Below are 461,373 nucleotides of genomic sequence, written 5' to 3'. Positions count from 1 at the left end.
CCACCAGCACGGCGGCGATCGCGGCGATGATCAGCCCGGTGCGCCGTGGCCGCCGAGGCTCGGGTGGCAGCTCATGAACCGTCGTCGGTGTGAATGTTCTCGTCGGCGGCGGATGCGGGCCGGGCGCCCCGAGGACGGCGTCCCGCATGCTCTGGGCGTCGGCGTACCGCTGCTGCGGGTAGCGGGCCATCGCCCGTTCGATCGTGTGGACGAGGTTCGGATCGGCGTCCGGGCGGGCGTCGCGCAGCGGTCGGGCCGCCCCGTCGGTGATGGCCCGGGCGAGCGACAGGATGTTGTCGCCGGCGAACGGCCGGTGCCCGGCGAGGGCTTCGTAGCCGACGACGCCGACGGCGTAGAGGTCGTCGGCGGTGGTGGCGGGTGTGCCCAGGATGCGGTCCGGGCTGAGATAGGCCACGGTGCCCAGCACCTGACCTGTCGCGGTGTGGTCGGATGCGGCGCTCTTCGCGATGCCGAAGTCGGCGACCTTCACCGTGTCCGCGGCGGTGAACAGCACGTTTCCCGGTTTGATGTCGCGGTGCAGGATCCCGGCTCCGTGGGCGGCGCCGAGGGCGGCGAGCACGTCGGCGAGGATCGACCGCACCCGCGCGTCCGGCACGGGACCGGCGGCGATCTCGTCGGCGAGGGTCCGCCCGGGCAGGCGCTCCATCACGATGAACGCCACTCCGGCGTCCTCGCCGCAGTCGTGCACCGCGACGACGTTCGGGTGATTCAACGTGGCGGCCAGCCGGGCCTCGGCCTCGAACCGGCGGCGGGTGTCGGGGACGGAGGTGAGCTCCGGGCGCAGCACTTTGACCGCGACGGGTCGCTGCAGGCGCAGGTCCCATCCGTCGTGGACATCGGCCATTCCGCCGCGCCCCAGCATTCCCCGCAACTCGTACCGACCTGCGAGAACTGCGGACACCGACATGCGCTCACGCTATCGTCAGCACTTGTGCCGGACACCGCTGCCTCCCACCTACCATGACGCCATGACCGCTTCAGGTAAACGCCGACACCTGTCCGTCGTTCCCGACACACCGGTGATCGTCCGGCCGTCCGAGCGGCCGGGTCGCCGCGACGTCGCGAGTTTCCACCTGCGGATCGAGCTCGACGACGTGTCGCCGACCATCTGGCGGCAGTTCGTCGTGCCGTCGAACCTGCGGCTGAACGAGCTGCATCCGATCGTGCAGACGGTCATGGGCTGGCAGGACAGCCACCTGCATTCGTGGGTCGGCGGCGAGCCGCCCGCCTCCGAGCGGTACGAGATGCGTGAGAGCATCGACGAGGGCTTCGCCGACGAGGACGACGAGCTGTGCGAGGACGCGGTGCGGCTCGATCAGGTTCTGGCCGAGCCCGGCGAGCTGCTGTCGTATCAATACGACTTCGGCGACGGCTGGGACCACACGATCGTCCTCGAACGGATCGAGGCCGGCGGGCCCGCGCCGACGGTGACCTGCCTCGCCGGTGCCCGCGCCTGCCCACCCGAGGATTGCGGCGGACCGGGCGGATACGCCGACCTGCTGACGGTCCTGGCCACCCCGTCGCACCCCGGTCATCACGACGCCGGGGCGTGGGTGGGGCCCGGCTTCGCGCCCGAATCGTTCGGCGTCGACGCCGTGAACCGTAATCTGCGGATCGAAGTCGTGATCCGTGACCACGGGCCGGTGACGGATTCGAAGTTTGCCGAACTGCTGCGACGAATACCCCATCAGGCTGCCCCGCACGTCTTTTCGCTTCTCGAGCACGCCCAGCTCACCACGCGGACGGGTGACTTTCCTGCGGCCCAGGAAGCGGCGACGTTTCATCTGCGGTGGCTTCTGCAGCGCATCGGATCCGACGGCATCACGTTGACTCAGGCGGGTTACCTGCCCCCGGCCGTGGTGGCGGAGATGCGGCAGGCGCTGCCGGGTTTCGACGACTGGCCCGCCACCAGCAACCGGGAGACGGACCAACGGCCGGTCCACCTGCTCCGGGAGTACGCCAAGACCCTCGGACTGGTGCGCAAGTACAAGGGAAAACTCGTTCGAACCAACCTCGGAACGGCGATGGCGGACAACGCGAACCAGATGTGGCGTCACCTGCTCGAACGCCTGCCGCTGGGCACCGAACAGATCGAGCGGGAGGCCGGATACCTCGTGCTTCTCACACTCGCCGCAGGCACGTCGTCGGACGAACGCAGGGACGCGATCGCCGAGGGACTCGCCGCCCTCGGCTGGCAGACCAGCGACGGCACGATCGTCGGCCGGGAGGAAGTCTTCTGGATGGGCCGTCCCACGATCTCGTTCCTCGAACTGATCGGCGCAATGGTCGAGGGCTACGTCCAGCGCGACCAGCCCATGGACCCCGAATGGGGTCGGCTCCTCGCACAGATGGTGCTGTCGATGTAGGTCCACAGTTCTGGATTTCGCCTGAACACATTCGGGTACAGATGCTTTCGATACGCATGGCATCGCGCGGTGCCGACGCATCCACGCGTCGCCGGACGGTCACGCAAACGACACTCGTCGATGCAGAACGATTTCGGGCCACATCTGTCGGAATCTTCTGCTTTGATACGTCCATGCAATAGTCGGTCGCGAGCGAGGGAGGTTGACGACGATGGTCGATTCCACCGAGGTGCCCGAGGTTTCGTGGGCGGGAATGGTCGAGTGGTTGACCGGCTCGCTGGTCGATCAACCAGTTGCGCTCATCGTCGAGATCGGCCCGAACAGTTACGTCGGTGAGGACGACGACGAAGAAGTTGTCTGCGCGCAGATTCAGGTACTGGCGGACGGTGTGTTGATGCTCCGGCGATCACGCGTCGAACTCGGGCACCTGCTGCTCGCCGACTATTCCGCCGAGCACTTGACCCTCGACAGGTGGCATTTCGACGGCCATTTCGAAGACTGCACCGACGGCTATCTCTTCAGTCGCGATGTGAACCTGATCGCGAACACGTGCGTAGCCTGGTTCCGGGACAATTGGGGCACCCGGTCCACCAGTGAACTCGGATGCTCGTATCGGTTCCCCGACGAGTTGATACCGTCTGTCGACGCCGACGACGTGTTCTGACCTCCGCCGCGGCCGAACTCGAGGATTCGAGGGTCCCGGTTCGACGATTCCGGCACACTGGTTCCATGAGCACTCCGCCGCGTCGTCGGTGGGTGTTGCATGTCGATCTCGACCAGTTCATCGCCGCAGTCGAGGTGCTGCGGCACCCTGAGCTGCGGGGACGTCCCGTCGTGGTGGGCGGTCGCGGCGATCCCACCGAGCGCGCGGTGGTATCGACGGCGTCGTACGAGGCGCGTGAGTTCGGTGTCGGTTCCGGGATGCCGATGCGGATCGCGGCACGGAAGATCCCCGACGCGGTGTTCCTGCCCGTCGACGCCGAGGCCTACACCGAGGTGTCGGGCGTCGTGATGGACACGTTGCGCAAGTTGGGCGTCGTCGTCGAGGTGATGGGCTGGGACGAGGCGTTTCTGGGTGTCGAGACCGAAGACCCGGAAGCGTTCGCGCGAACCGTCCACGACGCCGTCCTCGACGCGACCGGGCTGCACTGCTCAGTCGGTATCGGCGACAACAAGTTACGAGCCAAGATCGCGACGGACTTCGGCAAACCGCAGGGCATCTACCGGCTGACGGAGGAGAACTGGTTCGCCGTCATGGGGGAGCGCCCCACCGACGCGCTGTGGGGGATCGGCAAGAAGACAGCGAAGAAGCTTGCCGCGCTGGGCATCAGCACCGTCCGAGAACTCGCCGACGCCTCGGATCAGGAGTTGGCCACGACCCTCGGTCCGAACATGGGACCGTGGTACGCCAGGATCGGTCGTGGCATCGATCTTTCCCCGGTCTCGGCGGAGCCCTGGGTGGCCCGGTCGCACAGCCGGGAGACGACCTTTCAGCAGAACCTCGCCGGCCGGGAGGCCGTCACCGAGGAAATCATACGTCTCGCTTCCCGCGTCAGGGAGGACATCCTCGCGGAGAACCGCAGGGCGGTGCGCGTGGCATTGAAGGTGCGCTACGCCCCGTTCGACACCCACACGACGAGCAAACCACTGCCGGAGCCGACATTCGATCCGGACGTGATCACCGACGCGGCAGCAGCATTGGTCGACAGGCTCGACCACGACCGGGAAGTGCGACTCCTCGGCGTGCGGCTCGAGATGACGCCGCCCACGTGAGTGGCAAGGCGTGCTCGGGCACGCTTTGCCACTCACTTGTCAGCGACGGGCGAAGACTGCGGGTTCGCTGTCGGGAACCTGGGCGACGAGGTCGCGAGCGACGAGGTGCCGAAGGTGGGCCGCTGCCTCGGACAGCGCCATGCCCTTGCCCATGGGTGAGATGTCGGCCCACGGCTTGTACCACTTCATGCGCTCGGCGACCTGCCACACCGTGATCTGGTCGTCGCCGAAAGCCTTGTACAGGTGGTCGAGTCGCTCTTCGTGGTGCTCGATCAGCTCGCCGGCGCGGCCCGCGACGTCGTCGATGGGGATGCCGTGGGCGCCGAGGCCGCGGGTGATGTTCATGGTCTGGACGCGGCGCAGCGAGTCCATGAACTCGGCCAGCGCGTCGCGTTCCTCGAGTGGGTACACGAAGTTGCCGACATGCGGCGTCGTCTTCTGCAGGACGTGGTCGCCGGTGAACATCACGTCGGCGTCTTCCAGGTAGAAGCAGACGTGGCCGGGGGTGTGGCCGGGGGTGTAGACGGCGCGCAGGCTGCGGCCGGTGAGGGCGATGAGCTCGTCGTCGACGAGGACACGATCGGGCGCAGACTCGGGACCCGCAGGCGGCTTCCCGCTCGTTGCCTTCTCGAATGCCTCGAGATCTGCCGGGGCGGCACCGGCGCGCGTCATGTTGGCCTTCTGGAAATCCAACCACTCGGGACCGTGACCGGTCGACATGTGCTCGAACATTTCGTGATCGGATTCGTGCATCGCAATCCATGCCCCGGAGGCCTCCCGGACGCGACCGCACAGACCGGTGTGGTCGGGGTGGAAGTGCGTGAGTACGACGCCTTCCACATCCTTCACCGAGTGTCCGATGGCCTCGAGTCCGGAGGTGAGGCCGTTCCAGGCGTTGTCGTCGTCCCAACCGGCGTCGACGAGGATCAGACCGCCGGGGGATTCCATCGCGTACACCAGGGTGTGACCGAGGGGGTTGTCCGTGATCGGCACCGGAATCTGGAAGATCCCGTCACCGATGGGCGCTGCGTCGCTCATGTGCCTACCTCGTTGCCTAGATGAACAAATTAGTTCTACTTGCCTTCATACTGACCTTTCGGCGCGGTTTGCGATACCGCGGGTCCCGATTAGCGGAACGGAATGCCCCGTGACCAGGTGTTTTGGTGTGAAAGCCGACGGTGAGACTGGAACACCCACTGGAAGCCGGACGCTGTGGAATGCTCCACCCGGACCAGCTTTCACATGCTCGCTCTGCGACAGGAGACTGCTTTGACCACGAACCTCGTTCGATCACGCCGCCGGTGGTACACGACCGGAATGTGTGGCCTCGCCGTAGTGGGTGCCTCGGGACTGCTTGCCCCCAGCGTGGCGGTTGCAGCGCCGGCAGCGTTACCTGCCGGTTGTGTGCAAGGCGTCGGCACCCAGGTGACCTGCACGTTCACATTCACCGGCAGTGCGCAGTCGTTCACGGTTCCCGAGGGCATTACCAGCTTGGCGGTGACGGCGACGGGCGGACGTGGTGGAAACAGCCAGACCATTCTCGGCGGCGCCGCGGCCGTCGCAACCGGACAGCTGACGGTCGCCGCCGGTGACGCGCTGTACATCCAGGTCGGCGGAAACGGTGGCGACGGCAATGGTCAAGCCGGATACAACGGCGGTGGAGCCGGCGGCACCGGCGCGAGCGGCGGAGGTGGCGCCTCCGACGTTCGCACCGGGACGGGTGAGCTGGCGGATCGTCAGATCGTCGCCGCGGGCGGAGGCGGCGCGGGTGACACCTATATCGGTGGCGCAGGCAACCTGATGGGACCTGCTGGCGGACCCGGCGGCGGGGGCGGCGGTGGCGGAGGCGGCACGGACGTCGCTGGTGGTGTCGGAGGCAACGGTGGCACTGACCCGCATGGCTCGCCGGGTGAAGCCGGTGCCGGTGGTGCCGGTGCAGGCACGGGCGGCGGTGGTGGCGGCGGCTGGTTCGGCGGCGGAGGTGGCGCCGAGAACTACGGTGGTGGCGGAGGTGGTGGCGGATCGTCCTACGCGCCCGGCGGAACCTTCAGCGTCGCTGGGGCGGATGCTGTTTCGTCGGTAGTCATCACGTACGGGGCCGGTTCGGGAACGGGGTCACTCGGAAACCTCTTCGGCAGCAGCTGATCTCGACTCCACGCTGGAGTCGTGACAGGCCGCGAAATGACACACGAAATCGGCAGCAGCCCTGAACTTTCGTTCAGGGCTGCTGCCGATGGTGTTCTCAGACTGCGACAGCCGCCGTCGTAGAGGCGGACGCGGGTTCATAGATCGCTTCGATGCGGCGCCGAGTCTCGTCGGGATCGGACTTCATCGCGAGGACGAGTTCGGAAATGACGAGCTGCATTGCGTGCTCGAGCTGCCGCTTCTCGCCGGCTGACAGCGGCTTGACCTGCGAACGCGTCATCAGATCGCGGATGACTTCACTCACCGTGAAGATTCCGCCGACGGTCAGCTTTTCCTGGTTGGCCTTGAACCGCCTGGACCAGTTCGACGGGTCGTCGACCGTCGGACCGCGCAGGATGTCGAAGACTCGACCGACTTCGTCGTTGTTGATCGCGTTTCGCACGCCGATGGATTCGGCTTTCGCTACCGGGATCTCGATGGACAGCCCGTTCTGAGCGACCTCGAACTGTACGTATTCGGTGGGCAAATCGTTGAACATCCGGGTCGTGAGCTTTGTGACGGTCACCGACCCGTGGTGCGGGTACAGAAAAATATCACCGATATTGAGATTCATAGATTACCTACCCTTCACATACATTATGGCACACGCTGCCATCTTGACAACTGCTGACCAGATATGAACGATCTCTGGTGGGTGCTCCTACCGATTGCGAAGGCCGTTGATGACCAGACTCGAAGCGTTCTCCGTGTCGCCTGACCTGCCCGCCGGCCCGCTGGGGCTGCGGGAGCGGCGACGCGAGCAGACGAACGTCGAGATCAGCGAGACCGCACTCACACTGTTCGAGCACAAGGGTGTCGAGGGCACGACCGTCGGCGAGATCGCGCAGACTGCGGGAGTGTCGCAGCGAACCTTCTTCCGATATTTCACTACCAAGGAAGAGGCCGCGCTCCGCGATCACTGGGCCTTCGAGGCGGTCTTGGCCGGAGGACTCGACCAGCTCGACTCGGAAGTTTCACCGAGGCTCGCGCTGGAAACGGCCTTCGCTGCTGCTCTGACGATGTACTCGGACAGTTTGTCGATCGCCTGCCGACGATTGCTGCGGGTGAACCGACTCATCAAGAAGGAGCCGGCGCTGCGGGCGGAGCTGGCGCGCGAGAGTGTGCGGCGAACCGCGGCGCTTGTCGATGTGGTGTCGACGAGGTTCGACTGCGCCGACTTGCAGGTTCGACTGGCAATCGATGTGTCGATTGCCGTGCTCCGTGCGGCGTTGGAAACGTGGGTGGACCAATCGTCCACCGATGAGACGGCGAGCCTGCCCGAAATCTATTCCTTGGCAAGGGGACTCGCGCAGGCGTGATCGGAGACGGTCCGCAGGCGTCGGCTCAGCCCTCCAGGAAGCTGAACCGGACGTGCCGCACCGGGTTGTCGACATTGGTGTCGACGAGGCACACGGATTGCCAGGTGCCCGTCGCGAGTGCTCCGTCGAAGACGGGCACGGACGCGTAGGGCGGCAGGAACGCCGGCAGCACGTGGTCGCGGCCGTGCCCATGGCTCCCGTGGCGATGGATCCACCGGTCGTCGCGCGGAAGCACCTCGTCGATCGCCCGCAGAAGGTCGTCGTCGCTTCCCGCGCCGGTCTCGATGACGACGAGTCCAGCAGTGGCGTGCGGCACCCACACATGCAACAGGCCGTCACCGGCGCCTGCTGAGGCGAGGAACTTCTCGATCTCACGGGTCAGGTCGTGCACCACCGGCTCGGCGCCGGTCCGCACCTCGATCTCAGTACTGAACATGGTTCTGACGTTAGCGCCCGAGCCTGTGACAAGCGATCGGAAGCTGCGAGGCCTGCCGTGCTACTTCCGGCCGGCCGCCCACTTCATGCCCCAGCTGTAGGTCTTGTCGAGATCGGCCTGGCTGCCTTCGATGTACTTCACCTCGCGGTTGACGGTGATGCCTTGCCCGGTGTTGTGCAGCATCGCGATGGCGCAGATGCGAGCGGAGCTGTTCGCCGAGTCCAGTCGCACCTCCACCTCGGGGCCGCTGGTGGGGTAGAGGGTGACGACACCGTCCACGGCTGCCCAGTTGGGTGCGCCGTCGTAGATCATCGCGAAGATGAGGATCCGCTTGAACATTTCCGGCCGGTCGAGGTTGATATGCATGTTCTCGCCGCCGGTCACGGTGCCGGTGCGGTCGTCGGCGTCGAGCTGGATGAATGGCGCAGTCCGCAGCGATCCGAAACTGTTGCCGAGTGCCTGGACGACACCCTTCGATCCGTCGGTGAGTTCGTAGAGGCAGCCGAGGTCCAGGTCGATGCCGTTGCTGCCGCCCGCCGCGGCTGCGAGCTTGGCGAAGAAGCCGGCCTTCTTCGGCTGCGGCGTCGCGCCCGTCGACCAGTTGAGGTTGACGCGCATCGCGCCCTGTCGCTCACCCGACTTCGTGAGGCTGACCGACGGCGCAGCCTTCGACAGCGTCACCTTGCTCAGATTGACTCCGCCCTGCGGTGCGGCAGGAGTGGACGGGCGTCGGGTGTAGTCGATGGCCACAGGTGGAACCTTCCGATTGACTGAGCGGCGCGCGTCAGACCACTGTCCGATTTGCACGATTTCGGTCCAGAGTAGCGGTAGTCGCGCGGTCGGACTTCAGCCCGACCACGGTCACGCTGATTCGCGCGCACTCCACTCGATCGCCGGGCACGTGTCCATCACCATGGCAACTCCCTTCGCGGTCGTTCGCTGGAAGGCGGCCTCGTCGATGACTCCCAACTGAAACCAGACGCCCTTCGCGCCCACCTCGACGGCCTGGTCCGCGAACTCGCCGGCCGCGTTTGACTGGCGAAAGACGTCGACGACGTCGATAGGGAACGGGACGTCCGCGAGAGTGGGATAGCCCTGCTCGCCGAGCACCATCGGGGCGTCGGGGTGGATCGGGACGATGCGCTTTCCCCGGCGCTGCAACAGCTCCGCGATCCGATACGCCGTCCGGTCGGGGTTTCCGGAGAGCCCGACGATTGCCCACGTCTCCCAGTCGTTGAGCATCGACGAGACGGCTTTGGGGTCCTGCCACGTAGTGTCCACATCGCCAAACTACTACTGACCGTGGATGTCAGCCGGGGATCGCCGCGCTCAACCGGAGTCGGCGTGCGACAGTATCGGCATGGTGATCCGTATTCCCGAGAATCCGCGTCTGGTGAATGGTTCCGAGGAATCGGTGTGGAAAGCGCTTCTCGGTCAGCTCGGCGACGGTGACCTGGTGGTGGCAAATCAGCGGGTCACCGACCGGCTCAAGGATCACGAGATCGACTTCGTGGTGGCGCTCGAGGGGTACGGAATCGTCTGCTTGGAGGTGAAGGGCGGGCAGATTTGGCACGACGGCAACGATTGGTACCAAGAGCAGCGAAAAGGACCAACGGTCATCAACCCGGTCCGGCAAGCACGTGACTCGCTGTATGCCCTGCGGAGCTACGTGGAGGCCGACCCGCGCTGGAGCCACGGGCGGCTGCGATGGGACCACGTGGTGGTGTTCCCCAATGTGGCGATCGCCGACGACTTCGCCCTGCCGGAATGCCCGCGCTGGAAGGTAATTGATCGCAACAACCTCGATGACGTGGTTCTGCGGTTGCAGAAGGTACTGTCCGGTCAACAATTGGACCGCCCGGCCCTGCCCGCCGACGGGGTCGACCAGCTCACGACGGTCCTCTCCGGACGGGGACTGCCGCAACGCGACGTGGTTGCGAGGGCGATCGCGAACGAAGACGCGGCTGACGCACTCACTGCCCAGCAGTCGGTGATTCTCGACGCGATCCGGCTGTTGCACCGTGTCGAGGTGCGGGGCGGCGCCGGAAGCGGCAAGACGTTCCTCGCGGTCGAGAAGGCGCGGCGGCTGGCGAAGCAGGGGCAGCGGGTGGCACTCATCTGCTATTCGCACGGTTTGGCGTCGTATCTCGAGCGGTTGACCGCCACCTGGTCCTACAAGGAGCGTCCCGCATACGTGGGGGAGTTTCATGCGCTCGGTCAGCGGTGGGGAGCGCCCGAGGGGCCGGATGAAAGTATCCGCAACACCGACACTGTGCAGTTCTGGGAACACGACCTTCCGCGGCATATGGCGGAGTTGGCGTCGGAACTGCCTTTGCGGGACCGGTTCGACGCGGTGGTCGTGGACGAGGCGCAGGACTTTGCCGATGACTGGTGGGGTCCGCTGCTGGCGGCGCTGCGTGACGAGGAAGCCGGCGGCATCTATGTGTTCAGCGACGAGGGGCAGCGGGTGTTCGACCGGCAGGGTGTTCCGCCGATTCAATTGGTCCCGCTGGTGCTCGACCACAATCTGCGCAATACCCGTCAGATCGCGGACTCGTTCACGCCGTTGGTCGGCCAGCGGATGCGTCTGCTCGGTGGGGAAGGCCCGGAGGTGCTCTTCGTGCCCTGCACCGCAGAGGATGCGCTGACGGTGGCCGACGACCAGATCGACTCGTTGATGGATGAGGGGTGGCGTCCCGCGGACCTGGCGTTGCTTGCCACGGGCAGCCGTCATCCGGAGCAGGTCGGCCGGCAGGCGGAGGGCAACGTGGCCTACTGGGACAGCTTCTGGGACACCGAGCAGGTGTTCTACGGGCACGTCCTGGGGTTCAAGGGTCTGGAACGCCGTGCCGTCGTTCTGGCGCTCAATGAGAAAGTGGTGCAGGAGCGTTCGCGGGAGCGGCTGTACGTCGGGCTGTCGCGAGCCCGTGACCAGCTGGTGGTGTGTGGCGATCCGGCCTTCATCCGGGAGGTCGGGGGAGCGGAGTTGGCCAAACGGATGGGGATCTGATGTCGCCCCGTTAGTTTGCCCAGCGGTACCCGCATGCGCCGCAGATCCATTCCGGCACTGGGTCGGTGACGATGCAGCCCAACGGAATGGTCCACGGCGGCACCGGCTCGCGCGGGATCGGCATGCCGATCACTGCAGACCGGGTTTGCGATGCCGCGCATCGCGAGCAGCTCGGGTGGAAGGAGAAGCGGTAGTCGAGGAAGGTGGAGAATCCGCCCTCGGTCATCGCAGTCTGGCACCCAGTGCACAAGGCAGCCGGCCAGTCATGCGCCGGCCCGTGATAATTCCAGTGGTCGACGCCGTTCTCGGCAGTGTGGATGTGTACGCGCTCCTGTGCGGCACTGCCACGCAAGTCGATCGTCTCTCCGCAGGCTGTGCACTTGCCGGCGGACTTCAGCAGCACACGCGCCGCGGCCGCCGTGGTGTGCGACGCCTCGTCTCGTCGGGCGAACGGGTCGTCGAAGTTCGCAGGATGTTCGAGGAGCGGAGTCAGTAGTCGGCCGCCGACCTCGTTATCGACTCGACCTGCGATGGTGGGAAGAACGACGCCCGCGCAGGCTTCGACGACAGCGACAGATGGAAGTTCGGTGAGCGGCCACGACTGCGTGACGCCGATGGTGTCGGGCGATGACGGACCCGCGAGCTCCTTGCACAGGACAGTGCGGTCACGGCGACATCTTGTCGTGGGGGACCGACAAATCAGCGGAGGCGCCTATTCGGGGTGTCGATCGAACAGTGTATTGACTCGGATTCGTTGACGCGCGGGTGATTGTGTAACGCCCATGCATTTGGTTGGCGACCCGTTGCTGAATTGTGTGAAAGTCCGGACAGTCTGGTATTAGTTTCAACCATCGTGCTGTCGCTGGGTGGATAGGAAATCGGACGCGCGAGCGCATGCACAGTTTCGTCTGCGACTACCCAGGCGAGAATCGGCAAGATTCCGGGCAGGTCGCCCGCACCTCTGAAAGGGCACTGCCGTGTCGATCGATACTCAACCCGCCGCTGCCAACTCGCAAACAGTACGCCGGGCGCGTAACGCGCGACGGCCGTTGTTCTCCTCGATCGTCGGATGCGCCGGCGTCGTCCTGGCGACTGCCAGTCTCGCTGGTTGCGGTTCGGGTGAGTCCTCGTCGACGGCCTCGGCGACCCCCACCACAGTCGCCTCCACGACCACGACCACGACCACGCGGCCCACGGCGACGGTACCCGTGACCACTCCGGTCGCGGTTGCGCCCGTGGCTCCGCCACAGGCTGCGCCTGTGGCGCCGACCTCGAGTGCCCCCGTTCTGGTGCCGATGCCGGCCGTGGTCTGCATGAACCTGCAGACCGCGCAGAACACGATCCAGGCGGCGGGGGTCTTCTTCTCGCGCAGCGCCGATGCGTCCGGTGCTGGACGGATGCAGGTGCTCGACTCGAACTGGATTGTCGTGGGTCAGCAGCCGTCGCCCGGTGCCTTGGTCGGGGAGGGTGACGCGGTGCTGTCGGTTGTGAAGATCGGCGAGCCCAACAATTGCTGACGCGCTGATGCCGACACCGCTAGGTCCGAAGTCCCTATTTGTCCCTGGTGGTGTCGGTTGAACGGTGTATTGACTCGGATTCATTGGGGCGCAGTTTTTTTAGCTAGCTCACCACCGCGGGCACGGTTATGCGTTACGTCGGGTTTGTCTGGTACTAGTTTCAACTAACGCGCTCGGGGTGGACTGTCGACCGAAAGCGGGTGGTTTTGTCATTCGTCTGAATGAATCTCGTCGCCTAACCCGCGTCGGTCGAGAAACGTGTCGGGGGCGGGGTGTAATTTCAGCAGCATAGTTCAACGTTCAAGGAAATGAGGGGGACGGGCGCGCGTGATCGACGCCGCCGATTCGGATGTGGCCGACGTGCCGTCCGCCGGGCGATGCGTTCGGCAGTGGTATCTGCAACGCGCTGTGCCGCTTATTGTTTCATCATCGCTCTTGTAACGCTCGTCGCAATGTCGCGATGGAATGTTCGATCACCAGACCTGCTTCCCTGTGCGTCTGCGCCCTACCGCGAGAGAAATCCGTGCCTCGATGACCAATCCCTTCGACTTCAGCGATTACGACACCTCGCGTGATCGCGGGTCCACCGACTCGGCCTCGTCGTGGCCGGCTGCAAATCAGTCCGGCTCGGCGTCAGCCGACCCCTTCGCATCTCAGCCCTCCGCGTTCGCGCCGACCGCGGCGGCGGAGCCCTTCGCTGCAGCACAGAGTCAGCGACGCGCCAGCACGATCGCGCAGGGTAAACCCCCTGTCCTCTGGCTCGCACTGGCCGCAGTGGCGGCCGCGGCGGGGCTGATCCTTGCGATCACCGCAGGTTCGTTCACGGCCTTCGCCTTCCTCGCATGGGTGCTGGCGGGCTGGGTCGCATTCGTGTTCCTGGCCCGCTATACCGTGCTCGACACGGTCCAGCGGGCGAAGCCCTTGTACGCAGGGTCGAAGGGGGCGCAGAGGAGTTATTGGGTCGTCGTCGCCCTCGCGGGAGCGGGAATCGTGGCGAGCGCGTGGCACATTGCGGAATGGGCGGGTCGACTGTGAAGAAGGTAGCCGCCCTCGCGGCCATGATGCTCGTGCACCTGATGCTGGCGATCCCGTCCGCGTCGGCGGCCCCGACGACCGCAGCGGTCGGAGACTTCGGTGGCTGTCTCGCCTCGCAGCAACAGGGCGACCTGCTGCTCATGGTCGATCAATCCGGCAGCCTCCAGGGTTCCGACCCCGACGCGGCGCGCGTGTCTGCGGCCAACTACCTGCTCGAACAGCTCAACACGTTCGGCGGGTCCGCGGGTGTGGAGCTCAACGTCGCGATCGCGGGATTCTCCGAAAATTTCATTGTCCACGCACCGTGGACCCGACTCGACGACGGTTCGCTGCCCGCCCTGCAGGGCGAGGTCGAGAGGTTCCGTACTCGCACGGACGGCATCGATACCGACTACTGGAACGCGCTCGACGGTGCCCGCCGCACGCTCGCGGAACGCGACGGCCAATCGCAGGCCAACCGCTGCCAGGCGGTGGCGTGGTTCTCCGACGGAAAACTCGACTTCACCGTCCGCGACGCCGAGAAGCCCTACGCGCAGGGAGTTTCCCTCGGCAGCGATCAGGGCGTCCAGCGGGTGGTGGCGGCCGCCCGGGAATCGATCTGTCGCCCCGCAGGCATCGCCGATCAGCTGCGCTCGTCGGGAATCGTCACGTTCGCGGTGGGGCTCGCCGCGGGCACCGCACAGCCCAGCGACTTCGACCTGATGCGGTCGATCGCCACCGGCGGCGACGGGGCGTGCGGAAAGGCCACGTCGTCGTCGCCCGGCGACTTCTACCTCGCGCAGAACATCGACGACCTGTTGTTCGCGTTCGACGCGTTCAGCACACCCGGTCAGGCGCCGATCGAGGGCGAGACCGGTGTCTGTGTCGTGAGTGTGTGCGAGGAGGCGCAGCACCGCTTCGTGCTCGACGACTCGATCAGCTCGGTCACCGTGCTCGGCTCGGCCGACGCTGAGGGACTGATCCCGACATTGATCGCTCCGAGCGGGGCGCAGTTGGCACTCGACCGTGCCGGTGCCCCCACCACCGCAACACTGGACGGCGCCCAGGTGGCGTACCGGTGGATGTCGCCCCGATCGGTCAGCTTCACGATGACCAAGTCCGACGATTCCGCCCAGTGGCAGGGCATGTGGGCCCTCGTGTTCGTCGACCCGGACGGCTCCAGCCCGCTGGCCCGCTCGAAGACGAACATCCACATCTCGGGCAACCTGTTCCCGGCCTGGCTCGGCATGGACACGTCGGCCGTCCACAGCGGTGAGAAGACGTCCGCCATCCGTCTGGGCATTGTCGACTCCGACCGGAACGAGATCGATCCCTCCGACCTGTTGGGTAGTGCTGCCCTGTCGGTGTCGCTGACCGACGCGGGGAACGTCGATCATCCGTTGGTCGAGCGGATTGCCAAGGAGCGCATCGGCGATCCCGTCGAACTCGATTTCACCCAGGTTCCGCCGGGAGCGGCGACGCTGCGTCTCACGCTCGACGTGACGACGGCGGACGCCCGGTCCGCGTCCGGTGACGTCATCGCCCCGGGAACGGCGTTGACGCCGCAGTTCGTCGATGTCCCGCTCACGGTGTCGCCGCCGATCGGCTACCCCGTCGTCCCGTCGACGGTCGATTTCGGCACCGTCGAGGGCGCGGGGCAGTTCGCCGCGAGCATCCCGATCACCGGTCCCGGTTGCGTGTGGTTCGACGGGGCCGCACCGGTCGCGTTCGATTCCGTGCCCGACGGAGTCGGTGCCGTCGGTGTCTCCGCCGGGTCGGCGCCGTCCGCCGCGAACTGCCTCGAGATCGGCGAGGGTCAGCAGGCGAGTCTTCCCGTCGGCCTGTCCGTTCCGGCCGCGGGCAACGGCTCCCTCAACGGGTCGATTCCGCTGATGATGTCCCCTCCCGGTGAGCCCGACCGCGCGCTGCCGATCACCGTCGCGTTCACCGCAGAACTGCAGAAGCCGCTCAACAGCGGGCGGTTCTGGCTCGTGTTCGTCCTGGTGCTCCTGTTCAGCATTGCTGTGCCGCCGCTCCTGCTCTACGGGGTCAAGTGGTGGACCGCCCGCATCCCGGCGAAGACCCTCAAGGCGATGCGCGTCGGTGTCACGATCGAGGGCGGGCAGGTTCTGCGGGACGGTGCCGAGTTCGGCATCCGGGAGAGCGACCTGAGTCAGCTCGTGCGCGGCCTGAACAAACCCGCACGCAGCCTGGATGTCGAGGGCGTGGAGTTGCGTACGCGGATCGGTCTGTCGCCGTTCGGGCCCGGGTACGTCGTCGCACAGCAGCCCGGCCTCGTTGCGGCGTCCGGAGCCGAACCGGGCGTCGACCGGCGCACGGGTGGTGCGCGGCTTCCGCTGGCCATCCACAACAACTGGGTGGTGTTGCACGATCCGGACGGGCCGGCGAACCTGGCGACTGTACTGCTGCTCGTCGGCGCCGACGCGACGGACGACAGTAACCGCCGACTGGTCGCCGACCTGGTGCGCAAGGTGCCGGGCCGGGTGGCCGACCTGAGGGCCGCTCACCCCGGCGCGACCCCGTCCGCGACGCCGCCGAGCGCACCACCGTCGTCGGACCCCTTCGGTGCTCCCGCCCCGACGTTCGGTGCGGCACCCGCCTGGGACGCCCCGGCGTTCGGCGGTACGGCACAGAGCGGCGCTGCTGCCCCGGCCCGCTCGTCCGCCGGCGACCCCTTCGATCCGTTCCGGCCTCCCGGTTCCTGACCCGGATCGTCCTCGACTTCAAGCTCTCTCTTCTGTGAAAGGACCGTAATGAGGCGGTTTCTCGTAGTCGGTTGCGGTGGTTCCGGCGCTGTCACCCTCGCGTACATGATGGATCAGCTCCGCTCGGATCTCGCTGCGGTGGGCGTCGACCGGATCCCCGGCGGGTGGCAGTTCGTCAGCGTCGACGTGCCGACGGCTCCCGAGGCGGGGCCGGACGGCCTCGACAACGTCCGCGATCAGGGCGGTTTCTACTTCGGCAGCGGCCCGCAGGGTGACTCGTACGCGGTGCTGGACAATGCGCTGACCAACCAGCTCACCGCGAAGCAGAGCCTCGACGAGATCGCCACGTGGGCACCTCGTGACCCGTCGTCGGTGACGGTGCCGATCGGATCGGGTGCGGGCCAGTACCGCTCACTCGGCCGCATGATCACGCTGAGCAAGGCCGGCGGCATCCGCGACACCCTGCAGCGGGCGTGGGATCAGCTGTCGACGGTGGAGACGGCCAGCCAGATGTCTTCGCTCAACGTGCCCGGCGGCGGTTCCTTCGAGCAGGGGGAGTCGCCGATCGTGCTCGTGGTGTCGTCGATGGCCGGCGGCGCCGGTGCGTCCATGGCCCTCGACGTGTGCCGTCTGCTCACGCTCATTCCGGGACTCGACCCGCGGTTGATGGGTGTGTTCATGGTGGCCCCGGACATCTTCGACGGACTCGGCAAGAGCGCGACCACCGGTGTCCGCGCCAACGCGCTGGCGATGCTCGGCGAGATCGTCGCCAGCCAACTCGGTTCGGCGCGCGAACACGACGTGGAGATCCTGCGCGCACTCGGGCAGCAGCACGGCGCCGGCGAGAAGGTTCCGTTCGCGCGGGTGTTCCCGGTGGGACGTAAGGTCGGTGTGGAGGGCGCACCGTTCGGTGACGGATCCCAGAAGGCGATCTACCGCGGCCTGGCCCGCGGCCTCGCCGGGATGATGATGAGCGGCGCGGCCACCCGTCAGTTCGTGCAGTACGACCTCACCAACGGTGCGGGACTGCCGGGCCAGCGGGAGAACATCGGGTGGGGCGGTCAGTGGGACAACCTGCCGTGGGGAACCTACGGTTTCTCCAGCTTGAGCATGGGCCGCGACCGCTACGCCGAGTACTCGGCGCAGCGGTTGGCTCGCAGCGCCGTCGACCGCCTGCTCGACGGCCACCGTTCACCCGGTAGTCCGGTGTCCGACGAGGATCAGGTCAACTCGATTCTCGACGGTCAGTGGAGCAGCCTGCTCGCGGCGATGGGACTCCCGGTCGCGCACGCCGACGCGCGGGGCGCACAGATGGGGGTGGGCGCCTGGCTCACGTCCGTGGTGCTGCCGTCCGGCGACGCCACCCGGATGGCCGGGCAGACGGTGGAACTCGAACTGCGCGGGCATCTTCCGTCGGGTTCCGGTCTGGTGGCGGGGCAGTGGGTCCCGGAGATCCGGCAGGCGCTGGGACGACGCAGGCAGGCCCTGACGAGTTCGGCCGAGCAGCACGCGGTCGCGCACGCGTACATGTGGCACAAGGGCCTGGTGGACCGGATCGAGGGGACGGTCGGCAGGTCGATCGCTCAGCTGGGTCTGCCTTACGCCACCGCACTGGTCAGCCGTCTGCTCACGTATTGCAAGGACTCTGTGCGGACGGGCGCCGAGGACCTGTCGCGGCGCGGACCGGAGGACATCACGGCGCAGACCGCCGACGCGACGCAGGTGCTCACCAACCTCAAGGGCAGCATCGAGAGTGACGCGGAGATCCTCGATCGGATCGTCGCCGACTGCCGTGACAACGTGTACCGCCAGCTGTATGCGTCGCTGTCCGGCAAGGTCGCCGAGGTGATCGCCGCGCTGGTGCCGGAGGTCCTGCAGCCGCTGCTCGACGCGTTGAACGAGGAGCAGACGGCGCTGCGCCGCGCCCGTAACAAGCCCGCCAGCGATGTCGGGCTCGCCCGGCTCGCGACGGACCAGTACGGCGCCTGGCCCGCCGACAAGGCCGATCGGGTGCCGAAGCGGTTCGCGGAAGCCAACAACGAGGTGATGCTCACCCCGTCGGCGGACTTCATGGATCAGTACCGGGGCGACCTGCCGCTCGCCGTGACGGCCTCCGAGACCGGGACGCCCCCGTTCGCGGCGGCGGTCGAGCAGGCCGTCGCGAGCGTCGTCACGGGACTGTGGACCACGGTCGACGGCACCCGCGCGCCGGGGGAGGACCACTCCCTCGTCGAGCGCACCGCGGCCTGGCGGTCGCGGGCGTTCCCGATCGACCCGAACACCCGTGAGGCGCTGGTGCCGTCGTCGGCGCGCTACGACGTGCACGTTCGTCCCGTCGAGTTGCTCGATCGGGCACGGAAGTTCGTCGGCCGCACCGGAGAATCGTTCGACCGGTTCTGCCGGGTGTCGCTCCGCGAGTACATCGAGGACCACACCGTGCCCGCGTATGCGATCGAGGAGCGGCGGGACCGACTGCAGCGCAAGTTCACCGAGGCGCTCTCGCTCGCGCGGCCGCTGGCCAGCGTCAACCAGCAGGCGCTCGAGGCGCTGCATCCAGGACAGCAGGTGGAGTACCGCTACAAGTTCACGTCGGTGCCGTTCCTTAACCTGCCGGTCGCGGACACGCTCTCGCAGGTGCTGCAGAAGGACCCGATGATCGATCACGAGACGGAGGGCGAGTTCGCGCGACTGCTGTCCGACGAGGACCGGCTCACCCGCATCGACATCTTCGGCTCGTACCCCAATTACTCCCCGCTGGCGTACGACTCGGTGCTCGGGCCCGCCGCCAAGCAGTGGGCGGATTCGACCCCGGCGCAGCAGGAGTCGTTCTGGCGGTGGCGCCGGTCGCGTCCGCTGGCCGCCTCGCTGCCGATGCACCGCGACGAACGGCGCGCGATGACCGCCGGCTGGTTCCTCGGGTTGGCGATCGGGCAGGTGCGGTTGCCCGCGGCCCCGTACGACGAACCGGTACGGGTGTGGGACGCCGGCATCGGTGACTGGGTGGACTTCCCGAACCCGCTGCTCACCCCGCCGTCGCGGTTCACGGTCAGCAACGACTGGCTGCCTGCGGTGCTCGAATCGGTGCTGCTGGCGATGGCGCAGTCGCACGAGCCGCCGGTCATGCACTCGATGCTGCCCTACCGGGCGCTGCGGGCGGTCTACGACTCGTCCGCGGAAGACCCGGTCAGCGGCATCCACGAGGTGTCGGCGAAGGCACGGCTGACCGCCTGGCTGCGGACGGGTGAGCCCGTCACGGGATGGCAGTCGCAGGTGGAGAACACCGGACCGGACGTTTCCGTGGCCGAGCGCGCCGGCAACGCCGTCGCCTGGCTGTCCAAGATCCGCGACCTCGTCGGCGAGCACTACATGGAGCCCGGTCAGGACGGGGCACCCGGAGGTGGCGCCCTGTCGGTCGTCGGGTTGCGCGAACACGCCTCGCAGACACCGATCTTCCGGGACATCGCACCGGACGTGTATTGGGCGACGGGCGAATTGATCGCCCTGATCGAGGAGTGCAGGGCGCGCGCGGAGCGACCGGAGCAGCCGAACCGCGCTCCGGTGCACGCCGCGGCGCCGACCGCGATGGCGCACGCCCTGGTCCTCCCCGATGCCGGTCAGTTCTGACATGAGCGTGTTGACGGTGTTCCTCGCCGCGGACGGTCCGGCGCAGGGTGTGCGGGACGTGCTCCGAGATCTGTCTGCGGCCGGACTGGTGTCGCCGTTCCTGTGGATCGACGACACCGCGGTGGTCGCCGACAGCACCCGGTTGCGCGCGCGGGAGACCAACGCGGGTACCGACACGGCGGTGGTCCTGCAGGACGTGCTGGCCTCGCGGCGCATCGACCGGGTACGGATCTGCGTTCTGGTGGCCGGCACCACCCAGGTCGATCCCGAGTCGGTGCGGTTCGTCTCCGAGCTGCTCACGTCCAACTCCGGCGGAGCGCGGTCCAGCCGGTTGCGACTGCTGTTGCGCCGACCCGGGGCCGAGGATGGGGGCGCGACGGCGCTCGCCGGCTGGCACAACCTGCTCATTGCCCCGGAGGACTCGCGTGGACCGGGCATGGGGCACGAATCTCTCGCGCCGACAGCGGATCCCCTCGCCGTCGGGCGGCACGCCGCCCCGGTGATCGCGGGTGTGACCGGTCTGTGGAACGACGCGCAGCACGCCCCGTTCGACGACGAACCCGTGCTCCCCGGCAACGCGCTGCGGGTGGTCCGGTCCTATTACCGGCGCCTGGACACGGCCCGGGCCGAGCACGACCTCCGCTCGGAGCTGCTCGATTTCGGCGGGTTGATGCCGCTGCCGCACGACTCCGGCACCAACGTGCTGTATGCCGACGACGTCGCGTCGGCGACGTCGACGATGGCTCGGGCGTTGTGGCGCAAGCACAGTGCGCTGCTCAGCGGTGAACGCGCGGACACACCGGGTGCGCTCGAGCCGCGCACCATCCGGTTCGTGCAGGCCCTGCGGATGTTCTTCTCCTTCCTGTTCGCGGTGCTGCGGAATGCGCCGGCCCAGTGGGTCGCGCGGGTGGCCAACCGGGCGTCGGCGTCGGTGGCGTCGGCAACGCAGACCACCCTGTTCGGATCCTCGACGCGGGGTGCCTATCGCGTCGTCGTGGGCGGCGTCGACGCGGACGGACACAAGGTCGCGTGGACCGACTACGAGGCGGCGTCCAAGCAGATCGGTGCGATGCTCGATGCGGCCGGTGCCACCCCGCAGCCGGTGACTCCGGACCTGTCGGCGCTGTGGCGCGACTACGCACGCGCCGCCCTCACGCTGTCGGACGCCAGTGAGCGTTCCGCGGGCCTGCTTCCGGTGCAGGTGGGCGCGCATCGGGCCATCCTGCGGACCGCGGCGGATGTCATTCCCGGCCCGGGTGATCGGTTCACGGACATCCCGGGCATGGTGTCGGCGACGCTGAGCCTGCACGCCGTCGAGCCGGCAGACATTCTCGGGGTCACGGAGACCAGGGATCGTCTGCGGGAACTGGAGCAGGACCCGACGATCGGTCTCGACGCCCGCCGGACGAGTTCCGCCCTGGCTGCGTGGTGGAGCCGGAAGCAGCGCAGTTTCGCGGTGTCGTTCGGGTCGATCCTGACGAGCCGCCTCGATGCCACCGTCAACGAGTCCCGGGTGCTGCTCGAGCGCCTCGACACGTCGGAGCAGCGTCAGGACCTCGCCGAGGCGTGCGCCGAGCAACAGGCGCACATGTTCCGTCGCGTGCGTATCGCGACCGTGCTCTTCCTGCTGCTCGCCGTCGCCGCCGGAGTGTTCGCGTGGCGCGAGATCATCTCCTGGTGGTGGGGTGGCCCGGCGATCGCCGTGTGCGTGCTGGCGTGGGCCGCGGTCGTGGCGATCGTGTGCCAGCGCACCCAGCAATTCCTTGAACGACTGTTGGTCGAGCGGGACGCGGCCGCGCGGGCCGATGCCGCGGATCGGGCCAATCTGCGTGTCGCACTGCGGGAGATCGAGCACCTCACGGGGGCCTACCGGCAGTTCCTGTCGTGGAGCCGCGCCCTCGGTGCGTTCCTCGCCGAGCCGCTCGGTGCCAGTGAGCAGACTCGAACGACATCCCGGACCGTGGGCTGGGGTTTGCCCCGGCACACCGCGATCGCATCTGGGACACCCAGCCCCGAGCAGGTCGAACGGGTGGCCGAGGCCCTTCGCCGCGACCTGTTCACGGTCGGCTGGCTGACCGACCCGTGGGACACGGTGCTGGGCTCGGCAGGCACGGCGCTCGGCACCGCCGGCCATGACATCGACCGGGACCCGGGACTGCTGGCCGCGAAGCCCGGTGCCGGTTCGGGTTCGGCGCTCGACGAGTGGTCGCTGCGCTTCGATCAGGGCAAGATCCGCGCGACCGGTGCCGCCGTGCTGTGGCAGCGGGCGCTCGCCGAATTGACCGGCACACGAGAAGAACTCGCCCACGGCCTGCTCGAGACGGTCGAGTATTTCGACGGTGGTGCGCCGAGGCGGGTCGGGGTCGACGAGTTCGTCGCCGGGATCGGTACGAGGTCGGATGGTGTCGCGTTCTTCGACCGGTCGATCTTCAGTGACACGGCGTCGACGAAGGGCCTGTCCGCCGTGTCGGGTGAGATGGTGACTCGCGTGCGCGTCGGCTGCGGGCTCGTGGCCGTCACGACCCAGTACACCGACGGACTGTCGGACGAGGATCTGCGTTCGGCCCACGGGCATCGCGCCGACGTGGTGGAGATGCAGAAGATTCCCGAGTTCGAGTTGCGTCCGGCCCGGCAGACTTCCACCAGCCACGACAGCGTCGCACGAACTCCGTTCGTCGTCCCGGTCGTCGACGGCCTCAACTTCTGAAAGCGAGTGGAACCGTGACCGAGGTTGCCTCCCCCGCAGTGTCCGATGGTGCCCTGGCGGCGTTGCAGCAGTGGCGACAGCAGCAGATCGCCGACGGCCGGTTGCGTCCCGGCGTTGTCAAGGACGCGCATCTGCAGCAGATCCTCCGATCGAACCGGCGCACCGCCGAGGAGATCGAGCCGATGCTGCCCCGGCAGGCGAAGGTGTTCGTCGACGACGTCGTCGCCGTGTTGTCGGCCACTCCGACGGTGACCGCCGACCGCGCGTCCGAACCCGTCGCACCCGTCGCAACACAGCCGCCGGTGGCCGCACCCGCACCGGGCAGCGAGCACGTGGTGTCGTTGCGCACCGAGGACTTCTGCGAATTCCTGCACGCCGACTCGGATCACCCCGTCGGCGCGATGACGATCAGCACCGAGCCCACCGGCGGACACCTGCTCGAATGGGAGCCCCTGCCGGTGCAGGCGGGGCAGACGGTTCTCTACCGGGTCGTGTCCGGCGAGAACCATCGCGCCTACAAGCCGGAGGCGGGCCGGCTCGTCGGCGTCACCCGGGGCACGCTGCTCGTCGACACCGAACCCCCGGCGGCCGCGGTGCGGCACCTGCAGGTCTGGTGCCACGTCGGTCGCGACGAGCGTGACGCCGTCCGCCGGCAGCCCGTCCTGATCGCCGAGGGCCAGATCCTCAGCCCGGTCACCGATGTCGTCGTGATGGAGGACGAGGGCGCCGTCATCGGCCAGTGGAGTGCCTGGCCCACCGTCAGCACCGTGCGCGTGCTGCGCATCCCGCTGGACGGAAGCGTCCGCGTCGACAACGACCAGCGGCACCGCATCCTTGCGGACCAGGCCAATCTCGGCGGGTTCGTCGATCGCGACGCCCGCCGCGGGCAGCGCTACCTCTACCGCGCGATCTGCGAGGTGGAGGTGGACGGGCACACCCGTCTGTCGGCGGTCGCGCAGGCCGAGATCGCGGTGTCGGCGGTGCTCGAAGAGGTCGAGGACCTGCACGTCACCACCCACGGGGACAGCGACAACCTGCGGTTCGATCTGCAGTGGACCCCACCCGGCATCGGCTCCGTGGTGCTGTACCGCACGGAGTCGGCGCCGCGGGCCGGTCTCGACGTCGCGGTGCTCGCCGCGGACGCTCTCGAATTGTCGGGTGGACTGCCCGGTTCCGCGCGGCTGGTGCACCCGGCCGTCGCGGGCGAGGACGGCACGCAACGGATGACGGATGTCTCGTGGCCGCGGGGCTGGGTGCGCGCGTACTTCACCCCGGTGACCGCGCTCGACGGGCAGGTTCAGGTGGGCCGCACGTTCATCGCGACGCGTCCGCTGCCACCGCTGCGTGATGTCCGGATCGTCGAACGCTGCTCCGAGCAGGTGCTCACGTTCCCGTGGCCGGAGGGTGCGGCGTCGGTATCCGTATACCTCAGTGCGCCGGAGATATCCGCCGAGCACGCCATCGAGCAGCGTCCGATGGCCGAGATCTCCCGCTCGACCTACGACCGCGACGGTGGACTGCATCTGCCAGAACCGCTGCCGCCGCGGGGATGTTCCGTCCACGTCGTCCCCGTCGCCTACACGGCAGGTGAACGAATCGTCGGGATCCCGGCCACCGTCGAGTACCCGGGACTGCTGCGCATCGAGTACCGGCTGGAGACCAAGCGCTCACCGACCGGTAACGCCGCCACCGCCGTCATCCGGCTCGCGTCCGAACTCGAGCTGCCGACGGCACCGCCGTTCGTCGTCGTGTTCAACGCCGGGCGGCTCCCGCTCAGCGCCCGCGACGGCGAACCCCTCGAGGTCCGCGGCGAAGGACAGACCACCGCCGGTGCCCGGAGCTTCCACCCGCGCGGTCTGCGCAAGGAATTCGGCCAGCCCTGGACCGCGGACGTCACCGGCAAGGTGGGCTTCCTGCGCGTCTTCGCAGATGTGCGGCCGGAGACCAACCGGACTCTCGCGCTGATCGATCCGCCGGTCGATCAGCTTCGCCTGCTAGACCTTCCGCCCGGACCGGTGGAATGAGCGCACCGCAGCAGACACCCGAACCGCCGCGGTTCGGTCAACTCACCTACACGTCGTTCGACGCTCCCGATCGAGGCCGGGCGGGCGGCGGCTGGCAGGTCAAGGACGTCAGCGACGGCGTCAGCGCTGCCGAGCAGGAATTCATGCGCGCCGGTGTCGCGACACGGTTCGACTCCGTGCAGGCACTCCCGCAGTTCCCGACACCGGCCGACATCGCGGCCCGACCGCGGCGCCTGGTCTACGCGCCGACCGAGACCGGCGGCTGTTACTGGCACACGGCGCCCGCCGGTGCCGATGCGTCGGGACGTCCCGGCAACGTCTTCGCGCACGTCGTCGTCGACCGAGGGTCGGACGCCGCCGTCCGCCCCATCGAACGGTGGGGTTCGCCCGACTGGCTCGCACCGTATGGCGCGGACGCGGTCGCTGCGGCCGAACTCCCCGACAACGCACCCGCACCCGGTGGAATCATCGATCGCGCCGCCATTCTCGAGTTCCTGCTCGATCCCGGAACGTGGCGCGTCGGTGTGCTCGGTGTCCTGCTCGACGCGGTGGATCAGGCGATGCACGGTGGCCCGGGCGTCGTTCTGGGGTGCGCCGACTCGGAGAACGCGGCCCGGTGGATCGGTGCGGTCTCGCACTTCATGTCGCCCGGTGCCTCACAGAAATTCGGGTGGTCGACCGCAGATCGGAGTTCGACCGTCGTCGACGCCGTGTCGCGAGGAGTGCATCTGGCATGCGTGCCACAAGGTGACGCCGTGGACGGTATCGCCGGCTGTGTCGTCCTCGGCGAGACCGACACCCCAGACGTCGGCGAGTGGGGCGGCGAACCGCACCGGACCGCGACGGGGCAGCTCGTGCCGGTCACGGCGTGGTCGGTGCTCGCGCAGACCGTGCTCGTCGATCCCGACAGCGCCCGACGCGCACTCGACCATCAGGACACCCTGGCCGCCGCGGTGGGGGACCGCGACCTCGCGGCCGCCTGGCCGCTCGCCACGGCCGTGATCGCAAATCCCGCACTGCACGACGCCCTGCCCGAGGCCACCGAGGTCGTGCTCGCGCAGTCACCGGACGCGCTGGCATCGTTCCCCGACGAACTGGCGATCGTCGGTCACGTCGTGGACGAACACCTGCCCGGGAACATGGACGAGGCCTGCCGCATGATCGCGGAGTGGCCACGTGGTGGCGGACCCGCACCGGTGGTGTGGGATGTGGCCGGCCGGGTTCTCACGTATCGGGCCCTCGCCGACCGTGATTGGATTCGAGCCTCCGGTCCGGGAGAGTTCGCCCTGTTCGAGGCGTGGCCGCATTCGGAGGATCTCGAACGGGAAGCCGAGAAGGTCCTCTCGGCGCTCGTGCAGAGTCAGGGAACCGACTCCGCTGTCGCCGCGCATGATGCGGTGAGAACGCTCGATCTGCTCCTGCACGCACACCTTTTCGGCGACTCCGGGAGCGATCTCGCCGCCGACCTGCTCGGTCGCGTCGTCGTCCCGGTCCTGTGTGATCACGCGGCGGGCCCGGCTCTGGTCACCGGGCTCGGTGCCGTCGGAACCGACACGTATCGGCTGCTGCAGTCGGCCGTGGCCGGTCACCCGGATTTCGCCGGCAAGCCGCTCGGTACCCGACTCGCACCAGAGGTGTTGCGCTGGCTCGTCGACGAGGTGCGCGTACCGACCTCCAACGAACTGACCGCCGCACCGTCACGCAGCGCCGAACCGCTCTGTGCCATCGTCGCCGACGCGGTGTTCTCGGTGGTGAAGTGCGGCACCGAGGACCACAAGCGGGCGTGGGAAGGCTTTGCGCCGCTGGCCCTCTGGCGGGCCCTCTACGAAGCGAGCGCGGGCGGTTGGGCGTCGAGTGACGTCGATGCGCTCGTCGACGCCTACCCCTGGTCTCTCGCGCAGTGGTGCGAACTCGTCGGCGCGTTCCCCGATCACGTCGCACCCCGCTTCCTGCTGCCTGTTCTCGTGCTCGAGCCGTGGGGACCCGAGGTGGAGATGCTCGTCAAGCACATCGACGCGAATCGCGGCGGCACGTCGGTGTCCGGCGGCACGCACCCGGTCGACGCACTGGCGGTGTCGTGGGCGCTCATCCGGGCACAGGATCAGTGGGACAACATCGACGACCCGAGGCTGCGACGCGCACTCGAACGGCACGGCTGGCCGGTGCTCAAGGACTACGGAGATGCCTGCCCCGCGCAGCTTCCGCCGGATCTGCTCGTTCGACTCGCCGTGGTCGCTGTCGCCGGGTTCCAGTTCTTCCCGCCGCACAACGGCACCTACATGCCCACGATGCCCGCCGGTCACATCGACGCTCTGGCGCGCGCGGTGGACGCGGACTCGGATTTCGCGATCACGGCTCTGGTCGATCTAGTGAGAAGTGGTGCCCTGAACGAGCACTGGGTGGTCCGGTCGGCGGTCCTCAGCTCGCCGGTGGCCCCGCACATCGAATCGGTGTTGAGCCGCGACGACCTGCTGTGCCGACTCCAGGTCGGGCCGGCGCAGGCGCGGCGGTCGCTGCTCGAGCAGGTGGCGTCGATCGTCATGGGTGACGGTGACTACCGCGGTCCCGTCGGCTCCTACGAGGTGTCTGCCGCGCTGCGCGCCGAGATGCGGGAACGCCACGACGTCGTCGACCGATTCCGGGCCGGTGACGCGTATGCGCGGTTCGCGTCGAGCTGGCTCGAGGACGTCGAATCAGGGTTCGTGCTGCTCGCTCACGCACGGTCGGGCCGGCGATGAGCGGGACGACAGTACGCATGCGCAACGCATGCAGGGGAAAGGGATCGAACTGATGTCGGGATATGTGCTGAACGGTGCGGGCCGCGTCGAACTGCCCAATCGGCCGCTCGCGGTCACCGTGGCCGCGGCCACGACGGCCGTCGCGGTGCGCGCCACGCTGCCCGACGGCAGGCTGGCCGAACCGGCGCTGTATCCGCAGGTCGGGCTGCTGATCCTGCCGCGGGTCGACTCCGAGATCGTCGTCGTGGCCCGGCCGGACGGCGAGAGCGCCGCGTTCCCGGACGGGACGGTGCTGCAGGTGACGATCGGCGTCGACAGCAGTCGCGACCTCGACTCCGAGCGTGCCGAGCTCACCCCCGTCGACGTGTCGGGGCTGCACCAGGTGGAGTTGGCGACGATCGCCCCGGCAGGGCCGAGGGTCGCGATCACCGCCCGCCGCACCGCCGTGGATGTGTCGCTCAGCGACGTGAGTTCGCGGGCACGATCGGCAGCGCGCAGCGCCCTCGCGCTCGACCGTTTGCCCGAACCGCGCCGCTTCGACGTGGAGGTCGACGTCGACACCACCATGTCGATGCTCGCGCGAATCGACGACGGCAGCATCCGCACGGTGATCGACGTCCTCGCCGGGGTCGCGGCGGTGGTGGGCGCCCGCGAAGAGCTGGCGGTCCAGCTGATCGGCCATTCGGTGACCACCCTGCCCGTCACCGAGCTGCGGGACGTCGCGAATCAGGTTCAGGCCGAGCTCGACTCGACCGCGCTCGGGATGGGCTTCCGTTCGGCGGGCATCGACCGGAGTGAGCGCGACACCCGCACCCTGGCGTTCACGGTGACCGATGCGGTGCCCGCCGACTGGTCGTTCCAGTGCACCGACACGGTGATCCGTCATCTCGTGCTCGTCGGCGATACGGCCGAGGGTGGGCCCGGCGTCACCGTTGTGCCGTCGACTGCCGTGTCCGGCTCGCAGCCCGAGCTGTCGAATCTGTCTGCAATGGTGACCTCGCTTCTGGCCGATGTGTCGGCGAGCTTGTTTTCGGAAGGCGTACGACGATGACGAAGTGCCCCCGGTGTTTCACGGCCCTGACCGGTGACCGATATGCGTGGACGGCTGTCGCCCCGACGGACGTCGAGGTCGACGACGTCGCCACCCGCTACCACGGCAGCCCCGTCCGGTCCGGGAAGATCATCGAACTCCAGCGCCCGGCGGACGCAGCCGACGACTGGGCCCCCGAGAACGACTACGCGACCGGCAAGGCCGGCGGTCCCGCCGCGGAGGTGTGCCCGCAGTGCCACTACAGGCTGCCCATCGGCTGGCGTGAAGGGCGGGCGGCGTGCATCGCGATGGCCGGCGCCCGTGCCACCGGAAAGACCGTGTACATAGCGGCTCTGGTCAAGACGCTGCAGCTGCTGGGAGAGCGGCTGAACCGGGTGGTGGAACCCGCCACGGGTCAGACCGAGGTGAACTTCCGCGAGCACTACGAGCGGCCGCTGTTCGAGGAGCGGGGAATTCTCGAGTCGACGCCGGCCTCGCACACCGGCAACCCGTATCAGCGTGAGCCGCTGATCTTCAGCCTCGGCCCGGGCCTGCGGGACGACACCCGGCAGTACCTCGTGATCCGGGATGTGGCGGGGGAGGACCTCGAGAACCCGGGCAACGTGGATGCGACGCACATGCAGTTCTTCGCGCAGGCCGACGGCGTGGTGTTCATGTTCGATCCGCTGAAGGTCGAGTCGGTGCGGCAACAGCTGCACGACCTGGTGCCGGCGCAGGAGCGGGTGGGTGGCGACCCGCGGTCGGTGTTGCGGACGGTGTTGTCGATCATCGGGGCCGGGACCCCGAACCTGGCCGTGGTGCTGTCGAAGTTCGATGCGCTGCAAGCACTCGAGCGTGTGGAGGGCAGCGACTGGAGCGAGATCATGTCGCAGCGAGGCGCGGCCTTCCTGCGCGACCCGAGCCTCCAGCGCGCGCCGTACCACGAGGTAGACGGACAACTGCTGCACGAAGAGGTCCGCAGCCTCCTCGACAAGCTCGAGGCGCGGTCGATGGTGATGTCGGTGGACCAGCCGGCCACCGGCAACGCCCTGCCGAGCCGGTTCTTCGCCGTATCGGCGCTGGGCGAATCACCCGTCGGAGATCGCCTCCACGACAGCGGGATCTCACCCTTCCGGTGCCTCGACCCTGTGCGCTGGATCCTCGCGCAGCGGGGGGTGTGGGTGTAAGGCTGTGTTGCCGCGGTTGAGATCCGTGACGCGGCATCGCGTTTGATAGAGAATCTCGTCAATAGGAACCTGCAGTAGGGGGGGAGTGGATTTGGCACCGAGCGCCTTGTCGGAGTTCCTCGAGCCGACGGACATATCGCTGGACGAGCAATGGCGGTCTGTTCTCGCGCGCAATGCGGTTAATCCACCTAAACGCCAGGTCGATTTCATAGCGTGTGAAGTGGTTCTGTCGCTGTGCGCTTCCTTGCTTGTGGACTTCCATAAGTACGGTGGTACATCCTCACACAAGGCGGAATTCCCGGTCCAACATCTCGCCCGCCTGTTCGAGCGACGGCCGTCTAGCTTCCTCGCAAAGATGACAAATCTCGATAACAGTAGACCCAATTGGCGTGTCCCCCTTGAGTAGGTCCGGGTTGTTCTAGAGTCCTGATTGCCCTGGTGAGGGCGAAGAAGGGACGATAGGGATCATGGCGGGACGCAAACATCACTCGGCGGAGGACATCGTGCGCAAGCTGCGACGAGCCGACGAGTTGGCCGCGGAAGGCAAGAACGGCGAAGAGGTCGCCGCCGCACTCGAGGTGTCGGCGGCCACGCTGTACAACTGGCGTCGCCAGTACTCAGGTATGGACGCCGACGCCGCGAAGGAACTCAAAGAGCTACGGGAGCAGAACAGCCGGCTCAAGCGGTTGCTCGCCGATGCCGAGTTGGAGAAGGACGCGCTGCGGGAGATCGCCAAGGGAAAATTCTGAGCCCGACCGCCAAACGCGCCGCGATCACCCTGCTCACCGGCACCATGCGGATGTCGGAGCGGTTCGCGTGCAAGGTCGTTGGGCTCTCCCGATCCTCCTACCGGCGGTTGCCGTTGGCGCAGACACCGGACGACCCGGATGCCGATCTGCGCGCAGAGCTACGCGGGTATTCCCGCAAGCATCCGCGGCATGGGTTCCGTCGGGCGTGGGCGTGGCTGCGCTACGACCAGGGCGTCGAGGTGAACAAGAAGAAGGTTCACCGCTTGTGGAAGGAGGAAGGACTGCAAGTCCGGCGTGCCCCACGCCGCAAACGTGCCGGCCAGTCTTCCGTTCCGATCGTCGACGCGGATGCTCCGAATGTTGTGTGGGCATTGGATTTCCAGTTCGACTCGACCGTCGACGGCAAGACGGTGAAGATCGCGTCAATGGTCGACGAGCACACCCGGATGTCGTTGCTGAACATCGTGGACCGCTCGATCACCGCCGACCGATTGGTCGAGGGTTTGGAGAAGGCGTTCGCGATGTGGGGTGGTCCGCCGCTGGTATTGCGCATGGACAATGGGCCCGAGTTCATCTCCGAGGCACTGCGGGCCTTCTGCGCTGGGTCGGTGGGGGTGTCCTACATTCCGCCGGGCACGCCATGGAACAACGGGTTCATCGAGTCGTTCAACAACCGGTTGCGCGATGAGTGCCTGAACCGCAACTACTGGCCGACACTGCTCGAGGCCCGCGTGGTGATCGAGGACTTCAAGAACGACCACAATCATCGACACCGTCATTCGGCGTTGGGTTACAAGACTCCTGCCGAGTACGCTGCCGGATGCACCCACCGGCACCAGCCCGTGGCGTGCGAGATCGACTGATCGACTGCACGTAGGAACCGGCTCTAGCCTGAACTTTTCGTGCAGGAGCGCGGATCAGGGTGGGTAGATAAGCGAAAGTGCCTGTCCTGCACGGCATAATGGGACTTCTCTACGGTTCCACAATGCCAACGGGAAGGCACTTCGCAGGTGAAGAGTATCGCAGCGGGTTCACGGGTGAAAGTATCGGCCGACGGACGGGGTGTGGTGTCGCATGCCGGTGTGGGGATGCTGCGGGAAATGGCGGACCTGACTGGGCTGTCCGCGCAGGTCACGGCAGTGCTGGCCGATACCTACCGCGGGCAATGGGCGCATGCCCCGGGTGCGGTGTTCGCCGACCTAGCCGCCGCGGTCGCCGACGGTGCCGACTGTGTGGACGTTGCCGCACGTGGTTGTGGTGGCCGCGAGCATGTGTTCGGTCCGTCGGCGTCGACGACCACGATGTGGCGGCTGGTTGACGAGCGGATCGATGCCGCGCACCTGCCCGGGATACGCGCCGCGCGTGCCCGGGCCCGGGAGCAGGCGTGGGCGGCAGGGGCCGCTCCGAAGGCGGAGTGGCTGCGGATCGACATCGATGCCACCATCACCCTCGACCATTCCGATAACAAGGAGAACGCAGCTGCGACCTGGAAGAAGACCTACGGATTCCACCCGCTGCTGGCCTTTCTGGACCGGCCCGACATCGCCGGCGGTGAGGCGTTGGCCGGGTTGCTCCGTCCGGGGAATGCGGGAAGCAACACCGCAGCCGACCACGTCACCGTCCTCGGGTGGGCACTGGACTCGCTGCCACCGGCGTATCGGCCCGATCCGACCGACCCTGCCGGGCAGAAGATTCTGGTGCGCAGCGACTCGGCCGGGGCGACCCACGGATTCGCCGACGCCTGCCGAACCGCGGGGGTGGGGTTTTCCTTCGGATTCGCCGTCGACGACCGTGTCCGTGCTGCCACCGAAACACTCAACGCGAAGGCCACCTGGGTGCCGGCGATCGACTCCGACGGCGAGGTCCGCGACGGCGCCTGGGTCGCCGAGGCCACCGATCTGGTCGATCTCGACGCCTGGCCGGAGGGAACCCGGTTGGTGCTGCGCAAGGAACGCCCGCACCCGGGGGCGCAGCTACGGTTCACCGATTCCGACGGGCACCGGATCACCGCGTTCATCACCGACACGCCGAAAGGAGTGGTGCCCGGTGGACTGGCCGGACTCGAACTGCGGCATCGGCAGCACGCCCGGGTCGAGGACCGGATCCGGCAGGCCAAGGCGACCGGGCTGCGGAATCTGCCGTGTCAGCGATTCGACGCGAACGCCGCCTGGCTCGAGACCGTCCTGGCCGCCACCGACCTGGTCGCCTGGGCGAAGCTGATCGGCTTCGGCGACCACCCGGACCTGGCCCGCTGCGAGATCGACACCTTCCGCTACCGGGTCTTGCACGTCGCGGCCCGCATCACCCGCGGCGCCCGGGCGGTCCGGGTTCGGATCGATTCGAGTTGGCAATGGGCCCAAGCGATCGCCGCAGCGTGGTATCGCATCCGCGCCGCCTTCACCTGACCGCGGCCTCCTGCTCCTACGACTCACGAAAGCCAACCCGGCCAGTGGAACCGGGCACCACCCGAGCGACATCGGGCGCGCCCTTATACCCACACACCAATATCTGTCCCGCACCAGCACATCCCAGCCGAAATCCACACCTCAGGCACACGGCACGAAAAATTGAGGCTAGAAACAACCGGACCGACTATCGGGGACCTGCCACAATGGCGGCCGATACGACGTCGAGGTTGCGGCGCGGCTACTGTCTGACACTGAATTGCTGCAAGACGTCTACCTCCGCATTCTGCGGGCGGCACGCAGGCAGGGGATCGATCGGGAGCAGTTGCCGGACTTCCTCGACTTAGAGGATGGCCGCGCTCTGTGGTTGGTGGGCCAGGAAGAGCTGAGCGAGAGCGAGATCGAGAAGTCGCTGGAAGGCGTTCTGGAGAAGCGGGCGCGCGAACAAGGCGACGTTCCCCTGGAATTGACCCAGCGGCTGCTGACCGCGACAGTCCGCATCGGTCAACATCGCTTTGCCCAGGGCGTACTCGCGAACCATCAGCATCGGTGCGTGTTCTGTGGACTGAGCGGCATCATCGCGGGAGAGCGGCGTCCGCGGATGCTCACTGCCAGCCACATCAAGCCGTGGCGTGACAGCACAGGCAAGGAACGGCTCGACAACCGCAACGGATTCACCGCCTGCCCCACCCACGACGTCGCGTTCGACACGGGGCTGATCACAGTGGATTCCGATCTCAACGTGAAGTACTCGCCGGGAATCGAGCGTGACATGACGATCGAAGCTCCCCTTCGTGCGGCACTCGGCAAACCGCCACTGGCAGACAAACTGATACTCCCCGATGTGGCCGTGCGCCCTGACGTGGTGTACCTCGACTGGCACCGCACCCAGATATTCGTCGCATCGTGATCGGCAGAGTTTCCGGCTTGACGCCGGCGTGGATCAGGCTCATTGGCACTAAGATTAGGAAGGACGGTTCGGTTACGAACGATGTACCCGAGTCCGAGCAGTCGCTCGTTGACCTCGTTTTGGAGTTGGCGGACGCGGACGACCAGCTGTCGGAAGAAGTCGGCCTCATAGTCTTGGCTGCCTTGGAGTTGGAGGGCTCTAAGAGCGACGCTCTCGATTCCGAGACCGCGGCTGCGTAGTTGTATCCAGGTTACTGGTGATACCACTCGCAGCCTTTTCGATGCCGCCGTAGCGCATCGGAGTCCGGGCGGTAGACAGGATGTAAGGGGACCGTTAGTGGTTTGTCGTGAAAGTTTCCGTATTCGCTGTCGCGAAGCCATGGTGCGAGCTGGACCGTCAGGTGCGATGACACTGTGATCAATCCGAGGTCGAAGAGTGCGTGAATATCCGATCGGAGAAGGAGTCCGTTTGCGACGCGGTTCGTGTGTGTGCCGAAATAGCGGTCGATGTGGGCGGCCTCGAGCACGGAGATGACCGCTGAATCGGTAACTGCGCACCGGCCACGATACGCGTCGATGAGTGAATTCCGGAAACGTGCCTGGCCGCGGCGGAGAGCGATCTGGCGTTCGGCCCTTTCTCGCATGTCCTCACCGATCTGGTACGCGACTGGGATTGTCGTGAATGTGATATCCGCTTGGTTGCCGAATAGAGATTTTACAAATGCGCTAGTCGCCGGTTCGTTGACAGGGTTTGCAGGCGCCGGGGGTGCATAGTTGCGCCCGGCCGCAACCTGCATCTCGCCCCAAGTTGCTTGTCTCGTGACGTCCTCACTGACCAGCTCGAATTCGAATCGGTGCGAGTACTGGTTGTGATCGTCGGTCCAGTGGGCCGGGCTCGCGCTTGGTCCGATCATGTACAAACTCGAAGTCGCACGCACCCAGGATCTGAAGCCAGTGCCCGAGAGCCAGAAGAAGACATCCTCGCCCGGAGCGATGTCTCGGAAAGGCCCGGGCTCGCGGACATCCCAGAAACCGTCGTCACGCGCGATCACCCAGTGTTGTGGAGTCGTCTTTCCGATCTTGACAATCCAACTCGTCAAAGCCCAATCGCCTATCCGGTATCGCACCGGGTGGAGGCATATCCTGAAGCGGAAGCCTGTCGGGCCGTGCTCGTGTGTTCGGTGTTCTATTCAGTAGTGCTGTGACTCAGTTGGTTTCGCTCACCAAAGCGCGGAGAGCGTCCTGTGTCTCTTCGTCCGTCGAGTAGATGACCGTGCCCACCATCCCGCGAGTGAGGAGCACCTTGTAGACGTTGCGTACCAGTTTGTTGAATCGCACATCATCGACCCTTTTCGTGTTCCGCATGTCGGGGTCGCGATTGGCGGAGCGAACCGTTTTGAACTGGCCGTCGCGCCAGACGAGATCGGGTCCGAGGATGACGCCATTCCAGTCGTACTCGAATCCCTGCGCGGTGTAGACGCAACCGACCTGGTCGAATCCACCGTCCGCGGTAGCCCACAACGGTGCTGGTGGCGCGTCTCCGACGCGTCTGTCGCTCTTACTGTTCCAGGGCCGTGACCAATTGCCAATCTGGACATCGGCGGGTAGTGAACCGTCCTTGTTCGCGTCACTCCAAGGCCAGCAATAGCCAGCTGTCATTCGGGCGGTGTAGCCGCGCTCCTGCTGCTGAGAGAGGAGATGTTCCAGTTCTTGCGGTGTATCGGCAACGCGAACCGCGAACTGCGGATCGCCTCTCCACGGGTAGGGTCCGCCCTCGACAAGCCCGAGGAGGCGCTTGACCCAAAGCACGTACTCCTCGCTGCCACCGCAACGGAACTGTTCGCCGAGGTGGACGTGCTGCGTCTCTAGGCCGATCGTCTTGGCGTGACGCTGGATCTGTTCGAGTGAACCCATTTCGCCGGGACGAACCACCTGATGCTCATCCAGGAGAAACACCGGTACGCGTGCGGCGGCGATCAGCTCGTCGATCTGGGGGCGGTCGGTTCGCAGTTCCGCCTTGGTGTACCGGTCAACGGACGTTTCACGGATGCGGTGGGCCTCGTCGAGAACAAGCACGTCGAGCCCATTGCGGTCTGCGGTCATGAACTGGTTGAAGTACTTGAACATCTTCTGCACCCGAGGAGCGCGTGCGCCGGCCACCTTGCGGAGAGTCTGCGTGAATGATCGGGACCCGGTTGCGTGCAGGACCGTTCGCCCACGTCGGGCGAGCTCACCGACGAGTGACAACGCGATCACACTCTTGCCGCTTCCCGGCCCTCCGGTGACCACGATGATCCGTTTTCCGTCGTTGGCCCGCGCCTGCTCGACGGAATGCAAGACCAGGTCGACCGCGAGCTGTTGCTCGCCTAGCAGATGGAACTGTGGTCGGTCGCGAACTTCGGCGGCCGCAACTTTGAGGAGCTGTTGGGAGGGCGCAACCGCGGAGCGGATCAGAGTGTCGCCCGCAGTGTGGCCCGTCGTCGCGGACAAACGCGTCTTGAGAAACGTGAGCATGTCGCCCCGGTCCGCTGCGGTGAAGAGCCGCGCGGTGGTGGTTGCAGGAAAGGCTCTCAAATCCGCAACTGCACCCGGATCTGTGGCGTTGTGGAGGTACGCGATTCCTGCGAGCGCATCAGGCTGGTCGGCGAGGGTTTTTGCGAAGTCGGCGAGGTACTCACAGTAGGCCTTCACTTGCGCAACGGGGTGCAGCTTCGGCCCGCCAGGCATGCCGGGTACTTCGACGAGTTCCGCGCTGTTCTCGTAACGATAGGCTGTAGACCACTGTTTGAGTTCGACTACGACGTATGACGGCGCGCCTGTTTCCGGATGGGTGCCGGCAAGCACGACATCTGCTCGCTGCGATGTCAGCGGAAGGTGGTACTCGACAAGCATCTCCACGCCGCCCAGACCTGCGTCCGCCAGGTCGCGGGCCAAGACCGGAAGACTTCGGCTCCAGGACTTCTGCTCGGCTTCGCTGGCACGGTGGCCGGTCCTGAACAGCATCTGTTCCAGTAGCTGTTCAGCCAGGGACTCGGGATGAGCCATGCCGACAATTCGGTCGGCAGAGGTACGAAGCAAGGTCACAGTGGGGTCCCCCGGGCAGCACGAATCCAGTCGTGCGGGTGGGGGCATGTCCGTAGCTGCGAATCGCAGCGGAAGTCCGTCGGGCCGCAACACTCAGATTAGCCGAGTTGCATCGGCGGCTCGTGCAGCGGTGTGCCATGTCAGCCGAAGGACCCGCGAAATTCAAGGAGTGGCTGCTTCCACCAATTGGCCGCCAACACGCCACGTTCGGACGAAAGTGTCCATCTCTGTCTCGGACGCGGCTCGCCGTGGACACAGACCCTGTGGTCAGGTGCGTTGGGACCGATACCGCAGGCGATTATCGGACACCGGGTGGGCTGCCTTTTGTGGGTGGCTCGGCGGTGACCAGTTCGACAACGCCATCGCTCGCACCCCCGGACGTTGCTGGTAACTGCCAGGCGGCAGTGGTTGGCGCCGCGGCCCGGACGTAGCACCATGTCCGAGATTTCTCGCAGCCAGCAGGGTGCAGCGCGACGAGCGACATCAGCTTTCCCCCAGCTCTGTGTACTTCGTCGCCCTGCCCCGAGACTCCTCTTCCGGGTACTTCTTGTCGTTCAGCTCGACCTTTTTCCTCACGACTTCGGCGAGGTCGATGTCCAGAACCTCAGCCAGCCGCAGCAGGTAGATGAAGACATCGGCGACCTCTTCCTCGACATGCGCACGCGTCTTCGCATCCTGACCGACTGCTCGGCTTTGCTCGGGAGTTAGCCATTGAAAGATCTCGGTGAGTTCGCCGACTTCGCCGCTGAGCGCCATCACAAGGTTCTTCGGGGTGTGGAATTGAGACCAGTCTCGGCGCTCGGAGAAGTTCGATACCAGTGACTGGAGATCGTCGATTCCCATGACGAATTTCTACCACGCACACCGGACTGGTTCTGTGCAGTCGCCGAACCTCTCCTATGCGCGGTGTCGTGTTGTTCGATGCCGGGCAAGGTCGGTTCGACCAAACGACGGTGGCGTTCGATCCTGTCTTGTAAATCTGGGGCGAGTCATGCGAGCTGTCATTTTGTCGCGCCCAACAATGGTTCTGCCCCGCCCCGGAGTGTCGGCCGGGGCGGAACCACTCCTCGCTTAATGACTCGATGCCTATCCTCGCGCGGCTTCGATATCGTCGATCCGCCGAACCCATTCATCGAACAAGCCTTGGCCGTCCATGAAGCGCTGGAGCGCGCGTGAGATCTTCGAGAGAGGCTTCCTCAGGTCTCGACTCATGGATCCGGCGCGCTGGGCGCTGTCGTTCATTCCGTCCAAGCCTTGGACTGCCTTCTCGCCGCCGTCTCGCAGGCCACGAATTCCTTCGGCGAATTTCTCGAACTCGCCGTCGTCTCGCACGTTCGAGAAATCGTCGGCGATGTTGAGCAGGATTCCAGAGATCGCACTATCCATCCGGAGCGCCTGATCGGCGTACTCAGTGGCGGTGTCGAGGATGCGATCGGCCATTGGATCCAATTCGCTTGCCAGTCGTCGAGCGACGGCCAATTTGGCTGCGGCACCGGTGGACCGTCCGGCGGTTCCAAGCTTCGGTGCGTAGTCGGTGAAGAGATCACCGATTTCTGTGATTTCCGACGACAGCGTCTCGATCGTCTTCGTCCATGTGGGGAAAAGCACTTCGACCTCGGCCATGTCGTCGAGAATGCCGGGTGCATCGTCGCTGACTTCCTCCGTGAGTGTCGCGTCTTTAGCGATGGCGGTCAGCACTTCCGGCCGCTCGGAGATCGTATCCGCGATTTCGGCGAGTCGGAGGGCGAGTTTGTTGACGGCCGCTCGGTAGAGCGGGCCCTGCTCGTCTTCCAGTCGCAGAGCGGTCCAGTCCTCGTACTGCGTTGAGGCGATAATGGCGTTCACCTCATCGTCTGAATCTTCCTTCAAACTCGAGACCACTGTGTACAGGATCGGAAGCAACAGTTCCTTGACCCCACGCCTTTCAGTGTGCTGTGCAAACTGAATGAGTTCGCGTCGGCATTCGGGCCTTTTGAGATACCGGGCGGTGACGATCGGAATGAAGAAGGTGGTCGCCGCGAGTGCATCGTCGATGGTCTCTCGCCATCGGCCGCCCCATGAGATGTCGTCTCTGTCCACGAACATGTGGATTTCGTTGCCTGTGATGAGGGAGTACTCCGCTTCAATTCGCTCGCACAGTCGAAGAACTCGTCCATTCTCCGCATCGTTGTCGGCGTGGACGTAGCTCCAGAATCCTGCGGGCTGATCACTGATTGTCATGCGGCGAATCGAACCAGGCAAACTGGTCGGTCGGTATCGGTCGGCTGAATGTACCTCAAAGTGTCACACACCTAATTTGATGCCCGGGCCCGGCTTCCTTCTATGCCGGGGTGAGATTCGTCGCTCGCGGTGCGGTAGTCGACCGGCTCCCGATCGACGAGGGCGGACACTGATCGATCAAACGATTTGCGTCATGGAATGACCTTCCTGGTATGCAACTCGGCTCATCGCTCACCGCACTTTCGGCGGGTAGCGATCGCGGTATGACGTGAATCACAATGGTCGGTCCTCGCCCTGCACACAGGCGGGTGGCCACGTGGTCCACTACGTGGTCACCCGTTCGGGTGATGCGGCGAGCGCGAAGCTGCATCGCCCATCCAGACGGTCGGTCCGGCGCGGGACGGAGTGGGGGCGCTCAGTCCGCCAGACCTCGACGTCGCGCGCACCGGCTTATCCGCCGGGGACAGAGCGGGCACGCGAGACACTTGCCGATGTCCTCGAAGGGCTGAGGACACTGATGTCACAGACAGAGTGGTCACTTCGGTCTTGTCGACGGTCGTTGGGCTCATCGCCGCGATGTGCAGCGTCCATCCAGGTGTTGCCCTGCAGGAACGTTGGTCTTCGGCTAATCCAGCCAAACGCGGTCGCGGAAACCTCCCCGTTCGAGACGTTTCCGCTCAGCGGCCGAGTGGAGTTCCTCTACCGTGAATCCTGCGTTCCCCACAATCGCGAGGAGCACTTCGTAGACGTCCGCTGCTTCCTCCAATTTTTGGGCCGCGTCCGCGTCGCGGAGTTCCTGAGCTTCTTCGAATAGTTTGTCGATCAGAGCATCCTGATACTCGTCTGTTGCGAGGATTCGACTTGCAGGCTTCCGCCCCGAGAGTCGAATGATCTCCGGAATGCGGTCTCGTACCAGCTTGCCCATCAGGAATCCTCTCACTGGATACTGTCTCCATGGAGTTCTACCGCGCCGAACCGACACCAACCTCGTCATGGCGCCTCGCAGTCCTGATGGGTGTCAATTCACGCACCTACAAATTCGCTCTCGGATCCGCGTTGCTGCAGGCCAGCGGAGAGGGACGCGATGAGGTCGCGCTGGACGAGCTCGCCGCGAAGTACGCGATGCGCATCATCAATCGTGAGGGAAAGTACCCGCAGGCACCGGCGGCCACCAAACTGGGTGACGGCGACTATCTCGCGGTTGTCGAGCATGAACGCGACGCGTCGGTCATGGAGGGGCAACCCACCGAGAAGCTTCTCGAAGCGACGGTACGGTCGATCCCGTCGATGGTGATGCAGAAGTTCCACAACCTGCGTTCGACCGGACAGGTGCACCACACTTTTTACTCGATGGAACGTACTGGTCGTGGTCGCGTGGTGCGGCTGACGGACGACCTGCGGCGGGTGGCATCCGCGCGCAACGTGCTCGAAGACGAACTGCAGGCCAGGTGGTCGATCGTGGAGGCGTCATTCGACGCGGGGATCGGAAGGTCACTGATACAGAGTGGAGTTGGTGTTTCCGACGATCTACGAACAGTCCTCACCCCAACCCGCCGGGTTGCCCTCACGAGTGCGCGTTCCGCTCTCGCTGGATTTCAGTACAGCAGGTGCTTTTATTGCCGAGACTCCCTCGAAGTCTTGGATAATCATGTGCATGTGGACCACGTTTATCCCTATTCGCTCATGAACACGGGAGCGTGGCGCGGACCCGATCTCAATGGCATGTGGAACTTGGTATTAGCCTGTGCGCCGTGCAATTTACGCAAGAGCGCGCGCATTCCCACCGTGGAGGAAGTGCGTGCTCTCATAGCCCGAAACGAGGCGATCGCGAACTCGCCACATCCACTTCGTCGCACCTTAGAGCTCGCGATGCGGGCGCCTGGTAAGCCGCTGGCCACGGATCCACGCCGTCGGCTTGCGTTCATTCAAGAGGTCGATGCGGTCGTGGCGGAAGGGTAGGTTTCCACTTAGCTGTTGTCGGTCCATCCGAACGAAGGTACGCGTTCCCATCCCTTCATTGCTGCAGCCCAACGCGTGTCAATGCGATTGTCGCTATTCCTAACTCGTTGATGAAGTTGAATGGCTCTCTGCGTATCCGACCCTTGCCGCGGCCACACCTCTGGATTTAGGTGCGTCACACAGTCTGATGACGCCTGAGTTCGCGTGGGCGGCCCCTGCCAGAGGATCGAGTGCCAACTGCTCAGTACCACTCGGCCACTCCACCATGACCGGAGCACGTCCCTCGTCTGCTTTGGCTGTATGAGTACGAACCGTCGTTGCATCGTGCGCTCGCGCCGGTCGGCGACGATCCGGGTACGGGTATGCAATTGCCGGCAGAATTTTCGTAATACCCCTCACCGCAGCCGTACCCTCCCTCAGGTTCGGGATCCGGCGCAGGGGCGGGAGCGGGAGCGGGTAGGGGCGGAGGTGGGGGAGGTGCGACCGGAACTGGTGCCGGCGCGATCGGCGCGACGCGGGTTAGTTCTTGTTGAACGGGAGGATTGGTAGGGGCTGGAGGGGGAGGCGCAATGGTTGTGGTCGGCTCGACAACCGGGCTTGGAGGTGGTGGTAGCGTCGCGCCACACTCGCCCAATACGCGCGCGATCGCGTCATGCTCACCTTGCGAGACCCACAGCCGATAGAGCGACTTGATATCGACCTGCTGGGCCACGTACGTGCAGCGGTACGACGCGTCAGATGGCAACCACGCTGAGGCGTCGCGCCCGGCCTTCTGCTCGAATGCAGTGGTGCCTACCGCCTGCAGGTTGCGCGGGTCGTTTGCCAGCGTGCGCAACATTTGCTCGTCGAGCTGCTGCGCACCCTTCTGCCATGCATCCGCAAGGGCGACGACACGGTCGACCTGCACGTTGCCCGATATGTCCGCGTCGCTTGCGAATGTAAGGGTCTTATCCGAGTAGGGATCCTCTAGTCGTCCCGAACGTACGGAGCATCCTCCAGAGCCCGAGACGAGGACGACCTCTGTGAGATCCCGTCGCAGAATGTCATCGCGGGTGTCGCACCCGTTTCTTCCGCCCTCGACCGCCACGTCGTCGGACCACGTCGACAGCCTGGCATCGTCAAACCCTGCGAGCGGCGCCGGCTCTGCGATGGCCAAGGTGTCGAGCTTCGCGAGTGCGGCGTTGGCTGCGACTGAACCATCGATGTGTGGGACTTTGGACGCGACCGCGAGAGGGCGCTCGACAGTCGTGGTCGGTGCAGATGTAGACGGAGCGTTCGTAGGTGCGGGGACGGACGAGCTCGCGATCTCAGCCGCCTGCTCGCTCGCGCGCATCTCGGGGTGAATCGCCGAGTCGAGGGCAGTCGAGGTTATGAACAACGCTGCCACCGCAGCGCCCCACAGAACTCTCCTCTTGATGGGTGACTTGCCCGGATTCTGTTGCTTCCATGCGCGAACGCGTGATGGCCGAATGGTAGCGAAATACAGTGCGCCAGCTGAGATCAGTAGGCCGAATACGTAAAATGCAATACTGACCTCGCCGTCCATCGCAGCGCCGATGAGACCGATGAGGAAAAGGACTCCAATCAGTCCCACAACGACGCGAACGGCAGCCGATAGTGTGCGACGGAACCCTCCGTGGCCTTGCTGGTGAGCGTGCGAAGTAGTCGCGGGATCGCGAGGGTCGTACATGATATCTCCGAGGCATTGCTAGCAGTGACGCGCAGGCGTTGTCCCTGGTTATCGCGCCTCTCGTTAGATCTGTTACGCGCAGGATCGGGTGTTGCAGTTTCTTCGAGCCGCTGAGCGATCGGCCAGCGCGAGCAACGTCGCCAACTTGTAGGTCGATCCACGACGCCGTATTCGGGAAGCTGTACTACGCGACCGGCGACGTCGACGGGGTCGAGTGGTGTCACTCGCGCTACGTTAGGTCAGCGATCGGAGTGATTGGATGGCGGCCGAATTCCACGAGGTTGATCGTGTGCTTGGGAGATACGGTCAGACAACCGATACCGCGGCCGCGGTATCGGTGTTATCAAGTGAGCGGTGAACAAATTGCGATGAATTCGGGTCGCAGTGGGGGATGTCGGTTCGGTCGGCTAAGCCCCTTCGCTCGCCACACGTTCGGATCCGCACCCACCTCGCCGAAGGAACGACTTCCATGACTCAGCCCCAGTACCCGTACGGCGACCAACCTCAACAGCCGTATGGGCAGCAGCCCTCGGCGCATCCCGGCCAGAACTTCGGGCAGGGGTCGGCGATGCAACAACCGGCGGCGTACGGCTACCACCCCGTGACGGGATTGCCGTACTCGCACAAGACGAAGCTTGCTGCCGGGCTGCTCAGTATCTTCTTCGGGTACTTCGGTGCCGGGCGCTTCTACGCCGGCCACACGGGGCTGGGGTTCGCGATGCTGATCGTGAACATCGTGCTCACGGTCGTCAGCCTGGGAATGTGGCTCTTCGTCGCGTGGATTTGGCCCGTCATCGACGGCATCGTCCTCCTCGCAGGCGAGCCGAAGGACAAGAACGGACTTCCCCTGAGGTAATCCGTTTCACCCGACGATCTCAGGGGCGGCGGTCAGTCTCGTGCGGGCGAGCCTGTGGCCGAGTCGATCTCGCTTGGTCGTGAGGTACAGGCTGTTGTGGTCGTTCGGTGCGATTTCGACGGGTGTCGTGCCGGCGATCGTGATGCCGGCCGCGGTGAGGCCTGCCGCCTTGGCGGGATTGTCGCTGAGCAGGTTGATGCGGTCGATGCGCAGGTCCCGCAGGATTGCGGCCGCATAGTCGCGGATGTCGGCTGGCAACCCGAGTTGCAGGTCGGCGTCGACGGTGTCCAGGCCCGGGTGGTCCTGGAGTTGGTAGGCGGCGATTTTCGCGGCCAGCCCGATGCCGCGGCCTTCGTGCCCGCGAAAGTAGAGAACGACGCCGGCGCCTGCGTCGGCGATCCTCGCCAGCGCTCCGGACAGTTGGTCGCCGCAGTCGCAGCGCCGTGAGCCGAGGAAGTCGGCGGTGAGGCATTCGCTGTGGAGGTGGGTGAGGGCGGTGGTGCCGGCCGGGTCGCCGAAGACCAGGGCCAGGTGTTCGACTCCGCTGGTGGATCGGTAGGCGATGGCCCTGAAGGTCCCGTGGTCGGTGGGAATTTCGGCGTCGGCGCAGCGTTCGATGGCCGCGGTGCGGCGCCGGTAGTTCACCAATTCTTCGATGGTGACGACGGGCAGGTTCTGGCTTGCGGCGAAGGAGTACACGTTGTCGCCACGGAGCATGTCGCGTTTGTCTGCGGTGGTGACCGCGCAGATCAGTCCGACGGGGGAGAGACCGGCCAGGGTGCACAGGTCGACGGCTGCTTCGGTGTGGCCGGGCCGGACGAGGACTCCGCCGTCGCGGGCACGAAGTGGGAGGACGTGGCCGGGCCGGGTGAGGTCGGTGTCGACGGTCTCGCGGTCGGCGAGGAGGCGGATGGTGCGGGCCCGGTCGGCGGCGCTGATGCCGGTGGAGGTGCCGGTGGCGGCGTCGACGCTGACGGTGAACGCGGTGCCCAGCGGGTTGGTGGGATCCCCGACCATCAGGGGGAGACCGAGAGCGCGCGTTCGTTCGGCGGGCATCGCGACGCAGAAGAAGCCGGAGGTGTGCCGGAGGAAGTAGGCGGCGTCCTGGGTGGTGACGAATTGTGCGGCCATCACGAGATCGGCTTCGTTCTGGCGGGTTTTGTCGTCGAGGACGAGGACCGGTCTCCCGGCGCGCAGCTGTTCGAGGCACTGCTCGACGGTGTTCATGCGGGGCCCGCGGGGGTGAGCTGATGGAAGGTGGAGGTGTAGAACAGGAGCGGGTCGGGGGTATCGGTGGCACCGAGTTCGACGACGCGGCCGACGACGAGGTCGTGGTCGCCGACAGCTTGGACGAGGTCGATGTGGCAGTCGATCCAGGCGTGGGCGCCGGCGAGACGAGGTGATCCGGTGGTGGCGGGGGTCCAGTCGATTCCGCGGAATTTGTCGGTGCCGCTGCGGGCGAAGGCGCGGCCGAGTTCGTGTTGGTCGGCGGCGAGGATGTTGGCGCAGAAGCGGCCGGAGGAGGCGACCTTGGGGAAGGTGGTGGAATGCCGGCCGACGAAGAAGGCGACGAGGGCGGGGTCGAGGGAGACGGAGCTGAAGGAGCCGACGGTCAGCCCGACGGGGTTGCCGGTGTCGTCGAGGGCGGTGACGGCGACGACGCCGGTGCAGAACTTCCCGAGCACGGTGCGGTAGGCGTCCGCGATGCCTTCGGGGGTGGTGGCGGTGATGTGCGGGTCGGTGATGGTTCGCATCGGTACCTACTTCAGGCTGTCGAAATGAATGGTGTGGGGGAGGGCTGCCAGCCGCCGCGTTGCCGCGGCGGCTGGCACGCAGAGCTACACCGACAACCCCGTCTTGGCCCAGAATTCCTCGAACGTCGCCGAGCACATGTCGGTGCCGCGGGTGACCTTGCCGTCCTCGAAGCGGTGCGTCATCACGATCGTGGTGTCGAGTTCGAGTTCCCCGAGGCGGCGGTACGCCCGGACGTTGGCGGTCACCAGATCGTCACCGACGACGTCGACGGAGACGACCTCGTTGCGGGATTCGTCGAGCTTGGCCAGGACGCCGAAGGCCTCGAGGAACTCGGCCTTGGTGTAGAGGCGGAGGGTTCCCTCGAGCGTGAAACCGGCCCACGTCATCTCGTCCGAGTACAGCTCCACGAGCGGAACCGGGTTCCCCTCGTCTGCGGCGGCGAAAGCTGCCTTCAGGGCGGCGGCATTGCTGTTGGTCATGCGGACTCCATCGTCGCTTCGGATATGTCGGCACCACGTGTCGTTCCTGTGGTGTGCATCACCCTGCCCGTGTAGGGAGTCCGGCGGAACCGTCCAGCTACGTGGTTCGCTACGGTCACACTTATCCGAACCCGGTGCTTCGAATCTGCGCAGGTAAATACCACTTTCTCGACCCGAGTCCGGGGGCGAGTGCGTACGGCGCACGGTTGCGATGACACATCTTGACCCCCGAAAGTTGACAGGAGGTGCAGCCAGCGACCAAGGTGATCCAGATCTCAATTACCGGGAGGTCGACCGACCGGTTACGAGCCCAGAAGGGACCTTGTGAACGCTGACGAGTGGGATGAGATTCGCCGACTCCACCGGCAAGGATCTCCCATCAAGCACATCGCTGTGCAGCTCGGAATGTCGCGCAACACGGTGCGCCGCGCGCTGACTCTCGACCACCCTCCCACCGACCACCGCAGCCGACGCGGCTCCGTCGCCGACCCCGTCGATTCGGCGATCCGGGAGCTGATCGCCGACAACCGCAGCATCGCGATCGCGGAGATCGCGCGCCGGATCCAGTGGACCAAGTCGAGGACCACGCTGGCCCGCAGGGTCACGAGCATCCGTGAGGAACGGTCGACCGGCGAGCCCCACGACAGCCCGGCCGACACGGTGCCCGCGGCTCCGTCGGTCCCGGTGTACGGATCGAGTTTCGTGGGCCGTCGCACCGAACTACTCGAACTACGAAAACTGCTCGGTGACCACCGGCTCGTGACCATCACCGGCCCGGGCGGAATGGGCAAGACCCGCTTCGCGATCCATGCCGCAGGCGAATACCGCCGCGCGTTTCCGGACGGTGTGCGCGTGATCGAACTCGCCGCGCTGCGCAGCCCCGAGCTCCTGACCCAGACCGTCGTGGACGGGCTCGCCCTCGCCAACCGCGACATGCATGCCAGCCCGACGGAGAACACCATCATCGAGTATCTCCGGACGCGGCGGATGCTCCTGATCCTCGACAACTGCGAGCACCTCCTGGACGAATGCGCGCAACTGGTGTCGGTGCTGCTGCGCTCCACGACCGAACTGCGCATCATCACCACCAGCCGCGAGATACTTTCGGTTCCGGACGAATTCGTCTTCCCGCTCTCCCCGCTGCCCACGGTCAACGGAACGGCGTCGGCCTCGCCGGCCCGCGGGACGGGAAGCGCGGTGGAGCTGTTCGTGAACCGGGCCGCCGCCGTCCTGTCGAAATTCGAGCTGACCGAGGACAACCGCGACGCGGTGATGCGCGTCTGCGACCGCCTCGACGGCCTCCCTCTCGCTATCGAATTGGCCTGCGCGCGATTGCCGGTGCTGTCGGTGTACGAACTGGCCGATCGGCTCGATCACCGGCTCAATCTCCTCACCACCGGCAACCGCACCGGGCCGCAGCGGCATCGCAGCCTGCAGGCGACGATGGACTGGAGCTACGAACTCTGCACTCGCGAACAGCAACTCCTCTGGTCGCGCGCCTCGGTGTTCGCGGGCGGATTCGACCTCGGCATGGCCGAAGAGGTGTGCAGTGACGACGACGTACCGGCGGACACCGTGCTCGACGGCATCTCGGCGCTGGTCGGCAAATCGATCCTGCACCGCGAAGAAGGCGGCACGCACGTGCGGTTCCGGATGCTCGAGTCGATCCGCGAATACGGGAACAGCAAGCTGACCGCCGCAGAGATGGACACCCTGACACTGCGGCACCTGCGGTGGTGTGCGCGGTTGGTGACCACGACGGCCGACAACTGGTTCAGCGCCGATCAACGCGCCGGAAGCGAGAAACTGCGTCGCAACCATGCCAATATCCGGTCGGCGCTGCACGCGGCACTGCTGGATTCGTCCGACGACGACGAAGTGCGGATGGCCGCGGACATGGTCTCGCGCGCCTGGTTCCTCTGGTCGTGCGGGTTCTCGGTGCGCGAACACCGGATGTGGCTGAACCGCATCCTCAAACGGGAGACGGCGCCGACGGCCACCAGGGGGCGGATGCTCGTCAATCTGGGCCTCGTCCAGACCCTGCAGGGTGACCGCGAGTCCGCCGACTCGGCGCTGACCGAGGCCTCCGCCGTCAACCTGACCGCGGACGACGCCATCACCGGCGCGTTCACGGCGGACGTCATGGGGCTGAAGGCCTTCTTCGCCGGCGATTTCGACGAGGCGGAACGTCGGCTCACGGCGGCGCTGAAGATGTACGAGGGAATCCCGGACCGTGAGGATCTCGCCCACACGCTGCGCGTCCACCTCGGGATGCTCTACTGCTTCACCGACGAGACAACTCGTGCCACGGAACTCTTCGAGACGGTGAACGAGCGTGCCCTCGCGGTCGGGGAGTCGTGGCTGCGTTCCTACGCCGTCTACGGGCTCGGGCTGGTGGCATTGATGACCGAGGAATTCGAGGACGCACTCCGGCTCGGCTCCGAAAGCCTGCGCCTGCGGCGCGACTTCGACGACGTCGTCGGAACCACCCTGGTCACCGACCTTCTGGGATGGGCCGAAGCCGAGGCGGGGTCGGCGGAACGGTCGGCCGTGCTCCTCGGCGCCGCCTCCTCGATGTGGGAGTCGTTCGGCCAGCAACTGTACGGCTCGAGTCACTGGGTCGAGCAACGCACACGCTTCGAGAAGAAGGCGCGAAAGGCTCTGGGAGACGATCAGTTCGAGAAGTGCCACACCAGCGGAGCCGCGATGTCGGTCTCCGAGATCACCGGATTCGTCCTGGGAGAGTCGGTACCGTCCGGTGATCCGGCTCCCGCTGGTGGCACGCGCCCGGAAGACGTTCTGTCCCCGAGGGAGCAGGAGGTGGCGGCGCATGTCGCCGCCGGCATGACCAACAAGGAGATCGCCGCCAAGCTGGTTCTGTCGCCGCGCACGGTGGAAGGGCACGTCGAACACATCCTGGAAAAGCTGGGCATGAGCAGGCGTCACGAGATCGCCGCAGCGTTCGCACATGCGGGGCGGGGCACGCCGGGGTAGTTCCACGTGCCCCGCACTCGCAGGGATGTGCTGGTCAGACCTTGTTGAGGGCACCCGCGTCGATGGGCATTGCGATGCCGGTGACGTAGCGTGCCGCATCCGACGCCAGCCACACCACGGCGTTGCTGACATCCACCGGCTCGATCCACGGAGTCGGCAGCACGTTCATCGCCGTCTCGCACGCCTCACGGAAATCCTCGTGCGTGGGCGTCTCCAGATCGGGACGGAACAGGCGGTACATGTCCTCGTTGTCGATCATGTCCGTCAGCACCGACGTGGGATGGATGGAGTTGCACCGAATCCGATGGGCGCCCAGCTCATTGGCGGCGGTGCGGGCGAGTCCGGTGACCCCGTGCTTCGCGGCGACGTAATGGGCGAAGTTGGGGAATCCCTGCAAACCGCCGGTGGAGCTGATCAGGACGATCGACCCGCCCTCACCCTGCTCGATCAGGTGGGGAACCGTCGCCCGCATGGTCTTCCATACACCCGACAGGTTGATGTCGACCATTTCGTCCCACTGCTCTTCGGTGAGCTCGTGCAGCGGAGCGGACGAGAAGATGCCGGCGTTCGCCACCACGGTGTCGAGCCGCCCGAGCTTCGCGACACCCTCGGCGACCACGTCCTGGAGCTGACTCAGCGACCGCACGTCGGCGACCGCGACATGGGCCCGCTGCCCGAACTTCTCGATGTGCCGGGCCGTTTCCTGGAGTTCCTCCTCCGTCGCGCCGCGGTACTTCGTCGTTGCCGGCTTGGCGCAGATGTCGACGATGATGACGTCCGCGCCTTCCTCCGCGAGCCGGATCGCGTGCGAGCGTCCTTGCCCGCGTGCAGCTCCCGTTACCAGCGCGACCTTGCCTTCAAGCTGTCCCATTAGGGGTCCTTCCGTTGTTTATGAACAGGAGTCTTCAGACGGCGTATGCGCGCATGATCGGTGTTGCGGCGTCGACGAGGGTGATCTGATCGACCAGCATGTGCTGCGTCGCGACGGCGGCGTCGCGCACGCACCGGCCGAGCGCGCTGGGGTTGCGGATCGACTGGCTGCCGGCCCAGCGGTGCGCGAAGCCGACGATCTCACCGGCGACCTCCTGCGACCAGGTGATGACCTGACGCAACCGGGCGCGCTGCTCCTCGGTGATCTCGATACCGGCGCGCGCACTGGCCTCGGCGTCCTCGTGGGCGGCGTACACGTACAGGCGAGTCGCCTGGTAGAGGGCTTCGTACTTGCTGAATTCGCGGCGGAACAGTTCCGACTCGCCGACCACCGTGGCGTAGCCGGGACGCGCCTTGTTCGCGACGATCCGGACGATCTCCTCGAGCGCCCGCTTCGCCAGCCCGAGTGCTACGGGGGCGTGCCCGCCGACGCCGATGCCGAGCAGTCCCAGGCGGTACACGGGCTCGGAGCGAACGGGGGTGGTCGAGAACGTCTCCATCGTGAACTTGTCGGGGATGAAGCGGTCGTGGACGGCGTAGTCGTAGCTGCCCGTGCCGACCAGCCCCATCACGTTCCAGTTACCGAGGAACTCGACGTCGGCCCGCGGGAGGAAACCGACGCGGCAGTCGGGGGTGCCGGCCTCGTCCAGGATGGGGTTCCCGTTGTCGTCGTGGACGACGAATCCCGCGCCGATCCACGTGGCGTGCGCCGATCCGCTCGCGAACTGGTAGCGGCCGGTGACGCGGTAACCGCCCTCGACGCGGACGGCCTTGCCGGTGGGCATGATCATGCCTGCGGTGATTCCCCGGTCCGGACCGCCGAACATCTCGCGGGCGCCCTCGTCGTTCATGAATCCGGCGGCGATGCCGGTGCTGAAGGAGTTGGCCATCAGCGCCCAGCCCGTCGACGCGTCGGCCCGCGAGATCTCCTCGATCACTTCGAGTGCCTGCACGATGCCCAGCCCGCCGCCACCGAACTCCGTCGGGACGAGGGTCCAGAACAGCTCCGCCTCGGCGAGGGCCTCGTACACCGGCCTGGTGATCGTCGCGTCACGCTCGATCGCATCCGCCTCCTGCTCGACGATGCGAGCGACCGCCTTGGCCCGGGCGAGATAGTCGACAGGCTCCCGATCGGCGAGGGCGGACACTGATCGATCAACGGTTTGCGTCATGGAAATGACCTTCCTGGTATGCAACTCAGCTCGTCGTCCACCGCACGTGTCGGCGGGGACGAGATCGCGGTATGACCTGAATCACAATGGTCGGTCCGCGCGCTGCACACAGGCGGGTGACCACGTGGTCCACTACGTGGTCACCCGGTCGGGTAATGCGGCGAGAGTGAAGGTCGCCGGTCGACTGTCGTGGGTTGCCGCGGTTACACGGCTCGGCTTCGGTGGTGGTTGGCGCGTAGCGCGAACTGATCCGAGCACTCCGGGCGTAGTCCGATTCATCACCGACCCGAGGCTTGGATGTATGTGTGCCGTGCATTGGCAGTACGTGACGACCGGCGCGTCCGGTGCCACAGAGGTGGGTGCGGATTGGGCTACCTTCCCGTTCCGAAGCATGGCTTTGCGGACACTGGGTCAGGGGTTGTCGTTGGGTTGATATGAACTAGCTAGCGGCCATCAGCCGATCACGTGGCTACCGACTGTGGGCATGTGGACGGTTCCGTTGATCGCTGTCGCCCCGCTATGACAACATCCTCCGCATGAGTCCGATTGTCGCCGCGCAGGACGAATCTGCGCTCTACCTCGCTGCTTCACCGCACACCCGTGGGCAGGTGCTCCCTAGGTCGTGCCCGGTGCCGGCTACGGCGGGTGTCTACGGCTGGTGGTTTCGGAAGTTGCCGGCCGCGATCGATACCTCGGGGTGTGCGAAGCGGGACGGTCTCACGCTGCTCTACACCGGCATCAGCCCGAGCAAGCCGCCGAAGAATGGCAAAGCTCCTAGTACGCAGAACATCCGGAAGCGGATCAAGGCCCACTACACCGGTAATGCTGCCGGGTCGACGCTCCGCCTGACGCTCGGTTGCCTGGTCGCGAATGAGATCGGGATTGAGCTGCGTCGCGTCGGATCGGGCGAGCGGTACACCTTCCACGCGGGGGAGACGCTGCTGTCGAAGTGGATGGCCGAGAACGCCCTCGTTTCGTGGATCGCTCGTGAGGAGCCGTGGGAGCTTGAGGATCAGTTGATCGCGAGTCTCGATGTACCGCTCAACCTGGACGGCAACTCGCGCAACTCCTTCTATCTCCAGTTGAAAGCTGCACGTGCCGATGCGAAGCGTCGCGCGAAGGAACTGCCAGTTCTTCCCAATCCCGGCGTAGGCGGGCGATAGACCGTGCGATTCAACTGATCTTAGTCGGTTCCCCGTGCGACCATCGCAGCCATGCAACCGTTACCTCGTGAAGTCGAGCAGTTAGTCGCCCACATCTCGGCGGTAGGGCTATCCCCGAAGGAAGACGAGCGTTCGTGGGATCACATGGGTGCGCTCATTACGGACGCGGCGCTCCAACCGCGGACGAAGTACAGGACGATCGTGCACCCGCGCGCGAAGAAGGTGAGGGATGAGTGGCCTGACGCCAAGGTGCTAAGCGGTTTCGTCGCGCGACTCGATTCCGAGGACCTGGCGTCATTCCTTAGGTGGCGACCATCTTCTCCCAAGCTCACAAAGGTTCGCGATCTAGCGACTGCGTTAGATCAGATCAGCGTCGAGACAGTACCCGAGTTGGCCGCACGATTCCGAGACGCCCGACTTGAGTCTGAAACTCGCGCTGCATTGGGGCGGGTGAAGCACGTTGGACCCAAGACACTCGACTACATCGCCATCCTCACTGGCTCGAACAATCATGTCGCAGTTGACCAGCACGTTGCCGGTTTTGTTCGCGAGGCCGGTGTCGACAGCATGGACTACGCGGGTGTCGCAGGCCTCGTCGCATACACGGCTGGGTTCCTCAAATGCAGCCCCGGAGCGCTGGACGCGGCCATCTGGAACTACATGAGCGATCGTGCGAAGGGGGAGTCGTGAGCGAGAACGGTCAGACGCCGATTCCGCTGCTCAAGAAGGGGCAGCGGTTGTACGTCTGTAAGGGATCGCCATGGAAGGAAGCGGTGAAGACGTACTAATCCGTCTAATCCGTGCGGCGTCTAGGCAAGGTTTGGTACGTGCCAAGCACCTATCGTGCGGGTGACCTGATGCTAACGATCCTTGAGACCGACCCGCCCGTCGCCTTCTGCTTGGACGTGGCGACTGTCGACGGTGGTCGTGGGAAAGATATTCGGGTAGACGATAGTAAGACCGTTCTATTCGATCACGGGCTCTCGGTAGAACGGATTAAGAAGAAGCTGGGGTTCACTCCTCAGTCCCGCGGCTTCTATGAGGGCGAGAAGGCTAGGAAGATTCTCCAAGCATTGAGGGACGAAGGTGCCGAGCAGAAGCCGTGGTTCGCTGTATAGGCGTGTGGCCTGTGGATAACCTCTAAGTATTCCTATTGCATACTTGCGTTGCATACTTGCGTTGCATACTTGCGCTGTCGGTCACCCGGTGCAATTCGCCGATTTCGGGATGGTTTTGCCCAGAACGATGTTCGACGTCGCAGCCGACTCCAATGCTGCTCGGTCGTGGGAGTCACAATGATGGGCGTTCTGATCGACTCCCTGCAGTTCTCATCGAGCGGCTCTTGAGTGCTTTCTCGCGACGTGTAGTTCAGCCTGGCGGTAATCCCGTAAGACACGGCTTCAAGCGATGTGCGATTCGTAGTCCCGAACGCCTCGCCAGAGAAGTGATCCGGAGGGCAAGGACCCGAACACGCCGTCGGCCGCCGACGACGTTCGACGATGCAACAGCGGAACTCGCGTTGTGCGCGCGACCTCAGAGAGGTCGGATCGTTCGAGTGCGCGGTCGACGTGCACGCGCGCGGGGATGCTCGCTGACTTGTCGAGGTTGCAGCGGCTGTCGGCCGCGACCAGGTTGGCGACACCGTCGATCGGAATCACGGACCACGCCATGACGTGATCGATGTGGACGTCGGACGCCATGCGCCTGCCGCAGTAGAAACAGAGATCGTCCTGGAGGTCACGCAACGGTTCCACCAGCGACCGCAGCGCGGTGCGATCCGTGCCGAACAGGAAGCCGTCCAGGTCTTCCGCGTCGAGTTCGGCGCGGTTGAAGGTGACGACGTCCTGGGTCCACGCGCTCCGGATGAAGGCTCGAAGAAGTGCGGATGTGCGACGCAGGCCCTCCGGTATGCCGGGCCGCAGAGTGATCGTGCCAATGCGGTCGACCTGGTCCACTGTCATCTTCTTGTGGAAACGCGAAGCATCGAAGAGGAAGTCGTCGCGCGTGCCACCGTTGCGCACGTGCGGGACCGTTTGCAGATGCGTGAGTGGTTGCTGCGCGACGGTGAGTCGCAAGGAGCGGATGAGTCGTACATAGGCCGGATGTTCGGCTTCCCGTGCGGCTTCAGCGGTCCGGACCCCTGCGGTGGCAAGCTGGATGCGGACTTCGGCGATTCGGTCCGGTACGGATCGGCCGCTCTTGTTCTGGGACAGTCGGCCATGATCGTTGAAGACACGAACCTGAGGCCAGTAGTAGGCGACGATCCGGTGCGTGATCTCGTTGATCGGCACCATCAGACTGCCGTCCGGTGCGGCTCTGTTCTCGACGCAAATGTCGACGAGCGCGAGCAACGTCGCCAGTTTGTACGTCGATTCACGACGCCCGGACTCGAGCAGTTGCACCACGCGACCGGCCACGTCGACTGGGTCGAGACTCGTCACCGGGTGAACACTACGCCCGGGGTCGGAGTGCTTGGGCGCCGGTCAGAATCCTCGAGGTTGATTCGTGTACCCGAAAGATACGGTCAGGCAACCGATACCGCGGCCGTGCGCTCGGTGTTACCAAGTGAGCGGTGAACGAACTGCGAAGTGTTCAGTCGTAGGGGAGGACGTCGATTCGGTCGGCTAAGCCCGTTCGCCTGCCCTTATGTTCGGCTCCGTACCCAAACATCGTCGAAGGACGGATTTTCATGACTCAGTCGCAGCACCCCTACGGCGACCAACCGCAGCAGCCGCACGGGCAGCAGCCCTTTGCGCATCCCGCCCAGAACTTCGGCCCGGGATCGGGACTGCAGCAGCCCGCGGCGTACGGGTACCACCCGGTGACGGGATTGCCGTACTCCCACAAGACGAAGCTCGCCGCCGGCCTGCTGAGCATCTTCTTTGGGTACTTCGGCGCGGGGCGCTTCTACGCCGGCCATACCGGGCTGGGGTTCGCGATGCTGATCGTGAACATCGTGTTGACCGTGGTCAGCCTCGGCATGTGGCTCTTCGTCGCGTGGATCTGGCCACTCATCGATGGCATCGTGCTCCTCGCCGGCGAACCGAAGGACAAGAACGGACTCCCGCTGCGGTGATGAAGCATTGTCTTGCAATCGCCGCGCTCGCGGTCGTACTGACCGCCTGCGGTGACGGCGCGTCCGAGCCACCGCCCGCGGTTACGGCAACGTCAGCGGCCCCCGTGGCAACGACGACTGCAGCAGCGCTTCCTCCAAGCACGACGGACGTCGTGCGGCCTGCCCCCGTCGTCACAGAAGCGAGCGAGGTAGTTGCGACCCCGGAACCGGTGGAGGCGGAGCCCTCCGTCGTCGAGTGCTACGAGGGCACGCCTGGGCCGGCTCTGTGGAGCGACGGGACGACGTCCTACTCGCAGTGGTGTTTCGATCAACTCGGCGGCGAGCGTTACCTCGAAAGTGAACGCCAGGCGAACGCGTTCGAATGTGACGGCGTCACTTGCCGCAATCCGTACACCGGCGGTTCGTACCCTGACCCGGCAGCAATTGCCTCGGACGTGGAAGAGCGAAGCCGAGCGGATGCCGAGGCGAGTGGCTGTGCGACCGGAGGCTGCCTCGAGGCATATCGCGCGTGCCGCGACGGTCTGGTCGGTGGAGATGGTTGCGCCTATTGGGGATTCTAGGGACCGACCACGCACATTTTCGGTCCGCGAGAGCGGCGAGCACGAAGCTCGCCGCTCTCATCGGGGCTGGTCGGTCGGGGAGGGGGTCACCCCAGGCGTCGCGTGCTCACCGACCGGTGAGCGCCCGGGCCTGATCTGTCAAAGCGACTGTCGCCGCACGCAACTCGTCGATCGATTGGAGAGGCGCCGCGTATCCGACGCGTGTCACGGCCACGCCGCGGGGGGTGGTGACGCGCAGGTCCAGTCCGTAGCGGTCGGCGCCCTCGCAGGTTGCCGTCTTCGCGTCGGGGAAGCCGCCCAGCGCTTGGGCCATCGCGCGCAGGGCGTCGGCGTGGTCGGCGTTGAGGTGCTCGATCGCCGGGCCGGCATGCGGGGTGATGGGGTCTGCCGTCGCGGCGGCGTAGGCCTCTTCGCTCGCCGAGTCCATTCGCCCGTAGCCGCCGACCCACCGCACACGCTGCACCCGCAGTACCCAGAGGGAGAAGTCGCTGAAGTCGATGTAGACGTGCGCTGCCGGGACGGCCGCGAGGTGCGCCTCCCGCGCGGCGGCGAGTTCGTCGCCTTCCGGGCGGTAGACGTACCCGGCGAGCGTGATGCGGGTGCTGGCCAGCGGATCGGCAGGCGGGTTCGGTGCGACGATCGCGATGCTGGCGCGGGGATCGTGCGCGAGGTTGCGGCCGTGCTCGGCCATCTGCGACACGCACAGCACCGGCGAGCCGTCGAGCAGACCGTAGGTGACGAACGACGCCCACGGGTCGCCGTCCCTGGTCAGGCTAGCGAGGGTGCCAACATTGGTGGTGGCCGCGACCGTCCGGGCCTCCTCGGCAGCGGACGGGCGGGCGGGGTTGGCGACCTCCTCCAACGGCGGTGGCACGGTCGGGGCGTCGCCGGGATCTCCGTGATCTTGGTTGGTCATTCGTTGAACGGTACCCCGCCGGAAATTGCCGGTGGCATTGCCGTCGACCTGCGCTTACCGTTGAACTGAGGGCTCGATCGCCGAGTGGCTATGCGAGTGCGACCGGGTCCTCGTGAAGCGTGATCGTGGGTGATGCGAGATGACCGCGTTGGGCGTGCTGGCGCTGGTGCTGGGTGTGCTGTTGATCGTCGTAGAGGCACACGCACCGACCGCGGGTGTGCTCGGCGGGCTCGGCGCATTGTTCGTCGGGGCCGGGGTGTGGCTGCTGTTCACCTCGAGCGACACCGCACAGATGATCGCCATCCCGGCGGCCGCCGGAGTCGCGGTGGTCGGAGTGGGTCTCGCCGTGGTGGGCGGCCGGAAGGCACTCGCCGCCGGGCACGCGCCCGTGCGCACCGGAATGCAATCGCTCATCGGATCCGACGCCACCGTCCGCAACTGGAAGGGACGGCAAGGTCAGGTCGAGGCCGCCGGAAGCCTGTGGAAGGCGCAAACACTGTTCGGGGACGACGAGACACCGACCGCGGGCGACTCCGTCATCGTCGAGCAGATCCGCGGACTCACCCTCACCGTGCGCCGCCGTGAACCGTGGGAGATCGAACTATGACCACCATCATCGTCATCCTGTGCGTCGTCATCACCCTCCTCGCCGTCGTCGCGAGCAGCTCGATCCGGGTGCTGCGGGAGTACGAGCGGGCCGTCGTGTTTCGGCTGGGCCGGCTGGTCGACCTGAAGGGCCCGGGACTGGTGCTGCTGATCCCGGCGATCGACCGGATGGAACGGGTCAGCCTGCGGACCGTGACCCTGAAGATCCCCGTCCAGGAAGTGATCACCCACGACAACGTGCCTGCCAAGGTCACCGCCGTCGCCTACTTCCGGGTGGTCGACGCCGACCGGGCGATCGTCGAGGTCGAGGACTTCCTGGCCGCCACCCTGCAGATCGCCCAGACCACCCTGCGCTCGATCCTCGGCAAGGCCGACCTCGACGCCCTGCTGGGCGAGCGGGAACGCCTCAACGAGGACCTGCAGAAGGTGATCGACCAGCAGACCGAGCCGTGGGGTGTGAAGGTCACCACCGTCGAGATCAAGGACGTCGAGATCCCCGCCAACATGCAACGGGCCATCGCCCGGCAGGCCGAGGCGGAACGCGAGCGTCGCGCCAAGATCATCAACGCCGAAGCCGAGTTCCAGGCCTCCGCGAAGCTCGTCGAGGCCGCCGACGTCATCAGCCGCAACCCCACCACCCTGCAGCTGCGCTACCTGCAGACCCTCAGCGCCATGGGCGGCGAGAACAACTCCACCGTCGTCTTCCCGATGCCCCTCGACCTGGTCCGCCCATTCCTCACCGCGGCCAAGGACGCGGCAGCGGCGGACGACGGCGACGAGCGCGCCCGGTTCGAGGCCCAGGCCAACCTCGCCGCGATGATCCCGCCCGCGGGCCCGGAGACGCGCACACCGCACCACGCACGAAACTGACGTCGTGCCCCACCGTTCACCGTCCGGCCACCGCGCGTGCCCCGGGAGGTGACCGGAGTGCGCTTGGCTAGGGTGGACCAACAGTGGCGTCCACCCGGGCACCTGCCCCCGTCGGGGCGAGCGGAAGCGAGAGACCGATGAGCGGCACAGAGGCAGCCGACATACGGACGGCCGAGTATCCGCGACCGTCACATTTCGTGCTGCACCTCAGCGACACCCATCTCGTCGACGACGACCTGCTGTACGGGGCCGTCGACAGCGAGGCCACCCTGCGGCAGATCTTCACGGAGATCGAGTCGTCGCACGCCCGCCCGGATGCACTGGTATTCACCGGCGACCTCACCGACCGCGGTCAGCCGGGCGCCTACGAGAAGCTGCGGGCGATCGTCGAACCGGTTGCCGCGTCGCTCGGTGCGCAGGTGATCTGGGCGATGGGCAACCACGACGACCGCGGCCACTTCCGGACGGAACTGCTCGGGCAGGAACCGTCGTACGAGCCGATCGACCACGTCCACGACGTCGACGGACTGCGCATCGTCACCCTCGACACGACCGTGCCGGGACATCACCACGGGGAGATCTCCGAGAGCCAACTGCTCTGGCTGGCACAGCAGCTCGCGGTTCCGGCACCGCACGGGACCATTCTGGCGCTGCATCATCCGCCGGTGCCGTGCGTCCTCGACCTGGCAGTGCTGGTGGAACTGCGTGACCAGCTGCGCCTCGCCGACGTGCTCCGCGGCAGCGACGTCCGGTCGATCCTCGCGGGACATCTGCACTACTCGACGACGGCGACGTTCGCGGGCATCCCCGTCTCCGTCGCGTCTGCCACCTGCTACACCCAGGACCTCAACGTCCCGGCTGGGGCGCTGCGCGGACGCGACGGCGCCCAGGGCTACAACCTGGTGCACGTGTACCCGGAGACGATCGTGCACTCGGTGGTCCCGATGGGCAGCTACGACACCGTCGGCGAATACGTCACCGCCGAGGAAACCGAACAGCGGCTCGCGGCCGAGGGCGTGCGGATCCCGGACACCGGGGAGCAGGCCGTCATGCGGGTGCGGGTGTAGTCAGCCCCTGCGCGGGAACTTCTCCCGGTACGCCATGACGTCGGAGAGCCGGAACCGGCGGTGGGTGCCGCGCATCTCGATGGGCAGCGCGCCGGAGTCGGCGAGCCGGCGCACATAGGTGTCGGAGACGCCGAGGATCTCCGCGGCCTGCGACGTGGTGAGCAGGTCCGCGACTGCACCGAGCGCCACACTCTGCCCGTCGGCGAGCAGGGTGAGCAATTCGAGCACCGCGTCGCGCGCGGGGTCGGGTAACACCATTCCATCGAGGGTGACGATCGGCGAACCGTCGAGGGCGGTCCGGAGCTCGGCCGCGACCGTCGAGTCGAGCGCGGAAACGATGTGGTCGATGCTCATGGGTCCACGATCTCATGAGCCCGGACGGCGAGGCCTCGCGGCGGTAGTCTTGCTGTGTGGACGAATTGCACGATCCCGACGCCTTCGAACTCGCGCGTGCCGGCCAGATCGACGTGACCCCGGAGATCGACGAGATCGGGGAGCTGCTGCGCAAGTCCGGCCGCAAACACGCCATCGACGACACCGACGAGCCGTGGCGGCACGGGTACCCGTACGACGAGAAGATGACGCGGCGGCAGTACGAGAACCGCAAACGCAAACTGCAGATCGAGCTGCTCAAGTTCCAGGCCTGGGTGAAGGAGAACGGCGAGAAGCTCGTCATCATCTTCGAAGGCAGGGACGCGGCCGGCAAGGGTGGCGCGATCAAGCGGTTCACCGAACACCTCAACCCTCGTGGCGCGCGGGTGGTGGCGCTGGAGAAGCCCACCGAACGCGAACGCACCCAGTGGTACTTCCAGCGGTACGTGCAGCACCTGCCCGCGGGCGGGGAGATCGTGATGATGGACCGCTCCTGGTACAACCGGGCCGGCGTCGAACGCGTCATGGGTTACTGCACCCCCAACGAGTACCTGGAGTTCACCCGGTCTGCGCCGGAGTTCGAGCGGATGCTCGTGCAGTCGGGCATCCACATCGTCAAGTTCTGGTTCTCGGTGGGCCGCGAGGAGCAGCACGCCCGGTTCGTGTCCCGCAGCACCGATCCCGTCAAGCAGTGGAAGCTGTCACCCACCGACCTCGCCAGCCTCGACAAGTGGGACGCCTACACCGAGGCCAAAGAGGCGATGCTCTTCTACACCGACACCCCGCAGGCGCCGTGGACCGTCGTGAAATCGAACGACAAGAAGCGCGCCCGGATCGAGGCGATCCGCTGGGTGCTCCACAAATTCGATTACACCGGCAAGGACCCGCGGGTGGTCGGCACCCCCGACCCGCTCCTCATCGGTTCTCCCGCAACGGTCTACGACGAGGGCGAGCGCCCGGAAGACGCGTTTCCCGCCGTCTGATCAGACCCCGGTCTCCCACGGCGCCGGGATGGGGAAGTAGTTCTCCAGGAACTGCGTCACCTTCCTGGTCCGCAATTCCAGGTCGATCTCGGGTGCGCTGCCGTCGTTGAGACAGAAGAAGTCCATCGACCGCTTCGCGAGCAACGAGTCCATGTCGCGGAGCCCTGACTTCATCGTCGTGTCGACGTACTTCACCCGCGCCGAGGTCTGCACCACCGCGCGACCACTCATCAACGCGTAGTAGTGATACAGCGAGTTCGTCACCGAAATGTTGGAGCTGGCACGGAAAGTGCTTGCGGCCGTGGCGGCGAACTCGTCGGGGAACTCCTTCTCCATCTCCTCCATCACGCTCTTGCGGAGCGGGGTGGCGGCATGTTCGAGGTGCCGGGTGGTCATCAGACCGAAGCGGTCCTGCAGCAGCCGGCGATTCACCCGGGCCGCGTTCTCGAAACCGCTGCGCTCGTCGTCGTTGTGGCCCAACCCGATTCGGGTGGTCGCCTCGATGAACATCGTGATGCCGCCGGGGGAGAAGAACATCTGCGGACCCACCGAGCGGCCGAAGAACATGTCGTCGTTGGAATACAGGAAATGCTCGGCGAGACCGGGGATATGGTGCAGCTGGCTCTCGACGGCCTGCGAATTGTGGGTGGGCAGTACCGACGGGTCGGCGAAGAACTCCTCGCTCGGCATGAACGTGACCCGCGGGTCGTCGGCGAGCCACGCCGGACGGTCGGAGTCGGTGGCCACGAAGATCCGGCGGATCCACGGCGCGTACATGTGCACCGAGCGCAGCGCGTACTTGAGTTCGTCGATCTGCCGGAACCGGGCGGCCGAGTCGTCGCCCTCGCCGACCACATAGCTCTGCATCCGCTTGGCGCGCTGCGCCTGGAACTCCGCCGACGAGCCGTCCACCCAGGAGAACACCAGGTCGACGTCGAAATTGATGTCCGACGCATGGTCGGCGAACATGTTCTCGATGGTGGGCCACACCCGCCCGAACCGCTCGACGGTGCCGCGAACCGCCTCCTCCGAACGCACCACACGCCGGGTCAGGGAGTTCTCCATCGGCAGCACGATCTCGTCGTCGCTGATCGACCACAATTCGATCTGCACCCCCGTCGACGCCCCGTAACTCAGGCCGCTCGCCAGGTGCACGCGCGGACGGAACAGCCGGAAGATGCGGGCCTTCGACGTCGCGGACAGGCTGCCGTCGGACACGAGGACCGCGGGACCCTTGGCGTCGACGGTCTTGGAGTAGAACGGACGGTCCTCACACGCGGCGACCAGGGCCGCCCGCAACGCCTTCCGCTGCGCCCAGTTGACCGCGATGACCGGGCGTTCGTCATTGCCCCGCACCAGCAGATACTCGATCCCGGCGCCGTCGAGGACGTCGCGGACGAACAGCAGGTCCTCGACCATCGCCTCGTGCGGCGTGGTGTGCGTGATCGGCAGCGCGAAGCGGCCCTTGAACCGGACCACGTCGGCGCGGTCACGCAACCTCGACGCCGCGGCGGCGGAGGCATGGGCGACGGCGTCCGCGGTCTCCTGCTCCGGGGGTACGAAGTAGACGTCATGCGGAGCGGAGGATTGAGTAATGTCGGGCCTTTCGGTGGCTGTCGCGAGTGCGATCCTGCCCAGTCTAGGCGCTGCGGTGCGGCTACCGCCTTCGAGTAAGCGTCGGACGCGAAGTACCACGTCGGACGCTTCCCGGCCGGAATCTGTTAGGAAGGACCCATGGCCGATCGCACCGGGGACATCGACGCAACTGATCGGGATGCCTGTCAGGCTTTCGAGGACGTCGTCGCGCTCCTGAACTATCCGATGTTCGTGGTGACCACACGGTCGGAAGACGAGATGTCGGGGTGCCTCGTCGGGTTCGCGTCGCAGGTCAGCATCAATCCGCCGCGCTTCCTGGTCGGACTGTCCAACAAGAATCACACCTTCTCGGTGGCCTCGCACGCGGAGCGTCTGGCGGTGCATATCCTGACCCGTGACCACGTCGCGCTCGCGACGCTCTTCGGCGCGCAGACCGGAGACGAGATCGACAAGTTCGCCCGGTGCGACTGGCATCCCGGCCCCCACGGGCTGCCGATCCTGGACAATTCACCGGCGTGGTTCAGCGGCCGAATCCTCGAACGACTCGAACTCGGTGACCACGTCGCGTTCCTCCTCGCCCCGGAGACCGGATCCGCCCCGGACGACCTCGGGCAGTTGGTCACCTTCTCCGACGTGCGCGACCTCGAACCCGGGCACGAGGCGTGATGCCGCAGATGCGCAAGCTGAGCAGCGGTGCCGACGAGGTGTCGGCGGAAGAGTTCTACCGCGACCCGCCGGACGGGGTACGGGTGAACATGGTTGCCAGCCTGGACGGTGCGGCGGCGTTCGGCGGACGCGTCCGGCCCCTGTCCGACCCGGTGGATCACCAACTTCTGCGCGCGATGCGTGCGTATGCCGACGTGGTTCTGGTCGGGGCCGGCACCGTCCGCGCCGAAACGTACGGACCGGTGCAGCTGACGGAGGAACAGGCTCGGTATCGACTCGAACGGTGGGGACTCGACGCACCACCGCCGATTGCCGTCGTGACACGAACGGGCAACGTTCCGCCGGATTCGCCATTGTTCGCGGGTGGTGTCAGGCCGATCGTCGTCACCACCCGACGGGTGGCAGAAACGCGCGGGGCAGCACTCGGGGAGTCGGCGGACATCGTCGTGGCGGGTGACGACAGCGTCGAGATGCCTGCCCTCATGGCCGCTCTGCGGGACCGCGGGTTCGGCCGAATCCTGTGCGAGGGCGGCCCCACCCTCCTCCACGATCTCGTCACACACGATCTGGTGGACGAGATGTGCCTGACCCTCGCCCCGCGATTGGCCGGTCCGCAAACACTGCCCGCATCGTCTGGCCCGACAGTGCAAGCGCCGCGCACACTTTCACTCGAGCATGCTCTGATCAACGACGACTTTCTCTACCTGCGCTACGGCCGGGGAACGCAGCGCGGCTGACACTGCCGTCAGTCCAGGACCGTGAAGAACGAATCGCCGTCCTCCGCGGACCCGTCGATCTGCCCCCGGTCGGTGCGCGAGTCCTGCACGATGACGCCCTCGACCACGTCGGCATGCTTGTTTCCGAACACCGGAATGTCGATGTCCTCGTCGTCGATGACACGGTCGACGTCCTCGGTCAGCTGGTCGTCGGGGAGATCCTCCAACGACACCTCGCTCTGCTCCTCGAGCATCACGTCGGGCTCTTCCTCCGACAACTTCTCGTCGAGGGACTCACCCTCCCGCTCCTCGCGCGCCGTGGTGCCGAACTTGTCGGCTTCACTCCACCCATCGGGCGGATCGACGACGTCGTCGCCGTCGTTGTTGCGCACGTCGTCGGAGTCCAGGCTCTCGCTTGGGCTCAGCGTGTCACCGGGCCCGTCTTCGATACTCATACGCATCAAATGCCCAGATCAGGCTTCGTTGAAACTTCGATCGATCGAGGTCAGGCGACGGCCGGAGCGCCCCGCAGCGCCTCGAGCGCCGCGATCTGCGCCGGCGACCACGGCGCCGAGTTCGCCCGGCTCGAATCGAGGTGCACGAGTACGACGGTCAGCTCCGCGGCCTGCACGCCGTCCTGGTGGACCGTGATCTGGAAGGTCAGGGAGGTGGTGCCGATCCGGTCCAGGGTGACGACGACGTCCGCGTCACCGGTGAACAGTTCGCGTCCGAAGTTGCTGACGACGTTCACCACGGCGGTCTGCGTGACCGGGTCGAGCAGGTCGCCGCACGCCTCGACGAGCGCCCGCTTCCACGCCGCGCCCGCCGCCTCGTGCGCGCAGTAGAACGGCACATGGCGGCTTACGGACGCCGGCGCGTCCGGCGTGGCGTTGTTCCGCAGGGCAATCGTGTAACGAGGCATGGATCGGACATTACCCAGACCCCGGCGCACCGGCGTTCTCAGGGGACTACTCGAACAACCCGCGGAGGTCGTCGGCGTCGAGACTGGAGCTGAGCAGGGAGTCGGCGTCCATCACGCTCGCGAACAGCGCCGACTTCTTCGCCTTCAGCGCCATCACCTTGTCTTCGATCGTGTCCTTCGCGATCAGCCGATACACCATCACGTTCCGGGTCTGCCCGATGCGATGCGCCCGGTCCACGGCCTGAGCCTCCGTTGCCGGGTTCCACCACGGGTCGAGGATGAAGCAGTAATCGGCCTCCGTGAGGTTCAGCCCGAAGCCGCCCGCCTTGAGGCTGATCAGGAACACCGGGGCGGCGCCCTCCTTGAACTCGCGGAGCACGTCGCCGCGACGCCGGGTGCTGCCGTCGAGGTAGCTGTGCGCGATCCCGGCGTCCGCGAGCCGGTCGCGGATCTTGCCGAGGAACCCGGTGAACTGGCTGAACACCAGCGCCCGGTGACCGCCCGCGACGACGTCGGCGAGCTGCTCGAGCAGGGCGTCCACCTTCGCGGACGGAACGTCGTGATACTCGGCGTCCACTAGTCCGGCGTCGAGGCTCAGCTGCCGAAGCAGGGTGAGCGACTGCAGGATCGTGAAGCGGTTCTTGTCGACGTCGGCGAGCAGGCCGAGGATCTTCTGCCGCTCACGCTGCAGGTGGGTGTCGTAGACCTTGCGGTGCCGCGGGTGCAGTTCGACGTCGAGCACCTGCTCCTGCTTGGCCGGAAGATCCTTCACCACTTGCTCTTTGGTGCGGCGCAGCATCAGCGGCTTCACCCGGCGGCGCAGCTGCGCCAGAAGTTCGGTGTCGCCCTGCTTCTCGATCGGCTTGCGGTAGTAGTCGGTGAACCGGGCCGGATTCGGGAACAGGCCCGGGGCGGTGATCGACAGCAGCGACCACAGCTCCATCAGGTTGTTCTCCATCGGCGTGCCGGTGATCGCCAGCTTGAACGGCGTCTCCAGCCGGCGAACGCACTGGTAGATCTTGGACTGATGGTTCTTGGTGAACTGCGCCTCGTCGAGGATCATCCCCGACCACGCGGACTCCGCGTAGGCCTCGAACTCCAAACGGAACAGGGTGTACGACGTGACGACGATGTCGGCGCCCTCGACCAGTTCGTCGAACGGGACGCGCCGCCGGGATCGGGTGTCGGAGATCGCGACGACGGTCGCGTCCGGAGCGAAGCGGGCCGATTCGGACTCCCAGTTCGACACGACGCTGGTGGGGGCGACGATGAGGAACGGCGGCGCTGCCGGATTCGAATGCCGCGCATGGCAGATCAACGCCAACGCCTGCAGCGTCTTGCCGAGCCCCATGTCGTCGGCGAGGATGCCGCCGAGCCCGTGCTCCCACAGGAAGGCCAGCCAGCGGAACCCCTCCAGCTGATACGGACGCAGCCGGGCGTCGAGCGTGCTCGGGGCTTCCGCAGGACCGATGGTGCTGGGCGCGAGCAGGCCGTCCACCTGCTGCCGCCACTGCGTCGCCTGCTTTTCGACGGTGCCGAGCGCCGCGAACTCGTCCCACAGGCTGGCCTGGAAACGGCTCAGCCGCAACGTCCCGTCCGCGCGGTCGCGGAGGGCCCGCGCCTCGTCGATCAGCCTCCGCAGCGTGTGGAGTTCGGGCTTGTCGAGGGAGAAGTAGGCGCCGTCGGGCAGCAGCAACGCGGTCTTCCCCGCGGCCAGAGCCGAGAAGACCTGGTCGAACGGCACGTCCCGGCCCTCCACGGTGAGGGTGACGCCGAGATCGAACCAGTCGGTGCCGCCCTCGGATGCGGTGACCGACACCCCGATGGCCAGGGAATCGCCGGCCTCCCGGTAGTCGGCCGGTTCGCCCGAAACGTCGATCGACACGTCGGACTTGCCGTGGAGCAGGGGCAGGACCTCGGTGGTGAACCGCATCGTGTCGAGTCCGCGCAGCGCCGTCGCTTCCGGACTGCCCGACCCCAACCCGTATCTGTCCCAGGCGATGTCGAGCTCGTCGAGCAGTGCGCGCTCGCGGGCGTCGTCCCGGTACTCGTCGCCGGGGGTCCGGCCCGACAGCGGCGCACGGTGCTCGTTGTCCCCGACGGTGTACAGCCATTCCCAGTCGACGGCGACCTCGTGGTCGGGGAGATACGACGCCCGCATCACCAGGGTGGGCTCGGAGATCGCGGGTGGGACGAACGAGCCGTCCGAGGAGATGACCGTGGCCAGGTTGCGGAGCTTCGGCAGGAAGTCCGTCAGGAAACGGGACTCTTCGGCGGCGGGAACCTCGATGGGTGTGCGGCGGCGCACCAGATCCTGTAAGGGGCCGGGCACGACGGAGTCGAGGCGCGCGAGGTGAATGCGCTCGTCCGCGTCGACGTAGAACAGGCCGTGGGCCCGGACGCCGATGAAGCCGACGGTCACTGCGTCGACAGGTTCGCCGTCGACGCGGACCACCGGCCGCACGACGAGAGCGCCGGTGGCGTCGTCGCGGGTGGCGTCGAGGCAGACCTCCGCCGAGCGGTAGGGGGCGAGTGCGCCCAGACGCTTGGAGGAGTGGATGAGCTCCACACCGACCCGGGCGGCCTCGTCGAGCAGCGACCACAGCTGGCGGCTGGGGAAGACGCTGAGATCGAGATCGGTGTGGTTCTGGCGGCGGTAGGTCAGACCGCCGACGGACAGCAGGTGAATCTCGTGCAGCACCCGGATCTGCTCGGCGGGGTGCTGGAACTGGCTGCCCAGCTTGTTCCACGCCAGCCCGCCGACGATCCAGCCCTTACTCCCCGGCTGGACGGGCCGCACCAGCAACTGGGGTGCCGCGGCGGCGGCCGACGCCTGGGCCCGGAACTGGATGGCGAGCGGCGAACGCCTGCCGGAGTCGCCGAACGGATCGGCGGTGAGCAGGGAACCGAGCCAGCGTTCCCAGGTGGGCGCGACTGCCGACTGGGCCTCGGACCTCGCCTGTTTCATCGCGGTGATCAGCAGGGCGGCGACGTGCTTGCAGTTCATGCCGACCGGACACGTGCAGATCCCGTACCGGTACACGGTGCGGCCGCTGCTGGAGACGATGAACGCCGACGCGGAGTACGGTTCCGTCGCCGTGCCCGCCACCTCGCCCCACAGCTCCTTGGCCGCCGGATCCCACGACATCTCGATGACCGCGTGGTCGCGGGCGTACTGCTCGCCGCGGGTGTACGTGGTGGTGCCGAGGACCGCCTTGATCGACGCCACGTCGATGTCGCGCAAGTCCCCGGGAAGCATGGCAACAGGGTAGTCAACTCATCCGACACGGTCGCGGGGTGCGGCGACTCCCACCCCAGGGTTCCTTGTTCCGCACCTCGCCCGATCGGAGACTTCGGAGCGTCGGGGGAAACCCATGGATCGGAGAGAACATCATGGCCGAGATGGTCGAAGCACACCGGAAACATCGCACTGGTGGAGTCGCGCGAACACTGATCACCGTGTACGGCACGCTCGTGTACGTCACGTTCCTGATCGTGTTCCTGTACGCGATCGGATGGGTCGAGGGACTCGTGGTGCCCCACACGATCAACGACGGCCCCGACGCTCCCGTCGCGGTCGCCGTGGTCATCGACGTGGTGCTGCTGACGGTCTTCGCCATGCAGCATTCGGTGATGGCCCGGCCCTGGTTCAAGAAACGCTGGACCAGGATCGTCCCCGAACCGATGGAGCGCTCGACGTACGTACTGTTCGCCACGGCCGCGCTGGCGCTGCTGATGTGGCAATGGCGTCCGTTACCCGAGCAGATCTGGGACGTGGAGACCGATTGGGTCCGCGTCGTGATCTACGTCGTGTCGCTCGGCGGGTGGGCCCTCGTGCTGGCGGCGACATTCGCCATCGACCACTTCGACCTGTTCGGGCTGCGCCAGGTGCTGCGGAACCAGAGCGGAAAGTCGGCTCTGCCCAGTCACTTTCGGACCCCTGTGCTGTACCGGGTGATCCGGCACCCGCTCTATGCCGGTTTCATCATCGCGTTCTGGGTGGCGCCTACGATGACCTGGGGCCGGTTGTTGTTCGCCGTCGGGACCACCGGCTTCATCCTGGTGGCGGTGCGCTTCGAGGAGCACGACCTGGTCGACACGTTCGGCGACGACTACCGCACCTACCGCTCACGGGTGCCGATGCTCGTCCCGAGGGTCGGCTCGCGAGGGCGCTAGCGTCACAGACCCCCGGCGACGTCGATGGTCGTGGCGGTGACGTAGGACGCCTGGTGGGACAGGGCCCACAGCACCGCTTCGGCGATCTCCTCGGGTTCCGCGACCCGGCCGAGTGGCACCTTCCCGGCCACTCGCCCGGGTCGTCCGGGGTCGCCGGCAGCGGCGTGGATGTCGGTGTCCGTCGTACCGGGAGCGACGCCGACGACGCGGATGTTCGCGCTCGCCAGTTCCCGCCCGAGTCCCACCGTGAAACTGTCCACGGCCGCCTTGGAGGCCGCGTACCCGACGTATTCGCCCGGTGCGCCGGTGCGGGCCGCGATCGAACTGAGATTGACGATGACGCCGGGGCGCCCTGTTCGGATCCAGTGCTCGGCGGCCGCGCGGGCGTAGGCCATCGCCCCGAAGACGTTGACGTCGAACACCTCCCGCACCACTGCGTCCGGGGTGGTGAGGAACGTGCCGAGCGCGCCGGTGGTCCCCGCGTTGTTGACCAACGCGACCAGCTGACCGCGTTGGTCGGCCGCATCGACGACGGCGACGGCCTCATCCGCGTCGCGGACGTCTGCCCGCACCGCGGTGGCGCGGACACCGCACTGGTGGACGAGTTGCTCGGCGGCCTCGTCGTCGTTCTGGAACGTGAACGTCACCTGGTAGCCGCGGTGCACGGCGAGGCGCACCACCGCTGCGCCGATGCCGCGGGATCCACCGGTGACGAGGATGTGTTCGGACACGATACGAGCGTATCCGGGCGATCAAATGCGGACCGAAGCTGACCGCTATCGGTTCTACGGTGAGTGAACCGATTCGCCGACGCAGGAGGACCGCATGATCGTCGATCCGATTCCCGAGGGCTACACCACCGTCACACCGTGGATCATCTCCCGCGACACCGCCGCGCTCATCGACTACGTGAAGGCGGCGTTCGACGGCGAGGAACTCGGACGGATGGTGGGCGAGGACGGCACCATCGGGCACGCCGAGGTGAGGATCGGGAACGCCGTCGTGATGATGTTCGATGCCCGACCCGACTGGCCGCCGACGCCCGGGTTCCTCCGCCTCTACGTCGACGACGCGGAGGCGGTGCTCGCGCAGGCCGTCGCGGCCGGCGGCACGCTGGTGACGAAGGCGACGCACCTGTTCTGGGGCGACCTCGTGGGACGCGTCCGCGACCCGTTCGGCAACCTCTGGTGGGTCCAGACCCACATCGAGGACGTCGAGGGGGCGGAGATGACCAGGCGCATGAGTGACCCGACGTTCACCGCCGCAATGGATTACGTGCAGAGCGCCGACTTCTTTCCCGGACGATAGCCCGGGTCAGCGTTTCGGACTGCCGAACGTGATGCTCGGCGCCGTCACGGTGAGGGACGCGATCCGGACCGCCACGCCGGACGGCTTCGGCGGCTCGGCGTCGATGATCGTGGGGTGATAGTCGATCTGCTCGGGCGACGGACGGGCCGGCGCGAACACGCTCCGGACGACCCCGATCGGCGTGCGGGCGATCGCGTCGGCCGACTGCTGGATCTGTTCGAGCGTCCGGAACACCGTGTCGAAATTGTCGGACTGCTGGGTGGTGCTCACCGCCTCGACCACCGGCCGCATCGTCCGCAACAGGAACACGACCTCCTCGAGCAGTTCCTCGGTGAGCCGGAGGATGTGGAACGACGTCTTCGCGACCTCGATCGGCACGGTCACCGCACATACGGCGACGCGGACCGGCCCCTCGGCAGCCGAGGCCGCCCTCCGGACGGTGCGCTCGACGGGGGACGGCACGAAACGGGAAACGAAGATCACCAGTCGACCCCCTCGCGGCGCGGCGTCCTTATCTGTGCCGGGGAGGTTACCGCGCACACGCTCGCCGCGCAGGACGAGCGGGGCGGTGTCAACCCGGCAGCAGGGCCCGCACGGCGTCGATGGTGTCGGCTTCGGCGGCAGTCTTGTCGGGGCGGTAGCGCAGGACGCGCGCGAATCGCAGCGCGAGGCCGCCGGGGTAACGCGTGCTGACCTGGACGCCGTCGAGTTCGATCTCCACGACGAGGTCGGGGTGCAGGTACACGGTGTGATCGTCGCGGTCGCGTTCGTGGCGCGGGAATTCGTCCGTCTGCCACTGCAGTAGCGCGTCGGTGAGGCCCTTGAACGTCTTGCCCACCATGATGGGTTCGCCGCCGTCCGGGTCGCGTGCGCCGAGGTGCAGGTTGGACAGGTAGCCGGTGCGTCGCCCGTAACCCCATTCGGCGCCGAGCACCACCAGATCGAGCGTGTGCTCCGGTTTCACCTTCTGCCAGGCGCGGCCGCGTCGTCCCGCCGCATACGGTGCGGCGAGCGATTTGACCATCACCCCTTCGTGCCCGGCGGCAAGGGCGTCGTCGAAATGGGTTGCGGCGCCGTCGCTGTCGGGGCGGATCAGCCCGGGGATGCGGTGTTGCGGGGCAACGCGTTCCAGGGCCGCCAGCCGCTCCTCCAGCGGCGCGTCCAGAAGGTCGACGCCGTCGAGGTGCAGGCAGTCGAAGAAGTAGGGGTGCAGCAGCAGGTCGCGGGCGGACTCGGCGCCGAAGCGGCTCATCGTCTCCTGGAACGGTCGGGGCCGGCCGCTGTCGGTGAGCGCCAGTGTCTCCCCGTCGAACACCGCCGACGTGCAGGGCAGGCCGGCGACGAGTTCGACGAGTTCCGGCACGCTGCCGGTGATCTCACGCAGGGTGCGGGTGAAGATGTGCACCTCGTCGCCGTTGCGGTGCACCTGGATGCGCGCGCCGTCGAGTTTGTATTCGACGCTGACGTCGCCGCCGAGTTCGGTCCACGCGTCGGTGAGTGATTCGGCGGGGGAGGCCAGCATGGGCCGGACCGGACGACCGACCTCCAACCGGAACGCGGTGAGGGCGTCGACGCCGCCGTCGAACGCCGCGACCGCCGTCGCGGGAAGGCGTCCCGACAGCATGAACGCCCGGCGCACCGGTTCGACGGGAAGGTCGGCGGCCGCCGCGATCGCGTCGGTCATCACTCCCTCGAGCGCACCCTGGCGAAGGTCGCCGGTGAGCAGTCGCAGCAGGAAGTCCCGCTCGTCGGCGGTGGTGCGGGCGAAGAGGTCCGCGAGCAGTTCGCGTCGGCGGGCGGCGGATCCGGAACCGGAGATCCCGGCGACGGCGTTGACGGTCCCGTCGAGGTCCGACACCGTCACGGACGGGACGTCGGCCGGGGTGGCGGAAATGTCGGCGAGTGTCCGCCAGCCGATCCCGATCCGGCCCTGCCGAAGCTCCCCGGACAGCCACGCCACCACCGGTTCCACCTCGGCCGGCTCCAGTTGGGTGAGGACCTCGCGCAGCGCCCCGACCTTCACCTTGCGCGACCGCGTGGCCCCCACGTCCCGGGACGTCGCGACGATCTGCGAGAACAGCACACCCCGACGGTAACCGGAACGTCCCGCAGGCGGTCAGAATCCGCCTGATCGAAACGCTGGGCGGACCGGGCCGTCGTTCCTAGGCTATCGACGATGAGCACCCCACGTCGCCGGCCGCTGAAGACGGTCACGGGAGTCAGCGGCGCCGTGAGCACCTATGCCGCCGCCATCGATCCGCAGCAGTCGACCGTCGCGTCGTCGATCGAGATCGCGAAGATCGCCGAGGCGAACAAGTTCGACGCGCCGCGAGACCACCACGTTCCACCACCGTTCACGCTGAGTGTTGTTTAGTGCACTCGGCATGAGTGTCCGGGTTACCCCGGCCACGTTCACCACTGTGTGGTGTTCCCGCAGCGATACCGTCAGCCCGCCGAGTGGCGGGTCTTATGGTTGGTTTCTGTCGGGCTTCTTTTACGTCTCGTCCGCAACTCGCCGAAGACGCACAACCGTCAACAACCGCTGCGAGGGCAGCAAGGTTGAGGGCAGCGTTGTGATCACGATCAGCGCGGTAACCGCACGCATCGCAGGTGAACACCCGAACCTTCAAAGGCAGTTTGGCTTTCACTACCTGACAGTTCGAGCAGGTCTTACTCGACGGATACCAACGATCCGCCACATGCAGTCCGGTGCCGGTCCACTCGGTCTTGTAGGCCAGTCGTCGCCGGATCTCGGCGAGCCCCGCATCATGTAGGGCCCGATTCAGCCCGCGTTTGTAGGCGCCACCGGATCGGGTCATTCCCGCGATGTTGAGACCTTCGACAACGACGGTATCGAAGTCCCGCACCAACCGAGTGGTGAGTTTGTGCAGGTGATCGCAGCGTCCGGCGGCGATGCGGGTGTGCACTGCCCGGATCTGGTCCTGGGTGCGCTGCCACCGCCGGGAGGGCTGTTGACCTGTGCGACGATCCGGGCCGACCCGCCGCGATGCGCGGTGCTCCAGACGACGAAGTTTTTTCGCCTGCTTCCGTGCATGTTTCGGATTCTCGATCATCTCCCCAGTCGAGAGAACAGCGAGGTGTTTGACCCCCACATCGACTCCGACTAACGAACCGCCCACACCACGATCGGCGACCGCGGCGGCACCGGTGGGTGGGAGTGCCCTGGCGGGGAGCGTGGTCTCGACGGAGAACGACACCTGTCACCGGCCCCGACGGTACGACAGGGTCGCCGACCGGATCCGAGCCGACCCGGCGATCGTCTTGCGGGCCAGTTTGCGGGTGGATTCACACGTCCGGATCGCCCCGATCCGAGGCAACTTCACATGACGGCGGTCACCGCCGTCGGTGACCAACCCGAAAGCATCCGTAGTGAACCGGCAGGAGAGCGCCGCCCGTTTGCTCTTGAATCGGGGAAACCCCATCGAGCCTTTACGTTTCCCGGACCGAGTATCGGACCAGTTCGACAGGGCTGCAGCACAGTTCGCGATCCCGGAACTGTAGGCCTCCTTCGAGTTCTCCGGCCACCACGGCTGCCTGGTCTCAGGGTTGACAGCGATGTCGTCTTTGACGGTGTTCCAGTGTTTGCGCAGGCTGTACGCCGACCATGACATCGCCGGGGTCAGCTCCGCCTCGGGAACACCGTAGGAGCGTTCCGCCGCCCGTTGGTCGAGGTTCGCTTTCACCTGCGACAGTGCCCAGTTGTAGGCGAAGCGCTGCGCCCCACAGTGCGACCGCAGTGCCTCGACCTGTTCCGGCGTGGGATCGAGGACGTACACGAACGCCCGGATCACCTTTCGGGACGGATCCGGCGCAGCGATGTCGGCAGTCCGATCCGCGAATACCGCGGTGGCCCTCATGGGCGCCACGGCGGCGGCAGCACGGTGACGGGCACTGCGCTACCCGTACAGGCGGGCGCACACAGCGACTTCATCACCCCGGTCATCTCCCGCACCAGATCATCAACCACCCCCATCGTCGGCCAACACGAGCAGGGTACGACCTTGCGCCGACAAAGTAGGTAACCCGTACAACCTCGCGCGGCTGTTCGGCACCCTCGACCACGTCAGCAACGGTCGCGCCGCCTGGAACGCCGTCACGTCGTCACTCAGCGAGGAGAACTACAGCGACCGCGACCTGCCGAGCCCTGAGGAACGCTACGCCCGCGCCACGGAATCCCTCGAGGTGATCAACGCCTTGTTCGACAGTTGGCAACCCGGAGCGCTCACTTCCGACGGTGCCGGGGGAACCACGCTCGACGCCGATCGAGTGCGCCCGATCGACCACGCGGGCACGTACTTCACGGTGAAGGGCCCGTTGAACATCCCGCCGCTGCCGCAGCGTCGTCCCGTGCAGTTCCAGGCCGGCCAATCCGCGGCCGGCGTCGAATTCGGGGCCCGGTTCGCGGAGGTCGTGTTCACGTCGCTGCCGACCCTCGAGGACGCCGTCACCTACACCAAGAGCATCCGGGCGCGGGCCGCCGAACTGGGCCGCGCCGACGGGCTGCCGCTGATCATGAGCTCCTTCCACGCCACCTACGGCGCGTCCGAGGAAGAAGTGCGCCGGCTGGTGCGGGAACAGGAGGAGGCGACGGACCTCGACGCCGGCCGGATCCGGCTGGAGGACATGCTCGGTGGCGACGTCGACCTGTCCGGGCTGCCGCTCGACAAGCCGATCCCGGCCGGCGTCCTGCCCGACGTCCGGTCGGTGAACCGCCGCCGGGGCCGGGTCGAAATCTTCAGCCGGCTCGCCGCGTCCGGGCGGACCCTGCGCGAACTGATCATCGCGTCCAAGGACACCGGCCACTGGGCGGTCGCGGGAACACCCGAACAACTCGCCGACGCCGTCCAGGAACGCTACGACGCCGGTGTCCTCGACGTCATCTCCCTCGGCGGGCTCGCCGAGGAACGGACCCGGGACTTCGTCGTCAACGGTCTGCTGCCCGAACTGCGGCGTCGCGGAATCGTCGGCAACGACTACGTGGGCGACACGTTCCGGGACAATCTGGAACTACCCCCGCTGCCTCCTCGGGACTGACATCAGTTCTCCACCTCGGTGCCGTCCACGACGATCCGCACGCGGTCGGGGTAGAACGACACGTGGTCGTCGATGCCCGACGCCTCCGCGGTGGTGAACGGGTAGAACCAGGCGGCGTCCTCGACGGGGTCGGAGCCGTCCGCCCCGGTGAACGACAGATACGACGCCGTCCCCTTGTACGGGCAGGACGTCCTGGTGTCGGAGGCGGTGAAGAACTCGGATCGCACGTCGATGCGGGGCACGTAGTAGCGCACCGGCAGCGACGTCTCGAACAGCAGTCGTGGGCGGACGGTATCGGCGACGAGCGTGTCGCCGACGAACACCTCGACGTGCCGGGACGACGGCAGCACGTCGACGCGGACATACGGGTCGCGGGCGTGGACGAACACCTGCTGATCCTCCTCGTACCAGGCGTCCATCCTGTGCCAGTAGAACGCGACGTACGGGCTGAGGTCGAGGGAATCCTCCAGTTTGGCGTCGTAACCCCACACGGATTGCTCCGCGCGACGGTCGCCGACGACGAGATCCCAGTACCGGGCCTTGCCCTTCCATGGGCAGGTCGTGGTCGCGTCGACGGGCTCGAGGAGGTCGAAGTTCACGTCGTCGCGGGGAATGTAATAGACGGGCAGGTGACCCTTCTCGAACAGGTACACCGAACGGGTGGTGTCGGCGACCGCCTGACCGCCGAAGAACACCCGGATGCGCTTGTGATTGGGTTCGATCGAGATGCGGCCGTTCTCCGCGAACTGCTGAGTGGCGGCGGCATGCGTGAGAGCTGTGGACATCACTCCATGGTGCGCCTTCGGCGCCCCGTGCGGGGTTAAGGAGGCTCTGGACTCGTTAACCACGCACGGGTGCGGAGCGCCGCGACACCGGCGGTCACGACCCACACCGTGAACGGATAGAGGGCCAGGCGTTCGGTGATGCCGAACGGCGCGCCGGGGAGGAGGATCGCCGCCATCCCGACGACCCCGACGAGGCAGCAGAGACCGGTCCAGAGCGCGAAGACGCGCCATCGCCGGTGGAGCGCGATCGCGATGACGATCATCGCGGCGTTGCGCGCGACGAACGTCGGGGTCGCGACCAGTTGGTGCAGGTGAGCGTCAACGTTGACGGGCACGACGCCCGTCAGTGATGCGCTGACGGAGGCCAGTGCGAGCAACGTCAACGCCACCCGGCGCACGCGTCCCGGCGGGAGGAATTCGCGCAGGCCCACGGCCCCCGCGACGATGAGCACCCCGGTCATCACGAAGGCGCTGTTGATCACCGTGTGCAGAGGCGAACAGAGTCGCGCGGCCGCGACCTGGGCCGCGGAGCCGTCGCAACCCGTGACGCCCAGATTGCTGACCGAATTGGTCCGCACCTCGTACGGCCGCGGCCAGGCGCGCGCGGTCACGACCTCCGCGAGGAAATACAGGGCGATGAGCACCCAGGCCGTGGCTCCGACCCGCACAGCCAACAGACGCTGGGCGGGTGAAGGCGTTCGCACGACGCTCACCCCTCCGAACCGTACCCGGCTCACCGAGAGGATTGTTGACAATCTTCGGGAGCGGCTCGACCATGTAGCCATGGCCCCGCTGACGAGAATTCCGGTAGCTGACTCCGACGAGACGGGACAGATCGACGCGTGGCTGAGCTGACACGTCCCGCCGCCGACCTGCACGCCGAGCTCGCCGAGCTGGGCATCGACCTCGACACCGGATCGCGGCGGCGTGCCGAATACTCCTTCGACGCCTCCAATTACCGGGTGCCGCCGCTGGCCGTCGCATTTCCACGCAGCGCCGGCGACGTGGTGGCGATCGTCCGGGCCTGCACCGACCGCGGCATCCCCATCACCAGCCGGGGTGGCGGTACGTCACTCGCGGGCAACGCGATCGGCAGGGGAGTGGTACTCGACTTCTCCCGGCACATGAATCAGGTGCGGGCCGTCGACGCGTCCGCCCGAACCGCCGTCGTCGAACCCGGAATCGTCCTCACGGACCTGCAGAAAGACGTGCAACTGGCGACGGACGGCGCGTTCACCTTCGCACCCGACCCGTCCAGCAAGTCCCGCGCGACCGTCGGCGGTGCGATCGGCAACGACGCCTGCGGCAACCACTCCGTGCGGTACGGCCGCACGTCCGATCACGTCGTCGCACTCGATCTCGTGACCGCGAACGGGCACCGGCTGACCGCCACCCGCGACGGACTGCGCGCCACCGACCCGGAAGACTCATCTGCGGCGAGCGAGGCTGAACGGATCGCCGCCGGACTCGACGAGCTGACGCAGGAGCATCTCGGCGAGTTCCGCCTCGAGCTGGGCCGCATCCCGCGGCAGGTATCCGGATTTCACCTAGCGAACCTGTTGCCCGAGAACGGCTTCGACGTGGCCCGCGCCCTGGTGGGAAGCGAGGGGACGTGCGCGGTGATCGTAGCTGCGACCGTCGCGCTGGTGCCGGTGCCGCCCGCGGCCATGCTGCTGTGCCTCGGATACCGCGACCTGGTGGACGCCGCCCGCGACAACGCGCTGATCCTCGCGTACTCGCCCGCCGCGATCGAAGGCATCGACTCGGCGATCGTCGACACCATGCGGCACCTGCGCGGCGCCGACTCCGTTGTCGGGCTGCCCGACGGCGAGGCCTGGCTGTACGTCGACCTCGACGGTGAGGACCTCGACGAGGTGAAACTGCGCGGCACCGAACTGGTCTCGAAGCTGCGGGCGGCCGGGCGGCTCGTCGACTCGCGGGTGGTCGGGGACCCGGCGGAACGCGCGTCGCTGTGGCGGGTACGCGAGGACGGCGCCGGACTGTCGGCCCGACTCGTCGAGGGCGGCGAATCCTGGACGGGCTGGGAGGATTCCGCCGTCGCGCCCGACCAGCTGGCCGACTACCTCGTCGACATCAAGGCCCTGCTCGCCGAATTCGGGCTCACCGGCGTGATGTACGGGCACTTCGGCGCCGGCTGCATGCACATCCGCATCAACTTCGACCAGCGCACCGAGGAGGGCCGGGACGTCATGTCGCGGTTCATCCACCGCGCCGCGGAACTGTGCGTGCGGTTCGGCGGATCGATGTCGGGGGAGCACGGCGACGGTCGCGCACGGTCGGCGCTGCTGCCGATCATGTACACCCCGACCATGATGGCGGCGTTCGCGAAGTTCAAGCGGCTCTGGGATCCGGCAGCCGTGCTGAACCCGGGCAGCATCGTCGACCCCGAACCGCTGCTGGGCAGCCTGGCCCTCGACGGCGTGAACCCGCGGGCGTGGCAGACGACTTTCGACCTCACCCCCACCAGCGACGTCCCCGTCGCACCGTTCGTCCACGCCGTCCAAGGGTGCATCGGGGTGGGCCGCTGCCGCGCCTCGACCGGCGGGGTGATGTGCCCCAGCTTCCGCGCGACCGGCGACGAGAAAGACTCCACCCGCGGCCGGGCCCGCGCCCTGCAGGAGATGGTCCGCAACTCGCCGACCGTCGCCGACGGATGGCGCTCCGAGGACGTCAAGGAATCCCTCGACCTCTGCCTGTCCTGCAAGGCCTGCTCCACCGACTGCCCGGTGGGCGTCGACATGGCCACGTACAAGTCCGAATTCCTCGACCACCACTACCGCGGCCGGATGCGTCCGCTGTCGCACTACTCCCTCGGGTGGCTGCCGGTATGGTTGAAGATCGCCGAACGGTCCGCCCCCGTGGTGAATCGGCTCACCGCGGGCAGGCTGGCGAAGGTCGCGGCAAAACTGGGTGGTCTCACCCCGCACCGGTCGATGCCGGAGTTCGCGTCCCGCAAGCAGATCCGGCGCGCGGTCGGGGAGACCTCACAGAACGGCACCGCGGACGTCGTGATGCTTGCCGACACGTTCACCCGCGGATTCCGCCCCGAGGTGGTCGGCGCCGCGTCGCGGGTACTCGCCGAGGCGGGACTCAGTTCCCAGTGTCGCAGCGACGTGTGCTGCGGGCTCACCTGGATCTCCACCGGACAGCTGAAGCAGGCCAAGAAGACCCTCGCCAAGGCGGCCGAACTCCTCGACGACGGCACCGACCGCCCCATCGTCGTCCTCGAACCGAGCTGCGCCGCCGCGTTCCGCAAGGACCTGCCCGAACTCGTCCACACCGACGCCGCACGACGCGTAGCCGCCCGCGTCCAGAGTTTCGCGGGTGCGGTCCTCGAGCGCGCCCAGGCAGGCTGGACCCCGAGCGTGGCGCTGCCCGAGGACGTCACCGTGCAGACCCACTGCCACGAATACGCCGTGTTCGGCGCGGCCGGCCAGCGGAAGGCCCTGCAGGCGGTCGGCGTCGAACGCGTCCGCGAGGCCACCGGATGCTGCGGCGTCGCAGGAAACTTCGGGTTCGAGGCCGACCACTACGACCTCAGCATGCAGGTGGCGGAACAGGCACTCGCCCCCGCACTGCGCGACAGTCCCGAAGACGCAGTCGTGCTGACCGACGGATTCAGCTGCCACATGCAGGTACGGCAACTCGACCCGACCCGATCGTCGCAACACCTCGCCCAGCTGCTCGACCCCGCACCACCGTCGAAACCCGAACACCAGAGCGGAGACTGACATGTCGCAGTTGTCGATGACCAGTGAACAGCGCGAGAAGTTCCTCGCCGACGTACACGTGGGGGTGATCGCCGTCGACCGCGACGGGCGGGCACCGCTCGCCGTGCCCATCTGGTACGGCTACGAACCCGGCGGCCACGTCTACGTCTGGACCGGACGCGGGTCGCTGAAAGAGCGGCTGATCCGCGCCGCCGGCCGCTTCAGCCTCGTCGCCCAGGACGAGAAGCCGCCGTACCGGTACGTCAGCGTCGAAGGTCCGGCGGAGTTCGACGAATCACCCACCGCCGACGTCGTCCGCAGACTCGCCACCCGCTACCTGCCCGCCGAGGAGGTCGACAGTTTCGTGGAGGAGGCCTACGACGACAGCGCGATCGTCATCCGTATGCGGCCGGAGCACTGGCTGAGCGTCGACTACGGCAAAGGCGCGTAGCGCCCGTGCGTGGTTAGCGAGTCCCTGGACTCGTTAACCGCTCACGGGCGATTCGGTTCACGCTGATTCTGACGATGGCGGCGTGGGCCGATGTGCGGAAGCGTTGAAGGGCAGTTGTTCCGCCTCGACAGGAGCGCCCTTCATGACCGAACTTCTCGACCTGAGCACCGACGTCCTCGTCATCGGCGGCGGCCCCGCAGGAACGTGGGCCGCGCTGCGCGCACGGCAATCCGGGGTGGACGTCGTCCTCGTCGACAAGGGGTACTGCGGAACCAGCGGCGCCACCGCGCCTTCGGGCACCGGTGTCTGGTACGTCGACCCCGACCCGTCCGCGCGCGCGAAGGCCAAGGCCAGTCGCGAAACGCTCGGTGGCCATCTCGCCGATCACCACTGGATGGACCGCGTTCTCGACCAGACGTACGCGAACATGAACCTCCTCGCCGAGGAAGGCCGGTACCCGTTCCCCGTCGACCCCGACACCGGCAGGCAGATCCGCACCGGACTCCAAGGGCCCGAATACATGCGGCGGATGCGGGCGTGGGTGAAGAAGGCGGGCGTCCGGATTCTCGACCACTCGCCGGCCCTCGAACTGCTCGTCGACGCCGACGGCCAGGTGCGCGGCGCGGCGGGCTACCAGCGCCAGGACGACCGCGACTACCGGATCACCGCGGGCGCCGTCGTGATCGCGAGCGGCGGCTGCGCGTTCCTGTCCCGCGCACTGGGCACGAACGTCGACACCGGCGACGGCGCGCTGATGGCCGCCGAGGTGGGCGCGACGTTCTCCGGCATGGAATTCTCCAACGCGTACGCGATCGTCCCCGCCAACTCCACCATCACCAAGACCGCCTACTACGGCTACGCCACGTTCTTCCACGCCGACGGACGCGTCCTCGAGGGCGCCGGCTCCACCAAGGGACGCTCGGTGATCGCGAAAACGCTGCTGTCCGAGCCGGTGTTCGCCCAGCTGGACCGCGCCGACGACGACGTGCAGCGCCAGATGCGACTCGGCCAGCCCAACTTCTTCCTGCAATTCGACCGGCGCGGCATCAACCCGTTCACCGACCGCTTCGAGGTCAGCATGCTCGCCGAGGGGACGGTGCGCGGAACCGGCGGCATCGACGTGGTCGACGACACCTGCGCCACATCCGTCCCCGGCCTGTTCGCGGCGGGTGACGCCGCCACCCGCGAACGCATCTGCGGCGGCTTCACCGGCGGCGGCAGCCACAACTCGGCGTGGGCGATGTCGTCCGGCAGCTGGGCGGGCACGGGGGCCGCGCGGTTCGCGCTAACCGAACGTCGGGTCCGGGCGGGCGAACTGCGTCCCGCCGGCCGGGCAGGACTGCGGCCCACGGGGCGGTCGGGGCTGGAGGCGTCCGCGGTCGTCGCGGCCGCGCAGGCCGAACTCATCCCGTACGAGAAGAACTATCTGCGGGACGGTGTGCGGGTGCAGGGTGCGCTCGACGAGCTGGAGTCGTTGTGGACGGCGTTGTCGCTGGGCCTCGGCGGCGACTCCGGCGACGAACGTGTCCGGGCCCGCCAGGCCGCGGCGATCACCGCGGTGGGCCGGTGGATGTACCACTCGACGCTCGCGCGGACGGAAACCCGCGGAATGAGTAAGCGCGCCGACTACCCGGACCTCGACCCGGCGCAGCACCACCATGTGCTCACCGGTGGGCTGGACGACGTGTGGACTGCGACCGGCGCGGCACACAGTGGGCTGTTGCGGGTGGCCTCGTGATCGAGGTGCTGCTGGCCGAGGCGTGCATCGGCTGCGACAAGTGCGTCGACGCGTGCCCCACCAACGTCTTCGACCGCACCGACACCGGGATCCCCGTGATCGCGCGGCAATCGGACTGCCAGACGTGCTTCATGTGCGAGGCGTACTGCCCGGTCGACGCGCTGTACGTGGACCCGCAGTCCACGCCGCTCGTCGACGGGCAGAACATCCCCGAGGACCACATCGGCCGGTACCGCGAGAAACTCGGCTGGGGGAAGGGGCGCACCGCAGGCTCACTCACGGCGGTCGGGCCGTCCCTGCCGCACGGGGCACCGCCGCCACGGCTGCACTCGTGAGTGCGTAGCGAGTGCAGGGACTCGTCAACCACTCACGGGCGGCGGAGCCGCTAGATTGGAGGCACCGGAACAGTCGTCACCTGGGGCAGGGGTGCGGATGCAGAATTCGAAGTCGACACCGATGACCGTGCCCGGGCTGCGGGTGTACCGGCCCGAATCGCCCGCGGCGCGGATGGCGCTCGTCGGCGCAACCGTCGTGGTCGGCCTCGTGCTCATGTGGATGGCCGGGCGGTCGGGGCCCGTTCGCACGTGGATGGTCGCGGCCGGAATCGCCGTCCTGCTGGTGGCCCGGGGACTGCATCTGCGCCGGCCCGTCACCATGACCCATTCGGCGGCGGCGGTGCTGTTCGTGGCCGCCGCGGATGTGGCGTACACGAGCGCACATTCGACTCCGGGATTTCTCCTCCTCGTGGCCACCGGACCCGTCCTGATGCTGCCGGTGCGCAGTGTGCCGCAACCCGAGGACCGTGCCCGCGTCTTCTCGCTGATCCAGCAGACCACGGACGATCCGCTGTCGCCGTTCGCCCTCAATTCGGCGAAGTCGTACTACTTCAACGCGTCGGGCACCGCGGCAATCGCCTACCGGGCGCGATCCGGAATAGCGGTCGTCTCCGGCGATCCCATCGGCAACGCGCTCGAATTCGGCGCCCTCCTCGACGAGTTCTCCGAGTTCGCGGCCGAACGCGGTTGGCGCGTCGCCGTGCTCGGAGCGGGGGAGCGCGTCGCCCGGTTGTGGGAGTTCGGCGGCGACACCCGAAAGCCGTTGTCGGCGGTCCCGATCGGCCGTGACGTGGTGATCGACGTCGGACACTTCACCCTGCACGGCAGGAAGTTCCGCAACCTCCGGCAGGCCGTGCAGCGCACCCACAACGCCGGGCTCACCACCGAGATCGTCCCGGAAGCCGCGCTCGACGAACCGACGCGCCGGGAGTTGTCGGACATCGTCGAGGTCGCCCGCGCCGGACATCAGCGCCGCGGGTTCTCGATGATCCTCGACCACCTGCTGGACGGCGCACTCCCCGGCATTCTGCTCGTCATCGCGCGCGACTCCACCGGGCGGGCCGTCGCCTTCCAGCGTTACGGCACCGCCGATTCCGCCCGCGAACTGAGTCTCGACGTTCCGTGGCGCGGCGACGGCGCGCCGAACGGCACCGACGAACGCATGACCGTCGACGTCATCCGGTACGCGGAGCACACCGGTGCGCGATACGTCTCGCTGTCGTTCGCGGCGTTCCCCGAACTCCTCGCCCCCGACGCACCCGGCGCGGGGGCGCGGCTCTTCCGCCGTGTCCTGCACCTCGGCGACGTGCTGATCTCGCTCGAGTCGCTGTACCGCTACCTCGGCAAGTTCCATTCCACGGGGAACCGGCGATACGTCCTCCTGCGTTTCCGCTACCTGCTGCCCGTGGCGTTCGCGTGCCTGACGTTCGAGTTCGTGCCGCACCGGGAGCGGGCCTGAGGCGCGAGGTCAGAAGTCCAAATTCTTCTCGTTCGTCGCGGTGAGCGCGTCGACGACGGCCGCGAGATCGGTCTTGGAGACGTCCGGGGTCGCCTCCTTCGGTGTCGGTCGCGTCGCCTTGTCCGGTGGGGTCTGATTCTTGCCGGGCCGTTCGTCCGTCATCTGTGCACCTTCGCGATAGGCCGAGCCGGGCAGGTTTACTGACCAGTACACCGTCAGGAGTCTGCCTCCGCAACTCCACGGGATCCTGATGTGACGCGGTCCACCTCGGGCCAGCTATCTGTCAGCTATCAGGCTGTGATCGACTGGGGCGACAAGTGCTCGTGGACGGCGATCCAGCCCGAGTCCTCGCGCCGCCGAAACAGGATCGTCTCCCGTTCGTCGAGCTCGACCGTTCCCGTCGAATCCCGCACGGTGGTGCCGACCCGATGCGTCAGCACCGCGACATCCGGGGCCGGGAACGTGACGTTCTGCTCGCTGGAAAGGCACGCGAGGACGCGGAACCCGTCCGACTCCCACTCGGTCCACAGGTCGCGGTAGGCCTCGCGACTGGGCAGCGGCACCGGGTGGGTGTAGAAGACGAACGTCGCGTCCGGGCTGAACGCCTCGAAGTAGGCGGTCGTGTCGTGCTCGCCGAACGCCCGGATCAGCGCGTCGATCGCGTGCTGGACGTCTGCCGTCGTCGTGTCAGCCATGAGCCGGGGTCTCCTCGACTGCCAGTGCGGCTTCGCTGTCTTCGATGAACCGTTCCTCGGTGTCGAGGTCCAGCGACCGGGACAGGACCCAGTACACGATCCCCGACACGGCGAGTCCGACCGCGAACGCGACGTCGACGTCACCGAGGGCCGCGGCGATCGGTCCGACGTAGAACGGCAGCACCATGAACGGAACGGACGCGACGATGCCGGCGAAGAAGGCCGTCATGCCCCGCCACGACCACATTCCGTACAGCCCGTCCGGCGTGAACAGGTCGGTGATGGCGTAGTGCCCGCGGCGTACGAAGAAGAAGTCGGTGAGATTGACGGCGGTCCACGGCACGAGGAGGTACAGCATGATCAGCAGCGTCGTGTTCAGGACGGTCGTCGAATCGGTGAACAGCAGGCTCAGCACCAGCCAGACCGCGGCCAGCGCGAGGACAGTCACCACCCGGATCCGGCGGGACGGGGTCACCTTCCGGAAGGAGTCGATGCCGGTGATCACGGTGAGCATGCCGCTGTACGCGTTCAGGCCCATGGTGGCCACCAGCACGAGCGTCGCGACGAGGGCGAGCACACTGCCGAGGAACGGGACCACCGAGTTGCCGGCGTCGTGGATGCCGGCGAGCGCATCCGTGGCTCCGAGGCGCGTGGCCATCCACGCACCCACCGGGATCAGCCAGACCGGCGACGCGGAGGCGCCGAGGAACACGGCCGACACGATGGCCGACGTCCGCGTGTTGCGCGGCAGGTACCGCGAGTAGTCCGACACGTACGGCGCGTAGGTGATGTTGTAGGAGGCCGCGACACTGAACTGGGCGATGAACGCCAGCAGGGTGAACCCGCCGGTCGCCGCGCCCGCGTCGCCGCCTGCGTGCCCGAACACGACACCCCACGTGAGGATGGCCCACAGCGGCAGCGACAGCCAGAACAGCACACGGAACGACAGGTGCAGCAGATCGTGACCGTAGATCGCGAGCAGAGTGGCGACCGCGGTGATGACGACGGCGATGACGGCCGCGTTCCACCCGAAGATACTGTGCAGGCCCGCCTTGATGATGACGACGTCCACGACGTTGAACCCGACGTACGTGAACAACGTCCCGAGGAGCGCGAGGACGACACCGCGATAGCCGAACTGCGCGCGGGACTGCACCATCTGCGGGAGTCCGAGCACCGGTCCCTGCGACGCGTGGAACGCCATGAACAACGTTCCGAAGAAGATGCCGAGAATGCCCGCGACAACCGTCCAGCCCAGCGACAGGCCGAGGGCGGGGCCGACGAAGCCGATGGCCACCGTGAAGGGCTGGAAGTTTCCGACGAACCAGAAGGGGCCCTGGTCGCGGACCTTCCCGTGACGTTCGTCCTCGGGGACGTAGTCGATCGAGCGGTTCTCGATGGTGCCACCGAGGGTCGCGGCGGTGTCGCCGGGGTGATCTGACACTGAAACTCCTAGGAGGTGCTGTGGCTCTGATCACCACTCTGCGCACTTCGCCGCCCCGGCACCAGAGGCGAGATGTACAGTTCGTCTATTACGGTTGGGCAATTCGTACAAGAGGTCGCCGGTGATCACCGTCCAGGACGTCCTGTCCGCCCCCACGCTGCGGCTCACGTCGATGAGCGGGACGGCGGGAGTCGACAACCCCATCACCGCAGCGCACGTGTCCGAACTGACGCGTCCGCGGGACTGGCTGCAGGGCGGCGAGTTGCTGATGACCGTCGGCCTGATGCTTCCCACCACCGAATCCGGATGCCGCGACTACGTCCGGGACTGCGTCGCGGGCGGGGTCGCCGCACTGTGCCTCGGTCTGGGGCACGGGCTGCCCTACCAGGCGCCACCGGCGCCGCTCGTCGCGGCGGCGCGTGAATTCGGTGTCCCGCTGCTCATCGCCCCCGACTCGGTGCCGTTCATCGCCATCACCAAATGGATCTTCTCCCGGATCGCCGAGGAGGAGAAGCGCGCCCTCGAGGACGCCATCGAACTGAGCTATCAACTCACGGCGGTCGCGGCCGGACCGTCGCCCCTGAGCGGACTGCTCGACACGTGGCGGTCCGTCAGCGGCTCCCTCTGCGCGGTGCTGGACGCGTCGGGCGGGGTGGTCCAACTCTCCGACGGCGTCGATGCGGCGTTCCTGCAGGACGCTCAGGACCAGGTGGGTCGCTACACCACCCGCGCGAAGGGCTGGACGGCGTTCGGCGGCGCCGGTCGGCGGGAACTCGAACTGCACCCCGTGCGCATCGAGAACCCGCTCGCGTTCGTCGTGCTCGAGCGGTCGGCGGACAGCGCGCTGCGGCACGCGTCCAATGTTCTCGTCTCGCTGCTGTCGCTCGAACTCGAACGCCGCCACGTGGCCGGCGAACCGGAGCGGCAGCGGCGGGCGGCGGCGCTGGCGCAGCTGCTCAGACCCGGACTCCGGCGCGAGCGCGCACATCAGATCGCGGCCGGCATCGGGCTGTCCCGCGATCCCCTGCAGATCGCCGTCGTGCGCTCCACTCCCGAGGCGCTGGCCGACCTCACCGTCCGGATCGGTTCGGTCCTTCCGGATTCCGTCCTGAGACAGCGCAATTCGGACATCGAGATCGCGCACCCCGAGGTCGCCGGGCTCGCGGACCTGCTGTCGGGCGTCGCGGAGGGATGCGCCATCGGGATCGGCGCCCTGGTTCCGGTGGACGCGCTGGCCGTGTCGGCGATGCAGGCGCGATCCCTCGTCGCCGTCAGTGCCCGCCTGGGCCGCGCCGTCGACGCCAAGGAGGGCGAGACGGTGCAGTTGCTGCTGCGACTCGGCTCGGCCGACGTGCTCAGCGGCTTCTCGACCGCTGTCCTCGCACCCCTCGATCAGCTCGAGCCGCGCGAACGCGTCGAACTTCAGCGAACGCTCGAGGAATGGCTGCGAGCCAACGGGGCCTGGGACCCCGCGGCGGCCGCCCTCTCCGTGCACCGCAACACCGTCCGGAACCGGATCGACAAGATCGCGGCGCTGACCGGGCGGAACCTCGACCAGGCCGACGATCGCATGGAGCTGTGGCTGGCGCTCAAGGCCAGGGCGGTGACACCGTCGACGGACGAACCCGACTGACGGTCACGCCCGGACCAGGATCTTCACCGCCGTGTCGTTGTGCTCGATCAACGTCGTGAGGCCCTCGGAGACCAGGTTGTCGAGTTCGATCCGGCCGGTGATGAACGGGGCCAGGTCGATCACGCCGCGGCGCACCAGCTCGATCACCGCCTCGTGATCGCGGACGTAGGCGATGGTGCCGCGCAGGTCGATCTCCTTGAGGACGAGCTTCTGCATGTCGACCGTCGCGGGCTTTCCCCAGATCGACACGTTCACCACAACCGCTGCGGGCCGGACGGCGTCGAGGAGGGTGTCGAGGACAGCGTTGACCCCGGCGCACTCGAACCCGAGGTCGGCGCCGACACCGTCGGTCAGCTCGAGCACCCGGGCCCTCACGTCCTCCGACGACGGGTCGATCACGTGATGCGCGACCTCGCTGGACAGGGCCTTCTGCTTCCGGGCGTCGCTGAGTTCCGTGACGATCGTGGTGACACCCAGGCCCTTCAGGACCGCGGCCACCAGGAGTCCGATCGGCCCCGCGCCGCCGACGAGCGCGACATCACCGGCCTTGGCCCCGCTGCGGACGACCGCATGATGCGCGACGCTCAGCGGTTCGATCAGGGCCGCCTCGTCGAGCGGGATGTCGCCGATCTTGTGCACCCACCGGCGGTCGACCACCACCTTCTCGCTGAGTCCGCCTCCGCCACCGGCCAATCCGATGAAACCCATCTTCGTACACAGGTGGTAGTTGCCTGCCTTGCAGGACGCGCACTCGTTGCACACGAAGTACGGCTCCACCACCACGTTGTCACCCACGGCGACATCGGTGACGCCCTCACCGACCTCCTCGACCGTCCCGGAGAACTCGTGGCCCATCGTCACCGGCGCGTTCTCGTGCGACAGCGGATGCGGATGCCCCGGCGGGGAGATGAAGATCGGGCCCTCCAGATACTCGTGGAGGTCGGTGCCGCAGATGCCGCACCACGCGACCCGGAGTTTCACCGCGCCCGGCCGCAATTCAGGCTCCGGGATGTCGTCGATCCGGATGTCGCGTCGGCCGTGGAAGCGTGCTGCCCTCATGAATCCGCCCTCACTACATTGTGAATGTGCTGATTCGGGCAACGGTACGGTCGCGCGGCCGGGGGCGGGAAGAGTTGCAGTGTGTTGCAATTCGGTGGCGCCGGTGTGACGTTCACCGGCCGATAGCTGGTTTGACCGGATCTGCGGGTACCTTCGAGGGGAAAGACTGGTTCGATCTGGGGGAGTGAGGCATGGCACGCATACGCACGGCGGCTGAAGCCGAAATCAACGCCGCCGAGCAGATGCAGAAGCTCGGCTACGGCGACGCCACAGCGCTACTCGGAGGCGCGGACGGCGGCATCGACGTCTACTCGTCACGCGCGTACGCGCAGGTGAAGTGGCGTGGCGGCAGTGCAGGCAAGTCAGACCTCGCGAACCTCTACGGCACCCGCGGAACCAGCCACGCCCGGAAACTCCTGTACTTCTCCGGCCCCGGATACACCGACGAGGCCGTCGACTACGCGGACACGGTGGGCATCGCCCTGTTCCGGTGCGAGCCCGACGGCGAAACCCCGCCAGTCGGCGCCCACGCCCCGAAACTGGTGGCCGCCGCGCGTAACTCGACGGTTGCGGTGGCCCCGTCCCCGCCGCCCCCACCGGAGCCCGAGTCGCCGGCGCGCATCGTCGCCCGCAACGCATGGGCGATGGTCGCAGGCTTCTTCGGCGCGCACTGGCAACTCCTCGGCGCCGTCGTCTGCACGATTGTCCTCACGATCGCCCCCTTCGGCGAAGGGAACGTCGGGCTGCGGGTGTTCGCGACGATCCTCGCCGTCGTCGGCGCACCGGTGTTCTGGCTCCTCTACGTCCAGCACCGGCACGCGAAGGACCGATAACACGAGGAAACCACCGTCAGTCCGTACTGACGGTGGTTTCTCGTTGCGGTTCGGAGTGGGCGAATCTCAGTTCGCGGTCGGCAGCGACTTCAGCGACGTGACGGTGGCGACGCAGGCGCGAGCGGCCTCGGCGCCCTTCTTCACGAAGTGGTCGTGGAAGTAGTTGAGGTGCTCGTCGTGCTCGTGGAAGTGGTGCGGCGTCAGCACAACCGAGAACACCGGCACGTCCGTGTCGAGTTGCACGCGCATGAGGCCGTCGATCACCGCGGTCGCGACGAACTCGTGCCGGTAGATGCCACCGTCCACGACGAGCGCAGCGGCGACGATGGCGTCGTAACGCCCGGTGAGGGCGAGGCGGCGTGCGTGCAGCGGGATCTCGAACGCGCCCGGCACCTCGAAGAAGTCCAGTTCGTCCTTCGAATACCCCAGCGTGGTCACCTCGTCGGTGAAGCCCTCGCGTGCGCGGTCGACGATGTTGCGGTGCCACGTGGCCTGGATGAACGCGATCCGTCCCTGACTCTCACTCATGGTCTGAAACTACTGCACCGGTGCTAGCGCTGTGAACGGGGCAGTGCCGTGGACCGGCCCCACCCGGAGTCGTCGGTGAGGTGCTCGAGCAGCGGCTGAATCCGGTACGGCAGCGGGCTGGTCAGCGCGATCGTGGTGGTCGAGTGCGTGATGCCGGGCAGGTTCGCGATCTTCTCGAGCAACTTCTGAAGTTCCGCGTGCGTGGACGTGGCCACCCGCACCAGCAGGTCTTCGCGGCCGGTGGTCGCGTGGATCTCGATGACCTCCGGCAGGTCGACGAGGCGGTTGCCGACGGCGGTGAGCTTGCCCTGTTCGAGTTCGAGCCCGACGAACGCCTGGATGGGAATCCCGACCTCGGCGAGGTCGAGGTTGGGGCGGAAGCCGGTGAGTAGTCCGCTGGTCTCCATGCGCTTCATCCGGGACTGCACGGTGTTGCGGGCGACGCCCAGCGAGTTGGCGAGTTCGGCCACGCTCATGCGTGAGTCCTGGCCGAGCAGTCCGAGCAACTGCACGTCGAGCTTGTCGATGCTGAGCACTTTGGTACCTCCGGGAAGTGACGACCGTCACCTGTTGCGTGAACTGATCAGTTGATCCGATTTGCGTTGACCAAATCTTAGACCAGATACAGGATCAAGCTCACGAAATGCTCAACGCGACGGATCGGGAATCGCAGATGACTCAGCTAGACGACGCTCGCACCAGTGCAGCATCCTTTGATCTCGCCGACCGATACCGGGCCGACTCGGGCCCGGTGTTGATGACCGGTGTCCAGGCCATCGCCCGCCAGCTGGTGGAGCAGCACGAACGCGACCGCCGCGCGGGACTGAACGTCGCGACGTTCGTCTCCGGCTACCAGGGCAGCCCCCTCGCCGGCCTCGACCGCACCATCGCCGCCATCCCCACGTTGAGCACCGACCACGACGTGAAGTTCGTGCCCGGCATGAACGAGGAACTCGCCGCGACCTCCGTCTGGGGCAGCCAGGTCGACCTCCCGCAGGGCGAGCGCACCCACGACGGCGTCGTCGGCGTCTGGTACGGCAAGGGCCCCGGCCTCGACCGCGCCAGCGACTCCATCCGGCACGCCGCCATGTACGGCGCGAACGCCCGCGGCGGCGTCCTCGTCCTCGTCGGCGACGACCCCAACGCCAAGTCCTCCACCATCCCCTGCGCCAGTGAGCGGTCCATGGCCGCGATGGGCATGCCCGTGTTCTTCCCGCGCAACGCCGAGGAGGTCATCACGTTCGGCCTCTACGGTGTGGCGCTGTCGCGGATCTCCGGCTGCTGGTCGGGCATGAAGATCGTCGCCGACGTGGCCGACGGACTCTGGACCCTCGACCGCAACTTCGCCGACCTCGACATCGTGCTCCCCGAGATCGAGTGGAACGGCAAGCCGTGGTCGTACCGGCAGCGCGTGCTCGCGTCCCCGCCCGACAGCGTCTACGCCGAGGCCGACCTGTACGGGCCGCGCTGGGCGATGGTCGAGGCGTTCAACGCCGCCAACGAGATCGACAAGATCGAGGTGAACCCGCGCAACGCGTGGCTGGGCATCGCCGCCGTCGGCACCGCCTACGACTCGCTGCGCCAGGCCCTGCTCGACCTCGGGCTCGGCGACTCCCAGCTCGAGGACGCCGGCATCCGCATCCTCCGCGTCGGCATGCCCTACCCGCTGGGCGCCGACAAGGTTCGCGAACTCGCCGACGGCGTCGAGCAGGTCCTCGTCGTCGAGGAGAAGATGCCGTTCGTCGAGTCGCAGCTCAAGGACATCCTCTACGGCGGCGCCAGCGCACCCGCCGTGCTGGGGAAGAAGAACGCGCAGGGCAAGAACCTGATCCCCGTCGACGGCGAACTGACCGCCGCCCGGCTCACCGGACCGCTGCGCCGCGTCCTCAAGGACCGGGTCGCGCTGACACCGGCCCCGCCGCCGCGTCTCGAGCTGACTGTCCTGCCGACGTCGCGCACCCCGTACTTCTGCTCCGGCTGCCCGCACAACCGCTCCACCGCGGTGCCCGAGGGATCGATCGCGGGTGGCGGCATCGGCTGCCACACTCTGGTCACGATGTCCGGCCGCACCGACAGCGCCGTCACGATGCTCACCCAGATGGGCGGCGAGGGTGCGCAGTGGATCGGGCAGGCCCCGTTCAGCGACGTCAAGCACATGTTCCAGAACGTCGGCGACGGCACCTACTTCCACTCCGGTCAGCTCGCCGTGCAGGCGTGCGTCGCCGCCGGCGTCAACATCACGTACAAGGTGCTCTACAACTCCGCCGTCGCGATGACCGGCGCGCAGGACGCCGAGGCCGGGCTGACCGTGCCTCAACTGACCCACAAGCTGGCGTCCGAGGGTGTCAAGCAGATCATCGTGTGCGCCGAGGATCCCAAGCGGCACAAGGGCGCCCACTTCGCCGCCAACACGCTGCTGTGGGACCGGACCCGCCTCGACGAGGCGCAGCGCGTCCTCCGCGACATCGAGGGCGTCACCGTGCTGATCTTCGACCAGCAGTGCGCCGCCGAGGCCCGCCGCAAGCGCAAGCGCGGCAAGCTGCCCGCCCGCCGCACCCGCGTCGTCATCAACGAGGCCGTCTGCGAGGGCTGCGGCGACTGCGGCGTCAAGTCCAACTGCCTGTCCGTGCAGCCCGTCGACACCGAATTCGGCCGCAAGACCAAGATCGACCAGACCAGCTGCAACACCGACTACTCCTGCCTCGAGGGCGACTGCCCGTCGTTCGTGACGGTCGAGCTGCCCGAGGAAGGCGCACCGAAGACGTTGCGCGAGATCCCGGTTCCGCCGGAGGTCGGCGACCCCGACCCCGCCGTGTGGACCGGAACGCACAACCTGTTCATGGCCGGCGTCGGTGGTACCGGCATCGTCACCGTCAACCAGGTGCTCGGCATGGCCGCGCTGCGCGCCGGGCTGCACGTCGAGGGACTCGACCAGACCGGTCTCAGCCAGAAGGCCGGGCCCGTCACGTCGCACCTGCGGCTCAGCGATCAGAAGACGCGGTCGGGAAGCTCGGCGCCGTCCAACCGGATCAGCCCCGCGACCGCCGACTGCGTCCTCGCATTCGACCTGCTGACGGCGGCCGACGCCAAGTACGCCGGCTTCGGCAGCTCCGAGCGCACCATCACCGTCGCGTCGACCAGCCAGACCCCGACCGGCGACATGGTCTACGACCCCGCCGTCCGCTACCCGGACGAGGACAAGCTGCTCGAGCGTCTCGACGTCTCAGCCCGCGAACTGACCGCGATCGACGGGCTCGCCGCCGCCACCGCACTGTTCGGCAGCACGGCCGCCGCCAACTTCCTGCTGGTCGGCGCGGCCTACCAGGCCGGCGGACTGCCCGTCCCCGCCCGGTTCATCGAGGAGGCCCTCGAGATCAACGGCGTGGCCGTCGAGTCCAACAAGGCCGCGTTCCACTGGGGACGCGTCGCCGTCGCCGACCGGGAAGCCTTCCTCGCCGCCACCAGCTCGGCCGCCGTGCCGCAGCGCAGCGACACCGTCGTCCCGACGCACCTGTTCGCCGGATCCACCCTGGACGGCACGACGCTCGAGCTCACCGAACGCCGCGCCGCGAACCTCGTTGCCTTCCAGGGCGACCGCGTCGCCGCCCGCTACATCGCCCTGGTGCAGCAGGCATGGGACGCCGAACGCGAGCTGGGCAGCCGGACCGAGTTCAGCGAGGCCGTCGCCGCAGGCCTGCACAAGCTCACCGCCTACAAGGACGAATACGAGGTGGCCCGGATGCTCACCGACCAGGCGTTCCTCGACGCCGCCGCCGGCGAGGTCCCCGGCGCGGGCAAGCTCACCTACAAGCTGCACCCGCCCGTCCTCAAGGCCATGGGCCGCAAGACCAAGATCGGATTCGGCCCCCGCTCGCACGTCGCACTCAAGACGCTTGCCAAGGCGAAGTTCCTGCGCGGCACCGCGTTCGACCCCTTCGGCTACGCCAAGGTTCGTCGCCTCGAGCGTCAGCTGCTCGCACACTACGAGACCACGGTGACCCGCCTCGTCGCCGACCTCTCCGCCGACACCTACGACACCGCAACGCTGATCGCCGCGACCCCCGACCTCGTCCGGGGCTACGAGGACGTGAAACTGCGCAACGTCACCGTCTACCTCCAGCGTCTCGCCGAACTCGGCGTCGACACCTCCACCATCACGATTGCCACCACTCCGGAAAGGTCCTGAGAAGACATGACTCTCACCGCGGAACGTCACGACACCGCACAGCCCGAAAACGCTGGAGTGTTCGAGCGCACCGATTTCCCCACCGACACCGCCCACGAGCAGGTGACGTTCTTCCAGGACCCCGCCACCGGACTCAAGGCGATCGTCGCGATCCACGACACCACCCTCGGGCCGGCGCTCGGCGGAACCCGCTTCTACCCGTACGCCGACGAAGCCGCCGCCCTCAAGGACGTCCTGCGCCTGTCGCGGGGCATGACCTACAAGTCGGCGATCGCCGGAGTCGACCTCGGCGGCGGTAAGGCCGTCATCATCGGCGACCCGGCCACCGGAAAGTCGGAGGCGCTGCTCGAGGCGTACGCCCGGTTCGTTCAGACACTCGGCGGCCGGTACATCACCGCCGGCGACGTGGGCACCAACTCCGACGACCTCGACGTGATGGGCCGCGCCACCGACTACGTCGTCGGACGCAACACGTCCGCCGGCGGGTCCGGCGACAGCGCCCCGATGACCGCCCTCGGCGTGTTCCAGGGCATGCGCGCCGCCGCCCAGGCCAAGTGGGGCACCGCGAGCCTCGCCGGCCGCACCGTCGGCGTCGAGGGCACCGGCAAGGTCGGCTACCAGCTGATCAAGCTTCTGCTCGCCGACGGCGCGTCGGTGGTCGCCACCGACGTCAACGCCGCCGCACTCGACCGGGTGGCCCGCGACTTCCCCGAGGTCAAGATCGCGTCCAGCGTCATCGGCCAGGAACTCGACATCTACGCACCCTGCGCGATGGGCGCCACGCTCACCGACGAGTCCGTCGCCGCGATCACCGCCCAGGTGATCTGCGGGGCCGCGAACAACCAGCTCGCCCACCCCGCGGTCGAGCACGACCTCGGCGAACGCGGCATCACCTGGGTTCCCGACTACGTCGCCAACGGCGGCGGACTCATCCAGGTCGCAGGCGAGCGGCTCGGCACGTCCGCCGACGACGTCCGCGCGCAGGTCGAGAAGATCTTCGCCACCGTCGTACAGATCCTCGACGTCGCGAAGCGGGACGGCATCCTCGCCGGCGCCGCAGCCGACGCCGTCGCCGAGGCCCGCATCGCTGCAGCCAGGTAGGCGGCTCCGCCGCCCGTGCGTGGTTAACGAGTCTCTGCACTCGTTAACCACGCACGGGCGCGAAGCGCCTAGGCCGTCAGCCGCCGGTGCAGCTCCCAGGCATTGCGCTCGACGCGGTTGGATTCGAGCATCCCGTCGGCGCGGACGTTCCACACCGCGGTGCCCGTCAGGTGAATGGGTTGCCCGTCGGGCTCGGTGCCCATGAATCCGCGATTGCGGCCGGTCATCTCCCACAGCGACGCGACGCGGGAACCGTCCTCGTTCTGGAACGTTTCGACGGGGATGAACTCCAGGTCCTCGACGGTCGACTGAAACTTCAGCACCCATTCCTTGAAGGCGTCCCGGCCGCGGATCGCCTCTCCACCGGTGACGATGACGAAGTCGTCGACGACGAGCTCGTCGATCGCATGGGGGTCCTGGGGTGACTGCCACACCCGGGCCCAGAAATTCTCGACTGCGTGAACTCCGTGTTGTGCAGACATGGCTTCCTTGCCTCTCGCTAACTTGGAATTTCCAAGTTAGCATGGATACGGCGAGGTCGCGCTCCCGTTCTTCACGAGTTCCGGTTAACCCTGGGGATCGGCCGCCGGGGCCGGAGTGCCCTGCTGTACATGCAGAGTCGATGCCGAGACGCGTCGACCGTCGTCGGTGACGAACGCGAGGGACACGGCCTCGCCGGTGGTCTCGTCGGAGTACTCGGGGGAGGTGCTACCCGGACGCGGCAGATGGTCGCGACCGAACTGGCCCAGAGCGCCGATCACGACATGCAACTGCTTGCCCTTTTCGGTCAGCACGTACTCCAGACGTTCCCGCGACCCTTCCTGGCGATAGGCGCGGCGTTCGAGGATTCCTTCGTCGACGAGCATCGCCAACCGTGCGGTGAGGACGTCGGACGCCACGCCGAGGCTGCGGGTGAACTCCGAGAATCGGCTGTGGCCCCAGAAGGCGTCGCGGACGATGAGCAGCGTCCATTTGTCGCCCAGGAGTTCGAGGGTGCGCGCGATCGAGCAACGGGCAGGGGTGGCCGATGACGGACTCATGCGACGAGGATAGTCCCTACTGGCTTGGTGCGTCCAAGCCAGCGGCTACGCCGCCCGTGCGCGGCGAACGAGTGCAGAGACTCGCTAACCGCGCACGGGCGCGGAGCGCCTCACGCCCGCATCCCCGTGACAACGGCGTCGAGGAACTCGTCCGCGATCTCCTCGGGTGTCTCGGCGCCCGCGGGGGTGATCCAGAGGTAGCTGTAGTTGAACATGCCCAGCAGGCCCTTGACCATCAGCCGCGGGAGGGCACGGAACTGTCCGTCGCGGATGCCCTGCTCCAGCGCGTTCCGCCAATGGGATTCGTAGCGTTCACGTTCGGCGATGATGCGATCGCGACGCTCGTCCGTCAGGGCGTGGTACTCGCGGAAGAAGACCGTCCACTCGGCACGGTGCTCGGCGATGTTCCGCATGAGCGCCCGTGCGAGGCCGCGCAGCCGTTTCTCCGGGTCGGCCTCGGACAGCGCGAGTTCGTCGGCGACCGTGTTCATCTGCGCGAGTTGCCGGCTGCTGATCTCGTAGAGGATTGCCTCCTTGCTGCCGATGTAGTGGTACAGCGCGCCCCGGCCCAGCCCGGTGGCCTCACCGATCTCGGCGACCCCGGTGCCGTGGTAGCCAGACTTCGCGAACAATTCGGCGGCCACCTGCAGGACTCGGTCCCGGTTGGCGTCGTACTTGTCGCTCATCGAAGGGCCCCTTTGTCTCCCGGCGGTCGAAGATGTGAGTCTAGACGGCCCAGATCACGGGTTCGGCGCGGCCAGCCCGGTGATCAGGGCGTCGAGAAAGCCGTCGGCGATCTCCTCGGGGGTGCGGGCGCCGTCGGCGGTGAGCCAGAGGTAGCTGTAGTTGAACATGCCGAGCACACCCTTGATCATCAGCGGCGGCAACAGGGTGAACGCGCCGTCCCGGACCCCCTGCTCGAACGCATGCCGCCAATGTGATTCGTACCGTTCGCGCGCCGCGACGACCCGCACACGCCGATCACCGGTCAGGGCGTGGTACTCGCGGAAGAACACCGTCCACTCCGCGCGGTGCTCGGCGATGTTGCGGAGCAGGGCCCGGGCGAGACCGCGGAGGCGTAGCTCCGGATCCGGTTCGGTCAGGGCGAGTTCGTCGGCCACGTCGTTCATCTGCGCGAGTTGTCGGCTGCTGATCGCGAACAGGACTTCCTCCTTGCTGCCGATGTAGTGGTACAGGGCCCCGCGGCCGAGCCCCACCGCCGTGCCCAGGTCGGCGATCCCGGTGCCGTGGTAGCCCGACCTCGCGAACAGCTCGGCGGACACGCGCAGAATCTCGGTGCGGTTGAGGTCGTACTTGGTGCTCATCGAATCACCGTTCGACGTGCACGATCAGGGCCTGCCCCTGGCCGCCGCCCCCGCACAGCGCCGCTGCGCCGACACCACCGCCGCGGCGGCGCAGTTCGAGCGCGAGATGCAGGACGATCCGTGCCCCGGAGACACCGATCGGGTGGCCGAGCGCGATCGCGCCGCCGTTGACGTTCACCCGGTCCGCGTCGAGACCGAGGTGTTCGGACGAGACGAGTGTGACCGCGGCGAACGCCTCGTTGATCTCGACGAGATCGAGTTCGCGGGGCGCGATCCCCTCGCGTCGGCACGCGGCCTGGATGGCGTTCGACGGCTGCTCGTGCAGACCCGAATCGGGTCCGGCGACCACGGCGCGTGATCCGATCTCGGCCAGCCACGACAGGCCGAGCCGGACGGCCGTCGACTTCCGCGTGACCACGACGGCGCAGGCACCGTCGGAGATCGGTGACGAGTTGCCCGGAGTCAGCGAGCCGCCCGCGGCGAAAGCCGGACGCAGCCCGGCGAGGTCCGCTGCCGAGGTGTCGGCCCGGATGCCCTCGTCGTGGCTCACGTCGGTCGTCTCACCCCTGCCGGACGTGATCGGAACGGGAACGATCTCGGCCGCGAAGATGCCGTCCTTGCGCGCGCGTGCGGCCGCACGGTGCGAGCGTGCGGCCCAGTCGTCCTGGGCCTCCCGGGTGATCCCGTACTCGGGATTCCTCGACTCGGTCAACGCCCCCATCGACGACCCGGTGAAGGCGTCCTGGAGCCCGTCGAACGCGAGGTGGTCGATCAGAACCGTGTCGCCGTACTTGTGCCCGCGACGGCTGTTCGTCAGGAGGTGCGGCGCCGTGCTCATCGATTCCTGACCGCCGGCGACCACGATGTCCGCGTCGCCGGCGACGATCATCTGGTGCGCCAGCGTTATCGCGTCGATTCCGGAGAGGCACATCCGGTTGATGTTCAGTGCCGGTGCCGTCATGGGGATTCCGGCGGCCGCCGCCGCGACCCGCGCCGGCAGTTGGCCGCTGCCTGCCGTGAGCACCTGACCCATGACGACGTGGTCGACGGCGCGTGCGTCGACGCCGGCGGATTGCAGCGCACCGCTGATCGCGTGGCCACCCAGTTCCTGGGCGCTCAGGCTCGACAGCGATCCCATGAAGCGTCCGAACGGGGTTCGTGCCCCCGCGACGAGGACGGTGGGGTCGTGGTCCGTCATTGTTCGTCTCCTTCGAGAGCGTGGTGCCGCCCTGCGCCCGTTCCCGGCCGCAGGGCGGCTGATGTCAGTTGGTGCGCGACGTCTCGAAGGCGTCGGAGAACGCGTACCCGTCGAGCAGACGGCCCGCCGTGACCAGGTACTGGATCGTCGGGGTGCCCTCCTCGAGCCAATTGAGGCGGGCATCCCGGTAGAGGCGTTCGATCGGATGCGCGCGCGTGTATCCGATTCCGCCGTGGATGAGTAGAGCGCGGTCGGTCACCCGGCCGACGGCCTCGAGGCCGAACAGCTTGCACATGCTGGCCTCGGCGGGTATCCGTTCGCCGGCATCCCACTTCTGCGCTGCGTCGGCCAGGATCCCGCGCAGGGCGTATACGTCGGTGGCCATCTCCGCGAGGTAGCGCTGGATGGCCTGCCGTGTACCGATCGGCTTGCCGAACGTGACACGGCTCTTCGCGTGGGCGATCGACAGTTCGAGGGCGCGCTCGGACGTGCCGAGGGAGCTTGCCGCGATGAACACCCGGCTGATCTCCAGTGCGCGTTCGAGGTGCTCGTTTCCCTGTCCCTCCACGCCGACGAGGGCGGTGGCGGGCACCCGGACGGAGTCGAGGGTGACGCGTCCGTGCTCGGTGCCCTTGCATCCCATCGTCTCGGGAAGCGCTGCGATCGAGAGACCGTCGGTCTCGCGGGGAACGAGGAACGCGGAGACGTCGGTCGCGGTCGTCTTCGCGAAGACGATGAAGTGAGAAGCGATGTCGGAGTTGGTGATCAACCACTTCTCGCCGTTCAGGATGTAATCGTCGCCCTCGCGCACCGCGGTCGACCCGAGGTCGGCGCCCGTCCCGAAGCCCGGCTCCGTCAGCGCGAACGCGACCGAGTTCCGGCCCGTGGCCGTGCCCGGGAGGACGTCCGCCTTCTGCCGGTCGCTGCCGATCTCGGAGAGCGCGTGGGCGAAGGAGTTGTGCACGTGGACGATGACCCGGAGCCCGCCCTGCACCTTGGCGAACTCGGCGATGATCGGCAGGTACTGGGCGATCGACAGGCCGCTGCCGCCGTACTCGCGGGGGACGAGCAGGCCGAGCGCGCCGATCCGCTCGAGGATGGGCATGACGATATCGTGCGGAACCTGCTCGTCGTCCTCGATCCGCTGTTCGAGTGGATCGAGTTCGGCCCAGATCGCCTCGAAAATGCGGTCCCGGAGCGCCAGGTACTCCGACTCCGGAATGCCGACCGAATGCGTGAGTGTCGCGGTCATGGTGTTGTGTCCCTTCGTTGTTGGTCGTTGCGGTCGTGGTGTGTCACAGCGCCCAGCCACCGTCGACGGTGAGGACGGAGCCGGTGCAGAATGTGGCGTCTTCGCTGAGGAAGACTGCGGCCTTGGCGATTTCGTCGACGGTGCCGAAACGACCGAGGACGGTTTCTCGTTCGATGCGCCTGCGTGCGGAGTCGGGCACCGCGTCGGTCATGTCCGTGCTGACGAAGCCGGGGGCCAGCACGTTGACCCGGATGCCGTCCCGTGCAACCTCCTTGGCGAGTGAACGACCGAAGCCGATCATCGCGGACTTCGCACCCGCGTACGCGGTGTCGCCGGCGTGACCGATCACGCCGACGACCGACGACACCAGCACGATGCTCGGTGACCTGCCGTGCACGAGGTGGGGCAGCGCTGCCCGCGCGAGGGCGACGGTGCCGCGAAGGTTCGTCTCGATCACGCTCCACCAGGCGTCCGGGTCCATTTCGACGAGCCGCCCGCCCGACCACTGGCCCGCGTTCAGGACGAGCGAATCGAGGTGTCCCCAGCGGGAGACGACGCGCTCCACCGCCGTGGGCGCCGTGGTGCCGTCGTGCAGGTCGAAGCGGATCGGAAGTACCTGTTCGGGAGCGTCCGCGGCGAGCTTCTCGGCGTCCTCACGTCTCGTCCGGTACGTGCAGCCCACCCGGCAGCCGCGCTGCGTCAGGGCGGTGGTGACGGCGGCTCCGATGCCGCGGGAACCGCCGGAGACCAGCGCGACGCGGGGATCGTCGTGATCGTTCTCGTTCATGCTCAGAAATGTACTGATCGATACAAGAATAGTCCAGAGTGTTCGTGAAAGTCGGTCTGAACATCGTTTTAGCTCGATACTAAGGTGAAGTTATGACTTGGATCGATCGGTACAAGAATGCTTGCGATCGACGTCCGGGATGTGCTAGACCTGTGACCGTGGCCACACGGGGCGACGGCGGACGATGTCCGATCGGCGAACCCCGGACGAGGCCCGATGGCCCGATCACAACCGCGGTGGCACCGGATCGACACACGGCTGCCGCACCGCCCCACATCAGCAGCGATGGGAGATTCGATATGAGAGTCATCGACGACCTGGAGGTCACTCGGGTCAAACCCCGGAAGGTTGCCTTCGCATCCTTCGTCGGAACGGCAATCGAGTGGTACGACTTCTTCATCTTCGGGACCGCGGCCGCCCTGGTATTCGGGAAGGCGTTCTTCCCGTCATTGAGTCCGCTGTCGGGAACGCTGGCAGCCTTCGCGACGTTCGGTGTCGCGTTCGTGTCGCGTCCCGCAGGCGCGATCGTCTTCGGGCACTTCGGAGACCGGATCGGCCGCAAGAAGATGCTGGTGTTCTCCCTGGTGCTGATGGGGTCGTCGACGGTCGCGATCGGACTCATCCCCACCTACGGAGCCATCGGTCTCGCGGCACCCGTGCTGCTCGTCCTCGCGCGCCTCGCACAGGGCTTCGCGGTCGGCGGAGAATGGGGCGGCGCGGTGCTGATGGCAGTCGAACACGCACCGCGCGAGAAGCGGGCGTTCTACGGCAGCTGGCCGCAGGCCGGCGTGCCAGCCGGACTCGTTCTCGCGACGCTCGCGTTCCTCCTGGTCGAGCAGCTTCCGGAGGACCAGGTCCAGGCGTGGGGATGGAGGCTTCCGTTCCTGGCCAGCGCCGGGTTGGTCGCGGTCGGCATGTACGTGCGACTGAAGGTCGTCGAATCGCCGGAGTTCGAGAACGTCAAGCGCAACAAGAAGATTGCCGACTTCCCGATCCTCGCGGTCCTGCGGGGTGAGAAGCGCGCGCTGGGCGTCGGGATTCTCACCCAGGCCGCCTCCCTCGTGCCGTTCTACCTTGTCACCGTCTTCGTGCTGTCGTACGGTCCGAAGGAACTCGGCATCTCGCGGCAGACGATTCTGTTGAGCATCCTCGTCGCGTGTGTCCTCGACATCCTGTCCGTGCCCTACGCGTCGATGATCGCGGACCGGATCGGAGCACGGAAGATGTTGATCTACGGGTCCCTCTACATGGCCGCGATCGCGTATCCGTTCTTCTGGTTGCTGTCCACCGGCGTGGGTGTCGCCGTCCTGCTGGCGATGATTCTGATCATCACCATCGGTCACGCCGTCACCTATTCCGCGGTGGCCGGATACGTAACCGGTCTGTTCCCGGCCGAAGTCCGGTACACCGGCGCGTCCGTCGCCTATCAGTTCGGTGGTGTCGTGTTCAGTGCTCCCGCACCGTTCATCGCGGTGGCGATCGCTGCAGAGACGGACGGTGCGTGGGCCCTGGCCGCGTATATCGCCGCGGCGTGCGCCATCACGGTCCTGGTCCTGACCCTGACGAAAACTGCAAAGGTGAATCACTGATGTCTCTCGACAGACTCGCATCGTCCACACTCGCCGATGCCTGGCAGGACATCGAATCCCTGTTGGACCGCGACCCGTTCGGCGGCGACTTCAACACCGCCCACGAAATCTGCACCCGCTACGCGGCCGACCCGAATCGGGTGGCGCTGACCGTCCGGCACGAGGACGGCTCGGCCGACCGCTGGACGTACCGCGAACTCGACAGGCTCGCCGCCAAGGCGGCACGGGTGTTCGCACGCGCGGGGCTGAAGCGGGGAGATCGCGTCGGCGGACTCCTCTCGCGACAGGTCGAGAGTTGGATCACCGCAATTGCGGTGTGGCGCTCCGGGCTGGTGTACGTGCCCTTGTTCGGCGGGTTCGCCCCGGATGCGATCGGCCTGCGCCTCGACGCGGCGGGAGTCCGCGCGGTCGTCGTCGATCAGCAGTACCGGCCTGCGCTCGCGCAGGCGCAGGCGACCCACGGACTCGATCCCGCCGTGTTCGTCGTCGGCGACGTCGCGGCCGGCACGGGCGACCGGTCCTTCTGGACCGAGATCGACGGGGCCGACGCCGACGGCCCGCTCGCGACGACGGCACTCGGGGACGCCGCCACCCTGCTGTTCACCAGCGGAACATCCGGAACGCCGAAGGCGTGCACCATGACCCACGCCACCTTCGTCTCCGTCATGCCCTACGCGAAGAGCGTTCTCGGGGCGACCCGCGGCAGCGTCGTCTTCTCGACGTCGGACCCGGCGTGGGCGTTCGGGCTGTACAGCACCGGTGCTGCCGTCATGGCGCTGGGCGTGCCGCGCGTCATGTACTCGGGGAAGTTCGTCCCCGAGGCCTGGCATCGCGTCATCCGGGAAGAGAAGGCCACGATCCTCACCACCGCGCCGGCCGCCCTGCGGCGCCTGACGGCGACCTTCGCGCAGGACGGGGTGCCGCCGACGCTCCGCACCGTCGCCGCTGCCGGCGAACCGCTCACCGCAGCGGTCGCCTCAACCTGGGCCGGCACCGGTGCACCCGCCGTGCGCAACGGGTACGGACTGTCCGAGGTCGGCATGCTCCTGGGCGACACCCAGGGCACCGAAACGAGGTCCGGTCCGGGCTGGATGTCCGCCACGATTCCGGGGTTCGACACCTTCCTCGCCGACCGGGACGGGCAACCGGTGGCCGACGGGCAACCGGGATTGATCGCGGTACGGCAGCCCCGGTACCAGATGTCCAGCGGCTACGAGAACACCCCCGACCTGTGGGCCGACCGCTGGCGCGGCGACGTATTCCTCACCGAGGACCGAGCCGTCACAGACCCCGAGGGACGGTGGCAGATACTGGGCCGGGACGACGACATGATCATCGCGTCGGGCCACAACATCAGCCCGGTCGAGGTCGAGAACGCGCTGTTACAGCACCCGGCGGTCGCCGACGCCGCGGCAGTCGCGTACGACGATCCGATCCGCGGCGGAGTGGTCCGGGCCGTCGTCGTCCGCGCGGACACCCGGGCCGACGACAGCGACCTCGTCACGCAACTCACACACCTCGTCGCGCAGCGCGTCGGACCCTACGCGGCACCCAAAGTCGTCGACTTCCGGCCCGACCTTCCGCGCACCGAAGTCGGCAAGCTGCGCCGGGCGGCCGTCCGCGAACTCCCGGTCACATGAACGGGCACAACCGCATGCGCGCACTGATGGTCACCGCGCTCGACGGTCCCCGGGCGCTCGCCGCGGTCGAGGTCGACGAACCCGTCGCGGACGAATCCGCGATCCTCGTCGAGGTTCACGCGGTCGGGGTGTCGTTCCCGGATCTGCTTCTCACCCAGGGCAGGTACCAGTACAAGCCGGAACTGCCGTTCGTCCCGGGCGGCGAGGTCGCCGGGATCGTGCGGTCAGCCCCTGACGGCAGCGGATATTCTCCGGGCGACCGGGTCGTCGGATTGACCGGTGTGGGCGGCGCGATGGCCGAAGTGGTCGCACTGCCGCCGGAGACGACGTTCTCCCTCCCGGACACGATTTCGATGGCCGCGGGAGCCGCCGTGCTGTTCAACTACCTCACCGTGCATTTCGCGCTGGTATGTCGTGGACGCCTCGAGGCGGGGGAGTCGGTGCTCGTCCAGGGTGCGGCTGGAGGCATCGGCACCGCCGCGGTCACACTGGCGCCTCACCTCGGCGCGTCGCGGACCATCGCGGTCGTCAGCAGTGAGGAGAAGGCGGAGTACGTGCGGAGTCTCGGCGTCTCCGACGTCGTGGCCACCGGGAACTGGCGGGACGAGGTCCTCGCGATCACCGACGGCCGCGGGGTGGACGTCGTGGTCGACCCGGTCGGGGGCGATCGATTCACCGACAGCGTCCGATCCCTGGCGACGGGCGGGAGGATTCTCGTGATGGGCTTCACCGGCCGGGACATCCCCTCGGTGAAAGTGAACCGACTGCTCCTGAAGAACGCGTCCGCAGTCGGAGTCGCGTGGGGCTCGTGGTGGGCCGAGGACCCCCAACGGCTGTCCGCGCAGTGGAGCGAATTGTGTCCCTTGCTCGCGTCTGGCGCGTTGACGATTCCGGAGCCGACCCGGTACCCGTTCGGAGCGGCAGCCGAGGCCCTGCTCGACCTCGAACACCGCCGAACCGTCGGGAAGAGTGTCCTCACCCTCCGGTGAGGCGGCTCCGCCGCCCGTGCGCGGTTGACGAGTGCCTGCACTCGTTAACCACTCACGGGCCGTAGGCCTAGGCTCTCCCTCATGGAAACCGAGTTCGTCCGCTGGACCGAGGAGGGCACCGAGCATTCGGCGGTGTGGCGGTCCACCAGCGGGGCGACGCCCCCGAAGAAGATCCGGGTGGCCGACGACTCGATGACCGCCGACGAGGCCTACCGCCTCGCGTGCGAGGGGACGGCGCTGCTGTGGCGTGGCGACTTCCACAACGCCCGCCAGCTCGGCACCGCCGTCGCCGCCCGCACCGACCGCAAGACCCGCAAGACGTCCACCGACCCCGCCACCGCGTTCCACCTGCACCGGCAGACGCAGTCGCGGCGGGCGGGGATCCTCGGGATGCTGCTGGTGCCGTTCGACGCCGACCAGACCGTCCCGCTGCGGCGCGCCCCCGACGTGCGGCAAGCGGTGCTCGAGGCGTACGGACCGACGGACCAGCCCACCGTCACCACCCTGCGCGACCTGCTCGGTGCGATCGGCGCCCACGAGTGGCAGAAGAAGGGCGTCGACATTCCGGCCCTCGGTGCGCGCATCCACCCCGCCTACGGCGTGTTCTCGCCGATTCGCGGCGAATACGTCGACCTCGTCGCCGACACCCCGCTGCCGTCGCACACGCAGGCGTTCGACATCGGCACCGGCACCGGTGTGCTGGCCGCCGTCCTCGCGCACCGCGGTGTCGAGAAGGTGATCGCGACCGAACTCGACGCGAATGCGCTCGCCTGCGCCCGGGCGAATCTGGACCGGCTCGGCTACGGCGGTCAGGTGCAGGTGGTGGAAACCGATCTGTTCCCCGAGGGCCGGGCACCGCTGGTCGTGTGCAACCCGCCGTGGATTCCCGCCCGTCCCACCTCGCCGATCGAGTACGCGATCTACGACCCGGACAGCCGGATGCTCCGCGGATTCCTGGGCGGCCTGGCCGAGCACCTCGAGCCCGGGGGAGAGGGCTGGCTCATCCTGTCCGACATCGCCGAGCACCTCGGACTGCGGACCCGCGAGGAATTACTGACCCTGATCGACGACGCCGGACTGACCGTCCTCGGACGCCGGGACGTGGCGCCCCGGCACGGCAAGGTCGCGGACCGCTCGGATGCGCTGCACGCCGCGCGCAAACGGGAAGTGACGTCGCTGTGGCGGCTCGGCGCGCGGGCCGCGCCGACCGGATAGCCCCGGAGTGATTCACTCGGACCCGCCCAACCCGACCATCGTCCCCGACGTCAGGTAGACCAGGCGGCTGCTCGACGCCGCGACGACGGGTGTGCTGCCCCACGAGTCGTCGTCGATCACGGTCTGCAGGGGGAGTACCCACAGTTCCTCGCCGGACCGGACGTTCTCGGCGCGCAGGACATCGGATTCCAGCAACACTGCGGTATCCCCCTCCGCGACGACGACGGTGCCGTACGAGTCGGAGTGTCGTTGCCACAACCGTTCTCCGGACCTCAGGTCGAGTGCGGCTTCCGTCTTGCCCTCGTAGTCGCGCAGCAATGCCACATCGCCCAGCACGGCCACGGCGGTGCCCTGCGTGGTGTTCGGGCCGTACGACTCCGCAGTGTCGACACGTGGCGTCGATACGAGAGCGGGGCTCGTCCACCGCAGTTCGCCCGTCGTCCGGTCGTAGGCGCCGTCACCGAGAAGCACCGGAATCGTACTGTCGGCGGGGCGATCGACGGCGAGGGTGTGTGCGGCCTCCACATCCGATGCCGCGAGGACTCGACCGGTGCGATCGACGGCCTCGGAGCCCAGTACCTTGCTGAGGGTGCAGTCGCTGTGGACTCGGACGACCACCCCGCCCTCGGTGGCCCGGGCGGACTGCGTGCAGTCGGGCAGGGTGCGGGTAAACGTCGGTGTCCCGGTCGCGAGGTCGAACCCCGCCATCTCCCCGCCGAGTTCGAGCACACCCTGACCGTGCTCGGTGCTCATGAGGTGACCGAACGCGTCCTCCCACGCCGAGCCGAGGTCGAAGCGCTGCGACCAGCTCGCATCGGGGTCGGTGGGCACACCGCTGTGGACCTGGACGTCCTCGGATTCCGGGTCGCCCTCCATCACGTACAGCCAGTCGTCGGCAGCCGTCATCGCGAGGATCGTCCAGTCGGTGGGAGTGCGGGTCACGGAGCCGTTCTCGGTGTCGACCGCCAGGATGACGGGTGCGTCCTCGAAGGGAGTCGTGTAACAGACCATCCGCCCGGCAGCGAGGGTGTCGGCGCACCCGCCCAGCGACTCGACGGGCGTCTCCCAGCGCACCGATCCGGTGTCGGCGTCCACCCCGACCAACCGCGTCTCGTCCAGCCCCGACGTCTGCTGGTTCACCAGCCCGATCATGGTGACCAGCACCTGTCCGGCGTCGACGAATCCCGGCTCGCCCGAGTCGAATCCACTGCCGTACACCGGGTTGCGGAAGACGGCGAACTGTCGATCGTAGGTGGCGGCCGCATCCAGCGACCACTCGGCGCCCGGTGCATCGGGCGACGCCTCCGGTGCGTCGGGGCCCACGAAACCGGTGAGCCCGGGGATGTTCACCTCCGGATACTCCGGTTCGTGCACGATCACGGTGGTGACGGCGCCGGCGACGGTCACGACCGCCACGAGCGCTGCGGCCCAAAGGTTTCGGGTGCTCGTGTCGAGGCCCATGTCGGCTACAGCTCCAGTCCGGGGGTCGTGGCCAGGGATTCGAGAAGCTCGTAGGGGAGCGGAGTGGCCGGCAGCGTGGAGGTCGAGCTGACCGACACCCGGGTACCCGACGGCCGTGTCAGTGTCACGTAACGGCCGGCCTCGTCGACGGTGGGTTCACCGGGCTCGGACGCTGCGGAGGTGTACCCGTCCCGTCGCTCCAATACGGAACCGTCCGGCAGTCGGGTGGCCTTCGCGGCCTGCGGGTCGTAGGAAGGGTCGTACTTGTCCGGCTCGGGCGGAACGGTGTAGCCGCCCTCGATCGAGATCCGCAGAGTCCCCTCGGATCCTCGTGTGGTGACGTCGATGCTCTCACACACCGCGTTGTCGCTGTACTCGGCCAGTTGCAGCGACCCGAGCGGTCTCGACAGCGCGACGCGATGATCGCGCCACGCGTCGTCGAGCACGGCATTCAACCGGTCCAGATCGGCGCGGGTCAGCGCCGGTCCCTCGTCCTCGGAACCGTCCCCCGACCCGCATGCCGTCGGAGGAGGCGGGGTGCCCGGCGGAACCGGTGTGCTCACCCTCAGTTCGGGGCGCAGCACGATGGCGGTGAGTTCGTCGAGGCTCAGTGGGATGGTGCCGCTGTACTTCGCGCCGGGGTCGGCCTCGGCGAAGTTCTCGTCGGTGGCGTCGGCATGGATCCACGTGCCGTCCGGGAAGTAGCCGGCGACGCTCCGGGACAGGGTGCGGTGGCCGTCGTACTCGGACCACGTGTCGTCCGCATCCAGCACCGTGCCGTCGGGCAGCGTCGTGCGACGGTCGAGTTCGCCGGCCACGCACGGCGGAATCGGCCTGTCCGCCTTGCTGACCGACAACCACAGCGACCCGGGAGTCGAGTCCCGGAGCAGTGGTCCCCGGGCGCTGGTGATGCCGCCGAAGTCGTCCTCGACGTCCGGTGGCTGGTCGTACTCCGGAATCGGCTCGAACAGCAACGACTCCGTGGGGCTGACGAGGGGGATCTCCACGGCCTCCGGCAGGGCGTCGAGGACGGCGGCAGTCATGGCCGAGGCCTTGAGTGCCGAGAACCACGGGTAGCGCGGGTTGTCGTAACTCTGCTCACCTCCGACCCACATGGCGAAGGTTTCCCCCTCCGACGGCGGTTCCACCGTCGCGCAACCGGGAATGTCGACGGGATACTCGACCGTCGGGGTGACGTACGACGGGGCTCCGGCGGGACTGTCCGCGTTGAGGTCGACGGTCGCCGGGCCGGATCCGGGATCGAGCAGTCCCGCGCCGATCACCCCGCACGCCATGATCGACACCACGACGAGTCCCGTCGTCCAGCGGTCCTTGCGCCTGTCCGCGCCGTCGCCCATGTGCCCCCACCCGTGTCGCAGGCGCTCACCCCGAACGAAGGAGCATCCGAAGTCCTAGTCGTCACGGTTGCGAGCAGCGTTACCGCCCGTGAGTGGTTGACGAGTCCCTGGACTCGTTAACCGCGCACGGGCGCGGAGCGCCTACCGGCCCTGCGGATACGGGAGATGGCCGCTGCTGTTCTCGTTGACGAGGACGGCCCGGCCCAGTTGCGGGAAGGCGCGTTGCGCGCACGCGGGCCGGTCGCACACCTTGCAGCCCGCGCCGATCGGGACGACCGTGCTCGGGTCGTCCGTCTGGATTCCGCGTGAATAGACCAGCCGATCGGCGTACCCGATGTCGCAGCCGAGGCCGATCGCGAAATTGCGTTCCGGGGCGAGATATCCCAGACCACCGCTGTGGGTGGTGCGCGCGATCCACAGGTAGGCGCGCCCGTCGGGCATCTTCGACACCTGCGTGAGGATCCTCCCCGGACTCGCGAACGCCTCGTGGACCACCCACAGCGGGCAGCTGCCGCCCACCCGGGAGAAGTGGAACGCTGTGGCGGACTGTCGCTTCGAGATGTTCCCGGCGCGGTCGGTGCGGGCGAAGAAGAACGGGACGCCGCGTTGACCCGGCCGTTGCAGCGTCGACAGCCGGTGACAAAATCGTCTCGAACCCCACCTCGAACTTCAGGCTCAGCAGGTCGATGTCGTAGTGGAGCGATTCGGCGGCACCCAGGAACAGCGTGTACGGCAGGATCAGCGCCCCGGCGAAGTAGTGAGCCAACCCGATTCGCGCGAGCGCGGCGGATTCGGCGGTCAGCGACTCGTCCTCCGCGACGATCGCGTCGATCGTCTCCGACTGCGTGAAGAACGCCACCTGCATCGCGATCTGGAATGCGCGCTGACCGGCGGAGAGCCGACGGGCCAGCGTCAGTCTTCCTGCCTCGGCGTCGTAAAGACGCTTGGGGCCCAGCTGATCCGGTTCGTCGGTGCGGATGCGCACCGTCACCCCGTGCCGGTCGCGGAGGATGCGGGCCAACTGGAGATCCAGCGCGCCGATCGACAGTCCGTTGCCCCTGAACATCTCCTCGGCGGCGGCGTCGTCGAGGCGGCCGATATGGTTGCGCCGATCGTAGAGGAAGTCCCGCACCTCCTCGTAGGGCATCGGAACGTGCGCCGCGTCCCCGGAGATCTGCGCCGAGAACTGGTCGAGCTGATCGGTGGTCGCCCGCAACCGGCGGTGCAGCGTCACGAGCGTGCGCCCCACGGCGGGCATCCGGGCGACGAGTTCGTCGATATCCGCCAACGACACGGGACTGTTCCGATGAGCGGGCTGATCGCCGCGGCCACGTCGGCGGCGGACAAGTGGAAAGCATTCCGGGCCGGGCTCGACTCGGGCACGCTGCAACGTCTGCCCGGAGCGTTCAACCCGTTGGTGGCCAAACCGATCCAGGGGATCGGCTTCGAGGGCGTGTACGTCTCGGGCGCCGTCGTCTCCGCGGATCTCGCCCTGCCCGACATCGGGCTGACCACTCTGACCGAGGTCGCGGGACGGGGGCAGCAGATCGCCCGCGTCACCGACCTGACGGTCCTGATCGACGCCGACACCGGGTTCGGGGAACCGATGAGCGCGGCGCGCGCCGTCACCGTCCTCGACACCACCGCCATCTCCAAGGTGGTGCCGGAGACCAATTCGCTGACCTACCGGGGCTACGCGGTGCAGGACCTGGCAGCGCACTGCAGCTTCGAGGAGGTGGCGTATCTGCTCTGGTACGGCGAACTCCCTACCCCTGCGCAACTGGAACTACTCTGCCAGCGTGAGCGGGCGGCACGCCGGGCCGACCGCTCCCTGCTGCCACTGCTGGCGAAGATGCCCGACAACTGCCACCCCATGGACGTGGTGCGCACGGCGATCAGCTACTCGGCGCGGAAGACCCGGCGGAGGACGATAATTCGCCGTCCGAGAACCTCGCGAAGGCGCTGCGCACGACGGCGGTGCTGCCCACGATCGTGGCCGCAGACATCCGGCGCAGGCGCGGACAGGACCCGATCGCACCGCACTCGCACCTGGGGTTCGCGGAGAACTTTCTGAACATGTGCTTCGGGGACGTGCCCGATGCGGCCGTCGTCACAGCGTTCGAGGTGTCGCTGATCCTGTATGCGGAGCACAGTTTCAACGCGTCCACGTTCGCGGCCCGCGTGGTGACGTCGACACTGTCCGACATCTACAGTGCGGTCACCGCGGCGATCGGGGCGTTGAAGGGTCCGCTGCACGGCGGCGCCAACGAGGCCGTCATGCACGACATGCTCGAGATCGGCGAGCCCGACCGCGCCGAGGAGTGGCTGCTGGGCAAACTCGCTGCCAAGGAGAAGGTGATGGGTTTCGGTCACCGGCTCTACAAGAACGGTGAGTCGCGGGTGCTGACGATGAAGGCGGCACTGCTCGACATCGCCGCCGCCACCGGCGGCGAGAAGTGGATGCGGATGTACGACATCCTGGAGAAGACGATGGCCGGCGCCACCGGGATCGCGCCGAATCTCGACTTCCCGACCGGTCCGGCGAACTACCTGACGGGATTCGACGTGGAAATGTTCACGCCGATGTTCGTGATGAGCCGGATCACCGGGTGGACCGCCCACATCATCGAGCAGGGCGCGTCGAACAGTTCGATTCGCCCGCTCAGCGAGTACTCGGGTGTCCCCCAGCGCTCCGTCGTCGCCTGACGGCTTGTGCGCCTTTGTGGTTGCTGCCGCTACCAGAAAGGCGCACGGGCGCTAGCGCTTCTTGACGTGCGAGACGATTTCCGGATCGCTCTGTCCGTTCGTCTTCATCTTCTTGTCGGCGCGCTTCTCCTTCAGCGACTTACCGGATTTCTTCGACATGGAATTGCGGGGCGATTTGTCAGCCATGGACCATCCCTGAATGCGGAACCTGGACGGCTCCGATAGTGCTGACAGTACGCCACATCCCGGGAAACCCGGACCGATCGTCGAAAGGGCGGCTTCTAGGACGACGGATCGTCGAACAGGGTCTGCTCCTCGGGATTGGTGAACAGTCCCATCTGCTCGGGCCGTGGCTTGGTGTCGGGAGCGCCCGTCGTCGGTGGCAGCACGACGGTCCGGAGGGCGTGGCGGAGGGCGCCGACGATGCGCTCCCACTGGTCGGCGGACGCGTCGTCGGTCTCCCGCAACCGGGACACCCAGGCGGTGCCGGTGTCCAGGAGCACGAGGATCCGATCGCGGTCGTGACCGCAGACGTCGGCGACGACAGCCGGATCGGTGTCGCTCCCGGGCCCGGGGTCGAGATGGAACAGCGTCTGAAGTTCCTTCGGCAGGTCGGTCGACGACATCCGGCTCTCGGTGCCAGGCGACGTGTCCGGTTCGGGTTCCTCGTCGGGGCCGGAGTCGCGGTTGAAGAACAGTTCGCCACCGAACCGCGACGCGAACTCGTTGTCGACGGTGCGCAGGAAATCGGAGAACGCCTTGCAGCTGTCGGTGAGGTGCTGCGGGACGAACGGGTTGCCCGACACTTCCAGGAACGCCGACAACCGGTCGTCGACCAGCACGAACTTGATCCGCGACCACGTGCGGTTGAGGTCGGCGGTGACCTCGGCGGCCCGGGTGCGGTCGCTGATGTCGTGCACCAGCGGCGCGAACAGTTGCACGTCGACGGTGTCGGCGAGCGGGCCGACGAACAGGATGGTGTTGCCCATTCGGATCGGGACGTCGCCGTCCGGGTCGCGTTCGGGCAGCAGCCCGAGCATCGGGACCAACGCGAGAGTGATCAGTTCGTGGAGGTGCTCGACGTCGCGCGGGACCACGGCGGCTGCGGGGTCGAGCTGCGCGACCAGCGGCGGCCGCACCGCAACCGGGTCGAACGTGGCCTCGGGATCCGTACTCGACGTCTCGGTGCTCAGGAACGCGGGATGGGTGATTCCCCAGACGTCGCGGAACGCGGCCACGGCCATCGCGGCCAGCTGATCCGACCACGACAGTTTCTTGTCGACGTAGAACGCGGGGGAGCCGTCGTCGGGTTCGTCGTCCGGACCGCGGGTCGGCCGGTTCCAGCCCAGCTCGGTGAGGTACGTCTGTTCGGCCTCGGTCAGTGCGCGGTCGGGGTGCAGGTAATGGTTCGACGGCACCTCGCAGCGCACCGTGTCCCCGTCCCACACGACGAACTGGATGCACGGCATCAGCCCCTGGGATTCGTCGAGCTCCTCGAACCCCGATTCGAGGACCAGAAGGTCCTCGTCCTGCATCGCTGCCAGATAGTCCGCGAGGCGCCGCTGGAACTCGGCCCAGTCGCGGTTCACGCTCGAATCCAGATCGAAGTCCTGCATGTCTGCTCCGTCCGGGTCGACCACGAGTCACCTACTTCCGCTCTATACGGTAGCGGCGATCGCCGAGACCGCAGCGCAGGAGGGGGTGGCGGGCTCAGACGGGGTGACCGGCCGCGATCCGTCCGGTCAGCCGGGTGACGGCGTCGAGGAGGTCCCACGACGTGCCCGGTTCCACCGCCACGCCGGTGTCGCCCCACACGAGGTACCGGCCGTCGCCCTCGATGTCCCGCCACGCCAGACCGCCGACGGGGCGTGGTGAGTGCCGCGAGCCGCGGACGACGGTGACGACCCCCTGGCTCGTCGAGGGCCTGTCGAGGATCCGGGCTGCCCGTGTGCTCCCGGCCGGTGTCGGCGGGACCACGATGCCCGCCGCCGTGCCCGCGTCGGTGTCGGGGAGCTGAGCGATCAGCTGCCGGCCGACGTCGTACGGTTCGCAGCTCCGGATCACCACTTCGGCGCCCGGATGCTGCATCGCCGCGATCCCGTGCCCGCGTGCCAGGGCGCCCGTCATGCGGATCGAGGTACCGCCGTCCGCACCTGCCGAACCGGAGATCTCGATCCGGAGCTCGGGTTCGGCGAGCACCAGCAGCGCCGACCCGAGCGGGTCGTGTTCGGGGCCGGAGAAGTCGGCGCGGATCCGACGCTGCTCCGCCGCGTACTCGTCGGCGGTGGCCAGCGTGCTCGTGACCTTGAACGGATACGGAATGCGGTCCTGTCCGGTCAGTGCCCACAACGCCGAGAACTGCGGACCGCTCAACACCCAGTGCCCCACGTCTATTCGCCGATCACCGCGGGTGTGACGAGGGGCAGTTTCCCGACGAGTTCGCTTTCCTCGTCGATGCTTTCGAGGTAGGTCGGGGGTTCCGCCTCGTCCTCCCGGGCGGCGGGCAGGACCGGGCCGCCCGGCCGCTCGGGGGTGATCGTCCGGTGAGCGGACACGATGCTGCGCGCGTACTGCGCCACCCCGCCGCCGACGGCCCCGGCCAGCGCCGCACCCGCGATCGAACCCGGCGCGGCCTGGGCGGTCGCCGGCGAGTCTTCGAGCGGCACCTCGCCGCTCCTGCGGTGCTCATTGCGCGGGACGGAATCGGATTCGGGCTCGGCCACCTGCTGATCGCTGGGTATGCCATGCACCCCGTTCGGTCCGATGTCGAAGCCCACCGGCTGACCGTGGGCCGTTGCCGCGGCGTGGGTCGCGGCGAGGCCGGCAGCGGGGAGTTGTTCGTCCGCAACGCGATACGCCGAGGTGTAGAGGTTGTCCATGGCGGCCTTCGCGTTCTGTTCCGCGGCATCGGCGTCGGCTTCCGCGGTCCAGTTGACGGGCAGCACCCGGGTCCAGTCGGCCGGGTGGTCGCCGGGCCTGCCGACCGCGCCGCGCACCGCTTCGGCTCCGGCCGTCGCGTGCCGCAACGCATCGCCCACATCGGTGAACCGGCCACCGACCTGCCCGGCGCGGGCGGCGTAGTCGTCGAGTGTAGAAGCCACCGCGGTCGCGGTCGGCCCACGCCAGCCGGTGTCGACCGCGGCCCGGGTCGCGTCGTGGAACGCGGTCACCGACTCCTGGAATCGCCGTCCGAGGTCGTCCCAGGCCGCGGCGACCGCACCGGACTCGGCCGGCCTCAGCGTGTCGACCGCACTCCTGATGGCGTGGTGATCCCACTCGCCCGACCGAAAATTCTCCCCGCCATTCATCCTGACCTCCGATACTGGACACTCACGGTCCCGGAGTGGACCCCCCAATCCGGCGGGAAGCCACCTTACCGACTCCTGCTCTCGGAAAGGCTCGGGTGAGCGTCAGCCCCGCGGTCTGGTGGTGACGGGCGGGATGGTGATCACCGGACGCGTCGTCGTCGTAGTGGTGGTGACCGGCGGCAGCGTCGGCTCCGCGGGTGCCGCGGACGGCGGGGCGGCGATCCGGGGCACGGACTGCTCGGTCGTCGCGATCACGGGAGGCCGGGTGACGGGTGTGGTGACCGGGGCCAGGCTGATCGTCGACGGAGGCGGCGCGACCGTGGTCCGGACCGGCGGAGGCGGTGCGGGGGTCGGCGAGGGCGCGGGCGGCGGCGCCGTGGTCACCGGCGCCGGTTCGGTGGTGAGCGTGACGGCCCGCGGGGTGGTGAGGTCGGCCATCTGCCAGGTGGGGGTCGGCGGGACGAACACCTGGAAGGTGGCCGGTGCGGCGCTGTAGGGCCCGGCGGCTTGCAGGCCCTCCGACGTCAGCGGCGGTGGCGCGACTGCCGGCCCGCGGTTGCCGAACGCGCCGCCCGCGGCGCCGATCATCAGGCCGGAGACCGCCGACACGGTGGCAATCGCGAGTGCCCCGATCGCTACAGTCCTGTCGTCCATGCGCTACCCGTCCTCGGCGTGCAAATGCGTCCACCATAGAGGGCGGTGCCGCCTGCTGCCGCATGTGTCCGGAAGGTAAGTCGTCGGGGCGGGTTCGCTGGATGGTTGCCGGGGTTCGGCGCACGCTGACGAGAACCCTTGTTCGGACGAGCCGGTCAGCCGACGATCGAGCGGTGTCCATACCGCTCCGACCGGGGGTAACGATGTCTCTACTCGACTGGTTGTTCCGCCGCCCGCTGTCCGAACGAACCGGGGCGGCCGTCGTCGCGTCGGCGATGCTGTTCGCTTCGTGAGCCGGCTCGAGATCGACGCCGACGTCCTCGTCCTCGGCGGCGGACCCGCCGGAACGTGGGCGGCACTGGCGGCGGCCCGGGACGGCGCGCGGGTCGTCCTCGCCGACAAGGGGTACTGCGGCACCAGCGGTCCCACCGCGTCGGGCGGCAACAACCTGTGGAATGTCCCGCCCGGGCCGGCACGCGAACGGTCGGTGCAGGCTCGCTTCGAGGACGGCGGCAGGCTGTCGGAGCCGGCCTGGATGTACCGGGTCCTCGAGGAGACCCACCACCGGGTGGACGAACTGGCAGGCGCCGGCTACCGGTTTCCGTCCGGCGACGACGGCCGGGAGGTGCGCACCAGCCTGCAGGGGCCGGAGTACATGCGCCGGATGCGCAGGCGCGTGCACCGCGCCGGGGTCACCATCCTCGACCACAGCCCCGCCCTGGAACTGCTCACCACCGGTGACGGCGTCGTGTCCGGTGCCGCGGGTCTGCAACGGCAGAACGGATACGCGCCGTGGTCGGTGCGCGCCGGGGCAGTGGTCGTCGCGACCGGCGGCTGCGCCTTCCTGTCCGGAAGCTTCGGGACGAACGTCGACACCGGCGACGGACTGCTGATGGCCGCCGAGGTCGGGGCATCGTTCTCGGGCATGGAATTCTCGACGGCCTACGCGCTGGCACCGGCGTGGAGTGGCCACACCAAGGGTTTGATGATGCAGTTCGCCACCTACTACGACGCGGACGGTCGGACGCTGGGCGACGGCGGCTTCTCCGCACGCGGCGCCGCGATGGCGCACCTCGCCGCCGGCCGCCCCGTGTATGCGCGACTGGACCGGGCCAGACCCGACATTCGCGCAGCCATGCGCACCTCGCAACCGAACTACTTTCTGCCGCTGGACAAGGCGGGCATCGACCCGTTCACGCAGAAGTATCCCGTGCGAGCCGTATTGGAGGGTACGGTGCGCGGAACCGGCGGCATCCGGGTCGCCGGCACCGACTGCGCCAGCGACGTTCCCGGCCTGTTCGTGGCGGGCGACGCGGCAACCCGGGAGCTCATCACCGGCGGTCGCAGCGGCGGCGGCAGCCACAACGGGGCGTGGGCCATCTCCTCGGGGACGTGGGCCGGCGCGGGTGCCGCCCGGTTCGCGCGGACGCGTCCCGTCCCCGACAGGGTGCGCGGCGCGGGCGCGGCGGGACTGCGCGGACCGTCGGCCCGCCGGCAGGCGTCGCGCTCCATCGTCGGACTGGTGCAGGAGCACACCCTGCCGCTGCGACGCAGCTACCGGCGCAGCGCGACGAGCCTGCAGGACAGCGTGACCGCCCTCGACGAGGCCTGGTCGGGTGCCGCCGATCTGCTCGGCGGCACCGAACGGGAGCTGCTGCAGGCACGTTCGGCCACCGCGATGCTCGCCGTCGCGCGGTGGTCGACGCACTCCGCGCTGGCGCGGACCGAGACCAGGGGAATGCACGTGCGCACCGACCTGCCCGACACCGATCCGGCGCAGACCCGTCGACTGCTGTCGGGCGGACTGGGCGAGGTGTGGGTGCGGCCGGAACACGGAACCGCCGAGGCCCGGACGGTCGCGTCGTGATCGAGGTCGTCGTCGCCGACCGCTGCGTGCAGTGCGACATCTGCATCAAGGTCTGCCCGACGGACGTCTTCCGCCGCGGCACGGACGGGGTTCCCGTCGTCGCGCATCAGGAGGACTGTCAGACATGCTTCATGTGTGAAGCGAACTGTCCGACCGACGCGCTGTATGTCGCGCCGTTCGACACCCCGGTTCCCGAGGACTCGACGCACACCGACGCCGAGGGTTTGGCGGAGTCCGGGGCGCTCGGCGCCTACCGCGCCGTGATCGGGTGGGGTGGCCGTCGCACGCCGGGGTCCACGCTCGACCGGAATCACCTCTTTACCCCGTGAGTACTTCTTAACCGCGGACGGTTAAGAAGTACTCACGGGTGTGGCCTTGCGGATGAACCGGCCGATCTCGCGGATGGCGCGGGTGCCCTCGGGGAGCAGTCCGGCGGCGGCCTGGAAGACGTGCACCTGCCGTTCCCACACCTGCAGTTCGCACGGCACACCCGCCTGGGACAGCCGCTCGGACATCAGTTCCGCGTCGACGTAGACCATTTCCTGCGAGCCGGTCTGGATCAGCGCCGGCGGCATGGCGGCGAGGGAGCCGTCCACGGGTGACGTGGACGGCTCGTGCCCGCCCCTGGTGTCCAGCCTTTCGATCAGCCTGGACAGGGCACCGACCGCGCGTTTGGGGAAGACAGCGCAGAGGTCGGCGTTGGGATGGGCCAGCTTGTTCACCGGATCGAGGTCGGTCAGCGGCGACAGCGCGACGTCGGCGGCGGGACGCGGCAACCCCTGGCGCAGCGCTTCGAGCGTCACCATGAACGTCAGGAACCCGCCCGCCGAGTCGCCGGCGATGACGATCCGGTCTGCGGTGTAGCCGTGCGAGAGCAGCCACCGGTACCCGTCGACACCGTCCTCGACGGCCGCCCGGATGGGATTCCGCGGGATCATCCGGTACGCGACGTTCAGCGTCGACGCCTGCGACTCCGCCGAGATCCGGGACACCATCTGGCGGTGGGAGTTGATCCCGCAGCACAGGAACGCCCCGCCGTGGAGGTAGAGGATCGCCCGGTCGCCGAGCTCACCCGGCGGCCGGATCCATTCGGCGCGGCAGTGCGGCAGCCGGATGGGCCTGCGCACGGTTCCGCGGATGGGACCGAGCGAGTACCCGAACAGGTCGACGACTCCCGTGGGCCACGGCAGTTCGGGGTAGCGCGCCCACCCGTCCAGGAACGGCCGGACCGTGCGTCGGAGTGTGTGGGCGAGGGCCGTCGACTGCAGGCTGGCTCCGGCGAACTCCCGCCGCGTCACCGGGAGGGGTGACGGGCAGAATTCGTAAGTCGCAGTGCTCATTGCCTGCCTCCGATCCGGCCTCGGTGCCCGTCGACTTGCTTCCTTTAGGTTTTCCACCTCTTTGCGCCGTACGGTCTACATCGAAGTTGGTCGCACGGACGCTACGCCCGACGTAGCATCCAGACGGAAGTCGTAATGGGATAGTGACCGAGCGGGGGTGAACGTCCAGGTGGGGATCATGCCGGTTACCGATTCGATATTCCTTCTCGGCGAATCGCGAGAGCATCCGATGCACGTGGGATCGCTCGAATTGTTCACACCGCCGGAGGATGCCGGCCCCGACTACGTGAAGTCGATGCACGAAACATTGCTCGAGCACACGGACGTCGACCCCGCCTTTCGGAAGAAACCTGCGGGCCCCGTCGGCAGTCTCGGGAACCTGTGGTGGGCCGACGAGTCGGACGTCGATCTCGAATACCACGTGCGTCATTCGGCGCTGCCGGCCCCGTATCGGGTCCGGGAACTGCTGACGCTGACGTCCCGGTTGCACGGCACGCTCCTGGACCGTCATCGCCCGCTGTGGGAGATGTATCTGATCGAGGGTCTCAGCGACGGCCGGTTCGCGATCTACACCAAGCTGCACCACTCGCTGATGGACGGGGTCTCCGGTTTGCGGCTGCTGATGCGGACGCTGTCGACCGACCCGGACGTGCGTGACGCACCGCCGCCGTGGAACCTGCCGCGCAGGGCGTCGGCCAACGGTGCCGCCCCCGCCCCCGACCTCTGGTCGGTGATGAACGGGGTCCGCCGCACGGTCGGTGAGGTGGCCGGTCTCGCGCCTGCGTCGCTGCGCATCGCCCGCACCGCGATGGGGCAGCACGACATGAGGTTTCCGTACGAGGCGCCCCGCACCATGCTGAACGTCCCGATCGGTGGCGCGCGCCGGTTCGCCGCGCAGTCCTGGCCGCTCGAACGCGTCCACGCCGTCCGGAAGGTGGCGGGGGTCAGTGTCAACGACGTCGTGATGGCCATGTGCGCCGGGGCGTTGCGGGGGTATCTGGAGGAACAGAACGCGCTGCCCGACGAGCCGCTGATCGCGATGGTTCCGGTGTCGCTGCGCGACGAGCAGCAGGCCGACGCCGGCGGCAACGCGGTGGGGGTCACGTTGTGCAACCTGGCGACGGACGTCGACGACCCGGCCGAGCGCCTGACGGCGATCTCCGCCTCCATGTCCCAGGGGAAGGAGCTGTTCGGCAGCCTCACCTCGATGCAGGCGCTGGCGTGGTCCGCGGTCAACATGTCGCCGATCGCTCTGACACCGGTGCCGGGGTTCGTCCGCTTCACGCCGCCGCCGTTCAACGTGATCATCTCCAACGTCCCGGGACCGCGGAAGACCATGTACTGGAACGGGTCCCGGCTGGACGGCATCTACCCGACGTCGGTGGTGCTGGACGGGCAGGCACTCAACATCACGCTCACCACGAACGGCGGCAACCTCGATTTCGGTGTCATCGGGTGCCGTCGGTCGGTGCCGAGCCTGCAGCGCATCCTCTTCTATCTCGAGACTGCTCTGGGTGAGCTCGAGGCGGCATTGCTCTGAGGCGCGGCCTGTTTCAGTGCCGGGCCGACTCCTGCTCGACGAGTGCCCGCCGCGACTCCTCGTGGAGCACCCCGAGCAGTTCGTGTTCGACGTCCGCGAACTCGGGCGACGTCATCATCGACAGTTCGCGGGGACGGGGCAGGCCCACCGTCACCTCGCGCCGCACGGTGGCGGGCCGCGCGGACAGCACGACCACCCGGTCCGACAGGTAGACGGCCTCCCGGATGTCGTGGGTGATCATCAGGACGGTCCACCGGTAGCGCTGCCACACATCCTGCAGCCAGGTCTGCATCTCGGTGCGGGTCAACGAATCCAGGGCGCCGAACGGCTCGTCGAGCAGCAGCACCGGACGGTCCTGGACGACGGTCCGCAGCATCGCGGCCCGTTGTCGCATTCCGCCGGACAGCTGGCTGGGACGGGCGTCCTCGAACCCGCCGAGACCGAACACGGAGAATAATTCCCGGGCCTTGTCCCGCGCCTGTTTCCGGGGCACGCCCTGCACCTCGAGTCCGAGGGTGGTGTTGTCGAGGACGGTGCGCCACGGGAACAGCAGGTCCTTCTGCGGCATGTACGCGCATTTCGCGGGGCCTCTCCCCGCGGGACGCACCGGTTCGCCGCCGATCGTGACGGTGCCGGAGTCGGGTTGGTCGAGACCGGCGAGCATGGAGAACGCGGTGCTCTTCCCGCACCCGCTGGGGCCGATCACCGACACGAACTCACCCGGTTCGACGGTGAACGAGACGTCGTCGAGGACGGGCCGGATGCCGCCGCGGACCGGGAATCCCTTGCTCAGACCGGACAGTGCGACGCGCGCGGTCTCACTCATGCCGGGCCCTCTCGTTCTTGATCCACGGGGCGACGACACGCTCGACCGCGAAGGTGAGCAGGTAGAGGCTGACGCTGATCACGGCGGTCACGAGCACCGCCGCCAGCACGAGGTCGGTGCGGAAGGAGTTCTTCTGCGTCGCCATGTAGATGCCGAGACCGGACGTGGCCCCGACGTATTCGGCGAACACGGCACCCACCACGGCGTACGTGATGCCGATGCGCAGGGCGGTGAAGAACCGGGGGATCGCCGACGGAAGCCGCACGTAGCGGAATTCCTGCCACCGTGAGGCGCCCATGCTGCGCAACAACGCGCCCGCCTCCCGGTCGGCCGCGGCGAAACCCTCGATCAGTCCGATCGTCATCGGGAAGAACGTGGCGAGGGCGATCACGAGAATCTTCGGCAGCAGACCGAATCCGAACCAGATGATCATCAGCGGCGCGATCGCGATGATCGGCAGCGTCTGCGACACGACGAACAGTGGAACGAACGCGCGTCGCAGCCACGGGGAGAAGTCCACGAGCACCGCGAGGGCCCACGCGAAGAGCAGGGAGACGGCGAACCCGATCAGCGTCACCTGCAGTGTCGCGGAGGCGTGACCGGAGATGGCGTCCCGCGCCCGCCAACCCTGCTGGACCACCCGCAGCGGCGACGGCAGCACCTGCGGCCGGATATCGCTGACCGTCACGTACACCTGCCACGCGACGACCAGCAGTGCCACGACCACGACCGCGGGCAGCACCCGCCGCAGCAGCGGGGAGGTGCCCGGGGCCGTAGTGCGCAGACTCGGGTCAGGGCTGAGTGAGGTACTCATTGGTGAAATACGTCGACCAGTCGGGTTCCGTGGTCAGCGGTGCCCCGTCGGGGCCGGTGAGCAGGCCGTGCTTGAACAGGAAACCGGAGTACCCCGCCCACTGCTCGGCCGTCTGGGTCCCGACCTTGCCGGAACTGTCCTTCATGTACTCGGAGGACAGCATCTGCTGGCTCTCCCGCACGAGGGACTCGTCGGTGAAGGCGCCGGGGTTGGCGTCGATCAGGATCTGCGCGGCCTCGTCCGGCCGGTCGGCGGCGAACTGGTATCCGCGCTGCAGGGCCTGGACGAACTTGCGGGCCTGCTCGGGATGGTCGGCCATCCATTGCTCGTTGCCCTCGATGACGAGCGCGTACGCATCCGGGAAGCCGTAGTCGGTGTAGTGGAAGTAGCGCATCGGGGTGCCCTGGTGCTCGGCCTCGATGCCCTCCCAGCCGAAGAACGAGACGGTGAAGTCGGCGGTGCCGGAGTACACGGCCTCGTACGCCGAGGTGCCGAGCGTGACGGTGGTGAATTCGCCCTTGCCGCCGTCGTTCCGGATGATCTGCTTCAGCGTCTCCTCGCCGTCCGGATCCGCGAACCCGGCGTAGATCTTGCCGTCCAGATCCCGGGGGCGGGTGATGTCGGCGCGATCCGCCTTCACCGCGATGCCCGTCGCCCAGTGCTGCAGCGGAGCCATCACCGACGTGGTCTGTGCGCCCGCGGCCTTCGAGAACGTCGCGGAACTCTGGAAGCTCACCCCGAACTCCGCGTTACCGGCGTCGACCAGGGTGTCGGGCGAGGTGTCGTTGTAGGGCAGCACCTGCACATCGAGGCCGGCGTCCGCGAACCAGCCTTCCTGCTGGGCGACGAACAGGCCGGTGTGGTTGGTGTTCGGTGTCCAGTCGAGTGCGAACCGGATGGTGTCGCCGGACTGCGAGTCACCGGCGCAACCGGTGAGCAGCGACAGGGCGGAGACCAGGACGATGGCTGCGGTGGCAGCGCGCTTGGTACGAGAGAAGAGTGTCACGACGCCGGCCATTCCTGCTTGTTGAGAGCGGTGTCCCAGAACATGAGTTCGTAGCGGCTGGCGATCACGAACGCCTCCGTCATCGCCTCGCGCTGGGCGTCGGTCGCGGCCTCGGCCGCGGCATCCACGAGTTCGCGGGCCCTCGCGACGGCGGCGTGGAACTCCTCCGCGTCGTAGGTGGTCACCCACTGTGCGTACGGGTGCGACGGGTCGGCGGAAAGCACCTCGCGGGCGCTCGCCGCGAGCCGGTGCCCGACGTCGGCGTAGATCCAGAAGCAGGGCAGCACCGCCGCGGCGGCCACCGCGTACGGCTCGGTGGCGGCGACGGCCGTCAGGTAGGAGATGTACCCGAGGCAGGCCGGCGAATGCAGCGGCTCCACGTCCGACTCGGGGAGTTGTCCGCTGGTCAGCAGATTCTGGTGCAGCGTGGCCTCGACCGTGGCGGCCTCGGCGGCCGAACCCGCCCAGAAGCCGGCCTCGACCGGGCCCGGCGCGTGCGCGGCCACCAGTGAGAGGGCCTTCGCGTACCCGGTCAGGTACAGGAAATCCTGCTCGATGTACGTGCGGAACACGTCCAGCGGCAGCGTTCCGTCGCCGAGGCGGCGCAGGAACTCGAGTTCGTCGATCGCCTCGCGCAGCACCTTGGTCCGGTCCCACAAGTGGTCCGTGAATCGGGCGTGCTGGCCGGCGCCGGCAGCATCTTGGACAGAGCTATTCACAACGTTGACATCCCTTCGTCAGCATTACCTGAGCAGGTTCCCGGGTGTGTTCTCAGCCCCGCCCGTGCGGAGCACCCCGTGTCAGAACAAGCCGACCCTAGCACCGGCCCTGCCGCGGGCGGAAAGGCCCGGGTCGGTGGAGGGGCTCAGCCGGCGAGGAACGCGGCCGCGCTCGGCGGAAGGGGTGCGGGTCCGCGCCGGTAGATCTCCGCGGGCCGGCCGGTCCCGACGACGGCCATGTCACCGGTGTTCTCGAGGGCCGGCATCAGGTGCCGGCGGAACGAGTCCTTCGGCAGGGGACGCCCGAACACCACCTCGTACACCCGGCGGAGTTCGAGCACCGTGAACGTGTCGCCGGCCAGGCCGGACGGGTCGACGGCCCGCGCGTATCGCTCTCTCAGGTCGGCGACGGCGAGGGTGACGCCGTCCGCGTGGTCGAACGCCAGGTCCTGCGTAACCCGGTCGTCGTCGACGGTGATCAACATCGTGTCGCGGGGGAGCGCCGTGCGGGGCAGCGCGGCGCCGTGCGTCATCGACAGCACCCACCCGCGATCGTCGCGGCCGGGATCGTCCAGCATCGCCAGCTGATGGAATTCGGTGCCCGTCAGGCCGGCCTTGATCCGCAGGCACCGCTCGGCGGCGTCCCGCAGTCGCTCACCCTCGTGGAGAAACGTGCCGGGGAGGGCGAGCCGGCCCGAACGATCCGGAACCACAAGAACTTTCAGTTCCGGGCCGTCGACGGTGAGGACGGCGACGTCGACCGCCACGGACGGGCGCGGGTAGTCGAGGAGGCTCTTGCCCCCGGAATCGGTCCATGCGGCCACGCGGGAATGTTAGCGCACTGTTGATCTATGTCGCGTTCGATCGGTACTGCCTACTCATCGTTGGTAGTTTGGCGAGAGATTCCCGGAACGTGCTGCGTGAGGAGATTCGTCCGTGGAGGTCGACAAGTCCGGCGACACGCTCGTCGTCCGCGCCCGGGACGGTGAGGTGCGTGGCTACCCCGAGGGCGACGTCTACGCGTGGAAGGGCATTCCGTTCGCCGCGGCCCCCGTCGGCGATCTGCGGTTCCGCGCCCCGGCCCCGCCCACACCGTGGGACGGTGTGCGCGACTGCGTCGACTTCGGCCCGATGGCGCCGCAGGGGCACGGCACCGCCGTCCCCATCGATGCCGGACTCGAGATGGACGAGGACTGCCTGTCCGTCAACGTCTGGGCCCCGAGACCCGACGGCACCCCGCGGCCGGTGATGGTGTGGATCCACGGCGGTGCCTACTGCCTGGGAACAGCAGCTCAGGGCATCTACAACGGGCGCATCCTGTCTACTCTCGGCGACGTCGTGCTGGTCTCGTTCAACTACCGGGTGGGAGCGCTCGGCTTCGTCGACCTGTCGTCGTTCTCGACGGCCGAGCGGGTGTTCGAGACCAACTGCGGGCTGCGTGACCAGGTCGCGGCCCTCGAATGGGTGCGCGACAACATCGCGTCGTTCGGCGGTGACCCGGACGAGGTGACGGTGTTCGGGGAGTCGTCCGGGGCTGGATCGATCACCACGCTGATGACGTGTCCGAGCGCGGAGGGGCTCTTCCACCGCGCGATCGCCCAGAGCCCGCCCGCCACGTCGGTCTACGGGAGCGAGCGGGCGGCCACCGTCGCGAAACAGTTCCTCGACATCCTCGAGGTGGAACCCGCGCAGATCGACACACTGCTGCACCTTCCGTACCGCACGGTGATAGAGGCCAGCGACACACTCGTCAACGAGGTGCCGACGAGGATTCCGGGCACGCTCGCCATGGCGCCCGTGGTGGACCGCGACTTCCTGCCCCGCTATCCGGTGGCCGCGTTCCAGAAGGGCCACTCCCACCGCATCCCTCTCATCATCGGTTCCAACAAGGACGAGTCGTCGATCTTCAAGTTCATGAAATCGCCTCTGCTGCCGGTCACGTCGGATTCGGTGCAGGAGATGCTGAGGGCGATCGCGGCCGATCACCCCGAACTGCCCGCCGCCCGCCTCGCCGACATCCTGTCGGCGTACCCGGACCGCGGAAAGCCGAAGGGCGCGCTCGCGATGTCGCGGGACGCCGCGTTCCGGATGCCCGCCCTGTGGGTGGCCGACGCCCACAGCAGGCACTCGCCGACCTGGATGTACCGGTTCGATCAGGCCACGCCGATGCTCAAGGCCGCGCGCATCGGAGCCGGCCACGCCACCGAACTCCCGTACGTCTTCGGCAATTTCGACACCCTCAACATCGACCCGACGTTCTGGCTCGGCGGCCGGAAGACGGCGCTCGAGGTGTCGGGCCGGATCCAGCGCCGGTGGCTCGCGTTCGCGCGGCACGGTGTCCCCGCCGCGCTGGACGGGTCCAAACACTGGGCCCCCTACGACGAGGAGAAGCGCTCGACGTTGCTGATCGACGGCGCGGACACCCTCGTGAAGGACCCCGACCACGAGATGCGGATCGCCTGGGGCAACGACGTCATGGGCTTCAACTGACGGGCACCTTGTCGTCCAGTTCCTTCAGAACGGGCAGCGCGAAGCAGGCCAGCCCGATGATCAGGACCGGGATCGCGAGCACGAAGAACGTCGGCTGAATTCCCCACTTGTCGAGGAGCGGACCGGCCAGCAGGTAACCCAGCGGACCCGCGGCGTACGCGGTGGACGTCATGACCCCGGTGACGCGCCCCCGCATGTGCTCCGGACTGCGAGTTTGCATGGCGTAGTTGGCGATCGGGCCGACCGGACCGAACACGAGACCCTGGAGGAGGGCCAGCGCCAGAATCGCCCACAGCGGCGGCAGGAACGCCATCGCGACCATGGCCGCGCCCAGCACCGTCACCGCCACCACCATCAGCATCCTGCGCGACACGTACGGCGCGAGCGGTCCGTACGCGAGGGCACCCACCACACCGCCGATACTGAGTGCCATCAGCACCGAACCCAGTTGCGCGGGCTTGTCGAGTTCGGTGAAGTACACCGGGAACACCACCGACTCGACGGGCATGTACAGCGCGACCACCGCCATGTCGACGAGAGCGATCGTGCGCAGGAGCCGGTTGTGCCACACGAACTTCAGGCCCTCGAGCGTGCCGTGCCAGATGGACGTCGGGCGCGTGGAGGTGTCGGGTCTGCCGGCGTTCTCCAGTCGCAGGAACGCGATGGTCACCACGGACAGCACGAAGCCGACGGCGGTGACCCACAACGTGTTCACCGCACCCACCGTCGCGATGAGGACACCGCCGATGCCCGGTCCGACGAGATACGCCACGTTGTAGTTGGCCTCGTAGAGGCTGTTCATCCGGTCGAGTGACCAGCCCGCGGACTTCGTGGCGGCCGGCAGCATCGACTCCCGCGCCGCAATTCCGGCCGGATCGAACGCGGCGCCGATCGCGGCGAGGACGGCGATCACCGTGACGGTGAGGCCCGTCGTGTTCGCGATCACCGGGATGGCCGCCACGGACAGGGCGGACAGGCAGTCGGAGATCATCGACGTGCGACGACGTCCGAACAGGTCGACGAACGTGCCCGCGAACAGGCTCGACACCAGCAGCGGAAGGGTGGCCGCGCCCGCGACGATCGCGGCGTCGGACGCGCGACCTGTCCTCTCGAGCACGAGCCAGGGCAGCACGACGATCGCGATGCCGTTGCCGGTGGACGAGAACAGCGTCGCGAGGTTCAGGAGGATCAGGGGCCCGAACCGGCGAGTCACAGCCGTCTCGGTGGCGGTCACGGCAAGGGTCCTCTGGTCGGCTCGATCGGTAGTCCTTCGACGCTAACAGCGAGGTCGGGGCCACCGCGAGCGAATTTCGGCCGCTACTGGTTGCGTTGCAGGGTCAGTTCGGCGAGGGTACGCGCTCCGTCGCACGGGTCGCCGGTGCCCGACCGCTGCTGCACCCACCAGGTGATGACGCCCGAGTAGGCGGCGGTGATCCCGCACGTCGCCGAATCACCCGGACGCCGGGCGCTGAACGCCGACGTGCCCGCGATCGACGTTGTTTCCACCTGGTAGCCCAGCCCATCCGCCACACTCCGCTCGCGTTGCAGCGAGTTGTTCTCGAACCAGCCGAACGTGACGTCGATCGAACCGGCGGCGGACGACACCGTCCACATGCACACCGCGCCGAAGAAGTACTGGTCGATGCCGGCGCCGTGGAGGGTCTCCGCGATCTTGTCGTTGGGGACGGCGTCGCACTCGCGGAGGAGTTTGTCGAACTGCGGCGAGCCGCCGCCGTCGGTGGTTGCGGCGCCCTCGGGCAGGGGACTACCGGTGACGGAGGTGCCGCAGCCGGCCAGGATCATCGCCGACGCCAGCGCCGCGGCGACCCGGCGGCCGGCGCTCACTTGACCTTCTCCAACGTCAGCCGGCCGAGCGCGGTGGGGGCCGCGCACGGATCGGAGGGTGCGGTGGCCGTGCCGTAGCGGACCAGCCAGTGCACGAAGTCGGAACCCGTGCCGAGCGCGACCTCGCAGAATCCGACGTTCTGCGAGGAGAACCCGCGGTGCCCGGCGATCTCGAGGTCGTGGACCTCGTGACCGATGCCCTTGGCCACCGACCGCTCCCGGTCGATGGGGCTGCCGCGGTACCAGGTGAACATCACGTACCGTTCGCCGCCGTCCGCTTCCCACCGGCACTTGATGCCGTTGCGCGACACCGGGGTGAGCGCGGTGATCCCGGCGCGCTCGTACACCTCCGCGTCGGTCAGCGATCCGCATTCACCCACGAACGCGCCGGGCTGCGCGGCCACCGCCGTGGTCTGGGTGGACACCGCCGGATCGGTCTCGGAACCGTCGCCGGCACCGCAGCCGGCCAGCACGACCGCCGCGGCGACCAGACACGACGCGCGGACGGTCAGGCGGACCGGATCAGACGAGCTCCGCATAGCTCGGATTCTCGGCGATGTACTTCTCGACGTACGAGCACGACGGAATCACGGTGAGCCCGCTGGCCTTCGTGTCGTCGAGGGCGGCCTTCACCACTTCCGAGGCCAGACCCTGACCGCGGAACTGGGGGTACGTGACGGTGTGGTGGAAGTCGCGGGCACCGTTCCGCTCGAAATAGTCGGCGTATCCGGCCAGCTGGCCGTCGAGGTAGATCTCGAACCGGGATTCCGACACGTCGTGCTCCACCGTGGCCGCCACAGACCGCTCCTCTGCTCGTGTGGCGTGCGCGCTGGCCCGCGCACGCTGTCACTCGCAGATTACCGTCAGTCCGCGAGGTTGGTGCGCAGCAGCATGACGTTGTAGTCCGACCAGGTGGTGGCCAGGAAATACAGATCGGATCCCTGCGACCACGGGTGCATGTACGCGCCGTACAGCTCGGGCACGTCCCGGCTGCTCACCAGTACCTCGGGTTCGCTCCAGCCGGATTCGAGGTGGTCGGACCGGCGCATGACCACCGAATTGCCGGCATCGGTGTACATCGCCACGAACTGACCGAGGTACTGGTTGAACTGCACCGACAACTCGCTGACGGGTCCGGGTATGACGGGTGCGGCGACGGTGGCGTTGGCCTTCGCCCACGCCTTGCCGTCCCAGTACTCGTACAACGTGAGGTTCCGGATGTCCGCTTCCTTCACCCGCGACAACCGGGCGTCGCCGGAACGACCCGACGGCGTGCCGAACCCGTAGACGAACCCGTCGTGCTTGACGTACGAGCCCATCTGGAAGTTCTCGGCGCCCGTGCCGGGCACGTTGGGCCGCAGCGTCAGGGGATCGGTGACCCAGTTCTCGCCGTTGTCCACGGAGTACGCGATGCCGGACGCGTTGGTGTCCCACTCGCCGGGGGCACCCCAGCTCCGCACGGACATGTAGTTGATGTACTGCGTCGCGCCGGGACCCTCGCCGACCGAGATGCCGGTGGTGGGGATGACGGTCTGCTCCACACCCGGGATCTTCTTGCTCTGGATGATCTCCTTGGAATGGTTCGGGGTATCGACCGGGGAATTGTCGATGCGCATCCCGTCGGTGAGGTCCTTGTCGGAGCTGCGCAACAGGATGTTGCTGCGCCAGTCGCCGACCAGACCGCACAGCGGGTTGTCGCTCAGCCCGACGGTGTCACCGAACGCGGTGAGGATCTCACCGCCGCCGTTGTCCCACATGATGCCGAGGTCGGTGCCGAGCACCCGGAACCTGCCGATCGTGTCGTTGGAGCTGCGCGGTCCGGTGATGTGCGCGATAGCCTGAGTTTTGCCACGCAACTCGGGAAGGCGACCGTCGCTTCCGTTGAGCCAGGGAATGGGGTTGATGCCCTGGTTGGAGCCGCTCGATCCGAGGCTGCCGGTTCCGCCGAGGCACGGCGCCGCCGTCGCGACGGGGGGCGTCATCGTGAAAAACGTGCAGGTAGAAGCAAGTAAGGCGGGCATCGCCAGGGAGGCGACACGGCGGAGTCTGGTCACGAGCGCACCTCTCTGCGAGGAATCGAGTCGGGTCCGGTCACGCTAGCAATACCTCACCTGCCACACCAGTCCCTTGGGTAACCATTGGGTCTCGCATCCCGCCGGCGTAGCTACAGAATCGCTCCGGGGTTGAGGATCCCCAGCGGGTCCAGTGCGTTCTTGATTCGATGCGTCAATTCCATGACGTCCTCGCCCAACTGGTCGGGCAGCCAGGCCTTCTTCAGCCGGCCGACGCCGTGCTCGCCGGTGATCGTGCCGCCGAGAGAGATTGCGAGGTCCATGATCTCGCCGAAGGCGAGGTGAGCACGCTCGGCCATCGCGGCGTCCTCAGGGTCGAACACGATGAGCGGGTGCGTGTTTCCGTCGCCCGCGTGCGCGATCACCGCCACCATCACGTCACGCTCGCGGGAGATGGCAGCGATTCCCTCCACCAGCGCAGGCAGTTTCGGGAGTGGGACCCCGACGTCCTCGAGGAGCAGGCTGCCGAGTCTCTCGACCGCGGGGATCGCGAATCGTCTTGCCGCGGCGAAGGCTTCGCCCTCCTCGGGGTCGTCGGTGGTGAACACCTCGGATGCGCCGTTCGCCGTGCACGCGTCCGCCATCACGGAAATCTCTTCGGCCGCAATCGCACCGGGCGCGTCCGAGCGGGCGATGAGCATCGCCTCCGCCGTCCGGTCCAGGCCCATCTTCAGCGCGTCCTCGACGGCGCCGATCGAGGCGCGATCCATGAACTCGAGCATCGACGGCCGCAGCGTGCGGGTGATGGCCAGCACCGTGTCGGCGGCGGCCTGGACGGAGGCGAACGACGCGACGAGGGTGCTCGACGGCGGCTGGGCCGGGATCAGCCTCAGCGTCGCCTCCGTGACGATGCCGAGGGTTCCCTCGCTCCCGACGAACAGCTTGGTCAGCGACAGGCCGGCCACGTCCTTCAGACGCGGCCCGCCCAGGCGCACGTCCGTCCCGTCCGCGAGGACCACGCGCAGCGCGAGGACGTAGTCGGTGGTGACGCCGTACTTGACGCAGCACAGCCCGCCGGCGTTGGTCGCGACGTTGCCGCCGATCGAACACATCTCGAACGACGACGGATCCGGTGGGTACCAGAGTCCGTGCTCGGCGGCGGCGGCCTTGACCTCCGCGTTGAGCAGTCCCGGTTCGACGACGGCGATCCGTGTCACCGGGTCCACCTCGATCCGGCGCATGCGCTCGGTGCTGACCACGACGCACCCCGCTACGGCGGTGGCGCCGCCGCTGAGCCCGGATCCCGCACCGCGCGGGATCACGGGGACCCGGTGCTCGGTCGCCCAGCGCATCACCACCTGGACGTCCTCGGTGGTCGCGGGGCGGGCGACGGCGAGGGGGCGGACGGCGTCGGGGTCGCGCGCCCAGTCCTGGCGATAGGAGACCAGGATGTCCGGATCGGTGACGAGGCACCCCTGGGGGAGCGCGGCGGCGAGCGTCGCGAGTGCGTCGTCGGTGACCGTCATCGTGACTCCTGAAATGCGGGTGTCGGGCGCCCCGACGGTAACCCAGCGGGCCGCAGGTGTCCTCGAATTGGTCAGACGTCCAACTGAACCGATTCCGACCCGATTGTTCGGATATCGCTCCAACCTGGACGTTCGGTGCAGAAGCGACACCCCAATAGTCCATCTGTTAGTTACTTACGCGTAGGAGTCTCACGATGTGGGATCAGAGGGGTGAATTTTTTCCGGGGTTCCGGCGATGGGGTATGCACGTCGGTCCGGAGGAGAAAATGCAGGTAGGGGCGTCCCGTGAACCGTGAGGACCCGGACAAATCGGGTGTAACACAGGTCACATTCGTCACTCTGTTACCGGATCGTATCGACCAGGCAATGCAAAAACTCACTTCTACGGGTTAGCGTCTTGCATCGTCAAACACCGGCGAGGCGTTACACCCAAACGGAGATTCTCACGAAATGTGAGCTAGAACACGGTTGGGGCCGGGTTTTGCCGCACCGACCCTGGAAGGACCCGCACCGATGAATGCACTCCACCGAGATCCCAGCAGCTACATCTCCGCGATGTTCTCGTACGAGTTCCTGGACGGTGGCATCGACTACGATTCCATCGAACAGATCCACCGTGGCGAGTTCGACGAATGGATCTTCGCACTGGCCGGTTCGGGATTGTTCACCAACGAGGAAGTTCGGTGCATGGTGCAGGAATGGCGCCTGAACCCGAAGGCCCTCCTGAACACGCTCCTCGCCGACGCGGACGAAGTCACCGCCAAGCGCTGCGAGGTCACCTGGGCCGCACTCGACCGCGTCGCCCCGTTCACTCCGTCCGTGCCGGTCGCCGTCTTCGGCTGAAGGCCTTCCCGCCGCAGGGCTCGCCGTCGTCACACGAGTTCGGTTCGATCTCCGTTCACGACGATCGCCTGATCGTCCGTCAAGGTGCGGTACTCGATGCCGGCGAGCCTCAAAGCGGTGACAGTGCGCCGAACGGCTGCCGCGTCCTCCAAGGGCACGGCGTCTTCGGCCCCTGGAAGCTCCGCAGGCGGGTGATGCGGCACGATCGCGAAGCCCACCACGCCCAGGCCGTCCCAGAGCGGCTCCATGCCGCAGGTTGCGACCACCTCCGCCGGGTCATCGGAGGAGTCGAGACCGTGCAGCGTCGGAGTGATCACACACGCCCCCGCGCTGTAGCCGGCGTACACCAGCGAATCGCTCAGCAGTAGTTCCGGGATCACCCGGTCCGCCCCGCTCCGGGCCATCTGCGCGCGCAACACGAACGTGTTCCCACCGCGCACCCACAGCATGCCGAACCCCTCCAGCCGCTCCCTCAGCGCGGCCGACCGCGCCTGTCCGTCGCTGCCGATGTAGTCGCGCAGATCCACCTCTTCCGGGGTGAAGCCCAGCCGCGTCAGCGGCATCACGTCACTCACGACCGCGGACGTCCGCGCCGTCCGCGGCCACGCGTCCGCGGCCGCGGCGATCACCCCCACGCGCCCCGGGTTGCCGACGAGCGAGAGCAGCGGCGCGGGATCCGCGCCGAACCGATACGAGGACAGGAACAGGCGCACCGCGGTCAGATCGTGAACGCGAGGTTGTCGACGATCCTCTTGCCCACGGCGGTGTCGCCGCTCAACGCGATCTCGTCGCGGTGATCGGCCGCCGTCGTCCGGCCGCCCGCCAACCGGGTGAACAGCCGGGAGTCGAGAGTCACGGTCGCGGTGGCCTCGGACGGCAGTGCGTCGACCACCGCGGCTCTGCCGTCGACGGCGACGTGAATGTTCCGCGCAAGCGGTCCCGTCAGCTCCAGGGTGATCCTCGACCCGTCCGGGGCCTTGCCGCGCTTGCCGACGAGGAACGCGACAGCGCCCGCGATCTCCTCGAACGCCGTCTCCCCGCGCAGGCCGCCCTCGTCGCCGGGCAGCGCGAGGGCGTCGCGCAGGTCGAGCTCGTGCATCCAGCAGTCGAACACGCGGATGCGCATGAACCGGAGGTAGGGCGCCTGACCGACCGGTGTGGTGGTCTCGGCCTCGAACGCCTCGTCGGTCATCTCGCTCAGCTCCGACCGCCTGCGGGCCACGATCACCCGGAAGCGCTCGAGCATTTCGGGGCCGGAGCACCCCCGCAGGCCCTCGACCCACTCTTCGTTGAACGCACCGATCTCGTTGCGCACGTGCGCGAGGCAGCGGACGTCGATACTGGTGTGCGGTGCGGAGATTCCGGCAAGGAGCGACTCCGTGCCGATGAGATGCGCGGTCACGTCGTGGACGGTCCAGCCCGGGAGCGCGGTGGGCGTGAACCACGCGTCGCCGGACAACGTGGACAGCACGTCGTCGAGTACGTCCCATTCCTCGAACAATGCGTCGAGGATCGGTTCCTTCTGCAGGGCATTCACGGGTCGTACGCCTCCTTTTGCCTCAACTGTAGGACCTCCCGCCGGAGCGTCCGAGCGTTTTCGCCGCGGGCGGACGAATGCGCCGGTGACGGCGTCGAAGACCTCCCCGTCCCGGGTCCGGTGTGGTAGACCCGTGGTGAGAATCTCCATTAACAAAAGGAGTGCGGATGTTCCCTGGAAACTTCGTGGCGACCACCCCGGACAAGCCCGCTGTCATTCGTCCCTCGACGGGGGAGCAGCTGACCTACCGGGAGCTGGACGAGCGGTCCACCCGCCTCGCACGGCACCTGCGTTCGCTCGGCCTGAAGGTCGGCGACCACCTGGCGCTCGTGTCGAGCAACGACCTCCGGGTTCTCGAGGTGTACTGGGCAGCGCTGCGATCGGGGCTGTACATCACCGTGGTGAACTGGCATCTCACCCCGGAGGAAGCCGGCTACGTCGTGGACGACTGCGGAGCCGAGGTGCTCATCGTTTCCGCCGACGCGGGCGGCGCCGTGCCGCGCGAGGAGAATCAGCTGCCCCGCATCCGTCACCGTCTCGTGTACGGCGGCGAACTCGACGGATTCGACAGCTACGACGACGCCGTGGCGGCGCAGTCGGCCGAACCGCTCGATTCGCAGCCCCGCGGGCAGGACATGCTGTACTCGTCGGGCACCACCGGCAGGCCCAAGGGGATCAAACCCGCTCTCCCGGAGGGCGAGGTGGACACCACGATGGATCCGTACACCGCCGTGTTCGCCCCGATGTACGGATTCGATTCCGACACCGTCTATCTGTGCCCCGCACCCCTGTATCACGCAGCGCCGCTGCGCTTCTGCGGCACCATCACCTCCGTCGGCGGCACGATCGTCCTGATGGACCGCTTCGACGCCGAGGAGGCGCTGCGGCTCGTCGAGGAGTACCGGGTGACCCACAGCCAGTGGGTCCCGACGATGTTCGTCCGGATGCTGAAGCTGCCCAAGGACGTTCGCGACAAGTTCGACGTGTCGAGTCTGAAGGTGGCGATCCACGCGGCGGCGCCGTGCCCGCCCGACGTGAAACGTTCGATGATCGAGTGGTGGGGCCCGGTGATCCACGAGTACTACGCATCCACCGAAGGGGCCGGTGCCACGTTCATCGACAGCGCCCAGGCCCTCGCGAAGCCGGGATCGGTCGGCCACGACGGGGTCATGGGCATCGTGCACATCTGCGACGACAACGGTGCGGACGTGCCCGTCGGTGACATCGGGACCGTCTACTGGGAGAGGGAGGAACGGCCGTTCGAGTATCACAACGACCCGGTCAAGACCGAATCCGCGACGCACCCCGACCATCCGACGTGGACCACGAGCGGCGACATCGGGTACATCGACTCCGACCGCTTCCTCTACCTCACCGACCGCGCCGCGTTCATGATCATCTCGGGTGGGGTGAACATCTACCCGCAGGAGTCGGAAAACGTTCTCACCATGCATCCCAAGGTGTTCGACGTCGCGGTGATCGGCGTGCCCGACGAGGAGATGGGCGAACAGGTCAAAGCCGTCGTGCAACTCGTCGAGGGGGTGGAGCCGTCCGATGCCGTCGCCCGCGAATTACTCGACTACGTGCGCGACCGGGTGAGTCACTTCAAGGCGCCGCGCAGCATCGACTTCTCCGACGACCTGCCGCGCACACCCACGGGCAAACTCGTCAAGCACAAACTCCGTGCCCGGTACCTGAACGCCGGCTGAACTCCCGCACGTCACCTGCCGCGCGCCGCCCCGCAGCGCGGGCAGGTGCCCGCGGTGTGATCGGTGAGGAACAACCCGCAGTCGGGGCACACGCGGTCGAGCCAGCAGACGGGGTCGCCGCCGAGGTCGTCGTCCGGCTCGGTGACGGGCGCGGCGTCGTCGCGGTAGGCGGTCACAACCGATCCAGCATGTATTCGGCAAGTACCTCGGCGTGACTGTGGCTGACGTCCTTCGTCGCGGTCAGGAGAACGATCGGCCGCCCCTGCGCGAGTTCCTGCACCCGCGCGACGGCCTTCCGGCCGGTCGGCGAATCGAGTTCGTGGACGTACCGCTCGCGGAACTCGCTGAACGCGGCGACGTCGTGCGAGTACCAGTGACGCAACTCCGTCGACGGAGCGAGGTCCTTGGCCCAGTCGTCGAAATGGAACGCGTCCCTGCGGAGGCCCCGCGGCCACAGCCGGTCCACGAACAGCCGCAGTCCGTCGCCCTCGGTCGGATGGTCGTACACCCGCTCGACGACGACCGGCGGATCCGCGGTGACGTCCTCCGCGTTCCGTTCCTTCGGTGTGCTCATGGCCGAACCTCCGCTTCCGTGCGGCTGTCTACCGTCAGACTACGACCAAACACCCTGTGACCGGGTTCACAAACGAGCAGAAAGATCTGTGAGAACGACTGTTCGGACTCGATTCAGACGCCTACCCACAGACTTCTCTGTTCCCTACGTCACGCGTTCTCTGGCTACTATCAGCTAACTCAGTCGAGTCGGGGGAAATATTTCCGCTCATCATCGGTTGATCGCCGCTCGTCGCGGCACACACACCATCTACCGCAGGAAGTCGATACATGGATACATCGCAGAGCGCGTCCACTGCGCGCCCGACGGTCGGCGTCGTTCGGGAGTCGAACGACGGTGAGCGTCGGGTCGCGTTGGTGCCCAAAGTCGTGGCGTCGTTGATCGCCAAGGGCGTCGACGTGGTGGTCGAGTCGGGTGCCGGTTTGGGCGCGCTGATCCCGGACGAGTCGTACAAATTGGCAGGAGCCGCCATCGCCGATCCATGGGCGGCGGACGTGATCGTGAAGGTCGCGCCGCCGTCGGACGAGGAGGTGGCCCGGTTGCATGCCGGGCAGACCCTGATCGGGTTCCTCGCCCCCCGTAACCAGGACAATCAGGTCGCCGCGCTGAAGGCGGCCGGGGTGCAGGCGTTCGCGGTCGAGGCGATCCCGCGGATTTCCCGTGCCCAGGTGATGGACGCGTTGTCGTCGCAGGCGAACGTGTCCGGGTACAAGTCGGTGCTGCTCGCGGCGTCGGAGTCGACCCGGTTCTTCCCGATGCTCACCACCGCCGCGGGCACCGTCAAGCCCGCCACGGTGCTGGTGCTCGGGGTCGGTGTCGCCGGCCTGCAGGCCCTGGCCACGGCGAAGCGTCTCGGTGGCAGGGCCACCGGCTACGACGTGCGCCCGGAGGTCGCCGACCAGGTCCGCTCGGTCGGTGCGCAGTGGCTCGATCTGGGGATCGACGCCGCCGGTGAGGGCGGGTACGCCCGCGAGCTGACCGAGGCGGAGCGGGCGCAGCAGCAGCAGGCGCTCGAGGACGCGATCAAGGGCTTCGACGTGGTCATCACGACCGCCCTGGTGCCCGGCCGTCCGGCACCGCGGTTGGTGACCGCCGCCGCGGTGGAGGGCATGAAGCCCGGCTCCGTGGTGGTCGACCTGGCCGGTGAGACCGGCGGTAACTGCGAGCTCACCGAGCCCGGTCAGACCGTGGTCAAACACGGGGTGACGATCTGCTCGCCGCTGAACCTGCCCGCCAGCATGCCCGAGCACGCCTCGGAGCTGTACTCGAAGAACATCTCCGCGCTGCTCGAGTTGATGCTCGTCGACGGGGCGCTGGCCCCCGATTTCTCGGACGAGGTCCTCGCCGCGTCCTGCGTCACCCGTGAGGAGGGTGTGTCCTAGATGTACACCGAATTGTTGGCGAACATCGCGATCCTGGTGTTGTCCGGGTTCGTGGGGTTCGCGGTGATCTCCAAGGTCCCGAACACGTTGCACACCCCGCTGATGTCGGGCACGAACGCCATCCACGGCATCGTCGTCCTCGGCGCGCTGGTGGTGCTCGGCAAGGTCGACAACCCGCCGTGGGGGCTGCAGGTGATCCTGTTCGTGGCCCTGGTCTTCGGAACGATCAACGTGGTCGGTGGTTTCGTGGTCACCGACCGGATGTTGGCGATGTTCAAGTCCAAGCCCACCGCGCCTGTTGCTGCTGAGAAGGGTGGGGACCGGTAATGGAGTATTTGGTCAACGTTTTGTACATCGTGGCGTTCGCGATGTTCATCTACGGTCTGATGGGTCTGACCGGCCCGAAGACCGCGGTCCGCGGTAACCAGATCGCCGCGGTCGGTATGGGTGTGGCGGTGGTCGCGACGTTGATCGCGATCCGGGACACCTCCAACTGGGTGCTGATCGTCGCCGGTCTGGTGATCGGTGTGGTGTTGGGTGTGCCGCCGGCGTTGCGGACGAAGATGACCGCGATGCCGCAGCTGGTGGCCCTGTTCAACGGTGTGGGTGGTGGCACGGTCGCGCTGATCGCGTACGCCGAGTTCCTGGACTCGGACGGGTTCACCGCGTTCCAGCACGGTGAGTCGCCGACGGTGCACATCGTCATCGCGTCGCTGTTCGCGGCGATCATTGGATCGATCTCGTTCTGGGGTTCGGTGATCGCGTTCCTCAAGCTGCAGGAAACGTTGCCGGGCCGGCCGATCGGCATCGGCCGGTTGCAGCAGCCGCTCAATGCGGTGCTGCTGATCGGTGCCGTCGCGTTGGCGGTGGCGATCGGGGTCAAGGCGATCGAGCCGACCGGCCCCACGTCGCAGTGGTGGATCGTGGGTGTGCTGGTGCTGGCGGCGGTGCTCGGGTTGATGGTGGTGCTGCCGATCGGCGGCGCCGACATGCCCGTGGTGATCTCGCTGCTCAACGCGCTGACCGGTCTGTCCGCGGCGGCCGCCGGTCTCGCGCTCAATAATCAGGCGATGATCGTGGCCGGCATGATCGTCGGTGCGTCGGGTTCGATCCTGACCAACCTGATGGCGAAGGCGATGAACCGGTCCATCCCGGCGATCGTGGCCGGCGGGTTCGGTGGCGGCGGCGTCGCGGCGGCGGTCGGGGACGGCACCGTCAAGACGGCGAAGTCGACCTCGGCGGCGGATGCGGCGATCCAGATGGCGTACGCCAACCAGGTGATCGTGGTCCCCGGCTACGGGTTGGCCGTCGCGCAGGCCCAGCACGCGGTCAAGGACATGGCCAAGATGCTCGAGTCGAAGGGTGTCGAGGTCAAGTACGCCATTCATCCGGTCGCCGGCCGGATGCCCGGGCACATGAACGTGCTGCTGGCCGAGGCCGACGTCGAGTACGACGCGATGAAGGAAATGGACGACATCAACGACGAGTTCGCCCGCACCGATGTCACCCTGGTGATCGGTGCGAACGATGTCACCAACCCCGCCGCCCGCAACGATCCGTCCTCGCCGATCCACGGGATGCCCATCCTGAACGTGGATCAGTCGAAGTCGGTGATCGTGCTCAAACGGTCGATGAATTCCGGGTTCGCCGGCATCGACAACCCGCTGTTCTTCGCCGACACCACCTCCATGCTGTTCGGGGATGCGAAGAAGTCGGTCTCCGAGGTCACCGAGGAACTCAAGGCCCTGTAGGCCCTCCGGGCCCGTGCGTGGTTGACGAGTGCAGAGACTCGCAGACCACGCACGGGCGCGAAGCGCCTCAGAGGCGCAGACTGCCGCGGTGCCGGGAGAAGGCGATGGCCGCGGTGTCGGGCCGTCGCTCTTCACGCTCGGCGGCCACGGGGGAGTACAGCATCAGGGTGGACGCCAGCGCCCACCAGATCGCCAGGATGATCAGGCCGGCCGCAAGGCCGAAGATGCCGATCGGTTCGACCAGCGCGGCTGCCCCCGCGACACCGAGGACGACGGCGAAACCCAGTCCCGCGATGACGGGCCGGAACCGCGGCGCAGACACCAGCAGCGCCGAACCGTACAGCGCGGTGACGGCGACGACGTGCCCGCTCGGCAGGAGCACCGACGGCGCATCCGATTCCCATGCCCGGACTGCGGCGCTGGTGAGATTCGCGCCGATACACAGCAGCAGTACCGCACCCATGCCGTACGAAAGTTTTCGCATCGCCGCGACGATGGCGAGTACGACGGTCGCTGCGAGCACCGTGGTGATGTCGATCGCCTGGATTACAGGATCGGCGACGGGTCGGAGTGCCTCCGGGAGGACGAGACCCGACGATTCGGGGCGGATGAGGTACAGCGCGCACAGTGCCGCCACACCCGCCGCGGCGAAGGCGAGGCGACGAAGACTGCGACGCAGCCTGCTAGTCGATTCGGTCACGACACACAGTGTGCCAACCGACGCTGAACGATCGATGAGAGGCCGCTGTGAGGTCGGTGAACGGCCCTGTTCGTGCGGCGAGTGTGTGTCCCGATCGCGGGTGGGTGCCGCACTTGGCGGAGTAACGTCGTCGCCGACCGATCTCGAATCGTCTTTCCGCGTGAACACACCCGATGTGACCGATATGAGTGGACGGATCTCGCGCCGATCGTTGCTGCGTGCGGTGGCGCTCGGCGGTGGGCTGGGCGCGGTGTCGGCCGGGTCGGCGAGCGCCTTCCCCTTCGACATCGATCCGCTGCGACCCCTGATGTTCTCCTCGCCCCCGCTCGAACCCTTTCGTGATCGGCTCCCGATCCTGCCGACGATGTCCGGGACGACCGTCGACGTCCACGCGAGCAGCACACTCCACCAGTTCCACGCCGATCTGCCGCCCTCGCCGGCGTTGGCATACAGCGGAGCGGACTATCTCGGCGCGACGATCGAGGCGCACATCGATCAGCCGACGACGATCGCCTTCCGGAACAGCATCACCGTCCACCCGTTCGCGTTCGATTTCGATACGTCGCTGCACGGGCTGAGCGAACGGGACCGCACGCAGGTGCCCACGGCGACGCATCTGCACGGCGGGGTGAATCCGCCGCAGTTCGACGGGCACCCCGAGCAGGTGTTCCGGCCGGGTCAGGAGTACCTGCACCATCTTCCGAACCGGCAGGACGCGGCCGGACTGTGGTACCACGACCACGCCATGGGGGTGACCAGACTCAACATCTATGCGGGCCTCGTCGGGCTGTACCTGCTGCGGGACGACTTCGACACCGGGCGCGCCGACAATCCGCTGCGTCTGCCGGCGGGGGAGTTCGAGGTTCCCCTCGTGCTGCAGGAGAAGATGTTCACCGCCGAGGGCAGGCAACGGATCCGCTCGACGCCCGCCGTCCCGCGAGGGAGCTGGGAAGGGGGCGCGGTCGGCGACGTCGGGGTCGTGAACGGCAAGGTGTGGCCGGAACTCGACGTGGCCCGGGGGTTGTATCGAATGCGACTCGTCAACGCGGGCTCGCTGAGTGTGTGGAATCTGTACTTCGGCAACCGGATGCGGTTCTGGGTGATCGGCGGCGACAACGGGCTGCTGAACGCCCCGGTCGCGGTGACGCGGGTGCGGTTGAGCCCAGCCGAGCGTGTCGACGTCCTCGTCGACTTCGGAACTCTCGAATCGGGATCGACGGTGGAACTCTGCAACGACGAGCCGCCGCCGTTCCAGGCCGCACTGATCGGCGAACGCACGATGCCGAGGTTCTGCCGTTTCCGGGTGGGCACTGCCCGCGGATTCGCCGGCGCGCCCCCGGCGACACTGCGCGGAGGACCAGCGCAGCCGGAATTGCTGCCGCCGATCCCGCGGCCCGAGGTCTTCCGGAACGTCACGCTCAGCCAGCCGAGCGACGTGCGGCTTCCGCCGTCGATCATGTCCCTGAACAATCTCCGGTATTCGACCGAGGACATCGAGTTGCCGCGCCAGGGCACTGTAGAGCAGTGGAACATCATCAACGCGACCAATGATCCGCATCCCGTGCATCTGCATCTCGCGAACTTCCGGGTGCTGGGGCGTCAGGTCATCGAGACTCTGCGATTCGCGTTCGCCACCCCGCAGCCGCCGCTCGGCATCCGGTGGACTCCGTCGGCGGACGCGTTCACGATCTCTCCGCTCCTTCCGGCGGAACCGTGGGAGCGGGGATTCAAGGACACGGTGCTGGCGAACGCCAATTCCGTCACCAGAATCGTCGTGCGGTTTCCCACGGCGGAGGGGCTGGGCTTCGACCCCGACGCGGTGTTCGGGAACGAATCACACGACGCCCACGGACACGGACCCACCGGTGGTCCGAGATCGCTGCAGGGCTACGTCTGGCACTGTCACATCCTCGATCACGAGGATCACGAAATGATGCTCAGGTACCGCACGCCGGCCTGAAAGGTCAGGTGCGCCGGACCGCCCCCGCGAACATGGCGGCCACCAGCACACAGACCAGGGGCACCACCATCGCGACGGTGAGCGGAACCACCTGAGTGATCCAGCCGATGGTGGCCGGGCCGGCGAGGAATCCGACGTACCCCAGCCCCACCACCCGGGACATGTTGGTGCCCGCGGAACCCGCGCCGAGGTTTCCCGCGGCGGTGAAGATCTGCGGGACACAGCCCGACAACCCGAGGCCGAACAACGCCCAGCCCAGGACGGTGAGCGGGAGCAGCCCGGAGACGACGACGAGCAGCATTCCGAGGGCCGCGATCAGGGTGCCGTAGCGGACGACGGCGACGGGACCGAGCGCTCCGCTCACACGGTCCGCGGTGAACCGGCCCACCGTCATCATCACGGAGAAGGCACCGAACGCGAGGGCGGCGACGGAATCCGACGTTCCGAGGTGTTCCTTGACCTGCAGCGTGCTCCAGTCGTTCGCGACACCCTCCGACAGCATGAGGACGAAGGCGATGCCACCGAGCGCGAGGACCCGGGTGGACAGCCGGCCCTGTGCCTTGTCGGCGGGAGCGGTGTCGTGCCGAGAGCGGGGACGGTCCGCCATCAGCCACCGCGAGCCCGCGGCGACGGTGACGACCCCGACACCTGCGGCGACCAGCAACGCCGTCACGGGTGCCCACCCGGCTGCGAGCGTCGCCGCCCCGAGCAGCGATCCTGCCACCCCGCCCACGGAGAACAGGGCGTGGAACGCCGACATGATCGGCCGTCCGTACCGCTGCTCGACTTCGACGGCCTGCGAGTTCATCGACACGTCCAGTGCGCCGTTCGCGAAGCCGAACACGAGCAGGGCGAGACCGAGTTGCCAGGCCGCGGACGCCAGCCCCGGGCCCACAGTGGCGGCCGACAGTGCGAGTCCGGCGATGATCACCATGCGCCTGCTGCCGAACCGGTCGGCCAGTGGACCGCTGACCTGCATGCCGCCGATCGCGCCGACCGCGAGCAGGAGCAACAGCGAACCCAGCGTCGAGTGGCTGATGCCGATCCGGTCCTCGATCGCCGGAATGTGCACGACCCACATGCCGAGCAGGAATCCGTTGATCCCGAAGATCCCGAACGTTCCCGCGCGCGCCCGGCGGAGCGGCTCGGCCACTGGTTCGCGCGTGTCGACCGCGGACGCTCGGGAAGTGCTCACCGACCAAACGTACCGAGGATCAGAGGTGCGCGAGCAGTGAGGCGGGATCGTGCAGCATCGCCGCCACGGACGACAGGAACCTCGACCCCTGCTCGCCGTCGACCACCCGGTGATCGAACGACACGCTCAGGGTGGTGACCCACCGCACCGCGAGTTCGTCCTCGTGCACCCACGGTCGCCTGGTGACGCTGCCCAGGCAGAGGATGGCCGATTCGCCGGGGTTGAGAATCGGCGTCCCCGCGTCGACACCGAACACTCCGACGTTGGTGATCGACACCGTGCCGCCGGTCAGCTGCGCGGGTTCGGCTCTGCCGCTGCGCGCGGTAGCAGTCAGTTCGGTGATCGCGCGGCACAGTTCGAGCAGGCTCAGCGACTGCGCCTCCTTGATGTTCGGGACCACCAGACCGCGGGGCGTGGCCGCGGCGATACCGAGATTGACGTAGTGCTTGGTGACGATCTCCTGGTTCTCCTCGTCCCACGAGGCGTTGAGACTCGGGTTCTCGCGCAGCGCGACGATCATCGCCTTCGCGACCAGGCTCAGCGGTGTCACCGACAGTCCCTCGAAGTCGGGGAGGCCTCGCAGTCGTTCGAGCAGTTCCACCGACCGGGTCACGTCGACGGTCACGAATTCGGTGACGTGCGGGGCGGTGAACGCGCTGCGGACCATTGCCGCCGCGGTCTGCTTCCGGACGCTGCGGATCGGGGTGCGGGTCTCGCGCTCCGACTGCTCCGACGGTTCCGGCGGCTCCGGTGTCGACGGCACGGATTGCCCGGCCGAACCCGCGTGGGATTCGACGTCGTTCCGGGTGACGGCGCCGGACGGCCCCGTCCCCGCGACGACGGCGAGGTCGACCCCGAGTTCACGGGCGGTCGCCCGGGCCGCCGGCGACGCGTCGGGGCGCCGACGGTCCGGACCGGACGTGCCGGTCTCCGGAGCGGTCACCAGCCTCCGCCGAGCCCGTTTGCTCTCGGCGGCGGCCTCGGGCCCGTACCCCACCAGAACGGGCGTGCGCGCGGGAGGTTCCTCGGTGGCCGCATTCGTCGCAACCCGGATGATCGGCGTCCCGACCGGCACCGTCGCGCCCGCCGGAACCAGCAGTTCCTCTACGACACCCGCGTACGGCGAAGGCAACTCGACGAGCGCCTTCGCTGTCTCGACTTCTCCGATCACCTGATTGAGTCCGATCGTCTGGCCCACCTCGACGGCCCAGGAGACCAGCTCGGCCTCCGTCAGCCCCTCACCGAGATCGGGTAGGCGGAATTCCTGCGCCAACGGACGGCTCCTCTCCTCCGATGAGTGCGATCAGGCCGCGAGGCTGCGGTCGACCGCGTCGAGCAGGCGGTCGGCGTCCGGCAGATGGTGCAGTTCCAGCTTCGCCGGGGGATACGGAACGTCGAATCCGCCGACCCTCAAGACGGGCGCGTCCAGTTGGTAGAAGCACCGCTCGGAGATGCGCGCGGCGATCTCCGCGCCCAGGCCGAGGAACGTCGACGCCTCGTGCGCGACGACGAGTCTTCCGGTCTTGCGAACCGACTCCTCGATGGTGTCGAAGTCGATCGGCGAGAGGGAGCGCAGGTCTATCACCTCGAGCGAGTGCCCCTCGTCGGCGGCGATGGACGCGGCCGACAGGGCCGTCGGCACGACGGAGCCGTACACGACGATGGTGGCGTCCGTGCCCTCTCTGGCCACCCGGGCCCGGTGCAGTGGCAGGTCCGGTTCGGCGTCCAGGTCGAATTCGGCCTTGTCCCAGTACCGCCGCTTCGGTTCGAAGAACACCACCGGATCGTCCGCCGCGACGGACTGCTGAATCATGTGGAACGCGTCCGCCGGGTTGCTGGGTGTGACGACGCGCAGTCCGGCGGTGTGCGCGAAGTACGCCTCCGGTGACTCCGAATGGTGCTCGACCGCGCCGATGCCGCCGCCGTACGGGATCCGGATCGTGAGGGGCGCGGTGACCCGGCCCTGCGTGCGGTAGTGAATCTTGGCCACCTGGGACACGATCTGGTCGAACGCGGGGTAGACGAAGCCGTCGAACTGGATCTCGCAGACGGGCCGGTAACCGCGCAGGGCCATGCCGAACGCGGCGCCGATGATTCCGGATTCGGCGAGTGGGGTGTCGATGACCCGGTTGTCGCCGAAATCCTTCTGCAGGGTGTCGGTGACGCGGAAGACCCCGCCGAGGCGTCCGACGTCCTCACCCATGATCACGACCTTGCGGTCGTGTTCGAGGGCGCGCCGGAGGCCTGCGTTGAGTGCGGCGCCGAGCGACAGTGTGGTGGTGGTCATGACAGTGCCTCCTCGATGCCTGCGAAGCCCGCGAGGTACGCGGCGTACTGCTCGCGTTCCTCGTCGATGAGTGGGTGGTCGGCGGAATACACGTGCTCGAACAAGTCGAGCGGCTCCGGATCGGGAGCACCGATGGTCCCGGACCGCAGTCGCGCCGCGACGTCGTCGGCGGCGGCCTGCACCCCGGCGAGGAACGTGTCGTCGAGCAGGCCCTCCCGGTCGAGGAGGCGCCTCATCCGGTCGATCGGGTCGCGGGCCTTCCAGACCTCGGTCTCGGCTGCCGCCCGATACCGGGTGGGATCGTCCGATGTGGTGTGGGGGCCCATCCGGTACGTGACGGCCTCGATGAACGTCGGCCCACTGCCTTCGCGCGCCCGCTGAGTGGCCTGGCGGGTGACCGCGAGGACCGCGAGAACGTCGTTGCCGTCCACTCGGAGGGCGGGCATGCCGTAACCGGCGGCGCGCTGCGCGATGGGGACGGGACTCTGCAGGTGGACCGGTTCGCTGATCGCGAACTGGTTGTTCTGGCAGAAGAATACGACCGGCGCGTTGAAGCTCATCGAGAAGCCGAGGGCCTCGGCGAGGTCGCCCTGACTGGTGGCGCCGTCGCCGAAATAGGCGATCGTCGCGATCTCCGCGCCGTCCAGATGGGCGCCCATGGCGTACCCGGTGGCGTGCAGCCCCTGGGAGCCGACGACGATCGCGGGATTCGTCAGGTTCACGGAACTCGGATCCCACGCGGAATGGGCGCATCCCCGCCACATGCGGGTCATCACCCCCGGGTCCACGCCCCGGCAGTAGGCGACGGCGTGTTCGCGGTAGCTGATGAACGCGTAGTCGTCGGATCGGAGGGCGCGGGCGGAGCCGACCTGTGCGGCTTCCTGCCCGAGCATGGGGGCCCAGAGTCCCAGTTCGCCCTGGCGTTGCAGGGCGACGGCTTCGACATCCATCCGACGCGCGACCACGAGGTCCTCGTAGAGGCCGCGCAGTTGGTCGGGTCCGATGTCGCGGACCAGGCTCGTGTAGTCGGGTCTGAAGACCCGTCGGCCGTCCGGCTGGATGAGCTGGACCGGATAGGCAATCTTGTCGACCATCGGGGTCACCTCGCGTTGTCGAGTCCGTGAACCTTGTGGGTTCGTAGGAGACGGGTACTGCGGTAGGGCAAGGGTGTGTCCTACTTCACAGCATCCACGAGAATGCGAAGTGCGCAAGTGGCACCGCCGGCTCCGGGCAGAATGCCCAGTTTCAGGGGACGTTGAGGTGTCATGCTGCGTCCAATGACCAATTCGGACACAGCCGACGCCAGGTTGTTGCTGCAAGGGTCGGAGAACCCCGGATCACCCCGCGAACACGAACCCGATCGAGGCGAGGACGGCCAGCACCGCGAGGTACACCGCGGGCATCGCGACGGCCCGGGTATCGGGGTTGCCGTAGTCGCCGTGCCGGACGTGGAAGGCGATTGCGCACAAGAGGAGGACCAGCAGCGCCACCGCCGCGATCACTCCCAGTGGAGTCCAGTAGAGGCCGACGAGAACGCCGACACCCCCGGCGAGTTCCGCCACGCCGATCAGCCGCACCTGCTGTCCGCTCAGGCCCCGGGATTGCAACCCCGTCCACGCGGTTCCCTTCAGCCTCAGCTTGGGAATGCTCACGGCGACGGCACTCACGGCGAGGAGCACGCCGCACACGATGAGGAAAACTTCCACGTCGGTCCCTCCAGTTCCGGCCGAATCGGCCTCACTGTTGCCACCCTAGGGCCGCGACCTGCGGTGCGGACCGGTTCCCTCCGCATCGGGCTTCCGAGCGGTTAGCATCGAGCGCGTGAATGCTGTGGGGCTGAACGAAGATGCCGTTTCTGCGTGGATTGCCGGACTCGGCGTGGGAGCGATCGCGCCGCTGAGCTTCGAGAGGATCGGGAACGGTCAGTCGAATCTCACGTACGCGGTCAGCGATGCGGGTGGTGGTCGGTGGGTGCTGCGGCGGCCACCGCTCGGACATCTGCTCGCGTCGGCGCACGACGTGGTCCGCGAACATCGGATTCTGTCCTCTCTGCAGGGATCCGACGTTCCGGTGCCGAAGATCCTCGGGCTCACCGACGATCCGGAGGTCACGGACGCGCCGCTCGTGCTGATGAGCTACGTCGCGGGGGTGGTGATCGACAGTGTCGGCGTGGCGAAAAAGCTGACACCCGAACAGCGGAATGCCGTCGGACTGGCGATGCCGAAGGCTCTCGCGAAGATTCATGCGGTCGATCTCGGAGATGCCGGGCTGGAGGATCTGGCCAGTCACAAGCCGTACGCGGCAAGGCAGTTGAAGCGCTGGACGGATCAGTGGGAGAAGTCCCGTACCCGCGAGGTCCCGGCAATCGAGGACCTGGCGGGCATCCTCGAGCGCAACATGCCGGAGCAGACCGAACTGTCGTTGGTGCACGGTGATTTTCACCTCAGCAACGTCATCACCTCGCCCGAGGAAGGTGAGGTGGTCGCGGTGGTCGACTGGGAACTGTGCACGCTGGGCGACCCCCTCGCCGATGTCGGCGCATTGCTGGCCTACTGGCCCGAAGCGGGCGACGAGGACGCCGGACCGTTCCCGGCCTCCACCCTGGAGGGATTCCCCACCCGGGCCGACCTCGTGGAGGCCTACGTCCACCACACGAAACGCGATGTCACGCATGTCGGGTACTGGCACGTGCTGGCGTTGTGGAAACTGGCGATCATCGCCGAGGGCGTCCTGCGCCGGGTGATCGACGACCCCCGGAACAAGGCCGAGACCGGTGCGCCCACGGTCGCGCTGATCGACGGCATCATCGCCCGGGCGGTCGCCACGGCGGAGGCCGAGGGACTGCGCTGAACCGCCTGGTCGTGCCGGACGTTCAGACGGCGTCCGGCACCACCAGAAGGGTTGCAGCGCTCCGGATTTCGTCGGGAATCGGCACCGGTCTCCGGGTCTTCGCGTCCACATACACGTGCACGAAACGGCCGAGAGCCGCGAGTTCGAGTGCGTCGTCGTTCTCGCGGAAGATCGCGAGCGCATACACGATGCTCCGGGTGCCCAGCTTCTCGACGGACAACCCCACCTGCAGACGGTCCGGAAACGTCAACTCGCTGACGTACTTGCAGGACGTCTCGGCGACCACGCCGATGGCGGGCAAATCGCGGATGTCGGTGCCCGTCGTCGCGATCAGCCAGCCGTTGACGGCCGTGTCGAAGTACGAGTAGTACGTGACGTTGTTGACGTGCCCGTAGTGGTCGTTGTCTTCCCAACGGGTCGGCACCGGCCACAGGGCGGGGAAGTCGGCGGCGGTCGGCAGCGCGGGGGCGTCGTCGTGTTTCACCGTGCCGACCCTAATGCCACGGATCCCCCGGACCACGCGTCGGGCAGAATCGCATCCTATGTCTGTGCCCGACAGCGATGTGCGTTCACCCGATTCCGCCGCCCAGCCGATCAGCGCCGGAATCGTCACCGCCCTGGTGGGCTTCACCAGTTCGTTCGCGGTCGTCCTCACGGGATTGACGGCGGTGGGAGCGAACTCCGCCCAGGCCGCGTCGGGACTGCTGGCGTTGTGTGTGACGCAGGCGCTGGGCATGCTGTGGATGTCGCGGCACTACCGCATGCCGATCACGCTGGCGTGGTCGACGCCGGGCGCCGCGCTCCTCGCCGGTGCGGGGACGGTGAGCGGCGGCTGGCCGGCTGCGGTCGGGGCGTTCGTCGTCGTGGGGGCGGCGGTGATCCTCACCGGGCTGTGGCCGCGGCTGGGACGGCTCATCGCGGCCATCCCCTCGGCGTTGGCGCAGGCGATGCTCGCGGGGGTGCTGCTGCCGCTGTGCCTGGCGCCGGTGCTGGCGCTGCGTGACGCTCCGCTGGCCGTCGCGCCCGTGGTTCTCGTGTGGCTGGTTCTGCAGCGGTACTCGCCGAGGTGGGCGGTGCCGGCCGCGTTCGCGGCTGCCGCAGTGGTGATCGCGGTCGGTCTCGCCTCCGGCAGCGACGGACTCGACACCAGTGCGCTCCTGCCGAGACTCGACGTCACCGCACCGGCCTGGACGTGGCAGGCGATGATCGGGATCGCGATCCCGCTGTACATCGTGACGATGGCATCCCAGAACATCCCCGGGACCGCCGTCATGAATTCGTTCGGCTACCGGGTGCCGTGGCGGCCGGCCATGCTGGTGACCGGAGTCGGGACCCTGGTGGGCGCGCCCGCGGGCGGACACGCCATCAACCTCGCCGCCATCAGCGCCGCCCTCGCCGCCGCGCCGTCCGCACACCCCGATCCCAAAAAGCGCTGGGTTGCGGCCTTCACGGCAGGCTGGGCCTACCTGGTGCTCGCCGCCTGTTCCGCCGCGGTGGCCACGCTCATCGCCGCGGCACCCGAGGGCGTCGTGGAGGCGGTCGCCGGTCTCGCGCTCCTCGGCACCCTCGGCGGGGCACTGGCCTCCGCCCTCGACGACGTCCGCGAACGGGAAGGCGCCGTCGTCACCTTCCTGATCGCCGCGTCGGGGGTGAGCATCCTCGGCATCGGGTCCGCGTTCTGGGCGCTGGTCGCCGGACTGATCGTCCGGGTCGCGGTGAGCTCGCGGCGATAATGGGGTGATGACCACCATCGAGGTAGTGCAGGGTGACATCACGACGGTCGAGGTCGACGCCATCGTCAACGCCGCCAACTCCGGACTGCTCGGGGGTGGCGGCGTGGACGGCGCAATCCACCGGGCCGGTGGCCCTGAGATCCTGGCCGAATGCAGGCATCTGCGGGCCACCACACTGCAGGACGGACTCCCGGCGGGGCAGGCCGTCGCGACGACGGCGGGCCGGTTGCCGGCTCGATGGGTGATCCACACGGTCGGCCCCGTGTACTCCGCGTCGGACGATCGGTCGGCCACCCTGCGCAGCGCCTACACCAGCAGCCTGGCGGTGGCCTCCGATCTCGGCGCACAGTCCGTTGCGTTCCCGCTGATCTCGTCCGGGGTGTACGGCTGGCCCGCGGACGACGCCGTCCGGCAGGCGGTCGGTGCCGTCCGTGAGTCGGACGCCGGAATTCCCCGGGTGCTGTTCGTGGCGTTCGACGCACGGATGGCGTCCCTGCTGCGGGGTGAGGTGGGGTGACGGCGCTGGTTCGGATCCGCGCACGGGGGTAACCGGAGGCGACCGGACTGGATCTTCCCCACGCGGAGGCGGTGGACCGCACTGAACACCGATTTCGTGTATCTCACGGCAGGACTGGCTCTTCTGCTGGCCGCCACCGTTCCGCGCCTGTTCCAGGACCGTGCCGTCTCGGCGCCGCTGATCGTCCTGGCGGTCGGGGCGGGCGGCGGCCTGCTGCTCGGCGAGTCGGGCACGGACACATTGTCGCCGGCACTGCATCCGGCCGTGACGGAGCACCTGAGTGAAACCTGCGTCATCGTCGCCCTGATGGGTGTGGGACTGGCGATCGACAGGCCTCTGGGCTGGCGGACGTGGAATTCGACGTGGCGTCTGCTGCTGATCGCGATGCCTCTCGGAATCGCCGCTGTCGCGCTGCTCGGCTGGTGGGTGGCGGCACTGACTCCCGCCGTCGCGATCCTGCTCGGGGCGGTCCTCGCGCCCACCGACCCGGTTCTGGCGTCCGACGTGCAGGTCGAAGGTCCCACCTCGGGCGGCGAGTCCCATCGGGAGGACGACGAGGTCCGGTTCGCGCTCACCTCGGAGGCCGGGCTCAACGACGCTCTCGCCTTCCCGTTCGTGTATCTGGCACTGTTCATGATCGGCAAGGGGCCGATCGAGCAGTGGATCGTGCAGTGGGTGGCCTGGGAGCTGATCGGCAAGGTCGTCATCGGCGCGGCTCTGGGGTGGATTGCCGGTGATCTGTTCGGCCGCGCGGTCTTCCGCTTCCCGATCACCCACATGCGCCTCGCCGAACGCAGCGAACCCATCTTCGCGCTCGCCGCCACGTTCGCCGTGTACGGACTCACCGAACTGGCCGGGGGATACGGCTTTCTCGCCGTCTTCGCCTGCGCCGTCGCGATCCGTCGGACGGAGCGGGCCCACGACTACCACGCCGAGATGCACAGCCTGATCGAGCAACTCGAACACGTGCTCACCCTCGCCGTCCTGCTCCTGCTGGGGGTGGCACTCACCTCCGGTCTGCTGACCGGACTGACGTGGGGCGGGGTTCTCGTCGCGGCAGCCCTCGTGTTCGTCATCCGGCCGGTGGTGGGATGGCTTTCACTGCTGGGCTGCGAGGAGATGTCCGGTCCCGAGCGCCGGGTCACCGCCTTCTTCGGGGTTCGCGGAATCGGGTCGATCTACTATCTCGCCTACGCCGCTGCGGAAGCCGGCGTGGACGACGAGAAATGGTTGTGGTCGACGGTGGCCTTCACCGTCGTCCTCTCCGTCCTCGTCCACGGGGTGAGTGCGACACGGGTGATGCGCCTGCTCGATCTTCGCCGGGAGGGCGGTGCAGTCGCGGACCGGTAGCGTCGCGACCGCACCGCTCGACCGGGGGGTGGCCTGTTCCGGCTGTCTACTCATTGCGCACGGCGGAGGTGCGCGCCGTGTCTGCCGGGTGCTCCGAGTCCTCGGCTGGGTGGACGAGGACGGGCGGCGCCGCCGAGACCACCGAGGGTGTGGGCCGGTTGCCGGCCTTGACCTCGTTGAACAGGATGTTCAGCAGCACCGCGACGATGCTGGCCGCGCTGATGCCCGAGTCGAAGACGATGTGGACCCACTCCGGGAAGGCCGAGTAGAACTCGGGCACGGCGATCGGAATGACCCCGAATCCGAGGGCCACCGCGACGATGACCAGGTTGAGGTTGCCGTCGTACGACACCTTGGACAGTGTTCGGATTCCGCTCGCGGCCACCGAACCGAAGAGGACGATCCCCGCACCGCCGAGGACCGGCAGTGGCACGGACGCCACCAGTCGCCCCAGGACGGGGAACAGCCCGAGAGCGAACAGAACCGAACCTCCGGCCGCGACAACGTATCTGCTCTTGATCCCCGTGATCGCGACCAGCCCGACGTTCTGAGCGAACGCGCTGGCCGGGAACGTGCCGAACACCGGTGCCACGGTGGTGGCGAGCATGTCGGCGCGGAGACCGTCGCCGACCCGGCGGGCATCGACCCTCGTTCCCACGATTTCGCCGACCGCCAGGATGTCCGCCGTCGTCTCGGTCATGATCACGAGGATCACCACGGTCATCGAGATGATCGCGCCGATCTGGAACAGCGGAGTGCCGAACGAGAACACCTGCGGCAGTTCGAAGATCGCGCCCTTCCCGACGGCACCGAAGTCGGCCTTGCCGATCAGCGCGGCGAACAGGGTTCCCACGACGATGCCGATCAGGATCGACAGCCGCGACAGGGTTCCCTGTACCAGCCGGCTCACCAGCAGCACGACGAACAGGCTGAATCCGGCGAGCCCGATATTGGACATCGAACCCCAGTCCGGCGCCTTGGCGTTGCCGCCCATCGCCCAGCGCACCGCGACCGGAAGGAGGGAGATGCCGATGACCGTGATGATCGATCCGGTGACGACGGGCGGGAAGTAGCGCACGATCCTGCAGAAGAACGGGCTGATCAACAGTCCGATCGCGCCGGCGACCATGATTGCTCCGAACACCGAGCGCAGTCCACCCGGACCGCTGGCCACCGCCACCATCGTGGACACCGAGGCAAAGGAAATGCCCTGCACCAGGGGAAGTTTTGCCCCGAAATACGGAACGCCGAGGGTCTGCAGCAGTGTGGCCGCACCGCTGACGAACAATGCCGCCGACACGAGCAGGCCGATCTCGACGCCGGTCAGCCCGGCGGCGCCGCCGACGATCAGGGGAGGCGCGATCACGCCGCCGTACATCGTCAGGATGTGCTGCAACCCGTAGACGTACGACTTTCCGATCGGCAAACGCTCGTCCTCGGGTCCGGGAGTTCCGGCAACCCGGTGTCCGATCCGCTTCATCGCCGCGCTCCTAGCAGAATCCGGGAACGGAATCCCAGGCGCGGCCGGCGTCGGGAGCGTCCTCGCGCTCGACGGTCGCCTCGATCAACCCGTAGGGGCGGTCGGCCGCGAAGAACACCTCGCCGGGGTTGTCGAGTCCGAACGGTTCCAGGTCGACGAGGAAGTGGTGTTTGTTCGGCATCGAGAACTTCACCTCGGCGATCTCGGGGTGCGCCTCGAGTACCGCCGAACCCATCTGGAACAGGGACTGCTGCAGCGCGAGCGAATGCGTCGTGGCGAAGGCCTCCAGCATGATTGCCCGCACGTTCTCGAAGGTCTTGTCGAAGTCGACGTCGGTGGTGAGGTAACGCCACCGGGCGCTCACCGACGTGGCGAGGATCCGGTCGGACGTCTCCTGCAGCGTGGTGTACTTGTCCTTCGGGTAGCCCCGGAACTCCGAGCCCGTCGACTTCAACACCACCATGTTGCTGAGACCGGACACGATCCACGTCCGATCGCCGTCCATGGTGACCACGGTGTTTCGCCGTTCGTCGCTCGATCGGACGAAGGAATGGTCGTGGCCCTCGCCGTCGACCGGGATCCGCGCCCACGAGTACTGCTCGATCTCCCACCGGCCGCCGGTGATCCACTCGAATTCCCCTGTGAAGTGCTGTCCGAGCCGCATGGCGAACGTCTCGATCGAGCCGACGCCGTCGCGGGCGAACGCGTACACCGTGTTCTTCTGGGTGTCCGTGGCCACGACGTGCGCGTTGTCGCCTTCGGTGTGTACCGCGTCGAGGTCGCCGCGCAGTTGCGACGTCACGGTGACGTCGTCGATCTCGTGTCGCTTCGTGTCCCGGGTGATCTTGACCAACCGGACTTCTGCCTTGCCGTACTGGTTCTGGCCGAGCACGATCTTGCTCATGATTAGCTCCCTCGGTAGGTCGAGTATGCGAACGGGCTGAGAAGCACTGGTACGTGGTAGTGCTGTTCGCTGTCGGTCAGCGCGAACGTGATGGTGATGTCGGGGTAGAACGCCGGACGTCCCTTCACTGCGAAATAGCGTCCGGTGTCGAAGACGATCCGGTAGGTGCCCGGCTCGAGTCGGGCGGGGCCCAGGGTTGTGACGCGTCCGTCGTCGTCGGTGACGGCCTCGGCCACGGTGATCCAGTCGGACTGTCGCTGGACCGTCAGCGTGACCGGCACCTCCCGCGCGGGCATGCCTTCGGCCGCGTCCAGCACGTGGGTGGTGACCTGGCTGATCTCGCTCATGCGTCCAGCATCCCGGCGAGCCGACGTGCGGCGATGTCGCGCAGTTCCTCTGCGACAAAGGCTAATTCGCTGTCCTCGTCGTTGAGGAGCCGGCGGTCGAGTGCGGTGAGGATGTCGGACGTGCTGCGGCCGGCGGCGCGGACGAGGAAGACCCGGCCGAACTTGTCCTCGTAGGCGCGGTTGCCGTCGATGAGCCGTTTCTGCGCCGCTGCGTCGGACGAATCGACATTCGACTGTTCCGAGCGTGCCAGGTGCGCCTGGGCGTCGTCGCCTCCCGGGGGTTCACCGATTCGGGGATGGTGCGCGAGGGCTTGCTCGATCTCCCCCGCGGAGAGCGGGCCGGCGCCCGTCCTGGCCGCGGTGAGGAGTGAGGCACGATCGGTGTACGGCCGGGCGGACACGAGTTCGTCTGCCCACCGGGGAATATCCAGGCAGATCCGCGCCAGTTCCGTTGCCTCGGACTGTGAAGCCTCGTTGAATCGTTGGAGTCCTGCATCGAGATCCATGCGACCCTTTCTTCCACAATGCGAAATAATGATTCCGTATAGAGAAGCGTGACAGGGGTCACAATTCATGTCAAGACCCAAAATTGAATTGATCCAGATTCGGATGCGAGTGCGGTCCGCGGCGTGCCGAAATCAGAACCGGCGAAAGCCGTTGTAGCACAACAGTGCGCGAGCGCGGTCGCGCCGAAATGTGGGGTTCTAGTCCTCGCCGCCGGGATCGTGAGCGAGAAGACGGGGAAACGCGAACCACAGCGTCGCGAACATCAGCGCGGCCGCCACCCCGATCACGATCGCGACCGGACCGCCCACTGCCACTTCGGCAATCAGGAGCACGGTGCCGGTCATGGCTGCGGCGAGAAATCCGACACCCCACAGTGCGAACAGGTTGGCCTTGCGCAGGATGTCGACCCGGCGGCCCTGACGGAACAGCACCCGGTGCCAGACCGCCGGGGCGATGAGCAGCGCCGAGGACACCGTTGCCAGGAGCACCGTGACGAGATGGAGCATGCGAAGGCCGGACGACTGCTCCTCGTACGCCTCGGTGAAGGCGACCGCGAGGAGGAAGGCGAACAGGATCTGCACGCCTGCCTGCGCGACACGGAGTTCCTGCAGCAGCTCGCTGAAGTTGCGTGCGAGCCGTTGCGCGGGTGTCTCCTCGGTGCTCACCTCACGACCGTGAGTACTCGGAGGCCCTGCGGATCTCTTCGGGGGACGGGCGGACACCGGTGTAGAGCACGAACTGCTCCGCCGCTTGCAGTGCAATCACCTCGGCGCCGGTGATGACGGTCTTGTGACGTTCGGCCGCGGCCCGGATCAGCGGCGTCGCGGCGGGCATGGCAACCACATCGAACACGGCCTCCGCCGCATCGATCGCATCGAGTTCGAACGCCAGATCGTCCGCTTCGGGACCGCCCGCCATGCCGACGGGGGTGGCATTGATCAGGAGCCCCGGCCGTGCCGCGCCGAGTTCGGGTTGCCAGTCGAATCCGTACTGCTTCGCGACGGCACCGCCCGTGGTCTCGTTGCGGGCGACCACGGTGACGTCGGTGAAGCCGTAGTCGCGCACGGCGGCGACCACAGCTTTGGCCATTCCGCCGCTCCCGGCCACCGCGACGGACAGCGAGTGCGGCAACGCGTTGTCGCGCAACAGGTTCGCGATGGCCTGATAGTCGGTGTTGTAAGCGTGCAACACTCCGTTCTCGTTGACCACCGTGTTGACGGACTCGATGACCGACGCCGATTCGTGCATCACGTCGACGTACTCGATGATCTGCTCCTTGAACGGCATGGAGACGCCGGCGCCGCGGATGCCCAGCGCGCGGATGCCGCCGACCGCGGCCTGGAGGTCGTTGGTGGTGAACGCTTTGTAGACGAAATTGAGGCCCAGCTCGCCGTACAGATAATTGTGAAACCGGGTGCCGATGTTGCTCGGTCGGCCGGAGAGCGAGATGCAGAGAAGAGTGTCTTTGTCGAGCTGGTTCATCCGGTAAATACTAGTAGTGGGCTCCCATCCGTGCGCGTTCTCAGCTCCGAATACACGGTGACGACGGCAAAGGAGCAGGGCTGCGATGACTACGACGATCGGTGACCGGGACGAGGCGGCGCGGACGCCTCGGAGGCGGCGGCACCTGTTCTCCCGCGCGCTCGCCGGAGTGATCGCCGCCGGCGTCGTGCTCGGGGTGGGCGAACTGCTGTCGGTGCTGATCGACCCGAACTCGTCGCCGTTCTATGCGGTCGGATCGACGACGGTGGACCGCAGTCCTGCCTGGGCTCGCGAGTTCGCGATCGACACGTTCGGCACCAACGACAAACCCGCACTGTTCGTCGGGATGACGATCCTCATCGTGCTCCTCGCCGCGACAGCGGGAATCGTCGAGCGCCCCCGCGCCCCGTTCGGCAGCGCGATCCTGGCGGTTCTCGGGCTGGTGGGCATCGTTGCCTCGACCCAGCGTCCCAGCGCCACGTGGATGTTTGCACTGCCGACCGTGGTGGGGGTCGTCGCCGGCATCGCGGTTCTGCGGGTGCTGACGACCGCCGCGCGGGCGCCCGAGGATTCGGATGCCGAGGATTCGTGGTTGCCGCGCCGGACTTTTCTTCTGCTGGCGGCGGCTGCCGCCGCGACGGCCGCTGCCGCGGGAGCCGCCGGCCGCCACCTCGGGCAGCAAGCCGCGGGAGCTCTGGACAACCGCCGCGCTTTCGCCCTTCCCGAGGTGTCGGACCGGGCGGCCCCGATCGCTCCCGGCACCGACGTCGACGTGCCGGGAGCCACCCCGTTCGTCACGTCGAACGAGGATTTCTACCGGATCGACACCGCCCTGCGGGTCCCGCGGTTGACGACGGACGACTGGCAACTGCACATCCACGGCATGGTCGACCGCGAGCTCACGCTGACGTGGGACGACCTGGTCGCGAGGACGCCCGTCGAACGGGTGATCACGCTGACGTGCGTGTCCAACGAGGTCGGCGGAAACCTTGCCGGCAACGCGACGTGGATCGGCTACCCGATCAAGGACATCCTCGACGAGGCCGGTGTGCACCCGGGCGCCGACATGCTGCTGTCCACCAGCAGCGACGACTTCACGGCGGGCACCCCGGTCGACGCCCTGAGGGACGGGCGCGACGCGATTCTCGCGGTGGCGATGAACGGTCAGCCGTTGCCGTTCGAGCACGGTTATCCGGTGCGGCAGGTCGTCCCCGGTCTCTACGGCTACGTGTCGGCCACCAAATGGGTGGTGGATTGGGAACTCACGCGATTCGACGAGGCGGAGGCCTACTGGACCCAGCGCGGATGGTCCGCGAAAGGTCCGATCAAGACCGCGTCCCGGATCGACGTGCCCGCCTCGTTCGCGCCCACCCCGCCCGGACCCGTCCTCGTCGCCGGAACCGCATGGGCGCAGCACCGCGGCATCGCGAAGGTGGAGATACGGGTCGACAACGGCGAATGGCAGACGGCGACCCTCGCCCCGCAGTACACCATCGACACCTGGCGGCAGTGGACGTGGGAGTGGCAGGCCACGTCCGGCCTGCACACCCTCCAGGTGCGTGCCACGGATCTGGACGGCAACGTTCAGGTGGAGGAGCGGACGCCTCCGATTCCGGGTGGCGCCACCGGCTGGCACACGCGGTCCTTCACCGTGGCCTGAGGCGCCGTCGCCTGAGGCGCTCACAGACACTTCTTCGCCACCTCGGCGAGCGCGTCGCGGTCCGCCACCGTCACCGGAAGCCCGTACTCCACCGCCACCGACAGGTACTTGCCCGCGTAGAAGCAGTGGTACGCCGGATTCGGTGGCAGCCAGTCCTGCGGGGTCCGGTCGCCCTTGTCCTGATTGTCCGCACCGTTGACGGCCAGCAGATTGAACGTGACGTCGTTGGCGAACCGGAGCCGACGCTCGGGCGACCACGTCGACGCGCCCATGTCCCACGCCGCCGCCAGCGGGTAGACGTGGTCGATCTGAACGGCTTTCGCGTCGGCCCGGTCGAATGGAAGCACCTCGCCGGAATACGGATCGGCCAGGACGCCGCTCAGCACCACGCAGTCGCGGGTGCCGTCGCGGAACGCCACCGAGCGGAGATCGAGCGCGAGAACGTTGTTGCGGGTGTCGCACCCGTCGTGACCCGCCGCGGCGTCCTGGTCGTCGGTCCAGGCCGGGCCGAACACACACAACTCCTTGCCGGAGCAGCCGCGCTGGTATCCGCCGGGGTGCGGGCGGGACTCGACCGTCGCAACCCGGCCGAGCAACTCCTCGATGTGTGCGCGGGGCGGACTGCCCGGCGCAGGGCCGGGGCCGCTGAGGTCGAGAAGTGACACCCCGCAACCGCAGACCGTCAGGATCGCCGCCAGCCACGCGGCCACGTACAGAAGTCTCATGCGTCCCCCGGCGCTCGACGAATCTCCCCCTACCACCCGGAGTATGCACCGGGCCCCCGACAGGTCAAGTGAAGGGCAGGCGCACAGCGGCGATCGACGACAGGTGCGTGCCGTCGTGGCCGATCACCCAGGAACCTCCGCTCTGCCTGCACTCGGCGAGCAGGTCGAGGGTGCGGAGGAGGAAGAAGATCGCCTCGCTGGGGGTGGGCGTGACCGCAAGCCTGTGTGCCTCACCGTGTTTCATCCCGTCGAGCCACACACCCGACTGTCCGTCCAGTCGAATCGTGACGATGTGCGTGGCATCGACGAAGGCGTACTTCCGTTGCTCCCACGGAGTGGTGAGCGCGTACCCCTGTTCGAGAACCTGGATCAGGATGCTCATGACCGACTCCCGAGTGTCCGGCAGTTACGTCTCTCCAGCATCTACCTCGGAACGGGTGAAATCCAGACCTGCTAACCGAACTCGATCACGACCTTGCCGCTCGTGTGACCGGACTCGACCATCGCGAGAGCGTCACCGGCGTGTGCGAACGGGAATCGGTGGGCGACCCGCGGGTCCAGGGTCCCGTCCGCCACCAGCGCGGCCACCTCCGCGAACACCGCGGACGTTCGGCGCCGTTCCACTCCCGAGCCGCCGAGATCGCGCGCGGCGAGCGAGTCGCCGATGCTGATGATCACCGCCGGATCCGCAACCACCCGCGCCGCCTCGGCGAGCGCGTCACCGCCGACGAGGTCGAAGACGGCGTCGACCGGGCCGGGTAGGCGTGCGGCCAGTCCGTCTCCGGATGCCACCCAGGTGGCGCCGAGGGATTCGACGACCTCCCGTTTGCTCTCGCTCGCGACCCCGATCACCGTGACGTTCCGCGCCGCGGCCAACTGCAACGCCGCCACCCCCACGCCACCGCCCGCGCCGACGACGAGCAACCGACTGCCGGGCGCCAGGTCCAGGGTGCTCAGCGCGTCGTACGCGGTTCCCGCCGCGACGGGGAGCGTGGCCGCGTCCGCGAACGAGACCGGATCGGGCTTGTGCGCCGCCGAGGCCGTGTTGACCAGGGTGTACTCGGTGTATCCGCCGAATCCGGTGGCGGTCGCGCCGAACACGGCGTCGCCGACCATGAAGCCGGTCACCCGGGGGCCGACATCCGCGACCACACCGGCGACCTCCCGGCCCAGAACGGCGGGAAGGGTGACGGGGACGGTGTCCTTGCGCGTGCCCGCGCGCACCTTCCAATCGGCGGGATTCACGCCGGCCGCGTGGACGGCGACCAGCAACTGTCCGGGTCCGGGGGAGGGAACGGGGACGTCGAAGAACTGCTGCGTCTCGGGGCCGCCGTACTCGCTGAAGCCGTATGCCATGCTCACGCCCACAGTCCTATCACGAACCGGGGCCGGGATCCGGGCACGAAGAAGGCCCACCGAACCGGTGTCGGTGAGCCTTCTCGTAAGAACTCAGGAGCCGAACAGGCCGCCCAGGGAGCCTGTGCCTCCGCCCCCTCCGCCACCACCCATCAACGGTCCGAGGACCTGGATGAGTTGGACGAGAACCTGCAAGATTTCTGTCATGTCCATTTTGTCTTCCTCCGATCACTGCGATCACGTTCGGCAGCGATCCCGGTGAGTTACCGGCGTGGACAGCCGCCAACTCGTTCATCGGTGGAATATGGTCGAGGGTTACATGGCGCGAGCAGGGACTTCACGCGCTGTCGGTCGCACCTGCTTGGATGGGTGCATGCTGCACGGCCTCTGGACACCGGGTTCGGGTCTCATGCTGTGGGTGGAGGATCGGAATCCGGCAGCTCCGGAGCCGACGGACGCGGTCGGGCGGATGCTGGCGCGGAAGTTCCGGCATCACGTGAAGGTGCCGATGCCGACGCCGTCGGGGCCGGAGATGCTCGAGTGGGCCGCGGTTGCGCTCGCACCACCGGATGCGACGGAGTTCCTGCTGTCGGTGTCGTCCCGCGACCCCCGGATCGCCGGGGATCTGCGCTACCTCGCCCACGTCGCCCGCGGTGTCGAGCGGTGGGCACGGGCCGGGCGGGTGGTGCCCGAGGTACACCGGGCGGAGGGCGGCTGGTGGCCGCGCTGGCGGCTGCTCGGCGGTGAACGGCAGCGTGCGTGGCTCACGGAGCTGGCCGTGGCGATGCCGCCGGTCCAGCGTCACGGCACGACCCCCCGGGCCGTGCTCGACGACATGGTCACCGAGCTGACCGACCCCGTCGCCCGCCGTGTCCTCGAACGACGGCACCCGGACGATTCCGGCGGCGACGTGGATCATCCGCTGATCGACGCGCTCGTGCGGGGTGACCAGTTCGCCGAGGGCACCGCCCAGCTGTCGGGATCGCTGGACGGGTGGCGCGACAGCCTCAAGGTGGACGAGCCCGAACTGGTGCTGCGGCTCCTCGAGCCGGAAGACGTGGACGTGGAGGGGGATTGGGACCCGGACACGGTGCTGTGGCGACTGGAGGTCTGCCTTCGACCGGAAGGCGAAGCCCCGGTGCCGATTCCGTTGCACCGCACGGAGGCGAGTCGTCTGCAGATCGGGGTGCGCAAGCTGACGGAGGCCGTGGCCGCCTACCCGCGACTGCAGGACGTTCCCAGTGACCCCGACAGCCTGGACCTGATGTTGCCCACCGCCGTGGTCATCGACCTCGTCGGGCACGGTGCGGTGGCGTTGAAGGAGAAGGGCATCAGCCTGCTGCTGCCGCGGGCGTGGAGTGTGGCGTCGCCGTCGATGCGTCTGCGGGTGAGCTCGCCGAGCACTCCGGCGAGCGCGGAGAACCGGGCCGTCGGCAAAGACCAGTTGGTGCAATACAACTGGGAGCTGGCACTCGGCGACACGGTGCTCACCGCCGCGGAGATGAATCGACTGGTCAACTCCAAGAGCGATCTCGTGCGGTTGCGCGGTGAGTGGGTTCGGGCGGATCAGGAGGTGCTCTCCCGCGCCGCGCGCTACGTGGCGGAGCGGCACGCCAGCGGCGACCGGGCCATCGTGGACCTGCTGAAGGACCTGATCGCGGACGATCTGTCCGATCTTCCCGTGGAGGAGGTCACGGCCACCGGCTGGGCGGCCGCGTTGCTGGACGGCGACACGAAGCCGCAGGACGTGCCGACCCCGGACGGGTTGGACGCCACGCTGCGCCCATACCAGAAGCGGGGGCTCGACTGGCTGGTGTTCATGAGCCGTCTCGGCCTCGGGGCCGTCCTCGCCGACGACATGGGACTCGGCAAGACGCTGCAGTTGCTGGCGCTGCTGGCACACGAGAAGGCGCCCACGCCCACGCTGCTGGTGTGCCCGATGTCGGTGGTCGGCAACTGGCAGCGCGAGGCAGCGCGCTTCGTCCCCTCGCTGCGGGTGCTCGTCCACCACGGTCCGCAGCGGCTGAGCGGCGCGGAGTTCACCGCCGCCGTGACACAGAGCGATCTGGTGATCACCACGTATGCGCTGCTGGCCCGCGACGTCGCGCACCTGAAGGAGCAGGACTGGCGGCGTGTCGTGCTGGACGAGGCGCAGCACATCAAGAACGCGAAGACGTCGCAGGCGCGGGCGGCGCGGAGCATTCCGGCGGCGCACCGCGTCGCGCTGACCGGCACTCCGGTCGAGAACCGCCTCGACGAACTGCGCTCGATCCTCGACTTCGCGAACTCGGGCATCCTGGGCTCGGAGGCGATGTTCCGCAAGCGCTTCGTGGTGCCGATCGAGCGGGAGCAGGACGAGACAGCCGTCGCCCGGCTCCGCGCGGTCACGTCCCCGTTCGTGCTGCGCCGGGTCAAGACCGATCCCGCGGTCATCGCCGACCTCCCCGACAAGTTCGAGATGACGGTGCGCGCCAACCTCACCGCGGAGCAGGCCGCGCTGTACCGGGCGGTGGTCGACGACATGATGGCGCAGATCAAGGACAAGAAGGGGATGAAGCGCAAGGGCGCCGTCCTCGCCGCCCTGACGAAACTCAAGCAGGTGTGCAACCACCCGGCACACTTCCTGCGCGACGGGTCGGCGGTGATGCGGCGCGGACAGCACCGCTCCGGCAAGCTGGGGCTCGTCGAGGACATCCTGGATTCCGTGGTCGCGGACGGCGAGAAGGCGTTGCTGTTCACCCAGTTCCGGGAATTCGGCGACCTCGTCACCCCGTACCTCGCGGAGCGTTTCGGTACTCCCGTGCCGTTTCTGCACGGGGGCGTGTCCAAGCAGAAGCGCGACGACATGGTGGCCTCGTTCCAGGGCGACGACGGGCCGCCGATCATGATGCTCTCGCTGAAGGCGGGCGGGACGGGTTTGAACCTCACCGCGGCCAATCACGTCGTCCACCTCGACCGGTGGTGGAATCCGGCGGTCGAGAACCAGGCCACGGACAGGGCGTTCCGGATCGGCCAGCGGCGGGACGTGCAGGTGCGCAAGCTCGTGTGCGTCGGCACCCTGGAGGAGCGGATCGACGCGATGATCGCCACCAAGCAGGAGCTGGCCGATCTCGCCGTCGGGACGGGCGAGAACTGGGTGACGGAGATGAGCACCGAACAACTGGGCGAACTGCTCCGCCTCGGTGACGAGGCGGTGGGCGAATGACGAATCGACGACCGGGGCCGTACTTCGAGCAGTACGGCAAGCGTCGACCGGTGGCGGGCGGGCTGGAGGCACGGTCCCAGCGCGGATCGTTCGGGCGCACGTGGTGGGGCCGCGAGTTCGTGGACATCATCGAGTTCGTCGCCGACAAGGGCCGAATGAGCCGTGGGCGGAGCTACGCGCGCAGCGGTCAGGTGATCTCGCTCGAGATCGCGGCTGGGATGGTGACGGGGGAGGTCCAGGGCAGTCAGCTCCAGCCGTTCGTCGCGACCGTCTCGATCGATCGCCTCGACGACGCGGAGGTCGCGGAACTCGTCGCGCTGGTGCGTCGGCAACCCGGCAGTCTCGCGATGCTGGCGGGCGGCGGAGTTCCGGAGGTTCTCGGACCCCTGCTGCTGCCCGCGGGGGCGTCCGCGCTGAATTACGACTGCACCTGCCCGGACGACGGCTGGCCCTGCAAGCATGCGGCGGCGGTCGCGTACCTCACCACCGAACGCCTCGACGAGAACCCGCTCGAAATCCTGACATTGCGGGGCGTCGACCTGGAGATGCTGATCGACGGCGTCGGCGGCGACTCCTCCGACGCGGACGTCGACGACTGGTTCGGTGACGAGTCCCCGCTGCCCGCCCTGCCCGATGCCGACTTCCGGGCGGCGATCGACGACCTCGACCCGCTGCTGTTGCGGAAGGTGATCCGATCGGTCAGTGAGGACGAGCGGGCGGTGGACGCCGCGATCCGGGAGCTGAGAGCGCTGTACCAGCACTTCCGCTGACCGTGCGATGATGAGGACGCGGAGGCTCGCCTCGTTCCGCGACCGGGAGCTGGTCAGTCATGTTGACGGTCTACCTGCTCGGCGAACAGCGCGTATCGAACCCGGAAGATGTCAGGGTCGGCCCCATCTCGTCACGGGCGATCGCGTTGCTGGCCTACCTCGTGCTGCATGCCGGTCTCGCTCAGTCCAGGACCCGTCTCGCGGGGCTGTTCTGGCCCGAATCGAGCGAGCAGCAGGCCCGCACCAACCTCCGGCGGGAACTACACAACCTCCGCGGCCTCCTGGGATCGGACGGCGCGCTCGCGGCAGACGGGCCGACGCTCGCGTGGACGAACTCGTCGTCGTGCCGGGTGGACGTCGACACCTTCCGCAACGAACGGTCGGCCGCCGTCGCGGCCCTCGCCGATTCCGACCCACGCGCGTTTCTCGATCACGCGGACCGCGCGATCGACATCTATCGCGGCGAGCTCATGCCGGGAACCTATGAAGACTGGGTCCTCGAGCATCGCGAGGTGCTGCGCCGGCAGTGCGTCGAACTCTGCGAGGCGACGGTGCGGGTGTTGCGGGAGTCGGGTGACGTGGAGACGGCCACGGCGTGCGCACGCAGGCGTATCCAGCTCGACCCGCTGGAGGAGGTCGGGTACCGGACGCTCATGGAACTGGAGGCCGCGTCGGGCGACCGGGCGGCGGCGATGACCACCTACCACCGATGCGCGGCCGTTCTCGAGACCGAACTCGGGGTCGCGCCGAGTGCGGCGACCAGCAGGCTGTTCGACACCCTGCTGGGGGAGCACCCGAGGGTCGGTGCCGCCGCGGCTCGCCGGCCCGAACGCGTCCGGACCGCGGTGCCCGTCCTGATCGGGCGGGAGCGTGAACGCGAGGAGCTGCAACGGCGGTGGCGGCAGTCCCTCGACGGCAGGCAGGGACTGCTGCTCGTCTCGGGGGACGCGGGGGTCGGCAAGACCCGGTTGACCACCGAACTCGCGGAGATCGCCCGCGCCGACGGGGCGGTGGTGGCGTCCACGCGGTGTTTCGGACTGCCGGGCCGTGTCGCGCTGGCGCCCGTCGCCGACTGGCTGCGCAGCCCGGAATTTCGGTCCGCGATCGGGTCCCTGAATCCGTTGTGGCGGGCCGAGGTCGAACGGCTGGTCCCGAGCGCCGAATCCGGGCCGCGGCCGTCGACGTCCCGGGCGATGGTCGACGCCTGGCAGCGACACCGCTTCTTCGAGGGAACGGCGCGCGCGGTGCTGTCGTCGGGCCGGCCGGTTCTGCTCGTCCTCGACGATCTGCAGTGGTGCGACGCGGAGACCACGGCCTGGCTGGCCTTCCTGCTCTCACTCGACACCCACATGCGGGTGCTGGTGGCGGCGACCGCCCGCACGGACGAGGCGCGGTCACGCCACGATGTGCGGGAAGCGCTGGGGGCACTTCGGTCGGCGCGGCTGGTCACGGACGTCGAGGTGGACCCGTTGACGGCGGACGGAACCGCGGAGCTGGCGCGGTCCCTCGGCGGCCGGGCGCTGAATCCCGCGGAGGAAGCGGTCCTGTACGCCGCGACCGGGGGCTACCCGCTGTACGTCGTGGAGGCAGCCAGGATGGTCCCGGGCACGGATGCGGCCGGGCGCGGCGGGGGCGCCGACGACCTCGGCGAGGTGCTGCAGCGGCGGCTCGAACAGTGTTCGGAACCCGCGCGGGACGTCGCAGGCCTCGCCGCTGCGCTCGGCACGGATTTCGATCTGGACCTGCTCAGCGAGGCGAGCGACCTGGACACGGACTCTCTCGTGCAGGCGGTCGACGAACTGTGGCGGCGGAGGATCGTCCGGCCGGCGGGCACCGGCTACGACTTCGTGCACGACCTGGTCCGGGAGGCCGCGTACCGCTCGGTCAGCCCGCCGCGACGCTGGCTTCTGCATCGGCGCCTGGCGCAGGGACTCGAACTTCTCCACGCCGGCCGCACCGACGACGTGGCAGCGCACCTCGCCGAGCAGTACCGGCGCGGCGGTCGCCCCGACCGCGCGCTCCACTATCTGCAGCGCGCCGCCGAGGTGGCGGCCAGCGTGTTCGCGAACGCGGAGGCTCTGCGGCACTTCCGGGACTGCCTCGACCTTCTCGAGGCGATGCCGGTGGGCCGCAACCGGGACGCTCACGAGGTGGACGTGCGGGAGGGCATGTCGGCGCCGCTGACCACCCTCTACGGGTACTCCTCCGCCGCGCTCGAACAGACACTGGACCGCACCGTCGAGCTGGGGCAGCGGCTACGCAGGCCGAAAGTCGTGCTCGGTGCCCTGATCGGGTTGTTCGCGGCACACTTCGTGCAGGGGCACACCGCGCAGGCCCACGGCATCGGAGTACGTGCCCTCGAACTGTCCGCGGCCGATCCCGAATTCGAGGGTCAGGCGCACTTCGCGGTGGCGGGCGCCGCCCTCGGCCTCGGCAGGCCGAGGGAAGCGATCGAACATTTCGACGTCGCGCTGAGATCGTTCTCCGACGACTATTCCTTCATCCTCGGCACCAGGCTCGAGGTGCATGCCCACGCCTGGAAGTCACACGCGTACTGGATGATCGGTGACGAGCAGGAAGCGTCGCGGTCGTGCACCGAGGCCCTCGCGCTGGGCAGGACCTGCGGCCACCCCTACAGTCTCGCGGTGGCGCTGGGATACGCGTCGATGCTGTATCAGATACGCGGCGACGACGCTTCGCTCCTCGCCGCTGTCACCGAATTGCGGGAGCTGTGCGAGCGCTACCGTTTCGCCTACTACAGCCAGTGGTCGCAGATCCTCGAAGGCCGGCTCCTCGGCGGCGAACCGGGAATCGCGAAGATCCGCGAGGGGCTCGCCGAGTTGCGGCGGCAGCGGGCATTCGCGCGCATGCCCTACTGGCTCTCACTGCTGGCGGAGGTCCAGATCGACGTCGGCCGGTGCGACGCGGCCCGCGCCACGCTCGATGCCGCCCGGATCGCCGCCGAGCAATACGACGACCGCTGGTGGTTGCCGCAGGTACTGCGACTACGTGCGGGCGCCGGACCGTTCGCGGGCGGCGCGTCGGCGCGAACGGTGCGCGAACGCCGGATTCCTACGGTGTGAATTACCAGGTACGGCCCGTTCCGGGGGCGTACCGATCCGAGGAGAAGGTCATGAGTACCACCACCACGAATTCGACACCGTCGACGACGACACCGCCGCCCTACGCGGAACTGGCCGCAGCGCTGCGCGGAGAGTTGATCACCCCCGACGACGCCGGCTACGACGACGCGCGTGCGGTGTACAACGCAATGATCGACCGCAGGCCCGCGGCCATCGCGCGGTGCGCCAACGCCGCGGATGTCGTCGCGTGCGTGAAGTTCGCGCGGGAGCATCACGTCGAGCTCGCGGTTCGCGGCGGAGGACACAATGCGGGAGGCCTCGGCGTGTGGGACGACGCCCTCGTGATCGATCTGTCGGGAATGCGCGGAACCACGGTCTCGCCCGCCGATCAGACCGTCCGGGTGGACGGCGGGTGCACCTGGAGCGACGTCGACCATGCCACCGTGCCGTTCGGGATGGCCACTCCGTCCGGGTTCATCGCGTCCACCGGTGTCGGCGGGCTGACGCTCGGCGGCGGAATCGGGTACTTGACGCGCCGTTTCGGTCTCACCGTGGACAACCTGCTCAGCGCCGACGTCGTCCTCGCCGACGGCACCCTGGTGACGGCGAGCGAACGATCGCACCCGGACCTGTTCTGGGCGCTGCGCGGCGGCGGCGGAAACTTCGGTGTGGTCACGTCGTTCCAGTTCGCGTGTCACGAGATCGGCGACCACGGCACCGTCGTCGGCGGGCCGGTGCTGTACGACCTGGAAGACGCCCCCGACGTGATGCGGTGGTACCGCGAACTCCTGCCGTCGCTGCCCGAGGAACTAAACGGCTGGATCGGGCTGCTGACCATTCCGCCTGCGCCGCCGTTCCCCGAGGAACTGTGGGGGCGCAAGGCGTGCGGCATCGTCTGGTGTTACACAGGCGACCCGGGCAAGGCCGACGCGGTTCTCGAACCGATCCGCGACTTCGGAAACCCGCTGCTGGTCGGACTCCACGAAATGCCCTTCACCGCATTGCAATCCGCCTTCGACGGACTGTACCCGGCCGGGTTGCAGTGGTACTGGCGCGCCGACTTCGTCCGGGAGATCTCGGACGACGCCATCGACATCCATCTGGAGTTCGGCCGTCAGCTGCCCACCGGGCATTCGACGATGCACATGTATCCCATCGACGGCGCGGCGACGCGGGTCGCCGAGGATGCCACGGCGTTCGCGTATCGGGACGGCGGCTGGGCCGCGGTGATCGTCGGTGTCGACCCCGATCCGGCCAAAGCCGAGGTCATCACGGACTGGGCCAAGCGGTACTGGGAGGCCCTCCACCCGACGACCGCGGGCGGGGCGTACGTCAATTTCATGATGTCCGAGGGCGAGGACCGCGTGCGTGCCTCCTACCTCGGCAACTATGACCGGCTCGCACAGGTGAAGGCGAAGTACGATCCGGACAACCTCTTCCACGTGAACCAGAACATCCGTCCCGCGGTCCGGTCGGAGCAATAGGCGCGGCCGTATGGATCCGGTGCAGGTGTGGGCGGTGGCATGGCCCGTCCTGATCGCCGCGGCAGCGGGCCTGCTGGCCGTCTGGGCGGTACTGGCGCTCGTGCTGTGGCGATCGAGACCCGACGGCACCGGGCTCGGGGAGACGATCCGGGTGCTGCCGGACCTGCTCCGTCTCCTGCGCCGGCTCGCCGCCGATCCGGACCTGCCCCGGGGCGTGCGCGTCCGGCTCGTCCTGCTGCTGGCCTACCTCGCGGTTCCGATCGACGTGATACCCGATTTCGTCCCCGTCATCGGGTACGCCGACGACGTGATCGTCATCGGCCTCACGCTTCGTTCGGTGGTGCGCCGCGCAGGTCCGCAGGTCGTGGCGCGGCACTGGCCGGGTACCCCTGAGGGGCTCGAGACCGTGCGCCGGGTAACGTGCCTTTCCACCTGCTCGTGACGTCCGGACCGAGAGGATCCCGCCATCAGTACCTCCCGAGACGACCTGCCCGCGTTCACGTACCCCGAGGTGGGTGCGAGCCGCGACGTCCCCTTCCCCGCGGGATATCACCATCTGACCGAGCGGAAGGTGATCGGTTACGGGGCAGACGCATTCGACGCAGCCGCCACCTGCCTGTGCACCTGGGGGATGCACCGCGGCGCCGGGATCGACGTACGGGCCGACGCGCCGGCGGCCGCGCCCGGCACGTCGGTCGAACTGCGATGGGGCATCGGTCCGCTTCGGCTGACGTTCTCGTGCCGTGTCGTCTACGTGCTCGACGAACCGCACCGCAAGGGATTCGCCTACGGGACGCTGCCGGGCCACCCCGAGCGCGGCGAGGAGCGATTCGTCGTCGAACAGCGGCCGGACGGCACCGTGCTCGCGACCATCTCGGCGTTCTCCACACCGGATCGGTGGTTCACCCGGCTCGGTGGACCCGCCGGCCGGGTCGTGCAGAAGGTGATGACGCGCAAGTATCTGGAGGCGTTGGCCGAGGCCGCACGGTAGGCCGGAGCGTCCGGATCACGTATTCTCGTGGTTGGACCGGACCGGACGGGACCTTTGCAGTCCGACTGCCTGATCCGATGTGTCCCACCACTGACAGAGCTGGAGCCGCCGGAATGATGCCCGTACATCTACGCGACAGCGTGATTCCGAAGCACGAACAACTCCGTGCCATCCTGCTGCACAAGTGCACCAAGGAACTTCAGCCCGGCGACCTGATGACGAGTGAACGAAAGCTGATGCAGGACTACGGCGTCAGTCGCATCACGGTTCGTGAGGCGATCGGGCAGCTCGTCAACGAGGGTCACCTGGTGCGGGTGCGTGGCAAGGGCACGTTCGTGGCGCATCGTCCGGTGCAGTCGAAACTCCACCTGGCCTCGTTCACGGAGGAGATGCGGGCACAGGGGCACAAGCCGACGACGGTGGTGCTACAGAGCGAGGAGGACGCGGCGCCGGAGTCCACTGCGAAGGCGCTGCGCATCGCACCGGACACCAGCGCGTATCACGTCAAACGGTTGCGGCTGGCGGACGGCGAACCGGTCAGCGTCGACGACGGCTGGTTCAATGCGGCACTGCTTCCCGGCCTGCTGGACCTCGACCTCACCGGCTCGATCTACCGGGCGACCGCCGACAAGTACGGCATGCCGATCGACCGGGCGGAGCAGACCGTGAGCGCCGACGGGGCGAGCCAGGAGATCGCGACGTTGCTCGGCATCAAGAAGGGCGCCCCGGTGATGTACTTCGACCGCGTGTCCTTCAGCGGTCCCACACCGGTCGAGCACACCCGCAGCTGGTACCGGTCCGATCGCTATCAACTGCAGATGGAAGTTCAGGGGGAGCGGGCTCAGCGCAGCGTCTGAGCCACGAATACGACCGCGGTGTTCCCTCCGCGTCGTCAGCATTTGCTGAAGTGCGCCTCGATCACGCCCGTGCCGACCCGCCCCACGTCGAAGTTTCTACGGCGCCGTCCAGTCGAACAGGGCGTCGCCGGTGGCCACGTCGGATCCGATGGTGTCGGTGGACACCGAATCCGACTTGGAGTCCATGACGACGACCGGGCAGATGGCGGAGTATCCGGTGCCGTCGATCTCGGTCGGATCGAATCGCACCACGGGGTCGCCCGCGTCGACGTCGTCGCCTTCCGCTGCCAGCAGGGTGAACCCTTCGCCCTTCAGCTTCACGGTGTCGATTCCGAGGTGCACCAGCACACCGCCGCCGGCCGAGCCCAGGATGACGAACGCGTGCGGGTGCAGTTTGAGGATCTTGCCCGAGATCGGCGCGAGCACGTCGAGGGCGCCGCGGTCGCGCGGCGGATCGATCGCGACTCCGGAACCCACCATCTGTCCGGCGAACACGGGGTCGGGCACGTCGGCCAGGGCGAGCACGCGGCCGGGCAGTGGAGCTTGCACGGACAGGCTCACAGGATGTCCTCGATGTCCTCGGCCAGCGTGTCCGCCTCGGGGCCGACGATGACCTGGACGACGCTGCCCGCCTTCAAGACGCCGTGCGCGCCCGCGGCTTTGAGTGCGGCCTCGTCGACCTTGGCCCCGTCCTTGACCTCGGTGCGCAGGCGGGTGATGCAGGCCTCGATCTCGACGATGTTGTCGGCACCGCCGAGGCCGCTGATGATTGCGTCCGCTTTGGACATCGGTTCTCCCTCGTAGTTCGTGTTCGAGCCGCAGGTGAATGGTGCCGGATGGGTTAGCTGGATCACATTTGCCTGTTGACATCCTGTGCTCACCTGGTCAAACTAGCAACTGGTTATGACCGGACAGTACCCGTTGGGGTGCTGGTCCACAATAGTTTGCCCGAAGCCGCACGACGCGCTCGCCGCCACCGGTTTCGGGACTCACCAGACGCCGATTCGGCGACCGAAGCGCACAGAGAAGGCCGATATGACTGTCGTAGACAGCCCGAAAAAGGAATCAGCGGTGTTTGCCGGGTTACAGCGCCTCGGGCGCAGCCTGATGCTGCCGATCGCGGTACTTCCCGCGGCCGGCATCTTGCTGCGGCTCGGCCAGGACGACCTCCTCGGCCGATTCGACTCGATGCACACCGCCGCGTCCGTCATCTCCGCAGCCGGCCAGGCAGTGTTCACCTGGCTGCCCCTCATCTTCGCGGTGGGCATCGCCATCGGATGGGCCAAGAAGGCCGACGGTTCCACCGCCCTGGCCGCAGTGGTCGGATACATGGTCATCAACGGCGTGTTCGAGGCCATGTCGCCGGTCGTCCTCGAAGGCAAGACCGATCCGAACGGCGACCAGGCGCTGATCAACTACGGTGTGCTTGCAGGCATCGTGATGGGTCTGCTGTCCGCGATTCTGTGGCAGCGATTCTACCGCACCAAACTGCCCGACTACCTCGGATTCTTCAACGGGCGCAGGCTCGTTCCCATCCTCACCGCCGTCACCGGTCTCGTCGTCGGCGTCCTGATGGCGTTCCTGTACCCGGCCTTCAACTCCGCACTGACGTGGGTGGGCGAGTCCGTCGCCGAGAACTCCGTCGTCGGTGGCGGCATCTACGGCATGGCCAACCGCCTGCTCATCCCGACCGGACTGCACCACATCCTGAACTCCACCGTGTGGTTCCTCGTCGGCGACTACCAGAACGCGAGCGGTGAACTCGTCCGCGGCGACCTCAACCGGTTCTTCGCCGGCGACCCGAGCGCAGGCATCTTCATGACCGGCTTCTTCCCGATCATGATGTTCGCCCTTCCCGCTGCCGCACTGGCGATCTGGCGCAACGCCCGGCCGTCGCAGAAGAAGGTCGTGGGTGGCATCATGCTCTCCACCGCGCTGACGGCGTTCCTCACCGGCATCACCGAGCCCCTCGAATTCGCGTTCATGTTCGTGGCCTGGCCGCTGTACCTGATCCACGCGTTCCTCACCGGCACGTCGATGGCGCTCGTCAACGCGCTCGGCATTCACGACGGATTCACGTTCTCCGCAGGCTTCTTCGACTACGTGCTCAACTTCGGCAAGGCCACCAACGCGTGGATGCTGATCCCCATCGGGCTCGGGTATGCGGTCATCTATTACGTCCTGTTCAGCTTCGTCATCAAGAAGTGGAACCTGCGCACTCCCGGTCGGGAGGACGACGCGGAAACGAACGCCGACACCGAAAAGGCAGGTCAGTGAGCATGGCTACACGAACGGTCCTCATCGGTTCCAAGGTCGGACTGCACGCCCGCCCCGCTGCGCAGTTCACCCAGGCCGCCGCGGCGGTACCGGTGGCAGTGCAGATCGCGGTAGGCGAGTCCGCGCCGGTGGACGCAGGCAGCATGCTCGCGGTGATGACCCTCGGCGCCGAATTCGGTACCGAGGTGACGATCACCGCGGAAGGGGAGGGCAGCGAGGAGGCTCTCGACCGCCTCGCAGACCTGCTCGCCTCCGACCTCGACGCCGCCTGATGTCGACGGCTACGGAAGTTCTCGTGCACGGCCTCGGGGTGAGTCCGGGACTGGTCTGCGCACCCTGGCTCGCGTTCGGGACACCGGTCGCGACGTCGGCCGAAGACCCTGTAGGCGAATCGATCACGGCCGAGGCCGCCCGTGTGCGGGACGCCCTGGCGACCGTGTCCGGCGACCTCGAAGCCCGCGCCGCCCAGGTGGACGGCGTCGCGTCCGAAATCCTGCTCGTGTCGGCGGCCATGGCCCGCGACCGGGGAATCGTGGCCGCCGCCGAGGAGAACCTTCGCGCCGGCATGCCGACGGCACACGCCGTGAGCGTCGCGTTCGACGGTTACTGCGCCAAACTCGAGGCCCTCGGTGGGTACCTGGCCGAGCGCGTCGCAGACCTGCGTGACCTCGGGCATCGCGCGGTCGCGGTGCTGCTGGGAGTGCCGATGCCCGGCATCCCCGATCCCGGGTACCCGTTCGTTCTCGTCGCCCGGGACCTGTCGCCCGCGGACACCGCGATGCTCGGCGGCAGCGACGTGGTCGGTCTGCTCACCGCCGAGGGCGGGCCGACGAGTCACACTGCGATCCTGGCGAAATCGCTCGGCCTGCCCGCGATCGTGAACTGCGCCGACCTCGACCTGTTGGTCGAGGGAAGGCCGGTGGTGCTCGACGGGACGACCGGCGAGATCGTCGTCGACCCCGGCGACCTTCGGCAGGCAGAGGTGGCCGAGCAGCTCGCGGAGGCGCGAGCGCGGGTCGCGGCCACGAGCGGACCCGGCCGCACCCGGGACGGTGCACATGTCGGACTGCTCGTCAACATCGGCACCGTCGACGACGCCACCCGCGCCGCCACCGCGGATTCGGAGGGTGTCGGGCTGTTCCGCACCGAGTTCCTGTACCTCGGCAGGCAGATCGCGCCCACCCTCGACGAACAGATCGCCACCTACACGTCGGTGCTGGAGCAGTTCGCGGGACGCAAGGTGGTGGTCCGGACACTCGACAGCGGTTCCGACAAACCACTGCCGTTCCTCGACCTCGGCGCGGAGGAGAACCCGGCACTCGGCGTGCGGGGGCTGCGGGTCGGCGCCGTCTACCCGGACGTTCCGGCCACTCAGTTGGAGGCGCTCGGCGCCGCGGCGGCCGTCACCGGCGCGGACCTGTGGGTGATGGCGCCGATGGTGGCGACGGCGGAGGAGGCGGAGGGCTTCGCCGCGCTCGCCCGCTCCCGCGGTATCGCCACGGTCGGGGCGATGATCGAAATCCCCTCGGCAGCACTGCGTGCGCGTGACCTGCTCGAGCACCTCGATTTCGTCAGTATCGGGACCAACGACCTGAGTCAGTACACGTGTGCCGTGGACCGGATGGCAGGCAGTCTCGCCCCACTGCTCGACCCGTGGCAGCCCGCGGTCCTGGACCTGATCGGCCTGGTCGGCGCGGCAGGAGCGGAAGCAGGCACACCCGTCGGCGTCTGCGGGGAGGCCGCGTCCGATCCCGCGCTGGCGCCGGTGCTGGTCGGGCTGGGCGTCACCAGCCTGTCGATGGTGGCCCCGTCGCTGGGTGCCGTGCGTGCCAGTCTGGCCGACACCGACCTCGGCCTGTGCCGGGAGATGGCGGCCGCCGCACGGCGCGCACGGTCCCCGCAGGCCGCACGATCGGCGGTCGCCGCTCTCGCGTCCGGGGCGCGTCGATGATCCTGCGGGGCAAGGTCGTCGTGGAGGACGGCGTCATCGCCGACGGTGTGGTGACCACCGACGGCGACCGAATCTCCTGGGTCGGGTCCGCGGCGCAGTACCGCGGACAGGTGCCGCTGCCGGAACCGAATTCCTCGATACTGCTGCCCGGTCTGATCGACCTGCACTGCCACGGCGGTGCCGGTGCGGGGTTTCCCAACACCGACGCCGACGGGGCGAGGCAGGCCGCGGACCATCACCGCGAGCACGGCACCACCGGACTGCTCGGCAGTCTCGTCTCGGCAGGGGAGCAGGACCTGCTCCGGCAGGCCGGGATTCTCGCCGATCTGGTGGAACGCGGTGAGCTCCTCGGGATCCACCTGGAGGGTCCGTTCATCTCCGGTGCCCGGTGCGGTGCGCAGGATCCCGCGTCCGTGATCCCCGGCGATCCCGTTCTCTTCGAAAGGATCTGCGACGCCGCGCGTGGCACCGTCCGGTCGATGACGCTCGCGCCGGAGACTGCGCACTTCGGCGAACTTCTCGCCGCGATGCGCCGGCGTGACGTGCTACCCAGCCTCGGACACACCGACACCGACGCGGCGACCACGTCCGCGAGGATCGCCGACGCCGCCGGCGGCCCACTGACCGCCACCCACCTATTCAACGCGATGCCGCCGCTGCATCACCGCGCGCCGGGACCGGTGGCCGCGTTCCTGGCAGCGGCCGGCCGCGGCGACATCGTCGTCGAATTGATCGCGGACGGAGTGCATCTCGCGGCCGAGACCGTGTCCATGGTGTTCGACACCGTCGGGCCCGACCAGATCGTCCTCGTCAGTGATGCCATGGCCGCCACCGGTGTCACGGATGGCGACTACCAGCTCGGGCCCCTGGACGTGCGCGTCTCGCACGGTGTGGCCCGGCTCGCGACCGCCGACGGGTCCGAGGGGGCCATCGCGGGCGGCACCGCACGGCTGCTGGACGTGGTGCGCACCGCCGTTGTCGACAGCGGCATCGGACTCGTCGACGCCGTCGCGTCCGCCACCAGGACTCCGGCCCGGCTGCTCGGCCTGGAGTCCGACCGCGGCACCCTCGCCCCGGGCCGCCGCGCCGATATCGTCGTGACCGATCACCAACTGCGCCCCCGCGGCGTGTTCGTCGGCGGAATGCCCGCCGAAACGGAAGGACTCGCATGGAAATCGTAATCCGGCAGACACCGTCGGAGGTCAGCTCGACCGTCGCGGACATCGTCGAGGGATACGTACGACGCGGTCCGGCGACGCTGGGCCTCGCGACCGGCTCGTCCCCGCTCGGGAGTTACCGGGAACTCGCACGCAGGCACCGTGAGTCCGGACTGGACTTCTCGGACGCTCGGGCCTTCCTGCTGGACGAGTACGTCGGACTTCCGAAAAGCCATGACCAGTCGTACTTCTCGGTGATCCGCTCGGAGTTCGTCGACCACGTCAACCTCGACACCGATCGCGTGCTCAGCCCGAACGGCGAATCGCCCGACATCGCGGAGGAAGGTGCGCGGTACGACGCAGCCATCGCCGAGGCAGGCGGCGTCGACGTCCAGCTTCTCGGCATCGGGACGGACGGCCACATCGGCTTCAACGAGCCGGGCTCCGCGCTGACCTCACGCACCCGCGTCAAGACCCTCACCGAGCAGACCCGCCTCGACAACGCGCGGTTCTTCGATAGCGTCGACGACGTCCCGCACCACGTCCTGACTCAGGGGCTGGGTACCATCGGCGAGGCCCGGCACCTGGTGATGATCGCGTTCGGCAAGGGCAAGGCCGAGGCGATCGCCGCAGCCGCGGAAGGTCCGCTATCCGCGTTCTGCCCGGCTTCGGTGATGCAGCTGCACCGGCACGTGACCGTCGTGATCGACGAAGCCGCAGCGAGCAAGCTGCAACTCGCCGACTACTACCGGTATGCGCTGGAACACAAGCCTTCCTGGCAGTCGTTCTAGATGACACCCGTACTCGAATTGGCGGTCCAGGACGTCGCGGGCGCCCGGATCGCACGACGTGCCGGCGCGGTGCGCGTCGAGTTGTGCACCGCACTCGGCGCGACCGGCGGGTTGACGCCGAGCATCGGGACGATCGAAGCGGTTGCGGCCGAGGGGATCGCGGTGCACCCGCTGATCCGTTGCCGGCCCGGCGGATTCGTCTATGACGCCGACGAGATCGCGGTCATGGCTCGCGACATCCTGGCCGCGGTGAACGCAGGCGCCTCCGGGGTCGTGCTCGGCGCACTCACTCCCGACATGTCCGTCGACCGCGACGCTCTGCGCCGCCTGCTCGACGGCATCGACCCGTATGCGGTCGAGGTGACGTTCCATCGTGCGATGGATGTCGTCGCCGACAGGGCGACCGCAGTCGACACGCTCGCGCGGTCGGGCATCGTCCGGGTTCTCACCTCGGGCGGAGCACCGCGGTGCATCGACGGTCTCGAAGCCCTGTCCGGCATGGTCGCTCACGCGCACGGGCGGATCCAAGTGATGGCCGGTGGCGGGATCCGCGTCGAGGACATCGCCGCCGTCGCAGGCACCGGGGTCGACGCCGTGCACCTCTCCGCCCGCCGCACCGTCGCCGACAACGGCGGACCGGGCGGTGGGTCCGGCGGTTACGACGCCGTCGACGAAACCCTCGCCCGGGCAGCGGCGGCGGCGCTGGGGCGCTGACTTCGGTGGCTCCCTGTTGCCTCATGTCACGATGCCCGCGAAGTCTGATTCGTTGACTCATCCAGAAATGCCCCTGTGGCAGCGGCTTCTCTCGTTGGTGTGTTCGGGGCGGTGACGAGGGCGATGAGCTCGGTGGTCAATGCCTGTATTTGACGTTGGACGGCGGTGGGGTAGATCGGGAGTATCTGTCGGCGAGGATTGCTTGTCCTCTCCGGTGACGGCCTCGTGCTGGTCTGCACGCCGATGCGGAGTGGTGGCGATCTCGTACTTCTTGATCACCTTCGCGCCGTCACGTTCTTTCGACACCAGTTTCTGCGGCAGGTAGAAGGAGTTTGTCAGCTGCGACTGCAGCACCCAAATCGGATTGAGCAGCAACAACTCTGCAGAGGTGACCGCTGCGCAGGCATTCTCGGGTGAGGCGACGGATGGACTACGCGGGGCATCTCTGAAGAGTCAACGCGGACTTGCCACGGGGTAGGGGCTGTTGTTATTATCGAACATAGATTCGAATAACCTTGGGGGAGGTTGGTTGTGGGGGCATTACTTCTCGAGGAATTGCGCGCATTCACGGCACGGTTGCAATGTGCCGAGGCGGCAAGTGGCGATGCGGGATTGGGCATCGATCTGCTCGACGCGATCGAGACTTTGAAATCGGTCGGGTGCGCGGCGCAGGCGGTGATCACCGACGACGTCGCCACGAGTATCCGCGCGGACCGCAAGGCTGCCGGGTTGCCGCGGGCGGAGTGGGACCGCGGCATCGCCTCGCAGATTGCGTTGGCGCGCAGGGAATCCCCGAACCGCGGCGGCCGGCATCTGGGTTTTGCGCAGGCTCTGGTGCACGAGATGCCGCACACCCTGGCGATGTTGCAGACCGGCCGGCTGAACGAATGGCGAGCCACCCTGCTAGTGCGCGAAACAGCCTGCCTGTCCGCGGCCGATCGGGCGATCGTGGACCGCCGGTTGTGCTCGGACCCGGCCACACTCGACGGCGCCGGCGACCGCGGTCTGATCGCACGGGCGAAAGCATTGGCGGTGGAACTCGATGCCGCGGCGGTCGTGGCCCGGCATCGCAAAGCGGTGTCGGAGCGTCGGGTGACGACACGGCCGGCGCCGGACTCGATGGCCTACCTGAGCGTGTTGATGCCGGTCGAACAGGCGGTGTGTTTGCAGGCCACGCTGGGACGGGACGCGGACAGTCTCATCGCGACCGGGAACAGCCGTGGCCGCACCCGCAATCAGCTGATGGTGGACTTGTTGTTCGACCGCGGCACCGGGCACGCGGTGGCGTCGGGGGTGCCGGTGGCGGTGAATCTGGTGCTCTCGGACGAGACTCTGCTGGCGGTTGGGCACGAGGCCGCGCAGTTGCAGGGGTTCGGGCCGGTGCCGGCGGGAATCGCGCGGCAGTTGGTGGCCGACGCCGTCGATCGTGACACCGAGACGTCGCTTCAGCGGGTGTATTCGTGCCCGCAGTCAGGTGCGTTGACGGCGATGGAGTCGCAGTCGCGCACGTTCCCGAAGGGCCTCCGAAAGCTGATCGACCTGAGGGATCGGACGTGCCGCACCCCGTGGTGTGACGCGCCGATCCGGCATCACGACCACATCCGGTCACGCCGAAAGCACGGGGCGACCAGCGTGTACAACGGGTCCGGGCTCTGCGAGGCGTGCAATTACGCGAAGGAAGGCGACGGATGGTCCGCCCGCCCCGTACACAACCCCGGCGGCACCCACCTCCTCGACCTGGGCACCCCGACCGGGCACCACTACAGGTCTGCGGCCCCGCCGCTCCCGGCCGCCGCGCGGCAGTCGGAGGTCGAGGCGGTGCTCATCGCACAATTGCGTGCGTCTTGACCCGGCGGCCACGGGATTCGTCGTAGGGTCGTGGCATGGCCAGCTGGAATGAGTTCGCCGAAGCTGCTCCGCGGATTGCCGCTATCTTCTCCCGCCGGCACGCGGCGACCGGAAACCTGTGCATGCTCGGCACCCTTCGCTCCGACGGATTCCCGCGGATCAGCCCGGTCGAGCCGAGGTTCTTCGAGAATCAGTTGTGGATCGCCGGAATGCCGAACACCACGAAGTTCCGGGATCTGGCTCGCGATCCGCGGTTCTGCCTGCACACCGCGACCGTTGATACCGAGGTGAAGGAGGGTGACGCAAAACTGTGGGGGGTCGTCGACGACGTCCAGGACAAGGCCCTGCATCAGCGTTTCGCACAGGCGCTGTTCGACGAGACCGGGTTCGACATCCGGGGGCAGGAATTCGATCACTGCTACCGAGCCGACCTGACCGGGGGCTCGGCGGTGGAGGTCGGCGACGGCCACATGGACATCACCATCTGGAAACCGGGAGAGCCCGAACACGTCGTGCGGAAGCACTGACTGCTGACTCCGGCCACGGCACCACCGTCAAACGGGGCCATTCCTTCTGCCACCGGGCGGCTTTGGATTCGTACACCTCCCGCGCGGCGAGGACGGGGTTCGGGCGCAGGATCATGTCGAAGAGGTCGGTGAATCCGTTCGTTTCTGACCTCGACGCGCACGTCGAGGTCGTTCTGGAACACGGCGCCTGCGGTCAGGTACCACTCCGAGAGGCCGAGTTGGGGTGCGCGGTCCAGGATGGTGGTAATGCACGGGTTGGTCCGAAGGATGCGGACGAAGTTCCGCTCCTCGGGAGGGCGGCTCTGCATGATCCGATCGTATGGCCTGGACATACATGGACATCCAACTATAGGATGGGCTACATATTCGGAACTCCTTCATCATCGAGCAAGAAACGGGTTCGCACAATGGTTCAAGAGCTATCCCACTTCGTCGGCGGCAAGCGCGTCCCCGGTGCCTCCAACAAGTTCGGCGACGTCTACGACCCCAATACCGGTGAGGTCCAGGCGCGCGTGCCTCTCGCCGACAAGGCCGAGACCGAGGCGATCATCGCGAACGCGGTGGATGCTCAGCGGGAATGGGCGCTGTTCAACCCGCAGAAGCGGGCCCGCGTCCTGATGAAGTTCCTCCAGCTCGTGCAGGAGGAGATGGATTCGCTGGCGCGCCTCCTGTCGTCCGAGCACGGCAAGACGATCCCCGACGCGAAGGGCGACATCCAGCGCGGCCTCGAGGTCATCGAGTTCGCCCTCGGCGCCCCGCACCTGCTCAAGGGTGAGTACACGGAATCCGCCGGAACCGGCATCGACGTGTACTCGATGCGTCAGCCGCTCGGCGTCGTCGCGGGCATCACGCCCTTCAACTTCCCGGCCATGATCCCGCTGTGGAAGGCCGGTCCCGCGCTGGCCGCCGGTAACGCGTTCATCCTCAAGCCGTCCGAGCGCGACCCGTCGGTGCCGCTGCGTCTGGCCGAGCTGTTCCTCGAGGCCGGTCTGCCCGCAGGCGTGTTCAACGTGGTCAACGGTGACAAGGAAGTGGTGGACGTCCTGCTCACCGACGACCGCGTCAAGGCTGTCGGCTTCGTCGGTTCCACGCCGATCGCGCAGTACATCTACGAGACCGCCGCGGCCCACGGCAAGCGTGCGCAGTGCTTCGGTGGCGCGAAGAACCACGCGATCATCATGCCCGACGCCGACCTCGACGAGGTGGCCGACGCCCTCATCGGCGCAGGTTACGGCTCCGCGGGTGAGCGCTGCATGGCGATTTCCGTCGCGGTCCCGGTGGGCGAGGAGACGGCGGATGCGCTGGTCGCCAAGCTGACCGAACGGGTCGGCAAGCTCACGATCGGCCGCAGCGACGACGAGTCCGCCGACTTCGGTCCGCTCGTCAGCAAGGACGCCCTCGAGCGGGTGAACAACTACATCCAGATCGGCATCGACGAGGGCGCGGAGGCCGTGATCGACGGCCGCGGCTTCACCCTCGAGGGCCACGAGAACGGCTTCTTCGCCGGCGCGACCCTGTTCGACAAGGTCACCACCGACATGCGCGTCTACAAGGAAGAGATCTTCGGACCCGTCCTGCTCGTCGCCCGCGCCGCGGACTACGAGGAAGCACTCCGCCTGCCCACCGAGCACGAGTACGGCAACGGCGTCGCGATCTTCACCCGCGACGGCGACACCGCCCGCGACTTCACCAACCGCGTGAACGTCGGCATGGTCGGCGTCAACGTCCCGATCCCCGTGCCGATCGCGTACCACACGTTCGGCGGCTGGAAGCGCTCCGGCTTCGGCGACCTGAACCAGCACGGTCCCGACTCGTTCCGCTTCTACACCAAGACCAAGACCGTGACGCAGCGTTGGCCCTCAGGCAAGAAGGAAGAGACCAACCACTTCGTCATCCCCACCATGAACTGAACGGACCTCCATGTTCACCTTGACTGATGACGAGCGGGCGATCAGCGACACTGCCCGCGACTTCGCGGCCGAGCATCTCGCGCCTCACGCCGTGGAATGGGATCAGGCCAAGCATTTCCCCGTGGATGTCCTGCGTAAGGCGGCGTCGTTGGGGATGGGTGGGATCTACATCCGCGAGGATGTGGGGGGATCCGAGCTCACTCGTGTCGACGCGGCCCGGATCTTCGAGCAGCTCGCGAAGGGGTGCCCGTCGATCGCCGCCTACATCTCGATCCACAACATGGTGACGTGGATGATCGACCGGTTCGGCACCGACGAGCAGCGCCGCGCGTGGGTGCCGGGGCTGTGTTCGATGGATCAGCTCGGCAGTTACTGCCTGACCGAGCCGGGTGCCGGTTCGGATGCGGCGGCGCTGAGCACCCGGGCGGTCCGCGACGGCGACGACTACGTCCTCAACGGGGTCAAGCAGTTCATCTCCGGTGCCGGCACCTCGGAGGTGTATGTGGTGATGGCCCGCACCGGGGAGGGCGGGCCCCGCGGGATTTCGGCGTTCATCGTCCCGAAGGGTTCGCCGGGTCTGTCCTTCGGGCCGAACGAGGTGAAGATGGGCTGGAACGCCCAGCCCACCCGTCAGGTGATCTTCGAGGACGTGCGGGTGCCGGCGGGCAACCTGCTCGGTTCCGAGGGCGGCGGGTTCCGGATCGCGATGGCGGGCCTGAACGGGGGCCGGCTCAACATCGCGGCGTGTTCGGTGGGCGGCGCGCAGACCGCGCTGGAGCGGGCCGTCGCCTACCTGGCGGACCGGAAGGCGTTCGGTGCGCCGTTGCTCGACTCGCAGGCCCTGCAGTTCCAGCTCGCCGACATGCGCACCGAACTGGAGGCGGCCCGCACCCTGCTGTGGCGGGCGGCGGCCGCGCTCGAGGACGGCGCTCCCGACGTCGTCGAGCTGTGTGCGATGGCGAAGCGCTTCGCCACCGACACCGGTTTCGAGGTGGCCAACCGGGCGCTGCAGCTGCACGGGGGTTACGGCTATCTTGCGGAGTACGGAATCGAGAAGATCGTCCGCGACCTGCGGGTCCACCAGATCCTCGAGGGCAGCAACGAGATCATGCGGGTGGTCATCGCCCGCAGCGTCATCGGAAACAGAGGAGCGGTATGACCGACGCGGTACCCACGGAACCGGAAGTTCTGATCACCACGAGCGGCGGGCTGGGCCGGATCGTGCTCAATCGGCCCCGGGCGATCAACGCCCTCAATCATGCGATGGTCCGGCAGATCGCGGCGGCGTTGGCCGAGTGGTCCGGCGACGACGCGGTGCGGGCGGTGGTGATCACCGGTGCCGGTGAGCGTGGCCTGTGCGCCGGCGGCGACATCGTCTCGATCTACCACGACGCGAAGGACGGGGGCACCGGTTCGCGGGAGTTCTGGCGCGAGGAGTACCTCCTCAACGCGGCCATCGCGAACTACGGCAAGCCGTATGTGGCGATCATGGACGGCATCGTGATGGGCGGCGGCGTCGGGGTGTCGGCGCACGGCAGCGTGCGGATCGTCACCGAGCGGTCGATGATCGGCATGCCCGAGACCGGGATCGGTTTCGTCCCCGATGTCGGGGGCACCTACCTGCTCGCCCGCACCCCGGGTGAGCTGGGCACCCACATCGCCCTGACCACCGCCCGGCTCGGTGCCGGCGACGCGATCGCCTGCGGGTTCGCCGACCACTTCATCCCGTCCGGGAAGATCGAGCGGTTCCTCGACGCACTGTCGACCACGCCGGTTCAGGAGGCGCTCGCACAGTTCACCGAACCGGCTCCCGCCTCGGAACTGCTGGCGCAGCGGGGTTGGATCGACGCCGCGTACTCGGCGAACAGTGTCGCCGACATCGTCGCCCGGCTGCAGGCCAGTGGGGTCCCCGAGGCTCGGAAGGCGGCCGAGCAGGTGCGCGCGAAGTCGCCGACCGCGTGCGCGGTCACCCTGACATCGCTGCGCCGAGCCCGGCGGGCCGGCAGCCTCGAGGAAGTCCTCAACGACGAATTCCGGGTGTCCGTCGCCTGCCTGAGCTCACCCGACCTCGTCGAGGGCATCCGCGCGCAGGTCGTGGACAAGGACCGCAACCCGCAATGGTCGCCCGCCACCATCGAGGAGGTCGACGAAGCGCAGGTCGACGCGTTCTTCGCCCCACTCGGCGACCTCGAACTCGGGCTCACGGCCCCGCAGCGCCAGCACTGACCACCAGCCACACGCGTCCAGGAGGGACTGCTATGAGCACTACCGTCGGATTTCTGGGACTCGGCCACATGGGTGGTCCCATGGCGGCCAACCTCGTCAAGGCGGGGCACACGGTGGTCGGCTTCGACCTCGCGCCCGCCGCACTCGAACAGGCAGTGAAAGACGGTGTCACCGTCGCTGATTCGGCCGTCGAGGCCGTGCGTGAGGTGGACGTCGTGATCACGATGCTGCCGAGCGGCAAGCACGTTCTCGAGCTCTACGCGGAGATCCTGCCCGCCGCGAAGCCGGGCACCCTGTTCATCGATTCGTCCACCATCGACGTCGCGGACGCCCGGGCGGCGCACGACGAGGCGGTCGAGGCGGGCCACCGTTCGGTGGACGCACCCGTCTCCGGTGGCGTCGTCGGCGCCACCGCGGGAACTCTCGCGTTCATGGTCGGCGGCACGGCGGACGACTTCGAGTCCGCGAAGCCGCTGCTCGACGTGATGGGCAAGAAGGTCGTCCACTGCGGAGACCCGGGCAACGGTCAGGCCGCGAAGATCTGTAACAACATGATTCTGGGCGTGTCGATGATCGCCGTCAGCGAGGCGTTCGTCCTCGGCGAGAAGCTGGGTCTGAGCAACCAGGCCCTGTTCGACGTCGCGTCCAACGCGTCGGGTCAGTGCTGGGCGCTCACCACCAACTGTCCTGTGCCCGGACCGGTTCCGACGAGCCCGGCCAACAACGACTACCAGCCGGGCTTCGCGGCCGCGCTGATGGACAAGGATCTCGGTCTCGCCGCGAATGCGCTGAAGACCAACGGCGTCGAGGCGGACCTCGGGCTGCGTGCCGCGGAGCTGTACAGCCGGTTCCACGCCGCCGGTGGTGGTGGCCAGGACTTCTCGGCCATCATCAACGACATCCGTGACCGTTCTACCAAGGGAGACCAGTGACCGACTTCGAGACCATCCTGCTCGAACGCAAGGGCCGGGTGGGGATCATCACCCTCAACCGTCCGAAAGCGCTCAACGCCCTGAACTCCGAGCTGATGCGCGAGGTCGTGTCGGCGGTAGAGGAGTTGGAGAAGGATTCGGAGATCGGTGCCATTCTGATCACCGGTTCCGATCGCGCATTCGCGGCGGGCGCCGACATCAAGGAGATGCAGCCCAAGTCGTACATGGACGTCTACCTGGACGACTTCTTCGCCGCGTGGGATCGGCTCGCCGCGGCCCGCAAGCCGACGATCGCGGCCGTCGCCGGTTACGCGCTCGGCGGCGGATGCGAGCTGGCGATGCTCTGCGACATCCTGATCGCCGCCGACACCGCGAAGTTCGGTCAGCCGGAGATCAAGCTCGGTGTCATCCCCGGCATCGGCGGTTCACAGCGGCTGACGCGCGCGGTGGGTAAGGCCAAGGCCATGGAATTGTGCCTGACCGGCCGGAACATGGACGCCGAGGAAGCCGAACGCGCCGGACTGGTGTCGCGGATCGTGCCCGCCGCGGATCTCCTGGACGAGGCGCTGCAGACGGCGACCACCATCGCCGAGATGTCGCTTCCGGTCGCGATGATGGCGAAGGAAGCCGTGAACCGCTCGTTCGAGACCACCCTCACCGAGGGTGTCCGGTTCGAGCGTCGGGTGTTCCATTCGACGTTCGCCACCGAGGATCAGAAGGAAGGGATGGCGGCGTTCGTCGAGAAGCGTGCGCCCGTCTTCAAGCACCGCTAGAAGCCCTGAAAACGACTGTCGCCCCGCACCGGGATCCGGTGCGGGGCGACAGTCGTCTCACCACTTGGTGGGGGCGTCCCCGGTGTCGAAATCGCCTGCCTCGCGGCGCAGTTCGGCGAGGATCGTGACCAGCTGCTCCAGCTTGTCGCCGGACACCCCGGGGCGCGAGAACACCTGGGCGTTGAGTCGCTCGGTGGACTCGACAGCCAGTTTCCTTCCCGCATCGGTGATTTCGATCAGGGTGGCGCGGCGATCGCTCGGATGCGGGACACGCCGCACGAGGTTCGCAGTTTCGAGCCGGTCGACGGCGTTGGTGACGCTCGTGGGGTGAACCTGAAGGCGCGCGCTGGCCTTCGCCATCGGGAGCGCGCCCGTGCGCGTGAACGTCAGCAGTGTCAGCAATTCGTACCGGGCGAATGTGAGCCCCGACGGCTTGAGCACCTCTTCCACCCTGGCCATCATGATCTGCTGTGCCCGCATCACCGAGGTCACCGCGGCCATGCCGTCGGCTACATCACCCCAGCCGTGCTTCGTCCACTGCCGGTGGGCCTCTTCGATGGGGTCGAGATGAAGTGGTGACGGTGGTGGCATGCGTCGATCATCCCATGTCGGGTGATGGGCCGCGAAAGTCTGCCGAGCGTGTCGTCAGTGCGCTTCCGCCTTCGCGGCGGCCGCCAACGCCACCAGCCCGAGTCCCGCGCACGCCGTCATCGTGACCGCGAGTGCGACGCCGGTGTTGCCGAGCACGCCGACCAGGGGAGCGATCAGTGCGCCGACACCGAACTGCAGGGCGCCGAGCAGTGCGGCCGCCGTGCCGGCCGCCTCTCCGTGCCGGCCGAGGGCCAGCGCCGGGGCGTTGGGCAGGACGAAGCCGACACCGGCGAGGAGGAACCACAGCGGAACGACGAACCCGACGAGCCCGCCGAACTCGAAGTGGGCGGTGGTGACGAGCGCCAGCCCGGCCACCGTCGCGAAGGCGAGGGCCGACACCGTGATCTGCAACGGTGACCAGCGTGCCAGGGCGCGGACGTTGAGTTGCGAGGCGCCGATCAGAGCGATCGCGCCGGAGCTGAACAGCAGTGCGAACTGCTGCTCGTCCAGGCCGTACTGGTCCTGGAACACGAACGACGCACCGGAGACGTACGAGAACAACGATCCCATCGCCACACTCGACACGAGGGCGAGCACCATGAACGCGCGGTCGCCCAGCAGGCTCTTGTAGGTGCTCAGCACGGCGCGCAGATTGCTCTTGCGCCGCCGCTCCGGCGGCAGCGTCTCCGTCAGACCCCACACGCCGATCAACGCCGTCAGCGTGCCGATCACGGCGAGGACGACGAAGATTCCGCGCCAGTCGACGGCGATGAGGAGCGCCCCGCCGATACTCGGGGCGAGAACGGGTGCGACACCGAGCACGAGCATCAGTCGCGACATCACAACGGCCACGGTGTTCCCCGAGAACAGGTCGCGCACGACGGCGAGCGCGACCACCGCTGCGGCGGCGGCCCCGATGCCCTGGAAGACGCGAAGCACACCCAGAACGGCGACGGTCGGCGCGAAGACCGCGAGCACGGACGCGACGACGTGGACTCCGATACCGGCGATCAGCGGCCGCCTGCGACCGAGGCTGTCCGCGAGCGGTCCGACGATCAACTGTCCCAGCGCGAGGCCGAGCAGAGTGCCGGTGATGGTCAGCTGGACCGCGGACGAGGATGCGCCGAGGTCGGTTCCGATGTCCGGAAGCGCGGGCAGGTACATGTCGATGGTGAAGGGACCGAGGGCCACCATCGCGCCCAGTACCAGGATCACCCGAAGGCTGGGACGGGTGGTTGTCCGGTCGGCGGTCGGGGCGGCGCGTTCTTCGGTCTCGGTCATGAAGCAACACAGCAACGAGGGCACGTGGTTTGTTCCCGCCCCGGCGTGTCGGTTTCAGAATCACCCTGAGCGTAACCCTCGCGTCCGGGGCACCGGCCGGGCACAGTAATCATCGATGCGGGTGTGACTGAGTGGTTGAGGTACCGGCCTGCAAAGCCGTTCACACGGGTTCGAATCCCGTCACTCGCTCGGGTGAGAACCGGCAGGTGATGCACCTGCCGGTTCTCTTTCGTGTTTCACACGTCTTCGAGGCGAATGCCCTTGGTCTCCTTCATGAACAGGCACGCGACGCCGGTGAGGACGGCCAGCACCATGATGTAGACGCCGAACACCCAGCCGAGGTCGAGTCCGAGGAGGAGCTGGTTCAGGTACGGGGCGGTGCCACCGAACACCGCGACGGAGAACGAATACGCGAATCCGATCGCCTGGGTGCGCAGTCGCGTCGGGAAACTCTCCGACAGCGTGGAGGACAGAATCGACGCCGGGACCGCGACGATCAGCAGGGCGGCGGTGGTGGCGACGAGCAGGGTCCACCCGTCGGACGTGATCATCATCGTCAGCGGCAACTGCAGGACGAACATCAGAACCGCGAAGGCGCCCAGCATGGGCCGTCGGCCGATCTTGTCGGAGAGCAACCCGAGGAACGGCAGCGAGACCAGAGCGATCAGCTGAGCGATCACCAGCATCCAGTACGCGGTGTCGGGGTTCATGCCCTGCTGCGTGATCGCGTACGTGGAGATGTACGACGTCCACGTGTAGTGCGCGGCCGTGATGCCCGAGGTCATCCCGATCATCAGGAGGATCGCCCGGACGACGGTGCGACGGGGGATGCTCGGCTGATCGTCATCCTTCTGCGCAGCGTCGAAGACGTCGCTCTCGTCCATGCTGCGGCGCAGGTACAGGGCGAACAGTGCCAGGAGCGCGCCGATGAGGAACGGGATCCGCCAACCCCATTGACCGACAGCGGTGTCGGACAGGGAGGTGGTGACGACGCCGCCGACGGTGTAGGCCAGCACCGAACCGCCGAAGATCGCGATGAACGCGACGCTGCCCCACATGCCGCGCCGGTGCGGAGGCGCGATCTCACCGACGTAGGAATACGCGGTCGCGGACTCGCCGCCGTGCGCGAAGCCCTGCATGACGCGCGCGGTGAGCAGGATCAGCGACGCCCACGCGCCGATCGTCGAGTAGGTGGGCATCACCCCGATGATCAGGCTGCCGGTGGCCATCATCAGCATGGTGGTGACGAGGACGAACTTGCGTCCGCGCTTGTCGGCGATCCGGCCGAAGATGATCCCGCCGAGCGGGCGCATCAGGAACCCGACCGCGAACACGGCGAGCGTGGACAGCAAGGCCGAGACCGGGTCCGAGTTGCTGAACATCGCCGCCGCGATGAACGGGGCGAACACCGCGTACGCGCTCCACTCGTACCACTCGAGGACGTTGCCGACGGAGCTGGCGAGGAGCGATTTCTTGCGGGAGGCGAGGGTGGTGCCGGAATGGGTGTCAGGCTGGTCCTGGCGAGTGAGGTCGACGTTCACGTGCAGTCACTTTCGTCGGGGTTGCGGAGTCGAGATGTCGAGGGGAGGTGCTGTCAGCGCAGGTCGCTGCGACGGATCTTGCCCGTCTGGGTCTTCGGGAGGTCGGTGATGATGTGCACCAGTCGCGGCCGCTTGTACGCGGCGAGCCGGTCGCGGGCGAACGCGACGAGTTCGTCCTCGGTGGCGGTCGCGCCCTTACGGAGCGAGACGTAGGCCACCACCGATTCGCCCTGGTAGTCGTCGGGTTGCCCGACGACGGCGGCCTCGTGCACGGCCGGGTGCTCGTAGAGGGTGTCCTCGACCTCACGGGGCCACACCTTGTACCCGGACACGTTGATCTGATCCTTGAGCCGGTCGACGAGGTACACCCACCCCGCCTCGTCGATGATCGCGACGTCCCCGGTGCGCAGCCGTCCGCCGGGCAGTGTGTCCCGGGAGGCGTCGGGGTTGCGCCAGTAGCCCGAAACAACTTGCGGTCCGGCGATTTCCAGTTCGCCTGCTGTGTGGGGCGGAACGGGGTCGCCATTCGGGTCGACGGCGCGGACGTCCACCCGGGGCAGCGGGAGACCGATGGACAGTGAGCCGCTCGACGGGTCGACCGGCGCCCGCTTGCCGGGTGGCACCGCGATCACTCCGGCCGTCGTCTCGGTCATCCCGTATGCGTTGTGGATGTACTTGCCGAATCGGGCCTCGAACTTCTCCACGGTCGCAGGCGGGATGGGCGCGCCGCCCGAGTAGAGGGTCTTGACCGAGGCGAAGTGGTCCGCGCTCACTCCCGGCACCTCGGACAGTGCGTTGAACACGGTGATCGATCCGATCGTGTAGGTCACCCGGTGCTCCACGAATGTTTCCAGTGCGACGGCCGCGTTGAACCTGTTCGCGAAGACGAGCAGACAGTCCCGGACGAGGGCCACACTCGCATTGAGCACGGCACCGGTGATGTGGAACAGGGGAGCGACGGCGAACACGACGTCCCCGTCGACGACGCCGGCACAGTCACCGAAGTCGAGTGCGGTGGCCAGCACGTTGGCGTGGGAGTTGAGCGCGCCCTTCGGTGGGCCGGTGGTCCCGGAGGTGTAGGTGAGCAGCGCGAGGTCGTCTCCGCCGAGTTCGACCAGGGGAGGCCGCCTGCCGCCAAAACGCGCGAGGAGTTCGACGAGGTCGCCGTCGGTCGCCGGCGTGGCGCGGGTGGTGGACTCGAACACCCGCGGATCGTTGCGGGTCTGGAAATCGAGGGCGCTGGTGCTGATCGAGAATCGCACGCTGCTGCCGCGCAGGGTCTCGGCCGTGGCCGCGGCGCTCACGTCTTCGCAAATGATGCCGATCGGTTCGCCGTCGTCGACGAGGCGGCGGAGTTCGTTGCCGCGGTACATCGGGTTGAGTACCAGCGCCGCTGCGCCGACCTTCCACAGCGCCAGCAGAGCGAGGACGTACTGCGGCACGTTCTGTAGGTAGATGCCGACCCGGTCACCGCGCCCGACACCCCACTCGCTCAGCGCGACGGCGAGGGCGTCCGACAGGTCGTCGACCTCACGGGCCGTGAGGACGCCATCGAAATAGGCCACGGCCGGGTGATCGGGATGCGCCTGCACGCGCGATCGCCACGCGTCGAGAGTGGTCGCTACGGGTGGCTTTTGGATTCCGTCGTTGATGAACGTCGACGACACCGCATGTCCTTTCTCCGGCTCGGTCGGAACGGGATGTCCGAATTCGAGCGGCCGACCGATCACTCGCTCGGTCGGTGTGGGCAAGTGTTGTGTGTCACACGAGGTGTGTCAAGTCGGGCCCCCCGCCGCTCGGCGGAAACCGGGGTTTCCGTGGCGACCCCAGCGACGGTTGCGGCTCATATTTCCGTCTGGCAATATGAGGCTATGAGCGCCTACGCCGCCCTGGCCGAGCCGCACCGCAGGCAGATTCTCGACCTGCTGCGTGAGGGTGAGCGGCCCGCCGGAGAACTGGTGGAGCGCATCGCGCTCAGTCAGCCCGGCGTGTCCAAGCATCTCAAGGTGCTGCGCGAGGCCGGGCTCGTCGTGGTGCGCGCGGATGGCAAACAACGTCTGTACGCGCTGCGCCCAGAACCCCTCGCCGAGGTCGACCGGTGGCTGGAGCCGTATCGCGCGTACTGGTCGAGGCGCCTCGACGCCCTCGAACGACACCTGGAGGAGAACCCATGACCGACGGAACCCTGGAGACGATCGACGGTCGTCCGGCGCTGCGTTTCGAGCGCACGCTCGCCCACTCGGTCGAGCGCGTGTGGCGGGCGGTCAGCGTGCCGGCGGAGCTCGAGCGCTGGTTTCCTGCCGCCGCCGAGTGGACACCGGCGACAGGGGAGACCTTCGAGGCTTACGGCGCGACCGGTGAGGTGATCGAGGTCGATGCACCCCATCGGCTGGCGTGGACCTTCGGCGGTGAGCAGTACAGCTTCGATCTGACCGCGGAGGGAGACGGGTGCCGGCTGATCTTCATTCATGTCTTCGGCGACCGTGCGATCGCAGCGCAGACCGCGGCCGGCTGGGAGACCTACTTCGCGCGGCTCGAGCCTCATCTCGCCGGCGGGTTCCTCTCCGAGGCGGAGGCGCACGGGTCGTGGGACCGGTGGGAGGAACTTCACGAGCGCTACGCCGAGCGCTTCGGCGTCGACCCGACGCCGGGACGGCAATTCCTGGAGGCGCAGCGCGCCGGCCAATGACATCCCGTAGGCCCTGGGAGGCACGACGCGCGCCGAATTCCTAGCTCGCGACGCGGTAGTGGAGGAAGGCGAGGCCGCTGCCGAAACGGCGCTCGTCCAGCAGTTCCGGCCTGCATCGGACGCGCTCCGGGAGAGACCGGGTGTGGTCCGGATCAGCGTGTCACGTCGAGTGCATCGACGTCGACGCCTGCCGCCGGAAGCAGGTGATAGAAAGCGCGTTCGCAGAGATCGATCATGTCCGTACGGTCCATGGTCGGCTCGTCGAGCCACGACAGCACGATCTCTTCCATGAACGCCTGCCATCCCGAGATCGCGGCCTCGAGCGCGGGCGTCGTCGGCACCCCGAACTCGGCCAGCGACGCGCCTATCCAGCGGGTGAACGTGCGCCGCATGCCGCGGTAGATCTGCCGCATCCGCTCGTCGCCGCTACCGGCCATCCGCATGACCGCCAGATAAATGGTGGGGTGCTCGATCACCGCGTCCGCGAACGTCTCGACCCCGGCCCGGAGCTGCCCGGACACGGGGAGCGTCGCGTCCGGTGTCATCCGGCGTTGCAGTTCGGAGGCCGAGGCCTCGAGGACGGCGTTGCGAAAACCCGGCTTGTTCTTGAAGTAGTGGAACAGCAGGGGCGGGGAGACGCCCGCCTCGGCCGCCACCTGGTCCATCGACAGGTCGTCGAACGGCACCGTCTCGAGAAGCCGGACGGCCACGTCGAGGATCTGCGCGCGCCGATCTTCGGGAGAGCGGGGTGTGGCGGCCACCCCTGCACTCTATTGAGGAACCCTCGAGGCGTCCATTGACTTTTACTCAACGGAAAACGTAACCTCGGGTTACACATACCGAGTGTGAGGAGCGCAACAATGTCGGATTTCGATGTCGTCGTCAATGGTGGGCTGTGGTTCGACGGAACCGGATCCGCGCCCCGGCGGCGCAATCTCGGCATCCGCGACGGTGTCGTCGTCCGCGCATCGATCCGTCCGCTGCCCGTCGGGCCCGACACCGAGATCATCGATGCGGCAGGCAAATGGGTGGTCCCCGGGTTCGTGGACGTGCACACCCACTACGACGCCGAGGTGCTGGTCAGCCCCGGACTGCCGGAGTCGGTGCGACACGGCGTGACCACCGTCGTCCTCGGAAACTGCTCCCTGTCCACCGTGTACTCGACGCCGCGCGAGTGCGCCGACCTGTTCAGCCGGGTCGAGGCCGTGCCACACGAGTCCGTGCTCAGGATCCTGGAGGAGAACAAGATCTGGCAGAGCCCGGCGGAGTACGTCGAGGCACTCGAATCGCTGCCGCTCGGCCCCAACATCGCCGGTTTCATCGGGCACTCGGACATCCGCACCCATGTGCTCGGCCTCGGCCGGGGCACCGACAAGCGGGTCAAGCCGAGTGCTCGCGAACTCGAGCGGATGGGCACGATGCTCACCGAGGCCGTGGACGCCGGCTTCCTCGGCCTGTCCTCGATGACGAATGCGCTCGACAAGATCGACGGCGACGAATACCGTTCGCGCTCATTGCCGTCCACGTATGCGCGGTGGAAGGAGTTCCGCTTCCTCAACCGCATCCTGCGCGAGCGTGGCAAGATCCTGCAGAGCGCGCCGACGATCAACCTGCACCCCAACGTCGCGGGATTCTTCGCGGAGAGTTCGGGTCTGGGACGACGCAAGCCGCTCAAGACGTCGCTGCTGTCGGCGGCGGACTCGAAGGCCTACCCGCCGATCGTGTACTTCATGCTCGCCGCGGCGCCACTGCTGAACCGCTTCGCGAAGACCGACTTCAAGTGGCAGCACCTCCCGGTGCCGTTCACCGTCTACGCGGACGGAATCGACCTCGTGGTGTTCGAGGAGTTCGGTGCCGGCGCGGCGGCCCTGCATCTCAAGGACCAGGTGGAGCGAAACGCCCTGCTGCAGGACGAATCCTACCGACGTCGGTTCCGCAAGGACTACGACAACAAGTTCAGCCCCCGCATCTGGCACCGCAATTTCTACGACGCGGTGATCGTCGGTTGCCCCGACGAGACGCTGATCGGCAAGACGTTCGGCGCGGTGGGCGACCTGCGTGGCGTCCACCCGGTCGACGCGTACCTCGATCTCGTCGTGAAGTACGGCACCGACCTGCGGTGGCGGACCACTATCGCCAATCATCGACCCAAGTTCGCGAAGAAACTCGCGGCGAGCTCCGGCGTGCAGATGGGATTCGGCGACGCGGGTGCGCACCTACGCAACATGGCGTTCTACAACTATCCGATCCGGTTGCTGAAGAAGGTCAAGGACGCGCAGTCCGACCGCAAGCCATTCCTGTCCGTCGAACGCGCCGTCCACCGGCTGACGGGAGAACTGGCCGACTGGTACGGCATCGACGCCGGACATCTGCGCGAGGGGGACCGCGCCGATCTCGTCGTCATCGATCCGGCGGGCCTCGACGCCACCGTGGACGGATTGTTCGAGGCCGAGGTCCCCGAGTACGGCGGTCTGCGCCGGATGGTGAACCGCAGCGACGGCGCGGCGGTCGCGACGGTGATCAACGGCAGGCTCGTCTACCGCGACGGGGAGTTCACCGGCGGGTTCGGCGTCACCAAGACGGGACGGTTCCTCCGCGCCGGAGCGTCGGCCGCCGACCGCAGCCACCGTGAGCCGGTCGTCCGATGAGCGGCACGGAACGGATCGGCACGTTCACCCGGGACGGGCTCGTGTTCGACGTCCGCGACGAGGGTCCGATCGACGGCACGCCGGTGGTGCTGTTACATGGATTCCCCCAGGACTCGCGGTCGTGGGACGAACTGGCGCCGCTGCTGCACCGGCGGGGATTCCGCACCCTCGCGCCGGACCAGCGTGGCTATTCGGCCGGGGCCCGGCCCCGCGCCCGCTGGGCGTACCGCGCCTCGGAACTGGTCGCGGACGTCGTCGCGCTCATCGACCAGGCGGGCCTCGGTCCGGCGCATGTCGTCGGGCACGACTGGGGCGCGGCGGTGGCCTGGGGAATCGCGGCGGAACGGCCCGACCGGGTTCGCACGCTCACGGCGCTGTCGGTGCCGCACCCGGCGGCGTTCGTGCGGGCGATGCTCACCAGTCGCCAGATCCTGAAGTCCTGGTACATGTTCGCGTTCCAGCTGCCGTGGATTCCGGAGCGGCTGATCACCCCGGACGGTTACGGCTACCGGGCACTGCTCGCCAGCGGCCAATCCGAAGACGGTGCGAAGCGCGACCTGGAGCCCATGCGCGACCGGACGCGGGCCCGGGGCGCCCTGAACTGGTATCGGGCTATCCCGTTCACCGCACCCCGATCGGCCTCCCGGAAGGTGCGGGTGCCCACGCTCTTCGTGTGGAGCGACGGCGACACGGCGATCGGGCCGGTAGGTCCCGAGCTGACCGCACGCTTCGTCGACGGCCCGTACACCTACGAGGTGCTCCGCGGCGTGAGCCACTGGATTCCGGACGAGGCGGCCGAGCGCGTCGACGAACTACTCGGCAGCCACCTGCTCGATCAGTCGTGACGCCGATCGATCCGTCCGCGCTCCGTCGGCGGGCGGTATTGATCGGCTGTCCGCTGTCGGTGAACGCCGCTCCGGCCGGGTGCGTCGTCTGGAAGACTCCGGAGGTATGGAAGCTCAGCGCAGACTGACGCTGGTGACGGCCGCTCCCGAGCAATCACGGGAGGAGCCGCTGGTGCGTGAGCTGTACGGGCGAGTGCTCCGCGAGGCGCGCCGGGACCAGGATCGGAGTCTCGGGGACGTCGCCGCCGCCGTCGGCATGTCGAAGCAGTACCTCTCCGAGATCGAACGCGGGAAGAAGGAGCCGTCGTCGGAAATGCTGCGCGCAGTGTGTGGCGCGCTCGGTCTGCCGGTGGAACACCTGCTGTTCCGGTCCGGGCGCCGGCTCGGCGCGGCGAACCGGAACCCGGCGACCAGGAGCCCGAACCGGCAGGTGCCCACGCTGCTCGCCGCGTAGCGGCCTCCGTCAGGCCGCGACGAGCGTGTCGGCCAGGCCGTACTCGATGGCCTCCTCGGCTGTGAAGATGCGGTCCCGGTCGGTGTCCCGCCGCAGGCGCTCGACGGTCTGACCGGTGTGTTTACTGAGGATCGCCTCGGTCTGCGAACGGACCCGCATGATCTCCGCGGCCTGGAGCGCCAGGTCGGAGATCGTGCCGTTGCCCTGGGTGGACGGCTGGTGCAGAAGCGTCCGGGAATGGGCCAGTACGTGGCGGTGTCCCTTGGTTCCCGCCGCCAGGAGTACGGCGGCGGCGGACGCGGCCTGACCCATGCAGTACGTGGCGATGGTCGGTCGGAGGAACTGCATCGTGTCGTAGATCGCGAGCATCGCGGTCGTGGAGCCGCCGGGCGAATTGATGTACAGCCCGATCTCCTGATCGGAACTGTCCGCCTGGAGGTGGAGCAGCTGTGCCATCACGACGTTGGCGACTCCGTCGTCGATCTCGGTGCCCAGGAAGACGATCCGCTCGTTCAGCAGTCGGCTGAAGATGTCGAACGACCGCTCGCCTGCCGGGGTGCGCTCGATGACGTGGGGAATGGTGTATTGGGGCATGGCTTCACAATCCAATTCTCGGGGCGGTGGTGTGCGGGGCGATCTCGGCGAAGGAGGACACGACGCGGTCGACGATCCCGTAGTCACGGGCCTCGTCGGCGGTGAACCACCGGTCCCGGTCGCTGTCCTCGGCGATCTGCTCGACCGGATGCCCCGTCTCGGCGGCGAGGATCTCCTGCGACTGTCGTTTCATCCGTTCGAGGCTCTCGGCCTGGATGGCGATGTCGACGGCGGTGCCGCCGATACCCGCCGAGGGCTGGTGCATCATGATGCGGCTGTGCGCCAGGCTGATTCGCTTGCCGTGGGTGCCCGAGCACAGCAGTACCTGGCCCATGCTGGCGGCGAAACCCATGGCGACGGTGACCACGTCGTTGGGAACGAGCTTCATCGTGTCGTAGATGGCCAGGCCGGCGAAGACGGAGCCGCCCGGGGAATTGATGTACAGCACGATGTCGCGTTTGGGGTCGGCGGCCGCGAGCAGCACCAGTTCGGAACAGGCCCGCTCGGCCATTGCGTCGTCCACCTCGCCGGTGAGGAGAATCGTGCGCTGGCGAAACAGTCTGTCCGCCAACAGGTCGCGGTAGTTCAGGTCGGATAGTGCGGCTGTGGTCATGCCTCCATTACTACCGCCGCGTCGGCGCCGGACCGGCACTTGTCTGCTGTGGGCAGACGGCCTGTGCCGGGAAGGTTCCGAACCCCCGGCGACGGCGGGGCGCCCACCCGGAAAGTGACGCAGATCGCATACGTGGCGACACTCCGGCGTCGACCGTGGTGAGCTGGGCGTTCGTGATTCGAGGTGACTGCGAGGAGTCCGAGGGGTGAACGACTCGCCACGGGCAGATGAACGTCGGAAACAGACCGCTCGGACAGTGGAATTGCCCGCGCGCGAAGGCGAAGTCGCTGGTTAGGGTGCCCTCATGCACGTTCTGTTCATCTGCAGCGGGAACGTCTGCCGCTCGCCGATTGCAGAGCGGCTGACGCACGCGTACGCGCGTGCCCACGACCTGCCGAACCTCACCGCGGAGAGCGCCGGTGTCCGCGCCCTCGTGGGCTTTCCGATCGAACCCGTCGCCGCCCGCGTCATCGAAGGCCTGGGCGCGAGCGCCGAGGGATTCCGAGCGCGGCGCCTGCGGCCCGAGATGATCAAACGCGCCGACCTCGTCCTCGCGATGACCGAGCAGATCCGGGACCGTTCGATGGAACTGCTCCTCGGGACGAGCCACTGCACGTTCACGCTTGTCGAGGCCCGCCGGATCGCCATCGACACCGGTGCCCGCACCGTCGCCGAACTCGCCATTGCGCGAAGGGAGTACGGGCCCATCGACGACGCGAACATCAGCGACCCCGTCGGCCTCGGCGAGGCGGCGTTCACGCAGGTGGGAGATCGAATCGCCGCCGAACTGATGCCGCTGCTCGACGCACTCGACCTCGGCAGCGGCACGAAGATGCGGGAACCCGAACCCGAACCCGAACCGCTGCCGTCCCCGGTCGTCCACCTGCCCCTGTCGCCCAGGCCGTTGATCGCGGCGCGGGCGGCGTCGTCGATCCTCGACTATCCCGTCAGCTGGTCGCGCTGAACTGATAGTTGGCGAATCTCTCGTCCACCTGCTCGGCCGTCAGCCCGAATTCCTCGAGTGTGTACTTGTGGGACGGGCGGCGGTCGCCGCTGCGACTTTCGGCGTGCATCGCCTCCATCGCCGACTGGGCCGACGAGCTGAGATCGAGCCCGAAGTGCGTGTAGACCCCTTCGACAGTGCCGAGCGGATCGGCCACGAAATCGTGGTAGTCGACGTCGATGAACTGAGCGGGGTCGTGCCGGGCGCGGGCCGCGGTGAACTGCTCCAGGCCCCGTGCCCACAGCTCGAGTTGGCTCTCCCCGATGACGCTGCCCCGGAACTTCTCCGACCACCCTTCCGTCGCCTGTTCCGCCAGGCTGCACACCGACGGGACGATCGTGCGCGGCGGCCGGTGGGTCTGGACGATCAGGGCATCCGGATACACCGCGAGCAACTCGTCGAGCGCGAACAGGTGGCTGGGATTCTTCAGCACCCAGCGGCGGTCCCGATCGGGAAGTCCGATCAGCTGCAAGTTCTTCTTGTGCCGCTGATAGGCGTTGGTCCAGTCCTGGCCTTCCAGCCAGCGGGAGTACGTCGGGAGAGAGGCCAGGCACTCGTAGGAGATCGATTTGAACGTCTGCCGCAGCAGTTGCCAGCACTCCTCGACCTCGCTCGCCGACATGTAGTGCACGCCCATGAATTCGGGGCGCTCGATGTGGTGGCGGCTGAAGCCCTCCTCGATCTTCAAAAACACGGGATTCGATTCCCACGTCTCACGCGGCGGCCGGGGCTGGGGCATCTCGGTCAGCCACATCTCCAGGCCCTGATGCGACGGGTCCGCGGTGAGCAGCCGATGCAGCGCCGTCGTCCCCGTGCGGGGAAGTCCGGTGACGAAGATCGGCCGCTCGATCCGCACGTCCGCGTGCTCGGGGTTCTGCTTCCACGCCGCCTCGCTCAGCAGCCGCGCCACCAGGGCGCCGCGGAGGAACACCCGGGACACCTTGCTGCCGAGCGGGGTCAGCTGCTCGTCGACGTGATACGAGTCCAGCAGGACGCCGAGGGCCTCGGTGTAGTCGTCCACGCCGAAGTCGGTGAGGCCGGTCAGACGGGTGGCCGAGGCGTGAAGGTCCTCGACCGTGCCGACGGTGGTGCGCTCGCTCATGATGCTCCGGTTCTCGTCGCTAATGATGGAATTCGCCGCAGTTGACGTCGAGGCACTGGCCGGTCACGGCGCTCGCCAACGGTGAGGCCAGGAAGATCACGGCGTCGGCCACCTCCTCGGTGGTGGGGAGCCTCTTCAGATCGGTGTTCGCGGCGGTGTGCTCGTAGATCTGCTCGACGGTCGTCCCGTACTTCTCGGCCTGGTGCGTGAAGTACTGTTTCAGCGTGTCTCCCCAGATATAGCCGGGAGCAACGGAATTGACGCGGATTCCCTGCGGTCCCAGTTCCGTGGCGAGCGACTGCGACGTCGCGAGCAGGGCGGATTTGGCCATCTTGTAGCTGCCGTACCGCTCCTGCGAGTGCCGGAGCACCATCGAGTTGATGTTCACCACCGCTCCGTTCGCTTCGGCGAGCGCGGGGGTGAACAGCTGGGTCAGCCGCAGCGCCCCGAGCACGGTCAGCTCGAAACTGCTGCGGAGGTGGTCGAATTCCGTGCGGGCCAGCGGTTTCATCGACGGAACCGAGAACGCGTTGTTGATCAGCACGTCGACCTTGCCGTACGCGTCGACGGCCGCGGACACCAGATTCTCGGCCGACGCCTGATCCGTGATGTCGGTCGGGACGGTCACCGCGCGGCGGCCGACGGCGATGATCTCCTTGGCCACCTCGTCGAGACGCGATGCGGTGCGGGCGGCCAGCACCACGTCCGCGCCGGCGTCGGCGCAGCGGACGGCGAGGGTGCGGCCCAGGGCCGGTCCGACGCCGGAGATGACGACCACCCTGTCCTGCAGGAGTTGCGGAGCAGTCATGGCGGTCACCCCAGCATCCGGTCCGCGACCGCGGCCTGGCGTGCGGCGATGCGTGCGGCGAAGTCCTCGGGCGAGATCTTGTTGGAGTCGTAGTACGGCAGCGCCCGATGGATCTCGTCGAACTTCACGACCTCGATGCGGGGCCCGTCGGCCGGGGTCAGTTCGCGGGAGACGCGTTGCCAGCGGAACTGCAGGTACCCGCGGAGGTGCCCGACGGTGGCGATCCAGTTGGCCACGCCGGGGTTGCGCTCGCTGACGACGAGACGGATGTGGTCGTCCGGATCCACCTGCGACTGGGCGACGTTCAGCGAGGTCTGGTGATTGACGTAGTCGAGGGAGATGTACCACATGCTGCCCAGCTGAAAACCCTGGTAGGGCACATCGGCTTTCGGGACGGTGATGACGATGGCCTCGTCGTCGGCGAGTTCGTAGTGCCCGACGGACGAGTACTGCGTGGCGAGGCCGCCCGGCGTCAGCCGCGGTTCGGTCATCGTGTTCACCGGCAGGTTCAGATAGAACCACTCCGGGAACTGCAGCCACGTCTTGACCCGGGAGACGAGGGCTCTGCCCGCACGGGCGTAACGCTTCTCGACGGCTTCCCGGGTGAGCGGACCCGGAGGAGTACCCGTCGTATCCGCCCTGGCGATGCGGATGGTGCCGCGCTGCTGGCTCCAGTCGCTGTACACCTCCCGGACCACCAGTTGCGACGAACCCGGCGCGAGGGTGAAGTAGTTGCGCCTGCCTGAGCTCTCGTCGGGGCCGAATCGCACCTCGAACGAGCCGTCGGGGGCGATGTCGATCTCGCGGTCGTCGAACGCGGTGACACTGCCGGGTACGTGTGCGGCCGTGTAGTTTCCGCTCAGCACCTGGAAGCTCAGGTCCGCGGTGGTGCCGCGCCGCCCGGTGACCACGTATTCGACGTCGTCGTTGATCCGCGCGCCGAAGTACAGCGTGTCGGGGTTGTCGAGGCCCATCTTCATGTACGGGCCGGTGCCCGAGATGAACGTCGGGTGCGACTGTTCGGTGGCCCAGGCCGCGTGCGTCGTGGCGAGAATGCCGCCGGCGAGGTACTGGTAGCCCTCCAGCAGATCCTGTTCGGTGCGGATGTGGGGGGCGCCCTCGATCAGTTTCTCGGCCTCGGCCATGGCGTCGGCGAATGGGTCGGTCAGCACACCGTGCTCCTCACGATGGGGGTGGTACAAATATGTACCTGCGTGGTAGAACGTTGATGAACCGACAATAGAACGTGTTCTAAGGAGTGGTCAATGGGGCACGAGGACGAGACGCCTGACCGGGCGCAGGGCCGACGGTCGCCGCCCACCGAACGTGTGGTGCAGGTGCTCGACTTCCTGGTGGCGCGCAAGGAGCACCGCTTCGGGTTGTCGGAGCTGGCCCGGCAGCTCGACATCAGCAAGCCCACCTGCCTGGGAATCCTCACCGAACTGGCCCGCGGCGGCTACCTCGTCCGGGATCCCGCCACCAAGACGTACGGCCTCGGGCCCGCCCTCATCGCGGCCGGCCGCGCGGCGCAGCAAGGATTCGCGGCCGGGCCGGTGGCGCGCAGGCATCTCGCCGTGCTCAGCGAGGAGTTCCGGACGACGTGCACGGCGTCGGCGGTGGTCGGCGACCGCATCACCGTCCTGGAGCTGACGAGTCCGCCGGGTGTGCGGGCCGCCGCCAAGGTCGGGGAGATGTACCCGTTCGCGCCGCCCGTCGGCCTGATGTACGTGCTGTGGGACGGCGACGACGCGCTGCAGTCGTGGTTGCGCCGGGAGCCGACCCTGCCGGTGCGTCTCGACCGCGACCGGTTGCGCACCGTGGTGGACGAGTGTTCCCGGGCCGGGTATCTCGTGGAGACGCTCACTCCGGTTGGTCAGCGCCTGCACACGCTCATGGCCGGGGTTGCCGCGCACGACCTGCCGCCGGAGTTGCGCGACGTGCTCGGTGAGATGGTGTCCAGCCTGGGGGAGCGGGTGTACCTGGACGCCGAACGCGCGGACCCCGCTGCGCCGCACCCCGTCAGTCTCATCGCCGCGCCGACGTACGACCCCGAGGGGCATCAGGCGATGGTCCTGACGCTCTATGTGGGCGCCGAACTCGCGCCGTCGGAGATCGCGCGGCGGGGCAAGGCTCTCGCTGCGGCCGCGGACGCGATCACGGCGGAGGTGGGCGGCCGCCGGCCGCGGTGACACCGGGCATTGACCGCAATCTGGAACACGTTCTATTCTCGGAGGTGCAATCATTTTCGACCGAGCTGGTCCAAATGTGGACCAGTGACCGGTAAGGCACTCGCGACGAGGAGTCGCCCATGACCGCACTGCCCGTGTACGAGTTGTCCCATCTCGGCGCGCTCGAAGCCGAAGCCGTGCACATCTTCCGAGAAGTGGCCGCCACGTTCGAGCGTCCGGTTCTGCTGTTCTCCGGCGGCAAGGACTCGGTGGTGATGCTCCACGTGGCCGCCAAGGCGTTCTGGCCCGCACCGCTCCCGTTCGCCGTCATGCACGTCGACACCGGCCACAACTTCGACGAGGTCATCGAATTCCGCGACCGGACCGTCGACCGCCTCGACCTGCGGATGGTGGTGTCCAGCGTGCAGGACGACATCGACGCCGGCCGCGTCAGCGAGGAGACGGGTCCGCGGGCCAGCCGCAACCGTCTCCAGACCACGGCGCTGCTGCGCGGGATCCGGGACAACGGATTCGACGCCATCTTCGGCGGCGCCCGCCGCGACGAGGAGAAGGCCCGCGCGAAGGAGCGGGTGTTCAGCTTCCGCGACGAGTTCGGGCAGTGGGATCCGCGGGCGCAGCGCCCCGAGTTGTGGAGCCTCTACAACGGCAGGCACCGCAAGGGGGAGCACATCCGGGTGTTCCCGCTGTCCAACTGGACCGAACTCGACATCTGGCAGTACATCAGCGAGGAGAAGATCGAACTGCCGCCCCTGTACTACGCGCACCGCAGGGAGGTCGTGCCCCGCGACGGAATGCTGTTGGCGCACACCCGGTTCCTGACCCTGCTCCCCGGTGACGAGCCGTACGAGGCCCTCGTCCGCTTCCGGACCGTCGGCGACGCCACGTGCACGGGCTGCGTCGAGTCGTCGGCAACCACCGCCGCGGCCGTGGTCACCGAGGTCGCCGCGAGCAGGCTGACCGAGCGCGGGGCCACCCGGGCCGACGACCGGATCTCCGAGGCCGGCATGGAAGACCGCAAGAAGGAAGGGTACTTCTGATGCCGCAGCTACTGCGGGTCGCGACCGCGGGCAGCGTCGACGACGGCAAGTCCACCCTCATCGGCCGGCTGCTGTACGACTCCAAGGCGATCTTCGAGGATCAGCTCGAGGCGGTCGAACGCACCAGCCGCGAGCGGGGCGACGAGCACGCCGACCTGGCACTGCTCACCGACGGTCTGCGCGCCGAACGCGAACAGGGCATCACCATCGACGTCGCGCACCGCTATTTCGCCACACCGCACCGCAAGTTCATCATCGCGGACACGCCGGGGCACGAGCAGTACACCCGGAACATGGTGACCGGCGCGTCCACCGCCGACCTGGCCCTCATCCTCGTCGACGCCCGCAAGGGGATCCTCGAGCAGACGCGCCGCCACGCGTTCATCGCCAGCCTCCTCGGAATTCCCCACCTCGTGCTGTGCGTCAACAAGATGGATCTCGTCGGATGGTCCGAGGAACGGTTCGAGGAGATCAAGGAGGAGTTCCGGCAGTTCGCGATCAAACTCGAGGTCCACGACCTCACGTTCATCCCGGTGTCGGCGCTGCGCGGCGACAACATCGCGCAGCGCACCGCCAACATGGCCTGGTACGGGGGCGCGTCGCTGCTGCACTACCTCGAGCAGGTCCACGTGGCATCCGACCGCAACCTCATCGACGCGCGGTTCCCGGTGCAGTACGTGGTCCGGCCGCAGCGCCGGACCGATTCCGCGCTGCACGATTTCCGCGGATACGCGGGCACGGTCGCCAGCGGCGTGTTCAAGCCGGGTGACGAGGTGGTGGTGCTGCCGTCCGGATTCACCTCCACCGTCAGCGCCATCTGGGGTCCCGGCGGAACCCGCCTCGACGAGGCGTTCGCACCGTCGGCGGTGTGCGTGCAGCTCGCCGACCAGCTGGACGTGGGTCGCGGAGACGTGCTGTGCCGCCCCAACAACCGTCCGCTCGTCGGGCAGGAACTCGACGCGATGGTCTGCTGGTTCAGCGAACAGTCCTCGCTGACGCCGGACGCGCGGTACACGCTGCTGCACACCACCCGCGCCACCAGAGCGTCCGTCGCGCGGCTCGACTACCGCCTCGACGTGAACACCCTGCACCGCGACGAGTCCGCACAGTCGCTCTCGCTCAACGAGATCGGCCGTGTCCAGTTGAGGACGTCGCAGCCGCTGATGTTCGACCCGTACCGCCGCAACCACGTGACGGGCAGTTTCATCCTCGTCGACGAGTCGACCCACAACACCGTCGCCGCCGGCATGATCACCGGGCCGACGCTGTCGCGGTCCAAAGTGGTGTGGCACGCCGCGGCCGTCTCGCGGGACGAGCGGGCGACGCGGGGTCGCACGGTGTGGCTGACCGGACTGTCGGCGTCGGGAAAGTCGACGGTCGCGGTGGAACTCGAGCGACGTCTCGTCGCGGCCGGGGTGCCCGCCTACCGGCTGGACGGCGACAACCTGCGTCACGGTCTCAACGCCGACCTCGGTTTCAGTGCCGAGGACCGCGCCGAGAACGTGCGCCGCGTCGGCGCCGTGGCACAACTGCTCGCGGACTCCGGGGTGGTCGCGATCGCGTCCCTGATCAGCCCGTACCGCGCCGACCGGGACCGCGTCCGGGAGCAGCACCGGGCTGCCGGGCTCGACTTCGTCGAGGTGTTCGTCGACACGCCGGTGGAGCAGTGCGAGGCGCGGGACCCCAAGGGCATGTACGCGAAAGCCCGCGCGGGGGAGATCACCGGGTTCACCGGGGTCGACGACCCGTACGAGGCCCCGGAGCACGCCGAACTCGTCCTCCGGCCCGGGGAGGGCACGCCGACCGAACAAGCCGAGAGAATTATGGAATTGTTGAGACGTGATCACTGACGCACGACTCGCGGCCGACATCGCCTCCGGTGCCGGTGCCCTGCTGCTGGACATCCGCACCGCGGGACTCGGATCGGCGGACGGTCGTGAACTGGGCAGGCGGGGCGACGTCGCCGCCGACGCGTTCATTCTCGGCAAGCTCTCCGCGGAGCGACCCGACGACGCGATCCTCTCCGAGGAGTCCGCCGACGACCGGTCGCGGCTGGAGAGTTCCCGGGTGTGGATCATCGACCCGCTCGACGGTTCCAAGGAGTACGGACTGCCCGGTCACTCGGATTGGGCGGTGCACGTCGCACTGTGGGAACGCGGCCGGGGCATCACGGCGGCAGCGGTCGCGCAACCGGCACTGGGTGCGGTGTATGCCAGTGACGACGACAGCCACGCGGTGCATACCGAACAGCTCCCGGCACGACCACGGATCGTCGTGTCCGCGAGCAGGCCGCCCGCCTTCGTCGACGCCGTCGCGACGGAGATCGGTGCCGAGGTCACCACCATGGGTTCGGCCGGAGCGAAGGCGATGGCCGTGCTTCGTGGGGACGTGGACGCCTACATCCACGCGGGTGGGCAGTGGGAATGGGACTCGGCCGCCCCCGTCGGCGTCGCCGAGGCTGCGGGCCTGCACTGCTCGCGGATCGACGGAACTCCGTTGGATTACAACGAGTCCCACCCCTACCTGCCCGACCTCCTGATCTGCCGACCGGAGCTGGCTCGGCCGCTGCTCGCCGCGATCGCGACACACGCCACCGACACGGCCGACAGCGGCCGGGTCGCGATGGCCAGGGCCTATATCGATGCGCTGGTCAGCCACGACGCCACCAAGGTGCGTCTCGCGGACAATGCATGGCGCGTGGAGAACGGGCAGCATACGGGCGAATCGGGGGCCTTCATCCGGGACGAACTCGAGAACGGCCTGCAGTATCAGGCCATCCAGGCCGTGCGCGAACTCTCCTTCCACGAGTGGGGTGACAACGTGGTGGCGCGGTTCGTGCTCGATCTCGGCGCCACGCCCACCGAGGTGACGTCCGTCCGGATCACGGAACACTTCGACATCCCGGCCGGGGCGATCCAGTCCGTCATGGCCATCATCGAACCGTCCGCGATCGAAAGGGAGAACCGATGACTCCGGATCAACTGGTCACCCAATTCTGCGCCGAGTGGATCGAGCCCGATCCGGCGAAGATCGCGGAGTACTTCGCGGAAGATGCCGTTTACCACAACATTCCGATGGAACCCGTCATCGGGCGTGAGGCGATCCGCGAGTTCGTCGCCGGCTTCATCGCGGCGTTCGGCGGCATCGACTTCCGTGTGCACCGGCAGGTCACCGATGGCGGTCAGAGCCCCAACGCCGAGGAATCGAGCGGGGTGGTGATGAACGAGCGGATCGACGTGTTCACGCTGAACGGCAACGTCGTCGAACTGCCCGTCGTCGGGGTCTTCGAGATCACCGGCGGCAAGATCACCACCTGGCGCGACTACTTCGACATGGCACCGATCCAGGCTGCTGCCGGCGGTGGATAGCGGCCCGATGATCGCCGTCGCGGCCGGGGAGATCACGCTGTCGGATCGGCGGACCACCCGCAGCTGGAGCGTTGAGCTGAATGCCTTCGAGGTCGCCGTCCACCCTGTGACGCAGGGAGAGTACGCCGAGATCACCGGCGAGTGGCCGGGCACGACGCGGGGAACGCGGCTGCCGGTCGACGGAGTGTCGTGGCGGGACGCGATCCTGTTCTGCAACACCCTGTCCGAGCGCGCCGGGCTCGGCGCTGCCTATCGCGTGACCGGCAACGACGTCGTGTGGGACACCACGGCCGACGGGTACCGGCTTCCGGCCGAGGCGGAATGGGAACGCGCCTGCCGGGCGGGCACCACGGGTCCGCGGTACGGCCCGCTCGACGCGATTGCGTGGTACCGCGGCAACTCCGACGGCCGGTCGCGGGATGTGGGCGGGAAGCAGCCGAACGCCTGGGGCCTGCACGACACCCTGGGCAATGTGTGGGAGTGGTGCTGGGATCTGTACGACCCCGAGGTGTACGGCACCTACCGGGTACTGCGCGGCGGTGGGTGGTTCGACGAGCACTGGAGTTGCCGTGCCTCCGTGCGTCGGCGCAGTCACCCGACCTATCGCATCGACGACGTTGGATTCCGTCTGGCTCGGGGTGCATTCACTCCGGAATAAATGTTGACGTCAGGTTCAAGTTAGCTCTACGCTGAGCTCGGGAGTATGACGACGGTCACACCCGGAGAGGGCGAGTCTGTATGAGCCAGGTCAACACGGTCCGCGGACCGATCGACAGCGCCGAACTCGGACGCACCTACATGCACGAACACGTGTTCGTGCTGACGCCCGACGTGCAGCAGAACTACCCGGACGAGTGGGGGAGCGAGGACGAGCGGGTCGCCGACGCCGTCACCAAGCTGCGCGCGCTGGCGGCGCAGGGTGTCCGGACCATCGTCGACCCCACCGTCGTCGGCCTCGGCCGGTACATCCCGCGCATCCAGCGGGTCGCGGAACAGCTTCCCGAGCTGAACATCGTTGCGGCAACAGGGCTGTACACCTACGACGACGTGCCGTTCTTCTTCCACTACCGCGGTCCGGCGCTGGATGCGATCGTGGGGGCCGAGGTCCCCGACCCGATGGTGGACATGTTCGTGAATGACATCGAAGAGGGGATCGCCGGCACCGGGGTTCGCGCGGGGCTGCTCAAGTGCGCGATCGACCACCAGGGGCCCACGCCCGGTGTCGAGCGGGTGATGCGGGCCGTCGCGAAGGCGCATCGGCGCACGGGCGTTCCCATCACGGTGCACACCCACCCCGGCAGTGAGGCCGGAGTGCACGTCAAACGTGTGATGTGCGACGAGGAGGGGGTGCGGCCGGACCGGATCGTGCTCGGGCACAGCGGAGACAGCACCGACATCGAGCATCTGACGAGCCTCGCCGAGGCCGGCTTCGTTCTCGGGATGGACCGGTTCGGGATCAACCTCGAGACGACGTTCGAGGCCCGCGCCGACACGCTCGTCGAGATGTGCCGCCGGGGATTCGCGGGGCAGATGGTCCTATCGCAGGACGCCTCCTGCTACATCGACTGGATCGACCCCAACCTGATGGCCGCGCTCCCGCAGTGGCACTACCTGCACATCGAGAACGACGTGTTGCCGTACGTCCGCGAGCGGGGTGTCACCGAGAAGATGATCACCGAGATGCTGGTCGAGGTGCCTCGGCGATACTTCGAGAACGTCGACCCCTACTGACATGTCGCGCCCGCGAATCGCACCCACGCCACCGGTCACGGCCAGGGGCGTCCGCACCCGCGATCGTCTCGTTGCCGCCGCCCGGGTGGTGTTCGAGCGGGAGGGGTACCTCGACGCCCGTCTCGTCGACATCAGCAAGGAGGCCGGACTCTCGACCGGATCGTTCTACACCTACTTCACCAACAAGGAGGAGGTGTTCGCGGCGGTCGTCGAGGTCACGCAGAACGACCTGCTGCATCCCGGCATGGGACGGGTCGCGGACGAAGGCGACGTGCACGCGGTGGTGGAGGCGAGCATCCGCGCCTACCTGCACGCGTGCCGCCGGAATGCGCGACTGCTGGCCCTGCTCGAGCAGGTCGCGCACGTCGACCCCGCATTCCGTGAACTGGAACGCTCACGGGACGAGACGTTCTACCGCCGGAACGCGCGGGCGATCGCCGATCTGCAGGACCGCGGTCTCGCCGACGCGTCGCTCGATCCGATGCTGACGTCGAAGGCGTTGTCCGCCATGGTCGGAAGGATGGCCTACAGCTATTTCGTCGGACCGCCGAGCGAGCGGAGATCACTCACCTTCGAGCAGTTGACCGCCGGACTCGCGCGGATGTGGACGAACGCGCTACGCGTCCCCGACCGCGTGTGAGGAGCTGTCAGTAGCCGGGTGCGTGGAGGATGCGCAGAACGAGGTCGGCGTTGATGTCGCCCAGCTCCTCCGGTGTGAATTCGCCGTCGGGGCTGTACCACCGGCAGATGTCCACCGCGAGCGACATGATCGCCAGTACCGCGACGCGGGGGTCGGGGATCAGGAACACCCCCTGATCGATCCCGTTCTGCACCTCCCGGATTGCCGCGACCCGGATCTGGAGCCGGGTCTCGGCGACCACCTCGCGGTGTTCGGGGGCGAGATGCCTGCTCTCGTACTGGGCGATGCGCGCGCGCCGGAAGTTCCGGGCGTGCATGATGCTGAATTCGCGGACCAGTGCCCGGACACGGTCGATGGGATCGGTGAACGGCGCCACGGCCTCCAGCACCAGCGCGAGCGCGCGCTCGTTCGACCGGCGGACGAGCTGGAACAGCAAATCCTCCTTGGAGGGGAAGTGCACGTACATCGCGGAGGGGCTCATCCCGGCCATGGTGGAGATGTCCCTCGTGCGGGTGGCTTCGAAACCCTTGTCGGAGAACAGCGTCGTCGCCGCCCGGAGCAGGCGTTCCTCGGATGTCGGCGGACCCGGGCTCGGCTCCTCGGTCGCGGACACGTCGTCTCGCAATTCGGTCATCGGTAGTCCTCTCCGCCGTTTCGAGCTTCGTCCGCACCGGCGGGATCCGGCAAGATCAATCCCCTCGAGTGATTGACATCACACAGCTATTCAAACACACTAAGCAAGCGCTCACTGACTTGAAGTTGGCGTCATGTTCTGAAAAGTCTCATTCCCACATCCATACGAAGACCTATCTCGAGGAGTGATCGGATGACTACATCCGCGGTGCAGCCGAGTAAGGACGCAGCCGGCGACACAGCCGTCTCGCGCAAGCGTGCACATCGGAAGCTGCTTGCGGCGGGGCTCGTCGGCAGCTCGATCGAGTGGTACGACTTCTTCCTGTACGGAACCGCTGCGGCACTGGTCTTTCCCCACGTCTTCTTCCCCGACTCGTCGGCGTTGATGGGCACCCTGCTCTCGTTCAGCACATTCTGGGCGGGCTTCGTCGCACGCCCACTCGGCGGCCTCGTGGCCGGGCACTTCGGCGACAAGTACGGCCGCAAGCCGGCCGTCGTCACCTGCCTGCTGTTCATGGGACTGGCGACGTTCCTCATCGGCTGCCTTCCGGGTGCCGCGACCATCGGCGTCGCGGCCCCGATCCTGCTGGTGGCCCTGCGGTTCGTCCAGGGCCTCGCCTGCGGTGGTCAATGGGGTGGGATCGTCCTGCTGCTGACCGAATCGGCGAGCCCGAAGCGCCGGGGATTCTCCGGGACCTTCGGCCAGATGGGCGTCTCCTTCGGCGTCCTGCTCGGCAACCTCGTATTCCTCGGCGCCACGGCGGCGATCTCGAACGAGGCGTTCCTCAGCTGGGGCTGGCGGATCCCGTTCTTCGCGAGCGCACTGCTGTTCCCGGTGGTGCTCTACATCCAGACCAAGGTCGAGGACACCCCCGAATTCCGGGACCTGCAGGAGGAGGCGCAGAAGAAGAACAAGACCGTCGTCCGCGCACCGCTGACGGAGGCGATCAAGGAACACTGGCGCAAGATCCTGCTCGGCTGCGGCCTGCTCGCGGCCACCAACTCCCTGTTCTACATCTCCATTGCCGGCGTGCTCAGCTACGGCACCGCGGAACTGGGAATGAAGCGCAACGACCTGCTCGCGATCTCGCTGCTCAGCGCCGGACTCACGGTCGGTGTCGTGCTGTGGTCCGGGCACATGTCCGACAGGATCGGGCGCAGGCCGATGATCCTGATCGGCGCGGCGATGATCATCGTGTGGGCGTTCCCGTACTTCTGGCTGATCAACACCCGGAACCTGCTGCTGTTCTTCATCGCCGTCACGGTCGGCAGCGTCTTCCAGTCCATGACCTACGGCCCGATCGCCGCATACATGGGTGAACTGTTCGCTCCCAACGTCCGATACTCGGCGGCGTCGCTCGCGTACCAGCTGGCGGCGATCACGGTGAGCGGCGGCACTCCGTTCATCATGACCGCGCTGATCGCCAAGACCGGAACCACCACGTTCGTCGCCGTCTTCGTCGCACTGATGGGGCTGGTCACGTTCCTCTGCGCGTGGAAGCTCCGCGAGACCAACACCGCCGAGGTCCGGAACGATCCCACCGCCGTACCCGGCGCCCAGTTCTACTAGCCGGCACTTCCGGGCGGCGTGGGGTGGCTGGGATCCAGCCACCCCACAGCCGTCAGTCCGGCACCGTCAGCACGATCCGGCCCTCGCAGTCCCCGGATTCGAGCAGGCGGTGCGCCTCGGCGGCCTGCGCCAGCGGCAGCGTGGCGTGCGGCATGCTCACCGTGCCCGCGGCCACCCATGCGATCGCGCGGCGCGCGGCGGCCTCCGCGGCAGTCGGATCCTGCATCAGCAGTCCACCGACGTTGAAACCCAGGACGGCGCGGTTGGCGAGCCACAACTCGTTGGCCCCGACCCGCACGTCGTCCTCTCCGCTCGCATTGCCCACGGCGAGAAGCCGGCCCAGCGGCGCCAGCACCTCGAGGCTCTCGGCGCGCAACCGGCCGCCGACCGGGTCCACGACGATGTCCACCGAATCGATGCCCGCGTCCGACAGAGCGATGCGGAATCCGTTGCTCGACATCACCAGGTCGTATCCGTACCGCTCGGCCTCCGCCGCACGCCGGGAGGACCGGACCGTGCCCAGCACCTGCGCGGCGCCGAGCCGACGGGCCACCTGTGCAGTGATTCCCGAGAGGGCACCTGTGGCGCCGTGGATCAGCACCTGACTTCCCGGGCCGACATTGCCCACGAGTTCCAGAGACAGCAGCGCCGTGGTCGTGTTCGGGACCACCGCGACCGCCTCGGCCGCATCGAGGCGAGGGTCGACGGAATCCAGCGGGATCGTGATGGCCGCATCGGCCACCGACACCTCGGCATAACCGCCCGCGGTGGGGCGAGAGAGCGTCACGACGGGCTGGCCGACCCGCAGATGATGTACGCCGGCACCGACTTCCCGCACCGTTCCCGCCACCTCGAGGCCGGGCACGATCGGTGGTGTCCCACCGAATTCACCACGCCGCATGAGGACGTCCGCCAACCCGACCGCGGCGTGCGACACGTCGATACTCACCTGGCCGGGCCCCGGTTCCGGAACGGCGAGGTCGGCCGCCTCGAGGACGTCTACCTCGCCGAAGCGTGAAATGGTGATCGCGCGCATGCCTACCTCGTCATCTCGTCGTCGCACGGGTACGGCCGCCACCGTAGTACGGTGACGGCCGCGACGAGCCCTCCGAGCGTGTGTGCTGTCAGTGGTCGCCGATCTCCAGCACGAGCTTGCCGGTGTTGGCGCCGTCGAACAGCAGATTGAGTGTGCGGCCGAAGGCCTCGACGCCCCCGGTCTCCACCTGCTCGCGGGTCACGATCTCCCCGGCGCGGATCCACTCCGACATCGCCTCCATGCCCTCGGGGAACCGGTCGAGGTAGTCGAACACGATGAACCCGGTCATCGACGCCCGGTTGACCAGCAGCGACAGATACCGGGACGGGCCGGGCTGCGGGTCGGTGGCGTTGTATCCGGAGATCGCACCGCACAGCGCGACCCGGGCGTTCTTGCGGAGCCGGGCCAGTGCGGCGTCGAGGATCTCGCCGCCGACGTTGTCGAAGTAGATGTCGATTCCGTCCGGTGCGGCGGCGCGCAGCGCCTTCCCGACCGATTCGGATTTGTAGTCGATCGCCGCGTCGAAACCCAGATCCTCGGTCAGCCACGCGCACTTCTCCGGGCCGCCGGCGATGCCGATCACGGTGGCGCCCTTCAGCTTGGCGATCTGCCCGGCGATACTCCCGACCGCTCCCGCCGCACCCGAGATGAGCACGGTGTCGCCCTTTTCCAGCTTGCCGACGTCGGTGAGGCCGAAATAGGCGGTCATGCCGGGAAACCCGAGCGCGCCCAGCCATGTCGGTGCCGGGGCGAGCGACTCGTCGACGGCGAGAGCGCCGCGGCCGTCGGAGAGCGCGAACTCCTGCACGCCGAACTGCCCGGAGACCAGTTGCCCCTCCGGGAACTTCGCGTTCTTCGACGCCACCACCCGGCCGACGGCATGGGTGCGCATCACCTCACCGATCGCCACCGGCGGCACGTACGACTTCACGTCGTCGAGCCACCCGCGCATCGCGGGGTCGAGGGACACGTAGTCCACCTTCACGGTGAATTCGCCGTCCGCGGGTTCGGGGATCGGTTCCGACGTGATCTCCCAGGTGGAGTCGTCGGGACGGCCGACCGGGCGCTTCGCCAGTCGGACCTGCCTGTTCACGGATGTCACGGTGTTCACCTTTCGGGTACTTCTGCGGTCAATGCGTCGTTCTTCAGTGCGGTCCGGTCGATCGACCGCTTGAGGATCTTTCCGGTCGACCCCTTGGGGAGGGAATCGACGATCGCGACGATCCGGGGAATCTTGTATGCGGACAGTCGTTCCCGCGCCCAGCTGGTCAGTTCGCCGCCGTCCAGTCCGGAACCGGGGACGGTGGCCACGACCGCGGCCACCTCCTCGCCGTAGTGATCGTCGGGAACACCCACGACGGCGGCCTCGAGGATGTCGGGGTGTGTGTACAACACCTCCTCGACTTCGCTCGGGTACACGTTGTAGCCGCCGCGGATGATGAGGTCCTTCACCCGGTCGACGATGCGCAGATCCCCGTCCGCATCGATCTCACCCAGATCGCCCGTGCGCAGCCAGCCGTCCGCGTCCAGGACGGCCGCCGTGTCGGACGGCCGGTTCCAGTAGCCCTTCATCACGGTCGCCCCCTTCACGAACACCTCGCCGACGGTGCCGGGAGGGCAGGCGGTGTCGTCGTGGTCCCGCACCTCGACCTCCAGCCGGGGCACCGCGCGTCCGGTGTAGCCGATCTTTCCGCCGCGGTCGATGTCGTTGAACGTGCCGAACGCGGTGGTTTCGGTGAGCCCGTATCCCTCGAGGATGGTGCACCCGAAGCGGGACTCGAATTCGCGGGCCACTTCGCCCGGCAGCGACGCGCCCCCGGAGATGGCGATGCGCAGTTGGATGAAGTCCTGCGAGTCGGCGCCGTCCGCGGCGTGGAGCATTGCGTTCCACATCGTCGGCACCCCGGCCATGATCGTGAGCCGGTCGCGTCGCAGGAGGGCGAGCATCGCGGCCGGGTCGAACCGCGCCAGCAGCGACAGCGACCCGCCGCCCGTGAACGTCGCCATCATGACCGAGGCCTGGCCGAAGACGTGGAACAGGGGAAGCCCGGTGCCCGTCCGGTCGTCGCTGGAACCGCGACTGCATTCGGCGCCGATCTCACCGCCGGACAACAGGTTCCCGACCGTCAGCTCCGCGCCCTTCGGCCGCCCGGTGGTGCCGGACGTGTAGAGGATGGCGGCGGTGTCGTCGCGGTCCCGCTCGACGACGGGAACCGGCTCGGCGTCCGGTGCGGCGGCACCGGGTGCGAGCGTCCAGATGGGGATGTCCAACGCGGACGCGGCGTCGCCGATCGCGGGCCCGAGTTCGTGCCACACGATGGCGAGCGCGGCGCCGGCGTCCGCGAGGACGTACTCGGTCTCGGGCCGGGTGGACATCGTGTTCACCGGGACCACGACGCACCCCGCCGCCTGAATTCCCAGATACGCCACCACGAATTCGGGCACGGAGGGTGCGGCCAGGAGGACTCTGCTGCCGGGGGACAGGCCCGCTCGGGTGAGTGCTCCCGCATACCGGGTGCTCGCGTCGCGCAACTGTCCGTAGGTCAGGGTGCTGTCCGCGCCCCGTAGCGCGATGTTGCCGGGAGTGGCGTCCGCGTGGCGGGACACCGGATCGATCACGTTTGCCATGTCGTCAACCTCCGACGCGGTAGCAGGATTATCCGGCCTCGACGACGCGGGCGACGGACTCGGACACGACCACCGGCTTGTCGGAGCCCTCGCGCTCGACGACCTGGCTCATCGTCACCTGGATGCCGCCCCCGACCTGTTCCGCGGACTGCACGGTGGCGCGCATCCGGATGCGTGAACCCACCGGCACCGGCGCGGGGAAACGCACCTTGTTGTAGCCGTAGTTCAGGCTGTGGGCGAAACCGTCGAACCGCAGCAGGGTCGCCGACAGTGCCGGTCCGAGGGACAGGCTGTACAACCCGTGCGCGATGGTGCTGCCGAGCGGGCTGGCGGCGGCGCGCTCGGGATCGATGTGAATCCACTGGTGGTCGCCGGTCGCGTCGGCGAAGGCGTTGACGCGTTCCTGGGTGACGTCGTGCCAGTCGGTGGGGCCCAGCTCCTTGCCGATCAGCGCCGTGAGCTCGTCGAAGCTCGCGGGGCGAACGGGCAGTGCGGTGGTGTCGGTCATCTGTCTCCCTCAATTCCGGGTGGTGCAGGGCCTGGATGTGTCACGTTGGCTGCATCGAACTTCGAGGTGTTCGTCGAACTCCGACACTTGAACTTGACGACGGATTCAACTATACAAAAGAGAGACGCGAGTCACAACGCACGGCGAAGGAGAGGACACCTCGTGAAGGTTGCACAGAAGGTCGCCATCGTGACCGGCGGTGGAGGCGGTATCGGCGGAGCGATCGCAGACCGTCTCGCCGACCAGGGTGCCAAGGTGCTGGTCGCCGATCTCGATCCGAACGCAGCCGCCGCGGTTGCGGACCGAATCAACGCACGCCACCCCGGAACGGCCGTCGCCGAGGGCGCCGACGTCGCGGACGCCGATCAGATCCGGCGCATCATCGAGCGCGCCGAGACCGAGTTCGGCCCGGTCGATCTCTACTTCGCCAACGCCGGTATCGCGGGAGCACCCGGCCTCGACGCCGACGACGCCGGCTGGGATCTCGCGATCGACGTCAACGTCCGCGCCCACATCCGCGCCGCCCGGCAACTCGTGCCGAAGTGGATCGAGCGGGGGGAGGGGTACTTCGTGTCGACCGCGTCCGCGGCCGGGCTCCTCACTCAGATCGGCTCGGCCACCTACGCCGTCACCAAGCATGCGGCTGTCGCGTTCTCCGAATGGCTGTCGGTCACCTACGGGGACAACGGAGTCCGGGTCAGCTGCCTCTGTCCGATGGGAGTCGAGACGAAGTTGATGCGCTCCGGCGAGAACTCGGGTGATCCACTCGGCGTCGCGGCCACCCGGGCCGTCGTCTCGGCAGGCGACGTGCTGCAGCCGGAGCAGGTCGCCGACATCGTGCTCGACGCCGTGGACCGGGAGACGTTCCTGATCCTGCCCCACGAGAGCGTCCTCACCATGTACCGGCAGAAGGGGTCCGACTACGACCGCTGGCTCCGCGGGATGCGCCGCTACCAGAGTTCGCTGATGGAGCACGCGTGACACCCGAGCACGCAGACCTGGTCCTCGCCGAGCGGCGCGGACCGGTCCTGGTGCTGACGTTCAACCGGCCGGACAAGCTGAACGCCTGGACCGACGACCTCGAGGACCGCTACTTCACGCTGCTGAGCGACGCCGAGGACGACCCCGGCGTACGCGCGATCGTCGTGACCGGAGCCGGGCGCGGGTTCTGCGCAGGCGCCGACCTCGGACGCCTGCAGGCCGTCGGTGACGTCTCCGAAGAAGACCTCCTCCGACCGCGTCCCCGCGACCTTCCCGCGACACTGCGCAAGCCGCTGATCGGGGCGATCAACGGGGTCGCCGCCGGGCTCGGAATGGTGGAAGCCCTCTACTGCGACGTCCGGTTCGCCTCGGCGTCCGCCCGGTTCACGACCGCCTTCGCCAAGCGGGGACTGATCGCCGAATACGGCATCTCCTGGCTGCTGCCCCGGCTCGTGGGACGCAGCCGCGCCGCCGACCTGCTGCTGTCGAGCCGCATGGTGGACGCCGAGGAGGCACTGCGCATCGGACTCGTCGACCACCTCGTGCCGGACGGTTCGGTCGTCGACGCCGCGGTCGCGTATGCCGAACAGCTGTCGGCGCACTGCTCCCCGACGTCGATGGCCGTCATCAAGGACCAACTACAGAACGATGCGGACGGCACCTACGCCGAGTCCGTGGCCCGCGCGGAAGGCCTGATGTTGCAGGCGTTCCGCGGGGCCGATCTCGTCGAGGGCATACAGAGTCACCTCGACAAGCGCACACCCATGTTTCCCTCACTACCCGTCAGGAGTTCCCATGTCCCTGTTTGACATCTCGGATCGCGCCCAGCAGTTGCAGACCGATCTGCTGGAGTTCATGGATTCGCATGTGTATCCGGCGGAGGCGGTGTACGAGGAGCAGATGCGGGAGTCGGGGGATCCGCATTTCCAGCCGCCGGTGTTGGAGGAGTTGAAGGCGGAGGCGCGGCGGCGGGGGTTGTGGAATCTGTTTCATCCGCATCCGGGGACGGGTGCGGGGTTGACGAATCTCGAGTATGCGCCGTTGGCGGAGATCATGGGGCGCAGTCATATTGCGTCGGAGGCGTGCAATTGTAATGCGCCGGATACGGGCAATATGGAGGTGCTGGAGTTGTTCGGTACGGCCGAGCACAAGGAGAAGTATCTGACGCCGTTGCTGGAGGGGACGATGGCGTCGGCGTTCGCGATGACGGAGCCGGCGGTGGCGAGTTCGGATGCGACGAATGTGGAGTTGTCGATGGTCCGGGACGGTGACGAGTATGTGCTGAACGGGCGGAAGTGGTTTGCGTCGAATGCGTTGCATCGTAATTGCCGGGTGTTGATCGTGATGGGGAAGACGGATCCGTCGGCGGCGCCGCATCGGCAGCAGTCGATGATGGTGGTGCCGATCGATGCGCCGGGGGTGACGGTGATGCGGGGGTTGCCGGTGTTCGGGTATCAGGATCGTGAGGGGCATGCGGAGATCGATTTCGCGGATGTGCGGGTTCCGGTCGAGGATGTGCTGAAGGGGGAGGGGGAGGGTTTCGCGATTTCGCAGGCGCGCCTGGGTCCGGGTCGGATTCACCATTGCATGCGGGCGATCGGGATGGCGGAGCGGGCGTTGGAGTTGATGTGTCGTCGGGCGTCGTCGCGGGTGACGTTCGGTAAGCCGGTCAGTGAGAATGCGAATGTTCAGGATTGGATTGCGGAGGCGCGGATCGAGATCGAGATGATTCGGTTGTTGACGCTGAAGGCGGCGTATCTGATGGATACGGTGGGGAACAAGGAGGCGCGGACGGAGATCGCGGCGATCAAGGTGGCGGCTCCGAATATTGCGCTCAAGATTGTGGATCGGGCGATTCAGGTGCACGGTGGGGCCGGCGTGACCGACGACTTCCCCCTCGCCATGGCCTGGGCGCACCTGCGCACGCTGCGCCTGGCGGACGGTCCCGACGAGGTCCACAAGCGCGCCATCGCACGGCAGGAACTTCGGCAGTACCGCGACGCCGCCGTCAGCGCCTCCACCAACGGACACAAGGTTGCGGTGAGCTGACATGGCCGGACTCGACCTCACCGGACGCACCGCGATCGTCACCGGCGCCTCGCGGGGCATCGGCCTGGCCGTCGCCAAGGCCATCGCGGCCGCGGGCGGCAACGTGGTGCTCACCTCACGGTCCCAGGAATCGGCCGACGCCGCCGCGGCCCAGGTCGGGGGCACCGCGATCGGAATTGCTGCCCACGCCGTCGACGAAGAGGCCGCCCGGCGCTGCGTCGACGTCACCCTCGAACGCTTCGGCAGCCTGGACATCCTGGTCAACAATGCGGGAACGAACCCTTCGTTCGGGCCGGTCATCGACCAGGACCACGCGCGATTCGCCAAGACCTTCGACGTGAACCTGTGGGCGCCGGTGCTGTGGACCGGGCTCGTCACGAAGGCGTGGATGGGCGAGCACGGCGGCGCCGTGGTCAACACCGCCTCCATCGGCGGCATGGCCTTCGAGGCGAACATCGGCCTGTACAACGCGTCCAAGGCCGCGCTGATTCACGTCACCAAGCAACTGGCACTGGAACTCTCACCGAAGGTGCGGGTCAACGCCGTCGCCCCGGGTGTGGTGCGGACCAAGCTGGCCGAGGCGCTGTGGAAGGAACACGAGCAGGCCGTGTCGGCGTCCACGGCCCTGGGACGGATCGGTGAACCCGAGGACATCGCGTCCGCGGTCGCGTTCCTCGTCTCCGATGCCGCGAGCTGGATCACCGGCGAAACCATGGTGATCGACGGCGGTCAACTGCTCGGCGACGCCCTCCCGTTCCGGCAGGGGGCCCAACTCGGTGTCTAGCGTGGACGTCGTCGGCATCGACATCGAGGCCGTGAGCCGCTGGTTCGGCACGCTCGGCATCGACAGTGCCGGACCGCTGACCTTTGACCGGATCGGACTCGGACAGTCCAACCTCACCTACCTCGTCCGGGACGAGGCGGGTGGCAGATGGGTGCTCCGGCGCCCGCCCCTCGGACACCTGCTGGCGTCGGCCCACGACGTCGCACGGGAGGCGCGGATCCTCTCCGCCCTCGAGGACACCGCGGTGCCCACCCCGCGGGTATTCGGGCTCACCGACGACCCGGAGGTGACCGAGGTACCGCTGCTGCTGATGGAGTTCGTCGACGGACAGGTCGTCGATCGCATGTCGATCGCGGAGTCCCTGACGCCGGAACGTCGCCGGGCGATCGGTCTGTCGCTGCCGCGGACGCTGGCGAAGATCCACGCGGTGGACCTCGACCGGACCGGGTTGACCGACCTGGCCAGCCACAAGCCGTATGCGCAGCGTCAGCTCAAGCGGTGGTCGGGTCAGTGGGAGAAGTCGAAGACCCGCGAGCTGCCCGCCCTCGACGACCTGACACGGCGGCTCGCCGCCTCGGTACCGGAGCAGCGGGAACTGACACTGGTGCACGGCGACTTCCACCTGCGCAACGTCATCACCTCGCACCAGACCGGGGAGGTGACCGCGGCCCTGGACTGGGAGTTGTGCACCCTCGGCGACCCGCTCGCCGACGTCGGCAGCCTGCTCGCGTACTGGCCGGAGCCGGGCGAGACCACCGGCGGCGACTTCCCCGCGTCCACCCTCGACGGTTTCCCGGACCGGGTGGAGATCGCCGGGGTGTACCTCGACGAGACCGGCCGCGACCCGGAGGCCCTGGCGTTCTGGCACGTCCTCGGCCTCTGGAAGGTCGCGGTCATCGCCGAGGGCGTCATGCGCCGCGCGCGGGACGAACCGCAGAACAAGGCGGCCGCGGGCACCCCGACCGTCGAGCGTATCGACGACCTCGTGGCCAAGGCGTGCGACATCGCCGCCCGGGCCGGAATCTGATCACACGACGATGGAGAACTTCATGAAGCGAACGGCAATCGTCACCGGCGCAGCACGGGGCATCGGTGCCGCGGTGGCGAAGAAACTGGCGAGCGACGGGTACGCGGTGGCCGTGCTCGACCTCGACGAGTCCGCCTGCGCGGCAACCGTCGACGCCATCGAGTCCACCGGAGGCCGGGCACTCGCCGTGGGCGCGAACGTCGCCGACGAGGCGTCGGTCGCCGCGGCAGTCGAGCGGGTGGCGACCGAACTCGGTGCCCCGACGATCCTGATCAACAACGCCGGGATCACCCGCGACAACCTGCTGTTCAAGATGACCGTCGACGACTGGGACGCCGTGATGAACGTGCACCTGCGCGGTGCGTTCCTGATGTCGCGGGCCGTGCAGCAGCACATGGTCGACGCCGGGTTCGGCCGCATCGTCAACCTCTCGAGCACGTCCGCACTCGGTAACCGCGGGCAGGTCAACTACTCCGCCGCCAAGGCGGGCATGCAGGGCTTCACCAAGACCCTCGCCATCGAACTGGGCAAGTTCGGGGTCACCGCCAACGCGATCGCGCCCGGCTTCATCGAGACCGAGATGACCGCCGCCACCGCCGAACGGGTGGGTGTCGGATTCGAGGACTTCAAGAAGGCGGCGGCGTCGCAGATCCCCGTCAACCGCGTCGGACAGCCCGAGGACATCGCCAACACCGCGTCGTTCCTGGCGAGTGAGGGTGCCGGATTCGTGTCCGGACAAGTGATCTACGTGGCCGGCGGACCGAAGGACTGAGGAACATGACCACTGACGAACAGGCGATCGCACGCGACCTCAGCGGCCGCGTCGCGACCCTCGTCGAACAGAACGACCTGTCGGATCCGACCGGGTTCCTCGGAGCCCGATTCGACGCCGGCCTCGCGTGGGTCCACTTCCCGCCCGGACGCGGCGGACTCGGTCTGCCGCAGAGCTTCCAGGCACAGGTCGATGCCGAACTCGCGGCCGCCGGAGCGCCCGGCCCGGCGAAGGGCCGCAACGGGATCGGATTGGGCATGGCCGCTCCGACCATCGCCGCGTTCGGCACCGAGGAACAACAACAGAAGTACCTGCGGCCGATCTTCACCAGCGAGCACATCTACTGCCAGTTGTTCAGTGAACCGGGGGCGGGCTCCGACCTGGCCGCGGTCGCGACGCGAGCCGTCCGTGAGGGTGACGGCTGGAGGGTCAACGGGCAGAAAGTGTGGACGTCGGGGGCGCAGAACGCGCAGATGGCCATCCTTGTGGCCCGGACGGATCCGACGGTGCCCAAGCACGCCGGGCTCACGTACTTCCTGTGCGACATGAGCGATCCCGGTATCGACGTCCGGCCGTTGCGGCAGATCACCGGTGAGGCCGAGTTCAACGAAGTGTTCCTCACCGACGTCCACATTCCCGATACCGATCGGCTCGGCGACGAGGGGCAGGGCTGGCGGGTGGCCACCGCGACCCTCAACAACGAGCGCGTCGCGATCGGCGGTTCCGCGGCCGCCCGCGAGAGCGGCATGATCGGACCGGTCGCACAGGCCTGGCGAGAGCAACCCGAACTCCGCGACCCGGCGATGCACGACGAACTGCTCCGGCTGTGGGTCGAGGCGGAGGTCGCCCGGCTGACCGGGGAACGCCTGCGGCAGCAACTCGAGGCCGGGCAACCCGGCCCGGAGGGATCCGGCCTGAAGCTGGCCTTCGCCCGGCTCGCGCAGACCATCTCGGGTTTCGACATCGAACTCCACGGCGAGGCCGGGCTGCGGTACGACGACTGGACCATGCGCCGACCGGACAGGGTCGACTTCACCGGCCGTGAACCCGGCTACCGGTACCTGCGCGCGAAAGGCAACTCGATCGAGGGCGGCACGTCCGAGATCCTGCGCAACGTCATCGCAGAACGCGTTCTCGGCCTCCCGCCGGAACACCGCGTCGACAAGGACATCGCCTGGAAGGACCTGCCCCGATGAGCACCGCAGATCTGCTGTACTCCGATACGGAAGACGCCCTGCGCGACTCCGTCCGCCGCCTCCTCGCCGACCGCTGCCCACCGGAACTGGTGGTCGGAGCGTACGACCGGGCACCCGCCGACTTCTCCGGAGTATGGAAATCCCTCGCCGTCGAACTCGGACTGGCCGGGCTGCTCGTTCCCGAGGACCTGGGCGGCGCCGGAGCCGGCGCACGTGAGGCCGCCGTGGTCATGGAGGAGATCGGACGTGCCGTCGCGCCCGTCCCGTACCTGTCCAGTGCCGTGCTCGCGACGGTCGCATTGCTGAAGGCGGGAGACACGCGAACGGTCGGCGCACTCGCCGACGGGACGACCACCGGTGCACTCACGGTCGGGCTCGCAACCGCACCGGGGCGGTTCACTCCGACCGTGCGCCGAGAGGGCGACACCCTGACGGGCACCGTGACCAGCGTCGTGGGCGTCTCGGAGGCCGACATCCTGATCGTGCCGGCCCTGGGTCCGGGTGGACTCGAACTGCACACGGTGCCCGCCGGCACCGCCGGTGTCACGGTCACGCCCGTGCTCGCGCTCGACATGACCCGGCCACTGTCGGATGTCGCGTTCGACGCCGCCGCATCCACCCGCATCGACGACGGCAACGCCGCGGCGGCGGTCCGTGAGGCCCTCGTCGTCGGCGCCGCACTGCTCGCCTCCGAGCAACTCGGGCTCGCGCAGTGGTGCTTCGAGACGACCCTGGCGTACGTCAAGGAGCGAACCCAGTTCGGCCGCGCCGTCGGGTCGTTCCAGGCGATCAAACACCGCCTCGCCGACCTGTGGCTCGAGGTCACCTCCGCGGCCGCCGCTGCCCGCTACGCCGCGGACACCGCCGCCCGGGGCGACGCGGACGCCGAGGTCGCGGCCACCGTCGCGCAGGCGTACTGCAGCGACGTCGCCGTCCACGCCGCCGAGGAATGCGTCCAGCTGCACGGCGGGATCGGCATGACGTGGGAATACCCCGCGCACCTGTATCTGAAGAGGGCGAAGAGCGATCAGCTCGCGTTCGGCACCGCCTACCGTCACCGCGCGCATCTCGCCGACCTGATCGACCTGCCCGCGTAACCCGAGCTCCATCACCGACAGTCAGGAAGCAATCCATGAAGGCATGGCGTGTCCACGAACTCGGCGAGCCGCGCACCGCGCTGCAACTCGAGGAGGTCCCGGACCCGACAGCAGGCCCCGGCCAGGTGCTGGTGAAGGTTCTCGCCGCACCGGCGAACTTCCCCGACGTGCTGCTGTGCCGCGGCGAATACCAGATCAAGCCACCGCTGCCGTTCACACCCGGAGTCGAGCTGTGCGGCGAGGTGCTGGAGGTCGGTGACGGCGTGACCCGCTTCGCCGTCGGCGACCGGGTGATCGGCAACCCCAACCTTCCCGGCGGCGGATTCGCTCAGCTGGCGGTGATGGACGAGGCCAACACGTTCGCCGCACCGTCCGCGCTCGACGACGCCGAGGCGTCGGCGTTGAGCATCGGCTACCAGACGAGCTGGTTCGCTCTCCACCGGCGCACCCAACTGAAGCCGGGGGAGACGCTGCTCGTCCATGCCGCCGCGGGCGGAGTGGGCAGCGCCGCAGTGCAATTGGGCAAGGCCGCGGGAGCGAAGGTGATCGGCGTCGTCGGCGGCGCCGACAAGGTCGAGTACTGCCGCCGGCTGGGGGCGGATCTGGTGATCGACCGGCACACCGACGATTTCGTTCCGCTGGTCAAGGAATTCACCGGCGGACGCGGCGCGGACGTCGTCTACGACCCGGTCGGCGGCGACGCCTACGCGAAGTCCACCAAGTGCATCGCGTTCGAAGGCCGGATCCTGATCATCGGTTTCGCCGGCGGCACCATCCCGACACCCGGCCTCAATCACGCCCTGATCAAGAACTACTCGATCATCGGACTGCACTGGGGTCTGTACAAGCAGTACAACCAGCAGGCGATCGCCGACTGCCACGCGGAACTGACCCGGCTCGCCGACTCCGGTGCGATCACGCCGCTCATCAGCGAGCGGCTCTCGCTCGCGGACGTGGCCGACGGCATCGGCCGTCTCGGTGACGGCAGCACCGTCGGCCGCCTCGTCTTCCAACCCTGAAGGGAACGCACATGGACATAGGTTCACTGTTCGACGTCGCGGGCAAGACCGTGGTGGTCACCGGAGGTTCGCGGGGTATCGGCCGGATGATCGCACAGGGATTCGTCCTCGCCGGGGCGACCGTGATCATCTCCGCCCGCAAGGCCGAGGCATGCGAGAAGGCCGCGGCCGAACTGTCCGCCGCCGGGCCGGGGACGTGTCACGCACACCCCGCCGACCTGTCCACCGAGGAGGGGATCGAGGGGCTCGTCGCGCGGGTCGCCGAGGTGTCACCCCGACTGGACGTCCTGGTGAACAATGCCGGAGCAACGTGGGGTGCGTCGGTCGACGATTTCCCCGCCGCCGGTTTCGACAAGATCTTCGACATCAACGTCAAGGGCGTGTTCATGCTCACCCAGGCGTTGCTGCCGAGTCTGCGGGCCGCGGCGACGGACGGTGACCCGGCCCGGGTGATCAACATCGGGTCGATCGACGGACTCGTGGTGTCGGGTAGCGAGAACTTCTCGTACGGGGCGAGCAAGGCCGCGGTCCACATGCTCACCCGCAAGCTCGCAGCGACGCTGGCTGCCGAGCGGATCACCGTCAATGTCATTGCCCCCGGACCGTTCCCGAGCAAGATGATGGCGTTCGTCCTCGACGACCCGGAGCGCAAGGAAGCGGTCGAGAGATCGGTCCCGCTCGGCCGGGTCGGCACACCGGAAGACGTCGCCGGCGCCGCGATCTTCCTCTCCTCGCGCGCCGGGGCCTACCTCACCGGCACCGTCGTCCCCGTCGACGGCGGGATCTCGGGAACACGCTGAACAGCACGTCAGACAGTCGGAACACGGAACGAGCGAGAGGCGGCACGGCGGCGATGAGCTGGTACGACGACAGACCCTGGATGGAACGGTACGACGAGAACACACGTTCCGTGGGGGAGATCCCCGCGCGGACAGCGCTCGACATGTTCTCGGCCGCGGTCGAATCCGCCCCGGACGGGCCGGCCATCCGGTACCTCGGCGGCACCCTCGACTACCGCGCGGTCGACGAACTCAGCGACGGTGTGGCCGCCTACCTCGCCGAGAACGGGTTCGGGAAGGGCGACCGGCTCGCCATCTACCTGCAGAACGTCCCGCAGTTCGTGCTCGCGTTGCTCGGCACGTGGAAGGCGGGCGGTGTCGTCGTCCCGCTGAACCCGATGTACCGGGACGAGCTCTCCCACATCCTCACCGACGCCGGAGTCACCGCGATCGTGTGCAGCGAGAACGCGTGGGCCGATCGGGTGGCGGAGCGGGCGTCCGCCGCGGGTGTGCGGATCGCGATGACCGCAAGCGAACTCGACATCCAGACGTCGGACGACCCACGGGTGTTCGGGGGCGTGACCCGGGTGCGCGCCCAGGGCGTGCCGGACCTGCTCGAGGTGGCGCGGGCGTGCGCGGGAGCCGACGTGCCGGATCCCGGTCTGGTCCCGGACGACGTCGCGCTCGTGTCCTACACGTCCGGAACGAGTGGAGTCCCCAAGGGAGCGACCAACACCCATCGGAATCTCACCGTCAACAGTTCCATCCTGCGCCTGTACGAGAGCAAGCCCGCCGGTTCGCCGATCTTCGCGCTCGCGCCGCTGTTCCACATCACGGGCATGGTGTGCCAGCTGCTCACCGCGATCGACCTGGCGTCGCCGCTGATCCTCGCATACCGGTTCGAGGCAGGGGTGGTGCTCGACGCCCTCGAGCGGGAGCGGCCGGTGTTCATGGTCGGCCCGTCCACCGCCTATATGGCGCTGATGGCCCACCCCGACTTCTCCGGTGAGCGCTTCGCCTCGCTGGAGGCCGTGATGTCCGGTGGCGCCCCGCTGCCCCCTGCCATCGTCGAACGGTTCCGGGAGCTGACCGGAAAGTACATCCGCAACGGCTACGGGCTCACCGAGACCAGCGCGCCCTGCGTCGTCGTCCCGCCGAACCTGGAGGCGCCGGTCGATCCGTCGTCGGGCACGCTGGCGATCGGCCTGCCCCTTCCCTCCGCCGTGATCCGGATCGTGGGGGAGGACGGGCAGGATCTCGACCCACTCGAGGTCGGGGAGATCGCCGTCGACGGGCCGATGGTCGTGCCCGCGTACTGGAACAAACCCGACGCCACGGCGCAGTCGCTGCCCGGCGGCCGGCTGCTCACCGGCGACGTGGGATTCATGGACGCCCAGGGCTGGGTGTACGTCGTCGACCGCAAGAAGGACATGATCAACGCGTCCGGGTTCAAGGTCTGGCCCCGCGAGGTCGAGGACGTCCTCTACCGGCATCCCGCGGTCCGGGAGGCCGCCGTCGTCGGGGAGCCGGACAGCTACCGCGGCGAGACCGTCGCCGCGTTCGTCAGCCTCCGCCCCGGGCAGACGGCCGAGACGGACGACCTCGTCGAGTACTGCCGGGAGCGGCTGGCGAGCTACAAGGCCCCGAGGCGCGTCGAAATCGTCGACGAACTACCCAAGACGGCCAGCGGAAAGATCCTCCGACGCGAAATGCGCCGCAGCACCCCGGCCTGAACCCGCCGCCATCCCGGACGAACGGGACGCTCGTTGCGTCAGATCGAACGAGCGTCCCGTTCGTCCAGTCGATCAGGCGACGACCGGGTGCGGGTAGTCCGCCGCGCGGTGCTGGAACGACAGGATTCGGGGGTTCTGCACGACTCCGTCACGGATCTCGACGGCCCGCCGGATCGTGTCGCTGCGGTCCCAGGCGGCGGGTCCGTCGAGGACCGTCCCCAGATGGGGGAGCAGGGCCTCGCTGATCTCCCAGGTCGCCGAATTCCACAGGTAGGACGGGCTGTGGTCGACCGCGTAGTAGCGGACGTTCTCACTGATCATGAACGTCGGATCGGCGAACGACGTCGGCCGGGCCCAGCTGAAGCCCATTCCCTGGTCGCAGGACACGTCGACGACGAGGCTGCCGGGCAGGAGGGTCTCGATGTCCGAGTCGATCAGGAACGTCAGCGGCGATTCCGTGTCCTGCAGGACGCAGTTGACGATGATGTCGTGCCGGGCGAGGAACCCGGCGAGCGGCATCCGGCCCTCGTCCGTGGTGACGTGGCTGCGGCGCGGATCGGCGTCGTCGTGATCGAACTGCACGATCTCAGCCGAGTGGATCGGCGAGCTCACGGCGGTGACCCCGCGTTGCGTGACGACGTGGACGTCGTGGATGCCCAAGGCGTTCAACGCGGTGACGGCGCCGCGAGCGGTGGCACCGAAGCCGAGCACCACGGCGCGCAGGCGGCGGCCGTAGTCGCCGGTCGAACCCGCGATCGACAGGGCGTGCAGCACCGAGCTGTATCCGGCAAGTTCGTTGTTCTTGTGGAAGACATGGAGCTGGAACGACCCCTCGACGCTCCAGTGGTTCATGGCCTCGAACGCGATCAACGTGAGGTGGCGATCGACGGCCACCTGGGTGAGCTCCGTGTCCTGGACGCAGTGCGGCCACCCCCACAGGATCTGGCCGTCGCGCAGGTCCGCCAGATCCTTCGCGAGAGGTTTGGGCAGCAGGAGGACGTCGGAGTGCTCGATCAGCTGCTCCCGGGTGCGCAGCCCGCCCACCGAGCGGGCCAGCTGCTCGTCGGAGACACCGAAGGGCTCGCCGTAGCCGTACTCGAGGTGGATGCGGCCACGGAGGTCGGGGTCGATCCGGTCGAAGTGGAGCGGATGGATCGGGAGCCGGCGTTCGTCGGGCTTACTCGAACGCGCGACGACGCCGAGGGTGAGTGGATGAGAGCGGTGTTGCTGCACAGGGGTGTCCCTTGGTCGACACTGCCGGAGAGAGTCTTCGGCAGAGAGTTCTTACCGCGGAACCCGCAATGGAGGAGGCCAGCGTTCGATCGGTGGGCGCGCGGCATCTGCCGGCGCGGCTGCAGCTCTCGACAAAGCCCGAGGAGATCACTCGGGGAAGACTGGTAGCACCAGAGAGAAAGACTGCGCCGCGACAGGCGACCCAGTTTCTCGTGGTGCCCCCGGCAGGATTCGAACCTGCGACCTTTCGCTCCGGAGGCGAACGCTCTATCCCCTGAGCTACGGGGGCGCACCGGAAAACCGGTGTGCCGATTGGGCTGGCCAATCGTAGCGCATGGGTAGTGGGATCGACCAAATCGGTCCCCCTACTTCGTGGACTCGCCCCGGTAGCGGCCCGGACACGCCTAGTGTCGGGAGGACGTGGACGCTCGCGAACTCCCGGGGAGGCGTCGAGAATGACCGATGGACCGCAGTTGGGGTCGCAGGACCCCGACGGGCACTATTCCGATTCCGACCTCGAGCTGGACCTGCGGTGGTGGGCGGCGGCCAACTATCTGACGGTCGCGCAGATCTACCTGCAGGACAACGCGCTTCTGCGTGAGCCGCTGCGCCCGGAACACATCAAACCCCGGCTGCTCGGGCACTGGGGGACGAGCCCGGGTCTGTCGATGATCTACGCCCTGCTGAACCGTCTCATCCGCCGGACCGACACCGATTGTCTCTACGTGACGGGTCCCGGACACGGTGGTCCGGCGCTCGTCGCCGCCACGTACCTGGAGGGGACGTACTCGGAGGTGTATCCGGGCGTGTCCCGCGACGCAGCGGGTATCCACCGGCTCTGCCGGCAGTTCTCGACCCCGGGTGGCATCCCGAGTCACGTCAGTGTGCAGACACCGGGCAGCATCCACGAGGGCGGCGAGCTCGGCTACGCCCTCGCGCATGCCGCCGGGGCGGCGTTCGATCACCCGAATCTGTTGGTGGCGTGCGTGATCGGAGACGGCGAGGCAGAGACGGGACCGCTGTCCGGTTCGTGGAAACTCCCCGCCTTCCTCAATCCGGAACGCGACGGTGCGGTGTTGCCGATCCTGCACGTCAACGGAGCGAAGATCGCCGGGCCCACCGTCTACGGCCGCAGCAGCGACGCGGACATCGAGGCATTCCTCGGCGGTCAGGGGTGGGCGCCGACCGTCGTCTCCGGCGACGACCCGCGGCAGGTCTTCCCGGCGCTGCATCGCGCACTCACCGACGCGCACACCGCGATCTCCGACCTTCAGCGGGAGGCGCGGGCCGGCAGGCGCAGCGCCGCCAAGTGGCCGGCGATCGTGCTGCGCACTCCGAAGGGCTGGACCGGGCCGCGGACCGTCGACGGCGTGCTCGTCGAGGGCACGCACTGGGCCCATCAGGTTCCGCTGTCGGGGGTGCGGACCGACGAGGCGCACCTGCGTCAGCTCGAGGAGTGGATGCGGTCGTACCGCCCGGACGCACTGTTCGACTCGTCCGGCGCACTCTTTGCGGACCTCGAGCGGCTGGCGCCGCAGGGCGACAAGCGGATGGGATCGTCGCCGTACGCGAACGGCGGCCGCCTGCGTGCGGATCTTCCCGTGCCGCCGCTGGAGAAGTACGCGCTTGCGATCGAGAAACCCGGCACCACCCACCACGAGACCACCCGGGTGCTCGGGGAACTGCTCCGCGACCTGTACGCCGCCACCACCACGCCCGACGGCGGCGGCTACTTCCGGCTGTTCTGCCCGGACGAAACGTCCAGCAACCGGTTGGGCGCCGTGTTCGAGGTGACCGACCGCTGCTGGCAGCTGCCGGTCACCGACCACGACGACGGGCTGTCGGCCCGCGGCCGGGTGATGGAGGTGCTCAGCGAGCACCTCTGCGAGGGATGGCTCGAGGGGTATCTGCTGTCGGGGCGGCACGGGCTGTTCGCCAGCTACGAGGCGTTCGCGATGGTGAGCGTGTCGATGCTCATCCAGCACACGAAGTGGTTGCAGCATGCGGTGGATCTGCCGTGGCGGGCGCCGGTGGCGTCGCTGAACGTCCTGCTGACCAGCACCTGCTGGCGCAACGACCACAACGGGTTCAGTCATCAAGGGCCGGGCATGATCGACGCCGTCATCCCGCTCGCACCGGACGTCGTCCGGATCTGGCTGCCACCGGACTCGAACACTCTGCTGTCCATCTCCGACCACTGCCTCCGCAGCACCGATCACGTCAACCTCATCGTCGTCGACAAGCAGCCGCACCTGCAGTACCTGACCCTCGCGGAGGCGCACGCACACTGCGCGGCCGGGGCGTCGGTGTGGGCGTGGGCGGGGACGGAAGCCGCGGCGGGCGCCGACCTGGACGTCGTGCTCGCGGCCGCCGGGGACGTTCCGACCCAGGAGATCCTGGCGGCGGCGCAGTTGCTGCGCGAGCACACGCCGGAACTGGTCACCCGGGTGGTCAACGTCGTCGACCTGATGGGGTTGCTCACACCCACGGAACATCCGCACGGATTCGACGAGCGCATGTTCCTGGACCTGTTCACCGCGGACACGGACGTGGTGTTCGCGTTCCACGGGTACTCGCGCGCCGTCCACGAGCTGATCCACGGGCGTCCCACCCCGGACCGTTTCCACGTTCGCGGCTTCAGCGAACAGGGCACCACGACCACCCCGTTCGACATGGTCGTGCTCAACCGTATGAGCCGCTATCACCTGGTCCTCGAGGCGCTGCGACGCACGCGGAGGGAACCGTCCGGTGCCGGGGAATTGGCCGACTTCTGCCTCCGGCAACTCGAACGGCACGGCGAATACGTCGTCGCGCACCTCGAGGACATGCCCGAGGTGCGCGACTGGACGTGGTCGTGAAGCCGGAGGTCAGTTCATCGGGAGGGGAGCGGCGCCCTTCGCGGTGAGCATGTTCGTCATCACCGTCGATTCGCTCTGCTGCGTGTCCACCATCGTTTGCGCGAGAGAGCGCACCGCGTCCTCCGACGCGTGCTGGGCCGCGTACTCCATCATCGGGAGCCCGCCCTGGTGGTGGCGCAGCATCAGCTGCAGGTACAGGACGTCGACAGCCGGTCCGGTGGCCTGACGCAGCGCGGCCATGTCCTCCGAGGACGCCATGCCCGGCATCTTCGACATCGAACCCATGTGCCCGCTGTCGGCGGCCCCGTGGTCGTGACCGTCGGAGTGCTCGGATTCCATCCAGCCCATGTAACCGCCGGACGGCAGCGCCGGCTGATCCCACAACGCGAGCCAGCCCTGCATCTGCCCGAGCTGATTCTGCTGCGTGGTGAGAATGTCGTACGCGAGGCCGCGCACTGCCGGGTCGGTGGCGCCCGGCAGCGCGATCGCCGACATCTCCACCGCCTGGCTGTGGTGCACGCTCATGTCCTGCGCGAATCCGACATCGACGGAACCTGCCTCGGGGACCGGGGCGCCGGTGTCCTCGAGCGGAAGCCGGGCGAGGAACCCGAGCGCGAATCCGAGCGCGATGGCGCCGATCAACCCGATGACCAGCAGCGCTGTTCGCTGACTGGGCCGGGACGGGGCTGGATCGTCTGCGGGTTCGGCAGGACTAGCCATTGCCACCCTCGGCCGGCGCCTGCTGCAGATCGGACGGCAGCTGCAGGTCGCTCGGGAGCTGCATGCCGCTGGGCAGCTGCGCTCCCGCACCACCGGATTCCGACTGGTCGGGGCTGATGCCGCCACCGTCCATCGGGACCGCGTCCGCGCCGGGTGTGCTCGGGTCGAACGGCGGCGGGTTGTCCGGGTCGAAACCGGAGCCCGGGATGGACGAGCAGCTCGCACCGACCTCCGGGTAGGTGTTCTTGTTGATCCGCAACGCGGTGATGAACTGGTCGATGCGCTCGTCGTCGACGCTGTCCAGCTTCAGCTGGTGGCCCCACGACTGCAGCGAGACCGGGCTGTCGAGGCCCGGGTACGGCGAGAGCAGCGTGTACGTCTCGCCGTCCACCTTGTCCTTCAGCGTCTCGACCTGGTCGGCGGACAGCTCGTCCGGGTTGTAGGCGATCCACACGGCGCCGTGCTCGAGCGAGTGCACGGCGTTCTCGGTGCGGATCGCGTTCGGGTAGACCGTGCCGGTGCACGTCGCCCAGATTGCGTCGTGGGGGCCGCCGAACGGGGGCGACTGGTCGTACGCGACGCGCTGCGTCGGCTGGATGTGGATGCCGGCCGGGTAGTCGACCTTGACGACGCCGTCGATGTTGACCGACGGGTCGGGATTTTCGGCGCTCGGCGCGTACTTCGCGGCCTCTTCCTTGGCCTGGTACTTGGGGACCAGGTTGATCGCGAGGACCGCCACGAGTGCGAGAACGGCAGCTCCGGCGCCGATCGTCAGCCAGGGGATGCTCCGCGGAGCGGACGCGCCACCCTTGACTTTCGCGCCGCCGCTCTTCTTCTTGGCGGCCTTGATGGCCTTCGCCGACTTCGCGCCCGAGTTCTTATCGGGACCGCGACTTTCCGAACCGCTTGGCATCGATTGTGATCTTTCGGTGTGAGGGTTACGGGCGCTCGACCCCCGGCAACCGGAAGCTGAGGGCCGGGACTCAGGGCGACACCACTGTACTTTCCCACCCTGAGCGCAACCTGGGAGAGTGGCCGCGGCCACGCTCGCCGGCGGTCGCCGGGCCCGCGACGGGACTCGCGGCAAGGCGGATCACCGCCCGGGACACGTTGGCCATAGGATAGATACCTGTGACTCCAGCTGACCTTGCCGAACTGCTCCGCGGAACCGCCGCGAAAGTGCTCGACGAACGCGGACTCGACGTGTCCGTGCTTCCCGAAACTCTCACGGTCGAGCGTCCGCGCAATCCCGAGCACGGCGATTACGCCACCAACGTCGCGATGCAGGTGGCCAAGAAGGTCGGTACCAACCCGCGTGAGCTGGCCGGCTGGCTCGCCGAGGCGCTGACCGCGGCCGAGGGCATCGACAGCGCCGACATCGCAGGCCCGGGCTTCCTCAACATCCGCCTGGCCGCCGACGCGCAGGGCGCGATCGTCGCGAAGATCCTCGACGAGGGCGCCGCCTTCGGGTCCGGCCACACGCTCGACGGCAAGCGGATCAACCTCGAGTTCGTCTCCGCCAACCCGACCGGGCCCATCCACCTCGGTGGAACGCGCTGGGCCGCGGTGGGCGACGCGCTGGGCCGGATCCTGTCCACCCAGGGCGCGGCAGTCACCCGCGAGTACTACTTCAACGACCACGGCGCCCAGATCGACCGGTTCTCCCGCTCGCTGATCGCGGCCGCCAAGGGCGAACCCGCCCCCGAGGACGGTTACGCGGGCGCGTACATCGCCGACATCGCCGCCCAGGTGCAGTCCCAGCGCCCCGACGTGCTGGAACTGCCCGCGGGCGAGCAGCAGGAAGTGTTCCGCGCCATCGGCGTCGACCTGATGTTCGCCCACATCAAGCGCACCCTGCACGAGTTCGGTGTCGACTTCGACGTCTACTTCCACGAGAACTCGCTGTTCGAGTCCGGTGCGGTGGAGAAGGCCGTCGAGACGCTCAAGGACTCCGGCAACCTCTTCCAGGAGGACGGCGCCTGGTGGCTCAAGAGCACCGACTTCGGCGACGACAAGGACCGTGTCGTCATCAAGAGCGACGGCAACGCGGCGTACATCGCCGGTGACATCGCCTACTTCCAGGACAAGCGCTCCCGCGGCTTCGACCTGTGCATCTACATGCTCGGTGCCGACCACCACGGGTACATCGGCCGGCTCAAGGCGGCCGCGGCCGCGTTCGGCGACGACCCCGACACCGTCGAGGTGCTGATCGGCCAGATGGTGAACCTCGTCCGCGACGGCGTCGCCGTGAAGATGAGCAAGCGCGCCGGGACGGTCATCACCCTCGACGACCTGGTCGAGGCGATCGGCGTCGACGCGTCGCGGTACGCGATGATCCGGTCGTCGGTGGATTCGAGCATCGACATCGACCTCGAACTGTGGACGAGCACCGGCAACGAGAATCCGGTGTACTACGTGCAATACGCACATGCCCGCCTGTCGGCCATCGCCCGCAACGCCGCCGACCTCGGTATCGCCGTCGCGGATCCCGACTTCTCGCTGCTCGTCTCGGAGCAGGAGGGTGATCTGATCCGCACCCTCGGCGAGTACCCGCGCGTCGTCACCAGTGCCGCGAATCTGCGTGAGCCGCACCGCATTGCGCGGTATCTCGAGGAGCTGGCCGGTGCCTACCACCGGTTCTACGGCGCCTGCCGGATCCTGCCCCAGGGCGACGAGGAGGTCGGCCCGCTGCACATCGCGCGACTGGCGCTGTGCGACGCGTCCCGGCAGGTCCTGTCCAACGGGCTCGCCCTGCTCGGCGTCAGCGCACCGGAGCAGATGTGAACGCGCACCCCGCAGGTCCCAAGCACGCCGAACAGCTGCACGCACCCGGTCTGCCCGAACGTCCCGCCGACGCGGCTGCGTTCGCCGCACTCTCGCCCGAGGTGTGGCCTCGCAACGCCCACCGCGGCGCGGACGGGGTCGTCAGCCTGGCAGGCATCCCGGTCACCGAACTGGCCGAGAAGTACGGCACCCCACTGTTCGTCGTCGACGAGGACGATTTCCGGTCCCGCTGCCGCGACATGGCCCGTGCGTTCGGGCCCACCGCCAAGGTGCACTACGCGTCCAAGGCGTTCCTGTGCGGCGAGATCGCCCGCTGGGTCGCCGACGAGGGCCTGTCCCTGGACGTCGCGTCGGGCGGCGAACTGGCGGTCGCCCTGCACGCCGGCTTCCCGGCTGAGCGAATTGCCATGCACGGCAACAACAAATCGGTCGCCGAGCTGAACGCCGCCGTGTCGGCCCGGGTCGGGCACATCGTGCTCGACTCCGCCACGGAGATCGACCGCCTCGACAAGGTGGCCGCCGAAGCCGGTGTGGTGCAGGACGTTCTGATCCGCGTGACGGTCGGAGTCGAGGCGCACACCCACGAGTTCATCTCCACGGCCCACGAGGACCAGAAGTTCGGGTTCTCGCTCGCGGGCGGAAAGGCGATCGACGCGGTCCGCCGGGTCTTCGCCGCCGGCAACCTGCGGCTGGTAGGTCTCCACAGCCACATCGGTTCGCAGATCTTCGATGTCGACGGATTCGAGTTGGCCGCGCACCGTGTGATCGGGCTGCTGCGGGACGTCGTCGCGGAGTTCGGTGTGGAGAAGACCGCCCAGATCTCGATCATCGACCTCGGTGGTGGCATGGGAATCTCGTACGTCCCCTCCGACGACCCGCCGCCGGTCGATCAGCTCGCCGCCAAACTCGGCGACATCGTGCGCAACGAGTCGGCGCTCGCCGGTCTGCCCGAGCCGACGCTGGCCGTCGAACCCGGACGCGCGATCGCCGGACCCGGCACGGTGACGCTGTACGAGGTCGGCACCATCAAGGACGTCACCGTCGGCGCCAACCTCACCCGCCGGTACGTCAGCGTCGACGGCGGAATGAGCGACAACATCCGTACCGCGCTGTACCAGGCGGAGTACGAGGCCAAACTGGTCTCGCGGGTCAGCGACGCGGCGCCGGTGGTGTCCCGTGTCGTCGGCAAGCACTGCGAGTCCGGTGACGTCGTGATCCGCGACACCTGGATGCCCGAGGACATCGACGCCGGCGATTTGCTCGCCGTCGCGGCCACCGGTGCATACTGCTATTCGATGTCGAGCAGGTACAACCTGCTCGCCCGCCCTGCCGTGGTGGCGGTGCGCGACGGACAGTCGCGCGTGATCCTCCGGAGGGAAACCGTGGAAGACCTGCTGAGCTTGGAGGTACAGGAGTGACGAGCGAATCGGCGCATCGCGCTATCGGTGTGGCCGTCCTCGGCCTCGGCAACGTCGGGAGCGAGGTGGTGCGCATCCTGCGGGAGCACAGCGAAGACCTCGAGGCTCGCGTCGGTGCCCCGCTGGAACTGCGTGGAGTGGCCGTGCGCCGCCCCGGCAAGGACCGCGGAATTCCCGAGGAGTTGCAGACCACCGACGCGGAGTCCCTCGTGGCCCGCGACGACGTCGACATCGTCGTCGAGGTGATCGGCGGCATGGACCTGCCCCGCAAGCTGATCCTCTCGGCGCTCAATTCCGGCAAGTCCGTCGTCACCGCCAACAAGGCGCTGCTCGCCGATCACACCGGTGAACTGGCCGAGGCGGCGGAACTGCACAACGTCGACCTCTACTTCGAGGCCGCCGTGGCCGGTGCGATCCCCGTGATCCGCCCGCTCATCCAGTCCCTCGCCGGTGACCGGGTGAACAAGGTCGCCGGAATCGTGAACGGAACCACCAACTTCATCCTGTCGGCGATGGACGAGACCGGCGCGGACTACGCCGCGACCCTCGCCGAGGCCGGACGTCTGGGTTACGCCGAGGCCGACCCGACCGCCGACGTGGAGGGTTACGACGCCGCGGCCAAGGCGGCCATCCTCGCGTCGATCGCGTTCCACACCCGGGTCACCGCCGCCGACGTGTACCGCGAGGGGATCTCCAAGATCACCGCGGCCGACCTGACGTCGGCTCGCGCACTCGACTGCACGATCAAGCTGCTGTCCATCTGCGAGCGGATCGCCACCCCCGAGGGCAAGGAGCGGATTTCCGCGCGGGTCTACCCGGCGCTCGTGCCGCTGGAACATCCGCTGGCCTCGGTCAACGGTGCATTCAACGCCGTCGTCGTCGAGGCGGAGAACGCCGGGCGCCTCATGTTCTACGGCCAGGGCGCAGGCGGCGCCCCCACCGCGTCGGCCGTGATGGGCGACCTGGTGATGGCCGCGCGCAACAAGGTGAACGGCGGCCGCGGCCCCCGCGAGTCCAAGTACGCCAAGCTGAAGATCGCGCCGATCGGCGACATCCCCACGCGGTACTACGTCAACATGCAGGTGGCGGACAAGGCCGGGGTCCTGTCGGCGGTCGCTGCCGAATTCTCGCAGCACGGCGTCAGCATCTCCACCGTGCGGCAGGAAGGCGCCGGCGACGGGGCCCGCCTCGTCGTCGTCACCCACGTCGCGACGGATTCTGCTCTGTCGGAAACCGTTGAGGCACTGAGCAAACTCGAATTCGTCACCGCTGTGACCAGCGTGCTGCGACTGGAAGGCACCGAACAATGACCGGCACCCGTAACCCCGTTCACACCCCCTGGCCGGGGCTGATCGAGGCTTACCGCGACCGCCTCGCCATCGGACCGAACTGGAAGACGGTCACCCTGCGCGAGGGCGGCACCCCGCTGCTGCCCGCCGGGCACCTGTCGGAGCTCACCGGTTGCGACGTCTACCTGAAGGTCGAGGGGCTCAACCCGACCGGTTCGTTCAAGGACCGCGGCATGACGATGGCCGTCACCGACGCGCTGGCCCGCGGTCAGCAGGCCGTCCTGTGTGCGTCCACGGGTAACACGTCCGCTTCCGCCGCCGCGTACGCCGCGAAGGCGAAGATGACCTGCGCCGTGCTGGTGCCGCAGGGCAAGATCGCGATGGGCAAGCTCGCGCAGGCCGTCATGCACGGCGCGCGGATCATCCAGGTGCAGGGCAACTTCGACGACTGCCTCGAACTGGCCCGCAAGACCACCGCGGAGTTCCCCACGATCGGGCTCGTGAACTCGGTCAACCCGGTCCGTATCGAGGGCCAGAAGACCGCGGCATTCGAGATCTGCGACGCCCTGGGCAAGGCCCCCGACGTGCACGCGCTCCCGGTCGGCAACGCGGGCAACATCACCGCGTACTGGCGCGGGTACTCCGAGTACTACGCGGACGGACTCACCAGCGTGAAGCCCCGCATGCTCGGTGTCCAGGCCGCCGGCGCCGCACCGCTCGTCCACGGCGCACCGGTGAAGGACCCGGAGACGATCGCGACCGCGATCCGCATCGGCTCGCCCGCGTCCTGGAACGGTGCGGTCACCGCCAAGGAAGAGTCGCACGGCGCCTTCCGGGCCGCGACCGACGACGAGATCCTCGAGGCGTACCGGCTGATCGCCAGGACCGAAGGGGTGTTCGTCGAACCCGCCTCGGCCGCGAGCGTCGCGGGTCTGCTCGCCGCCCGCAAGGAGGGCTGGCTGGACTCGGGCCTGACCGTCGTGTGCACGGTCACCGGCAACGGTCTCAAGGACCCCGACACGGCGCTGGCGGGTATGCCTGAGGTTCAACCGATCCCGGTCGATCCTGTCGCTGTCGCGTCTGCCCTCGAGCTGGCGTAGTGGTGGCGCCCACGCCCACCACGCCGCAGGACCACACCGCTGCCATGACACAGACCCTCCCCACGGGCCTCACCGTGACCGCCCGCGTGCCTGCGTCGAGCGCCAACCTCGGCCCGGGCTTCGACACGCTGGGCATCGCGCTCGGGCTGTACGACGAGATCACCGTGACGACCACGGGTTCGGGGCTGAAGATCCGGGTCGAGGGCGAGGGCGCCGACGACGTGCCGTGGGGTCCGTCCCATCTCGTGGTCCGGGCCATCGAACGTGGCCTGGAATCGGCGGGCGTGTGGGCCGACGGACTGGATGTGGTGTGCCGCAACGCGATACCCCATTCTCGGGGCCTGGGTTCGTCGGCCTCCGCCGTCGTCGGGGGACTGGCGGCCGCCAACGGCCTGGCGATCAAGCTCGACCCCGAACTCGGGCTGTCGCTCGATCAGCTCGTCCAGCTGTCGTCCGAATTCGAAGGGCACCCCGACAACGCGTCGGCCAGCGTGCTCGGGGGCGCCGTGGTGTCGTGGAGCTGCGCGAGCGAGCAGCCCGACGGAGCGCCCGCGGCCACCGACATCTACTCGGCCGTCGCGCTGAAGGTCCATCCCGCGATCCGCGTCGTCGCGCTGGTGCCGGGGGAGCGCTCGTCGACCGCCCACACGCGGGGTCTGTTGCCCGAGACGGTTCCCCACCGGGACGCGGCATTCAACGTCAGCCGCGGCGCCCTCGCTGTGGTGGCGCTCACAGAGCGTCCCGACCTTCTGATGGCGGCCACCGAGGACCGACTGCATCAGACGCAGCGCGCTCCGGCCCTTCCGCTCACGACGCGATGGATTGCCGTCCTCCGGAAGGCGGGTATCGCCGCCACCGTCTCAGGAGCCGGGCCGACCGTCCTCGCATTGACTACGGAGCCTTTCCCCGTGGATCTTCGGGCGCAGGCCGAGGCCGAGGGGTTGCAGGTTCTCGAACTGGACGTGGCGGACGGCGTCCGGACCAGCTGACACGCCGTAGGGGCGTGTCCTTGCCCCTACGGTCGTTCACAGCTATCCTGGGCAATGTCCGTACATCGTGCGCATCAGACGCCGGTGCTTCACCAGGGCAATTACTCCAGGTCAATCGGGGTTGACGGCTCCTGGCACGATCCTCCGCACTATCTGTCGTGTAGGGATTGCGAGTACGCGCCTGTTTCAAAGGTGATGTGATGGCGGGCAAGCCGGCAGTTCTTCACATGCAACTACGTACGGCACATCCGAATTCGGTATTCGAAACCGAATTACGGGACGAACCCTCGACTCTGCGCAGCGCGAGTGAGGGAAGGAAAGGACCTCCGTGACCGATACGGACCTCATCGCCGCTCCTGTGCGCGCCTCCTCGGTGGATACCGTTGGCGCGCAGGCAGGCGACTCTTCACAGGCGTCATCGACCGCACCCGGCCAAGGTGCAGTGACGGCCTCCACCAAGCGCGCCGAGGCGCGCCGGGGTGCCGGGCTGTCCGGAATGGTGCTCACCGAGCTCCGCACTCTCGCAGGTGAGCTGGGCATCAAGGGCATCTCGGGGATGCGCAAGGGCGACCTGATTGCCGCGATCAAGGAGCGCCAGGGCGGCTCTTCCGCCCCGGCCGCTGCCGCGACCGAAGCCGCTCCCCGGACCCGGGCGACCCGCGCGAAGCGCGTCGAGTCCGCTCAGACCGAGCTCGAAGTGACTCCCCAGGTGGAGACCACCGAGAAGGCCGCCGAGCCCAAGACGGCCGAACCCGCGACGGGCGACGGCGCAGCCGCCGACACGGACACCGCCGAAGGCGGCCGCCGCGGGCGTCAGCGCCGCGGATCCGCGCGTCGGGCAGGCGCACCCGAGCAGGGTGACCAGAGCGGTAACGCTCAGGACACCGCCTCGGCGAATGCCGCCGACACGCAGCAGGCCGAGCGCAAGCAGGCCGACGACCGTCAGGATTCCGCAGAGAAGCCGGCCAAGCAGGACGGCTCCGGCGAACAGGGCGGCGACCGCAACCGACGTGAGCGGGGCGGCGACCGCGGTGATCGTGGCGACCGTGGCGACACCCGCGACACCCGCGACACCCGCGGCGAACGCGGTGACCGCGGCGAACGCGGCGATCGCGACAACCGTGGGGACCGCAGCCAGGGCAACAACGGCCCGCGCAACAACGACAACCGCCCGGGCGACGACGAGGAAGGCGGTCGCGGACGCCGCGGACGTCGCTTCCGCGAACGTCGTCGTGGACGCGACCGCGGCGAAGGCGGCGGCGGTGACGCCCGCGAGACCGAGATCCGCGAGGACGACGTCCTGCAGCCGGTCGCCGGCATCCTGGACGTCCTCGACAACTACGCGTTCGTGCGGACCTCCGGCTACCTGGCCGGACCGAACGACGTCTACGTGTCGATGAACCTGATCCGTAAGAACGGCCTCCGTCGCGGCGACGCCATCACCGGCGCAGTCCGGGTCGGGCGCGAGGGTGAACAGGGCAACCAGCGCCAGAAGTTCAACCCGCTGGTCCGCATCGACACCGTCAACGGTGGCGACGTGGAAGCGGCCAAGAAGCGCCCCGAGTTCGGCAAGCTCACCCCGCTGTACCCGAATCAGCGGCTGCGTCTGGAGACGACGCCGAACATCTTGACGACCCGTGTCATCGACCTGGTGATGCCGATCGGCAAGGGACAGCGTGCGCTGATCGTGAGCCCGCCGAAGGCCGGTAAGACCAGCGTTCTGCAGGCCATCGCGAACGCCATCGCGACCAACAACCCCGAGTGCTACCTCATGGTCGTGCTGGTCGACGAGCGGCCCGAAGAGGTCACCGACATGCAGCGTTCGGTGAAGGGCGAGGTCATCTCCTCGACCTTCGACCGTCCGCCGGGAGACCACACCTCGGTCGCCGAACTGGCCATCGAGCGTGCGAAGCGTCTGGTGGAGGCGGGTAAGGATGTCGTCGTCCTCCTCGACTCGATCACTCGCCTCGGCCGTGCGTACAACAACTCGTCGCCGGCTTCGGGACGCATCCTCTCCGGTGGTGTCGACTCGACCGCGCTCTACCCGCCGAAGCGTTTCCTCGGTGCTGCGCGCAACATCGAGAACGGCGGTTCGCTCACGATCATCGCGACGGCCATGGTCGAGACCGGTTCCACCGGCGACACCGTGATCTTCGAGGAGTTCAAGGGCACCGGTAACGCCGAGCTGAAGCTCGACCGCAAGATCGCGGAGCGTCGTGTGTTCCCGGCCGTGGACGTGAACCCCTCGGGTACGCGTAAGGACGAGCTGCTGCTCAGCCCGGACGAGGCCGCGGTGCTGCACAAGCTCCGGCGCGTGCTCTCGGGTCTCGACTCGCACCAGGCCATCGATCTGCTGATCGACCGCCTCAAGAAGAGCAAGAGCAACATCGAGTTCCTCATGCAGGTGTCGAAGACTGCTCCGGGCGCGATCGACGACTGATCGCGACCAGAGCGGGGCCCGGCGACTTTCGGTCGCCGGGCCCCGCTGTTTTCCCCTCGAAATCACCGTGGAACAAAACGCAGACCACCCGCGTTGACCACACCGCAAGCACAAATGCCGATTGGGATCGCGAACCTGCGATCTGGCATACTGAGCGGCTGAGTCCGGTTCCGGTTCACGTCTTCGAACGGCGAAGGCGACCCGGCGACCATTGAAAGGGACACCATGAAGTCAGGCATTCACCCCAACTACGTGGCCACCACCGTGGTCTGCGGTTGCGGAAACACCTTCGAGACCCACAGCACCAAGGAGACCGGGCGTATCAACGTCGAGGTCTGCTCGCAGTGCCACCCGTTCTACACCGGCAAGCAGAAGATCCTCGACACCGGTGGACGTGTCGCCCGCTTCGAGGCTCGCTACGGCAAGCGCGCCGGCAAGGGCGCAGCCAAGGAATCTGCAGAGTCCTAGCTGTTCCGCCGACGCCCGTCCTGCGATAATTGCAGGCCGGGCGTCGGCTTTTTTGTGCCTATTCCCGAAAGAACGCAGAGCGGAGCGAATCATGGCAGGGACCACCCAGCCTTCGGCCATCGACGACATCCTGGCCGAACATGCCGGCCTGGAGCAGCAGTTGGCGGACCCGGCCCTGCACAACGACGCTTCCGCCGCCCGCAAGGCGGGCAAGCGATTCGCCGAGCTCGCGCCGATCATGGCGACATATGCCAAGCTCAAGTCGGCGCAGGACGATCTGGATGCCGCGCGCGAACTCGCCGCCGACGACTCCAGCTTCGCCGCCGAGGTGCCCGAACTCGAGGCGCAGGTCCTGGAACTCGACAAGGCCCTCACCGACCTTCTGGCCCCCCGCGACCCGCACGACGGTGACGACGTGGTGCTCGAGGTGAAGTCGGGGGAGGGCGGCGAGGAATCCGCGCTGTTCGCCTCCGATCTGGCCCGGATGTACGTCCGGTACGCCGAGCGTCACGGCTGGCGTGTCGAGATCCTCGACGCGACCGTGTCCGATCTCGGTGGATACAAGGACGCGACCCTGTCGATCAAGTCGAAGGGCGATGTGCGTGACGGGGTCTGGGCACGACTGAAGTTCGAGGGCGGTGTCCACCGCGTGCAGCGCGTGCCGGTCACGGAATCGCAGGGACGCGTGCACACGTCCGCCGCCGGCGTCCTCATCTACCCCGAACCGGAAGAGGTCGAGGAGGTGCAGATCGACGAAACCGATCTGCGCATCGACGTCTACCGCTCCTCGGGCAAGGGCGGTCAGGGTGTCAACACCACCGACTCCGCGGTCCGTATCACGCACCTGCCCACCGGAATCGTCGTGACCTGCCAGAACGAGCGCTCACAGCTGCAGAACAAGGCCCGCGCCATGCAGGTGCTCGCCGCGCGGCTGCAGGCCGCCGCCGAGGAAGCCGCGGATGCGGAGGCGTCGGCGGGCAGGCAGAGTCAGGTGCGCACCGTCGATCGTTCGGAGCGCATCCGCACCTACAACTTCCCGGAGAACCGCATCACCGATCACCGGATCGGTTTCAAGTCCCACAACCTGGATGCGGTCCTGGACGGCGAACTCGACGCCCTGCTGGATGCCCTGGGCAAGTCCGACCGCGAGGCGAGGCTCGCCGCGGAGTAGCCGCGAAGCGGGACCGCGCCACCGGGCGGCAAGCCGCGTGGCACTCTGTACCTGTGAGTCGCCTTCCTCTTCGCCTGGCCCTGATCGACGCAACCGCGCAACTCGACGAGGCCGGGGTGCGTAGCTCCCGTGCGGATGCCGAACTGCTCGCGGCCCACCTGCTGGGGGTGGAACGGACCCGGCTCGGCCTCGTCCCGCTGGTCGACGAGTCGGTGATCGACGCCTACAAGAAGATGGTCGACCAGCGCGCCAAGCGGATTCCGTTGCAGTACATCCTCGGTACGGCCGCGATGGGGGACATCGACATCGAGGTCGGTCCCGGGGTCTTCGTGCCGCGTCCCGAGACGGAACTGCTGCTCGGGTGGGCGCTCGCCTTCCTCGGAAGCTGCGATCAGCATCCGCCGGTGGTCCTCGACCTGTGCACCGGCTCGGGCGCGCTCGCGCTCGCGATCGCCAATGCCCGCCCCGACGCCGTCGTGCACGCCGTCGAACTCGAACCGCACGCGCTCGCATGGGCCCGGCGCAACGCCGACGCCCGCGAACAGGCAGGTGACGCACCGATCCGCCTGTACCAGGGTGACGTGACCGACCGGACGTTACTGGCCGGGCTCGAAGGCGGCGTCGACCTGATCGTGGCGAACCCGCCCTACATCCCGGAGGGCGTCGAGCTCGAACCCGAGGTGGCCGACCACGATCCGCACAGTGCACTGTTCGCCGGACCGGACGGTCTGTCCGTCATCAAGCCGATGATCTCGAACGTCGCCCGCTGGTTGCGGATCGGGGGAGCGGTAGGCATCGAACACGACGACTCCAACGGGGCCGACGTGGCGGCACTGTTCGCGTCCCGCCGGGTGTTCGGCGAGGTCGCGGAGCACCCGGACCTCGCAGGCAAGCCGCGCTTCGTGGTCGCCCGGCGCGTCGCCACGGATATCGAGGCGCAGCGTGCAGGGGCCGTCACCGAGGGTGAAAGAATGGGCGGGTGAGTACCGTTTACGACTGTGGCCTTCCCGATTCACGCTCCGCCGGAATGAGTGCGGCCAAGAATGCGCTCAAGGCCGGGCGGCTCGTCGTGCTCCCCACGGACACGCTGTACGGGATCGGCGCGGACGCATTCGACAGCGAGGCTGTCGCCGCTCTCCTGCGGGCCAAGGGTCGCGGGCGCGACATGCCGGTTCCCGTGCTTGTCGGCTCGTGGAACACGATCGACGGCCTGGTGTACAGCGTGCGCCCGCAGACGCGCGACCTCATCCGGGCGTTCTGGCCGGGCGGACTGAGTCTCGTTGTGGAGCAAGCACCTTCGCTGGCGTGGGACCTCGGCGACACCCGGGGCACGGTCATGCTGCGCATGCCGCTGCACCCCGTCGCCCTCGAACTGTTGCGTGAAGTCGGACCGCTGGCGGTGTCGAGCGCGAACGTCTCCGGGCAGCCGCCCGCGACGACGGTCGAGGAAGCGCGCGAGCAACTCGGCGGCTCGGCGAGCGTGTACCTCGACGGTGGCCGGGCGGAGCAGGGGCAGGCATCGACGATCGTCGACCTCACCGGCGCGACCCCCCGGATCCTGCGTGAAGGCGCCGTGCCCACCGGCGATGTCGCCAACGTGCTCGGAGTGACGGCGGAGAGTCTGTCCGCCCAGTGAGTGCTGCCGAATCGGCCGGCGTGGCGCTGGCTCAAGCAGGTGGGGGCGCGGGTGTCCCGCTGCGCGAACTCCTGCTCGTACTCTTCACCGCTGCGGTGGTCACCTACCTGGCCACCGGGGCGGTGCGGCTGTTCGCGCTCCGATTCGGGGCCGTTGCCGTGCCGCGGGACCGGGACGTCCACGTCACCCCGACGCCCCGTCTCGGCGGGGTCGGCATGTATCTCGGGATGCTCGTCGCGTTGTTGTTCGCGCAGCAGCTACCCGCACTGACCCGGGGATTCGAGTTCACCTCCGACATTCCCGCGGCGCTGGTCTCGGGGTTCGTGATCGTGCTGGTGGGGGTGGTCGACGACCGATGGGGCCTGGACGCGCTCACCAAGTTCGTCGGTCAGGTCACCGCGGCGGGCATTCTCGTCGTGATGGGAGTGAGCTGGTTCATCATCTATATGCCGTTCGGGGACGGCAGCACCGTCATCCTCGACCAGCTCCAGGCCGGTCTCGTCACTGTGGGTGTCGCGGTCGTGATGGTGAACGCCATGAACTTCGTCGACGGCCTCGACGGTCTCGCGGCGGGCCTCGGTCTGATCTCCTCGCTCGCGATCTGCGTGTTCTCGGTGGGGCTTCTGCACGATCAGGGCGGCGACGTCAGCGCGTATCCGCCCGCGCTGATCGCCGCGGCGCTGGCAGGTGCGTGTCTCGGATTCCTTCCGCACAACTTCCAGCCCGCCAAGATCTTCATGGGCGACTCGGGCTCCATGCTGATCGGTCTGATGCTCGCGGCCATCTCCACCAGCGCGTCCGGTCGCATCCCGCTGACCGCGTACGGCACCCGCGACCTGCTCGGTCTTCTCTCGCCGCTGCTCCTCGTCGGTGCCGTCATGTTCATCCCGATCCTCGACCTGCTGCTCGCCGTCGTCCGGCGGACCCGTGCGGGCGTGAGCCCGTTCAGTCCCGACAAGATGCACCTGCACCACCGGTTGCTGCAGATCGGGCACTCGCACCGCCGCGTCGTGCTGCTCATCTACTTGTGGGTCGGTGTCCTGGCGTTCGGCGCGGTCGGATCGGCCCTGTTCGACCGTCGCGTCGTCGTCCTCCTGGTTGCGGGAGGCCTCGTCTTCGCGCTGGTCGTGACGGCCGTCCCGTCGATTCGCGGACAGCAGCACGACCGTCGCGGCTGACCGGAGGGTTGCGGCGGACCGGCGAAGATCCACTACCCTTGGCGACCGTGACGTTCACCCCCGCCTCCGCCCCTGATCACACCGCGTCGTTGCGGGCTGCCGTCCGCTACGGAGTTCTCGGTCTGATCGTGCTGGCAGTGGTCGGCTCGATCATCGCATTTCTCGTCGCGGGCAAGCCCGGTCTGTACGGCGCTCTTCTCGGTGCGGCAGTCGGGGGAGGGTTCATCCTGTGCACGGCACTGGGTGTGCTGTTCACCGCGAAACTTCCGGCCTTGACGGCGGGAGCGGTACTGCTCGGTACGTGGTTGCTGAAGATGATTCTCGCGATCACGGTCCTGGCGATCCTCAAACCGCTCGACTTCTACGACAAGACGGCATTGGTGCTGGTCATGGTGCTGTCGTTGGTGATCGTGCTGGGAGCGGAAACGTTCGGCGTCCTGGGAACCAAGGCGCCGTACGTCGAGCCGACGCCGTCGGACGACGCCGGATCGCCGGAATCGGACGATAAGTAGTACTACGAGATGTAGTAAAATTGAATCGACCCGGACCCCGTCTACACAACGTCGTAGATGACTTGCTAAGGTCTGGGTCAAGCGAGAGCAATGAGAGTGCGAGTAAGTTACTCGCCGGTATTGCATGCTTGTAGGTGGCCGCACTTTCAGGGCCGCCGAGTCGACGAGAGTCGCCGACACCGACAGACGCTGGACTCGAACAGTCCGCAGCAGCTGACGAATACGCGAGTCGAGCTTGTCGACTTGTTTGATCGTCAATGTCCGATCGAACCGCAGTCAACGAAGGCTGCGGACCGACTACGGGAGAGAACGCTGAGCGTCATCAACGTGGCTGCTGGAGAAGAATTCCACGCGCCTTCCCTGAACGACTTCTTCCCGCCCGCGGTCCTGTTCGAAGGGACTCCGTTCGAACTCGACCGCCTGATGCTGGTTCGCATCCTGCTGTCCGGACTGATGATGCTCTTCTTCGTCATCGCGCTGCGCAGCCCGAAGATCATCCCTCGCGGTGTCCAGAACATCGGTGAGATCGCGCTCGACTTCGTCCGGATCAACATCGCGGAAGAGATTCTCGGCAAGGAGCAGGGCAAGCGCTTCCTGCCGGTCATCACCACCATCTTCTTCCTGGTGCTCGCCTCCAACCTCGGCAGCATCATCCCCTTCATCAACATCTCTCCGAACGCGCGTATCGGCATGCCGCTCGTGCTCGCCGCCCTCGCGTACATCGTGTTCAACTACGTCGGCATCAAGAAGTACGGCTTCTTCAAGTACGTGAAGAGCAGCATCGTGGTCCCCGGTGTTCCGCTTCCGCTGCACTTCCTGCTCGTGCCGATCGAGTTCATCTCGACGTTCGTCCTCCGGCCGTTCACGCTCATGGTTCGTCTCATGGCCAACATGCTGGCCGGCCACATCCTGCTGGTGCTGTTCTTCAGCGCCACTCAGTACTTCTTCTTCGTCTCCGGTGGCTTCCAGGCCGTGTTCGGTGTGGCCTCGCTTGCCGCCGGCATTGCATTCACCTTCTTCGAACTGCTGGTGATCTTCCTGCAGGCCTACGTCTTCGCGCTGCTCACGTCGGTGTACATCGATCTGGCGCTGCACGCGGATTCGCACTAGCACCACAAATTTCACGACCAGCTACACCAAGAACTGAGCCTCCCGCCGAATCCGGCGGAGGTCAACAGAAAGGGAACGGAACACCATGAGCCTCGCCTACCTCGCTCAGGAAGCTGTCCAGGAAACCAACTCGACGGGTTTCGGAGCCATCGGCTACGGCCTCGCCGCGATCGGCCCCGGCATCGGCGTGGGCATCGTCGTCGGTAAGGCGATCGAGGGAATGGTTCGCCAGCCCGAGATGGCCGGACAGGTTCGTACCACGATGTTCCTCGGTATCGCCTTCACCGAAGCCCTCGCGCTGATCGGCCTCGTCGCCGGCTTCATTTTCTAAGACCGTCATGGCAGCCAACATCGCAGTCCTCGCGCAGGAAGAGAGTCACAACCCTCTCCTGCCCGAGACGTATGACATCGTTTGGTCGATCGTCTGCCTGGTCATCGTTGGTTTCGTCTTCTGGAAGTACGTCCTTCCGATGTTCCAGAAGGTCCTTGCCGAGCGAACCGAGCAGATCGACGGCGGCATCAAGAGGGCCGAAGAGGCCCAGGCCGAAGCGAAGGCGGCGCTCGAGCAGTACCGCGCTCAGCTCGCCGAAGCTCGCACCGAGGCTGCGCAGATCCGTGAGGACGCGCGCACCCAGGGGCAGCAGATCATCGCCGAAATGAAGGCACAGGCTCAGGAAGAAAGCGACCGCATCGTGGCCGCCGGCAACAACCAGTTGGTTGCCCAGCGTCAGCAGATCGTCGCCGAACTGCGCGCCGATCTCGGCCGCACCGCGGTCGACCTCGCCGAGAAGGTCATCGGTGAGTCCCTCGCCGACGACGTCAAGCGGGCCGGCACGGTCGATCGCTTCCTGAACGAGCTCGACACCATCGGCGCAAATTCCGCAGCAGGGAAGTGAGCACCATGTACGCAGCGAGCCGTGAGGCCTTGACGCAGACCCGTGCTGCGTTGTCTTCGGCCTTGGGATCCGTCTCTGCCGGAGCAGCCACAGCGGCCGCGGCCCAGATCGGGGCCGAGCTGTTCTCGGTCGTCGAGATCCTGGACGAGCAGCGCACTCTCCGGAGTGCCCTGTCGGACACCTCGACGCCCGGGAACGTTCGCGAAGGTCTGGCCGAGCAGGTATTCGGTGGCAAGGTCTCGGCCGAGACCCTCGCCGTCCTGAAGGCGGCGGTGGGCCAGGACTGGTCCGTCACCTCCGACCTGCTCAACTCGCTGGTGCTCGTCGGTCGGGAATCGCTGCTGAAGGCAGCGGCCGATCAGGGACAGCTCGACGCTGTCGAGGACGAGCTCTTCCGCCTCGGCCGCATCGTTGCCGGTAACCCGAAGCTCGAGCAGTCACTGTCCGACCGTTCCGTGCCGGCGAAGAGGAAGCGTGAACTGCTCTCCAAGCTGCTGTACGGCAAGGTCACCGCTGTCGCCGAGGCGCTGGCGACCCAGGCAGTGGGCCGGTTGAAGAACTCCGCACCCGCGGACGCCTTCGACGAACTGTCGAATCTGGCAGCAGCACAGCGGGAAGCAGTTGTCGCCAAGGTGCGCAGCTCTGCTCCGCTGTCCAGTGAGCAGTCGGATCGGCTGACCGCCACCCTCACCCGTACCTACGGGAAGCCGGTGACGGTTCACGTGGAGGTCGATCCTGAACTCCTCAGCGGCTTGGTCGTCCGGGTGGGCGACGAGGTGATCGACGGCAGCGGCGCGGGACGTCTCGCAGCGCTGCGGAAATCCCTCAAGTAGTCCGCAACCGAACCCCATACCCCAGATCTTTTCGAAGACCAGACACCGAGAGCAGGAAAAACATGGCGGAGCTGACGATCTCCTCCGACGAGATCCGTAGTGCGATCGAGAACTACACCGCGAGCTACTCCCCGGAGGCCTCCCGCGAAGAGGTCGGCCTTGTGACCGACACCAGCGACGGCATCGCGCACGTCAGTGGCCTGCCTTCGGCGATGGCCAACGAACTGCTGGAGTTCCCCGGCGGAATTCTGGGTGTCGCGCTCAACCTGGACGCCACCGAGATCGGTGCCGTCATCCTGGGCGATTACGAGAACATCCAGGAAGGCCAGGAAGTCAAGCGGACCGGCGACGTGCTGTCGGTACCCGTCGGCGACGCCTTCCTCGGCCGCGTCATCAACCCGCTCGGACAGCCGATCGACGGCCTGGGCGAGATCGAGAGCAACGAGACCCGCGCGCTCGAACTGCAGGCTGCCTCGGTGCTCGAGCGTCAGCCCGTCGAGGAGCCGCTGCAGACCGGCATCAAGGCCATCGACGCGATGACCCCGATCGGCCGCGGACAGCGCCAGCTCGTCATCGGCGACCGTAAGACGGGCAAGACCGCCGTCTGCATCGACGCGATCCTGAACCAGAAGGCCAACTGGGAGACCGGCGACGAGAAGCAGCAGGTTCGCTGCATCTACGTCGCGATCGGCCAGAAGGGCTCCACCATTGCGGGCGTCAAGGCTGCCCTCGAGGAGCAGGGCGCGATGGAGTACACCACCATCGTCGCCGCCCCGGCCTCCGACTCCGCCGGATTCAAGTGGCTCGCGCCCTACACCGGCTCCGCCATCGGCCAGCACTGGATGTACCAGGGCAAGCACGTCCTGGTCGTGTTCGACGACCTGACCAAGCAGGCCGAGGCGTACCGCGCCATCTCGCTGCTGCTGCGTCGCCCGCCGGGACGTGAGGCATACCCCGGTGACGTCTTCTACCTGCACTCCCGCCTGCTGGAGCGTTCGGCCAAGCTGTCCGACGCCCTGGGTGGAGGCTCGCTGACCGCGCTGCCGATCATCGAGACCAAGGCCAACGACGTCTCGGCCTACATCCCGACCAACGTCATTTCCATCACCGACGGTCAGGTGTTCCTCGAGTCGGACCTGTTCAACAAGGGTGTCCGCCCGGCCATCAACGTCGGCATCTCGGTGTCCCGAGTCGGTGGCGCCGCGCAGACCAAGGGCATGAAGAAGGTCTCCGGTTCGCTGCGTCTGGAGCTGGCTCAGTTCCGTGAGCTCGAGGCGTTCTCCGCCTTCGCCTCCGACCTGGACGCCGCCTCGAAGGCACAGCTCGAGCGCGGTGCCCGCCTGGTGGAGCTGCTCAAGCAGGATCAGTACAGCCCGATCCCCGTCGAGGACCAGATCGTCTCGATCTACCTCGCCGGCGAAGGTGTCTTCGACAGCGTGCCGGTCGGCGACGTCCGCCGCTTCGAAGCCGAACTGCTCGACGAGCTGCACCGCACCGCCTCCGGCGTGTACGAGAGCATCAAGGGCGGCAAGGCCCTCGACGCCGACAACGCCAAGGCGCTGGTGGAGGCCACCGACAAGTTCAAGGAAACCTTCATCGCGTCCGACGGAAGCCGGGTCGTGAACGAGGCCGAGGCCGAAGCTCTGGACGCCGGCGAGGTCGGCCACGAGCAGATCAACGTCAAGCGCACCACCGTCAGCAAGTGAGCGGCCTGCCCATGATGCTGCGAAACATGAAGGGAGAGTGATCGATCGATGGCAAGCATTCTCGAACTGAGGTCTCGCATCAAGTCGGTCAACTCGACCAAAAAGATCACCAAGGCCCAGGAACTGATCGCGACCTCGCGCATCACGAAGGCACAGTCGCGCGTCGCCGCGGCGAAGCCGTACGCCGAAGAGATCACGAAGGTTCTGTCGGAGCTGGCGAGCGCGTCGGCTTCGCTGGACCACCCGTTGCTCAACGAGCGCACCGATCCCAAGCGTGCCGCGGTTCTGGTCGTCACCAGCGACCGCGGTATGTGCGGCGGATACAACTCCAACGTCCTCAAGGAGGCCGAGGAGCTGTTCCAGCTGCTGCGCAGCGAGGGCAAGGATCCGGTCATCTACGTGCTCGGATCCAAGGGCCTGGGGTACTACACGTTCCGTGGCCGCGACTTGGGAGGTGCGTGGACCGGGTTCTCCCAGGATCCGGGCTACTCCGACGCTGCCAAGGCGAGCCGTCACCTGGTCGACCTGTTCATGGCCGGATCCGGCTCGGAGGTCCCCGCGCCGAACGGCGAGGGCACCATCGAAGGCGTCGACGAGCTGCACATCGTCTACACCCGCTTCGTGTCGATGCTGACCCAGTCTCCCGAGGTTCGCCGGATGGCTCCCCTCGAGGTGATGGTCTCGGAGGAGCGCGTCGAGCTCGGCGAAGACATGCTGTCGAACGGTCACGGGTCCAGCGACTCGGAGCCGGTCGCCGGATACAACTTCGAGCCGGAACCCGACAAGTTGCTCGGTGCCCTGCTGCCGAAGTACATCAGCACCCGCATCTACTCCTCGCTGCTGGATGCTGCGGCGTCGGAGTCGGCTGCCCGTCGTACCGCCATGAAGGCGGCGACGGACAACGCAAACGAACTGGTGAACACGTTGAGCCGTCAGGCAAACCAGGCTCGCCAGGCCCAGATCACCCAGGAAATCAGCGAGATCGTCGGCGGCGCGAATGCGCTTGCCTCGAGCGCAGGAAGTGACTAAGCAATGACCGCAGCAGTAACCGAAAACAACGGGGCAGGCTCGGGTTCGTCCGTCGCCGGCCGCGTCGTGCGGGTCATCGGTCCCGTCGTGGACGTTGAATTCCCGCGTGGCGCTATTCCTGAACTGTTCAACGCCCTGCACGCCGAGATCACGCTCCCCTCGGTCGCCAAGACGCTGACCCTCGAGGTCGCACAGCACCTCGGCGACAACCTGGTGCGCACCGTCTCGATGCAGCCCACCGACGGCCTGATCCGCGGCACCTCGGTGTCCGACACCGGCAAGCCGATCTCGGTTCCCGTCGGAGACGTCGTCAAGGGCCACGTGTTCAACGCACTGGGCGACTGCCTCGACGCTCCCGGCACGGGTCGCGACGGCGAGCAGTGGGGCATCCACCGCAAGCCACCGGCCTTCGACCAGCTCGAGGGCAAGACGGAGATCCTCGAGACCGGCATCAAGGTCATCGACCTCCTCACCCCGTACGTCAAGGGTGGAAAGATCGGTCTGTTCGGTGGTGCCGGTGTCGGCAAGACCGTTCTGATCCAGGAAATGATCACCCGTATCGCCCGCGAGTTCTCCGGAACCTCGGTGTTCGCAGGCGTCGGTGAGCGCACCCGTGAGGGCACCGACCTTCACCTCGAGATGGAAGAGATGGGCGTCCTCCAGGACACCGCCCTCGTCTTCGGCCAGATGGACGAGCCGCCGGGAACGCGTATGCGCGTCGCCCTGTCCGCGCTGACCATGGCGGAGTACTTCCGCGATGTCCAGGGCCAGGACGTGCTGCTGTTCATCGACAACATCTTCCGTTTCACCCAGGCCGGTTCCGAGGTGTCGACCCTGCTCGGTCGTATGCCTTCGGCCGTGGGTTACCAGCCGACCCTGGCTGACGAGATGGGTGAGCTGCAGGAGCGCATCACCTCGACGCGAGGCCGCTCCATCACCTCGCTGCAGGCGATCTACGTGCCCGCCGACGACTACACCGACCCGGCGCCGGCAACGACGTTCGCGCACCTCGATGCCACCACCGAGCTGTCGCGTCCGATCTCGCAGATGGGTATCTACCCCGCTGTGGACCCGCTGACCTCCACCTCCCGCATCCTGGAGCCCGGCATCGTCGGTGCCGAGCACTTCCGGGTCGCCAACGAGGTCAAGCGCATCCTGCAGAAGTACAAGGAACTGCAGGACATCATCGCCATCCTCGGTATGGACGAGCTGCAGGAAGAGGACAAGGTGCTCGTCGGCCGTGCCCGCCGCCTGCAGAAGTTCCTCGGCCAGAACTTCATCGTCGCCGAGAAGTTCACCGGTGAGCCTGGCTCCGTGGTGCCGCTCCGCGACACCATCGAGGCGTTCGACCGCATCTGCAAGGGCGAGTTCGATCACCTGCCCGAGCAGGCGTTCAACAGCTGCGGTGGACTCGACGACGTCGAGGCTGCAGCCAAGAAGATCGCCGGGAAGTAGTCGACGATGGCTGAGATGACCGTGGAACTCGTCGCCGTGGAGCGACGGTTGTGGTCTGGTTCGGCGACTCTCGTCAGCGCACAGACGACCGAGGGCGAGATCGGTGTCATGCCTGGGCATGAGCCGGTTCTCGGACAGCTGGTCGAGGCCGGAGTGGTTGCGATCACGACGGCTGACGGTGAGCGTATCGTCGCTGCTGTGCACGGCGGGTTCCTGTCCGTGACCGCGAAGACAGTCACGATCCTCGCCGAGTCAGCCGACTTGGCCGAGGACATCGATGTGGAAGCGGCCAAGGCCGTGCTCGCAGAGAGTGGAGACGATCTCGAGGCGATTGCTGTCGCCAAGGGTCGGATCCGCGCTGTAGAGCGCGCTTAGGCTGCACGAGAAAGACCGCGACGGAGCCGACGAACAGTGACAATCGGAATGACTGTGTTGATCATTCTGGTTGTGCTGCTCGCGGCCTTCGTCGCGGTCTTTTTGTATCGGCTTGCAGTACTGCGCCGCGGTGGCACCGCGGCGATCCTTCGGGTGACGCCTGCCCCGGGGGACACCGGGTGGCGCCACGGCGTCATCCGCTACGGCGAGGGTTCCCTCGTCTTCTTCAAACTGTCGAGTTTGCGCCCCGGCCCTGATTCGCGCATCGACCGCCAGGGCATCGAAGTCGCAGGTCGTCGCAGCCCGGAGGGCTCCGAGTTCGACATCATGTCCGAGGAAATCATCATCCTGTCGGTCAAGGACCGCGGTAGCTCGTACGAGATCGCATTGGACGGGGGAGCGTTGACCGCGTTCCTGTCCTGGGTCGAATCACGACCGTCCGGCCGATCGGTTCGCGGTCGCCGACTCTGATCAGGACTTCCCGGCTCCGGGCTTCCAGAGCACGTCGCCCTCGGGGTTCGCGAGCCTGCTGACGATGAACAGCAGATCCGACAGCCGGTTGAGATACTTCGCCGGAAGTGCGTTGGTGGTCTCCGGGTTCGCGTCGACGGCCGCCCACGCAGACCGCTCGGCCCGCCGGGTCACGGTCCGTGCCACGTGCAGCAGCGCTCCGAGTGCCGTGCCGCCGGGGAGAATGAAGGAGTTCAGCGGCTCCAGGCGTTCGTTCAGTTCGTCGCACCAGCCCTCGAGACGGTCGATGTACTCGTCGGAGATGCGCAGCGGCGGGTACTTCGGTTCCTCCTCCACCGGGGTGGAGAGGTCGGCGCCGGCGTCGAACAGGTCGTTCTGGATCTGCCGCAGGATCGACCGGATCTCCTCGGGCGGGTCGCCCAATGCCACCGCGACCCCGATCGAGGCGTTCGCCTCGTCGCAGTCGGCGTAGGCGATCAGCCGCGGATCGTTCTTCGACACACGGGAGAAATCGCTGAGTCCGGTGGTCCCGTCGTCGCCGGTCCGGGTGTAGATCTTGGTGAGGTGTACGGCCATAGCGTTACGGTACCGGCCTCCGGGGTCGGCATCCCTGGCTCTAGGCTGTGTTCTGTGAGTGAACGCTTCCTTGTCACCGGCGGTAACCGCCTCGTAGGTGAAGTGTCTGTCGGGGGCGCCAAGAACAGCGTTCTCAAGCTGATGGCGGCAGCGCTGTTGGCTGAGGGCACCACAACTGTCACCAACTGCCCGGACATCCTCGATGTCCCTTTGATGGCCGACGTCCTGCGCGGCCTCGGCTGCGAGGTGGACCTCGACGATTCCATCGTCCGGATCACCACACCCGCGGAGCCGAAACACCACGCCGATTTCGCCGCGGTACGTCAGTTCCGCGCGTCGGTGTGTGTGCTCGGACCGCTGGTCGCGCGGTGCCGACGCGCCGTGGTCGCGCTACCGGGTGGCGATGCCATCGGATCGCGGCCCCTCGACATGCACCAGTCGGGGCTGCGATTGCTGGGCGCGCACAGCACGATCGAACACGGCTGCGTGGTGGCGCAGGCCGACGACCTGCACGGTGCGAACATCCGGCTCGCGTTCCCGTCGGTGGGGGCGACCGAGAACATCCTGATGGCCGCCGTACTCGCCAAGGGTGAGACGGTGATCGACAACGCGGCCCGCGAACCCGAGATCGTCGACCTGTGCAACATGCTGATTCAGATGGGCGCGAAGATCCGGGGTGCCGGCACGTCCACGCTGACGATCCAGGGCGTCCCCAAACTCGAGCCCACCACGCACCGGGTCATCGGCGATCGGATCGTCGCAGCGACGTGGGGGATCGCCGCGTCGATGACCCGTGGCGACGTGCGAGTCCGCGGAGTCAACCCGAAGCACCTCAGCCTGGTGCTCGACAAGCTGCGGGTGGCCGGAGCCGAAGTCACGGCCGAGTCCGACGGATTCCGGGTGGTCCAGGAAGCGCGGCCCACGGCCGTCAACTTCGCGACTCTGCCCTATCCGGGTTTCCCCACCGACCTCCAGCCGATGGCCATCGGTCTCGCCGCGGTCGCGGAGGGAACGTCGATGATCACGGAGAACGTCTTCGAGGCGCGGTTCCGGTTCGTCGAGGAGATGATCCGGTTGGGTGCCGATGCTCGGACGGATGGTCACCACGCTGTGATCCGGGGAATCGCGCAGCTGTCGAGTGCGCCGGTGTGGTCCTCGGACATCCGGGCCGGCGCCGGCCTGGTGCTGGCGGGACTCGTCGCCGACGGCGTGACTGAAGTGCACGACGTCTTCCACATCGACCGGGGCTACCCCCGTTTCGTCGAGATCCTCCAGGAACTCGGCGGCCGCATCGAAAGGGTGGCCGCGGATCCCGCTTCTCAGCGGTGAGTCCGGCGTCACAGCGGCCGGTGTGAGCGGCAGGACGCCGAATCGGTTCCGGCACACCGGCTCTGACCAGCGGAATCCGAACCGGCGAACACCGTGACCTGGCGATTTGGCAAGCAGTTTCCCTTCGCGTAACTTATTCCAGGTCAGAGCGACACGGACACCGACCCCGGCCGGAAGGCGGGGGACACGAGGTTGGACGAAGGCGCCTGGTACATCGGAAGTTCACCGTCGTGTACGGTGGTGCTTCCATCCCGGTTAGATTCTGTTCAGCGTCTCGGCTTGCGCCGGTGAGGCTGGTAGGATAAGATGGAACGGTTGCCCCGGAGCGGCTGGCGAGTGTGCCAGAAGTGATGGCGTGTGCGTGTTCTTTGAGAACTCAACAGTGTGTCGATGAATGTCAGTGCCAAATGTTTTTGGTACTCCGCATCACGGATGATCAACCGCCTCTTGGGGTTTGGTTGTGAGGTGTGGTGTGGGTATTTGCTGGCTCTTCTCCTTCTTCCGTCGGTGGGGGGTCAGTGTTTGAAAATGCTAGTTTGAGTTTTTGATTGCTAGTGATTTGACTCGATGTCTATGACTGATTTCCAGGTTCGCCTGTGATTTCTAGAGTCTTCAACGGAGAGTTTGATCCTGGCTCAGGACGAACGCTGGCGGCGTGCTTAACACATGCAAGTCGAGCGGTAAGGCCCTTCGGGGTACACGAGCGGCGAACGGGTGAGTAACACGTGGGTGATCTGCCCTGCACTTCGGGATAAGCCTGGGAAACTGGGTCTAATACCGGATATGACCTTCGGCTGCATGGCTGAGGGTGGAAAGGTTTACTGGTGCAGGATGGGCCCGCGGCCTATCAGCTTGTTGGTGGGGTAATGGCCTACCAAGGCGACGACGGGTAGCCGACCTGAGAGGGTGACCGGCCACACTGGGACTGAGACACGGCCCAGACTCCTACGGGAGGCAGCAGTGGGGAATATTGCACAATGGGCGAAAGCCTGATGCAGCGACGCCGCGTGAGGGATGACGGCCTTCGGGTTGTAAACCTCTTTCAGCAGGGACGAAGCGAAAGTGACGGTACCTGCAGAAGAAGCACCGGCTAACTACGTGCCAGCAGCCGCGGTAATACGTAGGGTGCAAGCGTTGTCCGGAATTACTGGGCGTAAAGAGTTCGTAGGCGGTTTGTCGCGTCGTTTGTGAAAACTCACAGCTCAACTGTGAGCCTGCAGGCGATACGGGCAGACTTGAGTACTGCAGGGGAGACTGGAATTCCTGGTGTAGCGGTGAAATGCGCAGATATCAGGAGGAACACCGGTGGCGAAGGCGGGTCTCTGGGCAGTAACTGACGCTGAGGAACGAAAGCGTGGGTAGCAAACAGGATTAGATACCCTGGTAGTCCACGCCGTAAACGGTGGGCGCTAGGTGTGGGTTCCTTCCACGGGATCTGTGCCGTAGCTAACGCATTAAGCGCCCCGCCTGGGGAGTACGGCCGCAAGGCTAAAACTCAAAGGAATTGACGGGGGCCCGCACAAGCGGCGGAGCATGTGGATTAATTCGATGCAACGCGAAGAACCTTACCTGGGTTTGACATATACCGGAAAGCCGTAGAGATACGGCCCCCCTTGTGGTCGGTATACAGGTGGTGCATGGCTGTCGTCAGCTCGTGTCGTGAGATGTTGGGTTAAGTCCCGCAACGAGCGCAACCCTTGTCTTATGTTGCCAGCACGTAATGGTGGGGACTCGTAAGAGACTGCCGGGGTCAACTCGGAGGAAGGTGGGGACGACGTCAAGTCATCATGCCCCTTATGTCCAGGGCTTCACACATGCTACAATGGCCAGTACAGAGGGCTGCGAGACCGTGAGGTGGAGCGAATCCCTTAAAGCTGGTCTCAGTTCGGATCGGGGTCTGCAACTCGACCCCGTGAAGTCGGAGTCGCTAGTAATCGCAGATCAGCAACGCTGCGGTGAATACGTTCCCGGGCCTTGTACACACCGCCCGTCACGTCATGAAAGTCGGTAACACCCGAAGCCGGTGGCCTAACCCCTTGTGGGAGGGAGCCGTCGAAGGTGGGATCGGCGATTGGGACGAAGTCGTAACAAGGTAGCCGTACCGGAAGGTGCGGCTGGATCACCTCCTTTCTAAGGAGCACATCTCCAATGTTGTTGTCACACAGGTGTACAGCGGCTTGGCAGAGACCGTTTAGTCCTCATCAGTAGGGCTGCGGACGCTCATGGGTGGAACACTGACAAACATTCTTTTCACTACTGCCGGCCCGAGTGCCGGTGGGAGAAGAGTTATATCGATGCACTGTTGGGTCCTGAGGGAACACGCGAGTGTTTTTTCTAGGCAAGAACTTACAAGTGATCATGGTGGTCATACCGGCCGGGTTTTTCTGGTGTTCGGTGGCGACGAGGACATGGTTGGTTGTGTGTTGTTTGAGAACTGCACAGTGGACGCGAGCATCTTTGTTGTAAGTAATGAAGAGCGTACGGTGGATGCCTTGGCACCAGGAGCCGATGAAGGACGTAGGAGGCTGCGATAAGCCTCGGGGAGCTGTCAACCGAGCTGAGATCCGAGGATGTCCGAATGGGGAAACCCAGCACGAGTGATGTCGTGTTACCCGCACCTGAATATATAGGGTGTGTGGAGGGAACGTGGGGAAGTGAAACATCTCAGTACCCACAGGAAGAGAAAACAATAGTGATTCCGTGAGTAGTGGCGAGCGAAAGCGGAAGAGGCTAAACCATGGATGTGTGATAGCCGGCAGGTGTTGCATTCGTGGGGTTGTGGGGTTCATCTTGTCAATGCTGCCGTGTTGGCCGACAGTAAGAAATCATTGTGTTAGTGGAAGTGGTCTGGAACGGCCTGTCGTAGAGGGTGAGAGTCCCGTACACGAAAACATGATGACTGTCGTGATGGAAACCCAAGTAGCACCGGGCCCGTGAAATCTGGTGTGAATCTGTCGGGACCACCCGATAAGCCTGAATACTCCCTGGTGACCGATAGCGGACTAGTACCGTGAGGGAAAGGTGAAAAGTACCCCGGGAGGGGAGTGAAATAGTACCTGAAACCGTGCGCTTACAATCCGTCAAAGCCTTTGCACACTTCGGTGTGGGGGGTGATGGCGTGCCTTTTGAAGAATGAGCCTGCGAGTTAGTGGCATGTCGCGAGGTTAACCCGTGTGGGGTAGCCGTAGCGAAAGCGAGTCCGAATAGGGCGTCCGTAGTGGCATGTTCTAGACCCGAAGCGGAGTGATCTACCCATGGCCAGGTTGAAGCGACGGTAAGACGTCGTGGAGGACCGAACCCACTTAGGTTGAAAACTGAGGGGATGAGCTGTGGGTAGGGGTGAAAGGCCAATCAAACTCCGTGATAGCTGGTTCTCCCCGAAATGCATTTAGGTGCAGCGTCGCGTGTTTCTCACCGGAGGTAGAGCTACTGGATGGTCTAGGGGGCCCACAAGCTTACCGAAATCAGCCAAACTCCGAATGCCGGTGAGTGAGAGCGCGGCAGTGAGACTGCGGGCGATAAGGTTCGTAGTCGAGAGGGAAACAGCCCAGATCGCCAGCTAAGGTCCCTAAGCGTGTACTAAGTGGAAAAGGATGTGGGGTCGCGAAGACAACCAGGAGGTTGGCTTAGAAGCAGCCACCCTTGAAAGAGTGCGTAATAGCTCACTGGTCAAGTGATCCTGCGCCGACAATGTAGCGGGGCTCAAGTACACCACCGAAGCTGCGGCATTCACACAATGCACCCCCTTGATTCTGCGGAGTCTTGGGCAGTGGTGTGGATGGGTAGGGGAGCGTCGTGTGGCCATGGAAGCGGCGGGGTGACCCAGCCGTGGAGGCCACACGAGTGAGAATGCAGGCATGAGTAGCGAAAGACGAGTGAGAAACTCGTCCGCCGAATGACCAAGGGTTCCTGGGCCAGGTTAATCCGCCCAGGGTGAGTCGGGACCTAAGACGAGGCCGACAGGCGTAGCCGATGGACAACGGGTTGATATTCCCGTACCCGTGTGAACGCGCCCCTGGTGAATCAGTGATACTAACCATCCTGAAGCGTCCTTACGCCCCTTCGGGGGCCCTGGATGTGGATGCATGGGACCTGATCTGGTAGTAGCCAAGCGATGGGGTGACGCAGGAAGGTAGCTGAGCCAGTCAGTGGTAATACTGGTGTAAGCCTGTAGGGCGAATGGTAGGCAAATCCGCCGTTCATCAAGCCTGAGAGGTGACGCATAGCCGAATGAGGCGAATTCAGTGATCCTATGCTGCCGAGAAAAGCCTCTAGCGAGCTTTCACACGGCCCGTACCCCAAACCGACACAGGTGGTCAGGTAGAGAATACTAAGGCGATCGAGATAACTATGGTTAAGGAACTCGGCAAAATGCCCCCGTAACTTCGGGAGAAGGGGGGCCTCGTCCGGTGATCACTCTTGCAGTGTGAGCTGGGTGGGGCCGCAGAGACCAGTGAGAAGCGACTGTTTACTAAAAACACAGGTCCGTGCGAAGTCGTAAGACGATGTATACGGACTGACGCCTGCCCGGTGCTGGAAGGTTAAGAGGACCGGTTAGCCACTTCGGTGGCGAAGCTGAGAATTTAAGCCCCAGTAAACGGCGGTGGTAACTATAACCATCCTAAGGTAGCGAAATTCCTTGTCGGGTAAGTTCCGACCTGCACGAATGGCGTAACGACTTCTCAGCTGTCTCAACCATAGACTCGGCGAAATTGCATTACGAGTAAAGATGCTCGTTACGCGCGGCAGGACGAAAAGACCCCGGGACCTTCACTACAGCTTGGTATTGGTGTTCGGTTCGGTTTGTGTAGGATAGGTGGGAGACTGTGAAGCGCTCACGCCAGTGAGTGTGGAGTCGTTGTTGAAATACCACTCTGATCGTATTGGACCTCTAACCTCGGACCATGATCTGGTTCAGGGACAGTGCCTGGTGGGTAGTTTAACTGGGGCGGTTGCCTCCCAAAATGTAACGGAGGCGCCCAAAGGTTCCCTCAGCCTGGTTGGCAATCAGGTGTCGAGTGCAAGTGCACAAGGGAGCTTGACTGTGAGACTGACAGGTCGAGCAGGGACGAAAGTCGGGACTAGTGATCCGGCACCGGCAAGTGGAAGCGGTGTCGCTCAACGGATAAAAGGTACCCCGGGGATAACAGGCTGATCTTCCCCAAGAGTCCATATCGACGGGATGGTTTGGCACCTCGATGTCGGCTCGTCGCATCCTGGGGCTGGAGTAGGTCCCAAGGGTTGGGCTGTTCGCCCATTAAAGCGGCACGCGAGCTGGGTTTAGAACGTCGTGAGACAGTTCGGTCTCTATCCGCCGCGCGCGTTAGAAACTTGAGGAAGGCTGTCCCTAGTACGAGAGGACCGGGACGGACGAACCTCTGGTGTGCCAGTTGTTCCACCAGGAGCACCGCTGGTTAGCTACGTTCGGAAGGGATAACCGCTGAAAGCATCTAAGCGGGAAGCCTGTTCCAAGATGAGGTTTCTCACCCCCTCGAGGGGGTAAGGCCCCCGGCAGACCACCGGGTTGATAGGCCAGAACTGGAAGTCCGGTAACGGATGCAGGTGACTGGTACTAATAGGCCGAGGACTTACCACAAAGAAGCTACGCGTCCACTGTGCAGTATCTGAAACAACACACACGTTCAGAACAGAAGAAAGAAGCACACCCCCACCACCAATGGTGATGTGTGTCTTCGCTGATGTTCCGTGTGACAGTTTCATAGAGTTACGGCGGCCATAGCGGAGGGGAAACGCCCGGTCCCATTCCGAACCCGGAAGCTAAGCCCTCCAGCGCCGATGGTACTGCACCCGACAGGGTGTGGGAGAGTAGGACACCGCCGAACATCCGTTACCGAAAGCCCCCCAACCTTGTTGGGGGGCTTTCGGCATTCCCGGGGCACGAACACCCGTGCCGCACACGTCCTTTCACCCCCGCGCACCGCCGGCCAGGACCTGCAGTGCGCGGGACGCCAGATGAAGATTCAGGCGTGTGTCGACGCTGCGCAGATCACGCCCCGTCAATTCGTGAATGCGGGACATCCGGTATCGCAGGGTGCTGCGGTGGATCCTGAGAGCCTGTGCGGTTTCGTCATACTTGCCACCGCATTCGAGGTACTGGGCCAGCGTTGCCGTCATCGTGCTGCGGTGTTCCCGGTCGTAGGCGAGCAACGGGCCGAGCCATTCCTGCACGAATGCCTCGACGTCTCCGGTGCTGCTGTGCGAGTCGAGGATGCGGTAGACGCCGAGTTCGTCGAACAGCGCCACGCCGCGGGGCGACAGCGACTGCTTTCTGATCTCCAGCGCCCGTATCGCGTGGGTATACGAGTCGGGTAGACCACTCGGGGAGGTGCATTCGGATCCGACACCGATCACTCCGACCGCGGGACCGAGCGATTTCTCCAATGCCGTGAAGATGATGTTCACATCTGTCTTTGCTTCCATGACGGCGGCGAGGATCCCGGTTCGGTGTTCGTTGCCGTGGACGAGGAGGGCCGACGAGTCGGCGGATGTCAGGTGGCGCCGGAAGGCTTCCGTGACGGACTCGACGGGCGTGTCCGGCCCCCAGTGCACTGCCAGGACGCGTTGCGGCGTGTGCAGGTCGTAGCCGAGTGCGTCGGCCCGCGAGTAGGCGCTGTCGTCGTCGGTGCCGGCAAGCAGGTCGGCGCCCAGGTCGCGACTGAGCCGTGCCTCCGTCTCGACGAGTGATCTGCGGTGCGACATGTCGATGGCGAGCATCGTCGCGGCGTGTTCGAGGGCGACCGTGTCGAGGTCGGTTGCCCGATGTTCCGGGTCCGACAGAAACAGGACGCCGAGAAGTGTCTGGCCGGGCCGGACTATCTGCACGATCCGGTTGTCGTTCCGCAGCGGGCGCCCTTCCATCGCGGCACGGCGCAGGACGTCGACCCGGTTCCCGCCGCCGATCTTGCGGTACCGAAGGGCCTTGTCCGGGCCGGCCCACACGCGCAGATTGCCGAAGGCGTCCTCGATCCCGACGGCGAGTCCGGTCACCTGGTGGAGTGTCTCGGCTATGGCGGCCTCGTCGGCGCCGGTCGCGGCGAGGCGCCCGAACGTGTCGTGGATCTTCGCTTCCTCCTCCAGCCGCACGGCCCGCGCTCCGAGTGCGGCGATCTCGTCCGCGGCCTCGCGCAAGTGACGTTCCTGTGTGGCTGCCCGTGATCGTAGCGATGCGGCGCGCAGGGCAGACCCCGTGTGCTGAATGAGCAGCTCGAGCAGGGTGGCCTGCACCGGGGTCGGCGGGTAGTCGGCCCGGAGGGTGAGCGACACCGGCCTCGACCACGAATCGTCGAGCAGCACGCGGTGACGCCAGACGTCGTCGGATTCGTCCGTCGGAGCCGATACGGATTCCACCATGAAGGGACCGAGTTCAGGGAGAGCTTCGACCAGCAGGGCGAGGATCTCGTCGCGATTCCCGCAGTCGTGCATGTGCGCGGTGACGGCCACGACCGCGGACAGGTTCGTCGCCCGCGGCGTGTGGTCCACCATCGGTTCTGGGGCTGCTTCCAGATCCATGGCTTGGAACTACCCCGTTTTGCGCCGTCGAAACCGGGACGCTGTCCGCTGAGGCCAGATTTCGGGGGATTCTTTCGTTCCGCTGTGACCATGTGGCGAGACGGATCAGCCGCCAATCTTGGTTACTGAGGGGTGGCAATATGACCCAATCCAATAATTGGCACGATCCCGATCTGAACATGATTCGCGATGTCGTCGCGCACACGTCGGACGGGTGCGAGGGCTGTCTCGCACTCGGCACCCGCTGGGAGCACCTGATGTTGTGCCTGACGTGCGGCTATGTCGGATGCAGCGACGGATCACCGATGCGGCACGCGCGACACCACGCCGAACGCAGCGGTCATCCGATAGTCCAGTCGCTTCACGCGGGGGACAACTGGCGCTGGTGCTTCGTGCACGACGCCCAGATCTGCACGCCGTATCCGGCGACCGGTGCCCGGGTGGTCGCACCGAGCCTGGTGCCCGGACCGTCGGACGACCTCAGACACGGTCTCCGTATCGCGAAATCGCAGTGACGATCGCAGACCAGACGGCGTCCGCCTGAATCTCCGGGGGAGCGTCGTCGAGCCAGCGTGGGCGCACCGGGGTTCCGCCGGAACGCGGCGGCGCCGGAAGCGGTCCGGGAACCGCGGAGTAGGTGTCCGACGCCGACACCGGGGAGTGCGAAGCGTCGAACGAGGAATGGGACGTCTCCTCGTGCGCGCCGTGCCTGAGTTGGAGAACCTCCTGTCCCTCCCGTCCGCGCAGGAGGAAGAAGAGCAGCGGGTCGTCGTCGAGCACCCACGCGGCCTGATACAGCACCGCGGCAGCGTGGCGGCACGGCACGTCCCACTCCTCGCAGGTGCACGTCGCGTCGGCATCGAACATCGACGGTACGAGGGACACGTCGACGGCAGCGAGGTCGTCGTCGAGTTCGCGAGGGAGCATCCCACTCGACAACTGGGCGACGTGACCGCTCCGCGACGCGAGGGTGGCGAACACCTCGCCCCACTGGCGCTCGTCCAGCTGGTCCACCCGGATCCGCACGTGCAGGCTCTCCTCCTCCGTGTGCACGTCCGCGGAGACGAGCCCGGCCGCGAACGTGAGCGGACCGACCAGTCCGCCACGGGCGTAGGCGCGTCCGCGTTTCAGCGTGTCCGAGTCGAGCACAGCGTGCTCGACGTCGTCGGCCCATCGCTGCGCCCACCAGGTCCTGCCGCGGGTGCGTCGGCCCTTCTGCGCCGGGAAACGGGGAAGCGTGACGGCGTCGGTCACAGGTCACCTCCGAAGTCGTAGTCGGGGCTCAGAGCCACCAGCCGGGTGAGTTCGCTGTCGGTGGCGAGGATGGGCTCTGCTGTCCTTACTGCGCCTTTCGCCTCGTTTACGGTACGCCGTACGTCAACGAGGCGGCGGACGGAATTGTTCCCGGACGTCGTGGGAAGATCTCGACATGGGTAGAAGCGCGACACCGGAGGGCGATCCCGCCCGCACCATGGAGCTGCTGTGGGGCGGCGGCAGCACGCCGATCTCGCGCCCCCGCAACGGGAAGCCGGGCCTGACCCTCGACCGGATCGTCGAGACCGCCGTGTCCGTCGCGGATGCGGAAGGGCTGGACGCAGTCTCGATGCGCCGCCTCGCATCCGAGCTCGGCGCCGGGGCGATGTCGTTGTACACGCACGTTCCCGGAAAGACGGAACTGGTTGAGGTGATGCTCGATCGCGCGCTGTCCACACTCGAGCCGGCCGACGACGCCGATGAGGGGTGGCGCGAGCGTCTCGCGGCCGCCGCTCACGACTACTTCCACCTGCTGTGCGCCCACCCGTGGATGCTCGGCGTCGTCGCGCTGAGCCGGCCGGTTCTGGGGCCCGGCGGGATGGCCAAGTACGAGCGGGAACTACGTGCGGTCGAGGGGCTGGGACTGTCGGACCTCGACATGGACTCCGTCGTCACGCTTCTCGACAGTTTCGTCGCGGGCGCGGCGCGCGCCGCGGTGGATGCGGCTGCGCTCGCCGCCCAGGGGGAGGCGGACAGTGAATGGTGGCAGCGCGTCGCTCCGCACTTCGAGAAGGTCTTCGACCCCGACCGGTTCCCGCTGGCCGCCCGGGTCGGGGCCTCGGCGGGGGAACACCACGACGCCGCGTACGTGCCTGCCCACGCCTTCGAATTCGGGCTCACCCGGCTACTCGACGGAGTCGGCGCCCTCATCGTCGACGGCGGAACCGGCGGGGAGTAGTTCGGCGGGAACGGCCAACGTGGTCGGCTCGACACGGCCACGCAGGGTGACGGTGTCGGTGAGTTGCCACCGCCTGCGCTCGTCGTCGGATGCCGCGTCGATCGCCCGCTCGGACGCGACGACGTGTCCGGACACGTTCTTGGCGAGCTCGGACAACCGCGCCGCCTCGTTGACCGGATCGCCGATCACCGTGTACTCGAAACGTTCGTGGGCGCCGATGTTTCCGGCCACGGCGCGACCCGCCGCCACCCCGATTCCCGCATCGCACTCCGGTACCTCGGCGGTGAGCCGTTCGCGGAGGGCCCGAGCGGCGGAGAGCGCAGCGCCTGCATGGTCGTCGAGCGCCACGGGTGCCCCGAAGATGGCCAGCGCGGCGTCACCTTCGAACTTGTTGACGAACCCGTCTCGCCGATCGACCTCGTCCACGACCACGTTGAAGAACCGGTTGAGCAGGTCCACGACTTCCGCGGGCGACCGGGTGGCCGCGATCGTGGTGGACCCGATGATGTCGACGAACAGGACCGCCACGTCACGTTCCTCCCCGCCGAGTTCGGGGTTGCGGAGGAGAGCCTGGGACGCGACCTCCTGCCCGACGTGGCGACCGAACAGGTCGCGGATCCGCTCACGTTCGCGGAGTCCCTCGGCCATCCGGTTGAACCCGGTCTGCAGCGCGCCGAGTTCGGTGCCGTCATACACGACGACCTCGGCATCCAGATCGCCCTCCGCCACCTTCGCCATGCCCAGCGACACCGAGCGGATGGGTGCCTCGGTGGCGCGGACACTGATCACGACCAGCAGCAGGCCGAAGAGCAGGATCACACCACCCAGCGCGAGGATCGACACCGCGAGGCTGGTCGGACTCGCCGGCCGGATGAAACTGAAGATCGCGATGAGCATCAGACCGAGCACGGGAACACCGGTCCCGAGGATCCACGCCAGCGCGGTGCGGCCTGTGATGCCGAGGGTCCGACGGGGTCGTGGCCCGTCCGAGCCCAGTGCCCGGGCGGCGATGGGGCGCAGCGCGAACTCCGTCAGCAGGTAGCAGAACGCGGAGACTGTGATCCCGGCCAACGCGATCGTGAACGCGACCTTCGGAATGGTCTGGGGATCGATGATGCCGTACAGCGTCGTAAAGAACACCAGCCCGATGCCCCACAACGCCGCCTGGACACGCGTCAGACGCCACGGTGCGCGAAACGCCGCCGACCGGTCGTGGTCGGTGGGCACGTCGTCCTCCGTCGCCCACCGGAGATCCGACACCAGCCGCTTGGTGCCCCACGTCACGCCGACCAGGACCGCGCACAGCACGAAGACGGGCACCGCAACGAAGTTGGCGATCACGAACTCGCTCGACCACACATTCGGGCCGGGGACGACGACACTGACGAGCAGGCAGGTGATCACCGCGCCGACCAGGTTGGTGAACACCAGCGGGGCGGTCAGCAGCAGCTGGACCCGGATCCGGCGCCTGCGGGGACTCTCGTCCGGTGATCCGAGCAACCACGACCCCAGCGGGGCGACGGATCGGCGGGGGCTGCGCATAGTCATTCGAGACTAGTCGGCGCGATCCCTTAGGGTGGGCGGGTGCGCCTAGTGATTGCCAGATGCCGAGTCGACTACGTAGGCCGTTTGACGGCACATCTGCCCACCGCTCGTCGCCTGTTGTTGATCAAGGCAGACGGTTCCGTGAGCATCCACGCCGACGACCGCGCCTACAAGCCGCTGAACTGGATGAGCCCGCCCTGCTGGCTCGTCGAAGACACCGTGGAAGACGCCGAAGCGCTGTGGGTGGTGACCAACAAGGCCGGTGAGGAACTGCGGATCACCATCGAGGAGATCGAGCACGACTCCAGTCACGAACTCGGTGTCGATCCGGGGCTCGTCAAGGACGGTGTCGAGGCACACCTGCAGGAACTGCTCGCCGAACACGTCGAAACGCTCGGCAGCGGTTACACGCTCGTCCGGCGCGAATACATGACGGCCATCGGTCCCGTCGACCTGCTGTGCCGGAACGCCGACGGGGCTTCCGTCGCCGTGGAGATCAAGCGCCGCGGAGACATCGACGGTGTCGAGCAACTCACCCGGTACCTCGAACTGCTCAACCGGGATCCGCTGCTGGCGCCGGTGAGCGGTGTCTTCGCCGCCCAGCAGATCAAGCCGCAGGCCAAAACCCTTGCCACCGATCGCGGAATCCGGTGCCTGGTGCTCGACTACGAAGCGCTGCGCGGCACCGAGAGCACCGAGTTCCGGCTCTTCTGAGGCCTAGGCTGAACCCGTGCCCCGTCGTAAACCGCAGCGGAAGAACACACGCCGCAGTGCGCCCCCGGACACCTCCGAGGGCTCGCTGTTCGGTAGCGCAATGATGCGTCAGGAAGCCGGGCCCGCGGGCTACGCCGACGAGAGCTTCATCGTCCGCACGATCCCCGGGGCCCGGGCCACAAAGTCGTACCGGTGCCCCGGCTGCGATCACGACATCCGGCCGGGCGTCGCCCACCTGGTCACCTGGCCGGCCGAATACGGCGGAGCCGAGGACCGGCGGCACTGGCACACCGGGTGCTGGTCGGGACGCAGCACCCGGGGCCTCACACGCAGGTGGTCCTAGCTTCCCGTCTTCACGGTCCGCTGAGCCACCGGCCGGTTCGCCGGGTTCTTCTCGACGGTGGACAGCACCGCGGTATCCTCGTCGGAGTTGTCGGTCTCGTCCGCGGAGTTCGTCCCGGACTCGTTCTGCGCGGACTTCCGGTCCGCGGCACCGCCCGATGCCGACTTGCTGTTCGTGTTCTCGTTGGAGCGCTTCTCCGAGTTCGATGCCGCGGTGTCGGGCTGCGCGTCCAGGAGTTCGCTCTCCCGGTTGACCGACGCCAACATTGCCGGAACGGAATCGAGCTGTCCCCGAATTCCCAAGAGCTGCGCCAGGATCCGGCCGCGGAGTACGCGAAGTTCTTCCGCCAGTTCCTTGGCGTGGGCGATCTTGCGCTCCGACTGGTCGGTGGCCGCCTGCAGCCTGCGCTCCGCCTCGTGCGTGGCGTCCGCGAGACGACGCTGCGCCTCGGCCTTGCTGGTGGACTCGAGTTCGTTGACCGCCGTGATCGTCTTCTGGCGGCGCTCGGACATCGCGAGGTCGAAGTCTTCCTGCACCTGCGACCGACGCAGTTCGGCCTCGGCGGCCAGGCGGTCGCGCTCGGACTGAGCGGCCTCGACGATCTTCGCCGCCTCCGTGCGGGCCTTCGCCATCGTCTGCTCGTGCTGAATCTCGAGAGCGCTCCGGCGGTCTTCGAGTTCCGCGACCAGCGACTCGTACTGGCCGCGGAGCTGCGCGCCCTCCTGCTCGGCGACGGAGATCATCTCGGCGGCGTCGGCCTCGGCCTTCGCACGCACCTCGGACGCCTCGTCCGACGCGAGCCGGAGCATGCGCGAGATGCGGTCGCTCATTCCCTCCGCGGTGGTCGGCGGAACGGACAGGCGGTCGACATCCTTGCGCAGATCGTCGATCTCGTCCCGCGCATCGTCGAGCTGCTTGGCGAGATCCCGCGCCTGCGCCGCCGCGGCGTCGCGGTCGGCGGCAGTGACGCGGAGCTCGGCGTCGAATCGCTCGAAGTAGTTGCGTACCTCGTCCCGGTCGAATCCCTTGCGCACGGTGGAAAAGGGAAGGGGGATCGAACCACGGTCCTGCTCGTTTACCATGGCCGCCAATCTACCTGGGCAAAGTAGAACTTGTCTCTGCGCCCGGTACCCGGCGGCCGGCCACAGCTCTAGTGGGTCGCCGACGGCTCGACGAGCTCGACGAGAACTCCGCCCGCATCCTTCGGGTGGACGAAGTTGATGCGCGAATCGGCGGTGCCGCGGCGGGGTGCGTCGTACAGCAGCCGCACACCGCGCTCGCGCAACTGGGCGGAGATGGCGTCGATGTCCGTGACGCGGTACGCGAGCTGCTGGAGACCGGGGCCGCTGCGATCGATGAACTTGGCGATGGTCGAGTTCTCGTTCAACGGTGCGAGAAGCTGCAGCGCGGTGCTGCCCTCGGGGGAGCCGACGACGCTCAGCATCGCTTCGCGCACGCCCTGCTCCTCGTTCACCTCTTCGTGCGTCGACACCATGCCGAGGTGTTCGGAGTACCACGCGATGGCGGCGTCGAGGTCGGGGACGGCGATGCCGACGTGGTCGATGGCGGTCACCAGGTCCGAGGACAGCGGTGACGTGGTCTGGGTGGGGGAGGACTGTGTCATGGTCCCGACGTTAGCGCTACCGTTTCGGTAGTTCTCGTCGGGATGTGACTTCCGTCGCCCCGCACCTGTCTACTCGTCTCACGCGGAGGAAATCGTGACCAGTTCTGTGATCGTCGCCGGAGCCCGGACCCCGATGGGCCGGTTGCTGGGTTCGTTGAAGGATGTGTCGGGTTCGGATCTGGGTGGGGTGGCGATTCGTGGTGCGCTGGAGAAGGCGGGTGTCGCTCCCGAGCAGGTCGAGTACGTGATCATGGGTCAGGTGCTGACGGCGGGGGCGGGTCAGATCCCGGCGCGGCAGGCCGCGGTGGCCGCGGGGATCGGGATGGATGTGCCGGCCCTGACCATCAACAAGGTGTGCCTGTCGGGGATCGACGCGATCGCACTGGCGGATCAGCTGATCCGGGCCGGCGAGTTCGACGTCGTGGTCGCCGGGGGCCAGGAGTCCATGTCGCGCGCCCCGCACCTGCTGGAGAAGTCGCGGGAGGGTTTCAAGTACGGCGACGTCACGATGCGCGACCACATGGCCTTCGACGGGTTGTACGACATCTTCACCGATCAGGCGATGGGGAGTCTGACCGAGGCGAAGAACGCGGAGGACGGTCAGCGGATCAGCCGCGAGGAGCAGGACGCGTTCGCGGCGGCGTCGCATCAGAAGGCGGCCCGGGCCTGGAAGGACGGGGTGTTCGACGACGAGGTGGTGCCGGTGCCGGTGCCGCAGCGCAAGGGTGATCCGGTGTTGGTCGGCTCCGACGAGGGTGTGCGCGGCGATACGACGGTGGAATCCCTGGCCAGGCTGCGGCCGGCGTTCGGCAAGGACGGCACGGTCACCGCAGGGTCGGCGTCGCAGATCTCCGACGGTGCGGCCGCTGTCGTGGTGATGAGCAAGGCGAAGGCGCAGGAACTCGGGGTGTCGTGGATCGCCGAGATCGGCGCGCACGGGGTGGTGGCGGGTCCGGATTCGACGTTGCAGTCGCAGCCGGCGCGGGCCATCGCGAAGGCGTGCGCCAAGGAGGGCATCGACCCGAAGGATCTGGATTTGGTGGAGATCAACGAGGCGTTCGCGGCGGTGGGGATCGCGTCGACACGGGAGCTGGGGTTGGATCCGGAGATCGTGAACGTCAACGGCGGGGCGATCGCGATGGGGCATCCGCTGGGGATGTCGGGGGCGCGGATCGCGTTGCATCTGGCGTTAGAGTTGCGTCGTCGCGGCGGGGGTGTGGGCGCTGCGGCACTGTGCGGTGGTGGCGGTCAGGGGGACGCCTTGATCGTCCGCGTCCCCAAGGCGTGACACGACGACAGTCCGTGGTGGTGTATCTCACACCACTACGGACTGTCGTAGATGGTCGGGCACAATGGTCGGCATGGCGAACGTCTTCGATCTCAGCACCACGGCCACGCGCTTCCGATTTGTCGCAATTCTGGAGGCCTTCACCTGGCTCGGCCTCCTCACCGGCATGGCCTTCAAGTACCTGCCTGCCGACGGCAACGAGATCGGCGTGAAGATCTTCGGCCCCATCCACGGCGGCGTCTTCGTCCTGTACCTGCTCATCTCGCTGTGGACCGCCCGCAAGCTGAGCTGGAATCTGGTCACCACCTTCTGGGCGCTCGTTGCCAGCGTTCCGCCGTTCGGCACCGTCGTGTTCGAGGTCTGGGCGGCCCGCACCGGCCGGATGGGCGAACTGTCCCGGTCGAGCGCAGCGAAGAGCGAACCGTCGCTCGTCTGATCCACTCCGTGGTAGGCGCGGCCCGCATTCCGGTGCGCGCTCAAATCGTGACAAACTGGTGGACGTGACTCGACCAGGTTCTCGTCCGTCAGCGCGTTCCTCAGCAGTGGCCGCGGCCATGAGCGGAGCAGTCGATCTCTCCGCCCTCAAGGAGCGTGCGGCCGCTCCGCCCCCGCCGGCGTCCGCACCCTCCGGGGACGGCGCCGCTCCGGCCGCACCCGGGAGTACCGGACTCGCCCCCGTCATCGACGTCACCGAGGCGACGTTCGAGGCGGAGGTGCTCGTCCGGTCCCAGCAGGTCCCGGTGGTCGTCGACCTGTGGGCCACCTGGTGCGAGCCGTGCAAACAACTCTCACCCCTGCTCGAAAAGCTGGCACGCGAGGCCGGCGGCACCTGGGTGCTCGCCAAGGTCGACGTCGATGCCAACCCGCGTATCGCGCAGGCCTTCGGCGTCCAGTCCGTCCCGACCGTCGTCGCCATCGCCGGCGGGCAGCCGCTCGCCGACTTCCAGGGCGCTCAGCCCGAACCACAACTGCGTCAGTGGCTCGCCGCCGTCCAGCAGGCAACCGCCGGAAAGCTGTCCGGACCGCCGGCCGCGGACGGGAACGCGGACGAGCCCGAGCCGGAGGACCCGCGCTTCGTCGCCGCCGAGGCCGCGCTCGACGAAGGCGACCTGTCGGCAGCCGAAGCCGAGTTCCAGAAGATCCTCGACGAGGAACCGGCCAACGCCGAAGCGCTGGGCGCGATCCGCCAAGTGCGTTTCCTAGCCCGCGTGCAGTCCGTCGATCCCGGTGCCGTCGCTGCCGCGGACGCCGCCCCGGACGACATCGACGCCCAGCTGCAGGCCGCGGACGTCGAGGTCTACTCCCAGGCCCCGGACGCGGCGTTCGCCCGCCTCATCGGTGTCGTCGCCCGCAGCGCCGGCGACGACAAGACGCGGGTACGGACTCGCCTGCTGGAACTGTTCGAACTGTTCGACCCGGCCGAACCGGTCGTCATGACCGCCCGCCGGAAACTCGCCGCCGCACTGTACTGACGAGAAACCAGGACTGACGAGAAAACCGGGGTGAGCGCTCTCGGCACTCACCCCGGTCACCCGTCCGGCGGTCAGCTCCGCACGTGCTCCACCCGTCCGACCAGGAAGACGTACGACGCGATCCCGACTGCGGTCACCACGGTCATGTAGACGAATCCCGGCGCGAAGCTGACGTCGGTGACGAGCAACCCGATCACGATGGGTGTCGCGATCGCCGACAGGTTGCCGATGAAGTTGAACATTCCACCGGTGAGCCCGAGCAGTCGTTCCGGCGCGAGTGCCGACACCGGCGACCACGTGATCGACGCGAGTCCGTTGCCGAAGGATGCGATGGACAGGAACACGATCACCATCGCGGTCGAATCGGTGAAGTTGGCGCCGATCATCGCGACGTCAGCAACAGGCCCACGATGATCGGGCCCTTGCGGGCGACTCCGCGAGACACTCTCTTGCGCAGCAGGAAGTCGGAGAAGACTCCGGAGAACAGCACGCCCACGAGTGAGTGCCGCGACGAACGGCAGCGAGGCGAGGAATCCGGACTTGATGTAATCCATGTCCCGGTACTCGACGAGGTACCTGGGGAACAATTTGCGCCGGCCGAGGACGGTGGCGACACCGTTCCGGGTCACGGCCGGACGTTCGGGCTGCTGCTCGTCCAGGAGGTCGACGAGTCCGCCGCCGTCGCGGATCAGGTCGATCTCGGCGTCGTTCGCCCGCGAATCGCGTGGCTCGCGACGGAACGCGTACCACACGGCACCCCAGATCGCCCCGATCGTTCCGGTCACGATGAAGACCCAGTGCCAGGACAGCACGGACTGCAGCCAGGACAGGAAGGGAGTGAGCAGGGCCAGTCCGATGAACTGCCCGGACGTGTAGAAGCCGATCACCGTCGCACGCTCGGCTACCGGGAGATCTGACGCAGCGGTCGGGGGACGTCACGTGGTGGGACGGTCAGCGGTAGCGGCCCTCGCAGGCCTGCTCACCGCCGAGCACTCCGGTGCGGAACGCGTCCACCCGGGAGAATCCGCTCGGCACGGTCTCCCCGTTGACGTCACTGGCGGCGAGACCGTCGGTGAGCAGCCCCGACACGGCCTCGTCGAGGTCGCCGGGGGACAACCACACGCTGCCCGCCTCCAGGGTGGCGGGACTGTCCGGGCTCAACGCGCTGGTGACGACGCCGGACAGGCAGGCGGCTCGCAGCGCGGTCTGGGGTGAGTGCAGATCGTTGCCCCGGTCCCGCTGCAACGCCAGGGTGTACCGCGAGGCGAGCAGGACGTACGCGTTGTAGTCGCCGGTGAGCTTGGTCTGGAAGAGTTCCCGCCTGCCGGGACGGCCCGGTGTGCCGCGTTCGGCGAGGGCGTCGACACTGACGCCGATCGTGTTGGTGGCCGGGCAGTACGACACCGGTTCGGTCGCGTCGGCGTCCGCGCAGTCGAGGTCGGCGCCGTCGAGTTGCAGCGTGGGGGGATCGCTGAGATCGAAGATCTGCTGGAAGGACGTGAAGAACGCCTCGAGCGACTCCTCGGTGACAGGGAGTTCGCCGTCGTCGCTCTCGTCGGCGAACCGCTGAGGCAGATCCGCGCGACGCGAGTCGATCTCCTTCTCGTCGATGCGCGTGCACGGCGCCGGACCGTCCGTGAAACCGATCTGGGTGGCGGTGACACGTTCGAACGCCGAGCCGTGCACGTTGTCGGGATCGTTCGGGTCGGTGTCCCCGATCGCGACCGCGGACGCGAGCACCTTGTTCAGCCCGTCCGACGTGTTCAGCGTGAAGTGGGTCGCCTTGTCTTCCGCGATATACCGCATGAACGCCCCCGCGAAGCAGTCGGCCTGCTGTTCCCGCACGATGCCACCGCCCACGTTCTCGTCGGCGATTCCCGCCTTCGTCTGGACGGCGTGCCCGTACTCGTGCGCCAGAACGAAGACGGCGGCGACGACACCGAACTTCTCCACGACCTCGGGCAGCAGCAGCGCCCGGTCCCAGCCGATCGTGTGGTCGGTGCTGCAGTAGCCGGCATTGAGGAGTTCCTCGGTGCTGTCCCCGCAGAAGCGCGGGCTGTCGGAGTCGCGCGGATCCCAGGAGATCAGTTCCTCGACCGGCTCGAAGTTGCGCTGGAACAGCGCCGGGAACTCGGTGCGCCAGTAGTCCTCGATGTCGCTGACCGCGTTGGCGGCCATCGTGTCGATTTCACCGCCGTCGGTGCCGGTGACGGGGAGGTCGGCGTCGGGCACGCCCTTGCGGGCACCGCTCGGACCCGACGTGGCATCGAGGCCCGCCACCTTGAACGGATCGTCGTAGATGGACGCGGCCTCACCGTCCACCGAGCGCGTGCACCCGGACAGGACGACCGCAGTCACGGCCAGAACGCCCATGCTCGCAGCCCACTGCCGACGTCGGGTCAGCAAGGCCGTGCCTTCATCAACGCTCCAGACTCATCCAGATCGCGCCGTTCGCGGGCAGTGCCACCTCGGCAGAGGCGGGACGGCCGTGCCACGGCTGCGAAGTTGCCGTCACCGCACCGAGATTTCCCCAACCCGATCCCGCGTAGATCTCGGCGTCGGTGTTGAGAATTTCACGCCATTCGCCCCGTTCTGGCAAGCCCACACGATAATTCGCGTGCGGGGAACCCGAGAAATTGAACAGGCACGCCAGGATCGACCCGTCGGTGCCGTAACGCAGGAAGCTCAGGACGTTGTTCGCGGTGTCGTTGGCGTCGATCCAGGAGAACCCGCCCGGAGACGTGTCGAGAGTCCACAACGCCGGGTGTTCGCGGTAGGTGGCGTTGAGGTCGTGGACGAGCCGGAGCAGACCGCGGTGGAAGCCGCCGGTGTACGGGTCGTCGAGCTGGTACCAGTCGAGTCCGCGCTCCTCGGACCATTCCGCGGTCTGTCCGAATTCCTGACCCATGAACAGCAGTTGCTTGCCGGGGTGCGACCACATGTACGCCAGCAGGGCACGAACACCGGCGGCCTTCGCGTAGTCGTCGCCGGGCATCCGCGTCCACAGCGTGCCCTTGCCGTGCACCACCTCGTCGTGGCTGATGGGCAGCAGATAGTTCTCGCTCCACGCGTACATCAGGGAGAACGTGATCTCGTGATGGTGATAGCTGCGGTGGACGGGATCGTGCGCCATGAAACCGAGGGTGTCGTGCATCCACCCCATGTTCCATTTCATGTTGAAACCGAGACCGCCGACGTTGGTCGCGCGGGTGACACCCGGCCACGCCGTCGACTCCTCGGCGATGGTGACGACCCCGCGGTGCTGCTTGTGGACCGTGGCGTTGGTCTCCTGCAGGAAGGCGACGGCCTCGAGGTTCTCCCTGCCGCCGTGGATGTTCGGCGTCCAACCGCCCTCCGGCCGCGAGTAGTCGAGGTACAGCATCGACGCGACCGCGTCGACGCGCAGACCGTCCACGTGGAACTCGTCGAGCCAGTACAGCGCGTTCGCGACGAGGAAGTTGCGCACCTCGCGCCGCCCGAAATCGAACACATACGTTCCCCAGTCGAGCTGCTCGCCGCGCTGGGGGTCGCTGTGCTCGTAGAGCGGTGTGCCGTCGAAACGTGCCAGCGCCCACTCGTCCTTGGGGAAGTGCGCGGGAACCCAGTCGACGATGACCCCGATGCCGGCGGCGTGCAGATGGTCGACGAACCACCGGAAGTCGTCGGGGGAACCGAATCGTGAGGTGGGCGCGTAGTAGGACGTGACCTGGTACCCCCACGAACCGCCGAACGGGTGCTCGGCGACCGGCAGCAGCTCGACGTGCGTGAATCCCGTCTCGGTGAGGTGGACAGCGAGTTGTTCAGCCATCTCGCGGTAGTTCAGCCCGGGCCGCCACGAAGCCAGGTGGACCTCGTACACGCTCATCGGGGACTGCGCCGGCTCGGTGGCCGCGCGCTGCGCCAGCCACTCGGCGTCGTTCCATTCGTACGTGCTGACCGACACCCGGGACGCGGTGGCGGGCGGGACCTCGGTCGCGAAGGCCATGGGATCGGCCTTGTCGCGCACACTGCCGTCGGGGCCGTGGACCCGGAACTTGTACAGGTCGCCGGCCTCGATACCGGGAACGAACAACTCCCACACCCCGGTGGAGCCGAGCACCCGCATCGGGTAGTTCCGCCCACTCCACCCGTCGAAATCGCCGATCACACTCACTCCGCGGGCATTGGGAGCCCACACGGCGAACGAGGTGCCGGTGACGGTGCCGTCGGGGGTGTCGTAGCGGCGGCGGTGCGCGCCGAGGATCTCCCACAGCCGCTCGTGCCTGCCCTCACCGAACAGGTGCAGGTCGAGTTCCCCCAGCGTAGGCAGGAACCGGTACCCGTCGGCGGAGACGTCGTTGTGGCCACCCGGCCACGTCGTGGACAGCCGGTAGTCCATCAGATCCCGGTACGGGACGAGTGCCCCCCACACACCGTGCGCGAGGTGCTCCAGCGAGAAGCTCGTCCCCCCGATGACGGCGTCGACGGCCTCGGCGTGCGGGCGCAGTGCGCGGATCACCGTGCCGTCGGGGTGCGGGTGCGCGCCCAGGATCGAGTGCGGGTTGTGGTGCTCACCCCGGGACAGCAGGTCGAGGTCGGCGGCGTCCGGTGCGATGGCGACAGGCGGTTCGACGGTCACTATGTACCTCCGCGGTAGGCCAGCTTCGTTCTGGCCGGATAGGGGATCGACGGTAATGCCAGGATATGGGCCACCGAACGCCAGGGTTCCAGGCGCACGAAGTTGGTCTGCCCCCAGTGATACTGCTCCCCGGTGACCTCGTCGAGCACGGTCAGGTGGTCGTGCCAGTCGCGGCCCAGCGCGGGCATGTCCAGCCACACGTTGCCCTGCTCGGCGCCGTACGGGTTGAGGTTGATCACCGTCAGCACGGCATCCCCGGTGGTGGCGTCGAACTTGGAATAGGCGATCAGGGCGTCGTTGTCGACGTGGTGGAAATGGATGTTGCGCAACTGCTGCAGCGCCGGGTGCTGCCTGCGGATCCGGTTGAGCGCCGTGATCCACGGTTCGAGGGACTCGCCGCGCGCGGCGGCGCCCTCGAAATCGCGGGGGCGCAGCTGATACTTCTCCGAGTCGAGGTATTCCTCACTGCCCGGTCGCACCGGAACGTGTTCGTACAGTTCGTATCCCGAGTACACCCCCCACGTGGGGGACAGTGTCGCCGCCAGCGCGGCGCGCAGGGCGAACATTCCCGGGCCCCCGGTCTGCAGGCTCTCGTGAAGGATGTCCGGGGTGTTGACGAAGAGGTTGGGGCGCGCCTCGTCGGCCTTGGCGGCGATCTCCTTGCCGAACTCCGTCAGCTCCCACTTGTCCGTCCGCCACGTGAAATACGTGTAGGACTGGGTGAAACCGCGGCGGGCGAGACCGTACAACCGTGCGGGACGGGTGAACGCCTCGGACAGGAACAGGACGTCCGGATCCGACTTCTTGACCTCGGCGATCAGCCACTCCCAGAAGTCCGGCGGCTTGGTGTGCGGGTTGTCGACCCGGAAGATCTTGACGCCCGCCGCAACCCAGTGCCGGACGACCCGCAGGACCTCCGCGTAGATGCCGTCGCGGTCGTCGTCGAAGTTGACCGGGTAGATGTCCTGGTACTTCTTCGGCGGGTTCTCGGCGTAGGCGATGGTGCCGTCGGGGAGGACGGTGAACCATTCGGGGTGCTTCTTCGCCCACGGATGGTCGGGTGCGGCCTGCAGGGCCAGGTCGATCGCCACCTCCATGTGCAGCTTCTCGGCGGCAGCGATGAACGCCTTGAAATCACGCATCGTCCCGAGTTGGGGATGAATCGCGTCGTGGCCACCCTCGTCCGAGCCGATGGCCCACGGCGAACCGACGTCGTCGGGGCCGGGGGTCAGCGTGTTGTTGGGGCCCTTCCGGTTGATCTTGCCGACCGGGTGGATCGGTGGGAGGTACACCACGTCGAATCCCATCGACGCGATGCGCGGAAGTGCGGCCACGGACGTGGCGAACGTGCCGTGCCGGGGCTTGCCGTTCTCGTCCCAGCCGCCCGTGGACCTCGGGAAGAACTCGTACCACGACCCGAACAGTGCACGCGTGCGATCGACGAGCACGGTGTGCGGTTCGCTCTTCGTGACGAGATCGCGCAGCGGATGTGCGCGCAGCAGTTCGGTGACGTCCGACCCGAACGCCGGGGCCACACGTTCGGAGAGGTGATGGTCGGAACGCAGCGACGCCGCGACCCCCGCCAGCCGCGAGCGGTCCGCGCGGGGCACGCCCTTCGCGGCACGCTCGAACAACCGCGCACCGATCTCGAGGTCGTTGGCCAGTTCGGCCGGCCCCTGTCCCACCGCCAGCTTGGCTTCGACCGCGTGCTTCCACGTGGTGACCGGATCGCTCCAGGCCTCGATCCGGAACGTCCAGACACCCTCGCCGGTCGGGGTGAAGGAACCGTCGACGGTGTCGGGTACCGGACCGCCGGTCATCGGAATGCGGAAGGTCGCCGAGCCGCCCGACGCGGCACTGCGCGGTCCCCGCACCGCGAGCGTGGCGGCCACGGCGTCGTGACCTTCACGCCACACGGTTGCCCGGACGGGAAACACCTCACCCACAACGGCCTTGGCGGGGTACCGGCCGCACCCGATGTTCGGTTCCACGTCGTCGATACCGAGTCGACCTGTCACGCTGGGCTCCGTTCCATAGCCGGAAGTTGCCGGCGGCTCGTGGGCTGGGCCGCCCGTTCAACCGTAATGGAGTCGACCGGTTCCTGTCCGTATTGGAGATCTGACGTCTACCCGCCCCGACACGGCGCAACGACGCCCGTAGTGCGTTATCGTTCGCGAGGTGAAAGCCTTGCGTCGGTTCACTGTCCGAGCCCACCTTCCGGAGCGGCTCGCTGCCCTCGGTCCGCTGTCCACCAATCTTCGCTGGTCGTGGCATCCGGCGACGCAGGAACTGTTCGGATTGCTGGACGCGGAACTGTGGCGGCAGGTGCAGTTCGACCCGGTCCGCATGCTCGGTGAGGTCGATCCCGCCCGCCTCGACGAACTGGCCGAGGACGTCGCGTTCCTGGCCCGGCTCGACGCCGCGGCCGCCGACCTCGACGACTACCTGTCCCGGCCCCGCTGGTATCAGAACCAGCAGGCCAAGGGAGTGTCGCTCGACGGTGGGATCGCGTATTTCTCAATGGAGTTCGGGGTCAGCGAAGTGCTGCCCAACTACTCCGGTGGACTCGGAATTCTCGCGGGCGACCACCTGAAGGCGGCGTCCGATCTGGGCCTGCCGCTGATCGGTGTCGGCCTGCTGTACCGCTCGGGTTACTTCCGGCAGTCGCTGACCGCGGACGGCTGGCAGGCCGAGCACTACCCGCCGCACGACCCGCAGGGCCTGCCGCTGCGTCTGCTCACCGAGTCCGGGCCGCAGTCCTCGGGTGGGGCACCCGTCCTCGTCCACGTCGCGATCCCCGGGGGCCGGGTTCTGCGCGCCCGCGTGTGGATCGCCCAGGTGGGACGCGTCCCGCTGCTGCTGCTCGACTCCGACATCGCGGAGAACGACGCCGAGATGCGGGGCGTCACCGACCGTCTGTACGGCGGCGACCAGGACCACCGCATCAAACAGGAGATCCTCGCCGGCATCGGCGGTGTCCGGGCCGTGCGCGCCTACACCCACGCCTACGGCCTGCCCGACCCCGCCGTCTTCCACATGAACGAGGGGCATGCGGGTTTCCTCGGCATCGAGCGGATCCGTGAACTGGTCACCACCGGCGGGCTCGACTTCGACGAGGCACTGGCCACGGTCCGGGCAGGCACGGTCTTCACCACCCACACCCCGGTGCCCGCGGGAATCGACCGGTTCCCTGCCGACCTCGTGCGGCACTACTTCGGCGGCGACAACGGTGAGAACGAATCCTCCCTGCTGCCGGGGCTGACGATCGACCGGATCCTCGGACTCGGCCGCGAATCGGATCCGTCGGTGTTCAACATGGCCCACATGGGCCTGCGGCTCGGGCAACGGGCCAACGGCGTGTCCAAGCTGCACGGCATCGTCAGCCGCGAGATGTTCCAGCCGCTGTGGCAGGGATTCGACGCCGAAGAGGTACCGATCGGCTCGGTGACCAACGGTGTCCACGCGCCCACCTGGGCCGCACCCGAATGGATCGATCTCGCCACCCGCATCCTGGGCCCCGAACTGGTGGAGGAAGCCCGCGGCTGGGAGCGGCTGCAGGACCTGTCCGCCGAGGAACTGTGGTCGACCCGCAACGCGTTGCGCGGGAAACTGGTCGAGGAGGTGCGCCGCCGGGTACGCGCATCCTGGATCGAACGCGGTGCGACGTCCGCCGAACTCGGCTGGACGGACGAGGTGTTCGACCCGAACGTGCTCACCGTCGGCTTCGCCCGGCGGGTGCCCACCTACAAGCGATTGACGCTTATGCTCCGCGACCCCGGGCGACTCCGGGCCCTGCTCCTCGACGAGAAGCGGCCCGTGCAGCTGGTGGTCGCCGGGAAGAGTCACCCCGCGGACGACGGCGGGAAGGCCCTCATCCAGCAGGTCGTGCGGTTCGCCGACGCCGCCGACGTCCGGCACCGCATCACCTTCCTGCCCGACTACGACATGTCGATGGCGCGGTACCTCTACTGGGGTTGCGACGTGTGGCTCAACAACCCGCTGCGCCCGCTCGAGGCGTGCGGCACGTCGGGGATGAAGTCCGCCCTCAACGGCGGACTGAACCTGTCGATCCGTGACGGCTGGTGGGACGAGATGTTCGACGGCGAGAACGGCTGGGCCATCCCGACCGCGGACGGCGTCGTCGACGAGACACGGCGCGACGATCTCGAGGCCAGCGCACTGTACGAACTGCTCGAACGAGCCGTCCTGCCGAGGTTCTACGACCGTGCGGACGGCCTGCCGGTGCGCTGGGTGGAGATGGTCCGTCACACACTGCAGAATCTCGGACCCAAGGTACTCGCGTCGCGGATGGTGCGCGACTACGCCGTCCAGTACTACGCGCCCGCCGCCGAAGCGGCCCGGACGGTGGCGGAAGAGAATTACGCCGGGGCCCGCGAACTCGCCGCGTTCCGTCGCCGCGTCGAGGCCGCCTGGCCGGCGGTGGCGGTCCTGCAGGTCGACGGCGCCGGACTACCCGACACTCCCGAGATCGGGGCCAACCTGATGCTGCGCGCCCGCATCCGCCTCGGCGAACTGTCCGTCTCGGACGTCACCGTGCAGGCCGTGATCGGGAAGGCCGGACCGGACGAGGAGCTCACCGACATCGTCACGGTCCCGATGACCCACTCCGCATCGGACGAGTCGGGGGAACTGTTCGTCGCCGACCTGGCCCTGCCGCTGTCCGGGTCGGTCGGATACACGGTGCGGGTCCTTCCGCACCACCGGTTGCTCGTGGCCCCGTCCGAGCTGGGTCTGGTGACGGCGCCGAATCCCTGACCGGCGCTACCGAGCCGTCACCGGCCGATGTCCCGGCGCTGGAACCCGGTGACGGCGGCGAGGAACAGGGCGGCTGCGAGAAGCAGCAGAACCGCGAGGGGAGTGGCCGAGAAACTCTCGGCAGGCAGGGCGGGTGTGTAGTGGAAGGGGGAGAGCACCCCGAACCGGTCGGGGAGGACTTCCCCGAACATTCCGGCGACGAGCACGTAACCCAGGAATGCCCACAACGCCGGCAGCGCGCGGGGGCTCAGGCCGTAGACGGCCGCGCACGAACCGACGATCACCAGCACGGCAGGCACGGTGTTCAGGGCCGCGCCGATCAACCGGCCGAGCGCCCCCGCATCGGACAGCGTGAATGCAGCGGTGATCCCCATGCCGACCCCCGCCGCCACCGCGATCGCGACAGCCGCAGCGGCGATCACGGCCAGCTGGCCACCGAGCCACGACGCCCGCGACACGGGGGTGGCGAGTGCCTCCTCGGCGCGACCGGACGATTCCTCGAAGCGGATGGATATGACGGCACCGACGGCGTACATCGCCGCCATCACCACCAGGAACACCAGATACAGGGCGAACGCACCGTCGGCCGCCGCCGCGGCGCCACCCGGCAGCAGCTGTGCGAGATCGGGATCCTGGTCGATGAAATCGCTGATCTGCCTGCCGAGTGAACCGATGGGCAGCGACAGCGCGAACACACCGACACCCCAGGCGAGGATCTGACCGCGCTGCTGACGCGCCGCCAGCGCGGTGACACCGGTCAGGCGGGGGGACGCCTCGGTGCGCCCGCCCCGCGGCGGAAGCAGCCCCGCCCCGACGTCCCGGCGACCGATGGCGGCATACGCACACCCGACGGTCAGCGCCGCCGCGACGATGCCGATCAGCAACGGCCACCAGCGTTCGTCGACATAGGCGCGGGTGGCCTGCGACCAGCCGATCGGCGACACCCACGTCAGCAGGCTCCCGCTGTGTCCCTGCTGCACGTCGCCCACCGCCCGCAGCAGGTACGCGACGATGATCGCGGAGATCCCGACACCGCTTGCCGTGCGGGCGTGTTCGGTGAACTGGGACGCCAGCGCCGACAGCGAGGTGAACACCAGACCCACCACCAGCACACCCGCGGACATGTTCAGCGAACCCGCCTGAGGCAGACCCGCACCGAGCAGCCCGATGACGAGCAGAAGCGCGACGAACAGGTTTGCGAGCGCCGCGGAGATCAGTCCCGCCGTGATTCCCGCATACCGCCCGACGACGCCGGCGCGTACCAGTTCCGTGCGTCCGGTCTCCTCCTCCGTCCGCAGATGCCGCGTCACCAGCAGCACCGACATGATCGCGACGGCCACCATCGTCATGCCGGCGATCTCGTTGGCGACCATCGCACCGAGCGTGTAGTCGTCCAGGCCGTAACCCGGCCCGGCGAGTGCCGTGGCTGCCGGCGACGAGATGAGTTCGGCACGGGCCTGCCGTGATTCGGCGGTCGGGTAGATGGTCGAGTAACTCGACGCGATCAGGACGGTGAGGCCCGCCACCGCGACCGTCCACACCGGAATCCGGACCCGGTCGGTGCGCACCGCCAGTTCGGCGAGCACACCCGTTCCGCTCAATCGACTCACTGCGGCCGTCCGATCCCGAGTGCCTCGACCTCGTCGCGGTACTCGCGGAGGAACAGGTCCTCGAGCGTCGGCGGGTTGGCGGTGATCGAGACGATGCCCAGCCCCGTCAGCGTGGTCATGACCGGATCGATCTGATCGGAATCGACGTCGAACGTCACCGTGTTCGCGTCCTCACCCTTCTGCAGGTTGTGCACGCCGGGGACATTCGCGATGGGGGTGGGCTTGATCCGGGTGGTCACCGTCACCGTGGTGCGGGTGAAATGGCGTAGTTCGGACAGCGTTCCCGCCTGCACGGTCCTGCCCGCGCGAATGATGGTGACGGCGTGGCATAGCGCTTCGACCTCGGCGAGGATGTGGCTGGACAACAGCACCGTGCGTCCTCCGCGCGCGAATTCGGTGATGCACTCCTGAAACACCGCCTCCATCAACGGGTCCAGGCCCGACGTCGGCTCGTCGAGGATGAGGAGTTCGGTGTCGGCGGCGAGTGCAGCCACGAGAGCGACCTTCTGCCGGTTGCCTTTCGAATAGGTGCGGCCCTTGCGGGTGGGGTCGAGTTCGAACCGCTCGATCAGCGACGCACGACGGACCGGATCGAGTCCGCCGCGCAGTCGCCCGAGAAGGTCGATCGCCTCGCCACCGGACAGATTGGGCCACAGGTTCACATCCCCCGGAACGTAGGCGAGTCGCCGATGAACGGGAACGGAATCCTGCCACGGATCGGAACCGAGAACGGACGCCGAACCGCCGTCGGCGCGCAGGAGACCGAGGAGCACCCGGATGGTGGTGGACTTGCCCGAGCCGTTGGGTCCGAGGAATCCATGCACCTCGCCCGACTTCACCTCCAGATCGAGGCCGTCGAGGGCGAGGACTTCGCCGAACTTCTTGGTGAGTCCGCGGACTGAGATCGCAAGCTCCATCGGTCGAGCATAGGTGCGCACCCCGTCGCTGTCCGACTCAGTGCGCGGCCGCGGTTCAGGGGCGCGAATCGCGAATCCGCCCCAGTGCCTTACGCACGACTTCCGGATCGGACGTCTCCCAGAACGGTGGAAGCGAGGCCCGCAGATACCCGGCGTAGCGGGCGGTGGCGAGCCGCGGATCGAGGACGGCCACCACACCCTTGTCGTCGACGCTGCGCAGCAGACGTCCCACACCCTGGGCGAGCAGCAGTGCCGCGTGATTGGCTGCGACGGAGAGGAACCCGTTTCCGCCGCGCGATTCGACGGCCTTCTGCCGGGCGACCAGCAACGGGTCGTCGGGGCGGGGGAAGGGGATGCGGTCGAGAATCACGAGGCTCAGGGACGGGCCCGGCACGTCGACACCCTGCCACAGCGACAGCGTGCCGAACAGCGATGTCGGCTCGTCGCCGGCGAATGCCCGGACGAGGGCGCCCGTCGAGTCGTCGCCCTGGCACAGAATCGGGGTGTCGAGCCGGTCGCGCATCGCCTCGGACGCGGCCTTGGCGGCCCGCATCGACGAGAACAATCCCAGCGTGCGCCCGCCCGCCGCCTCGACGAGTTCGGCGATCTCGTCGAGATACGCGGGGGAGAGGCCGTCCCGGCCCGGCGGCGGAAGCTGCTTCGCGATATAGATGATGCCGGCGCGGGCGTGGTCGAACGGCGACCCGACGTCGAGGGCGTTCCATTTGAGTGTGCCCGAATCGGACGGTGCCTCGGAGCCGGTGGCCATCGCCGGATCGATCACGACGGACGACTCGGCCGGAAGTCCCCAGTTGACCGCCAGACCGTCGAACGACCCGCCCACGGTCAGCGTGGCGGACGTCAGGACAACGGTCGATTCGGCGAACAGCCGGGAACGCAGCAGCCCGCCGACCGACAGCGGCGCCATCCGCACCACCCGGCGGATCGAACCGCGATTGTCGTCGGCGGCCAGCCACACCACGTCGTGACGTTTGGCCGGATCCGGCTCGTCGAACGCGCTGAGAACGCGGACGGCGCTGTCGTGGACCTCCTCGACCGACGCGAGTGCGGTGTTGCGCGCCGCGGCGGCCTCCGGATCGCTCAACGCCATACCGGGACGGGACGGGCCGATGGCCGTGCGCAGCGACCACGCGGCGTCGCGGACCGCGGCGAGCGCGGGGGCCGCACCGGGCGGCAGCGCCTCCCACCGTTCCGGCCGCAGCTCCTCGAGCAGTGCCGCCCAGCCCTCACCCGCGGCCTCGAGACGGTCCGCGTCCTGCTCCTCGACGAGCTTCGCGCAGCGCCGCGCCGCGGCACTGATCGTCGACGCCGCCAGTTCCGCGGTGGCGACGTTGGTGACCCGGTCGACCAGTTCGTGCGCCTCGTCGATGACCACGACATCGTGTTCGGGGAGGATCGCGATTCCGGTGATGGCGTCGATGGCGAGCAAGGCGTGGTTGGTGACCACGACGTCGACCTGCGAGGCCTCCGCGCGGGCGCGCTCGGCGAAGCAGTCCTCGCCGACCGGGCACCGGGACTTGCCGAGGCATTCCCGGGCGGTGACGCTGACCTGGCGCCACGCCTTGTCGCTGACCCCGGGGGTCAGGTCGTCGCGGTCGCCGGTCTCGGTGTCCGAGGACCACTCGGTGAGGCGCTGGACCTCCCGTCCGAGCCGCGACACCGCGAACGGGTCGAACAGCTCGTCCGTGGGAGGCTCTTCGGCGGACCCGGTGTGGATCTTGTTCATGCACAGATAGTTGTTGCGGCCCTTGAGGATCGCGAAGTGCGGTCTCCGGCCGAGGGAATCCTCGAGCGCGTCCGCGAGCCGCGGCATGTCGCGGTCGATCAGCTGACGCTGCAGTGCGATGGTGGCCGTCGAGACGATGACCGTCTTCCCGCTCTGCACCGCGTGCCGGACGCTCGGCACCAGGTAGGCGAGGGACTTGCCGGTGCCCGTCCCGGCCTGGACGGCCAGATGCTCCCCGGTATCGATCGAATGCGCGACGGCGGAAGCCATGGTCAGCTGGTTGGACCGCTCGGCACCGCCCAGCGACCGCACCGCCGTGCGCAACAGCTCGGGGACGTTGGGGAGGTTTTCAGGCACCCGAGCAGGTTACTCGGGACCTACGTCAGAAATTGTCACGCGGTCCGAGGGGGTGTCCGAGTCGCGGCCCACGAGGCGCACCCCGGCGGCCCGCATCGCGGTGATCGCGGCCTCGACGGTCGCGGGGGCGACACCGGCGGTGAGGGGGAGGTGGACGCGCGTCGGGAACCCGGCGGCCACGGCGTCGAGTGCCGTCGCGACCACGCAGTGATCGGTGGCGATCCCTACCACGTCGACCTCGGTGACTCCGGCCGCCTGCAGCCATTTCTCCAGGCTCTGGCCGTCGGCGTTCCTGCCCTCGAAGCCCGAGTAGGCCGCCGAGAACTCGCCCTTGGAGAACACCGATTCGATGCCGCTCAGGTCGAGGTCGGGGTGGAAGTCCGCGCCGGACGTTCCCGATTTGCAGTGCACCGGCCACGTGTCGACGTAGTCCGGTTCGTCGGAGAAATGGTGGCCCGGGTCGATGTGGTGGTCGATGGTGGCCGCGACGGCGTCGTACTCGTTCGAGGCGAGGAAGCGGGTGATCGCGGCCGCAACCGCGGAACCGCCGTCGACGGCGAGGGAGCCGCCCTCGCAGAAGTCGTTCTGGACGTCGACCACGAGCAGTGCGCGCCGGGCGTCGGTGTTCTCGATGTCGGTCATGGTGCCCTCCTGGACTCGGGTTCGGCGAAGCGCACCGGGATCGCGGGCTCGCCGTGGGAGAGCTTCAGGCCCTCCCAGGGCAGGCTGACGAGGCCCGCCGCCAAGAGGGATCTGCTGTCCTCCAGGGTAGTCGTGTCGCAGACGGTCTCACCGCCCCGCGCCAGTGGGACCAGCAGTTCCTGCGCCTCGAGACCCGCCGAGCCGGGTGCGTCCGAGTGGGCCGAGTACACGACCTCCTCCACCAGGGTTCCGGTGTCCCGGGCGAACCGCAACGCCCGTTTGGTGCCGCCCCGCGACGCCTTGTTGCTGCTCCTCTTCTCGACGGGGATGCCGTCCACCTCGACGAGTTTGTAGACCATTCCGGCGGTCGGCGCGCCGGAGCCGACGACGACGGACGTGCCGACGCCGTAGACGTCGACCGGTTCGGCCCGCAACGCGGCGATGGCGTATTCGTCGAGGTCGCCGGAGACGACGATCTTCGTCCCGGTCGCACCGAGGTCGTCGAGTTGCCTGCGGACCTGCCGCGCCAGGACACCCAGATCACCGGAGTCGATCCGGACGCCTCCGAGTTCGGGGCCCGCCACCTCGACGGCGGTCTTGACGCCGTCGGTGATGTCGTACGTGTCGACGAGAAGCGTGGTCCCGACTCCGAGTGCCGCGACCTGCGCGCGGAACGCCGCCGCCTCGTCCGGCCCGTCCGGAGTGGTGTGCAACAGGGTGAACGCGTGCGCGCTGGTACCCGCACCGGGCACTCCGTGCCTGCGGACCGCCTCCAGATTCGACGTGGCCGTGAACCCCGCCAGGTAGGCGGCGCGGGAGGCCGCCACCGCGGATTCCTCGTGGGTGCGCCGCGAACCCATCTCGATCATGGGGCGTCCGTCGGCAGCGCTGACCATGCGTGCGGCGGCGGACGCGATCGCGCTGTCGTGGTTGAGGATCGACAGGCTCAGCGTCTCGAGCAGGACGCATTCGGCAAACGTTCCACGGACGGAGAGGATCGGTGAGCCGGGAAAGTAGAAGTCGCCCTCGCGGTAGCCGTCGATGTCCCCGCTGAAGCGATAGTCACGTAGCCAAGCGACGGTCGCCTCGTCGAGGAAGCGGGACACGATCGCGAGTTCCGGCTCGCCGAAGCGGAAGTTCGACAGCGCGGCAACCAGACGGGCGGTGCCGCCGACGACTCCGTACCGGCGACCGTCGGGGAGCCGGCGGGCGAACACCTCGAAACTGCAGCGTCGGTGGGCCGAACCGTCGGCGAGGGCCGCCGACAGCATCGTCAACTCGTACTGGTCGGTGAACAAGGCGGTGCTGTCTCTGGACACCCGGCCACTGTAAGCCGCGGTGTCGCCCAGTGGAGGAGCGTCGTACCCTGGTGTCATGGCTCATTGCTCGACGACAGCTCCATTCGTGGATGCCATGCCGGCATCGCCGCAGGTCACCCCTGCAGAGTCGGAGGTCGTCGAGATCGATGAAGCCAATGATCGTCCCTGGGTCACCGTCGTGTGGGACGATCCGGTGAATTTGATGCACTACGTCACCTACATTTTCCAGAAGCTCTTCGGGTACAGCAAAGCCAAGGCCACGGAACTGATGATGCAGGTCCATTCCGAGGGGAAGGCCGTGGTGTCGAGCGGCTCCCGGGACAAGGTCGAAAACGATGTACGCAAGCTGCACGCGGCCGGCCTGTGGGCCACGATGCAGCACGACGGCAGCTAACTTTCCGTTCGGACAGTAAGGAACTCGGTACACGACGTGCGGATGTGGAGCAGGAAGAACTCGCTCGGCGGTGTGAAGCTGCGTTCGGAGATGGACGCGCACGAGGCCACGGTGCTGCGATCGCTGGTCGCCTCCGTCCTCGGTCTTCTCGAGGAGCGGGCCGCGTCCGCCCCGGAGGACGAACTCGCGGCGCTCACCGGGATGCGGACCGGCAATACGACGGCACCCGACGAGGAGGTCCTCGCGCGGCTGCTGCCCGACTTCCACCGTCCCGACATGGACGCGCCGGACGACGACGAGATCCGGGCCGAATCGAACGCCGACATCAACGGTGCGCTGCGCGGACTCCACGAACCGGAGATCATCGACGCCAAAGTGGCGGCGGGCTCGGTCATTCTCCACACGGTGCCGGAGAACGGCGGCAAGGTGCTGCTCACGCCGGAGCAGGCCGACGCCTGGCTCAGCGGTCTCAACGACGTGCGGCTGGCGCTGGGCACCAACCTGGGCATCGACGCCGACACGCCGGACGAACTCGATCCCGCCGATCCCCGCGCACCGCACCTCGACATCTACCACTGGCTGACCTGGATGCAGGACTCGCTCGTTCAGGCGCTCGCACCGTGACGGCCACGACGCCGGGCCGCACCGATTCGCTCGTCGATGTGGTGGGCCTGAGCGTCGGGCACCACCACGAACTCGACGCGGACGCCGCGCTCGGACGCGGTGCCGCCACCGGATGCACCGTGGTCCTCGCGCCGCACGGCGCGACCGGTGCGGTCGACGTCCGTGGCGGGGGACCGGGCACCCGGGAAACCGACCTCCTCGACCCCAGTCACAGCGTCCGGAAGGTGCACGCGATCGTCCTGACCGGCGGCAGCGCGTACGGACTCGCCGCCGCCGACGGCGTCATGCGGTGGCTCGAGGAGCACGGTCACGGAATCGCCATGGGGGAACCCGATCAGGTGGTCCCGATCGTTCCCGCTGCCGTGATCTTCGATCTGCCGGTCGGTGACTGGCGCACGCGTCCCACCGCCGAATTCGGTTACCGGGCAGCAGATTCTGCGTCGCACACCGTCCTCTCCGGTTCGGTGGGCGCCGGGGTCGGGGCGCGGGCGGGCGCGATCAAAGGCGGTGTCGGTACGGCGAGCGTCGTCGTCACGGACGGTCCGGCGAAGGGCATCACGGTGTCCGCGCTGATGGTGGCCAATCCCGTCGGAACCGTGTTCGATCCGGCGACCGGACTGCCCTGGGGTGTCGCCACCGTGGGTGCAGCCGCTTTCGGGCTCCGACCCCCCGTCGCCGCCGAGGTGTCGGCGGCGCGCGAACTGATCGCCAAGAGCACCGTCCTCAACACGACCATCGGCGTCGTCGCGACCGACGCCGTCCTGGGCAAGGCGGCGCTACGCCGCGTCGCCGTCGCCGGTCACGACGGGCTGGCCCGCGCGATCCGGCCTGCGCATTCGCCGCTCGACGGCGACACGATCTTCGCGCTCTCCACCGGCATCCACCCGGTCCACCACCTGGCAGGAGTGCCCGACGCGTTCCCGCCCGATCTGCCCGTCGTCGACGCCGTCTGCACCGCGGCCGCCGAAGTGGTGGAGAAGGCCATCGTCGACGCCGTCCTCAGCGCCACCCCCGTCGCGGGAATTCCCACCTACCGCGACCTGTTCCCTTCAGCACTGCGTTCCTGAGGTACCGGCCGGTCGGTGGCCGACTCGCCGGTGCGCACCTAGGATGGCGCTCACGGAGGTAGATGACGTGCTGGTGATTCGATCGGACTTCGTCGAGGCGATGGTCGCGCACGCGCGCGCCGACCACCCGGACGAGGCATGCGGGGTCATCGCCGGGCCGGAAGGCTCCGACCGCCCCGAACGGCACATCCCGATGATCAACGCCGAGCGTTCGCCCACGTTCTACCGATTCGACTCGGGTGAGCAACTGAAGGTGTGGCGGGCGATGGACGACGCCGACGAGGTGCCCGTCGTGATCTACCACTCGCACACCGCCACCGAGGCGTACCCGAGCCGGACCGACATCTCCTTCGCGGCCGAACCGGACGCCCACTACGTGCTGATCTCCACCCGCGACCCCGACGTCCACGAACTGCGCAGCTACCGCATCGTCGACGGTGTCGTCACCGAGGAACCCGTCGACGTGGTCCAGAGCTACAAGTTCGCCCACACGTCCGTGGCAGACGTCCCCGACAAGTGACGGCGCCGTCCCTCGCGACGGGCCCGCGGCAGGTAAGACACCCACATCCCGAGGAGCCGACCATGGCTGTCACAGTTTCGATCCCCACCATCCTGCGTACCCACACCGGCGGTGAAAAGCGGGTGGAGGCAACAGGTCCCACACTCTCCGCCGTCATCGACGATCTCGACGGCAATTACGGCGGCATCAAGGACCGCCTGATCAACGACGGCCGTCTGCACCGCTTCGTCAATGTGTACGTCAACGACGAGGACGTCCGATTCTCCGGCGGACTCGACACAGAGGTGGCCGACGGGGACTCCGTGACGATCCTGCCCGCCGTCGCCGGAGGCTGATCGCGGCCGTGGCGCGGTTCGATTCGCTGATCGACACCCTCGGCGACACACCCCTCGTCGGGCTGCCCCGCCTGTCGCCGAGCTGGAACGGCACAGCGCCGGTCCGGCTGTGGGCGAAGCTCGAAGACCGCAACCCCACCGGTTCGGTGAAGGATCGGCCCGCCCTCCGCATGATCGAGCAGGCCGAGAACGACGGCACCCTGACGCCCGGGGCGACGATCCTCGAGCCGACCAGCGGGAACACCGGGATCTCGCTCGCGATGGCCGCGAAACTCAAGGGCTACCAGCTGATCTGCGTGATGCCCGAGAACACGTCCGTGGAACGCAGGCAACTGCTGACGATGTTCGGTGCGCAGATCATCGACTCACCCGCGCGCGGCGGATCGAATCAGGCTGTGGCCGTGGCCAAGGAGCTGTCCGCGGAGCATCCCGAGTGGGTGATGCTGTACCAGTACGGCAATCCCGCGAATGCGCTGGCCCACTACGAGACCACAGGCCCCGAGATCCTGCGCGACCTTCCCGAGATCACCCACTTCGTCGCGGGTCTCGGCACCACCGGCACCCTGATGGGCGTGGGGCGCTATCTCCGCGAACACGTCGACGGCATCGAGATCGTGGCGGCCGAGCCCCGCTACGGGGAACTCGTATACGGCCTCCGCAACATCGACGAGGGCTTCGTCCCCGAGTTGTACGACGAATCCGTCCTCACCTCGCGGTTCTCCGTCGGCCCCGCCGACGCCGTCCGCCGCACCCGGCAACTGATCGACAACGAAGGCATCTTCGCGGGCATCTCGACCGGCGCGATCCTCCACGCCGCGCTGGGGGTCGCACGCAAGGCCGTCAAGGCCGAACGCGCGGCGAACATCGCGTTCATCGTCGCCGACGGCGGATGGAAATATCTGTCGACCGGCGCATACGGCGGTACGGTCGAGGAAGCAGAAGAAGCACTGGAAGGGCAGTTGTGGGCATGACGACAGGGGTGTGTGGATCATGACGTCGTCGTTCGACTCCTCGCGATTCGATTCGCCGGTGCCCAGGGGTGGCGCGAAGCCGGCGCCCGCGTCGAAGTCGAAACCGCTGTGGCTGCAGTCCGCAATCCTCATCGGCACCTTCACGATGCTGCTGTACGTCATCGAGATCGTCGACGTGGCGTCCGACGAGCGACTCGAAGAGAACGGCGTCGGGCCGCGCTCCATCGACGGGCTGTGGGGGATTCTGTTCGCCCCGGTCCTGCATGACGACTGGGCGCATCTGTTCGCGAACACCGTCCCGCTGCTGGTCCTCGGGTTCCTCGTGCTGCTGTCGGGCATCGCCCGCGGCCTCGCCGCCACCGGGATCGTCTGGGTGGTCGGAGGTCTGGGCACCTGGTTGACCGGCGGATCCTATTCCAACCACATCGGCGCCTCCGTCCTGATCTTCGGCTGGCTCGCCTACCTGCTGGTCCGGGGAATCTTCGCCCGCAGCCTCGGCCAGATCCTCGTCGGCGTGGTGGTGTTCGTCGTCTACGGCAGCCTGCTGTGGGGTGTCCTGCCCAGCGCTCCCGGTGTGTCCTGGCAGGGGCATTTGTTCGGCGCCGTCGGCGGAGTCGTCGCGGCCTGGCTCCTCTCCGCGGACGCCAGGAAGCAGCGGGCCCGGAAAGCGGTGGGGCCTCAATCGTTCGGGTGATCGGTCCAGCCCGGTCGGCGCAGGCCCTCGACGCCTTGCGATCAGGTCACAGTTCCCCATCGGTTGTGAGGTCGACGCGCCAATTCCGTCGGAAGCTTTTTCCGAAACGGGTCGCCGTGGCAGCATGGCGGGTATGCGCATTACCGTCCTGGGATGTTCAGGGAGCGTCTCCGGACCAGACTCACCTGCATCGGGTTATCTGTTGACCGCGCCGGACACACCGCCGCTGGTACTCGACTTCGGACCCGGTGTCCTCGGTGCGCTCCAGCGGTTCGCCGATCCCGGCGAGGTCTCCGTCCTCCTCAGCCACCTGCACGCGGACCACTGCCTGGACCTCCCCGGACTGCTCGTCTGGCGTCGCTATCATCCGCACCCGCCGAAGGGGCGCGCACTCGTCTACGGCCCGTCCGACACCGCCCGCCGGATCGGCGTCGCGTCCGCGGAGTGCGGCGGCGACATCGACGACATCTCCGACACGATCGACCTGCACCATTGGACCGACGGCGAACCGGTCACGTTCGGCGACCTCACCATCACCGCGCGCCGGGTAAACCACCCGCCCGAGGCGTACGGGTTCCGGCTGACCAACGGCGCCGGGCGCACCCTCGTCTACACCGGCGACACCGGCATGTGCGAAGAAGTGATCGACCTCGCCCGCGGGGCCGACGTACTGCTCGCCGAGGCGTCGTGGACGCACAGCCCGGACCGGCCCGAAGGGATCCACCTGTCGGGGACCGAGGCCGGTCAGGTCGCACACCGCGCCGGTGTCGCCGAACTGCTGCTCACCCATATACCGCCGTGGACGTCCCGCGAAGACGTCATCGCCGAGGCCAAGGCCGAATTCTACGGCCCCGTGCACGCGGTGTCCGCGGGCGGCGTCTACACCGTCTGAAGCCGTGTGCCCGCGCCCCGCACGGGGGCGACTAGGCTCTCTGCCGTGACCACACGAGAAGACGGTAGGGCGGACGACGAACTCCGCGAGGTCAAGATCACCCGGGGCTTCACCACTCATCCCGCGGGATCGGTGCTGGTGGAATTCGGAAACACCAGGGTGATGTGCACGGCCAGCGTCGAGGACGGTGTTCCCCGTTGGCGTCAGGGCTCCGGACTCGGCTGGCTGACGGCCGAATACGCCATGCTGCCCGCCGCCACCCACACCCGCAGTGGCCGAGAGTCCGTCAAGGGCAAGGTCGGTGGACGAACCCAGGAGATCAGCAGGCTGGTCGGACGCTCCCTCCGCGCCTGCATCGACCTCGCCGCCATCGGTGAGAACACCATCGCCCTCGACTGCGACGTGCTGCAGGCCGACGGCGGAACCCGCACCGCAGCCATCACCGGCGCCTATGTGGCCCTCGTCGACGCGGTGACCTACCTCCGCGCCGCCGGCCGTCTCGCCGACCCCCAGCCGATCTCCTGCGGCATCGCCGCGGTGAGCGTGGGCGTCGTCGACGGCCGTGTGCGCCTCGACCTGCCGTACGAGGAGGACTCGCGCGCCGAGGTCGACATGAACGTGGTGGCCACCGACACGGGCACCCTCGTCGAGATCCAGGGCACCGGCGAAGGCGCGACGTTCCCGCGGAGCACGCTCGACAAACTGCTGGATTCCGCACTCGCAGGGTGCGAGCAGCTGTTCGAGATCCAGAAGGCCGCGCTCGAACTGCCCTACCCCGGTGCGCTTCCGGAGCCGAAGGTCCCGGAGACGTCGAAGAAGAAGTTCGGGGGCTAGCTCGGTGCCAACCACACGGGTGCTGGTGGCCAGCCGCAACGCGAAGAAACTCCGGGAACTGCATCGGGTGCTCGCGGCGGCCGGTGTCGACGGGATCGAACTGGTCGGGCTCGATGCCGTACCCGAGTACCCCGAGGCCCCCGAAACGGGTGCGACGTTCGAGGAGAACGCCCTGGCGAAAGCGCGCGACGGTGCCGCCGCAACCGGAATGGCCTGTGTCGCAGACGATTCCGGAATCGAAGTCGATGCGCTGAACGGCATGCCCGGAGTCCTGTCCGCCCGGTGGTCGGGCACGCACGGGAACGATCCCGCGAACACCGCCCTGGTCCTGGCTCAGCTCGGTGACGTGCCCGACGACCGCCGGGGAGCGGCGTTCGTCTCGGCGTGCGCGCTCGTGGTGCCCGGCGGCGAAGAATCGGTGGTCCGCGGCGAATGGCGGGGAAGCATCGCCCGCGAGCCGGTCGGCGACGGCGGATTCGGCTACGACCCGGTCTTCGTGCCCGACGGAGACACCCGCTCGGCCGCCCAGCTGTCACCCGAGGAGAAGGACGCGTCCTCGCACCGAGGGCGGGCGCTCGTTCAACTCGTCCCCGCCCTGGCGGCGCTCACCGGGCACTGACCCTCGCTACGCTTCACGGGAGGAGGTTTCGCATGTCGCCGATGATGGTGCCGCAGACACCGCTCGGCTGGCTGACCTACGTGATCGCGATGATCACCGGGCAGCCGGTCATCATGTGAGGGAGCCGACCGGTTCGATCAGAGACCGAAGTCGCGGCGGACCTGCTTGGTCCGCTGGTGCTCCACGTAGAACGACAGGAACGGAATGGTGCCCGCGAGGAGCGTCCCGACCGTCCGGCCCGCAGGCCAGCGCACCTTGACCGCCAGGTCGAGCGTCACCAGCAGGTAGACGAAGTACACCCAGCCGTGCACCACGGCGATCCAGCTGGGCAGGTTGTCGACCTTGAAGATGTACTTGGCCACCATCTCTGCGGTGAGGACCAGCAGCCACACACCGGTGGCGTAGGCGAGGACGCGGTAGCGCAGGAGCGCGGGGGCGATCTTCTTCTGCTTCGCGGTGTCTGTGACCGAACCGGCAGTCGTTTCGTCTTGGCCCGTGCTCACGTGGTGCTCCTATCGGTCTCGCGAGCAGACAGCTCGGCGAGGTACTGGTTGTACTGCGAAATCTGCCGGCTCTCGAGGTCGTCCGGATCGTCGTCCTCGGCCACCGAGGGGCGAGGGGGCAAGACGTCGGCCGGGATCTCCCGCAGTTCGGTGGGAGCATCCGGGACGTCGGTGGTGTCAGCTGGTTCGGCATCCTCGAGCTGCACGAATCGCCGATAGGCGTAGACGAGGAACGCCGCGAACAGTGGCCACTGGAACGCGTATCCGAGGTTCTGGCCAGTCCCGCCGACCGCTTCGAAACGTGTCCACTGCCACCAGCCGAGTGCGAGGCACCCGACAGCCCCGACGACCACCAACAGGACCAGCGCGGGGCGGCGTTGCTTACGGTTACCGGACACGTAACGACGGTACCTGAATCGCTGAATGCGCTGCTAGGAGAGGTTGCGCCTATGGCGGCCGTCACAGCCGCCCGACGACCGTCGATCTAAGCGAAACAGGGCCGCCGAAAAATCGGCAAAGAACCCGAGCAGTGCGCGAGGGGGGACTCGAACCCCCACGTCCTTTCGGACACCAGGACCTAAACCTGACGCGGCTGCCTAATTACGCCACTCGCGCGCGAAGCACAGACTACGCCATGAACAAGGCACCCCCCCGCAGCACATGTCAATCGGATCGCCGGCCCCGGTCGAGGCTCTTTCGCCCGGCCCACGATGGAGTCGGGCTGTGGCAGTTGGGGCACAGGAATCGAACTTCCTGCAAGCGGGAGTCCGATGGGTCTCCCCGTATGTGGTCGACATGCAGGATCAGCGGGAGTCCGCACCACTCGTCCTGCACGCCGCATGCGACGCATTTGTACGGCACTCCTGCCTCGATCAGAGCCCTTCTCAGGAGGTGGGGTTGGACGCCTGCTGCCCGCCGGGCGACGGATCAGTATCTCCTGCCACGTCATTCGGTTGCGGGCACGCTTGCCCTTGGTGTGCGCCTGGCCCGTGAAGTGTGACGTGTCGATGCCGAGTGTGTTGATCCGGCGCCGCAGGTGCGCGTGTGTCCCACCCGCGGGTTTCAGGCCGAGGTAGCGCATGACGCCGGCGTAGCTCGTCGATTCTGCGACCGCCTGCTCGAGCACTTCTCGCGTGTACTTCATCTCGCAACCGCCACCCGCCGCTGCGCGCGCTGGTACCGCCAGGCGGCGTGGGTGAAGGTGGCGGGCGTGATCCCGAGCCGCGCTGCTGCCTCGGCGACGAGGTGTTCGGCGTCTGCAGTCGATGGGGGTGTTTCGAGGTCGAGCGCCTCGCCGAGGAACTCGCACACCACGCGGTGAGAGTCGGCGGTGCGGATGCCGAGTTGCATGGCGAGGCACTCCCAGGTGGCGGACCGAACCCGGGCACCCCGACGAGCGCCGTGAGGTCGTCGAGAGGTGCGGCCCGGTGATCGCGCCAGCGGGTGATGACGGCGCGGACCCCCGTGGTGGGCGTGCCGTACGTGGCGCGGGCGGAGAACGCGGCATCGAGCAGACCGGCTTCGATCTCGTGCGGCCAGCCCTCCGTCCAGTGCGGCCACGACTCTGGTGGCAGTTCGGCGGCGACGTGATCGAGTAGGGCGCGGACGTGGGCTGTGCTCATTTCTTCCCCCCGGAGAATGGCTGTCGGCTGTTCCTGGACTCGAACATTAGTGCGAGGGTCCGACAGGTTCGCTTTCGCAGGTCGCGGACCCGGATTCGAGGGCGCAGACCTGCATGAACCTGGGACTTCGTCAAGGTGGTAACAGATTGATAACGATTAATATGAGGCTTTCCTCAGGTTCTTGGACGTCCTCGCACCGCCCTCGTCCAGCACGGACGCGATCTACTCACCGGTCACTTCGCGGGAGATCTGTGAGGGACATCACGCGATATTTCTCCGATGCACGGCTGTGACACCCCGACGGCTCGTGAACGTGAGGAAATCCTCATGATTCTGTGTCAACCTTGAACAGCCCGGAAGAGCTGATCAGAGCCGATACAGCTGGCACACGATGCCGAGGGCGGCAGACACTATCCCCACCTCCCCCCAGAGGGGACCAGGAGAGGACATACGCGTGACGATTGACGACACGACACCCGCAGGAAACGGAAAAAACTCGAAGGGTTCGCGGCGCATCGGCGTAGACCGGGACGACACTCGGTCGTCGAGCAAGGGCACCCTCGTGGATCGTCTGCTCGGAGGTGAGCCGTACGCGCTCGCCTTCGGTGGTCAGGGTGCGCCCTGGCTGAGCTCGCTGGAGGAACTGAGCCGCGACAACGGACTCGAGCCGGCACTCACCACGATCGTCAACGACGCGGCCGACTACCTGGCCCCCGTGGCGCAGGAACTCCTCGTCGTGCGCCCGGTCGGATTCGACCCCATCGCCTGGATCCTCGAGCAGGAACTCGCCGACGAAGAGGACGGCGCCCAGGCGGCCGGTCCCTCCGCGGCAGCGCTCACCTCGGCGGCGGTGTCTCTCCCCGGCGTCTTCCTCACCCAGATCGCAGCGCTGCGTGCGCTGGCAGCTCAGGGCCTCGATCCCGCGGTTACGGCTCCCGTGTCGGTGATCGGCCACTCCCAGGGACTCCTCGCCGCGGAGGCCGTTGCCTCCTCGGGTCAGAAGGACGGCGAACTCCTCGCCCTCGCTCAGCTCATCGGTGCGGCTGCCGGCCTCGTCGGCCGTCGTCGCGGAGTGATCGCCGCCGCCGACTCCACCCCGATGCTCGCTGTCTCCAACGTCGACCCGGAACGACTCCGTCAGATCGTCGAGGAGCTCGCGGAGGGCCTCGAGCCCGAGCGTGCAGCCGTCCTCGGCATCCGCAACGCCCGTCGCCGCGTCGTACTGTCCGGCCCGCCCGCCCAGCTGGCACGCGTCCAGCAGCGGTGCGAGCAGATCGAGGCCGACGAGGCCCGTGAGCGCGACGCCAAGAAGCGTGGCGGCTCCATCTTCGCGCCCGTCTTCGAGCCCCTCGCGGTCGAGATCGGCTTCCACCACCCCGCACTCGCGGAGACGATCGACATCGTCGGCCAGTGGGCCGTGCGCTGCGGTCTCGACGAGGAGAAGGCCCGCGCTCTCACGAGCGCCTGCCTCGTCGATCCCGTCGACTGGGTCGCCGCCGTCGACAGCACCCTCAAAGCCGGTGCCGCGTGGATCCTCGACCTCGGACCCGGTGACCTCCTCACCCGCATGACGTCGGCCAGTGTCCGCGGCCAGGGCGTCGGCATCGTTGCCGCCGCGACCCGTGGCGGTCACCGCAACCTCCTCACCCCGGGCGCAACCCCCGAGGTTCCCGCCGCGTGGACCGAGTTCCTCCCGAAGCCGGTGTCGCTGCCGGGCGGCCGCATCGGCGTGGAGACCGCGTTCACGAAGCTGACCGGTCGTTCGCCGATCCTGCTCGCAGGCATGACCCCGACCACGGTCGACCCGACGATCGTCGCCGCAGCAGCGAACGCAGGCCACTGGGCCGAGCTCGCCGGCGGTGGCCAGGTCACCGAGCAGATCTTCGCCGACAACGTCGAGAAGCTCACCGGGCTGCTCGAGCCGGGCCGCGCCGTGCAGTTCAACTCGATGTTCCTCGACCCCTACCTGTGGAAGCTCCACGTCGGTGGCAAGCGCCTCGTGCCGAAGGCCCGCGCCGCGGGTGCCCCGTTCGACGGTGTCGTCGTCACCGCCGGTATCCCCGAACTCGAGGACGCCGTCTCGATCATCGGCGACCTCACCGACGCGGGCTTCAGCTACGTCGCGTTCAAGCCGGGCACGGTCGCGCAGATCCGCTCGGTCATCCGCATCGCCAACGAGGTTCCCTCGTTCCCCGTCATCGCCCACATCGAGGGCGGCCGCGCCGGTGGTCACCACTCGTGGGAAGACCTGGACGACCTGCTCCTCGACACCTACGCCGAGCTGCGCACCCGGCCGAACCTGGTCCTGTGCGTCGGTGGCGGCATCGGCACGCCCGAGCAGGCTGCCGACTACCTGACCGGCCGCTGGTCCGTTGCACACGGCTTCCCGGCCATGCCGCTGGACGGCATCCTGGTCGGCACCGCCGCCATGGCCACCCTCGAGGCGACCACCTCTGCCGAGGTGAAGCAGCTCCTCGTCGACACCCCCGGTACTCCGGACTGGGTCGGAGCAGGCACCGCCGAGGGCGGCATGGCCTCCGGCCGCAGCCAGCTCGGCGCCGACATCCACGAGATCGACAACGCCGCGTCCCGCACCGGCCGTCTGCTCGACGAGGTCGCCGGTGACGCCGACGCCGTCGCCGAGCGTCGCGACGAGATCATCGAGGCACTGAACATCACGGCGAAGCCGTACTTCGGCGACGTCGCGACCATGACGTACGAGCAGTGGCTGCGCCGCTACCTCGAGCTGGCCGTCGGTATCGACGCAGCGAAGGCATTCGACTGCGGCACCGACCTCCAGGACGCCATCACCGAGGCCACCTCGAGCCCGTGGCTCGACATCACCTGGCGTGCGCGCTTCGGTGAGATGCTGCAGCGCACCGAGTCGCGTCTGCACCCGGTCGACCGTGGCCCCATCCCCACCCTGTTCGCCGACGACGCGATTCTCGAGCGTCCCGAGGCGGCCGTCTGCGCCCTGCAGGCGCAGTACCCTGACTACGCCACCACGGTTCTGCACCCCGCGGACGTCTCGTTCTTCGTCTCGCTGTGCAAGACCCCCGGCAAGCCGGTCAACTTCGTGCCCGTCGTCGACGGTGACGTCCGCCGCTGGTGGCGTTCCGACTCGCTGTGGCAGGCACACGATCCTCGCTACACGGCCGACCAGGTCTGCGTCATCCCCGGCACCGTCGCCGTCGCCGGCATCACGCGCGTCGACGAGCCTGTCGGCGAGCTGCTCGACCGCTTCGAGAAGGCCACGTACGACGAGCTGGTCACGGCCGGTGTCGCGCCGCTGTCGCTGCCCGCTCGCCGTCACGCGGACATTGCCCGCGGCCTCCTCGACACCGTCCTGTCGGCTCCCGACATCCAGTGGGCCTCGCGCCTCACCCTGAACCCGGTTCGCCGGCTCGGTGACCTCGACAAGTGGTCGATCGAGTCCGACACCCTCGCGGTGCACGAGACCACCGGTGCCGAGCTGTCCGTCATCGACGACCAGCAGGTGCTCCTCACGGTCCCGCTGGTGGCAGCCAAGTCCGTCCAGATCACCATCACCGTTCCCGGGTCCGTCGCGGACGGTGGCGCTCCCGTGGTCACCGAGGCCGACGCCGAGAAGTCGATGACCGCACTCCTCGCGGTCGCGGCCGGTCAGGAACTGCCCGCCGTCAAGAACGGTGTCGCACGCCTCAACCTCGCCTGGACGCCCGACCTGGTTGCCGACCACGCCGGTGTCACCGGCTCGGGTCTGCCCACGACGCTGAGCGTCAGCGGCAAGGCCGTCCCGGACGTGGTCGTCGGCGCTTGCTGGCCGGCCGTGTTCGCCGTGCTCGGTGCTGCCAAGACCGAAGACTCGCTGTCCGTCATCGAGGGCATGCTCGACCTGGTCCACCTGGACCACAGCGTCGATTTCGTCGGCGAACTGCCTTCGGAGACCAGCATTCTCGTCGTCAAGGCCGAGGTCGCCTCGGTCCTCGACACCGACCTGGGCCGCGTCGTCGAGGTCAAGGTCGAGGTCGGCGCCATGCTCGGCGAGGGCCTGGACGCGCCTGCCGTCGTCACCCTGTCGGAGCGCTTCGCGATCCGCGGCCGCACCGGCAAGGGCGAACTGTCCGACCCGGCCCGCGCCGGTGGCTCGCTGAGTGACGAGGCCGTCGACACCCCGCGTCGTCGTCGCCGCGACACCACGATCGTCGCTCCCCGCAACATGGGCTCCTTCGCCCAGGTGTCGGGCGACCACAACCCGATCCACACCTCCGACAACGCGGCACTGCTCGCCGGCCTCGGCAGCCCGATCGTGCACGGCATGTGGCTCTCCGCCGCTGCCCAGCAGGTCGTCACCGCCGTGGACCCGGCCGAGACCAAGACGCCGCCGCGTCGTCTCACCGCCTGGACCGCACGCTTCCTGGGCATGGTTCGCCCGGGCGCCGAGATCGACGTCCGCGTCGACCGCATCGCGGTGGACCGTGGCGCCGAGATCGTCGAGGTCGGTTGCCGCATCGACGGTGAACTGGTGATGGTCGCAACGGGTCGCACCGCCGCCCCGAAGACCGTCTACGCGTTCCCCGGACAGGGCATCCAGCGTCCCGGCATGGGCCTCGACGCCCGCGCCCGCTCCAAGGCCGCCCGTGAGATCTGGGACCGCGCCGACAAGCACACCCGCAAGGCCCTCGGCTTCTCGATCCTCGCCGTGGTCCGCGACAACCCGACGGTCGTCAAGGCCCGTGGTGTCGAGCACAAGCACCCGGACGGTGTCCTGCACCTGACCCAGTTCACCCAGGTCGCGATGGCGACGCTCGGTGTGGCCCAGGTCGCCGAACTCCGCGAATCCGGTGCCTTCGTCGAGGGTGCCCTGCTCGCAGGCCACTCGGTCGGTGAGTACAACGCTCTCGCCGCCGTCGCCGGTGTGCTGCCTCTCGAAGCTGTTCTCGAGGTGGTCTTCCAGCGTGGTTCCGCGATGCACGCACTCGTTCCCCGCGACGAGGCCGGCCGTTCCGACTATCGGATGGCTGCCATCCGCCCGTCGCAGATCGGTCTGGCCGACGACGACGTCGAGGCGTTCGTCGCCGGTGTCGCCGAGGCGACCGGTGAGTTCCTGCAGATCGTGAACCTGAACCTGCGTGGCTCGCAGTACGCCATCGCGGGCACGGTCGCCGGGCTCAACGCGCTCGAGAAGGAAATCGACATCCGCCGTGAGGCTTTCGGTGGCAAGCGCGCGTACATCATGGTTCCGGGCATCGACGTCCCGTTCCACTCGACGGTGCTGCGTGGCGGCGTCGACGACTTCCGTGGACGTCTCGAGGAACTGCTTCCGCAGGACATCGACCCGGCCATCCTGATCGGGCGCTACATCCCGAACCTGGTCCCCAAGCCGTTCTCCCTGAAGAAGGAGTTCGTGCAGGAGATTGCCGACCTGGTGCCGTCGAAGCCCCTCGACAAGGTGCTGAAGGACTTCGACTCCTGGTCGAAGAAGCCGGTCCAGCTCACCCGCGTGGTCCTCACCGAGCTCCTGGCCTGGCAGTTCGCCAGCCCGGTGCGCTGGATCGAGACGCAGGATCTGCTGTTCGCCGACGAGTCCGAAGGTGGACTGGGTGTCGAGCGGTTCGTGGAGATCGGTCTGGGCTCCGTCCCGACCGTCGCGAACCTCGCCTCGCAGACCCTGAAGCTGCCGGGCCGCTTCGGCTACCCGGTCGAGGTCCTCAACATCGAGCGTGAAGCGTCCATCGTGTACTCCACCGACGTCGATCCGGCGCCGGTCGAGGACGACGAGCCCGCAGCACCCGCAGCCGAGGCGCCCGCCGCATCGGCCGCACCCGCCGCGGCTCCGGCCCCGGCCGCTGCACCGTCCGGTGGACCGCGTCCCGACGACATCGCGTTCAAGGCCGCCGACGCCACCAAGGTCCTGATCAGCCTGTGGACCAAGCTCCGTCCCGATCAGGTCGGCCCCGTCGACACGATCGAGGCGCTGTGCGACGGCGTGTCCTCGCGGCGTAACCAGCTGCTCGTCGACCTCGGCTCCGAGCTCTCGCTCGGTGCGATCGACGGTGCCGCGGACGCCGACATGGGTTCGCTCGCCGGCACGGTCGACTCCCTGGCCCGTACGTACAAGCCGTTCGGCCCGGTGCTGTCCGACTCGATCAACGATCACCTCCGCAAGGTCTTCGGCCCCTCGGGTCGTCGTCCGGCGGCCATCGCGGACCGCGTGAAGAAGGTCTGGGAACTCGGCGACGGCTGGGCGTACCACGTCACCGCCGAGGTGGCGCTCGGAACCCGCGACGGGTCCAGCATCCGTGGTGGTGACCTCGGTGGCCTGGCCGGCGGCGGTCTCGCCGACGGCGCCGCAGTGGACGCCGTCATCGACAGCGCAGTGGCCGCAGTGGCCTCGCGCCGTGGGATCAGCGTCTCCCTCCCGTCCTCGGGTGGCGGAGCCGGTGGCACCGTCGACGCCGCGGCGCTGGGCGAGTTCACCGAGCACATCACGGGCCGCGACGGCGTGCTGGCCTCGGCCGCCCGCCTCGTGCTCGAGCAGCTCGGCTTCGCAGGCGACGCGGCGACGGCAGCGCAGCCGACCGACACCGAACTCGTCGACCTCGTGTCGGCGGAGCTCGGTTCCGACTGGCCGCGACTGGTCGCTCCCGCGTTCGACGCCAGGCGGGCGGTGCTGCTCGACGACCGCTGGGCCAGCGCACGTGAGGATCTGGCTCGTCTGTGGATCGACGCGGCAGGCGTGGAGTCTCTCGAGATCGAAGGCTTCGCCGGTGCAGGCAAGTCCGTTGCGGCGCAGGCCGCATGGTGGCAGGCCCGCGCAACCGACGAGGGTCGCACGGCTCTGGCCGAGAAGTACGGGCGTATCGCGGAGGCGGCAGTCCTCGTCACCGACGAGACCCCGGAATGGGCAGACCAGGTCGCCGTCGTCACCGGTGCCAGCAAGGGTTCCATCGCGGCCTCGGTCGCAGGCAAGCTCCTCGCCGGCGGCGCGACGGTCTTCGTGACCACCTCGCGTCTCGACGACAAGCGTCTCGGCTTCTACCGCGACCTCTACCGCCGCAATGCTCGCGCCGGTGCCGCCCTGTGGGTGGTCCCCGCGAACATGGCGTCCTACACGGACATCGACGCGCTCATCGAGTGGATCGGTGAAGCGCAGTACGAGACGGCCGGTGGATCGAAGAAGCTCGTCAAGGAAGCGGTCACCCCGACGCTGCTGTTCCCGTTCGCCGCGCCCCGCGTGGCAGGCGACCTCGCCGACGCCGGCGCCCGCGCCGAAATGGAGATGCGCGTTCTCCTGTGGTCGGTGGAGCGTCTGATCGGCGGACTGTCGAAGGTCGGTTACGACCGTGACGTCGACACCCACCTGCACGTGGTCCTGCCCGGTTCCCCGAACCGCGGCCTGTTCGGTGGCGACGGTGCGTACGGCGAGGCCAAGGCCGCGCTGGACGCTGTGGTCGGCCGCTGGAAGGCCGAGCGCAACTGGGCCGAGCGCGTCACCCTGGTGCACGCTCTCATCGGCTGGGTCCGCGGAACCGGCCTCATGGGCGGCAACGACCCGCTGGTCGAGGCTGTCGAAGGTGCCGGAGTCCGTACCTGGTCCACCCAGGAAATGGCCACCGAGCTGCTGCAGTGGTGCGAGCCCGAGGCACGTCGCCTCGCCTCCACCGAGCCGCTCGCGGCCGATCTGACCGGTGGGCTCGCCCAGGCGAACCTGGACCTGCCCGCGCTGGCGAAGCAGGCTCAGGAAGCTGCGACCGCTGCTGCCGAGGCCGATGCGGATGCAGTCGAGATCGACACCATCGCGGCTCTGCCCGCCCCGCCGCGGGTTTCCGAGTCGGTGGCACCGGCTTGGTCCGGCGTCACGGCGGCTCCGGAAGACCTCGTCGTCATCGTCGGCGCCGGTGAGCTCGGACCGTTCGGTTCCTCGCGTACCCGCTTCGAGATGGAGGTCGACGAAGAGCTTTCGGCGGCAGGCGTTCTCGAACTCGCCTGGAACACCGGACTCGTCGTGTGGGAGACCACGCCGTCCGCAGGCTGGTACGACGCCGAGACCGGGGAACTGGTTCCGGAGGCCGAGATCGCGGACAAGTACCACGACGCAGTCGTCGAGCGCTGCGGCATCCGCCGCTACGTGGACGAAGGCGCGATGATCGAGAACACCGCACCGCTCCTCACGTCGGTCTTCCTCGACAAGGACCTGAGCTTCGTGGTCAGCACCGAGGCGGAGGCACTGGCCTTCGTCGAGGCCGACCCGGAGAACACGGTCGCGGCGCCGGTTCCGGACAGCGGTGACTGGCAGGTCACCCGCCGTGCGGGCACCGAGATCCGCGTCCCCCGCAAGATGAAGCTCACGCGCAGCGTGGGTGGTCAGATCCCGACCGGATTCGACGTCACCAAGTGGGGCATCCCCGCCGACATGGCCGATTCCGTCGACCGCGTGGGCCTGTGGAACATCGTCGCCACGGTGGACGCGTTCCTCACCGGTGGGTTCACGCCCAGCGAACTGCTGCGGTGGGTGCACCCCTCGCTGGTCGCCAACACCCAGGGCACCGGCATGGGCGGCATGACCTCCATGAGGTCGCTGTACATCGACACGCTGCTCGGCGAGAACCGGCCGAACGACATCCTGCAGGAAGCCCTGCCGAATGTGATTGCGGCGCACGTGGTCCAGTCCTACGTCGGCGGTTACGGCGCCATGGTCCACCCGGTTGCGGCGTGCGCCACGGCTGCGGTGTCCGTCGAAGAGGGCGTCGACAAGATCAAGCTCGGCAAGGCGCAGCTGGTCGTTGCCGGTGGCTACGACGACCTCGGCACGGAAGGCATCATCGGATTCGGTGACATGTCTGCCACTGCCAAGACCGACGACATGCGCGCCAAGGGCATCGAGGATCGCCGCTTCTCGCGGGCCAACGATCGTCGACGCGGCGGGTTCGTAGAGTCGGCCGGCGGTGGCACCATCCTCCTCGCTCGCGGTGACGTGGCACTCGAGATGGGTCTGCCCGTCCTCGGTGTGGTTGCCTACGCCAGCTCGTTCGCGGATGGTGTCCACACATCGATCCCGGCTCCCGGAATCGGTGCGCTCGGTGCAGGTCGTGGGGGAGCGGATTCGCAGCTCGCCCAGTCCCTCGGCAAGCTCGGTGTCAGCGCCGACGACATCTCGGTGATCTCCAAGCACGACACGTCCACCGCGGCCAACGATCCCAACGAGGCGGAGCTGCACGAGCGCCTCGCCGGGGCACTCGGCCGCAGCGAAGGTGCGCCGCTGTTCGTGGTCTCGCAGAAGAGCCTCACCGGACACTCCAAGGGTGGTGCCGCAGCATTCCAGCTGATCGGTCTCTGCCAGGTGCTGGATCAAGGTGTCGTCCCGCCGAACCGCAGCCTCGATTGCGTCGACGAGAAGATGGCCGAGTTCGAACACCTCGTGTGGGCTCGGGAGCCGCTCCGATTCGGTGAGCAGTTCCCCCTGAAGGCCGGTCTGCTCACGAGCCTGGGCTTCGGTCACGTCTCCGGACTGATCGCCGTCGTGCACTCGCAGGCGTTCGTCGAGGCCATCCCGGCCGACAAGCGTGAGGCGTACCTCGAGCAGGCACGCAAGCGCACCGTCGAGGGTCAGCGTCGTCTGGCGAAGGCCATGGTCGGAGGCGGCAGCCTGTACGAGCGTCCGGCGGATCGTCGCTTCGGCGGCGACAGTGTCCCGGCCGCAGCGTCCCGTCAGCTCGAGGCGGACGTCCTGCTCACCGAGGCCGCGCGCCTCGGAGCGGACGACGTGTACAGCTCGGGTCTGCCCGGCTGCAAGTAGGAACGACGGATGGGAGTTCTGGGGATCGGCTTCGATCTCGTGACGGTGTCGGAGTTCGCCGAGCAGCTGGACCGGCCAGGGACGGCAATGCTCGACAACTTCACACCGGGCGAGCGTCGGGACGCCGTGACCCGGAGCTCCGATCCGGCTAGACATTTCGCCGCCCGGTGGGCTGCGAAGGAGGCAGTGATCAAGGCCTGGTCCACGTCTCTCTTCGCCAGCCCGCCGGTGCTGCCCGAGATGATCCACCACCTGATCGAGGTGGTGACGGATGCGTGGGGACGGCCGAGTATCCGCTTACGCGGAGACGTCGCCAAGCATCTGACCGACGTGAAGATTCACATCTCCCTCACACACGACGGAGACATGGCGGGCGCGTTCGCCGTCATCGAGTCCGTGTAGGCGCCTCCGGCGCCCGTGCGCCTTTCTGGTAGCTCCGGCAACCGGAAGGGCGCACAGGCGCGTAACGGCTAGGTGGAGCGCGATTCCTTCTCGGCGACCAGCAGGTATGCCACCATCAGCCGTTTGAGTTCGGCGACGGCGTCCGCGTGGCTCTGATTGTCCTGCACGGAGAAGTTCAGCATCGAGTACACGACGTGGACGAGCACCTCGGCCATCATCGTGCGCCGCTCCCGCGACGTCCGCGGGGTGAGGGGCGCGAGCATCCGTGACACCTGCTCCGCGAACGCCTTCTCGTGGATGGCGCCGGTGGCGCGGGTCGAGGGCGTCGACTGCATCGCCAGCCACACCTCGCGCCTCGACGGGTCGGATGTCCACAGGCCTGCCATGTGGTCGACGAAGGAATTGAGGAACCGCAGCCAGTCGAGGGACGGGACCTCACCGTTGAACTGGGCGATCTCGTGCTGGACGCCGACGAGGTCCTGCCGGTTGAGTTCGCAGACGATCACGTACTTGTTCGCGAAGAACTGGTAGAGGGTGCCGATCGGGACGTCCGCGCGTGCGGCGACCTCCTCGCACGTGAACGATTCGAATCCCACGTCCACCAGCAACTCCCGCGATGCCGTGAGCAGCGCGTCGAACTTCCGGCGACTACGTTCCTGGGTCGGACGTCTGCGGGGCAGTAGTTCCTGCGGGTCCGACTGCAGCTCCAACGCCGGGTCCACTCGGCGCGGCGCTTGCTTGCTGACTGAAGACTCCACCGCCCCAGGCTATCCGTCTTTCGTCCGGATTCCGAAGATCCCTCCCGGTGACGCGTCGGGTTTCACCTGGGCGAGGAGACTGCTCGCGCCGTTTCGGTGTGAACGATGTGATCGCCCACAAGTAGCCGACGGCTGCATTCCGACCCACCACAACGCCGGTGACGGGCGGCCGACGACACGCAGCCGCCCGTCGCGTCGATCAGACGGACAGGTCTCGCCGCAGTTTCGCGACGTGGCCGGTGGCGCGGACGTTGTACTGGGCCACTTCGATCTTCCCGTCCTCGTCGACGAGGAACGTGGAGCGGATGACACCCTGCACCGTCTTGCCGTACATCTTCTTCTCGCCGAACGCGCCCCACGCCTCGAGTGTGGCCTTGTCGGGATCGGATAGCAGAGGGAACGTCAGTTCCTCGTTGTCACGGAACTTGGCCAGCTTCGCCGGCTTGTCGGGTGAGATGCCGATCACGTCGAGGCCTGCGCCGTTCAGGTCGGCGAGGTTGTCGCGGAAGTCGCAGGCCTGTTTGGTGCAGCCCGGCGTGCTCGCCGCCGGGTAGAAATACACGACGACCTTGCGGCCGCGGTAGTCGGCGAGCGACACATCGTTGCCGTCGGCGTCGGGCAGCGTGAAGGCGGGTGCGGTGTCTCCGGGGGCGAGTCTGTTGTTGTCGGTCACGAGAAGTCAGGCTACCGGGACGGGGTGGACGTGGCCCGAAGCGCGATCGGGGGAGACGGAGTCGCAGGTCGGGAGTTCTCGTCTACGGTTGACGCAAGTGTGGGATCGTCGCGGTAGCGTCGCTCTCGCTGATCGAACCAGTCGAACAAGTTGGAGGACACGTGCCCAGGGACACCGAGAGCATCGAGCGTGAGATCGAGAACGCGCGCAATCAGCTCGCGAGCACTCTCGACGAATTGACGGTCCGCACCAACCCGAAGCGTCTCGTGGAGAGCACGAAGCGCACGCTGATCGCGAAGCTGAACGAGCCGGCGGTCAAGTACGGACTGATCGCCGTGGGTGCGGTGGCAGGGCTCCTGGTGCTCCGCAAAGCGTTGCGCTGAACAACCCTCGTCAGTGACGGGCCGTCGGATGTGAAGTTCGCAGTGACTTCACGTTCCGGCGGCCCGTTCGTCATCCGGCCGCCCACTCGGTGCGGTGAGATCGTGACACGAGAAAGGCCCCCATCCTCGTGAGAGGATGGGGGCCTTCGTGCAAGTGCGCCCACAGGGACTCGAACCCCGGACCCAGTGATTAAGAGTCACTTGCTCTACCAACTGAGCTATAGGCGCTCGCTCTTGCGAGACAGAACATTAGCGGGTCGCTTCTCGAGAATGCAAATCGCCTGGTGGCGACTGCCCGTGGCGACCCCATCCACACGGTGGCGCGTAACAAGAGCGCCGCTGGTCACGATTGATATTCGAACGTTATTGAGCGGCTCGGCGCTTGGTTGGAACCGCTCTCCAGTGGCTGGCATCATTGAAGACCACACGGTCTCGACGTGCTGATTCGTCTTGCGAAGGCGAGGGACGTGCCGGCTTGAACGTGAATTCGGAGCGAGGACGTGAAGTGGGGTTATCCATGGGTGTGGGGCGTGGCGGGCGCGTGCGTGCGCAATCGGTGAGATCCGTCTCGAAGACGGCGACGATTGTGGCGGCATCACTCGTATTCGCAATATCGATCGCAGGGTGCACCGTCTCCGGTGCCGACAGCGTCACGTCGGAAGGTGAGGCGCCGATCGATTCCAATCCGGTCACCGAACTCATCAAGCCGAAGCTGACGGCGTCGGCCGTCGATGGTGCGGTGGGATTCTCGCCCGGACAGCCGGTGACGGTGACTGTGGCCGACGGCACGCTGGCGGCGGTCACCATGCTCAACCCGGAGGGCGAGCCGGTCGACGGCGCCATCGCCCCCGACGGGTTGTCCTGGGTCAACACGGAGCCGCTGGGCTACGACAAGGAGTACCGGCTCGAGGTGAAGGCGAACGGACTCGGCGGCGGCACCACTTCGACGTCGGCGTTCACGACCAGCGCGCCCGGCAACGTCACCAAGCCGTACGTGATGCCGTCGGAGGGTGACGTGGTGGGCATCGGTCAGCCGATCGCGGTCCAGTTCGACGAGAACATTCCCGACCGCAAGGCCGCGGAGGCCGGCATCACGGTCACGACGAATCCGCCCGTCGAGGGCGCGTTCTACTGGGTGAACAACCGTGAGGTGCGGTGGCGTCCGCAGAGCTACTGGGCTCCCGGCACGGCCGTGGACGTCAAGGTCGCCGTGTACGGGCGCGATCTCGGTGACGGACTGTTCGGCCAGGAGGATGTTCACACGGCCTTCACCATCGGCGACGCCCTGATCGCGACGGCGGACGACAACACCAAGCAGGTGACGTTCGAGCGCAACGGCGAAGTGATCATGACGATGCCCACGTCGATGGGTAAGGACGACACGCCCACCGACAACGGCGTCTACATCATCGGCGACCGGTTCGCGAACCTCGTCATGGACTCGTCCACCTACGGTGTGCCGGTCAACTCCCCGCAGGGATACAAGACGCCCGTCGACTGGGCGACGCGAATGTCCTACAGCGGCATCTTCTTCCACTCGGCGCCGTGGTCGGTGGGGCAGCAGGGCTACTCGAACGCGAGCCACGGCTGCCTGAACCTGAGCCCGTCCAACGCGAAGTGGGTGTACGACAACACGAAGCGCGGCGACATCGTGATCGTCAAGAACACGCTGGGCGGCACGCTGTCGGGCACGGACGGCCTCGGTGACTGGAACATCCCGTGGGATGTGTGGAAGGCGGGCAACGCCAACGCCTGACGGCAGGCGTCAGACCAATCGCAAAGAGGAAAGCCCCCGGCCGAGGCCGGGGGCTTTCCGTATGGGGTGAGTGACGGGACTCGAACCCGCGACAGCCAGGATCACAACCTGGTGCTCTACCAACTGAACTACACTCACCATGTGCTCCAGGCACCGCCCGGGGGCAGTAACTTCGGCGAGGAAGATACTAGCGCGTCCGGTGCCCGAGAAGCCAATCGGTATCTCAGGCGGGCCCGAGTTCCTCGACAACTGCGGCGATGTCGCTGGTAGACGGTCCGGGCTCGGGCACGAACGCCGTCTTCCGGTAGTACTTCAGTTCCCGGATCGACTCCCTGATGTCGGCCAGGGCGCGGTGGGCGAGACCCTTTTCGGGCTGACCGAAGTAGATCCGCGGGTACCAGCGTCGGGACAGTTCCTTGATGGAGCTGACGTCGATCATCCGGTAGTGCAGGTAGGTGTCGAGGTCCGGCATGTCGCGGGCGATGAATCCGCGGTCGGTAGCGATCGAGTTGCCTGCGAGCGGCGCCGTCCCGGCGACCGGCACGTGCTCGCGGATGTAGGCGAGCACCTGCTGCTCGGCCTCGGCGAGCGTGACCGTGGACTTCCGGACCTCGTCGGTCAGCCCCGAGTTCTCGTGCATCTTGGTCACCACGTCGGGCATGGCCGCGAGCGCGTCGTCGTCGGCGTGGATGACGATGTCGACACCCTCACCGAGCACGTTCAGCTCGCTGTCCGTGACCAGAGCTGCGATCTCGATCAGCTTGTCGGTGCCGAGCCGGAGCCCGGTCATTTCACAGTCGATCCACACAAGTTTGTCCTGCACCAGGAACACAGTAGTCACGTGAGTGACGGGATAATGTCTGCGGTGGACACTTTCTCCCGACGTGCGTGATCCGAGGAGGGCTTGGATGACCCGGCAATCGCAGGACGGCGACGCGACCTCGACCCCGGCGGAGAGGGCGGCGGCGGCGAGGGCGGCGGCCGCCGAGGCGGCCAGGATCGCGGCGGAGGCTGCGGCAGCGGCAGAGGAGGCCGAGAAGGAAGCCCGGGACGCGGAGGCCGCGGAGAACCGTGCTCCCGCAGGCGTCGCCGCCTCCTCCGGTGCCGCCGCGGACATCGCGGCCGGATACTCCTCGGAGGGTGCGGCTCTCGAGCTGGGAACGGTGGTTCTCGACGGCGTCGTGGATTCGGCGGCCCGGGTGCGTATCCCCCTCGCGACGGTCAACCGGCACGGACTCGTCGCCGGCGCCACCGGGACGGGAAAGACGAAGACGCTGCAGGGTATTGCCGAGCAGTTGTCGGCTGCAGGGGTTCCCGTGGTGATGGCCGACGTGAAGGGCGACCTGTCGGGCCTGTCGCAGCCGGGTGAGGCGGGCGACAAGATCACCACCCGGGCGTCCGAGACGGGTGACGGCGAGTGGCGGCCGGCGGCGTCCCCGGTCGAATTCCTCTCGCTGGGAACGGAAGGTCTGGGCATTCCCGTCCGCGCGACCATCACGGCGTTCGGGCCGATCCTGCTCGCCAAGGTTCTCGGGCTCAACGAGACTCAGGAGTCCACGCTGGGGCTGATCTTCCACTGGGCCGACGTTCAGGGGCTTGCGCTTCTCGACCTGTTGGATTTGCGATCGGTCATCGCGCATCTCACCAGCGACGAGGGCAAGGCCGATCTGAAGGGCATCGGAGGCGTGTCCCCGGCCACGGCCGGCGTGATCCTCAGGGCCCTCGTCAATCTCGAAGCCGACGGCGGCGACACGTTCTTCGGGGAGCCCGAGCTCGAGACCGAGGATCTGCTCCGGGTGATCGACGGCAAGGGCGTGATCACGTTGTTCGAGTTGGGCGCCCAGGCCGCGCGACCGGCATTGTTTACCACCTTCCTGATGTGGGTGCTGGCCGACCTGTTCCAGACGTTGCCCGAGGAAGGCGATCTCGACAAACCCAAGCTCGTCTTCATCTTCGACGAGGCGCACCTGCTCTTCGCGGACGCGTCGAAGGCGTTCCTGCAACAGGTGGAACAGACCGTGAAGCTCATCCGCTCGAAGGGTGTGGGGGTCTTCTTCTGCACCCAGTTGCCGACGGACGTCCCGAATGCGGTGTTGTCGCAGCTCGGTGCGCGGATCCAGCACGCGCTGCGCGCCTTCACTCCCGACGATCAGAAGGCGCTCACGAAAACGGTACGGACGTACCCGACCACCGAGAACTACGACCTCGAGAAGGCTCTCACCTCACTGGGCATCGGTGAGGCGATCGTCACGGTCCTGTCGGAACGGGGCGCACCGACGCCGGTGGCGTGGACGAGGATTCGGCCTCCCCGCTCGCTGATGGACACCATCGGCACCGACGCGATCACGGCCGCGGCGTCGTCGAGCCCGCTGTCGGCGAAGTACGGGCAGACCGTCGACCGGGAATCGGCGTACGAGAAGCTGACGGCCAAGGTCGCCGGAGCCCCGGCCGCGGAACCAGGTCTCGACCTGCCCCCGCTGCCCGACCTGCCGACACCACCGCCCGCACAGCCGGAGGGTCCGAACATGGCCGAACAGATTCTCGGGAACTCCGCGGTGAAGAGCTTCCTCCGCTCGGCCGCGTCGGCCGCCGGCCGCGAAATCTCCCGCAGCATCTTCGGGACGGGTAAACGTCGCAGGCGGTGAAACCCGCTGCACGCCAGTGTCTAGCTGCCCAGCTTCTTGTAGAACGTTCCGACGATCGGGGCGACCACGGCGCGCGGGCTGTACTGCCCGGCAACGGACATCGCCTTGCTGATGATGCCGGGCACGACGCGCATCTTGTTGTCGGCCAGACCGTCGAGCGACACCTTGGCGGTGTATTCGCTGGAGATCCACAGGAAGTCGGGCACCAGCCTGTCCACGATCGACGCGTCCGCCGGATCGGGCTCCTCGGTGCGGACCGGGCCGGGTGCGAGCAGCGTGACGTTCACTCCCGTTCCCTTGAGTTCGCCGCGCAGCGACTCGGAGAAGGTGTTGACGAACGCCTTGCTGGCCGCGTAGGTGGCGTTGTGGGGGATGGGCATGTTGCCTGCCGCGGAGCCGACCATGAGGATGGCGCCGGACTTGCGTTCGAGCATCCCGGGCAACACCGCGAGGGTGAGGTCGTGCACCGCAACGGCGTTGAGTTCCACCTGGGCCCGCTCGTACGCCGGATCGAGTCCGGCGACCGGGCCGAACGTGGCGATGCCCGCGTTGTTGCACAGGACGCTGATCTCACGTCCGGACAGTTCGGTGACGAGGGTGGCCCGCGCGTCGCGATCCGACAGATCGCACGCGCGCACGTCGACCTCGACGCCGTACTCGTCACGCAGGGTCCCGGCGAGTGACTCCATCACCTCGCCGCGGCGCGCGACGAGGATCAGGGAGTGGCCCCGGGAGGCCAGGTCGGTGGCCAGCGCCTCGCCGATTCCGGACGAGGCGCCGGTCACGACGGCGCGGGCACTGGGAGTGGGGTTCGGCAAGCTCACGATCAGCAGCGTAGTGCGTCAGATGCGCGCGGCGAGCCGGGTGCCCTGCTCGATGGCCCGTTTGGCGTCGAGTTCGGCGGCGACGTCGGCGCCCCCGATGACGTGGGTGGTGACGCCGGCGACGGTCAGTTCGTCGACGAGGTCACGCACCGATTCCTGACCTGCGCAGATCACGACGTTGTCGACGGCGAGGGTGCGGGGCTTCTCGCGTTTGGCGCCGAACGTGATGTGCAGGCCGTCGTCGTCGATGCGCTCGTAGTTGACCCCGGACAGTTCCTGCACGCCCTTGTTCTTCAGCGCTGCCCGGTGAACCCAGCCCGTGGTCTTCGCGAGTCCGGCGCCGATCCGGCCGCTCTTGCGCTGCAGCAGGTACACCTCACGCGGCGACGGTTCGGGGATGGGTGTGGTGAGGGCGCCCGCCGCGGCCTCGGGTTCGGTGACACCCCACTCCTGCTTCCACTCCTTCAGGTCGAGCGTCGGGGAGTGCTCGTGGGTGAGGAACTCGCTGACGTCGACGCCGATCCCGCCGGCTCCGATCACCGCGACCGACTGCCCGACGGGCTTGCCGCCCCGCACGACCTCCGGATACGTGAGCACCTTCGGGTGGTCGATACCCGGAATGGACGGAACGCGCGGCGTCACCCCGGTCGCGACGATCACCTCGTCGTACTCGCCGACCAACTCGGTCGCGGTGACGCGGCTGTCGAGCCGGACGTCGACACCGGCGAGCGGAAGCTGGCGGTTGTAATACCGGATCGTCTCCGCGAACTCCTCCTTGCCGGGGATCTTGCGGGCGATGCCGAACTGGCCGCCGATCTCCGAATCCGCCTCGAACAGGGTCACCGAGTGGCCGCGCTGTGCCAGGCCCAGTGCCGCCGACAGTCCGGCCGGTCCGGCGCCTACGACGGCGACACGCTTCGCGGCCCGGGTGGGGGAGAGTGTCAGTTCCGTCTCCCGGCCTGCACGGGGATTCAGCAGGCACGACACGTGCTTGCGGACGAAGGCGTGGTCGAGGCAGGCCTGGTTGCACGCGATGCACGTGTTGATCTCGTCGGGGGTGCCCGCTTCGGCTTTGCGCACCCAGTCGGGATCGGCGAGCATCGGGCGCGCCATCGAGATGAGCTGCGCGTCACCGCGGGTCAGGATTTCCTCGGCGACCTCCGGCATGTTGATCCGGTTCGACGCGGCCACGGGAATGCTCACGTGCTTCTCGAGCTTGCCGGTGATGTCGGCGAACGCGGCCCGCGGTACCGAGGTCACGATCGTCGGAACACGGGATTCGTGCCAGCCGATGTCGGTGTTGATGATGGTCGCGCCCGCGGCCTCCACTTCCTGTGCCAGCGCAACGATCTCGTCCCACGTCTGACCGCCCTCGACGAGGTCGGCCATCGACAGGCGGAAGATGATGATGAAGTTCGGGCCCACCGCCTTGCGAGTGCGGCGGACGATCTCGACGGCCATCCGCCTGCGGTTCTCGGGAGTGCCGCCCCATTTGTCGGTGCGCTTGTTGGTGCGCTCGCACAGGAACTGGTTGATGAAGTAGCCCTCGCCGCCCATGATCTCGACGCCGTCGTAGTTCGCCTGCTGCGCGAGCCGGGCGCAGCGGACGAAGTTGCGGATCTGCCAGCGCACGCCGCGGCCGGTGAGTTTGCGGGGCCGGAACGGGTTGATCGGGGCCTTGATCGACGAGGCGGAGACGCTGAACGGCTGGTAGCTGTACCGGCCGGCGTGCAGTATCTGCAGGGCGATCTTGCCGCCCTCGTCGTGCACCGCCTTCGTGATCGCGCGGTGCCTGCGTGCCTCGACACGGTTGGTGAGCTTGGCGCCGAACGGCAGCAGCCAGCCCGTCCGGTTGGGCGCGTATCCGCCGGTGACGATCAGCGCGACACCTCCGCGGGCGCGCTCGGCGAAGTACTCGGCCAGACGGGGAACGTCTTTGGCGCGATCTTCGAGCCCGGTGTGGATGGAGCCCATGATCACCCGGTTCTTCAGCGTCGTGAAACCGAGGTCGAGGGGAGCGAGGAGCTGCGGGAACTGTGTCATTGGCGGCGTGTCCTTACTGTGCGAGCGCGTCGAGTACTTCTTGGCACCAGTCGGCGAATCCCTCTTCGACGCGGATTCCGCCGCGCAGGACGAGGTACTGGTGCAGGGCTGCCCCGGAGAGCTGGGCCGGTGCGGGGAAGTCACGTTTTTCGATCATGCGGTAGACCTCGAGCCGGGCGGCGTGGCCGTCGCGGTGGCGAGCGACCTCGGCGGTGAGTGCGGCGATGTCACCGTGCTGAGCAGCGCGGATCTTCACTGCCAGCTCGTTGCGCAGGTGGTTGGGCTCGGTCGGTTCGGCGATCCAGCGCTCGAGTTCCGCGCGCCCGGCTGCGCTGACCCGGTACACCTTCTTGTCGGGTCTGCCGACCTGCGCCACGACCTCGGCATCGACCCATCCCGACTCGTCCATGCGTTTGAGGACGCGGTAGATCTGCTGGTGGGTGGCGCTCTGGAAGAAGCCGATGGATTTGTCGAACCGGCGCGCCAATTCGTAGCCCGAGCCGGAGTGCTCGGTCAGGGAGACGAGGAGCGCATGTTCGAGTGCCACGAACCGAAGTATGTATGCAACGAGGTGCGTATGCAACTGAGTGCACACTTAGTTGTTCCGTGCGAACGGGACGCTCGTCGCGTCAGACCGTACGAACTTCCCGTTCGCTCGCATAGGCTCGCGGGCATGAGCACCGACGTTCGTCCGCCGGCCGGGATCGGCGAGGCCGCGACGCGCAGACAGGTTGTCGCGTGGGGGCTGTGGGACTGGGGATCGGCCGCCTTCAACGCCGTGATCCTCACGTTCGTCTTCTCCGTGTACCTGACGGACGCCGTGGGGGACGACCTGCCGGGGTCGATCTCCGCGAGCACGTGGCTGGGATGGTCGCTCGGCATCGCCGGTTTCCTCATCGCCGTGCTCGCCCCCGTCACCGGTCAGCGATTCGACGCCGCCGGACGACGCAAGTGGGCGCTCGGCGTCCTCACGTTCGCGACGGTCGGGTGCATGGCGGCGATGTTCTTCGTCCGCGACTCGTACCAGTACCTGTGGCTCGGACTGGTGCTGCTGGCCGCGGGTTCGGTGATCTTCGAACTGGCCGGCGTCCCGTACAACGCGATGCTCAGGCAGGTGTCGACGCCGGCGAACATCGGCCGGGTGTCCGGGTTCGGCTGGGCGATGGGCTATTTCGGCGGGATCGTGCTGCTGCTGCTGTGCTACTTCGGATTCATCTCCGGTGACGGCGACAACCGGGGATTCCTCGGGCTCACCACCGACGGCGGACTGAATATCCGGATGGTGGCGCTGCTCGCCGCCGTCTGGTTCGCGATCTTCGCGATCCCCGTCCTGTTGAAGGTCCCCGAGCTACCCCGCCCGCACGTGGATCCGGGTGCCGACAAGGCCGGCTTCGTCGAGTCGTACCGGGTGCTGTGGCGCGATCTGCGCGACCTCTGGGTCGCCGACCGGCGCACCGTGTACTTCCTGGTGGCGAGTGCGCTGTTCCGTGACGGGCTGGCCGGTGTCTTCACGTTCGGCGCCGTCCTCGCCGTCAACGTCTACGGCATCAGCGCGGGCGACGTGCTGCTGTTCGGCGTCGCGGCCAACGTCGTCTCCGCGCTCGGCGCGCTCACCGCCGGCCGGTTCGACGACCGGATCGGACCCAAGACCGTCATCATGACGTCCCTGATCGCGATGATCGTCGTCGGCGTCGTACTGACGGCCGTCTCCGGACCGGCCATGTTCTGGATCTTCGGGCTGCTGCTGTGCCTGTTCGTCGGTCCCGCGCAGTCGTCGGCGCGCACATTCCTGGCCCGGATCACACCACCCGGCCGGGAGGGGCAGATGTTCGGTCTGTACGCGACCACCGGTCGCGCGGTCTCGTTCCTCTCGCCCACCCTCTTCGGATTGTTCGCCTGGTGGTTCGCGGCGGATCGGGCGGGGATCATCGGCCTGGTGATCGTGCTCGCGATCGGGCTCGCCGCGCTGACGATGGTGAAGGCGCCCGAGCGCGACTAGCGCCGCGCGCGATTGTCATCGATCCGGAGCTTGTCCGGGAACAGCCGTCGCTGTGTCAGCCAGCCCGCCGCCGCCACGACGATCCAGATCAGCGTGGCGAAGAACTGCTGGCTGCCCTCGTTCGGATCCTCCAAGAAACCCAGCGGAGGGATAGCTAGGCCGAGCCCGGTCAGCACCATGCTGGCGCCGCCGACCGCGGTGAGCCACAACAACGCCCGCGCCCGGTACCGGTCGGCGAGGAATCCACACGCGACGGCGAGTGCGACGATCACGACCCCACTGAGGAGCCAGCCGGCGTCGTCGGGTTGCAGAACACGACTGAGCTTCGCTCCGATCACCGCGCCCGCGATGATCCCGATGAAGAATGCGGCGAACTTGAAGATCAGGGTCGTGGCCACCCACACCACTACCGCACCGATCGCCGCGACCAGGAACGTCGTCCCGAGCGACAGCGACAGCAGGTCGGCCAGGAGCCAGCCGAGGCCGAATCCCGCGGCGATAACGGCGACGTGTTGTGAACCGACACCGGCGAAGCACAGAACGGCGCCGACCAGAAGGATTGCGATGCCACTCATGGTGCCCTCCCAGGGTGCACGAGACGAGTAGTGTCATCAAACCAGAACGGACGCCCCGTCGAGGTGAAGAGCGGATTTCAGTTCGGTGCGGCTGCGGTGCGCGCGAGGATCGCATCCGCGAGGGCGCCCGGGCGCTGTTCCGGGATCCAGTGCGTGGCATCGTCGAGCACGACGAATTCGTACGGCGCATCGACGAACTCGCCGCACCGCTCGGCACCCGCACGACCGAGCATGAGGTCGCCCGTGCTCCAGACGTACGTCGTGGGGACCGTGACGACCGGGGTGGACTCGAAGTCCTTCGTCATCGCTCTATACCAGTTCAGGGCGGCGGTCAGCGCGCCCGGTTCACTCAGAAGTCCGACATGCTCGTCGACGAGTTCGGAGCTCACGACGTCCGCGAACACCGCGCGCAGCCGCTGGGCGTCGTCGCGGAGGAGAACGTGCTCGGCCTTGCCCTCCGTCCGCAGGAAATCGATATAAGACGATCGCTGTTGCTGGTCGGCGTCCTGGCGTAGTGCCCAGCCGAAGGCCGCGGGATGGGGAACCGATACCGTGGTCAGAGACGTGAGGCGATCCGGGTGGCGGGCCGCCACGCACCACGCCACCACGGATCCCCAGTCGTGGCCGACGAGGTGCACCGTGTCGAGGTCGAGGGCGTCGAGCAGCCCCACGACGTCTGCAACGAGGTGGTCGATCCGGTAGGACTCGACGCCATCGGGGCGCGCACCGCGCGAATAGCCGCGCTGATTCGGCGCGTAGGTCCGCAGGCCCGCGTCGTTCAGGATGGTCGCGACCCGTGACCACGACGCCGCACTTTCCGGGTATCCGTGGAGAAGGAGGACGGCGTCGCCGTCGGTGGGGCCACCGACCGTCACGTCGAAGGTGAGCGGACCTACCGGGACGTGGGTGTGCTCGAGGAGAGTCGACATGCCCCCACCGTACGGTGAGAGCGCGACTACTTCCCGGGATTCCACCCGCTCATGCCGAGCATGATCAGGCGCAGTTGCCGTTCGGCGCGCGCGACCACCTCAGCCTCACCTCGGCTTCCGGGACGCTCGGCCTCGAGTAGATCGACGACGACGGCGAACATGGTGGACACGATCAGGTCGGCCGCCATCTCCAGGTCGTCGTGGTCCCAGGACTGCAGACCGTCGATGCGGGACAGGTCCACCGTGAGTTCGCTGACGAACAGCTTCATCTCGGTCGCGATTGCCCGGCGAATTTCCGGGACGCCGCCGTAGCGTTCGCGGCTGAGGAACCGGAACTGCGCCTCGTGGGTGCGGACCTGCCGCACGAGGATGTCGAGGGATGCGCCCGCGCTCTTGGTGCTCGGGGTGCGCCGGGCGTCGCGGAGCATCTGCCGCAGCATCCGCATGCCCTCCTCGACGAGCACCACGCCGAGCTCCTCGATGGACGCGAAGTGGCGGTAGAACGCGGTGGGCACGATTCCCGCGGTGCGGGTGATCTCGCGGAGGCTCACGCCGGCGAAACTGCGGTCCGCCATGAGTTCGAGCGTGCCGTCCAGGAGAGCCTTCCTCGTGCGCTCCTTGCGGGCTGCCCTGCTCTCCGGTTCGGCGCCGGTCGACTGACTCACGGCAGTGAGTGTATTCGCGGCGGTGCCGACGACCGTCATCTCCGGGTGCTCGTACTCGTCATCCGACATGCGTATCCGATCCCTGTCTGGGGTGTGCGTGCGGTCACATTCCGATTGACAAGTTCCTGTCTCTCTCTGTCACACTATTGTCAGTGTACAACCGTGCACTCAAAAGGAGGAGGCTGACGTGTCAGTTGCCCACACCAGTCGTCCGGCGGAGGGACGCAGGTTCTCGCTGCTGTCGTTGTTCGAGGCGATGGCCACTCCGCACCAGCTCGACCGCTACCTCGAACTCGTCACTCCCATGGTCACCGTGCGCGACCTGCGAGCCGAAGTGATCGAGGTCCGGCGGTCCACCGCCGACACCGTTACCCTCACGCTGCGTCCCACCCGTCAGTGGCGCGGATTCCGTGCGGGGCAGTTCGTGCAGGTGGGCGTCGTGATCGACGGGGTTCGGCACACCCGGTGCTACTCACCGGCCAATGCACAGGCGTCCACCGACGGGCTCGTCGAGCTGACGATCAAGGCGCATCCCGACGGTCTGGTCTCGCAGTACCTGCACGCGCACGCGCGTCCCGGTCTCGTGCTCGACCTGTCTCAGGCGGCGGGAGAATTCACCCTTCCGTCTCCGCGTCCGTGCCGGCTCCTGCTGGTGAGCGGAGGCAGCGGAATCACCCCGGTTCTGTCGATGCTGCGCACCCTCGTCGACGAGCAGCACGTCGGCAGCATCACTTTTCTGCACTACGCGTACACCGAAAACGACGTCGCGTACCTCGACGAGTTACGCGCACTCGCGGACGCGAACGCGAACGTCTCCCTCGTGTTGGCGTACACCGATCAGGAGACCGGCGGTCATCTCCACGGGTTCTTCGGTCAGGAGCACCTCGACGCTGTGGCGCCCTGGTACGCGGACGCCGAAACCTTCCTGTGCGGCCCGCCCGGACTGATGCGTGGCGTTCGGGAGGTGTATCGCGAACTCGGCATCGAGGACCGTCTGCACACCGAGGAATTCGCTCCCGCCGCAGCCCCGGCGGAGGGTGCGGCCGGTGGCGAGGTGTCCTTCACCGCCAGCGGTGTCACCGCGGACAATTCCGGCGCGACGCTGCTCGAACAGGCAGAGGCCGCCGGGCTCCATCCCGAGTACGGGTGCCGGATGGGCATCTGCTTCTCCTGCACGACGGTGAAGAAGTCGGGGTGCACCAAGAACGTCCGCACCGGCGACACCGACACCGATCCGGACAAGGCGATCCAGCTGTGCGTCTCGGTTCCGGTGGGCGACGTCGCCCTCGACATCTGACTTTCACAAGACATTCAACGCTTGGAGACCGACATGTTTGGACTCTCACTCTCGTTCCTCCCGTTCGTCGACGGCTCCGACGGTTCCCGTAACGACGCCCCGGTGGTGCTCAGTCACGACCAGGTCGAAGAGATCGGCCGGGAACTGGATGCCCTCCGCGACCGGACGGTTGCGGACCTCGGCGCCGAGGACCGCGAATACATCTACAAGATCATCAAGGCGCAGAGGGGATTCGAGGTCGCCGGCCGCGGGCTGATGTATCTCGGCTTCTTCCCGCCGGCCTGGATCGCCGGGGTCGGTGCCCTCGGTGTGTCGAAGATCCTCGACAACATGGAGATCGGCCACAACGTCATGCACGGCCAGTACGACTGGATGCGTGAACCGGGCCTGAACTCCCGCGTGTTCGAGTGGGACACCGTCTGCCCGGCCGATCAGTGGAAGCATTCCCACAACTACATGCACCACACGTACACCAATATCCTCGGCCGGGACCGGGACATCGGCTACGGCATCCTGCGGATCGACGAGGCACAGAAGTGGAACCCGTACTATCTCGGGAACCCGGTCTACGCCTTCTTCCTGATGATGCTGTTCGAGTGGGGCGTCATGATGCACGACTTGGAAGCGGAGAACGTGATCCAGGGCAAGCGGAAGTGGCACGACGTCAAGCCGCTGCTGAAGGGCTGGTGGCGCAAGGCCGGTCGGCAGGTGCTCAAGGACTACGTGATCTTCCCGGCGCTCACCGGGCCACTGTTCGTCCCCACACTGCTCGGCAATGTGACCGCCAACCTGATCCGCAACGTGTGGGCGTACTCCATCATCTTCTGCGGCCATTTCCCCACCGGCGTGCAGAGTTTCACCGAGGACGAGACCGCGGAGGAAACTCGCGGCGAGTGGTACGTCCGGCAGATGCTCGGAAGCGCAAACATCGAGGGGAGCCCGCTGTTCCACATCATGTCGGGCAACCTGTCGCACCAGATCGAGCACCACCTGTTCCCGGACCTGCCCGCCCACCGGTACCCGGAGATGGCACCCGTCGTGAAGGCGCTGTGCGAGAAGCACGGGCTGCCCTACAACACCGGTGGCTTCTTCAAGCAGATCGGCTCCGTGTGGGGGAAGATCTTCAAGTTCGCACTGCCGCCCGGTCTCGTCTCGTCCGACACCCCTCCCGGTGTTATCGTCGAGCGGCAGAAGACTGCAGCCTGAGAGGCGAAACACATGGTGGGGAAGTTCGAGCGGCGCAAGGACACCGTGCAGGAACTGACGGAGTCCGCGGCTACGCACGTGGGCCAGATCGCGACGATCATCGCGGGCGCCGTCCGGGACGTCACCCGGGAGATCGGTGACTGGGTGTCCGACGGTATCGAGATGCGCGAGGCCGCGAAGAAGGCCCGCGACGACGAGGGCGAGGCCGAACCGGTCGACTGAGTAAGCCGACCGGGCGTATCGCCGAGGGTAGAGATCCGGCCGCCGAGGGTGTGTTCATTGCACCCTCGGCGGCCTTTCTGCGGGCAGGGCTCCGGCCGATGCTGGGTGCAGCACGTAACCGCACCTCGAAAGGAATCCCTGTCCCCCATCATAATCTCCACCACAGCGCGTATCGCGCTCGCCGGCTTTGCAGCCCTTGCCATTTCGCTGACCGGTGCCGTCGGCATGGCGTCGGCCAAGCCGATCTGCCAGACCGGCTGTTCCCAGCCGCTGCCCACCAAGAACCCCAGGCCCGACGTCAATCAGATGTGCTGGGTCGAATGGGGTCGGGCCCAGTGTCAGGTGAGCTGACGCATTCGCGTCGTCGAACGGTGGGTTGGGGACGGCGACGGCCGCGCCCCACCCGTCGCTTCTGCTAGATGACCCCGAGCGAGATCATGGCGTCAGCCACCTTCACGAAACCGGCGATGTTCGCACCGTGCACGTAGTCGCCCGGCATGCCGTACTCGGCGGCCGTGGCCACGGTGCGCTCGTGGATGCCGCGCATGATTCCGGCCAACCGCTCATCCGTGTATTCGAAGCCCCACGAGTCGCGGGATGCGTTCTGCTGCATCTCGAGCGCCGACGTGGCGACGCCGCCCGCGTTGGCCGCCTTGCCCGGCGCGAACGCCACCGCGGCATCGCGGAACACCTGGACGCCCTGCGGGGTCGTGGGCATGTTCGCGCCCTCGGCCACCGCCTGCACGCCGTTCGCGACCAGCGTCTTGGCGGCCGCTTCGTCGAGTTCGTTCTGGGTGGCGCAGGGGAGCGCGACGTCGCACGGCACGTCCCAGATGGATCCGTTCGGCACGAACCGGGCGTGCGGCACCGTGTCCGCGTACTCGCTGATCCGTCCGCGCCGCACCTCCTTGATCTCCTTCAGGAGCTCGAGGTCGATGCCCTTCTCGTCGACGAGGTATCCGGAGGAATCGGAGCTCGCAATCGCGATTCCGCCGAGCTGGTGCACCTTCTCGATCGCGTAGATCGCGACGTTTCCGGACCCGGAGACGACGACGGTCTTGCCGTCCAGTGAGCTGTTCGCCGCCTTCAGCATCTCGGCGACGAAGTAGGCGACGCCGTACCCGGTCGCCTCGCGACGCACCTGCGAGCCACCCCAGGTGAGGCCCTTACCGGTGAGGACCCCGGACTCGTAGGAGTTGGTGAGGCGCTTGTACTGGCCGAACAGGTAGCCGATCTCGCGCCCGCCGACGCCGATGTCACCTGCCGGGACGTCGGTGTACTCGCCGATGTGGCGATGCAGTTCGGTCATGAACGACTGGCAGAACCGCATGATCTCGGCCTCCGAGCGACCCTTGGGGTCGAAGTCGGAACCACCCTTGCCGCCGCCGATCGGAAGTCCGGTGAGGGCGTTCTTGAAGATCTGCTCGAACCCGAGGAATTTCACGATTCCCAGGTTCACGCTGGGGTGAAACCGCAGGCCGCCCTTGTAGGGGCCGAGCACACTGTTGTACTGCACGCGGAAACCGCGGTTGACGTGCACGTTGCCGGAGTCGTCGACCCACGGCACCCGGAAGATGATCTGACGCTCGGGCTCGCACAGCCGCTCGATCAATCCGGAGTCAGCGTAGTGGGGGTGGTGGTCGAGCACGACCTGCAGCGACTCGAAGACCTCGGCGGCTGCCTGGTGGAACTCGGGTTCGCCGGCGTTCCGCAGGCGGACCTGCTCGTAGATCTCTGCTACCTGGTCGCGCGTTGACACAGACCCACCTGCCTGACGTGTGAGGAATTCGTTACCTGACGTTTACTTTGAAAACTATAGACCCGATGTCGGGCGTCCTGTATCGGGCTGGGTGGAGAGGTCAGGACTTCGCCGGTGGTGTGCGGGAATGCATTGCGACAGAGGTGTTCTCGACTGCCTCGCCGCAGTGCGCGCAGCGGTGTTCCAGCTCCAGTGAGTGCCCGCATTCGTGCACGAGCACCGACGGGGCCTCGTCGACGGCCCACTTGCTGCCCCATTGGAACAAGGAGAGCAGCAGCGGTCGCAGGTCCTCGCCCGCCGCGGTGAGGTGGTACTCGAAGCGGGGAGGGTGCTCGGAGTACTGCCTGCGTTCGATGACGCCGACCTCCTCGAGCTTGCGCAGTCGCGCGGTGAGGATGTCGCGCGAGACGCCGATGTACCCGGCAATCCGGTCGAAGCGGTGCACCCCATAGCTCAGTTCGCGGATCACGAGCATGGACCAGCGGTCGCCGATCAGTTCCATAGTGGCGGCGATCGCGCAGGGTCTCGGCGCCAGTGGCATGCGGTCCATGACGATCTCGGGTGTCGCTCGCTCGGTGTCGCCGTTGTTCATGCTCTCCATCATAGAGGGTTGTGTTTTCCAACTAATAGGAATTACTGTCGTGAACGTAGTTGGTTGGAAAAGCAGACTTACTCACTCGAAGGGGTCGTCATGACCATGATTCAAGATCGAACGGTGCTGGTCACCGGGGCCGGCCGCGGGCTCGGACGTGCCTTCGTCGCCGAGGCGCTCGCGCGAGGAGCGCGAACGGTCTATGCGTCGGCGCGTGATACGTCGACGATCGAGGAGCATCCGCGGGTCGTGCCCGTCGCATTGGACGTCACGAACCCCGAATCGGTCTACGCCGCAGCGGAGCACGTGGGGGACCTCGGCGTCCTGATCAACAACGCCGGCATCCTCATCGGCGAGTCGCCGCTCACGGGTGATCTCGACGGAATGCGCCGTGAACTCGAAACCAACCTCTACGGCCCGCTCAACGTCACTCGCGTGCTCGCACCGATCATCGCCGCCAATGGGGGCGGCGCCATCCTCAACGTGCACTCCGTCCTGTCCTGGCTGGCCGTCGGCGGCTCGTACAGCGTCTCGAAAGCCGCCCTGTGGAGTGCCACCAACGCGATGCGTGCCGAACTCTCGGCGCAGAACATCCAGGTGGTCGGGCTGCACCTCGGGTACATGGACACCGATATGACGAGCGGACTGGACGTGCCGAAGATCTCCGCGGCCGAGGTCGCGCGACTGGCCTTCGACGGCATCGAGTCCGGCGCCCACGAAGTCCTCGCGGACGACACCTCCCGCACCGTCAAGGCGGCACTGTCGGGCGACCTCGACGTCCTCTATCCGCAGCCGGCGCAGCAGGGGGCGGCATAGTGAGCGAGTCCGGAAACGGCGCGGTGTCGACTGTCGAGGGCGTGGCGGACGCGGAGTGGGGAGAGGTGCGGTCGAGGACCGTCGAATGGCGCGACCCGGCGGGTCCGGCGCGGAAGGCGCGAGAACTCGACGGCCTCGGGTACCTGCGGGCGATCCTCGGCGGCGACATTCCCGCACCGCCGATCGCGAGCCTGATGAACCTGCGCTTCCTCGAGGCCGAGCCCGGAAGGGTCGTCTTCGCGCTGGACCCCGACGAGTCGCAGTACAACCCGATCGGCGCCATCCATGGTGGCGCCGTGTGCACCCTGCTCGATTCGGTCGCCGGCTGCGCCGTGCACACCACGTTGCCCGCCGGGTGGGGCTACACCTCGGTCGAGATCAAGGTCAACTACATCCGCGGGGCGACCCGGGACTCCGGAGTCCTCACGGCCACCGGCGTCGTGAAGAAGGCGGGTCGCCGGATTGCGTTCGCAGAAGGGGAGGTCACCGACTCGCAGGGCCGTCTCGTCGCCACCGCGAGCAGCACCCTGCTGGTGTTCGAGGTTCCGCCGGAGAGCTGACACCGGATGCGCGAGTAAGGCGGCTGAACCCGGGAACCCGCCACTCGCGGAGGATGGTGGCGGGTCCCGGTGCACCCTTGCCCCGTCGGGTTGGGGCGATGCGCGAACAAGACTAATTGGTCGGTTTGTTACCCGCGAGTACGGAACTCTGGGTACGGACGACGGGCGCAATACCTATCAGACGGTCGTACAGGATGCTGCCGGTCGAAGCCGCCCTGCGACGTACCGAACTTTGATGTACTGAAATTGCGTCCACATCAGCGTCATCCCCAGAGCGGTCAAGGAAGGCAACCACATGGGCACGATCACTACCCAGGATGGCACGGAGATCTTCTACAAGGACTGGGGAACCGGTCAACCCATCGTGTTCAGCCACGGCTGGCCGCTGTCGGCCGACGACTGGGACACACAGATGCTGTTCTTCCTCCAGCACGGCTATCGCGTCATCGCCCACGATCGGCGCGGTCACGGGCGCTCGACACAGACCGGCGACGGCCACGACATGGACCACTACGCCGACGACCTCGCGGAGCTGACCGCGCATCTCGACCTGCAGGACGCCATCCACGTCGGCCACTCGACGGGCGGCGGCGAGGTGGTGCACTATCTCGCGCGGCACGGGGAGAGCCGGGTGTCGAAGGCCGCACTGATCAGCGCGGTACCGCCGCTGATGGTGAAGACCGAGGCGAACCCGGGAGGCCTTCCCAAAGACGTGTTCGACGACTTGCAGGCACAGCTCGCCGCCAATCGCTCGAAGTTCTATCGCGACCTGCCGTCGGGACCGTTCTACGGATTCAACCGACCAGGCGTGGAATCCTCGGAAGCGATCATCGCGAACTGGTGGCGCCAGGGGATGATGGGCGGGGCCAAGGCCCACTACGACGGCATCGTGGCCTTCTCGCAGACCGATTTCACCGAGGATCTGAAGAAGATCACGGTGCCGGTGCTGGTGATGCACAGCGAAGACGACCAGATCGTTCCCTACGCCGACGCGGGACCATTGTCCGCGAAGCTTCTCGCGAACGGCTCGCTGAAGACGTACCAGGACTTCCCGCACGGCATGCCCACCACACAGGCGGAGACGATCAACGCCGACCTGCTGGCGTTCCTGAAGGACTCTTACGAAAATTAGGTGACCACCGCGGGTGAGGGCGGGCGGGGGTGACCCGCCGATGTCCCGGTGGGCTGGCGTGGTCGGCGTGTGGTTATGCGGTGCCGGCTGCGGGTTCGAGGATGACGCGGTAGCCCAGTGATTCGAGCTGGCCGATGGCCCGGGCCCTGGTCTTCGTGGGGACGCGTCGGGTGTAGTAGTCGGGTCCGGGGTCGCGGTAGAGGTCACCGTTGGTGAGCATGTTCCAGGCGGCGACGAGCATGGCATGCTGCACGGCGACGAGCGCCTTCATCGGACCTTGGCGGGACGCGATCCGCTTGTACTTGGCCGAGAAGAAGGTGCCCTTCGAGCGGGACACGGACAGCGCCGCGGTGCCGAGGGCACCCTCGAGGTGCCGGTTGCCCGGTCTGGTCTTCGTGGACTTGACCCGGCCGGCGGATTCGTGCGATCCGGGTGCGGTGCCGGCCCAGGACGCGAGGTGCCCGGCGGTGGGAAACACCCGCATGTCGCCGCCGGTTTCGGCGAGGACTACCTCAGCGACGGTCGTCGAGAAACCCGGGATGCTCGTCAGCAAGTCCCGGGCCGCCTGAAAAGGTTCCACCGCCTCGGCGATCCTGGTGTCGAGCTCACCGAGAGCCTGCCCGTACTGGTCGATCAGCGTCAGGTGCATGCTGATCAAGAACGCGTGGTGGGGCGTGAATCGTCCGGTCAGTGCCTCGGCCAATACCGGGATCTTCGACCGCATCCGTCCCTTGGCCAGCCCCGCGATGACGGCGGGATCGTCACGGCCGTCGATGAGGGCGTCGAGCATCGCTCGACCGGAGACCCCCATGATGTCGGTGGCGACCGAGGACAGTTTGATCCCGGCGTCCTCGAGGACCTTCTCGATTCGTTGCCCCTGCCGGGCGCGGTCGCGGGTCAGCGCGGTGCGGGCACGGGTGAGGTCACGCAGACGGCGAATCGGTGGCGGCGGCACCAGTGACCCGCGTAACAATCCGTGCGCGCCGAGGTCGGCCAGCCAGGCGGCGTCGGACACATCGCTCTTGCGGCCCGGCATGTTTCGGGCGTCGTGGGCGTTGACGAGCATCACCTCGAGAGTGTCCTCGAGGAGATAGAAATAGGGTTTCCAGTAGTTGCCGGTTGCTTCCATCACCACGCAGGTGACCTTCTGCTGGACCAGGTGCTCGCGCAGGGCAAGGATCTGGTTGGTCATCGCGCCCCACGTCGTCACCGTCGCCGAGGTGCGCCTGCTGCCGCGGCCCTGGATCCGCACGCACACCTTCGCGTCCTTCTTGGAGATGTCGAGTCCCGCGCACCGGGGGTGCACCACTTCCATCGCCGATCACCCTCTCTCCGTCACTGGTGGCACGTATTCGCTCGTTCGGGTGCGCGTTGCGGGGAGGGCGGGATGAAGACAGAACTCTCTTACTCGTGCTCGAAGGCAACATTCCACGGTTCCCGCGGATGAAGATTGGCCCTCCGCCACCATGCTGACACGCAGGCTCACCGGCACCACAGACGGATCGGGGTCGACCGCAACGCACACATGAAAATCCTGCGCTCTCACCCGCTCCCGATGCCAGTGCAGTCGACCTACCAGGGCAGGTCATCGATCCACATTTTCCCTATCCACGGAGGGGCCAGCGGAGCGCACCTGAATTGCTGACACGAAATCCCCGATCCCTGTTCGTCCAGGTGGTCGGGGGTTTTCGTCTGTCGGTGTTCCGTCGGATGAGTGCCCCCGGCAGGATTCGAACCTGCGACCAAGAGATTAGAAGGCTCTTGCTCTATCCCCTGAGCTACGGAGGCGCGCAGCAAATATTACCTGCCGCTCCGAGCGCTCCGACCGGGGCTGGGGTGTCCGCGTCATGAGCCCAGGGCTGCCCCGGAGAGCAGAAGTCCTGCCAGGACGAGCTCGACCACGAAGTAGAACCACACCGGGTAGAAGCGGGCCGGCCGGTCGGCGACGACCGACACGATCCGGCCGAATGCCATCCCCAGCAGGGCGACGGCCACGGTCACCGAGGCGGCGGATCGGATGCCGTGCGCGTCGAAAGCAGCGAAGAACAGTAGGGCCGCCACCGCGACACCGAAGCCGCCGTAGACCGCGCGCACCTCGGCGCGGGAGGTCGCCGAATCCGCGGACAGGGCGAACGGGGCGACCAGCCGGGCAGGTGCGGCGAGACCGTACACACCCATGCCCGCGAAGAACAGCGCCACGGCGATGATCAGAAACTCGGCCATCTCAGCCTTTCGTTCCCTCGGGACAGTCCCTGTCGACGGTAACCGGATCGGCGACGGAACCCTCGCGTCTCCGACGGCCTGTCGTAGGTCCTACCCTTGATGTATGGCTACACCCCAGCTCGCGCCGTCCGACCCGGCATCGAAACCCCCGAATCGCGCCGATTCGACCGCCCTGTTCGTCGTCGGCGGACTCATCGCCGGCCTGGTAGCGGCAATCGTCGTCGGACTTTCCGCTGCTCAGGCGCTCGTGCTGCTGGGAATTCCGGATCCCGGCCCGATCACCACCTACGGACTGCCCGCGATGCGGGCCGTGTCGGAGATCGCTGCCGTCATCACCATCGGATCGCTGCTGCTCGCGGCGTTCTTCGTGCCGCCGCAGAAATCCGGTGTCCTGGACGTGGACGGCTACCGCGCGGTCCGGACGGCGTCGTACGCCGCGATCGTGTGGGCCGCGACCGCCCTCGTCCTGGTCCCGCTGACGTTGTCGGACACGTCCGGGCAACCCTTCGCCGAGGCGGTCGAACCGGCCAATATCTTCAATTCGATCGATCAGGTCGAACTCGCCGGCGCCTGGCGCTGGACCGCGATCATCGCGATCGTCCTCGCGATCGCGTCCCGGCTCGTGCTGCGCTGGTGGTGGACGCCGATCCTTCTGGTCGTCGGCATCCTCGGGCTGATGCCGCTCGCGTTGACGGGGCACTCGTCGTCGGGCGGCTCGCACGACATGGCGACGAACAGTCTGATCCTGCACCTGGTCGCTGCGTCGCTGTGGGCGGGCGGCCTGTTCGCTCTCCTCGCCCACGCGCGCAGGCGCGGCGCCTACACCGATGTGGCGGCGCGCCGGTTCTCCGCGGTCGCGACGGTCTGCTTCGTCGTCATGGCGATCAGTGGCGTGGTGAACGCGCTGGTTCGCGTCCAGATCGGTGACCTCGTCGACACCACGTACGGACGCCTGGTGGTCGCGAAGATCGTGGCGCTCGTCATCCTGGGGGTCTTCGGCTGGGCGCAGCGTCGACGGGCCCTGCCCGCGCTGCAGAAGGACCCGGCCGGCCGCGGCAACCTGATCCGGTTCGCCGGCGCGGAGGCCATGGTGTTCGCCGCGACGATCGGTCTCGCCGTCGGGCTCGGTCGCACACCCCCGCCCCCTCCGACCGCGGCGCCCACCCTGACGGAGGTGGAACTCGGCTACAACCTGGCGGGGCCGCCGACGTTCTCCAGGCTGATGCTGGACTGGCGATTCGACCTCCTCTACGGCACCGCCGCGATAGTGCTGGTCGTCGTCTACGCGCTCGGATTGCGCAAACTCCGGCGTCGCGGCGACAGCTGGCCCGTGGGCCGGACCGTCGCGTGGATGTGCGGATGCGTGGTGCTCCTCGTGGCGACGTCGTCGGGTGTCGGGCGCTATTCACCGGCCGTGTTCAGCGTGCACATGGGCGCGCACATGGCACTGTCGATGCTGACCCCGGTCCTGCTGGTGCTCGGTGCGCCGATCACCCTCGCCCTGCGTGCCCTCGATCCGGCGGGCAAGAATGGTGTGCCGGGTCTGCGCGAGTGGATCCTGACGGCGCTGCACAGCCCGTTCTCCCGATTCATCACCCATCCCGTCGTCGCGGCCGTGCTGTTCGTGGGCGGTTTCTACGCCCTGTACCTTGGCGGGATCTTCGAGGCCGCCGTCGACTCGCACTCCGCGCACGTCCTGATGAACCTGCACTTCCTGCTGAGCGGCTACCTCTTCTACTGGGTCGCCATCGGCGTCGATCCCTCGCCGCGCAAATTTCAGCCGGTGACGAAGCTCGCGATGGTGTTCGGCTCGCTGCCGTTCCACGCGTTCTTCGGTGTGGCGCTGATGAGCATGGGGGCGGTGATGGGCGAGTGGTACTACCGGTCGCTCGGACTGGGCTGGAACGCCGACCTGGTCGGTGACCAGCAACTGGGTGGCAGCATCGCGTGGGCGACCGGCGAGATCCCGTTGGTGCTGGTGATGATGGCGCTGCTCATCCAGTGGTCCCGCAGCGACGGCCGCACGGCGCGGCGGGTCGACCGGGCCGCCGACCGCGACGACGATGCCGACCTGGCAGCGCACAACGCGATGTTCGCGGAACTGGCGCGACGGGACCGAGAAGCCGGACACTGACCGCTAGCACGTGGTTCCGACACCGTCGGAGCGTCAGCAGCCGTTTCGGCTGTTCTCTCCACACCCGCTCCGTTTCTCCACAGATTTCGGATGCCGTCCGGCAATCTCCCATCCGGACGGCACGCTGTGAGTGACGGCACCTTGCCGCACTCACAGGGGGTAGAGCGAAATGTACGAAACACACGGCACCGTGGTCGGAACGGTCATCACCAGCCCGGTCACCCGGTCGAACGCGGCCGGTGACGAGTTCCTCAATTTCCGGATGGCGAGCACGGTCCGGCGCCGCGATCACGCGACGGGCGAGTGGCGCGACGGGAGCACGCTCTACCTCACGGTGACCTGCAGGCGGCGACTGATGGCCGGCGTCGTCCAATCGACCGCGAAGGGGGATCCGGTCATCGTGACCGGCGAGTTGCGCACCACGGAGTACACGACGCGGGACGGAATCGCCCGCTCCGACCTGGAGCTGAGCGCGACCGCGATCGGACCGGATCTCGCCCGCTGCACGGTCGTCCTCGAGCGCGCGCCCAGAACCGCGGACGGGGGTGCGCCGACCCCGGCGACGGAACAGGTCGCCACTCGGTCCCTCGTCGCGTAGCGCACCAGCGGGTATCGGCGCCGACCCCGCGCCCGCGGCGCCGGTGCCCGCGGCTTCTTCCTGCGAAGCCCCCGATCACGTCCCCGACCCTCCGCGATGTGGGTTCATCGCACTTCACCATTAGGCTGGCCCCATGGCTGAGTTCATTTACACGATGAAGAAGGTGCGCAAGGCGCACGGTGACAAGGTCATCCTCGATGACGTCACGATGAGCTTCTACCCCGGCGCCAAGATCGGTGTGGTCGGCCCGAACGGCGCGGGTAAGTCCAGCATCCTCAAGATCATGGCGGGGCTGGATCAGCCGGGCAACGGTGAAGCGTTCATCGCTCCGGGTGCCACCGTCGGGATCCTCATGCAGGAACCGCACTTGGACGAGACCAAGACCGTTCGCGAGAACGTCGAAGAGGGCCTGGGTGAAACCATGGTCCAGCTCAAGCGGTACAACGAGATCGCCGAGCTGATGGCCACCGACTACTCCGACGAGCTGATGGAGGAGATGGGCGAGCTCCAGGAGAAGCTCGACCACGCCGACGCGTGGGAGATCGACTCCCAGCTCGAGCAGGCGATGGACGCCCTGCGCTGTCCGCCGCCGGAGGAGATGGTCACTCACCTCTCCGGTGGTGAGAAGCGCCGCGTCGCCCTCTGCAAGCTCCTGCTCAGCAAGCCCGACCTGCTGCTGCTCGACGAGCCGACCAACCACCTCGACGCGGAGAGCGTCCTGTGGCTGGAGCAGCACCTGGCCGCCTACCCGGGCGCGATCCTGGCCGTCACCCACGACCGGTACTTCCTCGACCACGTCGCCCAGTGGATCTGTGAGGTCGACCGCGGCCGCCTGTATCCCTACGAGGGCAACTACTCCACCTACCTGGAGCAGAAGGCCGCGAGGCTCGAGGTCGCGGGCAAGAAGGACCAGAAGCTGCAGAAGCGCCTCAAGGAGGAGCTGGCCTGGGTCCGTTCGGGAGCGAAGGCCCGTCAGGCCAAGAACAAGGCCCGCCTCGACCGCTACGAGGAAATGGCCAACGAAGCCGAGAAGACCCGCAAGCTGGACTTCGACGAGATCCAGATCCCGGCGCCGCCGCGACTCGGCGACGTCGTGGTCGAGGTCTCGAGCCTCGACAAGGGCTTCGACGGCCGGGTCCTGATCAAGGACCTGTCGTTCACCCTGCCGCGCAACGGCATCGTCGGCGTGATCGGCCCCAACGGTGTCGGTAAGACGACGCTGTTCAAGACCATCGTCGGGCTCGAGGAGCCGGACGCCGGTGAGGTGAAGATCGGTCAGACGGTCAAGCTCAGCTACGTCGACCAGAACCGCACGGGCATCGACCCTGACAAGACGGTGTGGGAGGTCGTTTCCGACGGTCTCGATCACATCGTGGTCGGCCAGACGGAGATGCCGTCGCGCGCCTACATCAGCTCGTTCGGGTTCAAGGGCCACGATCAGCAGAAGCCGGCGGGCGTCCTCTCCGGTGGTGAGCGCAACCGCCTGAACCTTGCGATGACGCTCAAGCAGGGCGGAAACCTGATCCTGCTCGACGAACCGACCAACGACCTCGACGTCGAGACCCTCGGTTCGCTGGAGAACGCCCTCGAGCAGTTCCCCGGCTGCGCCGTCGTGATCTCCCACGACCGCTGGTTCCTCGACCGCACCTGCACGCACATCCTCGCGTGGGAGGGTGGCTTCGGCGACAACGAAGCCGCCTGGTACTGGTACGAGGGCAACTTCGAGGGCTACGAGGCCAACAAGGTCGAGCGGCTCGGACCGGACGCGGCACGTCCGCACCGGGTGACGCACCGCAAGCTCACGAGGGACTGACCCTTGGCGGAGTCGAAGGTCTTCACGTACGAGATCCAGGTCCGGTGGGGTGACTCCGACCGGCTGGGTCACGTCAACAACACCCGCTTCGTCGAGTACATGCAGGAAGCACGTGTGCATTTCCTGTCGTCGGAGCTGGAGTCGGTGGGAGCCCGGGCGGGCGCCACGGTGGTGCGCAAGATGGACGTGGAATTCCTGCGTCCCGTCACCGACGCTTCCGGTCCGCTGACGATCGACGTGTCGGTGCTCCACGTCGGCAATTCGTCGTACACGATCCGGCACATCGTCACGAACCGCGACGGGGTCCGCTGCGCGACGGGCGACGCCCTGATGGTGGCGTTCGACGCGAAGACCGAACGCTCGCGTCCGCTCTCCGAGGCGGAACGGGACGCGCTCGAGCGGTACCTCGCGCCGGTGACCACCGGCTGACGGATCCGGCACGCGGGGTGCCCGAAGTTCACCCTCTGTTCCCATCGCCGCGGGCTAGTCTCGAGAGAGTTGCCCGCGGCGATCGGAACAGAGGAAGTGAGCCCCGATGACGGAATCGGCAGCACTGAAAGATGCGGAGTGGGCGCGGAATCTGCCCGAAGGTCTCCGGTCGCAGGTGCCGACTCTCGCAGCCGTGTATTTCCGTCACGTCGATCGCGGTGACAGCGAGAGCGCCGTCAACGGCGCCTCCGAGGCCGTGCTCGGCGCGCATCTGACACTTGCCCTGCACCGTCCGCCGGAGCGCGCGGTCACCCGCGTCTACCGCCCGGGTGACGGGCACGAACTCGGTGCGTCCCTGCAGATCGTGACGGACGACATGCCGCTGCTCGTCGAATCGATCACCGCGCTGCTGAACCGCCTGGGCATCGGGATCAGCGAATTCGTGCACCCCATCGTCTCGGTCCGGCGCGATCCGATCGGTGCACTGCGCGAAATCCTCATGGGAGACACGGCCAAGGATGCCGACGAGGGCAGCCTCGCCGAGTCGTGGATTCACGTCCAACTCGATCCCCGTACCGACTCCGCGGTTCTCGACACACTCGAGAAGGAAGTCGGCACCGTCCTCGCCGACGTGCGCCAGGTGGTCCGGGACACCGACATCATGCGCAAGCTCGAGCGGACACTCGCCGACGAACTCGAGACGTCCGCACCCTGTCCCGGCGTGTCTAAGGACGACCTGGAGGACTGCGCCGATCTGCTGCGGTGGATGTCGCAGGGCAATTATGCGGCGCTGGGCTACCGCCGCTTCGAACTGGGGGAGCCCGACAGCTCCGGCGCCCGCAGCCTGCAGGTGGTGCCGGGCAGCGGTCTCGGACTGCTGCGCTCCGACGCGGTCACCGAAGGCCCGCTGAGTCTGCCGCCGGCCGCCGAGATCCCCGACCGTCCCCTGCTCGTGCTCACGCAGGGCTCGTTCCCCGCGACCGTGCACCGCTCGGTCTACCCGTTCTTCGTCGGCGTGAGCATTCTCGACGAGAACGGCAACATCACCGGTGAGCACCGTTTTCTCGGGGTCTTCACGGTCACGGCGCTGCACGAGAACGTCCTCGACATTCCCGTGATCGCTCGCCGGGTGCGCAAGGTGATCGACCGGGCCGGGTTCCAGTTGAATTCGTATTCGGGGCAGGCGATGCTGGAGGTCATCCAGTCGTTCCCGCGCACCGAGCTTTTCTCGAGCGACGCCGACACACTCTTCGACACGGTGACCGCCGTGCACAGCATCGGGCTCCGGCGTCAGGTGCGTCTGTTCGTGCGCGAGGACTTTCTCGGACGATTCGTCTCCTGCCTGATCTACCTGCCCCGCGACCGGTACACCACCCGGGTCCGGCTCGCGATGCAGGACATCCTGCTGCGGGAATTCGGTGGCGGCACTTTGGAATACACCGCGCGCGTCACGGAATCCGACCTGGCGTTGCTGCACGTGACGATCCGCAAGAGCACCGAACAGATGGGGTCTCGGCTCGACCTCTCGGACGCCGACCGCGAACGGGTCCAGGCCATGCTGGCCGAGGCGAGCCGCAGCTGGGACGACCATCTCGGCGACCTCCTCCCGGTGACCACCGGTGTGGATCCCGTTCTGGCGCAGCGTTACGCCGCCGTCCTGCCCGAGGGGTACAAGGAGGATTTCGACGCCACACGCGCGTTGTCGGATCTCGCGAGGCTGGAGGCGCTCGAAGACGGTTCCATCGATCTGCTGCTCTACCGCGATCCCGGGGCGGAGGTCGGGCACTGGCGATTCACCCTGTACGTGGGCGGGGACGGCATTTCGTTGAGCCAGGTGCTTCCGGTGCTGCAGAGCCTGGGTGTGGAGGTGCTCGACGAACGGCCCTATCTGATTCCGCGGCCGGACGGGTTGACCTGCTGGATCTACGATTTCGGGTTGTCGGTGCCCGCGGAGCTGCTCCGCTCCTCGGTGGAGGACGACCTGGATGCCGAACTCGCCGCCGAGGAGGCGTCGGCCGCCGCACCGAAGCTTCAGGAACGGTTCACCGATGCCTTCACCGCCGTCTGGTTCGGGCGGGCGGAGGCCGACCGGTTCAACGAGCTGATCCTGCGGGCGGGAGTGTCGTGGCGGCAGGCCGTGATCCTGCGGACGTACGCAAAGTACCTGCGTCAGGCCGGGTTTCCGTACAGTCAGTTCCACATCGAGGGGGTTGCGCTGGCGAATCCCCGTTCGGCGTACACACTCGTCGAGTTGTTCGAGGCGATGTTCGATCCGGAGACGCCCTCACCCGATCTGGTGTCCGAACTCGACACCCGTCTGCGGGAGTACATCGACGCCGTGGTCAGCCTCGACGCGGACCGCATCCTGCGCGGTCTGTTCGGGCTGATCAAGTCGACGCTGCGCACCAACTACTTCGTCGTCGGCGAGACCGGGGAGCCGCCCACATACCTGTCGATCAAGCTCGATCCGACCTCGATCCAGGAACTGCCGAAGCCCCGCCCGAAGTACGAGATCTTCGTGTACTCACCCGACGTCGAGGGTGTGCACCTGCGGTTCGGATCCGTCGCCCGCGGCGGGTTGCGCTGGTCGGACCGGCGTGAGGATTTCCGCACCGAGATCCTGGGGTTGGCGAAGGCCCAGGCCGTGAAGAACGCGGTGATCGTCCCGGTCGGCGCGAAGGGCGGCTTCGTCGTCAAGAATCCGCCGACGCCCTCGGGGGACGCGGCGGCCGACCGCGCCGCCGCTCTCGAGGCGGGCCAGGACTGCTACCGCACATTCATCTGCGGGCTCCTGGACCTCACCGACAACGTCGATCAGGTGTCGGGGGAGATCGTGCCCCCGGCCCGGGTGGTGCGTCGCGACGGCGACGACCGGTATCTCGTGGTGGCCGCGGACAAGGGCACCGCGAAATTCTCCGACCTCGCCAATTCTGTTGCGGAGCAGTACAAATTCTGGCTCGGCGACGCGTTCGCGTCCGGTGGGTCGGCCGGGTACGACCACAAGGGGATGGGCATCACCGCGCGCGGTGCCTGGGAGAGCGTGAAACGGCACTTCCGGGAGATGGGCGTCGACACCCAGACCCAGGACTTCTCCGCGGTCGGCGTTGGCGACATGAGCGGCGACGTGTTCGGAAACGGCATGCTCCTGAGCCGACACATCCGGCTGGTGGCGGCGTTCGACCACCGGCACATCTTCCTCGACCCCGATCCCGACGCCCCCCGGTCGTTCGCGGAGCGGTCGCGGATGTTCGCGTTGCCCCGGTCGTCGTGGGCCGACTACGACACCAGCATCATCAGCGAGGGCGGGGGCGTGTGGGACCGGACCCGCAAATCGGTCCCGATCAGTGCCGCCGCGCGTGCCGCGCTCGGACTCGACGACGCCGTCACCGAACTCTCCCCGCCGGAACTGGTCCGGGCGATCCTGCGTGCCCCGGTGGACCTGCTGTGGAACGGTGGCATCGGCACGTACGTCAAGGCGTCCACCGAGACCAACGCGATGGTGGGCGACAAGAGCAACGACTCCGTGCGCGTCGACGGCAACGAGGTGCGGGCGAAGGTGGTCGGCGAGGGTGGCAACCTCGGGGTGACGGCGCTCGGCCGGATCGAGTACAGCCAGAACGGTGGCCGGATCAACACCGACGCGATCGACAACTCCGCGGGCGTCGACTGCTCCGATCACGAGGTGAACATCAAGATCCTGCTGGACTCGCTGGTGAGCAGCGGCGGGCTGCCGCGGGAGGAACGCAATCCTCTGCTGGCGTCGATGACCGACGAGGTGGCCCAACTCGTACTCGCGAACAACATCGCGCAGAACGATCTCCTCGGTGTCTCCCGGACCAGCGCGGTTCCGATGCTGACCGTGCATCGCCGCCAGATCGAGCACCTGGCGTCGCGTCGCGGACTCGACCGGAAGCTCGAGGCCCTGCCCACCGACGAGGAGATCGCCCGACGCAGGCAGGCCGGTCAGGGCCTGACGTCTCCGGAACTCGCGACCCTCACCGCGCATGTGAAACTCGCGCTCAAGGACGACCTCCTCGCGACGGACCTGCCCGACAGCGAGACGTTCGCGCCGCGGCTGCCGCGGTACTTCCCGACGGTGTTGCGCAAGCGGTTCCGCACCGCGATCAAGGCGCATCCTCTGCGCAGGCAGATCGTGGCGACGATGCTCGCGAACGAGACCATCGACAACGGCGGTATCACCTTCGCGTACCGGTTGGCGGACGAGGCGGGTGCGAGCAGCACCGACGCCATCCGCGCCTACGCGGCGGTCACCGAGATCTTCGCCCTGCCGGAGCTGTGGTCGAGGATCCGGTCGGCGAACATCGCGGCGGACATCGAGGACGACCTGATTCTCGAGTCCGGCCGAGTTCTCGACCGCGCGTCCCGCTGGTTCCTGACCAACCGGCCTCAGCCCCTCGCCGTTGGCGCCGAGATCGCCCGGTACTCGGCCGACTTCCGTGCACTCTCGCCGAGGGTGCCGCAGCTCGTGCGGGGGCATCAGCTCGCCGACGTGGAGACGCGGGCGCGGCCCCTCGTCGTCCGCGGCGCGCCCGAGGACCTCGCGTTCGAGGTGTTCCGGCTTCTGGACAAGTTTTGTCTGCTCGACATCAGCGACATCGCCGACATCGCCGAACGCGACATCGACGAGGTCGCCGAGCTGTACTACGAGCTCGACGCGCACCTCGGCATCGACTGGCTGCTGAGCGCCGTGTCCACTCTCGCGCGGGGTGACCGCTGGCATTCGCTGGCCCGTCTCGCGTTGCGCGACGACCTCTACAGTTCGCTGCGTCAGCTCACGATGGAAGTGCTCCTGGGTGGTGAACCTCACGAGACGCCGCAGGAGAAGATCGACGACTGGGAGTCGACGAACGCGTCCCGGCTGGCCAGGGCGAGGTCCGCTCTCACCGAAATATTCGAGTCTGGGACCCTTGACCTCGCGACGCTCTCGGTGGCGGCGCGTCAGGTACGCAGCATGGTGCGAGGTATGGGCACCCGATCGGAGGTATGACGTTGAGCGAGGGCTTTCACGCGGAGGTCGAAGTTCGGTGGTCGGACATGGACGTCTTCCAGCACATCAACCACGCACGGATGGTGACGTTGCTGGAGGAGGCGCGGATTCCCTGGCTGTTCGAGGACGACCGTCCGACCGTGACGTTGCGTGACGGCGCGGTCATCGCGGACCTCCATGTGCGCTACCGCGGGCAACTCCGGCACAGCGATTCACCGCTCGACGTCCTGATGTGGGTGGAGAAGGTGCGCGCGGTCGATTTCACGATCAACTACGAGGTCCGACCGAAGGGCGTCGACGTCTCGGTCGCGCCGTCCATCATCGCGTCGACGCAGATCGCGGCGTTCGACATCGACACCCAGCGCCTGCGCAGAATCACCGACGTCGAGCGGGCGTACCTGGAGAGCTGGCAGCGTGTATGAGCGCGTCCTGTCGATCCCGGACGCCACTGAGCGCGGTGATCTCGCCACATTCCTCACGAGGGTGGTCCGGTTGGACGAGTCGACGGTGGTGCGTCTGCGTCAACGCGGACCCGGCCGCCTGACGATCTGGGCGGCAACCGGTTTCGACGCGCTGGCGGTGCGCACGGTCGCGGGGACCATCACCCCCGACGACACGTCGGCTGCCGGCGACCAACTGCTCGCCGCTCTCGAAGCGGCGACCGCAGCCGACATCGATCCGGGTTTCTCGATGGATTCGGCGTGGCGGGGCGCACTGCCTCCGGCGGAGGGCTTCGTTCACGTCGACGACGTCCCGGCGCGTGTTCTCGTCGACCTCGCGCAGCGCGGTGCGGCCCTGGCGCAGGAGCACGGCAGCGGCCACGGCCCACCCGCATCACTTCTCGACCAGGAAGTCCTGCAGGTGGCGGGCGCGGAGCACACGGTCGGCATCCCGATGCGGGTGGTGTTCGCTCTCACCGCGATGGGGTTCGTTCCGCACGCGGGCTCGGATCGGCTGACCGCCGACATCGACCTCGAGCGCATCGACGCCTCCGAACTGGTCCGGGTGCGTGCCACCGCGTCGTGGCTGCGGGTGGACGCCCGGTTCGGGTCGATCTACCGGCACCGCGGTGGGGGGATTCCGTTGTCGGTCGCGCGGTAGCGCGCCGTCAGCCGGACCGCAGCGTGCTGGTGGCCAGCACGGCGAGCGACGCGACGACGGCCGCCATGCCCAGCCCCGCGACCAGGGTCAGCTGCTCGCCGAGCACCGCGGTCCCGAGCAGTGCCGCGACCACCGGTTCGGTGAGGGTCAGCGTCGCGACCGTCGCGGGTGGCAGCCGCCGCAGACCGGCGGCGAACAGGAGATACGCCAGCACGGTCGGGACGATCGCCAGATACACGGCGGCCGCGGCGCCCGCCCCGGTGTCGAGGCCGCCCGGCCAGGTCGCGACGAGCACGGGGATCAGGAACAGTCCACCGAGACCGAACATCTGTCCCATCGCCGCCTCGGGACTCGAACCCGCCGCGAGCAGCGACGACCCGGCGACCGTGTAGGCGGCGTACCCGAGACCGGCGATCAGCGCAGGCAGCGCACCCGCCAGGATCCCGGACGAGTCGGAGCCGCCGGTCGTGCCCGCCACGATCAACGCCATGCCGGCGACGGCGATGACGGTGGACACGGCCCACACCGGGCCGGGGCGGTGACGGTGCACCGCCCATTGCAGCGCGCCGGTGAACGCGGGTCCCGAACCCAGCGCGATCATGGTTCCTGCGGCCACTCCGGCGCTCTGCACGCCAGTGAAGAATCCGAGTTGGTACGCCGCGACCCCGATCCCGCCCCACACGGCGGGCGCATATCGGCGAATCCCGGGGCCGTCACCGAACCCGAGTCCGCCGCGCAGCGCCGCGAACGCCGCGAGGAGCGCGCCCGCGGCCACGACCCGGGCCGAGCCGACGGCCAGTGGGTCGAGGTCGTATCCGAGGGCGCGGGACGCAAGGGCCTGCGCGGTTCCCGTGGTGGCGAACAGGATCGATGCTGCGACGACCGCCGCAACTGCGGGAGTGCGGGTCAGATGAGCCACGCAGCCGCGTTCGGTGGGAGCTGCCCCTCGACGAGCGGCGCGCTGCTGAGCAGCACCTCACCGGGTGGCAGCGAGATCGGCGCGTCGGTGGCGTTGAGGGCGCAGATCAGTCCGCCGCGCCTGCGGAAGGCGAAGCAGCCCGCGGGGCTCCCGTACCAGTCGACCCCGGGACCGGAGAACTCCGGACGCAGCGAGCGCAGTTCGAGTGCTGCACGGTACAGCGACAGCGTCGACGTGACGTCCTCGAGTTGCGCCTCGACGGTGAGGTCCGCCCATTCGGGGGGCATCGGCAGCCAGGGCTCGCCGGTGCTGAACCCGAACGGTGGTTCGGTGCCTTCCCACGGCACGGGCACACGGCAGCCGTCGCGGCCGCGTTCGGTGTGACCGGATCGTTCCCACACCGGATCCTGCAACGCCGAATCGGGGAGGTCGACGTTGGGCAGGCCGAGTTCGGCACCGTTGTACAGGAACGCCGCACCGGGCAACGCCAGTTCGACGAGGATCATGGCCCGGGCGCGTGCCGTGCCGATCTCGCCGCCGCCGTACCGGGTGACTTCCCGTTCGACGTCGTGGTTCGACAGGGTCCACGTGGGTGTCCCGCCCACCTGGTCGACGGCGGTCAGGGAGTTCTCGATCGCCTCCCGCACCGTCTCCGCCGAGAACTCGGCCTCGGCCAGCCGGAAGTTGAACCCGAGGTGCAGTTCGTCGGGCCGGATGTACTCGCCGAAGCGTTCGTTGTCTCGAACCCAGATCTCCCCGACGGCCATCGTGCCCGGGTACTCGTCGAGGACCTTGCGGATGCCGCGGTGGATGTCGTGGACCGCGGGGTTGTCGAACCGCGGATCGCCATCGGAGTTCTGCAGCAGTTCGTTGGCGGACCAGTCGTGGTCCGGCAGACCTTCCGGCTTGGCCATGCCGTGCGCGACGTCGATGCGGAATCCGTCGACGCCGCGGTCCAGCCAGAACCGGAGCGTCTTCGTGAGATCGTCGACGACCTCCGGGTTATCCCAGTTCAGGTCGGGCTGCTCCGCCGCGAAGATGTGCAGATACCACTGGCCGGGCTTGCCGTCGGCCTCGGTGATCCGCGTCCACGCCGGCCCGCCGAAGATGCTCGGCCAGTTGTTGGGCGGCTCCGCGCCGTCCTCACCGCGACCGTCGCGGAAGATGTATCGGTCCCGTTCGGGACTGCCCGGCGGCGACGCCAGGGCGGCGCGGAACCATTCGTGCTCGACGCTGGTGTGATTGGGCACCAGGTCCATCGTCACCTTGATCTGCCGCGCGTGCGCGGCCTCGATCAGGGCGTCCATGCTCGCGAGGTCACCGAACAGCGGGTCGATGTCACGGGGATCGGACACGTCGTAACCGTGATCGGCCATCGGGGAGCGCATGACCGGGCTCAGCCAGAGGGCGTCGACACCGAGCAGTTCGAGGTATCCCAGCTTGTCCCGCACTCCGTGGAGGTCGCCGACACCGTCACCGTTCGCGTCGGCGAACGAGCGGGGATAGATCTGGTAGAAGACGGCGTCGGACCACCAGGGTGCCGGCTGCGTGTCGTCGGCGGGCGTTTCGGCGGGAGTGCTCACAAACGCCCATCGTGCCAAACGATCGCCCGCACCACGACTCGACCGGCGTTATCGGCGCGGGGCGGTTTCAGAAGGCGGAGTTCACCATCGACGCCGCGGCCATGTCCATGTACTCGGTGAGGGCCTTGCGGTGGGCGTCGTCGAGGGTGCCGGAGTCGATCGACGCGATGGCCGTGTGCATGCACCGCAGCCAGGCGTCCCGCTCGATCGGGCCGATCTTGAACGGCTGGTGACGCAGCCGCAGTCGCGGGTGGCCGCGCTCGTCCGAATAGGTGTGCGGCCCGCCCCAGTACTGCTCGAGGAACATCCGCATCCGGCGCTCGGCCGGACCCAGATCTTCCTCGGGGTAGAGGGGCCGCACGATGTCGTCCTTGGCGACTTCCTCGTAGAAGCGCGCGGTGAGTTTGCGGAACGTCTCCGCTCCGCCCACCGCCTCGTAGAAGGTCTGCTGCACGTCAGTCATGGCGCCTTCCATTGTGCACGTGTGGGCGCGAACGGTCTTCGTCACCGTCTGTTCACCGAATGTCCTGCATTTTTGTCGGAAATGGACGTGCACGAGCTGGCAATTCATGGTGCACTTGGTGGCAATCTCCCGGAGGTCGCATGAAGAATCGACACAGCGCCCGCGCGCACCGACAACTCGTGCCCACTGATGCCCGGAGTGCCGGGGTTTCAGGGGCGTTTGCTTTACAAGTGATCACCGAAGGCTCCGCGCACAGCGCAGAGCCTTCTTTCCCGGGCGAGAATGCGGTTCCGCTCTGGATCAAGCGCCGGGTGCTTCTCCTGAATGTCACCTACGAGCCGCTCACCGCCCTTCCTGCCCGCCGCGCCGTGGTGTTGATGACCTGCGGTAAGGCCGACACCGTCCACGAGGATCCCCAGGCCCCGGTCGTCCACTCCGAGCAGTGGTCCGTGCAGGTGCCGTCCGTGATCCGCCTCCGGAACTACGTGCGCGTGCCGTATCGCGCCCGGGTTCCGATGACCCGCGCAGCCCTCATGCACCGGGACCGGTTCCGGTGCGCCTATTGCGGTGCCAAGGCCGAAACCGTCGATCACGTGGTTCCCCGCAGTCGCGGCGGCGAGCATTCGTGGGAGAACTGCGTGGCCTGCTGCGCACCCTGCAACCACCGCAAAGCGGACAAGTTGCTGAGCGAACTCGGCTGGACGCTCCGGGCGTCCCTGGTGCCTCCGTCGGGGCCGCACTGGCGACTGCTGGCGTCCACCAAGGACCTGCACCCGTCGTGGATGCCCTACCTCGGTGAAGGCGCCGCCTGAGCGTTCCGCGGGTCCCCTTCGCGAAGTTCGGCCCTGACGCTTCCCCTCGCACGGTTCTGGGCTACCGTTTGCGTTGTGAGCATTCTCGAGACAGTGCTGATATTCGTAGGAATTCCGGCGTTGATCACCGCCTTCTTCGCGGGGATGTCGTTCGTCGGCAAGAAGACGCCGGGCCCCGTGCCGCCCGCGTTCCACCTCGGTGAGGAATGGACGCACGCGCCGGTGCTGTGGAGCGCCGTCGACGAGGTGACCACGCACGGTCATCACGGCGGACACCACGGCGTGCACGCCGGTTCGGCAGACCTGATTGGAGGCTCGGCAAGTGGCAAGTGGTGACCTGATTCCCGCGTCCGCGGTATCCGCGGACAATCTCCCTGTCGGCAGCGTCGTGACCTCCAGCGGTCGCATCTCGGGCGTGCACCGTGTCGGTGAGCCGTTCACCGACGACCTGCCGTTCACGACGGACGAACTCGTCCGCCTCGACGATGCCCTCACCGAAGGCACCCGCAAGACGAAGGTGCGCTTCAACGCGTACATCGGCGACCTCGGCGCCGACACCGCAGCCGGCGCCGACGCGCTGTTCCCGACGACGCCCGAGGCGGAACGGTCCGTGCTCATCGCGGTCTCGCCCAACCAGCGGACGGTCGAGATCCGCAGCGGCCGGGCCGTGGCCAACCGGGTCACCGACCGGGTCGCCCAGCTCGGTGCCACCGCCGCCGTATCGTCGTTCGGCGACGGCGACCTCATCGACGGTCTCGTGAGTGCCATCCGCGTGATGAGCGCGGCAATCGCCTCGCCGTAAACCTGCACAGATCAGCGTCCGCGCGGCCCGATCCCGGCTCAGTCCTCCTGAACCGGATCGGGCCGTCGGTGTCTCACCGGATGTCGATGACGCGGTCAGCCCTGTCGAGGGTCCGCCGGACGGCGCCGATGCCGAGTTCCATCATCTGCGCGGTCCGGTCCGCGAGACTCGCGGGCAGGATGTCCGCGATCCAGACGAACACGGTCGCGCAGTTGCCGTCTTCGCTCACCTGGGCGGACGCATGGTGATGCCGGTAGGGGCCGTCGACGATCGACCAGGCCAGTCGGCGCGCGTCCACTTCGCCCTCGCCGAGGAGATCGTCCGGCTCGTCGCGGTCGCCGCGCTCGCCGCGTCACGGGGGCCGTCGGTTTCACGCCGGCGCGGCGGCCTTCCGGACGACGTAATAGCGGCCGCCGCCCGTGCGGCGGTCCTCGACGACGAGCCCGGCTCGGACGGTCTGATACCGCTCGCCGAGCGGTTCGGGGTGTCACCGTTCGCGCTCAGTCGCGCGTTCAGCGCCGTCATGTGTGTGTCGCTCACCAGGTACCGCAACAGGGGTCTGGTCGGGCGGGCGCTCGAGCGGATCGAGAACGGCGACCGGGACCTCGCCGGCCTCGCGGCCGACCTGGGTTTCTCGGATCAGGCGCACATGACCAGGACCATCCGCGCCCAACTCGGCGAGACACCCACCGCACTGCGAATGCTGTTGTCGGTCTGAACGACCCTCGACTTCTGTCGGTGGTCGATGCGAACATATGTTCGTGTCCGATTCGCCGCGCCCGCGCATCTCGAGTGGCGCCGAGGCGACCATCCTGCACGCCGACCTCGATGCGTTCTACGCCTCGGTGGAGCAGCGGGACGACCCCGGTCTGCGGGGTCGTCCGGTGATCGTCGGCGGCGGCGTCGTGCTGGCCGCGAGCTACGAGGCGAAGGCGTACGGGGTGCGCACGGCCAGCAGCGGCGCGCAGGCGCTGCGCCTGTGCCCGCACGCCCTCGTGGTGCGGCCACGGATGTCGGCGTATGCGGCCGCGAGCAAGGCGGTGTTCGAGGTCTTCGGCCGGACCACGCCCCTGGTCGAGGGACTGTCCATCGACGAGGCCTTCCTCGACGTCGCCGGTCTCCGCAAGATCGCGGGCACGCCGGTCGACATCGCGGCACGCCTGCGCCGCGACGTGCGCGAGCAGGTGGGGCTGCCGATCACCGTCGGCGTCGCGAGAACGAAGTTCCTCGCCAAGGTCGCCAGCGCGGTGGGCAAACCCGACGGACTGTTGCACGTGCCGCCGGACCGCGAGATCGAGTTCCTCCATCCGCTGCCGGTCGAACGGCTGTGGGGAGTCGGCGCGGTGACGTCGGTCAAGCTCCGCGACGCCGGGATCGCCACCGTCGGCCAGCTCGCCCACTATCCCGAAGAGCTGCTCGTCTCCATCGTCGGACCCGCGGCGGGCCACCACCTCCACGCGCTCGCCTGGGCACGCGACCCGCGGCCCGTGCAGGTGGGGCGCAGGCGGAGATCCGTCGGCGCGCAGCACGCCCTGGGGCGCAGACCGAAGTCGAGGGAGGACGTGGACGCCGCCCTGGTGACGTTGGTCGACCGGGTGGCGGGCAGGCTGCGCCGCGGCGAGCGGGTGGGGCGCACGGTGGTGCTCCGGCTGCGGTTCGACGACTTCACCCGGGTCACGCGTTCGCACACTCTCGCGCAGCCGTCGGCTCAGACACAGACGATCCTCACCACGGCCCGGGGCCTGCTGAGCACCGCGTGGCCGATGATCGAATCCAAGGGCATCACCCTGGTGGGGATCGCGGTGGCCAACCTCGAGGACGACTGCCCGCAACAGCTCGCGCTGCCGTTCGACCCGTACACGAGCAGTTCCCTCGACAGCACACTCGACAGCCTCCGCGACCGCTTCGGCTCCTCGGCGGTCACCCGCGCGGTGCTGCTGGGCCGGGACCAGGGTGTGAGCGTGCCGATCCTGCCGGACTAGGCCGGCAGGATCGGCCACCGATCAGCTCGCGTCGAACTTCCGGGCCGCCAGCGACCGGACGATCCCGGCCCGGCCCTCGACCACCAGGCGGCGCAGAGCCGGCGGATGGTCGCCGGCCAGGAACTCGTCGGCTGCCGCCACGGACTCCTCGCTGATCGACCACGACGGGTACAGACCCACCACGACGGTCTGCGCGACCTCGCTCGACCGCCGCTCCCACACCGCGGGGATGTCCGCGAAATAGCGGGCCACGTACGGTGCGAGGATCTCGGACTGCCCGTGACCGGCGAAGGCGCCGATGATCGAGCGGGCGGTGATGTTCGGCACGGAATCGTCGCCGACCACCCGGTTCCAGGCCTGTTCCTTCACCGCGGCCTGCGGGCGGACGGTGGCCGCCGCGGCGGCGTTGCGGGCGCCTGCCGCGGTGGGATCGCGTTCGGCTTCGGCGTCGATGAACGGCGTCTCGATGCCCTCGGCGTCGATCTCACCGGCCCCGGCGAGCGCGGTGACGAGACGCCAGCGCAGGTCCGTGTCGACGACGAGGCCCGGCAGCCCGACCGTTTCGGGTGCGGCGTCGAGCAGTTCCTGCAGCACCTCGGTGTGCCATGCCGACAGCTGCGCGCCCGCCAGCGCGTTGACGAACGCCAGCTGGTGATCCGAACCAGGCTCGGCTTCCCGCGCCAGTTCCAGGAGCCGGTTCGCGAAGTCCGGCCAGCCGTGTTCTTTGGACCACTCGGGTTCGGCGTAGCTGTGCAGCGCGGTCTGGGCCTGCATCAGCAGTCGCTGGACGACACCGACCTCGGTTTCGGCGCCGATGCCGCGCTGCACGAGGGCGACGAAGTCCCGCGCCTTGAGTTCGGCCTGACGCGTCATCTCCCAGGCCGCCGACCACACCAGGGTGCGGGGGAGAGGCTCGTCGATGTCGCCGATGCGGTCGATGGCGGTGGCGAGCGAGTCGGGATCGAGCCGCAGCGAGCAGTACGTGAGGTCGTCGTCGTTGACGAGGATCAGCTGCCCGCGTTCGACACCGACGAGTTCGGTGACGTCGGTGCGTTCGGTGGCGTCGAGGTCGAGTTCCACCCGCTTCGTGCGCACGAGCTTGCCGTCCCGGTCGTCGTATACGCCGACCGCGATGCGGTGCACCCGTCGCTCACCGGCACCGGGTGCTGCGCCGGACTGCAGGACGGCGAACCGGGTGAACTTGCCGTCCGCGTCGACGTCGAATTCGGGACGCAGGATGTTGAGCCCGGTGGTCTTGAGCCACTGGGCTCCCCAGTCGGACAGGTCGCGGCCCGAGGACTTCTCGAGTGCACCGAGGAGGTCGTCGAACGTGGCGTTGTCGAAGGCGTGGTCGCGGAAGTAGTCCCGCAGGCCGGACAGGAAGGGGTCTAGCCCGACGTACGCGACGAGCTGCTTGAGGACGGAGGCGCCCTTCGCGTACGTGATGCCGTCGAAGTTCACCTCGACCGCGGCGAGGTCGGGGATGTCGGCGGCGATGGGGTGGGTGGACGGCAGCTGATCCTGCCGGTACGCCCAGGACTTTTCGACGTTGGCGAACGTGGTCCAGGCGTTGGTGTATTCGGTGGCCTCGCTCTGGCAGAGCACGGAGGCGAACGTCGCGAAGGACTCGTTGAGCCACAGGTCGTCCCACCAGCGCATGGTGACGAGGTCGCCGAACCACATGTGCGCCATCTCGTGCAGCACGGTCTCGGCGCGCCGCTCGTACGACGCCCGCGTCACCTTGGACCGGAAGACGTAATCCTCGAGGAACGTGACGGCGCCTGCGTTCTCCATTGCGCCCGCATTGAATTCGGGAACGAACAGCTGGTCGTACTTCCCGAACGCGTAGGGGGTGCCGAAGTTGCGGTGGTAGAACGCGAAGCCCTGCTTGGTTTCCGTGAACAGGCGCTCGGAGTCCATGTGTTTCCCGAGCGAGGCGCGGCAGTAGATCGCGAGGGGAATGTCGCCGTGCTCGTCGGAGTAGTTGTCGGTCCACTCCGCGTACGGGCCGGCGATGAGCGCGACGAGGTAGGTGCTCATCTTCGGCGTGGTGCGGAAGATGTGACGGCCGGGTTCCGCCGCCACCGTCTCGACGGTCGCGGAGTTGGAGATCACCTTCCAGTCGGCGGGGGACGTGACGTGCACGTCGAATGTCGCCTTCAGGTCGGGCTGGTCGAAGCAGGCGAACATGCGCTTGGCGTCGGCGGTCTCGAACTGCGAGTACAGGTACACCGCGTCGTCGGTCGGGTCCACGAAGCGGTGCAGCCCTTCACCGGTGTGCGAGTACGCGCAGTCGGCCTCGACCACCAGCTCGTTGCGTTCCGCGAGACCGGTGAGCGTGATGCCGGTGGACTCGTCGTAATCCGAGACGTCGACGGGCGAGCCGTTCAAGGTCGCCGAATGCACACGGGCCGCGACGATGTCGACGAACGTGGACGCGCCGGGGGTGGCCCCGAACGTGACGGTGGTGCGAGAAGAAAACGTCTCGACTCCGGGCTGAATTGTCGTCTCGACTCCGGGCTGACCTGTCCCGTCGGTGAGGTCGAGTTCGATCAGATAGTTGTCGACGGTCAGCAGTCGGGCTCGTTCGGCTGCCTGTTCGCGGGTCAGGTTGGGTGGGGCCACAGAGGTCTCCTCGTGATCGGCGGCGATGCTCGTACTCGATGCTGCCATCCCATCACGAGTGGGCCGGGGGTGTTAACCGGACAGGTCGGTCAACGGCACCTCGGGGTCGGCCAGGCGGTCGGGATCGACCGGGGCGGACGAGGACACCAGTTGCTTGATCTGATCGGTGACATCCCAGATGTTGACGTTCATGCCGGCGAGGACGTGATTGTCCGCGTCGAGCCAGAAGGCCACGAATTCGCGTGCGGCGAAATCGCCACGCACGACCACCCGGTCGTACGAATCGTGCGGGGCGTACCCCACGTACTCCATGCCCAGATCGAACTGGTCGGTGAAGAAGTAGGGCAGGTTCCCGTATTCGGCTGCGTGCCCGAGCATGGTGGCGGCGGCCACGGCCGGCTGGTTGAGTGCGTTCGCCCAGTGCTCGACCCGGATTCGGGTGCCGAGCTGCGGATGCCACTGCGCGGCGATGTCGCCCACCGCGACGACGTCGGGGTCGCTGGTCTGCAACCCGGCGTCGACGAGAACGCCGCCGTCGACGTCGAGTCCGGCCCGTTCCGCGATCTCGATGTTGGGTGCCGCGCCGACGGCGACGAGGACGGCGTCGGCGGGAAGGACGGTGCCGTCGCTCAGCCGAACCCCGGTGGCCTTGCCGTCGTCGACGACGATCTCCTCGACCGTGGCGCCGAGGTGCAGTTGAACACCGTGCTCGCGGTGGAGTTCGGCGAAGACCGAGCCGATCTCGGGGCCGAGGGAGCCGAGCAGGGGAACTTCGGCGGCCTCCACCACCGTCACGTCGACGCCCTTCTCCCGTGCGGAGGCACCCACCTCGAGGCCGATCCAGCCGGCGCCGATCACCACGAGCCGCCCGCCGCCGGCGACCGCGTCGATCAGGCTGTCCGATTCGTCGATGGTGCGGAGGTAATGGACGCCCTCGGCGTCGGAGCCGGAGATCGGTGGGCGGCGTGAGCGTGAACCGGTGGCGAGGGCGAGCTTGTCATAGCCCAGCGTGGAACCGTCCGGCAGCGTCACGGTATGGGCGGTGAGGTCGAGGGCGGTGGCGGTGGTGCCGAGCCGCAGGTCCACGTGATGGTCGCGGTACCAGTCGCCGTGATGGACGGTGAAGTCGCCGAGAGCCTTCTTGCCTGCGAAGTGTTCCTTCGACAGCGGAGGTCGCTCGTAGGGAAGGTGTTCCTCCTCCGACAGGAGGATGATCGAACCGTCGAAATCCTTGTCACGCAATGCTTCTGCCGTTTTCGCTCCGGCGAGGCCGCCGCCGACGACGACGAACGTGCGAGTGGAGGACATGTGAGGATGCTCCCTTCCGGTCGACCACTGTCGACCCTACTGCCGCGAGCGGGGTCTCCGGGAAGGATTCCCGGCAGGGAGGTGTTGACTGGACGGGAATGTGTACATCACCGAGAAGGAGCATCACGTGAGTGCTGGGACGAACGCCGGGACCGCCAGGGACGTCGCTGATTTCTGGTTCGACCCACTGTGCCCGTGGTGCTGGATCACCTCGCGATGGATCCTCGAGGCCACGCAGGTTCGCGACCTGCAGGCGAACTTCCATGTGATGAGCCTGGCCGTTCTCAACGAAGGCCGGGATCTGCCGGAGGAATACCGCGAGCTCATGACCAAGGCGTGGGGCCCGGTTCGGGTGCTGATCGCGGCCGCGCAGAAGCACGGTGACGAGATCCTGCTGCCGCTGTACACCGCGATGGGCACGCTCATCCACAACGAGGGCAACAAGGACTTCGGCGACGTGATCGTCAAGTCGCTCGCCGAGGTCGGCCTGCCGGCCGAACTGGCCGAGGCCGCCGAATCGGAGGAGTACGACACCGCACTGCGCGAGAGTCACGCCGCCGGCATGGACGCCGTCGGACCGGACGTCGGAACCCCGACGATCCACGTCAACGGCGTCGCGTTCTTCGGCCCGGTCCTGTCGCGGATTCCCCGCGGCGAGGATGCGGGCAAGGTGTGGGACGGTGCGGTCGCACTGGCCGGCTACCCGCACTTCTTCGAGCTCAAGCGCACCCGGACCGAGGACCCTCAGTTCGACTGAGCCCAGCCCCGATCCTGGGCACGGTCACCGAGTGACGGGCCCGGCCGGGTCGGCCGCGTACTGCAGTTGCTGCGGATCGCGGTAGATCTGGCCGGGTTTCACGAACAGGTGACCGTGCCGGGTCCTGTTCCGCAGGGCGGCGGCACGCCAGGTGAGCACCGGATGTCCCGACAGCAGATTCACGAACCACGGGAAGAACCCGCGTTCGGTGGTGGCCCGGTCGGCGAGTTCGTCGAATCCGACGATGCTCACAAGATATTTGCCGGCGCCGAGAACGCCCATCGCGCCGCGGGCGCCCGCAGGACGGACGCAGTAACCGTGGTTGTCCGCGGTGTATTCCATCGAACGGAACAGCGCCGACCCGACGACGGGAATGTAGTTGGCGGCGAACTGTCCCAGTTGCCGCCAGTAGGAGGCGTGACCGGCCGCGATGTGGCCGACCTCGTGGCCGATGATGAAGGCGAGGGCGTCGGGCTCGCGGGCCTCGCCGCCGATCTCGAACAGGTCGCTGTACACCACGACGAAGCGGCGGAAGCCGTGTCCGGATGCGAACGCGTTGATCCGGCCGTTCCCGAGCACGACGTATGCGTCGGGCGGCTCGGTCATCCCGAACCGTGCGGCCGCTTCGGCCACCATCCGGTACCCGTCGGGGAACTGGGTGGGCGTCATCTTGATCCCGTTCACCTGCTGCGAGCCGTAGAGCTGGCCGCGGCCGACGGCGATGAGGATCGGCGCGACCAGCACGATGAGCACCCACGTCGACACCACGCCGAGGAAGAGCGCCGCGATCGACGCCACGTAGGCGACGACGGTGAGAACGATCGCCACCACGAGCAGCGGGATCTCCCACGAGTGCCGGGCGGGCCGGTCGTTCGGCATGAGGCCCGGCAACGGGACCGGAGGATTCCATCCCGTCCCGCCACCCCACTGGTGCTGCGCGGGGACCGGCCGATGTCCCGGATACGCCTGTCCCCAGTTCTGTCCGTTGTCGGGATACATGCTGATCACGATAAGCGTCCCGGGCCCCTGACACGATTCGCGACGACGCCTGACAGAATCACCAGTCATGCGCGTATACCTGGGTGCCGACCATGCCGGATTCGAACGTAAGAACGAGATCATCGAACACCTGACGGCCGCGGGCCACGAGACCGTCGACTGCGGCGCTCACGTCTACGACGCCCTCGACGACTACCCCGCCTTCTGCATCGAGACGGCCCGTCGTGTCGTCGCCGACGAGGGCAGCCTCGGCATCGTGCTGGGCGGCAGCGGCAATGGTGAGCAGATCGCCGCGAACAAGGTGAAGGGTGCGCGATGTGCCTTGGCGTGGAGCGTCGAGACCGCGCAGCTGGCCCGCCAGCACAACAACGCTCAGCTGATCGGCCTCGGCGGGCGCATGCACTCCCTCGAGGAGTCCCTCGCGATCGTGGACGCCTTCCTCGCCGCCGAGTGGTCGAACGAGGAGCGCCACCAGCGCCGCATCGACATCTTGTCCGAGTTCGAGAAGACCGGCGTCGCCCCCGCCCTGCCCGAGGCCTGATCGCCCTTGCCCGAAGGTCACACCCTGCACCGGCTGGCCCGGCTACACCAACGCCGGTTCGCCGGTGCGCCGGTGCGGGTGCTGAGCCCGCAGGGCCGATTTTCCGAGGACGCGGCGCTCGTCGACGGCCGCGTTCTCGTCAAGTCCGAGGCCTGGGGTAAACACCTGTGGCATCACTACGAGTCCGGATTGGTCGTGCACGTCCACCTGGGACTGTACGGAGCGTTCACGGAATCGGCCGTTCCGATGGAACCGCCGGTCGGGCAGGTCAGGATGCGGATGGTCGGCGCCGAATTCGGCACCGACCTCCGCGGTCCGACGGCCTGTGAGGTCCTCCATCCGCCGCAGGTCGCCGCCATCGAGGCGCGGCTGGGGCCGGACCCGCTCCGCAAGGACGCCGACCCCGACAAGGCGTGGAAACGCATCTCGGCGTCGAAGACCCCGATCGGGGCACTGCTGATGGATCAGGCCGTGATCGCCGGCATCGGCAACGTGTACCGGGCGGAGGTCCTGTTCCGGCACGGCATCAACCCCGACAGGCCCGGTCGAGCGCTGTCCCGTGACGAGTGGGACGCGCTGTGGGCCGACCTCGTCGCCCTGATGAAGGTCGGGGTCCGCCGCGGCAAGATGCACGTCGTCCGCCCCGAGGACGATCACGGCGATCCGGCGTATGCCAAGGACCGTCCCCGGACGTACGTCTACAGGCGGGCGGGATCACCGTGCCGGATCTGCGGCACCCCGGTCACCCACTCGGTCATGAAGGGCCGCAACCTCTTCTGGTGCCCGAGCTGCCAGCCCTCCTGACGGCCGGCTAGAAGTCGAACCCACCACCGAAGTCGAATCCGCCGCCGTCTCCGCCGCCTCCGAAGTCGAATCCGCCGCCGTCGCCACCGGCGTCCCCGCCCATGTCGCCGCCGCCGTCTGCGCCTGCGTCACCGCCGTCGCCGCCGCCGTCCGCGCCCGCGTCACCGGTGTCCTGGGACGCGTCGCCCGCTCCGCTCTCGAAGCCCTGTGCGTCGTACCCCACTCCGGCCATGCCGGAGAACATCGCCGAGAACAGGAACATCGAGCCCAGGCCCCACGCGCCTGCGACGAGAGCGGGCTTCCACCACGGCTCCGAGTACCAGCCGGCGGGAACCGGGCGTCCTGCGACGCGGCCGCCGGGGTAGTAGTTCGGTGTCTTCGACGACGGGTTCGGCGACGCCGCGACCTGCCGCCCCTCGAACTCGACCTCACGGTCCTCGGTGACAGCTCCCGCGGACTTCTGGCCGTCGATCGACGGAATCTCCGGGCCGGGGTCCATGCCCATGGCCGTGCGGGCGGCGCGGATGTAGTAGAGACCCTCGAGCGCCGTCTGCTTGGCGAGACGCGCCTGGACGGGCGTCGTGGCCTGATCGATCTGGGAGCCCGCCGCGGTGTACCGCTCGGACGCGTCGGCGAGTGCCTGCTGCGAGGCGGTGTCGGACCCGGTGAGGCTGTACACCTGTCCGCCGAGCCGTTCGATTGCCTGGCGAGCGTCCGCCTTGGCGTCCTCGAGCTGGTTCGCGGTCTGCCCGGCGCGGTTGTTGCGGCTCCTCACCACCAGGAAGGCGACCGCCGCCACGATCACGAGAATGAGTAGCAGTTCCACGGTGGGCCTCCGGAGTTCTCGCGGACCGCCGGCTGCGGGGCTGCAACATCCACGAGTAGGGGACAAATCGGACATCTCCCAGAGTACTGACCGAAATCGTGGTTACGCGCTCGGCGAACGGGGGAGCGGGCCCCAGACGACAGGTGCGGGCGCGTCTGGTGCGCCTGTGACGCATGTCATAGCGGCAGAGATGTCCGCGACCGCCTGTGCGCGACAAAAAAGGAGCGTTCCCTGGGGTGGGAACGCTCCTGTGTGGAGGGGATGACGGGAATCGAACCCGCGTAATCAGTTTGGAAGACTGAGGCTCTACCATTGAGCTACATCCCCGTGCATACGACAACCTGGGATCGCCATGCATGTCGTCTGCGATGAGTGACTGTACCCAACCTCGCTTTGGATTTCATAATCGGGGGGCCGTAGGATTCTTCCTCGGGTCCTCGCGAAGTTGGCGAGAGCCGGCTTCGACCGGGGTGTAGCGCAGCTTGGTAGCGCATCCGCTTTGGGAGCGGAGGGTCGCAGGTTCAAATCCTGTCACCCCGACCAGAACCACAGGGCAGGCAACTGCCGCACAGAAAAAGCACGACCACACGAAGGAGCCAGTCCGTGAAGAGCACCGTCGAGCAGCTCAGCCCGACGCGAGTCCGTATCAACGTTGAGGTGCCCTTCGAGGAGCTCAAGCCTGATTTCGACAAGGCCTACAAGGCCCTCGCGCAACAGATCCGTCTCCCCGGCTTCCGTCCGGGCAAGGCACCGGCCAAGTTGCTCGAAGCTCGTGTCGGTCGTGGCGCAGTCCTGGAGCAGGTCGTCAACGACGCACTCCCGTCCCGCTACTCCGAGGCCGTCACCAGCGCCTCGGTGAAGGCGATCGGTCAGCCCGAGATCGAGATCACGAAGATCGAGGACGGCGAGCTCCTCGAGTTCACCGCCGAGGTCGACGTCCGCCCCGAGATCACGCTGCCCGACTACAGCGAGCTGAGCGTCACCGTCGATCCGATCGAGATCACCGACGAGGCCGTCGAGGAGCAGCTGCTGTCGCTGCGTCAGCGCTTCGGCACCCTGACCGGCGTCGAGCGTGCGGTCGAGGACGGAGACTTCATCTCCATCGACCTGTCGGCCACCGTCGACGGTGAGGCCGTTCCCGAGGCCACCGCGAGCGGTCTGTCGCACGAGGTCGGTTCGGGTCAGCTCATCGAGGGCCTCGACGAGGCCGTCGTCGGCGTCAAGGCCGGCGAGTCCAAGGAGTTCACCTCGACGCTGGTCGCCGGTGACCACGCAGGCAAGGAAGCTGTCGTCACCGTCACCGTCGGCACCGTCAAGGAGCGCGAGCTCCCTGCCGAGGACGACGAGTTCGCTCAGCTGGCAAGCGAGTTCGACACCCTCGACGAGCTGAAGGCCGACCTGCGTGAGCGCGTCGCACGCGTTCGCAAGGTCGAGCAGGCCGGTCAGATCCGCGACAAGGTCCTCGAGACCCTCCTCGAGACCGTCGAGGTCCCGCTGCCCGAGGCCGTCGTCAAGGCCGAGGTCGACGCTGCACTCCACGACGCCGTGCACGGTCTCGATCACGACGAGGAAGCGCTGAACAAGCTCCTCGAGGAGCAGGGCACGAGCCGCGAAGAGTTCGACAAGGACGCCAAGGAGAGCGCCGAGCGCTCGGTGAAGACCCAGCTGCTGCTGGACGCCATCGCCGACGCCTCCGACGTCACCGTCGGCCAGGACGAGCTCACCGAGCGCATCCTGTTCCAGGCACAGCGCTACGGCATGGCGCCCGAGCAGTTCATCCAGCAGATCCAGCAGGCCGGTCAGCTCGGCGCCGTCTTCGCGGACGTGCGTCGCGGCAAGGCTCTCGCCGGTGTCGTCGAGCAGGCCACCGTCACCGACACCTCGGGTGCCGCTGTCGACACCGCCGAACTGTTCGGCAACGGTGAGGCCGAGACCGAGGAGGCTGCGTCCACGGACGAGGCTGCGTCGGATTCCACCGAGAGCGAAGACCAGAAGTAATGCTGGTCGCGGGATGTTTTTCTCGCGTTCGGCGGTGAGTTGTTTTCCGCTTTGAGCGAAGTAGGGCGGCACCGGGACTCCGGTGCCGCCCTCCTTCGTTAGTGTCTGTGTCAGCAATCAACGATTTACGGAGAAGGCAGGTACCGTGACTTCCAATCACCTGGAGACTTTGCAGAGTCCCGCCATGACTTCAGCCACCGCTGGGTTGAACCTCAGCGACTCGGTGTACGAACGCCTGCTGCGCGAGCGCATCATCTTCCTCGGTACCCAGGTCGACGACGACATCGCCAACAAGCTGTGCGCTCAGATTCTGCTGCTGTCGGCAGAGGATCCCAGCCGGGACATCTCCCTCTACATCAACTCGCCCGGCGGTTCGGTCAGCGCCGGCATGGCGATCTTCGACACGATGCAGTTCGCCGAGTGCGACGTCGCGACGTTCGGAATGGGTCTGGCCGCGTCGATGGGCCAGTTCCTGCTCTCCGCGGGGGCCAAGGGCAAGCGCTACGCCCTCCCGCACGCGCGGATCATGATGCACCAGCCGTCCGCCGGAATCGGGGGTACCGCCAGTGACATCGCGATCATGGCCGAGCAGTTCGCGCACACCAAGCGTGAAATGGCCGAGCTGATCGCCGAGCACACCGGTCAGACGGTCGAGCAGATCACCGCCGATTCGGATCGTGACCGCTGGTTCACCGCACAGCAGGCTCTCGAATACGGTTTCGTCGACCACGTCGTCTCCCGCGCGGCGCAGGCGGGCGGGACCGGGCAGTAGCAGCCCGGCTTCCTCACTGACCGCTCCCATACATCCCTTGGAGAACTGATGACCAACCTGTTCGATCCCCGCAGCCTGGGAGGCCAGGCGCCCGCAGGCCCCCAGTCGCGTTACATCCTGCCGTCGTTCATCGAGCACTCGAGCTACGGCGTCAAGGAGTCCAACCCGTACAACAAGCTGTTCGAGGAGCGCATCATCTTCCTCGGCGTGCAGGTGGACGATGCCTCGGCCAACGACGTGATGGCTCAGCTGCTCGTTCTCGAGTCGCTGGACCCCGATCGCGACATCACCATGTACATCAACTCGCCGGGTGGCTCGTTCACCTCACTGATGGCGATCTACGACACCATGCAGTACGTGCGCGCCGACATCACGACGGTGTGCCTCGGCCAGGCGGCCTCGGCCGCCGCGGTGCTGCTGGCGGCCGGTAGCCCCGGCAAGCGTCTCGCCCTGCCGAACGCTCGTGTCCTCATCCACCAGCCCGCCACCGGCGGCATCCAGGGTCAGGTCTCCGACCTCGAGATCCAGGCCGCCGAGATCGAGCGGATGCGTCGCCTGATGGAGACCACCCTCGCGAAGCACACCGGCAAGGACGCCGCCGTGATCCGCAAGGACACCGATCGCGACAAGATCCTCACGGCCGCCGAGGCCAAGGAATACGGAATCATCGACGACGTGCTCGAGTACCGCAAACTCAGCGCCCAGAAGTGATTTCCTGCCGCCCCGGCTCGGGCGACACGCCGTTACGGCGCGGTTACCGCGAGCCGGGTGCGGGATCGGCAAGGCTGGCTTTCCCGGAAGATCGGTGCGCGAATCACCGACAACCAGTCGACCTCGCTCGCGATCTGCGGGTACGGTCACATAACGGGCTTTCGTTTTCGGTCGGTGCGCGCACAGCGTGGGATCGGTTCGATGGTTGCACGCAGACGAAGGAAGTAGGGACCTGACGAGATGGCACGCATCGGTGACGGCGGGGATCTGCTCAAGTGCTCTTTCTGCGGTAAGAGCCAGAAGCAGGTCAAGAAGCTCATTGCTGGGCCTGGGGTGTACATCTGCGACGAGTGCATCGACCTATGCAACGAGATCATCGAAGAGGAGCTGGCCGAGTCCAGCGAGGTGAAACTCGACGAGCTGCCGAAGCCGGCCGAGATCCGGGATTTCCTCGAGAACTACGTGATCGGCCAGGATGCCGCCAAGCGGACTCTCGCCGTTGCGGTCTACAACCACTACAAGCGCATCCAGGCCGGTGACAAGGGCCGTGACGCGCGCGGCGAGACGGTCGAGCTGGCGAAGTCGAACATTCTCATGCTCGGTCCCACGGGCTGCGGCAAGACGTATCTGGCTCAGACGCTGGCGAAGATGCTCAACGTCCCGTTCGCGATCGCCGATGCGACGGCGCTCACCGAAGCCGGGTACGTCGGTGAGGACGTCGAGAACATCCTCCTCAAGCTGATCCAGGCCGCCGACTACGACGTCAAGCGCGCCGAGACCGGCATCATCTACATCGACGAGGTCGACAAGATCGCCCGCAAGAGCGAGAACCCGTCGATCACGCGGGACGTGTCCGGCGAGGGTGTGCAGCAGGCCTTGCTGAAGATCCTCGAGGGCACGCAGGCCAGCGTGCCGCCGCAGGGCGGTCGCAAGCACCCGCATCAGGAGTTCATCCAGATCGACACGACGAACGTCCTGTTCATCGTGGCGGGCGCGTTCGCCGGCCTCGAGCGGATCGTGTCCGATCGCGTGGGCAAGCGCGGCATCGGTTTCGGTGCGGAGGTGCGGTCCAAGGCGGAGATCGACACGCAGGACCACTTCGCGGAGGTCATGCCGGAAGACCTGATCAAGTTCGGGCTCATCCCCGAGTTCATCGGTCGTCTTCCCGTCGTGGCGTCGGTGACGAACCTCGACAAGGAATCGCTCGTCCAGATCCTGTCCGAGCCGAAGAACGCGCTGGTCAAGCAGTACAACCGGTTGTTCGACATGGACGGCGTGGAGCTGGAGTTCACCACGGACGCGCTCGAGGCCATCGCCGACCAGGCGATCCTGCGCGGCACCGGTGCTCGTGGACTGCGCGCGATCATGGAGGAAGTTCTGCTGCCGGTCATGTACGACATCCCGAGCCGTGACGACGTCGAGAAGGTCGTGGTCAGCGCCGAGACGGTCAACGACAACGTGCTTCCGACCATCGTTCCGCGCAAGCCGGAGCGGGGAGAACGCCGAGACAAGTCCGCCTAGGTGGGAGCGCGCTGTATCCTGGGTGCGAACTAACTCACTAGTTCGTACAAATGGAGGTATAGCGCGCGATGACCGCTCCCGGACCGATCTTTGTTCTCAACGGCCCCAACCTGAACCTGCTGGGGCAACGGCAGCCCGAGGTGTACGGGCGGGAGACGCTCGACGACGTCGTCGAGTTGTGCCGCACGGCCGCCGCGAAAGCCGGACGTGAGATCGTCGCGCGGCAGTCCAACCACGAGGGCCATCTGATCGACTGGGTGCACGAGGCCCGGACCACGGCGTCGGGCGTCGTGATCAACCCCGGCGGGTTCACGCACACGTCGGTGGCGCTGCGCGACGCCCTGGTGACGCTCGAGGTGCCGCTCGTCGAGGTGCATATCAGCAACGTGCACGCCCGCGAGGAGTTCCGGCACCACTCGTACGTGTCCGGAGTCGCGACGGGTGTGATCGCCGGGCTCGGCATTCTCGGCTATGCGCTGGCCGTCGACTTCATCTGCAACAAGGGCTGACGCCACCATGGGACGACAGGTTCGTACGAGCGTTGCCACGGTATCCCTGAGCGGATCGCTGGAGGAGAAGGTCACCGCGATCGCGGCAGCCGGGTTCGACGGATTCGAGGTTTTCGAACCCGATTTCGTGAGCTCGCCGTGGTCGCCGCGTGAGCTGGCTTCCCGCGCAGCGGATCTCGGGCTCACCCTCGATCTGTATCAGCCGTTCCGGGATCTGGACTCCGTGGACGAGGCGACGTTCGCGCGCAACCTGATCCGAGCCGAGCGCAAGTTCGACATCATGGAGCAGCTCGGCTGCGACACCCTGCTGGTGTGCTCCTCGCCGTTGCCCGAGGCGGTGCGCGACGACGCCCGCCTGACCGAGCAACTCCACACTCTCGCCGAGCGCGCACACAGCCGGGGACTCCGCATCGCGTACGAGGCGCTGGCCTGGGGCACGCATGTCAATACGTACCGGCACGCGTGGAAGATCGTGCAGGACGCGGATCATCCTGCCCTCGGTACGTGCCTCGACAGCTTCCACATCCTCTCCCGCGGCGACGACCCGTCCGGCATCCGCGACATCCCGGGGGAGAAGATCTTCTTCCTCCAGCTCGCCGACGCGCCCCGGATGTCGATGGACATCCTGCAGTGGAGCCGGCACCACCGGAACTTCCCGGGGCAGGGCAACTTCGATCTCGCGACGTTCGGCGCGCACGTTCAGGCCGCCGGATACAGCGGACCGTGGTCGCTCGAGATCTTCAACGACACGTTCCGGCAGTCGTCGACAGGCCGCACCGCCGCCGACGCTCACCGCTCGCTGCTGTACCTCCAGGAGGAGGTCGCACGCGTGCAGGCCGAGCACGGTGAGGACACCGGTCGCGGTCTGGCCCTGTTCGAGCCGCCGCCGCGCGCACCCCTCGAAGGCATCGTGTCGCTCCGGCTCGCGGCCGGTCCCGGCAAGGATTCCGACCTTCGGCAGGCGCTGCAGCACATCGGATTCCGTCTGGTTGGCCGCCACCGCAGCCACGACCTCCAGCTGTGGCGGCACGGCCGGATGACCATCGTGGTCGACGCGACCGCGGGCACCGTGTGGACCGCTCCGGGTCTGCCTGCGCACCTGCCGGTGCTCACCCAGATCGGTATCCGGTCGAGCGATCCCGATGCGTGGGGTGAGCGCGCCGCGGCGCTCGAGGTCCCGGTGCACGAGGTCCTGTTGCCCGGTGTGGACACGGCCCCCGAATCCGATGTGGTGCGTCTGAAGATCACCGATGCGACGTCGCTGGATCTGCGCGGCCCGGGCAGTGCCGCCTCGTGGCAGTCGGCGTTCGACCTGTATCCGACGGAGTCGCGCTGGCAGGACGAGGTGCCCGTGTTCACGGGAGTCGATCACGTGGCGCTCGCCGTGCCGTCCGACAACTGGGACGGCATCATGCTGCTGCTCCGTTCGGTGTTCGCGATGGCGCCGCACGAGGGTCTCGACGTCACCGACGCGGTCGGCATGATGCGCAGTCAGGCCCTGACGATGGACCAGACGGGTGCCGACGGCATCGACCGTCCGCTGCGCATCTCCCTGAACATGGTTCCGGGTGCGGTGTCGGGGAACTCCCACATCGCCGCGGCCCGGCGCGGCGGCATCAGCCACGTCGCGTTCTCGTGCACGGACATTTTCACCGCCGCCGCGACCATGCAGTCCAACGGGTTCGACCCCCTCGTGATCTCGCCGAACTACTACGACGATCTCGAGGCCCGCTTCGGACTCTCCCGCGAACTCCTGGACCGGATGAGCGGGTCCGGCATCATGTACGACGCCGATGCCCATGGCGAGTTCTTCCACCTGTTCACCCAGACGGTGGGCGCCGACCTGTTCTTCGAGGTGGTGCAACGCGTCGGCGGCTACGAGGGATACGGGGACGCGAACTCCGCGATGCGTTTGGCGGCGCAGCTGCGGGCTGCCGGTTGAGCGGCCGATTCGGAGGTCACGGAGCCCGCGGTCCCGACCGCGGGCTCCGTGACGTCGGACACTTCTGACGCGTGACCACTGTCGTCGATGTGCTCTCACGGGGTGCATGTGACTGATGAGGCCGGAAAATCCGGCGCGAGTCGATAGAGTGCTGCACATTCGTCAATGAGGCGCGCTGGATTCAGCCTGATCCGTACTAACCTGTGTCGAAACCGTGACCGTTTCGTTATCGATCACGAACTTGACAGAGGAATGTGGTTTTGGCTCTACACCCGAACACCGTCCCGCACACCCGCCGCACCCGGCGCCTCCGTTCGACGACGACCTCCCGCCGACGGCTGGTGGCGACCTCACTGGCGGCCGCTGCTCTGCTCGCATCCGGGGGCATCGCCTCCGCCGCGACCGGTGAGGTTGCGCAGGCGTCGACCGAGACGGGCGTGTCTCTCTCGACACCGCCCCAGTTCCTGCAGGTCACGCGCCCGGTGCCCGTCGACTACGCCGAGCAACTCCAGCGCGCCGCCCAGCGTGAAGTCGAGCGGCTCGCGTTCGAGAAGGCCGAGGTCGAGCGGCTGGCTCGCGAGGCCGCAGAACAGGCTGCCCGCGCGGCTGCGGCCGCGGAAGCGGCACGTCGACCCGCTGTGCTGGTCCCGGCCGACGGCACGTTCACCTCGGGCTTCGGTCCGCGGTGGGGCACCAACCACAACGGCATCGACATCGCCAACTCCATCGGCACCCCGATCAAGGCCGTCACCAACGGCACCGTGATCGAGTCCGGTCCCGCCTCGGGATTCGGGTTGTGGGTCCGCATCCAGCAGGACGACGGCACCACCGGCGTGTACGGCCACATCGACCAGTCATTGGTGTCGGTCGGGCAGCAGGTCCGGGCCGGCGACCAGATCGCCACCATGGGCAACCGGGGTCAGTCGACCGGACCGCACCTGCACTACGAGGTGTGGGCGGTCAACGGAACCAAGATGGATCCGGCGGGCTGGTTCCAGTCCCGCGGCGTGCCTGTCCCCCAGGGGCAGGGCAGCTAGGCGCTGATCCACGCCGTCACGGCTGGTTGTACGGGGTGACCACCCGGATGGGGGACGCGGCCGTCGTGACACCGCCGAGCGCGCCCCGCGCCTGCAGCAACATGCGGCACGCCAGGTGGGCGTCGGCCCGGAGATCGTGGTGCAGCACGGCGGAGAGCGTGCCGGCTCGCAGCAGCCGTGTGTTGTCCTCGTCGAGGTCGTGGGCGATGAACACGCGGCAGGTGCGGCTGGTCCGTTCGAATGCGCGGGCCGTGGCCACGTTGCCGCCGCCGATCGAGTAGACGGCCGCGATGTCCGGGTTATGTTCGAGCGCCCGGAGCACGAGGCTCTCGATGGTCGCGTCGAGTCCGTCGCTCTCCGCGATGTCGATCACCGCACGGTCGGTGCCGAAACTTCGCAGTGCGGCGCGGAACCCCATCTCCCGTTCCTCCTCTCCACGGAAGGCATTGCTGCTCAGCGTGATCAGGACGGCGGACGACAGGTCGCCGAGCCACTGGTCGACGAGGTAGGCGGCGGTCGCCCCCGCGGCCCGGTTGTCGATCCCGACGTAGCCGGCCCGCGAGCTGCCCGGGACGTCGGTGGCATAGGTGATCACCGGTATCCCCGCCGCGGTGAGCCGGTCGATGGCCTCGACGACCTCGACGGAGTCGGGCGCCTTCACGATCACGCCCTGCGTGCCGCGGGCTGCGATCCGATCGAGAGTCTCGACCATCGCCGGTGTCGAGCCGGTTTCCCGGAAATGGAACCGTGACCGCACGACGGCGGGGGCGAGAGCGGGCAGTTCCGCCTCCACGGCCGCACGGAATGCGGTGGTGAAGCGTTCGGGTGATTGCATGACGACGTCGACGAGGAACTTGCGCCCACTCAGCTTCAACTGGGTGCGTTGTTTGTCGAGATCGTGGATTGCCTGCTGCACTTCCGCTCTCGTCGATTCCCGTACTCCGGGGCGTTCGTGGAGCACGCGGTCGACGGTAGCCTCGCTCAATCCCGACTGCTGGGCGATCTCACGGATCTTGTAGCGGTGCTTCACAGCCGCCTCCTGAGGTGAAAATGATGGATTTCTGCTGTTGTTTGCCACTCACATCACGGCAAGACTATCCCCATGACCATCACGACTCCTCCGCCGACCGGCCGGCGTGACTGGATCCGCGACTCCGACTGCGACCTCGACGCGTTTCGCGCCTCCGTGGATCGCTCGACGAACCTCGCCGACTACCCGTTCGCTCAGTCCGTGGAACAGAACGTCCTGTTGTACCGCAGTGACGTGCTGATGCCCCACCTCGACGACGCGCAGTCCCGCCGCGCCGTGCAGACCGAACTGGGGCGCGCGCTCACGGACGGTCCCGGAATCGTGGTGTTCCAGAATGCCTTCAGTGATCTCGCGGTCCTTGACCGCGCCACCGAACAATTCGACCTCCTCATCGCGCAGCAACACGCGTCGGGTGGTGTGGTGGGTGACCACTTCGGCAAGGCGGGCGCCAACGACCGCATCTGGAACGCAGCGCAGAAGCTGGCTCTCGGCGCTCCGGACGTGTTCGCCGAGTACTACGCCAACGACATTCTCGCGCTGATCTGCCAGAGCTGGCTGGGCCCGCTGTATCAGGTGACGTCGCAGGTCAACGTGGTCAACCCCGGTGGTGCCGCGCAGGTGCCGCATCGGGACTACCACCTGGGCATCGTGCCCCGGCACGAACTGGCGGATTATCCGGCGCATCTGCATCGGATGTCGGCCACGTTGACACTGCAGGGGGCGGTGGCGCACTGCGACATGCCCGTCGAGAGCGGGCCCACCCTGTATCTGCCGTACTCGCAACTGTTCGAGGCGGGATACCTGGCGTTCTCCCTGCCGGAGTTCGTCGAGTTCTTCCGCGACAGTCATGTTCAGCTGCCTCTGCGGAAGGGCGACGCGGTGTTCTTCAACCCGGCGCTCTACCACGGCGCAGGCCACAACCGTTCGCACGCGATCCGGCGGTCGGCCAATCTGCTCCAGATCTCGTCGCCGTTCGGCCGGGCGATGGAGGTGCTGGACCGGGAGGCCATGGCGAACGCCGTATACCCGACCCTGCTGGCACTGCAGAGTGCCGGGGCGAGCGAGCGCACCCTCCGCAATGCCGTCGTCGCGACGGCCGAGTGCTACCCGTTCCCCACCAACCTCGACCAGGATCAACCGGTGCACAGTCTCGCGCCGGCCACTCAGGTGGACACGGTCTGGGAAGCGTTGCGGGAGAACGCCGATCCGGCGGTGCTCGCGGAACGTCTGGCCGCACAGACCACCCGGCGACAGCCGTGAGCGGGATTCCCGACACGGCCCCACTGTCACTGCAACAGCACCGACCGGTGCGATGGGATGAAATAGGACGATGACGATTCGACTTGCAGGTGCGCCCATTTCGTGGGGAGTGTGTGAGGTGGAGGGCTGGGGTCACCAGCTCGACCCCGACCGGGTGCTCACCGAGATGCGTGACGCCGGCCTGGCTGCCACCGAACTGGGTCCGGACGGATTCCTCCCCTCGGATCCGCGCGAGCTGACGGACACCCTCGCCCGGTACGACCTGACGGCGGTCGGGGGATTCGTTCCTGTGCTGCTCCACGATCCGGATCACGACGCCGTCGCTGCGGTTGGCGGGGCGATCGATTCACTCGTCGCGTCGGGGTCGGAGGTGATGGTTCTGGCGGCGGTCACGGGAGCCGTCGGTTACGATTCGCGACCGGAACTCGACGACTCGGGATGGAAGACGTTGTTGCGCAACCTCGACCGGCTGTCGTCGGCCGCCGCCGACCGGGGACTCCGGGCGGTGATCCACCCCCACGTGGGGACGATGATCGAGAACCGTGCCGAGGTGGACCGCATCCTGGACGGCTCGTCGATCCCGCTGTGCCTGGACACCGGACACCTGCTGATCGGTGGCACCGACCCCCTCGACCTCGTCACCACCGCCCCCGAGCGGATCGCCCACGCGCACCTGAAGGACGTCGATGCGGCGCTTCTCGCGCGGGTCCGGGCGGGCGAACTCACCTACACCGAGGCCGTCGCGCAAGGGATGTACACGCCACTGGGCACCGGAGACGTGGATATCGCCGGGGTGGTCGAGCGGCTGCAGAATCAGGGTTATGACGGCTGGTACGTCCTCGAACAGGACACCATCCTCGCGTCGGAACCGGAGGACGAAGGCCCCGTGCGCGACGTCGTCCGGAGCGTCGAATACCTGAGGAGCATCACGCAGTGAGTCCGTTGCCTCTGCGCTGAACGGCTGCAGCGGGACGCGGCTACGACCGGGCCGGACCGGTCGTGCCGCGCACCACCAGATGGGGGTCGATCACGAAATCTTGCGGGCCGAGGTCGTCGTTCTCGAGCCGGCCGATGGCGAACTGCACGGCGTGCCGCGCCAGACCCTCCGTGTCCTGCCGCACGGTGGTGAGGTCGATCTGCGACAACTGGGCAAGGTGGCTGTCGTCGTACCCGACGATCGAGATGTCGCCGGGCACGTCGACGTGGGCGCGGGTGAACACGTCCATCAGACCGATGGCGCAGCGGTCGTTGCCGGCGAGCACGGCGGTCGGCAGGCGGTCTTCGGCCAGCAGAGTGTTTGCGGCGGCGACACCTGCCGCTTCGCTGTGCTGACCGGGAATGACGCGGATGTGGTCGGAGAGGTCGTGCCTGCGCATCGCGGCGAGGTACGCGCGACGCCGCTCGGGTGACCCCGGGTCCGCGCCGCCGTCGACGTGCACGATCTCGCGATGCCCGAGTTCGACCAGGTGGTCGACGGACTGCCGGATGCCCTTGGCGTCCGCCGTCCGCACGGTGTCGACGGCGGTGTGGGGGAGTGCGCGGCCGACGACGGTGACGACGGCACGGTCCGCGAGCGTGCGCAGATAGTCCACCTCGGAGAGCGGGCCGAGCAGGATCAGGCCCTCGCAGCGGTGGCTGAGGAGGGCTTCGATCGCCTTGTGTTCGTCCCGGGTGGGTGCGCTCGCGGAGAGCAGCACCTCGTATCCGGCGGCCTCGGCCTCCGCGTAGACGGTTCCGATCAGGTCGGCCTGGAAGGTCTGATGGACGTCGATGAGCACGCCGAGGGTGCGGCTGCGGCCGCGCGCGAGCATGCGGGCGGCCCGGTCGAGACGGTAACCGAGGTCGTCTGCAGCCTGGAGGACGCGGTCCCGGGTTTCGTCGGACGCTCCGGGCTTGTTGCTGAAGATCAGTGACACCAGGGTGCGCGACACCCCGGCCCGCGTCGCGACATCGGCCATCGTGGGGCGTCGGTGCAGGCCGGCCGGTAGCCGCTCCGCACCGTCGTGCGCGGCGGCTCGATCGTCGAGCATCTCGATCTCCCTCGGTTCTGTCGTCAGGGACATTCTCCCGCAGCGAGATCTCTGCCCTTGACACCCTCTGTGATTCACATCATAGTAGGTAACTGAAGCGCGTTAGTGAAGCGCTTCAGTCCAGGAGAGAACGCCCCTTCGGCTGCATCGAGCCGAGCACACTCGGGCGGTATCGACACGTGAACCGATCTTCCGTGTCGCGATGCGTGAGCATTCCCCAGAAAGGCCAACACCTGATGTCGACAACCCACTCGGCTGCCAGTGCCCGCGGAAGCGGCGGCGCTGCGCGCAACGAGCGCAGTCACAAACGCTTCCTGACCAAGCTCACCGTCATCTCCACGCTCGGGGGCCTGCTGTTCGGCTACGACACCGGTGTGATCTCCGGTGCGCTGCTCTACATGAAGGATGAGCTGAACCTCAGCGCCGTCGGCGAAGCAACCGTCGTGAGCTCGCTGCTCTTCCCGGGTGCCGCCGTCGGTGCGCTGCTGGGAGGCCGACTGTCGGACGCTCTCGGCCGCAAGCGCACACTCCTCGTCTGCGCGGGTCTGTTCCTCATCGGCGCACTCGGGTGTGCGATGGCCCCCAACGTGGAGATCATGGTGCTGGCGCGGATCGTCCTCGGTCTCGGTGTGGGCGCCGCCGCCGTCACCTGCCCGCTCTACCTGGCCGAGATGGCGCCGGTCGAGCGTCGCGGGCGGATGGTGACCATCAACGAACTGATGATCGTCACCGGTCAGATGCTCGCCTTCTCGATCAACGCGCTACTCGATCACCTCATCGAGGACCCGACGGTGTGGCGGTACATGCTGGCCATCGCCTCGGTGCCCGCGGTTCTGCTGCTGCTCGGCATGCTCGCGCTCCCGGATTCACCGCGTTGGTACGCGTCCAAGGGCCGGCTCGCCGAGACCCGCAGCACGCTCGAGCTGAGCCGCAGCGAGTCGGAGGCCGCAGTCGAGTACGCCAGCATCAGCCTCCACGCCGCCCGCGACCGGAACTCGAAGGTCAGTGGCGCCGTCCACTATCTGCGCGACTACCCGTGGATGCGCCGGATCCTCTGGATCGGCTGCGGTTTGGCCATCGTGCAGCAGGCGACGGGCATCAACACGGTCAACTACTATGCCCCGACGATCCTGGAACAGAGCGGGTTGGGCGTGAGCGCGTCCCTGGTGGCCACCATCGCGGTCGGTGTCACGTCTGTGGTCATGACGATTCTCGGAATCATCTTGCTGGGCTTCGTGAATCGTCGCAAGATGCTGCTGACCGGCTTCATCGGTGTGGCCTCCTCGCAGGCCGCGTTGTCGCTGGTGTTCCTGCTGCCCTCGTCCACGGGGCGCAGCTACATCATCCTCGCCGCGATGATGGTGTTCGTCGCCTTCGTGCAGTGCTTCATCGGAACCTGCGTGTGGTTGCTGCTCTCGGAGATCTTCCCGATGGCCATCCGCGGGTTCGCCATGGGCATCGCGGTCTTCGTGCTCTGGACGACGAACGCCTTGATCTCGTTCGTCTTCCCGATCCTGAACTCCGTCCTCGGGTCCACCGGAACGTTCGGCCTGTTCGTCCTCGTCAACCTGATATCGGTGTACTTCGTGTACCGCTTCGTCCCGGAAACCAAGGGGCGCAGCCTCGAAGAGCTGGAGGACCGCCTCGGCGCAGGCAGGCCCGACGCGTCGGCTGCGGGAAGCACCGCCGCCGTCGCCGCCCACTGATCGCACGCTCTCACGTACCGGTGCCGCCGCCTTCGGGTGGTGGTGCCGGTGCGTGGTGGTGTGTGGCCAGCCTCCCGTGCAGTTCGTTCGGATACACCTCGTCCTGCTGGTCGTGGGAGCGCTCGGTGAGCAGTCGGAGGGCACGGGAGCGCTGCACCCCGCGGATGTGGTTGTGGGTGAGTTCGATTGCTGCCCCTTCGGGTTCGGTTCGGATGAGATCGCCGCGCGGGCGTGGTCCATTCGAGGTTCCCTCCGCCGGTCCGGCGGACGGTCCAGGAGCCGTCGGTTTTCAGCCGGTGGTGACGTCGGCACAGGCACGCGAGATTCGACTCGACGGTGAGACCACCGTTCTCGGGGTGGTCGTGATCGAACGGCGTCGTGTGGTCGATGTCGCAGAGCCGCGCCGGGACCTGGCAGTCGGGGAAGCGGCAGTTGCCGTCGCGGGCCCCCGGAGTGGGCCGGGTTGATGCCGCGGCGGCCACCGACAAATGCGGCTCCGCCGCTCGTGAGTGCTCGACGAGTCCAGAGACTCGTCAACCACGCACGGGGAGCGGAGCTCCGTTCAGCAGCGCGTCCCTTGCCATCGTGGCGGCCCCGATCCGCTGGGCCGATTCGCCGAGTTGGGTTTCGCGGATGCGGGCGAGGGGGCGGTGTCCGGAACCGGTTGCGAGAGAGGCGTAGACGTCGCGCGCGTGGTCGAGGAACAGCGGAGCAGAGCCGCTGACGCCACCGGAGACGACGACGAGATCGGGGTCGTAGACGTCACCGACCATGGCGAGTCCGACGCCCAGCCACCGTGCGAACTCCTCCATGGTGCGCACGGCGAGCGGGTCACCGTCCCGCGCGGCGCTCGCGATGCGGCGGCCGGTGAGCGAGCCTGGATCGCTCGCGACCTCGCGTGCGAGCACCGTCGAACTCGTCGGGTCGGCGGCGAGGAGTTCGATGGCCGTGTCGACGAGCGCGGTTCCGCTGCAATACCGTTCCCAGCACCCCCGTTTGCCGCAGGCGCACGGTCTGCCGCCCGGGACCACCTGGAGGTGGCCCAGTTCGGGAGCGACGCCGTAACTGCCCCGGTACAGGGTGCCGTCGATGAGCAGCGCCGCACCGATACCGGTGCCGATCGCGACCATCACGACATTGCGACCACCGGCGGCAGCGCCGAACCGGTGCTCCGCCCACGCCGCCGCGTTCGCGTCGTGTTCGAGGACCACCGGCAGTCCGAGCCGGTCGCTCAGGTCGTTCGCGACCGGCACGTTCTTCCACGGCAGGTGCGGGGCGAAGCGCACGGTGGTGAGGTCGGAACTGATGAATCCCGCCACGGCGAGACCGACGGCGGCGATCCGATGACGGGACGCGAGCTCGCGGACGGCGCGGTCGAGCGCGTCCTCGAGGGCTTTCGCCGACTGCGGCGTGGGTGCCTGGACCGAGTCGAGCACCTCGCCGGTCTCGTCGACCACGCAGGCACGGATACTGGTACCACCGACGTCGATGCCGACGGTGAGAGCGGAAGCAGGCACGGAGGGGACGGTACTCACCGTGCGGGGGCCGCCGCCGCCTCGGGTACCGCCCGGGAGGAATCCTCCCAGGCATCGAGCCGGTTGATCGCCGTCCTCGCGACCACCTGTTGCTCCGTGACCGCCAGGTGTCCCCGAGTTCTGCCCAGGAACGACCATGTCCAGGACATGGCGGTCGCGAGTCGGCTCTTGAATCCGACGATGTAGACCAGATGGATCAGGAGCCAGAGCAACCAGGCGAGCAGCCCGGTCAGTTGGAGGCGGCCGACCTTCGCGACCGCGTGGAAGCGGGAGATCATGGCCATGCTGCCCTTGTCCGTGTAGCGGAACGGGGCGCGTTCGGGCTTCTCGCGACCTTTCCGGTGGGCCCGCACCTCCGCGGCGATCAGCTGCGCGGCGTAGCGGCCGCCCTGGATCGCGACCTGCGCGACGCCGGGAAGACCGTCGCGGTTCATCATGTCGCCGACGACGAAGACGTTGCTGTGGCCGGGGAGGGTGAGGTCGGGTTCGACGAGGACGCGGCCGGCACGGTCGGTGGCGGCGCCGGTCTGTTCGGCCAGTTGCCGGCCCAGCGGACTGGCTGCGACACCGGCGGACCAGATCTTGCAGGCGGCCTCGATCCGCCGCTCGTCGCCGTCCTGGTCGCGGACGGTGAGTCCGTCGTCGTCGACGTCGGTCACCATCGCGCCGAGTTGGATCTCGACGCCGAGATCCTCCAGCGTGTCGGCGGCAGCCCGACGCAGCTTCTCGTCGAAGGGCGGAAGCACCGTGGGCGCCGCGTCGAGGAGGATGATCCGCGCGTCACGGGGGTCGATGGTGCGGTAGGCGCCGGCGAGAGTGCGGTGCGCGAGCTGGGCGATCTCGCCGGCCATCTCCACTCCGGTGGGCCCGGCGCCGACCACGACGAACGTCAGGAGTCGCTCCCGCTCGGCGGGGTCGGTGCTCACCTCGGCGCTTTCGAAGGCGCCCAGGATGCGGCCGCGCAGCTCGAGGGCGTCGTCGATCGTCTTCATTCCGGGTGCGTGCTCGGCGAAATGGTCGTTGCCGAAATAGGATTGGCGGGCGCCTGCCGAAACGACGAGGCTGTCGTACTCGGTGACGGTGGTGCGGCCGCGGTGTGTGGACGTGACGATCCGGTCGGCGACATCGATCTTCTCGACTCCGCCGATCAGGACGGACGCGTTCTGCTGGTCCTCGAGGACGAGCCGGGTCGCGGGCGCGATCTCACCCTCGGACAGGATTCCCGTCGCCACCTGATACAGCAACGGCTGGAACAGGTGGTGCGTCGTGCGATCGATCAGAGTGACATCGACGTCCGTCCGTTTCAGAGCCTTGGTGGCGAAGAGGCCGCCGAATCCCGATCCGATGACCACGACCCGATGACGGCGGGCGAGAGAGGTGTCGCTCATGAAGTTCCTTTCGATCGAACGGACTCCGCGCCGGACCGCGGACGGTCCGGCGCGGAGAACCAGTACCTATGCGTTCTGGGGGAAGCCGAGGTTGAGGCCACCGTGGCTGGGGTCGAGCCAGCGGGTGGTGACGACCTTGCCGCGGGTGAAGAAGTGCACGCCTTCGGTGCCGTGCGCGTGGGTGTCGCCGAACAGCGAGTTCTTCCAGCCCCCGAAGCTGTAGTACGCCATCGGGACGGGGATGGGGACGTTGATGCCGACCATGCCGACCTCGACCTCGTTCTGGAACCGTCGGGCGGCGCCGCCGTCGTTGGTGAAGATGGCGGTGCCGTTGCCGAACGGGCTGGAGTTCACCAGTTCCAGGGCCTCGTCGTAGGACCCGACGCGGATGACGGAGAGGACGGGTCCGAAGATTTCGTCGGTGTACACGGACATGTCGGTGGTGACGTGGTCGATCAGGGTCGGGCCGAGCCAGAACCCGTCCGCACCGCCATTGGCCTGCACGGTGCGCCCGTCGACGACGATGGTGGCGCCGTCGTTTTCGCCGGCGTCGATGTAGGAGGCGACCTTGTCGCGGTGCACCTTGGTCACGAGCGGTCCCATGTCGGAGTCCCGGGTGCCGTCGCCGATCTTCAGCGTGTCGGTGCGGTCCTTGATCTTGGCGACGAGTTCGTCGGCGATGTCGCCGACCGCGACCAGGGCACTGATGGCCATGCAGCGTTCGCCGGCGGAGCCGAAGCCGGCGTTGACCATGGCGTCGGCGGCCAGGTCCAGGTCGGCGTCGGGGAGGACGATGGCGTGGTTCTTCGCCCCGCCGAGGGCTTGGACGCGTTTGCCGTGGGCGGTGCCGGTGGCGTAGACGTACTGGGCGATGGGGGTGGACCCGACGAAGCTGATGGCCTTGATGGCGGGGTTGGTGAGCAGTTCGTCGACGGCGGTCTTGTCGCCCTGCAGGACGTTGAACACGCCGGCGGGCAGGCCGGCCTCGGCCCAGAGTTCGGCCATCCAGATCGCGGCGGTCGGGTCCTTCTCGCTGGGCTTGAGGACGACGGTGTTGCCGGCGGCGATGGCGATGGGGAAGAACCACATCGGGACCATGGCGGGGAAGTTGAACGGGGAGATGATCCCGACCGGGCCGACGGGTTGGCGGAGGGAGGAGACGTCGATGTTGGTGGAGGCGTTCTCGGTCATGCCGCCCTTGAGCAGGTGCGCGATGCCGCAGGCGAATTCGACGACCTCCTGGCCGCGGGAGACCTCACCGAGGGCGTCGGAGACGACCTTGCCGTGCTCGGCGGTGATGATCTCGGCCAGTTCGCCCTTGCGGGCGTTGAGCAGTTCCCGGAACGTGAAGATCACCTGGGTGCGCTTGGCGAGGGAGGTGTCGCGCCAGGCGGGGAACGCGGCGGCGGCGGCGTCGATGACGGCGCGGGCGTCCTCGACGCTGGCGAGGGCGACCTGACCGGTGACGGCACCGGTGGCCGGGTTGGTGACCGGGGCGGTGTTGCCGCTGGTACCGGCGAATCCCTTGCCGTCGGACCAGTGTGCGATTTCGCGAGTGATGTTGGTGCTCATGTGTTGTCCTTTCACCGCGTGCGCGCGATGTAATCCTTCATGGTCTTCAGTTGGTAGCGGGAGACGTCGTGAGCGTTCTCGTCTTCGGCGAAAACACTGGACACCATCACCGTGTCGGGTTTGTCGTAGAAGCCGAGTTCGCCGAGTCCGCCGAAGAACTCGTCCCAGTCGAGGTCGCCGTCACCGATCTTCAGGTGCTGGTGGACACGCACCGGGTTGCCGGGCGGGTTGGTGATGTACCGCAGTCCGTGGGAGCGGTGGTGATCCATCGTGTCCGCGACGTGGACGAGCCGCAGCATGTCTCCGGCCGCGCGCATGATCTCGAGCATGCCGGCGCCCATGTGGTACGAGTGGCACGCGACGTACACCAGTCCGAAGTTCTTGGAGTTGATGCCGCGGATCATCCGGATGGCGTCCAGACCGTTCTCCACGAAATCGTCGGGGTGCGGGTCGATTCGAACGTCGATGCCTTCACGCTCGATGATGGGGACGAGTTCCTCCATCGACCGGTAGAAGGCGCGCTCCGATTCCTCGGCCTTCTCCGGGCGGCCGCTGAACTCGGTGTTCATCACGTTCACACCGAGGTCGACGGTGATCTGAATTGCGCGCTTCCAGTACCGCACCGCCGCCTCGCGGGCGTCTTCGTCCGGGCCGGACCACCGCAGGACCGGCAAAACGGAGGCGATTCCGACGCCCGCGTCGCTGCAGGACTTGCGGAACTGCCGGACCAACTCGTCGTCGGCCTTCGGGTGGTTGAAGAACGGGATCATGTCGCGATGCGGGGTGAGCTGCAGGTGTTCGAAGCCGAGTTCCGCAACTACCGCCGGCAGTTCGAGAAGTGAGTAGTCGTGGTGGAAGGGGGTGGGATCGAGTGCAATCTTCATCGTGTTCAGGCCCCCGGTCCGATGGGTCGCTCCGCAGGCTCCGCTCCTGGGATGGAGGAACGGTCGACCATGTCGACGGCCACACGTTCGCCGGTCTCGAGCGACTGCACGCCGGCGGCGCACACGGCAGCGGCGGCGTAGCCGTCCCACGCACCCGGTCCGTCGATGTAGTTGCCGGTCTCCGCGCCCGTGCGTGCGGCGTTGACCCAGCGCTGGATCTCGACGTCGTACGCCTGGCCGAAGCGCTCCTTGAACGAGGGGGTGATCTCCCCGCCCGACATACCTGCGCCCGAGCGGCCGTTGCCCGCGCCGGTGCCGAACTTGCGGACGAGTCCGACATCGAGACCGATGAACGCCGAACCCTTCTCGGCGACGATCTCGGTGCGCACCTCGTAGGCGACACCGGTGGTCACGAAGACCTCGACGTCGACGTGGCGACCGGACTCGGTGCTGAAGAGCGCGATCTGCGGGTCCTGCAGTCCCTCGGGCGCACCGGGATTCGCGGCCGGCCGGAGGATGTGGACGGAGGTGATCTCCTCGTCGAACAGGAATCGGGTGACGTCCACCTCGTGGACCAGCGAGTCCTTGACGATCATCGAGCTGTCGAAGCTCGGCGGCACGGCGGGGTTGCGGTGCACGCAGTGGGCGAGGAGCACCTGCCCGAACGTTCCGTCGTCGATGAGCGTCTTCAGCTGCTCGTACTCGTGGTCGAAACGTCGCATGAAGCCGACCTGGATCAGCTTCTTGCCGAGTTCGGCTTCGCGCTTGACGATCTCGAGGGACGTGGCGACGTCGGTGGTCAGCGGCTTCTCACACATCACCGGCTTGCCGTGCTCGAGGCAGGCGAGAAGCTGCTTCTCGTGGGTCGGGCCGGGGGTGGCCAGGACGACGGCGTCGACATCGGGGTCGGCGATCGCGTCGAGGGGGTCGCCGATCACCCGGCAGCCGGGGATCCCGGCGGCGATCTGCTCGGCCTTCTCGATGAAGTAGTCGTTGACGACGGCGACCGTGGCGCCCTTGATGCGCTCGGTGATGCGTGCGACGTGGTCGGCGCCCATCATTCCGACACCCAGGACGGCGATGCGCAGGTCGTTGCTTCCGGACATAGCTGACTAGCTCCTGACGTGGTCGGTTAGACGAACTTGACGGACGGGATCCCGCAGGACCCCAGGTACTTACGGGTGCGCTGGGCGATCGGCAGCGGAACGTCCACGGCGCAGGGGTAGAGATCCTGCTCGACGATCGCGAACACGTCGATGTCGAGCTTCTCGATCGCGGCGAGCAGCGGCGGCAGGTCGGGGATGCCGAGCGGCGGCTCGATCATCGCACCGAGCTTGACGGCCTCGCCGAACGGCAGGTCCTCGGCCTCGACCTTGGCGCGGACCTCGGGATCGACCTGCTTGAGGTGCAGGTAGCCGATCCGCTCGGGTGCGCGTTCGATGATCGCGAGGTTGTCGCCGCCGCAGTAGCTGATGTGGCCGGTGTCGAGGCACAGGTTCACGAACTCGCTGTCGGTGCCGTCGAGGAAGCGGTACACGTTCTCCTCGGTGTCGACGTGGCTGTCCGCGTGCGGGTGGTACTGCGCCTTCACTCCGTACTGCTCGAACATCTTCTTGCCCAGCTCGTTCATGCCGCCGGTCTTCTTCTTCCACTGTTCTGCAGTGAGATTGCGGTCCTCGAGCACCTCGCCGCTGCTCGGGTCGCGCCACATCTCCGGGATCACGACCACGTGCTTGCCGCCGACGGCGGCGGTCAGTTTGGCGACGTCCTCGATCTGGGTCCACACGGCATCCCAGGAGTCGTCCTGGTGCAGGTGCTCGAACACGGTGCCTGCCGACAGCTTCAGATTGTGGGCGGCGAGTTCGTCGCGGAGCTGCTGCGGATCGGTGGGCAGGTAGCCGTACGGCCCCAGCTCGATCCACTCGTATCCGGATGCCGAGACCTCGTCGAGGAACCGTCCGTACGGGGTCTGCTGCGGGTCTTCGGGGAACCAGACGCCCCAGGAGTCGGGGGCGGATCCGACGCGAATGACGCTCATCGGGGAATCCTTTCGAAAGTATTTACTGGGGGAGAGTTAGTTGCCGGACGGGCGGAGGAACGGGCGCTGGATCTTCTTCCACTGCGCGTACGTCTCGTAGGCGGTCCGGGTGGAGTCGAGAGTGCTGGTCGAGCTGACCGGGACGTCCCACCAGGATTCGCTGTCCGGTGCGGCGATCCGCGGGTCCGTCTCGACGTGGATGACGGTGGTGTTGTCGCTGGCCTTCGCCACTTTGACGGCGTCGGCGAACTCGGCGGCCGTGTTCGCGCGGATCACGTCGGCGCCGAGGCTCGCCGCGTTGGCCGCCAGGTCGACGGGCAGGATGTCGCCGTCGAGCCGGCCGGAGTCGCCGCGGTAGCGGTAGTCGGTGCCGAACCGCTGGGAGCCGAGCGACTCCGACAGCGATCCGATGGAGGCGAAGCCGTGGTTCTGCACGAGGACCACGATGACCTTGACGTTCTCCTGCACGGCCGTGACGAGTTCGGTGGCCATCATCAGGTACGAGCCGTCGCCGACCATGATGAACACGTCGCGATCGGGGCAGGCCATCTTGGCGCCGATGCCGCCTGCGATCTCGTAGCCCATGCACGAGAAGCCGTATTCGACGTGGTAGCCCTTGGGGTCGCGGGTGCGCCACAGCTTGTGCAGGTCGCCGGGCATGGAGCCGGCGGCGCACACGACGACGTCGCGAGGATCGGACAGCGTGTTGGCGAGTCCGATGACCTGGTTCTGGTTGAGGCCGAGGGAGTCGTCGTCGATCTTGTAGACCGAGGCGACCGTCGACTCCCAGTGATCGGCGAGTTCGGCTGTGCGCGAGCGGTACTCGTCGGGAACCTGGTAGTCGCCCAGTGCCGCGGTGAGCGCCTCGAGCGCCTCGCGGGCGTCCGCGACGACGCTGACGCCGCCCTGCTTCACCGAATCGATCGACGCGACGTTGATATTGACGAACCGCACGTCCGGGTTGTTGAACGCGGTGCGCGACGCCGTGGTGAAGTCGCTGTAGCGGGTGCCGATGCCGATGATCACGTCGGCCTCGGTGGCGAGAGCATTGGCCGCCGTGGTGCCGGTCGAGCCGATCGCGCCGACCGACTGTGGGTGGTCGTAGGGCAGTGAGCCCTTGCCTGCCTGACTCTGACCGACCGGAATGCCGGTCGTCTCGGCGAACGCGGCCAATGTCTCGGTGGCGCCGGAGTAGATCAGGCCGCCGCCCGCGACGATCAGCGGTTTCTTCGCCGACCGGATCACGTCCGCGGCCCGCGCGATCACCGACTTCTCGGGGAGCGGCCGGGCCACGTGCCACGTGCGCTCGGCGAACAGCGACTCCGGCCAGTCGAACGCCTCCGCCTGCACATCTTGCGGAATGGCGACGGTGGCCGCACCCGTCTCGACGGGGTCCGTCAGCACGCGCATCGCGCCGAGCAGCGCCGAAGGCAACTGCTCCGGCCGCCATACGCGGTCGAAGTAGCGCGACAGCGGTTTGAATGCGTCGTTGACGGTGACGTCACCGCTCGACGGCAGTTCGAGTTCCTGCAGCACCGGTGCGCTCGCGCGGGTCGCGAACGTGTCGGCGGGCAGGAGCAGGACGGGCAGCCGGTTGATGGTGGCGAGCGCCGCGCCGGTCAGCATGTTGGTCGAGCCGGGGCCGACGCTGGCCGACACCGCCCATGTCTGCAGCCGATCCTTCTGGCGTGCGTACGCGACCGCGCTGTGCACCATCGCCTGCTCGTTGCGCCCGAGGACGTACGGCAGTTCGGATTCGGTACCGGCTTCGACGGCGTCGATCTCGGCCTGGAGCAGTGCCTGACCGAGTCCGGCGACGTTGCCGTGGCCGAAGATGCCGAAGCACCCGGCGAAGAACTTGGTACGTTCGCCGTCCCGCTCGACGTACTGGTTGGCGAGGAAACGGATGGTTGCCTGAGCCACCGTGAGGTGGACGGTGCCCTCGGCGTTGGGGTTCTTGCTCGCCGACATCGGCGCGGTGGACACCACGGTCATGCTCCTTCGGACGGTGCGTGGAGGGGGAGGCGGGGATCGACGGTCTGGTGTTCCCAGCTGCCGCGCAGCCAGGTGTGGGCCGGGTCGTCGCAGATGTTCCAGGCGCGGTCTTCGCCGGGCCCGGCCATGACGTTCAGGTAGTACATGTGATGTCCGGGGGCGGCGATCGACGGTCCGTGATAGCCGTGCGGCACGAGGACCACGTCGCCGGAGCGCACTTCCTCGAGCACCTCGATGGGCCGCTCGGGAGTGCCGTACACGCGATGGTAGCCGAATCCGGTTCCGCCGAAATCCACTGCGGTGGCATTGGCTTGGGCGATCTCGAAGTAGTAGATCTCCTCGAGCTGCGACTCGACGTCGCTGTTCTCGTCGTGCTTGTGGCTCGGGTACGACGACCAGTTGCCACCGGGAGTGATGACCTCGCACGCGATGATCGAATCGGCCTCGAAGCGATCGGCGGTGCCGAAGTTGTGCACCTGGCGGCTGCAGTTGCCCGCGCCGCGCAGTTCGACGGAGATGTCGGCTGCCGGGACGTACCGGAACGGGAACTTCTGCCGCGCGCGGGCCCCGCACAGGGCGAACCGTCCACCGGTCGCGCTGGACACCGTGTAGGCCGAATCCCGCCCCACGTAGGCGAAGTCGCTCGGTCCGTCGAACACGGACCTCCGTCCGGTGAGGGCGAACTCGGTGCCCTCGCTCGACACCGCCGCGGACCCGGCCAGTGGAACGACGATGATCTCGTCGTCACCGGACGCGAGTTCGGCCGACCCGCCGGGGGCCAGGGTGAGCACCCGGAGGCTCGATTCGGTCCAGCCCGCGGATTCGGGGGTGACCTCGAGGTCGAACGGTCCGGTGGCCGCGGAACCGACCGGCACGTAGTACTTGCTGTTCATCGTGGGCCTCTCCGGCGTGCGTCAGTGGACGAGGGATACGGCGGTGTCGACCGCGGCGGCGACGTCCTCGTCCCGCGGGTACAGCAGGGTGCGCCCGACGATCAGGCCGCGGACGGACGGCAGTGCGAGGGCCTTGGCCCAGCTCGCGAATGTCTCCTCGGGGGCTGTCTGCGGGTCTCCGCCGAGCAGCAGCGTCGGAAGCGTCGTCGCGTCCATGACGCGTTCCATTTCGTCCACCACCGGAAGCTTCATCCAGGTGTAGGCGGACGTGGACCCCAGGCCCTGACTGATGTGGATGGACTTGATCACGGCGTCGGCGCTGAGATCGTTCTTGACCTTGCCGTCGACACGCCGCGACAGGAACGGTTCCACCATGGCCATCAGTCCGGCTTCGGCCAGCGCATCGACCGCCTGGGCGCACGCGGTGAGGGTGGAGAGGGTGCCGGGGTCGTCGAGATCGATGCGGCACAGCATCTTTCCGCCGTTCATGCCGGCCTTCGCGGTGCCGGCCGCGGTGTAGCCGGTCATCCGGTCGTCGAGTTCGAAACTGGCGCCGGCCAGGCCGCCGCGGTTCATCGACGAGATGACCACCTTGTCGTCGAGCGCGCCGAGCAGCACCAGATCGTCGAGGATGTCGGCGGTGGCGAGCACCCCGTCCACACCGGGGTTGCGCAGGGCGGTGCGGAGGCGGTCGAGGAGGTCGGTGCGGCTGTTCATCGCGGTCGGACGGTCGCCGACCGAGAGCGCGCCGCGGGCGGGGTGGTCGGCGGCGACGATCATCAGCCGGCCGTTACCGCGCACCGTGGGCCGGGCGATCCGGGTAGCCCAGGCGCGATCGATGGCGGCCGGGTCGTTCGCGCGTACCTCGGTGACGTCGGCGTAGGACGCGCAGACTGCGCGGTGGGCGAGAGTTTCAGACATTGACAGCCTCCGAAGTGGTGGAATCGGCGAGCGCCCGGACCTCGTCGGCCGTCGGCATCGCGGTGGAGCATTCGAGGCGGGAGGCGACGATCGCCCCCGCGGCGTTGGCGTAGCGCAGGATCTTCTCGAGTGGCCACCCGGCGAGCAGGCCGTGGCACAGCGTGCCGCCGAAGCTGTCGCCGGCACCGAGGCCGTTGACCACCTGGACGTCGTTCGGGGGCACCGTGATGCTCTGGGAGCGCGTCTTCCCGAGAACGCCCTTGGGGCCCTGCTTGACGATGGCCAGTTCGACGCCGAGATCGAGCAGCGCGTCCGCGGCCTTGTGTGCGTTGGTCTCGCCGACCGCGATCTCGCACTCCTCACGGTTGCCGACCGCGACGGTGACGTGCTGGAGGGCCCGCTGCACCTGAGCGGTGGCGTCGGCGGCGGAGGACCAGAACATCGGGCGGTAGTCGAGATCGAGGACGGTATGGGTGCGGCGTCCGCGGGCCTCCCACGCTGCGAAATGCGCGCTGCGGCTGGGCTCTTCGGACAGTCCGGTGACCGTCGACCAGTAGAGCTTCGCGTCGCGGACCGCGTCGAGATCGATGTCCGCCGGCGTCACCTGCAGGTCCGGGGCGACGGGCTTACGGTAGAAGTACAGCGGAAAGTCGTCCGGCGGGAAGATCTCACAGAACGTGACCGGAGTGGGGTGTTCGGTGTCGATGCCGACGTAGCGGTTGTCGACGCCGAGGTCGGTGAGTGCCGTGCGGACGAAACGTCCGAATGGATCGTTGCCGACGCCCGAGATGAGGGCGCTGCGGCAGCCGAGGCGGGCGGCGGCGACGGTGACGTTGGCCGCGCTTCCGCCGAGGAACTTGCCGAACGTCTCGACGTGTTCGAGGCCGACTCCGGTCTGCAATGGGTAGATGTCCACACCGCAGCGCCCGATGGCGAGGACGTCCAATCCATTCCGGTTGGTTTGCGTCTGGATGGTGGTCAAGGCTGACTCCCGAATAGGTCGTTGTGGGTGGTCTGCGCAGGGCGCCGAGGTCTGGTTGAAACTGTGCTCCACATCACCGGCTCCTGTCAAGACTTTGTCCTGACATTATTACTTGAAGTCAATCTGGTGTTAGTGTTCGCATACACTGCCGGAAAGATCGGCGACGGCGACGTCGCCCCGCGCACGAGGATCGGAGTTGTCCGTGGGTGCACCACTCGCAGTCGAGCTCGACCGATCGAGCCCGGTTCCGCTGTATTTCCAGCTCGCGCAGACGATCGAGAACGCGATCATCGGCGGGGAGCTTGCCCCGGGTGACCGCTTCGAGAACGAATTGGCGCTCGCCAAGCGTCTGAACCTGTCACGTCCCACCACGCGCCGCGCCATCCAGGAGCTCGTCGACAAGGGGCTGCTCGTCCGCAAACGCGGCGTCGGAACCCAGGTGGTGCAGAGCGCCGTGCACCGGCCGGTCGAACTCACCAGCCTCTTCGACGACCTCGCGCGGGCGGGGCAGAGCCCGACCACCAAACTCCTCGACTACCAGGTATCCGTGCCGGCCGAAGACGTCGCCGCCGAACTCAACCTGCAGCCCGGCGCCGAGGTCGCGTCCATCCGGCGCCTCCGCAGCACCAACGGCGAGCCGCTGGCGCTGATGACCAACCACATCCCGGTGGACCTCGCGCCGGATCCCGAGGAGCTGGAGGCGCACGGCCTCTACCACGCCCTCCGGGCCCGCGGCGTGCACATCCGTCTCGCGCGGCAACGCATCGGCGCGAAAGCGGCGAGCAAGGCGGAGGCGTCGCTGCTCGACGAGAAGACCGGTGCACCGCTGCTGACGATGAACCGGACCGCGTTCGACGACTCGGGAAGCGCCGTCGAGTTCGGTAGCCACTGCTACCGCGCGTCGCGGTACTACTTCGACACGACCGTTGTCGATCGCTAGAACCGCGCGCGCGACGTCGTTCCCCCGTGGAATGGCCCTGCTGGTGGCAGGCGCCCTCTTCATGGAGATTCTCGACGCCACCATCATCGCGCCGGCTGTCCCGCTGATCGCCGAGTCGTTCGATGTCGACGCAGTCGACGTCAACATTGCGATCTCCGCCTACCTGGTGACGGTCGCCGTCCTCATCCCCGCGAGCGGGTGGGTGGCCGACCGGTTCGGGACGCGCCGCGTGTTCGTGGCCGCCATCGCCGTGTTCACGCTGGCGTCCATCGGGTGCGCGGCGAGTGTGTCGTTGCCGATGCTCGTCGCGATGCGGGTGCTGCAGGGGGTCGGCGGCGCCATGATGGTGCCGGTCGGGCGGCTCGCGGTGCTGCGGTCGAGCACGAAGAGCGACCTCGTCCGCGCGATAGCCCTGCTCACGTGGCCCGCGCTCGCGGCGCCGGTCATCGCGCCCCTGCTCGGCGGTGCGATCGCCACCGTCGGCTCGTGGAGATGGATCTTCGTCATCAACATTCCCATCGGGGTCCTCGGAATCCTGCTGTCGCTGAAGCTGGTTCACGGGGCGGGTTCGCGGTCGACGAGCAGGCTGGACTGGCGGGGCCTCCTCGGGGTCGGCACGGGAATCGCGGCAGCCCTCATCGCGCTGGAGAGCATCCGTGTGACGGGCACGGACTGGCGGCGGGTCGCGATCGGGGGAGTGGTCGCGGTTGTTCTGCTGGCGGCCTCGGTGCGCCATCTCGTCCGCACGCCCCACCCACTCGTCGACTTCCGCGTGCTGCGCGTCCGGACGCTGCGCACCACCGTCACCGGGGGTTCGCTCTACCGCCTGATCGTCACCGCGGTGCCGTTCCTGCTGCCGCTGCAGTTTCAACTCGGCTTCGGCTGGACGCCGTTTCTCGCGGGTCTGCTCGTCGCGGCGCTGTTCGCCGGCAACATTGCCATCAAGCCCTGTACGACGCCGCTGATGCGGCGCTTCGGGATCAGGCCGATTCTGCTGGTCAACGCACTCCTGTCCGTCGGCTGCTTCGGGCTGCTCGCCGCCCTGAGCTCGTCGACCCCGATGCCGGTCATCGCGGCGGTCCTCTTCGTGAGCGGAGCCCTGCGCTCGGTCGGATTCACCGCGTACAACAGTCTCGCGTTCTCCGACGTCGATCGTGCCGACCTCACGCACGCAAACACTCTCAACGCCGCCGTGCAGGAACTGGCGGCCGGACTCGGGATCGCGGTCGCGGCGCTCGCCCTCACCGCGTTCACGCCGTTGGCGACGTCGTCCGAGCACGGGTTCGGGTCCGAATATTCCTGGACCTTCGTCCTTTTGGGCCTGCTGATGCTGTGCACGGTGATCGACACGCTGCGTCTGCCGCGCGACGCCGGGGCAGCGGTCACGCGCTGAGCGCGCCTTCATCCGTCCACGCATCCGATCGATTTCCGGGCCGACGGCGGGGACACCCATGTCCGCGCATTTGATCTGTGGTCCTAATGTCCAGACAAACTATTGACTTTCGGGTGTGACGCGTATTACATCTAAGGCATACGGCCAAGACGTCACCGGGCCGTTCGTCCCCCCGAGAGGAAAAGCAGATGAACTTCCCCAACCGGCGTCGCGTGGCGGTACTGGCCTGCGCGAGTGCCCTGGTGATGAGCCTCGCGGCGTGCTCGAGCACCGGAGGCAAGCCGGACAGCAGCGGGTCCGGGATCGGCGCGGGCACCGCCGACACCCCGCGCATCACGATCGCGATGGTCACGCACGCGGCACCGGGCGACACGTTCTGGGACCTGATCCGCACGGGCGCGCAGGATGCCGCCGACAAGGACAACGTGGAACTGAAGTACTCCTCCGACCCGCAGGCCCCCAACCAGGCCAACCTCGTGCAGACGGCCATCGACTCCAAGGTCGACGGGCTCGCGCTCACCCTCGCCACCCCCGAGGCGATGGCACCCGCCGTCAAGAGCGCGCAGGACGCAGGCATCCCGATCTCCGCGTTCAACGCCGGATACGGAGCCTGGAAAGACATGGGTGCCACCCAGTACTTCGGGCAGGACGAGACCATCGCCGGCCAGGCCGCGGGGAACCGGCTGAACGGGGACGGTGCCAAGCACGTCATCTGCGTCATCCAGCAGCAGGGCCAGATTCAGCTCGAATCACGTTGCGCCGGCGCCAAGCAGACCTTCCGCGGCACGTTCGAGACCCTCAACGTGAACGGTGAGGACATGCCGTCGGTGAACTCGACGATCGCCGCCAAGCTCCAGCAGGACCCGTCCATCGACGGTGTGCTCACGCTCGGCGCCCCGATCGCTCTCACCGCCGTGCAGTCGGTCGGTAACGCGGGCAGCCCGGCCAAGGTGTACACGTTCGACACCAACGCGGCACTCGTCGACGCCATCTCGGACGGCAGCGTGCAGTGGGCCATCGACCAGCAGCCGTACCTGCAGGGCTACCTGGCGATCGATTCGCTGTGGCTCTACCTCAACAACGGCAACGTCATCGGCGGTGGCGGACCGACTCTGACCGGGCCGTCGTTCATCGACAAGTCCAACATCGACAAGGTCGCCGAGTACGCCAAGGCCGGCACCCGCTGATCGGCGGTCGATCACATGTCAGGGCACACGATCCGGACCCCGGTGGGTCCATCTCATGCACACACCATCACCATCGACCCGGTCGCACGACCGGCCGGCACCGCACAACGCTGAGATCCACCGGCGCGGAGAGGAAATCATGTCCACACAGCAAGATCTGGACCTTGCCAGTCACAAGGTCGTCCACGACGAGCGGGTGAAGGAGCAGAAACGCCTGCAGCGTCTGCTGGTCCGTCCCGAGATCGGTTCCCTGTTCGGTGCGATCGCCATCTTCATCTTCTTCATGGTCGTTGCACCCCCGTTCCGCAGCCCCGAAGCCCTCGCCACGGTGCTCTACGCCTCCTCCACGATCGGGATCATGGCGTGCGCGGTCGCGCTGCTGATGATCGGCGGGGAATTCGACCTCTCCGCCGGCGTCGCCGTCACCACCAGCTCCCTGGCGGCGTCGATGATCGCCTACAACCTGCACCTGAACCTGTGGGCCGGCGCCGCCCTCGCCCTCGTCGTCTCGCTGGCGGTCGGGTTCTTCAACGGGTACCTGGTGATGAAGACGAAGATCCCCAGCTTCCTGATCACGCTGAGCTCGTTTCTGATGCTCACCGGCATCAACCTGGCGGTCACCAAACTGATCACCGGGCAGGTCGCCACCCCCAGCGTGTCCGACATGGCCGGGTTCGACTCGGCGAAGAAGGTGTTCGCGTCCTCCTTCGAGGTCGGCGGGGTGTCGGTGCGGATCACCGTGCTCTGGTGGCTGCTGTTCACCGCGATCGCCACCTGGGTGCTGTTCAAGACCCGGATCGGGAACTGGATCTTCGCCGTCGGCGGCAACCAGGACTCCGCCCGCGCCATCGGCGTCCCGGTCACCAAGGTCAAGATCGGGTTGTTCATGACCGTCGGGTTCGCCGCCTGGTTCGTCGGGATGCACCTGCTGTTCTCGTTCAACACCGTCCAGTCCGGGCAGGGCATCGGCAACGAGTTCCTCTACATCATCGCCGCGGTCATCGGCGGCTGCCTGCTCACCGGCGGGTACGGCACCGCGATCGGCGCCGCGATCGGCGCGTTCATCTTCGGCATGACGAACCAGGGCATCGTCTACGCCGGCTGGAACCCGGACTGGTTCAAGTTCTTCCTCGGCGCGATGCTGCTGTTCGCGGTCATCGCCAACAATGCCTTCCGCAACTACGCCGCCAAGAGGTGACCGGTATGAGTACCATCGAACAACTTCCCGTCGATACCGAACCCGGTGGTGGCGACAAGATCCCGCTGATCGAACTCAAACACGTCGGCAAGCAGTACGGCAACATCATCGCCCTGCAGGACATCAACCTGCGGGTGCGGGCCGGGGAGGTCACCGGTGTCCTCGGCGACAACGGGGCCGGCAAGTCCACCCTGATCAAGATCATCGCCGGCCTGCACCAGCAGAGTGAGGGGGAGTTGCTCGTCGACGGCGAGGCCCTCACCTTCGGCTCACCGAAGGAGGCCCTGTCCAAGGGCATCGCCACCGTCTACCAGGACCTGGCGGTGGTGTCGCTGATGCCGGTGTGGCGGAACTTCTTCCTCGGCCAGGAACTGCGGAAGGGACCGTTCAAGTCCCTCGACGCGAACGGGATGCGCGCCACCACGATGTCCGAGTTGTCGAAGATGGGCATCGAGCTGCCCGACGTCGACGCCCCCATCGGCTCGCTGTCCGGCGGTCAACGCCAGTGCGTGGCGATCGCCCGGGCGATCTTCTTCGGCGCCCGCGTCCTGATCCTCGACGAGCCCACCGCCGCCCTCGGCGTCAAGCAGTCCGGGATGGTGCTGCGCTACATCTCCGCCGCCAAGGAACAGGGCTTCGGGGTCGTGTTCATCACCCACAACCCGCACCACGCCTACATGGTCGGCGACCACTTCGTCCTCCTCAACCGCGGCCGGCAGAAACTGGACTGCACCTTCGACGAGATCAGCCTCGAAGAACTCACCCAGCAAATGGCCGGCGGCGACGAACTCGAAGCACTCACCCACGAACTGCGGCGTTAGCCACCGACACGACGACGCGCCCGGCACACGTGCCGGGCGCATCGTTCGTTTCCGAGTTGATCAGACCTTCGCGTTCGCTTTCGCCTTCGTGAGCGCGACGTCCTCCTTGTCGAGGTCGAGCAGCGGAGTACGGGAGTTCTCCTTCGCCGTGGAGGCAGAGGCCGCGGCGATGAGCGCGCAGACGGCGGTGAAGATCGCCACCGGCACCCAGTTCTTGGGATCGGCGCCGCGCAGTGCCTGGGCGATGGTCGGTGCGAATCCGGCGAGCGCGAAACCGAGCTGCGTGCCGATCGCCATGCCGGAGTAGCGAACCCGTGACGAGAACATCTCGGCGTAGAACGCCGGCCAGATGGCGTTGGTCCCGGCGTAGACGCCACCCATCAGCAGGATGCCCGCGAAGAAGATCATCGCCACGTTGCCGGTGCCGATCGCGGCGAAGTACAGGAAGATTCCGGCGGACGAACCGATCGCGCCACCGATGAACACCGGCTTGCGGCCGATCCGGTCGGACAGCATGCCGAGCAGCGGCTGCGAGACCAGGGCCACCGTGTTGGCGGCGATCGCGACCCACAGCATGGTCGTGCGGCTCATCCCGATTTCGGGGGTGGTGGCGTAGGCGAGGCCGAACACGGAGAACACGGTGCTGACGACGGCGATGAAGGCGCAGAAGACCACGCGGAGAACGTCACGCCAGTGCGTGCGGAAGAGGTCGACGACGGGGAGCGGGGCGGGCGCCTCGTCCAGGGCTTCCTTGTTGGCGATGAAGATCTCGGGCTCTTCGAGCTTGCGACGCACGATGTAGGCGACGACGAGGACGAGCAGGCTGCACCAGAACGGCACACGCCAGCCCCAGCTGTAGAGGGTCTCGTCGGGCAGCGCCGCGACGGGGATGAACGCGAGGCTCGCGACGATGAAGCCGGCCTGGGTACCGGTGAGCGTCCAACTGCAGAAGAAGCCGCGACGGTGGGCGGGGGAGTGCTCGAGGGTGAGCGAGCCCGCACCCGACTGTTCGCCGGCCGCGGAAACGCCCTGGCAGATACGCAGCAGCACCAGCAGCACCGGTCCGACCATCCCGGCCTGCTCGGACGACGGCAGACAGCCGATCAGGAACGTGACGACGCCCATGAGAACCAGGCAGAACATCATCACCTTCTTGCGTCCGGCCCGGTCGCCGAAGTGTCCGACGAACACGGCGCCGATCGGACGCGCGATGTAGGAGATGCCGAAGGTGGCCAGCGACAGCAGCAGCGGGTTCTTCGATCCCTCGAAGAACACGTGCGGGAACACCAACGCAGCAGCCGAGGCGAAGATGTAGAAGTCGTAGTACTCGAGCAGGCTGCCGAAGAAGGCGGCCTTCGCGGCCTTCTTCGCGTTGGTGGGGTCAGCGTTGGGGTCGACGGAGGAGCGGCCTTTGCCGTCACCGTTTCGACCGGAGGCGCCGGTGCCGTAGTCGATGGTCATCGATACTCCTGGGGAGCGAGGAATGTGAACACTGGCGGCTCGGAAGAGCAGGTGTTCGTAGGTCGTAGAAGCAAGGTAACCCAGGTCACAGCCTCGCGTCAATAATGGTCGAAATAGTTAGTTCATACTTTCCCGGGCTGCTGCAGGTAGGCCAGGACGACGTCGCCGATCATCGCGCGCAGGTGGGGGCGGTTCTCCGCGCCGGTGAGATCCCAGTCGAACAGCGCCTTGAACGTGTACCGATTGGCCACCCGGAAGACGCAGTACGAGCTGATGAGCATGTGGATGTCGAGTGCCGTCGTGTCGGTGCGGAAGATGCCCGCCTCCTGCCCTCGTTGGAGGATCCGCTCGAGCGTGCGAATCGCCGGCGCCTGCGTCTCGGGGAGTCCCTCGGCCCGGACAAGGTTGACGCCGCGGTTCGTGTTCTCGATCGCGACGAGACGGATGAAGTCCGGGTGAGCCTCGTGATGGTCGAACGTCAGCTCGGCGAGCGCCCGGATCGCCTCGGTCGGCTCGAGGTGGTCGACGTCGAGCTGGGACTCCTCGTAGCGGATCTCCTCGTAGGCCCGCTGCAGGACTGCCCGGTACAGCCCCTCCTTGTCGCCGAAGTAGTAGTAGAGCATCCGCTTCGTGGTGGCGGTCTTCGCCGCGATCTCGTCGATGCGGGCGCCGGTCAGCCCCTTGTCGGCGAATTCCGTCATCGCCACCCGCAGGATGTTCTCCCGGGTCTTCTCGGGGTTGCGGGTCCGTTTGACCGTCTCCTTCTCGGAGGTCGCGCCCGTCGTCTCGCTTCGTGTCATCGGTGAAACTCCTGCCTGTGCTGTCTTCCGCGCGGTATGGAGGTATGCTACCGTGACATAACTCACTAGATAGTTAATTAGCTCTCAGCCCTCTCCCGGAAGTGATCGCCATGACCTCTCGTGACCTCGATGCCCCCACCGCTCGCCCGTCGTACCTGTGCGGTCTGATCGGCACCGGGATCTCGAAATCGCTGACCCCGCCGCTCCACGAGGCCGAGGGTCGCGCGCAGGGCGTCGGGTACGTCTACCGGATCCTCGACCTCGACACGCTGGGCATGGGCGTCGAGGGGCTACCGCAGCTCCTCTCAGCCGCCAAGCTCCTCGGGTTCAACGGGCTCAACATCACCCACCCCTGCAAGCAGGCCGTCATTCCGCTCCTCGACGACCTGTCCGACGACGCCCGCAAGCTCGGCGCGGTCAACACGGTCCACATCGAAGGCGGGCGCCTGATCGGCCACAACACCGACTGGTCCGGATTCGCGCGCAACATGGACGAGGGCCTCGAAGGCGCGCCCATGAACCACGTCGTGCAACTCGGGGCGGGCGGCGCCGGCGCGGCCGTCGCCTACGCCGCGCTCACCCGCGGTGTCGGACACTTCACGATCATCGACGCCGACGCCGCGCGGTCGAAGGATCTGCGCGACTCGCTTGCCGAACTGTTCCCGGACCGGGAAATCGCGGCCGGCGACCTCTCCGCCGTTCCCGCCGCGGTCGGTGCGGCCCAGGGCCTCATCCACGCGACGCCGATCGGCATGGCGGCCCACCCCGGCATGGCACTCGACGCCGCACTGCTGCGCCCCGACCTGTGGGTCGCGGACGTCGTCTACCGTCCCGCCGAAACCGAACTCCTCGCCCGCGCCCGCGAGATCGGTGCCCGGACCCTCAGCGGAATCGGCATGACCATCGGTCAGGCCGTCGATTCCTTCCGGATCTTCACCGGCCTCGAGCCGGACGCGCAGCGGATGCGTGAGCACATGGGTCTGCTGTTGCAGGCAGAGGACGCCGCCGCGCTCGCGGGCGCGTAAACGCCGCGTCTGCCCACTTCTGCACCTGCACCCCATTTCTGCACCTGCACCACTTTTCGCACGCGAAAACGGGTGCGGATGCAGAGAAAGGGTGCGGATTCGCGCAGACTGGGACCGTGAGGTTATTGCTGCTGGCCGACACCCATGTCCCGAAACGGGCGCGCGACCTGCCCGCCCGGGTGTGGGACGAGGTCGACCGCGCGGACGTGGTGATCCACGCCGGCGACTGGGTCGATCTCCCCACATTCGAGGCGCTGCAGGCGCGATCGGCGCGGCTCGTGGCGTGCTGGGGCAACAACGACGGCGACGACCTGCGCGCCCTGATGCCCGAGCGGGCGGACGTGACGCTGGCCGGGGTGCGCATTACCGTCGTGCACGAGACCGGGGCCTCGGCAGGCAGGGAGAAACGGATGTCCGCCGCCTATCCGGACACCGACGTCCTGATCTTCGGGCACAGCCACATCCCCTGGGACACCACCACGGAAACCGGTCTGCGACTGCTGAACCCGGGATCGCCGACCGACCGACGGCGCCAGCCGCACTGCACGTACATGACCGCCACCGCCCGGGACGGGGAACTCGGCGACGTCGAATTGCACCGGCTGTGACGAGCCCGGCTGTTGCGTGACGCAGCCGTGGACGTGCATTCTCGGCCCGGAACGAACATCGGCGGGCAGGCACGAAGCCTGCCCGCCGATGCGTGCACCGAAGACGCCGGATCAGACCCGCTCGAACACCGCAGCCAGGCCCTGGCCGCCGCCGATGCACATGGTCTCGAGCCCGTAGCGGGATTCGCGACGGTCCATCTCCCGCAGGAGGGTGGCGAGAATGCGGCCGCCGGTGGCGCCGACGGGGTGTCCGAGGGAGATGCCGGATCCGTTGGGGTTGAGGCGTTCGTCGGTGGGGTCGAGGTCCCAGCTGCGGAGGACGGCGAGGGTCTGCGCGGCGAAGGCCTCGTTCAGTTCGATCACACCCATGTCGGACAGCGACAGTCCGAGCTGACCGAGGGCCTTCTCCGTGGCGGGCACCGGGCCGATGCCCATGGTGCGTGGCGGGACGCCGGCCACGGCCCAGGACGCCATGCGGGCGAGGGGCTTCAGCCCGAGTTCCTTCGCCGTCTCGGCGGTTGTCACGATGCACACGGCGGCACCGTCGTTCTGCCCGCTGGCGTTGCCGGCGGTGACGGTGGAGGCGGAGTCGATCTTGGAGCGGATGGCGCGGAGCTTCGACAGCGACTCCACCGTGGTGTCGGCGCGCGGATGCTCGTCCTTGTCGACGACGAGCGGGTCCGACTTGCGTTGCGGCACCGTCACTCCGACGATCTCCTCGGCGAAGCGTCCTGAATCCTGTGCGGCGACGGCACGCTGGTGCGATTGCACGGCGAGCGCGTCCTGGTCCTCACGGCTGATGTCGAACTCGGCGCGGAGGTTTTCGGCGGTCTCGATCATGCCGCCCGGCACGGGGAAGTTCGCACCGCCGGCGGTGACGCGGGCGCGGGCGAGCCGGTCCGCGAGTTGCACGCCTTCGCCCTTGACGCCCCAGCGGATGTTCGGGTTGGTGTAGAACTCGGCCTGGCTCATGGATTCGGCGCCACCGGCGAGGACGAGATCATTGCCGCCGGACGCCACCTGGAGCACGGCGGTGATGACCGCTTGCAGACCGGATCCGCAGCGGCGATCCACCTGCATGCCGGGGACGTCGATGCCGAGTCCGGCGTCGAGGGCCGCGATCCGGCCGATGGCCGGGGCTTCCCCGCCCGGGGACGCCTGGCCCAGGATGACGTCGTCGATCTGGCTGCCCTCGATGCCGGTGCGTTCGACGAGCGCCGTGATGACGGTGGCCGCGAGGCTCTGCGGGGTGATGTCCTTGAACACTCCGCCGAAGCGCCCGACCGGCGTTCGCAGGGGCTCGCAGATGACGACGTCACGCATGGAAAGACCTTTCATGAAGATTCCTCGGGCACTGCGTCAGCGATTGACGGTGGCGAGGTCCTGTTCGATGTCGGTTGCGGTGACCCGCAGCGACGGGATGAGATCGGAATGCAGATCCTCGAGGCTGTATCGCGCGGCCGGTGTGGAGATGTTCACCGCCGCGACGGTCAGCCCGGAGGCATTGCGGATCGGGGCGGCCATCGACCGCAGGCCTGCCTCGAGTTCCTGGTCGAGAACGCAGATACCGTCCGCGCGGACCGCGAGAATCGCAGCCTTCAGCTCGTCGCGGGCCGTGATCGTGCGTTCGGTGAGCCGCTGGATGTCGAGCTTTTCGAGGTACGCGTCGAGTTCGTCGTCGGGCAGTCCCGCCAGCAGGACCCGCCCCATCGAGGTGGCGTACGCGGGGAGCCGGGTGCCGATGGTGATGCCCACCGTCATGATCCGGCTGACGGGCACGCGGGCCACGTACACGATGTCGGCGCCGTCGAGGATCGACACCGACGACGACTCGTGGACCTTGTGGCTCAACTTCTCGAGGTGCGGCTGCGCGACCTCCGGCAGCGACAGGCTCGACAGGTAGCTGTATCCGAGTTCGAGAACCCGCGGGGTGAGCCAGAACGCGGAACCGTCCGTGGCCACGTAGCCGAGCTCGACGAGGGTGAGCAGAAATCGGCGTGCGGTGGCGCGGGTCAGGTCGGTGGCGCGGGCGACGTCACTGAGCGTTCGCCGCTGATTCCGGTGGTCGAAGCAGCGGATCACGGCGAGGCCCCGGGCCAGGGACTGGACGTAGTCGGGGGACGGGAGGATCTTCTCCGTCGGTTCGGTAGCGGTCATGTCTGCGAATTCTCCTCCGTGGCCCCGGTGTCGGTGGAGGACAGGTCGGCGAGGGCCTGTTTGCCGAGTGCGAAGCCGAGATTGCTGTTGGGCACACCGGCGTAGACGGAGGTGTGGAGGAGCACCTCACCGATGGTGTCGGCGTCGACACCCGCGCGGAGGGCGGCGCGGATGTGCATGTCGAGTTCGTGCTCGTTGCCCACCGCGGTGAGGACGGCGATCGTGAGCAGCCGCCGCAACTCGTGGTCCAGCCCGGGGCGTGACCAGATGTCGCCCCACGCGGTGCGGGTGATGAAGTCCTGGAACGGTGCCGTGAAGTCGGTGGTGCCCGCCACGGAGCGGTCCACGTGCGCGTCGCCGAGTATCGAGCGGCGCACCGTCATTCCCTGTGCGTGCGCGGCGCGCCGGCCGCGCGCGTACCCGGCGCCGACGATGTGTTCGCGCAGCAGCGCCGTGACGGCTCCTGCCTGCTCGAGGTTCGCGACGTGCGCGGCGGGGGAGAGCACCTCGAACCGGGCCTCGGTGATGCCGTCCGCGAGGATCTGCATGACCGACGGCGGGGTGGACGGATCCTCCTCGCCCGCGATCACCAGTGTCGGTGCGCTGATGCGGGACAGGTCGGCGGTGAAATCCCAGTCGGCGAGGGCGTCGCAGCACGCGGCGTATCCCTCGGGGGACGTGGACGCGATCATCTCGCGGTAGTGCCGGACGAATTCCGGATCACGCTTGGCGAGCCCCTCGCTGAACCACCGTGCGACAACGGCATCCGCGAGCGACTCCGGACCGTCGGTGCGCGATGCCGCGGCCCGCTCGATCCATGCCTGCGGTTCACCGAATTTCGCGGCGGTGCACAGCAGCGACAGCGACAGCACCCGGCGCGGAGCGTGCGCGCCGAGCCACTGGGCGATCGCGCCGCCCATGGACAGTCCGACGAAGTGGGCGGCGTCGACGCCGAGCGAGTCGAGCAGGGCGAGAACGTCCTCGGACAGGTCGCGGACGGAGTACGGGCCGTCCGGTGCCGGCGATTCGCCGTGGCCGCGCTGATCGACGGCGACGACCCGGCATTCGTCGGACAGCGCCGCGATCTGCGGGTCCCACATCGACCGGTTGGAGCCGAGCGATCCGAGCAGGACGACGACGGGGGCGTCCGCCGCGCCGCTTCGGGGTCCGGAGATTTCGTGTGCGAGTGCGACTGTCATCGCGTTCCTTCCCGGCCGCGGGCCACTGTCTCCAGTGCGCGGTCGACGATGTCGTGGGCGTGGCCGAGGTATCCGGCGGGGTCGAGCAGGGCGCGGATCTCGTCCGCCTGCAGGTATTCGAGGAGCCCGGGATCCTCGTCGAGGGGGTGTCCGGTCTCGCACGCGGCGGTGACCAGGGCGCGCGCGTTGTCGGTGCGGGCGGACAGGGCGCCGGTGACGCGTTCCGCGAGGAGCAGGCCGCCGGTGATGTCGAGGTTGCGGGCCATCGCGTCGGGGTGGACGTTCAGCCCGCCGAGCGAGTCGGCGATGCGCGCGACGGCTCCGCCGGTGAGGCGTAGCAGGTCCGTGAGCGTTTCCCACTCGGCGTGCCACGCGCCCGCGGCGCGCTGCTGCTCGTGATCCATCGAGCCGAGGATCGTCGCGACGAGTCCCGGGGTGCGGCGGGCCGCGGCGCGGGCCGCGATCGCGGCCACCGGATTGCGCTTGTGCGGCATGGCCGACGAACCGCCGGGGGACCCTTCGCTGACCTCGCCGACCTCGGTGGACGACAGGAACACGAGGTCGGTGGCGATCTTGGACACCGCGCCCGCGGCCGTTCCGAGCGCCGACGCGAGCAGCGCGATGCGGGTGCGATCGGTGTGCCAGGGCACGTCCTGACGTGCCAGCCCGAGCTCGTCGGCGAGCACGTCGGCGACGTCGAGGCCGTGCGGGTAGAGCGCAGCCGACGTGCCGGCCGCGCCTCCCAGTTGCACGGGAAGTCCGTCGAGGGCGTCGAACAGTGCACGGGAGGCCCTGTGCAACGCCGTCATCCACCCCGCGGCGAGCACGCCGAACGTGGTGGGGAGGGCCTGCTGGCCGAGTGTGCGGCCGGCGATCGGGGTGTCGCGCTGGGCCCGCGCGAGCGCCTCGGCGCACACCACCGCCTCGTCGAGCGAGGCCAGGATGTGCGCACCCGACCGGCGGCACAGCAGCATCAGGGCGGTGTCGAGGATGTCCTGACTCGTGGCGCCCTTGTGCACGTGGCTTCCGGGTACCCCGAGATCGGCGGCCGCGACCTCGCTGCGGAGCAGTTTCACCAGCGGGATCACGGGATTGCCCCCCGCTGCGGCCGCCACGCCGAGGGCACCCACATCCACGGAGCCCTCGGCGACGACGCGCGCGAACACCGACGAGATGGCGTCGGCGGACGCGGCGGGGATGACGTCGCACTTCGCCTCCGCCCGGGCCAGTGCCCCCTCGACCTCGACCAGCGCGGTGACCCACGCCCGGTCCGAGAGCAGCGCCGACATTTCGCCGGCACCGAACGTCGGATCGAACAGGGCACCCCGGGAAGGCTCCGGAGAGTTCACGCGCGACACCTTTCTGCGTTGTGACCGATTACAGGGCGAAGAACGGGGTTTCCCGTCCGTCCGTGTTCTGCACGTGGATCGTCAGGTGGTATCCGCGATCCGTCTTCTCCGCGATCAGCTTGGGGCGGTCGGCTTCCGGAACGGCGGACAGCACGGGGTCCGATGCGTGCGCGTCCGTGTCCTCGGGGAAGTACAGCCGTGTGTACAGCCTCTCGAGCATGCCGCGGGCGAACAGTCCGACGTTGATGTGCGGGGCCTCGACGGCGCCGTCCTCGGCGGGAAGTGCGCCCGGCTTCACGGTGTGCACCACGATCGTGCCGCTCTCGTCGGCGAACACGCGGGCCAGGCTGCGGAAGCCGGCGGGGGTCGCCTCGGCGGCACCGCGGGGATCGGTGGGGCTGTTGAACCGGCCCGCGGCATCTGCCTGCCAGGTTTCGATCATCGCGTCGCCGATGGGCTGACCGGCGCCGTCGATGACGTTGAAGGACACGTCGATTCGTCCCGGCGCATCCTCGGGGACGGCGTCGCCGCTGTTCTCCCACGTGGGGAAGAGGCCGATGTGGACGTACGGGCCGACGGTCTGGGACGGCGTGACACCGAACGGCACCTGGTCCTGGCTCTTGGCGAAGACCGGGTAGCGGGGGGCGTCGGGATTCTGGGTGTCGATCATCAGTGGCCCTCCGGGTCCTCGAACGGGGTGGCGTCCCGACCGCGCAGGACGATGTCGAACTTGAATCCGACGGCCCAGTTGTCGCGGGTGTGGTCGTAGTCGAACGTGCTGATCATCCGCTCGCGCGCCGCTTCGGGCACCGAGTTGTAGATCGGGTCCTGGAAGAAGAACGGATCGTCCGGGAAGTACATCTGCGTGACCAGCCGCTGGGTGAACGCCTGACCGAACAGGGAGAAGTGGATGTGTGCGGGCCGCCACGCGTTGTGGTGGTTGCCCCACGGGTAGGCGCCGGGCTTGATGGTCGTGAACTCGTAGTGGCCCTGCTTGTCGGTGAGGCAGCGGGCGACACCGTTGAAGTGGGGATCGAGCGGGGCCGGCCAGGAATCCATCTTGTGGCGGTAGCGGCCGCCGGCATTGGCCTGCCACACCTCGATGAGGGTGTCGGGGATGGGCTTGCCCGCACTGTCGAGGACGCGGCCGTGGACGATGATGCGTTGTCCCTGGGCCTCGCCGCCGTTGGCGTGGGTCATGTCGTTCTCACCCTTGGCGACGTCGGCGTCGCCGAAGACCGGACCGGTGATCTCGCCGAGTCGCTGCGGGATCAGGATCAGGTCGTTCTTGGGGCTGCGCAGCCGAGTCGTCTTGTACTCGGGGAACAGCAGCGGGGCATTGGCTTCGTGCCCGGCTTCGAAGTGGGCTGGCAGATGCAGCATGGAAAAAGATCCTCACGTTCTCGATGTGAACAGTCGGCCGCTATTCGCACATAGTAGTCGCGTTCTGTGATGGGGCCAACAGGCGGGGCGGAATTTGTTCGCAATGTGGATGGGTGTTCACTACTCGAACATTTTGCGGTAGCCTGGGTCACATGGTCAACAAAGTCTTCGCAACGGCGGCCGAGGCCGTTGCCGATGTCCCCGACGGAGCGTCCCTCGCGGTGGGCGGCTTCGGCCTCGTCGGTATCCCCTCGGTCCTCATCGACGCCCTCCTCGCACAAGGTGCGACCGACCTCGAGACGGTCAGCAACAACTGCGGCACCGACGGTTTCGGTCTGGGTCTGCTCCTCGAGCAGCACCGGATCCGGCGCACGATCAGCTCGTACGTCGGCGCGAACAAGGAATTCGCGCGGCAGTACCTCAGCGGAGAGCTCGAGGTTGAGCTCACTCCGCAGGGCACGCTGGCCGAGCGCATGCGCGCCGGGGGAGCGGGCATCCCCGCCTTCTACACCCCCGCCGGTGTCGGGACGCAGGTCGCCGACGGCGGTCTGCCGATCCGCTACGACGGCCAGGGCGGCATCGCGGTGGCGAGCAAGCCCAAGGAGACGCGCGAGTTCGACGGAGAGGCCTTCGTCCTCGAACGCGCCATCCGCACCGACTTCGCGCTGGTCCACGCGTGGAAGGGTGACCGCCTCGGCAACCTCGTGTACCGGGAGACGGCCCGCAACTTCAACCCGGACGCCGCCGGCGCCGGTCGCATCACCATCGCGCAGGTCGAGTACCTCGTCGAGCCCGGCGAGATCGACCCCGCCGAGGTGCACACCCCCGGCATCTTCGTCCAGCGTGTGGTCGAGGTCGGCAAGCAGGAAACGGGAATCGAGAACAGGACGGTACGGGCATGAGCTGGACGCGTGACGAGATGGCGGCCCGGGTCGCGGCCGAGCTCGAGGATGGGCAGTACGTGAACCTCGGCATCGGCATGCCCACCCTGATCCCCGGTCACATCCCGGCCGGCAAGGACGTCATCCTGCACTCGGAGAACGGCATCCTCGGCGTCGGGCCGTACCCGACCGACGACGAGGTCGACCCCGAACTGATCAACGCGGGCAAGGAGACCATCACCGTGGTCCCCGGCGGCGCGTTCTTCTCCTCCTCCGACTCCTTCTCGATGATCCGCGGCGGCAGCGTCGACGTGGCAGTTCTCGGCGCCATGCAGGTCAGCAGCCACGGCGACCTGTCCAACTGGATGGTCCCGGGCGCCATGGTCAAGGGCATGGGCGGCGCGATGGACCTCGTCCACGGCGCGGGCAAGGTCATCGTGATGATGGATCACGTCACCAAGAAGGGTGAGCACAAGATCCTCGAGGAGTGCACGCTGCCGTACACCGGCAAGCGCTGCGTACAGAAGATCGTCACCGATCTCGCTGTCATCGACGTGACCCCCGACGGCCTGCGGCTCGTCGAGACCGCTCCCGGCCACAGCGTCGAGGACGTTCAGGCGGCCACCGGCGCGACGCTCCTCGTCGACGCCACCGTCTAGAAACGCCCGCTCAGACCCCGGTCTTCACGCGCTGGGCTCCGGCATAGACGTTCATCGACTCCCCGCGGAGGAAGCCGACGAGCGTCGTGCCGGATTCCAGTGCCAGGTCGACGGCCAGCGAGGACGGCGCCGACACCGCGCCGAGCATCGGTATCCCCGCCATCACGGACTTCTGCACCAGTTCGAAGGACGCGCGCCCGCTGACGAGGAGAACACTGCCCGACAGCGGCACCCGCTCCTGTGTCAGTGCCCACCCCAGCACCTTGTCGACGGCGTTGTGCCTGCCGACGTCCTCCCGCAACGCGACGAGTGCGCCGTCGGGGGTGAACAGGCCCGCGGCGTGCAGTCCGCCCGTCGAATCGAAGATGCGCTGACCCGCCCGCAAGGTGGCCGGCATCGACGACAGCGTGGCCGCGGTCACCGACAAGTCGTTGCCGGACAAGGGGAATCGTGACCGTGTCCGGACCTGGTCCAGCGACGCCTTGCCGCACACCCCGCAGGCCGACGAGGTGACGAACCGGCGTTCCGGTCCACCCGGAACCGGGACGCCCTCGGCCAGAACCACGTCGAGCACGTTGTACGTGTTGGCTCCGCTCTCGTCGACGCCGTCGCAATAGCGGGCGACGGACACGTCGTCGCGGCTCTCGATGATGCCCTCGGTCAGCAGGAACCCGTGCACCAGATCGATGTCGTCGCCCGGCGTGCGCATCGTCACCGACAGTGAACGGCCGCCGACCCGGATCTCGAGGGGTTCTTCGACGGCCAGCGAATCGGGTCTGCGTGTCGTTCCGTGGTCGGTGATGCGGACGACCGGGCGTCGCGCGGTGACGCGGCCCATCACCTGCCGCCGGATTCGAGCGGACTGCGTGCGGACGAGGGGCGGGTCATGAGTCCATAGTGGCCCCGAACCGGGCGCGACGGCCAGTCGTTCCGGCGCGCCCGCCTGGTGTGCCCGTACCCTCTGGGCATGGGTGTGAGCGTGCGAGCGGCGACCGGATCCGACATTCCCGAACTGTCGCGCGTCCTTGCCGACGCGTTCTTCGACGACCCCGTGATGGTGTGGATGTGGCCGGATCCCGAGCGCAGGCGGCGCGGTCTGCCGAGACTGTTCGCGGTGGAGATCCGCCATCACCATCTGGCCGGGGGCGGAGCCGAACTGGTAGAGGACGGCGACGGCGTGGTCCGCGGGGCCGCCATGTGGGATCCGCCCGGCGGCTGGAAGCAGTCGACGTTGTCGTCGATCCTCAGCCTGCCGGGACTGGTCCGCGCGTTCGGCTCGCGGCTGGGCGTCGGGGCCGCGGTGAGCGGAACCGTCGAGGACGCACACCCGGTCGATCCCGTGCACTGGTATCTGGCGACGATCGGGACGTCGAGCGCGGGACGGGGCGGCGGTTACGGGAAGGCGCTGTTGCGGTCGCGGCTGGACCGGTGTGATGCCGAGGGGCTCCCGGCGTATCTGGAGTCGAGCAAGGAAGACAACATTTCCTACTACCAGCGGTTCGGATTCGACGTCACCGGCGAGATCCGGATCCCGGACGGCGGGCCGACGCTGTGGGCGATGTGGCGGGAACCCGTCCGCGCGACCCCTTAGGATAAGCTCGGCAAGCCTTACCTAAGTGGATCGTAGTACCTGGTAGACGAGAGGGTCGCCGCATGAACGTGGGTCAACAGAGGATCGGCCTGAGCCGACGCGGATTCCTCGTGGGCACCGGGGGGGCGCTGCTCGCGTTCGCCGCGGCCTGCAGCAGCTCGGACGGCGACGGCTCCGGCACCGGCAGTGAGCCGTCCGGTCCCGTCATCGCCCACAAGTACGGCGAGACCCAGGTGCCGACCGACCCGCAGCGCATCGTCAGTGTGGGCTACAACGACCAGGACACGATCCTCGCGCTCGGCGGCACGCTGGCAGGCACGTTCGACTGGTACGGCGACTACCCGTATGGCGTGTGGCCGTGGGCGCAGGACCTCCTCGGCGACGCGCAGCCCGAGATCGTGGGCACGGCATCGACCAACATCGATTTCGAGAAGGTCGCGACGGTCGCCCCGGATCTGGTGGTCGGCACCTACTCCGGCCTCACCCAGGCCCAGTACGACAAGCTGAGCGCCATCGCGCCGACGGTCGCGCAGCCCAAAGAGTTCGCCGATTACGGCGTCCCGTGGCAGGACCAGACGAGGATTCTCGGCGAGACGCTCGGCAAGAAGGACAAGGCCGCGGAGCTCGTGTCCTCCGTCGAGACGCAGTTCGACGACGTCCGGGCCGCCAACCCGGCGTTCGCGGGAAAGACCGTCCTCGTCGGCGCGCTCAAGGGTCCCGGGCAGTTCGGTGTGTACGGTCCGGAGGACCCGAAGGTCCGCTTCTTCACCGAACTCGGATTCGTCAATCCCGCTGTGACGGAACAGATCACCGGCAACTTTGCCGAGATCAGCACGGAGCAACTGTCGCTCGCGAACGTCGATCTCCTCGTCTGGTACGCGGGCGGCGGTTACGGCGACAAGTTGCGCGCGGAGCTCGACAAGACACCGATCTATCAGGAACTCGACGTGGTGAAGGCCGGACGCACGCTCACGCTCGAGGACGCCGCCGCCGAAGCGATGGCGTGGAGCACCGTATTGAGCCTGCCGTACGCGTTGAACGAGATTCCGCCGCGGGTCGCGCCCCTGCTCGCCTGAGACGCGGATGTCCGACGGTGTGAGCCCGGTTCGTGATACCAACGACTCGTGACCGCGATTCCTGAACTCCACGCCGGAACTCCTTTCGACGACCTCGACGACTACCTCGCGCTCGGCCGCGTCGGCGGCCTCGCGCTGTCCGCGGACGGGCGAAGGCTCGTCGTCGCGCAGTCGACGCTCGACGAGAAGGCGACCAAGTACGTCACAGCACTGTGGGAGATCGATCCCACCGGCGAGTTCGCGGCCCGCCGGCTCACCCGAGGTCGCAGCGGGGAGTCCAACCCGACGTTCACCAGCGACGGCGATCTCCTCTTCACGTCCTCCCGTCCGACCCAGGACGAGGACGACCTTCCCGACGATCTGTGGCGGCTGCCCGCGCGAGGCGGCGAGGCGGTGGTCGTCGCGCGCCGCGGCGGTGGCATCACCGGGGTCCGCGCCGCACGGTGCGCGCCGCGGGTCGTCGTCACCACCGGGGTTCTCGGGAGATCCGGGGAGTCCGCCGACGACGAGCGGGTGCGCACCGAGCGCAAGGAGAAGAAGGTCTCGGCGATCCTGCACACGGGCTACCCGATCCGCTACTGGGACCACGATCTCGGTCCCGAGGTGCCCCACCTCCTGTCCGCCTCACTGGACGCGCTCGCGGAGAACGGGCAGGAGCCGGAGCTGACCGACCTCACTCCGATGCCGGGTCCGGCACTGCGGGAGGCGAACTACGCGCTGAGCGACGACGGCGCGTTCGTGGTGTCGTCGTGGACGGTGCCCGGTCCGCTGGCGTCGATCCGGAGCATCCTCGTACGCGTCGACACCGAGACGGGGGCGCGGACGGTCCTCGTCGACGACGCCGACGCCGATCTGTCGGACCCGGTGATCTCCCCGGACGGACGGCATGTCGTGTTCACGAGGGAATCGCATGCGACACCCGACGCCGCGCCGCGATTCACGCTGCACCGCTACAGCTTCGACACGGGCACGGTCTCGGAGGTGGCGCCGGGGTGGGACCGGTGGGCAACGTCCGTGGCCTGGCTGTCCGACGGTTCGGGGCTCCTCGTCACCGCCGACGACCGTGGGCGTGCCCCGATCTTCCTGCTCCGTGACGGCGCGGACCCCACTCGGGTGACGACCGACGATTGCGCGTACACCGACCTGCAGGTGGCCCCCGACGGGTCGACGGTGTTCGCGCTGCGGGCGTCGTACGCGGCGCCGCCGCACCCGGTGCGCATCGACATCACCACCGGCGCCGTGTCACTGCTGAAGGCGCCCGCCGACCTCCCCGAGTTGCCGGGCACGCTGACGGAGGTCGAGACGGTCGCCGCCGACGGCGCCGCGGTGCGCGCGTGGCTCGCGGTGCCGACCGGCGCCTCCGCCCACGCGCCGGTTCCTCTCGCGCTGTGGGTGCACGGCGGCCCTCTGGGGTCGTGGAACACCTGGTCGTGGCGATGGAACCCGTGGCTGCTCGTGGCGCGGGGATACGCCGTGCTGCTGCCGGATCCGGCGTTGTCCACCGGCTACGGGCAGGAGTTCGTCGAGCGGGGCTGGGGTAAGTGGGGCAAGGCCCCGTTCACCGATCTCATGGCGATCACCGACGCCACGGTGGCACTGCCGGAGATCGACGAGAAGCGCACCGCGGCGATGGGCGGATCGTTCGGCGGTTACATGGCCAACTGGATCGCCGGACACACCGACCGGTTCAAGGCGATCGTCACCCACGCCAGCCTGTGGGCGCTGGACCAGTTCGGCCCCACCACCGATGCCGCCTGGTACTGGCAGCGGGAGATGACGCCCGAGATGGCGGTGGAGAACTCGCCGCACCTGTACGTCGCGGACATCGTGACCCCCATGCTGGTCATTCACGGCGACAAGGACTTTCGCGTTCCGATCGGAGAGGGGCTGCGGCTGTGGTTCGAGCTGCTGTCCGAGTCGGGGTTGCCCGCGGACGACGACGGTCGCACCGAACACCGCTTCCTCTATTTCCCGGACGAGAACCACTGGATCCTCACCCCGCAGAACGCGAAGGTCTGGTATCAGGTGGTGCTGTCGTTCCTCTCCGAGCACGTGCGGGGCGAGGACGTCGCGCTGCCCGAGATCCTGGGCCGGTAGCCGGCGGACCGGGGCCGGGCCGAGGCGGATTCACGTCCGCTTCTCGCGACCCCGATCGAATTCCTTGCCACCCCACACACCAGTCTGACCGGTGGTCCTGGCGAACAGCTCGCAGCGCATCCGCAGTGCGCAGCGATGGCAGACGTCGCGCGCGTACTCGAAGTCCTCGGTCGGGAACGGGAACCACCGGTCCGGCTCGGGGTCGGCGCGGCACGCCGCGTCAACCCAGCCGGCGGGGTCGTCGGAGGCAGGCAGCAGGGTGGACAGGGTCGTGTCCAGGACGTCGGTCATCGGGAAATCTCCTCTTCCCGGGAGAAGGTCGGTCGGGTGGAGGCGGGTGCAGGGATCTCGCGGTCAGACCGCCGCGAGATCCCTCCAGATCAGCCGCTGCGCCTTCTCGATGTGCCGGGCGCCTTCGGCTCCCAGAGCAGCGGCATTCCCGCCTCCTCCGGTGTGCGGTCGGCCTTCCTCTGGTTGCAGGGGACGCAGCAGGCCACGAGGTTGGCCCAGGTGTTCGGGCCGCCGCGGCTCCTCGGCAGCACGTGGTCGATGGTCGTCGCGACCGGCTCGGCGCAGTAGCCGCAACGATTGCGGTCGCGGCGGAACACGCCCGCGAACGTCGCGCGGCTGCTGTCGGTCACCAGCACGGAGTGCGGGACGTAGACGTAACGCAGCAGTCGAATGGTCTGCGGGAGGCTGATCTCGACGTGCTGCGAGCGAATCGGGAACGGCGGCTCCCGATCCGCGAGCGTCTCGGCCGCACCGACACTGATCAGCACGACGGCGCGCTCCGCGGGAATCTCGCAGAGGGCCTCGTACGTCACATTGACGACCAGCACATCCGCGCGCGACCAGTTGCGGGCGTCGAGGGTGTTGCCGGGTGGGTTACGGGAGAAGTGCCTCACGGGAGATCTCGGTTCTGTCGTCGGTTCGCGGCGGTGGGAGCACGCCGGCGACGGAAGTCGAGTCAGGCGTGTCGGGCGGTGCGGCAGGTCTTCGGGGCGGGCATGATCCCGCGTTCGCCTTGCCGACCGGCGGGGAAGGAGGCGGCGCCCGTGCGTGACGGCCGCAACCGGGTTGCGTGGGCTGCGGGCAGTGCGCGCATCGCTACGTCCTTCCTGAACTCGACGTGTGAACCGATCGGAACACGTCGAGCATGACACAGCACACCGCCCGCGTCCTGGCATTTTTCGTGCCGCCGGACCTGTGAGCCGGGGCGTGTCGAATCGGACAGGATGCGCGACACGTCCGATGGATGCGGTGAAGTTGCGGTTCTCTCGCTACGGTGTTCGATACGTACCCCGAATGAAGGAGACATCGTGGCACTTCCCCAGCTCACTGACGAACAGCGGGCAGCAGCTCTCGAGAAGGCCGCCGCCGCTCGTAAGGCACGCGCGGAGCTCAAGGACAAGCTCAAGTCCGGTGACATCACCCTCAAGCAGGTCCTTTCCAAGGCCGATGTCGACGACATCATCGGAAAGACCAAGGTCAGCGCCATTCTGGAAGCCTTGCCGAAGATCGGCAAGGTGAAGGCCCAGGAGATCATGGCCAACCTGGAGATCGCTCCGACGCGCCGCCTCCGTGGCCTCGGCGACCGTCAGCGCGACGCCCTGCTGGCGCACTTCAGCTGACACGTTCCCCGGGTGCCCGCCCCATCGCCCTCCGCGACGGGCGGGCGCCCGGACGCGTCTTTCCGGCCCTTCACCCCGCTAGTGCAACCTGAAGGTTGCGCAAATGCACGCCGATGTGCAACCGTGAGGTAGCACATTGTCGAGAGGTGAGGATGATCATGAGCGTTCCGGACGCATCCCAGGACAGGATCGAGCGCGAGATCCAGATCGACGCCCCCATCGAGCGGGTGTTCCGGCTGGTGAGTGAACCCGGCTGGTTCATCGGCGACGGCGAACCCGGCACGACGACCACCACACGTGAAGGCGACGTCTTCGTCGTGGACTTTCCCCCGTACGGGCGCTTCCCGATACTTCCCGTCACGTCCGACGCACCGCACTACGTCTCGTTCCGTGGGGGAGACGATCCCGCGCGGCCGCTCGTGGATGGCACGTCCACCCTGGTCGAGTTCTTCCTGTCGGAGCGGGACGGCGGCACACTCCTCCGCGTCGTCGAGACCGGATTCGCCGCCCTGTACCCGAATGCCGAGCGCCGCGCGGCCGCCTACGAAGGCAATGTCGAGGGCTGGGAAATGCAACTGGCGTTCGCCAAGCGCGACGCCGAAAGCGGCTGATCGAGCCTCTGCCCGAGACGACCTCGCTGACCGCAGTCGGGGGTTGCGGTCAGCGAGGTCGGTGCGCCGCCGTTTCCGGAGGCACGCTCGGATAGTCGTCGGGTCAGTGCACTTCGTTACGCGCCTCGCCGGCTCGGATGCCGACGGGACGAAATCGGGGAGTACGGAGTCGGGTCGATGTCCGGTCGCCGTTCGTCCACGAGGTCCGCGAGGATGCGGGCCGAGCCGACCGCCATGGTCCAGCCGACGTGACCGTGACCGGTGTTGAAGTACAGATTGTCGTGCCGTCCCAGTCCGATCATCGGCGGGCCGTCGGGTGTCATCGGGCGAAGGCCCGTTCGATACCTGGCCGTGTCCCAGTCCACGGCGCCGGGGAACAGTTCGTTCCCCGCGTCCACGATCCCCGCGTAGTCGGCGGGCGAGTGACTGCGGTCGTACCCGACGAATTCCGCGGTCGCCGACATTCTCAGTTCGTCACCGAACCGTGACCAGGCGACGAGCGTCTTCTCGTCGATGCCACCCACCACCGGTGCGCGTTCGGGGTCCTTGACGGTCGCGGTCAGCGTGTATCCCTTGGCCGGGTAGACGGGCAGTCGCACACCGATACTCCTCGCGACGAGAGCGCTCGCGGCCCCGGCGGCGAGGACGAAGGCATCCGCGCGAATCTCGCCCCGGTCGGTGACGGCTGACGTGATGGCCGCCCCGTCGGTCTCGAGGCGCATGACGGACGTGCCCAGGTGGAACCTGATCCCCAGCCGTCCGCATTCCTCGGCAAGCCCCACCGAGAACCTGTGCGGGTCGCCGGTGCCGTCGGTGCGGTCGTGGATCGCCCCCGCGAACGTGGCCGTCCCGTGACCGAGCGCGGGCTCCGCGGCCGCGATCTCGTCGGGTCCCAGCACGTCCTGCAGCTGTCCGTGGTCGCGGAGCAGTTGCGAGTTCACCTGCGCTCGTTCCAGTTCCGCTTCGTCCCGGTACAGGTACAGCACGCCGTTGCGTGTCTGGCAGTACTCCAGGTTCTCGCGGGCGGTGAGTTCGTCCATCAGCTGCTGGCTGTACCGGGCCAGTCGGAGCTTCGCGAGAGTGTTCGACCGCGCCCGGGAGGCCGTGCACTCGCGGAGGAATCGCACACCCCACCGGGCGAGTTCGGCGTCCGCCCGGGGCCGGACACGGATCGAGGTCGACGCGCCGAGCAACGATCGGGCCAGCATGGTGGGAGCCGACGGCGACGCCCACGCGTAGGAGTGACCGGGGGCGATCAATCCGGCGGTGCTCGCGCTGGTGTCGGACGCGACCTCGCTGCGCCGGTCGTATACATGAACCTCGTGTCCACGCTCGGCCAGAGCGTGGGCAGTCGCCACACCGACGACCCCTGCTCCGAGAACTGCCACCTTCATTCCGTTTCCTTTCCTTCGGTCGAGCCCCGGCCCGTGACGGCGACGGCCTGTATCTCCACGAGCAGCTGCGGGTCCAGCAGGGCCGCGACCACCGTTGCCCTGGCCGGGCGGTGTTCTGCGGCAAACCAGCGCATCCATTCCTCGTTGAAGCGCGGGGCGTCGCCTGCGTTCGCGAGATACACCGTGGCCGAAGCGATGTCGTGCAAGGTGGCGCCGGCCGCGGCGAGAACCCTGTCGAGACGTGTGAGGGAGTGACGTGTCTGCTCCACCACGTCGGTGCCGACGACGTCGCCGGTGTCGTCGAACGAGACCTGGCCGGAGACGAACACGAGGTCGCCCACCCTGCGCGCCGACGGGTACGGGCTGGTGCCGGTGGTCACCCCGGGAACGTCCACGATGTCACCCATGGTCGCGCTCACCCGCTGTGGTGTCACCGCTGTCACCGCGCAGCACTTCCTTGACGTAGAAGCGCCAGCCGAGGAATCCGACCCACAGGGTGACGGCGATGACGGCGGTGGGTACCCCGTAATAGAGGAGGACGGGAATCATGCGAATTCTCCTTCGGTGACGCGGACGGCAGGCTGTTGCCGGCGCGGATAGCGGGACGAGGTGGTCATCGCGACCGTGACGAAGACGAGCAGGTTGGCGACGACGCCGGGCACCAGCCCGTCCAGGCCGAACGGAGCGTCGAGGCCCCACTGCCACACCGCGGTGACGATCGCGCCCGCCGTGATCGCCGACAGTGCCGCCGGCGCGGATCGCACGCCGAACAGCACGGCGCCGAACAACGGAACGATGACCGTCGGAGCCCACAGCGTGTAGCTGTAGAGAAGGGCGTCGACGATGGACGGAACGCTGAGCGCGAAGATGGTCGCCCCGGCACCGACGACGACACTGGTGGCCCGCTCGACGGTGAGCCGCCTCGACGGCGGCAGCTCGGTGGCGCTGAGGGGCTGGTAGATGTCCTTGGTCAGGACGACGGCGGTGGAATTGAGGTAGGAACTCGCCGTCGACATCACGACCGCCATCAGCGCCGCCACCACCAGCCCGAGAACGCCGACCGGCATCAGATTCATCACCACGGTCGGAAGCGCCTGATCGCTTTCGATGTCCGGGTACAGGACGAGTGCGATCAACCCGAGAGACGCCGACGTGAAGAAGAAGAAGAACGAGAAGAACCCGGCCAGTGCGTAACCCTTACGGGCGTGCCGCGAGTCGGGAGTGGAGAACGTCCGCTGCGCGTACGGCGGGACCAGCGTCTCGCCGAGCAGTAGTGCAGCGAACAGCGTGAGGAACTGTGCGGGGGAGTAGTCACCCATGAACGAAAGATGCTCGGCGGGAACACTGTCCAGGAGAGCCGACGGTCCGCCGACGGCGTCGAGCCCGATGAGGAGCGCCACCGGCAGGAGTACTCCCAGGAAGACGAACTGCAACAGGTCCGTCTGGATTACCGCCCAGGCCCCACCGAACGAGGAGTAGAGCACGACCACTCCCATGCCGATGATCACCGCGGGCACGGTGGGCACGTCGAGGGTGGCGTTGACGACGGTACCGATGGCCAGGGCCTGGGCGCCGAGGATGCCGGCACACAGGACGACGGACAGTATGCCGGTCACCAGTCTCGCCGACCGGCCGTAGTGGGCCTCCATGATGTCGCCGAGGGTGTGGGCGCCGATGTAATTCTTGAGTCTGGGCGCAACGAAGTAGCCGACGAGCACCGTCTGAACGCCGAACGCGCAGAAGGCGAACATGTACACGTAGCCGTCACGCATCGCAGCGCCGGCGATGCCGAGCGATGCTCCGCCGCCGAGGAACGCTGCGGCCAGGCTGCCGAAGAAGACCGGCCAGATGATTCGGTTGCCTGCCACGGCGAAATCGTCCGGCGACTTGACGCGTCGCATGGTTTGGACGCCGATCAGGACGAGTAGCAGGAAGTAGGCACCGAGAAGTATCCAGTCGAGGATTGCCATGTGAACTCCTAGTTGGGATGCACCCATCGTAGGAACGGCATGTGACCGTGGTCACTAGGCAAGTTGACCTTGATTTATACTGGATTCGGTACTGAGTTGTGCGATATGCACAATCCCTCGAAGGGTTCGGAAGGGCTGTCGATGCTGAGTGAGGCTCTGGCGCAACAGATCGCGAACGAGATCACCGACGTCATCGGGTTCAACGTGCTCATCACGGACGCGGCGGGCACGGTAGTCGGCAGCGGGGACGAACGTCGCATCGGCCAATTCCACGAGGCATCGATCGAGGTGATCCGTGCGCGGCGCATGATCGCGCATTCGGCAGCGGACGTCCGCGACCTCGTCGGCAGTCTGCCCGGCGTCACCATTCCGCTCGTCATCGACGGTGACGTGGTGGGCACGATCGGGCTGTCCGGCTCACCCGAGCAGGTCGAGCAATTCGGGCTCGTGGTCAAGCGGCAGACCGAAATCCTGATGCAGGAGGCCTCGCGGATCGGTACCCGGCTGACCTACGAGCGGGCTGCGGAAGAGCTGCTCCGCGACATCTGTGATTGGCATCGCTCCACGTTCACCGAGGCCCAGATCGTCCGGCGGGCAACGGGTCTGGGATACGACCTGCGCCTTCCCCGGGTCATGGTGCTGATCAGCTACGACAGTCACTCCGACGACGTCGCGGTCCAGGGGCAGCCCGTGTCGCACAGGGTCCTGCGCGCCGTGCAGGACGCCTTCGACTCCGCGACCGATCTGGTCGCGCCGCTCGCTCGGCAGGTCGTCGCGGTCACCACCGTGGTGACCGCACGGACCCCCGCGGCGGATGCGGCTCTGACGGACCGGTGCCGGAAGTATGTGTCCCTGGTCCGCGAACGGGGATGGGACACCCGCGTGGGGATCGGATCGATCGCGCACGGGGTCGAACAGCTCAATCTCTCGTCCCAGGACGCGTACGACGCGCTCCGGCTCGGCGCGGTTCTCGACCCACGCGGGCAGGTCTACGACATCGACCGGTTCCGCCTCCATCAGGCCGTCTCGGTGATACCCGCGGAAACCCGTGACAGACTGTCACGGGCGGTGCTCGGCGCGTTGGCCACCGACAACGACTGGCCGCACCTGCAGGAGACGCTGATCGCGTGGGGGGAGTGCGGGTTCAACTCCAGCCGGGCGGCGCAGCGGCTGCACGTCCACCGCAATACCCTCGCCAACCGACTCGACAAGATCGCCCGGCTCCTCGGTCGCCCGCTGGACGAACCGGGTCTGGGTATGACGCTCTACCTCGCCTGTGTGGTGGCACAGCGGGCCGGCTGAGCCTTCTGCCGGCGTGTGTGTGAACACCACCGGCGCGCCCGTCGCCGTGTCGCCGCCGATCGGCGGCGTTTTCGATGCATACTCGACACTCTCGAGTGGTTGCCGCACTGGATGCGGCAGACGAACCGGAGGAATCCCTTGAACGACCACCACGTGCAGCTCTTCTCCGAGCTGCACAGCACCGCAGGATCCCAGGCAGGCGGCGAGGATGCCGGCGAGGCGCTGCGCCCCGTCGACCCGGAGCATCGCACCGCCACCGAGGTGCACCGCGCCCTGTTCAGCGACCAGTAGCGAGGCGGACGGTAGCCCCGTCGTCGGTCGTCCGCGCGTTCATTAGACTCGACGGGTGACCAGTGCAGCTCCAGAAAATCCCCAGAACCGTGCCGATGCCCTCCCGAAGAGCTGGGACCCCAGTTCCGTCGAGGACGATCTGTATCAGGGCTGGGTAGACGCCGGTTACTTCCGTGCGGACCCGCACAGCGACAAGCCGGGCTACTCCATCGTCCTGCCGCCGCCGAACGTGACCGGCAGCCTGCACATGGGTCACGCGCTCGACCACACGTTGATGGACGCGCTGAGCCGCCGCAAGCGGATGCAGGGCTACGAGGTGCTGTGGCTGCCCGGCATGGACCACGCGGGCATCGCGACGCAGACCGTTGTCGAGAAGCAGCTCGCCGTCGACGGCAAGACGAAGGAAGACTTCGGCCGCGAGCTGTTCATCGAGAAGGTGTGGGACTGGAAGCGCGAGTCCGGTGGCACCATCGGCGGCCAGATGCGCCGCATCGGTGACAGCGTCGACTGGAGCCGCGACCGGTTCACCATGGACGACGGGCTGTCCCGCGCCGTCCAGACGATCTTCAAGCGCATGTACGACGACGGGCTGATCTACCGGGCCGAGCGTCTCGTCAACTGGTCGCCAGTGCTGCAGACGGCGATCTCCGACATCGAGGTGAAGTTCGAGGACGTCGAGGGTGAGCTGGTCTCGCTGCGGTACGGCTCCCTGAACGACGACGAGCCGCACGTCGTGGTCGCGACCACCCGTGTCGAGACGATGCTCGGTGACACCGCCGTGGCCGTCCACCCCGACGACGAGCGATACAAGCACCTGATCGGGACGACGCTCGAGCATCCCTTCACGGGGCGCGACATCCCGATCATCGCGGACGAGTACGTCGATCCCGAGTTCGGCACCGGCGCCGTCAAGATCACGCCCGCGCACGACCCCAACGACTTCGAGATGGGCCTGCGGCACAACCTGCCGATGCCGACCATCATGGACAAGACCGGCAAGATCGCCGACACGGGAACGCAATTCGACGGTCTCGACCGCTTCGAGGCGCGCGTCAAGGTGCGCGAGGCCCTCGCCGAGCAGGGTCGCGTGGTCGCGGAGAAGCGGCCCTACCTGCACAGTGTCGGGCATTCCGAGCGCACCGGTGAGTCCATCGAGCCGCGCCTGTCGCTGCAGTGGTGGGTGAAGGTCGAGTCCCTCGCGAAGGCCGCGGGTGACGCGGTGCGCAACGGCGACACGGTCATCCACCCGGCCAGCCAGGAACCGCGGTGGTTCGCGTGGGTCGACGACATGCACGACTGGTGCATCTCGCGTCAGCTGTGGTGGGGTCACCGGATCCCGATCTGGTACGGCCCCGACGGCGAGGTCGCGTGCTTCGGACCGGACGAGACCGCACCCGAGGGCTGGGTGCAGGATCCCGACGTCCTCGACACCTGGTTCTCCTCCGGGCTGTGGCCGTTCTCGACCATGGGCTGGCCCGAGAAGACGCCCGAGCTCGAGAAGTTCTATCCCACAAGTGTTCTCGTCACCGGCTACGACATCCTGTTCTTCTGGGTGGCGCGGATGATGATGTTCGGCACGTACGTGTCGGAGGACGACGCCATCGCTGGGCGGGGCGAGCGAAGCGACGGGGTGTTCAGCGAAGGCAAGTCCGGACCGCAGGTGCCGTTCGAGGACGTGTTCCTGCACGGCCTCGTCCGCGACCAGTTCGGCAAGAAGATGTCGAAGTCGCGGGGCAACGGCATCGACCCGCTCGACTGGGTCGACCGCTTCGGCGCGGATGCGCTCCGCTTCACGCTGGCCCGCGGCGCCAATCCCGGCAGCGACCTGTCCGTCGGCGAGGACCACGCGCAATCGTCGCGGAACTTCGCGACCAAGCTGTTCAACGCGACCAAGTTCGCCCTCATGAACGGGGCCGCGCCGGCGCCACTGCCCGGACGCGACCAGCTGACCGACGCCGACCGCTGGATCCTCGACCGTCTCGAGCAGGTGCGCGGGGAGGTCGACGCCGCATTCGACCGGTACGAGTTCAGCAAGGCGTGCGAGGCGCTGTTCCACTTCGCGTGGGACGAGGTCTGCGACTGGTACCTCGAGCTGGCCAAGGTGCAGTTCGCCGAGAACGACACGGTCGCGGCGAACACGAGGGCCGTGCTCGGCAACGTCCTCGACGCCCTGTTGCGCCTGCTCCACCCGGTGATCCCATTCGTCACCGAGACGCTGTGGAAGGCGCTGACCGAGCGTGAGTCCGTCGTCGTGGCGCAGTGGCCGCAGTCGAGCGAGGCAGCCGCGGATGCGGTTGCGGCGCAGCGCGTCGAGGACATGCAGCGACTGGTGACCGAGGTGCGCCGGTTCCGCAGCGATCAGGGTCTCAAGCCCTCGCAGCGGGTTCCCGCACGCATCAGCGGCATCGCCGAGGCCGATCTGGACACGCAGCTCGCCGCGGTCACGTCGCTGGCGCGCCTGACGGACCCGGAGGACGGTTTCGCGGTGTCCGCGTCGGTGGAGGTGCGCCTGAGCAAGGCGACCGTCACCGTCGACCTCGACACGTCCGGCAACGTCGACCTCGGCGCCGAGAAGGCCCGGCTGGAGAAGGACCTCGCGGCCGCCCAGAAGGAACTTGCCGGTACCACCGCCAAGCTGTCCAACGAGGCGTTCCTGGCCAAGGCCCCCGACGCCGTCAAGGAGAAGATCCGTACGCGTCAGCAGATCGCGACGGAAGAAATCGAACGCATCACCAAGCGATTGAAGGAGCTGGAAGGCGCGTGACCTCGCCCGACTTCACGCCGGAGGGAGTCAGTCCTGTCGACCTCGCGGAGCTGACACTGGTCGAGGCGGAACTCGACAAGCGGTGGCCCGAGACGAAGATCGAGCCGTCCCTCACCCGGATCGCGGCCCTGATGGACGTGCTCGGTTCGCCGCAGCACGGCTATCCCGCCATCCACGTCACCGGCACCAACGGCAAGACGTCGGTGACGCGGATGATCGACGCGCTGCTCACGGCGCTGCACCGGCGCACCGGCCGCACCACCAGCCCGCACCTGCAGCTCGCCACCGAGCGCATCAGCCTCGACGGGCGCCCGGTGTCGCCCCGCCGGTACGTCGACACGTATCGGGAGATCGAGCCGTACGTGCAGATGATCGACCAGCAGTCGCAGGCGGCCGGCGGCCCCGCGATGAGCAAGTTCGAGGTGCTCACCGCGATGGCGTACGCCGCGTTCGCGGAGGCGCCCGTCGATGTCGCCGTCGTCGAGGTGGGTCTCGGCGGGCGTTGGGACGCAACCAATGTCATCGACGGCGAGATCGCGGTGATCACCCCGATCAGCCTCGATCACGCCGAGTATCTCGGCGACGACCTGGCCGGGATCGCCGAGGAGAAGGCCGGCATCATCAAGAAGGGCCGCGAGGACGCGCTCGTGCCCCGCGACGCCGTTGCGATCCTGGCCGAGCAGACACCGGAAGTGATGGAGGTGCTGCTCCGCAGGGCCGTCGAGGTGGATGCCGCGGTCGCGCGGGAGGGCTCCGAGTTCACGGTGCTCGCCCGGCAGATCGCGGTCGGGGGTCAGCAGCTCGAACTGCAGGGCCTCGGCGGGGTCTACACCGACATCTTCCTGCCCCTGCACGGGGAGCACCAGGCGCGTAACGCGTCGCTCGCGCTCGCGGCCGTGGAGGCGTTCTTCGGTGCGGGCCCGGAACGGCAGCTCGACCAGGAGGCCATCCGGGAGGCGTTCGCCTCGGTCGTCAATCCGGGCCGGCTCGAACGTGTGCGCAGCGCCCCGACCGTGTTCCTCGACGCCGCCCACAACCCGGACGGGGCGCGTGCGCTCGCCGCCGCCCTGACCGCCGAGTTCGACTTCCGCAAGCTGGTCGGCGTCGTCAGCGTGATGGGGGACAAGGACGTCGACGGCATCCTGTCGGCGCTGGAACCGGTGTTCGACGAGCTCGTCGTCACGAACAACGGTTCGGCACGGGCCATGGACGTCGACGATCTCGCCAATCTCGCGGTCGCCAAGTTCGGCGACGAACGCGTCGTCGTGGCACCCACGCTCGCGGACGCGCTGGAAACGGCCATCGGGCTGGCCGAGGAGGTCGCCGAACCCGGTGAGGCAGTATCGGGGGCGGGCGTCGTGGTCACCGGATCCGTGGTGACCGCCGGTGCGGCCCGCACCCTCTTCGGAAAGGACCCAGCGTGAGCGAGCCGGACTCGAATGCTTCGGAACCGGAGTTCGGACCGCCGACCAAGGACCCGTGGAAGGGATTCCGCGGGGTGGTCGCGGGATCTCTGATCCTGGAAGCCATCGTGGTGCTTCTCGCCCTGCCGGTCGTCGCGACGGTCGGCGGCGGACTCACCTGGTGGTCCGGAACCTACCTCGTGGGGCTCGCGGTGCTCATGATCCTCGGGGCGGGCCTGCAGGGCCGCCCCTGGGCGATGAAGTACAACCTGTTGTTGCAGGTGGGGCTGCTACTCGGGTTCTTCGTCCACGTGTCGATCGGTTCGGTCGGAGTGGTCTTCGCAATCCTGTGGGGATACCTGCTCTACTTCCGCCGGAACGTCCGCCAGAGAATGGAGCGGGGCCTGCTGCCGGGGCAGCGGGGCTGACCATTTAGGCTGTGCGCCGTGACTGAGCGCACCCTTGTACTGATCAAGCCCGATGCCGTTGCCCGCGGATATGTAGGAGAAATCCTCGGTCGTATCGAGCGGAAAGGTCTGACGATCTCCGCGCTCGACCTGCGCACCGCTCCCGGCGACATCGCAGCCGCCCACTACGCCGAGCACGAAGGCCGCCCCTTCTACCCCGGCCTGCTGGAATTCATCACGGGCGGCCCGCTCGTCGCGGCAGTCCTCGAAGGTCCCCGTGCGATCGCCGCGTTCCGTCAGCTCGCCGGGGGCACCGACCCGGTCGAGAAGGCCGTTCCAGGCACGATTCGCGGCGATTTCGGGCTCGAAGCCCAGGAGAACCTGGTTCACGGCTCCGACTCGGTCGAGTCCGCCGAGCGCGAGATCGCCCTCTGGTTCCCCCACCTCGCCGCCAACTGACGTACCTCTCCACCCACCCCTCGACCCACCGACCTGCCCTCCGGGCCGGCGGCGCCATCGCGTGCGGAACATGTTCCAGACCGATACGTGCGCCGCTGGCACGGACTGTGGCAGACGTGTGGGATACTGGGGGTGGTCGGACCGCAATTTGTGCACCACGCGGCTTCGACCGGATGACACCACGGCTCGATGCCCTTCATCGCTGCCCCTGCGTCAACAGGAAATACCTGGGCGTTCGGCACGCTGGATGATCAGGCGCTCGCGCCGGGGATGACGGCCATCCGCAAGGCACTACATGGGTGTGCAGTGAAAACGGACACTGCACGCGCTGTGTGGAGCGAGACCAGACAATCTCGCGCTCACATCTGGGGCGCGAGTACACATACTGCGCCCTCGCGTGGCCGCGTGACACTCCCAGACACGGGAGTGGACGCGCCCGGGGGCTGAGGAGACTACGTGGCCGATCAAGCGCCGCCCACAAATTCAGAGCCGAACGAAACGGCCACCACCGGGAGCGCGGTTCCCGCTCTTCCGGAGAAGATCCGTGTTCACGCCCTCGCGAAGTTGCTGGGCGTAACGAGCAAGCAGGTTCTCGCCGAGGCTGCGGCCCTCGGAACCGAACTGCGCAGCGCGCAGTCGAGCCTGCAACGCGACGTCGCCGAGCGGGTGCACGCAGCCTTCACCGCTGCGCAGACCGCTCCCACCGAACCACCCGCCGCGGTCGAACCGATCGCGGAGACCCCGGCCGCCGAACCGGTCGCGGAGCCCCACGCCGCCGAACCCGTCGTCGAGGTCGCACCGGAACCGGTCGCGGCCGCGGACGTCGAGGAAGCAGCGGCCGAGCAGACTCCGGCTCCCGCAGTTCCCACCGAGGAAGCGGCCGCCCAGGAGCCCGTCGCGGAGGAGGCCGCGGTCGCCGAGCGCGACCTCGGACGTGACCTGTTCACCACCGCGTCCTACCAGGTCGAGGCGCCCGCCGCCGAGCCCGCCGTCGAGACGCCGCCCGCCGTCTCGCAGGTCCCGCTGTTCCTGCAGCCCGACCTCGCAGCGGTCGAGACTCCGCCGCGTCGCCGGCGCAGCCGCCGGGACGCCGGGACCCCGGAACCCACCACCGAGCAGCCGCCCGTCGCCGAAACGCGCGAGGAGGTGCCCGAGCCCGCCAAGGCCACGGACACCGGAACCGCCGACACCGAGTCGGACGAGTCCGACGTCGACGGCGATCAGCCTCGTCGTCGTCGCCGCGGCCGCCGCGGCCGTGGTCGCGGACGGGGCGAACAGCAGAACGAGCAGGACACGGACATCGACACCGAGGGTGCCGAGGCCGAGGAATCCGCGCGGGAATCCGTTCGCGAGGAGAAGGCCGCCGAGACACCGACTCGGGAGCTCGAAGAGAAGCCGAAGAAGGATTCCGAGGAGAAGCCCGCGGAGGCCGAGCAGGCCGAAGCGGAGTCCGGTGACGAAGAGACCGGTGAGGGTGACTCCGACGGGTCGAGCCGTCGCCGTCGCCGCCGCCGCCGTCGCAAGTCCGGTGGCGAGGGGTCGGGAGAGGCCACGTCCGAGGACGATCCGCCGAACACCGTCGTCCACGAGCGTGAACCTCGCAACAAGAGCCGCTCGAAGGACGAGGTCCAGGGCATCACGGGGTCGACACGGCTCGAGGCGAAGCGTCAGCGTCGCCGCGACGGCCGCGATGCCGGCCGCAGGCGCCCACCGATCCTCACGGAATCGGAGTTCCTGGCCCGCCGCGAGGCCGTCGACCGAGTGATGGTGGTGCGCGACCGCATCGCCACCGGGCAACCGCACGCGACGACGCAGGTCGCCGTGCTCGAAGACGGCGTTCTCGTCGAACACTTCGTGACCACGTCGGCGTCGGCCTCGATGGTCGGCAACGTGTACCTCGGACGCGTCCAGAACGTGCTGCCCAGCATGGAAGCCGCGTTCATCGACATCGGCCGCGGCCGCAACGGCGTGCTGTACGCGGGTGAGGTCAACTGGGAGGCTGCCGGGCTCGGTGGCAACTCCCGCAAGATCGAGCAGGCGCTCAAGCCGGGCGACCAGGTGCTGGTCCAGGTCAGCAAGGACCCGGTGGGGCACAAGGGTGCACGGCTGACGACGCAGATCAGCCTCGCGGGCCGCTTCCTCGTGTACGTGCCCGGCGGCACGTCCACCGGTATCAGCCGCAAACTGCCCGACACGGAACGCAAGCGCCTCAAGGACATCCTGCGCGACATCGTGCCCTCGGACGCCGGAGTCATCATCCGGACCGCGTCCGAGGGGGTGAGCGAGGAAGAACTCGCCCGCGACGTGAAGCGTCTGCAGGACCAGTGGGCCGGGATCGAGGCTCAGGCCGCGAAGGCGGAATCCGGTAAGTCCGGCAACCCGCAGGCCCTGTACGAGGAGCCCGACCTTCTCGTGAAGGTCATCCGCGACCTGTTCAACGAGGACTTCTCCAAGCTCGTGATCGAGGGAGACAAGGCCTGGTCGACGGTCGAGTCGTACATCAGGTCCGTCGCCCCCGACCTCATGCCGAGGCTCGAGCAGCACACGTCGGACAACGGTGTCGACGTCTTCGAGGCGCACCGCATCGACGAGCAGCTGGCGAAGGCACTCGACCGCAAGGTCTGGTTGCCCTCCGGTGGCACGCTCGTGATCGACCGCACCGAGGCCATGACCGTGGTCGATGTCAACACCGGCAAGTTCACCGGTGCCGGCGGAAACCTCGAGGAGACCGTCACCCGGAACAACCTCGAGGCGGCCGAGGAGATCGTCCGGCAGATGCGCCTGCGCGACATCGGCGGCATGATCGTCGTCGACTTCATCGACATGGTGCTCGAATCGAACCGCGATCTCGTGCTGCGACGCCTGACGGAGGCCCTGGGCCGGGATCGCACCCGCCACCAGGTGTCCGAGGTCACGTCGCTGGGCCTGGTCCAGATGACGCGGAAGAAGCTGGGAACCGGGCTGGTCGAGGCGTTCTCGACGACCTGTGAGCACTGCCACGGCCGGGGCATCGTCGTCCACGCCGAGCCGATCGAGGTGAAGACCTCCGAGGACAACGGTGCGCGCGGGTCGTCCCGCGGCGGCGACTCCGGCGGCTCCCGAAAGAAGCGGGGCCGCGACAAGTCGTCCGGTGGGGAGACGTCGCAGCCTCCCGTGCACGAAGAGACCCCGACGGTGGATGCCACCGTCAAGCGGGCCCACCCGGTCGCTCTCGCGATGGCACACCACCATCACGAGGAGGAGGCCGCGCACGCACACAGCGGGCACGAGGCGGAATCCGCCGAGCAGCCCGCGGCGGCGGTTCCCGAGCCCGAGCAGCCTGTCGCCGCCGAGGCGGAGACTCCGGCGGCAGACCTGCCCGGCATCGAAGAAGCCGTGGCCGAGGCCCCGGCAGCGGTCGCTGCGGAAGCCGTCGTGGCACGCGAGGCGGAGGACACCGTCGCCGAGGAAGCGGTCGTCGAAGAAGCCGTGGCGGAAGAGACTGTGGCCGAGGAGCCGGCCGTCGAAGCCGCACCGGCCGAAGCGGCTCCGGTCGCCGAGACCTCGGAACCCGTCGTGGAGCGCGAGCCCGAGCCCCAGCCGGAGCCGGTGGCCCCGCCGCGGCGAAGGAGCCGTCGGGTGTCGAGAGCAGCGGCAGCGCCGGTGTCCGAAACCCCGAGCGCGGGGACGGTGTTCGTGATCCCGACATCGGAGACCGGCGCCGAGCACGCACCGGAGCCGGAACCGGCCATGTCGGCGTCGGCCGTGAGTGCGCCGCCGGCGTCCTCGCCTGACGGCGGGGATTCGCAGGCATCGCCGCGCAGGCCGCGTCGTCGCCGTGCCGCAGCACGTCCCGCCGGCCCGCCGGTGGACGCCGACAACTGACGAGGGACTGCGGGAAGGCAATCGGCGCCGGTTTGTACGGAACGGTTGCCTTCCTGTAACCTTGACCAGTCGCTACTCGGCGATGAAGGTCAGCTGTGCCCTCACTTGTGATGGCTGCGCGATCTCGACCGAGCTAGCCGTCACACCAGACCAGTCGCGCCCACTGTGGCGCGAGCAAGTTCGAAGAAGCAAGGGGTAGCCCTCCGATGGCAACGTACGCGATCGTCAAGACCGGCGGAAAGCAGTACAAGGTCGCTGTTGGTGACCTCGTCAAGGTCGAGAAGATCGAGGGTGAGCCCGGCACTGCTGTCTCGCTTGCTCCCGTTCTCGTCGTCGACGGATCCGATCTGACGACCGACGCCGACAAGCTGGCCAAGATCTCGGTCACGGGTGAGGTCGTCGAGCACACCAAGGGCCCGAAGATCCGGATCCACAAGTTCAAGAACAAGACCGGCTACCACAAGCGTCAGGGCCACAGGCAGAAGCTGACGGTCCTCAAGGTCACCGGCATCAAGTAGCTAGAGCTTCAGAGCTGATTTCACCCGAGGAGGGTCAAGAACATGGCACATAAGAAGGGTGCATCCAGCTCCCGTAACGGTCGCGATTCAAATGCTCAGCGACTCGGCGTGAAGCGTTTCGGCGGCCAGTCCGTCAGCGCCGGCGAGATCCTGGTGCGTCAGCGCGGAACCCACTTCCACCCCGGCGTCAACGTCGGTCGTGGCGGCGACGACACGCTCTTCGCGCTCTCTGCCGGTGCCGTCGAGTTCGGCACCAAGCGTGGACGCAAGACCGTGAACATCGTTCCGGCGGCGGCAGAGGCCTAGTTCTGCCGCGAGTATGCATCGTCCCGTGAGGGACGTTTCAAGCTCCCAATAGGGGCGGACCTGGGTCGTGATACCCGGTCCGCCCCTATTGTTTTTTTCACGAGTGAGATCAACACAATTGACTGAGGAAGGATCCGGCAGTCATGTCCCGATTCATTGACCGCGTCGTGCTGCACGTCAGCGCCGGAAAAGGCGGCAATGGCTGCGCCTCCGTTCACCGGGAGAAGTTCAAACCGCTCGGTGGCCCGGACGGCGGCAACGGCGGGCGTGGCGGTGACGTCGTGCTCGAGGTGGACGGCAACGTCCACACCCTCCTCGACTTCCATTTCCACCCCCACGCGAAGGCCACCAACGGCAAGCAGGGGATGGGGAGCAACCGTGACGGCGCCCAGGGCGACGACCTGATTCTGAGGGTTCCCGACGGCACCGTCGTCCTCGACGAGGACGGCCGGATTCTCGCCGACCTCATCGGTGTCGGCACCCGCTTCGAGGCCGCCCAGGGTGGCCGCGGCGGACTCGGCAACGCGGCCCTGTCCTCGAAGGCGCGCAAGGCGCCGGGTTTCGCGCTCCTCGGTGAGGACGGCGTCGAGCGGGAACTGGTCCTCGAACTGAAGTCCGTGGCCGATGTCGGGCTGGTCGGGTTCCCGTCGGCGGGCAAGTCCTCGCTCGTGTCGGTGCTGTCGGCGGCGAAGCCGAAGATCGCCGACTACCCGTTCACGACTCTCGTGCCGAACCTCGGTGTGGTGTCGAGCGGCGACACCACGTTCACGGTGGCCGACGTGCCCGGGTTGATCCCCGGCGCGAGCGACGGCCGCGGGCTCGGACTGGACTTCCTGCGCCACCTCGAGCGGTGCGCCGTGCTGGCGCACGTCGTCGACTGCGCGACGCTCGACCCGGGCCGCGACCCGATCTCCGACATCGACGCACTCGAGGCGGAACTCGCCGCGTACAAGGGTGCGTTGTCCGGCGACGCCGGGCTCGGTGACCTCGCGGACCGCCCCCGCATCGTGATCCTGAACAAGGCGGACGTGCCGGAGGCGGCAGAGCTGGCCGAGATGGTCACCCCCGACCTCGAGGCCCGCGGATGGCCTGTCTTCACGATCTCGGCCGTCAGCCGAGAGGGGTTGCGTCCGTTGACGTTCGCGCTCGCGAAGCTGGTTGCGGACTACCGTGAGGCGCACCCGAAGGCCGAGCCGAAGCGTCAGGTGATCCGCCCGGTGATCTCGAACGAGAACAGCTTCAGCGTCGTCGCCGACCCCGAGATCCCCGGTGGGTTCATCGTCCGCGGCACACGGCCGGAACGCTGGGTGCGGCAGACGCAGTTCGACAACGACGAGGCCGTGGGTTACCTCGCCGACCGGCTCGCGCGGCTCGGTGTGGAAACCGAACTCGTCAAGCAGGGTGCGGAGCCGGGCGCGTCCGTCACGATCGGCAACGTGAGCTTCGACTGGGAGCCCCAGACACCGGCCGGCGTCGATCTCACCCGCACCGGTCGCGGCACCGACCCGCGTCTGGATCAGGTCGAGCGCATCGGCGCGACCGAACGCAAGCACGCGTCCAGGATCCGTCGCGGTCTCGAAGGCCTCGACCCCGAAGACCAGTGAGCGCCACCCGGCGCACGATCGCGTCGGCGGGCAGCATTGTCGTGAAGATCGGCTCGTCCGCGCTGACCAGCCTGGTCGGCGGGCTCGACGTCGGTCGACTCGACGCGCTGGCCGATGCGATCGAGGATCGGATGCGTGCCGGTTCCGACGTGGTCGTCGTGTCGTCGGGGGCCGTGGGCGCGGGTCTGGCCCCGCTGGGGCTGACCAAGCGGCCACGGGACCTGGCGACGAAGCAGGCCGCCGCGAGCGTCGGCCAGCTGGCGCTGGCCCATGCCTGGGGCACGTCGTTCGCCCGGTACGGCCGCACCGTCGGGCAGGTGCTGCTCACCGCGGACGACATCGCCCGCCGCGCGCAGCACCGCAACGCGCAACGCACCCTCGACCGTCTGCGCGCGCTGCACGCGGTCGCGATCGTCAACGAGAACGACACCGTCGCCACGGCGGAGCTGCGATTCGGTGACAACGACCGGCTCGCCGCGCTCGTCGCGCACCTGGTCGGCGCCGATGCCCTGGTCCTGCTCTCTGATGTCGACGGGCTGTACGACGGCGACCCCCGCAAGGGCAATGCCACGCTGATTCCCGAGGTGAACAGCCCCGAGGATCTCGACGGGGTGGTCGCGGGCTCGGGCGGCGCTCTCGGCACCGGCGGGATGGCGTCCAAGCTGTCGGCAGCGCGCCTCGCGGCCGATGCCGGCGTGCCCGTACTGCTCGCCGCCGCCTCGGACGCCGGGGCAGCGCTGCGGGACGCCGGGGTGGGAACGGCGTTCGCGGCCCGGCCGTCCCGGTTGTCGGCGCGCAAGTTCTGGGTACGCCACGCCGCGGACGAGCAGGGGATCCTGCACATCGACGAGGGCGCTGTGCGTGCCGTCGTCACCAAGCGGCGGTCGTTGCTGCCCGCGGGGATCAGCGCGGTCTCGGGGAGGTTCTACGGCGGCGACGTCGTGTCGCTCCTCGGCCCCGACGAGCGACCCGTGGCCAGGGGAGTGGTGGCGTACGACTCGGCGGAGATCAGCGACATCCTGGGTAAGTCGACCCAGGAACTGCCCGCGGAGATGCAGCGCCCCGTCGTCCACGCGGACGATCTGGTGCCGCTCTGACGGTCACGCGGGCAGCGCGGAGGACGCGTCGAGCAGTGCGGTGAGAGCTTCCGAACAGCCGGCGTGGAGCGTGTGGGTGGCGAACTCGTCGCCCCGTGTCGTCCCCCTGTTGACGATGACGATGGGGATTCCGCGTTTGGCGGCGTGCCGGACGAACCGCAGTCCCGACATGACGGTGAGCGACGAGCCGGCCACCAGGAGCGCCTCGGCCTCGTCGACCACGTCGTAGGCGGCGGCGACCCTCGGTTTCGGAACGGATTCGCCGAAGTACACGATGTCGGGTTTGAGTAGACCGCCGCACGCCTCGCAGTCGACCATCCGGAAATGCTCGGTGCTGGTGATCACCGCGTCGGCGTCCGGTGCGATCTCCACTCCCTGTGCGGCAGCAACGGTTTCGGCGAATCCCGGGTTCGCGCGCTCGAGCCGGTCGGCGAGCGTGGCCCGCGAGATCAGGGCGCCGCACGTCAGGCACCGGACCTGGGCGTACGTGCCGTGCAGGTCGATCACCCGGCGACTGCCGGCCTTGGTGTGCAGCAGGTCGACGTTCTGGGTGATGACGCCACTCACGGCACCCGCCCGCTCGAGCCCCGCCAGGGCGCGGTGGCCGGTGTTGGGCCGGGCGGCGTCCATGTGCCGCCAGCCGAGGTGGTTCCGCGCCCAGTAGTGGCGGCGGAAATCGGGATCACCGGTGAACTGCTGGTACGTCATGGGATTGCGCGGTGGCGAGTCCGGACCCCGGTAATCGGGGATCCCGGAATCCGTCGAGATGCCGGCGCCGGTGATCACACACAGGCGCCGGCCACCGAGTACGTCGATCAGTCGGGCGAACACGCACTCCAGGGTAGCGCCGGCTCAGTACCCGACGACAGGATCGATCAGAGCGGTGAGATTCTCACCGGCGACGAAGCGGGTGACGTTCAGCGCCACGTGCTCGGCGAACGCCGGGGGGCGCACCGACGGCGGGTTGGAATCGTGGGGGGTGATGATCACGTTGGGAAGGTCCCACAGCGGGTGGCCGTCGGGAAGAGGCTCGGGATCGGTGACGTCGAGTCCCGCTCCGCCGATCGTGTTGTCCCGCAGCGCTTTCACCAGTGCATTGGTGTGGACGAGCGAGCCGCGCGCGACGTTGATCACCCACGCGGTCGGCTTCATCTGCGCGAATTCCGCCGCCCCGACCAGATGGTGCGTGGCGTCGGTGGCGGGAGCCCCGATCACGAAGTGGTCCGCGCGCGCCCACACCTCGCCCAGGCGGGTGGTGGGGAGCGTCTCGATCGCGCCCGGCACCGGGCTGCCGGAGCGATTGACCGCGATGACGTCGGCCCCGACACCCGCGAGCATCGGGATCAGCGCCCGGCCGATTCCGCCGGCACCCACGATGGCCACCGTGGTGCCCCGCAGGGTGCCGATCTTCGAATAGAACTCCTGCTGCCGCCAGGTCTTCGCCTCGAGGTGCTCCGGTAGTGCCCGCACCCCGGCCAGCAGCAGCGTCAGGGCGTGCTCGGCGACGGTGGCGGCGAACGCGCCCGCCGCCGACGTCCACAGCACGGCGGTGTCGGGTCTGATGACCTTCGCGGCGAACCACTCCTCGACACCCGCGGAGTTCAACTGCACCCAGCGGATGTTCTCGGGAAGCGGGTCCGGGAACCCGATCGGGCCCGTGGTCCAGACCAGGGCGTCCGCGGAGTCGAGGGGTGCCACACGGGCACCGCCCCGGCGCACCGCATCCTCGAGGAGCGGGTCCGGGGCGGGTCCGATGGCTATAGCTGGAACAGCAGCGTCGTCGGCCATGGGGTCGAACTTACGCGGGAACCTCGACCAACGGGTAGACACCGTTTTCGTCGTGGACCTCACGCCCGGTGACGGGCGGGTTGAACACGCACAGCATCCGCATTTCGGTCTCGGGCTCGACGCGGTGACGCTCGTGACCGTTGAGCAGGTACATCGAACCGGGGCCGAGTTCGTAGACCTTGTCGTTGTCGAGGTCGATCAACTTGCCGGTTCCCTCGACGAGCCACACGGCCTCGACATGGTTGGCGTAGTGGAACTCGTTGACCGAGCCCGCTTTGATCGTGGTCTCGTGGAACGAGAAACCCACTTTGTCGCCGCCGAGGATGATGCGCTTGCTGCGCCAGTTTCCGTCCTCGCTGGTGATGTCGCGGTCGGTGTCGGTGATTTCTGCGGTGGTGCGAACGATCATGTGAGTGTCAGTCCTCTCTCTAGCTGCAAACCTTGCCGGTGGCGTCGGCGAGAATGGCGAGTCCGTGGTCCAGTTCCTCGTCGGTGATGGTGAGCGCCGGCAGGAGCTTGACCACCTCGTCGGACGGTCCGGAGGTCTCGGCGAGCAGGCCCTCGTCGAAGGCGAGTTTGCAGACCTTGCCCGCGTTCTCCGGCTCGTCGAACACGAGACCCTGGACGAGGCCGCGACCGCGGGTGGAGACGGAGCCGTCGAACTGGTTCGCCAAATCGGTGAATGCCTGGTGAATTTTCTCGCCCTTGGTCAGCGTCGACTTGTGAAGGGTGTCGTCGGACCAGTAGTGGTCGAGGGCCACCTTCGACGTGACGAACGCCGGGTTGTTACCGCGGAACGTGCCGTTGTGCTCGCCCGGGCCCCACACGTCGAGCTCACGCTTGAACAGCGTCAGCGCCATCGGGAGGCCGTAGCCGCTGATCGACTTCGAGAGGCAGACGATGTCCGGGGTGATGCCGGCGACCTCGAAGGAGAAGAACGGCCCGGTGCGTCCGCAGCCCATCTGGACGTCATCGACGATCAGCAGGATCTCGCGCTCGGCGCACAGGTCCGCGAGGGCGCGCAGCCACTCGGCGCGGGCGACATTGACGCCGCCCTCACCCTGCACGGTCTCGACGATCACGGCGGCCGGACGGTTCAGGCCACTGCCCGAGTCGTCGAGCACGCGGCGGAACCAGTGGAAGTCTTCGGTGACTCCGTCGAAGTAGTTGTCGAACGGCATCGGGGTGGCGTGCACCAGTGGGATTCCGGCGCCGGCGCGCTTCATCGAGTTACCGGTGACCGACAGGGCACCGAGCGTCATTCCGTGGAAAGCGTTGGTGAAGTTGATGATCGACGAACGACCCGTCACCTTGCGCGCCAGTTTCAGTGCGGCCTCGACCGTGTTGGTGCCGGTGGGTCCGGGGAACTGGACCTTGTAGTCGAGACCCCGGGGTTTCAGGATCTTGTCCTGGAACGTCTGGAGCAGGTCGCGTTTGGCCACGGTCGACATGTCGAGACCGTGCGTGATGCCGTCGCTGACGATGTAGTCGACGAGCGCCGATTTCAGTACCGGATTGTTGTGGCCGTAGTTCAGCGAACCGGCACCGGCGAAGAAGTCGAGGTAGTCGCGACCGTTCTCGTCGCGGATCCACGATCCGGACGCCGACTCGAAGACGGCGGGCCAGCCGCGGCTGTAGCTGCGAACCTCGGATTCGAGGTTGTCGAAGATGTTCGTATCGAAGTTAGTCATGTTGCTGCATTCCTCCGGGGCATGCTCTTAGCCGATCGTGTACAGATCTTCGGCTTCGTGTCCATCGGGAAAATCGTTAGGGGAGAACAGTTCTTGCTTGTTGATCGCCGTATCTCGGCGACGCGCCAATGCTGTGAACAGCGCGATCGAGGCCTCGTTGTCGGGGCTGATCGTCGTTTCGAGATGGGTAATCCCTTCGGGCGCGAGCCGATCGAGCAGCGCGCTCAGCATGCGACCTGCAATTCCCTTGCCGCGCTGGTCTGCGTCTACGGCGACTTGCCAGACGAACAGCGTCGCTGGGGATTCGGGGCGGATGAAGCCCGATACGAATCCCACGACGCGCTCGTCGACGACTGCGACGACCGACGAACGGCTGAAATCTCTACACCACAACAGGTATGCGTAGCTCGAATTGAGATCGAGCACTTCCGTGTTCCTGGCGATCTCCCAGAGCCGGACTCCGTCAGTGATCTCTGGACTTCTGAACAACACCGCGTCCGGCGCGGTGGTCGGGATGGCACTCTTCTGAACAGGCGTCATTGGAAATTCGAACCTAACAACCATCCCCTTCGATTTCACGTGCCTCGCGAAATTGGACAGTTCAGGTGGCAGAGCCTTGCAGGTGAGACGTGCAAAGTGATGCTCATCACATTATGTAACTTTTGGGTGAACCGCAAGCGACACACTTCGCCTATTTGAGACTCGCGAGCGCGAAAGGGAGGACCGACGCGGCACCCGCCGCGCGGAGCGTCCTGGCGGCCATCGTGAGGGTCCAGCCGGTGTCCGTGAGGGTGTCGACGAGCAACACCGGTCCGGCGCCGGCAGGAAGGTCAGGGGCCTCCCAGGCGTCGACCAGCCCGGCCACCCGGTAGGCGGAGTTGGCCGCGGACACCGGCGGATGCTCCGGGCGCAGCCGCAGAACTCCCAGGTCGGTGAGTCGTCCGACAGCGGCGAGCTGCCCCGCGATCGACGCCGACAGAAGGGGATGGGTGGCGGACTCGACCGCCATGACGGCGGTGGGCCGCTCGGCCCAGTCCCAGGAGGCCAGCACCTGGATGCAGGCCTTCAGGACGGCCTCGGGCGCAGGTCCGTCCGGTTCGTCGAGCAGGGAACGCAGCCGCTGACCCCAGCCCAGGTCGGACAGCCGGCCCAGGACGCGGCCCGGTTCGGCGCCGTCCGTGATCTTCCCGGACAGCGCCACGCCGAGCTTCGCGAGGCCCGTAGGCCACTGTTTGCGGGGCGCGAGGTCCACGCCTGGCCGCTCGAGACGCGTCCTGGTCTGTTGCACCGCCTCGGCGTCCACGGTCGCGTCGTGGCGCACTCCGGTGCAGTTGTCGCACCGGCCGCAGTCCGAGGTTCCCGCCGCCAGACCCGGGTCGTCGAGCTGCTCGCGCAGGAACGCCATCCGGCACGTGCTGATCCGCTGGTAGTCGATCATCGCCTGCTGCTCGGACTCGCGGGCGCGCTCGAGCCGCTCGTAGCGGTCGGCGTCGTACGTCCAGGGCTCCCCGGTGCCCACCCAGCCGCCGCGCACCCGGCGGACGGCACCGTCCACGTCGAGGACCTTCAACACCATCTCCAGCCGGGTGCGGCCCAGCTCCACCAGTGGCTCGAGCGCCTGCGTGGACTGCGGCCGGTCGGTGTCGAGGACCTCGATCACCCGGCGCACCACGTGCTCGCGGGGGAACGCCACGGACGCGAAATAACTCCAGATCTGCTTGTCCTCGGATCCGGGCAGCAGGATGACCTCGGCGCGGTCTGTGGACCGTCCCGCGCGCCCGACCTGCTGGTAATAGGAGATGGGGGACGAGGGCGCACCGAGGTGCACGACGAACCCCAGGTCGGGCTTGTCGAACCCCATGCCGAGCGCGGACGTCGCGACGAGGGCCTTGACGCGGTTGCCGAGCAGGTCCTGCTCGAGGGTCTCGCGCTCGGCGGCGTCGGTTTGCCCGGTGTACGCGGCGACCGTGTGGCCCTGCTCGGACAGCAGGCTCGCCAGATCCCGCGCCGCCGACACGGTGAGTGCGTAGATGATGCCCGAGCCGGGCAGGCTGTCGAGCTTCTGGGCGAGCCACGCCGCCCGGGCGGTGGCCTCCGGAATCTGCACGACCGACAGGTGCAGCGACTCCCGTTCGAGGCCACCGCGGAGGACGAGAGTTTCGGCGCCGCCCACCCCGAGCTGCGTGGAGACGTCGGAGACGACGCGGTCGTTCGCCGTGGCCGTGGTGGCCAGCACGGGGATGCCCTCGCCCAGTTCGGCGATCAGAGTGCGGATCCGCCGGTAGTCGGGGCGGAAGTCGTGACCCCAGTCCGACACGCAGTGCGCCTCGTCGACCACGACGAGGCCCGCGTCGGCGGCGAGGGAGGGGAGGACCTGGTCGCGGAAGTCGGGATTGTTGAGACGCTCGGGGCTGACCAGCAGAACGTCCAGCTCGTTGTCGGCGACCCGGGCGTGGATGTCGTCCCATTCGGTGACGTTTCCCGAGTTGATGGTGGCGGCGCGCACGCCCGCCCGCTCGGCGGAGGCCACCTGGTTCCGCATGAGTGCCAAGAGCGGCGACACGATGACCGTGGGACCGTGCCCGTGCGCCCGCAGGAGCTTCGCGGCGATGAAGTAGACCGCCGACTTGCCCCAGCCCGTCCGCTGGACGACCAGCGCCCGTCTGCGGCCCACCACGAGCGCCTCGATCGCCGTCCACTGGTCGTCGCGGAGGGTGGCGTGCTCGCCTGCCAGCTCGCGGAGCAGCCGTTCGGCCTCGTCACGGAGTGCGGGTTCGGTGGCGGTCGTCATGCCCCCATGGTGCACGACACGGGTGACACGCAGGATCCGGGCGACCGCGGGAGCTCGCTCAGCCGGGCAGCGCCGCCTCGATCTCGGCAAGGGTGGGCGACGAGGTGGAGGCGCCCCGGCGGGTGGTGGCGAGCGCGCCCGCCGTGCACGCGAACGGGACGGCGATCGCGGGCCCGCGTCGCCACGAGACGGCCAGTGCGCCGGCGAACGCGTCGCCCGCCCCGGTCGTGTCGACCACCTCGACCTCGGAGGAGTCGGCGTGGAGCGTTGTGCCGTCGCTGCCCGCGTAGTCCGCGCCCGACGACCCCAGCGTGGTCACGACGTGGGAGATGGCGCCGGTGACCTCGGCGCCGAGTTGCGCAGCCTCGGTCTGATTGACGAGGAGCACGTCGACCAGCTTGACGAGTTCGTCCGGAAGTGCCTGCGCCGGTGAGGGATTCAACATCACGACGGTGCCGTGTGCCGTGGCGTGCGCCGCCGCGGCCAGCACGGTGCGCAGGGGTATCTCGAGTTGGCAGAGCAGGACGTCCGCATCCGCGACGGCCGCGAGTTCGGTGGGTGTCAGGTCTGCCACGGTGCTGTTGGCACCTGGAACCACCACGATGCTGTTCTCGCCGGCGGCGTCGACGGTGATCGCCGCGATCCCGCTCGGCCCGTCCACTTCGCGCAGGTACCGCGTGTCGACCTCGGCGTCCACGAGGGCCTGCCGCAGGTCGAGAGCGAACACGTCGGAGCCGACGGCGCCGATGAACGTCACGTCGCCGCCGGCCCGCGCCGCGGCGATCGCCTGGTTGGCGCCCTTGCCGCCGGGGGTGGCGGCAAAGGCGGTGCCCAGGATCGTCTCTCCCGGCGCGGGCAACCGCTCGGTCGCCGTGAGCAGGTCCATGTTGATGCTGCCGACCACGGCGACCCTGGGAGCGGACATATCCCGAGACTAACCCGCGTCGGCGGCCGCCGTCTCCTGTGCGGGCGTCGCGGATGCGTCGCCCTTGGTGCGGCGGAGACGCTTCAGGATGCGGCGGGCCTCGGCGTCCGTGGCCACGGCGGGCGGCGAACCCTCCAGCGGCTTCCGGGCAGTCTCGGAGATGAGCAGAACCGCGATACCGCCGATGACGGCCGCGACCATCATGTACATCGGCGCGACGAGGTCGCTGCCCGTCGCATCCTGCAACGCCGTGAGGACGAGGGGTGTGGTGCCACCGAAGATCGACACCGCGAGGTTGTATCCGATCGCGAGCCCGCCGTAGCGGATTCCGGTGGGGAACAGCGCGGGAAGGACGGACGGGAAGACGCCGACGAACAGCAGCAGGAGACCGCCGAGCATCGCGAGGCCGAGGAAGACGGTGAAGTAGTGGCCGACACCGATCAGCAGGTACGCGGGCAGCGACAGTGCGAAGAATCCGACGAAACCGGCCAGCAGCAACGGTTTACGACCGACCCGGTCGGACAGCTTTCCGACGAAGCTGATGCACACCATCATGATGAGCATCACGATGATCATGAGGACGAGGCCGTGCGACTCGTCGTAGCCGAGCGTGTTCGACAGGTACGTCGGCATGTAACTGAGCAGACCGTAGTGCGCGATGTTGTACGTGGCGACCAGGATCACGCACAGCACCAGCGGACGCCAGTTCTCCACCAGGGTCTCGCGCAGTTTGCGTCCCGTGGATTCGTCTGCGAGCGAGCGCTCTTCGGCCTGTTCCATCTGCTGGAACGCAGGCGTCTCCTCGAGCCGTAGCCGGAGGTAGAGGCCGATCAGGCCCAGCGGACCGGCGAGCAGGAACGGAATTCGCCACGCCCAGTCCACCAGAGCGTCGGCGCTGACCACGGTGCTGATGACGGTGACCAGGCCCGCGGCCGCGACATACCCAGCGAGGGTTCCGAATTCGAGGAAGCTCGAGAAGAAGCCGCGGCGCTTGTCCGGCGCGTACTCGGCGACGAACGTGCTGGCGCCGCCGTACTCGCCGCCCGTCGAGAACCCCTGCACGAGCCGGAACAGCACCAGCAGAATCGGCGCCGCGAGCCCGATGGATCCGTAACTCGGGATCAGACCGATGGCGAACGTGCTGCCCGCCATCAGGATGATCGTGGTGGCGAGCACCTTCTTGCGACCGATCCGGTCACCGAGCGGACCGAAGAACAGTCCACCGAGGGGACGGACGATGAACGCCGCGGCGAAGATCGCGAACGTCGACAGCAGCTGTGCGGTACCACTGGCCTCGGGAAAGAACACCTTGCCGATGGTGGTCGCGAGGTAGGCGTAGACGCCGAAGTCGAACCACTCCATGGCGTTACCGAGCATGGTGGCCTTGACGGCCCGTTTGACGGAGGCCTCGTCGGTGACCGTGACATCAGGTGATTCGGCCACCTCGGCCGACGTGATCGAGTGATCTGGTGCATTCATGTCGTGCGCTCCCCAGCGCAGTTATCACCCGCGCGGGGCACGTACCTGACGCACGCATCTTTTCGTCGCCCGCACGGCGATTGCTGATCGGGTTCGGCAACCCACGGCCCTTCGGCGCGATGCGGCCCCCGCCGATCGGCTCTGGCTCGTGGCTCGGTCCCGCCCCACCGTCCGGGGTGCGGGACTACCAGCTGTAAGAGCGATTACCGTAGCAAAGGATGCGGGGCTTGTCGGCCCGAGCCTCAGTACGCCCGGGCGTACTGCGCCGGAATCTGCGGCGTCACCTGGGCATTCAATGCCAGTGCGGCTTTTCGTGGCCAGTACGGGTCGCGCAGCAGTTCGCGCCCGAGGAACACGGCGACGGCTTCTCCCGACTCCACGATCCGCTCGGCCTGCTCCGGCTCGGTGATGAGCCCGACGGCGGCGGCCGGGACCGTGGTCTCGTTCTGGATGCGACGGGCGAACGGGACCTGGTAGCCGGGCCCGATCGGGATCCGGGCGGAGGCGACGCCGCCGCTGGAGACGTCGACCAGGTCGACGCCGAGGTCGGCGAGGGCCTGCACGAGGGAGACCGTCTGATCCGGCGTCCAGCTGTCCGCGTCGAGGCCGGGCTCCTCGGACAGCCAGTCGGTGGCCGAGACCCGGACGAAGACGGGCAACTCGGCCGGCCACACCCCGCGTACCGCCTCGACGACCTCGAGCAGCAGGCGAACACGGCCGGTGAAGCTGCCGCCGTACTCGTCGGTGCGGTGATTGCTGACCGGTGACAGGAACTGGTGCAGCAGATAGCCGTGTGCCGCATGGATTTCCACAACCTTGAAACCGGCCCGCGACGCCCGCTCGGCGGCGGCCGCGAAATCGGTGACCACCTTCCGGATGTCGTCGGTCGTCGCCGCGGCCGGCGGGGTGTGGTCGCCGAAACCGATCGCGCTCGGTGCCACCGTCTGCCAGGACAGCCGATCGTCGCCGGCGAGGCTCCCGCCCCCGCGCCACGGCACGTGCGCGGAGCCCTTGCGCCCGGCGTGACCGAGCTGGATGCCCGGGACCGCGCCGAAGTACTCGAGTTGGGCGTTGATCTCCGCGAAGGCCTCGGTCTGGGTGTCGTTCCAGATGCCGAGGTCGGCGGGGCTGATGCGGCCCTCCGGGCTGACGGCCGTCGCCTCGGTGAGGATCAGCCCGGCACCGCCGATGGCGCGCGTCACGAGGTGCGTCCGGTGCCAGTCGCCCGGCACCCCCACGTCGCGGCCCGTCACGTCGGCCGAGTACTGGCACATCGGCGCCATCCACACCCGGTTGGGGACGGTGACTCCGCGGAAGGTGATGGGTTCGAACAACACGCTCACTACAGCACTCCTGCCTCTGATGGTCTCGACCAGTCGCAACCTGCCCGGGGGATGAAATCATTCCCGCGCCCCGGTATATAGGCTGTCTTCATGACTGCAGTGACCTCCACCTCGTCGGCCGGTGCCACGGTGGACACCCGTGAAGCCGTCCACGCAGCGGCCCGTCGCGCCCGTACCGCGTCGCGGGTCCTCGCGCTGCTCACCACCGCGCAGAAGGATGCAGCGCTGCATGCGGCAGCCGATGCCGTGCTCGCCGCCTCCGCCGACATCCTCGCCGCCAACGCGGCCGACATCGAGACGGCCAGGGCGTCGGGCACCGAGGACTCCCTGCTCGACCGCCTGCGGCTGACGCCGGAGCGCATCGAGGGGATCGCGTCCGGGCTGCGCCAGGTGGCCGGTCTGCCCGACCCGGTCGGTGAAGTGGTGCGCGGCTCGACCCTCCCCAACGGTCTCGAACTCCGTCAGCTGCGGGTGCCGCTCGGGGTCGTGGGGATGGTGTACGAGGCCCGCCCCAACGTCACCGTCGACGCGTTCGGGCTGGCACTCAAGTCCGGCAACGCGGCCCTGCTGCGCGGCTCCTCGTCCGCGGCGAAGTCGAACGCGGCGCTGGTCGTGGCGTTGCGGGCGTCGCTGGCGGCGCGGCAGCTGCCGGAGGACGCGGTGCAGTTGCTACCGAGCGACGACCGCTCCAGCGTGACGCACCTGATCCAGGCCCGCGGCCTGGTGGACGTCGTCATTCCCCGCGGCGGCGCAGGCCTGATCAGCGCCGTGGTGCGCGATGCGACCGTCCCGACCATCGAGACGGGCGTCGGCAACTGCCACGTCTACGTCCACTCTGCCGCCGACCTGGAGATGGCCGAACGAATCCTGCTCAACTCCAAGACGCGGCGACCGAGTGTCTGCAACACCGCCGAGACGGTGCTGATCGACGCCGCGATCGCCGAGACAGCGGTGCCGAAGCTGCTGCAGGCCCTGCAGACGCACAGCGTGACGGTCCACGGGGATCTGCCGGGTCTGGTGCCCGCGACCGAGTCGGACTGGTCGGAGGAGTACCTCACCCTGGACGTGGCGCTCAAGGTGGTCGACGATCTGAACGCCGCGGTCGAGCACATCGACCGCTACGGGACCGGCCACACCGAGGCCATCGTGACCTCCGACCTCGCGGCCGCCCGCGAGTTCACCGCCCGGGTCGACGCGGCCGCCGTCATGGTCAACGCGTCCACCGCCTTCACCGACGGTGAGCAGTTCGGATTCGGCGCCGAGATCGGGATCTCCACGCAGAAGCTGCACGCGCGCGGCCCGATGGGGCTCCCCGAACTGACGTCCACCAAGTGGATCGTCTGGGGTGACGGGCACACCCGCCCCGTCTAGACGTTTCGCCCGCCCCCTTTCCCTCAGCCCCCTCTGCCCGTCACCCCTTCTGAAAGGAGCGAGCGTGGATCGCGCACTGCCCACCACGACGCCGTTCTTCGCGAGCGTCGACGACGTCATCGCTCGGCTCGCCGAAACCGGTTACCTGTCCGACAAGGGCACCGCGACCGCGGTGTTCCTCGCCGACAGGCTCGGAAAACCCCTGCTCATCGAGGGTCCCGCCGGCGTCGGCAAGACCGAACTCGCCCGCGCCGTCGCCGAGACCACCGGCGCCGAGCTGGTGCGGTTGCAGTGCTACGAGGGCGTCGACGAGGCACGCGCGCTGTACGAGTGGAACCACGCGAAGCAGATTCTGCGCATTCAGGCGGGCAGCGACCACAGCTGGGACTCCACCAAGGCGGACGTCTTCTCGGAGGAGTTCCTGCTGTCGCGGCCGCTGCTGACCGCGATCCGGCGCGAGGACCCGACGGTGCTACTGATCGACGAGACCGACAAGGCCGACGTCGAGATCGAGGGTCTCCTGCTCGAGGTGCTCAGCGATTTCGCGGTCACCGTCCCCGAACTGGGCACCATCACGGCCACGCGCAAGCCGTTCGTCGTCCTCACCTCGAACGCCACCCGTGAACTGTCCGAGGCGCTCAAACGCCGCTGCCTGTTCCTACATCTCGACTTCCCCGACGCCGAGCTCGAGCGGCGGATCCTGGCGAGCCGGGTGCCGGAGCTGCCAGAGGCGGTGGCCGAGCAGCTGGTCAGGACCATCCGTGTGCTGCGCGGGATGCAGCTGAAGAAGCTGCCCTCGGTCGCCGAGACCATCGACTGGGGTCGCACCCTCCTGGCGCTCGGGCTCGACACCCTCGACGACGACGCCGTGCGCGCCACGATGGGCGTCGTCCTCAAACACCAATCCGATCAGCTACGGGCCGCTGCCGAGCTGCGACTGAACTGAAGGACTCCCCATGGCTGCTGGTGGTCCACTCGCGTCCCGGTCGAAGCCGGGCGGTCCCGCGGCGCCGCACGGGCTGCCGGGGCATCTCGTCGACTTCGTCGAGGCGTTGCGGCGGCGCGGCATCACGGTCGGACCGTCCGAGACGGTCGACGCCGGCCAGGTGATGTCGGTCCTCGATCTGCTCGACCGCGAATCGCTGCGCGAGGGGCTTGCGTGCGCGCTGCTGCGGCGGCCCACCCACCGGCCCACGTTCGACGCGTTGTTCGAACTCTGGTTCCCGGCGGCGGTCGGAAGCCGGGCGGACGGGGCGATCGACACGAGTCTGCCGCGGAACGCGAAGGGTGAGATCGACTACGAGGCGCTGCGCGAGCTGATCGTCGAACTCCTCACCGACGGGTCGCCGGAGGCGATCGAGCTCACCGAGCTCCTGACCGCGCAGATGGTCGAGGAACTCGGCCAGTACCAGTCGGCGAACGGCCCGTCGTTCTCCGCGTACCAGGCGCTGCGGGACGTCGCGCCGGAAACCCTGCTGAAGAAGATCCTCGACGGACTCCTGGGCAATCAGCAGGACGGCGACGCCCGGACGACGGAAAGCTACGAATCCGAGGTGGCCAAGCGCACCGCCGCCCAGCGGATCGCCGACTTCCGGAAGATGATCGAGAAGGAGACGCGGCGACGGTCGGCCGAGAACCTCGGCAAGGAGCGGGTGGCGTCGTACGGCGTGCCCCGGCTGGCCGAGGAAGTCGACTTCCTCCGCGCGTCCGACGCCGAACTGACGGCACTGAAACGCAACGTCACCCCGCTGGCCCGGCTGCTCGCCAGCCGCCTGGCCGTGCGGCGCAGCCGCAACCGCGCCGGTTCGATCGACCTGCGGCGGACCCTGCGCAAGTCGATGTCCACCGGCGGAGTGCCCATCGACCTCGTCCAGCGCAAGCCCCGCCGGGCGCGCCCCGAACTGGTCGTGATGTGCGACGTCTCGGGTTCGGTCGCCGGTTTCAGCCACTTCACCCTGTTGCTCGTCCACGCGCTGCGCGAACAGTTCTCCCGGGTGCGGGTGTTCGCGTTCATCGACACCACCGACGAGGTCACCCGCTTCTTCGACGCGGGAGCCGACCTCGGCAGCGCCATGTCGCGGATGATCCGGGAAGCCGACCTGGTCGGCTACGACGGGCACTCCGACTACGGCAACGCGTTCGGGGTGTTCGCCGAGCGGTTCACCCAGAGCATCACCTCGCGGACATCGCTGCTGGTGCTCGGCGACGGCCGCAACAACTACCGCGATCCGAATCTGGAGGCCCTGGCCCGTCTCGTGTCGGTGGCGAAACACGCGCACTGGCTCAACCCGGAGCCCCGCGGCCAGTGGGGAACGGGCGACTCGGCGGCGAAGGTGTACAACGAGGTCATCAGCATGCACGAATGCCGATCCGCTCAGCAGCTGGCGTCGGTGGTCGCCGGGTTGCTGCCGGTGTGAACACGTAAGCTCGTCACTCGTGGAACAGGGAGCAGCGGGCGCGCGTCGGCGCCGCCTGGGAGTCATGGGCGGCACCTTCGACCCCATTCATCACGGTCACCTCGTGGCGGCCAGCGAGGTGGCGGATCGATTCAGCCTCGACGAGGTCGTCTTCGTGCCCACCGGCCGGCCGTGGCAGAAGCAGGGCAAGGGCGTCAGCCCCGCCGAGGACCGGTACCTGATGACGGTCATCGCCACCGCGTCGAACCCGCGTTTCTCCGTCAGCCGGGTGGACGTCGACCGGGAGAAGGTCACCTACACCGTCGACACTCTGCGTGATCTGCGCAGCTACCACCCGGACGCCGAGCTGTACTTCATTACCGGTGCGGACGCCCTGGCGAGTATCCTGTCCTGGCAGGACTGGGAGGAACTGTTCTCGCTGGCGAAGTTCGTCGGGGTGTCGCGCCCGGGATTCGATCTCAACACCGAACATCTGGCCGGTCACCTGGACGCATTGCCGGAGGACGCGGTCACGCTGATCGAGATCCCGGCTCTGGCGATCTCCTCGACGGAATGTCGGCGGCGGGCCAGTCGAGACCGTCCTGTGTGGTACCTCGTGCCGGACGGTGTGGTCCAGTACATCTCCAAACGGAACCTGTACAGGCCACCGGACTCCGAGCGTCTCGACGGCGCGACGACGATGTCCGAACCGGCCCCGGACAAGACCAGAAGTTAGTCAGCACTTTTCGAACCGAACTGGGAGAACATCGCGTGAGCGCAACGACCGAAGCCATCGAGATGGCACGCATCGCGGCAGTGGCTGCCGACGAGAAGCTGGCCTCCGATGTGGTGGTGCTCGATGTTTCCGAGCAGCTGGTCATCACCGACTGCTTCGTCATCGCCTCCGCCCCCAACGAGCGACAGGTCAACGCGATCGTCGAGAACATCGAGGATCGGCTGCGTGACGCAGGTCACAAGCCGGTGCGGCGCGAGGGCACCCGCGAAGGCCGTTGGGCACTGCTCGATTTCGTCGACGTCGTGATCCACGTCCAGCACAACGAGGAGCGCAACTTCTACGCACTCGACCGGCTGTGGAAGGACTGCCCGACCGTGCCCGTCGAGGGTCTCGGGCAGCGCGGCCCGGCCGACGCGAACGGTGCGGGCACCGCCGCCCAGGCGGAGGAGTCCGAGCTGTGACGGATGCCCCCCGTGCCCCGCGACGTCTGATCCTGCTCCGCCACGGGCAGACCGAGTACAACGCCGACAACCGCATGCAGGGACAGCTCGACACCGAACTGTCGGAGCTGGGTCGGTCGCAGGCCCGCGCCGCAGCCGGCGCGCTCGTCGGTCGCAGACCGATCTCCATCGTGTCGTCCGATCTGCGGCGGGCCTACGACACCGCCGTCGAGGTCGGCGACAATGCCGGTCTGCCGGTGCAGATCGACGAGCGCCTCCGCGAGACGCATCTCGGTGACTGGCAGGGGCTCACGCACCTCGACGTCGACGCGCGCGCACCCGGCGCCCGCGCCACGTGGCGCGGCGACGCGACGTGGGCACCGCCCGGCGGGGAGAGTCGCATCGACGTCGCACGCCGCAGCAAGCCGGTGGTCGCCGAACTCGTGGAGAAGCACGAGGACTGGGCGGAGAAGCCGGTGGTCCTGGTCGCGCACGGCGGTTTGATCGCCGCGCTGACCGCCGCACTGCTGGATCTGCCCGTCGACCGCTGGCCGGTGCTGGGCGGGCTGGGGAACACCAGCTGGGTGCAGCTGAGTGCGTACGGAAACCCCGATTCGCTCAACTGGCGCCTCGACGTGTGGAACGCTTCTGCGAGTGTGGCCAGTGACGTCCTCTGACGCGGGTGCCGGTCGCGGGGAACGCCCCGTCCTGCTCGTGCTCGCCGATTCGCTGTCGTACTACGGACCCAAGGGCGGTCTCCCGTCCGACCACCCCGACATCTGGCCCAATATCGTTGCACGTCAACTCGGTTGGGATGTCGAGTTGGTGGCGCGGATCGGCTGGACCAGCCGCGACGTGTGGTGGGCGCTGACCCAGGACCCCCGCGTGTGGTCGGCGGTTCCCCGCGCCGGTGCCGTCGTGTTCGCGGTCGGCGGCATGGACTCCCTTCCGTCCCCGCTCCCGACGGCGCTGCGGGAACAATTGCGTTACGTCCGCCCACCCGCGCTGCGCCGCGTCGTGCGGACCGGCTACCAGTGGCTTCAGCCCAGACTGTCCCCGCTGGGGTGGCCGGTGGCGTTGCCCCCGCGGCTGAGTGTCGAATATCTGGAGAGCTCCCGGGCGGCGCTCGAGTACATGCGTCCCGAGTTGCCCGTCATCGGGACCCTGCCGTCCGTTCATCGCAGCGAGGCCTACGGCAAGGTGCATGCGGGTCGCCCCGGCGCCGTTGCCGCCATCACCGCGTGGTCGGAGGAGAAGAACGTACCCCTCGTCGACCTCGCGGAGGCGGTGCGCGCCAACGTCTTCAGCGATCAGGGTAATCCGGACGGCATCCACTGGGGCTGGGACGGGCACACCGAGGTGGCCGCGGCGATGCTCACCGCGCTCCGCGCGGCGGGAGTCGTTCCGGACTCCGCCGAGGGTGCGGTTCCGGCCGACCCGGTGTCGAGCGGAGCCGAGTAGTCCGATGCCCGTCGTCGTCGTCACCGATTCTTCGGCCTCGATCCTGCCCGAACTCGTCGAGCAGTACGGGATCCACGTGGTCCCGCTCCATGTCCTCAGCGGCGGCCAGGATTTCCGGGAGGGAATCGACCAGCTCCCCGAGGACCTTGCCGGTGTCACCACGTCGGGCGCGTCGCCGAGCGAGCTGTCCGAGGCGTATGCGACGGCGTTGGACCTCAGCGAGGGTGCAGGCGTTCTCGCGGTGCACATCTCCCGCCAGCTGTCCGGCACGTGGGAGGCGGGCCGTCAGGCGGCGCAGGAATTCGACGGCCGGGTGCGGATCGTCGACTCCCAGTCCGCCGGAATGGGATTGGGTTATCCGGTCCTCGAGGCCGCGCGGGCCGCGAAAGACGGTGCGGATCTCGAGACCGCGTACCGGCGGGCGGTCGACGTCGCGAGCCGTGGGCGTTGCCTGATCGTGGTGGACAGGCTCGATCAGTTGCGTCGCGGAGGCCGCATCGGCACCGCCGCCGCGCTGCTCGGCACCGCACTGGCGATGAAACCGGTGCTGCATCTCGTGGACGGCCGGCTGGTTCTGAAGGAGAAGACGCGCACCTCGACCAAGGCGATGGCCAGGATGGTCGACGCCGCGGTGGAGCTGGCAGGTCTGGACAGGACGGCCGTCGCTGTGCATCACATGCACGCCCGGCAGCGCGCCGAGGCGGTGGCGCAGCACCTGAAGGATCGGATTCCGCAGGTCAGTGATCTCGTCGTCACCGATTTCAGCTCGGTGATCGGTGCCCACGTCGGGGTGGGCGCCATCGGCATCGTGCTGTGCCCGGAACCCACACTGCACCACGAAGACCGCGATTCATCCACAACGTCGCACTGATCCACAGGCCGATTCGAAAAGCCTGGTCGTCGCGGCGATTCCGTGGGCGGCGCACTCTACCGTCGCGTCCATGGGCATCAGGGAAGAACGTTCGAGGGGCCGGACGCGGCTCGCGTTCCTGACGTCGGGGGAACGCGATGCGGCGCCGCCCGACACACCGTCGGAGCCGGAGTGGCTGGCCGAGCCGGTCGGGACCGTCCTCGACGGCGACACGACGTGGTCCGCCGAACGCCGCCGGGGTGGATTCTCGTTGCCGGACCGATGGCGGGACGCACGATTCGATCCCGGGCGTTCCGGGGCGCTGGTGCTCATCGTGGTGGGAATCGTCGTCGCCACGGCCACTGTGCTGGGAGTGCGCAGCGATCGGCCGGAGACACAGGCCGTTCCGTCGTTACCCGCCGCCGGAGTGCATTCCCTGACTCCGGCACCGGTGACGACTGCTCCCGCCGCGGCGGCGGCGGCGCCCGCCCCGGCGGAGGAGATCGTCGTCAGCGTCGTGGGACTGGTGGCGTCGGCCGGTCTCGTCCGGCTACCGCCGGGCTCCCGGGTCGCGGACGCCCTGGCTGCTGCCGGGGGAGTGCGCGACGGCGGTGACACTCTCGGATTGAATCTGGCTCAACGACTTTCGGACGGCGACCAGGTGCTCGTGGGAGCCGCGACCACCCAGGCGCCACCGAGTGCGGTGGGCGGCGCCTCCGCGGCATCGCCGGGGACCGCAGGCGCAGCGGCCGTCACGGGCGGAGGGCTCGTGAACCTCAACACGGCGACCGAGACGGAACTCGACGCACTTCCCGGTGTCGGGCCCGTCACGGCGGCGGCGATCGTCGCGTGGCGCACGACCAACGGCACCTTCACCGACATCTCGCAACTGGGGGAGGTGGACGGGATAGGGCCGGTGCGGCTGGAGAAACTGCGCGGCCAGGTCACCCTGTGATGCTCGGCGACGAACCGCGTCTCCTCGACCTGCGGCTACTTCCGTTCGCCGGGATGTGCTGGGCGGCAACGCTGATCGGTATCCTCGGAGGCTCCCGGGCGGCGTTGGTCCTCGTGGCGACCCTGTCGGGAGCGGCGATTTTCCTCGCCGCGGGATCCCTCCTGCGGGGACCGGGCCGGTGGACGGCCGCGACGTTGGCGGTCCTGCTGTTCGGCGCATGCTGCGCTGCCGGGGTGGCCTGGCGGGTTCAGGCCGTGGAGCGGCACCCGATGACCGAACTCGCCCGGAACGAGACGTGGGTGACGCTCGTCGTCACCCTCGTCGACGATCCCCGGGAGATCGCCGGCTTCGGACGGCACGTCCTCGTGAACGCGAACGTCGCCGAGATCCGCCGGGCCACCGAGACGATCCACTCGGGCGGTGCGGTGGTCGTCCTCGCCCCGGCGGAAGGCTGGCTCGGACTGCTGCCGGGCCAGGACGTGGTCCTGCGCGGGCAGGCGAGCCCTCCGCGGCACCGGGACCTGAGCCTGGCCACGGTCCGGGTGTCCGGACCGCCCGCAGACGTCGGTCCGGCGCCCCCGCATCAGCGGTGGGCCGGCGCCCTGCGTGCGCGGTTCGCCGCTGCCGCCGCCGTCCTGCCTGCCGACGAGGCAGGACTGCTGCCGGGGCTGGTGGTCGGCGACACCTCGGCGCTGCCCCGGGAGGTGAAGGACGACTTCACCGCGACCGGACTGACGCATCTCACGGCGGTGTCCGGGGCGAACGTGAGCATTCTGCTGGGAGCGGTGCTGCTCCTGGTCCGAGGGGTGGGGCTCGGTCCCCGCGCGGGTGCGGCGCTGGCCGCCGCGGCTCTGATCGCGTTCGTGGTGATCGCGCGACCGTCACCGAGCGTGCTGCGCGCCGCGGCGATGGGCTCGATCGCTCTGCTGGCGCTCGTGACCGGACGACGGAAACAGGCGATGCCCGCGCTCGCGGCCGGGGTCATCGCCCTGCTGGCGTGGTCTCCGGAGTTGGCGGTGGACTTCGGCTTCGTTCTCTCGGCGACCGCCACCGCAGGATTGATCGTGATCGCGCCGGTCTGGGTCGACGTGCTGGTGGGCCGCGGCTGGCCGCGGGCGGTGGCCGAGACGGTGGCGGTGTCCGTCGCCGCCTTCGCCGTCACCGCTCCGATCGTGGCCGCGATGGCCGGGACGGTGAGCCTGGTGTCCGTCTGCGCGAACATCCTGGTCGCCCCCGTGGTCGGTGTGATCACCGTGGCCGGAGCGATCACCGCGCTGATCGCGGGGGTCAGCCTTCCCGTCGCGGAAGTGGTGGTGCGCGTGACCCAGTGGCCGCTGTGGTGGCTCGTCATCGTCGCAGAGCGGGGAGCGCGGATTCCCGGAGCCTCGATTCCGGTGCCCTCCGGGCCCGCAGGTGCGGCGATCGTGCTCGGTGCCATCGCGGCGCTCGGCGTGGCGCTGCGCAGACGCGGACCCCGGCTGGTGCTGGCGGGAATCGCGATCGGTGTGCTGGTGCTGTGGGCGCCGGTCTGGCCGTCGTCGCTGGGTCGCCTTGTGTGAGCGCCCCCGAATCTGGGAAACCTTCGCGGAACTCGAGGAAAGGGACGACGACATGCAGGTGGGGTTCAAGCTGATGGCCGAGACGTTCGATCCGCGGGAGATCGTGCGGCAGGCGGTGGAGGCCGAACGGGCCGGCTTCGACTTCGTCGAGGTGAGCGATCACTATCACCCCTGGCTCTACAGCCACGGTCATTCGGGATTCGTGTGGTCGATGCTCGCGGCCGCGGCGGCACGGACCGACCGGATCGGTCTGGCGACCGGCGTCACCTGCCCGTTCGTCCGATATCACCCCGCGATCATCGCGCAGGCCGCGGCCACGACCGCCGTCCTCAGCGAGGGCCGGTTCACCCTGGGACTCGGTTCGGGGGAACGGCTGAACGAACATGTCGTCGGTGGCGGTTGGCCGTCGGTGACCATCCGGCACCAGATGCTCCGTGAGGCGATCGACATCATCCGCCTGCTGTGGTCGGGCGGTTACCACTCGTACGAGGGCAAACACCTCACCCTCGACGACGCCCGCGTCTTCGATCTTCCCGAGGTGCCGCCCACGATCGCCGTCGCGGCGGGCGGCACGGAGGCCGTCGGGATCGCGGCGGAACTCGGCGACGGACTGTTCGCCACCGAAGCGGATCCGGACCTGGTGAAGGCCTATGCCGGGGCCGGTGGGTCGGGGCCCAGATACGGGGAGGTGCCCCTCGCGTGGGCTCGTGGCGAGGAATCCGCGGTCGAGTCGGCACACCGGTTGTTCCGGTTCGGCTTGACCGGATGGAAGGTTCAAGCGGAACTGCCCAATCCGATCAACTTCGAGGCAGCCGCGTCGTCGATCCGTACCGAGGACGTCCGCGACGCCATGGCCTGCGGGCCGGATGTCCGGCGGCACCTCGAGGTGGCGGGCACTTTCGTCGATGCCGGATTCGATCATCTGGCGCTGATCAACGCGGGGCCGGACGTCGACGGCTTCTTCGAGTTCTTCGCCAACGAGTTGAGTGAGCCGTTGCGGGCGCTGAGGGCTTCTTGACATCGGCTGTGCCGCTGTAACTTTCGTCTCCGGAGTGCGCCGCTCGGCACGCTCGGCGCGACCGGGGCGGAACGGGTTCAGTATCGTTTCGACTTCGATTCCCGATGTGCGTATGCGACACCGAAACACCGACTACCATCCGGTGGCAGATGCCTGAGGTGAACGGTCTTGGAACGCACCCGCATTGGAGGGCGAATGTCGGAATCGGAGCAGACAGATCTCGATGTGGACGACGAGCTCGACGCCGGGCAGGTGTGGCGAGCGCAGCGGGTCGTTGCTGCCCAGTCGCTCGACGCCGAAGACTGCCGCATGCTCCTGTCCATGCTCGGCATTGCGGGTAACCCCGATGCACCGGAGGCGGACTGACGGCGGTCAGGTCACCTTCCGGTGATGGTGAGCGACGATTTCCTGCGCCACCGTCGCCAGTTTGAGATTCATGTCCTGCGAGGTGGTGCGGAGAATGTCCAACGCCTGAGTCTCGGGAATGTTGTGGAACGCCATCAGCAGTCCCACCGCCTTCCCGATTTCACGATTGCTGGCCAGGCCTGCCCGCAGTGTCTCGGCCTCGGCGTGCTCGTGGACGGCCGCCAGCGCCACCGCCGCGAACGATGCGAGCATGATGCCCTGATCGACGGACGTGGTGTTCAGCGCTCCCGCCGTGTCGGAGAACAGATTGAGGGCGCCGACCTTGCGCCCGAGGATGACGAGCCGGAATCCGGCGGCACCGCGCACCGGTGTGCGGGCCAGCACCCGCGCCGACAGCCGCGGCCACTGCGACGAGGTGGCGAGGTCCGTCTCGAACTGGGGGGTGTCACTGACGATGGCATCGACGCACGGTCCCTCGTTCTCGATGCGCTCGAACTCGTCGACACGGAAGGCCACGTCGTCGCTCGCCGCGGCCGTCACATAGCGGGATCCCTCCCGGAGCATCAGGCTCGCGTGGTCACAACCCTCGACGAGTAGCGGTGCGGCGTCGCAGATGGCTTGGTGGACGTGCCCGAAATCCTGGCCTGCGTAGAGAAGATCGGCGAGGGTCGCGAACGTCGCGGCCGACCGGCCGACAGCCTGCGTCGTCTCGGGCACTGTGTCTCGCATCGGTTCCTCCAGCGTGCGGGCATGTGCCCGGTTCACCGATTCAGTCTGCCAGAGAGGGCGGTCGCCGCAGGTCCGGGCCGGAGGAATTCCCGATCGGACTCCGGCGGCAGTCGTGCCGGGCGAAGATGACGTCATGGTTTCGCGCACCGAGGACCCACATGTGACCATCGGCCAGGGAACGCTGCGGGGCGTCCGCCTCGACGGCGTTCGGTCATGGAAAGGCATTCCCTACGCCGCGCCGCCGGTCGGCGAGTGGCGGCTCCGCGCCCCGCGCGCGCCCGAACCGTTCACCGGCGTGCGCGACTGCTCCCGGTTCGGTCCGATCGCGCCGCAGAACGAGCACGGCCCGCTGCCCATCGATCCCGGTCTGACCATCGACGAGGACTGCCTCACCGTGAACGTCTCCGCCCCCGCGACGGACACCGAGCGACCGCGGCCGGTGATGGTGTGGATCCACGGCGGGGCGTATTACCTCGGTTCGTCCGGACAACGCATGTTCGATCCGACCCGTCTGGTCGAACGCGGCGACGTCGTGGTGGTCACGTTCAACTACCGGCTCGGTGCGCTGGGCTTCCTCGACTTCTCCTCGTTCTCGACCGGGGAGCATCCGTTCGACACGAACCTGGGCCTGCGCGATCAGATCGCAGCACTGACCTGGGTTCGTGACAACATCGCGGCATTCGGCGGCGACCCGGGCGACGTGACCCTGTTCGGGGAATCCGCCGGTGGCGGCGCGGTCACCACGCTGATGACGTCCCCGCCTGCGGAGGGACTGTTCCATCGCGCGATCGCCGAGAGTTCCCCCGCGACGTCCGTGTACGGCAGTGACCGCGCCGCGAGCATCGCCGAGTCGTTCCTCGAGCTGCTCGACATCGCGCCCGCCGACGCGGGCCGTCTCCGCGACCTGCCCGTCGACGTGCTGACGAAGGCCTGCATCGAACTCGTCCAGCAGGTGCCCGCGCGGGTCCCCGGCACCCTGGCGGTGGCCCCGACCGTCGACGGCGACGTGGTCCCGCACTACCCCGTGGCGGCATTCCGCAAGGGCCTCGCACACCGAATCCCGCTGCTGATCGGGACGAACAAGGACGAGGCGTCGATGTTCCGGCTCATGAAGTCGCCCCTGATGCCGATCACCCCGGACGCCGTGCATCAGATGTTCGTGGCGATCGCCGCCGACCATCCCGACCTCCCGGCGGACGAGGAACAGGAGGTGGCGGCCGCGTATCCCGACTACCCGAAGAAAAGCTCGGCCATGGAGATCTCGCGGGACGCCGCGTTCCGGATGCCGACGCTGTGGATCGCGGAGGCGCACAGCCGCGTCGCCCCGACCTGGCTGTACCGCTTCGACTACGCGACACCGTTCCTGCGCGCCGCGCGGATCGGCGCCACCCACGGCACCGAGGTGCCGTACGTCTTCGGGAACTTCGGCGTCGTCCCGCACGACCCCACATTCAAGCTCGGCGGGCACCGAACCGCCGGGCACGTGTCGGAGCGGATCCAGCGACGGTGGCTGTCGTTTGCCACCGACGGCACCCCGGACGGAACGGGAGCCGAGGTCGGCTGGCCGCGGTACGACGAGGCGGATCGCACGACCCTGCTGATCGGCAAGTCCGACGCGGTCGTCGCCGATCCGGATCGGGAGCTCCGCCGGGCGTGGGGTGAGGAAGTCATCGGGTTCACCTGAGCGGCGGTGCCCCGGTTTGGTAACCGCGGAACGGGGGATACCTCCTGAATGAGCCCTGCAGCAACGGAATCGGGTCGCGACCTCAGTGTGGGGGTGGAAGAGGAGTTCTTCCTCGTCGACGAGTCCGGTCACCTCTCCGCCGCGGGACCCGACGTGGTCACGGAGGCCGGCCACGACATTCACGGGCTTCAGCGTGAACTCGCCCGATGTCAGATCGAGACGGCGACGGGCGTGTGCCACACCGGGGAGGAACTGCACGAGGAGCTGCGCAGCCTACGACGCCGGCTGGCGAAGGCCGCCGCGGGCCGCGATCTGCTGCTGCTGCCCAGCGGGACGTCCCTGGTCGTCGAGGGATTGCCCCCGGCGATCACCCCGAGCCCGCGGTACGAGGAGATGGCCCGCCACTTCGGGTCGATCGTGGACACGGTGACCACGTGCGGTTGTCACGTGCACGTGGGGATCCCGAGCCGCGACGTCGGTGTGCGGGTGAGCAACCTGGTTCGCAGTTGGCTACCCGTACTCCTCGCGCTCGCCGCGAACTCGCCGTTCCACAGTGGGCACGACACGGCCTATCACAGTTGGCGGCACATCATGTGGTCGCGGTGGCCGTCGGCGGGACCGCCGCCGCACTTCGACTCCGCGGACGAGTACGAGGCGACGGTCGGCGCGATGATCGGAACCGGTGCCGCCATGGACCGGGGAATGATCTACTGGCACGTCCGGCTCGCCGACAAGCAGCCGACCATCGAGGTCCGGATCGCGGACGTCGCCATGACCGCGGCGCACGCGGCACTCTACGCGGTGGTCGTGAAGGGTCTCGTCGGGTGGGCGCTCCAATCGCTGGACGACGGCCTCACCGTGCCGTGGCTGCGCGCGGAGCTGCTGCGGGCGCAGTTGTGGCGCGCGGCCCGTGACGGACTCGACGGGGAATGCACGAGCCCGGCCGCGGATCGGGTCCTGCCGATCCGCCGGCAACTGGAGCTGCTGAACGACTGCGTGGCCCCGGGGCTCGGCTCGAGTGATCGGGCGTTCCTCGAGTCGGGGCTCGACACCGTGTTGCGCGAGGGAACGGGCGCCGAGCGGCAACGGGCCGAGTTCACGCGGGTGGGCACGCTGGCGGCAGTGGTCGACCTCCTGACGCGCGAAGTGGTCAGCTGACCGGGGGTGGCGGAGTCAACTCGGTGACGCCGGCGGTGGTGGAGCCGATGTAGCCGGGATGCAGCAGGCCGGCGGATCCGACACCCGTGAGCAGGGCGCCTGCGCTGGTGTCCGGTCCGGTGCGCAGAGGGCCGGGGTCGTCGATCAACGCCTCCACCGTCGGGGTGTCGACGAGGCTGAGGTCGATGCGCTGCCCGGCGGGCTGGTAGACGGCGAGGACGACCGGGTCGGGGTAATGGGCGGCGGTACGGCGCATGACGTGGAACGCGGGGTCGGTGCCCAGGGCGAGCACGGTGACATTCGCGAACGATGCGAGCCGGTCGGCGATCGCACGGCCCGCCCCGCTGCGCCACGTATGCCCGTACAGGGTGAGCGCGTCGGACAGGTGACGCTGCTCGGTGTCACCTCGCGGGCTGCCGCCCGCCGGGTCGAGCAGGGCCCGCCACCGCTGTTCGTAGAAGTCGCACGCTGTGTCGAAGTCGTCGTCGGACCCGGCCGGCGCGACGTCGCCGCGCGAGGGCGCTGCGGGTTCGAGGACGGATCGACCACCCGCGAACAGCGTCTCGGCATGTCCGGAGGCCGAACAGCGGGCGACCAGTTGCACCGACCATCGGGGGATCAGCCCGTCGCGGCAGGTGTACCGGAAACTCAGCTCGTACCGTTGCCCTGCCGTGCGATCGTCGTCGAGGTCGATCATGTGCGCGTAGTCCTCGCGGGTGACGCCGTCCACCTCGGTTTCCGCGGTCATATGATCGAGTGTCCACCGCCGACGCGACCGCTGCGTGGCGATCGCCCGTGTTCGGCCTGCTCGGTCCCGGTTCCGGGGTGTCGGCGACCGTGTCCGCCACACGTGGCACGATCTTCGCGTGAGCACTCCAACTCAGCTCGAACAGCTCCATCTCGTCCTCGGTGACGAGGAGTTCCTCGTCGAACGTGCGGTGGCGCAGGTCATCAGCCACGTCCGCGCGAACGCGGATGTGGCCGCGGGCGCAGATCTTCCCGTCAACCGGTTGAGGGCGGGCGATGCGGGGGCGGCCGAACTCGCCGAACTGCTCAGCCCCTCCCTGTTCGCCGAAGACCGCGTGGTGGTGCTCGAGGCCGCGGCCGAGGCAGGCAAGGACGCCGTGGCACTGATCCTGGACGCAGCCGGCGACCCGCCTCCGGGTGTCGTCCTCGTCGTCCTGCACTCGGGCGGCGGACGTGCGAAAGCGATGACCGGGGCGCTGGAGAAACTCGGAGCCGTGGTGCACCCGTGCGCCAAACTGAAGTCCGGCGACCTCATCGGGTTCATCCGCGGCGAGTTCCGCACCCTCGGGGTCCGGGTGTCGCCGGAAGTGGTGCAGAGCGTGTTCGAGGGGGTCGGTTCGAATCTGCGCGAACTGGCCGCTGCGTGCTCGCAGCTCACCGCAGACACCGGCGGAAAAATCGATGTCGCCGCCGTTCAGCGGTACTACTCGGGCAAGGCCGAGGTCAGTGGTTTCGACGTCGCGGACAAGGCCGTCGCCGGCGACACCGCGGGCGCGATCGAGGCGCTGCGCTGGGCGATGCTGCGGGGCGTATCCCACGTGCTGCTGGCCGACGCGCTGGCCGATGCGGTGCACTCGATCGCCCGGGTGGCCCCGGCGGGACGGGGAGACCCGTTCCGGATGGCGTCGGAACTCGGCATGCCACCCTGGAAGATCAAGAAGGCGCAAGCCCTCGCGAAGGGATGGACACCCACATCGGTGGGGGAGGCGCTGCGCATCGTGGCGTCCCTGAACGCCGACGTCAAGGGTGCGGCGGCCGACGCGGACTACGCCGTCGAGAGTGCCGTCGGACGCGTCTCCCGGCTACGCCAGGTCTGACGGAGACACGACAACAGCCGCTCGATCCGAGGATCGAGCGGCTGTTGGAGAGCCTACGACGGAAGAACCGTCAGATCTTGTTGATGGCCTGCGCGAGAGCAGACTTCTTGTTTGCAGCCTGGTTGGCGTGAATGACGCCCTTGCTGGCTGCCTTGTCGAGCTTGCGGCTGGTGGCGACGAGGAGCTCGTTGGCCTTGTCCTTGTCACCGGCCGCCGCAGCCTCGCGGAACGAGCGGATCGCCGTGCGCAGCGAGGACTTCACCGACTGGTTACGGAGTCGGGCCGCCTCGTTGGTACGGATCCGCTTCACCTGGGACTTGATGTTGGCCACGCGTAAAATCCTGTCGTCTTAAGCTGGTTACGGTCGAGAAAGCTCTGGGCGCACACATATGCACCGACAGGCGAGATTACCAGTGATCGGTGTCCGATCTCAAACCGGCGCCGGACGCGCCGGGAAATCCTGCGGCTGTGCTGCTGAACGGGTGTACATGTAGCAGCATGTCTGGGATGACGCCCCCAGCATCGAAGTCGTCAACAGTAACGAAATCGTCGGCAATCTCGAAAGCCCCCGTCCGGAAATCGGGGGGAAGCACGCAGGCGGGTGCGAAGGCATCGGGAACCCAGCCGCGGACGCGGGTGACCGCCCGGCCGCGCAAGCCCGCGGAACCCGCCCACGTGTTCGACGGGTACACCGACGTCGGGCGTTACGGGCTGGCGTTCGACGAGATGTTCGACCGCGACGGCACCGTCCGCCCGCCGTACAAAGGCGTCTTCAAGGCGCTCGAGCCCGCGGACCGAGCCGACCTCGCCGCCCGATCCGACGCTCTGGGCAGGGCGTTCATCGACCAGGGCGTGACGTTCTCGCTGTCCGGTCAGGAGCGGCCCTTCCCGCTCGATCTGGTCCCCCGGGTCATCGCGGCTGCCGAGTGGACGCGTCTCGAGAAGGGCATCAAGCAGCGCGTGCAGGCGCTCGAGATGTTCCTCGACGACGTGTACGGGGAGCAGCGCATCCTGCGTGACCACGTGCTGCCGAAGCGGTTGGTCACCTCGTGCGAGCACTTCCACCGGGAGGCGTCGGGGATCGTCCCGCCGAACGGGGTGCGGATCCACGTCGCCGGCATCGACCTCGTCCGCGACGAGAACGGGGTGTTCCGCGTACTCGAGGACAACCTGCGTTCGCCGTCGGGGGTGTCCTACGTCATGGAGAACCGCCGCACGATGGCGCGGGTGTTCCCCGACCTGTTCATGTCGCACCGCGTGCGGTCCGTGGGCGACTACGCCTCCCATCTCCTGCGGGCGCTGCGCGCATCCGCCGCCCTCAACGAGGCCGACCCGACCGTCGTGGTGCTGACACCCGGTGTCGCGAACTCGGCGTACTTCGAGCATTCGCTGCTCGCGCGCCAGATGGGTGTCGAACTGGTCGAGGGCCGCGACCTGTTCTGCCGCGACAACATGGTCTACATGCGCACGACCGAGGGCGAACGCCAGGTCGACGTCATCTACCGCCGTATCGACGACGACTACCTCGACCCCATGCACTTCCGGCCGGACTCCGTGCTCGGGGTGGCCGGCGTCCTGAACGCGGCCCGGGCGGGCAACGTCGTCATCTCGAGTGCCGTCGGGAACGGGGTCGGCGACGACAAACTCGTCTACACGTACGTCCCGCAGATCATCGACTACTACCTCGGCGAGAAGCCGTTGCTCGCGAACGTCGACACGTTCCGGTGCTGGCTCGACGAGGAGTGCGAGGAGGTCCTGGACCGAGTCGACGAACTGGTGATCAAACCGGTGGAGGGGTCCGGCGGTTACGGCATCGTCTTCGGACCCGACGCGTCACCCAAGGAACTGAACACGATTACCCGGAAGATCAAGGCCGACCCGCGCGGGTGGATCGCGCAGCCCGTCGTCCAGCTGTCCACGGTGCCAACCAAGGTCGGGGACGAACTGGTGCCCCGGCACGTCGATCTGCGGCCCTTCGCGGTCAACGACGGTGACGACGTGTGGGTGCTGCCGGGCGGGCTCACCCGGGTGGCCCTGCCCGAGGGGTCCCTCGTCGTGAACTCCAGCCAGGGCGGCGGCAGCAAGGACACGTGGGTGCTCGCGAGCCGGAGCTCCGACGAGGAGCGGGAACTCGCCGGTGAGGAGCTCGTGACCGAGCCGGCACAGTCCGCCGAGGCCGAGCAGGGGCCCGAACTCAGCACGACTCAACTACAACAGCAGCAACAACAGCAGCAGCAACAACAGGGCCAGGGAGGTGGTCGCTGATGCTGGCGAGAAACGCGGAATCGCTGTACTGGATCGGCCGGTACGTCGAGCGGGCAGACGACATGGCCCGCATTCTCGACGTCGCCGTGCACCAGTTGCTCGACGACGCCTCGGTGGACCCCGACCGCACGTCCCGGTTGCTGCTGCGGGTGCTCGGCATCGAAGCGCCCGACACGCAGCTCGACGTCCGGTCGGTGACGGAACTGGTGGCGTTCAGCCGCAACCAGGTGGGCTCGATCATCGACTCGCTCGCCAGCGCCCGCGAGAACGCCCGGGGCGCCCGGGAGGTCACGTCGAGCGAGATGTGGGAGTGCCTCAACACCACGTACAACGGCCTCGCCGAACGGGAACGGGCGTCCAAGCGTCTCGGGCCGCACGAGTTCTTCCGGTACGTGGAGGAACGTGCGGCGATGTTCGCGGGTCTGGCCGATTCGACGATGAGCCGCGACGACGGATACCGCTTCCTGCTGCTCGGCCGCTCGATCGAGCGCGTCGACATGCTCGCGCGGATGTTGTTGTCCCGTGCGGGCGACCGCCCATCTTCGCCGGCGTGGGTGACGGTGCTGCGTTCCGCGGGAGCTCACGACACCTACCTGCGCACGTACCGCGGCGCGCTGGACGCCAACCGGGTGGTCGAGTTCATCCTGCTGGACCGGCTGTTTCCGCGGTCGGTCTTCCACGCCATCCGGCAGGCGGAGTTGTGTCTCGCCGAGCTCGACCACCAGCCCGACAGTCGCGTCGGGCCGAGAGCCGAGGCGCAGCGCCTCCTCGGCAGGGCCCGCAGCGAACTCGAATTCCTGCCGCCCGGCGTGCTCCTCGAGGATCTCCAGGATCGGCTCGCGGGGTTGCAGGAAACCTGCCGCGAGCTCGGAGAAGCCATCGCGCTGCAGTATTTTCACGCCGCGCCGTGGGTGGCGTGGACCGATGCACGGGCCGTCGGCGGCGAAGCCGTCGTGGAGGGAGAACTGTGAGCTGGCGTATGAGAGTCGTGCACACCACGGGGTATGCCTACGACGCACCGGTCACGTCCTCGTACAACGAGGCGCGACTCACCCCTCGCGGTGACAGCAGGCAGACGGTGATCCTGAACCGGGTGGAGACGACGCCGGCGACGCGGTCGTACCGCTACACCGACTATTGGGGCACCGCCGTCACCGCGTTCGATCTCCATGCGCCGCACAAGGAACTCGAAGTCACCGGGCTGTCCGTGGTCGAGACCGAACCGTTCTGGGAGCCGGAGGAGAAGGTGGACTGGGACGAGCTGGCCAGCCCTCCGCTCACCGACCGGTTCAACGAACAGCTGAGCAACACCACGTTCGTGCCGCGCAGCCGCAAGCTCGACACCATCGCCCGAGACCTCCGCAAGGGCCGCACCCCCGACGAAGCCGTTGTCGCGGCGGCGGACTGGGTGCATCGGGAGATGGATTACGTTCCGGGCACGACGGGCGTCCACACGTCCGCGGTCGACGCCTGGGCCGAACGGCAGGGTGTGTGCCAGGACTACGCGCACCTGACGCTGGTTCTTCTGCGCAGCATGGGAATTCCGAGTCGCTACGTATCCGGCTATCTGCACCCGAAACCCGATGCGGCGGTGGACGACACGGTGGCGGGGGAGAGTCACGCGTGGGTCGAGGCGTGGACCGGTGCGTGGTGGGGATACGACCCCACCAACGCCGTCGCGGTGAACGAACAGCACGTGTCGGTGGGTATCGGACGGGACTACGCGGACGTTCCACCGCTCAAGGGCATCTTCTCCGGGGGCCGCGCGACAGATCTCGAAGTCGTCGTGGAGATCACACGCCTGGCGTAAAGTGCCAGCCAGATCTATCTGTGGAAAGCAGGACTAACGATCCATTTCGACGAAGGTGGGTTCAATGTCTCCAACCGCACAGGAATACGTAGAAGTCGAACCGATCTCGGATCTCAAGAAATACGTAGCTGAGGCGGTCGGAACGTTCGTACTGGTCTTCGCGGCGGTGGGTACGGCGGTCTTCGCCGGAGCCAAGGTCGGGAACCTCGGTGTGGCACTGGCATTCGGACTGACGCTCCTCTTCCTCGTCTACGCCATCGGCCCCATCTCGGGCTGCCACGTCAACCCGGCCGTCACGGTCGGACACCTCGCTCTCGGCCGGTTGTCCGTCGTGAAGGCGGGGTTGTACGTCGTCGCCCAGGTCATCGGCGGTCTCGTCGCCGGTGTGGTGGTGTACGCGATCGCGCAGAGCCTGCCCTCGTACAACCGGGCCGACGACGGTCTCGGCGCCAACGGCTGGGGCGCCCACAGCCCGTCCGCCATCAAGGGACCGCTCGGCGGGGTCATCGAGAACGGTTACGGCATCGGCGCGGCGATGATCGTCGAAGTCCTGCTCACCGCGCTGCTCGTGTTCGTGGTCCTCGCCTCCACCGACCAGATCTCCGACGTCCCCCTCGCCGGTGTCTCCATCGGTTTCACGCTCGCCGTGATCCACCTCGTGTCGATCCCGATCGACAACACGTCCGTCAACCCCGCCCGCAGCCTCGCCGTCGCGCCCTACCAGAACGGCGCGCTCGCCCAGGTGTGGCTGTTCATCGTGTTCCCGTTGATCGGCGGCGCGGTAGGAGCGCTGGTCTACCGGTCGCTGTTCGGCCGGTACGACCGACTGCAGAGCTGACGCCCGGCCGACCCGTCCCGGCCCGGCGCGACCTGCGAGCCGCACTTCTCGCGTGCGTCGTTCTCGCGCTCACCGGGGCGGTCCCCGCGACCGCGACCGCCGAGGACGCACCGCGGCCGGGACCGGCCTACGTGGCCCTCGGCGACTCCCGGGCGGCCGGGCCGCTCATCGAATTCACCGAGCACGGCGACCTGTGCCTGCGATCACCGGACCTGAACTACCCGGCGAAGCTGGCGCGGCTGATCGGCGCGGCCACCGTCACCGACGTCACCTGCTCCGCCGCGAAACCCGCCCACGTGATCAGCACCCCGCAGTTCGTGGGGACGAGGGTCGCTCCGCCGCAGATCGAGGCGCTCCGTCCGGACACCGACGTCGTGACGCTCAGCATCGGCGGGGGCGGTTCCAATCACCTGCCCGTGTCGGTGCGCTGCGCCGCTGTCCTTCCCGGCGCGGATGCCGGTTGCCGCGACAACCCACGGGCGGAGCGACTGGCGGTCGAGGGGATCGCGACGATGGCGCCCCAGGTCGACGCCGTGGTGGCCGCGATCGTCGCGAAGGCACCGAACGCCGAGGTCTATCTGATCGGGCACGGCGGTTCCGTCGGACGGCGTGGCTGCTGGCCGAACCTGCCCGTGTCCGACGCGGACGCGGTCTGGCTCGAGCGATACTTCGCCCGCTTCAACCAGATCTACGTCGACGCCGCGGCCAGATACGGCGTGCACTACATCGACATCGCGAAGGCCGCCGTGGACGGTGGGCACGACGCCTGCGCGCCGGCGGGGCAGCGGTGGTTCGAGGGCATCCTGCCGCAGTCACCCGCGGAACCGGCGCATCCCAACGCGCTCGCGATGACCGCGATCGCCGAGATGATCGCCGACGATCTGCGCCGGTGACGGCGTCACTGCCAGCTGAAGTCCGCCCGCAGTCGCCGCGCCACGATCTCGAACTTGTCCCGGGCCATCACGGCGCCCTCGCGGCGGATCCCCGCCTCCGGCACGTCCAGCACCCGGTCCAGCCGGATCCAGCTCGGACGGCCCTCCGCATCCCACGCCCCCGAGCCGACCGCGATCCAGTCCCGGTCGCCGTCGTGCTTGCTCTGCGAGGACAGCATCAACCCGAGCAGGGTGTCGCCGTCACGTCCGACGACGAGCACGGGCCGGTCCTTGCCCTGGCTCGGATCCTCCTCGTACGCCACCCACGTCCAGACGATTTCGCCCGGATCCGCGCGACCGTCCAGGTCGGGGGAGTACTCCACCTTCCGGGCCCGATGGGCGGTCGGGGCGGAATTCGCGGTGACCGGTCGGCCCGGGGCCGGCTTCGGCGCGGAGGCCGTCGACCCGGTCAGGACACCGGCCGCGCGGTCCAGCGCGCCGGACTTCTGCAGCGCCTGGATCAGCTGCGGGCCCTTGTCCCGTGCAAGTCGGCCCAACGTCTTCCCGATGCTGCTCCACGTGCTCGCCATGGCCGCCGAGCTTAGTGCGTGTATGCCGCGGCAGCCGCAACGCGGTGGCTTGGATATCCTGACAGGTGACAGTGGCCCGGAACCGGGCCGGTGCCGGTCCAGGTAAGGGGTCCCCCATCAGCAGCTTCGCCGACAAGACGTTCACGGATCCTGCCCGGATCCGGAATTTCTGCATCATCGCGCACATCGATCACGGCAAGTCGACCCTGGCCGACCGCATGCTTCAGCTCACCGGTGTGGTCGAGGAGCGGCAGATGCGCGCCCAGTACCTCGACCGCATGGACATCGAGCGCGAGCGCGGCATCACGATCAAGGCGCAGAACGTCCGGCTGCCGTGGAAGGTGGGCGACGAGGAGTTCGTCATCCACCTCATCGACACCCCCGGGCACGTCGACTTCACGTACGAGGTCTCCCGCGCACTCGAGGCCTGCGAGGGTGCGGTCCTGCTGGTGGATGCCGCGCAGGGCATCGAGGCCCAGACGCTCGCCAACCTGTACCTGGCGATGGAGAAGGACCTCACCATCATCCCGGTGCTCAACAAGATCGACCTGCCCGCCGCCGACCCGGACCGATACGCCGAGGAGATCGCACACATCACGGGGTGCGAGCCGGGTGACGTGCTGCGCGTGTCCGGCAAGACCGGCATCGGGGTGAAGGAACTGCTCGACGAGGTCGTGCGGCAGGTCCCCGCCCCCGTCGGCGACCCGGACGGTCCGGCGCGCGCCATGATCTTCGACTCGGTGTACGACGCCTACCGCGGCGTCGTCACCTACGTGCGCGTCGTGGACGGCCGGATCTCGCCGCGCGAGAAGATCACCATGATGTCGACGGGCACCACCCACGATCTGATCGAGGTCGGCATCATCTCGCCCGAACCGAAGGCCAGTATCGGCCTCGGCGTCGGCGAGGTGGGGTACCTCATCACCGGTGTGAAGGACGTCCGGCAGTCGCGAGTCGGCGACACGGTCACCGCGGCGCGCGGCGGTGCAACCGAACCCCTCGTGGGATACCGCGACCCCAAGCCGATGGTCTACTCCGGCCTCTACCCGCTCGACGGTTCGGACTACCCGGTGCTGCGCGACGCCCTGGACAAGTTGCGTCTCAACGACGCCGCCCTGGCCTACGAGCCGGAGACGTCGGTAGCGCTCGGATTCGGGTTCCGCTGCGGATTCCTCGGACTGCTGCACATGGAGATCACCCGCGACCGCCTCGAGCGCGAATTCGGGCTCGAACTGATCTCGACGTCGCCGAACGTGGTGTACCGGGTGGTGATGGAGGACGGCTCCGAGCACGTCGTCACCAACCCGTCGTACTGGCCGGAGGGCAAGATCCGCGAGGTCTACGAGCCGATGGTGAAGTGCACCATCATCGCGCCGAGCGAGTTCATCGGCGCGATCATGGAGCTCTGCCAGAACCGGCGCGGCGAACTCGGCGGCATGGACTACCTGTCCGAAACCCGGGTCGAGCTGCGCTACGAGATGCCCATGGGCGAGATCATGTTCGACTTCTTCGACGCCCTGAAGTCGCGGACCAAGGGATACGCCAGCCTCGACTACGAGGAGTCAGGCGAGCAGCAGGCCGATCTGGTGAAGGTGGACATCCTGCTGCAGGGTGAGGCCGTCGACGCGTTCTCCTCGATCGTGCACCGATCTGCGGCCGGCGCGTACGGCGGGCGGATGACGTCGAAGCTGCGTGAGCTGATTCCCCGGCAGCAGTTCGAGGTGCCGATCCAGGCGGCGATCGGCTCGAAGATCATCTCGCGTGAGAACATCCGCGCGATCCGCAAGGACGTGCTCGCCAAGTGCTACGGCGGCGACATCAGCCGTAAGCGCAAGCTGCTCGAGAAGCAGAAGGAAGGCAAGAAGCGGATGAAGACGATCGGCCGGGTCGAGGTTCCGCAGGAAGCCTTCGTGGCCGCGTTGTCGTCCGAATCGGTCGGGGACAAGCCGAAGAAGTAGCGCGCGACCGCTCGGTTGTTCTGCTCCGTCGACGACTGATCGAAAGTAGGTGCGGCACGTGGCCCTCGAAACCTGGCTCACCCGGACACTGGGAATCGAGGTGCCGATCTTCGGCGCCCCGATGGGCGGACGGGCCGGCGGGGCCCTCGTCGGCGAGGTGTCGAAGGCGGGCGGGCTCGGCCTGCTCGGCGCGGCGCGCTACGCCACCCCGGAGTGGGTGGCGAAGGAGACGGCGGTCGCGCGGAGCATCGGCGGCGACGCCTTCGGCATCGGGTTGATGACCTGGGCGCTCGACGACGACGACGCTCTGCTCGACGCCGCGCTGGCCGAGAACCCGCGGATCGTGTCGCTGTCGTTCGGCGATCCCGCGCCCTATGTGGAGCGGGTGCACGCTACCGAGGCGCTCGTGGTGTCGCAGGTGAACACGATCGACGATCTGCGGGTCGTGGAGGCGGCGGGCGTCGACTTCGTCATCGCCCAGGGCGGCGAGGCGGGCGGCCACACCGGCCGGATCGGGACGCTGCCCCTGCTGCAGGAGATCCTGGACGCCACCGCGCTGCCCGTGCTGGCCGCGGGCGGCATCGCGACCGGCCGCGGTCTCGCCGCCGTTCTCGCCGCCGGCGCGGAGGGCGCCATGATCGGGACCGCGCTGCTGGCCAGCCCCGAGACCATCGGACCGGAGTACGCCCGCGGCAGGCTGATCGCGGCGGGCAGCGCGGACACCGTGTACACGTCGGTGTTCGACCAGGCGCGCAGCCAGCCGTGGCCGGCCCGGTGGGGCGGCCGGGCCCTGAGCAACGCGTTCACGTCCCGCTGGCACGGTGTGCACGCCTCCGACACCGAACTCGCCACCGCCTACGACCCCGCGAATCCCGACCTCGGTGTCGTGTACGCCGGGGAGGCGGCGGGTCTCGTCACATCGGAGCGGCCGGCGGGTGTCGTGGTGCGGCAGATCGCCGCCGACGCGGAGCGGTTGCTGCACCGTTTCGCGGAGTAGTCCGGAGTCGCAGTTCCTCGGCCGGATCACACCGTGTAGTGGGCAGGGTGGAAGCCGCTCGCCGCGGCCTCCTCGGCGCGGATGACGTGGACGACCGCGTTGATCAACGCCAGATGGGTGAACGCCTGCGGGAAGTTACCCAGGTGCCGACCCGACTCGGGATCGATCTCCTCCGCGTACAACTCGAGGGGGCTGGCGAACCCGAGGAGCCGCTCGCACAGGCGCTTCGCGCGGTCGAGTTCGCCGATCTCCACGAGCGCCGACACGAGCCAGAACGAACAGATCGTGAACGTGCCCTCCTTGCCCGTGAGCCCGTCGTCCGTGGTCTCCACCCGGTAACGCAGCACCAGCCCGCCCTCGGTCAGCTCGTCCGCAATGGCGAGCACGGTGGCGCGGATGCGCGGGTCGTCCGAGGGCAGGAACCGCAAGAGCGGAGCGAGGAGGAGTGAGGCGTCGAGCTCGTCGCTGCCGTATCGC

Annotated in this window: 419 protein-coding genes, 8 tRNA genes, 3 rRNA genes, 7 pseudogenes and 1 riboswitch (2 of these 438 only partly in view); of the genes and pseudogenes, 242 read left to right on the top strand and 195 right to left on the bottom strand. The window is 67.7% G+C overall.

Annotation, left to right across the window (positions count from 1 at the left end; translation table 11 throughout):
- Window positions 1-928, bottom strand: partial view of a serine/threonine-protein kinase gene (locus tag PSR88_RS08645; protein ID WP_029539419.1) — the 5' portion only. 254 nt of this gene lie to the left of the window's left edge; only the first 928 of its 1,182 coding nucleotides appear in the window; the start codon lies at window positions 926-928; the stop codon falls past the left edge of the window.
- Window positions 929-989: 61 nt separating this feature from the next.
- Here PSR88_RS08645 and PSR88_RS08640 point away from each other — a divergent pair, with 61 nt between their 5' ends.
- From PSR88_RS08640 to PSR88_RS08630, 3 genes are all read left to right on the top strand, one after another.
- Entirely contained in the window at window positions 990-2,387 is a 1,398-nt protein-coding gene (locus PSR88_RS08640) for a plasmid pRiA4b ORF-3 family protein (RefSeq protein WP_029539421.1), read from the top strand.
- A gap of 211 nt (window positions 2,388-2,598) precedes the next feature.
- Complete coding sequence (locus tag PSR88_RS08635) at window positions 2,599-3,051, top strand: hypothetical protein (RefSeq protein ID WP_011594644.1); 453 nt, start codon at window positions 2,599-2,601, stop codon at window positions 3,049-3,051.
- A 65-nt stretch (window positions 3,052-3,116) separates the two neighbouring features.
- Window positions 3,117-4,160: a DNA polymerase IV gene (locus PSR88_RS08630; RefSeq protein WP_011594643.1), complete on the top strand. Its 1,044-nt coding sequence runs from the start codon at window positions 3,117-3,119 to the stop codon at window positions 4,158-4,160.
- A 39-nt stretch (window positions 4,161-4,199) separates the two neighbouring features.
- On the opposite strand, the gene PSR88_RS08625 is transcribed toward PSR88_RS08630, so the two are convergent.
- Complete coding sequence (locus PSR88_RS08625; protein WP_016882965.1) at window positions 4,200-5,198, bottom strand: MBL fold metallo-hydrolase; 999 nt, start codon at window positions 5,196-5,198, stop codon at window positions 4,200-4,202.
- Between the two features lie 279 nt (window positions 5,199-5,477).
- Between PSR88_RS08625 and PSR88_RS08620 the strand changes: the two genes are divergently transcribed.
- The gene (locus PSR88_RS08620; RefSeq protein ID WP_337464695.1) at window positions 5,478-6,305 is read left to right on the top strand and encodes a glycine-rich protein; all 828 of its coding nucleotides are present in this window, start codon (window positions 5,478-5,480) and stop codon (window positions 6,303-6,305) included.
- Between the two features lie 97 nt (window positions 6,306-6,402).
- On the opposite strand, the gene PSR88_RS08615 is transcribed toward PSR88_RS08620, so the two are convergent.
- A complete protein-coding gene (locus PSR88_RS08615; RefSeq protein ID WP_231914481.1) occupies window positions 6,403-6,870 on the bottom strand; it encodes a CarD family transcriptional regulator in 468 nt (155 codons plus the stop codon).
- A 157-nt stretch (window positions 6,871-7,027) separates the two neighbouring features.
- Here PSR88_RS08615 and PSR88_RS08610 point away from each other — a divergent pair, with 157 nt between their 5' ends.
- Window positions 7,028-7,663 (top strand): TetR family transcriptional regulator, encoded by a 636-nt coding sequence (locus tag PSR88_RS08610; protein WP_029539424.1) that lies wholly within the window; start codon window positions 7,028-7,030, stop codon window positions 7,661-7,663.
- Between the two features lie 25 nt (window positions 7,664-7,688).
- Here PSR88_RS08610 and PSR88_RS08605 read toward each other — a convergent pair whose 3' ends face one another.
- From PSR88_RS08605 to PSR88_RS08595, 3 genes are all read right to left on the bottom strand, one after another.
- Window positions 7,689-8,099, bottom strand: a complete 411-nt coding sequence (locus tag PSR88_RS08605) for a secondary thiamine-phosphate synthase enzyme YjbQ (protein WP_009474393.1) — start codon at window positions 8,097-8,099, stop codon at window positions 7,689-7,691.
- Between the two features lie 60 nt (window positions 8,100-8,159).
- Window positions 8,160-8,849 (bottom strand): tellurium resistance protein, encoded by a 690-nt coding sequence (locus tag PSR88_RS08600; protein WP_016882968.1) that lies wholly within the window; start codon window positions 8,847-8,849, stop codon window positions 8,160-8,162.
- 111 nt (window positions 8,850-8,960) lie between these two features.
- A complete protein-coding gene (locus tag PSR88_RS08595; RefSeq protein ID WP_016882969.1) occupies window positions 8,961-9,380 on the bottom strand; it encodes a CoA-binding protein in 420 nt (139 codons plus the stop codon).
- A gap of 79 nt (window positions 9,381-9,459) precedes the next feature.
- On the opposite strand from PSR88_RS08595, the gene PSR88_RS08590 reads away from it, so the two are divergent.
- Window positions 9,460-11,109, top strand: coding sequence for an NERD domain-containing protein/DEAD/DEAH box helicase (locus PSR88_RS08590; RefSeq protein WP_016882970.1), 1,650 nt, complete (start codon window positions 9,460-9,462; stop codon window positions 11,107-11,109).
- Window positions 11,110-11,119: 10 nt separating this feature from the next.
- Here PSR88_RS08590 and PSR88_RS08585 read toward each other — a convergent pair whose 3' ends face one another.
- Window positions 11,120-11,512 (bottom strand): hypothetical protein, encoded by a 393-nt coding sequence (locus tag PSR88_RS08585; protein ID WP_016882971.1) that lies wholly within the window; start codon window positions 11,510-11,512, stop codon window positions 11,120-11,122.
- Window positions 11,513-12,100: 588 nt separating this feature from the next.
- A complete protein-coding gene (locus PSR88_RS08580; protein WP_016882972.1) occupies window positions 12,101-12,424 on the bottom strand; it encodes a hypothetical protein in 324 nt (107 codons plus the stop codon).
- Here PSR88_RS08580 and PSR88_RS08575 point away from each other — a divergent pair.
- The 13 genes from PSR88_RS08575 (at window position 12,423) to PSR88_RS08515 (ending at window position 33,979) form a co-directional block, all read left to right on the top strand.
- On the top strand, window positions 12,423-12,626 hold the full coding sequence (locus PSR88_RS08575; protein WP_016882973.1) for a hypothetical protein: 204 nt from the start codon (window positions 12,423-12,425) through the stop codon (window positions 12,624-12,626). The genes PSR88_RS08580 and PSR88_RS08575 overlap by 2 nt on opposite strands.
- Window positions 12,627-13,157: 531 nt before the next feature.
- Window positions 13,158-13,661 carry a hypothetical protein gene (locus PSR88_RS08570; protein WP_016882974.1) on the top strand — a complete coding sequence of 168 codons (504 nt, stop codon included), beginning with the start codon at window positions 13,158-13,160 and terminating at the stop codon, window positions 13,659-13,661.
- Window positions 13,658-16,366, top strand: a complete 2,709-nt coding sequence (locus PSR88_RS08565; RefSeq protein ID WP_016882975.1) for a vWA domain-containing protein — start codon at window positions 13,658-13,660, stop codon at window positions 16,364-16,366. The genes PSR88_RS08570 and PSR88_RS08565 overlap by 4 nt, the downstream gene beginning before the upstream one ends.
- Before the next feature lie 48 nt (window positions 16,367-16,414).
- Window positions 16,415-19,990: a tubulin-like doman-containing protein gene (locus PSR88_RS08560; RefSeq protein WP_016882976.1), complete on the top strand. Its 3,576-nt coding sequence runs from the start codon at window positions 16,415-16,417 to the stop codon at window positions 19,988-19,990.
- A 1-nt stretch (window position 19,991) separates the two neighbouring features.
- Window positions 19,992-22,697 (top strand): hypothetical protein, encoded by a 2,706-nt coding sequence (locus PSR88_RS08555; RefSeq protein WP_016882977.1) that lies wholly within the window; start codon window positions 19,992-19,994, stop codon window positions 22,695-22,697.
- A gap of 14 nt (window positions 22,698-22,711) precedes the next feature.
- A complete protein-coding gene (locus PSR88_RS08550) occupies window positions 22,712-24,721 on the top strand; it encodes a hypothetical protein (protein WP_237724104.1) in 2,010 nt (669 codons plus the stop codon).
- Window positions 24,718-27,459: a hypothetical protein gene (locus PSR88_RS08545; RefSeq protein WP_016882979.1), complete on the top strand. Its 2,742-nt coding sequence runs from the start codon at window positions 24,718-24,720 to the stop codon at window positions 27,457-27,459. The genes PSR88_RS08550 and PSR88_RS08545 overlap by 4 nt, the downstream gene beginning before the upstream one ends.
- A 28-nt stretch (window positions 27,460-27,487) precedes the next feature.
- Window positions 27,488-28,510, top strand: a complete 1,023-nt coding sequence (locus PSR88_RS08540) for a hypothetical protein (protein WP_016882981.1) — start codon at window positions 27,488-27,490, stop codon at window positions 28,508-28,510.
- Window positions 28,507-29,676 carry a TRAFAC clade GTPase domain-containing protein gene (locus PSR88_RS08535; RefSeq protein WP_016882982.1) on the top strand — a complete coding sequence of 390 codons (1,170 nt, stop codon included), beginning with the start codon at window positions 28,507-28,509 and terminating at the stop codon, window positions 29,674-29,676. The genes PSR88_RS08540 and PSR88_RS08535 overlap by 4 nt, the downstream gene beginning before the upstream one ends.
- A gap of 467 nt (window positions 29,677-30,143) precedes the next feature.
- Window positions 30,144-31,288 (top strand): IS3 family transposase gene (locus PSR88_RS08530; protein WP_085990433.1). Its coding sequence is split into 2 segments (ribosomal slippage): window positions 30,144-30,411 and window positions 30,411-31,288, totalling 1,146 coding nucleotides; the frame shifts between segments, so codons are not numbered across the junction.
- 147 nt (window positions 31,289-31,435) lie between these two features.
- Window positions 31,436-32,830 (top strand): IS1380 family transposase, encoded by a 1,395-nt coding sequence (locus PSR88_RS08525; protein WP_342338071.1) that lies wholly within the window; start codon window positions 31,436-31,438, stop codon window positions 32,828-32,830.
- A gap of 325 nt (window positions 32,831-33,155) precedes the next feature.
- Window positions 33,156-33,740, top strand: coding sequence for an HNH endonuclease (locus PSR88_RS08520; protein WP_237724106.1), 585 nt, complete (start codon window positions 33,156-33,158; stop codon window positions 33,738-33,740).
- Window positions 33,737-33,979 carry a hypothetical protein gene (locus PSR88_RS08515; RefSeq protein WP_016882984.1) on the top strand — a complete coding sequence of 81 codons (243 nt, stop codon included), beginning with the start codon at window positions 33,737-33,739 and terminating at the stop codon, window positions 33,977-33,979. Before PSR88_RS08520 ends, PSR88_RS08515 begins: the two co-directional genes overlap by 4 nt.
- A gap of 11 nt (window positions 33,980-33,990) precedes the next feature.
- On the opposite strand, the gene PSR88_RS08510 is transcribed toward PSR88_RS08515, so the two are convergent.
- From PSR88_RS08510 to PSR88_RS08490, 5 genes are all read right to left on the bottom strand, one after another.
- Window positions 33,991-34,791: an HNH endonuclease gene (locus PSR88_RS08510; RefSeq protein ID WP_016882985.1), complete on the bottom strand. Its 801-nt coding sequence runs from the start codon at window positions 34,789-34,791 to the stop codon at window positions 33,991-33,993.
- Window positions 34,792-34,945: 154 nt separating this feature from the next.
- A complete protein-coding gene (locus PSR88_RS08505) occupies window positions 34,946-36,823 on the bottom strand; it encodes a DUF2075 domain-containing protein (protein ID WP_029539427.1) in 1,878 nt (625 codons plus the stop codon).
- Window positions 36,824-37,306: 483 nt separating this feature from the next.
- On the bottom strand, window positions 37,307-37,666 hold the full coding sequence (locus tag PSR88_RS08500; RefSeq protein WP_016882987.1) for a nucleotide pyrophosphohydrolase: 360 nt from the start codon (window positions 37,664-37,666) through the stop codon (window positions 37,307-37,309).
- Between the two features lie 243 nt (window positions 37,667-37,909).
- Complete coding sequence (locus tag PSR88_RS08495) at window positions 37,910-39,043, bottom strand: toll/interleukin-1 receptor domain-containing protein (RefSeq protein WP_016882988.1); 1,134 nt, start codon at window positions 39,041-39,043, stop codon at window positions 37,910-37,912.
- A 625-nt stretch (window positions 39,044-39,668) separates the two neighbouring features.
- Window positions 39,669-39,968, bottom strand: coding sequence for a nucleoside triphosphate pyrophosphohydrolase (locus tag PSR88_RS08490; protein ID WP_016882989.1), 300 nt, complete (start codon window positions 39,966-39,968; stop codon window positions 39,669-39,671).
- Between the two features lie 29 nt (window positions 39,969-39,997).
- Between PSR88_RS08490 and PSR88_RS08485 the strand changes: the two genes are divergently transcribed.
- Window positions 39,998-41,002 carry an HNH endonuclease gene (locus PSR88_RS08485; RefSeq protein WP_016882990.1) on the top strand — a complete coding sequence of 335 codons (1,005 nt, stop codon included), beginning with the start codon at window positions 39,998-40,000 and terminating at the stop codon, window positions 41,000-41,002.
- A gap of 241 nt (window positions 41,003-41,243) precedes the next feature.
- Here PSR88_RS08485 and PSR88_RS08480 read toward each other — a convergent pair whose 3' ends face one another.
- Window positions 41,244-42,335: a DUF3761 domain-containing protein gene (locus PSR88_RS08480; RefSeq protein ID WP_082359697.1), complete on the bottom strand. Its 1,092-nt coding sequence runs from the start codon at window positions 42,333-42,335 to the stop codon at window positions 41,244-41,246.
- A gap of 826 nt (window positions 42,336-43,161) precedes the next feature.
- Between PSR88_RS08480 and PSR88_RS08475 the strand changes: the two genes are divergently transcribed.
- A complete protein-coding gene (locus PSR88_RS08475) occupies window positions 43,162-43,548 on the top strand; it encodes a TM2 domain-containing protein (protein ID WP_016882992.1) in 387 nt (128 codons plus the stop codon).
- Window positions 43,549-43,554: 6 nt separating this feature from the next.
- Here the strand turns inward: PSR88_RS08475 and ribB are convergent, their stop codons facing one another.
- The 3 genes from ribB to PSR88_RS08460 all read right to left on the bottom strand — a co-directional run bounded on the left by ribB (window position 43,555) and on the right by PSR88_RS08460 (window position 45,782).
- Entirely contained in the window at window positions 43,555-44,775 is a 1,221-nt protein-coding gene (gene ribB, locus PSR88_RS08470; protein ID WP_342338070.1) for a 3,4-dihydroxy-2-butanone-4-phosphate synthase, read from the bottom strand.
- Window positions 44,772-45,302, bottom strand: coding sequence for a flavin reductase family protein (locus PSR88_RS08465; protein WP_342338069.1), 531 nt, complete (start codon window positions 45,300-45,302; stop codon window positions 44,772-44,774). Before PSR88_RS08465 ends, ribB begins: the two co-directional genes overlap by 4 nt.
- Window positions 45,303-45,386: 84 nt before the next feature.
- Complete coding sequence (locus PSR88_RS08460) at window positions 45,387-45,782, bottom strand: nuclear transport factor 2 family protein (RefSeq protein ID WP_005252661.1); 396 nt, start codon at window positions 45,780-45,782, stop codon at window positions 45,387-45,389.
- Between the two features lie 324 nt (window positions 45,783-46,106).
- Between PSR88_RS08460 and PSR88_RS08455 the strand changes: the two genes are divergently transcribed.
- Window positions 46,107-48,776 (top strand): LuxR C-terminal-related transcriptional regulator, encoded by a 2,670-nt coding sequence (locus PSR88_RS08455; protein WP_016882994.1) that lies wholly within the window; start codon window positions 46,107-46,109, stop codon window positions 48,774-48,776.
- A gap of 34 nt (window positions 48,777-48,810) precedes the next feature.
- Here the strand turns inward: PSR88_RS08455 and PSR88_RS08450 are convergent, their stop codons facing one another.
- Entirely contained in the window at window positions 48,811-49,647 is an 837-nt protein-coding gene (locus PSR88_RS08450) for a mycofactocin-coupled SDR family oxidoreductase (RefSeq protein WP_016882995.1), read from the bottom strand.
- Between the two features lie 34 nt (window positions 49,648-49,681).
- Window positions 49,682-50,878 carry an acyl-CoA dehydrogenase family protein gene (locus PSR88_RS08445; RefSeq protein ID WP_029539428.1) on the bottom strand — a complete coding sequence of 399 codons (1,197 nt, stop codon included), beginning with the start codon at window positions 50,876-50,878 and terminating at the stop codon, window positions 49,682-49,684.
- A 536-nt stretch (window positions 50,879-51,414) separates the two neighbouring features.
- Here PSR88_RS08445 and PSR88_RS08440 point away from each other — a divergent pair.
- From PSR88_RS08440 to PSR88_RS08430, 3 genes are all read left to right on the top strand, one after another.
- Window positions 51,415-52,041, top strand: coding sequence for a GIY-YIG nuclease family protein (locus PSR88_RS08440; protein WP_037197152.1), 627 nt, complete (start codon window positions 51,415-51,417; stop codon window positions 52,039-52,041).
- A gap of 51 nt (window positions 52,042-52,092) precedes the next feature.
- Window positions 52,093-52,731 carry a hypothetical protein gene (locus PSR88_RS08435; RefSeq protein ID WP_157180167.1) on the top strand — a complete coding sequence of 213 codons (639 nt, stop codon included), beginning with the start codon at window positions 52,093-52,095 and terminating at the stop codon, window positions 52,729-52,731.
- A 137-nt stretch (window positions 52,732-52,868) separates the two neighbouring features.
- Window positions 52,869-53,159: a hypothetical protein gene (locus tag PSR88_RS08430; RefSeq protein ID WP_157180168.1), complete on the top strand. Its 291-nt coding sequence runs from the start codon at window positions 52,869-52,871 to the stop codon at window positions 53,157-53,159.
- 282 nt (window positions 53,160-53,441) lie between these two features.
- On the opposite strand, the gene PSR88_RS08425 is transcribed toward PSR88_RS08430, so the two are convergent.
- Window positions 53,442-54,482 (bottom strand): HNH endonuclease, encoded by a 1,041-nt coding sequence (locus PSR88_RS08425; RefSeq protein ID WP_020476814.1) that lies wholly within the window; start codon window positions 54,480-54,482, stop codon window positions 53,442-53,444.
- Between the two features lie 248 nt (window positions 54,483-54,730).
- On the opposite strand from PSR88_RS08425, the gene PSR88_RS08420 reads away from it, so the two are divergent.
- On the top strand, window positions 54,731-55,117 hold the full coding sequence (locus tag PSR88_RS08420) for a TM2 domain-containing protein (RefSeq protein WP_016883002.1): 387 nt from the start codon (window positions 54,731-54,733) through the stop codon (window positions 55,115-55,117).
- Between the two features lie 666 nt (window positions 55,118-55,783).
- Here PSR88_RS08420 and PSR88_RS08415 read toward each other — a convergent pair.
- Window positions 55,784-56,593 (bottom strand): HugZ family protein, encoded by an 810-nt coding sequence (locus tag PSR88_RS08415; protein WP_016883003.1) that lies wholly within the window; start codon window positions 56,591-56,593, stop codon window positions 55,784-55,786.
- Between the two features lie 139 nt (window positions 56,594-56,732).
- Between PSR88_RS08415 and PSR88_RS08410 the strand changes: the two genes are divergently transcribed.
- The 3 genes from PSR88_RS08410 (at window position 56,733) to PSR88_RS08400 (ending at window position 59,136) form a co-directional block, all read left to right on the top strand.
- On the top strand, window positions 56,733-57,200 hold the full coding sequence (locus tag PSR88_RS08410; RefSeq protein WP_016883004.1) for an NfeD family protein: 468 nt from the start codon (window positions 56,733-56,735) through the stop codon (window positions 57,198-57,200).
- Window positions 57,197-58,069: a slipin family protein gene (locus PSR88_RS08405; RefSeq protein WP_016883005.1), complete on the top strand. Its 873-nt coding sequence runs from the start codon at window positions 57,197-57,199 to the stop codon at window positions 58,067-58,069. Before PSR88_RS08410 ends, PSR88_RS08405 begins: the two co-directional genes overlap by 4 nt.
- 137 nt (window positions 58,070-58,206) lie before the next feature.
- A complete protein-coding gene (locus PSR88_RS08400) occupies window positions 58,207-59,136 on the top strand; it encodes a phosphodiesterase (protein ID WP_016883006.1) in 930 nt (309 codons plus the stop codon).
- On the opposite strand, the gene PSR88_RS08395 is transcribed toward PSR88_RS08400, so the two are convergent.
- On the bottom strand, window positions 59,137-59,490 hold the full coding sequence (locus PSR88_RS08395; protein ID WP_016883007.1) for a helix-turn-helix domain-containing protein: 354 nt from the start codon (window positions 59,488-59,490) through the stop codon (window positions 59,137-59,139).
- A 56-nt stretch (window positions 59,491-59,546) separates the two neighbouring features.
- Here PSR88_RS08395 and ppk2 point away from each other — a divergent pair, with 56 nt between their 5' ends.
- On the top strand, window positions 59,547-60,491 hold the full coding sequence (gene ppk2 / locus PSR88_RS08390) for a polyphosphate kinase 2 (protein ID WP_011594601.1): 945 nt from the start codon (window positions 59,547-59,549) through the stop codon (window positions 60,489-60,491).
- On the opposite strand, the gene PSR88_RS08385 is transcribed toward ppk2, so the two are convergent.
- Entirely contained in the window at window positions 60,492-62,186 is a 1,695-nt protein-coding gene (locus tag PSR88_RS08385; RefSeq protein ID WP_016883008.1) for a stealth family protein, read from the bottom strand.
- Window positions 62,187-62,225: 39 nt separating this feature from the next.
- Between PSR88_RS08385 and PSR88_RS08380 the strand changes: the two genes are divergently transcribed.
- Complete coding sequence (locus PSR88_RS08380) at window positions 62,226-62,753, top strand: flavin reductase family protein (RefSeq protein ID WP_016883009.1); 528 nt, start codon at window positions 62,226-62,228, stop codon at window positions 62,751-62,753.
- Window positions 62,753-63,490 carry a pyrimidine reductase family protein gene (locus PSR88_RS08375; RefSeq protein WP_011594598.1) on the top strand — a complete coding sequence of 246 codons (738 nt, stop codon included), beginning with the start codon at window positions 62,753-62,755 and terminating at the stop codon, window positions 63,488-63,490. The genes PSR88_RS08380 and PSR88_RS08375 overlap by 1 nt, the downstream gene beginning before the upstream one ends.
- An 8-nt stretch (window positions 63,491-63,498) precedes the next feature.
- Here the strand turns inward: PSR88_RS08375 and PSR88_RS08370 are convergent, their stop codons facing one another.
- Genes PSR88_RS08370 through PSR88_RS08360 form a run of 3 tightly spaced genes read right to left on the bottom strand, consistent with a single transcriptional unit; the run spans window position 63,499 to window position 67,650 of the window.
- On the bottom strand, window positions 63,499-63,930 hold the full coding sequence (locus PSR88_RS08370; RefSeq protein ID WP_011594597.1) for a hypothetical protein: 432 nt from the start codon (window positions 63,928-63,930) through the stop codon (window positions 63,499-63,501).
- Between the two features lie 44 nt (window positions 63,931-63,974).
- Window positions 63,975-64,391: an acyl-CoA thioesterase gene (locus PSR88_RS08365; protein WP_009474336.1), complete on the bottom strand. Its 417-nt coding sequence runs from the start codon at window positions 64,389-64,391 to the stop codon at window positions 63,975-63,977.
- Between the two features lie 46 nt (window positions 64,392-64,437).
- Complete coding sequence (locus tag PSR88_RS08360; RefSeq protein ID WP_016883010.1) at window positions 64,438-67,650, bottom strand: DEAD/DEAH box helicase; 3,213 nt, start codon at window positions 67,648-67,650, stop codon at window positions 64,438-64,440.
- 134 nt (window positions 67,651-67,784) lie between these two features.
- Here PSR88_RS08360 and mddA point away from each other — a divergent pair, with 134 nt between their 5' ends.
- Window positions 67,785-68,567, top strand: a complete 783-nt coding sequence (mddA, locus tag PSR88_RS08355; protein WP_009474334.1) for a methanethiol S-methyltransferase — start codon at window positions 67,785-67,787, stop codon at window positions 68,565-68,567.
- Window positions 68,568-68,569: 2 nt separating this feature from the next.
- Here mddA and PSR88_RS08350 read toward each other — a convergent pair whose 3' ends face one another.
- Entirely contained in the window at window positions 68,570-69,298 is a 729-nt protein-coding gene (locus PSR88_RS08350) for an SDR family oxidoreductase (protein ID WP_011594593.1), read from the bottom strand.
- A gap of 94 nt (window positions 69,299-69,392) precedes the next feature.
- On the opposite strand from PSR88_RS08350, the gene PSR88_RS08345 reads away from it, so the two are divergent.
- On the top strand, window positions 69,393-69,875 hold the full coding sequence (locus PSR88_RS08345; RefSeq protein WP_016883011.1) for a VOC family protein: 483 nt from the start codon (window positions 69,393-69,395) through the stop codon (window positions 69,873-69,875).
- 6 nt (window positions 69,876-69,881) lie between these two features.
- Here the strand turns inward: PSR88_RS08345 and PSR88_RS08340 are convergent, their stop codons facing one another.
- Both PSR88_RS08340 and PSR88_RS08335 read right to left on the bottom strand, forming a co-directional pair.
- Entirely contained in the window at window positions 69,882-70,358 is a 477-nt protein-coding gene (locus PSR88_RS08340; RefSeq protein ID WP_011594591.1) for a hypothetical protein, read from the bottom strand.
- Window positions 70,359-70,446: 88 nt separating this feature from the next.
- Window positions 70,447-71,958, bottom strand: a complete 1,512-nt coding sequence (locus tag PSR88_RS08335; protein ID WP_016883012.1) for an ATP-dependent DNA ligase — start codon at window positions 71,956-71,958, stop codon at window positions 70,447-70,449.
- 93 nt (window positions 71,959-72,051) lie between these two features.
- On the opposite strand from PSR88_RS08335, the gene PSR88_RS08330 reads away from it, so the two are divergent.
- Window positions 72,052-72,249, top strand: a complete 198-nt coding sequence (locus PSR88_RS08330; RefSeq protein ID WP_011594589.1) for a hypothetical protein — start codon at window positions 72,052-72,054, stop codon at window positions 72,247-72,249.
- Here the strand turns inward: PSR88_RS08330 and PSR88_RS08325 are convergent.
- Together PSR88_RS08325 and PSR88_RS08320 are read right to left on the bottom strand one after the other, a co-directional pair.
- Window positions 72,230-73,093, bottom strand: a complete 864-nt coding sequence (locus tag PSR88_RS08325) for an RNA-guided endonuclease InsQ/TnpB family protein (protein WP_016883013.1) — start codon at window positions 73,091-73,093, stop codon at window positions 72,230-72,232. The two genes, PSR88_RS08330 and PSR88_RS08325, sit on opposite strands and share 20 nt — an antisense overlap.
- A gap of 3 nt (window positions 73,094-73,096) precedes the next feature.
- Window positions 73,097-73,753 carry a helix-turn-helix domain-containing protein gene (locus PSR88_RS08320; RefSeq protein WP_016883015.1) on the bottom strand — a complete coding sequence of 219 codons (657 nt, stop codon included), beginning with the start codon at window positions 73,751-73,753 and terminating at the stop codon, window positions 73,097-73,099.
- Window positions 73,754-73,916: 163 nt separating this feature from the next.
- Here PSR88_RS08320 and PSR88_RS08315 point away from each other — a divergent pair.
- Window positions 73,917-74,930: pseudogene (locus PSR88_RS08315) on the top strand (LLM class flavin-dependent oxidoreductase); the annotation flags it as partial.
- Window positions 74,931-74,932: 2 nt separating this feature from the next.
- Here the strand turns inward: PSR88_RS08315 and PSR88_RS08310 are convergent.
- Both PSR88_RS08310 and PSR88_RS08305 read right to left on the bottom strand, forming a co-directional pair.
- The gene (locus tag PSR88_RS08310; RefSeq protein WP_016883017.1) at window positions 74,933-75,715 is read right to left on the bottom strand and encodes a DUF427 domain-containing protein; all 783 of its coding nucleotides are present in this window, start codon (window positions 75,713-75,715) and stop codon (window positions 74,933-74,935) included.
- Between the two features lie 35 nt (window positions 75,716-75,750).
- On the bottom strand, window positions 75,751-76,500 hold the full coding sequence (locus PSR88_RS08305) for a DUF998 domain-containing protein (protein ID WP_011594585.1): 750 nt from the start codon (window positions 76,498-76,500) through the stop codon (window positions 75,751-75,753).
- 57 nt (window positions 76,501-76,557) lie between these two features.
- Here PSR88_RS08305 and PSR88_RS08300 point away from each other — a divergent pair, with 57 nt between their 5' ends.
- The 5 genes from PSR88_RS08300 (at window position 76,558) to PSR88_RS08280 (ending at window position 83,429) form a co-directional block, all read left to right on the top strand.
- On the top strand, window positions 76,558-79,467 hold the full coding sequence (locus tag PSR88_RS08300; protein WP_016883018.1) for an FAD-binding and (Fe-S)-binding domain-containing protein: 2,910 nt from the start codon (window positions 76,558-76,560) through the stop codon (window positions 79,465-79,467).
- A gap of 1 nt (window position 79,468) precedes the next feature.
- Complete coding sequence (locus PSR88_RS08295) at window positions 79,469-79,897, top strand: pyridoxamine 5'-phosphate oxidase family protein (RefSeq protein ID WP_009474325.1); 429 nt, start codon at window positions 79,469-79,471, stop codon at window positions 79,895-79,897.
- 142 nt (window positions 79,898-80,039) lie between these two features.
- Window positions 80,040-81,635 (top strand): FAD-dependent oxidoreductase, encoded by a 1,596-nt coding sequence (locus tag PSR88_RS08290; protein WP_016883019.1) that lies wholly within the window; start codon window positions 80,040-80,042, stop codon window positions 81,633-81,635.
- Window positions 81,632-81,970: a ferredoxin family protein gene (locus tag PSR88_RS08285; protein ID WP_029539432.1), complete on the top strand. Its 339-nt coding sequence runs from the start codon at window positions 81,632-81,634 to the stop codon at window positions 81,968-81,970. The genes PSR88_RS08290 and PSR88_RS08285 overlap by 4 nt, the downstream gene beginning before the upstream one ends.
- Before the next feature lie 97 nt (window positions 81,971-82,067).
- On the top strand, window positions 82,068-83,429 hold the full coding sequence (locus tag PSR88_RS08280; protein WP_037197172.1) for a bifunctional lysylphosphatidylglycerol flippase/synthetase MprF: 1,362 nt from the start codon (window positions 82,068-82,070) through the stop codon (window positions 83,427-83,429).
- 9 nt (window positions 83,430-83,438) lie between these two features.
- Here PSR88_RS08280 and PSR88_RS08275 read toward each other — a convergent pair whose 3' ends face one another.
- The 3 genes from PSR88_RS08275 to PSR88_RS08265 form a co-directional block, all read right to left on the bottom strand.
- Complete coding sequence (locus PSR88_RS08275) at window positions 83,439-83,591, bottom strand: hypothetical protein (protein WP_016883021.1); 153 nt, start codon at window positions 83,589-83,591, stop codon at window positions 83,439-83,441.
- A 128-nt stretch (window positions 83,592-83,719) separates the two neighbouring features.
- Entirely contained in the window at window positions 83,720-84,124 is a 405-nt protein-coding gene (locus tag PSR88_RS08270; RefSeq protein ID WP_009474320.1) for a YybH family protein, read from the bottom strand.
- A complete protein-coding gene (locus PSR88_RS08265) occupies window positions 84,117-85,568 on the bottom strand; it encodes a purine-cytosine permease family protein (protein WP_016883022.1) in 1,452 nt (483 codons plus the stop codon). The genes PSR88_RS08270 and PSR88_RS08265 overlap by 8 nt, the downstream gene beginning before the upstream one ends.
- 121 nt (window positions 85,569-85,689) lie before the next feature.
- Between PSR88_RS08265 and PSR88_RS08260 the strand changes: the two genes are divergently transcribed.
- Window positions 85,690-87,201, top strand: coding sequence for a PucR family transcriptional regulator (locus PSR88_RS08260; RefSeq protein WP_016883023.1), 1,512 nt, complete (start codon window positions 85,690-85,692; stop codon window positions 87,199-87,201).
- A 3-nt stretch (window positions 87,202-87,204) separates the two neighbouring features.
- Here PSR88_RS08260 and PSR88_RS08255 read toward each other — a convergent pair whose 3' ends face one another.
- Window positions 87,205-88,260, bottom strand: a complete 1,056-nt coding sequence (locus PSR88_RS08255; protein ID WP_016883024.1) for a 2,3-butanediol dehydrogenase — start codon at window positions 88,258-88,260, stop codon at window positions 87,205-87,207.
- A gap of 191 nt (window positions 88,261-88,451) precedes the next feature.
- Here PSR88_RS08255 and PSR88_RS08250 point away from each other — a divergent pair, with 191 nt between their 5' ends.
- The gene (locus PSR88_RS08250) at window positions 88,452-89,093 is read left to right on the top strand and encodes a restriction endonuclease (protein WP_016883025.1); all 642 of its coding nucleotides are present in this window, start codon (window positions 88,452-88,454) and stop codon (window positions 89,091-89,093) included.
- 66 nt (window positions 89,094-89,159) lie between these two features.
- On the opposite strand, the gene PSR88_RS08245 is transcribed toward PSR88_RS08250, so the two are convergent.
- Entirely contained in the window at window positions 89,160-89,621 is a 462-nt protein-coding gene (locus tag PSR88_RS08245; protein WP_009474315.1) for a 6,7-dimethyl-8-ribityllumazine synthase, read from the bottom strand.
- A gap of 23 nt (window positions 89,622-89,644) precedes the next feature.
- Window positions 89,645-90,157, bottom strand: a complete 513-nt coding sequence (locus PSR88_RS08240; RefSeq protein WP_009474314.1) for an Lrp/AsnC family transcriptional regulator — start codon at window positions 90,155-90,157, stop codon at window positions 89,645-89,647.
- 137 nt (window positions 90,158-90,294) lie between these two features.
- Between PSR88_RS08240 and PSR88_RS08235 the strand changes: the two genes are divergently transcribed.
- The gene (locus PSR88_RS08235) at window positions 90,295-93,807 is read left to right on the top strand and encodes an indolepyruvate ferredoxin oxidoreductase family protein (protein ID WP_337464696.1); all 3,513 of its coding nucleotides are present in this window, start codon (window positions 90,295-90,297) and stop codon (window positions 93,805-93,807) included.
- 6 nt (window positions 93,808-93,813) lie between these two features.
- Window positions 93,814-94,908, top strand: a complete 1,095-nt coding sequence (locus tag PSR88_RS08230) for a Glu/Leu/Phe/Val family dehydrogenase (protein ID WP_016883027.1) — start codon at window positions 93,814-93,816, stop codon at window positions 94,906-94,908.
- A gap of 68 nt (window positions 94,909-94,976) precedes the next feature.
- On the opposite strand, the gene PSR88_RS08225 is transcribed toward PSR88_RS08230, so the two are convergent.
- The 7 genes from PSR88_RS08225 to PSR88_RS08195 form a co-directional block, all read right to left on the bottom strand.
- The gene (locus tag PSR88_RS08225) at window positions 94,977-95,390 is read right to left on the bottom strand and encodes an ester cyclase (RefSeq protein WP_009474311.1); all 414 of its coding nucleotides are present in this window, start codon (window positions 95,388-95,390) and stop codon (window positions 94,977-94,979) included.
- 84 nt (window positions 95,391-95,474) lie between these two features.
- Window positions 95,475-95,948 carry a winged helix-turn-helix transcriptional regulator gene (locus PSR88_RS08220; RefSeq protein WP_011594575.1) on the bottom strand — a complete coding sequence of 158 codons (474 nt, stop codon included), beginning with the start codon at window positions 95,946-95,948 and terminating at the stop codon, window positions 95,475-95,477.
- 110 nt (window positions 95,949-96,058) lie between these two features.
- Complete coding sequence (locus tag PSR88_RS08215; RefSeq protein WP_005252730.1) at window positions 96,059-96,634, bottom strand: TetR/AcrR family transcriptional regulator; 576 nt, start codon at window positions 96,632-96,634, stop codon at window positions 96,059-96,061.
- 54 nt (window positions 96,635-96,688) lie between these two features.
- Window positions 96,689-97,273: a TetR/AcrR family transcriptional regulator gene (locus tag PSR88_RS08210; protein WP_011594574.1), complete on the bottom strand. Its 585-nt coding sequence runs from the start codon at window positions 97,271-97,273 to the stop codon at window positions 96,689-96,691.
- 4 nt (window positions 97,274-97,277) lie between these two features.
- Complete coding sequence (locus tag PSR88_RS08205) at window positions 97,278-98,471, bottom strand: acetyl-CoA C-acetyltransferase (protein WP_016883028.1); 1,194 nt, start codon at window positions 98,469-98,471, stop codon at window positions 97,278-97,280.
- Window positions 98,472-98,535: 64 nt separating this feature from the next.
- Complete coding sequence (locus PSR88_RS08200; RefSeq protein ID WP_016883029.1) at window positions 98,536-99,723, bottom strand: acyl-CoA dehydrogenase family protein; 1,188 nt, start codon at window positions 99,721-99,723, stop codon at window positions 98,536-98,538.
- Window positions 99,724-99,766: 43 nt separating this feature from the next.
- Complete coding sequence (locus PSR88_RS08195) at window positions 99,767-100,510, bottom strand: SDR family NAD(P)-dependent oxidoreductase (RefSeq protein ID WP_016883030.1); 744 nt, start codon at window positions 100,508-100,510, stop codon at window positions 99,767-99,769.
- Window positions 100,511-100,809: 299 nt separating this feature from the next.
- On the opposite strand from PSR88_RS08195, the gene PSR88_RS08190 reads away from it, so the two are divergent.
- The 4 genes from PSR88_RS08190 to PSR88_RS08175 all read left to right on the top strand — a co-directional run bounded on the left by PSR88_RS08190 (window position 100,810) and on the right by PSR88_RS08175 (window position 105,943).
- Window positions 100,810-102,099 carry an MFS transporter gene (locus PSR88_RS08190; RefSeq protein ID WP_009474304.1) on the top strand — a complete coding sequence of 430 codons (1,290 nt, stop codon included), beginning with the start codon at window positions 100,810-100,812 and terminating at the stop codon, window positions 102,097-102,099.
- Window positions 102,099-103,739 (top strand): AMP-binding protein, encoded by a 1,641-nt coding sequence (locus PSR88_RS08185; RefSeq protein ID WP_009474303.1) that lies wholly within the window; start codon window positions 102,099-102,101, stop codon window positions 103,737-103,739. Before PSR88_RS08190 ends, PSR88_RS08185 begins: the two co-directional genes overlap by 1 nt.
- 14 nt (window positions 103,740-103,753) lie before the next feature.
- Complete coding sequence (locus PSR88_RS08180; RefSeq protein ID WP_029539433.1) at window positions 103,754-104,728, top strand: NADPH:quinone oxidoreductase family protein; 975 nt, start codon at window positions 103,754-103,756, stop codon at window positions 104,726-104,728.
- A gap of 81 nt (window positions 104,729-104,809) precedes the next feature.
- Entirely contained in the window at window positions 104,810-105,943 is a 1,134-nt protein-coding gene (locus PSR88_RS08175; protein WP_009474301.1) for a methyltransferase, read from the top strand.
- A gap of 12 nt (window positions 105,944-105,955) precedes the next feature.
- On the opposite strand, the gene PSR88_RS08170 is transcribed toward PSR88_RS08175, so the two are convergent.
- The 3 genes and pseudogenes from PSR88_RS08170 to PSR88_RS08160 all read right to left on the bottom strand — a co-directional run.
- Entirely contained in the window at window positions 105,956-107,404 is a 1,449-nt protein-coding gene (locus tag PSR88_RS08170) for a PQQ-binding-like beta-propeller repeat protein (protein ID WP_016883032.1), read from the bottom strand.
- Between the two features lie 5 nt (window positions 107,405-107,409).
- Window positions 107,410-108,762, bottom strand: coding sequence for a hypothetical protein (locus PSR88_RS08165; protein ID WP_016883033.1), 1,353 nt, complete (start codon window positions 108,760-108,762; stop codon window positions 107,410-107,412).
- Between the two features lie 141 nt (window positions 108,763-108,903).
- Window positions 108,904-110,056: pseudogene (locus tag PSR88_RS08160) on the bottom strand (helix-turn-helix domain-containing protein); the annotation flags it as partial.
- 12 nt (window positions 110,057-110,068) lie between these two features.
- On the opposite strand from PSR88_RS08160, the pseudogene PSR88_RS08155 reads away from it, so the two are divergent.
- A pseudogene (locus PSR88_RS08155) lies at window positions 110,069-110,416 on the top strand (isocitrate lyase/phosphoenolpyruvate mutase family protein); the annotation flags it as partial.
- A gap of 3 nt (window positions 110,417-110,419) precedes the next feature.
- A pseudogene (locus PSR88_RS08150) lies at window positions 110,420-111,468 on the top strand (bifunctional 2-methylcitrate synthase/citrate synthase).
- 51 nt (window positions 111,469-111,519) lie between these two features.
- Here PSR88_RS08150 and PSR88_RS08145 read toward each other — a convergent pair.
- From PSR88_RS08145 to PSR88_RS08125, 5 genes are all read right to left on the bottom strand, one after another.
- Entirely contained in the window at window positions 111,520-111,654 is a 135-nt protein-coding gene (locus tag PSR88_RS08145) for a hypothetical protein (RefSeq protein WP_005254130.1), read from the bottom strand.
- Window positions 111,655-111,749: 95 nt separating this feature from the next.
- On the bottom strand, window positions 111,750-113,108 hold the full coding sequence (locus tag PSR88_RS08140; protein ID WP_016883034.1) for a T3SS (YopN, CesT) and YbjN peptide-binding chaperone 1: 1,359 nt from the start codon (window positions 113,106-113,108) through the stop codon (window positions 111,750-111,752).
- A gap of 70 nt (window positions 113,109-113,178) precedes the next feature.
- Window positions 113,179-113,844, bottom strand: coding sequence for an ESX secretion-associated protein EspG (locus PSR88_RS08135; RefSeq protein WP_020476815.1), 666 nt, complete (start codon window positions 113,842-113,844; stop codon window positions 113,179-113,181).
- Between the two features lie 14 nt (window positions 113,845-113,858).
- The gene (locus PSR88_RS08130; protein WP_016883036.1) at window positions 113,859-114,776 is read right to left on the bottom strand and encodes a hypothetical protein; all 918 of its coding nucleotides are present in this window, start codon (window positions 114,774-114,776) and stop codon (window positions 113,859-113,861) included.
- 102 nt (window positions 114,777-114,878) lie between these two features.
- Entirely contained in the window at window positions 114,879-115,430 is a 552-nt protein-coding gene (locus PSR88_RS08125) for a hypothetical protein (RefSeq protein WP_016883037.1), read from the bottom strand.
- A gap of 289 nt (window positions 115,431-115,719) precedes the next feature.
- Here PSR88_RS08125 and PSR88_RS08120 point away from each other — a divergent pair, with 289 nt between their 5' ends.
- A complete protein-coding gene (locus PSR88_RS08120; RefSeq protein ID WP_016883039.1) occupies window positions 115,720-117,297 on the top strand; it encodes an FAD-binding protein in 1,578 nt (525 codons plus the stop codon).
- Window positions 117,294-117,626 (top strand): ferredoxin family protein, encoded by a 333-nt coding sequence (locus PSR88_RS08115; RefSeq protein ID WP_009474288.1) that lies wholly within the window; start codon window positions 117,294-117,296, stop codon window positions 117,624-117,626. The genes PSR88_RS08120 and PSR88_RS08115 overlap by 4 nt, the downstream gene beginning before the upstream one ends.
- Before the next feature lie 21 nt (window positions 117,627-117,647).
- Here the strand turns inward: PSR88_RS08115 and PSR88_RS08110 are convergent, their stop codons facing one another.
- Window positions 117,648-118,637, bottom strand: a complete 990-nt coding sequence (locus PSR88_RS08110) for an alpha/beta hydrolase (protein ID WP_011594557.1) — start codon at window positions 118,635-118,637, stop codon at window positions 117,648-117,650.
- Between the two features lie 178 nt (window positions 118,638-118,815).
- On the opposite strand from PSR88_RS08110, the gene PSR88_RS08105 reads away from it, so the two are divergent.
- Window positions 118,816-120,177, top strand: a complete 1,362-nt coding sequence (locus tag PSR88_RS08105; protein WP_011594556.1) for a WS/DGAT/MGAT family O-acyltransferase — start codon at window positions 118,816-118,818, stop codon at window positions 120,175-120,177.
- 13 nt (window positions 120,178-120,190) lie between these two features.
- Here PSR88_RS08105 and PSR88_RS08100 read toward each other — a convergent pair whose 3' ends face one another.
- The 5 genes from PSR88_RS08100 to PSR88_RS08080 all read right to left on the bottom strand — a co-directional run bounded on the left by PSR88_RS08100 (window position 120,191) and on the right by PSR88_RS08080 (window position 124,366).
- A complete protein-coding gene (locus PSR88_RS08100) occupies window positions 120,191-121,003 on the bottom strand; it encodes an ABC transporter ATP-binding protein (protein ID WP_011594555.1) in 813 nt (270 codons plus the stop codon).
- On the bottom strand, window positions 120,996-121,817 hold the full coding sequence (locus PSR88_RS08095; protein WP_009474284.1) for an ABC transporter permease: 822 nt from the start codon (window positions 121,815-121,817) through the stop codon (window positions 120,996-120,998). The genes PSR88_RS08100 and PSR88_RS08095 overlap by 8 nt, the downstream gene beginning before the upstream one ends.
- Entirely contained in the window at window positions 121,795-122,835 is a 1,041-nt protein-coding gene (locus PSR88_RS08090; RefSeq protein ID WP_016883041.1) for an ABC transporter substrate-binding protein, read from the bottom strand. The genes PSR88_RS08095 and PSR88_RS08090 overlap by 23 nt, the downstream gene beginning before the upstream one ends.
- Complete coding sequence (locus tag PSR88_RS08085; RefSeq protein ID WP_011594553.1) at window positions 122,820-123,542, bottom strand: TenA family protein; 723 nt, start codon at window positions 123,540-123,542, stop codon at window positions 122,820-122,822. The genes PSR88_RS08090 and PSR88_RS08085 overlap by 16 nt, the downstream gene beginning before the upstream one ends.
- Window positions 123,536-123,631, bottom strand: a riboswitch (TPP riboswitch). Its footprint overlaps the gene before it by 7 nt.
- 57 nt (window positions 123,632-123,688) lie before the next feature.
- Window positions 123,689-124,366 carry an NUDIX hydrolase gene (locus PSR88_RS08080; protein ID WP_011594552.1) on the bottom strand — a complete coding sequence of 226 codons (678 nt, stop codon included), beginning with the start codon at window positions 124,364-124,366 and terminating at the stop codon, window positions 123,689-123,691.
- 112 nt (window positions 124,367-124,478) lie between these two features.
- On the opposite strand from PSR88_RS08080, the gene PSR88_RS08075 reads away from it, so the two are divergent.
- Entirely contained in the window at window positions 124,479-126,032 is a 1,554-nt protein-coding gene (locus PSR88_RS08075; RefSeq protein WP_016883042.1) for a carboxylesterase/lipase family protein, read from the top strand.
- Here PSR88_RS08075 and PSR88_RS08070 read toward each other — a convergent pair.
- The 6 genes from PSR88_RS08070 to PSR88_RS08045 form a co-directional block, all read right to left on the bottom strand.
- A complete protein-coding gene (locus tag PSR88_RS08070; protein ID WP_011594550.1) occupies window positions 126,025-127,266 on the bottom strand; it encodes an MFS transporter in 1,242 nt (413 codons plus the stop codon). The genes PSR88_RS08075 and PSR88_RS08070 overlap by 8 nt on opposite strands.
- Before the next feature lie 83 nt (window positions 127,267-127,349).
- Entirely contained in the window at window positions 127,350-127,877 is a 528-nt protein-coding gene (locus PSR88_RS08065; protein WP_016883043.1) for a DUF3558 domain-containing protein, read from the bottom strand.
- A complete protein-coding gene (locus PSR88_RS08060; RefSeq protein ID WP_011594548.1) occupies window positions 127,874-128,416 on the bottom strand; it encodes a DUF3558 domain-containing protein in 543 nt (180 codons plus the stop codon). The genes PSR88_RS08065 and PSR88_RS08060 overlap by 4 nt, the downstream gene beginning before the upstream one ends.
- On the bottom strand, window positions 128,400-128,675 hold the full coding sequence (locus tag PSR88_RS08055; protein ID WP_016883044.1) for a GNAT family N-acetyltransferase: 276 nt from the start codon (window positions 128,673-128,675) through the stop codon (window positions 128,400-128,402). The genes PSR88_RS08060 and PSR88_RS08055 overlap by 17 nt, the downstream gene beginning before the upstream one ends.
- A gap of 65 nt (window positions 128,676-128,740) precedes the next feature.
- Entirely contained in the window at window positions 128,741-129,859 is a 1,119-nt protein-coding gene (locus tag PSR88_RS08050) for a DUF4185 domain-containing protein (protein ID WP_009474276.1), read from the bottom strand.
- A 182-nt stretch (window positions 129,860-130,041) separates the two neighbouring features.
- Complete coding sequence (locus PSR88_RS08045; RefSeq protein WP_016883045.1) at window positions 130,042-131,415, bottom strand: FAD-binding oxidoreductase; 1,374 nt, start codon at window positions 131,413-131,415, stop codon at window positions 130,042-130,044.
- Window positions 131,416-131,928: 513 nt separating this feature from the next.
- Between PSR88_RS08045 and PSR88_RS08040 the strand changes: the two genes are divergently transcribed.
- Window positions 131,929-132,258 carry a hypothetical protein gene (locus PSR88_RS08040; RefSeq protein WP_016883046.1) on the top strand — a complete coding sequence of 110 codons (330 nt, stop codon included), beginning with the start codon at window positions 131,929-131,931 and terminating at the stop codon, window positions 132,256-132,258.
- A gap of 29 nt (window positions 132,259-132,287) precedes the next feature.
- Here the strand turns inward: PSR88_RS08040 and PSR88_RS08035 are convergent, their stop codons facing one another.
- Window positions 132,288-132,971 (bottom strand): Type 1 glutamine amidotransferase-like domain-containing protein, encoded by a 684-nt coding sequence (locus PSR88_RS08035; protein ID WP_016883047.1) that lies wholly within the window; start codon window positions 132,969-132,971, stop codon window positions 132,288-132,290.
- A 5-nt stretch (window positions 132,972-132,976) separates the two neighbouring features.
- Window positions 132,977-133,795 (bottom strand): maleylpyruvate isomerase family mycothiol-dependent enzyme, encoded by an 819-nt coding sequence (locus PSR88_RS08030; RefSeq protein ID WP_011594543.1) that lies wholly within the window; start codon window positions 133,793-133,795, stop codon window positions 132,977-132,979.
- A 167-nt stretch (window positions 133,796-133,962) separates the two neighbouring features.
- On the opposite strand from PSR88_RS08030, the gene PSR88_RS08025 reads away from it, so the two are divergent.
- Window positions 133,963-135,504 carry an AMP-binding protein gene (locus PSR88_RS08025; protein WP_016883048.1) on the top strand — a complete coding sequence of 514 codons (1,542 nt, stop codon included), beginning with the start codon at window positions 133,963-133,965 and terminating at the stop codon, window positions 135,502-135,504.
- Window positions 135,505-135,515: 11 nt separating this feature from the next.
- On the opposite strand, the gene PSR88_RS08020 is transcribed toward PSR88_RS08025, so the two are convergent.
- Entirely contained in the window at window positions 135,516-135,680 is a 165-nt protein-coding gene (locus PSR88_RS08020) for a hypothetical protein (protein ID WP_016883049.1), read from the bottom strand.
- Window positions 135,677-136,078, bottom strand: coding sequence for a DUF488 domain-containing protein (locus tag PSR88_RS08015; RefSeq protein WP_009474269.1), 402 nt, complete (start codon window positions 136,076-136,078; stop codon window positions 135,677-135,679). Before PSR88_RS08015 ends, PSR88_RS08020 begins: the two co-directional genes overlap by 4 nt.
- Window positions 136,079-136,347: 269 nt before the next feature.
- Here PSR88_RS08015 and PSR88_RS08010 point away from each other — a divergent pair, with 269 nt between their 5' ends.
- From PSR88_RS08010 to PSR88_RS08000, 3 genes are read left to right on the top strand one after another with little or no spacing between them, the layout of a single operon-like run.
- Complete coding sequence (locus PSR88_RS08010) at window positions 136,348-137,460, top strand: Re/Si-specific NAD(P)(+) transhydrogenase subunit alpha (RefSeq protein ID WP_342338068.1); 1,113 nt, start codon at window positions 136,348-136,350, stop codon at window positions 137,458-137,460.
- On the top strand, window positions 137,461-137,787 hold the full coding sequence (locus tag PSR88_RS08005) for an NAD(P) transhydrogenase subunit alpha (RefSeq protein ID WP_009474267.1): 327 nt from the start codon (window positions 137,461-137,463) through the stop codon (window positions 137,785-137,787).
- Window positions 137,787-139,211 (top strand): NAD(P)(+) transhydrogenase (Re/Si-specific) subunit beta, encoded by a 1,425-nt coding sequence (locus PSR88_RS08000; RefSeq protein ID WP_011594539.1) that lies wholly within the window; start codon window positions 137,787-137,789, stop codon window positions 139,209-139,211. Before PSR88_RS08005 ends, PSR88_RS08000 begins: the two co-directional genes overlap by 1 nt.
- 67 nt (window positions 139,212-139,278) lie before the next feature.
- Here PSR88_RS08000 and PSR88_RS07995 read toward each other — a convergent pair whose 3' ends face one another.
- A complete protein-coding gene (locus PSR88_RS07995) occupies window positions 139,279-139,911 on the bottom strand; it encodes a hypothetical protein (protein WP_009474265.1) in 633 nt (210 codons plus the stop codon).
- A gap of 184 nt (window positions 139,912-140,095) precedes the next feature.
- Between PSR88_RS07995 and PSR88_RS07990 the strand changes: the two genes are divergently transcribed.
- Window positions 140,096-141,871 (top strand): multicopper oxidase family protein, encoded by a 1,776-nt coding sequence (locus PSR88_RS07990; RefSeq protein ID WP_037197196.1) that lies wholly within the window; start codon window positions 140,096-140,098, stop codon window positions 141,869-141,871.
- Window positions 141,872-141,875: 4 nt separating this feature from the next.
- Here the strand turns inward: PSR88_RS07990 and PSR88_RS07985 are convergent, their stop codons facing one another.
- From PSR88_RS07985 to PSR88_RS07965, 5 genes are all read right to left on the bottom strand, one after another.
- Entirely contained in the window at window positions 141,876-143,024 is a 1,149-nt protein-coding gene (locus tag PSR88_RS07985; RefSeq protein ID WP_037197185.1) for an MFS transporter, read from the bottom strand.
- A 61-nt stretch (window positions 143,025-143,085) separates the two neighbouring features.
- The gene (locus tag PSR88_RS07980; RefSeq protein WP_016883053.1) at window positions 143,086-144,339 is read right to left on the bottom strand and encodes a dihydrolipoamide acetyltransferase family protein; all 1,254 of its coding nucleotides are present in this window, start codon (window positions 144,337-144,339) and stop codon (window positions 143,086-143,088) included.
- Between the two features lie 30 nt (window positions 144,340-144,369).
- Window positions 144,370-145,353, bottom strand: a complete 984-nt coding sequence (locus PSR88_RS07975; RefSeq protein WP_016883054.1) for an alpha-ketoacid dehydrogenase subunit beta — start codon at window positions 145,351-145,353, stop codon at window positions 144,370-144,372.
- Window positions 145,350-146,447 carry a pyruvate dehydrogenase (acetyl-transferring) E1 component subunit alpha gene (gene pdhA / locus PSR88_RS07970; RefSeq protein WP_029539434.1) on the bottom strand — a complete coding sequence of 366 codons (1,098 nt, stop codon included), beginning with the start codon at window positions 146,445-146,447 and terminating at the stop codon, window positions 145,350-145,352. The genes PSR88_RS07975 and pdhA overlap by 4 nt, the downstream gene beginning before the upstream one ends.
- A gap of 243 nt (window positions 146,448-146,690) precedes the next feature.
- Entirely contained in the window at window positions 146,691-147,059 is a 369-nt protein-coding gene (locus tag PSR88_RS07965; protein WP_016883056.1) for a DoxX family protein, read from the bottom strand.
- A gap of 115 nt (window positions 147,060-147,174) precedes the next feature.
- Here PSR88_RS07965 and PSR88_RS07960 point away from each other — a divergent pair, with 115 nt between their 5' ends.
- Entirely contained in the window at window positions 147,175-148,203 is a 1,029-nt protein-coding gene (locus tag PSR88_RS07960) for a phosphotransferase family protein (RefSeq protein WP_037197187.1), read from the top strand.
- Between the two features lie 22 nt (window positions 148,204-148,225).
- Here PSR88_RS07960 and PSR88_RS07955 read toward each other — a convergent pair whose 3' ends face one another.
- A complete protein-coding gene (locus tag PSR88_RS07955; protein ID WP_009474257.1) occupies window positions 148,226-148,687 on the bottom strand; it encodes an acyl-CoA thioesterase in 462 nt (153 codons plus the stop codon).
- Between the two features lie 58 nt (window positions 148,688-148,745).
- On the opposite strand from PSR88_RS07955, the gene PSR88_RS07950 reads away from it, so the two are divergent.
- The 3 genes from PSR88_RS07950 (at window position 148,746) to PSR88_RS07940 (ending at window position 151,803) form a co-directional block, all read left to right on the top strand.
- Window positions 148,746-149,936: a benzoate/H(+) symporter BenE family transporter gene (locus PSR88_RS07950; RefSeq protein WP_085990442.1), complete on the top strand. Its 1,191-nt coding sequence runs from the start codon at window positions 148,746-148,748 to the stop codon at window positions 149,934-149,936.
- Between the two features lie 7 nt (window positions 149,937-149,943).
- On the top strand, window positions 149,944-150,453 hold the full coding sequence (locus PSR88_RS07945; RefSeq protein ID WP_011594534.1) for an O-acetyl-ADP-ribose deacetylase: 510 nt from the start codon (window positions 149,944-149,946) through the stop codon (window positions 150,451-150,453).
- A gap of 96 nt (window positions 150,454-150,549) precedes the next feature.
- Window positions 150,550-151,803 (top strand): cation:proton antiporter, encoded by a 1,254-nt coding sequence (locus PSR88_RS07940; RefSeq protein ID WP_009474254.1) that lies wholly within the window; start codon window positions 150,550-150,552, stop codon window positions 151,801-151,803.
- Between the two features lie 46 nt (window positions 151,804-151,849).
- On the opposite strand, the gene PSR88_RS07935 is transcribed toward PSR88_RS07940, so the two are convergent.
- The 6 genes from PSR88_RS07935 to PSR88_RS07910 form a co-directional block, all read right to left on the bottom strand.
- Entirely contained in the window at window positions 151,850-153,283 is a 1,434-nt protein-coding gene (locus PSR88_RS07935; RefSeq protein ID WP_016883059.1) for a nucleobase:cation symporter-2 family protein, read from the bottom strand.
- 10 nt (window positions 153,284-153,293) lie between these two features.
- The gene (gene pucL, locus PSR88_RS07930; RefSeq protein ID WP_016883060.1) at window positions 153,294-154,187 is read right to left on the bottom strand and encodes a factor-independent urate hydroxylase; all 894 of its coding nucleotides are present in this window, start codon (window positions 154,185-154,187) and stop codon (window positions 153,294-153,296) included.
- Between the two features lie 2 nt (window positions 154,188-154,189).
- Window positions 154,190-154,534 (bottom strand): hydroxyisourate hydrolase, encoded by a 345-nt coding sequence (uraH, locus tag PSR88_RS07925; protein WP_009474252.1) that lies wholly within the window; start codon window positions 154,532-154,534, stop codon window positions 154,190-154,192.
- On the bottom strand, window positions 154,531-155,040 hold the full coding sequence (gene uraD / locus PSR88_RS07920; protein ID WP_016883061.1) for a 2-oxo-4-hydroxy-4-carboxy-5-ureidoimidazoline decarboxylase: 510 nt from the start codon (window positions 155,038-155,040) through the stop codon (window positions 154,531-154,533). Before uraD ends, uraH begins: the two co-directional genes overlap by 4 nt.
- A 198-nt stretch (window positions 155,041-155,238) precedes the next feature.
- On the bottom strand, window positions 155,239-155,706 hold the full coding sequence (locus PSR88_RS07915) for a DUF6328 family protein (RefSeq protein WP_009474250.1): 468 nt from the start codon (window positions 155,704-155,706) through the stop codon (window positions 155,239-155,241).
- Window position 155,707: 1 nt separating this feature from the next.
- Window positions 155,708-156,523, bottom strand: a complete 816-nt coding sequence (locus tag PSR88_RS07910) for a shikimate 5-dehydrogenase (protein WP_011594529.1) — start codon at window positions 156,521-156,523, stop codon at window positions 155,708-155,710.
- A gap of 85 nt (window positions 156,524-156,608) precedes the next feature.
- Between PSR88_RS07910 and PSR88_RS07905 the strand changes: the two genes are divergently transcribed.
- On the top strand, window positions 156,609-158,183 hold the full coding sequence (locus PSR88_RS07905; protein ID WP_016883062.1) for a molybdopterin-dependent oxidoreductase: 1,575 nt from the start codon (window positions 156,609-156,611) through the stop codon (window positions 158,181-158,183).
- A gap of 20 nt (window positions 158,184-158,203) precedes the next feature.
- Here PSR88_RS07905 and PSR88_RS07900 read toward each other — a convergent pair whose 3' ends face one another.
- From PSR88_RS07900 to PSR88_RS07890, 3 genes are all read right to left on the bottom strand, one after another.
- A complete protein-coding gene (locus tag PSR88_RS07900; RefSeq protein WP_016883063.1) occupies window positions 158,204-158,908 on the bottom strand; it encodes an HNH endonuclease family protein in 705 nt (234 codons plus the stop codon).
- A gap of 64 nt (window positions 158,909-158,972) precedes the next feature.
- Window positions 158,973-159,290 carry a hypothetical protein gene (locus tag PSR88_RS07895; protein WP_005252838.1) on the bottom strand — a complete coding sequence of 106 codons (318 nt, stop codon included), beginning with the start codon at window positions 159,288-159,290 and terminating at the stop codon, window positions 158,973-158,975.
- Window positions 159,291-159,361: 71 nt separating this feature from the next.
- Window positions 159,362-160,264, bottom strand: a complete 903-nt coding sequence (locus PSR88_RS07890) for an NADP-dependent oxidoreductase (RefSeq protein ID WP_020476816.1) — start codon at window positions 160,262-160,264, stop codon at window positions 159,362-159,364.
- 373 nt (window positions 160,265-160,637) lie between these two features.
- On the opposite strand from PSR88_RS07890, the gene PSR88_RS07885 reads away from it, so the two are divergent.
- The 7 genes from PSR88_RS07885 to PSR88_RS07855 all read left to right on the top strand — a co-directional run bounded on the left by PSR88_RS07885 (window position 160,638) and on the right by PSR88_RS07855 (window position 170,654).
- Window positions 160,638-163,469, top strand: a complete 2,832-nt coding sequence (locus PSR88_RS07885; protein ID WP_029539437.1) for a DEAD/DEAH box helicase — start codon at window positions 160,638-160,640, stop codon at window positions 163,467-163,469.
- Window positions 163,466-164,239 (top strand): SWIM zinc finger family protein, encoded by a 774-nt coding sequence (locus PSR88_RS07880; RefSeq protein ID WP_016883066.1) that lies wholly within the window; start codon window positions 163,466-163,468, stop codon window positions 164,237-164,239. Before PSR88_RS07885 ends, PSR88_RS07880 begins: the two co-directional genes overlap by 4 nt.
- Window positions 164,240-164,298: 59 nt before the next feature.
- Window positions 164,299-167,322: an ATP-binding protein gene (locus PSR88_RS07875; protein ID WP_016883067.1), complete on the top strand. Its 3,024-nt coding sequence runs from the start codon at window positions 164,299-164,301 to the stop codon at window positions 167,320-167,322.
- A 50-nt stretch (window positions 167,323-167,372) separates the two neighbouring features.
- Window positions 167,373-168,806 (top strand): FAD-binding oxidoreductase, encoded by a 1,434-nt coding sequence (locus PSR88_RS07870; RefSeq protein ID WP_029539438.1) that lies wholly within the window; start codon window positions 167,373-167,375, stop codon window positions 168,804-168,806.
- 10 nt (window positions 168,807-168,816) lie between these two features.
- Window positions 168,817-169,248: a YkvA family protein gene (locus PSR88_RS07865; RefSeq protein ID WP_011594522.1), complete on the top strand. Its 432-nt coding sequence runs from the start codon at window positions 168,817-168,819 to the stop codon at window positions 169,246-169,248.
- A gap of 69 nt (window positions 169,249-169,317) precedes the next feature.
- Window positions 169,318-169,797 (top strand): DUF1990 family protein, encoded by a 480-nt coding sequence (locus tag PSR88_RS07860; RefSeq protein ID WP_009474239.1) that lies wholly within the window; start codon window positions 169,318-169,320, stop codon window positions 169,795-169,797.
- Between the two features lie 113 nt (window positions 169,798-169,910).
- A complete protein-coding gene (locus tag PSR88_RS07855) occupies window positions 169,911-170,654 on the top strand; it encodes a GntR family transcriptional regulator (protein ID WP_016883069.1) in 744 nt (247 codons plus the stop codon).
- Window positions 170,655-170,750: 96 nt separating this feature from the next.
- On the opposite strand, the gene PSR88_RS07850 is transcribed toward PSR88_RS07855, so the two are convergent.
- Both PSR88_RS07850 and PSR88_RS07845 read right to left on the bottom strand, forming a co-directional pair.
- On the bottom strand, window positions 170,751-171,215 hold the full coding sequence (locus PSR88_RS07850; RefSeq protein ID WP_011594521.1) for a PTS glucose transporter subunit IIA: 465 nt from the start codon (window positions 171,213-171,215) through the stop codon (window positions 170,751-170,753).
- Window positions 171,212-171,442 carry a glucose PTS transporter subunit EIIB gene (locus PSR88_RS07845; RefSeq protein ID WP_005563039.1) on the bottom strand — a complete coding sequence of 77 codons (231 nt, stop codon included), beginning with the start codon at window positions 171,440-171,442 and terminating at the stop codon, window positions 171,212-171,214. The genes PSR88_RS07850 and PSR88_RS07845 overlap by 4 nt, the downstream gene beginning before the upstream one ends.
- Before the next feature lie 247 nt (window positions 171,443-171,689).
- Here PSR88_RS07845 and PSR88_RS07840 point away from each other — a divergent pair, with 247 nt between their 5' ends.
- From PSR88_RS07840 to PSR88_RS07805, 8 genes are all read left to right on the top strand, one after another.
- Window positions 171,690-172,931 (top strand): PTS transporter subunit EIIC, encoded by a 1,242-nt coding sequence (locus tag PSR88_RS07840; protein WP_050787260.1) that lies wholly within the window; start codon window positions 171,690-171,692, stop codon window positions 172,929-172,931.
- Between the two features lie 2 nt (window positions 172,932-172,933).
- Complete coding sequence (locus PSR88_RS07835) at window positions 172,934-173,203, top strand: HPr family phosphocarrier protein (RefSeq protein WP_037197193.1); 270 nt, start codon at window positions 172,934-172,936, stop codon at window positions 173,201-173,203.
- Window positions 173,203-174,882 carry a phosphoenolpyruvate--protein phosphotransferase gene (gene ptsP, locus PSR88_RS07830; RefSeq protein ID WP_016883071.1) on the top strand — a complete coding sequence of 560 codons (1,680 nt, stop codon included), beginning with the start codon at window positions 173,203-173,205 and terminating at the stop codon, window positions 174,880-174,882. Before PSR88_RS07835 ends, ptsP begins: the two co-directional genes overlap by 1 nt.
- Complete coding sequence (locus PSR88_RS07825) at window positions 174,879-176,063, top strand: N-acetylglucosamine-6-phosphate deacetylase (RefSeq protein ID WP_029539439.1); 1,185 nt, start codon at window positions 174,879-174,881, stop codon at window positions 176,061-176,063. Before ptsP ends, PSR88_RS07825 begins: the two co-directional genes overlap by 4 nt.
- Window positions 176,051-176,830, top strand: a complete 780-nt coding sequence (nagB, locus tag PSR88_RS07820) for a glucosamine-6-phosphate deaminase (RefSeq protein WP_011594517.1) — start codon at window positions 176,051-176,053, stop codon at window positions 176,828-176,830. The genes PSR88_RS07825 and nagB overlap by 13 nt, the downstream gene beginning before the upstream one ends.
- Window positions 176,831-177,544 (top strand): copper homeostasis protein CutC, encoded by a 714-nt coding sequence (locus PSR88_RS07815; protein WP_016883073.1) that lies wholly within the window; start codon window positions 176,831-176,833, stop codon window positions 177,542-177,544.
- A 531-nt stretch (window positions 177,545-178,075) separates the two neighbouring features.
- A complete protein-coding gene (locus tag PSR88_RS07810) occupies window positions 178,076-179,392 on the top strand; it encodes a DUF222 domain-containing protein (protein ID WP_342338067.1) in 1,317 nt (438 codons plus the stop codon).
- 35 nt (window positions 179,393-179,427) lie between these two features.
- Entirely contained in the window at window positions 179,428-179,919 is a 492-nt protein-coding gene (locus PSR88_RS07805; RefSeq protein WP_005252867.1) for a pyridoxamine 5'-phosphate oxidase family protein, read from the top strand.
- On the opposite strand, the gene PSR88_RS07800 is transcribed toward PSR88_RS07805, so the two are convergent.
- A complete protein-coding gene (locus tag PSR88_RS07800; protein ID WP_342338066.1) occupies window positions 179,870-180,034 on the bottom strand; it encodes a hypothetical protein in 165 nt (54 codons plus the stop codon). The two genes, PSR88_RS07805 and PSR88_RS07800, sit on opposite strands and share 50 nt — an antisense overlap.
- 292 nt (window positions 180,035-180,326) lie before the next feature.
- Here PSR88_RS07800 and PSR88_RS07795 point away from each other — a divergent pair, with 292 nt between their 5' ends.
- Genes PSR88_RS07795 through PSR88_RS07775 form a run of 5 tightly spaced genes read left to right on the top strand, consistent with a single transcriptional unit; the run spans window position 180,327 to window position 185,760 of the window.
- A complete protein-coding gene (locus tag PSR88_RS07795; RefSeq protein ID WP_005564060.1) occupies window positions 180,327-181,829 on the top strand; it encodes a CoA-acylating methylmalonate-semialdehyde dehydrogenase in 1,503 nt (500 codons plus the stop codon).
- Between the two features lie 10 nt (window positions 181,830-181,839).
- The gene (locus PSR88_RS07790; RefSeq protein WP_016880287.1) at window positions 181,840-182,988 is read left to right on the top strand and encodes an isobutyryl-CoA dehydrogenase; all 1,149 of its coding nucleotides are present in this window, start codon (window positions 181,840-181,842) and stop codon (window positions 182,986-182,988) included.
- The gene (locus PSR88_RS07785; protein ID WP_011594512.1) at window positions 182,985-184,055 is read left to right on the top strand and encodes an enoyl-CoA hydratase/isomerase family protein; all 1,071 of its coding nucleotides are present in this window, start codon (window positions 182,985-182,987) and stop codon (window positions 184,053-184,055) included. The genes PSR88_RS07790 and PSR88_RS07785 overlap by 4 nt, the downstream gene beginning before the upstream one ends.
- Window positions 183,947-184,987, top strand: a complete 1,041-nt coding sequence (gene mmsB, locus PSR88_RS07780) for a 3-hydroxyisobutyrate dehydrogenase (RefSeq protein WP_272943384.1) — start codon at window positions 183,947-183,949, stop codon at window positions 184,985-184,987. The genes PSR88_RS07785 and mmsB overlap by 109 nt, the downstream gene beginning before the upstream one ends.
- Window positions 184,984-185,760: an enoyl-CoA hydratase gene (locus tag PSR88_RS07775; protein ID WP_005252879.1), complete on the top strand. Its 777-nt coding sequence runs from the start codon at window positions 184,984-184,986 to the stop codon at window positions 185,758-185,760. The genes mmsB and PSR88_RS07775 overlap by 4 nt, the downstream gene beginning before the upstream one ends.
- A 57-nt stretch (window positions 185,761-185,817) precedes the next feature.
- Here PSR88_RS07775 and PSR88_RS07770 read toward each other — a convergent pair whose 3' ends face one another.
- Both PSR88_RS07770 and PSR88_RS07765 read right to left on the bottom strand, forming a co-directional pair.
- Entirely contained in the window at window positions 185,818-186,351 is a 534-nt protein-coding gene (locus PSR88_RS07770) for a MarR family winged helix-turn-helix transcriptional regulator (RefSeq protein ID WP_009474224.1), read from the bottom strand.
- A gap of 54 nt (window positions 186,352-186,405) precedes the next feature.
- Window positions 186,406-187,656: a multidrug effflux MFS transporter gene (locus tag PSR88_RS07765; protein WP_009474223.1), complete on the bottom strand. Its 1,251-nt coding sequence runs from the start codon at window positions 187,654-187,656 to the stop codon at window positions 186,406-186,408.
- A gap of 93 nt (window positions 187,657-187,749) precedes the next feature.
- Between PSR88_RS07765 and PSR88_RS07760 the strand changes: the two genes are divergently transcribed.
- Window positions 187,750-187,821 (top strand) — tRNA-Cys (locus tag PSR88_RS07760).
- Between the two features lie 47 nt (window positions 187,822-187,868).
- On the opposite strand, the gene PSR88_RS07755 is transcribed toward PSR88_RS07760, so the two are convergent.
- Window positions 187,869-189,173 carry an MFS transporter gene (locus tag PSR88_RS07755; RefSeq protein ID WP_009474222.1) on the bottom strand — a complete coding sequence of 435 codons (1,305 nt, stop codon included), beginning with the start codon at window positions 189,171-189,173 and terminating at the stop codon, window positions 187,869-187,871.
- 53 nt (window positions 189,174-189,226) lie between these two features.
- A complete protein-coding gene (locus tag PSR88_RS07750; RefSeq protein ID WP_029537719.1) occupies window positions 189,227-190,840 on the bottom strand; it encodes a class I adenylate-forming enzyme family protein in 1,614 nt (537 codons plus the stop codon).
- A 204-nt stretch (window positions 190,841-191,044) separates the two neighbouring features.
- Here PSR88_RS07750 and PSR88_RS07745 point away from each other — a divergent pair, with 204 nt between their 5' ends.
- Together PSR88_RS07745 and PSR88_RS07740 are read left to right on the top strand one after the other, a co-directional pair.
- The gene (locus tag PSR88_RS07745; protein WP_009474220.1) at window positions 191,045-191,347 is read left to right on the top strand and encodes an ArsR/SmtB family transcription factor; all 303 of its coding nucleotides are present in this window, start codon (window positions 191,045-191,047) and stop codon (window positions 191,345-191,347) included.
- A complete protein-coding gene (locus PSR88_RS07740; protein ID WP_016880284.1) occupies window positions 191,344-191,862 on the top strand; it encodes an SRPBCC domain-containing protein in 519 nt (172 codons plus the stop codon). Before PSR88_RS07745 ends, PSR88_RS07740 begins: the two co-directional genes overlap by 4 nt.
- Before the next feature lie 152 nt (window positions 191,863-192,014).
- Here the strand turns inward: PSR88_RS07740 and PSR88_RS07735 are convergent, their stop codons facing one another.
- Window positions 192,015-192,623, bottom strand: coding sequence for a TetR/AcrR family transcriptional regulator (locus tag PSR88_RS07735; protein ID WP_016880283.1), 609 nt, complete (start codon window positions 192,621-192,623; stop codon window positions 192,015-192,017).
- Between the two features lie 99 nt (window positions 192,624-192,722).
- Between PSR88_RS07735 and PSR88_RS07730 the strand changes: the two genes are divergently transcribed.
- From PSR88_RS07730 to PSR88_RS07720, 3 genes are all read left to right on the top strand, one after another.
- Window positions 192,723-194,510 carry an N-acyl-D-amino-acid deacylase family protein gene (locus PSR88_RS07730; RefSeq protein ID WP_016880282.1) on the top strand — a complete coding sequence of 596 codons (1,788 nt, stop codon included), beginning with the start codon at window positions 192,723-192,725 and terminating at the stop codon, window positions 194,508-194,510.
- Entirely contained in the window at window positions 194,507-195,355 is an 849-nt protein-coding gene (locus PSR88_RS07725; RefSeq protein ID WP_009474216.1) for an alpha/beta fold hydrolase, read from the top strand. The genes PSR88_RS07730 and PSR88_RS07725 overlap by 4 nt, the downstream gene beginning before the upstream one ends.
- Window positions 195,356-195,461: 106 nt before the next feature.
- A complete protein-coding gene (locus PSR88_RS07720) occupies window positions 195,462-195,809 on the top strand; it encodes a helix-turn-helix domain-containing protein (RefSeq protein WP_009474215.1) in 348 nt (115 codons plus the stop codon).
- 9 nt (window positions 195,810-195,818) lie between these two features.
- On the opposite strand, the gene PSR88_RS07715 is transcribed toward PSR88_RS07720, so the two are convergent.
- Entirely contained in the window at window positions 195,819-196,403 is a 585-nt protein-coding gene (locus PSR88_RS07715) for an ATP-dependent Clp protease proteolytic subunit (protein WP_016880280.1), read from the bottom strand.
- A 4-nt stretch (window positions 196,404-196,407) separates the two neighbouring features.
- Window positions 196,408-197,016 (bottom strand): ClpP family protease, encoded by a 609-nt coding sequence (locus PSR88_RS07710; protein ID WP_016880279.1) that lies wholly within the window; start codon window positions 197,014-197,016, stop codon window positions 196,408-196,410.
- Between the two features lie 304 nt (window positions 197,017-197,320).
- On the opposite strand from PSR88_RS07710, the gene PSR88_RS07705 reads away from it, so the two are divergent.
- Window positions 197,321-197,980 carry a protein-tyrosine-phosphatase gene (locus tag PSR88_RS07705; RefSeq protein WP_016880278.1) on the top strand — a complete coding sequence of 220 codons (660 nt, stop codon included), beginning with the start codon at window positions 197,321-197,323 and terminating at the stop codon, window positions 197,978-197,980.
- Here the strand turns inward: PSR88_RS07705 and PSR88_RS07700 are convergent.
- The 3 genes from PSR88_RS07700 to PSR88_RS07690 are packed head-to-tail and all read right to left on the bottom strand — an operon-like array spanning window position 197,964 to window position 201,101.
- Window positions 197,964-199,121: a sulfotransferase family protein gene (locus tag PSR88_RS07700; protein WP_016880277.1), complete on the bottom strand. Its 1,158-nt coding sequence runs from the start codon at window positions 199,119-199,121 to the stop codon at window positions 197,964-197,966. The genes PSR88_RS07705 and PSR88_RS07700 overlap by 17 nt on opposite strands.
- Window positions 199,122-199,140: 19 nt before the next feature.
- Window positions 199,141-199,929 (bottom strand): SDR family oxidoreductase, encoded by a 789-nt coding sequence (locus tag PSR88_RS07695; RefSeq protein WP_029537716.1) that lies wholly within the window; start codon window positions 199,927-199,929, stop codon window positions 199,141-199,143.
- Window positions 199,930-199,934: 5 nt separating this feature from the next.
- Window positions 199,935-201,101 (bottom strand): hypothetical protein, encoded by a 1,167-nt coding sequence (locus tag PSR88_RS07690; RefSeq protein WP_011594500.1) that lies wholly within the window; start codon window positions 201,099-201,101, stop codon window positions 199,935-199,937.
- Window positions 201,102-201,194: 93 nt separating this feature from the next.
- Between PSR88_RS07690 and PSR88_RS07685 the strand changes: the two genes are divergently transcribed.
- The 8 genes from PSR88_RS07685 (at window position 201,195) to PSR88_RS07650 (ending at window position 208,894) form a co-directional block, all read left to right on the top strand.
- Window positions 201,195-202,118, top strand: coding sequence for a helix-turn-helix domain-containing protein (locus PSR88_RS07685; RefSeq protein WP_011594499.1), 924 nt, complete (start codon window positions 201,195-201,197; stop codon window positions 202,116-202,118).
- Between the two features lie 119 nt (window positions 202,119-202,237).
- On the top strand, window positions 202,238-203,155 hold the full coding sequence (gene cysD, locus PSR88_RS07680) for a sulfate adenylyltransferase subunit CysD (protein ID WP_016880275.1): 918 nt from the start codon (window positions 202,238-202,240) through the stop codon (window positions 203,153-203,155).
- Window positions 203,155-205,005: an adenylyl-sulfate kinase gene (cysC, locus tag PSR88_RS07675; RefSeq protein ID WP_016880274.1), complete on the top strand. Its 1,851-nt coding sequence runs from the start codon at window positions 203,155-203,157 to the stop codon at window positions 205,003-205,005. Before cysD ends, cysC begins: the two co-directional genes overlap by 1 nt.
- Window positions 204,995-206,125 (top strand): 3'(2'),5'-bisphosphate nucleotidase CysQ, encoded by a 1,131-nt coding sequence (locus PSR88_RS07670; RefSeq protein WP_011594496.1) that lies wholly within the window; start codon window positions 204,995-204,997, stop codon window positions 206,123-206,125. Before cysC ends, PSR88_RS07670 begins: the two co-directional genes overlap by 11 nt.
- Entirely contained in the window at window positions 206,122-206,523 is a 402-nt protein-coding gene (locus PSR88_RS07665; RefSeq protein WP_016880273.1) for a nuclear transport factor 2 family protein, read from the top strand. Before PSR88_RS07670 ends, PSR88_RS07665 begins: the two co-directional genes overlap by 4 nt.
- A 7-nt stretch (window positions 206,524-206,530) precedes the next feature.
- Entirely contained in the window at window positions 206,531-207,181 is a 651-nt protein-coding gene (locus tag PSR88_RS07660) for a formylglycine-generating enzyme family protein (RefSeq protein WP_016880272.1), read from the top strand.
- A gap of 80 nt (window positions 207,182-207,261) precedes the next feature.
- Window positions 207,262-208,254 (top strand): phosphotriesterase, encoded by a 993-nt coding sequence (locus tag PSR88_RS07655; protein ID WP_016880271.1) that lies wholly within the window; start codon window positions 207,262-207,264, stop codon window positions 208,252-208,254.
- Between the two features lies 1 nt (window position 208,255).
- On the top strand, window positions 208,256-208,894 hold the full coding sequence (locus PSR88_RS07650) for a TetR/AcrR family transcriptional regulator (RefSeq protein WP_009474203.1): 639 nt from the start codon (window positions 208,256-208,258) through the stop codon (window positions 208,892-208,894).
- Window positions 208,895-208,901: 7 nt separating this feature from the next.
- Here the strand turns inward: PSR88_RS07650 and PSR88_RS07645 are convergent, their stop codons facing one another.
- A complete protein-coding gene (locus PSR88_RS07645; protein ID WP_016880270.1) occupies window positions 208,902-209,528 on the bottom strand; it encodes a TetR/AcrR family transcriptional regulator in 627 nt (208 codons plus the stop codon).
- A 192-nt stretch (window positions 209,529-209,720) separates the two neighbouring features.
- Here PSR88_RS07645 and PSR88_RS07640 point away from each other — a divergent pair, with 192 nt between their 5' ends.
- A complete protein-coding gene (locus tag PSR88_RS07640; protein WP_016880269.1) occupies window positions 209,721-211,097 on the top strand; it encodes an MFS transporter in 1,377 nt (458 codons plus the stop codon).
- A 52-nt stretch (window positions 211,098-211,149) separates the two neighbouring features.
- Here the strand turns inward: PSR88_RS07640 and PSR88_RS07635 are convergent, their stop codons facing one another.
- From PSR88_RS07635 to PSR88_RS07620, 4 genes are all read right to left on the bottom strand, one after another.
- Window positions 211,150-212,133 carry a zinc-binding alcohol dehydrogenase family protein gene (locus PSR88_RS07635; RefSeq protein WP_016880268.1) on the bottom strand — a complete coding sequence of 328 codons (984 nt, stop codon included), beginning with the start codon at window positions 212,131-212,133 and terminating at the stop codon, window positions 211,150-211,152.
- Between the two features lie 88 nt (window positions 212,134-212,221).
- Window positions 212,222-213,235, bottom strand: coding sequence for an NADP-dependent oxidoreductase (locus tag PSR88_RS07630; protein ID WP_009474199.1), 1,014 nt, complete (start codon window positions 213,233-213,235; stop codon window positions 212,222-212,224).
- Window positions 213,236-213,240: 5 nt separating this feature from the next.
- A complete protein-coding gene (locus PSR88_RS07625; RefSeq protein ID WP_016880266.1) occupies window positions 213,241-214,761 on the bottom strand; it encodes an AMP-binding protein in 1,521 nt (506 codons plus the stop codon).
- Window positions 214,762-214,789: 28 nt separating this feature from the next.
- The gene (locus PSR88_RS07620; RefSeq protein WP_009474197.1) at window positions 214,790-215,269 is read right to left on the bottom strand and encodes a MaoC family dehydratase; all 480 of its coding nucleotides are present in this window, start codon (window positions 215,267-215,269) and stop codon (window positions 214,790-214,792) included.
- A gap of 162 nt (window positions 215,270-215,431) precedes the next feature.
- Between PSR88_RS07620 and PSR88_RS07615 the strand changes: the two genes are divergently transcribed.
- From PSR88_RS07615 to PSR88_RS07565, 11 genes are read left to right on the top strand one after another with little or no spacing between them, the layout of a single operon-like run.
- Window positions 215,432-216,250: an SDR family oxidoreductase gene (locus PSR88_RS07615; protein WP_011594489.1), complete on the top strand. Its 819-nt coding sequence runs from the start codon at window positions 215,432-215,434 to the stop codon at window positions 216,248-216,250.
- Window positions 216,247-217,059 carry an enoyl-CoA hydratase-related protein gene (locus PSR88_RS07610; protein ID WP_011594488.1) on the top strand — a complete coding sequence of 271 codons (813 nt, stop codon included), beginning with the start codon at window positions 216,247-216,249 and terminating at the stop codon, window positions 217,057-217,059. Before PSR88_RS07615 ends, PSR88_RS07610 begins: the two co-directional genes overlap by 4 nt.
- Window positions 217,046-218,299 (top strand): acyl-CoA dehydrogenase family protein, encoded by a 1,254-nt coding sequence (locus tag PSR88_RS07605; protein WP_011594487.1) that lies wholly within the window; start codon window positions 217,046-217,048, stop codon window positions 218,297-218,299. Before PSR88_RS07610 ends, PSR88_RS07605 begins: the two co-directional genes overlap by 14 nt.
- Window position 218,300: 1 nt before the next feature.
- Window positions 218,301-219,083 (top strand): SDR family oxidoreductase, encoded by a 783-nt coding sequence (locus tag PSR88_RS07600; RefSeq protein ID WP_011594486.1) that lies wholly within the window; start codon window positions 218,301-218,303, stop codon window positions 219,081-219,083.
- Complete coding sequence (locus tag PSR88_RS07595; RefSeq protein WP_011594485.1) at window positions 219,076-220,110, top strand: phosphotransferase family protein; 1,035 nt, start codon at window positions 219,076-219,078, stop codon at window positions 220,108-220,110. The genes PSR88_RS07600 and PSR88_RS07595 overlap by 8 nt, the downstream gene beginning before the upstream one ends.
- Before the next feature lie 10 nt (window positions 220,111-220,120).
- A complete protein-coding gene (gene fabG, locus PSR88_RS07590) occupies window positions 220,121-220,882 on the top strand; it encodes a 3-oxoacyl-ACP reductase FabG (RefSeq protein ID WP_009474191.1) in 762 nt (253 codons plus the stop codon).
- 5 nt (window positions 220,883-220,887) lie between these two features.
- A complete protein-coding gene (locus PSR88_RS07585) occupies window positions 220,888-222,078 on the top strand; it encodes an acyl-CoA dehydrogenase family protein (RefSeq protein WP_009474190.1) in 1,191 nt (396 codons plus the stop codon).
- Entirely contained in the window at window positions 222,075-223,175 is a 1,101-nt protein-coding gene (locus PSR88_RS07580; protein WP_011594484.1) for an acyl-CoA dehydrogenase family protein, read from the top strand. Before PSR88_RS07585 ends, PSR88_RS07580 begins: the two co-directional genes overlap by 4 nt.
- Window positions 223,176-223,210: 35 nt before the next feature.
- Window positions 223,211-224,194: an NADPH:quinone oxidoreductase family protein gene (locus PSR88_RS07575; RefSeq protein ID WP_009474188.1), complete on the top strand. Its 984-nt coding sequence runs from the start codon at window positions 223,211-223,213 to the stop codon at window positions 224,192-224,194.
- An 11-nt stretch (window positions 224,195-224,205) separates the two neighbouring features.
- A complete protein-coding gene (locus PSR88_RS07570; protein WP_011594483.1) occupies window positions 224,206-224,994 on the top strand; it encodes a RhlG family 3-oxoacyl-ACP reductase in 789 nt (262 codons plus the stop codon).
- A gap of 53 nt (window positions 224,995-225,047) precedes the next feature.
- Entirely contained in the window at window positions 225,048-226,706 is a 1,659-nt protein-coding gene (locus PSR88_RS07565; RefSeq protein ID WP_011594482.1) for an AMP-binding protein, read from the top strand.
- Window positions 226,707-226,778: 72 nt separating this feature from the next.
- Here PSR88_RS07565 and PSR88_RS07560 read toward each other — a convergent pair whose 3' ends face one another.
- Together PSR88_RS07560 and PSR88_RS07555 are read right to left on the bottom strand one after the other, a co-directional pair.
- On the bottom strand, window positions 226,779-227,939 hold the full coding sequence (locus PSR88_RS07560; protein ID WP_009474185.1) for a N(5)-(carboxyethyl)ornithine synthase: 1,161 nt from the start codon (window positions 227,937-227,939) through the stop codon (window positions 226,779-226,781).
- 213 nt (window positions 227,940-228,152) lie between these two features.
- Window positions 228,153-228,228: transfer RNA gene (locus tag PSR88_RS07555), tRNA-Arg, on the bottom strand.
- A 166-nt stretch (window positions 228,229-228,394) separates the two neighbouring features.
- Between PSR88_RS07555 and PSR88_RS07550 the strand changes: the two genes are divergently transcribed.
- Entirely contained in the window at window positions 228,395-230,797 is a 2,403-nt protein-coding gene (locus PSR88_RS07550; protein WP_029539440.1) for a phosphoketolase, read from the top strand.
- 9 nt (window positions 230,798-230,806) lie between these two features.
- On the opposite strand, the gene PSR88_RS07545 is transcribed toward PSR88_RS07550, so the two are convergent.
- Entirely contained in the window at window positions 230,807-231,517 is a 711-nt protein-coding gene (locus tag PSR88_RS07545) for a DUF305 domain-containing protein (protein ID WP_029539441.1), read from the bottom strand.
- A complete protein-coding gene (locus PSR88_RS07540; RefSeq protein ID WP_009474182.1) occupies window positions 231,510-232,430 on the bottom strand; it encodes a DUF3105 domain-containing protein in 921 nt (306 codons plus the stop codon). The genes PSR88_RS07545 and PSR88_RS07540 overlap by 8 nt, the downstream gene beginning before the upstream one ends.
- 218 nt (window positions 232,431-232,648) lie before the next feature.
- Here PSR88_RS07540 and argS point away from each other — a divergent pair, with 218 nt between their 5' ends.
- The 21 genes from argS (at window position 232,649) to PSR88_RS07435 (ending at window position 254,377) form a co-directional block, all read left to right on the top strand.
- Entirely contained in the window at window positions 232,649-234,301 is a 1,653-nt protein-coding gene (gene argS / locus PSR88_RS07535) for an arginine--tRNA ligase (RefSeq protein ID WP_009474181.1), read from the top strand.
- Complete coding sequence (lysA, locus tag PSR88_RS07530) at window positions 234,298-235,719, top strand: diaminopimelate decarboxylase (protein ID WP_009474180.1); 1,422 nt, start codon at window positions 234,298-234,300, stop codon at window positions 235,717-235,719. Before argS ends, lysA begins: the two co-directional genes overlap by 4 nt.
- Complete coding sequence (locus PSR88_RS07525; RefSeq protein ID WP_016883076.1) at window positions 235,716-237,029, top strand: homoserine dehydrogenase; 1,314 nt, start codon at window positions 235,716-235,718, stop codon at window positions 237,027-237,029. Before lysA ends, PSR88_RS07525 begins: the two co-directional genes overlap by 4 nt.
- Window positions 237,026-238,108: a threonine synthase gene (gene thrC, locus PSR88_RS07520; RefSeq protein ID WP_005252945.1), complete on the top strand. Its 1,083-nt coding sequence runs from the start codon at window positions 237,026-237,028 to the stop codon at window positions 238,106-238,108. The genes PSR88_RS07525 and thrC overlap by 4 nt, the downstream gene beginning before the upstream one ends.
- A 44-nt stretch (window positions 238,109-238,152) precedes the next feature.
- The gene (gene thrB, locus PSR88_RS07515) at window positions 238,153-239,097 is read left to right on the top strand and encodes a homoserine kinase (RefSeq protein WP_029539442.1); all 945 of its coding nucleotides are present in this window, start codon (window positions 238,153-238,155) and stop codon (window positions 239,095-239,097) included.
- 328 nt (window positions 239,098-239,425) lie between these two features.
- Entirely contained in the window at window positions 239,426-241,537 is a 2,112-nt protein-coding gene (rho, locus tag PSR88_RS07510; protein ID WP_016883077.1) for a transcription termination factor Rho, read from the top strand.
- Window positions 241,538-241,762: 225 nt separating this feature from the next.
- The gene (gene rpmE, locus PSR88_RS07505; RefSeq protein ID WP_005252948.1) at window positions 241,763-242,005 is read left to right on the top strand and encodes a 50S ribosomal protein L31; all 243 of its coding nucleotides are present in this window, start codon (window positions 241,763-241,765) and stop codon (window positions 242,003-242,005) included.
- A gap of 91 nt (window positions 242,006-242,096) precedes the next feature.
- Window positions 242,097-243,176, top strand: a complete 1,080-nt coding sequence (gene prfA / locus PSR88_RS07500; RefSeq protein WP_009474173.1) for a peptide chain release factor 1 — start codon at window positions 242,097-242,099, stop codon at window positions 243,174-243,176.
- Between the two features lie 53 nt (window positions 243,177-243,229).
- Window positions 243,230-244,159, top strand: coding sequence for a peptide chain release factor N(5)-glutamine methyltransferase (gene prmC, locus PSR88_RS07495; RefSeq protein ID WP_009474172.1), 930 nt, complete (start codon window positions 243,230-243,232; stop codon window positions 244,157-244,159).
- Window positions 244,156-244,812 carry an L-threonylcarbamoyladenylate synthase gene (locus tag PSR88_RS07490; RefSeq protein ID WP_016883078.1) on the top strand — a complete coding sequence of 219 codons (657 nt, stop codon included), beginning with the start codon at window positions 244,156-244,158 and terminating at the stop codon, window positions 244,810-244,812. Before prmC ends, PSR88_RS07490 begins: the two co-directional genes overlap by 4 nt.
- Entirely contained in the window at window positions 244,809-245,990 is a 1,182-nt protein-coding gene (locus PSR88_RS07485; RefSeq protein ID WP_005252952.1) for a glycosyltransferase family 4 protein, read from the top strand. The genes PSR88_RS07490 and PSR88_RS07485 overlap by 4 nt, the downstream gene beginning before the upstream one ends.
- A 38-nt stretch (window positions 245,991-246,028) precedes the next feature.
- Complete coding sequence (locus PSR88_RS07480) at window positions 246,029-246,502, top strand: hypothetical protein (protein ID WP_007300049.1); 474 nt, start codon at window positions 246,029-246,031, stop codon at window positions 246,500-246,502.
- A 327-nt stretch (window positions 246,503-246,829) separates the two neighbouring features.
- Window positions 246,830-247,612: a F0F1 ATP synthase subunit A gene (atpB, locus tag PSR88_RS07475; RefSeq protein WP_009474169.1), complete on the top strand. Its 783-nt coding sequence runs from the start codon at window positions 246,830-246,832 to the stop codon at window positions 247,610-247,612.
- 85 nt (window positions 247,613-247,697) lie between these two features.
- Window positions 247,698-247,943, top strand: a complete 246-nt coding sequence (locus PSR88_RS07470; protein WP_005252955.1) for an ATP synthase F0 subunit C — start codon at window positions 247,698-247,700, stop codon at window positions 247,941-247,943.
- A 7-nt stretch (window positions 247,944-247,950) separates the two neighbouring features.
- The gene (locus PSR88_RS07465; protein ID WP_009474168.1) at window positions 247,951-248,508 is read left to right on the top strand and encodes a F0F1 ATP synthase subunit B; all 558 of its coding nucleotides are present in this window, start codon (window positions 247,951-247,953) and stop codon (window positions 248,506-248,508) included.
- A gap of 5 nt (window positions 248,509-248,513) precedes the next feature.
- Window positions 248,514-249,341, top strand: a complete 828-nt coding sequence (locus PSR88_RS07460) for a F0F1 ATP synthase subunit delta (RefSeq protein WP_009474167.1) — start codon at window positions 248,514-248,516, stop codon at window positions 249,339-249,341.
- A 62-nt stretch (window positions 249,342-249,403) separates the two neighbouring features.
- On the top strand, window positions 249,404-251,047 hold the full coding sequence (gene atpA, locus PSR88_RS07455) for a F0F1 ATP synthase subunit alpha (RefSeq protein ID WP_005252958.1): 1,644 nt from the start codon (window positions 249,404-249,406) through the stop codon (window positions 251,045-251,047).
- A 48-nt stretch (window positions 251,048-251,095) separates the two neighbouring features.
- Window positions 251,096-252,076 (top strand): F0F1 ATP synthase subunit gamma, encoded by a 981-nt coding sequence (locus tag PSR88_RS07450; RefSeq protein WP_009474166.1) that lies wholly within the window; start codon window positions 251,096-251,098, stop codon window positions 252,074-252,076.
- Window positions 252,077-252,079: 3 nt separating this feature from the next.
- Window positions 252,080-253,531, top strand: coding sequence for a F0F1 ATP synthase subunit beta (gene atpD, locus PSR88_RS07445; RefSeq protein ID WP_005252960.1), 1,452 nt, complete (start codon window positions 252,080-252,082; stop codon window positions 253,529-253,531).
- 6 nt (window positions 253,532-253,537) lie between these two features.
- Entirely contained in the window at window positions 253,538-253,906 is a 369-nt protein-coding gene (locus PSR88_RS07440) for a F0F1 ATP synthase subunit epsilon (protein ID WP_005252961.1), read from the top strand.
- A gap of 48 nt (window positions 253,907-253,954) precedes the next feature.
- A complete protein-coding gene (locus PSR88_RS07435; RefSeq protein WP_005571048.1) occupies window positions 253,955-254,377 on the top strand; it encodes a DUF2550 domain-containing protein in 423 nt (140 codons plus the stop codon).
- Here the strand turns inward: PSR88_RS07435 and PSR88_RS07430 are convergent, their stop codons facing one another.
- A complete protein-coding gene (locus PSR88_RS07430) occupies window positions 254,378-254,953 on the bottom strand; it encodes a cob(I)yrinic acid a,c-diamide adenosyltransferase (RefSeq protein WP_009474164.1) in 576 nt (191 codons plus the stop codon). It abuts the gene before it with no gap.
- A 54-nt stretch (window positions 254,954-255,007) separates the two neighbouring features.
- On the opposite strand from PSR88_RS07430, the gene murA reads away from it, so the two are divergent.
- From murA to rrf, 4 genes are all read left to right on the top strand, one after another.
- The gene (gene murA, locus PSR88_RS07425; protein WP_011594473.1) at window positions 255,008-256,282 is read left to right on the top strand and encodes a UDP-N-acetylglucosamine 1-carboxyvinyltransferase; all 1,275 of its coding nucleotides are present in this window, start codon (window positions 255,008-255,010) and stop codon (window positions 256,280-256,282) included.
- Between the two features lie 612 nt (window positions 256,283-256,894).
- Window positions 256,895-258,412: ribosomal RNA gene (locus tag PSR88_RS07420) — 16S ribosomal RNA — on the top strand.
- Window positions 258,413-258,742: 330 nt separating this feature from the next.
- Window positions 258,743-261,878, top strand: a 23S ribosomal RNA gene (locus PSR88_RS07415).
- Window positions 261,879-262,008: 130 nt separating this feature from the next.
- Window positions 262,009-262,125, top strand: a 5S ribosomal RNA gene (gene rrf, locus PSR88_RS07410).
- Together the 16S, 23S and 5S rRNA genes form the textbook arrangement of a ribosomal RNA operon.
- Window positions 262,126-262,207: 82 nt before the next feature.
- On the opposite strand, the gene PSR88_RS07405 is transcribed toward rrf, so the two are convergent.
- Window positions 262,208-263,812, bottom strand: coding sequence for a PucR family transcriptional regulator (locus tag PSR88_RS07405; protein WP_016879894.1), 1,605 nt, complete (start codon window positions 263,810-263,812; stop codon window positions 262,208-262,210).
- 140 nt (window positions 263,813-263,952) lie between these two features.
- Between PSR88_RS07405 and PSR88_RS07400 the strand changes: the two genes are divergently transcribed.
- A complete protein-coding gene (locus PSR88_RS07400; RefSeq protein ID WP_009474161.1) occupies window positions 263,953-264,327 on the top strand; it encodes a UBP-type zinc finger domain-containing protein in 375 nt (124 codons plus the stop codon).
- Here PSR88_RS07400 and PSR88_RS07395 read toward each other — a convergent pair.
- Window positions 264,293-265,066: an SWIM zinc finger family protein gene (locus tag PSR88_RS07395; protein ID WP_016879895.1), complete on the bottom strand. Its 774-nt coding sequence runs from the start codon at window positions 265,064-265,066 to the stop codon at window positions 264,293-264,295. The genes PSR88_RS07400 and PSR88_RS07395 overlap by 35 nt on opposite strands.
- A gap of 175 nt (window positions 265,067-265,241) precedes the next feature.
- On the opposite strand from PSR88_RS07395, the gene PSR88_RS07390 reads away from it, so the two are divergent.
- A complete protein-coding gene (locus PSR88_RS07390) occupies window positions 265,242-266,024 on the top strand; it encodes a TetR/AcrR family transcriptional regulator (RefSeq protein WP_011594469.1) in 783 nt (260 codons plus the stop codon).
- Here the strand turns inward: PSR88_RS07390 and PSR88_RS07385 are convergent.
- Complete coding sequence (locus PSR88_RS07385) at window positions 265,971-267,572, bottom strand: adenylate/guanylate cyclase domain-containing protein (protein ID WP_011594468.1); 1,602 nt, start codon at window positions 267,570-267,572, stop codon at window positions 265,971-265,973. The genes PSR88_RS07390 and PSR88_RS07385 overlap by 54 nt on opposite strands.
- Before the next feature lie 36 nt (window positions 267,573-267,608).
- Between PSR88_RS07385 and nucS the strand changes: the two genes are divergently transcribed.
- Together nucS and PSR88_RS07375 are read left to right on the top strand one after the other, a co-directional pair.
- Entirely contained in the window at window positions 267,609-268,283 is a 675-nt protein-coding gene (gene nucS, locus PSR88_RS07380; protein ID WP_005248359.1) for an endonuclease NucS, read from the top strand.
- 16 nt (window positions 268,284-268,299) lie between these two features.
- Window positions 268,300-268,626: a hypothetical protein gene (locus PSR88_RS07375; RefSeq protein ID WP_011594467.1), complete on the top strand. Its 327-nt coding sequence runs from the start codon at window positions 268,300-268,302 to the stop codon at window positions 268,624-268,626.
- Here PSR88_RS07375 and PSR88_RS07370 read toward each other — a convergent pair.
- Window positions 268,623-269,708: a hypothetical protein gene (locus PSR88_RS07370; protein ID WP_009474155.1), complete on the bottom strand. Its 1,086-nt coding sequence runs from the start codon at window positions 269,706-269,708 to the stop codon at window positions 268,623-268,625. The two genes, PSR88_RS07375 and PSR88_RS07370, sit on opposite strands and share 4 nt — an antisense overlap.
- Before the next feature lie 68 nt (window positions 269,709-269,776).
- Window positions 269,777-270,250 carry a methylmalonyl-CoA epimerase gene (mce, locus tag PSR88_RS07365; protein WP_005248354.1) on the bottom strand — a complete coding sequence of 158 codons (474 nt, stop codon included), beginning with the start codon at window positions 270,248-270,250 and terminating at the stop codon, window positions 269,777-269,779.
- A gap of 94 nt (window positions 270,251-270,344) precedes the next feature.
- On the opposite strand from mce, the gene PSR88_RS07360 reads away from it, so the two are divergent.
- From PSR88_RS07360 to PSR88_RS07350, 3 genes are all read left to right on the top strand, one after another.
- The gene (locus PSR88_RS07360) at window positions 270,345-271,538 is read left to right on the top strand and encodes an acetyl-CoA C-acetyltransferase (protein WP_016879896.1); all 1,194 of its coding nucleotides are present in this window, start codon (window positions 270,345-270,347) and stop codon (window positions 271,536-271,538) included.
- Between the two features lie 64 nt (window positions 271,539-271,602).
- On the top strand, window positions 271,603-271,974 hold the full coding sequence (locus PSR88_RS07355; RefSeq protein WP_016879897.1) for a DUF3817 domain-containing protein: 372 nt from the start codon (window positions 271,603-271,605) through the stop codon (window positions 271,972-271,974).
- A gap of 118 nt (window positions 271,975-272,092) precedes the next feature.
- Entirely contained in the window at window positions 272,093-273,010 is a 918-nt protein-coding gene (locus PSR88_RS07350) for a tetratricopeptide repeat protein (protein WP_029537110.1), read from the top strand.
- 71 nt (window positions 273,011-273,081) lie between these two features.
- Here the strand turns inward: PSR88_RS07350 and PSR88_RS07345 are convergent.
- The 4 genes and pseudogenes from PSR88_RS07345 to PSR88_RS07330 form a co-directional block, all read right to left on the bottom strand.
- A pseudogene (locus PSR88_RS07345) lies at window positions 273,082-273,906 on the bottom strand (MFS transporter); the annotation flags it as partial.
- Between the two features lie 55 nt (window positions 273,907-273,961).
- The gene (locus PSR88_RS07340) at window positions 273,962-275,383 is read right to left on the bottom strand and encodes a neutral zinc metallopeptidase (protein WP_011594461.1); all 1,422 of its coding nucleotides are present in this window, start codon (window positions 275,381-275,383) and stop codon (window positions 273,962-273,964) included.
- A gap of 46 nt (window positions 275,384-275,429) precedes the next feature.
- The gene (gene glgB, locus PSR88_RS07335) at window positions 275,430-277,628 is read right to left on the bottom strand and encodes a 1,4-alpha-glucan branching protein GlgB (RefSeq protein WP_011594460.1); all 2,199 of its coding nucleotides are present in this window, start codon (window positions 277,626-277,628) and stop codon (window positions 275,430-275,432) included.
- Entirely contained in the window at window positions 277,628-279,646 is a 2,019-nt protein-coding gene (locus PSR88_RS07330; RefSeq protein ID WP_009474146.1) for an alpha-1,4-glucan--maltose-1-phosphate maltosyltransferase, read from the bottom strand. The genes glgB and PSR88_RS07330 overlap by 1 nt, the downstream gene beginning before the upstream one ends.
- Before the next feature lie 160 nt (window positions 279,647-279,806).
- Between PSR88_RS07330 and glgP the strand changes: the two genes are divergently transcribed.
- Window positions 279,807-282,404 (top strand): alpha-glucan family phosphorylase, encoded by a 2,598-nt coding sequence (glgP, locus tag PSR88_RS07325; RefSeq protein ID WP_016879899.1) that lies wholly within the window; start codon window positions 279,807-279,809, stop codon window positions 282,402-282,404.
- Window positions 282,405-282,421: 17 nt separating this feature from the next.
- Here the strand turns inward: glgP and PSR88_RS07320 are convergent, their stop codons facing one another.
- The 5 genes from PSR88_RS07320 to PSR88_RS07300 are packed head-to-tail and all read right to left on the bottom strand — an operon-like array spanning window position 282,422 to window position 289,053.
- Window positions 282,422-284,014, bottom strand: coding sequence for an anibiotic ABC transporter (locus PSR88_RS07320; protein WP_016879900.1), 1,593 nt, complete (start codon window positions 284,012-284,014; stop codon window positions 282,422-282,424).
- Window positions 284,011-284,931: an ATP-binding cassette domain-containing protein gene (locus tag PSR88_RS07315; RefSeq protein ID WP_016879901.1), complete on the bottom strand. Its 921-nt coding sequence runs from the start codon at window positions 284,929-284,931 to the stop codon at window positions 284,011-284,013. Before PSR88_RS07315 ends, PSR88_RS07320 begins: the two co-directional genes overlap by 4 nt.
- Before the next feature lie 55 nt (window positions 284,932-284,986).
- A complete protein-coding gene (locus tag PSR88_RS07310; protein ID WP_011594456.1) occupies window positions 284,987-287,035 on the bottom strand; it encodes an ATP-dependent DNA helicase in 2,049 nt (682 codons plus the stop codon).
- A gap of 9 nt (window positions 287,036-287,044) precedes the next feature.
- The gene (locus PSR88_RS07305; protein WP_016879902.1) at window positions 287,045-287,677 is read right to left on the bottom strand and encodes an isochorismatase family protein; all 633 of its coding nucleotides are present in this window, start codon (window positions 287,675-287,677) and stop codon (window positions 287,045-287,047) included.
- Entirely contained in the window at window positions 287,674-289,053 is a 1,380-nt protein-coding gene (locus PSR88_RS07300) for a nicotinate phosphoribosyltransferase (RefSeq protein ID WP_016879903.1), read from the bottom strand. The genes PSR88_RS07305 and PSR88_RS07300 overlap by 4 nt, the downstream gene beginning before the upstream one ends.
- Between PSR88_RS07300 and clpS the strand changes: the two genes are divergently transcribed.
- The 10 genes from clpS (at window position 289,052) to rdgB (ending at window position 295,946) form a co-directional block, all read left to right on the top strand.
- Window positions 289,052-289,390 (top strand): ATP-dependent Clp protease adapter ClpS, encoded by a 339-nt coding sequence (gene clpS, locus PSR88_RS07295; protein ID WP_011594453.1) that lies wholly within the window; start codon window positions 289,052-289,054, stop codon window positions 289,388-289,390. The genes PSR88_RS07300 and clpS overlap by 2 nt on opposite strands.
- A gap of 36 nt (window positions 289,391-289,426) precedes the next feature.
- Window positions 289,427-290,014: a DUF2017 domain-containing protein gene (locus tag PSR88_RS07290; protein ID WP_009474138.1), complete on the top strand. Its 588-nt coding sequence runs from the start codon at window positions 289,427-289,429 to the stop codon at window positions 290,012-290,014.
- Complete coding sequence (locus tag PSR88_RS07285; RefSeq protein ID WP_016879904.1) at window positions 290,011-291,081, top strand: P1 family peptidase; 1,071 nt, start codon at window positions 290,011-290,013, stop codon at window positions 291,079-291,081. The genes PSR88_RS07290 and PSR88_RS07285 overlap by 4 nt, the downstream gene beginning before the upstream one ends.
- Window positions 291,082-291,181: 100 nt before the next feature.
- Complete coding sequence (locus PSR88_RS07280; protein WP_342338905.1) at window positions 291,182-291,601, top strand: M67 family metallopeptidase; 420 nt, start codon at window positions 291,182-291,184, stop codon at window positions 291,599-291,601.
- A gap of 62 nt (window positions 291,602-291,663) precedes the next feature.
- On the top strand, window positions 291,664-291,936 hold the full coding sequence (locus tag PSR88_RS07275) for a MoaD family protein (protein ID WP_009474135.1): 273 nt from the start codon (window positions 291,664-291,666) through the stop codon (window positions 291,934-291,936).
- A gap of 8 nt (window positions 291,937-291,944) precedes the next feature.
- Window positions 291,945-292,907 (top strand): PLP-dependent cysteine synthase family protein, encoded by a 963-nt coding sequence (locus PSR88_RS07270; RefSeq protein WP_016879906.1) that lies wholly within the window; start codon window positions 291,945-291,947, stop codon window positions 292,905-292,907.
- A 19-nt stretch (window positions 292,908-292,926) separates the two neighbouring features.
- The gene (locus tag PSR88_RS07265) at window positions 292,927-293,601 is read left to right on the top strand and encodes a rhomboid family intramembrane serine protease (protein ID WP_011594448.1); all 675 of its coding nucleotides are present in this window, start codon (window positions 292,927-292,929) and stop codon (window positions 293,599-293,601) included.
- A gap of 133 nt (window positions 293,602-293,734) precedes the next feature.
- Complete coding sequence (locus PSR88_RS07260; RefSeq protein WP_192815028.1) at window positions 293,735-294,493, top strand: cyclic nucleotide-degrading phosphodiesterase; 759 nt, start codon at window positions 293,735-293,737, stop codon at window positions 294,491-294,493.
- 45 nt (window positions 294,494-294,538) lie between these two features.
- Window positions 294,539-295,327: a ribonuclease PH gene (rph, locus tag PSR88_RS07255; protein ID WP_007296580.1), complete on the top strand. Its 789-nt coding sequence runs from the start codon at window positions 294,539-294,541 to the stop codon at window positions 295,325-295,327.
- 4 nt (window positions 295,328-295,331) lie between these two features.
- Complete coding sequence (rdgB, locus tag PSR88_RS07250; RefSeq protein WP_011594446.1) at window positions 295,332-295,946, top strand: RdgB/HAM1 family non-canonical purine NTP pyrophosphatase; 615 nt, start codon at window positions 295,332-295,334, stop codon at window positions 295,944-295,946.
- Window positions 295,947-296,083: 137 nt separating this feature from the next.
- Here rdgB and PSR88_RS07245 read toward each other — a convergent pair whose 3' ends face one another.
- From PSR88_RS07245 to PSR88_RS07225, 5 genes and pseudogenes are all read right to left on the bottom strand, one after another.
- Window positions 296,084-296,449 (bottom strand): DUF3817 domain-containing protein, encoded by a 366-nt coding sequence (locus tag PSR88_RS07245; protein ID WP_007296582.1) that lies wholly within the window; start codon window positions 296,447-296,449, stop codon window positions 296,084-296,086.
- Entirely contained in the window at window positions 296,446-296,847 is a 402-nt protein-coding gene (locus tag PSR88_RS07240; RefSeq protein WP_009474128.1) for a hypothetical protein, read from the bottom strand. Before PSR88_RS07240 ends, PSR88_RS07245 begins: the two co-directional genes overlap by 4 nt.
- A gap of 132 nt (window positions 296,848-296,979) precedes the next feature.
- Window positions 296,980-297,064: transfer RNA gene (locus tag PSR88_RS07235), tRNA-Leu, on the bottom strand.
- A gap of 48 nt (window positions 297,065-297,112) precedes the next feature.
- Window positions 297,113-297,593, bottom strand: a pseudogene (locus PSR88_RS07230) (HNH endonuclease).
- Window positions 297,590-297,799, bottom strand: coding sequence for a hypothetical protein (locus PSR88_RS07225; RefSeq protein WP_029537125.1), 210 nt, complete (start codon window positions 297,797-297,799; stop codon window positions 297,590-297,592). Before PSR88_RS07225 ends, PSR88_RS07230 begins: the two are co-directional and overlap by 4 nt.
- A 726-nt stretch (window positions 297,800-298,525) precedes the next feature.
- Here PSR88_RS07225 and PSR88_RS07220 point away from each other — a divergent pair.
- Both PSR88_RS07220 and PSR88_RS07215 read left to right on the top strand, forming a co-directional pair.
- Window positions 298,526-307,849 (top strand): type I polyketide synthase, encoded by a 9,324-nt coding sequence (locus PSR88_RS07220; protein ID WP_016879909.1) that lies wholly within the window; start codon window positions 298,526-298,528, stop codon window positions 307,847-307,849.
- Between the two features lie 9 nt (window positions 307,850-307,858).
- Window positions 307,859-308,251, top strand: a complete 393-nt coding sequence (locus PSR88_RS07215; protein WP_009474123.1) for a holo-ACP synthase — start codon at window positions 307,859-307,861, stop codon at window positions 308,249-308,251.
- A gap of 68 nt (window positions 308,252-308,319) precedes the next feature.
- Here PSR88_RS07215 and PSR88_RS07210 read toward each other — a convergent pair whose 3' ends face one another.
- Window positions 308,320-309,009, bottom strand: a complete 690-nt coding sequence (locus PSR88_RS07210) for a TetR family transcriptional regulator (RefSeq protein WP_011594442.1) — start codon at window positions 309,007-309,009, stop codon at window positions 308,320-308,322.
- A 199-nt stretch (window positions 309,010-309,208) separates the two neighbouring features.
- Complete coding sequence (bcp, locus tag PSR88_RS07205) at window positions 309,209-309,682, bottom strand: thioredoxin-dependent thiol peroxidase (RefSeq protein WP_007296587.1); 474 nt, start codon at window positions 309,680-309,682, stop codon at window positions 309,209-309,211.
- Between the two features lie 161 nt (window positions 309,683-309,843).
- Between bcp and PSR88_RS07200 the strand changes: the two genes are divergently transcribed.
- Complete coding sequence (locus tag PSR88_RS07200) at window positions 309,844-310,065, top strand: DUF3618 domain-containing protein (RefSeq protein ID WP_009474119.1); 222 nt, start codon at window positions 309,844-309,846, stop codon at window positions 310,063-310,065.
- A gap of 155 nt (window positions 310,066-310,220) precedes the next feature.
- Here PSR88_RS07200 and PSR88_RS07195 read toward each other — a convergent pair.
- Window positions 310,221-310,293 (bottom strand) — tRNA-Lys (locus tag PSR88_RS07195).
- 289 nt (window positions 310,294-310,582) lie between these two features.
- Between PSR88_RS07195 and PSR88_RS07190 the strand changes: the two genes are divergently transcribed.
- Window positions 310,583-311,821, top strand: coding sequence for an Ig-like domain-containing protein (locus PSR88_RS07190; RefSeq protein ID WP_016879910.1), 1,239 nt, complete (start codon window positions 310,583-310,585; stop codon window positions 311,819-311,821).
- Window positions 311,822-311,883: 62 nt separating this feature from the next.
- Here the strand turns inward: PSR88_RS07190 and PSR88_RS07185 are convergent.
- Together PSR88_RS07185 and orn are read right to left on the bottom strand one after the other, a co-directional pair.
- Window positions 311,884-311,959, bottom strand: a tRNA-His gene (locus PSR88_RS07185).
- A gap of 85 nt (window positions 311,960-312,044) precedes the next feature.
- Window positions 312,045-312,644 (bottom strand): oligoribonuclease, encoded by a 600-nt coding sequence (orn, locus tag PSR88_RS07180; RefSeq protein ID WP_011594440.1) that lies wholly within the window; start codon window positions 312,642-312,644, stop codon window positions 312,045-312,047.
- Window positions 312,645-312,729: 85 nt separating this feature from the next.
- Between orn and PSR88_RS07175 the strand changes: the two genes are divergently transcribed.
- A complete protein-coding gene (locus PSR88_RS07175; protein ID WP_016879912.1) occupies window positions 312,730-314,466 on the top strand; it encodes a helicase HerA-like domain-containing protein in 1,737 nt (578 codons plus the stop codon).
- Window positions 314,467-314,486: 20 nt separating this feature from the next.
- On the opposite strand, the gene cmrA is transcribed toward PSR88_RS07175, so the two are convergent.
- The 3 genes from cmrA to PSR88_RS07160 are packed head-to-tail and all read right to left on the bottom strand — an operon-like array spanning window position 314,487 to window position 317,880.
- The gene (gene cmrA / locus PSR88_RS07170) at window positions 314,487-315,290 is read right to left on the bottom strand and encodes a mycolate reductase (protein WP_011594438.1); all 804 of its coding nucleotides are present in this window, start codon (window positions 315,288-315,290) and stop codon (window positions 314,487-314,489) included.
- An 18-nt stretch (window positions 315,291-315,308) separates the two neighbouring features.
- Entirely contained in the window at window positions 315,309-317,333 is a 2,025-nt protein-coding gene (locus PSR88_RS07165) for an NADPH-dependent 2,4-dienoyl-CoA reductase (RefSeq protein ID WP_009474114.1), read from the bottom strand.
- A gap of 13 nt (window positions 317,334-317,346) precedes the next feature.
- Window positions 317,347-317,880: a PadR family transcriptional regulator gene (locus PSR88_RS07160; protein ID WP_011594436.1), complete on the bottom strand. Its 534-nt coding sequence runs from the start codon at window positions 317,878-317,880 to the stop codon at window positions 317,347-317,349.
- Window positions 317,881-318,006: 126 nt separating this feature from the next.
- Here PSR88_RS07160 and PSR88_RS07155 point away from each other — a divergent pair, with 126 nt between their 5' ends.
- Window positions 318,007-319,332, top strand: a complete 1,326-nt coding sequence (locus PSR88_RS07155) for an MFS transporter (RefSeq protein ID WP_009474112.1) — start codon at window positions 318,007-318,009, stop codon at window positions 319,330-319,332.
- Here the strand turns inward: PSR88_RS07155 and PSR88_RS07150 are convergent.
- The 3 genes from PSR88_RS07150 to PSR88_RS07140 form a co-directional block, all read right to left on the bottom strand.
- Complete coding sequence (locus PSR88_RS07150; protein ID WP_009474111.1) at window positions 319,329-319,907, bottom strand: hypothetical protein; 579 nt, start codon at window positions 319,905-319,907, stop codon at window positions 319,329-319,331. The two genes, PSR88_RS07155 and PSR88_RS07150, sit on opposite strands and share 4 nt — an antisense overlap.
- 77 nt (window positions 319,908-319,984) lie before the next feature.
- Entirely contained in the window at window positions 319,985-320,836 is an 852-nt protein-coding gene (locus PSR88_RS07145) for an alpha/beta fold hydrolase (RefSeq protein WP_011594435.1), read from the bottom strand.
- A 26-nt stretch (window positions 320,837-320,862) separates the two neighbouring features.
- Complete coding sequence (locus PSR88_RS07140) at window positions 320,863-321,570, bottom strand: TetR family transcriptional regulator (RefSeq protein ID WP_009474109.1); 708 nt, start codon at window positions 321,568-321,570, stop codon at window positions 320,863-320,865.
- Between the two features lie 118 nt (window positions 321,571-321,688).
- Between PSR88_RS07140 and PSR88_RS07135 the strand changes: the two genes are divergently transcribed.
- Genes PSR88_RS07135 through PSR88_RS07125 form a run of 3 tightly spaced genes read left to right on the top strand, consistent with a single transcriptional unit; the run spans window position 321,689 to window position 324,226 of the window.
- Window positions 321,689-322,798: a ferredoxin reductase gene (locus PSR88_RS07135; RefSeq protein ID WP_011594434.1), complete on the top strand. Its 1,110-nt coding sequence runs from the start codon at window positions 321,689-321,691 to the stop codon at window positions 322,796-322,798.
- 33 nt (window positions 322,799-322,831) lie between these two features.
- Window positions 322,832-324,004, top strand: a complete 1,173-nt coding sequence (locus tag PSR88_RS07130) for a fatty acid desaturase family protein (protein ID WP_009474107.1) — start codon at window positions 322,832-322,834, stop codon at window positions 324,002-324,004.
- 12 nt (window positions 324,005-324,016) lie between these two features.
- Window positions 324,017-324,226: a hypothetical protein gene (locus tag PSR88_RS07125; RefSeq protein ID WP_009474106.1), complete on the top strand. Its 210-nt coding sequence runs from the start codon at window positions 324,017-324,019 to the stop codon at window positions 324,224-324,226.
- A 415-nt stretch (window positions 324,227-324,641) separates the two neighbouring features.
- Here the strand turns inward: PSR88_RS07125 and gdhA are convergent, their stop codons facing one another.
- Together gdhA and PSR88_RS07115 are read right to left on the bottom strand one after the other, a co-directional pair.
- Entirely contained in the window at window positions 324,642-325,985 is a 1,344-nt protein-coding gene (gene gdhA / locus PSR88_RS07120) for an NADP-specific glutamate dehydrogenase (RefSeq protein ID WP_009474105.1), read from the bottom strand.
- A gap of 100 nt (window positions 325,986-326,085) precedes the next feature.
- Window positions 326,086-326,589: a winged helix-turn-helix transcriptional regulator gene (locus PSR88_RS07115; protein WP_011594432.1), complete on the bottom strand. Its 504-nt coding sequence runs from the start codon at window positions 326,587-326,589 to the stop codon at window positions 326,086-326,088.
- A gap of 87 nt (window positions 326,590-326,676) precedes the next feature.
- Here PSR88_RS07115 and PSR88_RS07110 point away from each other — a divergent pair, with 87 nt between their 5' ends.
- The 3 genes from PSR88_RS07110 (at window position 326,677) to PSR88_RS07100 (ending at window position 329,085) form a co-directional block, all read left to right on the top strand.
- Entirely contained in the window at window positions 326,677-327,393 is a 717-nt protein-coding gene (locus PSR88_RS07110) for an SDR family oxidoreductase (protein WP_011594431.1), read from the top strand.
- On the top strand, window positions 327,393-327,953 hold the full coding sequence (locus PSR88_RS07105) for a PaaI family thioesterase (protein WP_011594430.1): 561 nt from the start codon (window positions 327,393-327,395) through the stop codon (window positions 327,951-327,953). The genes PSR88_RS07110 and PSR88_RS07105 overlap by 1 nt, the downstream gene beginning before the upstream one ends.
- Window positions 327,954-328,248: 295 nt before the next feature.
- Window positions 328,249-329,085, top strand: coding sequence for an alpha/beta fold hydrolase (locus PSR88_RS07100; protein ID WP_011594429.1), 837 nt, complete (start codon window positions 328,249-328,251; stop codon window positions 329,083-329,085).
- Between the two features lie 73 nt (window positions 329,086-329,158).
- Here the strand turns inward: PSR88_RS07100 and PSR88_RS07095 are convergent, their stop codons facing one another.
- The 3 genes from PSR88_RS07095 to PSR88_RS07085 form a co-directional block, all read right to left on the bottom strand.
- Window positions 329,159-330,400, bottom strand: coding sequence for an IS110 family transposase (locus PSR88_RS07095; RefSeq protein ID WP_011594428.1), 1,242 nt, complete (start codon window positions 330,398-330,400; stop codon window positions 329,159-329,161).
- Between the two features lie 400 nt (window positions 330,401-330,800).
- Window positions 330,801-330,873, bottom strand: a tRNA-Arg gene (locus PSR88_RS07090).
- A 57-nt stretch (window positions 330,874-330,930) separates the two neighbouring features.
- Window positions 330,931-331,308: a DUF4345 family protein gene (locus tag PSR88_RS07085; protein ID WP_011594427.1), complete on the bottom strand. Its 378-nt coding sequence runs from the start codon at window positions 331,306-331,308 to the stop codon at window positions 330,931-330,933.
- 103 nt (window positions 331,309-331,411) lie between these two features.
- On the opposite strand from PSR88_RS07085, the gene PSR88_RS07080 reads away from it, so the two are divergent.
- The 7 genes from PSR88_RS07080 (at window position 331,412) to PSR88_RS07050 (ending at window position 342,391) form a co-directional block, all read left to right on the top strand.
- On the top strand, window positions 331,412-333,442 hold the full coding sequence (locus tag PSR88_RS07080; RefSeq protein ID WP_016879915.1) for a cytochrome c oxidase assembly protein: 2,031 nt from the start codon (window positions 331,412-331,414) through the stop codon (window positions 333,440-333,442).
- Window positions 333,443-333,611: 169 nt separating this feature from the next.
- Window positions 333,612-334,040: a single-stranded DNA-binding protein gene (locus PSR88_RS07075; RefSeq protein ID WP_016879916.1), complete on the top strand. Its 429-nt coding sequence runs from the start codon at window positions 333,612-333,614 to the stop codon at window positions 334,038-334,040.
- A 133-nt stretch (window positions 334,041-334,173) separates the two neighbouring features.
- On the top strand, window positions 334,174-335,853 hold the full coding sequence (gene ettA, locus PSR88_RS07070) for an energy-dependent translational throttle protein EttA (protein WP_007296602.1): 1,680 nt from the start codon (window positions 334,174-334,176) through the stop codon (window positions 335,851-335,853).
- A 3-nt stretch (window positions 335,854-335,856) separates the two neighbouring features.
- A complete protein-coding gene (locus tag PSR88_RS07065; protein ID WP_009474095.1) occupies window positions 335,857-336,282 on the top strand; it encodes an acyl-CoA thioesterase in 426 nt (141 codons plus the stop codon).
- A 106-nt stretch (window positions 336,283-336,388) separates the two neighbouring features.
- The gene (locus PSR88_RS07060; RefSeq protein WP_011594425.1) at window positions 336,389-341,290 is read left to right on the top strand and encodes an NAD-glutamate dehydrogenase; all 4,902 of its coding nucleotides are present in this window, start codon (window positions 336,389-336,391) and stop codon (window positions 341,288-341,290) included.
- Window positions 341,287-341,712 (top strand): acyl-CoA thioesterase, encoded by a 426-nt coding sequence (locus tag PSR88_RS07055; RefSeq protein ID WP_009474093.1) that lies wholly within the window; start codon window positions 341,287-341,289, stop codon window positions 341,710-341,712. The genes PSR88_RS07060 and PSR88_RS07055 overlap by 4 nt, the downstream gene beginning before the upstream one ends.
- A complete protein-coding gene (locus tag PSR88_RS07050) occupies window positions 341,705-342,391 on the top strand; it encodes a hypothetical protein (protein ID WP_009474092.1) in 687 nt (228 codons plus the stop codon). Before PSR88_RS07055 ends, PSR88_RS07050 begins: the two co-directional genes overlap by 8 nt.
- A gap of 7 nt (window positions 342,392-342,398) precedes the next feature.
- On the opposite strand, the gene PSR88_RS07045 is transcribed toward PSR88_RS07050, so the two are convergent.
- The 3 genes from PSR88_RS07045 to PSR88_RS07035 form a co-directional block, all read right to left on the bottom strand.
- Window positions 342,399-343,310 (bottom strand): DMT family transporter, encoded by a 912-nt coding sequence (locus tag PSR88_RS07045; protein WP_011594423.1) that lies wholly within the window; start codon window positions 343,308-343,310, stop codon window positions 342,399-342,401.
- A complete protein-coding gene (locus PSR88_RS07040; RefSeq protein WP_016879917.1) occupies window positions 343,298-344,893 on the bottom strand; it encodes a glycoside hydrolase family 13 protein in 1,596 nt (531 codons plus the stop codon). Before PSR88_RS07040 ends, PSR88_RS07045 begins: the two co-directional genes overlap by 13 nt.
- A gap of 67 nt (window positions 344,894-344,960) precedes the next feature.
- The gene (locus PSR88_RS07035; RefSeq protein WP_029537133.1) at window positions 344,961-345,356 is read right to left on the bottom strand and encodes a globin; all 396 of its coding nucleotides are present in this window, start codon (window positions 345,354-345,356) and stop codon (window positions 344,961-344,963) included.
- 140 nt (window positions 345,357-345,496) lie between these two features.
- On the opposite strand from PSR88_RS07035, the gene PSR88_RS07030 reads away from it, so the two are divergent.
- From PSR88_RS07030 to PSR88_RS07020, 3 genes are all read left to right on the top strand, one after another.
- Window positions 345,497-346,168: an HNH endonuclease gene (locus PSR88_RS07030; protein ID WP_167540926.1), complete on the top strand. Its 672-nt coding sequence runs from the start codon at window positions 345,497-345,499 to the stop codon at window positions 346,166-346,168.
- Window positions 346,169-346,243: 75 nt separating this feature from the next.
- Window positions 346,244-346,504: a hypothetical protein gene (locus PSR88_RS07025; protein WP_009474087.1), complete on the top strand. Its 261-nt coding sequence runs from the start codon at window positions 346,244-346,246 to the stop codon at window positions 346,502-346,504.
- A complete protein-coding gene (locus PSR88_RS07020) occupies window positions 346,491-346,970 on the top strand; it encodes a DUF5130 family protein (RefSeq protein WP_005264322.1) in 480 nt (159 codons plus the stop codon). The genes PSR88_RS07025 and PSR88_RS07020 overlap by 14 nt, the downstream gene beginning before the upstream one ends.
- 73 nt (window positions 346,971-347,043) lie before the next feature.
- On the opposite strand, the gene PSR88_RS07015 is transcribed toward PSR88_RS07020, so the two are convergent.
- A complete protein-coding gene (locus tag PSR88_RS07015; protein WP_237723740.1) occupies window positions 347,044-347,199 on the bottom strand; it encodes a hypothetical protein in 156 nt (51 codons plus the stop codon).
- A 12-nt stretch (window positions 347,200-347,211) separates the two neighbouring features.
- Here PSR88_RS07015 and PSR88_RS07010 point away from each other — a divergent pair, with 12 nt between their 5' ends.
- Window positions 347,212-347,688, top strand: a complete 477-nt coding sequence (locus PSR88_RS07010) for a helix-turn-helix domain-containing protein (RefSeq protein ID WP_083852999.1) — start codon at window positions 347,212-347,214, stop codon at window positions 347,686-347,688.
- 37 nt (window positions 347,689-347,725) lie between these two features.
- A complete protein-coding gene (gene dinB, locus PSR88_RS07005; RefSeq protein ID WP_016879921.1) occupies window positions 347,726-348,952 on the top strand; it encodes a DNA polymerase IV in 1,227 nt (408 codons plus the stop codon).
- Between the two features lie 21 nt (window positions 348,953-348,973).
- Here dinB and pepN read toward each other — a convergent pair whose 3' ends face one another.
- Together pepN and PSR88_RS06995 are read right to left on the bottom strand one after the other, a co-directional pair.
- Window positions 348,974-351,577 carry an aminopeptidase N gene (pepN, locus tag PSR88_RS07000; RefSeq protein WP_016879922.1) on the bottom strand — a complete coding sequence of 868 codons (2,604 nt, stop codon included), beginning with the start codon at window positions 351,575-351,577 and terminating at the stop codon, window positions 348,974-348,976.
- A 72-nt stretch (window positions 351,578-351,649) separates the two neighbouring features.
- Entirely contained in the window at window positions 351,650-352,885 is a 1,236-nt protein-coding gene (locus PSR88_RS06995) for an NAD(P)/FAD-dependent oxidoreductase (protein WP_016879923.1), read from the bottom strand.
- 100 nt (window positions 352,886-352,985) lie between these two features.
- Between PSR88_RS06995 and PSR88_RS06990 the strand changes: the two genes are divergently transcribed.
- Window positions 352,986-353,642 carry a DsbA family protein gene (locus tag PSR88_RS06990; protein ID WP_009474081.1) on the top strand — a complete coding sequence of 219 codons (657 nt, stop codon included), beginning with the start codon at window positions 352,986-352,988 and terminating at the stop codon, window positions 353,640-353,642.
- 24 nt (window positions 353,643-353,666) lie between these two features.
- Here PSR88_RS06990 and PSR88_RS06985 read toward each other — a convergent pair whose 3' ends face one another.
- Window positions 353,667-354,641, bottom strand: coding sequence for a M48 family metallopeptidase (locus PSR88_RS06985; RefSeq protein WP_011594414.1), 975 nt, complete (start codon window positions 354,639-354,641; stop codon window positions 353,667-353,669).
- A 67-nt stretch (window positions 354,642-354,708) separates the two neighbouring features.
- On the opposite strand from PSR88_RS06985, the gene PSR88_RS06980 reads away from it, so the two are divergent.
- Window positions 354,709-355,182, top strand: a complete 474-nt coding sequence (locus PSR88_RS06980) for a ribose-5-phosphate isomerase (protein WP_011594413.1) — start codon at window positions 354,709-354,711, stop codon at window positions 355,180-355,182.
- Window positions 355,183-355,188: 6 nt separating this feature from the next.
- On the top strand, window positions 355,189-355,986 hold the full coding sequence (locus PSR88_RS06975; protein ID WP_009474079.1) for an Fpg/Nei family DNA glycosylase: 798 nt from the start codon (window positions 355,189-355,191) through the stop codon (window positions 355,984-355,986).
- A gap of 7 nt (window positions 355,987-355,993) precedes the next feature.
- Here the strand turns inward: PSR88_RS06975 and PSR88_RS06970 are convergent, their stop codons facing one another.
- Entirely contained in the window at window positions 355,994-356,812 is an 819-nt protein-coding gene (locus PSR88_RS06970) for a hypothetical protein (RefSeq protein WP_009474078.1), read from the bottom strand.
- Between the two features lie 253 nt (window positions 356,813-357,065).
- Window positions 357,066-357,139: transfer RNA gene (locus tag PSR88_RS06965), tRNA-Gly, on the bottom strand.
- 139 nt (window positions 357,140-357,278) lie between these two features.
- On the opposite strand from PSR88_RS06965, the gene PSR88_RS06960 reads away from it, so the two are divergent.
- From PSR88_RS06960 to PSR88_RS06925, 8 genes are all read left to right on the top strand, one after another.
- A tRNA-Pro gene (locus PSR88_RS06960) sits at window positions 357,279-357,355 on the top strand.
- A 60-nt stretch (window positions 357,356-357,415) separates the two neighbouring features.
- Window positions 357,416-358,810 carry a trigger factor gene (tig, locus tag PSR88_RS06955; protein WP_011594412.1) on the top strand — a complete coding sequence of 465 codons (1,395 nt, stop codon included), beginning with the start codon at window positions 357,416-357,418 and terminating at the stop codon, window positions 358,808-358,810.
- Window positions 358,811-358,994: 184 nt separating this feature from the next.
- Window positions 358,995-359,582 carry an ATP-dependent Clp protease proteolytic subunit gene (locus PSR88_RS06950; RefSeq protein ID WP_011594411.1) on the top strand — a complete coding sequence of 196 codons (588 nt, stop codon included), beginning with the start codon at window positions 358,995-358,997 and terminating at the stop codon, window positions 359,580-359,582.
- Window positions 359,583-359,630: 48 nt separating this feature from the next.
- The gene (locus PSR88_RS06945; protein WP_009474075.1) at window positions 359,631-360,293 is read left to right on the top strand and encodes an ATP-dependent Clp protease proteolytic subunit; all 663 of its coding nucleotides are present in this window, start codon (window positions 359,631-359,633) and stop codon (window positions 360,291-360,293) included.
- A 240-nt stretch (window positions 360,294-360,533) separates the two neighbouring features.
- On the top strand, window positions 360,534-361,814 hold the full coding sequence (clpX, locus tag PSR88_RS06940; RefSeq protein WP_005248181.1) for an ATP-dependent Clp protease ATP-binding subunit ClpX: 1,281 nt from the start codon (window positions 360,534-360,536) through the stop codon (window positions 361,812-361,814).
- 68 nt (window positions 361,815-361,882) lie between these two features.
- Window positions 361,883-362,323 carry a type II 3-dehydroquinate dehydratase gene (aroQ, locus tag PSR88_RS06935; protein ID WP_005248177.1) on the top strand — a complete coding sequence of 147 codons (441 nt, stop codon included), beginning with the start codon at window positions 361,883-361,885 and terminating at the stop codon, window positions 362,321-362,323.
- Window positions 362,324-362,330: 7 nt separating this feature from the next.
- A complete protein-coding gene (locus tag PSR88_RS06930; RefSeq protein WP_016879924.1) occupies window positions 362,331-364,265 on the top strand; it encodes a sugar phosphate isomerase/epimerase and 4-hydroxyphenylpyruvate domain-containing protein in 1,935 nt (644 codons plus the stop codon).
- A gap of 260 nt (window positions 364,266-364,525) precedes the next feature.
- Entirely contained in the window at window positions 364,526-365,302 is a 777-nt protein-coding gene (locus tag PSR88_RS06925) for a M23 family metallopeptidase (RefSeq protein ID WP_011594408.1), read from the top strand.
- 16 nt (window positions 365,303-365,318) lie between these two features.
- On the opposite strand, the gene PSR88_RS06920 is transcribed toward PSR88_RS06925, so the two are convergent.
- Window positions 365,319-366,332: a LacI family DNA-binding transcriptional regulator gene (locus tag PSR88_RS06920; protein ID WP_011594407.1), complete on the bottom strand. Its 1,014-nt coding sequence runs from the start codon at window positions 366,330-366,332 to the stop codon at window positions 365,319-365,321.
- Between the two features lie 72 nt (window positions 366,333-366,404).
- Between PSR88_RS06920 and PSR88_RS06915 the strand changes: the two genes are divergently transcribed.
- Both PSR88_RS06915 and PSR88_RS06910 read left to right on the top strand, forming a co-directional pair.
- The gene (locus tag PSR88_RS06915; protein WP_016879925.1) at window positions 366,405-367,592 is read left to right on the top strand and encodes a phytanoyl-CoA dioxygenase family protein; all 1,188 of its coding nucleotides are present in this window, start codon (window positions 366,405-366,407) and stop codon (window positions 367,590-367,592) included.
- Between the two features lie 70 nt (window positions 367,593-367,662).
- Window positions 367,663-368,529: a sugar phosphate isomerase/epimerase family protein gene (locus PSR88_RS06910; protein ID WP_016879926.1), complete on the top strand. Its 867-nt coding sequence runs from the start codon at window positions 367,663-367,665 to the stop codon at window positions 368,527-368,529.
- 40 nt (window positions 368,530-368,569) lie between these two features.
- Here the strand turns inward: PSR88_RS06910 and PSR88_RS06905 are convergent, their stop codons facing one another.
- Entirely contained in the window at window positions 368,570-369,622 is a 1,053-nt protein-coding gene (locus PSR88_RS06905) for a LacI family DNA-binding transcriptional regulator (RefSeq protein WP_011594404.1), read from the bottom strand.
- 236 nt (window positions 369,623-369,858) lie between these two features.
- On the opposite strand from PSR88_RS06905, the gene PSR88_RS06900 reads away from it, so the two are divergent.
- Complete coding sequence (locus PSR88_RS06900) at window positions 369,859-371,328, top strand: sugar porter family MFS transporter (protein WP_009474066.1); 1,470 nt, start codon at window positions 369,859-369,861, stop codon at window positions 371,326-371,328.
- Between the two features lie 10 nt (window positions 371,329-371,338).
- Here PSR88_RS06900 and PSR88_RS06895 read toward each other — a convergent pair whose 3' ends face one another.
- The 11 genes from PSR88_RS06895 to iolC all read right to left on the bottom strand — a co-directional run bounded on the left by PSR88_RS06895 (window position 371,339) and on the right by iolC (window position 383,536).
- Window positions 371,339-371,485, bottom strand: a complete 147-nt coding sequence (locus tag PSR88_RS06895; protein WP_016879929.1) for a hypothetical protein — start codon at window positions 371,483-371,485, stop codon at window positions 371,339-371,341.
- Window positions 371,486-371,861: 376 nt separating this feature from the next.
- The gene (locus tag PSR88_RS06890; RefSeq protein ID WP_016879931.1) at window positions 371,862-372,863 is read right to left on the bottom strand and encodes an ROK family protein; all 1,002 of its coding nucleotides are present in this window, start codon (window positions 372,861-372,863) and stop codon (window positions 371,862-371,864) included.
- Window positions 372,860-374,251, bottom strand: a complete 1,392-nt coding sequence (locus PSR88_RS06885; RefSeq protein WP_016879932.1) for an NAD(P)/FAD-dependent oxidoreductase — start codon at window positions 374,249-374,251, stop codon at window positions 372,860-372,862. The genes PSR88_RS06890 and PSR88_RS06885 overlap by 4 nt, the downstream gene beginning before the upstream one ends.
- 66 nt (window positions 374,252-374,317) lie before the next feature.
- Entirely contained in the window at window positions 374,318-375,823 is a 1,506-nt protein-coding gene (locus PSR88_RS06880; protein WP_342338065.1) for a CoA-acylating methylmalonate-semialdehyde dehydrogenase, read from the bottom strand.
- 11 nt (window positions 375,824-375,834) lie between these two features.
- The gene (locus tag PSR88_RS06875) at window positions 375,835-376,707 is read right to left on the bottom strand and encodes a sugar phosphate isomerase/epimerase family protein (RefSeq protein WP_005261338.1); all 873 of its coding nucleotides are present in this window, start codon (window positions 376,705-376,707) and stop codon (window positions 375,835-375,837) included.
- Window positions 376,708-376,712: 5 nt separating this feature from the next.
- A complete protein-coding gene (locus tag PSR88_RS06870; RefSeq protein ID WP_009474062.1) occupies window positions 376,713-377,813 on the bottom strand; it encodes a Gfo/Idh/MocA family protein in 1,101 nt (366 codons plus the stop codon).
- A 26-nt stretch (window positions 377,814-377,839) separates the two neighbouring features.
- Window positions 377,840-378,745 (bottom strand): sugar phosphate isomerase/epimerase family protein, encoded by a 906-nt coding sequence (locus PSR88_RS06865; protein ID WP_009474061.1) that lies wholly within the window; start codon window positions 378,743-378,745, stop codon window positions 377,840-377,842.
- Between the two features lie 36 nt (window positions 378,746-378,781).
- Complete coding sequence (gene iolD, locus PSR88_RS06860; RefSeq protein WP_016879936.1) at window positions 378,782-380,740, bottom strand: 3D-(3,5/4)-trihydroxycyclohexane-1,2-dione acylhydrolase (decyclizing); 1,959 nt, start codon at window positions 380,738-380,740, stop codon at window positions 378,782-378,784.
- Window positions 380,737-381,633, bottom strand: a complete 897-nt coding sequence (iolB, locus tag PSR88_RS06855; protein WP_016879937.1) for a 5-deoxy-glucuronate isomerase — start codon at window positions 381,631-381,633, stop codon at window positions 380,737-380,739. The genes iolD and iolB overlap by 4 nt, the downstream gene beginning before the upstream one ends.
- Window positions 381,634-381,654: 21 nt before the next feature.
- Window positions 381,655-382,554: a hypothetical protein gene (locus tag PSR88_RS06850; RefSeq protein WP_009474058.1), complete on the bottom strand. Its 900-nt coding sequence runs from the start codon at window positions 382,552-382,554 to the stop codon at window positions 381,655-381,657.
- The gene (iolC, locus tag PSR88_RS06845; protein WP_016879938.1) at window positions 382,547-383,536 is read right to left on the bottom strand and encodes a 5-dehydro-2-deoxygluconokinase; all 990 of its coding nucleotides are present in this window, start codon (window positions 383,534-383,536) and stop codon (window positions 382,547-382,549) included. The genes PSR88_RS06850 and iolC overlap by 8 nt, the downstream gene beginning before the upstream one ends.
- A gap of 202 nt (window positions 383,537-383,738) precedes the next feature.
- On the opposite strand from iolC, the gene PSR88_RS06840 reads away from it, so the two are divergent.
- The 5 genes from PSR88_RS06840 to PSR88_RS06820 all read left to right on the top strand — a co-directional run bounded on the left by PSR88_RS06840 (window position 383,739) and on the right by PSR88_RS06820 (window position 389,075).
- On the top strand, window positions 383,739-384,476 hold the full coding sequence (locus PSR88_RS06840; protein ID WP_009474056.1) for a GntR family transcriptional regulator: 738 nt from the start codon (window positions 383,739-383,741) through the stop codon (window positions 384,474-384,476).
- Between the two features lie 31 nt (window positions 384,477-384,507).
- Complete coding sequence (locus tag PSR88_RS06835; RefSeq protein WP_011594395.1) at window positions 384,508-385,869, top strand: MFS transporter; 1,362 nt, start codon at window positions 384,508-384,510, stop codon at window positions 385,867-385,869.
- A 188-nt stretch (window positions 385,870-386,057) separates the two neighbouring features.
- Complete coding sequence (locus PSR88_RS06830) at window positions 386,058-387,056, top strand: substrate-binding domain-containing protein (RefSeq protein WP_009474054.1); 999 nt, start codon at window positions 386,058-386,060, stop codon at window positions 387,054-387,056.
- A 139-nt stretch (window positions 387,057-387,195) separates the two neighbouring features.
- Window positions 387,196-388,254, top strand: coding sequence for an ABC transporter permease (locus PSR88_RS06825; protein ID WP_011594394.1), 1,059 nt, complete (start codon window positions 387,196-387,198; stop codon window positions 388,252-388,254).
- A 5-nt stretch (window positions 388,255-388,259) separates the two neighbouring features.
- Complete coding sequence (locus PSR88_RS06820) at window positions 388,260-389,075, top strand: ATP-binding cassette domain-containing protein (RefSeq protein ID WP_011594393.1); 816 nt, start codon at window positions 388,260-388,262, stop codon at window positions 389,073-389,075.
- A gap of 60 nt (window positions 389,076-389,135) precedes the next feature.
- Here PSR88_RS06820 and PSR88_RS06815 read toward each other — a convergent pair whose 3' ends face one another.
- Together PSR88_RS06815 and PSR88_RS06810 are read right to left on the bottom strand one after the other, a co-directional pair.
- The gene (locus tag PSR88_RS06815) at window positions 389,136-390,536 is read right to left on the bottom strand and encodes an MFS transporter (protein WP_011594392.1); all 1,401 of its coding nucleotides are present in this window, start codon (window positions 390,534-390,536) and stop codon (window positions 389,136-389,138) included.
- Between the two features lie 122 nt (window positions 390,537-390,658).
- Window positions 390,659-391,336 (bottom strand): TetR family transcriptional regulator, encoded by a 678-nt coding sequence (locus tag PSR88_RS06810; RefSeq protein WP_009474049.1) that lies wholly within the window; start codon window positions 391,334-391,336, stop codon window positions 390,659-390,661.
- Window positions 391,337-391,446: 110 nt separating this feature from the next.
- Between PSR88_RS06810 and PSR88_RS06805 the strand changes: the two genes are divergently transcribed.
- Together PSR88_RS06805 and PSR88_RS06800 are read left to right on the top strand one after the other, a co-directional pair.
- Entirely contained in the window at window positions 391,447-392,361 is a 915-nt protein-coding gene (locus PSR88_RS06805; protein WP_009474048.1) for a shikimate dehydrogenase, read from the top strand.
- Between the two features lie 116 nt (window positions 392,362-392,477).
- Window positions 392,478-392,969 (top strand): metallophosphoesterase family protein, encoded by a 492-nt coding sequence (locus PSR88_RS06800; protein WP_016879941.1) that lies wholly within the window; start codon window positions 392,478-392,480, stop codon window positions 392,967-392,969.
- 111 nt (window positions 392,970-393,080) lie between these two features.
- Here the strand turns inward: PSR88_RS06800 and PSR88_RS06795 are convergent, their stop codons facing one another.
- Genes PSR88_RS06795 through pcaH form a run of 6 tightly spaced genes read right to left on the bottom strand, consistent with a single transcriptional unit; the run spans window position 393,081 to window position 399,057 of the window.
- Window positions 393,081-394,292 (bottom strand): acetyl-CoA C-acetyltransferase, encoded by a 1,212-nt coding sequence (locus tag PSR88_RS06795; protein ID WP_016879942.1) that lies wholly within the window; start codon window positions 394,290-394,292, stop codon window positions 393,081-393,083.
- A 36-nt stretch (window positions 394,293-394,328) separates the two neighbouring features.
- Window positions 394,329-395,126, bottom strand: coding sequence for an IclR family transcriptional regulator (locus PSR88_RS06790; protein WP_009474045.1), 798 nt, complete (start codon window positions 395,124-395,126; stop codon window positions 394,329-394,331).
- Window positions 395,123-396,325 (bottom strand): 3-oxoadipate enol-lactonase, encoded by a 1,203-nt coding sequence (pcaD, locus tag PSR88_RS06785; RefSeq protein ID WP_009474044.1) that lies wholly within the window; start codon window positions 396,323-396,325, stop codon window positions 395,123-395,125. The genes PSR88_RS06790 and pcaD overlap by 4 nt, the downstream gene beginning before the upstream one ends.
- Window positions 396,322-397,674 carry a 3-carboxy-cis,cis-muconate cycloisomerase gene (gene pcaB / locus PSR88_RS06780; RefSeq protein ID WP_009474043.1) on the bottom strand — a complete coding sequence of 451 codons (1,353 nt, stop codon included), beginning with the start codon at window positions 397,672-397,674 and terminating at the stop codon, window positions 396,322-396,324. The genes pcaD and pcaB overlap by 4 nt, the downstream gene beginning before the upstream one ends.
- Window positions 397,675-397,702: 28 nt before the next feature.
- Window positions 397,703-398,344 carry a protocatechuate 3,4-dioxygenase subunit alpha gene (gene pcaG, locus PSR88_RS06775; protein ID WP_009474042.1) on the bottom strand — a complete coding sequence of 214 codons (642 nt, stop codon included), beginning with the start codon at window positions 398,342-398,344 and terminating at the stop codon, window positions 397,703-397,705.
- Window positions 398,344-399,057: a protocatechuate 3,4-dioxygenase subunit beta gene (gene pcaH / locus PSR88_RS06770; RefSeq protein WP_009474041.1), complete on the bottom strand. Its 714-nt coding sequence runs from the start codon at window positions 399,055-399,057 to the stop codon at window positions 398,344-398,346. The genes pcaG and pcaH overlap by 1 nt, the downstream gene beginning before the upstream one ends.
- Window positions 399,058-399,209: 152 nt before the next feature.
- Between pcaH and PSR88_RS06765 the strand changes: the two genes are divergently transcribed.
- A complete protein-coding gene (locus PSR88_RS06765; protein ID WP_005248111.1) occupies window positions 399,210-399,959 on the top strand; it encodes a CoA transferase subunit A in 750 nt (249 codons plus the stop codon).
- Complete coding sequence (locus PSR88_RS06760; RefSeq protein ID WP_009474040.1) at window positions 399,956-400,597, top strand: 3-oxoacid CoA-transferase subunit B; 642 nt, start codon at window positions 399,956-399,958, stop codon at window positions 400,595-400,597. Before PSR88_RS06765 ends, PSR88_RS06760 begins: the two co-directional genes overlap by 4 nt.
- A 10-nt stretch (window positions 400,598-400,607) precedes the next feature.
- On the opposite strand, the gene fdhD is transcribed toward PSR88_RS06760, so the two are convergent.
- Window positions 400,608-401,435 carry a formate dehydrogenase accessory sulfurtransferase FdhD gene (fdhD, locus tag PSR88_RS06755; RefSeq protein WP_016879943.1) on the bottom strand — a complete coding sequence of 276 codons (828 nt, stop codon included), beginning with the start codon at window positions 401,433-401,435 and terminating at the stop codon, window positions 400,608-400,610.
- Window positions 401,436-401,564: 129 nt separating this feature from the next.
- On the opposite strand from fdhD, the gene PSR88_RS06750 reads away from it, so the two are divergent.
- The 3 genes from PSR88_RS06750 (at window position 401,565) to PSR88_RS06740 (ending at window position 405,361) form a co-directional block, all read left to right on the top strand.
- Complete coding sequence (locus tag PSR88_RS06750; RefSeq protein ID WP_029537193.1) at window positions 401,565-402,188, top strand: GNAT family N-acetyltransferase; 624 nt, start codon at window positions 401,565-401,567, stop codon at window positions 402,186-402,188.
- A gap of 62 nt (window positions 402,189-402,250) precedes the next feature.
- The gene (locus PSR88_RS06745) at window positions 402,251-403,264 is read left to right on the top strand and encodes an iron-siderophore ABC transporter substrate-binding protein (protein WP_009474037.1); all 1,014 of its coding nucleotides are present in this window, start codon (window positions 402,251-402,253) and stop codon (window positions 403,262-403,264) included.
- A 48-nt stretch (window positions 403,265-403,312) separates the two neighbouring features.
- Window positions 403,313-405,361 carry an alpha/beta hydrolase family protein gene (locus PSR88_RS06740; protein ID WP_009474036.1) on the top strand — a complete coding sequence of 683 codons (2,049 nt, stop codon included), beginning with the start codon at window positions 403,313-403,315 and terminating at the stop codon, window positions 405,359-405,361.
- Between the two features lie 30 nt (window positions 405,362-405,391).
- On the opposite strand, the gene PSR88_RS06735 is transcribed toward PSR88_RS06740, so the two are convergent.
- Complete coding sequence (locus PSR88_RS06735; RefSeq protein WP_009474035.1) at window positions 405,392-405,652, bottom strand: WhiB family transcriptional regulator; 261 nt, start codon at window positions 405,650-405,652, stop codon at window positions 405,392-405,394.
- A gap of 63 nt (window positions 405,653-405,715) precedes the next feature.
- Window positions 405,716-406,266 (bottom strand): annotated as a pseudogene (locus tag PSR88_RS06730) (HNH endonuclease).
- Between the two features lie 414 nt (window positions 406,267-406,680).
- Between PSR88_RS06730 and mihF the strand changes: the two are divergent.
- Both mihF and PSR88_RS06720 read left to right on the top strand, forming a co-directional pair.
- Window positions 406,681-406,992 (top strand): integration host factor, actinobacterial type, encoded by a 312-nt coding sequence (gene mihF, locus PSR88_RS06725; RefSeq protein WP_005248100.1) that lies wholly within the window; start codon window positions 406,681-406,683, stop codon window positions 406,990-406,992.
- 152 nt (window positions 406,993-407,144) lie between these two features.
- Entirely contained in the window at window positions 407,145-407,603 is a 459-nt protein-coding gene (locus PSR88_RS06720) for an SRPBCC family protein (RefSeq protein ID WP_016879946.1), read from the top strand.
- 116 nt (window positions 407,604-407,719) lie between these two features.
- On the opposite strand, the gene PSR88_RS06715 is transcribed toward PSR88_RS06720, so the two are convergent.
- The 4 genes from PSR88_RS06715 to PSR88_RS06700 are packed head-to-tail and all read right to left on the bottom strand — an operon-like array spanning window position 407,720 to window position 410,967.
- Window positions 407,720-408,997, bottom strand: coding sequence for a D-amino acid dehydrogenase (locus PSR88_RS06715; RefSeq protein WP_016879947.1), 1,278 nt, complete (start codon window positions 408,995-408,997; stop codon window positions 407,720-407,722).
- A complete protein-coding gene (locus PSR88_RS06710) occupies window positions 408,994-409,404 on the bottom strand; it encodes a RidA family protein (RefSeq protein WP_011594380.1) in 411 nt (136 codons plus the stop codon). Before PSR88_RS06710 ends, PSR88_RS06715 begins: the two co-directional genes overlap by 4 nt.
- On the bottom strand, window positions 409,397-409,546 hold the full coding sequence (locus tag PSR88_RS06705; RefSeq protein ID WP_009474029.1) for a hypothetical protein: 150 nt from the start codon (window positions 409,544-409,546) through the stop codon (window positions 409,397-409,399). Before PSR88_RS06705 ends, PSR88_RS06710 begins: the two co-directional genes overlap by 8 nt.
- Window positions 409,543-410,967 carry a sodium:solute symporter gene (locus PSR88_RS06700; RefSeq protein ID WP_016879949.1) on the bottom strand — a complete coding sequence of 475 codons (1,425 nt, stop codon included), beginning with the start codon at window positions 410,965-410,967 and terminating at the stop codon, window positions 409,543-409,545. Before PSR88_RS06700 ends, PSR88_RS06705 begins: the two co-directional genes overlap by 4 nt.
- Window positions 410,968-411,072: 105 nt before the next feature.
- Between PSR88_RS06700 and PSR88_RS06695 the strand changes: the two genes are divergently transcribed.
- From PSR88_RS06695 to proB, 11 genes are all read left to right on the top strand, one after another.
- On the top strand, window positions 411,073-412,269 hold the full coding sequence (locus PSR88_RS06695) for a CdaR family transcriptional regulator (protein WP_009474027.1): 1,197 nt from the start codon (window positions 411,073-411,075) through the stop codon (window positions 412,267-412,269).
- A 138-nt stretch (window positions 412,270-412,407) separates the two neighbouring features.
- Window positions 412,408-412,560 (top strand): hypothetical protein, encoded by a 153-nt coding sequence (locus tag PSR88_RS06690; protein WP_009474026.1) that lies wholly within the window; start codon window positions 412,408-412,410, stop codon window positions 412,558-412,560.
- A gap of 55 nt (window positions 412,561-412,615) precedes the next feature.
- The gene (locus PSR88_RS06685) at window positions 412,616-415,324 is read left to right on the top strand and encodes a valine--tRNA ligase (protein ID WP_016879950.1); all 2,709 of its coding nucleotides are present in this window, start codon (window positions 412,616-412,618) and stop codon (window positions 415,322-415,324) included.
- Window positions 415,321-416,748, top strand: coding sequence for a bifunctional tetrahydrofolate synthase/dihydrofolate synthase (gene folC, locus PSR88_RS06680; protein WP_011594375.1), 1,428 nt, complete (start codon window positions 415,321-415,323; stop codon window positions 416,746-416,748). The genes PSR88_RS06685 and folC overlap by 4 nt, the downstream gene beginning before the upstream one ends.
- Entirely contained in the window at window positions 416,745-417,155 is a 411-nt protein-coding gene (locus PSR88_RS06675) for a DUF4233 domain-containing protein (protein WP_009474023.1), read from the top strand. Before folC ends, PSR88_RS06675 begins: the two co-directional genes overlap by 4 nt.
- Window positions 417,156-417,173: 18 nt before the next feature.
- On the top strand, window positions 417,174-417,593 hold the full coding sequence (gene ndk, locus PSR88_RS06670) for a nucleoside-diphosphate kinase (protein WP_005248085.1): 420 nt from the start codon (window positions 417,174-417,176) through the stop codon (window positions 417,591-417,593).
- 456 nt (window positions 417,594-418,049) lie between these two features.
- Window positions 418,050-421,457, top strand: a complete 3,408-nt coding sequence (locus tag PSR88_RS06665) for a translation initiation factor IF-2 N-terminal domain-containing protein (RefSeq protein WP_016879951.1) — start codon at window positions 418,050-418,052, stop codon at window positions 421,455-421,457.
- A 206-nt stretch (window positions 421,458-421,663) separates the two neighbouring features.
- Window positions 421,664-421,975 (top strand): 50S ribosomal protein L21, encoded by a 312-nt coding sequence (rplU, locus tag PSR88_RS06660; protein ID WP_005248081.1) that lies wholly within the window; start codon window positions 421,664-421,666, stop codon window positions 421,973-421,975.
- A 42-nt stretch (window positions 421,976-422,017) separates the two neighbouring features.
- A complete protein-coding gene (gene rpmA / locus PSR88_RS06655; RefSeq protein WP_005248077.1) occupies window positions 422,018-422,281 on the top strand; it encodes a 50S ribosomal protein L27 in 264 nt (87 codons plus the stop codon).
- Between the two features lie 143 nt (window positions 422,282-422,424).
- Window positions 422,425-423,885: a GTPase ObgE gene (obgE, locus tag PSR88_RS06650; RefSeq protein ID WP_009474019.1), complete on the top strand. Its 1,461-nt coding sequence runs from the start codon at window positions 422,425-422,427 to the stop codon at window positions 423,883-423,885.
- A complete protein-coding gene (proB, locus tag PSR88_RS06645; RefSeq protein WP_016879952.1) occupies window positions 423,882-424,982 on the top strand; it encodes a glutamate 5-kinase in 1,101 nt (366 codons plus the stop codon). Before obgE ends, proB begins: the two co-directional genes overlap by 4 nt.
- A 3-nt stretch (window positions 424,983-424,985) precedes the next feature.
- On the opposite strand, the gene PSR88_RS06640 is transcribed toward proB, so the two are convergent.
- The 9 genes from PSR88_RS06640 to PSR88_RS06600 all read right to left on the bottom strand — a co-directional run bounded on the left by PSR88_RS06640 (window position 424,986) and on the right by PSR88_RS06600 (window position 434,999).
- A complete protein-coding gene (locus PSR88_RS06640; protein ID WP_011594372.1) occupies window positions 424,986-425,813 on the bottom strand; it encodes an NAD-dependent protein deacetylase in 828 nt (275 codons plus the stop codon).
- Window positions 425,814-425,834: 21 nt separating this feature from the next.
- Window positions 425,835-426,770, bottom strand: a complete 936-nt coding sequence (locus PSR88_RS06635; RefSeq protein ID WP_016879953.1) for a D-isomer specific 2-hydroxyacid dehydrogenase family protein — start codon at window positions 426,768-426,770, stop codon at window positions 425,835-425,837.
- Between the two features lie 10 nt (window positions 426,771-426,780).
- Window positions 426,781-427,179, bottom strand: a complete 399-nt coding sequence (locus PSR88_RS06630) for an ectoine synthase (RefSeq protein WP_009474015.1) — start codon at window positions 427,177-427,179, stop codon at window positions 426,781-426,783.
- A gap of 19 nt (window positions 427,180-427,198) precedes the next feature.
- Complete coding sequence (ectB, locus tag PSR88_RS06625) at window positions 427,199-428,461, bottom strand: diaminobutyrate--2-oxoglutarate transaminase (protein ID WP_009474014.1); 1,263 nt, start codon at window positions 428,459-428,461, stop codon at window positions 427,199-427,201.
- Window positions 428,462-428,488: 27 nt separating this feature from the next.
- Window positions 428,489-429,001 carry a diaminobutyrate acetyltransferase gene (gene ectA / locus PSR88_RS06620; protein ID WP_009474013.1) on the bottom strand — a complete coding sequence of 171 codons (513 nt, stop codon included), beginning with the start codon at window positions 428,999-429,001 and terminating at the stop codon, window positions 428,489-428,491.
- A 151-nt stretch (window positions 429,002-429,152) separates the two neighbouring features.
- A complete protein-coding gene (locus tag PSR88_RS06615; RefSeq protein WP_016879954.1) occupies window positions 429,153-431,252 on the bottom strand; it encodes a RecQ family ATP-dependent DNA helicase in 2,100 nt (699 codons plus the stop codon).
- 58 nt (window positions 431,253-431,310) lie between these two features.
- Window positions 431,311-432,177 carry a ribokinase gene (locus PSR88_RS06610; protein WP_011594369.1) on the bottom strand — a complete coding sequence of 289 codons (867 nt, stop codon included), beginning with the start codon at window positions 432,175-432,177 and terminating at the stop codon, window positions 431,311-431,313.
- Window positions 432,178-432,186: 9 nt separating this feature from the next.
- A complete protein-coding gene (locus PSR88_RS06605) occupies window positions 432,187-433,656 on the bottom strand; it encodes an MFS transporter (protein WP_011594368.1) in 1,470 nt (489 codons plus the stop codon).
- A gap of 242 nt (window positions 433,657-433,898) precedes the next feature.
- A complete protein-coding gene (locus PSR88_RS06600) occupies window positions 433,899-434,999 on the bottom strand; it encodes an NADH:flavin oxidoreductase/NADH oxidase (protein WP_011594367.1) in 1,101 nt (366 codons plus the stop codon).
- A gap of 90 nt (window positions 435,000-435,089) precedes the next feature.
- On the opposite strand from PSR88_RS06600, the gene PSR88_RS06595 reads away from it, so the two are divergent.
- The 12 genes from PSR88_RS06595 to PSR88_RS06540 all read left to right on the top strand — a co-directional run bounded on the left by PSR88_RS06595 (window position 435,090) and on the right by PSR88_RS06540 (window position 446,151).
- Entirely contained in the window at window positions 435,090-436,370 is a 1,281-nt protein-coding gene (locus PSR88_RS06595; protein WP_016879956.1) for a glutamate-5-semialdehyde dehydrogenase, read from the top strand.
- A gap of 64 nt (window positions 436,371-436,434) precedes the next feature.
- A complete protein-coding gene (locus PSR88_RS06590) occupies window positions 436,435-437,316 on the top strand; it encodes an AAA family ATPase (protein ID WP_005261286.1) in 882 nt (293 codons plus the stop codon).
- A gap of 10 nt (window positions 437,317-437,326) precedes the next feature.
- Window positions 437,327-438,787, top strand: coding sequence for a vWA domain-containing protein (locus PSR88_RS06585; protein WP_009474006.1), 1,461 nt, complete (start codon window positions 437,327-437,329; stop codon window positions 438,785-438,787).
- A 64-nt stretch (window positions 438,788-438,851) separates the two neighbouring features.
- Window positions 438,852-439,502: a nicotinate-nucleotide adenylyltransferase gene (nadD, locus tag PSR88_RS06580; RefSeq protein WP_009474005.1), complete on the top strand. Its 651-nt coding sequence runs from the start codon at window positions 438,852-438,854 to the stop codon at window positions 439,500-439,502.
- Window positions 439,503-439,537: 35 nt separating this feature from the next.
- The gene (gene rsfS, locus PSR88_RS06575; protein WP_009474004.1) at window positions 439,538-439,963 is read left to right on the top strand and encodes a ribosome silencing factor; all 426 of its coding nucleotides are present in this window, start codon (window positions 439,538-439,540) and stop codon (window positions 439,961-439,963) included.
- Window positions 439,960-440,619, top strand: a complete 660-nt coding sequence (locus tag PSR88_RS06570) for a histidine phosphatase family protein (protein ID WP_009474003.1) — start codon at window positions 439,960-439,962, stop codon at window positions 440,617-440,619. The genes rsfS and PSR88_RS06570 overlap by 4 nt, the downstream gene beginning before the upstream one ends.
- Window positions 440,606-441,403, top strand: a complete 798-nt coding sequence (octT, locus tag PSR88_RS06565) for a diglucosylglycerate octanoyltransferase (RefSeq protein WP_009474002.1) — start codon at window positions 440,606-440,608, stop codon at window positions 441,401-441,403. Before PSR88_RS06570 ends, octT begins: the two co-directional genes overlap by 14 nt.
- A gap of 4 nt (window positions 441,404-441,407) precedes the next feature.
- Complete coding sequence (locus PSR88_RS06560; RefSeq protein ID WP_009474001.1) at window positions 441,408-442,274, top strand: DegV family protein; 867 nt, start codon at window positions 441,408-441,410, stop codon at window positions 442,272-442,274.
- Window positions 442,275-442,344: 70 nt separating this feature from the next.
- Window positions 442,345-443,208: a ComEA family DNA-binding protein gene (locus PSR88_RS06555; RefSeq protein WP_016879957.1), complete on the top strand. Its 864-nt coding sequence runs from the start codon at window positions 442,345-442,347 to the stop codon at window positions 443,206-443,208.
- Window positions 443,208-444,767 (top strand): ComEC/Rec2 family competence protein, encoded by a 1,560-nt coding sequence (locus PSR88_RS06550; RefSeq protein WP_016879958.1) that lies wholly within the window; start codon window positions 443,208-443,210, stop codon window positions 444,765-444,767. The genes PSR88_RS06555 and PSR88_RS06550 overlap by 1 nt, the downstream gene beginning before the upstream one ends.
- 52 nt (window positions 444,768-444,819) lie before the next feature.
- On the top strand, window positions 444,820-445,785 hold the full coding sequence (locus PSR88_RS06545; protein ID WP_016879959.1) for an LLM class F420-dependent oxidoreductase: 966 nt from the start codon (window positions 444,820-444,822) through the stop codon (window positions 445,783-445,785).
- A gap of 195 nt (window positions 445,786-445,980) precedes the next feature.
- Window positions 445,981-446,151, top strand: a complete 171-nt coding sequence (locus PSR88_RS06540) for a hypothetical protein (RefSeq protein WP_009473997.1) — start codon at window positions 445,981-445,983, stop codon at window positions 446,149-446,151.
- 6 nt (window positions 446,152-446,157) lie between these two features.
- Here PSR88_RS06540 and PSR88_RS06535 read toward each other — a convergent pair whose 3' ends face one another.
- Window positions 446,158-446,880, bottom strand: coding sequence for a GAF and ANTAR domain-containing protein (locus PSR88_RS06535; protein ID WP_029537206.1), 723 nt, complete (start codon window positions 446,878-446,880; stop codon window positions 446,158-446,160).
- A gap of 133 nt (window positions 446,881-447,013) precedes the next feature.
- Between PSR88_RS06535 and PSR88_RS06530 the strand changes: the two genes are divergently transcribed.
- Together PSR88_RS06530 and PSR88_RS06525 are read left to right on the top strand one after the other, a co-directional pair.
- Window positions 447,014-448,564, top strand: a complete 1,551-nt coding sequence (locus PSR88_RS06530; RefSeq protein WP_050787463.1) for a carboxylesterase/lipase family protein — start codon at window positions 447,014-447,016, stop codon at window positions 448,562-448,564.
- A gap of 48 nt (window positions 448,565-448,612) precedes the next feature.
- The gene (locus tag PSR88_RS06525) at window positions 448,613-449,722 is read left to right on the top strand and encodes a glutamate--cysteine ligase (RefSeq protein ID WP_009473993.1); all 1,110 of its coding nucleotides are present in this window, start codon (window positions 448,613-448,615) and stop codon (window positions 449,720-449,722) included.
- Here the strand turns inward: PSR88_RS06525 and PSR88_RS06520 are convergent.
- A complete protein-coding gene (locus PSR88_RS06520; RefSeq protein WP_016879960.1) occupies window positions 449,715-450,470 on the bottom strand; it encodes a hypothetical protein in 756 nt (251 codons plus the stop codon). The two genes, PSR88_RS06525 and PSR88_RS06520, sit on opposite strands and share 8 nt — an antisense overlap.
- 118 nt (window positions 450,471-450,588) lie before the next feature.
- Between PSR88_RS06520 and holA the strand changes: the two genes are divergently transcribed.
- Window positions 450,589-451,566 carry a DNA polymerase III subunit delta gene (gene holA / locus PSR88_RS06515; protein WP_016879961.1) on the top strand — a complete coding sequence of 326 codons (978 nt, stop codon included), beginning with the start codon at window positions 450,589-450,591 and terminating at the stop codon, window positions 451,564-451,566.
- A 70-nt stretch (window positions 451,567-451,636) separates the two neighbouring features.
- Here the strand turns inward: holA and rpsT are convergent, their stop codons facing one another.
- Complete coding sequence (gene rpsT / locus PSR88_RS06510; RefSeq protein WP_005248015.1) at window positions 451,637-451,897, bottom strand: 30S ribosomal protein S20; 261 nt, start codon at window positions 451,895-451,897, stop codon at window positions 451,637-451,639.
- Window positions 451,898-452,202: 305 nt separating this feature from the next.
- Between rpsT and PSR88_RS06505 the strand changes: the two genes are divergently transcribed.
- From PSR88_RS06505 to PSR88_RS06485, 5 genes are all read left to right on the top strand, one after another.
- Window positions 452,203-453,831, top strand: coding sequence for a circularly permuted type 2 ATP-grasp protein (locus PSR88_RS06505; RefSeq protein WP_029537212.1), 1,629 nt, complete (start codon window positions 452,203-452,205; stop codon window positions 453,829-453,831).
- Window positions 453,831-454,802, top strand: coding sequence for an alpha-E domain-containing protein (locus PSR88_RS06500; protein WP_009473987.1), 972 nt, complete (start codon window positions 453,831-453,833; stop codon window positions 454,800-454,802). Before PSR88_RS06505 ends, PSR88_RS06500 begins: the two co-directional genes overlap by 1 nt.
- 8 nt (window positions 454,803-454,810) lie before the next feature.
- Window positions 454,811-455,641 carry a transglutaminase domain-containing protein gene (locus tag PSR88_RS06495; RefSeq protein ID WP_011594353.1) on the top strand — a complete coding sequence of 277 codons (831 nt, stop codon included), beginning with the start codon at window positions 454,811-454,813 and terminating at the stop codon, window positions 455,639-455,641.
- A 64-nt stretch (window positions 455,642-455,705) separates the two neighbouring features.
- The gene (locus PSR88_RS06490) at window positions 455,706-456,479 is read left to right on the top strand and encodes an aquaporin (RefSeq protein WP_011594352.1); all 774 of its coding nucleotides are present in this window, start codon (window positions 455,706-455,708) and stop codon (window positions 456,477-456,479) included.
- 131 nt (window positions 456,480-456,610) lie between these two features.
- Complete coding sequence (locus PSR88_RS06485; RefSeq protein WP_016879963.1) at window positions 456,611-457,372, top strand: SGNH/GDSL hydrolase family protein; 762 nt, start codon at window positions 456,611-456,613, stop codon at window positions 457,370-457,372.
- 5 nt (window positions 457,373-457,377) lie between these two features.
- On the opposite strand, the gene PSR88_RS06480 is transcribed toward PSR88_RS06485, so the two are convergent.
- The gene (locus PSR88_RS06480) at window positions 457,378-457,941 is read right to left on the bottom strand and encodes a type II toxin-antitoxin system PemK/MazF family toxin (protein ID WP_020476709.1); all 564 of its coding nucleotides are present in this window, start codon (window positions 457,939-457,941) and stop codon (window positions 457,378-457,380) included.
- A 65-nt stretch (window positions 457,942-458,006) separates the two neighbouring features.
- Here PSR88_RS06480 and lepA point away from each other — a divergent pair, with 65 nt between their 5' ends.
- Window positions 458,007-459,899, top strand: coding sequence for a translation elongation factor 4 (gene lepA, locus PSR88_RS06475; RefSeq protein ID WP_011594349.1), 1,893 nt, complete (start codon window positions 458,007-458,009; stop codon window positions 459,897-459,899).
- Between the two features lie 58 nt (window positions 459,900-459,957).
- Window positions 459,958-460,896 carry an NAD(P)H-dependent flavin oxidoreductase gene (locus tag PSR88_RS06470; protein ID WP_016879964.1) on the top strand — a complete coding sequence of 313 codons (939 nt, stop codon included), beginning with the start codon at window positions 459,958-459,960 and terminating at the stop codon, window positions 460,894-460,896.
- Window positions 460,897-460,922: 26 nt separating this feature from the next.
- Here PSR88_RS06470 and PSR88_RS06465 read toward each other — a convergent pair whose 3' ends face one another.
- Window positions 460,923-461,373, bottom strand: partial view of a glycoside hydrolase family 15 protein gene (locus tag PSR88_RS06465; protein ID WP_011594347.1) — the 3' portion only. The gene runs 1,505 nt beyond the window's last position; only the last 451 of its 1,956 coding nucleotides appear in the window; the start codon falls outside the window, past its right edge; its stop codon occupies window positions 460,923-460,925.

The sequence above is a fragment of the Rhodococcus sp. DK176 genome (genome assembly GCF_038447315.2).
Taxonomy (GTDB): Bacteria; Actinomycetota; Actinomycetes; order Mycobacteriales; family Mycobacteriaceae; genus Rhodococcus_F; species Rhodococcus_F jostii_A.
This window is presented reverse-complemented; position numbering and strand designations above follow the sequence as displayed.

Coding starts and splice junctions, on each gene's coding strand:
- PSR88_RS08640 (WP_029539421.1), top strand. CDS start 990: ATGACCGCTTCAGGTAAACGCCGACACCTGTCCGTCGTTCCCGACACA.
- PSR88_RS08635 (WP_011594644.1), top strand. CDS start 2,599: ATGGTCGATTCCACCGAGGTGCCCGAGGTTTCGTGGGCGGGAATGGTC.
- PSR88_RS08630 (WP_011594643.1), top strand. CDS start 3,117: ATGAGCACTCCGCCGCGTCGTCGGTGGGTGTTGCATGTCGATCTCGAC.
- PSR88_RS08625 (WP_016882965.1), bottom strand. CDS start 5,198: ATGAGCGACGCAGCGCCCATCGGTGACGGGATCTTCCAGATTCCGGTG.
- PSR88_RS08620 (WP_337464695.1), top strand. CDS start 5,478: ATGTGTGGCCTCGCCGTAGTGGGTGCCTCGGGACTGCTTGCCCCCAGC.
- PSR88_RS08610 (WP_029539424.1), top strand. CDS start 7,028: ATGACCAGACTCGAAGCGTTCTCCGTGTCGCCTGACCTGCCCGCCGGC.
- PSR88_RS08605 (WP_009474393.1), bottom strand. CDS start 8,099: ATGTTCAGTACTGAGATCGAGGTGCGGACCGGCGCCGAGCCGGTGGTG.
- PSR88_RS08590 (WP_016882970.1), top strand. CDS start 9,460: ATGGTGATCCGTATTCCCGAGAATCCGCGTCTGGTGAATGGTTCCGAG.
- PSR88_RS08575 (WP_016882973.1), top strand. CDS start 12,423: ATGAACCTGCAGACCGCGCAGAACACGATCCAGGCGGCGGGGGTCTTC.
- PSR88_RS08580 (WP_016882972.1), bottom strand. CDS start 12,424: ATGCAGACCACGGCCGGCATCGGCACCAGAACGGGGGCACTCGAGGTC.
- PSR88_RS08570 (WP_016882974.1), top strand. CDS start 13,158: ATGACCAATCCCTTCGACTTCAGCGATTACGACACCTCGCGTGATCGC.
- PSR88_RS08560 (WP_016882976.1), top strand. CDS start 16,415: ATGAGGCGGTTTCTCGTAGTCGGTTGCGGTGGTTCCGGCGCTGTCACC.
- PSR88_RS08555 (WP_016882977.1), top strand. CDS start 19,992: ATGAGCGTGTTGACGGTGTTCCTCGCCGCGGACGGTCCGGCGCAGGGT.
- PSR88_RS08545 (WP_016882979.1), top strand. CDS start 24,718: ATGAGCGCACCGCAGCAGACACCCGAACCGCCGCGGTTCGGTCAACTC.
- PSR88_RS08540 (WP_016882981.1), top strand. CDS start 27,488: ATGCAGGGGAAAGGGATCGAACTGATGTCGGGATATGTGCTGAACGGT.
- PSR88_RS08535 (WP_016882982.1), top strand. CDS start 28,507: ATGACGAAGTGCCCCCGGTGTTTCACGGCCCTGACCGGTGACCGATAT.
- PSR88_RS08500 (WP_016882987.1), bottom strand. CDS start 37,666: ATGGGAATCGACGATCTCCAGTCACTGGTATCGAACTTCTCCGAGCGC.
- PSR88_RS08495 (WP_016882988.1), bottom strand. CDS start 39,043: ATGACAATCAGTGATCAGCCCGCAGGATTCTGGAGCTACGTCCACGCC.
- PSR88_RS08490 (WP_016882989.1), bottom strand. CDS start 39,968: ATGGGCAAGCTGGTACGAGACCGCATTCCGGAGATCATTCGACTCTCG.
- PSR88_RS08485 (WP_016882990.1), top strand. CDS start 39,998: ATGGAGTTCTACCGCGCCGAACCGACACCAACCTCGTCATGGCGCCTC.
- PSR88_RS08480 (WP_082359697.1), bottom strand. CDS start 42,335: ATGCGCGCGAGCGAGCAGGCGGCTGAGATCGCGAGCTCGTCCGTCCCC.
- PSR88_RS08475 (WP_016882992.1), top strand. CDS start 43,162: ATGACTCAGCCCCAGTACCCGTACGGCGACCAACCTCAACAGCCGTAT.
- ribB (WP_342338070.1), bottom strand. CDS start 44,775: ATGAACACCGTCGAGCAGTGCCTCGAACAGCTGCGCGCCGGGAGACCG.
- PSR88_RS08465 (WP_342338069.1), bottom strand. CDS start 45,302: ATGCGAACCATCACCGACCCGCACATCACCGCCACCACCCCCGAAGGC.
- PSR88_RS08460 (WP_005252661.1), bottom strand. CDS start 45,782: ATGACCAACAGCAATGCCGCCGCCCTGAAGGCAGCTTTCGCCGCCGCA.
- PSR88_RS08450 (WP_016882995.1), bottom strand. CDS start 49,647: ATGGGACAGCTTGAAGGCAAGGTCGCGCTGGTAACGGGAGCTGCACGC.
- PSR88_RS08445 (WP_029539428.1), bottom strand. CDS start 50,878: ATGACGCAAACCGTTGATCGATCAGTGTCCGCCCTCGCCGATCGGGAG.
- PSR88_RS08440 (WP_037197152.1), top strand. CDS start 51,415: ATGAGTCCGATTGTCGCCGCGCAGGACGAATCTGCGCTCTACCTCGCT.
- PSR88_RS08435 (WP_157180167.1), top strand. CDS start 52,093: ATGCAACCGTTACCTCGTGAAGTCGAGCAGTTAGTCGCCCACATCTCG.
- PSR88_RS08420 (WP_016883002.1), top strand. CDS start 54,731: ATGACTCAGTCGCAGCACCCCTACGGCGACCAACCGCAGCAGCCGCAC.
- PSR88_RS08415 (WP_016883003.1), bottom strand. CDS start 56,593: ATGACCAACCAAGATCACGGAGATCCCGGCGACGCCCCGACCGTGCCA.
- PSR88_RS08410 (WP_016883004.1), top strand. CDS start 56,733: ATGACCGCGTTGGGCGTGCTGGCGCTGGTGCTGGGTGTGCTGTTGATC.
- PSR88_RS08405 (WP_016883005.1), top strand. CDS start 57,197: ATGACCACCATCATCGTCATCCTGTGCGTCGTCATCACCCTCCTCGCC.
- PSR88_RS08400 (WP_016883006.1), top strand. CDS start 58,207: ATGAGCGGCACAGAGGCAGCCGACATACGGACGGCCGAGTATCCGCGA.
- PSR88_RS08395 (WP_016883007.1), bottom strand. CDS start 59,490: ATGAGCATCGACCACATCGTTTCCGCGCTCGACTCGACGGTCGCGGCC.
- PSR88_RS08380 (WP_016883009.1), top strand. CDS start 62,226: ATGGCCGATCGCACCGGGGACATCGACGCAACTGATCGGGATGCCTGT.
- PSR88_RS08375 (WP_011594598.1), top strand. CDS start 62,753: ATGCCGCAGATGCGCAAGCTGAGCAGCGGTGCCGACGAGGTGTCGGCG.
- PSR88_RS08370 (WP_011594597.1), bottom strand. CDS start 63,930: ATGCGTATGAGTATCGAAGACGGGCCCGGTGACACGCTGAGCCCAAGC.
- PSR88_RS08365 (WP_009474336.1), bottom strand. CDS start 64,391: ATGCCTCGTTACACGATTGCCCTGCGGAACAACGCCACGCCGGACGCG.
- PSR88_RS08360 (WP_016883010.1), bottom strand. CDS start 67,650: ATGCTTCCCGGGGACTTGCGCGACATCGACGTGGCGTCGATCAAGGCG.
- mddA (WP_009474334.1), top strand. CDS start 67,785: ATGGCCGAGATGGTCGAAGCACACCGGAAACATCGCACTGGTGGAGTC.
- PSR88_RS08345 (WP_016883011.1), top strand. CDS start 69,393: ATGATCGTCGATCCGATTCCCGAGGGCTACACCACCGTCACACCGTGG.
- PSR88_RS08330 (WP_011594589.1), top strand. CDS start 72,052: ATGAGCACCCCACGTCGCCGGCCGCTGAAGACGGTCACGGGAGTCAGC.
- PSR88_RS08320 (WP_016883015.1), bottom strand. CDS start 73,753: ATGAGGGCCACCGCGGTATTCGCGGATCGGACTGCCGACATCGCTGCG.
- PSR88_RS08310 (WP_016883017.1), bottom strand. CDS start 75,715: ATGTCCACAGCTCTCACGCATGCCGCCGCCACTCAGCAGTTCGCGGAG.
- PSR88_RS08305 (WP_011594585.1), bottom strand. CDS start 76,500: ATGGCTACATGGTCGAGCCGCTCCCGAAGATTGTCAACAATCCTCTCG.
- PSR88_RS08295 (WP_009474325.1), top strand. CDS start 79,469: ATGTCGCAGTTGTCGATGACCAGTGAACAGCGCGAGAAGTTCCTCGCC.
- PSR88_RS08290 (WP_016883019.1), top strand. CDS start 80,040: ATGACCGAACTTCTCGACCTGAGCACCGACGTCCTCGTCATCGGCGGC.
- PSR88_RS08280 (WP_037197172.1), top strand. CDS start 82,068: ATGCAGAATTCGAAGTCGACACCGATGACCGTGCCCGGGCTGCGGGTG.
- PSR88_RS08275 (WP_016883021.1), bottom strand. CDS start 83,591: ATGACGGACGAACGGCCCGGCAAGAATCAGACCCCACCGGACAAGGCG.
- PSR88_RS08270 (WP_009474320.1), bottom strand. CDS start 84,124: ATGGCTGACACGACGACGGCAGACGTCCAGCACGCGATCGACGCGCTG.
- PSR88_RS08255 (WP_016883024.1), bottom strand. CDS start 88,260: ATGAGGGCAGCACGCTTCCACGGCCGACGCGACATCCGGATCGACGAC.
- PSR88_RS08250 (WP_016883025.1), top strand. CDS start 88,452: ATGGCACGCATACGCACGGCGGCTGAAGCCGAAATCAACGCCGCCGAG.
- PSR88_RS08245 (WP_009474315.1), bottom strand. CDS start 89,621: ATGAGTGAGAGTCAGGGACGGATCGCGTTCATCCAGGCCACGTGGCAC.
- PSR88_RS08235 (WP_337464696.1), top strand. CDS start 90,295: ATGACTCAGCTAGACGACGCTCGCACCAGTGCAGCATCCTTTGATCTC.
- PSR88_RS08230 (WP_016883027.1), top strand. CDS start 93,814: ATGACTCTCACCGCGGAACGTCACGACACCGCACAGCCCGAAAACGCT.
- PSR88_RS08225 (WP_009474311.1), bottom strand. CDS start 95,390: ATGTCTGCACAACACGGAGTTCACGCAGTCGAGAATTTCTGGGCCCGG.
- PSR88_RS08220 (WP_011594575.1), bottom strand. CDS start 95,948: ATGAGTCCGTCATCGGCCACCCCTGCCCGTTGCTCGATCGCGCGCACC.
- PSR88_RS08215 (WP_005252730.1), bottom strand. CDS start 96,634: ATGAGCGACAAGTACGACGCCAACCGGGACCGAGTCCTGCAGGTGGCC.
- PSR88_RS08210 (WP_011594574.1), bottom strand. CDS start 97,273: ATGAGCACCAAGTACGACCTCAACCGCACCGAGATTCTGCGCGTGTCC.
- PSR88_RS08205 (WP_016883028.1), bottom strand. CDS start 98,471: ATGACGGACCACGACCCCACCGTCCTCGTCGCGGGGGCACGAACCCCG.
- PSR88_RS08200 (WP_016883029.1), bottom strand. CDS start 99,723: ATGACCGCGACACTCACGCATTCGGTCGGCATTCCGGAGTCGGAGTAC.
- PSR88_RS08195 (WP_016883030.1), bottom strand. CDS start 100,510: ATGAACGAGAACGATCACGACGATCCCCGCGTCGCGCTGGTCTCCGGC.
- PSR88_RS08190 (WP_009474304.1), top strand. CDS start 100,810: ATGAGAGTCATCGACGACCTGGAGGTCACTCGGGTCAAACCCCGGAAG.
- PSR88_RS08185 (WP_009474303.1), top strand. CDS start 102,099: ATGTCTCTCGACAGACTCGCATCGTCCACACTCGCCGATGCCTGGCAG.
- PSR88_RS08180 (WP_029539433.1), top strand. CDS start 103,754: ATGCGCGCACTGATGGTCACCGCGCTCGACGGTCCCCGGGCGCTCGCC.
- PSR88_RS08175 (WP_009474301.1), top strand. CDS start 104,810: ATGGAAACCGAGTTCGTCCGCTGGACCGAGGAGGGCACCGAGCATTCG.
- PSR88_RS08170 (WP_016883032.1), bottom strand. CDS start 107,404: ATGGGCCTCGACACGAGCACCCGAAACCTTTGGGCCGCAGCGCTCGTG.
- PSR88_RS08165 (WP_016883033.1), bottom strand. CDS start 108,762: ATGGGCGACGGCGCGGACAGGCGCAAGGACCGCTGGACGACGGGACTC.
- PSR88_RS08145 (WP_005254130.1), bottom strand. CDS start 111,654: ATGGCTGACAAATCGCCCCGCAATTCCATGTCGAAGAAATCCGGTAAG.
- PSR88_RS08130 (WP_016883036.1), bottom strand. CDS start 114,776: ATGAATGGCGGGGAGAATTTTCGGTCGGGCGAGTGGGATCACCACGCC.
- PSR88_RS08125 (WP_016883037.1), bottom strand. CDS start 115,430: ATGGACGACAGGACTGTAGCGATCGGGGCACTCGCGATTGCCACCGTG.
- PSR88_RS08110 (WP_011594557.1), bottom strand. CDS start 118,637: ATGAGCACTGCGACTTACGAATTCTGCCCGTCACCCCTCCCGGTGACG.
- PSR88_RS08105 (WP_011594556.1), top strand. CDS start 118,816: ATGCCGGTTACCGATTCGATATTCCTTCTCGGCGAATCGCGAGAGCAT.
- PSR88_RS08100 (WP_011594555.1), bottom strand. CDS start 121,003: ATGAGTGAGACCGCGCGCGTCGCACTGTCCGGTCTGAGCAAGGGATTC.
- PSR88_RS08095 (WP_009474284.1), bottom strand. CDS start 121,817: ATGAGTACCTCACTCAGCCCTGACCCGAGTCTGCGCACTACGGCCCCG.
- PSR88_RS08090 (WP_016883041.1), bottom strand. CDS start 122,835: ATGGCCGGCGTCGTGACACTCTTCTCTCGTACCAAGCGCGCTGCCACC.
- PSR88_RS08060 (WP_011594548.1), bottom strand. CDS start 128,416: ATGCGGAGCTCGTCTGATCCGGTCCGCCTGACCGTCCGCGCGTCGTGT.
- PSR88_RS08050 (WP_009474276.1), bottom strand. CDS start 129,859: ATGACGCCCCCCGTCGCGACGGCGGCGCCGTGCCTCGGCGGAACCGGC.
- PSR88_RS08045 (WP_016883045.1), bottom strand. CDS start 131,415: ATGACGGTCACCGACGACGCACTCGCGACGCTCGCCGCCGCGCTCCCC.
- PSR88_RS08040 (WP_016883046.1), top strand. CDS start 131,929: ATGAATGCACTCCACCGAGATCCCAGCAGCTACATCTCCGCGATGTTC.
- PSR88_RS08025 (WP_016883048.1), top strand. CDS start 133,963: ATGTTCCCTGGAAACTTCGTGGCGACCACCCCGGACAAGCCCGCTGTC.
- PSR88_RS08015 (WP_009474269.1), bottom strand. CDS start 136,078: ATGAGCACACCGAAGGAACGGAACGCGGAGGACGTCACCGCGGATCCG.
- PSR88_RS08010 (WP_342338068.1), top strand. CDS start 136,348: ATGGATACATCGCAGAGCGCGTCCACTGCGCGCCCGACGGTCGGCGTC.
- PSR88_RS08005 (WP_009474267.1), top strand. CDS start 137,461: ATGTACACCGAATTGTTGGCGAACATCGCGATCCTGGTGTTGTCCGGG.
- PSR88_RS08000 (WP_011594539.1), top strand. CDS start 137,787: ATGGAGTATTTGGTCAACGTTTTGTACATCGTGGCGTTCGCGATGTTC.
- PSR88_RS07990 (WP_037197196.1), top strand. CDS start 140,096: ATGAGTGGACGGATCTCGCGCCGATCGTTGCTGCGTGCGGTGGCGCTC.
- PSR88_RS07975 (WP_016883054.1), bottom strand. CDS start 145,353: ATGACCACCACCACACTGTCGCTCGGCGCCGCACTCAACGCAGGCCTC.
- pdhA (WP_029539434.1), bottom strand. CDS start 146,447: ATGGTCGACAAGATTGCCTATCCGGTCCAGCTCATCCAGCCGGACGGC.
- PSR88_RS07950 (WP_085990442.1), top strand. CDS start 148,746: ATGTCTGTGCCCGACAGCGATGTGCGTTCACCCGATTCCGCCGCCCAG.
- PSR88_RS07945 (WP_011594534.1), top strand. CDS start 149,944: ATGACCACCATCGAGGTAGTGCAGGGTGACATCACGACGGTCGAGGTC.
- PSR88_RS07935 (WP_016883059.1), bottom strand. CDS start 153,283: ATGAAGCGGATCGGACACCGGGTTGCCGGAACTCCCGGACCCGAGGAC.
- pucL (WP_016883060.1), bottom strand. CDS start 154,187: ATGAGCAAGATCGTGCTCGGCCAGAACCAGTACGGCAAGGCAGAAGTC.
- uraH (WP_009474252.1), bottom strand. CDS start 154,534: ATGAGCGAGATCAGCCAGGTCACCACCCACGTGCTGGACGCGGCCGAA.
- uraD (WP_016883061.1), bottom strand. CDS start 155,040: ATGGATCTCGATGCAGGACTCCAACGATTCAACGAGGCTTCACAGTCC.
- PSR88_RS07910 (WP_011594529.1), bottom strand. CDS start 156,523: ATGAACCAGCTCGACAAAGACACTCTTCTCTGCATCTCGCTCTCCGGC.
- PSR88_RS07905 (WP_016883062.1), top strand. CDS start 156,609: ATGACTACGACGATCGGTGACCGGGACGAGGCGGCGCGGACGCCTCGG.
- PSR88_RS07900 (WP_016883063.1), bottom strand. CDS start 158,908: ATGAGACTTCTGTACGTGGCCGCGTGGCTGGCGGCGATCCTGACGGTC.
- PSR88_RS07895 (WP_005252838.1), bottom strand. CDS start 159,290: ATGAGCATCCTGATCCAGGTTCTCGAACAGGGGTACGCGCTCACCACT.
- PSR88_RS07890 (WP_020476816.1), bottom strand. CDS start 160,264: ATGGCATACGGCTTCAGCGAGTACGGCGGCCCCGAGACGCAGCAGTTC.
- PSR88_RS07885 (WP_029539437.1), top strand. CDS start 160,638: ATGCTGCACGGCCTCTGGACACCGGGTTCGGGTCTCATGCTGTGGGTG.
- PSR88_RS07880 (WP_016883066.1), top strand. CDS start 163,466: ATGACGAATCGACGACCGGGGCCGTACTTCGAGCAGTACGGCAAGCGT.
- PSR88_RS07875 (WP_016883067.1), top strand. CDS start 164,299: ATGTTGACGGTCTACCTGCTCGGCGAACAGCGCGTATCGAACCCGGAA.
- PSR88_RS07870 (WP_029539438.1), top strand. CDS start 167,373: ATGAGTACCACCACCACGAATTCGACACCGTCGACGACGACACCGCCG.
- PSR88_RS07865 (WP_011594522.1), top strand. CDS start 168,817: ATGGATCCGGTGCAGGTGTGGGCGGTGGCATGGCCCGTCCTGATCGCC.
- PSR88_RS07855 (WP_016883069.1), top strand. CDS start 169,911: ATGATGCCCGTACATCTACGCGACAGCGTGATTCCGAAGCACGAACAA.
- PSR88_RS07845 (WP_005563039.1), bottom strand. CDS start 171,442: ATGTCCAAAGCGGACGCAATCATCAGCGGCCTCGGCGGTGCCGACAAC.
- PSR88_RS07840 (WP_050787260.1), top strand. CDS start 171,690: ATGACTGTCGTAGACAGCCCGAAAAAGGAATCAGCGGTGTTTGCCGGG.
- PSR88_RS07835 (WP_037197193.1), top strand. CDS start 172,934: ATGGCTACACGAACGGTCCTCATCGGTTCCAAGGTCGGACTGCACGCC.
- ptsP (WP_016883071.1), top strand. CDS start 173,203: ATGTCGACGGCTACGGAAGTTCTCGTGCACGGCCTCGGGGTGAGTCCG.
- PSR88_RS07825 (WP_029539439.1), top strand. CDS start 174,879: ATGATCCTGCGGGGCAAGGTCGTCGTGGAGGACGGCGTCATCGCCGAC.
- nagB (WP_011594517.1), top strand. CDS start 176,051: ATGGAAATCGTAATCCGGCAGACACCGTCGGAGGTCAGCTCGACCGTC.
- PSR88_RS07815 (WP_016883073.1), top strand. CDS start 176,831: ATGACACCCGTACTCGAATTGGCGGTCCAGGACGTCGCGGGCGCCCGG.
- PSR88_RS07805 (WP_005252867.1), top strand. CDS start 179,428: ATGGCCAGCTGGAATGAGTTCGCCGAAGCTGCTCCGCGGATTGCCGCT.
- PSR88_RS07800 (WP_342338066.1), bottom strand. CDS start 180,034: ATGATCCTGCGCCCGAACCCCGTCCTCGCCGCGCGGGAGGTGTACGAA.
- PSR88_RS07795 (WP_005564060.1), top strand. CDS start 180,327: ATGGTTCAAGAGCTATCCCACTTCGTCGGCGGCAAGCGCGTCCCCGGT.
- PSR88_RS07790 (WP_016880287.1), top strand. CDS start 181,840: ATGTTCACCTTGACTGATGACGAGCGGGCGATCAGCGACACTGCCCGC.
- PSR88_RS07785 (WP_011594512.1), top strand. CDS start 182,985: ATGACCGACGCGGTACCCACGGAACCGGAAGTTCTGATCACCACGAGC.
- mmsB (WP_272943384.1), top strand. CDS start 183,947: ATGGTCGCCCGCCACCATCGAGGAGGTCGACGAAGCGCAGGTCGACGC.
- PSR88_RS07770 (WP_009474224.1), bottom strand. CDS start 186,351: ATGCCACCACCGTCACCACTTCATCTCGACCCCATCGAAGAGGCCCAC.
- PSR88_RS07745 (WP_009474220.1), top strand. CDS start 191,045: ATGAGCGCCTACGCCGCCCTGGCCGAGCCGCACCGCAGGCAGATTCTC.
- PSR88_RS07740 (WP_016880284.1), top strand. CDS start 191,344: ATGACCGACGGAACCCTGGAGACGATCGACGGTCGTCCGGCGCTGCGT.
- PSR88_RS07730 (WP_016880282.1), top strand. CDS start 192,723: ATGTCGGATTTCGATGTCGTCGTCAATGGTGGGCTGTGGTTCGACGGA.
- PSR88_RS07725 (WP_009474216.1), top strand. CDS start 194,507: ATGAGCGGCACGGAACGGATCGGCACGTTCACCCGGGACGGGCTCGTG.
- PSR88_RS07720 (WP_009474215.1), top strand. CDS start 195,462: ATGGAAGCTCAGCGCAGACTGACGCTGGTGACGGCCGCTCCCGAGCAA.
- PSR88_RS07715 (WP_016880280.1), bottom strand. CDS start 196,403: ATGCCCCAATACACCATTCCCCACGTCATCGAGCGCACCCCGGCAGGC.
- PSR88_RS07710 (WP_016880279.1), bottom strand. CDS start 197,016: ATGACCACAGCCGCACTATCCGACCTGAACTACCGCGACCTGTTGGCG.
- PSR88_RS07705 (WP_016880278.1), top strand. CDS start 197,321: ATGCACGTTCTGTTCATCTGCAGCGGGAACGTCTGCCGCTCGCCGATT.
- PSR88_RS07700 (WP_016880277.1), bottom strand. CDS start 199,121: ATGAGCGAGCGCACCACCGTCGGCACGGTCGAGGACCTTCACGCCTCG.
- PSR88_RS07695 (WP_029537716.1), bottom strand. CDS start 199,929: ATGACTGCTCCGCAACTCCTGCAGGACAGGGTGGTCGTCATCTCCGGC.
- PSR88_RS07685 (WP_011594499.1), top strand. CDS start 201,195: ATGGGGCACGAGGACGAGACGCCTGACCGGGCGCAGGGCCGACGGTCG.
- cysD (WP_016880275.1), top strand. CDS start 202,238: ATGACCGCACTGCCCGTGTACGAGTTGTCCCATCTCGGCGCGCTCGAA.
- cysC (WP_016880274.1), top strand. CDS start 203,155: ATGCCGCAGCTACTGCGGGTCGCGACCGCGGGCAGCGTCGACGACGGC.
- PSR88_RS07665 (WP_016880273.1), top strand. CDS start 206,122: ATGACTCCGGATCAACTGGTCACCCAATTCTGCGCCGAGTGGATCGAG.
- PSR88_RS07660 (WP_016880272.1), top strand. CDS start 206,531: ATGATCGCCGTCGCGGCCGGGGAGATCACGCTGTCGGATCGGCGGACC.
- PSR88_RS07655 (WP_016880271.1), top strand. CDS start 207,262: ATGAGCCAGGTCAACACGGTCCGCGGACCGATCGACAGCGCCGAACTC.
- PSR88_RS07650 (WP_009474203.1), top strand. CDS start 208,256: ATGTCGCGCCCGCGAATCGCACCCACGCCACCGGTCACGGCCAGGGGC.
- PSR88_RS07645 (WP_016880270.1), bottom strand. CDS start 209,528: ATGACCGAATTGCGAGACGACGTGTCCGCGACCGAGGAGCCGAGCCCG.
- PSR88_RS07640 (WP_016880269.1), top strand. CDS start 209,721: ATGACTACATCCGCGGTGCAGCCGAGTAAGGACGCAGCCGGCGACACA.
- PSR88_RS07635 (WP_016880268.1), bottom strand. CDS start 212,133: ATGCGCGCGATCACCATTTCACGCTTCGGCGAGGTAGACGTCCTCGAG.
- PSR88_RS07625 (WP_016880266.1), bottom strand. CDS start 214,761: ATGGCAAACGTGATCGATCCGGTGTCCCGCCACGCGGACGCCACTCCC.
- PSR88_RS07620 (WP_009474197.1), bottom strand. CDS start 215,269: ATGACCGACACCACCGCACTGCCCGTTCGCCCCGCGAGCTTCGACGAG.
- PSR88_RS07605 (WP_011594487.1), top strand. CDS start 217,046: ATGTCCCTGTTTGACATCTCGGATCGCGCCCAGCAGTTGCAGACCGAT.
- PSR88_RS07600 (WP_011594486.1), top strand. CDS start 218,301: ATGGCCGGACTCGACCTCACCGGACGCACCGCGATCGTCACCGGCGCC.
- fabG (WP_009474191.1), top strand. CDS start 220,121: ATGGAGAACTTCATGAAGCGAACGGCAATCGTCACCGGCGCAGCACGG.
- PSR88_RS07585 (WP_009474190.1), top strand. CDS start 220,888: ATGACCACTGACGAACAGGCGATCGCACGCGACCTCAGCGGCCGCGTC.
- PSR88_RS07580 (WP_011594484.1), top strand. CDS start 222,075: ATGAGCACCGCAGATCTGCTGTACTCCGATACGGAAGACGCCCTGCGC.
- PSR88_RS07575 (WP_009474188.1), top strand. CDS start 223,211: ATGAAGGCATGGCGTGTCCACGAACTCGGCGAGCCGCGCACCGCGCTG.
- PSR88_RS07570 (WP_011594483.1), top strand. CDS start 224,206: ATGGACATAGGTTCACTGTTCGACGTCGCGGGCAAGACCGTGGTGGTC.
- PSR88_RS07565 (WP_011594482.1), top strand. CDS start 225,048: ATGAGCTGGTACGACGACAGACCCTGGATGGAACGGTACGACGAGAAC.
- PSR88_RS07550 (WP_029539440.1), top strand. CDS start 228,395: ATGACCGATGGACCGCAGTTGGGGTCGCAGGACCCCGACGGGCACTAT.
- PSR88_RS07545 (WP_029539441.1), bottom strand. CDS start 231,517: ATGGCTAGTCCTGCCGAACCCGCAGACGATCCAGCCCCGTCCCGGCCC.
- PSR88_RS07540 (WP_009474182.1), bottom strand. CDS start 232,430: ATGCCAAGCGGTTCGGAAAGTCGCGGTCCCGATAAGAACTCGGGCGCG.
- thrC (WP_005252945.1), top strand. CDS start 237,026: ATGACCGGCACCCGTAACCCCGTTCACACCCCCTGGCCGGGGCTGATC.
- thrB (WP_029539442.1), top strand. CDS start 238,153: ATGACACAGACCCTCCCCACGGGCCTCACCGTGACCGCCCGCGTGCCT.
- rpmE (WP_005252948.1), top strand. CDS start 241,763: ATGAAGTCAGGCATTCACCCCAACTACGTGGCCACCACCGTGGTCTGC.
- prfA (WP_009474173.1), top strand. CDS start 242,097: ATGGCAGGGACCACCCAGCCTTCGGCCATCGACGACATCCTGGCCGAA.
- PSR88_RS07470 (WP_005252955.1), top strand. CDS start 247,698: ATGAGCCTCGCCTACCTCGCTCAGGAAGCTGTCCAGGAAACCAACTCG.
- PSR88_RS07465 (WP_009474168.1), top strand. CDS start 247,951: ATGGCAGCCAACATCGCAGTCCTCGCGCAGGAAGAGAGTCACAACCCT.
- PSR88_RS07460 (WP_009474167.1), top strand. CDS start 248,514: ATGTACGCAGCGAGCCGTGAGGCCTTGACGCAGACCCGTGCTGCGTTG.
- atpA (WP_005252958.1), top strand. CDS start 249,404: ATGGCGGAGCTGACGATCTCCTCCGACGAGATCCGTAGTGCGATCGAG.
- PSR88_RS07450 (WP_009474166.1), top strand. CDS start 251,096: ATGGCAAGCATTCTCGAACTGAGGTCTCGCATCAAGTCGGTCAACTCG.
- atpD (WP_005252960.1), top strand. CDS start 252,080: ATGACCGCAGCAGTAACCGAAAACAACGGGGCAGGCTCGGGTTCGTCC.
- PSR88_RS07440 (WP_005252961.1), top strand. CDS start 253,538: ATGGCTGAGATGACCGTGGAACTCGTCGCCGTGGAGCGACGGTTGTGG.
- PSR88_RS07435 (WP_005571048.1), top strand. CDS start 253,955: ATGACTGTGTTGATCATTCTGGTTGTGCTGCTCGCGGCCTTCGTCGCG.
- PSR88_RS07430 (WP_009474164.1), bottom strand. CDS start 254,953: ATGGCCGTACACCTCACCAAGATCTACACCCGGACCGGCGACGACGGG.
- PSR88_RS07405 (WP_016879894.1), bottom strand. CDS start 263,812: ATGGATCTGGAAGCAGCCCCAGAACCGATGGTGGACCACACGCCGCGG.
- PSR88_RS07400 (WP_009474161.1), top strand. CDS start 263,953: ATGACCCAATCCAATAATTGGCACGATCCCGATCTGAACATGATTCGC.
- PSR88_RS07390 (WP_011594469.1), top strand. CDS start 265,242: ATGGGTAGAAGCGCGACACCGGAGGGCGATCCCGCCCGCACCATGGAG.
- PSR88_RS07385 (WP_011594468.1), bottom strand. CDS start 267,572: ATGACTATGCGCAGCCCCCGCCGATCCGTCGCCCCGCTGGGGTCGTGG.
- PSR88_RS07370 (WP_009474155.1), bottom strand. CDS start 269,708: ATGGTAAACGAGCAGGACCGTGGTTCGATCCCCCTTCCCTTTTCCACC.
- mce (WP_005248354.1), bottom strand. CDS start 270,250: ATGACACAGTCCTCCCCCACCCAGACCACGTCACCGCTGTCCTCGGAC.
- PSR88_RS07355 (WP_016879897.1), top strand. CDS start 271,603: ATGGTCGGCATGGCGAACGTCTTCGATCTCAGCACCACGGCCACGCGC.
- PSR88_RS07350 (WP_029537110.1), top strand. CDS start 272,093: ATGAGCGGAGCAGTCGATCTCTCCGCCCTCAAGGAGCGTGCGGCCGCT.
- PSR88_RS07340 (WP_011594461.1), bottom strand. CDS start 275,383: ATGGGCGTTCTGGCCGTGACTGCGGTCGTCCTGTCCGGGTGCACGCGC.
- PSR88_RS07315 (WP_016879901.1), bottom strand. CDS start 284,931: ATGGAGCTTGCGATCTCAGTCCGCGGACTCACCAAGAAGTTCGGCGAA.
- PSR88_RS07305 (WP_016879902.1), bottom strand. CDS start 287,677: ATGACCGACATCGAGAACACCGACGCCCGGCGCGCACTGCTCGTGGTC.
- clpS (WP_011594453.1), top strand. CDS start 289,052: ATGGCTCATTGCTCGACGACAGCTCCATTCGTGGATGCCATGCCGGCA.
- PSR88_RS07300 (WP_016879903.1), bottom strand. CDS start 289,053: ATGACACCAGGGTACGACGCTCCTCCACTGGGCGACACCGCGGCTTAC.
- PSR88_RS07280 (WP_342338905.1), top strand. CDS start 291,182: ATGGTCGCGCACGCGCGCGCCGACCACCCGGACGAGGCATGCGGGGTC.
- PSR88_RS07275 (WP_009474135.1), top strand. CDS start 291,664: ATGGCTGTCACAGTTTCGATCCCCACCATCCTGCGTACCCACACCGGC.
- PSR88_RS07265 (WP_011594448.1), top strand. CDS start 292,927: ATGACGTCGTCGTTCGACTCCTCGCGATTCGATTCGCCGGTGCCCAGG.
- PSR88_RS07260 (WP_192815028.1), top strand. CDS start 293,735: ATGCGCATTACCGTCCTGGGATGTTCAGGGAGCGTCTCCGGACCAGAC.
- PSR88_RS07225 (WP_029537125.1), bottom strand. CDS start 297,799: ATGCAACTCGGCATCCGCACCGCCGACTCTCACCGCGTGGTGTGCGAG.
- PSR88_RS07215 (WP_009474123.1), top strand. CDS start 307,859: ATGGGAGTTCTGGGGATCGGCTTCGATCTCGTGACGGTGTCGGAGTTC.
- PSR88_RS07190 (WP_016879910.1), top strand. CDS start 310,583: ATGGGTGTGGGGCGTGGCGGGCGCGTGCGTGCGCAATCGGTGAGATCC.
- PSR88_RS07175 (WP_016879912.1), top strand. CDS start 312,730: ATGACCCGGCAATCGCAGGACGGCGACGCGACCTCGACCCCGGCGGAG.
- PSR88_RS07165 (WP_009474114.1), bottom strand. CDS start 317,333: ATGACACAGTTCCCGCAGCTCCTCGCTCCCCTCGACCTCGGTTTCACG.
- PSR88_RS07155 (WP_009474112.1), top strand. CDS start 318,007: ATGAGCACCGACGTTCGTCCGCCGGCCGGGATCGGCGAGGCCGCGACG.
- PSR88_RS07150 (WP_009474111.1), bottom strand. CDS start 319,907: ATGAGTGGCATCGCAATCCTTCTGGTCGGCGCCGTTCTGTGCTTCGCC.
- PSR88_RS07145 (WP_011594435.1), bottom strand. CDS start 320,836: ATGTCGACTCTCCTCGAGCACACCCACGTCCCGGTAGGTCCGCTCACC.
- PSR88_RS07140 (WP_009474109.1), bottom strand. CDS start 321,570: ATGTCGGATGACGAGTACGAGCACCCGGAGATGACGGTCGTCGGCACC.
- PSR88_RS07130 (WP_009474107.1), top strand. CDS start 322,832: ATGTTTGGACTCTCACTCTCGTTCCTCCCGTTCGTCGACGGCTCCGAC.
- PSR88_RS07125 (WP_009474106.1), top strand. CDS start 324,017: ATGGTGGGGAAGTTCGAGCGGCGCAAGGACACCGTGCAGGAACTGACG.
- PSR88_RS07115 (WP_011594432.1), bottom strand. CDS start 326,589: ATGATGGAGAGCATGAACAACGGCGACACCGAGCGAGCGACACCCGAG.
- PSR88_RS07110 (WP_011594431.1), top strand. CDS start 326,677: ATGACCATGATTCAAGATCGAACGGTGCTGGTCACCGGGGCCGGCCGC.
- PSR88_RS07100 (WP_011594429.1), top strand. CDS start 328,249: ATGGGCACGATCACTACCCAGGATGGCACGGAGATCTTCTACAAGGAC.
- PSR88_RS07095 (WP_011594428.1), bottom strand. CDS start 330,400: ATGGAAGTGGTGCACCCCCGGTGCGCGGGACTCGACATCTCCAAGAAG.
- PSR88_RS07085 (WP_011594427.1), bottom strand. CDS start 331,308: ATGGCCGAGTTTCTGATCATCGCCGTGGCGCTGTTCTTCGCGGGCATG.
- PSR88_RS07080 (WP_016879915.1), top strand. CDS start 331,412: ATGGCTACACCCCAGCTCGCGCCGTCCGACCCGGCATCGAAACCCCCG.
- PSR88_RS07075 (WP_016879916.1), top strand. CDS start 333,612: ATGTACGAAACACACGGCACCGTGGTCGGAACGGTCATCACCAGCCCG.
- ettA (WP_007296602.1), top strand. CDS start 334,174: ATGGCTGAGTTCATTTACACGATGAAGAAGGTGCGCAAGGCGCACGGT.
- PSR88_RS07060 (WP_011594425.1), top strand. CDS start 336,389: ATGACGGAATCGGCAGCACTGAAAGATGCGGAGTGGGCGCGGAATCTG.
- PSR88_RS07055 (WP_009474093.1), top strand. CDS start 341,287: ATGACGTTGAGCGAGGGCTTTCACGCGGAGGTCGAAGTTCGGTGGTCG.
- PSR88_RS07035 (WP_029537133.1), bottom strand. CDS start 345,356: ATGACTGACGTGCAGCAGACCTTCTACGAGGCGGTGGGCGGAGCGGAG.
- PSR88_RS07030 (WP_167540926.1), top strand. CDS start 345,497: ATGAAGAATCGACACAGCGCCCGCGCGCACCGACAACTCGTGCCCACT.
- PSR88_RS07010 (WP_083852999.1), top strand. CDS start 347,212: ATGGTGATGCCGGTAGGGGCCGTCGACGATCGACCAGGCCAGTCGGCG.
- dinB (WP_016879921.1), top strand. CDS start 347,726: ATGTTCGTGTCCGATTCGCCGCGCCCGCGCATCTCGAGTGGCGCCGAG.
- PSR88_RS06995 (WP_016879923.1), bottom strand. CDS start 352,885: ATGTCCTCCACTCGCACGTTCGTCGTCGTCGGCGGCGGCCTCGCCGGA.
- PSR88_RS06985 (WP_011594414.1), bottom strand. CDS start 354,641: ATGTATCCCGACAACGGACAGAACTGGGGACAGGCGTATCCGGGACAT.
- PSR88_RS06980 (WP_011594413.1), top strand. CDS start 354,709: ATGCGCGTATACCTGGGTGCCGACCATGCCGGATTCGAACGTAAGAAC.
- PSR88_RS06950 (WP_011594411.1), top strand. CDS start 358,995: ATGACTTCAGCCACCGCTGGGTTGAACCTCAGCGACTCGGTGTACGAA.
- PSR88_RS06945 (WP_009474075.1), top strand. CDS start 359,631: ATGACCAACCTGTTCGATCCCCGCAGCCTGGGAGGCCAGGCGCCCGCA.
- clpX (WP_005248181.1), top strand. CDS start 360,534: ATGGCACGCATCGGTGACGGCGGGGATCTGCTCAAGTGCTCTTTCTGC.
- aroQ (WP_005248177.1), top strand. CDS start 361,883: ATGACCGCTCCCGGACCGATCTTTGTTCTCAACGGCCCCAACCTGAAC.
- PSR88_RS06930 (WP_016879924.1), top strand. CDS start 362,331: ATGGGACGACAGGTTCGTACGAGCGTTGCCACGGTATCCCTGAGCGGA.
- PSR88_RS06915 (WP_016879925.1), top strand. CDS start 366,405: ATGACCATCACGACTCCTCCGCCGACCGGCCGGCGTGACTGGATCCGC.
- PSR88_RS06910 (WP_016879926.1), top strand. CDS start 367,663: ATGACGATTCGACTTGCAGGTGCGCCCATTTCGTGGGGAGTGTGTGAG.
- PSR88_RS06905 (WP_011594404.1), bottom strand. CDS start 369,622: ATGCTCGACGATCGAGCCGCCGCGCACGACGGTGCGGAGCGGCTACCG.
- PSR88_RS06900 (WP_009474066.1), top strand. CDS start 369,859: ATGTCGACAACCCACTCGGCTGCCAGTGCCCGCGGAAGCGGCGGCGCT.
- PSR88_RS06885 (WP_016879932.1), bottom strand. CDS start 374,251: ATGAGCGACACCTCTCTCGCCCGCCGTCATCGGGTCGTGGTCATCGGA.
- PSR88_RS06880 (WP_342338065.1), bottom strand. CDS start 375,823: ATGAGCACCAACATCACTCGCGAAATCGCACACTGGTCCGACGGCAAG.
- PSR88_RS06875 (WP_005261338.1), bottom strand. CDS start 376,707: ATGAAGATTGCACTCGATCCCACCCCCTTCCACCACGACTACTCACTT.
- PSR88_RS06870 (WP_009474062.1), bottom strand. CDS start 377,813: ATGTCCGGAAGCAACGACCTGCGCATCGCCGTCCTGGGTGTCGGAATG.
- PSR88_RS06865 (WP_009474061.1), bottom strand. CDS start 378,745: ATGAGCGTCATTCGCGTCGGATCCGCCCCCGACTCCTGGGGCGTCTGG.
- iolD (WP_016879936.1), bottom strand. CDS start 380,740: ATGACCGTGGTGTCCACCGCGCCGATGTCGGCGAGCAAGAACCCCAAC.
- iolB (WP_016879937.1), bottom strand. CDS start 381,633: ATGAACAGCAAGTACTACGTGCCGGTCGGTTCCGCGGCCACCGGACCG.
- PSR88_RS06850 (WP_009474058.1), bottom strand. CDS start 382,554: ATGTCTGAAACTCTCGCCCACCGCGCAGTCTGCGCGTCCTACGCCGAC.
- PSR88_RS06835 (WP_011594395.1), top strand. CDS start 384,508: ATGGCCCTGCTGGTGGCAGGCGCCCTCTTCATGGAGATTCTCGACGCC.
- PSR88_RS06830 (WP_009474054.1), top strand. CDS start 386,058: ATGAACTTCCCCAACCGGCGTCGCGTGGCGGTACTGGCCTGCGCGAGT.
- PSR88_RS06825 (WP_011594394.1), top strand. CDS start 387,196: ATGTCCACACAGCAAGATCTGGACCTTGCCAGTCACAAGGTCGTCCAC.
- PSR88_RS06820 (WP_011594393.1), top strand. CDS start 388,260: ATGAGTACCATCGAACAACTTCCCGTCGATACCGAACCCGGTGGTGGC.
- PSR88_RS06815 (WP_011594392.1), bottom strand. CDS start 390,536: ATGACCATCGACTACGGCACCGGCGCCTCCGGTCGAAACGGTGACGGC.
- PSR88_RS06810 (WP_009474049.1), bottom strand. CDS start 391,336: ATGACACGAAGCGAGACGACGGGCGCGACCTCCGAGAAGGAGACGGTC.
- PSR88_RS06805 (WP_009474048.1), top strand. CDS start 391,447: ATGACCTCTCGTGACCTCGATGCCCCCACCGCTCGCCCGTCGTACCTG.
- PSR88_RS06795 (WP_016879942.1), bottom strand. CDS start 394,292: ATGCGTGACGTCGTCATCTGCGAGCCCCTGCGAACGCCGGTCGGGCGC.
- PSR88_RS06790 (WP_009474045.1), bottom strand. CDS start 395,126: ATGACCGCTACCGAACCGACGGAGAAGATCCTCCCGTCCCCCGACTAC.
- pcaD (WP_009474044.1), bottom strand. CDS start 396,325: ATGACAGTCGCACTCGCACACGAAATCTCCGGACCCCGAAGCGGCGCG.
- pcaG (WP_009474042.1), bottom strand. CDS start 398,344: ATGATCGACACCCAGAATCCCGACGCCCCCCGCTACCCGGTCTTCGCC.
- pcaH (WP_009474041.1), bottom strand. CDS start 399,057: ATGCTGCATCTGCCAGCCCACTTCGAAGCCGGGCACGAAGCCAATGCC.
- PSR88_RS06765 (WP_005248111.1), top strand. CDS start 399,210: ATGGTCAACAAAGTCTTCGCAACGGCGGCCGAGGCCGTTGCCGATGTC.
- PSR88_RS06760 (WP_009474040.1), top strand. CDS start 399,956: ATGAGCTGGACGCGTGACGAGATGGCGGCCCGGGTCGCGGCCGAGCTC.
- fdhD (WP_016879943.1), bottom strand. CDS start 401,435: ATGGGCCGCGTCACCGCGCGACGCCCGGTCGTCCGCATCACCGACCAC.
- PSR88_RS06750 (WP_029537193.1), top strand. CDS start 401,565: ATGGGTGTGAGCGTGCGAGCGGCGACCGGATCCGACATTCCCGAACTG.
- PSR88_RS06745 (WP_009474037.1), top strand. CDS start 402,251: ATGAACGTGGGTCAACAGAGGATCGGCCTGAGCCGACGCGGATTCCTC.
- PSR88_RS06735 (WP_009474035.1), bottom strand. CDS start 405,652: ATGACCGACGTCCTGGACACGACCCTGTCCACCCTGCTGCCTGCCTCC.
- PSR88_RS06720 (WP_016879946.1), top strand. CDS start 407,145: ATGATCATGAGCGTTCCGGACGCATCCCAGGACAGGATCGAGCGCGAG.
- PSR88_RS06715 (WP_016879947.1), bottom strand. CDS start 408,997: ATGAAGGTGGCAGTTCTCGGAGCAGGGGTCGTCGGTGTGGCGACTGCC.
- PSR88_RS06710 (WP_011594380.1), bottom strand. CDS start 409,404: ATGGGTGACATCGTGGACGTTCCCGGGGTGACCACCGGCACCAGCCCG.
- PSR88_RS06705 (WP_009474029.1), bottom strand. CDS start 409,546: ATGATTCCCGTCCTCCTCTATTACGGGGTACCCACCGCCGTCATCGCC.
- PSR88_RS06700 (WP_016879949.1), bottom strand. CDS start 410,967: ATGGCAATCCTCGACTGGATACTTCTCGGTGCCTACTTCCTGCTACTC.
- PSR88_RS06695 (WP_009474027.1), top strand. CDS start 411,073: ATGCACAATCCCTCGAAGGGTTCGGAAGGGCTGTCGATGCTGAGTGAG.
- rplU (WP_005248081.1), top strand. CDS start 421,664: ATGGCAACGTACGCGATCGTCAAGACCGGCGGAAAGCAGTACAAGGTC.
- rpmA (WP_005248077.1), top strand. CDS start 422,018: ATGGCACATAAGAAGGGTGCATCCAGCTCCCGTAACGGTCGCGATTCA.
- obgE (WP_009474019.1), top strand. CDS start 422,425: ATGTCCCGATTCATTGACCGCGTCGTGCTGCACGTCAGCGCCGGAAAA.
- PSR88_RS06635 (WP_016879953.1), bottom strand. CDS start 426,770: ATGGCCGACGACGCTGCTGTTCCAGCTATAGCCATCGGACCCGCCCCG.
- PSR88_RS06630 (WP_009474015.1), bottom strand. CDS start 427,179: ATGATCGTTCGCACCACCGCAGAAATCACCGACACCGACCGCGACATC.
- ectB (WP_009474014.1), bottom strand. CDS start 428,461: ATGACTAACTTCGATACGAACATCTTCGACAACCTCGAATCCGAGGTT.
- ectA (WP_009474013.1), bottom strand. CDS start 429,001: ATGACGCCTGTTCAGAAGAGTGCCATCCCGACCACCGCGCCGGACGCG.
- PSR88_RS06615 (WP_016879954.1), bottom strand. CDS start 431,252: ATGACGACCGCCACCGAACCCGCACTCCGTGACGAGGCCGAACGGCTG.
- PSR88_RS06610 (WP_011594369.1), bottom strand. CDS start 432,177: ATGTCCGCTCCCAGGGTCGCCGTGGTCGGCAGCATCAACATGGACCTG.
- PSR88_RS06605 (WP_011594368.1), bottom strand. CDS start 433,656: ATGAATGCACCAGATCACTCGATCACGTCGGCCGAGGTGGCCGAATCA.
- PSR88_RS06595 (WP_016879956.1), top strand. CDS start 435,090: ATGACTGCAGTGACCTCCACCTCGTCGGCCGGTGCCACGGTGGACACC.
- PSR88_RS06585 (WP_009474006.1), top strand. CDS start 437,327: ATGGCTGCTGGTGGTCCACTCGCGTCCCGGTCGAAGCCGGGCGGTCCC.
- nadD (WP_009474005.1), top strand. CDS start 438,852: ATGGGCGGCACCTTCGACCCCATTCATCACGGTCACCTCGTGGCGGCC.
- PSR88_RS06560 (WP_009474001.1), top strand. CDS start 441,408: ATGCCCGTCGTCGTCGTCACCGATTCTTCGGCCTCGATCCTGCCCGAA.
- PSR88_RS06555 (WP_016879957.1), top strand. CDS start 442,345: ATGGGCATCAGGGAAGAACGTTCGAGGGGCCGGACGCGGCTCGCGTTC.
- PSR88_RS06550 (WP_016879958.1), top strand. CDS start 443,208: ATGCTCGGCGACGAACCGCGTCTCCTCGACCTGCGGCTACTTCCGTTC.
- PSR88_RS06545 (WP_016879959.1), top strand. CDS start 444,820: ATGCAGGTGGGGTTCAAGCTGATGGCCGAGACGTTCGATCCGCGGGAG.
- PSR88_RS06540 (WP_009473997.1), top strand. CDS start 445,981: ATGTCGGAATCGGAGCAGACAGATCTCGATGTGGACGACGAGCTCGAC.
- PSR88_RS06535 (WP_029537206.1), bottom strand. CDS start 446,880: ATGCGAGACACAGTGCCCGAGACGACGCAGGCTGTCGGCCGGTCGGCC.
- PSR88_RS06530 (WP_050787463.1), top strand. CDS start 447,014: ATGGTTTCGCGCACCGAGGACCCACATGTGACCATCGGCCAGGGAACG.
- PSR88_RS06525 (WP_009473993.1), top strand. CDS start 448,613: ATGAGCCCTGCAGCAACGGAATCGGGTCGCGACCTCAGTGTGGGGGTG.
- PSR88_RS06520 (WP_016879960.1), bottom strand. CDS start 450,470: ATGACCGCGGAAACCGAGGTGGACGGCGTCACCCGCGAGGACTACGCG.
- PSR88_RS06500 (WP_009473987.1), top strand. CDS start 453,831: ATGCTGGCGAGAAACGCGGAATCGCTGTACTGGATCGGCCGGTACGTC.
- PSR88_RS06495 (WP_011594353.1), top strand. CDS start 454,811: ATGAGAGTCGTGCACACCACGGGGTATGCCTACGACGCACCGGTCACG.
- PSR88_RS06490 (WP_011594352.1), top strand. CDS start 455,706: ATGTCTCCAACCGCACAGGAATACGTAGAAGTCGAACCGATCTCGGAT.
- PSR88_RS06480 (WP_020476709.1), bottom strand. CDS start 457,941: ATGGCGAGCACGTGGAGCAGCATCGGGAAGACGTTGGGCCGACTTGCA.